Here is a 447,071-nt window from a genome sequence, read left to right as displayed (position 1 = left end):
TGGTGTTCGCACGCCTGGGCGCGATCCTGATGCTGCTTCCCGGCATCGGGGAAAGCACGATCCCGCCGCGCATCCGGCTGTCCTTCGCTCTGGCCTTCTCTCTGGCTGTGGGGCCGCTGATCGCGCCGGGCCTGCCGGCCATGCCCGAGAGTCTGGCGGCGGCGGCCGGCCTGGTGGCGCTGGAGGTGCTGATCGGGCTGATGATCGGGGCGGCCTCGCGCATCCTGCTCATGGCGGGCGCTGTCGCCGGTCAGATCATCGGGTATCAGACAGGCCTGGCCATGGCCCAGAGCTTTGATCCCACACAAGGCCAGTCTGGCGCCCTGCCGGCGCAGTTTTTGAACCTGATGTTCATGGTGCTGATCTTCGTCACCAATCTGCACCATTACCTGCTGCTCACCGCGGCGCAGAGCTATGAGATGATGCCCGCCGGATCGGCGCCGGCGGTGGGCGATGCGGCCAGCTGGGCGCTGCAGCTCTTCATCGACGCCTTCGCCCTGGCTGTGCAGATCGCCTCGCCGCTGATCGCGTTCGGACTGATCTTCTATCTCGGGCTCGGCGTGCTCTCACGCCTGATGCCGCAGGCGCAGATCTTCTTCATCGCCATGCCGCTCAACATCCTGATCGGCTTCGCCATCCTGGCCATGACGCTGGGCGCCATCGCGCTGGTATGGCTTGAGCGCTTCGAACAGTTCGCGGTGACGATGAGCTGATGGCCGAAGAAGACAAATCCTCCAAGACAGAAGAGCCGACAGAGCGGCGCCTGAAGAAGGCGCGCGAGGACGGCGATGTTCCCAAAAGTCAGGAGATATCCGGCTGGTTCACCCTGGCCGCCGGCCTTGCGGTGTTCGCCTTCATGGCGCCGGGCGTCTCCAGCGATCTCACCCGCATTATGACGATCTTCCTGGCCCGGCCCCACGAGATGAGCCTGGACACCGGCGCCGCGATGGAGCTGGCGGCGGCGACGGGGCTGCGCCTGGTCGTCATTCTGGGCTTTGTCTTCCTGCTGATCATGGTGGCGGCCGCCGCCGGCAATCTGGTGCAGCACGGGCTGATGTTCACGCCCAAGAAGATCGAACCCAAGCTCGACAAGCTGAACCCCATTAACGGGCTGAAGCGTATGTTCGGCCCTGAGGGCTGGATGAATTTCTTCAAGGGCGTCGGCAAGATGGCGCTGGTGGGCGGCGCGGTGGCGCTGGTGATGTGGCCGCGCCGCGACGAGCTTCTGGCGCTGCCCGCCCTGGCGCCCATCGGACTGCTTCAGGAAGTCTATTCGGCGACGATCGAGCTCCTGATCGCAGCGCTCATCGTCTACGCCTTCATCGCCGCCGCCGATTTTGCATTTCAGCGCCATCAGTTCATCGACCGCAACAAGATGAGCCAGAAGGAGATCAAGGACGAGTACAAGGACACCGAAGGCGATCCCATGGTGCGCGCCAAGCTGCGCCAGATCCGCCAGGAGCGCGCCCAGCGCCGCATGATGGCGCGGGTGCCCGACGCGGCGGTGGTGATCACCAACCCGACCCACTACGCCGTGGCGCTGGAATACGTGCAGGGCGTCACAGGCGCGCCGGTCTGCGTGGCCAAGGGTGTGGACGAGGTGGCGCTGCGCATCCGCGAGCTGGCGGAGGCGAACGGCGTACCCATCGTGGAGGATCCGCCGCTGGCGCGCGGTCTGTACGCCAGTGTCGATCTGGAGGAGGCGATCCCGCCTGAACAGTTCGCCGCCGTGGCCAAGGTGATCGGCTATGTGCTCAGCCTCAAGGGTCGGCGGTAGGGCGCGCCGGCGCCGATCTTCTGAAATTCGCGTGCGCGCACGAAACTATGGTTAACCTGAAGGCGCCAAGCTTAGAGGCCGAATCACACTCACCGGCCAGGGAGCCCGCCATGACTGACGCCCCCGCAACAGAAGCTCCCGAAGCGGCGCCCGGCGCCGAAGCGGAGCTTGCGCCTGCAGCCGCAGCGGCGGCGCCAATGGCTCCCGCCGCCGCGCCGGCCGCGGGACGCCTGGCGAAACCGCTCACCCGCGCCCTGTTCTGGACCGCCAGCCTGATGGCGCTGGTCGCCGCCGCTGTGGCGATCATCTTCGGCGCCGGCGCGGGCTGGCAGGGCGTGGTGCTTTTGTCGGGCATCGCCGCCTGTGCGCTTTTGCTGATGTATGCGCTCGCCGCCGGCGAGGCCGCCGGGCGGGCGCTGGGCGAGGGACCGCGCGCCGATGCGGCGTCCGGCCTCGCGCAATCTGCGCTGGATGCGCTCACCGATCCGGTGCTGATCACCGGCTCCAACGGCCGCGTCGTCTGGGCGAACCGCGCTTATCGGGATTTGTCTCGCGCCGGCCTTGGAAGCGCCGGAGCGCCCGCGCCCGAGCGCCTGTTCACCGGCGCCGCGTCAGGCGCGGTCTACCGCCTGACGCGGGCTGCGGACGCCGGAGAAGCGGCGCGTGAAACGCTGGGCCCGCTCAGCCTGCAGGGTGAGGGCGCCTCGGTCTATGTGGGTGATGTCAGCGCGATGCCGGGCGGCGGCGCGCTGTGGCGTTTCCAGATTGCACGCGAGGAGGACGGCTCGGCCGCCGACGCCGCGCCGGACTGGGCCGAACACGCGCCGGTGGGCCTGTTCCTTGCCGACGCCGAGGGCCGGGTGCTGGCCGCCAACGCCACGCTGCGCAGCTGGATCGACGCCAAGCCGGGCCAGGCGCTCAAGCTGACCGATTTTCTCGCCGGCGATGCGGCGTCGGTGTTCGCGCGTTCTCGCGGGGATGAAGGCGCGGTGCGGCTGGATGCGCGCATGGTGGCGCGCGAAGGCGTGGAGAGCCCGGTGGTTCTGTGCGTGGAGTGGGGCGATGAACGCCCGGCCCGGGCGCGGTGCGTGGTCTATGGTCTATCCGCGGCTGGAACGCCGCCGGGCCTGGCGCAGATCGCTCGCCAGAGCGGCGCCAAGGCCGGGCGCACGTTTGACGACATGTTCGCCTCCGCGCCCTTCGGCGTGGCGCGTCTGGACGCCGCCGATCCCATGTCGGCCATGGTGGAGGACGCCAATCTCGCCCTCGTCCACCTATCCGGGGGCGCGGCCGTTCCCGGCGCGCGCTTTGTGGATCTGTTCGATCCCGAAAGCGGGCTGGGCGCCGCCTTCGACCGGGCGCTGTCAGGCTCGGGGGAGCCGGGCGAGGCGCGCCTGACCGGCGAGGACGGCAAGCCGGTCCATGTGTTTCTGGCGCCGGCGCGGGGCGGCAAGCGGGCCGCCTATATCGTTGACATCTCCGCCTGGAAAGCGCTGGAGACCCAGGTCGCCCAGGCCGGCAAGATGCAGGCGGTCGGCCAGCTCGCTAGCGGCGTGGCCCACGACTTCAACAACATGCTCACCGCGATCCGGCTCAGTGTCGGCGAGCTCTTGAACCGCCACCCGGTGGGTGATCCCAGCTATCAGGATCTGCAGCAGATCAACTCCACCGTCACCCGTCAGGCGGGCCTTGTGAGGAAGCTTCTGGCGTTCTCGCGCAAGCAGACCTTCCGCATGACCGTGTTCGACATCTCCGACGTTCTGTCGGACTGCTCGGTGATGCTGGGCCAGATTCTGGAGGAGACGGTCAGGCTGGAGATCCGCCACGGACGCGAGCTGCCCCTGATCCGCGCCGACCGCAACCAGATCGATAATGTCCTGGTCAATCTGGCCACCAATGCGCGTGACGCCATGAAGGGCCAGGGCGGCGGTGTGCTGACCATCACCACCGAGATGGTGGACGCGGAAACCGTGCGAAAAGCCGGCGCGCCCAACCCGTCAGAGGGACGCTGGGCCGCCATCCATGTGGCCGACACCGGATGCGGCATGGACGAGGCGACCCGGCGCAAGATTTTCGAGCCCTTCTTCACCACCAAGGAAACCGGCGAGGGCACCGGGCTGGGGCTCGCCACCGTGTACGGCGTGGTCAAGCAGTCGGGCGGCTTCTTGTTCGTGGACTCAGAGCCGGGCGAGGGCACGACCTTCTCCATCTATCTGCCGGGTCATGTGCCGAGCGCTGAGGAGACCGCCGAGATCGAGGCCGAAATCGTGGCCAAGACCGCCGAACCCAAGCCGTCTGATCTGGCCGGTCATGGCCGCATCCTTCTGGTGGAGGACGAGGACGCCGTGCGCCAGATCGCCGCCAAGACGCTGGTGCGCCGTGGCTATGAAGTGGTGGAGGCGTGTGACGGCGAAGAGGCGCTGGAGATTCTGGAGGAGAATCCGGAGAGCTTCGATTTGCTGATCTCCGACGTGGTCATGCCCGGCCTCGACGGCCCGTCGCTTCTCAAAGCCGGGCGCAAATATCTGGGCGCTGCGCGAATCGTCTTCATCTCCGGCTATGCGGAGGAGGAATTCTCCGACACGCTCTCCTCAGACCTGGATATTTCATTCCTGCCGAAGCCCTTCGACATCCAGCAGCTGGCCGAAAGGGTGAAGGAAGAACTCGCGGCGGCGCGCCGATAGCGCCTTTAATTCAAGGCTGTGGCGACACGGGCGGCTCTCGCGGGCCGCCCGTTTTGTTATGTGCAAAATGTTCCTGTTGCGTTCGCGGAACAAAATAGGTACGAATAAGGTGACTTGCGGCGCCGCCGCTTCATTGCCCGACTCAGGCGATGCATGAAATAAAGGGAGTAGGACATTGGCTCAGGCGAGGCTTCAAGTGGTTAGAGAAACCGGAGACAACAAGCAGAAGGCGCTGGACGCGGCCCTCTCCCAGATTGATCGCGCGTTCGGCAAGGGCTCGGTGATGAAGCTCGGCTCGAAGCCGAACCAGAATATCGAGGCGATCTCCACCGGCTCACTGGGCCTGGATATCGCGCTGGGCGTAGGCGGTCTTCCCAAGGGCCGGATCGTGGAGATCTATGGACCGGAAAGCTCTGGCAAGACCACGCTGGCGCTCCACGTTGTGGCCGAGTGCCAGAAGGCCGGCGGAACCGCCGCCTTCGTCGACGCCGAGCACGCGCTGGATCCGCTCTACGCCAAGAAGCTGGGCGTGGACGTGGCCGAGCTTTTGGTGTCCCAGCCCGACACCGGGGAGCAGGCCCTTGAGATCGCCGATACGCTGGTGCGCTCGGGCGCGGTGGATGTTCTGGTCATCGACTCCGTGGCCGCGCTCACCCCGCGCGCCGAGCTTGAAGGCGAGATGGGCGATTCGCTGCCCGGCATGCAGGCCCGCCTGATGAGCCAGGCGCTGCGCAAGCTTACCGGCTCTATCTCGAAGTCCAATTGCCTTGTGGTCTTCATCAACCAGATCCGCATGAAGATCGGCGTGATGTTCGGCTCGCCGGAAACCACCACGGGCGGCAATGCGCTGAAATTCTACGCCTCTGTGCGCCTGGACATCCGCCGCATCGGCGCCCTGAAGGACCGCGACGAGGTCATCGGCAACCAGACCAAGGTCAAGGTCGTGAAGAACAAGGTCGCCCCGCCCTTCCGCGAGGTGGAGTTCGATATTCTCTACGGCGAGGGCATCTCCAAAACCGGCGAATTGATCGATCTCGGGGTGAAGGGCAATATCATCGAGAAGTCCGGCTCCTGGTATTCCTACGACTCCCAGCGCATCGGACAGGGCCGCGAGAATGCGCGCAAATTCCTGCTTGAAAACGCAGCGATGTCCGCAGAGATCGAAGCCAAGGTCCGCAAGAACGCCGGCCTGATTGCAGAAGAATTGCTTGGCGGTCCCGAGCCGGACGCCGATCTCGGCCCCGAAGACGAAGAAGCCGCAGGCTAGCTGACGACGGCCCTGGTGCGCTGATGATAAGCGCGCCGGGGCCGTTCGCCTTTATCTGGCGTTCCCGCCACGATGCTGGGCATGCGTGGCGGCCCTGAGCGGCGCCGCGCGTGCAGTCCGCTCAGTCGCCGGAGTCTTGCGCCTTCAGCCGCTTATCGAAGAATCTGAAAATCGTCGTCCAGAGATGGGTCTGCAGCTCGGGCGGGCGCACGCCGTGGCGCTGGCCGGGATAGGTCATCATCTCAAAATCGGCGTTCTGTTGTTGCAACTCCAAAAATAGCCGGGTCGAGTGATCGAAGGTGACATTGTCGTCGGCCATGCCGTGAATGATCAGGGTGGGCGTGGCGTAATTCTGCACATGGGCGAAGGCCGAACCCTGCTCATAGCCGCTGGCATTGGCCTGGGGCGTGTCCATATAGCGTTCGGTGTAGTGGGTGTCGTAGAGCGACCAGTCGGTCACCGGCGCCCCGGCGACCGCCGCATTGTAGGCGCCGGGCGCCTGCAGCGTGGTCATCAGGGTCATGTAGCCGCCATAGGACCAGCCCCACAGGCCGATCCGGTCCGGATCGACAAAGTCTCGATCTTCCAGATAGTTCAGCCCGGCCACCTGGTCGGCCACCTCCACCGTGCCCATCACGTCATGGATTTCGGCCTCGAAGGCGTGGCCGCGATTCCAGCTGCCGCGATTATCAAGCTTGAACAGGATATAGCCCTGATCGGCGAAGAGCTGGTCGCGCGGATTGGTCCAACCCCTTGAGACCGTTTGCACATGGGGGCCGCCATAGACCTGGACGATCGCCGGGCAGGGGGTCTCCGCCGTGCAATGGACCGGTTTGAGCATCGACCAGTAAAGCTCGGTTTCGCCGTCCGGCGCCGTGATCGTCCCGAACTCCGGCGTCAAATGGCTTGAGATATGAGGGGCATAGGGGTGGTCTTCATCAAGGGCGTTCTCCTCGACCCAAGCGATGCGCTCGCCATTCATGGCGTAGAGCCCGGTCTGGGGCGGGGTGTCCGGATCGGAATAGGTCCCGATAAACGCAGCCGCCCCGTCGCCGAGGCTGACGCTCCATCGGCCGTCGCCTGAGGTCGTGGGAACGGGCTCCGCGCTGCTGAGCCCGTTCATGTTGACCGCGTAGAGGTGGCGCTCCAGCGGCGTCTCCACCCAGCCTTCGAAATAGACCGTTTCGCCGTCCTCGCTGACGCCGCTGATCTCGTCCACCACCCACTCGCCCGACGTGATCTGCGTCGTCTCTCCGGCGGGTGTGACGCGATAGATGTGGCGAAAGCCGGTCCGCTCACTGGTCCAGAGAAAATCGCCGCCTTCCAGCGGTGTGAAGTCGTTGGTGAGATTGATCCAGGTAGGCGCCTCTTCGGTGAGCGTCGGCGCGCTCTCTCCCGTCTCGGGATCGACGCCGAGAAGATCGAGCCGCGTCTGCTCGCGGTTCTGGCGCTGGGCGTAGAGCCGGTCGCCGGCGGCGTTCCAGTTCACCCGGGCGAGATAGATGTCGGTCTCCGCCCCCAGATCCACCCGCACGCGCTCGCCGCTGGCCACATCGATCACCCAGAGCTCCACAAGGGCGTTGTCGGTCCCGGCGCGCGGATAGCGCTGCTCGCTCACCGAGACGCCTTCGGGGCCGATGCCGAAGCGGGGGACGATCTCCACGGGCGTCTCGTCGATGCGCGCCACGGCGATGCGAGCGCCGTCCGGGCTCCACCAATAACCGGTATAGCGCTGCATCTCCTCCTGGGCGACGAACTCGGCGACGCCCCAGCTCACCGGGCCTTCGCCATCATTGGTGAGCGCGCGGGCCTCGCCTGTGTCCAGATCATGCACCCAGAGATCCTGGTCCCGGATGAAGGAGACGCGGGCCCCGTCCGGGCTCACCTTGAAATCGGTCTCGAACGCCTCCGTCTCCATGAGGCGCTCGGCCTCGCCGCTCTCCACGTTCACGTAGAAGACATCGCCGTCCAGCGGGACCAGAACCGCCTCGCCGCTCTCGTCCCAGTCATAGGACACGACGCCGCTTTGCGAGATCCGCGCCCGCTCGCGATACAGGATCTCGGCTTCCGACAGTTCGCGCTCCTCCGGCGCCAGAGCCGACGCGTCCACCAGCCGGTAGGTGCGCCCGTCGGCCACATCCATGGCCCACAGATCCAGCACCGTGCGGTCCTCCTCCTTGGCTCGCAGGAAGGTCACGCGGCTTCCGTCGGGGGAAAACTTCAGGCTTTGCGGCGTGGGACCGGACAGCGACGGCGAGGCGAAGATGCGTTCGATGGTCAGCGCGGCGGAATCCTGGGGCGCGCCCTGAGGCGCGCCCACTGCCGGGTTATGCGCCCGGTCTTGCACCTCTTGCTGACTGAGCGCCGCTCCGTCTCCGGTGCAAGCGGCGAGCGTCAGGGCAAAAACACCAAAAGTCTCTAGCGTAATTCGCAAGAAATTCACTCTAATCGTAGTAGTTAAACGAAGGGCTCCGCGTGGAATTATTGATGCTTATTAGAGTTATTAAACTCTTTGATTTCCTTGATTCGAGACAGAAGGCCGAAGGGGAGCAAATATTCACCTGTTGCAAGATTTCGTTCAAAAGCGCCCCACCGCCACTTCCATACCTGCTCTTTCATGATGAAACGCATAACAAACACCAAGACTCCGCTCCAGACTGTGAGGCTAACTATGGATGCAACTTCGGACACAGACAATCTCGTGGCTGTCAAAAAGCTAAGGTAGACTGCGCCGAACGAAAGGTGGGTAAACCCCAGGATTGATGAGGTTAATCCGGCCCGGCGTCGGCCAGTATTCATAGCTACAGATACCGAAAGGGTCATGATTGCGCCGGCGAACCCCGTCGCCAAATAGATCGTCGCAATCGCGTATGTGAGCTCAGTTGTCGCGAAAGCGGTAATGGCCAGAACTGGGGCGATGATCAGAAAAAATAGCACCATGCTCGCGGCCTCGGTGGCTCCAAGGCGTGACGTGTCGCGATCTAGAACGGCCGCGATCGCTCCCCCTAGAACAAATGAGATCACACCTCCTGCTGTGACAATCGCCAGAGCCGTAGGGGGCCATTGCTCCTGTTCAGAAAGGAGTGGAGGTAGAAGACCTCCAGTGACGAAAACAGGCGCGTAAACGACTGCGCCCAGGGTTGCCCAAAACAGGACAGAACCTAAGGGGTATCCGCCTGCCCCGGTTCTGTCTGCCTCAGTGGCGTCCGAAGGTGAAGCTGGCGCGACGTTCAAAGCTGATGAAAGGACACGTGCCGTTAGCGCGAATATTAACAGAGCGAGAGCGGCTGTCGCAAAAAAGACTGAGCGCCAGCCGAACGCAGAACCCAAGAGAGCACCAAGCAAAGGGGCAAGCGCCGGCACAACCGCGAAGACAATATTTTGAATCGCAAACGCGGTCGTCAATGATTTTTGCGGTAGTGCGGTTGTCAGCGCCGCCCGGCTCAGAATGAGCGCCGGACCTGCACCCACGCCCTGAAGGATGCGGGCGAATATTAGATCTGAGTACGATTGCGCGAGAGCCGCGTAGATGCTGCCGCCAATAAAAATAAGTATAGACAGGAATATGATCCGTATAAAGCCCAAACGCTCCCCGATGACACCGCTAAATAACTGTGAAAATGCGAAGGACACTAAAAAAATGCTTACCAAAGTCGAAATTTTCGACGTGGCAATGCCCATCTCAGTGGTTATCGATTCGGAAAGCGGAGTAAAAATTGTTGAGCTTAGTTGGCCTAGTGTGGATAACAACGCGACTGCTACAGAAATTAAAAAAACTCTTTTCAATTGGCGCTCCCGCTTGCCTCTGCAAACCACTTGGCTCTTCGCCGCACAGCGGTGCGGATGGTTAAATAGGACACGAACGGGGTGAGGCAAAATATCACCGATTCAGCGATGTAAACGATCCCGGCCGGAGATGGCTCCAAAAACAGGTTCAACAGCCCCTCAAAAAACGTCCCGGTTGCAACTGGGCCGTTGTTACCAAATACGTCACCGAAGCGATAAGCCCCCGCAACCCAGCATGCCACGAAGTAAATGAAACCAATTGCCGCATTCCTGTTGAAAAAAGAGGCTTTGCTGGCAAACGCCTGCGCCGCAGTCGAGGTGTCCCAATGGGTTAACGGCCGACCGACTATGGCGGTGACCTCACTTTCGTACTCCATACGCAGATACTGTACGAGGCTGCCGATTAATAACTCAGCGTGACAAATCATCCTTGAACTTACGTAAACGAGGACGGGAATAAGGAGCAAAAAGGCGCTATCCTCTTGGAGGCTTACAGCAAAGTAGCCAATAGAGCCGCAAGCGACCGCAGTCAGAATGGCGTACCTATCCCTACGATCGACCCATCGCTGAATGTCGTCACGTGCGGCCTGGAAGTGAGTGATGAGTATGGCTGATGCGGTCTCAGGTTTCATGTTCGTTTGAGCCCCTATATTCCGGTATCACTATACATACGAGCTTGACGGTTGCCAGCGGCGGCGACCGAAATGTGATTTAATTGAAACTGAGACGACGCACCACCCCCACCTCCCCACACCGATTGCGCGCCGCCCCCTGTCTCCGCTATACGCTGGGCGCTTGAAATCCCCCTCCAAGCGCCAAGGGAGCCCCCGGCCGATGGCTGCGTATCAATACGTCTATCACATGGACAATCTGGCTAAGACCTATCCCGGCGGGAAGAAGGTCTTTGACGGCATTTCGCTGCACTTCCTGCCCGACGCCAAGATCGGCGTCGTCGGCGTCAACGGCTCGGGTAAATCCACGCTGCTGCGCATCATGGCCGGGCAGGACACCGATTTCGCCGGCGAAGCCTGGGCGGAGAAGGGCGTGCGCGTGGGCTATCTGCCCCAGGAGCCGCAGCTGGATCCGGACAAGACCGTCTGGGAAAACGTCGCCGAGGGCAGCGAAGACAAGCAGATCTACGACGCCTACAACGCCATCGCCATGAAGCTCGCCGAGGATTATTCCGACGAGCTGATGGAGGAGATGACCGCCCTGCAGGAGCAGGTGGATACGCGCGACGCGTGGGACATCGACGCCAAGATCGAAATGGCCATGGGCGCGCTGCGCTGCCCGCCGGCGGACTCCGAGGTGACCAATCTGTCCGGCGGTGAGAAGCGCCGCGTGGCGATCTGCCGCCTGCTTCTATCCAAGCCGCACGTACTGCTGCTTGACGAACCCACCAACCATCTGGATGCGGAGAGCGTCGCCTGGCTCCAGAACCATCTGGAGAACTATCAGGGCGTGGTGCTGATCGTCACCCACGACCGGTATTTCCTGGACTCCATCACCACCTGGACCCTGGAGCTCGATCGCGGCAAGGGCGTGCCCTATCAGGGCGGCTATTCCAGCTGGCTGGAGCAGAAGACCAAGCGCCTGGCCCAGGAATCGCGCGAGGAAAGCGCCAAGCAGCGCGCGCTCACCCGCGAGCTGGAATGGATTCGCGCCTCCCCGAAAGCCCGCCAGGCCAAATCCAAGGCGCGCATCAAATCCTATGAGGAAAAGCGCGACGAGGCCGATCGCGAGAAGATCAATCACACCGTGATCAACATTCCGCCGGGCCCGCGCCTGGGCGGAAACGTGGTGGATTTCGACCATGTCTCCAAGGGCTTCGAAGACAAGCTGCTGATCAAGGATCTGGACTTCAAGCTGCCGCCGGGCGGCGTGGTGGGCGTCATCGGCCCCAACGGCGCGGGCAAGACCACGCTGTTCAAGATGATCGTCGGCGAGGAGCAGCCCGATGAGGGCAAGGTCACGCTGGGCGAGACGGTGAAGCTCGGCTACGTCAATCAGAGCCGGGATGCGCTGGATCCGAAGAAAAACGTCTGGGAAGAGATTTCCGGCGGCCATGACATGATTGATCTGGGCGGCCGCGAAGTGCCGAGCCGGGCCTATGTGGGCGCGTTCAACTTCAAGGGCGGCGACCAGCAGAAAAAGGTCGGGCTTCTCTCCGGCGGTGAGCGCAACCGCGTGCACCTGGCCAAGATGCTCAAAGAGGGCGGCAATCTCCTGCTCCTCGACGAACCGACCTACGATCTCGATGTGGAGACGCTGTCGGCGCTGGAAAGCGCGCTGGAAACCTATCCGGGCTGCGCGGTGGTGATCAGCCACGACCGCTTCTTCCTGGACCGCATCGCCACCCATATCCTGGCCTTTGAAGGCGACAGCCATGTGGAATGGTTCGAAGGCGGCTTCACCGACTATCTCGCGGATAAAAAACGCCGCCTGGGCGACGACGCCCTGGTGCCTAAACGCGTGAAGTTCCAGAAGTTCGAGCGGTAGCCGTTCTCCCCTTTGTCATCCCGGAAGCGCATCGCGCTCTCCGGGACCTCAGGGGTCAGCGCACCCGCAGGTCCCGGCTCCGCGCTGCGCTCCAGCCGGGATGACAGACCTGTGGCGGCTGTCTTGTAAGGCCTGATGCAAAGTGCGACTTTGCGCCTCGATTTCCGTTTGCTGATTGGGGTTATTCATCGTGAGCGAGACAAACGCCGGGGCGGCGACTGCGTCCGGACTTCGAGACACCAGCTTTTTCGGCCATCCCAAGGGGCTGGCGATTCTGTTCCTCACCGAGATGTGGGAGCGCTTTTCCTATTATGGGATGCGCGGCCTTCTGATCTTCTATCTCACCCAGCACTTCCTGTTCGGCCAGGAGCAGGCGAACCTGATCTACGGCACCTATGTGGCGCTGGTCTATGTGATGACCATCATCGGCGGCACCCTGGCCGACCGCTATCTGGGACAGCGCAAGGCGGTGACCTACGGCGCGATTTTGCTGGTGCTCGGCCATGGCATGATGGCGTTCGAGGGCGCGGGCTCGCAGGAGATCATGACCTATGAGGGGTCTGAATACGTGCTGGAGCTCGACGGGCGGGGCGGCGACGCCGACCTGACCGTGCGCTCGGACTCCGGCGTCTCGGTGGTCAGCTTCGCCGAGCAGGGCCGTGAGATGATCGTGGAGAGCCCGGCCGCAGTGGGGCTTCCCGCCACCGTCCAGATGGATGCGGTGGAGCGCCGGGTGGAGCAGCAGGCGCTGTTTGTGAACATTCTCTATCTCGCCCTGGCGCTGATCATCGCCGGTGTCGGCTTCCTGAAAGCCAATATCTCCACCATCGTCGGCGAGCTTTACGATCTGGGCGATCCGCGCCGCGATTCCGGCTTCACCCTGTTTTACATGGGCATCAATCTGGGCTCGTTTCTGGCGTCGATCTCGGTGGGGATCATCGGCTTCGTCTATGGCTGGGCCTGGGGCTTCGGGCTGGCGGGCGTTGGAATGCTGGCGGGCCTTCTCACCTTCCTGTTTTTCCAGCACTGGCTGGAGGGCAAGGCCGAGCCGCCCGATCCTGAAAAGCTGAAGCAGAAAGTGCTCGGCCCGATCAATGTGGAGGTCGCCTGTTATCTGGCCGGTCTCGCCATCGTCATCGTGTCGGTTCTGGCGGTGATGAACCCGCAATATTCCGGCGGCGTGCTGGGCCCGCTCGGGCTGATCATGCTGCTGTTCATGGTCGGGTTCGCGGTGCTGCGCACCAAGGGCCAGGAGCGCGGCCAGATGCTGGCGGCGATCTATTTCGTCCTGGCGCAGATCCCGTTCTGGGCGCTGTTTGAACAGGCGGGCTCCTCGCTCAACCTGTTCACCGACAGCTTCGTGGACCGCACCATGTTCGGCGTTCAGGTGCCGGCGCCGGTGTTCCAGTCGCTCAACGCCGGCTTCATCATCATCTTCGCACCGATCCTGGCGTGGCTTTGGGTGTTCCTGGCCAAGCGGCGGTGGAACCCGTCCACGCCGGTGAAGTTCGCCCTCGGCGTCTTCATGGCGGGGCTGGGTTTCTACGTGCTGGTGGGCGGGATCGGGCTGTCCGGGTCGGCGCTGGTGCCGGTCTACTTCATCTTCGCCATCTACTGGATCCACACCATGGGCGAGCTGATGCTCTCTCCTGTGGGCCTGTCGGCGGTGACCAAGCTGGCGCCCGCGCGCGTCGTGGGCATGACCATGGGCGCCTGGTTTTTGTTCTCGGGCCTGTCGAACTACCTCTCCGGCGTCATCGCGTCCTATACGGGCGCGGAGACGATCGGCGGCCAGCTCACCGACCGCGAGGCGGCGCTGGCCGGCTACGCCGAGGTGTATTCCCAGGTGGGCCTCATCGCCATGGCCATCGCTGTGGGGATGTTGCTGATCAGCCCGATCATCAAGCGGATGATGGGCGACGCTGCAAAGGAGATGACGCCCCATCCCACCGAGACCGAAGCCGGCGGCCCGTCCATGGACCGCAACAGCGACGCGCCCTGAGTGGGGTGTTTGATTGAAGCCGGAAGCGGCGCGCCGGGCCGGGCGCGCCGTTTTCGTTTCAGCCCAGGCAGCGCTCGCCGTCCGCCATGCTGATCTCCACCACGCCGGTGGCGTGATCAATGGTGATCACCGCCTCCGCCAGAGCATCCATGCCCAGGATCATGGCCGGTTCGTCGCTGAGGCCCATGGCGCGGAACACGTCCACATCGGCGTTGACCGCCACCAGGCCGAGCCCGCATATGCCGCCCATGCGAAAGCTGGGAATGCGCACCGCTTCCGCGTCGGTTTCCCGGCGGGCGAGGCGGGTCGCCCCCATCACGTCAAAGCGAAACGTCACCTGGTCAGGCCTCAGCCGGCGGGCGAGGCGGGAATTGATGATCGTGCGCGCCGAGCCGGTGTCGATCAGGACGCGAACCGGCGGACCGGCGCGGTGCAGAATGATGTCGCCCACCGGCACGTTGCGACCTGGATAAAGGCGGGCGTCCTCATGGGCGGGCGCCGGCGAGTCGAGGGTCAGCACGGCGTTCGCCACATCGATGGACAGGGTGCGCCCTGCGAACATGTCATTACCGAGCAGGCCGAAATAATTGAGGTCGAGATCGGTGGGGGTGTCCACGACCACCATGTCCAGATGGGCGGCCGTGGCCCCGCCTGCGCGCACATCAGCAAGCACCAGCCGCTCGGAGCGAATTTCTTCGGTGAGCGTCTGGACGTCGTGAAGAACGCCGGTGGGTTCAAACCCGAACTCCACCGCAAGCGGCTGGGCGATGGCGGTGTGGCTCGCGCCGGTGTCCAGAATGAACGGCCAGGGCCCGCGCCCCTCGATCATCACCTGGATGGAGCGTCGCCCGTCCAGGGCGCGTCCCATCGCGCTGGCCGAGGGTTCGGCCTGCAGGCTGAGCGCCAGAAGGGCTGCGCCGAGGAGCATGGGCTAAAACAACTCCGGTGAAGGCGTGGTTCAGAATACGCCGCTCAGTTCAAAATAGACCTGCCCGTCATAGTCCACCGTCCGTGTTTCGATCTCAAGGATATCGCCGGTATCGCGCGGGCCGGAGAAGACATAGCGCGTGCGCTCCTGCCGGCCGAGATTGAGGTCGGCGCCCACGCGCGCCGTCAGGCCCGCCAGGCGGCGGGTCTCTGCGAACAGGTCCAGATCGCCGCGCGCCGGCGTGATCCGCTCAAACTGGTCCAGACGGTAGAAATCCTCCGCGCCCTGGACCGAATAGTCGAACCCCCAGGCGAAGCCCGCGCCGGGCAGGTCCTGGCGAAAATCGACGCTGGCGCGCCAGTCTTCATCGCCGCGAAAGCGGCGCTCCAGGCCGGTGACCGGATCGTTGACCCGGGTCTCGCGCACCATGGCCGATCCTGACAGGACCGCGCCTTGTATGCCCAGCGCTTCCAGGGGCGTCGCGGCGTCGGCCTGCAGGCGCCAGCGCCGCCCGTCGCACAGATTGCCCGGAGCGTCGAACCGGCCGGCCAGCGGGACCAGGCCGGAGACCGCCTCCACCCATTCATGGCGGGCGATGAGGGTGAGGGACCCTTCCTCGGCGAAGCGGCGCTCCCAGTCGGCTTGCAGCCGCCAGGTGCGTTCCGGCTCCAGATCGGGATTGCCCTGCTGGCTGGTGTCGTCATTGACGTTGATGGAGGAGATGAAGTCCCCGAAGGAGAGCTGGCCGACGAATCTCCGGGCCGACAGGCGCAGCTGATCGCGGGCGTTCGGCGTCCAGCTGGCTGTGAGCTCGGGTTTGAAGAAGACGAAGCTGCGCTCTTTCTGCGCGTCGCCGCTCTGGGTCAGACGCGACAGCTCCATCCCCAACACCCCTTCAAAGGTCCAGGCCGGGTGAGGGCGCCAGATGCGCTGGGCCGAGACGTCGACCCGGTGCTCCTCCACCTTGGTGTCGCTCACCGGCACATTGATGGGGATCAGGTCTTCGCCGTCGAAAAGATCAAACGCGCCCTCCAGGAAATTATAGGCGCCCTCCAGCGACAGCGTGGTGGCGTGAACCTGGCCTTCGCTCTTGCGGGTCTCCAGCCGCAATATGCTCTCTCCGGCGGTCTCGGCGTCGACGAGGGTCAGGCGGCCGGCGAGCCGCCCGTCGGGAGCAAAATCGTCATAGACGTCCTCGCCGCTTTTCTCGGTAAGGCGTTGCAGGGCGGTGAGCTTCAGCGACCAGGCGCCGGGAAGGGCGTAGTCGAAATCCACCGTGGCTTCACCGCCGGTGGCGGCGGTGTCGCCAGAGCCGAACGCCGCATTGAGCGGCGCGCCGGCGATCGTCCGCACGCCGCCATGGCGATTGAAGCCGGAGCCCCAGACCCAGCCGCGTGCGTCGACCCTCAAGGCGTGGCCGGCGTCAAACTCCCGGGCGTAGGCCACCGAGGCGGTGAGATCGTCGAATCGGTTCTGGGACCGCTCGCGCTCGGCGGTGAGGGGGGAGAAATCCACGCGCCGGACGATCCGTTCTTGGTCGTTTCCGTTGGCGTGGGCGGACAGATCGAGCCCCAGCGTCAGCGTGGTTTGCGCGCTCGCGCGCGTGGCGCTCACTTCGCCGGAGGGGACAAGCCTGCCGCCTTCAAACAGCGCCGAACGGCCGCGCCAGGCGCCCGACCAGCCGCCGGTGCGGTTGGTGAGGACATTCACCACCTGATCCTGGCCGGCCATGTCGACGCCGGGGATCGGCGCGCGGATCAGCTCGATCCGCTCCACCGTGTCCGAGGGCAGGCGCGACAAGAGCGCGCTCACACCGTTCTTGGAGCTGGGCCGGCGCCCGTCGATCAGCACATTGCCCAGCCCGCCGGCGAGGCCGCGCCCGCCGCCGCCATTGGAGATGGAGAAGCCGGGCACGCGCGCGACCATGTCGGCGGCGGTCTGGGGATTATAGTCGGCGAAGAAGATCGGCTGGAAGACAAGCACATCATCCTCGCCCGCGCTGCGCGCCTCGCCCGCCATGGCGTCGGCGGCGGCGGCGTCAGCCCCGGCGAGGGCGGGCGGGCTGAGCGCCGCCGCACACGCGGCCACGCTCAGCAAGGCTTTGAAGCAATTCTCTATTCTCATGGCGCAGCAACATAAGGGCGCGCGGGGTGAATAGGGATTTAACCGCAGTAACAATCATCACGAGGGCGTGATGGTGCAGCTGCGAAATCAGCGCTACCCCGTGCCGCCCACGGTGAGGCCCTTGATCTTCAGGGTGGGTTGGCCGACGCCCACGGGCACGCCCTGTCCGGCCTTGCCGCAGACGCCGACGCCGGGGTCCATCTTCATGTCGTTTCCGATCATGGAAATTTTCGTCAGCGCGGTGGGGCCGTCGCCGATCAGCGTGGCGCCCTTGATAGGCTCCTGCACCTTGCCGCCGCGCACGCGGTAGGCCTCGGTGCAGCGGAACACGAACTTGCCGGACGTGATGTCCACCTGGCCGCCGCCGAAATTCACCGCATAGATGCCGTCGTCCAGGCTCTCCAGAATCTCTTTGGGATCGTGGTTCCCGGCTTCCATGATGGTGTTGGTCATGCGCGGCATTGTGGGGTGGGCGTAGCTTTCGCGCCGGCCGTTGCCGGTGGGCTCCATGCCCATCAGGCGGGCGTTCTGGCGGTCCTGCATATAGCCCACCAGCACCCCGTCCTCGATCAGCACCGTGCGCCCGGTGGGCGTACCCTCATCGTCAAAGCTCAATGAGCCGCGGCGCTCATTGATGGAGCCGTCGTCCACGATGGTGACGCCTCTGGAGGCGACTTGCTGTCCGATGCGGCCGGCGAAGGCGCTCGTGCCCTTGCGGTTGAAATCGCCTTCCAGGCCGTGGCCCACCGCTTCGTGCAGCAGCACCGCCGGCCAGCCCGGGCCAAGCACCAGATCCCATTCGCCCGCCGGGGCGTCCACGGCCTCCAGATTGACCTTGGCGACGCGCAGCGCCTCGTCGGCCATGGTTTTCCAGTTTTCAGGCGCGAGCCAGCGGGAGAATTCCGCCCGGCCGCCGGCGCCGGCCGAGCCGGTCTCTCGGCGACCCTTGCGCTCACAAGTAACGGCGATGTTCAGACGCACCAGCGGGCGCACGTCGGCGCGAACATCGCCGCCGGCGCGCACGATGCCGATCACCCGGCGCGAGCCGGAGAGCGAGGCGCTCACCTGCACCACTTCAGGGTCTTTGGCGCGTAAGTAAGCGTCGATCTCGGCCAGCAGCGCGGCCTTGGCGTCAAAGCCCGGCGCGCCGATCACGTCGATGTCTTCATAAAGATGCCGATTGGTGCGCGCCGGCGGCGCCGCCATCACCGCGTCCGCGCCCTTGCGCGCCGCCGAAGCGGTCTCTCCGGCGCGCATCAGCGCGGCCAGGGTGGGATCGGAGCTGTGAGCAAAGCCGGTGCGCTCGCCGAACACGCCGCGCAGCCCAAAGCCGCGCTCGGCGTCAAAGCTGGCGACCTTCAGGCGCCCGTCGTCGAAGGCGAGGCTCTCGCTGGTGCTGGTCTCCAGAAACAGCTCGCCGTCATCGGCGCCGGTCAGTGAGGCGTCCAGCACGCGGGCCGCGTCCTCGGCGTCGAATTCGAAACTGGCGAAGGGGTCGGCGGTCATGGCGGCTCCAGACGATCAAATCAGCTTGCACCTAGACATAGAGGCTAAGCCGGCGCGATGCGAGCGGGGCGTGTGTGATCCCCGCGCGCGGTGGCGCGGTGCGGGCCAGGCGCGGGTGATCGTTCACCCTTGCGGACGAATCGGCGTGGCGTGGCGGGAGCGGTCGGCCTATCCCGGCCGATGGCGCCGGAAGCGCGCCGGCTGGGCCTGGAAGGTCGCATTGTCCGGCGCGGCGCCGGCGGCGGCCACATAGGCGTCATAGGCGGCGTCGTACCGGCCAAGGGTCTCCAGGGCTATCGCCTCATTGAACAGGGATTGCGCGCGGTCCGCACCGAGCGATTCGGCGCGGCGCGCCGCGACCACGGCGCCGGCGGCGTCGCCGGCCTTGATGCGCATGGCCGAGAGATTCAGCCAGGCCGGCGCCAGATCGGGCGCCAGCTGGACGGCCTGTTCAAGGTCGTCGCGGGCCGGGCCCGCCTGGCCGCGGCGATGGGCGATCTGCCCGCGATTGATGAGCACGCGCGCCCGCATGGCCGCGTCCAGATCAGGGCTGCGCATGAGGAGATCACAGGCGCCCAGCGCCCGGGCGGTGAGGGCGCTTTCCTGAGCCCCTGATTCGCACTCTTCAAGGGCGGAAACCAAGGCCGGGCGCTCCACCGGCGCCTGTCCCTGGGCTTTGGCGTTGAACGCGAGAAACGCGGCCCCCGCGAAGGCCAGAGCCGCCCCGAATCCGCAAAGGCCGCCGCGAAGCGCCTTGCCAAAATCCCCGTGCTCGGTCGTGTTCTCGTCGCTCTCGTCGGCCATGGACCCCTCCTCGTGGCGCAGCGTAAGGAAAGTATTAACAAATCCGCACGCGCGAGGCCAACGGCATCTTTGCGCCCGGTCTTCCTGATTAGATGAAAAAACATCGGGCCTTGCGACAAAAAGGCGCTTATATCGCGCTGACAGTGAGCCGGGCGGGGCCTATATTCCGCCCCGATCCAGACAGGGCGGCGTGTTCGCCCGGTTGTGAAATCATCTCTAGTCCCTCGGGGGAGCCATGCGTGTAACGGCCGCTCTGGGCGCCATCGGCGCCATGTTTTGTATGTTCACCGCCGCCGCTGCGGCGGCGACGTCTGCAGGCGTCCCGGTGGACGGACAGCTGGGCTTCCAGCAGGCCGCGACGCCGGTCATGGAAATCATTCACAGCTTCCATACCGAGCTTTTGATCATCATCACCGCCATCACCCTGCTGGTGCTGGGCCTTCTGGTCTATGTGATGGTCCGGTTCAACCGCAAGGCCAATCCCACCCCCGGCAAGACCAGCCATAACACGCTGGTGGAGATCGTCTGGACCGCCGCGCCGATCCTGATCCTGGTGATCATCGCGATCCCAAGCTTCCGCCTGCTCTACTTCCAGGACGTGATTCCAGAAGCCGACTTCACGATCAAGACGACCGGAAATCAGTGGAACTGGACCTACGAGTATCCCGATCACGGCGACTTTCAGTACGTGGCCAACATGATCGCCGACGAGGACGTCGCGGGCTGGCCCATGGAGGCGCACCGCAATCTGACGACCGATCTTCCCATGGTGGTTCCGGCCGGCGCCACGGTGCGCATGGAGGTGACCGCCTCGGACGTGATCCACAACTGGGCCATGCCCGCCTTCGGGATCAAGATGGACGCGATTCCTGGCCGCCTGAACGAAACCTGGTTCGTCGTGGACGAGCCCGGCGTGTTCTACGGCCAGTGTTCGGAACTCTGCGGCCTGCGCCATGCGTTCATGCCCATCGAGGTGCACGTGGTGCCCCAGGACGTGTTCGACGCCTGGATCGAAGCCGCCAATGAAGACCCCTACGAGGCGCCCCGTGTTCTCGTGGCCCATTATGACGCGCTGCGCGGCGAAACCCGCGTAGCCTCCGCCCAATAAGGAGTGCGATGATGACGGACGCCAGTGCGACGCACCATCATGACGACCACACGCCCAGCCTGTGGGATTGGAAGCGTTGGGTCTATTCGACCAACCACAAGGACATCGGCACGATGTACCTCATCTTCGCGATCATCGCGGGGGTGATCGGCGGCGCCATGTCCGGCCTGATCCGCTGGGAGCTGGCCGAGCCGGGCTTGCAGGTCTTCAACAACGGATTCTGGGGCAACGAGCATAATTATAACGTGATCACGTCCATGCACGGCCTGATCATGATCTTCTTCATGGTCATGCCCGCCATGATCGGCGGGTTCGGCAACTGGATGGTGCCGCTCATGATCGGCGCGCCGGACATGGCGTTCCCGCGCATGAACAATATCTCGTTCTGGCTTTTGCCCTTCTCCTTCCTGCTGATCCTGATCTCCATGTTCGTGCCGGGCGCCGGCGGGGACAACGGCTTCGGCGGCGGCTGGGTGATGTATCCGCCCCTGTCCACAACCGGCCATAACGGCCCGGCCTTTGATCTGGTGATCTTCGCCCTGCACATCGCCGGCGTCAGCTCGATCCTGGGCGCCATCAACTTCATCACCACGATCTTCAACATGCGCGCGCCGGGCATGACCCTGCACAAGATGCCGCTGTTCGTCTGGTCGATCCTGGTGACGGTGTTCCTGCTTCTCCTGGCCGTGCCGGTTCTGGCGGGCGCGCTCACCATGCTGCTCACCGACCGCAATTTCGGGACGACCTTCTTTGATCCCGCCGGCGGCGGCGACCCGGTGATGTACCAGCACCTGTTCTGGTTCTTCGGTCACCCTGAAGTGTACATCCTGATCCTGCCCGGCTTCGGCATGATCAGTCACATCGTGTCCACCTTCTCCAAAAAGCCGGTGTTTGGTTATCTGGGCATGGCCTACGCCATGGTCGCGATCGGCTTCATCGGCTTCCTGGTGTGGGCGCACCACATGTACACCGTGGGCATGAACGTGAACCTGAAGGCCTATTTCGTGGCCGCGACGATGATCATTGCGGTGCCCACCGGCATCAAGATCTTCTCGTGGATCGCCACGATGTGGGGCGGCTCGATCACCTTCCGCACCCCGATGCTGTGGGCGATCGGCTTCATCTTCCTGTTCACCGTAGGCGGCGTGACCGGCGTGGTGCTCGCCAACGCCGGCGTCGACCAGTCCCTGCACGACACTTATTACGTGGTGGCCCACTTCCACTATGTGCTGAGCCTTGGCGCGGTGTTCTCGATCTTCGCCGGCTTCTACTACTGGTTCGAGAAGATCTTCGGCGTGAAGTACAACTCCATGCTGGCCCGCGTTCAGTTCTGGCTGTTCTTCGTCGGCGCCAATGTGATCTTCTTCCCGCAGCACTTCCTGGGCCTGGCCGGCATGCCGCGCCGGTATGTGGACTATCCCGACGGCTTCGCGTTCTGGAACCTGGTCAGCTCCTACGGGTATCTGATCATGGCGGCGGGCATGGTCGTGTTCTTCGCGCTCCTGATCGAGGCGGCCATGCGCCGTCGCCCGGCGGAAGCCAACCCCTGGGGCGAAGGCGCGACCACGCTGGAGTGGACCCTGTCCTCTCCGCCGCCCTTCCACCAGTTCAACGAGCTGCCGAAAATCAAATAGGCGAGCGTTGATCTAGAGCTTGCAGCAAGGGAACTTCGTGACCCGATCCACTGCAGATCTGAAGCCGGGCGGCGCTGCACACGCAGCGTCGCCCGCGCCTCATGAAACGACCGGCTCGCGCAGCGCGGCCGAGGCGTCCTGGCGCGATTATTTCGACCTGATGAAGCCGCGGGTGATGTCGCTGGTGGTGTTCACGGGGCTCGCCGGCCTTGTGGCCGCCCCGGGCGGGATGAATCCGCTGGCCGCCGCCATCGCGATTTTCGCCATCGCCGTCGGCGCCGGCGCGGCGGGCGCGTTCAACATGGCCTATGACGGCGATATTGACGCGGTGATGAAGCGTACCCGGCGCCGCCCCGTGCCCACCGGGCGCGTGCCGGCGGACGAGGCGTATATCTTTTCCGGGGTGCTGAGCCTGGGCTCGGTGCTGGTGCTGGCGCTGATCACCAACTATGTCGCCGCCGGGCTGCTGGCGTTCTCCATCCTGTTCTACGCCGTGATCTACACGATGTGGCTGAAGCGCTCGACGCCGCAGAACATCGTCATTGGCGGCGCCGCCGGCGCGTTTCCGCCGATGATCGGCTGGGCCGCCGCCACCGGCTCGGTGAGCGTGGACGCGGTGATCCTGTTTGCGATCATCTTTTTGTGGACGCCGCCCCATTCCTGGGCGCTGGCGCTTTACAAGTCGGGCGACTACGCCGCCGCCGCCGTGCCCATGATGCCGGTGGCCAAGGGCGCCAGATCCACCCGCATCCAGATCGTGATGTACACCGTGCTTTATCTGGCCGCGACGGCGGGGCCGGTGATCACCGGGCTTGGCGGTCTGGTCTATGCGCTCGCCGCCGGGTTTGGCGGGCTTTTGTTCGCGATTCTGGCTCTGCGCGTGCTCAATTCGCGCGCCGGCGACGTGCCGAACGCCGAGGATGAGCTTTACGCCGTGCGCGTCGGCGACAAGGCCGCGCGCGACCTGTTCGCCTATTCCATCGCTCACCTGTCGCTGCTTTTCGCCGCACTTCTGGCCGAGCACGGCGCCGGGGCGCATATCGCACTTGGACAGCTGTTTTAAGGAGCGATGATGACTCGCGACACCTTGAGAGACGAGCCGCCCGCCCCCGGCGGAGATCCGCTGCGCGACGACAAGCTGCGCGACGCCCACGGCCGCATCATCGAAACGGTGAAGCTGACGCCGGCCGAAGAAGCCGCCCGCAAGCGCCGCAATATTGCGATCGCCTTCGGGCTGGTGGGCTTTATCGTCCTGATATTCCTGGTCACCGTCGTGCGCATGTCGTCCAATTACAATTCGGGAGCCTGAGATGATCGCTGGCTGGCTGAGCGCGCTGGACCGCAACATGAAGGTCGTCGCGGCCTGCGCCGTGGTGGTGGCCGGCATGGTGGGCATGGCCTACGCTGCGGTGCCGCTTTACGATCTGTTCTGCCGGGTCACCGGCTATGGCGGCACTACGCGGATCGCCCAGTATGATCCGGGCCAGATCCTCGAGCGCGAGATCACCGTGCGCTTTGACGCCTCGGTCAATCGCGACTTTCCCTGGACGTTTGAGCCGCTGCAGCGCGAAATGACCGTGCGCGTGGGCGAGACGGCGCTGGCCTTCTACCGCGCCACCAACACCACCGACCGGCCCGTCACGGGCGTGGCGAGCTATAACGTCACGCCGTTCAAGATGGGGCCGTATTTCTCCAAGCTGGAATGCTTCTGCTTCAACGAGCAGACGCTGCAGCCGGGCGAATCGATGGATATGCCGGTGATCTTCTTCGTTGATCCGTTGATGGACGAGGAAGAGCGGCTGGACGATGTCCGCACCGTCACGCTGTCCTACACCTTCTTCACCGCAGGCGAGGAGGGTGTCTACGACACCGCCCGCGCGCTCCAAGAGAGCGCGCAAGCGTCATAACAGCGCGCGCCTGCCTTCAGGCGCGCATCGCAATTGATGGCCGGTGGCGGCGGGGCTATACACGCCTCCGACCTGGTCAAAACCGAGAAGACTGGCAGGAGACGATTCATGGCCGGCGGCGCCGTCAAACACGACTACCACCTCGTCGAGCCGAGCCCGTGGCCCTTCGTGGCCTCGCTCGGCGCGTTCACCCTGTGCTTCGGGCTCGTGGTGTTCATGAAGGGCCTCGTCTTCGATGAAGCGAGCTGGGCCTATTTCTTCATGGCCAAGGGCGCGCCGTGGATCCTGCTGCTGGGTATCGGGCTGGTGCTCTATGTGATGTTCGGCTGGTGGTCGGACGTCATCAAGGAAAGCCGCCAGGGCGATCACACCCCGGTGGTGGATCTCGGCCTGCGCTACGGCATGATCCTGTTCATCGTCTCCGAAGTGATGTTCTTCGCGGCGTGGTTCTGGGTCTTCTTTGAAATGGCGATCTTCCACGGCGTGCGCGCCGGGCCGGAATGGTACGGGCCGGCCATCGGCGCGGATTTCTCCGGCTGGGCCGACGGCGTGCCGGGGGTGGAGACGTTTGATCCCTTCCACCTGCCGCTGATCAACACGCTGATCCTGCTTCTTTCGGGCACCACAGTGACCTGGGCGCACCACGCGCTGCAGCATGACGACCGCAAGGGCGCCAAGCTGGGCCTCTTGCTCACCGTCATTCTCGGCCTCTGCTTCACCGCGCTGCAGGTCTACGAATACACCCACGCCCATTTCGATTTCGCGGGCAATCTCTACGGCGCGTCCTTCTTCATGGCGACGGGCTTCCATGGCGCCCACGTGGTGATCGGGACGATCTTCCTGGCCGTCTGCCTTTTGCGCCTGCTGGCCGGTCACTGGACCAGCGAGAAGCATTTCGGCTTCGAAGCCGCCGCCTGGTACTGGCACTTCGTGGACGTGGTCTGGCTGTTCCTGTTCGTGTTCGTCTATGTGGCCTTCCAGGGCCTCGGCGCATAACAGGGCGCTCACAGACGCTTTGACCGACACACCAAACCCCGTCTTCGCAGGACTCACCGGGCGCTGCCCGGCTTGCGGAGGCGGGCGTTTGTTTTCCGGCTATCTGACCATCACAGATCACTGCGCCTCCTGCGGCGCTGATTTCACCGGCGAGGATTCCGGCGACGGCCCGGCGGTCTTCATCATGTTCGCGGTGGGCTTTATCGTGATCCCGCTGGTGCTGGTGGTGGAGGTCGCCTACACGCCGCCCATGTGGGTGCACATCGCCCTCTGGTTCCCGCTCTGCGGCCTTCTGATCGCGGCTCTGCTTCGCCCCTTCAAGGGCGTGCTCTTCGCACTGCAATACGCCAACAAGGCCCAGGAGGCCCGGCTGGACGAAGATGATCGTCCACCTGATCCTCCCGCCGGCGGCGACAGCTGAGCCGCGTCCAGCTATCCTCGCTTCAGGAGGACGCCATGGCCGACAACAAGACCCAGCCCACGGACATCACCGCCGAGGCCTTCCTCGACAGCGTGGAGCCCGAGCGCAAGCGCGAGGAGGCGAGGGCGCTGGACGCCCTGTTTCGCCGCGCGACCGGCTGGGCGCCAGTGATGTGGGGACCGTCCATGATCGGCTATGGCCGGTATCACTACAGATACGACAGCGGGCGCGAGGGTGATTTCCTCGCCACCGGGTTCAGCCCGCGCAAGGCGAAGCACTCCGTCTACATCCTGCCGGGCTACGCCGATTACAGCGAGATCCTGTCGCGCCTTGGCAAGCACGCCACGGGCAAGAGCTGCCTCTACGTCAACAAGCTGGCCGATATCGATCTGGACGTGCTCGCCGAATTGATCAAAGCAGGGGTGAGGGACCTCGCCTTGAAGTATGACGTCCAGGCAAGCTGATCTGCGGAGCATCGCCCATGACCAAGACCGTCGTCATTCACACCGACGGGGCGTGTTCGGGCAATCCGGGGCCGGGCGGCTGGGGCGCGATCCTGGAATATGGCGGCAAGGAGAAGGAGCTCTCCGGCGCTGAGGCTGAGACCACCAATAACCGCATGGAGCTCATGGCGGCGATCGTGGCGCTGGAGACCCTGAAGCGGCCCTGCACGGTGCGCCTGGTGACCGATTCCACCTATGTGCGCGACGGCGTCACCAAATGGATCCATGGCTGGAAGAAAAACGGCTGGAAAACCGCTGCGAAAAAGCCGGTGAAGAACGAGGATCTTTGGCGCCGGCTGGACGCAGCCAATGAGCGCCACCACGTCGCCTGGGAGTGGGTGAAGGGCCATGCCGGCCACCCCGAAAACGAGCGCGCCGACGCGCTGGCGCGCGAGGCCATCAACACGCTGAAGGACTGACGCAGGTCAGGCGTGCCCGCTGGCGGCGGTGAGAAATTCCGGCGTCACGCCCAGAAGGCCCAGCGCGCGCGCCCACTTGTCGTCATGGCCGGTGCTGAACAGCAAATCCTCGTCCGCGTCGGCGACCAGCCAGGCGCCCGCCGCGATCTCGTCTTCCAGCTGGCCGGCGTCCCAACCTGAATAGCCCAGCGCCATAAGCGCGCGCCGCGGCGGCGTTTCACTCACCAGGCAGTCGAGGATCTCGCGCGTGGCGGTCAGCGCGGTGCGTTTCTCGATGATCAGGCTGCCCGGCCCGCATCCGGAATCGGGGGTGTGCAGCACGAAACCGCGATCGCGATCCACCGGGCCGCCGTCCAGCACCGGCTCGTCGGCGGCCTTGCCGGCGCCGCCCACCTCCAGCTGATCAAGCAGTTCAGGAAGGTGCAGCCCGTCCATGGGCCGGTTCACGATCAGCCCCATGGCCTGGTCGTCGTCATGGCTGCACATGAACACCACCGCCCGCTCAAAAAGCGGATCGGCGATCAGCGGGCTGGCGATCAGAAGCTTTCCGCCCAGATAGCCGGACTGTGAAACGGGCTGGGTCATGGCCCAAGCTTCAGCCCTTACGCGCGGCCTGTCCAGTACCGCGCGGTCATCACGGCGCCTTGCCGCACGGGGGCGGCGGGTCTAAGTGCAGTCCACCTGTTTTTTGAAAGAAAGGCCCCGCCATGACCATCAAAGTCGGCGACACCCTGCCGGACATCACCTTCATGACCATGACCGCGGACGGCCCCGCCCCGGTTTCCACCGACGACGCGTTCGGCGGCAAGCGCGTGGCGTTGTTCGCCGTGCCCGGCGCGTTCACGCCCACCTGCTCGGCGCGCCACCTGCCCGGTTTCGTGGAAAAGGCCGGCGACCTCAAGGCCAAGGGTGTCGACCGCATCGCCTGCACCTCGGTCAATGACGTCTTCGTCATGGCCGCCTGGTCCAAGGATCAGAACGCCGGCGATCAGGTGATGATGCTGGCTGACGGCAACGCTGATTTCGCCGCCGCGGTGGGTCTTGAAATGGACGGCTCGAAATTCGGCATGGGCAAACGCTCCCAGCGCTACGCCATGGTCGTGAACGATAAAAAGGTCGAGCACCTCTTCATCGAAGACGCCGGCGGGTTTGAAGTCTCCAGCGCCGAGCACATGCTCAGCAAGCTGTAGGACCGCATTCGCGGCGGGCGCGGCGCCTCTCCTTTCCGGCCAGGCCGGGGGAGGGGCCCGCGCTCACCTTCTCCGCCGCCCAGTGCGCCGTTAATAGCATGACGCTCAGGGCGTCATGCTATTCGTCCGCTGGCTTGAAGCGATCCTTGATGCCGGTGCGCACGGCGGTGGCGGCGTCTTCCGGTTTCAGGGCGCGTGAAAACCGCCAGCCCTGACCAAAATCACAGCCCAGATCGGTGCACATGGCCGCGGCGGTTTCCGTCTCCACGCCCTCGGCCACGACGGTCATGGAATAGCTTCGAGCAATGGTGACGACGCTTTTCACGATGGCGCGCGCCGCCGCGTCGGCCAGCGCCGCGCGTACGAAATACTGATCGATCTTCACCGTGTCGAACGGGAAGCGGTCCAGGCGCGACAGCGACGAATACCCGGTTCCAAAATCATCAAGCGCCAGCGAGACTCCAGCCGCGCGGATAGCCTTCATGGCGATCTCGGCGGCGTCGGGATCGCGCATCACCTCGCTCTCGCTCAGCTCCAGCTTGAAGCGGCGGGGCGGCAGGCCGGTCTCCTCCAGCATGGCCAGCAGGGTGTCGGCGAAGCCCGGCGTGCAGATCTCGCCTGCGGTGGCGTTGGCCGCCATGAAAAGCGGCTCGGCGACGCCCAGACCGGCCAGGCGTGCGCCTTCGCGCCATGCGGCGGCGTCGCCGGCGGCGGCCCGGCGCACCGCCCGGCCGAGCGTCGCTGTGAGGCCTTTTTCTGCGGCCAGCGGCAGAAAATCGTCCGGCGCAGTGATTTCCCCGTCCGGACGGACCCAGCGCGCCAGCGCCTCGAACCCGGCCAGGCGCCGGGTGGAGAGCGAGACGATGGGCTGGTGGTAGGCGACCACGTCGCCGGCGCTCAGCGCGTCTTCCAGAGCGGCTTCAAGATCCATGCGCGCCCGCCCGCCGGTGGGCCCGGCGCCCGCCGGGATCAGCAGGCCGCGCCACACGCCGGCCTCGCCCGATCCAACAAGCCGGGCATAGCGCACCTGGCCGTCGGTCCCGATCAGGCGCAGGCGCGCGTCCAGGTCAGACGCCGTGGACAGCGCGTCCAGCAGGGCGCGGTCCCCAGGCGCTGCGGCGGCTTTCAGCGCGTCGAGATCGGCGCAGGCTTCAGGCAGATGCAGGCGCGACGGATCCCCGGCGAGGGTGAGCGCATCACTTGCAGGATCATAGGACAGGGCGAGGGCGCCGGCGGCGCCGGCCGCGGCGGTGAACAGGGAGCCCGTCATCTCAACGGATCGGATCGTCGCGCAGGATCGCGAATTTGAGATGGTCGCGCCAGCGCCCGTTGATCTTGAGATAGCGCCGCGCCATGCCTTCCGGGGTGAAGCCGGTGGCGAGCAGAAGCTGGCGCGACGGCTCGTTGTCCAGGCGCGTGGCGGCCTCCACCCGGTTCAGGCGAAGCGGTCCGAAACCAAAGGCCAGCACCCGGCGCAGGGCGGCCCGCGCGTGGCCCTTGCGCACATAGGGCGCGCCGATCCAGTAGCCGATATCGGCCGCCTGCAGCACGCCGCGGCGCACATTGTTCAGATTGCACGCGCCCACCAGCACGTCGTCGCTGGCCCGGAACACAAAAAAGGGATAGCCCGATCCGCTCTCCACATCGCTTTGATAGCGGCGCAGCCGGCGCTTGAACGCCGAGCGCGTCAGCTCATCCTCGGCCCAGCTGGGTTCGAAGGGCTCGGTATGGGCGCGGCTGGCGTAACGCAGCTTCGCCCAGACGTCATAATCGTCCAGGCACGGGTGACGCAGGCGAATCCCTTCGCCCCACAGCACCTGATCCTGTGTGTCTTCGCGCCACAGCGCCATGGGCCCGCCTAGCCTCCAGCAGTAAATTCGCCCGTCTAATAGACGGCGGCCCGGCCTGTGAGGCAAGGGCTCAAGGCAGGATTGGTTAAGGGCGATTGAGCGTCAGCCGGCCTGCGCGCGCATGGAACGCCAGGTAGACCGCGATCAGCGCCAGCGCCATGGCGAACCAGGTGATGGCGTAGGCCAGATGACGCTCCGGCGGGGTCTGGGTCAGGTAGGCGGGCGCCGCGCCGGTGTCGCGGGCGAGCCACCAGTCGGACGACAGCGCGCCCGGCGCCAGGCCGATCGCCTCGCCCATGGCCTGCGGCGCGTAGGCGTAAAATCCGTCAGAGCCGCTTTGCGGCGTGAAGACGCCTTGGCCCAGGGGCCGCTCAAAGCGCAGCGTATTGACCGCCGCCGCGCTGGCGGGAAGGCCCGAGGCGCCCGAACGCGCGGTGTCCAGCGGTTCAAACCGGATCTCGGCCAGGACCACCACGCCCGGCGCGCAGTCCGGCGCTGGAACCGGTGCGAAGATCCGCCAGCCCGGCCCGCCTTCAGGCCCGATCCCGTAGACGCGCAAGCGCCCTTCGCCGGATATCGAGCCCGCCGGATCAAAGGCGCGCCCCGGCGAGGCGGCGCCTTCGCACAGCCCCTGGCGCAGGGTCACCGGCTCGGCCTCGCTCACCGCCTCGAAGTCAGCCAGCAGGTCCTGCTTCCAGGCGCGCCGGTCCAGCTGCCAGCTTCCCAGCCAGAAAAGCAGGACTAGAGCGGCGAGGGTGAACACGGTGAGGATGGGAAACGGGCGAAAGGTCATGGGCGCGATATAGGGCGTGCGCCGCGCCCCTGTCACCTGTGCGGCGCCGAAGTGTCGCGGCCGGCGTGAAGCCTTGGGCGCGCGGCTAAATGGCGTCAGGGTTTGAAGCGCCAGACCTTGGCCAGCGCCACATCCTTGTCTTCCAGCTCGCGGCCGGCCTCGGCGTCAAATCGGGCGACGATCTCCAGCCGGTCACGGGGCAGAAAATGGCGGCCCGGATCGCCGATCAGCACCGTCGCGCCGCGTTTGGCCAGACCGTGCAGCCAATGGGCGATGCTCGATCCTGAGCCCGCCTCGTAGAAGACGTCCCCGGCCAGAACCAGATCCCAGCCGCGATCCTCGCCGACGAGATCGGCCTCGATGACCTCCATGACCACGTCATTGAGCGCCGCATTGGTCCGGGCCGCCGCCACCGCGAAGGAGTCGATCTCGGTTCCCAGCACATGGGCGGCGCCGGATCTGGCCGCCGCGATGCCGGCCACCGCGCAACCACATGCGAAATCAAGCACCTGTTTGCCTTGCGAGATTTCGGGGTGATCCAGCACATGGCGCCCCAGCGCCTGCCCGCCGCCCCAGGCGAAGGCCCAGAAAGGCGGCGGCAGGCCTTTTTCGCCCAGCGCCTCCTCGCTCTCCTCCCACACATCGTACGCGTCGTCGGCCAGATGAAAGCGCAATTCGGGAACCAGCGGCGTCGACCCGATACGTGTATGCGCGGCGATGAAGCGGGCGGGATCAAGGATCATGGACGGGCCTTAGACCCCGCCGGTGTGGCGGGCTAGTATGAAACGCACGGGCAAGGAGACCGCGATGGCTGAAGGCGTTCTTTACACCGAGCATGTGCTCGCCGTTCCCGATCTGGACGCCGCCGTGCGCTGGTGGCGCGAGGCGATGGGGTTCCAGGTGACGTTCGAGATTCCCGGCTGGACGTTTCTCGCCTGGGGCGGATGCCGGCTCAGGCTGGGGGAATGCCCGGACGCGCCGGCGGTCGAGACGCTCGGCGACCACCAGTATTTCGCTGTCCTGCACGTGGACGATGTCGACGCGCTCCACGGGCGGCTCATCCGGGCGGGCGCCCTGATCCGCAAGGCCCCGGTGGACGAGCCCTGGGGCTTGCGTGAGATGGCCGTCCAGACGCCGGACGGCCATCGCATCATGATTGTTCAGGCGCTTTAGGCCGCGCCGGCCTTCGACGCCGCTTCGATCTCGTGCAGGCGCCCGGTGTCGACATCGTACATGAAGCCGTAGATCGGGATGTTCGCGGGCACCAGCGGATGGGCGCGGATCGTGCGGACATCCTCGATCACCGCCTCGGCGGCGTCCTTGAAGGTGAGCCAGTCCACGTCCGCGCCTTTGGGCGAGCCGTCCTCACCACCCGGATCGGTCCAGCCGTCGGGGCCCAGGCTCGCGGTCTTCAGGCTGGAGGCCAGAAGCCGTTCCATGGTGGACTGATCAAATAGCGCCATGCCGCAATCGGTGTGGTGGATCACGAAGAATTCCCTGGTGCCCAGAAGCTTGTAGGAGATCACCAGCGAGCGGATCGCATCATCGCTGGCCCGGCCGCCGGCGTTGCGGATCACATGCACGTCGCCCAGATCATAGCCCAGCGCCTCGGCCGGCATGATGCGCGCATCCATGCAGGTCAGCACAGCCGCCTGCTTGGCCGGCGGGATCGGCTTGCCGCCCTTGTCAAAGGACTGGGCGTAGCGCGCGTTGGCGTCCACGGCGTGGCGGTGATTGTCGATCATGGTCGGGTCCTGACTTTAGGCTTCACTGGGGTGCGGGACGAAGGCGAGCGCGACGCCGTTATTGCACCAGCGCTCACCGGTGGGACGCGGCCCGTCTTCAAAGACATGGCCCTGATGGCCTTTGCAGCGCGTGCAATGGTATTCGGTGCGCGGCGTCCAGATCCGGTAATCGGTCTTGGTCTCCATGGCGCCTTCCAGCGGCGCCCAGAAGCTGGGCCAGCCGGTGCCGCTCTCAAATTTGGTGCGCGAAGAAAACAGGGGCAGGGCGCAGCCTGCGCAGACGAAAATCCCGCGCCGGCTTTCCTGGTTCAGCGGGCTGGTTCCGGGGCGCTCCGTGCCTTCCTGGCGCAAGACGCGGAATTCCTCGCGGTTCAGCCGCTCGCGCCACCAGTCTTCACTTTGCGCTTCAAAGTCGATGTCGGCCTCGCCCAGGGGCGTGATGCGCGGATCGTCGAATAAATCCGCGTCCACGGCGGTCGCCGGAGCGTCCTGGCCGCCTTCGGCCCCCCGCGCGTCGGTGCGCACGCCGCAGGCGGCGAGCGCCGTAGTGGCGAACAGGAACAGGCGTCGATCAAAGTGTAACATGGCGAACCTCGTAAAATCGCTCCTGTGATAACGTATGGGCTTTGGGGCGGTTCTCCAGTCACGAGGTGGTGATGGCCGCTTCTGAAGGGCGCCGCTTCGGCCCGAACACAAAAAAAGGCGGGCTCGTGGAGCCCGCCTTTGGGTGTCGGACCGGTGAAGACCGGGCCTAATTCTTCGACATGAAGGGATCGCCGCCCGAAGCCGCCTTGGGGGGCTCGGCCTTGGCCGCGCTGGGCGGAGCCGCAGGCGCCGCAGGCGCCGGGGCGGGCCTGGGCGCTTCGGTGCGGGTTTCGGCGCGCGTTTCGGTCTTCGGCGCCGGCTTGGCGTCGCTCAGCGGATCGGAGGAGCGCTTGCAGTGGCCGTCGAAATAGGCGCCGCTTTCGATGGAGAGCGTGGCGTGGATGACGTCGCCTTCAACGCGGGCCGTGGAGGCGAGCTGCACCTGGCGGGCACGCACCGAACCCTCGACGCGGCCGCGGATTACAACGGTTTCGCAGACGATCTCACCCTTCACCGTGGCTTCTTCGCCCACGGTAAGCGAGCCGGCGCGCACATCACCCTCGACGACGCCGTCCAGCTGAACTTCACCGTCAGACAGGATGGAGCCGGTGACGGTCAGGTCGGCGCTGAGAATGGAGGGGGCTTTGGATTTCATGGCAGACCTCTTCGACGGGGCGGGAGCGTGCGCCGAAGCGTCGGCGGCGGCGGCGGGGGTGTCTTTTTTAGTGAACATAGCGTCCAGCTCTGATGAAGCTTTCAGGATCGATATGGTCCCCTTGGAACCACACCTCGTAGTGCAAATGCGTCGCTGTCGATCGCCCGGTCGAGCCCATCCCGCCTATGCGGTGGCCCAACTCGACCATGTCGCCACGCCTTACATCTACCGAATGAAGATGACCGAACCGTGTCCGGAAGCCGTAACCGTGGTCGATTTCCACAGTCCGTCCATAGCCCGCGCGCCAGCCTGCGTACACCACGCGGCCTGCTGCGGGCGCGATGATCGGTGCATTGCGATAGGCGCCGAAATCCATGCCGGCATGCATGGCCAGGCGCCGCGTGAACGGGTCGATGCGCGTGCCATAGGGCGATGTTTCGCGGTAATCCCCGCTCACCGGCACGCCCAGAGGCGCGGCCAGAAGCAGCTGCTGCAGCTGATCCGTCTCGGCCAGGCGCGATGCGATGCGGGCGATGCGGGCGTTGAACGGATCTTCAAGGTTCAGGCCCTGTGAAAACAACGGCGCCTGGTCCAGGGCGATCAGCGGACCCCCGGTGCCGCCGTCGCCGTCCAGAGGGCCGTCTTCCATGGCTTCGTCCACGCGCATGCCGGTCAGGCGCAGCACGGCGCGCAGATTCTCCAGCCGGCGCTGGGCGCCGTCCTCGGCCTGGGCCAGGGCGGCGTCCTGATCGGACAGCATCGCCGCGACGCGGTCTTCGGCGAGGCCGTCGGCGGAGCGCGTGGCGGAGATCTCCATCAGCGCGCTGCGCGGATCGGGATCGGAGGGCGAGGCCGCCATGAGAATGCGGCCTTCGTCCACCGACGGGCTTTCCAGGTCCCGGCTGATGGACAGATCGTCAGCGAAATCGAGCAGGCGGCGCAGCGTGTCGTGGCGCAGCTGAAACTCGCCGGCGGTGCGGTCGAACGCATTGGTGCGCGATTCCACATAGGCGATGGCGGCGGCTTCGGAGGCGCGCGCCTCCTCAAGTTCTTCCTGATAGCGTTCGGCCTCTGCGACCATGCGGTCGCGCAAGCGGTCCTTGGCGCTGTCATTGAGGATCATGTTGACCGAGGTGAGCGCCAGCCACACCGCGAGCACGCAAACGCCGCCGACGACAGCGAGCTGCATCTCCGTGGTGACGGCGAAATACCGCACCTGGCCTTCCGTGCGATGATAGATCTGGCGCGTTGGAAAACGCGCCTTGATCTGCTCCCACGGACCCGCAAGAAGTCGTTTGACCATCTGGACCGTCAGCCTTGCTATTCGCCCCTCTGGGCGGAAAGTGGCACGAAAGCGCGATGATGTTCAACACGCGAGTGAACCAGCGTGAACCCCGCGCGTTTCCAAGGGGTTTACGGATTGGCTGAACCGCGCCGCTGAATCGGCCAAGCTGTCCACCGTGGCGTGCGTTGCAAGCCGTACGCCAAGACGCATGGTCTGAAATACCCCCAATCGGCCCAAGGGTTTGCCGGTTGCAACCCGATCCGAGCGCCCGGCGGGAGAAGCGGCGCGAAACGCCCCGAAGCGGCGCGAAGCGCCTCTGGGGCCGCGACGATTTCGCCTGCGAAAAGTCGCACCAGCCTGTTCTTTTCCGCCGCTCGCGGGGCATGTACACACAGCCCACGCGCTTTTATGACCGCCGAAGCGCACTCACGCGCACGCCGGGAGGCCGCCATGACCCAGATTGATCCGCAGGACGAGGCCGCCGGGTCCGCCGGGGCGAACAAACCCGGCGAGGCTGGCGTTGAACCCGCGCGCAGCCCGGTGACGCCGCTGCGCCTCGTGCTGTGGTCGCTGCCTTTCCTGGCGTCACTGCTGGTGCTGGCGGCCACGTTCGCGCTGAACTGGGAGCCCTGGTTCGGCTACGCCAGCGTCATCGCCGGCGCGCTGGGCTCGCTCATGGTCGCGGGCGAGGCGCTGGGCGCCAAGGGCGGCTAGCTGTCTTAGCCAACCAGGTGGCTCACACCCGGCCAGGGTTCATCGTCACCAGCGACCAGACATGGCCGTAAGGGTCGCGCACCTTGCCGTGCCGGCCGAAAAATTCCTCGGTCACCGCGCGGATCGGCGTGCAGCCGGCCGCCACCGCGCGGTCAAACCAGGCGTTCGCGTCATCCACATTGAGATTGAGGGTGCAGGTCGTGCGCCCGCCAAGGGTCGACGGTGCGACATTGCCGGTCATCGCTTCATGCTCGGCGAACTCGTCGGCGAGATAGACCGCCCCGCCATTGAGCGTCAGCGCCGCATGGCCCAGCTTGCCTTCGTGCTCATAGATGTCGCCGCGCTCCGCGCCGAAGGCCTTTTCATAAAACGCGACGGCGTCCAGGCCGCCGCGGACGCAGAGGTAGGGAACCACAGGGCTCGGGCGGGGGACGTCCGCCGGGCTTTCCTTCGCCGGTTCGTCATGCGACTCCATACGGCTCTCCTTTCGCCGTCTCACGCTTTCGTGGAGCTTGCGCCGACATGAGCCTGTTTGAAAGCGCCGGTCTTGAAAGCCCCGGTCTTGAAAGCGACCCGCCGCGGCCCCTGGCCGACCGGCTGCGTCCGCAAACGCTTGATGACGTGGTGGGCCAGGATCACATCCTCGGCCCCGAAGCGCCGCTGGGCCGGATGCTGGCGAAGAACCGGCTCTCCTCCATCATCCTGTGGGGGCCGCCGGGCGTGGGCAAGACCACCATCGCGCGGCTTCTCTCCGAGGCGTCGGGGCTGGAGTTCGACGCCATCAGCGCGGTGTTCTCCGGCGTCGCCGATCTGAAGAAGGCGTTCGAGCGCGCCCGCCATCGCCGCACCACGGGCAAGGGGACCTTATTGTTCGTGGACGAGATCCACCGCTTCAACCGCGCCCAGCAGGACGGCTTCCTGCCGGTGGTGGAGGAGGGGGTGGTGACCCTCATCGGCGCCACCACCGAAAATCCGAGCTTTGAGCTGAACGCCGCGCTTCTTTCGCGTTGTCAGGTCATGGTGCTCAAACGCCTCGACGCCGAAGCGCTGGAGAAGCTGCTGGCGCGCGCCGAACGGCTGGAGGGCCGCGATCTGCCGCTCACCCCGGATGCGCGCGAGGGCCTGGTGGCCATGGCGGACGGGGACGGGCGCTACATGCTCAACCTGGCTGAAGAGGTGTTCAATCTGGAGCCGGAAACGCCGCTGGCCCTGGCCGATCTCGCCGGGGTGCTGCAGCGCCGCGCGCCCGCCTACGACAAGGACCGCGACGAGCACTACAATCTCATCAGCGCGCTGCACAAGAGCGTGCGCGGCTCGGACCCCGACGCGGCGCTCTACTGGCTGGCGCGCATGCTCAACGCCGGCGAGGACCCGCTCTATCTCGCCCGGCGCATCGTGCGCATGGCCAATGAGGATATCGGCCTGGCCGATCCCGGCGCCGTGCACGCCGCGCTGGCGGCCAAGGACGTCTATGACTTTCTGGGCAGTCCCGAAGGCGATCTGGCGCTGGCCCAGGCGGTGATCCACCTGGCCTGCGCGCCCAAATCCAACGCCGTCTACAAAGCCTGGAAGGGCGCGCTGAAAACCGCCAAGGCGACGGGGTCCATGAGCCCGCCCAAGCACATCCTGAACGCCCCGACCAAGCTCATGAAGTCCGAAGGCTACGGCTCGGGCTACGAATACGATCACGACGCCGCAGGAGGCGTCTCCGGCCAGGACTATTTCCCCGACGAGATGAGCGAACGCCCGGTCTTCTATGAACCCAAGGACGGCGGCCGCGAAGCCCAGCTGAAAGAACGCCTGGAGCGCTGGCGCGCTCTGAGGAAAGAGCGGCGGGGCGGTTAGCGTTTCAGGCGCCACCCGGTCCCCGGTTCGATCCCCGGCTTCACGCCGGGGGCGAGACCGGGGCCTACTGGGTTCCCAAAATCCAGCGCTCCGCCAACGCCGCCGCTTGCTTGGCGTTTCATCGCCCAGACGCCATAGACCCCGGTCTTCCCCCCGGCCTGAAGCCGGGGATGAAACCGGGGACCGGCTGGCGTCGATTATTCTGACGCCAGGGCGCACCTCATCCAAACACCGCCGCGAACGGAAACAGGAAGACAATCGCCAGCGACCAGACTGTGAAGAGGATCGTCATGAACAAAAGCGCGGTCTCTCTCTTGCCGGTGAGAATGGCGGGCACGGCGCCGGCGGCGACCCAGAGCGCCATGGCGGCCAGCTGTACGAGCAGGATCGCCGCCATCTCCACCGGGCGCGCAAGGCCGATGAGCGCTGCGAGGCCGAGGCTGAGCTGAAACGCGCCCAGAAGGCGCAGATACACATTCACCTCCACCGCATCGTAAAATATCCGGCGCGCGGCGAGCTTTGGCGTGAACATTGTCAGCAGGCCCGCCCCGCCCATGCCAAGGACTGCGGCGAGGTAGAGCGCTCGAAGCGCGACGGCGTCGGCGAGGGTGAGCATGGCGGTCTCCAGGTGCGGTTCCCCCAATAACGCGCCGCCCCCGCTTGCGCTCCGTTCTGCGGCGGATTGCGCGCGGCGAGCGGCTGCTGGCGCTGCAGGAGACGCGGCCCCTTGCCTCGCCGGGCGCCGCGCCCTAACCCTCCCGTCTATGCAACACCTTATTCTCATCGCTCTTGGCGGCGCGCTGGGCGCGGTTTCGCGCCACCTGGTCAATCAGGGCGCCTTGCGCGTTCTCGGCCCGGAGCTGCCCTGGGGCACGCTGATGGTGAATGTGGCGGGCAGTCTGGCCATCGGCGTTCTGGTGGGCTGGCTGGCCTTCGCCGGCCGCTCCGACGCCACCGAGCTGCGCTTTGCGCTGGGGGTGGGATTTCTGGGCGCTTTCACCACCATGAGCGCGTTTTCACTGGATGTGGTTCTCTTCATCGAGAGAAAGGCTTATGTGAGCGCCGCCGCCTATGGGCTCGGCACGCTGACGCTGAGCGTCCTGGCCGTGTTCGTCGGCCTCATCATCGCCAGGAAAGTCATCGCGCCATGAGCCGCGTTCAAACCCTTAAAGTCACCGACGACGAGGCGGACATGCGCCTTGATCGCTGGTTTAAAAAGCACTTCCCCCACGTGCCCCACGGCCTGGTGGAGAAGCTCCTGCGCAAGGGGCAGATCCGCGTCGAGGGCGGCCGTGTGAAGGGCGACCGCCGCCTGGCGGGCGGCGAGGAGGTGCGCGTGCCGCCGCTGCCCGAGCCCGGCGCGGTGAAGGAAAGCCCGCCTTTGTCGGCCGAAGACGCCCGCTATGCGCGCTCGCTGGTGATCTATCAGGACAAGACGATCATCGCCCTGAACAAGCCCCACGGCCTCGCCGTGCAGGGCGGCTCGAAAACTACCCGCCATGTGGACCGGCTGCTGGACGCGTTCGGCAAGGGCGATCAAAAACCGCGCCTGGTCCACCGGCTGGACAAGGACACCTCCGGCGTCCTGATCGTGGCCAAGACCGCCCAGAGCGCCAAGCACCTTTCCCGCCTGTTCCAGACCCGCGATCTGAAGAAGACTTACTGGGGCGTCGCGCTGGGCTTGATCACGCCCAAGGCCGGCGAGATCAAGGGCTTCATGAGAAAAGCCGCCGGCCCGGACGGCGACCGCGAGCTGATGGTCGCCGCGCGCCATGGCGAGGAGGGCGCCCACCACGCCATCACCCGCTACGCCGTGGCCGACAACGCGGCGCGCAAGGTGTGCTGGGTCGCCCTGCGCCCTGAAACCGGACGCACCCACCAGCTGCGCGTTCATCTGGCCGCCGCCGGCCATGCGCTTCTGGGCGACGGCAAATACATGTGCGACATCCCCGCGCCCGAGGGCCTTTCGCACAAGCTGCACCTGCACGCGCGCAAGATCGAGATCCCCCAGGAGAACAAGCGTCCGCTGGTGATCGAGGCGCCGCTGCCGCCCCATATGATCGAGACGTTCAACACGCTAGGCTTTAACGAGCATGACGATCTGACCCTGGTGGAGGAAGCGCTGGAATGAGCGATCTGAAGCTGGCCGTCTTTGATATCGACGGCACGCTGGTGGATTCCCGAAAGGTCATCACCGAGGCCATGCGCCGCGCGTTCGAACGCGCCGGCCTGCCCGAAATCGGCTATGAGCGCACCCGCACCATTGTGGGGCTGGAGCTGACCGAGGCGGTGGGCCGCCTGGCGCCGGAGGACTATCCGGCCGCGCGCCGCGCCGAGCTCGCCGGATATTACAAGCAGGCCTTCGTGGAGATGCGCAGCGAGGCCGGCTTCAGCGAGCCGCTCTACGCCGGCGCGCGCGAAACCGTGGAGCGCCTGGCCGACGAAGGCTGGCTTCTGGGCGTCGCCACCGGCAAGGCGCGGCGCGGGCTGGACATCGTGTTCGAGCATCATGGCCTGCACAAACATTTCCAGACGCTGCAGACGGTCGACGGCGGCGCCGGCAAGCCTGATCCGCGCATGGTGCTGGACGCCATGGCCGAAACCGGCGCCCGCCCCGAAGAGACCGTGGTCATCGGCGACACCAGCTGGGACATGAGAATGGCCCGCGCCGCGAACGCCCATGCGCTGGGTGTGAGCTGGGGCTTTCACACGCCCGACGAAATCGTCGAAGGCGGCGCCCACGCGGTGCACCATGCGTTTGACGATCTCAACGCCTGGCTCGACGCGTTCCAGCCCCGTTCGGCCAAAGGTGACGCCCCCAGAGGAGACGCGCCGTGAGCATGTCCAAGGCCAAGGCCGAAAATCGCCAACTGCCCAAGCGCTTCTATAAAGAGGCCGCCTGCGAGGCGACCGAAACCGGCTGGCGGATCGTGCTGGACGGGCGCCCGCTGAAGACCCCTGCGAAAAACCCGCTGGAGCTTCCCGTCGAAGGCCTGGCGCGCGCCGTCGCGCAGGAGTGGGACGCGCAAGCCGAGCACATCAATCCTTTCACCATGCCGCTGACGCGCATCACCCATGTGGCGCTGGACCGGATGGCGCAAGCGCGCGAAGGCGCAGCCGCCGAAATCGCCAAGTTCGCCACCACCGATCTGGTCTCTCACCGCGCCGATGAGTCCGCCCTGGCCGCCAAACAGGCCGCGATGTTCGATCCGTTCCTCAGCTGGGCCGAGACCGCGCTCAACGCGCCCTTGAAGGCGGCGGCGACGATCGCGCCGCTGGAGCAGCCGGACGCCTCCATCGAGGCGCTGCGCCTGCGCGCCCTGGCGCTGGATGATTTCCGGCTCACGGCGCTGGTGAGCGCGGCGCCGATCCTGTCCTCGGCGATTCTTGCGTTCGCGCTTCTGGAAGAAGAAGCCGACGCGGAGACGGTGTGGACCGCCTCGCGCCTGGAAGAGGATCACCAGGCCGAATTCTGGGGCGAAGACGCCGACGCCGCTTTGGCCGCGGCCAATCGCAAGCGTGACCTGCTGGCGTGCGAGCGCCTGTTCCGCGAGCTGGACCGCGCAGAAGCCTAAAGCCTTCAACCGCTTCGCTCCGTCACCGGGCTGGCGCGGCGTGTCGTGAAGGAGGCAAGGATTTGCGGCCCGCCCGGTCAACCGCCAGGGCGGCTGCGGGCGCAATCGCCGCGCGAAGCGGCGCCTGCAGACGCACGCGGATTATAGATCGTTAATCATGGATGCGCTCACTGATCGGGTTTTCTCGAGGAGCGTTGATGCTGGACCACTTCGCCCATCCGGCCATGGAGCCCGACGCAGCCCTGCTGGCTGCGGCGGTGGAGGCGAGCGATGTGTGCGTCACGATCGCTGATCTTACGACCCCGGGCGGGCCGCTGATCTTCGTCAATCGCGCCTTCACCGACATGACGGGTTATGATCGCGGCGATGTCATCGGACACAATTGCCGGTTTCTGCAAGGCGCCGACACCGATCCGGACGCTGTGGCCGCCATGGGCGCCGCGATCCGCGAGGGGCGCTCGCTACGTCTGGATCTGCTCAATTACAGAAAGTGCGGCGAGGCGTTCTGGAACGCGCTTCACCTGTCCCCGCTCCACGGCCCGGACGGGACGGTGCGCGCCTATGTGGGCATGCAGAGCGACATCACAAAGGTGCGCGCGGCCGCCGCGGCCGAGCAGCACCGCCAGCGCATCGAGGCGCTGGGCCGCATGGCCGGCGGGGTGGCCCACGAGATCAACAATCTGCTTCAGCCGCTGGTGTCGCTTCCTGAACTCATCGCCGACGACCTGCCTGCCGAAGCCCTGAGCGCGCGCGAGGATTTGCGCGTCATCGCCCAGAGCGCCCGTGATGCGCGTGATCTGGTGTCCGAAGTTCTCACCTACACCCGCGTCGCGACGCCTGACGCCGAACCGCTGGAGATCGAGACCGCCCTGTCCGGCGTGCTTGATCTTGTGCGCCGCGGGCTCTCGGGACGCGTGGAGATCGTGCAGGAGGGCGTAGCGCCTGCGGGCGCGCGCGTGGCCGGGCTTTCGCGCGCCGGGCTGCAACAGGCGCTGACCAATCTGGTCTTGAACGCCGCTGACGCCATGGGCGGGGCGGGATGCGTCACGGTGCGCCTGGGCGGCGACGCACGATGCGTCACCCTGAGCGTGCTCGACCAGGGGCCCGGCATCGATCCGGACGCGGCGGCGCGCCTGTTTGAGCCCTTCTTCACCACCAAACCGCCCGGCGCCGGCGCCGGGCTGGGCCTTTACATCGTTCATCAGCTGGTCGAGCGGGCCGGCGGCGCCGTGACCATCGCCGCCGCACCCGGCGGCGGCGCCTGTTTCCAAATGCGGTTTCCACGCGCCCGGTCCGGCGCAGATCAGGAGTAGGGTCATGGCCAGAATTCTTGTCATTGACGACGTCCCCGGCGTCCGGCGGTCCATCGTGGGCGTGCTCACGCGGGCCGGTCACGAGGTGCATCAGGCCGGCGACGGCCTGGCCGGTGTGGAGCTCGCCCGCCGCCTGCGCCCGGATCTGGTGCTGGTGGACATGCTGATGCCCGAGCAGGACGGGCTCGAGACGCTGGACCAGCTGCGCCAGGACGGTCTGTGCGATGCGCTGGTGGCCATGTCGGGCGGCGGCGCGCTGGTGGGCGCGGATGACGCCCTGGCCGCCGCGGCCCATCACGCCGACGCTTCGATGCACAAGCCGTTCGAGAACACCGACCTCTTGGCCCTTGTCTCACAGCTTGCGGAGGCGAGGGCATGATGGCTTTTCTCGACGATCAGCCGGTCAGCCGCCGCATCGCCGGCGGGCTGGGGGTTCTGGGCGCCTGCGTCGTGCTGGTGGCTGGGGCCGCGTTTTTGTCGCTGACGCGCGTCTCCTCGGCCTTTGACAGCTACTCAAAAGCGGCCGCGGAAGTGGAGGCGGCGGACGACTTGCGCCTGCGCACATCAGATTTTGTCGGCGCCGCCAAGGAGTACGCCGCCCGCAACACCAGCGCGCGCTATCGCTCGACACTGGAGTTTTTTGAGAGCGTTGAGGCGTCGCGCGACTTTGCGCGCTCCGTGGCGCCGGACCCTGCCTTCATCGCCGCGGTGGACGACAGCTCGGACGCGCTGCTGGCCCTTCGCGACGGGTTTGAGGTCATGGCCGCCGCGCGCGTCGAGCGTAACCGCCTCGTCGAGGAAGAGCTGCGCGGTCCGGGCACGCGGGCGCGGGCGAGCCTGTCCGACCTGCGTCTCGGCGCGGCGCCGGATGTGGCGGCGGGTCTCGCCGATTCAGCGATCAGCCTGCTTCTGGCGCGCGATTACATGAACCGCTTCCTGGATGATTTCGACGCCGGCGCCCTTGAGCGCTCGCGCGAGGAGATCGCCCGGTCGCGCGCCTTGCTGGCTGAGGCCGCAGGTCCGGCGCCGATGGTCGATGCCGACCTGGCGCGTTTTGAAGCCGCGTTGGACGGGCTTGAGACCGCCTTGGGCGCCGAGCGGGAGGCCGGGCTTGAGTTCTTCGACGCTGATCTGCCGGCCGTGAACGCCGCGATCGAGGCGATGATCGAGATTGCTCACGCCGGCGAGGATGCGGCGCGCGACACGCTGATCGGCGCGAAAACGGCGGCCTACTGGGCGATCGGCGCGGTGCTGTTGCTGGCGGCGATCCTGGGCGGCGCGGCCGGCATTGTGGTCTCGCGCTCCGTCGTGCGGCCGGTCAAGGCGCTGACCTGCGCCATGAGCGGGCTTGCCGGCGGCGATCTTGATATCACCGTGCCGGGCCGTGCCCGCAAGGATGAGATGGGCGGCATGGCCGCCGCGCTTCAGGTGCTCAAGGACAATTCCATCGACCGGGTGCGCCTTGAAGATGACCGCGTCCGCCGGGCCCAGACCGCCCGTCACAGCCAGGACGCCATCGACCAGCTGGTGGCCATGTTCGGCAAGTCCATCGCCGGCGTGCTGGCCAATTTCGACACGTCTTCCACGGAAATGGGCGGGCTGGCCGCCGCCATGAAGGCCGCCGCCGACGACACCCACGCCAAATCACGCGCCGTCGCCGAGGCCATGAGGCGCGCCGAGGAGGCCATCGCCACCATCGCCTCGGCGGCCCAGGAGCTGACCGGCTCGGTGGGCGAGATCGGCGAACAGGCCGGGCGCACCGCCGCCATGAGCAAGAAGGTGCGCGAGAGCGCCGACGGCGCGCGGGGCGATGTGGACCGCCTGACGCAGGCTGTGGCGCGCATTTCCGGTTTTGTGCAGCTGATCGAGGATATCGCCGAGCAGACCAATCTTCTGGCCCTGAACGCCACCATTGAAAGCGCCCGCGCCGGCGAGGCGGGCAAGGGCTTTGCGGTGGTCGCCAGCGAGGTCAAGGCGCTGGCCGGCCAGACCGGCAAGGCCACCGAGGAAATCGGCGCGGCGATCAATGGCGTCGCGTCGCTGTCCTCCAACGCCGTCGCCGCCATGGAGCGCATCCAGGCCGCCATCGCCGATCTGGACGAAGTGGCCGAGACCGTCGCCGCAGCCTCCGAAGAACAGCGCGCCGCCACCGAGGAGATCGCCCGGTCCGCCGCCTCCCTGTCGGAAGAAGCCGGACAGATCATGGCCGAAGTCGCTGCGGTGGAATCAGCCGGGGCGGAGACCCGCGACAGTTCGGTGCGGGTGGACGCGGTGTCCGGCGAGCTTTCCGGCGAGGCGAAAATCCTCTCCGAGGAGGTCCGCGGCTTCCTGGACGGCATCGGCGACAGCGCCGTGCGCGAGAGCGTTGTTCCCAGGACGGTGCGCCTGGCCGCCACGATCACGCTGGCCGGTCAGGAGACGCGCGCCGTGACCGTGGTGCGCCTGTCGCCGGCCTCTGTGGAGATTGACGGCCCCGTCACGGCGCCGCCCGGCGCCCGGCTAAGCCTCTCCATGCCCGGCTGCGACCCCGTGACCGCGCGTCTGGCGGAGTCCTCTGATCAGGGCGCGCGCCTTCAGCTCGCCATGGAGCGCGGCGCGCTCGACCGCATGGAGCGCTACATGATGACCCTCATGGGCCGCCGCTCTGAGGCGGCGCCTGAGGGCTCCGCGCCGAAGAAGACCGCCGAGCCGACGCGGGCGCGTGGAAAGGCGGCCTGAACCTTGAACGGCTGAACGGTTTGCCCGCTTGCGCCGGACGGTGCTAGCTAGTTGCAGACTGTTTCACACGCCGGAGCGCCGTTTCATGAAAGCCGTTCTCGAAAAGCTCGACGCCAAGCGCGACGCCGCCCGCAAGGGCGGCGGCGAAAAGCGCATCGCCGCCCAGCATGACAAGGGCAAGCTGACCGCGCGCGAGCGCCTGGACGTGCTTCTGGACGAAGGCTCGTTTGAAGAATTCGACATGTTCGTCGAACACGACTGCACCGAGTTCGGGATGGAGACCAAAAAGATCCCCGGCGACGGGGTGGTCACCGGCTCCGGCACGGTCAACGGCCGGCTGGTCTATGTCTTCGCCAAGGATTTCACCGTGTTCGGCGGCTCGCTCTCGCTCGCCCATGCGCGCAAGATCTGCAAGGTGCAGGACATGGCGCTGAAGAACGGCGCGCCGATCATCGGCCTGTTCGACGCCGGCGGCGCGCGCATCCAGGAAGGCGTGGACGCGCTGGGCGGCTACGCCGAGATCTTCCAGAGGAACGTGCTGGCCTCCGGCGTGATCCCGCAGATCAGCGTCATCATGGGCCCGTGCGCGGGCGGCGACGTGTATTCGCCGGCCATGACCGACTTCATCTTCATGGTGAAGGACACCTCCTACATGTATGTCACCGGCCCCGACGTGGTGAAGACCGTCACCAACGAGGTGGTCACCCATGAAGAGCTGGGCGGCGCGTCGGTGCATGCCAGGAAATCCGGCGTCGCCGACGCCGCGTTTGAAAACGATATCGAGGCGTTGATCCAGGTGCGCCGCCTGATCGATTTCCTGCCGCTGAACAACCGCGAAAAACCGCCCGTGCGCGAGGCCCAGGATGATCCCGATCGCCGCGAACCCAGCCTCGACACGCTGGTCCCGCCCAATCCCAACAAGCCCTACGACATCAAGGAGCTGATCGAGAAAGTCGCCGACGAGGGCGATTTCTACGAGATCGCGCCCGAATACGCCCCCAACATCGTCACCGGGTTTGGGCGTCTGGAAGGCCAGAGCGTGGGCTTCGTCGCGAACCAGCCTTTAAGCCTCGCCGGGGTTCTCGACATCGACGCCTCGAAGAAGGCGGCGCGCTTCGTGCGCTTCTGCGACGCGTTTGAGATCCCCATCATCACCTTCGTGGACGTGCCGGGCTTCCTGCCGGGGACCAAGCAGGAATATGGCGGCCTCATCAAGCACGGCGCCAAGCTGCTGTTCGCCTACGCCGAGGCCACGGTCCCCAAACTCACCGTCATCACCCGCAAGGCCTATGGCGGCGCCTATGACGTGATGGCGTCAAAGCACCTTCGCGGCGACATCAACTACGCCTGGCCCAGCGCCGAAATCGCGGTCATGGGCGCAAAAGGCGCCGCAGAGATCATCCACCGCGCCGATCTTGGCGACGCCGAAACCATGGCCGTCCACACAAAAGAATACGAAGACCGCTTCGCCAACCCCTTCGTGGCGGCCTCGCGCGGCTATCTCGACGACGTCATCCAGCCCCACAACACCCGCGTGCGCCTGATCAAGGCGCTAAGGACGCTGCGCAACAAGAAGCTCACCAACCCGTGGAAGAAGCACGATAATATCCCGTTGTGAGGGTGAGATGTCCCCCTTCGTCATCCCCGCGAAAGCGGGGACCCAGTGCGGCCCAGCCGCCCGCACGCCTTTAAACGAATGAGCGAGCCGGTTCCCGGTCCGATCCCCGGCTTGAAGCCGGGGGCGGAACCGGGATCTACCGCGCTTTATGGGTCTGGCGCTGTGCCTGCGGCGAAGCTGGCTTCGCGTTTCGAGTCCATCCGCCGCAGATCCCGGTCTTCCCCCCGGCTTTACGCCGGGGATGAAACCGGGAACCGGCGATGTCGGTTTGCGGCTGCATCCACCTTCGACGCTTTTCCAAAACGCTCCCCCTTTTCGTCATCCCCGCGAAAGCGGGGACCCAGTGCGGCCGTGCAGGCGCTTTATCCTGAGGGTCCTTTAAAGGCTCGCCCGGCCTATAGCCGGCCTCACACCTCAGGATGAGGGTTTTGGAAAGCCGTTCTATTTCCTCATCCTGAGGCGTCTTTTCGCGTCAGCGAAAAGCCTCGAAGGACCCTCAGGATAAAGCGAAACCARAAAACTTATCCGCCCCCACTCTCGCCTCCCCCATAATCACCCCCGTCATCTCGCAGGCGAGGCCGCTCCGGAGCGTCCTGTTCGGGCGGGAATGACGGGGTGTCCCGAGTGAGTTCCGGCTAACGCACCGGTCCGCAAAGCGGCGGGTTACGGGTAGACGGGGAGGTTCCGTTGAGTCCCGCTGACCGAAAAATCACCTCAGCGGCGCGGGGGTCGTATCCGGCCTCCAAATACATAACAGAGCCGGCCTGGATCCTCCCGCGCCGCCCTCGCCATCCCCATAGCCTCGCGCAAATCTTGCGGCGGGCGGTTTTGGCGTGTGTGAGAAACCACACCTAGCGCCGCACCAGCACGCCGCCCAGCTCCGACTTGCCGCCCAGGCACGGGTGGGGAAACGCCGTGAAATCGCCGTCGGCGGGCCAGATCCAGCGCGCTTCGGGAAACAGTAGGCGCATGGCGGGTAGCGAGCAGCCATAGGGCGGGCCGCCGGGCTCGTCCTTCTGCATGAAGAGGGCGATGAGGCGGCCGCCGGATTTGAGGACCTCGAAGGCCATCTGCTCATGGCGCGGGCGGTCATGGGGGTGGATGGCGCACAGGAAGGTCTGCTCCCAGAGGAGATCAAACGGCGCGGGCGGGCGCCAGGTCAGGCCGTCGGCCTCGAACACGGAGGCCTCAACGCCCGCCGCCGTCATCTGTTCACTCTGGTGTTTCACGGCGCTGGGGGCCACGTCGCTGGCGGTGACACGAAGTCCGTAGCGGGCGAAGGCCACCGGTTCCGGGCTGCGTCCACAGCCGGGCACATAGATGGACTGGCCGGCGGTGAGCACCCCGGTCTGGCGAAAATGCGCCGCAGCCGGATGCAGGCCGCCGCGCTCCCACGGGGCGTCGCCGGACTTGAACCGGGCCTCCCAGTCAAGCGGCGTGCGGTTTTCACTGGCGGTCATGGCGGCGCTCCAGACGAAGGTCTTGGCCCGAGACGGGGGGAGACGATATAACGCAAAGCGAGGGATAAAAGAGGGGTCTTCATGTCAGCGCTGTTTCGCGCCGCCGCCGCGGTGCTCGCCAGTTGCGCGCTCGGCGCGGGGGCCGTTTACGGGACCCGGGTGCTGGAAGGGCGGGGCGGTGCGGTCGTCGCCGGCGCGTCCGGTTCGGACATCGACCCAGACACCGGCGTCAGCACCGGAATCGATACAGCCGCCATGCTGGCGCGCTTCAGCGAGGGGCGCGGCGCGCGCACGGCGCAGCTGGACGCGGTGGCCGAAGCCTGCGGCGGCGCGTTCGTCCTGAAGCGCGGCGATGTGGCGGGGGTCGGGCATGTCATCGCCTTCACCGCCCATGGGGCCGGGCCCGGCGCCTTGGAAGTGCGGCGCCTGTCCGCGCCCGGCGATTTCATGCGCGCCGAGGCGGGCGCGGGCGTTCTGCGTCTGAACAGCCCGGACGGGTTTGAAGGCCTCGCCTGGGCGCTGACCTCAGACGCCGAGCCCCAGGCTGAACCCCGGACGCTGGGGCCGGCGCGGCGCGAGACGCTGGACCTCGCCTGCGCCGATGCGGCGGCGGCGGCGGCGCGTTTCAACGGGGGCTCGCGAGAGGCTGGCGAGGCTGGCGAGCCGGAGGCGGCGAACACGGCGCTGCGCTGACGCCCATGATGGGGCGCGGGGACAGGAAGCGCTGACGCGCCGCGCAGGGCCGGGGCCCCTTGCCCCTCGGTTTAAGCCGGACGGCGCGACGGCGCGGCTGCATCGCCGCGCTCGTCAAATCCGCGCTGCTCGCTTAAAACCGGCGTCGCTGCGGCTGTGGCGGAACTGGTAGACGCGCTTGGTTTAGGTCCAAGTGTCTTACGACGTGGGGGTTCGAGTCCCTCCAGCCGCACCATTATTTGCTGGTCTCCCTCGCGTCCGCTCGGTCGAGCGGCCCATAAGGGGCCGGCGGGCGGCCTGCCCCCGCGGAGGCGGGGGTCGCCCTTGCGGCGGCCGGGCCGCCGGTTTTCGCGGGTGATGGCGGGTTCGGACCGGCCCGGAGTTTTGCGGCGGCGCAGCGCGCGGAGCTTGCCTTTTCAGACGGCAACGTTGAATTATAGATGCAATCAGCCGTTCGGGGGATACGGCTTACGGGGACAGAGCGGCGTGTCGGGTCAGGGTTCACTTACCGGCGTCATGATCTGCGGGGCGGGCCATTCCGGGTCGACCCTGCTGGGCATGGTGCTCTCCGGCCTGCCCGGCGCCGTTTATATCGGCGAGGGCGCGAAAGTGCGCTATCTCGGCGACGCCTCCAAACCCCTGAAAAAACGCGCCTGCAAGATCTGCGGCGATGATTGCGCGTTCTGGAACGGGTTTTCGTGGACTGAAGGGGAAGGCGACGGGCTGTACGCCGCCGTGGCCCGGCACGCCGGCGCGGCCATCGTCATTGATTCCACCAAGAAGACCGACTGGATCGCTGCGCGCGCCGAGGAATTGCGCGCCGCGGGTCATGAGGCGCGGCTGATCTTCCTCACCCGCGACGGGCGCGCCGTGGTCAATTCGCGCCTGCGCAAATATCCAGACCGCGATCCGGCGGGCCAGATCAGTGACTGGCTGGCGCAGATCGAGGCCGCCCAGGCGCTCAGCGACGCGTTTCCCGGCCCGGTGCTGCGCATCGCCTATGAGGACCTCGCCACCACGCCCCAGGACGTCACCATGCGCCTGGCGCAGTTCATCGGCGCGGCGTACGACCCGGCCATGCTGTCTTTCGCCAGCCGGCCCCATCACCCGCTGGGGGGAAATAACGGCACGCAGTTTCTCGCCGCGCGCGGAACCGAGGGCGCGCTGGTGCGGCCCGGCGCGCGCTCTGCGGCCTATTACGAAGACCATCCGGACGAGATCCGTCTCGACCTGCGCTGGCGTGACGAGCTCAAGGCCGAACACGCCGCCCTGTTCGAGCAGCTCGCCGGGTCCGTAAACGAAACCATGAAGTGGGGGCCTTGAGTGGCTAGGATCGATCTTGTTTTCCGCCGCATCGACGAGCGCACGGCCGACGTCTCGCTGGAGCTGGCCAAGCGCCATATTCGGCCCGACACGATTCATATCCTTGACGATGTGCGTCCGTTCACGGCTTGCGTCGAACAGATGCTGCGGATCGAGCATGACTGCGACTACGTGGTCTATCTCGACGCCGACTGCCTGATCCTGGAGGACATGCGCGCCTTCATCGAAGAGTGCGACGCGGCCTATGTGGACGCCTATGTGACCGACCGGTTTCGCGGCCGGATCCATTGCGGCGTGCACATCACGCGCATCGATCTGGTGCGCGCCATGGCGAAGATCACCCCGCCAAAAGACGATCTGAAATACGCCCTGCGTCCGGAATCGCGCCTGCGAAATCTGGCCATGAAACCGCTGCGCCTGTCCAAGCAGTTCCGCAATTTCGACATCTTGCACGACTATTTCCAGGCCTATCGCCACGTCTTCCAGAAATACGCCCTGCGCGAGCTGAGAAGCCGCACCAAGGTTCAGTTCAAACGCCTGTCCTCGGCCATGTCGCGCTGGCCGGCGGGCGAGGGGGCGGATCTGGACTATCAGGTCGCCGTGGCGGCGGTGGAGTACGCCCGCCGTCACGTGCCCGAAAACGCCAGCGCGCAGGAAACCCACGCCTTCATCGCCGCGCTGCCCGAGCACGCCGACCGCGGCCTCGCCGAGATGGGGCTGGTGGAGAAGGGCGACTTCACCATGGCCGATCTGGAAAGCTGGCTGGAGACGAACGACCACCGCCAGGTCTATGGCGCGGCGGCCGACAAGCCCAAGGTCTTCGGGCTTGGCCTGTCGCGCACCGGCACGCGCTCGCTGACCCACGCGCTGCAGATGCTGGGCTGGGATTGCTCGCACTATCCCATCGACGAGGACACCTACACCGAGCTGGCCAACGGGCAGTACGATCTCACCTTGCTGAAATACCATGACGGGCTGACCGACATCACCTGCGCGCCCTACTACCAGCAGTTCGACAAGCAATATCCCGGCTCGAAATTCGTGCTCACCGTGCGTGATAAAGACGCCTGGCAGCGCTCGTGCCGGAACCACTGGTTCAACCGGCCGGCCTTTGGTCACGCCGAAGATCCCGACCAGGAAACCCATTTCCTCATGCGCCAGCTTCTGCGCGCCGCGGTCTATGGCTGCTACACCTATGTGCCGGAACGGTTTTCCTGGGTCTATGACCGCCACGTCGCGGAAATCATGGACTATTTCAAGGACCGGCCCGAGGACTTGCTGGTGATCGACGTGTGCGCCGGCGAGGGCTTTGAAAAGCTGGCGCCCTTCATGGGCGTGCCGGTCCCTGCCGAGCCCTTCCCGCACAAGGGCGCAGTGCTGAGCCAGCGCGTCGACGCCGCCCGGGCCCAGGCGGGGGCGGACGCAGATGACGACGCCGTGGACGCCGACGCCATCGACTCCCCGAATAGATCCAGCGCCGACACCGGCAAGGGCTCGGACACGGTGGCGGCCGAGTAGCCATGACCGACCGCGCCGAGGTCGAAACGCCGGGCGCGCGGCAGGCGCTGAGCCTCACCCTGCGCACCCTGGCGCTGGCCTGGTCCGCCAGCCCGAAGCTGATTCTGGGGATCGCCGCTCTGACGCTGGCCGCCGCGCTCGCGCCGGCGGTTGCGGCGTATCTGGGCAAGCTGATGATCGACGCGGTGGTGGCGGCCATCGACACACGCGCTGTCGCGGATCGAAACCTCGCCCTGTCCTACGCCGCCGCCGAAGCGGGCGTGCTGGGCGCGCTGGTGGCGCTGCGGCGTATCACCGGCCATTACCGCACCGTGCTGCACGCAGAGCTCGGCTACGCCGTCGGCTCGAAAATCTTCGCCCGGGCGGCCGCCCTGCCGCTGGACGTGATCGAGCGCGCCGAGGTGCAGCAGCAGATCACGCTGGCGCGCCAGAACGCGGCCTCGCGGCCCTTTTCGCTGGTGGGCCGCACGCTGGACGCGGCCCAGTTCGCGGTGACGCTGCTAAGCTTTGCCGGCCTCCTGCTGGCCTATTCGCCTTGGCTGATCCTTCTGGTGATCGCGGGCGGGCTGCCGCTGTTTCTGGGTGAGCTCGGATTTTCCGGCGCCGGGTTTCGCTATTACACCGGGCGCACGCCGGCCATGCGGCGGCGCTCCTATCTGGAGGGCCTGATGGTGTCGGCCGGCGCCGCCCAGGAGCGTCTTCACGCCGGCGCCTCGAACGCCTTCTCAGAGCGCCATGGCGGGCTGTTTCGCATGCTCTACGCCGAGGACCGGGCGCTGCAGGCGCGGCGCAGCTGGGGCGGGGCCGCGCTGATCCTGGGCTCCAGCCTGATCTTCATCGCCGGCAAGCTCCATGCGGTGCTGCGCGCGGTCTCCGGCGCGATCTCGCTGGGGGAGATGACGCTGCTCATCGCCGTGCTCAAGCAGGGCCAGAACACGGTTACAAACCTGCTCGCCGCGTTCAGCGGCGCCTATGAAGACGTGCTCTACGCCTCAAACCTGTTCGCGCTTCTGGACCGCACCGACGCTGCGCCATCGGGCACGCTGACGGAGGGCCCGGTCCCCGGCGACGGCTACCGCCTCACCGATGTGCGCTACCGCTATGAGGGCGCCGCCCGCGACGCGGTGGCGGGGGTGAGCCTGCATATCCCGCCGGGCCTGCGCCTGGGGGTCGTGGGGGCCAACGGCTCGGGCAAGTCGACGCTGGTGAAGCTCCTGACCGGGCTCTACGCGCCAAGCGCCGGGACCATCACGCTGGACGGCGCGCCGCTTGGCGACTGGGACCGCGAGGCGCTGGTAGGGCGCACCGCCGCGCTGTTCCAGCCGTTTCAGCGCTATGCGTTCACCGCGCGCGACAATATCGCCATGGGCCGCGGGCTTCGCGCCGCTGACGAGCAGGAGATCGAGGCGGCGGTGGACGCCGGGCTCGCCCGCGATGTCATCGACGATCTGCCCCACGGGCTCGACACCGAGCTGTCACGCCAGCAGCTGGACGGGGTGGAGCTTTCCGGCGGCCAGTGGCAGCGCCTGGCGCTGGCCCGCGCCATGCTGCGCGCCGGCGCCGACACGCTGATCCTCGACGAGCCCACCTCGGCGCTGGACCCTGAAGCCGAAGCCGCGCTCATCGATTCGGTGGCCCGCGCCGGCAAGACCGTGATCCTGATCAGCCACCGCCTCTCAAACTTGCGCGCCGCGCAGGCGATTCTGGTGCTGGAAAAGGGCCGCATTGTCGAAGAGGGATCCCACGCTGAGCTGATTGAGGCGAACGGGCCGTATGCAAAGCTTTTCGGCGCGCAGGCCGGATTTTATCGCGGGGAGGGGTAGGGGGCTTCACACCCCTTTCACATCAACCGCCGTCCGCCCGTTGCGTCTGCGAAAGGTGCGTGACATAACGCGCGCTCATTCCCGGCCGCCGCCGGGGCGCGCTTTTCCTTTGTGTCAAGCGGCGCCCTGCGGGCGGCGATGTATCCATGACAAGGCCTCGCCACGATGAACGTTGTTGAAAAATCTTCCGAAGGACTCTCGCGCACGTTTGAGGTCGTGGTGCCCGCGTCGGAGCTCGAGAAGAAGCTGACCGCAAAGATCGAAGAGATCCGCCCCGAAGTGCGCCTGAAGGGCTTCCGCCCGGGCAAGGTGCCGGCGAGCCACATCAAGAAGATGTTCGGCGCCTCGATCATGGGCGACATCCTTCAGGAAATCGTGCCCAAGGCCACCCAGGACACCCTGGACGAACGCAAGCTGCGTCCCGCCTCCCAGCCGGCCGTGGACGTGAAGTCCGACGCCGAGGACGTGATCAAGAAGGGCAGCGATTTCGCTTTTGAAATCAATGTCGAGATCATGCCGGATTTCGAGCCGGCCGATCCCAAGGGCTTCAAGGTCGAGAAGCCGGTGGCGAAGGTCGCCGACGCGCAGATCGACGAGGCCATGGGCGAGCTGGCCAAGCAGGCCACGGCCTATGAGCCCAAGGCCGCCAAGGCCAAGGCCGAAGACGGCGACAAGGTCGTGATCGATTTTGTCGGCTCCATCGACGGCGAAGAATTCGACGGCGGCAAGGCCGAGGGCGCCGAGCTGGTGATCGGGTCGGGTCAGTTCATCCCTGGCTTTGAAGAGCAGCTCATCGGCGCCAAGGCCGGCGACAAGGTCGAGATCAAGGTCACCTTCCCCGAAGCCTATCAGGCCGAGCAGCTGGCCGGCAAAGACGCCGTCTTCGCCACTGAAGTAAAAGAAGTTCAGGCGCCGGCCGAAAGCAAGATCGACGATTCTCTCGCTGAGCGCCTCGGCCTGCCGAGCCTGGATGCGCTGAAAGACGCCCTGAAGGGCCGCTTCGAGCAGGAGCACGCCCAGGCGTCCCGCATGAAGGTGAAGCGCTCGCTGCTTGATCAGATCGACGAGGCCCACAAGACGATCGACCTGCCCCGCAAGATGGTGGAGCAGGAGTTCGAGGCGATCTGGCGCGAGGTCAAGAACGCCATAGAGAACGATCAGCTGGACGACGAGGACAAGGACAAGTCCGAGGACGATCTGCGCACCGACTACATGGCCATCGCCGAGCGCCGCGTGCGTCTGGGCCTGGTGCTCGCCGAGATGGGCCGTGCGGCCAATATCGACGTGACCCAGGAAGAGGTCGCCCGCGCGGTGAACCAGGAAGCCCAGCGCTATCCCGGCCGCGAACGCGAAGTTGTTGACTTCTATCAGAAGAATCCGGGCGCCCTGCAGCAGCTGCGCGCGCCGATCTATGAGGAGAAGGTGGTCGACTACATCCTCGAGCTCGCCGATGTGAGCGAGACTGAAGTCGATCGCGAGACTCTGTTCGCCGAAGACGACGCGCCGGAAGCGGCAAGCGCCAAGACGGCGCCGGCCAAGAAGAAAGCCCCGGCCAAGAAGGCTCCTGCCAAAAAAGCCGAGACGAAAAAGGACGAGTCCGCAGACGGCGAGGAGGCCCCCGAAAAGGCTCCCGCCAAGAAGAAGGCTCCGGCCAAGAAGGCCGCCGCAAAAAAGACCTCCGGCGAGGGCTAAGCTGACCGCAGCATTTGCGCACCGCCGCGCGCCTTGTCAGAGTGCGCGCGGCGGGCCATTTCGCCCCTATATGGTCGATTGACGGGAGCAGAGAATGAACGATCCGCAGGAAGCGATGATGAACCTGGTGCCGATGGTGGTCGAACAGACCGCGCGCGGCGAGCGGGCGTTCGACATCTACTCCCGGCTCCTGAAAGAGCGCATCGTCTTCGTCACCGGCGTGGTGGAAGACCATATGGCGAGCCTGATGGTCGCCCAGCTGCTCTATCTCGAATCGGAAAATCCGAAAAAAGAGATCGCGATGTATATCAACACGCCGGGCGGCTCGGTGAGCGCCGGTCTCGCGATCTACGACACCATGCAGTACATCCGCTGCCCGGTGGCTACGGCCTGCGTCGGCATGGCGGCCTCCATGGGCTCGCTGCTGCTGGCGGCCGGCGAGAAGGACATGCGCTTCGCCACGCCGAACGCGCGAATCATGATGCACCAGCCTTCCGGCGGGTTCCGCGGCACCACCGCGGACATCGAGCGCCACGGCGAGGACATCCTGCGCATCAAGCGCCGCATGTACGAAATCTACGAGCGCCACACCGGCCAGACCATCGACCATGTGGCCAAGACTCTCGACCGCGACACCTATATGAACGCGGACGAGGCCAAGGAATTCGGGCTTATCGACCACGTGTATGAAAAGCGCGGCGGCTTCGAAGCGGCCTGACCCGCTTAATCATTGACATTAAAACGAGCCGTGCTGCGCCGTGATCTGCGCAGCGCGGCTTTGCGTGCTTGATCAACGCGCCGGGCGTGTGGTCGAATGCAGCGTGAAAACGTTTCGCTAAGGTCCGGCCCTGATCTTGCGTATGTGAGGCTCATCGACGAGCGTCCGTCCTGATCAAGGCCATTTGGGCTCTGGCGGACGGCGCCGTAAGGTGCGCGAAGACGGGACCGACTGGAGCGAGCATGACCAAGGCGACCACAGGCGACGGAAAGAGCACGCTGTACTGCTCCTTCTGCGGCAAGAGCCAGCACGAGGTCCGCAAGCTCATCGCGGGCCCCACGGTGTTCATCTGCGACGAATGCGTCGAGCTGTGCATGGACATCATCCGCGAAGAGAACAAAACCTCGCTGGTGAAATCGAAAGAGGGCGTTCCCAGCCCGCAGGAGATCTTCCAGGTCCTGCAGGACTATGTGATCGGCCAGCAAACCGCCAAGCGCGTCCTCGCGGTGGCGGTGCACAACCATTACAAGCGCCTCAACCACGCCTCCCAGAATCAGGATGTGGAGCTTTCAAAATCCAACATCCTGCTGATCGGCCCCACCGGCTGCGGCAAGACGCTTTTGGCCCAGACGCTGGCGCGGATTCTGGACGTGCCGTTCTGCATGGCCGACGCCACCACGCTGACCGAGGCCGGTTATGTGGGTGAGGACGTGGAGAACATCGTTCTCAAGCTGCTGCAGTCGGCTGACTACAATGTCGAGCGCGCCCAGCGCGGCATCGTCTATATCGACGAGATCGACAAGATCAGCCGCAAGTCCGACAACCCGTCCATCACCCGCGACGTGTCGGGCGAGGGCGTGCAGCAGGCGCTGTTGAAGATCATGGAGGGCACCGTGGCCTCCGTGCCGCCCCAGGGCGGGCGCAAGCATCCCCAGCAGGAATTCCTGCAAGTGGACACCACCAACATCCTGTTCATCGTCGGCGGCGCTTTCGCCGGCCTTGAGAAGATCATCGCCCAGCGCGGCAAGGGCAGCGCGGTCGGCTTCGGCGCCGATGTGCGCGATCCCGACGCGCGCCGTCAGGGCGACGTGCTGCGCGATTGCGAGCCGGACGATCTTCAGCGCTTCGGCCTGATCCCGGAATTCGTTGGCCGTCTTCCCGTGATCGCCACGCTGGAGGATCTCGACGAGGGCGCCCTGGTGCAGATCCTCACCGAGCCGAAAAACGCCCTGGTGAAGCAGTATCAGCGCCTGTTCGAAATGGAGGGCGTCGGCCTCTCCTTCACCGAGGATGCTCTTGTCGCCATTGCGGAAAGGGCGATCCTGCGCAAAACCGGCGCCCGCGGCCTCCGCTCCATCATGGAGGGCATATTGCTCGACACCATGTACGAGCTGCCCGGCATGGACGGTGTTGAAGAGGTGGTGGTCAACGCCGAGGTCGTCACCGGAGACGCTACGCCGCTCTACATCTACGCCAAGCAGAAAAGCGAAAGCGGGTCGAAGGGCGCGTAAGGCGCGGTTCGGGGTGAGGGCGCTTTCCGGTCCTTGCTCGAACCTCACTAGGCTTTGTCATCCCGAAAGCGCAAAGCGCTATGCGGGACCTTGTGAGCTGGAGCCTCGCTTTGGGGTCCCGGCTCTGCGCTGCGCTACGGCCGGGACGACAGGTGTGTGAAATCGACGCTCGCTTCACCTCCCCCGCCACTGCACCTCGCTCCAGCGCACATCGTTCACGCGCTTGAAGCCAGGCCTGCCCGGCTCCACTTGTTTAAGCACACGAATGCGGCGAGGCTTTAGCTGACGAGGCTCGCCGCTCTTCGCCGGCGCCGCATTGGCGGGCCGGCGCCCCAGGGTTTCCGCGCGCCTCAAGCCGGGCGCGGAAGCGATCCGAAAGGACGAGACGAATGACCGAGACCAAAACCCTGCCGCTGCTGCCTCTGCGCGACATCGTGGTGTTTCCCCACATGATCGTGCCGCTTTTTGTGGGCCGGGAAAAGTCGGTGCGCGCGCTTGAAGAAGTGATGCGGGCCGACAAGCAGATCCTGCTGGCGACCCAGAAGAGCGCTGCGGACGATGATCCCGATACCGACGGCATCTACGACACCGGCGTCGTGGCCAGCGTGCTGCAGCTGCTCAAGCTGCCCGACGGCACCGTGAAGGTGCTGGTCGAAGGCGGGCGCCGCATCAAGATTACGAAATTCCTCGACAACGAAGCCTATTTCGAAGCCGAGGCCGAGCTTGTGGACGAAACGGTGGCCGACCCGGCCGAGGTCGAAGCGCTGATGCGCGCGGCGGCTGAGAAGTTTGAAGACTACGTCAAGCTGAACAAGAAAGTTCCGCCCGAGGCCATGTCCGCCGTGGGTGAGATCGCCGAGCCGGCCAAGATGGCCGACACGATCGCGGCGCACCTAGCCGTGAAGATCGTCGAGAAGCAGGAATTGCTCTCCAACCCGTCCGTCTCCGAGCGCCTGGAAAAGGTGTTCGGCCTGATGGAGGGCGAGATCTCGGTGCTGCAGGTCGAGAAGAAGATCCGTAACCGCGTGAAGCGGCAGATGGAGAAGACCCAGCGCGAATATTATCTCAACGAGCAGATGAAGGCGATCCAGCGCGAGTTGGGCGAGGGCGAGGACGGCAAGGAAGAGCTGGCCGAGCTGGAAGAGAAGATCGAGAATACCAAGCTTTCCAAGGAAGCGCGCGCCAAGGCCGATGCGGAGCTGAAGAAGCTGCGCCAGATGAGCCCCATGTCGGCGGAATCCACCGTCGTGCGCAATTATCTCGACTGGCTTTTGAACATCCCCTGGAACAAGCGCAAGCGCGTGAAGGCGGATCTGGACAAGGCCGAAGCCGTGCTCGAGCGCGATCACTACGGCCTGGAGAAGGTCAAGGAGCGCATCATCGAGCACCTGGCCGTGCAGGCGCGCACCAAGAAGATGAAGGGCCCGATCCTGTGCCTCGTGGGTCCGCCGGGCGTGGGCAAGACCTCGCTGGGCCGCTCCATCGCCGAGGCGACGGGGCGTGAGTTCGTGCGTATGTCGCTGGGCGGCGTGCGCGACGAGGCCGAGATCCGCGGCCACCGGCGCACCTATATCGGCTCCATGCCGGGCCGGGTGATCCAGTCCATGAAGAAGGCGAAGAGCTCCAATCCGCTCTTCCTGCTCGATGAGATCGACAAGCTGGGCGCCGACTATCGCGGCGATCCGTCGGCGGCGCTTCTCGAAGTGCTCGATCCCGAACAGAACGCCAATTTCGGCGACCACTATCTGGAGGTCGATTACGACCTGTCGGACGTGATGTTCATCACCACGGCCAACACGCTGAACATGCCTCAGCCGCTTCTGGACCGGATGGAAGTCATCCGCATCGCCGGCTACACCGAGGACGAGAAGGTGGAGATCGCAAAGCGTCACCTGATCCCCAAGCAGGTGAAGGCGCATGCGCTAAAAGACGGCGAATGGACGTTGCAGGAGGACGCCCTGCGCGACCTCATCCGCTACTACACCCGCGAAAGCGGCGTGCGGAACCTGGAGCGCGAGCTCGCTCGCCTCGCCCGTAAAACGGTGCGCAAGCTCGTCGCCGGCGACGTGACGCAGGTCACGGTCAGTTCGGAAAACCTCGCCGAGTTCGCCGGGGTGCGCAAACATCGCTATGGCGAAACCGAGACTGAAGACCGGGTCGGCCTGGTCACGGGTCTCGCCTGGACCGAAGTGGGCGGCGATCTTCTGACCATCGAGGCGGTGAAAATGCCCGGCCGCGGCAAGATGACCGTCACGGGCAATCTGCGCGATGTGATGAAGGAGTCGATCTCGGCGGCCAATTCCTATGTCCAGAGCCGGGCTCCGGCGCTGGGCGTGAAGCCGACCGTGTTTCGCAACACCGACATCCACGTCCACGTGCCCGAAGGCGCGACGCCCAAGGACGGGCCGAGCGCAGGCGGCGCCATGATCACCGCCATCGTTTCCACCCTGTCGGGCATCGCGGTGAGGAAAGACGTGGCCATGACCGGCGAGATCACGCTGCGCGGCCGGGTCCTGCCCATTGGCGGGCTGAAGGAGAAACTCCTGGCGGCCCACCGCGGCGGTGTGAAAACCGTGCTGATCCCGCAGGAAAACGTGAAGGATCTCGAGGACGTGCCTGACAATGTGAAGGCCGGTCTGGAGATCATCCCGGTGGAGACCGTCGACGAGGTGCTCAAGCACGCCCTCGCCGGCAAGGTCGAACCCATCGAATGGACCGAAGACGACGCCGCCGCGCTCGCCGCCCTGCCGGGCGAAAGCGCGGCGGGCGAAGTGCGCGCTCACTAACCGCACCCGCTCGTCAAGGACAAAGGGCGCGCCTAGCGGCGCGCCCTTTTTTATGGTCTTCGGTCTCGCCGCGGCGCCTACTCCACCCGCACCGTTTCAATGCGCACCGGCTCCACAATGAATTGGGGATACTGGAAGTCCTCCGGCGCGGCGGCAAGGCTGGTCGGCGACATCCAGATCGCTTCGACCACGTCCATGCCCTCCACCACCTGGCCGAACACCGCGTAGCCGGCTTCGTCGGGATTGCGCGTGCCGGGACCGGAATCGAGGCCGGGATAGTCGGCGACCATGATGAAGAATTCGGTGGTGGCCGTGCCCGGCTCGTTACGCGCCATGGAGATGGCGCCGCGCACATGGCTGAGGCCGGTCATTTGCGTGCTTTCGTGGGCGATGCCTTCAGCGCCGGGCAGGCCGTCAAAGCTGTGCCCGCCCTGGATGAGGTTCATGGGCTCGACGCCCTCGCGCTCATTATCGTCGCGCACAGAGCGGTAGAATCCGCCGCCGTCATAATGGCCGGCCTCAGCGTGGGCGAGGAAGTTCGTGGCTGTCACCGAAGCGGCGGTCTCGGCGAGCTCCACGGTGATGTCGCCCAGGCTGGTGACGATGACCGCGCGCGCCGGGCTCGTCTCGCCGCCCGGGGTGTCCGTATCCGCCTGCGGCGCAGGCGCGCACGCGGTGAGCGCCGCCGCGGCGGCGAAGAGGATGCAGTGTTTCATGTGGGCCCCCGGTTTCCATCAACAAGACGGTAGCGGGCGCGTTAACGCTTCGCTTGTCAATCAATGCGGCGTCGCTTTGCGCGGGCCCGGACCCGGTGCTACCTACACCGCCATGATGTCTGACGATCTCTCTACGACGCCGAAACGCCCGCGCGGGCGCCCCCCGCTCGGGCCGGAACACCGCTCCCGCCTGATCAGGGCGGCGCTGACCCTGCTGGACAAGAAAGGTCTGGACGGGCTGCAGGCGCGCCTGATCGCCGCCGAGGCCAAGCTCTCGGTGGGCTCGCTGTACAAGCTGGTGGGCGATATCGACGATGTGGCGCGCGAGGCGGCGCTGGAGACCTATCGCGAGCTTTACGCCCACGAGGTCGAAGTTTTGAAGACCGTCGGCGACAAGCCGGTGCGCGAGCAGCTGATGGCGCTGGCGCTGGGGTATTATGATTTTGTGGAGCGCCATGAGCGCCGCTGGCAGGCGATCATCGCCCGGCGCAAGGCTGAAGGCCGCCTGGAGGAGCTGTACGGAGCGGACGAGAACCGGCTGCGCTCGGTGATCACCGAGCGCCTGGCCCAGCTTCCGGGACCGCCGGGCGAAGCGGCGCGCAACATCGCCGCGAGCGCGCTGTGGGCGTCGGTCCACGGCATCGTCACGGCTGCGCCCCATGCGGGCGAAAGCGCCGATGTGATCAAGCCGCTCATCGCCTTCACGGTGGATGCGGCGGTGGACAGAATCATCGCGAATCCGGGTTGACCGGACAAAACCCTCCGCCCATTCTGCGAGCATGATTACGAACGCGCTCTTTTCCGGCTTCTATTATATCGGCCCTTGAGGGGACCGGTTGAAGAGCGCATGGATCACGCGTTTTACCTCCGCCCCCGCCAGGAACCGGCGGGGGTTTTTCGTTTCCAGGGGATGATTTGATGACCGCCGACACGCCCGCTCGCGACGACCGCGCCGCCCTTCGAAGCGCCATTGACGGCGCCGACCGAGAGCTGCTTCGCCTGCTCGCCGACCGGCGCCGGCTTGGCGAGGCGCTGGGGGCGCTGAAAGCCGGAGAAAGCACGCCGGTGCGCGATGTGGAGCGCGAGCGCGACGTCATCGCGCGCGCGGTGAAGGCGGGGATGGAGCAGGGGCTGGACGAGGGTTTTGTAGAGAGCCTGTTCCAGCTGATCATCGACGACAGCTTGCGCCGCCAGCGCGCGGGGCTGGACGCGCGCGCCGACCGCATGCTCACCGAGGCGCGCGTGGCGTATCTGGGCGGGCCGGGCAGCTATTCCCACTTCGCCGCCCACACCCATTTTTCGGGGCGCTATTCGGCGGTTTCGCCGCTGATCAAGCGCGACTACCCGGCGATCTTCCGGGCGGTGGAGCAGGGCGAGGCCGATTACGGCTTCGTGCCCATCGAGAACACCGCCACCGGCGGCATCAACGAGGTCTATGACCTCTTGCGCGACACCAGGCTGAAGATCGCCGGCGAGCGCCATCAGCGCATCGACCATGCGCTGCTGGGCAAATCCACCGATCTTGGCGCGGTGCGCACCGTGTACGGCCACGCTCAGGCGCTCCGACAGGCGCAGGTCTGGCTCAATGCGCACCCGGAACTGAAGAAGGTTCCGGTCAGCTCCACCACCCGCGCGCTGGAACGGGCGCTGGACGAGGGGCCCACCGTGGCGGCTGTCGGCGCGCCGGAGGCGGCCGGCCTGTTCGGGCTCAACGTCATCGAGCCCAGCATTTCAGACCTGGTGGGCAACGAAACCCGCTTTGTGGCGCTGGCCCTGGCGCCGGCCTCGGCGAGCCCGCTTCTGCCCTGCAAGACCTCGCTGGTCTTCGTCACGTCGGACAGTTCAGGCTCTCTGGTGAGCGCGCTGGAGGGCTTCAAGGCGCAAGGCGTGAACCTCACCAAGCTGGAGAGCCGGCCGGTGGCGGGCGCCCCGTGGGAGCAGATGTTCTTCCTCGACTTTGAAGGCCATGAGGAAGACGCCGCGGTCAAGCGCGCGCTGGAAGGCCTTGGAAACGCGGCCAAGACCGTCAGGAGCTTCGGCTCCTACGGTTCGGACCGCTTGAAGCCCACCGCACGGGAAGGCTAAAGAGAGGGCACGGGCGGTTAGCTCAGCTGGTAGAGCATCTCGTTTACACCGAGAGGGTCGGCGGTTCGAACCCGTCACCGCCCACCATCCAAGCCGGTTCGCCGAAGGCGAAGAAATCGATCCGGGGGATCGATTTCAGGCGAAGGATGCCCGGAGGGCTTTCTTGTCCTCCCGCTTGGTCGGTCCTCCCCCGGATCAAGTCCGGGGTGCGGGCGGGCGAACGCCCTTGGGAACCCTTTCGGATTCGGAGTGCGGCGGGCGCAAGCAGTGTCCCGCAGAGGCCTTGGCGCAGGCGGGCTATTCCGGCGCTTGATCCGCCACGCGCTCCGCCGCCGCCAGAAACGCCGCCCAGTCCGCCTCGCGCACACCGTGCGTGCCGCCGCGCAGATGGCTGGAGAGTTTTGTTTCGGGATCAACCCCGTAGAGCCGCCAGGCGGAGTGGGCGGCGCGGGCCGCTGTCTCTGCGCCTAAAGGGTCCGCCCAGGTGTCGCGATTGGCGCCGCCCAGATGGAGAGCGCGCGGCGCGATCAGCGCGATAAGCTGGTGCTGATTGACCGGGATCACGGCCTCACCCGCTTCAGCGTAGCGCTGATAGGCCTGGGTGAACCAGTGGGGATAATTGCGCGCCATGGAGGCCACGGGTTCGCCGGTCATGTCGCCATGGGGCGCCGCGCCGGCCGTGCCGGACTGATGGGCGAGCACCAGATCGATCCGCTCGTCGCGGGCGCCGGCCAGCAGCACAGCCTTGCCCCGGCGTGAATGGCCGTAGGCGAAGAGGGGCGCGTAAGCGAGCTCCGGATCAGCCTCCAGCGCGGTGACGACGCTGGAGAGCGTCCAGGCCCACAGGGACAGAACGCCCGGCCGGTCCACTGGATCGGGATCTAGGCCCAGTGCTAGAAGGCTCGCGCCAAGCTGGTCTTCTGAATCTGGCGCGATGTCGCTTTCATGCCAGGCGGCGACCGCAAAGCCGCTGGCGAGAATCAGATCCAGCGGCGGGGTGACGATATGGGCGCCGAACAACGCCCCGATCACGCCGCCGGGCGGGCCGCCCGTCCCCTCCGGATCGCCGCACCAGGACGGGCGGAACGCGTCCGGCGGCGCGATGCGGGCGTCGGAGAGCAGCGGTCTGAGACCGCAATCCGACGGGATCAGAAACACGCCGCGCACAGGTCCGTCCGGCTTCAGGACCGCCAGGCGCATCGTCACCGGCTCCGCGCCCGGATCGTCCTCCGCCACGCTCAAGGTGAGGGTGGACAGCTCCAGCCGGCCCGGCCCAACCCAGCCGGCGGGGGCGAGGCGTTCATCAAGAGTGGCGGAGACCTGAGGCGCAGGCGGCGCGGCGCCGTATATCTCGTCGGCGAATATGGTCAGAAGCGCGTCGCGCCGGGCGCGCCAGTCCGCCAGCGTGGCGGCCGGCCCTCGCCCATAGCCTTCAGCCAGAAGCGGCGGGGTGAGGGCGGCGCGCGCCGGGGTGTTTTCGGCGGTGGCCAGGATATGGCGCAGCGGGCTGACCATGCCCGCGCACCCGGCGGCGAACAGCACCAGACCGGCGGCGAGGGCGATTTTGAAGCGAAGGCGTGAGGCGCTCATGGGCGGAGGCTAGCACGGTGCGAACTGAGCCGGCTCCATCAATTCAGGGCGAGGGCGAGGGCGCGACGGGGCGGCGCGGGCTGCAGAACACTCTGCATAAGCGGCCAAAACCTGCTTGACCGGTTCCGCGCCCCGCTTTAGGAAAGCGCCTCTCCCGGACGCGGTCCGCCGCCCCGGGAACATGATCTGGGCGGGTGTAGCTCAGTTGGTTAGAGCGCCGGCCTGTCACGCCGGAGGTCGCCGGTTCGAGCCCGGTCACTCGCGCCACTCAGATCGAAGAAAAGCCGCCCCGGCCGGGGCGGCTTTTTCGATTCCGGCGGCTGGCGACGGTCCCGCCTATTCGTGGCGCAGCGCCTCGATGGGATCCAGGCGGCTGGCGCGCAGGGCCGGGTAGAAGCCGAACACCACGCCGATCAGCGTGGAGGCGGCGATCGCCACCACCGCGATCCCCGGCTCCACCGACACCGGCAGATCATCGATTCCCAGAACCGCCGAGAAGCGCTCCATGGCGAAGGCCGCGCCGACGCCGAGGCCCAGCCCCATGACCCCGCCAACGCTGCACAGCACCACCGATTCGATCAGGAACTGATTGCGGATATCGCCCCGGCGCGCGCCGATGGCCAGGCGCAGCCCGATCTCGCGCGTACGCTCGGTGACCGAGACCAGCATCACGTTCATGATCCCGATGCCTCCCACCAGGAGCGTGATGAGGCCGGCGGCCGCCAGCAGCAGGCCGAGCACCTGTTCGCTCTCGTTAAACGCCCTGATGAACTCGGCGAAATTGCGCACCGAGAAATCATCTTCGCCGCCGGGCTGGATATCGCGGCGCACCCGCAGATATTCGGTGATCTCCTCGGCGGCGCGGTCCATGTCCTCGCCGGTAGCCACCTCCAGCCACACCGACTGCACCGGATCGCGCACGCCGGGATAGGAGAAGCCGGCGACGCGTTCGCGCACGGTGGAGATGGGCGCGATGATGATGTCGTCCTGGTCCTGACCCCAGCCGCCCTGGCCAAGCTCGGCCAGAACGCCCACCACTTCAAACGGCTGGCCGTTCAGGCGCACCGAGGCGCCGATGGCGCCGCCGGTGGGAAACAGTTCCTGGCTCACGGTCCGGCCCAGGATCGCAAGACGCGAGGACCGCTCGTTTTCGGTGGGGGTGAAGATGCGCCCCGACCCCAGCTCCCAGTCGCGCACCTCCATGTAATCGGGGTGGATGCCCAGGATCTGGGTCGGCCAGTTCACGCCGTCGAGCACGGCGGTGACGCTGCTTTGCACCGTGCCGGACGCGGCCACGACCACCGGCAGGTCCCGGCGCATGGCGTCCACATCGTCGTCGGAGAACGGTGTCGCGCTCCCCGCGCCGCCGCGCCGGCCGCCGCGGCTGTCGGAGCCGGAGCGGATGTTGAGCGTGTTGGCGCCCAGCCCGGCGATCTGGTCTTCCAGCGCCCGGCTGGCGCCTTGCGTGAGCGAGACCGTGGCGATCACCGCCGCGACCCCGATGATGACGCCGAGGATGGCCAGGAAGCTGCGCAGGGCGTTCACCCGCAATGCGGTGAGCGCGACGGAGATGGCGGCGGTGAAGTTCATGACCGGTCCTCCAGGATCAGCCCGTCGCGGAAGATGATCCGCCGGCGGGCGTGTGCGCCCACGTCCTCTTCATGGGTGACGAGGATGACGGTGATGCCGGCCTTGTTCAGCGTATCAAATATGCCCATCACGTCGGCGCTGGTCTGGGTGTCCAGAGCGCCGGTGGGCTCGTCGGCCAGAAGGATCGCCGGTTCCCCGGCCAGGGCGCGCGCGATGGCGACGCGCTGCTGCTGACCGCCGGAGAGCTGGGAGGGGTGGTGGTCCATGCGTCCGGCCAGGCCCACCATTTCAAGGCAGGCCGCCGCGCGCTCATGGCGCTTCTTCGCCGGCCAGCCGCGATAGATCAGGGGCAGGGCGACATTGTCCAGGGCGCTGGTGCGCGCCAGCAGGTTGAACTGCTGGAAGACGAAGCCCACCGACTTGTTGCGAAACGCGGCCAGCTCGTCCGGGCTGCGGTCGTTCAGCTCCTCGCCGTCGACGACCAGCTTGCCCGAAGTGGGCCGGTCCAGGGCGCCGAGCATGTTCATGAAGGTGGATTTACCCGAACCCGACGCGCCCATGACGGCGACATATTCGCCGGCTTCGATGTCGCAATCCACGCCGTTCAGCGCGTGGACGTCGCCGCCGCCAAGCCGGTAGACCCGGGTGAGGCCGCGCGCGCGGATAAGCGGCGCGCCCATCAGCCGGCCTCGCGCACGCGGGTGACCACGGCGTCGCCCGCTTCAAAGCCCTCGCCGAGGATCTGGGTGAACTGCCCGTCCGACAGGCCGAGACCCACCGGGCGGCTCATGATCCTGCCGGCGCCCGTCTCCACCCAGAGCTGGCCGCGGCGCACATCGCTGCGCTGGCTTGCGCGTTCGGCGGCGAGGGCGTCATAGCGCGCCATCTGCTCGGCGGTGAGCACGTCGGACAGCGCCCGGCGCATGAGCGCCTGGAAATCGGGCGGGGCCCCGCCGCCGGCCTGGGCGGCTTGCATGCGCCGGCGGATATCGGCGAAAGCTTCCTGCAGCGCGGCGCCGGCCTCCTCCTGCTGCTCGGCGGTGAGGTCGAGATCTTCTGCGAGACGCTCGACCATGGCGCCCATGCGGTCGCCGCCGCCACCGCCACGGCCCTGGCGTCCGCCGTCCTCGCTCTGCTCAACCAGCGCTTCAGCGGCGCCGCGCGGGGCGAAGCGCAGGGCGGCGTTGGGCGCGGCCAGCGCGCCTTCGACACGCCCGGTGACGATTGAGACGTTCGCAGTCATGCCCGGCAGCAGGCGCTGGCGCGGATTATCGGCCTCGATCACCACGGTGTAGGTGACCACATTGCCCGCGTCGGTGGCGGCCAGGCGCACCTGGACCACTTCGCCCTCGAAATCGAGATCGGGATAGGCGTCCACATCAAACGTGACGCGCTGGCCGCTTTCGATCTCGCCGATATCAGCCTCGTCGATCTGGGCTTCGATCTGAACCCGGGTGAGGTCCTGGGCGATGAGAAACAGCACCGGCGCGTTGAAGGAGGCAGCCACCGTCTGGCCCTCGTCGATCTGGCGATCAATCACCACCCCGTCGATGGGCGAGCGAATGAAAGTGCGCTCAAGGTCCACGCGCACACTTTCCAGATTGGCCTCGCGCTGCTGCAGCGTGGCGCGGGAATTTCGCAAATTCGCGTTTGCGACCGCGAGGCCGGCGCGCGCATTGTCGAACGCGGTCTGCGCCAGATCATACTGGGCTTCGGAGAACGTGCCGCGCTGGCGCAGTTCTTCGGCGCGATTGAATGCGCGCTCCGCCGCGGCGAGTTCGGATCGCGTGCGCACCACATTGGCCTCGCTGACCTGGACCTGGGCGCGCGCGACCTCGGCGGACGCTTCGGCCTCGAGAACGCGGGTCTCGAAGGATTGCGGATCGAGCCGCGCAAGCAGGCCGCCGGCCTCAACTTCGTCGTTGAAATCCGCGTTGAGCTCCAGGATCTGGCCGGAGAGCTGGGAGCCCACCTCCACGGTGACCAGCGGCGCAATGCGTCCCGAGGAGGCGACGATTCGTTCCAGATCGCGCGTCACCAGCTCGCTGGTTTCGATCACCAGAGCACCGGAGCCGGCCGAGCCGTTATCGCGAAGAGCAAACCACCACACCGCCGCCACCGCGACAGCCACCGCCGCGACGCCCAAAATCACTCTTTTCACGTGTCGTTTCCTGTCTGCAAAAGCCCGCGCCGGGAGAAGGGCGCGAGCCGGACCGATGGGCTAACATGGGGCGTTACAGCGGCGAAGTGAAATAACGGTCACGCGTAATGTAGCGATTGATAATCAGTTGCAGATAAACCCGGCGAAAGCGGGGCGAAATGGTCTTCAACCGCCGCGCTTTCGTCTTGCGGGGCAGGGCGAGCCGCTCTAGCTTCCGCCGCAATCGAGACCGGGGTCTTTCGCGAGCTTCGACACGGGGTGTGCGCATGCGCCTCATCCCTGTCGACAAGCCCCGGACCATATAACGATCCAGCCGCCGGAAGGGTGACGCGATGAACGCGCTCCTGCTTGAATACCTGCCCATTCTGATCTTCTTCGGCATCGCGGCCGTGATGGGCGTGGCGTTCATCCTGGCGGCGTTCGTGCTGGCCCCGTCCGATCCGGACCCGGAAAAGGTCTCCACCTACGAATGCGGCTTCAACGCCTTTGATGATGCGCGCATGAAGTTCGACGTGCGCTTCTATCTGGTGGCGATCCTGTTCATCATCTTCGATCTGGAGGTGGCGTTCCTGTTCCCGTGGATCTTCCCGATCTACGAGGGCAACATCTTCGCCTTCTGGTCGATGATGGTCTTCCTGGGAGTCCTCACGGTGGGCTTTCTTTACGAATGGCGCAAAGGCGCCCTGGACTGGGAGTAAGGCTCCATGGCTGACGCGACCACCCCGGCGGGCGGCGCGGCGAAAGCCGCGACCCCGCTTTATGATCCCAAAAAGCACGACCCGTTCTTTGACGGCGTGTCCGACCAGCTGGCCGACAAGGGCTTCCTTGTGGCCCGCGCCGACGACCTCATCACCTGGGCGCGCACCGGCTCGCTCATGTGGATGACGTTCGGTCTGGCGTGCTGCGCGGTGGAGATGATGCAGGCCTCCATGCCGCGCTACGACATCGAGCGCCTGGGCGCCGCGCCGCGCGGGTCTCCGCGCCAGTCCGACGTGATGATCGTGGCGGGCACGCTCACCAACAAGATGGCTCCCGCGCTTCGCAAGGTCTACGACCAGATGCCCGAGCCGCGCTACGTCATCTCCATGGGCAGCTGCGCAAACGGCGGCGGATATTACCACTACTCATACTCGGTGGTGCGCGGCTGCGACCGGATCGTGCCGGTGGACATCTATGTGCCCGGCTGCCCGCCGACCGCCGAGGCGCTGATCTACGGTATTCTGCAGCTGCAAAAGAAGATCCGCCGCGAAGGCTCGATTGAGCGTTAGACGCGCGCGAAGGAGACGCTCAAGTGAGCAAGACCGACAGTCTACAGGAACTGGGTGAGCACATCGCCGCGGCCCTCGACGAAGACGTCAAGGGCTTCGAGATCGCGGTTGGCGAGCTGACCGTGGAGATCCACCGCGACCGCGTGGTCAAGGTGATGCGGTTTCTGCGCGACGACCCGGTGTGCCGGTTCACGACTCTGGTGGATATTTGCGGCGTCGACTGGCCGAGCCGCAGCGACCGCTTCGACGTGGTCTATCACCTGCTCTCCATGCACCATAACCAGCGCGTGCGCGTGATCCTGACCACCGACGAGGATACGCCGGTCGCCTCCGTCACCGATGTCTGGCCGGCGGCCAACTGGTTTGAACGCGAAGCCTTCGACATGTACGGCGTCCTGTTCGACAACCATCCAGACCTTCGCCGCATCCTCACCGATTACGGCTTTCACGGCTTTCCGCTCAGGAAGGACTTCCCGCTCACCGGCTTCATGCAGGTGGTCTATGACGAAGAGCAGAAGCGGGTCGTCTACGAGCCGGTGACCCTGGTTCAGGAATACCGCGAGTTCGATTTCCTCTCTCCCTGGGAAGGCGCGAAATACGTGCTGCCCGGCGATGAGAAGGCGGAGGACAAGGCGTGAGCAAGCCGGCGAAACTCCTCACCTTGATCGTCGGCGCGATGGTGATCGTCGTGCTCGCCTACACGGGCGGCAAGGCGTTGGGCTCCGGGATGGCCGAACGCGAAATCGCCGCTGCCGAACAAGGACAATCGTGATGGCTGAAACCGATATCCGCAATTTCACGATCAATTTCGGCCCCGTTCACCCGGCGGCCCACGGCGTGCTGCGCCTGGTGCTGGAGCTGGACGGCGAAGTGGTCGAACGCGTCGATCCCCATATCGGCCTGCTGCACCGGGGCACCGAAAAGCTTCTGGAGCACAAGACCTACCTGCAGGGCATCGGCTATTTCGACCGCCTGGACTATGTCGCGCCGATGAATCAGGAGCACGCCTTCTGCATGGCGGCCGAGAAGCTGGCCGGGATCCCCGTGCCGAAGCGCGGCTCCTATGTGCGCGTGCTGTATTCGGAAATCGGGCGCATCCTGTCGCACCTTCTGAACATCACCACCCAGGCCATGGACGTGGGTGCGCTGACACCGCCTCTGTGGGGCTTTGAAGAGCGCGAGAAGCTCATGGGCTTTTACGAGCGCGCGTCGGGCGCGCGTCTGCACGCCCATTTCTTCCGCCTTGGCGGCGTCCACCAGGATCTGCCCCAGGCGCTCATCGACGACATCTTCACCTGGTGCGAAAATTTCGGCCAGCATATCGACGATCTGGAGACGCTTCTCACCGGCAGCCGCATCTTCCGCGCCCGCAATGTGGACATTGCGGTGGTGAGCAAGGAAGACGCGCTGGCCTGGGGCTTCTCCGGCATCATGGTGCGCGGCTCAGGCATGGCCTGGGATTTGCGCAAGTCCCAGCCCTACGAGGTCTATGACGAGCTGGAGTTCAACATTCCGCTCGGCAAGAACGGGGACAATTTCGACCGCTATCTGTGCCGCGTCGAAGAGATGCGCGAGAGCGTGAAGATCATGAAGCAGTGCTGCGAATGGCTCTCCAGATCGGAGAATCAGGGAGAGGTGCTGCCGGTCGACACCAAGTTCGCGCCGCCGCGCCGCGCCGAGATGAAGCGTTCCATGGAAGCGCTCATCCACCACTTCAAGCTCTACACCGAAGGCGTCCACGTGGACGAGGGTCAGGCCTACGCGGCCGTCGAGGCGCCCAAGGGCGAGTTCGGCGTCTACCTCGTCTCCACCGGCGGCAACAAGCCTTACCGGGTGAAGATCCGCGCGCCGGGCTATCCCCACCTGCAGGCCATGGATCATCTCAACAAGGGCCACATGCTCGCGGACGTCTCCGCGATCCTGGGCTCGCTGGACATCGTGTTCGGGGAGATCGACCGATAATGCTCGCCGCCGCGTCAGCCGCCCGCGAGGCCTTGAGCCCCGCCGTCATCGCCGAGCGCCAGCTCGCCGCCTACAATGCGCGCGACCTCGACGCGTTTGCTGCCTGCTTCGCCGAAGACGTGGAGGTCTATGACTTTCCCGGCGTCCGGGTCCTGTCTGGCCGTGAGGCGTTTCGCGCGCGCTATGAAGCGCGTTTCCAGAACGAAGGCCTGGAGGCGGTCGCCGTTCACCGTACGGTGATCGGGCCGCGCGTCATCGATCACGAGCGCGTCTGGTTTGACGGCCGGGGTCGCAGCGAACCGGTCGATCTTGTCGTTGTTTATACGGTGCGGGACGCGGTGATCGCCCGCGTCGACTTCATCAAGGAGGGGTCGCCCTCATGAGCGTTCGCCGTCTCAGCCAAGAGCAGCCAGGCAGCTTTGAATTCTCAGCCGAGAGCGAAGCCAAGGTTCAGTTCTGGCTCGCCAAATATCCCCATGAGCGCCGCGCTTCGGCGGTGATCCCGCTTTTGTGGATCGTGCAGAAGCAGGAAAACTGGATTCCCGAGCCGGCCATGCGCCAGATCGCGGAGCGGCTGGGCATGGCGTATATCCGCGTCTACGAGGTCGCGACCTTCTACACCATGTACAATCTGGCCCCCACCGGTCAGCACCTCATCCAGGTGTGCGGCACGACGCCGTGCTGGCTGCGCGGCGCGGACGGGCTGAAAGCGGCGTGCGAAAAGAAGATCGGGCCCAAGGGCCGCAACCATGTGAGCGCCGACGGCAAGCTCGCCTGGGAAGAGGTGGAATGCCTGGGCGCCTGCGCCAACGCGCCCATGGTCCAGATCTCCAATACTGAAGGCGATTTCTACTACGAAGACCTCACGCCGGACGCGCTTGAGCAGATGCTGGATGATCTCGTCGCCGGTAAGGCGATCGAGCCGGGGCCGATCAGCAAGCGCCACGCGTCGGAACCGACGCAGGCCAAGGTCAAGGTGCTGGAGGACGCCGGCCTCTATGACGGCTCGCGTGCCCAGCCCATCGCCGCGCTGCCCCACGCCGTGAAGACGACCGAGCCGGCGCCGGCGTCTAAAGCTGTGTCCAACGCGCGCGAAGAGACTGAAAAGAGCACGGGTCCGGCCCAGGCGAAGCCGGCGCCAAAGACCAAGGCCGAGGCGAGCAAGCCGGCAGCCGGCGCGCCCAAGACACCCGCCAAATCCCCGGCGAAAAAACCCGCGGCTAAAAAGCCGTCGGCGAACAAGAAAAGCGAGGAGTAGGGCATGACCCAGCTTCTGCAGGACAAAGACCGCATCTTCACCAATCTCTATGGCCGCCATGACTGGCGCCTGGAGGCGGCGAAGACGCGCGGCTCGTGGAACGGCACCAAGGAGATGCTGGAGCAGGGCCGCGACTGGATTATCGACCAAGTGAAGAAGTCGGGACTGCGCGGCCGAGGCGGCGCCGGTTTTCCCACCGGCCTCAAATGGTCTTTCATGCCGAAAGAAGTGGGCGCGCGCCCGCACTATCTGGTGGTCAACGCGGACGAGTCGGAACCCGGCACGTGCAAGGACCGCGAGATGATGCGCCACGATCCCCAGCACCTCATCGAGGGCTGCCTGATCGCCAGCTACGCCATGCGCGCGCACGAGTGCTACATCTATATCCGCGGCGAATATCAGCTGGAGCTGTCGCGCCTGGAAGCGGCGATCAAGGAGGCCTATGACGCCAGGCTGATCGGCAAGGACAATATCCACGGCTGGGATTTTGACCTCCACGTCCATCACGGCGCGGGCGCCTATATCTGCGGTGAAGAGACGGCCTTGCTGGAGAGCCTTGAAGGCAAGAAGGGTCAGCCGCGCATGAAGCCGCCTTTTCCGGCGAACGCCGGGCTCTATGGCTGCCCCACCACGGTGAACAATGTCGAGAGCATCGCGGTCGTTCCCACGATTTTGCGCCGCGGCGCGGACTGGTTTGCGGGCTTTGGCCGCGACGGCAATACCGGCACGAAAGTCTTCTCCATTTCCGGCCATGTGAATGCGCCGTGCAATGTGGAAGAGGCCATGAGCATCCCGCTCAAAACCCTCATCGAGCAGTATTGCGGAGGCGTGCGCGGCGGCTGGGATAATCTCAAGGCCGTGATCCCCGGCGGATCCTCGGTGCCCCTGCTGCCCAAGGACATCTGCGACACGGTGCTGATGGATTTCGATGCCCTGAAGGAGCACAAATCCGGTCTCGGCACGGCGGCGGTCATCGTCATGGACAACTCCACCGACGTGGTCCGCGCCATCGCGCGCATCAGCTATTTCTACAAGCATGAAAGCTGCGGCCAGTGCACGCCGTGCCGCGAAGGCACCGGCTGGATGTGGCGCGTGCTCGACCGCATGGCGCGCGGCGAGGCGGAAACGTCCGAGATCGACGATCTGCTGGACGTGGCCGGACAAGTGGAAGGCCACACGATCTGCGCCCTGGGCGACGCGGCGGCCTGGCCGGTGCAAGGCCTGATCCGCCATTTCCGCCACGAGATCGAAGCGCGCATCGACAACTATCGCGCCGGCAAGCCGGTGTTCACGGCGGCTGTGGCGGCGGAGTAGGGACACGACATGACCGACACCATGCGCACCATCGTCATCGACGGCGAGGAAGTCACGGTCCCGCAGGAGTATAATCTCCTGCAGGCCTCCGAGGCCGCGGGCCGGGAGATTCCGCGCTTTTGCTATCACGAGCGGCTCTCGGTGGCCGGCAATTGCCGGATGTGCCTTGTGGAGCTTGTGGGCGCGCCCAAGCCGGTGGCGTCCTGCGCCTTCCTGGTGAAGGACATGCGCGGCGGGCCCAATGGCGAGCCGCCGCAGATGAGGACGCTCTCCCCGCTGGTGAAGAAAGCGCGCGAGGGGGTGATGGAGTTCCTGCTCATCAACCATCCCCTCGACTGCCCGATCTGCGACCAGGGCGGGGAATGCGATCTGCAGGACCAGTCCATGGCCTATGGCCGTTCGGGTTCGCGCTATGGCGAGAACAAGCGCGCGGTGGAAGACAAGAATATGGGCCCGCTGATCAAGACGATCATGACCCGCTGCATCCAGTGCACGCGCTGCGTTCGCTTCGCCACCGAGATCGCGGGGGTCCCTGAGCTCGGCGCCATCGGGCGCGGCGAGGACATGGAGATCACTACCTATCTGGAGCACTCCATGACGTCGGAGCTGTCCGGAAACGTCATCGATCTGTGCCCGGTGGGCGCGCTGACCTCCAAGCCGTACGCCTTCAATGCGCGGCCCTGGGAGCTGACCAAGACTGAAAGCATCGACGTGATGGACGCGCTGGGCGCCAATATCCGCGTCGACGGGCGCATGGGCGCGGTGCTGCGCATCATGCCGGTGATCCATGACGACGTGAACGAGGAGTGGATTTCTGACAAGACCCGCTTCGTCTGGGACGGGCTGGGCCGCCAGCGCCTGGATCGCCCTTTCGCCAAGGTGAACGGCAAGCTCGCCCCGGTGGACTGGTCCAAGGCTCTGAAGATCGCCGCGGAGAAGCTCTCCGGCGACGCAGGCAAGATCGGCGTGATCGCGGGCGATCTCAACGAGGTCGAGGGGCTGAAAGCCGCCAGGGATTTGTTCGCCTCGCTGGGCGTCACATCGATCGATTGCCGCCAGGATGGCGCGAAGATCGGCGCGGGGCCTCGCGAAAGCTATCTGTTCAACTCCACCATCGCCGGCATCGATAGGGCCGACGCGATATTGCTGGTGGGGACCAATCCGCGCCTGGAATCGCCGGTGCTGAACGCGCGCATCCGCCAGCGCTGGCTCAATTCGGATATTGAGATCGGCCTGATCGGCGAAGCCGCCGACCTGACCTATGGTTATGAGCACGCCGGCACCAGCCCGGCCGACCTTGAGGGCCTGGCGCGCAAGCGCTCCGGCATCATGAAGGCGCTGAAAGACGCTGAGCGCCCGATGATCATCGTCGGCGCAGGCGCGCTTGCCCGCGAAGACGGCGCGGCGGTGCTGCGCGCCGCCGGCGCGCTGGCCGATACGGTGGGTGCGGTGACCGAGGGCTGGAACGGCTTCAACGTCCTGCACGCGGCGGCGAGCCGCGTCGGCGGTCTGGATCTCGGCTTCATGCCGGGCGAGGGCGGGCGCGACACCAACGCCATCCTGGACGGTGCGAGCAAGGGCGAGGTCGAAACCGTGGTGCTTCTGGGCGCCGACGAGATTGACACCGCCAAGCTCGGCGACGCCTTCGTCATCTATGTGGGCCATCACGGAGACGCCGGCGCCATGCGCGCCGATCTGGTTCTGCCGTCAGCCGCCTATACCGAGAAGAGCGGGCTTTATGTGAACACCGAAGGCCGCGTCCAGATGGGCGCGCGCGCGGTGTTTCCCAAGGGAGAAGCCAAAGAGGACTGGGCGATCTTCCGCGCCCTGTCCGGCGTCATGGGCAAGACGCTGCCCTATGACGATCTGAACGCCCTGCGCGCCGCGCTGATCGAAGAAAACGAAGTGTTCGGCCAGATCGACCATGCGCCGGGCTCTGCAAGCGCGCCTGGGTTCAAGGTGGCCGAGATCGGTGAGGCGGGCGAGATGTCCGCCGCGCCGTTCAAGAGCCCGGTGACGGACTTCTATCTCACCAACGCCATTGCGCGCGCGTCCAAGACCCTGGCCGAATGCTCGGCCATGGTGGCGGCTGCCCGCGCTCAATTGCAGGCGGCGGAGTAGACGATGGGCGCCTGGCTCAATACCAAGACGCTTCTCGGGGTGATCTTCGGGCTGGCCTTCGGCGCCGCCATGAGCTTTGTGCTGGGCGCGGCCGCCGGGATTCCCATGGGGCTGGGGCTGGCGCTGATGTGGGCCGTGGTTTTGAACGCGAGCCGGACCGCCGGCGGGCCGCAGACCGAGGCTGAGACCGACAAGGACGCGGACTGATGTATGACTTCGTGACCGATCACGGCCCGGTGGCGGGCACGCTGCTGGCTCTGGCCCAGATCATGGGTTTCGTGATCGTCCTGCTGCTCTCGCTCGCCTTCCTGCTGCTCATGGACCGCAAGGTCTGGGCGGCGGTGCAGCTGCGCAAGGGTCCCAACACGGTGGGCGCGTTCGGCCTGCTGCAATCCTTCGCCGACTTCATCAAGTTCGTGCTGAAAGAGATCGTGGTGCCCGCCGGCGCGGACCGGGCGCTGTTCCTGCTGGCGCCGCTTTTGACCTTCATCTTCGCCTTCATCACCTGGGCGGTGATCCCGGTGGCGCCCGGCTGGGTGATCGCCGATCTGAACGTGGGCATTCTTTACATCTTCGCGATCAGCTCGCTCGGGGTGTACGGCATCATCGTGGGGGGCTGGGCCTCCAACTCGAAATATCCGTTCCTGGGCTCGCTTCGCTCCGCCGCACAGATGGTGTCCTACGAGGTCTCCATCGGCTTTGTGCTGGTGACGATCCTGTTGATGGCCGGCTCCATGAACCTCTCCACCGTGGTGGAGGCGCAGGGCGGCGGCTTCTGGAACTGGCACGTCCTGTCTCTGGACATGCTGCCCATACCCGTCTTCCTCATCACCATCCCCATGTTCGGGATTTTCTTCATCTCCGCGCTGGCGGAGACCAACCGGCCGCCCTTCGACCTTCCCGAGGCCGAATCGGAACTCGTAGCGGGGTATCAGGTGGAATATTCCTCCACGCCGTACCTCTTGTTCATGATCGGGGAGTACCTGAACATCGTGCTCATGTGCGCGCTGATGACGGTCTTGTTCTTCGGCGGCTGGCACGCGCCCTTCGACGTGGTTCCGTTCACCTGGGTTCCCCCGGTGCTGTGGTTCTCGATCAAGGTGGTGTTCTTCTTCTTCATGTTCGCCATGGTGAAGGCGCTGGTGCCGCGCTACCGCTATGACCAGCTGATGCGGCTGGGCTGGAAGATCTTCCTGCCCACCTCGCTGGGCGCGGTGGCCGTCATGGGCGCGATCGTCGTCTATTCCAACGCGGCTGCAGGCTGAGAGAGACTCATCTCATGAACCGGATCGCCCAAACCCTTCGCGGCGCCGCCCTTCTGGACTTCTGGGGCGCCTTCGCGCTGGGCATGAAGTATTTCTTCAAGCCCAAGCCGACGATCAATTATCCCTTCGAAAAGGGACGCCTGTCGCCGCGCTTTCGCGGCCAGCACGCGCTGCGCCGCTACGCCAACGGCGAAGAGCGCTGCATCGCCTGCAAGCTGTGCGAAGCGGTGTGCCCGGCCCAGGCCATCACCATCGAGGCAGAGCCGCGCGCCGACGGATCCCGGCGCACCACGCGCTACGATATCGACATGGTCAAATGCATCTATTGCGGCTTCTGCGCCGAAGCCTGCCCGGTGGATGCGATCGTGGAAGGCCCCAATTTCGAATTCGCCGTCGAGACCCGCGAGGAACTCTACTACGACAAGGAGAAGCTCCTCGATAACGGCGATCGGTGGGAACGTGAAATCGCACGGAATCTCGAACTCGACGCGCGCTACCGGTAGCGCTATTACGGCGCGCGACTCCATAGCGGCTTAAGGGATTCTTCCCGAGGCCGGCCAGTCCTGACCCGGCGGAGCGCCCTCGCTTCGCCGCCCGTCCCAAAGGGGGGAAGACCCGTGCTGCAAGCGGCGGCCTTCTACATTCTGTCCGCAATCGCGATCCTTTCGGCGCTCATGGTGGTGTCGGTGAAGAATCCCGTGCGCGCGGTGCTGTTTCTGATCCTCACCTTCTTCGCGGCGGCGGGCCTGTTCGTGATCCTGGGCGCGGAGTTCCTGGCGATGATCCTGGTGATCGTCTATGTGGGCGCGGTCGCGGTATTGTTCCTGTTCGTGGTGATGATGCTGGACATCGACTTCGCCGCCCTGAAAGCCGGCTTTGTGGAAAACGCCCCCCTGGGCGGCTTCGTCGCGCTGTCGCTGGCGGGCATGCTGGCGGTGACGGGATTCGCCTGGGTCAGCGCCGAAAGCGCGCCCGGCAATCTGGCCGCGCCGACGCCGGAGGGCGTCTCCAACGTCGAAGCCCTGGGCGCGCTCATATACGACGACTACGTGCTCCATTTCCAACTCGCCGGCCTCGTCCTGCTGGTGGCCATGATCGGCGCCATCGTGCTCACGCTTCGTCATCGCGACGGGGTGAAGCGCCAGGACATGCACCGCCAGGTCACGCGCTCGCGCGCGGACTCGGTGGAGGTCGTCGAGGTCAAATCCGGTGAGGGAATCGGCTGATGCTTGAGGTCGGACTCGGACACTATCTCGCGCTCGCCGCGATCCTGTTCACCATCGGGGTGCTCGGGATCTTCGTGAACCGCAAGAACGTGATCATCCTCCTGATGTCGATCGAGCTGATGCTGCTGGCGGTCAACATCAATCTCGTGGCCTTCTCGGCCCATCTCGGCGATCTGGTCGGCCAGATCTTCGCCATGTTCATCCTAACCGTCGCCGCGGCTGAAGCCGCCGTCGGTCTCGCCATTCTCGTCGTCTTCTTCCGGAACCGCGGTGATATCGCGGTCGAAGGCGCCAATCTGATGAAGGGCTAGCGCTAGAGCCATGGCCTATATCGTCGTCTTCGCGCCGCTGCTTGCAGCGATCATCGCGGGCTTGTTGCAAAAGCAGATCGGCGACCGCGCGGCGCAGATCCTCACCACCGGCGGGACCATCCTGGCCGCGTTCTCGGCGATCGCGGTGTTCGTCGACGTGGCCGTGGGCGGCAATGCGCGCACGATTGAACTGGCGCGCTGGATCGCCATCGGCTCGTTCGAGGTGAACTGGGCTATCAAGCTGGATACGCTGTCGGCGGTCATGCTGGTGGTGATCACCAGCGTGTCCTCGCTGGTGCACGTCTATTCGTGGGGCTACATGTCCCATGACCCGCACCGCGCGCGCTTCTTCGCGTACCTGTCGCTGTTCACCTTCGCCATGCTGTCGCTGGTGACGGCCGACAACTTCATCCAGCTCTTCTTCGGCTGGGAGGGCGTGGGGCTCGCCTCCTATCTGCTGATCGGCTTCTGGTACAAGAAAGAGAGCGCCAACGCCGCCGCCATCAAGGCCTTCATCACCAACCGGGTGGGCGATTTCGGTCTGGCGCTGGGCGTGATGGCGATTTTCGCCGTGTTCGGCAGCGTGCAGTTCGACGAGGTTTTCGCCCAGGTTCCGCAGATGTCGGACACGGTGCTCACCGTGTTCGGGATGGACTTCCTGGCGCTGGAGCTGATCGCCTTCCTGCTGTTCATCGGCGCCATGGGCAAGTCCGCGCAATTCTTCCTTCATGTCTGGCTGCCTGACGCCATGGAAGGGCCGACGCCGGTGTCCGCCCTGATCCACGCCGCCACCATGGTGACGGCGGGCGTGTTCCTGGTCTGCCGCGCCTATCCGATCTACGAGCTGGCGCCGAACACCTCGGCGGTGATCACCTTCATCGGCGCGATCACGGCCCTGTTCGCCGCGACGGTGGGTCTGGTGCAGAACGACATCAAGCGGGTGATCGCCTATTCCACCTGTTCGCAGCTGGGCTACATGTTCTTCGCCGCAGGCCTCGGGCTTTATTCGGCGGCCATGTTCCACCTGTTCACGCACGCCTTCTTCAAGGCGCTCCTGTTTCTCGGTGCGGGCTCTGTGATCCACGGCCTCCACGACGAGCAGGACATGCGCAAGATGGGCGGCGTCTACAAGCTGCTGCCCCTGACCTGGATCCTCATGATCATCGGCACGCTGGCGCTGACCGGCGTGGGAATTCCGCTTCTGGGCGTCGGCTTCTCCGGCTTCTACTCCAAGGACATGATCATCGAGGAAGCCTTCATGATGGGTCAGGAGGGCCTGCCCTTCGGCATGTTCGCCTTCTGGATCGGCGTGTTCGCGGCGGGACTCACCAGCTTCTATTCCTGGCGCCTGATCTTCATGACCTTCCACGGCAAGCATCGCGGCGATCCTGAACACCTCAAGCACGCCCATGAGAGCGGCTGGGTCATGCTCGTCCCGCTGATCCTCTTGGCGGTGGGCGCGGTGTTCGCCGGCGCGATGTTCAAATCGGATTTCGTGGGCAAGGGCGCGCTGACCTTCTGGGGCGACTCCCTGCCTGCCGGGCCCTATGCCGAATATAATTACGGCGAATACGCGCCGGAGGGTGAAGCCTCTGCGGTCGAGCTTGCGGCGTCCGGCGCCGCTGGAGAGGCCGCAGGCGACGATCACGGCGCGGCTGAAGGCGATCACGGCGAGGGTGAGGGCGAGCATGGCGGCCACCACCCGCCGGTCTGGGTGCTGATCATTCCCGTGGGCGCCACGCTTATCGGGTTTGCGGCCTCGTGGTTCTTCTACATCGCCAATCCGCACCTGCCCGGACGCATTGCGGCGGGCGGCGGTCCGATCCACACCTTCCTCTACAACAAGTGGTATTTCGACGAGCTCTATAACGCCGTCTTCGTGCGCGGGACCCGCGCACTGGGAGATCTGTTCTGGAAGTTCGGCGATATGCGCATCATCGACGGTTTCGGTCCGAACGGGGTGGCCGCCACCGCGATCGCCGGCGCCAAGCGCATCGCCCGGCTGCAGAGCGGATACGTGTATCACTATGCCTTCTTCATGCTGATCGGAGTGCTGGGTCTGGCGCTCTGGATCGTCGCACGCGCCGGGGTGTAACGCGGAAATGCTTTCTCAGCTTCCAATTCTGTCCGCCATCACCTTCCTGCCGGCTTTCGGGGCGGTCGCGATCCTGATCCTGCGCGCGCTGATGCGCGCCGAGGATTCCGATGCGCTGGACAAGAACGCCAAGGGCGTCGCCCTGTTCGTGACCGGCTTCGTCTTCCTCCTTTCGGTGCTTCTTGTGCTGGACTTCGATTCCTCGAACCCGGGCTTCCAGTTTGTGGAAAGCGCGGCGTGGCTCGGGGATCTGGGCGTTTCCTACAAGATGGGCGTGGACGGGATCAGCGTGCTCTTCGTGCTGCTGACCGCCTTCCTCATGCCGATCTGCATCCTGTCCAGCTGGGGGCTGAAAACGCGCGTCGCCGACTACATGGCCGCCTTCCTGCTTCTGGAGACGCTGGTCATCGGCATTTTCTGCGCCCTGGACCTGGTGCTCTTCTACATCTTCTTTGAAGGCTCGCTGATCCCGATGTTCCTGATCATCGGGGTGTGGGGCGGGGCGAACCGGATCTACGCCGCGTTCAAATTCTTCCTCTATACCTTCATCGGCTCGGTGCTGATGCTGGCGGCGATGATCGTCATGTTCATCACCGCGGGCACCACCGATATCGAGGTGCTGCTGAACTTCCCGTTCGCCCAAAGTCTGCAGATCTGGCTGTGGCTGGGCTTCTTCGCCAGTTTCGCCGTGAAGATGCCCATGTGGCCGGTGCACACCTGGCTGCCCGACGCCCACGTGCAGGCGCCCACGGCCGGCTCGGTGATCCTTGCAGGCATCCTCTTGAAGCTTGGCGGCTACGGCTTCCTGCGCTTCTCCCTGCCCATGTTCCCGGACGCCAGCGCCTTCTTCCAGCCCATGGTGTTCGTCCTGTCGATCATCGCCATCGTCTACACCTCGCTGGTGGCGTTCCGGCAGACCGACATCAAGAAGCTCATCGCCTATTCGTCCGTGGCCCATATGGGCTTTGTGACGCTGGGGATTTTCGCCGCCAACGAGCTGGGCGTGCAGGGCGCGATCTTCCAGATGATCTCCCACGGGATCATCTCCGGCGCGCTCTTCCTGTGCGTGGGGGTGATCTATGACCGCTTCCACACCCGCGAGATCGCGTTCTATGGCGGGCTGGTGCACAAGATGCCGGTCTATGCGGCCTTCTTTGCGCTGTTCGCCATGGCCAATGTGGGCCTGCCGGGCACGTCCGGCTTCGTGGGCGAGATCACCACCATGATGGGCGCCTTCCAGGTGGATCCGCGCGTGGCTTTCGGCGCCGCGCTGGGGGTGATCTTCTCAGCGGTCTACATGCTCACGCTCTACAAGAAAGTCGTGCTGGGCCAGATCACCAATCCCAAAATCGAAACCGCCGTTGATCTGGGCGCCCGCGAATGGATCAACCTGACGATCCTTGCGGTTCTCGCGATCTATTTCGGCTTCTTAACCACGCCGATCACCGAGACGACGCGCGCCAGCGTGCAGCAACTCATCGAGCAATACGACGCAGCGACCGTGGACCCGCTTGAGGAGATGCTCTCCTCGCAGCAGGCCGCGCCCGCGCCCCAGACCGAATCCGAAGGCTAGCCATGTCAGCGTCCTCGCTTCTCAATGACCTCGCCTTGATGATCCCCGAGCTGATGCTCGCGGGGGGCGCGCTGGCGCTGTTGCTGCTGGGCGTATACTGGAAAAACGAGCAGGCGGGCGCGCGCCTGGTGATGCGCCTGGCCACCGTGCTGCTCGTGTTGGCGGCCGGCGTGGCGGTGTTCACAGCCGGCGAGGTCAGCACCACGCTGTTCGGCGGCGCCTTCGCGGTGGATAATTTCGCGCTCTACTCCAAGACCGTGGTGTTCCTCGCCGGGGCCGTGGCCCTCTTGCTGGCGTCGAGATATCTGGAGACTGAAAGGCTTTCCAAGCCCGAATATCCGGTCCTGGTGCTCCTGGCCACGTTGGGCATGGCGTTCATGATCAGCGCCAATGATCTGATGACGCTCTATCTCGGCCTCGAGATGCAGTCGCTGGCGCTCTACATCCTGGCCGCGTTCAACCGCGACTCCTTGCGCGCCTCCGAAGCGGGCCTGAAATACTTCGTGCTGGGCGCGCTCTCGTCGGGCCTGCTGCTCTACGGCTCTTCGCTGGTCTACGGCTTTGCGGGCACCACCTCCTTTGAAGGCATCGCCATCGCAGCAGCCGAGGAAGGGACCAATGTCGGGCTTCTGTTCGGCCTGGTGTTCGTGGTCTCCGGCCTGGCGTTCAAGATTTCCGCCGCGCCCTTCCACATGTGGACGCCCGACGTCTATGAAGGCGCCCCGACGCCGGTGGCCGCCTTCTTCGCCACTGCGCCCAAGCTTGCGGCCATGGCGCTTCTGGCGCGCGTTCTGACCGAGCCGTTCGGCCCCATGGTCGAAGACTGGCGCCAGATCGTCATTGTCCTGGCTCTGCTCTCCATGGCGTTCGGCGCGTTCGGCGCGCTGATGCAGTCCAACATCAAGCGCCTGATGGGCTATTCCTCGGTTGGCAATGTGGGCTACGCGCTCGTGGGCCTCGCGGCGGGCACCCAGCTCGGGGTGTGGTCGGTCCTGCTTTACATGACGCTCTACGTGGTCGGCGTCGCCGGCGCGTTCGGCGTGATCCTCTCCATGCGCCGCGCCGAGGGCATGGTGGAGCGCATCGACGATCTCAAAGGCCTCGCGCAGACCCGCCCGGCGCTCGGCTGGGCGATGACCGGGCTGATGTTCTCCATCGGCGGCATGCCGTTTCTTGTGGGCTTTTTCGGCAAGCTGTTCGTGTTCTATGCGGCCGCCTCGGCAGGGCTTGTCTGGCTGGTGGTCGTGGCGCTGCTCTTCTCGGCGGTGTCCATGGCCTATTATCTCAAAGTGGTGAAGGTGATCTGGTTTGACGAGCCGGAGGGCGAGTTCCTGCCGGCCCCGGCGGGCGTCGGCTTCGTCAGCAGCGCCGCGGGGCTGGCCACCGTCGTGCTGGTGCCGTTCGTGGCGATCCTGCTCGCTCAGGTGATCCGCGCCGGAACCGGCATCGGCGGATAGGGCGCGCCCTTGCGCATCGAGTTTCACGACGCGCTGGATTCCACCAATGAGGAGGCCAAGCGGCGCGCCCTGGCGGGAGAGGCGGGACCGCTTTGGATCGCCGCACGCCAGCAGACCGCCGGGCGTGGCCGCCGCGGCCGGGCCTGGGTCAGCAGCACAGGTAATCTCTTCGCCACCGGCCTGTTCCGCCTGAACGCCACGCCGGCCCAGGCGGCCAATCTCTCCTTCGCAGCCGCGCTGGCCGTGGGCGATCTCGCCGCCGCCCATATCGATCCCGAGATCGTCCGCCTGAAATGGCCCAATGACGTGTTGGTGGCCGGGCGCAAAGTGTCCGGCATCCTGCTGGAATCCGGCGCCCACGCTCAAGGAGGGCTGTGGCTGGCCGTGGGGATCGGGGTCAATCTGGCGCACCATCCAGACGACTCCGAGCGCCCCGCCACCGATTTCGCCGAGCAGGGCGCGGCCCTGAGCCCGGAACGCGCGGTGGAGACGCTGTCCACGCGCTTCGAGCACTGGCGCTTGCGGTGGGCTGAAGCCGGCTTTGAACCTCTTCGTGAAGCCTGGATCAGCCGCGCCCACGGGCTGGGCGAGCGCTGCACGGTGCGGCTGGCGGGCGAGACGCTGGAGGGCGTGTTCGCCGACCTCCACGAAGACGGATCGCTCAGGCTTGATTTGCCGGGCGGGTCGCGGCGCTTTATCTCCGCGGGCGACGTATTCTTTCCGCAGGGCTAGCCCCTGCCGTCATCCATAAAGGCAGGCCATGCTACTCGCCATCGATTGCGGCAACACCAATACGCTTTTCGCCGTCCATGACGGGACGGACTGGCGCGCCCAGTGGCGCACCGCCACCCATTCCACGCGCACCGCCGACGAATACGCGGTCTGGCTCAACCAGCTTCTCCAGCTTCAGGATCTGTCGCTGAAGGATATTACTGGCTGCGTGATCAGCTCGGTGGTGCCGCAATCTCTGTTCAATCTGAGAAACCTTGCGCGGCGCTATCTGGGCGGCGAGCCGCTGGTGGTTGGGGATTCCAGCGTGAATCTGGGCGTCACGGTGAATTTGCCGCGCCCCCAGGAAGCCGGCGCCGACCGGCTGGTGAACGCGCTGGGCTGCCGGGTGAAATATTCCGGCGCGCTGTGCATCGTGGACAGCGGCACCGCCACCACGTTCGACGTGGTCAGCGCGGAAGGCGCCTTTGAGGGCGGGGTCATCGCGCCGGGGATCAATCTCTCCATGCAGGCGTTGCACCAGGCGGCGGCCCGCCTGCCACGCATCGCCATCGAAAAACCGCCGCGCGTTCTGGGCACCGACACGGTGGGCGCCATGCAGTCGGGGGTGTTCTGGGGCTATGTCGATCTCATCGACGGGCTTGTGACACGGCTGAAAGCCGAGTACGGCGAGCCCATGACAGTTATCGCAACCGGCGGCGTCGCCTCCCTGTTCGAGGGCGCGACCCGCACCATTGATCATTATGATCCCGACGTGACCATTCGCGGGCTTCTGGAAGTCTGGCGGCGCAACGCATCTGAGGCCGCACAATGAACAAGAAAATCAAGGACACCGACGACAGCCAGGCGCTGTACTTCGTCCCGCTGGGCGGCTCCGGCGAGATCGGTATGAACCTCAATCTCTATGGCTACGGAGCCAGCGAGGAGGATCAGACCTGGATCATCGTGGATTGCGGGGTCACCTTCGGCGACCTCTCCACGCCCGGCGTCGACATCATCATGCCCGATCCCCGCTTCATCGAGGATCGCAAGCACCAGCTGGCCGGCATCGTGCTCACCCACGCCCACGAAGACCATATGGGCGCCGTGGCTCATCTCTGGCGCCGCCTGCGCTGCCCGATCTACGCCACCCCCTTCACGGCGTGGCTGATGCGCGACCGGCTTCAGGAGCACGGGCTTCTGAACGAGGCCGAGCTCATCGAAATCGGTCTGCACGACCGCTTCAATATCGGCCCGTTCGATATCGAGCTTGTGACCCTCACCCACTCCATCCCCGAACCCAACGGGCTGATCATCCGCACGCCGGCGGGCCTGGTGCTGCATACCGGCGACTGGAAGATTGATCCCGATCCGCTCATCGGCGCCTCCACCGACATCGCCAAGCTGGAAGCGGCCGGTGAAGAGGGCGTGATGGCCATGGTGTGCGACAGCACCAACGTCTTCACCAAGGGCGAGTCCGGCTCAGAACTGGGCGTGCGCGAAAACCTCACCAAGCTGGTGGGCCAGTTTAGCGGGCGGGTGGCGATCGCCGCCTTCGCCTCCAACGTCGCCCGGCTCGAAACCGCCATCAAAGCCGCCGAGGCCAATGGCCGCCGGGTGTGCCTGGTGGGCCGGTCCATGCACCGCATGACCCGCGCCGCCAAGGCGGTGGGAATGCTCGCCGACGTCCAGCCCTTCGTGGAAGAGGAAGAGGCGGGCTATTTTCCCAAGGACAAGATCCTGTATCTGTGCACCGGGTCCCAGGGCGAGCCGCGCGCGGCGCTGTCGCGCATCGCTGAAGGCGCCCATCGCAATGTCATCCTCAATGAGGGCGACGCGGTGGTCTTCTCCTCGCGCATCATTCCGGGCAACGAGAAGGGCATCTTCGAGCTGATGAACCGGCTCGCCGGGCGCGGGATCGACATCATCACCGAGCGCGACGCCCATATCCACGTCTCCGGCCACCCTTGCCGCGACGAGCTGGCCCAGATGTACGCCTGGGCCAGGCCCAATGTGGCGATCCCGGTCCATGGCGAGCTGCGCCACCTGAAAGAGCACGCCGCCTTCGCCCGCGAGCTGCAGGTGCCCCATTCGCTGGCGCCCCATAACGGCGCGGTGATCCGGATCACCAAAGACGGCGCAGCCATCGTCGATGAGGCGCCGTCCGGCCGGCTTCACGTGGACGGCAATTTCCTGGTGGATTCCGAAGCGGAGTCGATCAAGGAGCGCCGCCGCCTGTCGATTTCGGGCCATGTCACGGTCGCGGCCATCGTGTCGAACGGCGAACTTGTCGGCGCGGTGGATATTCGCTGCATGGGAGTCGCCGAAACCGCGGCCTTCGACATTGAAGATTTCATGGACGAGCTGGCGGACTCCGCCGAGGAAGCGTTCAAGCGCCTGGGCAAGCGCGACAAGCGCGACGAGGCCGCCGTGGAGGAGGCATTGCGCCGCGCCGTGCGCCGCGAAGCCAACCGCATCTGGGGCAAGAAACCCCATGTGGAAGCCATCGTGCTGAGCACGTAGCGACAGTCGTGCTGAGCACATAGGAAAAGGGACCGCCATGAAGATCGGACGTTTGAACCATGTGGGGGTCGCCACGCCTGACGTGGAGGCCGCCGCGAAGGTCTACGCCGATATCTATGGCGCCACGGACGCCACGCCGGCGAAGACGTTCGCGCATCTGGGCGTGAAAGTGATCTTCGTCACCCTGCCCAACATGCAGATCGAGCTGATCGAACCCGCGGGCGACGCCTCTCCGATCCACAAATTCCTTGAGAAGAACCCCAGGGGCGGCCAGCACCACATGTGCTTTGAGGTGTCCGACATCACCGCCGCCCGTGACGCCATGGTGGAGCGCGGCGCCACGGTTCTTGGAACCGGCGAGCCCTATATCGGCGCCCACGGCGTACCGGTGATTTTCGTCCACCCCAAGGACACCGGCGGCGTGCTCATCGAGCTGATGCAGGACCCGGCGCTCCACGATGGAAAGGGCGGCCATTGATCCAGAAGCTCTCCTGGGCGCTGGTCGCGCTTGTCGCCGTTTTGTGGATCGGGCAACTCTTCCTGCCCGGCGACGGCGTCAATTTCGTCACCGCCATCGTGGTCTATCTCATCGTCTGGTGGATGGTGTTCTTCTGCGTCCTGCCCCTGCGCGTTCAAAGCCAGCAGGAGATGGGCGATATCGAGCCGGGTTCAGAGCCCGGCGCCCCGGCCGATCCGCAGCTGAAATACAAGTTCAAGCTCACCAGCACGATCGCGGCCGGAATCTGGCTTGTGTACTATGTGGTGTTCGAGTTCCAGCTGCTGAGCCTGGACATGTTCCCCATCGGCCCGGCCCTCACGCCGGTCCAGTAGCGCGGGATGGGGCGCGGGAGTGAAGGCGGGCGGGGCGGCGCGCTCGCCAATAAAGCTGACCCATCGCTTGCAAGGTCAGGCGCGCGCGGTCTAATCATCGGTTCACCGATAACGCCGCCAATGCGGCCTGCTCCCCGGACCCTTCATGCGCCTGTCCCGCTATTTTCTGCCCGTCCTGAAAGAAACCCCGGCCGAGGCGCAGATCGTCTCGCACCGGCTGATGCTGCGCGCCGGCATGATCCGCCAGGAGGCGGCGGGCATCTACGCCTGGCTGCCGCTGGGCCACCGGGTCCTGAAGAAGATCGAGCAAATCGTGCGCGAGGAGCAGAACCGCGCCGGCGCCATCGAGATGCTGATGCCGACCCTGCAGCCGGCCGATCTGTGGCGCGAGAGCGGGCGCTATGACGGCTACGGCAAGGAAATGCTGCGCATCATCGACCGCCATGAGCGCGATCTTTTATACGGACCCACCAACGAGGAGATGATCACGGAGATATTCCGGGCCTCTGTGCGCTCCTACAAGGATCTGCCGAAAATCCTCTATCACATTCAGTGGAAGTTCCGCGACGAGATCCGGCCCCGCTTCGGCGTGATGCGCGGGCGCGAGTTTCTGATGAAGGATTCCTATTCCTTCGACCTGGACGAGGAAAGCGCGCGCCGCTCCTATAACCGCATGTTCGTGGCCTACCTCAACACCTTCGCCCGCATGGGGCTGAAGGCGGTGCCCATGCGCGCCGACACCGGCCCCATCGGCGGCGATCTCTCCCATGAATTCATCATTCTGGCCGAAACCGGCGAGAGCGAGGTGTTTCTGGATTCCGCGCTGGTGGAGATGCCCGCGCCCGGCCTCGACGTGAATTTCGACGGCGATCTGCAGGGCCTCGTCGATGAGCGCACCCGCTATTACGCCGCCACGGACGAGATGCACGAGGCCGCGCGCTTTGAGGCCGAAACGCCCGCCGAGCGGCGCCTGACCGCGCGCGGCATCGAGGTGGGCCACATCTTCTATTTCGGCGACAAATACTCAAAGCCCATGGGCGCGAAAGTCACCCATCCCGACGGGCAGGACCGCCCGGTCCATATGGGCTCTTACGGGGTCGGCGTGTCGCGCCTGCTGGGCGCCATCATCGAAGCCCATCACGATGAAAACGGCATGATCTGGCCGGCCGAAGTCGCGCCGTTCGGGGCCGGGATCATCAATCTCAAACCCGGCGACGAGGCCACCGACGCCGCCGCGCAGGCCGCCTATGACGCGCTGGGCCTGGCTGGTCTTGATCCGCTGCTGGACGATACGGGCGAGCGCGCCGGCGCCAAGTTCGCCACTATGGATCTGATCGGGCTGCCCTATCAGCTCGTGCTGGGCCCGCGCGGCGTGAAAGAGGGCAAGGCCGAGGTGAAGATCCGCAAGACCGGCGAGAAGCACGAGCTGTCCATTGAGGACGCGGTGTCGCGTCTGGCCGAGGGCGCGTTCTCTTGACGGGGCGGAGCGCCGATCGCGAAAGCGCTGGACCGGAGCGCGGCGCGGGGCCGTTCGCCGGCTTTGAGTTCCTGCTCGCCTTCCGCTATCTGCGCGCCCGGCGCAAGCAGGGCGGCGTGACGCTGATCTCCGTCATCTCCTTTGTCGGCATCATGCTGGCCGTCACCGCGCTGATCGCGGTGATGAGCGTGATGAACGGGTTCCGCCACGAGCTTCTGACCCGGCTTCTGGGCGTTCAGCCCCATGTCTATGTCTACCTTCCTCAGGAGGGCGCGGCGGATGCCGGCGCCATCGCCGACTCGATCCTGGAACTGGACGGCGTTCGCCAGGCGGGCCCTGTCGCCGTGGGTCAGGCGCTGGTGACATCCGGGCGCGGCGCCGCCTTCGCCCAGGTCGCCGGGGTGCGCCCGGAGGACCTCAGGCGCTTTGATCTGATCACCGGCGCGCGCGGCGCCGAAGAGGCCGGCGGCGGGCTGGTGCAGGGCTCGGCGGACGGGTTCGGGCAGGGCCGGAACGGCGGCGATGAAATCATCATCGGCTCGGCCATGGCCGGGCAGCTCGGCGTCCGGGCGGGCGATCAGGTGACCCTGGTGAGCCCGCGCGGCGCCCAGACCGCACTGGGGACCACGCCGCGCTCCAAGGCCTACACGGTGGGCGGAGTTATCACAGTGGGGGTGCAGGACCTCGATCAGATTCTCGTCTACATGCCGCTGGAGCAGGCCGCTCTTTTCTTCAACCGGCCGGCGGGCGGCGACTATATCGATGTGCGCATCGAGAACCCGGACGATCCAGATCCGGTGAAGGACCGCATCCGCGAGATCACGCCGGAGAACACGCTGGTGTTTGACTGGCGCCGTCAGAACGAGGCGTTCTGGAACGCGCTGCAGGTGGAGCGCGTGGCCATGCGGCTCATCCTGATGATCATCGTGCTTATCGCGGCCATGAACATCATTTCCGGCCTTGTGATGCTGGTGAAGAACAAGACCCGCGACATCGCCATCCTGCGCACCATGGGCGCCAGCCAGGGCGCGGTGATGCGCATCTTCCTCATCGCCGGCGCCGCTGTCGGCGTGCTTGGCACCCTCGCGGGCATCTGTCTGGGGCTGGTCTTCGTGGCCTTTATCGGCCCGATCCAGGATTTCGTCAGCTGGGCGTCGGGTACGCAGGTCTTCGATCCCAGTGTCTATAATCTCTATCGCCTGCCGGCGCGGGTGGACTGGGGCGAGGTGGCGTTCGTCGCCTTCTGGGGATTCTTCACCGCACTTCTGGCCACACTGCCGCCGAGCTGGCGGGCCGGGCGCATCGATCCGGTGGAGGCGCTGCGCTATGAGTGACGACCGCATTCCCGCCCTGTCCATTCGCGGGCTGGAGCGCACCTATGAGACCGAGGGCGAAAGCCTGACCGTGCTCAAGGGCGCCGATCTCGACCTCTATCCCGGCGAGCTTGTCGGGCTGGTGGGACCGTCCGGCTCCGGCAAGTCGTCGCTCCTGCACGCGGCGGCGTTGCTGGAAAAGCCCACCGCCGGCGAGGTGCGCCTGGCCGGGCGCGACGGCCTCGCCTTGAGCGAGCGCGAACGCACGGCCCTGCGCCGGCGCGAGGTGGGGTTCGTCTATCAGTTTCACCATCTCATGCCCGAGCTCGATGCGCTGGACAATGTCGCGCTGCCCCAGCTGATCGCGGGCGTAGCCCCGAAAACGGCGCGCGCTGCAGCGCGTGAGCGTCTGGCTTCGCTGGGCCTTGAAGGGCGCCTGAGCCATCGGCCCGGCCAGCTTTCCGGGGGCGAGCAGCAGCGTGTCGCCATCGCGCGCGCCCTGGTGAACCGGCCGCGCCTCGTGCTGGCCGACGAGCCCACAGGCAATCTCGATCCGGCGACGTCTGATCAGGTGTTCGACGCTCTCGGCGCAGCCTGCCGCGAAGCCGGCGCCGCTGCGCTGGTGGCGACCCACAATATCGCGCTTGCGCGGCGTATGGATCGGGTCGTCACGCTGCAGGACGGCCGGATCATCGCCTGGACCGACGTCGACGCGCCGGCCTGAAGCGCTCGGAACGTTTCACGAACCCATTGATCCGCCGTCGTTTTTCCACAAACGAATCATGGGGCTTGACGCGCGGAACAAAAGAAGAAAACATGCAAGGGAACAAAACAGGAATAGCCAGCCTTGAGAGCTGGCTTTCAAGGAGAAGTCCCATGCGTTCTTTCGTCGAAGATCTCACCTCCGCCGCCGTCATCATCGGCTTCATCAGCGTCGCCCTGTCTGTCAGCGCCGCCTTCGTCGGCTAGACTGGTTCGTCTAGGCTGAGGGCCTGTCGAATCAGATGAGGCCGCAGACGCGGCGGGAGACCATGATGACCGGGCCTTTCGTCCATTTGCGGATGCGGTCGCCTTACTCGCTGCTGGAAGGCTCGATCCGTATCAAGGAGACGGCCGCCCTCTGCAAGACGATGGGCATGCCCGCTGCGGCGATCACCGACACCAACAATCTGTTCGGTGCGCTGGAGTTCTCCGAGACCCTGTCGGGGGAAGGCGTCCAGCCCATCATCGGCTGCACCCTCTCGATCCAGCTCGAGGCGCCGCGGCCGGGCGAGCGCTCCACGCTGGACGGGACGCTGGTCTTTCTGGCCAAGGATGCGGCCGGCTACGCCAATCTCATGAAGCTGTCCTCGGCGGCCTATCTGGAGGTCGGCGCCACGGACGCCGCCCACATCTCCATCGAGCGCGCGCTGTCCCACGCCGAGGGGCTGATCTGCCTCACCGGCGGCCATGACGGCGTTCTCAACCGGCTGGTCTGCAACGGGCGCACCGGCCCCGCCGATGCGCTTCTGGACCGGCTGGAGGCGGCGTTCGGCGACCGGCTCTATGTGGAGCTTCAGCGCCACGGCCGTCCCGAAGACCTTACGGCCGAGGACTATCTGGTGGAGCGCGCCTACGCGCGGGGCCTGCCTCTGGTGGCCACCAACGAGCCGTACTTCGTCACCGCCGACAGGTACGGCGCCCATGACGCGCTTCTGTGCATCGCCGAGGGCGCCTATGTCAGCCAGAGCGACCGGCGTCAGGTCACGCCGGAGCACTATTTCAAGTCCGCCGCCGAGATGGCGGAGCGGTTCTCCGATCTGCCCGAGGCGATCGAGGCCACCGTGGAGATCGCCCGGCGCTGCGCCTTTCGTCCGCGCACCGGCGCACCGATCCTTCCAAGCTTTCCCACCACCGGGTCCAGAGACGAGGCGGCCGAGCTTCGCGCCCAGGCACTGGCCGGGCTCGATGCGCGGCTCGCCAAGATCGAGCCTTCCGCCACGCGCGAAGAGTATGACGCACGCCTGGAATACGAGCTCGGGATCATCGAGCGCATGGGCTTTCCCGGCTATTTCCTGATCGTCTCCGACTTCATCAAATGGGCGAAGGCCAATGACATTCCGGTGGGTCCGGGCCGGGGGTCCGGCGCGGGATCGCTGGTGGCCTGGGTGCTCACGATCACCGATCTTGATCCGCTGCGCTTCGGGCTCCTGTTCGAGCGGTTCCTGAATCCGGAACGGGTGTCCATGCCCGACTTCGACGTGGATTTCTGCCAGGACCGGCGCGGCGAGGTGATCCGCTATGTGAAGGATCAGTACGGCGCCGACCGCGTGGCCCAGATCATCACCTTCGGCACCCTGCAGGCGCGCGCCGTGGTGCGCGATGTGGGCAGGGTGCTTCAGCTGCCCTTCGGCCTGGTGGATCGCATCGCCAAGCTGGTGCCCAACAACCCGGCCCAGCCCACCACGCTGGCCGAGGCTGTAAAGCAGGAGCCCAAGCTTCAGGCCATGCGCGACGAGGATGATCAGGTCGCCCGCCTGATCGAGGTGGCGCTGCAACTAGAAGGCATGTTCCGCAACGCCTCCACCCACGCCGCCGGCGTGGTGATCGGCGACCGGCCGCTGCAGGAGCTTGTGCCGCTCTATCAGGATCCGCGTTCGGATCTGCCGGCCACACAGTTCAACATGAAATGGGTCGAGCCGGCCGGCCTGGTGAAGTTCGACTTTCTGGGTCTCAAGACGCTCACCGTGATTGCGCGCGCGCTTGATTATATCGAGCAGGCCGGTGGTGAGCGACCGGACCTGGAGGCGCTGGGGTTTGAAGATCCGGCGACCTACGAGCTGTTGTCGTCAGGCGGATCGATCGGCGTGTTCCAGCTGGAATCCACTGGCATGCGCGACACGCTGCGCAAGCTGAAGCCGGACACGATCGAAGACGTGATCGCGCTGATCTCGCTCTATCGTCCCGGGCCCATGAAGAATATCGACGTCTATGTGGACCGCAAGTTCGGCCGCGCCGAGCCCGACTATCTCCATCCGGATCTGGAGAAGGTGCTAAAGGAGACGTTCGGCGTCATCATCTATCAGGAACAGGTGATGCAGATCGCCCAGATCCTGTCGGGATACTCCCTGGGCGAAGCCGATCTGCTGCGCCGGGCCATGGGCAAGAAAAAGCCCGAAGAAATGGCCAAGCAGCGCGAGCGCTTTCAGGAGGGCGCCCAGAAGCACGGCCTGACGCAGCACCGGGCCGACTATATCTTTGATCTGGTCGCAGAATTCGCCGGCTACGGCTTCAACAAATCCCACGCCGCCGCCTACGCCCTCATCGCCTATCGCACAGGCTGGCTGAAAGCCAACCACCCGGTGGCCTTCATGGCCGCGTTGATGAGCCTCGACATGGCCAACACCGACAAGCTGGCGGTGTTCTTCCAGGAGACACGGCGCATGGGGCTTGAAGTGCTGCCGCCGGACGTGAACGCCAGCCGCGCCGATTTTTCGGTGGAGGCGGGCAAGGTGCGTTACGCGCTCGGCGCCATCCGAAATGTGGGTTTTGCGGCCATGGAGCATGTGGTGTCCGTGCGCCGCGAGGGCGGACCGTTCAAGGATCTCTATGATTTCGCCGAACGGGTCGACCCGCGCCAGGTCAACAAGCGTGCCTTTGAAAACCTTGCGCGCGCCGGCGCCTTTGACGCCCTGGAGCCGGACCGGGCGCGGGCGCTGTCGGCGGCTGAAACGCTGTTGGGCATGGCCCAGAAGGCCCATCAGGAGCGTGAAAGCGCTCAAGTGTCGCTGTTCGGCGGCGCCGGCGAGGGCGGCGCCTCGGGGCTCGCCCGGCCGCGGCTGCCGGATGTGGAGCCGTTTGACCCGGTTCGCCGGCTTGATGAAGAGCTTGCCGCCATCGGCTTCTATCTTTCCGGCCACCCTCTGGATGATATGGGCCCCTCGCTGGCCCGGCGCGGCGTGGTTTTGTTCGCAGACCTCCCCGCCGCCGTGGCCGAGGGCAAGAGCGCCGTGCGCATGGCCGCAATGGTGCGGCGCAGGCAGGAAAAGGTGTCGCGGCGTTCCGGCGAGAAATTCGCCTTCGTCACGCTGTCTGACCCCTCCGGTGAGTTCGAGGCCCTGGCGCCGCCCAAGGTCCTGCGCGAGATCCGGGACATTCTGGAGCCGGGCGGCGCCGTGATCCTGGCCGCCAAGATTGAAGAGCAGGACGAGGGGCTGCGCCTGATCATCGACGGCGCCGACGTGCTGGATCCCAACGCCGCCGAGCATAACGGCGCCGGGGTGCGTATCCATGTGGACGCGCTTGAATGCCTTGATCCGCTTCGAAAGCGCATCGAGCGCGCCGACGGGCGCGAAGGTCCGCGCGGCGGCGTGCATCTTGTCGTGCCCTTGAGCGACGGGCGCTGCGCGGAGATTCGCCTGCCTGGCCGCCACGCCATCGACCCGGCCGCCAGAGCGGCGTTCAAGGCGGTGAGCGGCGTGCTGGAGGTGGAGCAGCTCTAGGCGGACGCCGAAGCGCGCCGCCCGGACCCTTCCAGGGACGACGGCGAGCTTGGCGGGGTGATCCCGGCGGCGATGGCGGATTCGCATCGCCGGGTGCTGCCACGAACGCTGCTCATCGCTTGCGGGCGGGCTCACATCCCCGTATAAGCGCGCGCGATCCCGCACGCGGAGCTCGGCGTCTGAATGGTCAGACGTCGCTCCGGTGCCGCGCCGCGCATTTTCCTGTCAGGAAAGGCTCGGCCGGCTCCGCTCCGCGGAGGCCAACCGGAAAAGGAAACGATCAAATGGCCCTTCCCGAATTCTCCATGCGTCAGCTTTTGGAAGCCGGCGCGCACTTCGGCCACCAGACTCACCGCTGGAACCCGAAGATGAAGACCTACATCTTTGGTGAGCGCTCCAATATTCACATCATCGACCTGTCGCAGACGGTTCCGCTCCTGCACCAGGCGCTGGTGAAAGTGCGCGACGTGGCCGCATCGGGCGGCCGCATCCTGTTTGTCGGCACCAAGCGCCAGGCTTCCGAGCCGATCGCGCTGGCCGCTCAGCGTTGCGCGCAATACTACATGAACCATCGCTGGCTGGGCGGCACGCTCACCAACTGGCAGACGATCTCCCATTCTATCGCGCGCCTGCGTGAGCTGGAAGGCCTGCTGGACGCCGAGGGCGGGCCCACCGGCCTCACCAAGAAAGAAATCCTGATGCTCACGCGTGAGCGTGAGAAGCTTGAGCGCTCGCTGGGCGGCATCAAGGAAATGGGCGGCACGCCGGACCTGATGTTCGTGATCGACACCAATAAGGAGGCGATCGCGATCCAGGAGGCCAAGCGCCTGAACATCCCGGTGGTGGCGATTCTCGACACCAATTGCGATCCCGATCCCATCGATTTCCCGATCCCTGGCAATGATGACGCGGCCCGTGCGCTGTCGCTTTACTGCGACCTGATCGCCGAAGCGGTGCTGGACGGCATCTCCGACAGCCAGGCCGGATTCGGCATGGATCTGGGCGAGAGCGAAGCGCCGAGCGAAGCCCAGCTGGGCCTCACAGAGGCGGAAGCCCCCGCTGCAACGCCGGCCGAGACCGCGGTTGAGGCCCCGGCTGAAACCACCGAGCCGGCCGCAGAAGAGGCCAAGCCGGACGTGGAAGCCGCCCCGCAAGAAGACGCCAAGACCGAATAGCGTACAGCGCTTTTACAAGGAGACCTCCCCATGGCTCAGATCACAGCCGCCCTCGTCAAAGAGCTTCGCGACACGACGGGCGCGGGCATGATGGACTGCAAGAAAGCGCTCGCCGAAACCGATGGTGACGTCGCCGCCGCCGTCGACTGGCTGCGCAAGAAGGGCCTGTCAAAGGCCGCCAAGAAAGCCGACCGCGTCGCCGCCGAGGGTCTTGTGGCCGTCGCCGCCGTCGATCGCGGAAACGGCATGGCCGCCGCCAGCGTGGAAGTGAACTCGGAAACCGACTTTGTTGCGCGCAACGAAGTTTTCCAGGCCGCCGTCGCCGAGATCGCCCGGCTGGCGATCGACGCGCCCGACGTCGAAAAGCTCACCGAAGCCAAGACCGCGAAAGGCGCCTCCGTCTCCGACATGCTCACCAATCTGATCGCCACGATCGGGGAGAACATGTCGGTGCGCCGCGCCTCCGCGCTCGCGGTCGATCCCGGCGTGGTGGCCGCTTATGTCCACAACGCCGCCGCTGACAATATGGGCAAGATCGGCGTTCTGGTGGCCCTGAAGTCGGAAGGCGACAAGGCCGTACTTCTCGAGCTTGGCCGCAAGATCGCCATGCACGTGGCGGCCGCCTCGCCGTCGGCGGCCGTGGCCGTCACCGAAGCCGGGGTGGACACCGCCATCGTAGATAAGGAGCGCGAGGTCTTCGCTGACCAGGCGCGCCAGGCAGGCAAGCCGGACAACATCATCGAGAAGATGGTCGAAGGCCGCCTGCGCAAGTTCTACGAGGAAGTGGTCCTCCTCAAGCAGCCCTTCGTGTTCGATCCGGACAAGTCCGTGGGCGAAGCGGTGAAGGCGGCTGAAGCCGAGGCCGGCGCTCCCATCGAACTCACCGGTTTCGCCCGGATGGTTCTGGGTGAGGGCGTTGAAAAGAAACACGAAGACTTCGCCGCCGAAGTGGCCGCCGTCGGCAAGGGCTAAAGTCTTCTCTAGGCATGGCGAAGCCCGGGCGTTATCACGCTCGGGCTTTGTCGCGTCTCGGGCGCGAGGGTTCGAATCAGGAGGTGACCGGCTTGACCGACGACGCACCATCACCGGCGAAAACGCCGCGAGGCCGTTTCAAACGGGTGCTGCTGAAAGTATCCGGAGAGGCGCTGATGGGCGACGAGGCCTACGGCATCGACATGACCACCGCCGACCGGATCGCGCGCGAAGTGGGTGACGCGGTGGAGGCCGGATACGAGCTCTGCCTCGTCATCGGCGGCGGCAATATCTTTCGCGGGCTTTCAGCGGCCGCCAAGGGCATGGAGCGCGCCGCCGCCGACTATATGGGCATGCTGGCCACCATCATGAACGCCCTGGCCATGCAGACCGCGCTGGAGCGAGTCGGCGTGTCAACGCGGGTGCAGTCGGCGATTCCCATGACCACGGTGTGCGAGCCCTATATTCGCCGGCGCGCCATCCGTCATATGGAAAAGGGCCGCGTCGTGATCTTCGCCGCCGGCACCGGCAACCCGTTTTTCACCACCGACACCGCCGCGGCGCTGCGCGCCGCCGAGATGGGCTGCGACGCCCTGTTCAAGGGCACCAGCGTGGACGGCGTCTATGATGACGATCCGCGGAAAAACCCCAGGGCGGAGCGGTTTGAAACCCTTGACTATATGGACGTTCTGGCGCGCGATCTTAAAGTCATGGACGCCTCGGCGGTGACGCTGATGCGCGATAATCAGATCCCGATCGTGGTGTTTAACATCCGCGAGAAGGGCGGGCTCGCGCGGGTCCTCGAAGGCGAGGGCACGTGCACGATCGTCGGCGGTGCGCCGCGCGGCGGATAAAGGGAGATTTTCATGTCGGATTTCGACATCAAGGACATCAAGCGTCGCATGGACGGCGCGGTGGATGCGCTGAAAAAGGAATTTTCCGGTCTTCGCACCGGGCGTGCCTCGGCCAGCCTGCTCGATCCCATCAAGGTGGAGGCCTACGGCACGCCCACCCCGATCAACCAGGTGGGCACGGTCACGGTGCCCGAATCGCGCATGATCTCGGTTCAGGTCTGGGATCACAATCTGGCCCCGGCGGTGGACAAGGCGATCCGCAATTCTTCGCTGGGCCTGAACCCGGTGATGGAGGGGCCCTCCATCCGTATCCCGATCCCGCCGCTCAACGAGGAGCGCCGCGCTGAACTGGCCAAGACCGCCGGCAGCTATGCGGAAAACGCCCGCGTCGCCGTGCGCAATGTGCGCCGCGACGGCATGGACAGCCTGAAAAAAGCTGAAAAAGACGGCGATATCGGCGAAGACGAGCAGAAGAAGCTCTCCGATCAGGTGCAGAAGGCGACCGACGCCGCGATCTCCGAGATCGACGAGATGCTGAGAACCAAGCAGGACGAAATCACCCAGGTCTGAGCCGCGCGCCGGCCGGACGAGGAGGCGCCGATCCATGGCCGATACCGAGCAGTCCTTGGCGATCCCCCGCCATGTGGCGGTGATTATGGACGGCAATGGCCGCTGGGCGGCCAAGCGCGGCCGGCCCCGCGCCTTCGGCCATCGCGAGGGCGTGGAGGCGGTGCGCCGCACCGTGCGGGCCGCTGGCGACATGGGCGTCACCCATCTCACCCTGTTCAGCTTCTCCACCGAGAACTGGCGCCGGCCGGTGGATGAGATCGACGCCCTGTTTGACCTGCTGCGCCGCTATGTGGAGGCGGATCTGGAGCGGCTCACAGGCGAGGGGGTGCGCATCCGGGTGATCGGGCGCCGCGAGGGTTTGAGCCGGGAATTGCTGAACATCGTCGAGCGCGCCGAGACCCGCACCGCGCACAATGACGCGTTTCACCTGACCATCGCGTTCAATTATGGCGGGCGTGACGAGCTGGTCCGCGCCGCGCGCCGGGCGGCCGAGGCGCTCGACGGCGATCTGTCCGGTCTGGATGAAGCGGGACTGGCGAGGTTTCTAGATACGGACGGCCTGCCGGATCCCGATCTGGTGATCCGCACCAGCGGCGAACGGCGTATTTCCAATTTCCTGCTGTGGCAGGCGGCCTACGCCGAGTTCGTGTTCGTGGATACGCTCTGGCCCGATTTTGACGGAGCCGCCTTCGCCGAGGCGGTGTCGGTCTATGCCGGACGGCAGAGGCGCTATGGCGGTCTCGCCCATGGGTGAGCCGTCTCCGGCCCGCCGGCGGGCGCCCGGCGACCCGATCTTTCGAAAACGCGTCCTGTCCGCGCTGGTCCTGGCGCCGGTGGCGCTCGGCCTTGTGGCGCTGGGCGGGCAGGGCTTTGCGATCTTCATCGCCGCCTTCGCCGCCGCCATGGCGTGGGAATGGGTGCGCATGACCGATTCCGGCGCGCCGCCGCGCGCCTTCGCGGCCGCGACCGGAACCGCGGTGGGCGCCGCGCTGCTGGCCGCCCAGAACGCCCAGGGCTGGACGGTCTTGTGGGTGCTCGCGGGCGCGAGCTTCTGCGCTCTTGACCGCCGGCCCCGGGGCGACGCGCAATACGCCTTTGCGGGCGTGCTTTATGTGTCGGTCAGCGCGGCGCTCCTTGTGACGCTGCGCAATGGCGAGGCTGGCGGCCTTGGCGCGACGCTGTTTCTGCTCGCGGTGGTGTGGAGCGCGGACACCTTCGCCTATCTGGCGGGAAGCTGGATCGGCGGCCCCAAGCTTTTGCCCGCCGCCAGCCCCAACAAGACCTGGGCGGGACTGATCGCCGGGCTGTGCCTGGGGGTCGCCGCGGGCGTCGCCGTCGCCTACGCTTATGACATGACGCCGCTCCATGCCGGGCTGATCGCAGCGCCCACCGCGCTCGCCGCCGTTCTGGGAGATTTATTGATGTCGCTCGTAAAACGGCGCTTCGGCGTGAAGGACGCCGGCACGCTCATCCCCGGTCACGGGGGCGTTCTGGATCGCGTTGACGCGCTCATGCTGGCTTGCGTGTTCGCCGGCCTTGTCGTGGTGCTGGCGCCGCAGATCTGGCCGGGAGCGGGCGCATGAGCGGGCGCACGGTCACGGTCCTGGGCGCCACAGGTTCAGTGGGGCGCGCCACCCTCGATCTCATTGCGCGCGCAGAGCCGGGACGCTTTGACGTGGTCGCCCTGACCGCCAACACCAACGCCGGGCAGCTGGCCGAAGCGGCCATCAAGCTGGGCGCGCGCTTTTGCGCCGTCGCCGACGAAGCCGCAGGTCCGGCGCTGAAGGAGGCGCTGAGCGGCAGCTCGATCAAATGCGGCGCGGGCCAAAGCGCGGTTCTGGACGCCGCCGCCATGGACGCCGACTGGGTGATGGCCGCCATCGTCGGCGCGGCCGGGCTCAAGCCCACTTTGGAAGTCGTGCGGCGCGGGCGCTGCGTGGCCTTTGCGAACAAGGAGGCGCTGGTGTGCGCCGGTGAGCTCTTCATGGCCGAGGCGCGCCGGTCGGGCGCCACGCTTCTGCCGGTGGATTCAGAGCACAATGCGGTGTTCCAGGCCTTCAACGAGGCGCAGCGCGACGGGATAAGGCGCATCATTCTCACCGCGTCCGGCGGGCCGTTCCACACCTCGACGGTGGACGAGATGGCCGCGGCGGGTCCGGCCCAGGCGGTCGCCCATCCCACCTGGTCCATGGGCGCCAAGATCTCGGTGGACAGCGCCACCATGATGAACAAAGGGCTGGAGATCATCGAGGCCTGCCATCTGTTCGCCCTGCCGGACGAGCAAGTGGACGTGCTGGTCCATCCCGAAGCCATTGTTCACGGACTGGTGGAGTATGTTGATGGCGGTCTCCTGGCGCAGCTGGGATGCCCGGACATGCGCACGCCCATCGCCCACGCGCTGGCGTGGCCGGGCCGCCTGGACACGCCGGTGGAGCGTCTGGATCTGGCGCGCCTTGCGACCTTGAGCTTTTCCGCGCCCGACGAGGTGCGCTTTCCCGCTCTGGCGCTGGCGCGCGCCGCGTATCGCGCCGGAGGCTGCGCGCCGACGGTTCTGAACGCGGCCAATGAGATCGCGGTGGATTCCTTTCTGAACGGTAAGATTGGTTTTCTTGACATCGCAGCGGTGGTTGCGGACGCTCTCTCCGAAGGTCGCCGGTCCGGTGTGACGGACGAGGGAGCGCGCGATTTCGAAGCGGTGTACGCCGCCGACGCCGAGGGGCGGCGGCTGGCGCATGACGCCGTCAGGGCGCGCGCCGGCGGCGTGAGCCACAGAGCCGCAGAGTCGAGGTGAGACCATGTTCGATCTACTAGGCTCGGGGCTTCTATCCATTTTCGCCTTCGTGGCGGTGATCTCCTTCGTCGTGGTGATACACGAGCTTGGCCATTACTGGGCCGGGCGCCTGTTCGGCGTTCACGCCGAGGCCTTCTCCATCGGCATGGGGCCGGGCCTGTTCGGCTGGACCGACAGGCTGGGAACGCGCTGGCGCGTCGCCTCGCTGCCCCTTGGCGGATATGTGCGCTTTCGCGGGGATGAAAACGCGGCGAGCGCGCCAAATCGTGACGCGCTGGAGCGCATGCGCCGCGAGCACGATACGCCGGACACGGTGTTTCACTTCAAGCCGCTCTGGCAGCGCGCCATCATCATCGCCGCCGGCCCGCTGGCCAATTTCGCGCTGGCGATCGTCCTGTTCGCCGTGCTCGGCCTGGCGGTGGGCCGCACGGGCGAGGCGCCCGAGCCGGTGCTCACGGCGGTGGTGGAGGGCGGGCCCGGCGAGCGGGCGGGGTTTGAGGTCGGCGACCGGCTGGTGACGCTGGACGGCCAGGAGATCGAATCCTTCGCCATGGTGCGCCAGTATGTGGCGACGCGCGCGGGAACCACCATGCGCTTCGAGATTCAGCGCGACGGCGAGCCGATGACGATCATCGTCACGGCCGAACGCACCATGCGGCCCGATGGTCTTGGCGGAGAGCGCGCCTTTGGATTTCTCGGCATCGGCGTATCTCGCGATGCGTTCGCGCCGAACGAGCCGGTGAGCCTTCTCGAGGCGCCGGTCTACGGCGTCACCCAGACGGTGGAGATCGTCACCATGACCGGGGACTATCTCTTCCGGCTGGTCACCGGGCGCGCCTCCACCGAGTTGCTTAACGGACCGCTGGGCATCGCCACCACCGCCGGTCAGCTGGCGAACGCGTCCATGGCGGGGCCTGACCCGGCGCTGGATGGCGCAGTGGCGCGCGGCGCGGCCGCGCGGCTGGGCGATCTGGTTATCACGCTGCTCAGCCTGTCGGCGCTGTTGTCAGTGGCGCTGGGCCTGATGAATCTTCTACCCATACCGGTACTCGACGGCGGCCACCTGGTGTACTACGCCTACGAAGCCGTGGCGGGGAGGCCTCCCAGCCCGGCGATCCAGGATGCAGGGTTCAGGGTCGGGCTGGGCCTCATCCTTTGCATGTTGGTTGTGGCGACCTGGAACGATTTGAGTTATTTGCGCGGCCTGTTCTCCTGAAAACAGGGTGAGCGCGCGGTTTACGACGAGGACTTGATGAAGCGGATTATTCAAGGCTTTGCAGCTCTGCTGGCTGTTCTGACGCTTCATGCGGCGGCGCAGGCGCAGGACGAGCAATCGCCCGGGCAGCCGCCAGTTGGTGCGCTCGGCTCCGGCGAGGGCGCGCCGGAAGTCGTCAACCAGCCGCGAGCCTCGCAGGCGGTCCTCAATATCCAGGTGGAGGGCAATCAGCGCGTCGAAGCCGACACCATCCTGTCCTATGTGCTTATCCAGCCGGGCGAAGTCGCTGATCCGCGCCTGATCAACCTGTCCATCCAGACGCTCTACGGCACAAACCTGTTCTCCGACATTCGAATTGCGCTTGAAGGTCCCAACATGGTGATCTTCGTGGAGGAGAACCCGATCGTGAACCGGGTCATCCTCGAGGGCAATCGTGCGCTCGCCGACGACAAGATCACCGACGAGATCGAACTTCAGGCCCGCGCCATCTTCACCCGCTCGCGCGTGCAGTCGGATGTGCAGCGTATCCTGCAGGTCTATCGCCAGTCCGGCCGCTTCGCCGCGCAGGTGACGCCCAAGATCGTGGAGCTGCCCCAGAACCGCGTCGATCTGGTGTTCGAGATTTCCGAAGGGCCGGTGACCGGGGTGCGACGCATCGCGTTTGTGGGCAACCAGGCCTATTCCGACAGCCGTCTGAGCGACGAGATCGTCACGACCGAGGCGCGCTGGTGGCGGTTTTTCAGCTCCAACGACAACTATGACCCTGACCGCATCGAGTTTGACCGCGAGCAGCTGCGCACGTTCTACAATGATCGCGGCTACGCCGATTTCCGCGTCACCTCGGTGGTCGCCGAACTCACCCCGGACCAGTCCGATTTCTACGTCACCTTCGTCATGGACGAAGGCGAGCGGTATGATTTCGGCGAGATCGAGGTGGAGACCGGGATCGACGAACTCAACACCGATTATCTTGAATCCATCGTACCGACCCAGCCGGGCCAGCTTTACAACGGCAGCCTCATCGAGAGCGCCGTCGACCAGCTGACCTTCGCGGCGGGCGCGGCCGGCTATGCCTTCGTTGACATCTCTCCGCGCGTCGTCACCAATCGTGAGGATCAGACCGTCGACGTGCGCTACGTGATCGAGGAAAGCCCGCGCGTCTACATCGAGCGCATTGATATTGTCGGCAACACGCGGACCCTGGACCGGGTGATCCGCCGGGAGCTCGACATCGTCGAGGGCGACGCCTTCAACCAGGCGCTGCTGCAGGTGTCGCGCGCCCGGGTGGGACAGCTGGGCTTTTTTGAAGATGTCGAAGTCGAGCCCTATCAGGGCAGTGCGCCGGACCGGGCGCGCGTCGAGGTGAGGGTCACCGAGCAGCCCACGGGCGAGCTCGCTTTCGGCGCCGGCTTCTCGTCCACCGACGCTTTCCTGGTGGACTTCTCGATCTCGGAACGAAACCTGCGCGGCCGGGGCCAGTTCCTGCGCTTCCGGGTGTCGGCCAGCTCGCGCCGCCAGCAGGTCGATATCCGCTTCACAGAGCCGCGCTTCCTTGATCGCAATCTGGCCGCCGGTTTCGACCTGTTCCAGGTGCGTTCCGACTTCTCGCGGGAGGCCTCGTTCGAGACCCAGTCCACCGGCTTTACCCTGCGCGCGGGCTTCCCGCTCACGCGCGCCGTACAGGCGGGGGTGAACTACACACTGCGCACCGACGAAGTGAACACGTTCGCCGGCGTGTCTGAATCCATTCGCCGGGCGTCAGGGTCTCGCGTCACCTCATTGCTGGGCTATTCGCTGAGCTGGAACCGCCTGGATGATATTCGCGAACCGTCCAACGGATTCCGGCTCGCTTTCAACCAAGATTTCGCCGGAATTGGGGGCGATGTTCGCTATGTCCGCACTGAGGTTCAGGCGGGGTGGTACAAGAACGTGCTTCGAGACGACATCGTGTTCAGCGTCACAGGCGACAGCGGATATCTGTTTTCCTGGGGCGGCGACACGGCCCGGATCAATGACCGCTTCTTCAAGGGCGGAAACACGTTCCGGGGCTTTGAAACGGCCGGCATCGGCCCGCGTGTCGTGGCTCGCCGGGATGAGCCGGACGAAGATGGAGACGAGTTCATTTCAGGCGATGCGCTTGGCGGCAATTTCTACGCCGTCGGTTCGGCGGAACTCAGCTTCCCGCTGGGCCTGCCCGAGCAGTACGGGATCCGCGGCAGCCTCTTCACCGAGGTGGGTACGCTGGGCCTTCTGCCCGATGAGGACCAGATCGCCGAAGGTGCGACGGGCAGCGCGTTCACCATCGATCGTCTGGCTCCGCGGGCCTCGGCCGGTCTGAGCGTGTTCTGGGATTCCCCGTTCGGACCCGTGCGGTTCGACTTCGCACACGCGTTCGTCAAGGAAGACTATGACCGGGCGCGCTTCTTCCGCTTCAGCACAAGAACAGGGTTCTAAGTCCATGATTCGCCAAGATATCGCCGCCATCGCCAAGCCGGTGCGCGCGATCGCCGCCGCGCTTGCCCTCGCCGTCGGCTTCGCCGCCGGCGTCCAGGCCCAACAAGTCCTCGTCATGAGTGAAGAGCGCATCCTCACCCAGAGCGCGGTGGGTCAGCACATCGCGTCTGAAATCCAGCGCATCCGCGACGAGGCCAGCGTCTCGCTGGAGGCCACCTCCACCCGCCTGGCGCAGGAGAGCGAAGCGCTCAACGCGGAAACCTCGGCTCTGTCCGAAGCCGCCCTGCAGCAACGTGAAGACCTTCAGCAGCGCTATCAGGCCATGGCCAATGAGAGCGTCGAGCTTGAAGTCGAGCGCGCCGTGCTTCGCCAGGAGTTGATCGCCACGCAGAACGCCGCCATGGAGCCGGTTCTCACCGCGCTGCAGGACGTGCTGCAGGAAATCGTCGACGAGCGCGGCGCCGCCGTTCTCATTGACCGCGCCCAGGTGGTGTTCGCCGCCGAATCCGCGTCCATCAGCCAGGAGGCCATCAACCGGCTCAACGCCCGGCTCTCCACCACCCCGGTCAGCCGCGTGCGCATGAACGATGAACAGCGCGGCGCCGTTCAACAGCAGGTCCTGCAGCAATTCGTCGCCCAGCAGCGCCGCATGCAGCAGCTTCAAGCTCAGCAAGCCGCCGCTCAGCGGCAGCAGTAAGGACGTCAGCGATGGGGGCCGATGCGCGCTTCTTCGAGCGGCTCGGCCCGCTATCGGCCGGTGATCTCGCCGCGCTGTGCGGGGCTGAGCTCACCGGCGACGCCGCCCTGGCGGTTCACGATGTGAACACGCCAGGCCAGGCCGGGGCGGGAGAGCTTTTTTTCCTCGCCAGGAACGCGGACACTTCCATTCAGACGCCGGGCGCCTGCGCCATCGTCGCCGATGCTGCGACGGCGGAGCAATTGTCCTCGGCCGGCGCGGTTTTGATCGCCCACGATCCGCGCGCCGCTTTCGGCCGCGCCTGCGCCGCGCTTTTGCGCGCGCGAGACCATGTGGGCGACACCTTCATCGATCCCTCGGCGGTCATCCATGCATCGGCGCGCCTTGCTCCGGGCGTCGTGATCGGACCGGACGCCGAGATCGGCGAAGCCGTCGAGATCGGGCCGGGCGCGGTCGTTGGGCCAGGGGTCGTCATCGGCGCGCGAAGCCGCATCGGCCCGCGGGCGGTGGTGCAGTGTGCGGTGCTGGGCGAGCGGGTGGAGATCCTCACCGGGGCCGTGATCGGCGAGGCTGGTTTCGGCCTGGCGCTGGATCAGGGCGGCCTGTTGTCGATTCCCCATGTGGGCCGCGTGATCATCGAGAACGAGGTGGTGATCGGCGCCAACTCCACCGTCGATCGCGGGATGATACGCGACACGATCCTGCGCAAGGCCTGCAAGATCGATAATCTGTGCCACATCGCGCATAATTGCGAGATCGGCGAATACGCTGTCATGGCGGCGTTTTCCGGCGTATCCGGCAGCGTTCATGTGGGCCGGGGCGCCCAGTTCGGCGGCCGGGCCGGGGTGGCCGACCATTTGCGCATCGGTGACGGCGCGCGTCTGGCCGCATTCGCAGGCGTTATGAAGGACGTGCCCGACGGCGAGACCTGGGCGGGATCGCCCGCACAGCCGATCCAGCGCTTCATGCGCGAGATCGTCTGGATCAGACGACAGTCCGGCGTGAAGAAAAACGCGAAGCCGAAAAAGGATGAGCAATGACCGAGGCTGCGGGCGAGATCGTCGGACCGGACGAGATTTTGCGGCGTCTGCCGCATCGCTATCCCTTTTTGCTCGTGGACAAGTGCCGGGATTATCAGCCCGGCCGCTCGATCACAGGCATCAAGTGCGTGGCGGCCAGCGAGCCTCATTTTCAGGGCCATTTTCCCGACAACCCGGTCATGCCGGGCGTGCTGATCATTGAGGCCCTGGCCCAGACCGGCGCGGTTCTGATGAGCAAGACGCTGGACGCCGACATCGCCACGACGGTGATCTATTTCCTGGGCGTGGAGCGGGCCCGTTTCAGAAAGCCGGTGCGACCGGGGGATTTCATGGAGATGGCGGTGGAGGTCGTCGCCAGCCGCCGCGGCGTGTTCAAGTTCAAAGGCGAAGCGCGCGTCGAGGGCGTGAAATGCGCCGAAGCCGAGTTTTCCGCCACGTCAGCCGTTCGCGAAATCTGATGCCGACAATCCATCCCACAGCCATCGTCGATCCAGCCGCCGTCCTGGCTGAGAATGTCCAGGTCGGCCCCTATTGCGTGATCGGTCCTAACGTGGAGATCGGCGCCGGCTCGCGCCTTCTGTCCCATGTCTCGATCGCCGGGCGCACCAGGATCGGCAAGGACTGCACCCTGCATCCCTTCGTCGCGCTGGGTGAACCGCCCCAGGACTTCAAATACAAGGGCGGCGAGGTGAGCCTGGAGATCGGCGACCGCAACACGCTGCGTGAACACGTGACCATGCATATGGGCACGGAGACCGGGCGCGGCGTGACGCGCGTCGGCGCCGGCTGCTTTTTCATGGTGGGAAGCCATGTGGCCCATGACTGCATCATCGGCGACAATGTGGTGTTCGCCAACAACGCCTCGGTGGGCGGCGAGAGCACGGTGAGCGATTTCGTCATCATGGGCGGGCTGTCGGCGCTTCACCAGAAATGCCGGGTCGGCAAGTACGCCTTCATCGGCGGCGGCGCGGCGGTGACCGGCGATCTCATTCCCTACGGCATGGCCGACAACCATGGCTGGCTGGCCGGATTGAACCTGGTGGGCCTGAAACGGCGCGGGTTCTCGCGCGAGGTGATCCATGATCTGCGCACCGCCTATCGCCTCCTTTTCGCCGAGGAAGGCGCCTTCACCGAGCGGGTGGAGGACACTGCGCGCCTGTTCGAGGCGCGCCAGGAGGTGCAGGACGTGATCGCTTTTATCCGCGCGACCGGATCGCGCCCGCTCTGCTTTCCAGAGCCGCGGTGAGCGCGGTGACGGAGCGGCGGTGAGATGGCGGCGTCCTACCAGCGTCTGGGCCTGATCGCCGGCGGCGGCGAGCTGCCGGTTCATGTGGCCGCGGCGGCGCAGTCAGAGGGGCGGCTGGGCTGCGTCATCGCGCTGGACGGCTTCGCCGATCCCTCCCGTTATCCGGCGGCGACGCTCTGCGGCATCGCCAGGATCGGCGCCATGTTCAAGGCCCTGCACGAGGCGCGCTGCGACGCGGTGTGCTTTGCGGGCATTGTCGCAAGGCCTGATTTTTCAAAGCTGAAGCCTGACATGAAGGGCGTCGGCCTTCTGCCCAAGGTGCTGTCTGCGGCGGCGCGCGGCGATGATGCGCTGCTTCGCGCCGTGATCGCCATATTCGAGCGCGAGGGCCTGGCCGTGGTCGGCGCCGACGAGATCGCCGACGAGCTCAAAGCCCGCGCCGGTCTGCTGGGCGGGGTCGGTCCCGACGACACGGCGCGCGCCGATGCGCTCAAGGCCCTCCATGTGGCCTCTGTTATCGGCGCCGAGGACATCGGACAGGGCGCGGTGGTGGCGCGCGGGCTTGTCCTCGCCGTGGAGGCCCAGGAGGGCACTGACGCCATGCTCGCGCGGGTCGCCGGCCTGCCGGAAGCGCTGCGCGGCACTCCGGCGGCGCGCAGCGGCGTTCTGGCCAAGCGCCCCAAGCCGGTGCAGGAGCGCCGGATCGACCTTCCCGTCATCGGCGTGCCCACCGTTGAAGCCGCCGCGAAGGCGGGCCTCGCCGGCATCGTCGTCCCCGTCGGCGGGGCCTTGATCCTTGGCCATGACAGCGTGGCGCGCGCGGCCGATGCGGCGGGCGTGTTCGTCTGGATCGTCGAAGAGCCCGCCTCCGGCTAAGGGAGCCCGCCCATGTCCTCAGCCCCGCGCGTCTTTCTGGTCGCCGCAGAGCCTTCGGGTGACGCCATCGCGGCTGATCTGATCGACGCCCTGCGCCGGCTGCGCCCCGATGTGGAGATCGCCGGGGTGGGCGGAACCGAGATGGCCGCACGCGGCGTGGTGTCCGCGGTGGACGTCTCGGAGCTGTCCGTGTTCGGCATCTTCGACGGATTGAGGATCATCAAGCTCGTCCATGAGCGCGCCGAGGAAACCGCCGCCGCCGCGGCGGCCTTTGGCGCTGACGCCGTGGTGCTCATCGACAGCTGGGGCTTCATGCTGCGCGCCGCCTGGAAGCTGGAAGAGCGGCTGCCGGATGCGGCGCGCATCAAATATGTGGCGCCGCAGGTCTTCGCCTCGCGCCGGGGCCGGGCCAGGGTCGCCGCAAATCATTTCACCCACCTTCTGGCCATCCACCCCTTCGACGCGGACTATTTCGAGCCGCACGGGCTTGAGACCCGTTTTGTTGGCAATCCCGCGCTGGAGCGTGATCTGTCCGGCGACGGGCCGGGCTTTCGCGCGCGCCACGGCGTCGATCCGGACGCCGAGCTTGTGCTGATGCTGTTCGGCAGCCGCCGCAGCGAGCTGACACGGCTTTTCCCCCGCTTCGCCGATGCGGCGCGCCGCCTTAAAGCCGAGCGTCCGGGTCTGGTGCTCGCCACCGCGCTGGCGCCCTCCATCGCGGACGAGGCGCGCGCGCTCATCAGCGCCGAACCCGTACTGGCTGATCTGATCATCGCTGAAGGCGGCCAGCGGCGCGACGCCTGCCACGCCTGCGATGTGGCGCTGGCGTGCTCGGGCACGGTGACGCTGGAGCTGTCGCGGGTGGGAACGCCCACCATCGCCGCCTACCGGCTGGGCTGGCTCGCCTGGGCGGCGGCGCGGCTGTGGATGATGAAGGCGAAATATATTTCGCTCACCAATCTGGCCGCTGGCGAGCTCCTCATCCCCGAATATGTCCAGACCGCCTGCACCGGGGAAAAACTCAGCAGCGCCGTGTCGGCCCTGCTCGACGATCCCGCGCGCAGAGCCGAGCTGTCGCAGCGCCTCAAGGCCGTCACCCGCACCATGAGCGGAGAGGGCGGCGCGCCGTCGGCCAACGCCGCCGAGGCGGTGCTCGACATTATCGCGCAACAAAAAACCGGCGAGGCTTAAGCCCCGCCGGTTCCATGTGTCCGTCAGAAGTGGCGTAACGCCTAGCGCTTGTCCATGTCGACAAAATCGCGCTGGGTGGCGCCGGTGAAGGCCTGGCGCGGGCGGCCGATCTTCTGGGTCTGGTCCTCGATCATTTCAGACCATTGCGCGATCCAGCCCACGGTGCGCGCAACCGCGAACAGCACGGTGAACATCTCGGTCGGGAAGCCCATCGCGCGCAGCGTGATGCCCGAATAGAAGTCGATGTTCGGGTACAGCTTCTTCTCGATGAAGTACGGGTCCTCCAGCGCGATCTTCTCCAGCTCCATGGCCACGGCCAGCAGCGGGTCGTTCTTGATGTTCATCTCGTCGAGCACCTGGTGGCAGGTCTCGCGCATCACCTTGGCGCGCGGGTCGTAGTTCTTGTAGACCCGGTGGCCGAAGCCCATGAGACGGAACGGATCGTCCTTGTCCTTGGCCTTCTCGATGTATTCGGGGATGCGGTCCACCGAGCCGATCTCTTCAAGCATGTTCAGCGCCGCCTCGTTGGCGCCGCCATGGGCGGGACCCCAGAGCGAAGCGATGCCGGCCGCGATGCAGGCGAACGGGTTGGCGCCTGACGATCCGGCCAGACGCACCGTGGAGGTGGATGCGTTCTGCTCGTGATCTGCGTGCAGGGTGAAGATCTTGTCCATGGCCCGGGCAAGCGTCGGCGAGGGCGTATAGTCCTCGGCGGGCACCGCAAAGCACATGCGCAGGAAGTTCGTCGCGTAGTCGAGCTCGTTGCGCGGGCTGATGAAGGGCTGGCCGATGGAATACTTATAGGCGCGCGCCGCGATGGTGGGCATTTTCGCGATCATGCGGTGGGCGCTCACCAGGCGGGCCTGGGGATCGTTCACATCGGTGCTGTCATGGTAGAACGCGGACAGCGCGCCCACCGTGCCGACCATGATCGCCATGGGGTGGGCGTCGCGGCGGAAACCGCGGAAGAAATGATCGATCTGGTCGTGCAGCATGGTGTGCCTGCGGATCGTCCAGTCGAAATCGTGCAGCGCCTGCTTTTCCGGCAGCTCGCCATTGATCAAGAGGTAGGCGACCTCGATGAAGCTGGCGTTGTCGGCCAGCTGATCGATGGGATAGCCGCGATAGAGCAGCGTGCCTTCATCCCCGTCGATATAGGTGATCTGGCTTTCGCAGCTGGCCGTGGAGGTGAATCCGGGATCGTAGGTGAACATCCCGGTGTGCTTGTACAGCGTCCGGATGTCGATGACGTCCGGTCCGACCGTGCCGGAAAAGATCGGCAGATCAATGGTCTTGCCGTTCACTTCAAGCTTGGCGGAGCCTTTCGGCTTGATCTTGTTTTCCATATCTCCAACCCCTTTTCATTCGTTGGCGGGCTGACCCGCGCCCCGGCGCCTTACGCCGGCCGCACGCTGGTCAGATGACGTCATCCAGACGGGCCAGGACTTCTTCACGTCCCAGAACCGACAGAACCAAACCCATGTCCGGCGCCGCAGCGCCGCCTGTGATCGCCGCACGAAGCGGCTGGCCCACTTTTCCAAAGCCGACATCTTCAAGTTCTGCGAAGCGCTGCAAGGCCGCGCTCAGCGCGCCCTCGCTCCAGTCTTCGGTGTCGGCCAGAACGGCGCGCAGGCGGGCCATTCGTTCCAGCGCATCGTCCTTGAGCGCTTTTGCGGTCTTCCCGCTGATCTCGATCGGCCGCGGCCTGAGCAGAAAATAGACCTGATCCTCCAGTTCGGCGAGGGTCGAGGCGCGCTCTTTCAGCGCCGCCATGGCCCGGCCGGCCCAGATCTTCGCGGTGTCGTCGGTGCGCAGATCCTCGCGGCCTTCAAGCCGCGCCCACAGCAGGGACAGAAGCCGCTCGTCATCGGCCTGCTTCATGTGCCAGGCGTTGGTGTGCGCCATCTTGTCGAAGTCGAGCCGCGCCGGCGCCTTGCCCAGCCCGTCCAGGTCAAACAGCTGCGCCATCTCCGCGTCGGTGAACAGCTCCTTGTCGCCATGGGACCAGCCAAGCCGCAGCAGATAATTGCGCAGGCCTTCAGGCAGATAGCCCATGTCGCGATAGGCCTCGACGCCCAGCGCGCCATGGCGCTTGGAGAGCTTCTTGCCGTCCGGCCCGTGGATCAGCGGGATATGGGCGAACAGCGGCGCGTCCCAGCCTAAAGCGGCGTAGATCTGGCTTTGCCGTCCGGCGTTGGTCAGGTGATCGTCGCCGCGGATCACATGGGTGACGCCCATGTCATGGTCGTCCACCACCACGGCGAGATTATAGGTGGGCGCGCCGTCGGCGCGCAGCAGCACCAGATCGTCGAACTCTTTCGCGCCCCAGCGCACGTCGCCCTGGACCGCGTCGGTGATCACCATGTCGCTGTCCGGCGCGCGAAAGCGCACCGTAAAGGGTGCGTCGGGCGCCGCGCCGCCGTCGCGCCAGGGCGAGCGGAAGGCGCGGCCTTCGCTGAACGCCTGCTCGCGCAGGGTCTCCAGCTCTTGCGGTGTGCAGTAGCAGCGAAATGCGGCGCCGCGGCTCACAAGGCTCTCCACGACCTCCACATGGCGTGCGGCGCGTTCGTGCTGGGAGACCGGCTCGCCGTCCCAGTCAAGACCGAGCCAGGCCAGCCCGTCGCGGATCGCGTCCACCGCCTGTGCGCTATAGCGCGCGCGGTCGGTATCTTCGATGCGCAGCTTGAAAGATCCGCCATGGCGTTTGGCGAACAGAGCGTTGAACAACGCGGTGCGCGCGCCTCCGATATGCAGGAAGCCGGTAGGCGAAGGTGCGAAGCGGGTGACTGGGGTCTGATGCACTTGCGAATTCATGTTGCACTGCGAAGGAACCGGTTCCTTAGCACGGGGTTGGCGCGCAGTGATAGCCTCCGCCTGATCTTCGCGCCATGATGGACGTGTGGATGCAGTCTATCTTCCCTCTTCGCGCGAACCGGCGCGCTGGCGTATGCTGCTTGATGCGGTGCTCGGTGCACGGCTTCGGGTGGGCGCGCCCGATCCTGCACGCCTGATTCTGTGGGCCCCTCTGGCGTTAGGGGTCGGCGCCGCGGCCTATTTCTCCCTCACCGCCGAACCCCCCGCCTGGACGGGTTCGGCCAGCGTGATGCTCGCCGCGGTGTTCGCGGCGCTGGCGGTTCTCTTACGAGGCGAGGCGGTGCGTCTCAGCGCCTGCGTCCTGGCGGCCGCGCTCGTGCTGGGCTTCGGCCTGGCGCAGGGGCGAACCGCGAGCCTGGCGCCGCCGCCGCTGGAGGTGAGCCAGCGCGCAGTGGGGGTGACCGGATGGATCGAGGCGGTGGAGCGCGGCGGGTCGCGCCCGCGCCTGCTTATTCGCGTGGCCGAGCTTGAGGGCGCCGGTGAACCGCCCCACCGTATCCGGATTCGCGCTCGCCTGGCCGCATTCACGCCGGGCGACGCGGTGCGCCTGCGCGCGGTGCTGACCCGCCCCACCGGCCCGTCCGCGCCCGGCGGATACGATCCGGCGCGCGCGGCCTGGTATGACGGCGTCGCGCTCACCGGCTTCGCCATCGCCGATCTTGAGCCGGCGGCGCTGGATCAGGCGCGCCTGCAGCGCGGCTTTGCGAAGATGCGCTGGAATTTGGCCGAGCGGATCCGGGCCAAAGCCGGAGAGCGCACCGGCGGGGTGGCCGCGGCCCTGCTCACCGGCGACCGTTCAGGCGTCAGCGAGGCCGACGCCGAAGCGCTTCGGATATCCGGGCTTGGCCATATCCTTGCGATTTCCGGGCTGCACATGGCGCTGTTCGCCGGCGGGGTGTACGTGGCGCTGCGCTATCTGTTCGCGTCCATCGAGCCCTATGCCCGCGCCCGCGATCCGCGCAAGCCGGCGGCGATCCTCGCGCTTCTGGCGGCGCTCGGCTATCTCATCCTCTCCGGGGGCGCGGTCTCCACCCAGCGCGCCTTCGTCATGGCGGCGGTGGTTCTCACCGGCGTGCTTCTGGACCGGCGGGCCTTCTCGCTTCGCTCGCTGGCCATCGCGGCGCTTGTGGTGATCGTGATCGCGCCGGAAAGCGTCACCGAGGCGGGGTTCCAGATGAGTTTCTCGGCCGTGGCCGCGCTCATCGCGGTGTACGAGATCTGGACGCGGGTGAAGCCGGAGCGGCTTGGCCGCGCCAAAGTTCTGGAGCGCATGAGCGATTCCCTCGCCGGGCTCGCCACCACCAGCGTGGTGGCCGGCGCCGCGACCGGCGCGTTCGCCGCGTTTCATTTCCAGCGAATGGCCGCCTACGGCCTTGTGGCCAATCTGGCGGCCATGCCGGTTTTCACCTTCTGGGTGATGCCCGCCGGCGTCGTCGCCCTGGCGCTGGCGCCGGTGGGTCTCGACGGGCCGGCGCTGGCGGTCATGGACGCGGGCTTGCGCATTGTTCTTGCCATCGCCCACTGGACGGCGGAGCTGGACGGCGCCGCCATGGCGACGCAGGCCGCGCCTGGCCTTGTCATCGCGCTTTATTCGGCCGGGTTCGCCCTGGCGACGCTGGGCCTGGGGCTGGTGCGCCTTACCGGCGTCATCGCCGCGCTCGCAGCCCTTGGGCTCTGGCTCACCCAGACCCCGCCCTCCATGATGATCAGCGACGGCGGGGTGGTGGTGGCCCGCTTTGACGACAGCGGCGCGTGGCAGGCCAGCAGCCTCAGGGCCTCGCGTTTTGACACCCGCGTCTTTCTTCAGCGCGCCGGGGCCGGGGGCTCGCGCGCCGAACGCGCGCCGCTGCGCTGCGACCCGCTTGGCTGCGTGGGCGAGACAGTGGACGGCCTGCGCCTGGCGGTGACGTCAAACCCGGAAAGCCTGCCGGAGGATTGTGCGCGCGCCGACCTGATCGTGTTCGACGGGCGGGCGCCGGCCTGGCGCAAGCGGCGGTGCGCGGCGGTGCTGCTGGACGATCCCGCGCGTGAGGCGCTGGGCGGGGCGGAATTCTGGATCAAGGACGGCCGGGTGATCCGCCTGCGCGGGGCGCAAGACCGCCGCCGCGACCGGATCTGGAGCACGCCCTAGCGCGGCAAAACATACTCAGAGCCGCCAGAAACATAACGCCCCGCCGGCGTGAAGCGGGCGAGGCGTTTCAGGGATCGGTCTCAAAAAGAGGCGCCTCACGATGAGGCGACGTGCATGCTGCGGGGCCGATGCAGGGTGTCGCCGGCGCCGATAGAGCTGCGGGAGCGGCCTAGTGGTACTGACGGATCAGACCCACGAGCCGGCCTTGAACCTTCACCTCGCCGGGGCCGAAAATGCGCGTCTCATAGGCGGGGTTGGCCGCCTCGAGCGCGATGGACCCGCCCTTTTTGCGAAGGGTCTTCAACGTGGCTTCCTCGTCGCGCACCAGGGCGACGACGATCTGGCCGTTATCAGCCGTGTCGGTGCGTTTGATCACCACCACGTCGCCGTCAAGAATCCCGGCGTCGATCATGGAGTCGCCGTGGACTTCCAGGGCGAAGTGCTCGCCGCCGGAGATCATGGCGTGGGGCACCATGAGGCGGTCGGTTTCATGCTGGATCGCAGAGATCGGCACGCCCGCCGCGATGCGGCCCAGCACCGGCACTTCAACACCGGCTTCAGACGACGCGGAGCCGCGCCGTTCCCCGAAGGCCGGCTCGATGACGTTGTCCGCGCTGACGCCGGAGCGCGGCGCAGAGTTTTCGGGGAGTTTGAGCACTTCCAGCGCCCGCGCCCGGTGGGCGAGGCGGCGGATGAAGCCGCGCTCCTCCAGCGCGCTCACCAGACGGTGAACGCCGGACTTGGACGCCAGCTGGAGCGCGTCCTTCATCTCGTCGAAAGAGGGCGAAACGCCGTCCTCTGACAGACGCTTGTGGATGAAGAGCAAAAGCTCGTGCTGTTTTTTGGTCAGCATGACGACCCTCAGGAACAAAACCGGAAAACGTTGCCGATGTTCTATGCCTGTTCCAGGTTAAGGTCAAGTAAAGGCCCGCGCTGCGGCGTCAAAACCCCATGAGCCCCCGTGTCGCCGCCGTCACATCGTCCTGCCTCATAAGGCTTTCGCCCACCAGAAGCGCGCGTGCGCCGGCGGCCTGCAGCCGCGTGGCGTCGGCGCGCTGGAAAATGCCGGACTCGGCGACCAGAAACCGGTCAGGACCGGCCATGGGACGCAGCGATTCGAAGGTTGAGAGCGAGGTTTCGAACGTGCGCAGATTGCGGTTGTTCACCCCGATCAGGGGCGAGGGCAGGGAGAGCGCGCGGGTCATCTCGGCGGCGTCATGGATCTCGACCAGAGCGTCCATGCCCCATTTGAACGCCTCCTCGATGAGGCTGGCGGCGACCGCGTCATCCACGGCGGCGAGAATCACCAGAATGCAGTCGGCGCCCAGCGCGCGCGATTCGGCGACCTGCCAGGGCTCGTAGAGGAAATCCTTGCGCAGGACGGGAAGGGCGACGGCTTCGCGCGCCGCCACCAGAAATTCATCCGCGCCCTGAAAGCTCGGCGTGTCGGTGAGCACCGAAAGGCATGCCGCGCCGCCGTCTTCATAGGCTTTCGCCAGCGCGGGCGGATCGAAGTCTGCGCGAATCAGGCCCTTGGACGGGCTTGCCTTCTTGACCTCGGCGATGAGGGCGAGGCCGTCTGAAGCCGAATGGGCTTTCAGAGCGTCCAGAAATCCGCGCGGCGCCGGCGCGGCGGCGGCGGCGTCTGCCACCGCCTCATAGGGGCGGGCCGCCTTGCGCTGCGCTATGTCGGCGCGCTTATAGGCTTCGATCTTGGCGAGCACGTCGGCCATCAGGCCTCTCCGGATTTGTCGGCGTGGCTGGCGGCCACCAGGGCGTGAAGCGCGGCCGCGGCGTGGCCGTCATCAATGGCGGTGGCGGCCCGGCGCGCGCCGTCGGTGAAGTCTTCTGCAAGACCGGCGAGTTTCAGCGCCGCGCCGGCGTTGAACAGCACGATGTCGCGATAGGGCCCGGTGACGCCCGCCAGAAGGCCGCGAATCGCCGCCGCGTTCTCCTCCGGCTCGCCGCCCTGAAGATCCTCCAGCGCGGCGGTTTCCAGACCCGCATCGCCAGGATTTAGCTCATAGGTCTCGATGGAGCCGTCGGGTTTAAGCTCCGCCACATGGGTGGCGCCGGTGGTGGTGATTTCATCAAGCCCGTCAGAGCCGTGCACGATCATAGCGGCTTCCGCGCCCAGCTCACGCAGCGCCTCGGCCATGGGCGTCAGCCAGCGCCGGTCGAACACGCCCAGAAGCTGACGCCGGGCGCCGGCGGGATTGGAGAGCGGACCCAGCAGATTGAAGATCGTGCGCACGCCCAGTGTCCGCCGCGCCGGGCCCACATGGCGCACCGCGCCGTGATGGGCCTGGGCGAACAGGAAGGCGACGCGCGCCTCGGCCAGCGCCTGCTCGATCTGGGCGGGGCTGGCGAACAGGTTGACGCCGAGGCTTTCCAGCACTTCAGCCGAGCCTGATTTCGAACTCGCCGCCTTGTTGCCGTGCTTGGCCACCACCGCGCCGGCGCCGGCGGCCACCAGGGCCGCGGCGGTGGAGATATTCCAGGTGCCGCGCGCGTCGCCGCCGGTGCCGCACGTGTCGATGGCGCCGTCAGGGGCGGTGATCTTCGTCATGCGCGCGCGCATGGACTGGGCGCCCACGCGCAGCGCTTGCGGACTCTCACCCAGCGCCGACAGGGCCAGCAGGAAGCCGCCGATCTCCACCGGGTCGGCTTCACCCTCCATGAGCGCGTCGAAGGCGTCGCGCAGGGCCGCCTCGTCGGGCTCGCGCCCGGATCCGAGCGCGGCGATCGCTCCCGTCATGCCCCCCGTCATGCCCCCCGTCATGCCTGCCATCAGGCCGGCTCCGCGCGGGCGGGTTTCAGACCGGCGAGCGTCATGAAATTGGCCAGCAGAGCGTGGCCATGGTGCGAGGCGATGCTCTCGGGGTGAAACTGCACGCCGTGGATCGGCCGGGTCTTGTGCGCCAGCCCCATGATCTCGCCGTCGGCGGTCCGGGCCGTCACGTCAAGCTCGGTCCCGCCGGGCAGATCCACCGCCAGCGAGTGATACCGCGTGGCGGTGAAGGGCGAGGGAAGGCCTTCGAACACGCCTGTTCCGTCATGGGTCACCGGGCTGGTCTTGCCGTGCATGATCTGTTTGGCCTGCACCACCTCGCCGCCGAACACCTGGCCGATGGCCTGATGCCCCAGGCAGACGCCGAAGATCGGCAGGGTGGACGGCGCGGTGCGGATCAGCTCCAGGCAGATGCCCGCGCGGTCGGGATCGCACGGGCCGGGGCTCAGCACCACGCCGGCGGGGTTCAGCTCCAGCGCCTCCTGGGCTGACAGGGCGTCATTGCGCACCACATGGGTCCTGGCGCCCAGCTCCTGGAAGTAATGCACCAGGTTGAAGGTGAAGCTGTCGTAATTGTCGACGATGAGAAGCATGACGGGCCCGCCGCGTTTTTGATCGCTCGGACCTTAGATAAGCCGATCCGCGCCGCCAACCGCGACTCACTGTAACAAGTGCCTTATGGCGCGGTTTTCCTTTCCCTTTGTCCAGCTCGCAGCCGGGATTGGCGCCGTGGCGATGGTGCTGACCGGCCAATGGCTCGGCGCGCAGGAGACGGCGGCGGGTCCCGCATCACCGTCAATCGAGCCCCCCGCCTTTGAGCCCCCCGCCTTTGCGCCTCAGGCCATTACAGAGTCTCGCGCCGTTCCGCCGCGCCCGCAGGAACGGCGCCTGTACGAACCGCGTGTTCAACGCCAGGCGGACACCGCCCCGCGCGATGCGTTTGAGGCGTCGGCTCCTGCGCCGCCGGCATTTGGGCGTCAGCGGCTCGCCGTCATCATCGACGATATCGGCCATGACATGGAGGCGGCGCGCGCGCTCCTGGCGCTGGACGCGCCGGTGACGCTGTCCGTCCTGCCCTATGCCGAATTTGCGCCGCAGACGACCGCGCTGGCCCGAGGGGCGGGGCGGGAGGTGTTTCTGCATCTGCCCATGGAGCCGGTGGGGCTCGACGATCCCGGCCCCGGCGCCGTCACCACGGCTTTGAGCCCCGCCGAGATCGCCCGCCGGGTCGAGACGGCTCTGGCCCGCACGCCGGGCGTCGCCGGTCTCAACAATCACATGGGCAGCCGGGCGAGCGCCCATGCGCCGACCATGGCGGCGGTGTTCGCCGCGCTGGAGGGGCGGGGTCTGATCTTCGTGGATTCCCTTACTCACCCCGGGTCCGTCGCCGCCGAGGCGGCGCGGGCCGCCGGCCTCACCGCCTTTGACCGGGACGTGTTCCTGGACGCCCCCGGCGCTGATCCGGCCCTCCAGCTCGACGCGGCGCTCGCGCGCGCGCTCGAAACCGGTCAGGCCATCGCCATCGGTCATCCCTATCCAGGCACGCTGGCCGCGCTGGCGGAGTTAAGGGCGAAAGCGGAGGCGGCGGGTGTGGCGCTGGTTCCGGTCAGCGGGCTGGCGGGCGGGGGCGACGCGCCGAGTTAGCGGCTGTGCGTCCCGGTCGGTCTGCGAAACCTGTCTCATGCGCCACCAAAGACAGGATTATTCAGAATTCGGGGCGGTGAAGCTGGACTCCGCAGGACGCTGTGGACCAAGTTTAGAGCTCTTGGGGTTTTGAGGGGAAGACATGAGCATTTTGATCCGCGCCGCGCTTGCGGCGGGCCTTTCGGCCGTGGCGGCGACCGCTGCGGTCCTCGGGGCCGACTGGGCGGTTGGCGAGGTCTCGGGCGCGGCGCCCGGCCCGGCGTCAAGCGAAGCGGCGCCGCAGCCACCCGCCGAGCCGCCCGCCGAGCTCACGGTGTTTGACCGTTTCATTGGGGCAGACGGAACCGTCAATCGCGCCGCCGCCGCGAACCGCGCCTGCGGGTTCAGCGAGTCGTTGGGAGCGGGCGGGACGCAGTTCCAGCTGGGGGACGGCGAACCCGGCGCTTTCCTTTTGTACACGGCCGATCACGGCGAGCAGCCGGCCCTGCGCTCGTATTCGGCTCAAGCAGACGCGGTTCACGCGGCCGCGTCGCTGGAAGACGGGCTGATGTTGCAAACCGCGCATACCGACCTTGACGGCTTCAACAGCCGGGTCTTCGTGCTCGACGAGACCGGCTATCCCACGTTCAGCGAACCGCTGCTTGAGCGCGCCCGGATGTATGTGTCCTGCGACGATCCGCAGGCGGCGGCGAGCCTTCTGAATGCGGAATTCGCCCGCTCCGGCGCGCAGGTTGATCCGGTGCGCTCCGGCGTGCGCGCGTTCAAGATCGGCGACGGGGTGGACTCCTGGAACAATCCGAAACTGGACGAGGTGGTCGCCGCCTGCACCCCCCAGGCCATGCTGGCCGACATGGCCCCGGACCAGCGCTTCCTGCTGGACGTCGCGTACGATGAAGACGCCCGGTTCGGCGAGGAGATGGTCCACGAGATGTCCGGCGAAAGCCGCGCGGGCTCCAGCGAATCCATGGTCTATCTCACCACCGCCACGGTGAACGACGAAGCACGGGGCGCCCAGATCGAGCTGCTGCGCGCTCCGCTCAGCTGGCATGACCTGCTGGCCGACGGGGACAGGCTCTCGGTGGTGTTCCGCTGGGAGGCGATTGAACGCGTTTATTTCTCCGTGTGGGAGGATGGCTCGCGGTCCCACAGTGAAAGCGCCGGCGGCGTCCGCAGTGTCGACGTGCCGTGCGCGGATGCGGAGACGGCGGTCTCTCTGCTCGAGGCGCTGCGCGACGAGGGCTACGCCGAATACCAGTACGAACGATAGTGCCTGACCGGGCCGGTTCAGCTCAGGCCGAGCCGGCCCGCGCCGCCTTTCACCCGTGGCTGTTTCGCCGGGGCGGGCGTTTCAGACAAACCGCCAGGCCTCGGCGGCGGCGCGAAACAGGGCGCGGGCCTTGTTCACGCTTTCCATGCGTTCTGCTTCCGGATCGGAATCCAGCACCACGCCGCCACCGGCCTGCACATACATGCGGCCGTCCTTGATAACGGCGGTTCGCAGCGCGATGCACACATCCATGTCGCCCTGGGCGCCGAAATATCCCACCGCGCCGCCATAGACGCCGCGGCGATGGGGTTCCAGCTCATCGATGATCTCCATGGCGCGCACCTTGGGCGCGCCGGACACCGTGCCGGCGGGAAAGCCGGCGAGCAGGGCGCTCACCGCATCCTCGCCGTCGGCAAGCTCGCCTTCGACGTTGGAGACCAGATGCATGACCTGGCTGTAGCGCTCGATGATCTCTCGCTCGGTGACTTTCACCGTGCCGGCTTTCGCCACCCGGCCCACATCATTGCGCCCCAGATCAAGCAGCATGAGGTGCTCTGAACGCTCCTTGGGATCGGCTTTGAGATCGGCTTCCAGCGCGGCGTCGGCCTCCGGGGTCTGGCCGCGCGGGCGGGTGCCGGCGATGGGGCGGATCGTGACCTTGCCGCCGCGCAGGCGCACCAGAATCTCCGGGCTGGAACCGCAGATGGAAAAGCCCGGAAAATCGAAGAAGAACAGGAAGGGCGAGGGGTTGGAGCGCCGCAGCGAGCGATAAAGCGCGAACGGCGCCGCCGAAAACGGCGCCGAAAAGCGCTGGCTGGGCACCACCTGAAACACGTCGCCGGCGCGAATATAGGTCTTGGCCGTCTCCACATTCGCGCGGTACTGCGCCTCGCTCATATTGGCCTGCGGTTCCGGCGCGGACCAGGGCGCGCCTTCGCGCCTTGCCGGGCCGGCCGCGTCCAGGCGGGCGAAGACCTGCTCGACGCTGCGCCGGGCCGCGTCGATGAGAAGCTCAGGGTCGATGCCCGGCGTCGGGCGCACCGGCGCGGCCACCGTGATCTCCTGGCGTAGCGCGTCGAAGATCACCATGGCGCGCGGCCGGATCAGCAGACCTTCCGGCGTGCCCAGGGGATCGGGGCCGGCGTTCTCCGGAAGGCGCTCGCTCAGACGCACCGTGTCATAGCCCAGATACCCGAACAGCCCCGCCGCCAGCGGCGCAAGCCCGGCGGGCATGTCCAGCGCGCTTTCGTCCAGCAGGGCGCGCAGCGAGGCGAGGGGCGGGGTCTGCTCTGTCTCGAACGCGCCCGGCGCCATGCCCGGGGCGCTGGCGCGCGCCACTTGCGCCACACCGCCGCGATTGCGCCAGATCAGATCCGGATCAAGCCCGATGGCCGAATAGCGCCCGCGATAGGCCCCGCCTTCCACGCTCTCCAGAAGGAAGGTGTTGGACTGGCCCGCGGCGAGCTTGAGATAGGCTGAAACCGGCGTCTCCAGATCATCCACGCGGCGCGCGGTGATCAGCACGGGCTCACCGCGCGCCGCAGCGGCGCGCGCGGTGTCCAGGTCGGGAGCAAAATCGCGCATGGGCCTATCGCTGGACGGGGTCGGCCCGGCCCAGGGCCTGGTCGATGAGCAGCTGATCGCGCCGGATGTCATAGCTCGCCAGCACGGCGCTCTCCAGGGCTGCGGCGAGATCGTCGCTCAGCTCAGAGGTGAGCGCGGCCCGGCGTTCGGGCGCCACCGGATCGCCGGACGGGGAGAGAATATCGCTGACGACGGCGATGGCGCGCGTGCGCTGATCGCCGGCGCGCGCCTGGAAGGGTTGACCTTCAGCGGCGTTGAACGCAGCGGAGACAAGCTGCTGATTGAACGGACCCGCGGTTTCGCCGCGCCCCAGCGTGGCGATCTCCACCTCGGCGCCGCCGCCGATCGACTGGGCGATGGCTTCAAGGCTTTCACCACTCTCGGCGCGCGCCATGGCGTCTTCAACGATGGCGGTGAGCGCGTCATCCACCTGGCGGGCGCGCCAGAAGGCGCTCGCCTGCTCGCGCACCTCGTCCACCGTGGGCAGGCGCGATTCCTCGATCGCGTCGACGCGGGCGACGAAATAGCCGTTCTCGCCATAGCCGGTCACATCGCTGGGAAAGCCCACCGGCAGGCTGAAGACGCTCTCGAGAATGTCCGGCGCCTGGGACAGCGTCGCCGCGGTCTGGCCTTCAACGCTCTGGCCGCGCCGGGTGATCAGGTCGAACCGCTCGGCGGGCAGCGAGGCCGCGCGGGCGGCTTCCTCCAGCGTGGCGCCGCCGGCGCGTGCTTCTTCAAACGCGCCCAGCGCGTCCAGCATCTCGGCCTCAGACTGGTCGCCGGCGAGGAATTGCTCAAGGTCTGCGCGGATGTCCTCAAGGCTCGGCACGACCGGATCATCGGCCGCCGTGATGCGAACGACCTGCCAGCCACCGCGGCTTTCCACCGCCGTCACATCGCCTTCGTTTTGAGCGAAAACAGCGCTGGCGATAACGGCGTCTGGCACCTGGAAGGCTTCCACATCGGAGAATTCCACAGGCTCGCCAAGCCCGAGATCCGCGCTGACGTCGCCGGCGGACTCCTGGCCGGCGATGCGCGTGGCGGCGGCTTGCGCAGTCGCCTCATCGGGCGCCGGCCACTGGGTGAAGCTGCGCGTTGCAGGCGGGGCGAGCTCCCCGCTCTCCACGCGGAAATCATAGAGCGCCTGCAGGTCGTCCTCGGAAATCTCCACGTCCGCCTGGAACATGTCCGGCGTGACGCGCACCAGGGTGAAGCGGCGCGCTTCGGGCCGGGTGAAGGCCTGCGCGTTCTCGGCGATGAAGCCTGCAAGCATCTCATCGGTGGGATCGGCCACATCGCCGGCCAGGCTCGGCGGCAGAAGCAAAGCGCGCACGCGGCGGCGTTCCTGCTCATAGGCGCGCCTTGCGGTGGCCATGACCGCCGGCGCGCGAACCCCGCCGAGAACCGCGTCGATCAGCTGACCCCGGGCCAGCTCTTCGGCGAGCTGTGCCTCGAACATGCGCGCGCCCATCTGGCCGGGATAGCCGTTCTGGTTCAGCACGCTCAGATACGCCTCGCGGTCAAACGCGTTGGTGAACGGGTTCTGGAACGCCCCGATCGAGCGCAGAGAGGTGAGCAATTGCTCGTCGGACAAGGACAGGCCCAGCTCGCCCGCCTTGGCGTCCAGCGCCGCCTGGGCGGTGAGCACGTCAACGATCCGGTCGCCCAGGCCCAGCTCTTCGGCCTGCTCGCGGGTGAAGCGGTTGTTCTCCCGCTGGATCTGCAAAAGCTGGCGCTCATAGGCGCGTCGCACCTCCTGCACGCCGACGCGTTCCGGGCCCACGATGACCGCGGCGGTCCCGCCGGTGCGGAAGATGTCGGTGACGCCGAACAGCGCGAATGCGGCGATCAGAAGGGCGATGATGAAACCGCCGATCCAGGGCGAGCGGGCGGCGGAGCGGATTGCGGACAGCATGCGAGGGTCTCGTCCCTTGTCTTCGGGCTGAAAAAAGTCGCGCGGACCCTAGCCTCGCCCGTGCGGGGCGGCAAGCTGGGGACGCGGCGCGTTGCCCCCTTTGCCCCCGCCTGATATCGCTTCGCGCCGATCTCTCGCCCGTCATCGCTTCCGCGCCCATCACCGCCCCTTACGCCTGTAACGAGGACCGCCGCCATGCCCCGCACCGTTCTGATAGCAGGAAACTGGAAGATGAACGGTCTGACGGACTCCCTTGGCTGGGCGCAGGCCCTCACCGACGAGCTTGGCGGCGCGCCGGACTTTGACGTGGCCGTGTGCCCGCCGGCGACATTGATCGGGGCTCTGGCCGAGCGTCTGCCCGATTACATCGCGCTGGGCGCGCAGGATTGCTCGCCCCATGCGCCGGGCGCCCATACCGGCGATATCGCGGCGTCCATGCTGAGCGATCTGGGGTGCCGCTATGTCATTGTCGGCCACAGCGAGCGCCGGGCCGATCACCGCGAGGGCGATGATCTGGTCAGGGCCAAGGCGCGCGCCGCGCTGGACGCCGGGCTGACGCCGATCCTGTGCGTCGGCGAGACGCTGGCCGAGCGCGAGACCGGACAGGCCGAGCAGGTGGTGATCGGCCAGCTCGTCGCCAGCCTGCCCGATGGCGTGAACGGCGCCGACATCGTCGTCGCCTACGAGCCGGTCTGGGCGATCGGGACGGGAAAGACCGCCACGCCAGGCGACGCCCAGGCCATGCACGCCCGGATTCGCAAGGCCTGGCCGGGCGAGGGCGCCGACGCGCTGCGTCTTCTTTATGGCGGCTCCGTGAAGCCGGAGAACGCCGCCGAGTTGCTGGCCCAGAGCGATATCGACGGCGCCCTTGTGGGCGGGGCGAGCCTTGACGCGGCCGACTTTGCGGCCGTCGTCCGCGCGGCACGGTAAGGCGATCTTCAGAAATCTCAGCCATCCTTCAACGCTGAATAGTCGCGGCGTGACCTGCACATAAGCAGGCCCGGGGATGGTGATGAGCGAGACCGAATATCGGCGAGCCAACGTCGTGCTTTACGATCCGGTGAACGTGAATCTGCGCACCACCCGCTACGCGCTGCAGCAGATCGGCTTTCGCGAGATCGAATCCGTTTCCACCGTGCGCGAACTCATGCGGCGGGTGCAGCAGGACGCGCCCCATCTTCTGGTGGTGGAGACCGGCGACACCGAAGCCGAGATTTTCCGCATGGTGCGCGCGATCCGGGCCGGCGAGCTCTCCAACAACCCGTTCGCCGCGATTCTCGTCACCAGCTGGAAGCGCGACACCGCCGTGGTGCGCCAGGCGATCGGGTGCGGCGCGGACGATGTGATCATCCGTCCCTTCTCCACCAGTTTCGCCGAGGAGCGCATCCGCGTTCTGGTGCGCGCGCGCAAACCCTTCATCGCCACCAGCGACTATATCGGGCCGGACCGGCGCAAGGACCCGACCCGCGGGGGCGGGGCGCCGCCCATCGAAGCGCCGAACATGCTCAAGGCCGTGGTCGAGGACGATGGGGAGGCGCTGTCCCGGGCGCGCGCCTGGATCGACGAGGCCCGGCGCACGGTGGATTCAGAGCGCCTGCGCCGGCTGTGCCTGCGGGTGATCATCGGCGCCGAGGCGGCCCTGCGCGAGCTTCACGCCGGGCGTATGCCCGCCATGGACCTGGGCGAGTTCGTGCGCGGCGCCGCGGAAGTCCGCGCGCGCCTGACCCGCGCGCGCTCCAAGGAAGCCATGCGGGTGTCCCGGGCGTTGTGTGAAGTCGCCGCTGAGCTGACCGAGCCGGGCGGATTCACCGCGTCCAATCTTTCTCTCGCCAAGGAACTGGCCATGGCCGCCTATGTCGCCTACGCCGGCGATGACGGGCTGGAGCGGTCCGGCGCCGAAATCGAGAAGGCCGCCGCGGCCCTGCAAAAGCGCATGGCCCAGGTGGCTGTAGGCGAGACGCAGCCTGACGGTGGCGCTTCGCGCGCTGGTGGGCTAAAACGCGCGGCCAGCTAGCGCTCCGGCCGTTCGGGGCGCCTGTCCATACATGATAGAGCGCCCGTCATGACCGCCGTCCTTTTGATCATCCAGTTTCTCGTCGCCGTCGCCCTGACGGTCATCATCCTCATGCAGCGCTCCGAAGGCGGAGCGCTCGGGATGGGCGGGGGCGGCGCCGGCGGCATGATGACCGGGCGCAGCGCAGCCAACATCCTGACGCGCACCACCATGCTTCTGGGCGCTGTGTTCATCGGCAACTCGATCCTGCTGGCGGTTCTGTCGGGCGTGGACACCACCAACCGGTCGGTGGTCGACCGGGCTGGCGAAACCGAGCGGAGCGATCTGCCGTTCGGCAATTTTGACGAAATCCCCTCCGACGACTCACCCGCCGCGCCGGGTGCGCAGCCGGAGCCGCAAGAGGGTGCTGATCCGTCGCAGGGCGAGGGCGAACCGCCCGCCGATCTTCCCAATCGCTAAGCGTTAAAAGCCCGGTTCCGCCGGGCTTTTTTCTGTCTCCAGCTGCGCAACGCTGAAAGAGGGCGGGGATAAGCGACACCGCGCGCTTTTGCCCGGGGCGATTCTACGCTAAGCCGTCCGCCCATGCCGCGATATATCTTCATCACCGGCGGCGTGGTCTCCTCCCTTGGAAAAGGCCTCGCTTCCGCCGCCCTCGGCGCGCTTTTGCAAGCGCGCGGATACAAGGTGCGTCTGCGAAAGCTGGACCCCTATCTCAACGTGGATCCGGGCACGATGTCGCCCTATCAGCACGGTGAGGTCTACGTCACCGACGACGGCGCCGAGACCGATCTGGATCTGGGCCATTATGAGCGCTTCACCGGCGTCTCCGCGGCCCAGAGCGACAACATCACCACCGGACGCATCTATTCGGAGATCATCGAGCGCGAACGCCGCGGCGATTATCTCGGCGCCACGGTGCAGGTGATTCCCCACGTCACCGACGCCATCAAGGCCTTCGTCCTGTCCGACGCCGGCGATGTGGATTTCGTGCTGTGCGAAATCGGCGGCACGGTGGGCGATATCGAGGGCCTGCCCTTCTTCGAAGCGATCCGCCAGCTGGGCCAGGAGCTGGGCCGCGAGCGCGCCGTCTTCATCCACGTCACGCTTTTGCCCTTCATCAAGGCGGCCGGCGAGATGAAGACCAAGCCGACCCAGCACTCGGTCAAGGAGCTGCGCTCCATCGGCATCCAGCCGGACATCTTGCTGTGCCGCGCCGAGATTCCCATTGATGCGGGCGACAAGCGCAAGATCGCGCTGTTCTGCAACGTGCCCGAGCGCGCCGTCATCGAAGGCCGCGACGCCAGCTCGCTCTATGACGTGCCGCTGGAATATCACGCCCAGGGCTTCGACACGGTTGTGCTGGAGCGCTTCGGCCTGGACGACGCGCCCATGCCCGACCTTTCGGTCTGGCAGGGCATCTCGCACTGCGTGCACAATCCCGACGGCGAGGTGACCGTGGCGATCGTGGGCAAGTACACCGTGCTGGCCGACGCCTATAAATCGCTGCTGGAGGCCCTCAACCATGGCGGCATCGCCAACGGGGTGAGGGTGAAGGTGCGCTGGCTGGACGCGAGCCAGTTTGAAAAGACGGACAATTTCTCCGCCCTTGAAGACGTGCATGCGATTCTGGTGCCCGGCGGCTTCGGCGAGCGGGGCGCGGAAGGCAAGATCGCTGCGGCGCGCTTCGCGCGCGAGCGCAAGATTCCCTATTTCGGGATCTGCTTTGGCATGCAGATGGCCGTCATCGAGGCGGCGCGCCATCTCGCCGGCATCGAGGGCGCCAATTCCACCGAATTCGGCGCCGCGAAAGTCCCCCTGGTGGGTCTGCTCACCGAGTGGGTGAAGGACAATGAGGTGATCGAGCGCTATGAGGGCGGCAATCTGGGCGGCACCATGCGCCTGGGCGCCTATACCGCCCGCCTGAAAGCGGGATCGCGCGTGGCCGAGGTCTATGGCGCCGGCGAGATCGAGGAGCGTCACCGCCACCGCTACGAGGTCAATATCGACTTCCGCGACACGCTGGAAAAGGCGGGGCTCACCTTCTCGGGCATGTCGCCGGACGGGGTGCTGCCGGAGATCGTGGAATACGCCGACCACCCCTGGTTCATCGGCGTCCAGTTCCACCCAGAATACAAATCGCGCCCCTTCGACCCCCACCCGCTCTTCGCCAGCTTCGTGGCCGCGGCGCTGACGCAAAGCCGGTTGGTGTAGAAGAGCGGGCTTTCGTATTGCTTTAGCGGCGCGAAACAGGTATCACCCGCCGCTCAGCCGCGCCGGGTCACCGGCCGCGCCAGTTATTCGCGTCTCATTTTGTAGGAGAGACCCATGGCGGTCCCCAAGCGCAAGACCACCCCGTCCAAGCGCAATATGCGCCGGGCGCACGATTCGATCCGCACCACGGCTTATGTCGAGGACAAGGACACCGGCGAGCTGCGCCGTCCGCACCATATCGATCTGAAGACCGGCATGTATCGCGGCAAGCAGATCCTCACCGTCGAAGAAGACTAGCGTCTTCGCGTCCCGGACGGTTTGAAAAGCCCTGCGCTCAGAGCGCGGGGCTTTTCCTGTTGGGGCGCTCACCTGACTTTCAAGCGCATGACCCAAGCCGGTTCCCGGTCCGATCCCCGGCTTGAAGCCGGGGGCGGAACCGGGATCTACAGCGCTTTAAGGGTCTGGCGCTGTGCCGGCGGCCCGGCTGGCTTCGCGTTTCTAGTCCATCCGCCGCAGATCCCGGTCTTCCCCCCGGCTTTGCGCCGGGGATGAAACCGGGAACCGGCGATGTCGGTTCGGGCTGCATCCAGCTTCAACGGCTCTTTCAGACCGCCCCCCNTTTCGTCATCCCCGCGAAAGCGGGGACCCAGTGCGGCCTCGCCGGTGCTTTATCCGCCGCTGTCATCCCGGCCGGAGCGCGTCAGCGCGCAGAGCCGGGACCTCACACATTGCAGATGAAGCTTCCGGGTTTCAACGGCTTGAGGTCCCGGCTCTGCGCCCGCGGGGCGGGCTTGGCCGGGATGACAGCGTAGAACTTATCCGCCCCNACTCTCGCCTCCCCCATAATCACCCCCGTCATCTCGCAGGCGAGGCCGCTCCGGAGCGTCCTGTTCGGGCGGGAATGACGGGGTGTCCCGAGTGAGTTCCGGCTAACGCACCGGTCCGCAAAGCGGCGGGTTACGGGTAGACGGGGAGGTTCCGTTGAGTCCCGCTGACCGAAAAATCACCTCAGCGGCGCGGGGGTCGTATCCGGCCTCCRAAAAACAAAAGAGAAACGGCCTGGATCCTCCCGCGCCGCCCTCGCCACACTCATCACCTCGCGCACCTTCGTGCGGCGGGCGGCTTTGGCGTGTGTGGGCGCCGGCGCTTCTCAGCAATGCGCGACGCGGCGCCCGCGCCGCTTTGCGTTTCTTGCGGTCTCGGCTATCACGCGCGCGACACGTTTTGTCCGGGGGAGCGTCCTCCGGAACCACCGCGCTGGGGATCCGCCATGACCGCCATCATCGACATCGTCGCTCGTGAAATTCTCGACAGCCGGGGCAATCCCACCGTGGAGGTGGACGTCACTCTGGAGGACGGCTCCATGGGCCGCGCCGCGGTGCCGTCGGGCGCCTCCACCGGCAAGCATGAAGCGGTGGAGAAGCGCGATGGCGGGGCGCGCTATGGCGGCAAGGGCGTGCAGGGGGCCGTGCGCATCGTCGAGAGCGAGATCTTTGAAGCGATCGCCGGCATGGAGGCTGAAGATCAGCGCCGCATCGACGAAGCGCTGATCGAGGCGGACGGGACGCAGAACAAGTCCAATTTCGGCGCAAACGCCATTCTGGGCGTGTCGCTTGCCACCGCCAAGGCGGCCGCATTGGCCACCGGCCTGCCGCTCTATCGCTATGTGGGCGGCGCGAACGCCCGCATCCTGCCCACGCCCATGATGAACATCATCAATGGCGGCGCCCATGCCGACAATCCGGTGGATTTTCAGGAATTCATGATCATGCCTACCGGCTTTGACAGCTTTTCAGAAGCGCTGCGCGGCGGGGCGGAAATCTTCCACGCCCTGAAAAAGCAGCTCAAGGCCGACGGTCACAACACCAATGTGGGCGATGAGGGCGGTTTCGCACCGAACCTGAAAAGCGCCGAGCACTGCCTGGACGTCATCATGAAGGCGGTGGAGGCCGCCGGCTACAAGCCGGGCGAGAACGTCATGCTAGCCCTGGACGTGGCGTCCACCGAATTCTTCAAGGACGGCAAGTATGTCATGGACGGGGCGGGCCGCACCGAGGACAGCGAAGCCTTCGCCGCGTATCTCGCCAGGCTGGTGGGCGACTATCCCATCATCTCCATCGAGGACGGCATGGCCGAGGACGACTGGGAGGGCTGGCGCGTGCTCACTGAAATGCTGGACGGCGAATGCCAGCTGGTGGGCGATGATCTGTTCGTCACCAACCCGGAGCGCCTGTCGCGCGGCATCGCCGAAGGCGCGGCCAATGCGCTGCTGGTCAAGGTCAACCAGATCGGCACGTTGTCGGAGACCCTGGACGCGGTGGAGATGGCCCTGCGCTCCGGCTATGGCGCGGTGATGAGCCACCGGTCCGGCGAGACCGAGGATTCCACCATCGCCGATCTCGCCGTCGCCACCAATTGCGGACAGATCAAGACCGGCTCGCTGGCGCGCTCTGACCGCACGGCGAAGTACAACCAGCTCCTGCGCATCGAGGCCGAGCTGGGCTCCACGGCCGTCTACGCCGGCGGCGGCTCCATCGCAGCGGGGTAGGCGCCCCCGCAGCGAGCGGGGCTCGTCCCCGCGCAGCGAGGAGGGAGACAACATCCGGCGGCGCAGSCCGCCGCAAGCGCGACCGCGCGCCCGCAGCGAGCGGGGCTCGTCCCCGCGCAGCGAGGAGGGAGACAACATCCGGCGGCGCAGCCCGCCGCAAGCGCGACCGCGCGCCCGCAGCGAGCGGGGCTCGTCCCCGCGCAGCGAGGAGGGAGACAACATCCGGCGGCGCAGCCCGCCGCAAGCGCGACCGCGCGCCCGCAGCGAGCGGGGCTCGTCCCCGCGCAGCGAGGAGGGAGACAACATCCGGCGGCGCAGCCCGCCGCAAGCGCGACCGCGCGCCCGCAGCGAGCGGGGCTCGTCCCCGCGCAGCGAGGAGGGAGACAAAGTCCTCCGGACTCGATTCGGCCTAACGCTTCTTTTACGTTGATCGATCTAGGCTCTGCTCGAATGATCCGCAAAAGGCGGACGGTGGATGGAGGCGGGCATGAACGCGCTGAAGCGGTTCATCCCCATATTGGCGCTCATGGGGGCGATCGCGTATCTGGGCTTTCACGCCTGGACCGGTGATCAGGGCGTGCGTAGCCAGATCGTGACGCTGGACCGCATCGAAAAGGCCGAGACCGAGCTTGCTGAAGCGCGCGCTCTCAGGGTCGGCCTGGAGGACCGGGTGGCGCGCCTGTCCGAGGGCGGGTCGAAGGCTGGTGTTGATGTGGATTACCTGGAAGAGCGGGTCCGCGACGAGCTGCGCTTCGCCCATCCCCATGAAATCGTTGTGGACATCGCCCGTACGCCGTCGCGCTGATCCTGCGATACTTCGCACGCGCAGCAATCCACGCCTCTTGCCGGGTGAGCCAACTCCCTGTTAAACGCTGATGAAAGCGTAAACAGGGAGCGCGGGCAATGACTTGTTCGCGTATGAACTAAATGGCGACGCGCAAGTCCTCCACGTCCTCCGACCCTTCATCCTCGAGCTCCAGCTCGAAGGCCAAGCTCAAGGTGAGCCAGGACCAGCTCATGACCTGGTACAAGGACATGCTGCTGATCCGCCGCTTCGAGGAAAAGGCCGGCCAGCTCTACGGCATGGGCCTCATCGCCGGCTTCTGCCACCTCTATATCGGCCAAGAGGCCGTGGTGGTGGGCGTTCAGGGCGCGCTTGAAGAGGGCGATCAGGTCGTCACCGGCTACCGCGACCACGGCCATATGCTGGCCACCGGCATGGATCCGAACGGGGTCATGGCCGAGCTGACGGGCCGCGAAGGCGGGTATTCCAGAGGCAAGGGCGGGAGCATGCACATGTTCTCGCGCGAGAAGCAGTTCTTTGGCGGCCACGGCATCGTCGGCGCCCAGGTCCCCATCGGCGCCGGGCTCGCCTTCGCCAACAAGTACAAGGAGAACGGCAAGATCTCCGCGACCTATTTCGGCGACGGCGCGGCCAATCAGGGCCAGGTCTATGAAGCCTTCAACATGGCCAAGCTCTGGGATCTGCCGGTCCTGTTCATCATCGAGAACAACCAGTACGCCATGGGCACCAGCGTGAAGCGCTCCAGCGCCGAGACCCATCTGCACAAGCGCGGCGCAAGCTTCGGTATTCCCGGCCGGGAAGTGGACGGCATGGACGTGACCGCCGTCTACGACGCCGCGAAGGAAGCCGCCGAGCATGCGCGCACCGGCAAGGGGCCGTTCATCCTGGAGATGAAGACCTACCGCTATCGCGGCCATTCCATGTCCGACCCGGCCAAATACCGCACCCGCGACGAGGTCAACGAGTTCCGCGACACCAAGGACCCGATCGACCTGGCCCGCAAGATGATCCTGGATCAGGGCTGGGCGAAGGAGGACGCGCTGAAAGAACTCGACAAGGAGGTCAAGGCGCTGGTCAACACGTCCGCCGATTTCGCCAGGGAGAGCCCGGAGCCAGATCCGTCCGAGCTCTACACCGATGTTCTGATCGAGGGTTAAGTGATGTTGATCGACGCGAGCCTTTTGAGCCTTTCAATCGTGATTTTCATCGTGATGATCGCCGTCCAGGCGGTCTTTTCCAATATCGAGCATCCGCCCAAGGTGATGCTCGGCGCGCGCGACGGCCTGACCGATTCCAGGGTGATGACGCAGCGCGCCAAGCGCGCCACTCACAACATGATCGAGGCGTTGCTGATCCACGTGCCGCTGGTGCTGCTGGTCCTGGTCCTGGACCGCACCAATGACATGACCGCGCTGGGCGGCTGGTTGTTCGTCGCCGGACGCGCCGCCTACGCGCCGCTTTACTGGCTCGGCGTTCCGGTGCTGCGCACCTTCGCCTGGCTCGCCGGAATCGTGGGCAGCGTCATCATCCTTCTGCAAGTTCTCCCGTTTTCCGGAGCCGCCTGATGCCCATTGAAGTGCTGATGCCCGCCCTGTCCCCCACCATGGAGGAGGGCACGCTGGCCAAGTGGACGGTGAAGCCGGGCGACCGGGTGTCGTCGGGCGACATCATCGCCGAGATCGAGACCGACAAGGCCACGATGGAAGTCGAAGCCGTGGAGGAGGGCGTGATCGGCAAGCTCCTGGTGGAGGAGGGCGCTGAAGGCGTGAAGGTGAACGCGCCCATCGCGCTGCTTTTGGAAGACGGCGAAGAGGAAAGCGCGCTGGACGGCTATGAGCCCGGCGGCGGCGCGGAAGCCCCCAAGGGCGGAGACGATAAGGCCAAGGACTCCAAGCCCGCCGACAAGGCCGACACCAAAGAGGAGGCGCCCAAGGCGTCGTCTTCGCAAAAGAGCCGGGGCGGCGACCAGCCCACCGAGCCGCAAAAGCCCCAGCACGCGCGCCCGCAAGCCTCCGACCCCGAGCTGCCGGCCGGAACCAAGATGGTGCAGATCACCCTGCGCGACGCCCTGCGTGACGCCATGGCCGAGGAGATGCGCCGCGATGATCGCGTCTTCGTCATGGGCGAGGAGGTCGCCGAGTATCAGGGCGCCTACAAGGTGACGCGTGAATTGCTGCAGGAGTTCGGCGCCCGGCGCGTGGTGGACACCCCGATCACCGAGCACGGCTTTGCGGGCCTTGGCGTCGGCGCGGCGTTCGGCGGTCTGCGCCCCGTCGTGGAATTCATGACCTTCAATTTCGCCATGCAGGCCATCGATCAGATCATCAATTCGGCGGCCAAGACGCTTTACATGTCCGGCGGGCAGATGGGGTGCCCCATCGTGTTCCGCGGCCCCAACGGCGCGGCGAGCCGGGTAGGCGCCCAGCACAGCCAGGATTATTCCAGCTGGTACGCCCATGTGCCGGGCCTGAAAGTGATCGCGCCCTATGACGCGGCCGACGCCAAGGGGCTTTTGAAGGCCGCGATCCGCGATCCCAACCCGGTGATCTTCCTGGAGCATGAGCTGATTTACGGGGAGACCTTCGACATCCCCGACCATGATGACTGGGTGCTTCCCATCGGCAAGGCGAAGATCCGCCGCGAGGGCTCCGACGTCACCATCACCGCCCATTCGCGCATGGTGGGCTTTGCGCTGCAGGCGGCCGAAGCGCTCAGCCAGGACGGCATCGAGGCCGAGGTGATCGACCTTCGCACCCTGCGCCCGCTGGACACCGCGACGATCATCAAGTCGGTGAAGAAGACCAACCGCATCGTCTGCGCCGAAGAAGGCTGGGGCCAGCACGGCGTGGGCGCGGAGATCGCCGCGGTCGTGGTCGCCGAAGCGTTCGATTATCTGGACGCTCCGCCCGCCCGCGTGCACCAGAAAGACGTGCCGCTGCCCTATGCGGCCAATCTGGAAAAGCTGTCCCTGCCCGGCGTCGAGGACATCATCCAGGCGGCGAAAAAAGCTTGTTACGCGGAGTAGGGTGATGAACGACCAGGACCCCGCAGACGACGCCGCCGACGACACGCCGGACGAGTTTCCCGACGGCGCCTATCCCTTCTTCGTGGCTTTTCGCACAAGGGACGGCGAGATCGGCGTGCAGCTGGATATCGAGGCGCTGGAAGCGCCGTCGCACGCAGGGGTTCTGCTGGCCGATTTTGCGCGCCATTTCGCCATGGCGTTCGCGCAGACCGGCAAGGCGTCGAGCCCCGACGCCGCCCTTGATGAGATGCTGGACCTCATGGAGGACGAGCTGGAAAATCCCACCGACACGCCCCGCGGCGGGATTTCGAATTGAGGAAGCGGTGATGGACGAGGCGAAAATCCTGGAATTGCTCACCGACAACACGGCCAACGTGCTGGGCCTGTTGTCGATCTATTTCACGGTCGTCTCCGCCTATATCGCGGCGCTATACTATTTCCTGCGCCGGTCGCCGCTGGTGATGAAGGCGGCGGCGATGATCATGCTCACCGGCGCATTCCTGTTTCTCGGGTTCGCGGCTCTGGGGATTGAGCGCATGCTGTCAGGTCTGTTCTTCGCCATGGCGGCGCTGCCGCCCGAGGCGCGCGACGCCCTGGCGCCGAACCATACCGGGCTGTTTTCGTCCGGCGCGGAAGTCCTGCTGGCGAACGCCTACGCCTTTGGTGTCTGGCTTGGCTGGATCATGGCCGCGCTGGTCTATGGGACCCTGGTCTATCTCACCTTCCTGCACAGCTGGGCCGGGAGGGAAGACTCGTGACTGAAGCCGATGTCATCGAACAGATGGTGGAGTACCAGAACATCCTGCTTCTGGGCGTCTCCGTCTTTTTCACCGTCATCTCCGCCTATGTGGTGGCGGTGTGGGCGTTCCTGCGCCATGCCGGATTCGGCTTGCGCGCATTTTCGTTTTTCTTCCTGACGCTGGTCGTCGCCTTTCTGGTGCGCGTGGCTTACGGCAGCCAGCAAATCTTTGACGGGTTTGTCGCCACTCTGATTGAAATCGACGCCGCGGTCGGCCTGTCGCCCACCGGCGACGCAGCGCTGAACAATGCGCTGTCCGGCCTCGACGAGGTGATCCAGCAATCAATGTTCTTTGCTGTGATCATCGTTTATATCGCCCTGTTTTTTCTCACCTTCTTTGCGCGTTCAACGCTGAAGAACGTATAGTTTCCGGTTCGGAGCGCATCCATGCCCATCGAAGTCCTGATGCCCGCCCTGTCGCCCACCATGGAGGAGGGGACGCTCTCAAGCTGGCTTGTGAAAGAGGGCGACACGGTGAAATCCGGCGACGTCATCGCCGAGATCGAGACCGACAAGGCCACCATGGAGGTGGAGGCGGTCGACGAAGGCGTCATGGGCAAGATCCTGGTCGCCGCCGGCACTGAAGGCGTTGCGGTGAACAAGCCGATCGCTCTGCTTCTGGAAGACGGCGAAGAGAAGGGCGCGCTGGACGGCTACGAGCCGGAAGGGGCGGGCGCCGCGAAGCCTGAGGACGCAAACGCTGAAGCCCCGGAGCCGCCGAAGACGGAATCCGGAGCCTCGCGCCAGGCTCGCGACGAGGTCCCGGATCGCAGCTCCGCTGAGTCCGGCGATTCAGACAAGCAAGGAAAGAGCGAAGCCGGCAAAGCGCCGCCCGCGCCGGATGACGAGAGCGGTAACCGCATCAAGGCGAGCCCGCTGGCGCGCCGGCTGGCCGCCGAAGCCGGGATCGAGCTGGCCGATATCGACGGGTCGGGACCCCATGGGCGCATCGTGAAGCGCGATGTTGAGGCGGCCAGCGAAAACGGCGCCTCAAAGCCCGAAAAGCAGCCTGAACAGGCCGGCGCCGGGGTGTCGCCCAGCGCCATGCCCGCTGAAGAGGCGCCAAAGCCCAAGGTGGACGAGCACGAGCCGCTGGCGCGCTACGGCATCGCGTCGGAGCGCTATGAGATCAAGAAGGCCGACGGGATACAGAAGATCTCCGCCAAACGCCTAACCGAATCCTTCCGCGACGTGCCGCACTTCCCGCTCAATGTGGACTGCCGACTCGACGCGCTTTTGAAATTCCGCAAGCAGGTCAACGACAAGGCGCCCGACGGCGTGAAGGTCTCGGTCAATGACATCTTGATCAAGGCGTCGGGCCTGGCGCTGAAACGCGTGCCCGAAGCCAACGCCAGCTGGATTGAGGACGGGCGCGTGGCGTTGCACAAGCACGCCGACGTGTCGGTGGCGGTGGCCATTGAAGGCGGGCTGATCACCCCGATCATCGCCGACGCCGACCAGAAGGGCCTGGCGCGGATTTCCGCCGAGATGAAGGATCTCGCCGCCCGTGCGCGCGACCGCAAACTGAAACCTGAGGAATACCAGGGCGGTACGTTCTCGCTGTCCAATCTGGGCATGTTCGGGATCAAGTCGTTCAGCTCCATCCTCAACCCGCCCCAGGGGATGATCCTGAGCGTGGGTGCGGGCGAGGAGCGCCCGGTGATCACCGACGGCGCGCTGGCCAAAGCCACCGTCATGACCGTCACGCTCACCTGTGATCACCGCGTCGTCGACGGCGCCGCCGGCGCCCGCTGGATCGCCGCGTTCAAGGGCTTCATCGAAGACCCGATGACGATGCTGATGTAGGGGGTGTGCGCTCTTCGGTAAGATAGAGTAGGATAAAGTCGGATAGATGGAGTCCGGGCATGTCCATGATCAAGAAGAGCATCACAGTCACCGGCCAGCAGGCCGAATGGATCGAGAGCCAGATCAGCAGCGGCCATTATGGCAGCGACAGCGAGGTGATCCGCGAGGCGCTGCGCGAGAAGCAGCTGCGAACCGCCGAGCTGGATGCCTTGCGCGCCCGGTTGCAGGACGCCGAACGCAACGGGCTTTCATCGCGCAGTCCATCTGAAATCCGTGAGGCGGTCCTCAAAGACTTGAAAGCCGATGGCGCGCTATAGGCTCGCTCTCAGCGCTGTAGCCGACGCCGATCTTGCTGACATTTACCGCGAAGGGGTCCGGCAATGGGGCTTGCCTCAGGCCGACAGGTATTACTCAGCCCTAGGCGAGCATTTCGAGCGGCTGTGTGAAAACCCCTACCTCTATCGCGCCGTGGATGATCTCAGGCCGGGCTACAGAAGAAGCGTCTGCGGGCGTCACGCCATTTATTTCCGCATCGAAGCCGAGACCATTGTCGTAATGACGGTGATCAAACACCAAAATCTCAGCGATCGCCTTGATTAGCAGGGCGGTCCCATGCGTTCAGCGAGGCCGCCGGTGACAGCGCCCAAAGTCGTTAACCTTGCCGCCGCCCATGCGCGTTTTTCAGAGCCCTGGTCGCCGCGGCGCATTGCGCGCGTGGACGATTACGAGGTGAAGCTGGCCAAGGGCGAGGGCGAATTCGCCTGGCACGCCCACCAGAACGAAGACGAGCTGTTCTACGTCACCGCCGGCGTGCTTCGCATCGAGATCGAGGGCGAGGACCCGATCCGGCTTTGCGCCGGTGATCTGACCGTCATTCCCAAGGGCGTGCGCCATCGCCCGGTGGTGGAGGAGGGGCCGGTGAGCCTGCTTCTGATCGAGAAGGCCGGCGTGGTGAACACCGGCGATGCTGAAGCCGGCGACCTGACCCAGGCGTTGGTGGACCTCGACTAGGCGCTGGTCTTCGCGCAGTCCCATCGGCTCTTTTCGGAACTCAGCTCGGGTACGCGCGTTGAATTTTTAACGGCTGATGTCGGGAGGAAAAGGGTCCATGGGGCTACGCAAGAGTTTGATTTCCAAGCCTATGATGGGCTGGTTTCGCGGGCTTCTGCCCAAAATGTCCGACACCGAGGCGCAGGCCATCGAGGCCGGGACAGTCTGGTGGGACGCCGAGATCGTGTCCGGAAAGCCGGACTGGGATTATCTGCGCGGTCTGAAAGTCGGCGAGCTCACCAAGGCCGAGCGCGACTTTATCGAGGGGCCCACACGCAAGCTGTGCTCCATGCTGAACGACTGGCAGATTGAGCATGAGCTCAACGATCTGCCCCAGGACGTCTGGGATTACCTGATCAGCGAAGGCTTCTTCGCGATGATCATCCCCGAAAACTATGGCGGCAAAGGCTTTTCCGCCTACGCCCATTCTGAAGTCGTGCGCATGATCGCCACGCGCTCCATCAGCGCGGCGGTGACCGTGATGGTGCCCAACTCGCTCGGCCCGGGCGAGCTGCTGCTTTTGTACGGCACCGAGGATCAAAAGAATTACTACCTGCCCCGGCTTTCCAGCGGCGAGGATATTCCCTGCTTTGCGCTGACCGGCGTGGAGGCCGGCTCCGACGCGTCGGCGATGACCGATTACGGCGTTATCGTTGAAAAGGAGATCGACGGCGAGAAACAGCTGGGCATCTCCATCACCTGCAACAAGCGCTACATCACGCTGGCGCCCATCGCGACGCTGGCCGGTCTCGCCGTGCGCCTGCAGGACCCGGACGGGCTTTTGGGGCACACCGAGGATCTGGGGATCACCGTGCTTCTGGTCCCCACCGATACGCCGGGCCTGGACACCGGCCGGCGCCACTACCCCGCCGGCATCGCCTTCCAGAACGGGCCGGTGCGGGGCAAGGACGTGTTCGTGCCCATCGACCAGATTCTGGGCGGCAAGGAGCAGATCGGCCAGGGCTGGAAAATGCTCATGGGCGCGCTGGCGGCCGGGCGCGGCATTTCGCTGCCCTCGCTCAGCGCAGCCGGCGCCGCCGTGGCGGCGCGCTCAGCCGGCGGCTATGCGCGCATTCGCGAGCAGTTCGGCATGCCGGTGGGCGCATTTGAGGGTGTGCGCGAAAAGCTCGCCCCCATCGTGGCCACCGCCTACACGCTGGACGGCGCGCGGCTTCTGACCTGCGCCGGGATCGACGCCGGCGAGAAGCCGGCCGTGGTCTCGGCCATCATGAAATATCACGCCACCGAGCGCCTTCGCACCGCGATCAACGACGCCATGGACATTTTCGGCGGCAAGACGATCTGCGAGGGTCCGCGAGACCATCTGGCCACCGCCTACAAGGCTTTGCCCGTTGCGATCACGGTGGAGGGCGCCAACATCCTCACCCGATCGCTGATCATTTTCGGCCAGGGCGCCATTCGCTGCCACCCCTATCTGCTGACCGAGATGGAGGCGGTGCAAAACGAGGACGAGAGCGAAGGGCTGGACGCCTTCGACACCGCGCTGTTCAAGCATATCGGCTGGCAGCTCAGAAGTATCGGCCGGTCCTTCTGGCACACGCTCACCGGCGCCCGCTTCGCCCATGCGCCCGATGGCGCAGGCGACCTGAAGCGCCATTACCAGCAGCTCTCGCGCGCCAGCGCGCAGCTGGCCGTTGCCACCGAGTTGTCGCTGGCCACCCTGGGCGGCGCGCTGAAGAAGAAGGAGAGCCTGTCGGCGCGCCTCGGCGACATGATGGCGGAGATCTATCTGTTGTCCGGCGCCCTGAAGCGGTTCGAGCATGATGGCCGGCCGGCCGAGGACCGGGTGATCCTGGACTATGTCTTCGAGGACGGGCTGCATCGCTTCCAGGATCGCCTGAAGGCCGTTCAGCGTCACTTCCCGAACCCGGTCTGGCGCGTGGTGCTGACTTTAATCACCAGCCCTGTGGGCCTGCACCGTGAACCACCCCATGACAGCCTGATGAACGCCGTCGCCGAGATCATCCAGAAGCCCGGCGAGACCCGCGAGCGGGTCGGCGCGAACGTCTATCTGGGCTCCAACGGCGACACCATGGCGTTGATCGAGAAGGCGCTTCACGCGGTGATCCGCCGGGACACGCTCATGAAGCCTGTGAAGAAACAGAAGCTCAGCCTGGAGGAGGCCGTGAAATGCGGCGTCATCAGCCGGGCCGAACGCGACGAGATCGAGCAAACCGATGCGCTGGTGCGTGAGGTGCTCGTGGTCGACGATTTTGATCCATCCGAGTTGAAGGGAGCCACGCTATCGCCAAGCGCCCGCAAGGACGATTCCGCCGCCGCGTAGCCGTACTGGACGGCGTGCGAACCCCCTTCATCAAGGCCCGCGGAGAGCCCGGCCCGTTTTCGCCGGTCGATCTGGCCGTGGCCGCCGGCCAGGAGTTGGCCCTGCGCCAAGGCGCCGCCATGGACGCGGTCGAGGAGGTGATCCTGGGCTGCGGCGCGCCCAGCTCCGAAGCGCCCAACACCGCGCGCGTCGCCGCGTTGCGCATGGGGCTCGGCGAGGATGTCCCCGCCTATTCGGTGCAGAGAAACTGCGGCTCGGGCATGCAGTCGCTGGACAATGCGGTCCAGCAGATCGCCTCAGGCCGCAACGAGGTGATGCTCGCCGGCGGAACCGACGCGCTCAGCCATGCGCCGCTGGAGCTGTCTGAAGACACCGCCGCCTGGCTTGGCCGGCTGCGCAAAGCCAAGGGCGCCGGCGAGCGCCTTTCGGTGGCCGCCGAGTTTCGCCCGGCCATGGCCCAGCCGGTGGTGAGCCTTGAAAAGGGTCTCACGGACGACGTGGTGAAGCTCGGCATGGGCGAAACGGCTGAAGTCATCGCCCATGAGTGGGGGATCACCCGCGAAGACGCCGACGCCTACGCGGCGCAGAGCCATCATCGGCTCGCCCGCGCCCAGCGAAAGGGCTGGCTGGATCAGGAGCTGCGGCCGGTGTTTTCGCGCGACGGCGAGGTCTTCGACCATGATGACGGCGTGCGCCCCGACACCGATGTGGATCAGCTCGCAAAGCTGTCGCCTGCGTTTGAAAAACCCCACGGCCAGGTGACTCCGGGCAATTCCAGCCAGGTCACTGACGGCGCCTGCTGGACGCTTCTGGGCAGCGAGGACGCGGTGAGAAAGCTGGGCGTCGAGCCGCTCGGCTTTATCGAAGACGTGGAATGGGCGGCGCTGGATCCCGCGCGCATGGGCCTTGGACCCGTCCTGTCAGCGACGCCGATCCTGACACGCAATCAGCTCACCCTGGATGATCTTTCGATCTGGGAGATCAACGAGGCCTTCGCCGCTCAGGTCCTGGCCTGCCTTGCAGCCTGGGAGGATGATAAATTCTGCCGCGAGCGCCTTGGCCTTGAGGCGGCGCTGGGCCGGATTGATCCGGACAGGCTGAATGTGGACGGCGGCGCGGTGGCGCTCGGCCACCCAGTTGGCGCCAGCGGAACCCGAATTGCGCTGCACGCCCTGTACGCGCTGAACCGCACAGGCGGAAAGCACGCCATCGCCACCGAATGCATTGGCGGTTGAGCTTGACCCCGTTTTCGGGCCACGGGGAGTTGGAAGATCCCCGTGTNTGAGCTTGACCCCGTTTTCGGGCCACGGGGAGTTGGAAGATCCCCGTGTCATGGCGCCAGGGCGGGCTGCGTGAGCCCTGACGCTTTTCGTGCCTCCGCAGGCGTTCGGTAGCCGATGGCGCTGTGCGGACGCTCGGTGTTGTAGTCTCTACGCCATCGCTCGCATTTTCCGCGGGCGTCGGCAAGATTCATGAACCAGTGGGCATTAAGGCATTCCGCGCGAAACTTGCCGTTCAGGCTCTCGATGAACGCGTTATCCGTAGGCTTGCCGGGCCGGGAGAAGTCGAGCTCCACCCCATTCGCATAAGCCCATAGATCCAGATCGCGCGAGATGAACTCGGGACCCTGATCGACGCGGATGGACTTGGGATGCCCGTGGCTGGCGCAGATGCGCTCGAGCACGCCGACGACGTCCGCGCCGGTGAACCGCTCGCGAGGTTCGATCGCCGGGACATACCGGGTATACGCATCGATCACGGTGAGGATCCGCAGCCGGCGGCCGTCGTAGAGTTGGTCATGAACGAAGTCCATCGCCCAGACCTCGTTGGCCGTCACCGGATCCGATCGCCCCTCTCGGAGCTTCGCCTTCACCTTCCGCTTCGGCGTCTTATTCCTCAGCTGCAGTCCCATCTCGCGATAAAGGCGATAGACCCGCTTGGCGTTCACCGCCCAGCCTTCCCGCTGAAGCAGGACGTGGATACGCCGGTAGCCGTAGCGAACCCGGGTCTCAGCGATCTCCCGGATGCGCTGGCGAAGCTCTTCCTGGGAGCCGCGCTGGGACTTGTACTGGTAGGTCGAACGATCGGCCCTGAGAACCTGGCAGGCGCGTCGAACGCTGACCCGCCAGGCCGCACGCAGATGATCCACCAGCTCTCGCCGGCGCGCGGGCCTCAGAGCTTTCGGCGCAGAACATCCTGAAGCATCTCCTTGTCCAGCGAGAGATCCGCCACGATCCGCTTCAGGCGACCGTTCTCTTCCTCAAGCTGCTTCAAGCGCTTCATCTCCGACGGCATCAGACCGCCATACTTCTTTTTCCAGTTGTAGAAAGTGGCTTGGCTGATCCCCGCTTTGCGGCAGACCTCTTCCACACGCGTGCCTTCTTCGGCTTGGCGCAGAATGAACGCGATCTGCGCCTCAGTGAATTTTGACCGTTTCATCGGCCTTCTCCTCGTACCAGCAGCCCAAGCCGCTAAACGAGAATTTTCCACTTTTCCGTGGCCGAGAAAACGGGAAGCAGGTCAGCGGCGGCCAGGGCGGCGCCATGCTTCTCAGTGCAAATTAAGAGATTTGTCATGAGCGATGTTTTTACGACCGAATTGGATTCAGATGGCGTGTGCTGGGCGGCCATGGACATGCCCGGCCGCTCCGCCAATTTGCTGGACGACACGGTGCTGCGCGATTTCGAGCGTCTGATCGAAAGCCTTGAAGCCGACACGCCGAAAGGTCTGATCCTCTACTCCACCAAGGAGGCCGGCTTCATGGCCGGCGCCGATGTGGAGATGTTCGACGCCATGAGCGCTGATGAGATCCGCGCCATGATCGAGCATGGCAAGGATTTGCTGGAACGCCTTGAAGACCTGACATGCCCCACCGTCGCAATGGTGCACGGCCATTGCCTGGGCGGCGGGCTGGAGCTGGCGCTGGCGTGCGACCACCGCGTGGCGCGCGATGATGCGCAGCTGGGCTTGCCGGAGGTGAAGCTGGGTCTGGTTCCAGGCCTTGGCGGAACCTATCGCCTTCCCTCGCTGGTGGGGTCGGTGAACGGGATGAGCCTGATCATCGCCGGTAAAATCCTCGACGCCGGCAAGGCCGAGGCCATGGGGCTTGTGAACGAGGCGGTTCCGCAGCGCCATCTGCGCAAGGCGGCGAAAGCGCGCCTTGGCCAGACCCGCGAAAAACCCCATGGGCTGGAGGCGTTGAAGCGCGACGCCCTCGACACCCGCCCGGCGCGGGGTTTCGCCGCCGGGCAGATGCGCAAGAAGACCCGCGAAAAAATCCGCGAGGACCATTATCCGGCGCCGTTCCGGCTCATCGACATCTTCGAGGAGCACGGGCTTTCCCACGACCTTATGGACGCGGAGACCGAGCTCTTCGCCGAGCTGTCCGGCTCCATCGCCTCGCGCAATCTTCGCCGGGTCTTCCTGTTGCAGGAGGGCAGGAAGCGCGACGCGCGCCTTGCTGCCGACGCGCTGGAGATCCGCCGCGTGCACGTCATCGGCGCCGGCTCCATGGGCGGCGACATCGGCGCCTGGGCGGCGCTGAAGGGCTTTGAGGTGACAGTCACCGATGTGCGGCTTCAACCCATCGCCGATGCGGTGAAAAGCGCGAACGATCTGTTTGACGAAAAGCCGGCGAAAAATCGTGGGAATCTTCGTCCTCCACGCAATCGGTTCATCCCCGACCCGAGCGGGCACGGGGTGGAGCAGGCCGATCTGATCATCGAGGCGGCGCCGGAAAAGCTGGATCTGAAGGAACAGCTTTTCGAGGAGATTGAGCCGCGCATGAAGCCGGACGCGATCATCGCCACCAATACAAGCTCACTGCGCTTGAAGGCCATGGCCTCCCCCCTGAAGAAGCCGGGCCGCCTCGTGGGGCTCCACTTCTTCAATCCGGTCTCCAAAATGCCGCTGGTCGAGCTGGTCCGCCACGGCCGCTCATCCAAGCGCGCCGTGACCCAGGGCGCGGCTTTCGCAGAAGCTCTCGACAAGCTTCCAGTGACCGCGAAGGACGCCGCCGGCTTCATCGTGAACCGGGCGCTGACGCCCTATCTGCTCGAAGCCGCGCGCCTGATGGAGGAGAGTGTGAAGCCCGAACTCATCGACGCGGCGGCGGAAAAGTTCGGCATGGCGCAGGGCCCTGTCGAGGTAGCAGACCATGTGGGCCTGGATATCGCCCTTGGTGTGGCCGAACACCTTAAAGCTGATTTTCCCAAGGAAATCGGTGATATACCCGGTAATGTGAAACAGACGCTGGAAAAGCGCGGCACCGGGGTGAAGGATGGCTGCGGCTTTTATGAGTATGAGGACGGCGAGGCGCGCAAATCGCGGGTCTCCGACGATGACATGAGCGATGAGCGCCTCGATCCGATCTGCGACCGGCTCATCCTGCCCCTCATGAATGTGTGCGCTCAGCTGCTCCACGAAGGCGTGGCGCAGGAGGAAGACGATGTGGATGCGGCGCTGATCTTCGGGGCCGGATTCGCGCCCTTCCGCGGCGGTCCGTTCGGCTATGCCCGCTATCGCGGGATCGACACGGTGGTCGCTGATCTGGAACGCCTGGCGCAAAAGCACGGTGAGCGCTTCGCGCCGAGCGATGGATGGTCCATTCTCCAGCCATGAAAGAGACATCGTCGAGCAATTGCGAGGCGCGCGCAGACCGGATCGTTCAAGAGACGATCGCGCGGGTGGGGCGAACGCTTGTGCTCGGCCTGCCGTTGGCGCTGGGTAAGGCGAACCATCTGGCCAACGCCTTCTACCGCGCCGCAAAGGCCGACCCTGCGCTTGATCTGACGATTTACACCGCGCTGAGCCTGGATCCGCCCCGGGCGCCGAACGCGCTGGCGGCGCGCCTGCTCGATCCCATCGCGCAGCGGCTCTACGCCGGCTATCCGCGCCTGGATTACGTCGTGGATCGGGCCAAGGACGCATTGCCGGCGAATGTCCAGGTGAAGGAGTTCTTCCTGTCTCCTGGCGGGCTAATCTCCAACGCCCACGCCCAGGCCAATTATGTCAGCGCCAACTACACCCATGCCGGCCAGGCAATCTTCGACAGCGGGCTCAATGTGGTTGCGCAGATGGTGGCGCCTGATCCCGGCGGCGCGCACCAGTATTCGCTGTCCTGCAATCCCGATCTCTCGCTGGACCTGTTTGAACGGCTGAAACAGCGCGGCGAGGCCGGGACGCCCACCGCGATCCTGGCGGAGGTCAATCCGCAGCTGCCCTGGTTCGGCCATGACGCCGTGGTTCCAGCGGAAACGTTTGACGCGGTTCTGGAAACGGGCGGCTATACGCTGTTTCCCGTGCCGTCGGAGAAGGTGGGCCTCGCAGAGCACGCCATCGCCCTTCATGCGGCGGGGCTGGTGCGCGATGGCGGCACGCTGCAGATCGGCATCGGGGCGCTTGGCGACGGCCTCGCCCATGCGGTGAGCCTGCGTCACGAGCAGGCGGGGCGCTTCGCCTCGGCGCTGGACGCGCTGGCGGGACCGGATGTGGATCCGGCGATCGGCGGGCGCGGCGCGTTTGAAGAGGGGCTTTACGGCTGCTCGGAAATGGTCACCGAGGGCCTGATCAATCTTCTCGAACACGGTGTTCTGACGCGCGCCGTCTATGACGATCTGGGCGTCCAGACCGCCGCGAACGAAGGGCGCCCGCCCCAGGACGCAGACACGCCTGCGATCCAGCTTCATGGCGGCTTCTATCTGGGATCAACAAGACTTTACAGGGCGCTGCGTAATCTTCCTGATAATCTGCGTGACGCCATCTCCATGACCCGGATCGGGCGCATCAATCAGCTCTACGGGTCCGAAGCCCTCGACCGGGCCCAGCGCAAGCACGCGCGGTTTTTCAACACCGCCATGATGGTCAACGGGCGCGGCGCCGCGATTTCCGACACGCTCCATGACGGGCGGGTGGTGAGCGGGATTGGCGGGCAGTACAATTTCGTCGCCATGGCCCACGAGCTTGAGGGCGGGCGTTCGGTGATCCTGGTGCGCGCCACGCGCACGTCAGGCGGCGAGACGAAATCCAACATCGTCTGGGAAGGCGGAGAGGTTTCGGTGCCGCGCCATCTGCGCGACATCGTCGTCACCGAGTACGGGGTCGCCGATCTGAAAGGCGCCACCGACCGCGAGGTGGCGGTGCGCCTGGCGCGGATCTGCGACAGCCGGTTTCAGGGCGGGTTTCTCGACGCCGCCAAGGCCGCCGGCAAGGTGGAGGCGGAGTTTCAGCTGGAGGCGGGCTACACCGCCAACACGCCTGAACGCCTCGCCAAAGCGCTGAAGCCTTTGCGTGACGCCGGCGTGTTGCCCGACTATCCGCTGGGCAGCGATCTGACGCCGGTGGAGCGTGATCTCAAGGATGCGCTGGGACTGCTGAAAGGCGCCACCGCCACCGTTCTAGGGCGGGTCTTCACCGTGATCAAGGCGATCCTCACCGGAGAGCCCGACGACGATGTGACTGACGGCCTCATCCGCATGGGGCTCGACACGCCTCAATCCATCGGTGAGCGGATCGAGGCGCGGCTCGTCGCCTACGCCCTGCGCAGCGCCCGCGAAAGCCGTTAAGCGCGATCAGCTCAGCGTGACAGCAGTTCCCGACGCGCTGACCATGAGCATCGAGCCCTGCTCGCCGATCACCTCGTAATCAAGATCGACGCCCACCACCGCGTCGGCGCCCCGGGCGCGGGCTTCGTCCTCCAGCTCCTTCAGCGCGATCTCGCGGGCTTCGCGCAGGGATTTCTCGTAGGAGCCGGAGCGACCGCCGACGATGTCGCGAATCCCCGCGAAAAGATCGCGGAACATGTGGGCGCCCAGAATGGCCTCGCCGGTGACGACGCCGTGATAGGTCGCGATGGTCCGGCCGTCGACGCCGGGGGTGGTGGTGATGATCATGAACGCTCCTTTTTGGTGGTCTTGCAGGCCTGCTCAGCCAAAGCGCTTGGCGAACGCGTCGGTGACGCGCACCAGCCCGTCCACCGTGCCGGGCTCCCCTGCGGCGTGGCCGGCGTCGTGGACGAAATTGAGCTGGCTGCCCGGCCAGGCCTTGTGCAGGGTCCAGGCGGCCTTGGGCGGGGTCACCATGTCATAGCGGCCCTGGACGATGGCGCCGGGAATCTCGGCGAGATGGGCGGTGTCCTCCACCAGGATCCCGTCGCGCCCTAGAAAGCCGGCATTGACGAAATAATGGGTCTCCATGCGCGCCAGGGCGTCGGCCCGGCGTGGTTCGGGACTGACGGTATAAGGGTCGGCGTGCAGGCTTATGAGCGCGCTTTCCCACCGTGCCCATTCCACCGCGTCGGCGCGGCGCTCGGCGGCGTCCTCGACCATGACTCGTTTGTGATAGCTTTTCAGAACATCGTCCTGCTCGCTTCCCGTCAGACGCCCTGCAAAGCGCGCCCAGGCGTCGGGAAACATCCGGTTTGCGCCGTCTCTGTAGAACCAGTCGATCTCCTCGCGCGTGCAGGTGAACACCCCGCGAAGCACCAGGGCGAGCGTGTGCCCCGGGCAGGCGCGCGCATAGGCCAGGGCCAGCGTGGCGCCCCAGCTGCCGCCGAACACCATCCATTTGTCGACGCCGAAATGGGCGCGAAGGGCCTCTATGTCGTCGATAAGATGTGCGGTGGTGTTGTCAGCAATGGAGGCGAAGGGTCGCGAGCGCCCGCATCCGCGCTGATCGAACAGCAAGATCCGGTATTTGCGCGGATCGAAAAACCGCCGCATGGCAGGCGCGGCGCCGCCGCCGGGGCCGCCATGAAGACCGATCACGGGAACACCATCGGGCCGGCCGCATTCCTCATAATAGATCGAGTGACCCTGTCCCACCGGCAGATAGCCGCTGCGGATCGGTTCGATGGGAGGATAAAGACCGAGGCGTCGGGCGTGACGATGGGTGTCCATTGTGTTCAAGACCGAGAGGAAACGGCCCCTTCATGATTTTTCGGTTTGTTTCTACAGACAGTATGCCGTTTTATAGACGGGTCAAAGCGGTGCGGCGAGGGGCGGGCCGCGCGAACAGCGACGCGAGGGAACAAGCGTTGACCATTCTACCGGCGACCGGGCTGAAATCCATGGCGTGCGCTTGCGTGCTGACTGCGTTCACTGTCGCCGGTTGCGCAAGCGGACCCATCGACATGGCGCGCGCGCCGGACTCGCAGGCCAGCATGATCGCCGAGGAAGCCGCCCTGCGTAACGCCGCCGACGGGCTCGCCGCCCATGTGGAGGCGCAGGGCTGGACCCTGACGCCGCCAGCCGGCGAAGCCGCACGATCGTTCCTCGGCCGGCTGATCGGCGGCGAGGGCGAGCCGGCTGAAGCCGGCGACCCGGTCGCCGATTATATCGAGGCCGCAAGCGGGACGCGGGTAACCTCCGATATCTCCGAGCTCGTGAGGGCGACGCTGCAGGTGTCAGGAGACGCCGGCGCTGTCGCTTCGGCGCCGGAGGGGCTGAGCCGCAGCGCCCTGGAGCGTGATATCGCGGCGGCGGAAACCGCGCTTGGCGCAGTGCGCCGGGCGAGGGCTTTCTTCGCCGAAGTGAGCGCACGGACGGGCACGCCGGGCGATGCGCTTTCTGAAAAACTCAGCGAGCTGGTTGAGGCGGAGACCGCGCTGGCCGAAGCCGCGGACGCGCTGGCTGAACGGCGCTGGTCGCGCCGGACGGAGTCGCTGTCCGGATGAGCGACGCCGTTCCGGGCGACGCCCTCGACCCCCAGACGATCAAAGGCTTTTTAGCGCCCGACGAGGGTGAAGCGCTGCACGCTCATGCGCTGCAGGCGGCGGCCGCTGTGCCCGGCCCCTTTGTGGAGATCGGCAGCTGGTGCGGGCGCTCCACGGTGTATCTGGGCCGCGCGGCGCGTCATGCGCAGCGGCTTTTGTTCGCCATTGATCACCATCGCGGCTCCGAGGAGCATCAGCCGGGCGAGGGCTATCACGACCCCGATCTCTTCGACGCAGAGTTTGGGCGGGTGGATACGCTGCCGGAGCTGCGCCGCACGATCGCGCGCGCCGATCTGGAAGACAGCGTCGTGGCTGTGGTGGGCCGCTCGGCCTCCATCGGCGCAAGCTGGGGCGGGCCGGTCTCGTTCGCTTTCATCGACGGCGGCCACGCCATGGACACCGCGCTGGGCGATTATCGCGCCTGGGCCGGGCATGTGGCGCGCGGCGGGCTGATGGCTATCCACGACGTGTTTCCAAACCCCGATGATGGCGGCCGCCCGCCTTACGAGATCTGGAAGCTGGCGGTGGCGTCCGGCCTGTTTCAGCCGGTGGCGCGGGTCAATACGCTCGAGATTCTGCGCCGGGTCTGAGCCAGGCGTCGGGGCGCGCATGGCGCACCAGAAGGTCTGATCCCGGCGCGATCTGATAGAGCGCGTCGGCGGCCAACACCACGGCGGCGGACGTCCAGCCCGGCTGCTCCCTGGGCCAGACCATGCCGAGCTCGAACTGCCAGCCCATCCAGTAGCCTTCACCGCCGCGCGCCAGCGGCGCCAGGTCGGCGATCAGGGTGCGCGCCGCGTCGCGGCGTCCCAGCGTCAGGCAGGCAAGCGCCAGCTCTGCGGTTTCCGCGGTGGTGACCCAGGGCTCTTCGGCGACGCAGCGGCAGCCAAGATCGGCCACCACAAAGCGGTCCCAGTCACGATCCAGGCGTTTCGCCGCCGCCGCGCCGCAGACCGCGCCTGTGAGCACGGGATAGTACCAGTCCATGGCGTAATTGGTTCGATCCTGGCCCTTGCGGTCGAAGCGTTCCGGAGCGTGCTCGAAGGCGCGGGCGATCCCGGCGCGGGCGCGCGCCCAGTGCGGCTTCCGACGTCCCAAGGCGTCGGCGATCCGCAGCCCGGCCTCAAAGCTTTTAAAGAGCGAGGCGTTGCCGGCGCGCAGCGAGTCGACCTCGTCCAGGGGCTGGCCGGGGTCTGGATCGCGCCAGATGATGTCGCCCGCGTCGCACTGGCGCGCCGCGACCCAGTCCAGAGCGCGGTTGATCATGGCTTCGTGCCTGGCGATGAGGCGCGGGGCGTCCAGCGCCAGAGCGGCTCTCAGCAGGGTCACCGCGGCGTATCCGGTGAAATTGGTGTCGCGGGCGGTGACCGGGACGGCCGGCGGGGCGATGCGCTCGCCGGTCTCGTCCATGGGCACGCCGGCGCCAAGCTCGCCTGTCCAGCCGCCGTCTTCCTCCTGGCGCGCGGCGAGGGCGTCGAGCCCGGCCTCAACGGCCCGTTCCCGTCCCGCCACGGCCAGCGCCATGACGCTCTCGCCATGGTTCCAGGGATCCCAGACGCCGGCCTCGATCCAGGGGATCGACCCGTCACGGCGCTGCAGCGCCTCGATCCGGTCAGCGCACGCCGCCACGTCGACGCCAAGGGCGCGCGGGCTCATGAGCGCGCGTCCGTCTTGTCGAAATACAGCGCCACCGACTTGCCCAGAATCGGGTTCAGGGCCGCCTCGGTCCAGCGGGTGAGGCGGGGTTTTTCAAGCAGGTCCCATTCGAGCAGCTTCTTATAGGCGCTCACCATGCGGCTTTCTTCCTGACGCTCCCACTTGGCGCATCGCAGCCACCAATAGGGGCTGTGCAGGGCATGGGCCCAGTGGCGCCTGTAGGCGGAGAAGCCAAAGCCCTCCACCTGACGGCGAAGCCCGGACTCCTTGAAGATTCGTACATGGCCGCCGGGCGTGTTCTGATAGCCTTTCGACAGGCTCCAGCAGAGGGTTTCCGGCCAGTAGCGCGGCACCGAGCAGGCGAACTTGCCGCCGGGCTTCACGATGCGGGTGATCTCGTTGAGCGCGGAATCCACGTCCGGCAGGTGCTCGAGCACTTCTGAACAGATCACCACGTCGAAGCTGTCGTCAGCGAAGGGCAGGCGGTCCGCGTCGCCAACGCACCACACCGCGCTGCGCGGCGGCTCAGCCGGCGGCGGGGGCAGCTGGAAAAACCCGTCCACGGCGCCTTTGAGGTCTTCAAGGTTCAAGTCCAGCATGACCACGTCCAGAGCGCGTTCATGCCAATACAGCGCATGGGAATGCCGGCCGCGGCCGCAGCCGAGATCGAGGACGCGCTGACCGTCTCTCAGATCCAGCGCGTCAAGATCGAGGGTGACCATCATGGGGCGCCAGGTCCTGTCCTGCGGCTGCTCGTGGTTTGCAAGGCGTCACCGTAAAGCCTGATGGCCGCGGCGGCGTGGCGGTCCCAACTGAAGGCGGTCAGGGCGCGCGCCGCGCTCTTTTTGCTCATCTGCGCCTGCAGGTCGCGGTCGCCCAGCACCCGCTCCAGCGCGCCGGCGAGCGCCACGGCGTCCTCCACCGGCGTGACGATACCCGCATCGCCGGCGACTTCGGGAAGCGCGCCGCCGGAGGAGACAATGACCGGCGCGCCGCAGGCCATGGCCTCGGCGGCCGGCAGGCCGAAGCCCTCAAAGCGCGAGGCGGAGACGAAAACGCTGGCCCGCCGGTAGAGATCGCGCAGCGCCTCGCCGGATATGCCGGAGACGAAGCGCACCTGATCCATCAGGCCTTCACGCTCCAGTGCGCGTTTCGACGGCCCCTCGCGCAGCTTTCCCACCACGGTGAGGCGCGGACGCCCGCCTCGGCGTTTGAGCAGGGCCAGCGCGTCGATGAGCACGTCCAGACCCTTCACCGCCACGTCCGCGCTGGCCAGGGTGACGATGTGGTCTTGGTCGCGCGGCATGGACGCGTCGGCGCTGAACTGGTCGTGGTCGATGCCGTTGAGCGCCACGGTGATGCGCCGCGGATCGATGCCGCAGATCGCCGAATACTGGTCTCGCGCCGCCTCGCTCACCGCCAGGAAGCGCGGCAGCCGGCGCCCGGCCCGGCCTTGCGTCTCCACAAACGAGTGCCAGCGCCTCTGCAGCGCCCGGCGCCACCAGGAGCCGGCGCCCGCCACCGCGAAGTCGCGGTCGATGGCGATGGGATGGTGCAGGGTGGTTACGACCGGGACCCTGCTATCTATGCGCGCCATGGCCGGGGCGAGGGTCTGATTGTCGTGAATCACGTCAAAGCGATGGCCCTCGCGCTTGATGAAGCGCTCCAGACGCAGGGCGAAGCTGGTCATCTCCGCGAAGGCGCCGGTGTTGTGGGCGAGCCATTCCGTCATATCGGCTTTTGAGGCCAGAAAGCCCAGCCTGAACGCGAAGAAGGCGTTGGTTTCCTCAAACAGGTCAAGCGACGCTAGTTTTTCAAGCGTGATTCCAGGGTCGAGCTCAGGGTAAGGCGGGCCGGAGACGACCGTGACCTCGCACCCGGCGGCGCGCAGGGCGCGGGTGAGCTGGCGAACATAAATCCCCTGTCCGCCCACATGGGGGGCGGAGCGGTAGCTGGACACCAGCACGCGCATTGCGTCGCCGCGGGGCGAGGGAGAGAGGGCATGGTCTTTCATCGGCGCGCGACGCTACTGGCTCGCCTCACTGAAACCAAGCGCAAACACCGTTCACAGTGTGCTTTATGCTGCGGGCGCGACGCGCTAGACGCTGGTCCATGACGCTGCGTCTTACCCCATTGCCGCGCCCGGCGCGGTTCGCTCTGTTCTACGGAGCGTTCTATCTGGGGTTCGGGGCCTATCTGCCGTACATGCCGGTGTGGTTCGAAGCGCGCGGCCTGTCGTCGGAGCTCATCGGGCTCGCCGCCGGGGCGGGCATGGCGGGCCGCGTGATCGCTGCGCCGCTGGGCGCCGCGCTCGCCGACCGCATGCGCAAGCGCCGCCACGCGCTCATCGGCTTCTGCATCGCCGCTGCGCTGATCTTCGCCGCCCATGTTCCGGCCCATCATCCAGGGCTCATCGTGGTGCTCGCCGGGCTGGCCGGCGGCGCCTACACTGGAATCGTTCCGATCATCGACGCGTTTGCGATTCGCGAATCAAAAACCCGCGGCTTCGCGTTCGGGCCACCCCGGGCGCTGGGCAGCGCCGCGTTCATCGTCGCCAATCTCGGCTGCGGCGCGTTGATCGGCGCTCTAGGCGGGGAGGCGGCGCTATACTGGACGCTCATCTCCGCAGGCCTCTGCGTCCTGACCGCGCTATTGCTTCCCGAGGGGCGGCGCGTATCCGCGGCCGGTCAGGCGCGCGAGCGGTCGGGCCTGCGCGGCGTGGTCGCGACGCTTTCCGCCGCCGGCCTGCCGCTGGCCTTTGCAGCTTCGGCGCTGGTGCAAGGGGGGCACGGTTTTTACTACGCCTTCTCCGCGGTGGCCTGGACGGCCGCCGGGGTGCCCGCGCAAGCAATCGGCGCGCTCTGGGCGACCGGGGTCGGTGCGGAGATCATCTTTTTTGCGCTGATCGCAAGATATTTCCCGCGGTTCAGCCCCGCCTGGCTGCTGGTGATCGGGGCGGGCGCATCCATTCTGCGCTGGTGCGCCCTTGCGCTGGCGCCACCGCTCTTGGCGCTGTTCGCGCTGCAAGTGCTGCATGCGCTTACCTTCGGCGCGAGCTATCTGGGTTTTCTGCGCTACGCTGCGGACAATACGCCCGACCGCCACGGCGCCACGGCCCAGGCGGTGAATTCAGCCCTGTCCGGCGGCCTGGTGCTGGCGGGGGCCACCTATGCGTCGGGCTACGCCTATGCGGCGTTCGGTTCAGGCGGTTTCGCCGTCATGGCGGCGCCGGCGGCACTGGGCCTCGCCTGTGCGATCATGCTCGCCCTTCGGGGGCGCAACGCGCCATAATGGCGCCTAAACCCGGCGCGACGCTGTGAGTCGATGCTGCAAGCCGTAAGGGCGGGGACACTTGACTGCGACGACCTCCCAGATCGTTTCCCGCCCTGGTTCTGCAAAGGCGGAGCTGACCCGGCGCAGCGAGGGCGACAAGGTCGTCATCGAGCCGCGGGGCGACTGGGTGGTGGAGGCCATTGGCCGGTTTGATCGCGCCTTGCTCAAGATTGAAGAGCAGACCGAGCCGGAAAACATTATCGTCGACCTCTCCTTCCTGGGCCGCATCGACACGTCCGGCGCCTATATCCTGGGCCGAACGCTGCGCCGCTGCGGGGATCCGGACGGGGACTGGCATTTTGTCGGCGACCACCCCACCGCGCGCCGCCTTATGGAAGAAATGCGCCGGCGCATGGCCGAGTGCCCCACCGAGGAGGAGCAGGACGGCGGCGTCATCGCCGTGTTCGCGCGCATCGGCCGCGCGGTGGACGATGGCTGGGCGGAAACGGTGGATACGTTCGCCTTCTTTGGTCGCACGGTGACCACCGCGCTTTCCGTCGTCGCGGTTCCAACCCGCATGCGCTGGGTCGCCACGGTGCACTCCATGGAGGCGGTCGGGGTGAACGCGCTGCCCATCATCGCGGTTCTGTCCTTCTTCATCGGCGCGGTGGTGGCCTTCATGGGCGCCAATCTGCTGGAGACGTTCGGGGCGGCTGTGTTCACCGTGGAGCTGGTCGCTTTCGCGGTGCTGCGCGAATTCGGCGTCCTGATCACGGCGATCCTGCTGGCCGGTCGATCGGACAGCGCGTTCACCGCGGCCATCGGCTCCATGAAGATGCAGCAGGAAATCGACGCCATGAAGGTGATGGGCATCGATCCGTTTGAGGCGCTGGTCCTGCCGCGCGTCATCGCCTGCGTCATCATGGCGCCGCTCCTGACCTTCGGCGCCATGATCTCCGGGCTGGTGGGCGGCGCGCTTGTAAGCTGGATGACGCTGGACATCTCGCCCACCTTCTTCATCGCACGCATGAGCGCCACGGTCGACTGGACCCATTTCATGGTGGGGATGTCCAAGGCGCCGGTCTTCGGCCTGGTCATCGCCATCATCGGCTGCCGGCAGGGGCTTGAGGTCGGCGGCGACGTTGAAAGCCTGGGCCAGCGCGTGACCACGTCGGTGGTGCAGTCGATCTTCGCGGTGATCGTCATCGATGCGCTGTTCGCCATGATGTATCTGGAGCTCGACATATGAGCGGGGCGGACATGCTCATAGAGGTGCGTAGCCTGCGCTCCCAGTTCGGCTCCCATGTCGTCCATGACGGGCTGGACCTGGAGGTCCGGCGCGGCGAGACGCTGGGAATCGTCGGAGGATCGGGCTCGGGCAAGTCGGTGCTGATGAACACGATTCTGGGCCTGAAATCTCCCGATGGCGGCGAGGTCTTCTTTGAGGGCAAGCCCGCTTCGAAGATGGGCCGCGCCGAACGAAACGAGCTGGAGAAGCGCTGGGGCGTGCTGTTTCAGGGCGGTGCGCTATTCTCCTCGCTCACCGTGGCCGAGAACGTCATGGCGCCCCTTCGCGAGCACGTGAAGATGTCCGCATCGCTCATGGCCGAGGTGGCGGGTCTGAAGATCGGCCTGTCCGGGCTTCCTGAAGAAGCCGGCGCGAAATTTCCCTCAGAGCTTTCCGGAGGCATGAAGAAGCGCGCCGCGCTGGCCCGGGCCTTGTCGCTGGATCCCGACCTGTTGTTTCTCGACGAGCCCACCGCCGGGCTCGATCCCATCGGCGCGTCCCAGTTCGATGCGCTGATCAAGGAGCTCAGCGCAACGCTGGGCCTCACCGTTGTGATGATCACCCACGATCTCGACAGCCTGCATGCGATCTGCGACCGCGTGGCGGTGATCGCGGAGAAGCGGGTGATCGCCAATGCGCCGCTGGATGAACTGGCGCGCAATCCCCATCCCTGGATCCAGGACTATTTCGGCGGGCCGCGTGGCCGCGCCGTGCTAAGGACCACGCCAGAGGAGGCGAGGTGATATGGAAACCAAAGCCCATCATGCCCTTGTCGGCTTCTTCGTCGCATTTCTCGTGTGCGGCGGCGCGATCTTCGCGCTGTGGCTCTCTTCGGTCTCGTTCGACCGGGAATATCGCGAGTACGACGTCGTCTTCGAAGGCCCGGTGCGCGGCCTGCGCAGCGCCTCTGAAGTCCGTTTCAACGGCATTCAGGTCGGCGAGGTCACTGATCTGGGGCTCAATCCGGACAATCCCGGGGAGGTGATCGCGCGCATCCGGGTGGATGCGGCGACCCCTGTAAAGGTTGACTCGGTGGCTCAGCTGGAGCCCCAGGGCCTGACCGGCTTGTCCTATATCCAGCTCAGCTCCGGCTCGGTGGACGCCGCCCGGCTTGAAAGCCGGCTAGGCGACCGCGCGCCGCGCATCTATGCGCGCGCCGCCCAGATCGAGGCGCTGGTGGAGGGCGGCGAGACGCTGCTCGAAAGCGCTCAGCTTATCGCATTGCGCCTTGGCCGGCTCCTCAGCGAGGAGAATCTGGAAAGCACCACCAACACGCTGAACAATATCGAGGCGCTCACCGGCGTCCTGGCAGCGGATGAAGACCTTATCGCGGACTTCCGGCTGGCGCTGAACAATCTCAATCAGGCGGCGGTGGATATTTCTGCGGCGGCGCAGGGCATCGAACAGTTCGGCGCCACGGCGGAGACCTTCCTGATCGACGATGTCGGACCCATGGTCGCCGATGTCTCTTCTGCGTCCATCGAGGTGGATCGAGCGTCGCGCGAAACCTACGCCGCAATCGCCGAGCTGCGCCCGGCGCTGGATGAATTCACCAATGACGGCCTGGGTCAGCTGACCGCGGCGGCGCGTGATCTGCGCTCGCTGGTGGCCGCGCTGGAGCGCGTCGCGCTGGAACTGGAACAGGATCCGGCCGGGTTCGTCTCTCAACCCGCCGGCGAAGAAGTGGAGGTGCCCCAATGAGGCGCTTTGGATTGATCGCGGCCGCTGCTACGGCCTGTTTCACCGCCGGGTGCGTCTCTCTTTTGCCGGAGACTGAGCCGAACACGCTCTATCGCCTGGCCGGAACCGGAACCAGCCTCGACGCCGATGTCTTCCAATCCGCCACGATCACCGTGCTGGTGGACCGGATCGCGGCGCCGCGGGGGCTTGCGGGCGATCGGATCGCGATTTTGCGCGGTGACGCCATCGCATACATGGCCGGCGCGGCGTGGATCAGCCCGGCGCCGAACCTGATTGAGACTGCGATCATGGATGCGTTCTACGAGACCGCACCCCTGATCGCGCCCGCGCGCGCCGAAGACGGCGTGCGGGCGCGCTATGAGCTCAATCTGGAACTTCGCCATTTCGAGGCGTCCTATGATCAGGGCGACGGCGCCGCCCCGCTGGTGCGCACCGCGCTTCGTGCGCGCCTGATCAACCGGGACACCCGCAGCCCCATTGCGGCGCGCACGCTGGAGCGGACCGCACGGGCCTCCACCAATCGCCAGGGCGCCATCGTCGCCGCCTTTTCCAGCGCTGCGGCCGAGCTGTCGCGGGAAGTGGCTGTGTGGACGCAGGACTCCGTTTGCGCCGGAGACGACGCGCCCGAGGCCTGCACGGGCTAAACCGTCGGGCCCCAAAAAGGAACCGCCGCCCGGAGGGCGGCCCCGGGCGGCGGATCGCGCACATTTTCGACCCGGGGGCGGTCGATCAGGCGGCGCGAATATGATCCAGGAAGCCGGCCACGTCGGTGCGTAGCTGCTCGGCCTGGCGGCCGAGTTCCTCGGCGGCGCCGACCACGGAGTCGGCGGCGGTGCTGGTCTCCTGCGCGCCGGTGAGGACGTCGGTGATGGTTTCAGAAACCGAGCCGGCGCTCCTGGCGGTCTGCTCGGTGTTGCGGCTGATCTCTGCGGTGGCTGCGTTCTGCTCTTCCACCGCTGCGGAAATCGAGGCCGACACGCCGCTGACCCGCTCGATGGACCCGGAGACGGTCTCGATAGCGGCGACGGCGGCTTTCACGACGGTCTGAACATGGCTGATCTGGGCGCTGATTTCTTCGGTGGCCTTGGCGGTCTGGCTGGCCAGGCTCTTCACTTCGCTGGCGACCACAGCAAAGCCCTTGCCCGCTTCGCCGGCCCGGGCGGCCTCGATCGTGGCGTTGAGCGCCAGGAGATTAGTCTGCTCGGCGACGCTTTCAATCAGGGTGACGATTTCGCCGATCTTGCCGGCGGCCTGCTGCAGCTCGCCCATGGTCTCGCCGGTGCGCTCGGCTTCACTGCGCGCGGTGGAACTGGTGTTGGCGGCTTCGCCAGCGCTGCGGGAGATTTCCGCGATGGCGCTGGTGAGCTGGGCGGCGGCCGAGGCGACTGACTGGGCGGTCACGGTGGCTTCCTCCGCGGCGGCGGCCACGGTGGAGCTCTTCTGAGAGGTGATGTCGGCTGTGCCCGCCATGGTGCGGGCGGTCTGGGCGAGCTCTTCGGAGGCGGCCGCGACCGATGACACAATGGAGGTGACGGTCTGCTCAAAATCGTTGGCGAGCTTGTTTCGCTCCTCGGTCTTGGCCTTGGCGGCGCAGGCCTCGATCGTGGACATGACAAGATCCATGTCCAGCATGGAAGCCTTGGTCAGCGCGTCGATATCGGCTTCCATTTCGTCAGGGTCGACGCGTTTGAACAGGCTCTGGCCGGTCACGGAAGCGCGCGCCACTGCCTTGAGCAATCCGCCGGCGATCTTGGCGTATCCTCCGAAATACCAATTGGGTTTCAGGCCGAGCCGGGCGTGGGCCTCGCCGATGCGCTGCACGCTGTCGAGATAGTCCGGACCGTAGGTCGCGTCGCAGATCCGCATCCAGTGCTCGAACTGCTTGTCGCGCGCATGCTTTCGCATGGCGTCGGTTTTGAACATCTCGTCGACTTCAGCATGTTTGGCGATGTCGCCGTAGAAGCTGTCGAGAATCGCCGGCAGGGCGGCGCTGACAGCCGGTTTCAGCCGGCGCAGCCGCGCTCTGTCGGATTCGCTGAACTCAAGAAAATCAAAGCGCTCTTTCAGCACTGCATGGGTCATTGGACGCCTCCCCAGCCAGGCCCGAATTTGAGCCGGACGACGCTATATTCATTCGCTGAGTAGGGTTAATAGTTCGCTACGGTGCAGGGCGGACTGCGTCGCCGGGCTGAACGTATTCGGACGCTATTTTGTTTGCGCCGCGCGCCAGTAGGGCAGGGCGGTCCACACCGACAGCACCGCCAGGAACCACACCGTTCCCACCCAGTACAGCGTGGTGTCGGCGATCGTGTCCGGACTGGCGTCGAATGCGATCAGTGCGGGGTACAGACCAAAGGGCGCCGCCACGACGGCCATCTGGATGGCGGTCTTCATTTTTGCGTCGAAAGTCACCGACAGACGTTTGTCACCGGAGCCTCGCCCAAGGCGCAGCGCCGTCACCGCAGCGTCGCGCGCAAGAACGATCACAACAGGCGCGCTAATAAACCATTCCCAGCCAAGAATTGCGGTGTAGGCGATGAGATACGGCCCGACCAAAAGCTTGTCTGCGATGGGGTCGAGCAGGGCGCCCAACGGGCCTTCCACGCCAAGGCGCCGCGCCAGCCAGCCGTCCAGCCAATCGGAAGCCGCCGCGATCACGAAAATGATCGCTGAGGCGAGCCCATAGCGAATCGCTTCGCTTTCCTGCCCTGCGCTGGCGCTGATGAGTAGAAGGAAAGCGCCCAGCGGCCCGGCGAGGGCGCGGGCGATGGTGATGATATTCGGCAGATGCCGCATGGAGCGCTCCTCCGGGGCGGGGCCGCTCTTCCTGACGCAGGAAGCGCGATGCAGCCCGGCCCTCACTCATTGAAATGGTCGAACACCTTGCGCGCCAGCGCCTTTGAAACGCCGTCCACCGCTTCAAGATCGGCGAGCGCAGCCCGGCTGATGGCGCGCGAGGAGCCGAAATGCTTCAGCAGCGCGCTTTTCCGGCTCGCTCCCACACCGGGGATGGAATCCAGCGGGTTTTCCTTGATCTGCCTGGAGCGCTTGGCGCGGTGGCCGGAGATGGCGAAGCGGTGGGCTTCATCTCGAATGCGCTGCAGGTAATACAAAACCGGGTCGTTCATGGGCAGTTTTATCGGCGCCTTGCCGGTCATGTAGAAGACCTCGCGCCCGGCGTCGCGGTCCGGCCCCTTGGCCACCGAGGCCACCGGAACGTCGTCGACCCCCAGCTCGGCCATCACCTCCATCACCGAGCTGAGCTGGCCCTTGCCGCCGTCGATGAGCACCAGGCCGGGAACCGGCGCGCCCTGATCGCGATCCTTCTGCAGCCGCGTGAAGCGCCGGCGCAGCATCGCCTTCATCATGGCGAAATCGTCATTGGTGGCGGCGTCGTCGCCCTTCATATTGAACTTGCGATAGCTGGTTTTCTCAAACCCCTCCGGGCCCGCCACGATCATGGCGCCCAGCGCGTTCGTGCCCTGGATATGGGAGTTGTCGTACACCTCGATGCGCTCGGGCCGGGCTTCCAGGCCGAACACCTTCGCCACCCCGTCAAGCAGCTGGGCCTGGCTCTTGGTCTCGGCGAGCTGGCGTCCAAGGGCTTCGCGGGCGTTGCGCGTCGCCGCCTCCACCAGCGCCTTCTTGGAGCCGCGCTGGGGCTGGCGGATCTCCACCGCGTGGCCGGCGCGGAGCGACAGCGCCTCGGCCAGCAGATCGGCCTGAGCCGGCGCGTGGCTCGCCAGGATCAGCGAGGGCGCCGGCTTGTCGTCATAGAACTGGGCGATGAAGGCGGTGAGGACGTCCTCCGGCGAGGCGTCGGCTTCGTGCTTGGGGAAAAACGCGCGATTGCCCCAGTTCTGTCCCGCCCGGAAGAAGAAGATCTGCACGCAGGTCTTACCGCCTTCCTGATGGGCGGCGACCACGTCGGCCTCCTCCAGGCCTTCCGGGTTGATCCCCTGCTGGGTGGTCACCGCGGAGATGGCGCGGATCCGGTCGCGCAGGCGCGCGGCTTTTTCGAAATCCAGCGCCTCGGAGGCTTCGGCCATGTCCTTTTGAAGCTGCTCTCGCAGCGCGTTGGATTTGCCGCGCAGAAACTGCGTCGCCTCGTCCACCAGCTCGCCATAGCGCTCCGGCTCGATCAGATCGACGCACGGTCCTGCGCAGCGCTTGATCTGGTAGAGCATGCAAGGCCGGGCGCGGCCCTCATAGACGCTGTCGGTGCAGGTGCGCAGCAGGAAGGCCTTCTGCAGCGTGTTCAGCGTGTTGTTCACCGCGCCGGCGCTGGCGAAGGGGCCGAAATAGTATCCCTTCTTCTTGCGCGAGCCGCGATGCTTCATCAGCTGGGGCGCGTCATGATCGGTGCGGATCAGGATGTAGGGAAAGGATTTGTCGTCGCGAAGGATGATGTTGAAGCGCGGGCGCAAGCGCTTGATCAGATTGGCTTCAAGCAGCAGCGCCTCGGTCTCGGTGTCGGTGACCACGAACTCCATCTTGCGCGTCAGGGCGATCATCAGCGCGATGCGGTTGGTGTGCCCGCCGGACTTGGCGTAGTTGGAGACCCGGTTCTTGAGCTTCTTCGCCTTGCCCACATAAAGAATCTCGCCGCCCTCGTCATACATGCGATAGACGCCCGGCTTCATGGGCAGCGTCTTCACATAGGAGGCGATGATGTCCGGCCCGGTGAGCGAATCAGACGGCGCCGGCGCGCTGGGCGCGGCGTCGTCGGAGTTCGCAGGGGGCGCGTCGGGGCGTTGGGCTCTGGCCATGGCGCTAATCTAGGCGCTCACACGTGAGTCGTCAGCGGGGCGGTGTGTTGATGGGCGGGGTGACGTGCGTTTTCCGGCGGGTCCTTGGAGGCTCGCCTGCGGCTCGCAGCTCTGGATTAGGATGAAAAGGCACTTATAAGCCCCTCATCCTGAAGAGCCTTTTCGCGTCAGTGAAAAGCCTCGAAGGACCTACCGCCAGCGCTCCAGGCTCACGCCCACGCTGTCGGCGTCGTCCAGGGCGGCGAGCTTGTCGATGGACAGGGCGAGCCGTGTGATTCGCGGATCTGCAAAGCAGGCGTCCGCGATCTCCTGGGCGAGATCCTCCAGCAGTGGATGATGCCTGGACAGGGTGACGCGGCGGGCCAGCTCGGCGATGGCGGCGTAATTGACCGCGTCGCCCAGCGCGCCGCCCGGATGGGCGGCCTCGGCGGCGACCTCGGCTTCGATATCCAGACGCACCGGCTGCTTGCGACCGTATTCGGACTCGTAGACGCCTACTTCAGCGTCAAGGCGCAAGCCGCGAACGCGCACGCTCATCCGCTCGCCGGCATGGCCGGGGCGGGCTTCAACCGCCGGATCTGCACGCACTGCGTCGAGTTTCATAAAACCGCCCCTATATCTCGGCTGTAGCGGGATATAAGCCCGTTTCAGCTTGCGTTAAACCGCGCAGGTGAGAAAGCGGCCACGGGAGAGCGATCATGGACAAGGGTGCGGCGCTGGTCACCGGCGGAGCCAAGCGGGTCGGGCGGGCCTTTATCGAGGCCCTGGCCGGCGACGGACATCCGGTGGCCATCCACTACAACACGTCTTCAAGCGAGGCCGAGGCGCTGGCCGATACGATCAACGCCGCCGGCGGCCGGGCTGTCGCAATCGGCGCCGATCTCACCGACGAAAAGGCGACTGAAGCCCTGATCGGCCGCGCCGCAGAGGCGCTAGGCCCGGTTCAGCTTCTGGTGAATTCGGCTTCGATCTTTGAGGACGATACGCTGGATAGTCTCAGCGCCGAGAGTTTCCACCGCCACATGACCGCCAACACGCTGGCGCCGGCGCTTCTGATCAAGGCGCTCGCGGCCCAGAGAGACGGATCACCGCCGCAGGGGGCGATGGTGCTCAACGTGCTGGACTACAAGCTCTTCAATATCAACGCCGATTATTTCAGCTACACCCTCTCCAAGGCCGCGCTGATGACGATGACGCAGATGCTGGCGCGTGATCTCGCCCCGAAGGTGCGCGTCAACGCCGTGGCCCCGGGCCTGACCCTGCCGAGCCCCTATCATAGCGAAGCCGAGTTTGAACGCTTGCACCACGACAACCCGCTGCAGCGCGGGCCGGATACAGATGACCTGGTGCGCGCCTTGCGCTTCTTTCGCGACAGCCCTGCGGTGTCCGGTCAGATCGTCTGCGTAGATGGCGGCCAGCATTTTGATCCGCGGCTGACCAAGGACGTGTTCGGCGCGCTTTAGGCGCGGCGCACGATCGCTTTCTCGCCGCAGCTGGGGCGGCGGATCTCGACGCTGGAAAGGCCCGGCAGGGCCTTATCCAGGCGCTCGAAGACCCAGTGGGCGAGGTTTTCCAGCGAGGGATTTTCCAGGCCCGGAACCTCGTTGAGCAGGCGATGGTCCAGCGCATCGCGCAGTCTGGCGATCTCGCCCTCGATTTCCCAGAAGTCCTTGACCATGCCGCTGTCATCGGCGCGCGCGCCGGTAAGCGTCACCGTTCCCGCAAAGGAATGGCCATGCAGACGCGAAAATGGATGGTCCGCGTTCTTGTGTTCAAAATGGTGCGCGGCGTCGAAGGTGAAGTCCTTCGAGATTTCCAGGATCAGATCGGACATGTCGGTTCAATCAGCTTGCAAGCCGCGCCCTATACAGGGCCGCGGCCCGGTTGAGAACACCGCGGCGCACGGATTATCCGGCCAGCGGCTCGTACCAGTCCTGCGGTATTCCGGCGCGGTCACGGGCGGGCGTGTTGAACGGGCGCTTCAGATCACCCCTGAAATAGCGCCGGACCAGCGCGTGGAACCGGGCTTCCGGGTCCTCGCCGTCGGCTCTGCACACCGTCTCGAACCAGCGCCGGCCCGCGGCCACATGGGCGACCTCTTCGGTGTAGATCACCGTCAGGGCCTCTGCGCTGTCCTGGTCGCCGGCGCTTGTGAGCCGCTCGATCATGCCCGGCGTGACGTCCAGGCCGCGCGCCTCCAGCACCATGGGCGCCACGGCCAGGCGTCCGGCGAGATCGTCCGCCGTGGCCTCGGCCGCCGACCACAGCCCGTCATGGGCCGGCAGATCGCCGTAATCGCCGCCTAGCACGGCCAGGCGCTCCCGCAGCAAAAGAAAATGGCGCGCCTCGTCGTCGCCGACGCCGATCCAGTCGGTAATGAATTCGTAGCGTTCGGCTTCGCTGAAGCGCGCATCTCCGGAAAACCGCGCCACCATGTCGAAAGCGAGATCGATGGCGTTGAACTCGATATGAGCCACGGCGTGAAGCAGCGCGACCCGGCCGGCCACCGTTCCCAGGCGCCGTCGCGGGACCTGGCCCGGCGGTTTCAGCTCGGGGCGCTCCGGACGCGCCGGCCGGTCCGGGGCGAGGCCCGGCGCGCCGCACGGGGTCGCGGCGATCTCGCCGGCCAGCCAGGCGCGCGCAATTTCACGGGCGCGCGCCGGCTTGGCCGAAGGATCGCCCTCGGCCAGAACCTGCGCCGCGCCGTGACGAATATCGGTTTCTAGAGCGATCTGACCGCCTCCAGCACCGCGTCCACATGGCCGGGCACCTTCACCTTGCGCCAGATCTGCTTCACATCGCCGTCCGGGCCGATCAGGAAGGTGCAGCGCTCGATGCCCATATAGGTCTTGCCGTACATCTGCTTTTCCACCCAGGCGCCGTAGCGCTCGGTGACGTCATTGTCGGCGTCGCTGGCCAGGATCACCTTCAGCTCATGCTTGTCGCGGAACTTGTCGTGCTTCGCTACCGTATCCTTTGACAGCCCGATCACCACTGCGCCGGCGGACGCAAACGCCTCGGCGGCTTCTGAAAATCCGATGGCCTCTTTCGTGCACCCGGGAGTGTCGTCCTTCGGGTAGAAATAAAGGACCACCGCCTTGCCCTTGAAATCGCTCAGCGAAACTTCGCGTCCGCCATCGGCGGGCAAGGTGAATTCAGGGGCCTTGCGTCCTTCGGTGACTTCGCTCATCACACCCTCCAGCTTGTTTGTGCGGCGGGATCCGCCCCGCCCGCGAAGCGGTGAAAATCGTCTCAACCGTCCGCCGCGTCCAGTCGCCAGCCTGATTTAGTCTGATCCATGCGCCGCACAGCCCGTCTCGCCACTCTTTACGTGCTCGAAGCGCTCGCCGCGCTCCTGGCGCTGGCGATCTTCGCCGTGGCGGCGTTGCTGTGGCGTCTGGCGGAAGGCCCCATGGACGCAGAATTGCTGCGCGAGCGGGCCACCGCCGGCTTGCTTGAAGCGGTGGGCGGAGACGTGGCCTCCATCGGATCCATCCAGGTCAGTTTTGATCCGGGCCTTGGCGCGCTGGTGATCACCGCGCGCCAGGTCACCGCCGCGCGCGCCGGCGGCGAGGTCATCCTCGACGCCTCAAGGGTGGAGACTGCGCTGGCGCTCGATTTGATGCTGACCGGCCGCGCAGCGCCGGTGCGCATCGCGGTGGACGGCGGCGCCTTCTCCATCGTGCGCACAGCCGACGGCCAGGTTTATGCCGGGCTGGGCGGACCGGAAGTCGTGCGCAGGGACAGCGGCGGCGGGCCGGGCGCCGAACATTCGGGGCGCGATGATCCGGGGCGCGGGGGTTTCGGCGCGCTCGCCGCAAGCCTGCAGACGCAAACCGGCCTTCTGTCACGCCTCACCGAGATCGATCTGCGCGGGGTCGACCTTCAGCTCATCGACGAGGTGAGCGATCTGCGCTGGAGGCTGCGCGATGCGCGCGCGGCGCTGAGCCTGGCCGAGGGCGGCGTCAGCGCGGACCTTTCCGGCGGGCTTATCACCTCGGCGGGTCTGGCGCCGGTGGCGCTGCGACTGGACGCCGGGCGCGAGCTTGAAAACGTGTATCTGGATTTGCGGATGCGCGACCTTAATCCGGCCGCCGCCGCCCCGCGCCGGGGGCCGCTTTCGCGCCTTTCCGAGCTCGACGCGCCGCTGGCGGTGGATCTGGTGATCGACGCCTCCGTCGAGGACGGTCTTCGCACCGCCTATCTGGAGGTGCGGGCCGAGCCGGGCGTGGTGCGCACCGGCGGGCGCGTCTTCGCCCTGGAGACCCTGGCGCTGAACCTGGATCTGGACGCTGACGCGGCCGTGCTGGACGTGAACACGGCGCGCGTACGGTCGGAGTTTCTCGATCTCGACATCACCGGGCGCTTCTCCGACTTTTCCGATTTCGAGAACGCCTTGCCGGGCCGGGCTGCGTTCGCAGTGAGCGCGAGCGCCGGACGGATCGACCTGACACCGTCGTTTCCCGAACCGCTGGTCTGGGAGTCCGTCGAGGCCGAGGGCCGCCTCGACAGAAATGCGCTCATGGCGCGGTTTGACCGGCTCGCCGCCGTCCTGCCGGCTGCGCAGGCGGAGTTTGAAGGCGCGTTCGGGCTGGAGCGCACCGAGAGCGGCTGGCTGCCGGTGATCCAGCTTGAAGGCCCCATTGAGGGCGTGATCTCGAAGGCCGACATTTTGCGCCACTGGCCGAGCCAGTTCGCGCTCGGCGCCCGCGACTGGGTGAGCGAAAGCATCCGGGGCGGCGAGCTCTATGACGCCCGGCTTTTCCTGGATATTCCCGCCGCCGCCCTGGCGCGCCGGGCGCTGGACGATGAACATCTTGAACTGTCCTTCCGCTTTCGCGATGCGGACGTGCGCTATGTGTCCACCATGACGCCGCTTCTCGGCCTGTCCGGTTCGGCCGTCCTGCGTGGCAATTCGCTTGACCTGGAGGGCGCGGACGGCGCTATCGGCGCGCTGGAAATCGACGAAATCTTCGTTGATATTCCCCGTTTTACCCCCAAGGGCGGATTGGCCCGCTTCGGCGGCTCGGGGCGCGGCACGGTGACCGCCGTGCTCGGCCTCATCGATGAGCCTCCGCTGTCCATTTCGTCCAGCTACGGGTTGGATCCGGAAATGTTCGGCGGCGCCGGGGCGATGTCGTTTGAAATCCGCCGGCCCATGCTTCGCGACGTGCCGCCGGAGGATACCGGCTTCGCCGTGAGCGGGCGGTTCACCGGCGTCACCGCCACGGCGCCCTTCGGGAATCTGGAGCTGACTGACGGGGTGGTGGAAGTTTCGGCCGATCCCGAGGGCTTCGCCGCCGACGGGACAGCCGTCGTAGCCGGCGCGAGCACCCGGATCAGCTGGCGCGAGACCTTTGGACTGCCCGAAGATCAGACTTCCAGCCTCGTAACCGTGTCGGCGCTGGTCAGTGCGCGTGATCTGGACCGGCTCGGCCTCCCGCTGCGCCGCTATCTCGACGGCGGAGTCGGGCTTGAGGCGCTCGTGCGCGGGCGCGGATTCGATTTTTCCAGCGTCGATCTGGCGCTTGATCTGGAGCAGGCCGCCGTCGCCGCACCCGCCGATCTGTGGGCCAAGCCGGTGGGCGAGCCGGCCTTGGCTCGCTTCGCCGGCCGGCGGGCGCAGGACGGCGGGATCGACCTTCAGGCCCTGGAACTGGATGGGGAGGGCGTCAGGTTGCGGGCCAGTGCGAGCCTGGGCGCAGACGGACGGCTGCTGGCCGCTGAAGCCGATCGCATCCAGATTGAAGGCCGCATGGACCTCAGCGCCACGGCGGAACGCCCGGCGGGACCGGACGGACCTCTGCAGCTGCGCCTGGCAGGAAATTTTCTGGATGCAGGCGAGTTGCTCAATCTGGATGGCGGCGCCGGCGGTGATTTTGTCAGCGCGCCCTTGCGGGTGGAGGCCGCCATCGCGCGGGTTCTGGTGCGGGACGTGGTGTTCACCGGGCTGGGCCTTAACGCGGCGCTTGGTCCAGAGGGGCTGGAATCAGCAAGCCTCGTCGCCCAGACGCAGGATGGCGGCCTTGATTTGCAGCTTGGCCCAAATCCCGGCGCGCAGGACGGATCGCGCCTATTGACGCTGGAGGCCGCAGACGCCGGGCGCCTGCTCGCCGCCTTCGCCGGGTATGACAATGCGCGCGGCGGCGCGATCAGTCTGGAGGCAGTCGTCCCACCCGTGGGCGTGATCGGCGCAGCCACCGGGCTGGTCGATGTTCAGGGCTTTACGCTGGAGCGCATGCCGCTTCTGGCGCGCGTCCTGGCGGCGGGATCGCTGGAAGGTCTCGCCGGGCTCTTAAGCGGGCAGGGCGGGATCGAATTTGAACGCCTGCAGAGCGCCTTCGTCTGGCAAGAGGGCCGCCTCGAGATGCGCGAGGCGCGCGTGGCCGGCCCGGCGCTGGGCGCCACCTGGGCCGGGCTGGTGGACCTGAGCGAGGAGCGCCTGGACGTGGACGGCACGATCGTGCCCTCCTACGGGGCCAACACCGTCTTGGCGCAGGTGCCGGTGCTGGGCGAGTTGTTGACCTCGCGCCGGGGCGAGGGGGTGTTCGGTGTGACGTTTTCCGTCTCGGGACCCTTTGACGCGACCCGGGTCGTCGCCAATCCCCTCTCGGCCCTGGCGCCCGGCATTTTTCGCCGGATCTTTGAAGGCACGGCCGCCGAGCGCCAGCTTGACGCTCTGGAGGCCGAACGCCGGGCCCTGGAAGCGCAGGACGGCGAGCCGGCGGCTGAGGCGGACCCAGCCGAGCCCCAAGCGGACCCGCAATCGGACCCCGAATCCGAGCCTCAGCCAGAGCCCGAAGCCCAGCCGGAGCCGCAGCCATGAAGATCATCGGCCTGATGAGCGGCACCTCGCTGGACGGTGTCGATGCGGCGCTGCTGGAGACAGACGGCGAAACCGTCACCCGCTTCGGGCCGGGGTTCGAGACGCCGTTCACGGCGGGTGAACGCGCGGTGCTGCAGGCGGCGGTCAACGCCGCGCTCGAATGGCGTTTCAAGGGGCCCGAGCCGGCCGCTTTCGCCGAGGCCGAGCGCGTGCTCACCGACACCCACGCGCGCGCCGTCGATGCAGTGTGCAAGCGCGCCGGACTGGCGTCCAGCGCGCTCGATCTGGTGGGGTTTCACGGCCAGACCGTGGTCCATAGGCCGCCCGCGGGCGGCGCGAACGGCCAAACCCGCCAGCTGGGCGACGGGCCGGCGCTGGCGGCGCGGCTCGGCTGTCCCGTGGCCTATGATTTTCGCAGCGCTGACATGGCGCAAGGCGGGCAGGGCGCGCCGCTGGCGCCCATCTACCACGCGGTCCTGGCCGCCAGCACCGGGCTGGAGCGGCCGCTGGGCGTTCTGAACATTGGCGGCGTCGCCAATCTGACGCTCATTGGATCGAGCGGCGCGCTCACCGCCTTCGACACCGGGCCCGGCAACGGCCTGATCGACGCCTGGGTGGCGGAGAAGACCGGCGCGACGTTTGATGAAAACGGCGTCCTGTCGGCCCGGGGCCGGGTTCTGGAGGCGGGCCTGGAGGAGTTATTGGCCCACCCCCATTTTACTCTAAGAGGCCCAAAATCGCTTGATCGCTGGGATTTCTCGCTGGACGCCGCCCGCAATCTCGCGGTGGAGGACGGCGCCGCGACGCTGGCTGAATTCACCGCCCGCTCCATTGCGCTGGGCGTTGAGGCCTGCCCGGAGCGGCCCCAGCGCCTGATCGTCTGCGGGGGAGGGCGCAAGAACGCGGATCTCCTGGCCCGCATTGCGCGCGCCTGCGATATGCCGGTGGTCGCGGCTGAAGCCGTGGGCTGGCGCGGCGACCTCATCGAAGCCGAAGCCTTCGCTGTGCTGGCCGCCCGCACCGCGCGGGGATTGCCGATCAGCTTTCCGGGGACGACGGGGGTCGCCGAGCCGCTGGCGGGCGGGCGCATGGCCCGCCCCTAGGGTCGCCTTAGCGCCGTGATCCTGCGGGTTGTTCGCGGCGCTCCACCTCAACCTCGGGAAGGCGGCGGTTGAGATAGGTCTCCACCGAGACCTTCAGCGGCGCCAGATGGTTGCTGAACAGATGGCCGGCGCCCGGAATGATGTCGGTCTCGATGGTGATGCCCTTCTGGGTGCGCACCTTGCTCATGGCGCGCTGCATCTCGTCATGGGGCACGATGGCGTCGGCGTCGCCGTGGGCGATGAGCCCGGACGCCGGGCAGGGCGCCAGGAAGGTGAAATCGTACATGTTGGTGGGCGGCGCCACTGACACGAAGCCGGCGATCTCGGGACGGCGCATGAGCAGCTGCATGGCGATCCAGGCGCCGAAGCTGTGCCCTGCGACCCAGCAGAAGCTGGCGTTGGGGTTATGGGCCTGGGCCCAGTCCAGCACCGTGGCGGCGTCCGACAGCTCGCCTAAGCCTTGGTCATAGGCGCCCTGGCTGCGGCCCACGCCCCGGAAATTGAAGCGCAGCACGGAGAAATCGCGCTCCTTGTAGAGCTCGTAGAGCATCTGGGAGACCGGGGTCTCCATATGGCCGCCGCCCTTGGGATGGGCGTGAAGCACCAGCGCGACGGGCGCGCCGGGGGTCTTCGACGGGCTGTACTTGCCTTCAAGGCGGCCGGCGGGGCCGGGAATGATCACGTCAGGCATAAAGGGTCACACGGGGGTTCGAGGTTTGTCCGACTCCTGCACTGGGTCTTTGTCAAAAGGCCCCAGCGAGGCTAAAAAGAATTTTCTGGCCGAATTCTTGACCGGCGGGGTTGGAAATCTAAGTGCTGGTCTGCAACGCCGATCGCAAAAGCGAGTGGGCCTTCTAGCACAGGCCCGGCGCAAAGTGCGAGCGGTGGGATGCGGCGAGTGAACGGGGAGGGAGGATAGCCCGATGAAGCTGAGCACCAAAGGGCGCTATGCGGTGATGGCCATGGCCGATCTGGCCAGGGCTGGCCAGGGGCGGCCGGTCCCGCTGGGCGACATCGCCTCGCGCCAGGAAATCTCCCTGTCCTATCTTGAGCAGCTGTTTGCAAAGTTGCGCCGCGCCGGCATCGTGAAATCGGTGCGCGGACCCGGCGGCGGCTATCGCCTGGCGCGCAGCGCGGGCGAAACACGGGTGGCCGACATCATGCTGGCGGTGGAGGAACCCGTCGACGTGACGCGCTGCCAGCACAAGCCGGCCGGCTGCATGGAAGGCGGCGCGCGCTGCATCACCCACGATCTGTGGGACGAGCTGGGCCGCCATATTCACCTGTTTCTCAACGGCGTGACGCTGGAAGATGTGACCGAGCGCCGGGTGCTGGGCATGTCCACGCGCCGCCATGACGAGCAGCCGCAACAGATGGAGCAGGCCGCAGAGTGAGCGTCTACCTCGATCATAACGCCAGCGCGCCCCTTCGCGCCGAAGCGATCGAGGCCGTCGTCTCAGCGCTGCGTATGAGCGCCAACCCGTCCTCGGTGCACGGCGCCGGGCGGGCGGTGCGCGCTCTGGTGGAGCGGTCGAGAGCGACGATTGCGCGGTCAATCTGCGCGAGGGCTGAAGACCTGATCTTCACCTCCGGCGGCACTGAAGCAAGCAATCTGGCGATCCACGCGGCCAAGGCGCTGGGCGCCGGGCGCATCGTGATCAGCGCCGTCGAGCATGACGCCGTGCGAGCGGCCGCGAAGACCTCCGGCCTGCTGATGGAGATCTGGCCGGTCAGTTCGACCGGCCGGGCCGATCTTGACTGGCTGCGCGCTGATCTGGCGACCGCCCCCTGCAAGACGCTTTACGCCCTGATGGCGGCCAATAACGAGACCGGCGTGATCCAGCCCTTCGCCGAGGCCGGCGCCCTGATCGCCGAGGCCGGACATCTGTTCCACATCGACGCCGTGCAGATGACGGGCAAGGCGCCTTTTGATTTCGCCGGCTCGCTGGCGACGTTCGCGGCGCTGTCGTCGCACAAGGCCGGCGGTCCCCAAGGGGTCGGCGCGCTTGCTGTGGCGTGCGACGCGCAAGTGGGCGCGCTGATCACCGGCGGCGGCCAGGAAAAGGGGCGCCGCGGCGGCACTGAAAATGTCGCCGGGATTGCGGGCTTTGCGGCTGCGATTGATGCTGCGGCATCTGATCCAGGCGAAGCGGCGCGCATCGCAGCGATTCGCGACCACGCCGAAGCGATGATCACGGCGGCTGCGCCGGACGTGACGGTGTGGGGCGCAGGGGTGGACCGCCTGCCGGGCACGCTGTGCCTTTCGGCGCCGGGCTGGGGCAGTGAGATTCAGGTCATCGCCATGGACCTGGCCGGCTTTGCGGTGAGCGCAGGCTCGGCCTGCAGCTCGGGCAAGGTGAGAAAAAGCGCCGTGCTTGAAGCCATGGGCGCGCGCGCCGAAGACGCCGCCAGCGCGCTGCGCGTGAGCTTTGGCTGGACGAATACGAAGGACGAGGCCGAGGCGTTCGCGAACGCCTGGCTCAACGACTACGCCCGCGTGCGGCCGAGAGCCGCCGCGGTCAACGCATAAAGGAGCGGGCATGCCTGCCGTCAAGGAAACCATCGAAGACGTTCGTCAGCTCGAGGCCGACAAGTACAAGTACGGCTTTTCCACCGAGATCGAGCAGGAGTACGCGCCGAAGGGTCTCAACGAAGACACGGTCCGCTTCATCTCGGCGAAGAAGAACGAGCCCCAATGGCTGCTGGACTGGCGCCTGGAGGCTTTTGCGCGCTGGAAGACCATGGCCGAGCCCGACTGGGCCAAGGTCGGCTATCCGCCCATCGATTATCAGGACGCCATCTATTACGCCGCGCCCAAAGACGCCGCCAAATACAAGAGCCTGGACGAGGTGCCCCAAGAGCTTCTGGACACCTATAAAAAGCTCGGCATCCCCTTGAGGGAGGCCGAGGTCCTGCTGGGCGTTGAGGGCGCGGCTGAAACCGCCGCCGAGGCGCGCGACAAGCCGCGCATTGCGGTGGACGCGGTGTTCGACAGCGTTTCGGTGGCCACGACCTTCAAGGCGGAGCTGAAGAAGGCCGGCGTGATCTTCATGTCGATCAGCGAGGCGGTGCAGGAGCATCCCGAGCTGATCAAGAAATATCTGGGCAGCGTGGTCCCGCCGACGGACAATTTCTTCGCGACGCTCAACAGCGCGGTCTATTCCGACGGCAGCTTCGTCTACATCCCCAAGGGGGTGCGCTGCCCCATGGAGCTGAGCACCTATTTCCGCATGAACGCGGAGGGCACCGGGCAGTTTGAACGCACGCTGATCATCGCCGACGAGGGGGCGTACTGCTCGTATCTCGAAGGCTGCACCGCGCCCATGCGCGATGAAAACCAGCTTCACGCCGCTGTGGTGGAGCTGGTGGCGCTGGACGACGCCGAGATCAAGTACTCCACCGTGCAGAACTGGTGGCCCGGCGACGCGGACGGCAAGGGCGGGGTCTATAACTTCGTCACCAAGCGCGCCGATTGCCGCGGCAAGAACTCCAAGGTGAGCTGGACGCAAGTTGAGACCGGCTCGGCGATCACCTGGAAATATCCCAGCTGCATCCTGCGCGGGGACGGCTCCCAGGGCGCGTTCTACTCCATCGCGGTGACCAATGGACGCCAGCAGGCCGATACCGGCACCAAGATGATCCATCTGGGCAAGAACACGAAGTCCCGGATCATCGCCAAGGGCATCTCGGCGGGCAAATCCGACCAGACCTATCGCGGCCTCGTCTCCGTGCACAAGAACGCCACCGGATCGCGCAATTTCACCCAGTGCGACTCGCTTCTGATCGGCGATCAGTGCGGCGCCCACACCGTGCCCTATATCGAGGTGAAGACGCCCAAGGCGACGCTGGAGCACGAGGCGACCACGTCGAAACTCTCCGAAGAGCAGCTCTTCTACGCCCGCCAGCGCGGCCTCGACGAGGAAACCGCCGTGGCGCTCCTCGTGAACGGCTTCTGCCGCGACGTGCTCCAGGAACTGCCCATGGAGTTCGCCGTGGAGGCCCAGGCGCTCCTGAAGGTGAGCTTGGAAGGGAGCGTGGGCTGATGAGCCGCTACTGGTTCGCCCGCCGCCGCACCGATTCCGCAGGTCAGTCAGCCCTGATCGGCCAGTTCCGGCCTGTCACATGGGAGGGCTGGGCGTGCATCGCCGTGTTCGCCGGGCTTATGGTGCTGGGCGCGCTTTTGTGGGCCGAGACGGCGTCTCAGGGACTGGAGCGCGGCTGGCTGGGCTTCGCCTTCCCCACCATCATCGGAGCCGGGCTCCTGTTCGCCGCCGTGGGCGCGAAGGGCGATCCCGACCACACTGTGGGCGACTACAAGGCCGGCCGCGTGAAGACCAAAACGAATGGACGTGAAAATGCTTGAGATCAAAGACCTTTACGCCCGCGTCGACGCCGAAGACGGCGATGGCCGCGCGATTCTGAAAGGTGTGACGCTCTCGGCGCCCGCCGGCGAGGTTCACGCCATCATGGGCCCCAACGGGTCTGGCAAATCCACGCTCTCCTATGTGCTGTCCGGCCGCGACGGCTATGAAGTGACCGGCGGCTCCGCAACGCTGCACGGCGAGGATCTGTTCGCCATGGCGCCGGAAGAGCGCGCGGCCAAGGGCGTGTTTCTATCGTTCCAGTACCCGGTGGAGATTCCCGGCGTGCCGACGCTGACCTTCGTGAAGGAGGCGCTGAACGCCCAGCGGCGCGCGCGCGGCGAGGAGGAAATGAAGGCGCCGGAATTCCTGAAGCTGGCGCGCGAAAACGCCGCCAAGCTGAGCATTTCCAACGACATGCTGAAGCGCCCGGTGAATGTCGGATTTTCCGGCGGCGAGAAGAAGCGCATGGAGATCTTCCAGGCGCTGATGCTGCAGCCCAAGCTGCTGATCCTCGACGAGACCGATTCCGGGCTTGATATCGACGCGCTTAAAGTGGTGGCGGAGGGCGTGAACGCCCTGCGCAGCCCCGACCGCACCATGCTGGTGATCACCCACTATCAGCGCCTTTTGGATTACCTGAAGCCCGACGTGGTCCATGTGATCAGCGCGGGCCGCATCGCCGAGACCGGCGGGCCGGACTTGGCGCATCAGCTGGAAAAAGAGGGCTATGACAAATACGTGGAGGACGCCGCGTAATGACAGCCCCCATCAAGCTTTCCCAGTTCGAGACCGCGCTCGCTGAGGCTTTGCCGGCCGGAGATTTGCGCGACTCGCTTACCGGACGCGGCCTGCCGCACCGGCGGGTGGAGGAATGGAAATGGACCGACCTGCGGTCCGTTCTGGCCCGCTTCGACACCAGCCGCGTGGCGCTGGTGCTGGACGGCTCGCGCCAGCCTGATTTTGAAGCGAAAGCCAATTCGCCCCACATCATGGCGCAGCTGGCCGCCGAGCTGGGCGGTGCGCCGCAAGGCTTCACGCTGAGCGAGGCGGAGACCCTGCGCCTTGATTTCGCGGCCCAGGCCGGCGCGGCCCATCAGATCGTCCATGTGCGCGTGCCTGAAGGCGTCACTGCGACGCTGCAGGAGATCTACACCGCCAGCGAGGGCGCGTTCGCCAATATCGCCATCGCCATCACGGTGGAGGCGGGTGCGCGCCTGGATCGCATCATCGAGCAGGATCGCGCCCCCGGCGCGGTGCTGGTGGTCACGAGCGAGATTGATTTGGCCGCCGGCGCGCAGATGAACCAGACCACGCTGGCCTTCGGCGCCAGGCTGGCGCGCCTTGAAACCCATATCACCCATGCCGGTCAGGGCGCGAGGCTGCGCCTCGACGGCGCCTATGTGGTGGGCGAGGGCCTGCATCTGGATCAAACTTCGCTGGTGCGCCATTCAGGGCCCGGCGGCGAGACCGATGAATTATTCAAGGGCGCGGCGCGCTCTGGCAGAGGCGTCTTCCAGGGCAAGATTCATGTGGAGCAGGCGGCTCAGAAGACCGACGCCCAGATGCAGCATCGCGGCCTTCTGCTGGATGATCGCGGCGAGATCGACGCCAAGCCCGAGCTTGAAATCTACGCCGACGACGTGGTGTGCGCCCATGGCAACGCGCTGGGCGCGCTGGACGAGGACGCCTTGTTCTACATGCGCCAACGCGGGCTTCCGGAAACCGCGGCGCGCACGCTGCTGGTGGAAAGCTTCCTGGCAGAACCGCTGGAGCGCATCGCGGACGAAGCCCTGCGTGAGAATTTCATCGAGCGCTTGCGCGTTCGCCTGAAGGAGATCGCATGACCGCGCTCGCCAAAACCGCGCCCACCTTCGACGCGCACGCCCTGCGCGCCGAGTTTCCGATCCTGTCGCGTCAGGTGAACGGCAAGCCGCTCGTGTATCTCGACAACGCCGCGTCGGCCCAGAAGCCTGAAGCGGTGATCGAGGCGGTGGCCAATGTCTGGCGTCACTCCTACGCCAACGTTCATCGCGGACTGCATACGCTCGCCAATGAAGCCACCGAGGCGTTCGAGGCGACTCGCGGCAAGGTCGCCGATCTGATCAACGCCCAAGGCCGCGAGCGGATCGTCTTCACCAAGGGCGCCACCGAGGCGATCAATCTGATCGCCGACAGCTTCGGCGCGACGCTGGAAGCGGGCGATGAAGTCATCCTTTCCCAGATGGAGCACCACTCCAACATCGTGCCCTGGCATTTCCTGAGGGAGCGCAAAGGCGTGGTGGTCAAGTGGGTCCCCGTGGACGAGGACGGCGCACTGGACATGGACGCCTACAAGGCGCTGTTCACCGAGCGCACCAAGTTCGTCAGTCTGGTTCACATGTCCAACGTGCTGGGCACGGTGAACCCGGCGAAGGAACTTACCCGCATCGCCCACGATAACGGCGCCGCGATCCTGTTCGACGGGACTCAAGCCGCGGTTCACCTGGATGTGGACGTCGACGAGATCGGCTGTGATTTCTATGTCTTCACCGGCCACAAGCTCTATGGTCCGAACGGGGTGGGGGCGCTTTACGCGTCCGGGGACTGGCTGGAGCGTCTGCGCCCGTATCAGGGCGGCGGCGAGATGATCGCCGAAGTGAGCGAGGACGGCGTGGTCTACGCCGACGTGCCCCACAAGTTCGAGGCCGGCACCCCCGCCATCGCTGACGTGATCGGGCTGGGCGCCGCCATCGACTGGGTGACCGCGCTGGATCGCGCCGCCGTAATGGACCATGAGCGCGCGCTTCTGGATCGCGCTGAAGCCGGGCTGTCCCAGATTGAGGGCTTGCGCCTGTTTGGCCGGACGCAGGACAAGGGCGCCATCGCCAGCTTCGTGATAGACGGGGCGCATCCCCATGATCTTGCACAGCTCATGGACAAGTACGGCGTCGCCGTGCGCGCCGGGCACCATTGCGCCCATCCGCTGATGAAACGCTATGGCGTGCCGGGCACGGTGCGCGCCAGCTTCGCCGCCTACAACACCGAGGCCGAAGTGGACGCCATGATTGAGGCGTTGCACAAGGCCAAGGGCTTTCTCATCTAGAGGTCATGATGAGCCACGAAGATATGAAAACCGAACGCCGCGAACGTGACATGATCGACCTCTCCGCTGGAGCGGCCGAGCCCCGTGTCGAGGCGGTCGCTGCGCCTGCAGGCTCCCAGCCGGACCTGCCGGATGAAGAGATCGAGCGGATCACCCGCGACGTGATCGCCGCGCTGAAAAGCGTGCACGATCCCGAGATTCCGTCCGACATCTACGAGCTGGGCCTGATCTATCAGGTGGATCTGGAGGACGAGGGCGTGTTGAAGGTGGAGATGACGCTCACCGCGCCCGCGTGTCCGGTGGCCGGCGAAATGCCGGGCTGGGTGAAGGACGCCTGCGAGACGGTGGACGGCGTGGACCGCGCCGACGTTACGCTGACTTTCGATCCGCCCTGGACCCCTGAGCGGATGTCCGACGAGGCCAAGCTCACCTTGAACATGCTCTAAGGAGACCGCCATGCGCGAACGTCCCAAGGCCGTCACACTGTCCGACGCCGCCGCCGAGCGGGTGAAATCGCTCATGGCGAAAACCGACAAGGCGTTCCTGCGCGTCGGTGTGAAGAATGGCGGCTGCGCCGGCATGGAATACGTCATGGAATATGTCGCCGCTCCCGATCCGCTTGACGAGCGGGTGGAGGATCAGGGCGTCGAAATCGTTGTGGACTCCAAGTCCCTGCTGTTTCTCCTCGGGGCCCAGCTTGATTACGAAGTGACGCCGCTGCACGCCAAATTCGTGTTCAGAAACCCTAACGAGACCGATTCCTGTGGCTGCGGCGAGAGCGTGACACTGACTGCGGCGACGCTGGAGAGCTGATCGCCGCAGGTGCACGCCGCGCGAAATCGCCGGGCGGGCGGCGGGCTGACACCGGCCCTTGCCTTCGCAGCCGTGTGAGGCAGATTGGGTTGCAGTTTTGGGGACTGTGACCAGTGAAACTCTATTATTCGCCGACCTCGCCCTACGCCCGTAAATGCCGGGCGCTGATCATTGAAAAGAGTCTCGAGCGCAAGGTCGAGCTGGTCGAGTGCATGCCGCTGGACGACCCGGCCGAGCTGCTGGCGGCCAATCCGCTTGGCAAGGTGCCGGCGCTGGAGCGCGAGCGCGCCTCGACGCTGATCGATTCGCCGCTGATCTGCGATTACATCGACACGCTGAGCGAGGAAAACTGGATCCCGCGCAACGGCGAGAGTCGGATCCTGGTGCTGCGGCAGCAAGCGCTTGCCGACGGCCTGATCGACCTCACCATCGGCCGCCGGATTGAGCTGATGCGCGACGAGAGCCTGAAATGGGATTTCTGGGTCACGCGCTGGGAAGCCGGCATCAAGCGCACGCTGGATCAGCTGGAGGCTGACCGCACCCAGTTTGAGCGCTCGGTGGATATGGGCGCGCTCTCCGTTGCGGTGGCGCTGTGCTATCTGGATCTGCGCTATGGCGAGCTTGGCTGGCGGGAAACCTACCCGGAGCTTGACGCGTTCACCAGGCGCTGGAGCGAGCGCGAAAGCTTCAAGCTGACCGAACCACCGGCGGCCTGACATGGCGGTGAGCGGCGAGTTTCTCGACTTCGCCTGCGAGCTGTTCTCCGGTCTCGGGCCGGTCCGTTCACGCCGCATGTTCGGCGGCGCCGGGCTCTACGCCGGAGAGGTCATGTTCGCTCTGGTCGCCGACGAGGTCATCTATCTCAAGGGCGATGACGCGCTGGCCGCAGCGCTGGAGGCGCGGGGCTGCGAACCCTTCATGTTCACCCCCAAATCCGGCGAGCCTCAACCCATGCGCTATTGGCGCCTGCCTGAAGAGGCGCTCGACGACGAGGAGACGGCGCATCTTTGGGGCCGCCGGGCGCTGGACGTGGCGCTTGAGGCGAAGCGTGCCAGGGGCGGGGGCCATAAAGGCTAGGCGCAGCGAGCGACTCTACGCGCCATGAAGCGCGCCGCCGCCTGAAAAAAAACCTCCGCTGCGCGGCCAGAAAGGCGCGAAACGAAGGTTTTTCATAGGCTTTTGCCTGATCAGGCGGCTGCGACGCTCGCTCCGGCGGGGCTGGCCGCGTCGACGGTGATGCGGTTGCGGCCGGTCTGCTTGGATTTGTAGAGATTGGTGTCGCAACGCTCGATCAGACACTCCACCGATTCTGAGTTGCGGTACTGGGAGACGCCCAGCGAGACGGTGATGTTGCCCAGATCTTCATTGGTGGATTTGCGAAGCAGGCGCTTGCTTTCCACCGTGGTGCGGACCTTTTCGGCGATGACTCGCGCTTCCTCAATGGAGGTGTTCGGCAGAACAATGCCGAATTCCTCGCCGCCATAGCGCGCAACCACATGATAATCCTTGGAGAAGCGCGACAGGCAGGCCGCCACGAAGCGGATCACCTGGTCGCCGGTCTGGTGGCCCCACGTGTCGTTGAAGCGCTTGAAGTGGTCGATATCACAGAGGATGAGCGAGAAATCCTCGCCCTTCATGTCGGCGTCACGGCGGCCCTTGCGCATGCTTTCATCGAACCGCTTGCGGTTGGCGACGCCGGTGAGGGAGTCGGTCATCGCTTCTTCGCGGACCTTCTCCAGATTATTGCGAAGCTGATCAACCTCCTGGGAAGTCTCCTGCAGGCGACGCTCAAGCTCACGCGAGCGGCGCTGCATGCGGGCGGTGGCGGCCACCAGGCCTTCGACCATTCGCTTGACGCTAGCGGAGTCCGTGGCGCCGTCCAGCTGGCCCGACGCACCGGCGAGGGCTTCACCATAGGCGGCGGTGTCGCGTTCGGCTGCTTCGAGAGTTTTCACCACGGCGCCCAGCTCGCGGCTCATGGCGCCGCCGGCGTCCATGACGGCGTCCTGAATGCGGCGAAAGGTGAAGTGGCGGTCGTAGAGGTCGTCCAGCGCGTCCTGAGGGATGGGCCCGCCGCGATCGAACAGGACCTGCAAATCGCTGCAAAGTTCAGGCGTCGTGTCTGAAACAAAAGCGGTGAAGACCGCGTAATTCTGCGGGCTGGGCGCAAGGGCGTAGCGAGCGATGAGATCGAGCGCTTTTCGAGCCAGCTCGATGCCCTCTGCGGTTTGAAGTCGTCCGTTCACCTAAACCCCCGATACGCCATCGGCGCGATTCTGCGCCGCTCTGATGGGGTGGATCGTAGCGGGAATATTGGAAAGATCAGGTAAACGGGGCGATCCTAAAACGCCGGGCGAAGCAAAAAGTCGGGCACATGCTCGCCAAAACCGGGCACGCTGCGGTCTTCGCGTTCGGGGCGCGAGCGGCTGGGCCGGCGCGCGTGCACCTCGAAATCAGCCTCGGCGTCATCCTCGTCATCGCTCAATGCGGGCGCTTCCACGGGCGCTTTGACGCGCTCGTCCGTCCTGGTCTCGGCGCGCTCTTGCGGGCGATCATCGGATCTGCGGCGGCGTCCGCGGCGCGAGCCGGACCGGGATCTGGTCTCACGTCCGGCCGTCGCATCAGGCCCGGTGTCGGGCGTGTCATTCGCCTCTGCGGCGCGCTCCACCGCTTCGGGCGCGTCATCGTCTTGCGCAGGCGTTTTCGCCCGGGCGGGGGCCGGAGCTTTAGCGGGAGCCTCTGCCTCAGCCGGGGCCTCAGCCTTGACCGGCGCCGTGGCGACCGTATCGGGGGCGTTATCCACGTCGAGCAGGGCCGGTTCGGCGCCCAGAAGCTCAACCACCTTGGCCAGCGCCTTTTTATCTTCGGGCGTCACGATGGTGACCGCTTCGCCGCTCATGCCGGCGCGGCCGGTGCGGCCGATGCGGTGAACATAGTCGTCGGCGTTGCGCGGAATGTCGAAATTGAAGACGTGGCTCACCGCCGGAATGTCGAGGCCGCGAGCGGCCACGTCTGAGGCGACCAGAAGGCGCAGCTCGCCGGATTTGAACTCGGCCAGGGTGCGTGTGCGCGTGGACTGGTCCAGATCGCCATGGATCGGCGCGGCGGAAAAACCGTGGCGCTGCAGCGAACGGGCGACGGTGTCCACATCGCGCTTGCGGTTGCAGAAGATGATGCCGTTCTTCACGCCGTCGCGATTGATCGCCTTGCGCAGGGCGTCGCGCTTGGTCTTGGGCTGACCGTCGCGGGTGCGCACCATAAGCTGGGTGATGGTCTCGGCGGCCGAGGCCGGCCGCGAGACTTCAACGCGCTCGGGGTCCTTCAGGAAGGTGTCCACCAGGCGCTGGATCTCCTTGGGCATGGTGGCCGAGAAGAACAGGGTCTGGCGCCGCTCGGGCAGGCGTTTCAGGATCCGCTCGATATCGGGGATGAAGCCCATGTCCAGCATGCGGTCGGCTTCGTCGATCACCAGGATCTCGATGCCCATGAGCATCAGCCCGCCGCGCTCCATGAGATCGAGTAGCCGGCCCGGCGTGGCGATCAGGATATCCACGCCCTGGTCGATCTTGCGCTTTTGCGGCTCGAACGCGACGCCGCCGATCAGCAGCGCCATCGAGAGCTTGTGGTTCTTGGTGTAAGTCTTGACGTTTTCCGCCACCTGATCGGCCAGCTCGCGGGTCGGCGCCAGGATCAGCGAGCGCGGCATGCGCGCCCGGGCCCGGCCGCGCGACAGGCGCTCGATCATGGGAAGGGTGAAGCTGGCGGTCTTGCCGGTGCCGGTCTGGGCGATGCCCAGGACGTCGCGTCCGGTGAGCGCGACAGGGATGGCGCCGGCCTGGATGGGGGTCGGCGTTTCATAGCCGGCGTCGGCGATCGCCGCGAGCAGGTCTGGGCTCAGCCCAAGGTCTTTGAAAGTCATTCGCCTCACGTGGGTGAAAGCTTGATCGATCGGCGTCAGGGATCAGCGTCGAATCCGATGCGCCGTCGTGGCGCGTGCGTTCGAGGCGGAACATAAATAGCCCGGCCGCGCTGTCAACGCGACCGGGCGCTTAAAGGCTGACAATCAAGGCCGGTGTGGCCGTGAAGTCTCTAGTGACGATAGGCTTGGAGGCCTTCGCGGACCACTTCTGCATAACGATCACGCAGACGTGTCTGGCGGGTCTCCATGGACTGGACTTCACCTTCGATGATCACCGTGGTGGGCGCGCTCATCACCTCCAGAGGGTCTCCGTTCCAGATCACGACATCGCCCGCATAGCCCGGCGCCAGCGCCCCGTAGCGGTCCCCGACGCCGTAAATCTCGGCGGGCGTCAGGGTGATGGAACGAAACGCGTCGGCCCACTCGGCCCCGTGCGCCACCGCAATGCCGGCGTGTTGGGCCAGCAGGCGGGCGTTGAAGTAGAGGTCCGATCCGGCCGTGGAATAGGCGACCTGAACGCCGGCCCTGTGCAGGATCGACGCGCCTTCGGTGGTGGAGGCCAGACGATCGAAACTGTCCGGCAGGTTGCGCATGGGGTCATAAATCACCGGAATGCCGGCCTCGGCGAGTTCTTCGGCCACCAGATGGGCCTCCGCCGCGCCCGCGATGATGAGGCGGATCGCCGGATATTGCTCGGCGAAGGAGAGGGCGCGGCGAATATCGCTGGCCCGGTCCATCATCATGACAAGCGGGATTTCTCCGCGCACGGCGCTGACCATGGCCTGGGCGTCATAGCGGTCAATGGCGTCGCCTTCATGGTGGGCCATGAAGCGTCCGGGATAGAAGCGGGCGTCCTCGATGGCGGCGCGCAGGAAGGCCCAGGAGGCCGTGCGGGCGCCGCCGGCGGTCGCCGCGCCGGAGCTGGACAGATCCACCACCATGAAGCGGCGAGTGGCGAACAGGCTGTCGAACGCGCCGGTGCTGTTCGCAAGCGCCCCGCGTCCGGCGATGATCGCCGACCCGGTGGCGGGGTAGACCGCGAACCTTGTGATCCCTTCGGTGCGCGCCTCGTCGATATGGGTGCCGCTGGGATTGAAGCCGTCGGCCACATCCAGCGCCGCGGTGAAGCCGCTGTTATCGGCCGCATCGTCACGGGTGGATCCTTCGGCGCCCACTTCGATGAGCCCGAGCTCGGTCATCGGATGGAACAGGCCGGGCGTTACCCAGCCGCCCTGGGCGTCGATGACGGTGATCACGTCGGATTCCACCTCCACGGACGCGCGAACTGCGACGATGTCGCCGTCGCGGATCACGAGCGTCCCGTTCTCGATGACGCCCTGATCGGTGTTGGTGATGATGCGGGCATTGGTCACCACGAGGGTGTCCTGAGCCACAGCCGGCGCCGCAGCGGTCACCGCCATGGCGAGTGAAACAAGGAGCTTTTTCATATCAGTAGTCTCCTTCACCGGGCTGGCCCAGCATGAAGTCACGAATGGTGCGGCGTTCAGGATCATTGCGATCAAACATCAGCGCGCCGTCGATATAAACATTGTCGGCCAGGGCGTAGCTGGAGAAGGGATGGGCCGACCAGATCACCAGGTCGGCGCGCTTGCCGTCCTCGATGGAGCCGGTCTCCTCACCAATGCCCAGAGCTTCGGCCGGGCGAGAGGTGAACCATGCCACCGCATCGGCGTCTGAAATGTCGAGCCCCATGCGCCGGCCGTCCGAAAGCGCCTTGGCGACTTCCTGATTGAGCCTTTGGATGCCAAGATCGGAATCCGAGTGGATCATGGCGCAGGCGCCGCCGGCATGGGTGAGGGCGAGGTTTTCAGGGATGGAGTCATAGGCCTCCATCTTGAACCCGCCCCAGTCCGCCCAAACGGCCGCGCAAACGCCGTTTTCCGCCAGCAGGTCAGGGATCTTGTAGGCCTCCACCGCGTGGTGGAAAGTGGTGACCTCGTAGCCGAACTCTTCGGCCATATCCATGATCTGGACCATTTCATCGGCGCGGTAGCAGTGCATCTGCACCAGGATCTCGCCGTCCAGCACGCCCATCAGCGTGTCGAGTTCCAGATTGCGCGTCGGCGGGCTGACGTCCTCGCCGGCTTCGGCGTCCTCCCAGTACTGGTTCCAGCTGCGCCGATACTCCACCGCGCGCTGCCAGGCTTCGCGGTAGCCGGCCACATTGCCCATGCGCGAGCCGGGCGCCTGGCCGCGGCCGCCGTAAACTCGCTTGGGGTTTTCCCCGCAGGCCATTTTCAGGGTGTAGGGGGCGTCCGGAAACTTCATGCCCTGCACCGTGCGCGAAGGCACGTTGCGCAGCGTCACGCCGCGCCCGCCGAACAGGTTCGCAGACCCGGGCAGGATGTGCAGCGTGGTCACGCCGCCGGCCAGTGCGGTGTCGAATCCGGGATCATGGGGCCAGACGCCGTGCTCGGCCCAGACCTCGGCGGTCACCGGGCCCGTCACTTCGTTGCCGTCATTGTGGGCGTTGACGCTGGGCGAAGGGTAGACGCCCAGGTGTGAGTGGATGTCGATGACGCCCGGCGTGACGTAGCGTCCTTCGGCGTTCACGACTGTGGCGCCTTCGGGCGCGTCGAGGCCCTGGCCGATCCCGGCGATGCGCCTGTCGCGCAAAAGGATATCAGTGTTCTCCATCTCGCCGCCCACGCCGTCGAACACGGTGGCGCCGCGGATCAGCGTCACGCCGCTTTCGAACGGCTCGTAGGTGGACGGGAACGGATTGGCGTCATAGCGGATAATTTCGACATCGCCCGAGGCGGTGGTTTGGCCGCCGCCGTCCGCGTCGCCGCCAACTTCTGAACCACTGTCCGCGCAACCGGCCAGCGCCAGTGCGGACAACACCGCAAGCGAGGCCGAAAGCCCCTTTAAGTCTCTAAACAAGTGTCTCTCCCCGGATATCTTGCACGCCAATGATGCGGCGCGCCCCGACATGACCGCAAGGGTGGCGAAATTTGTCCGGGAAGGGAAGGGGGTGGAGGGTTACAGGTCCACCTCGCCCACAAACGGCGCATGTTCCTGAATATACTGGAAGCGCAATTCGGGCTTCCGGCCCATCAGGGTCTCCACCAGTTGGTCGGAGACGGCGCGCAATTCGTCAGTGACGGTGACGCGGGCCAGCGATCGGGTCGCCTTGTTCATGGTGGTGGATTTGAGCTGCGGCGGGGTCATTTCCCCCAGGCCCTTGAAGCGGCCCACCTCAACCTTGCCCCTCTTGAACTCGGTGTCGATCAGCCGGTCCTTCTCCTCGTCGGTGTCGGCGTAGAGCGTCTTGCCGCCCTGGGTCAGCCGGTAGAGCGGAGGCTGCGCCATGAAGAGCCGCCCGGCCTCGATGAGGCCGGGCAGAAAGCGGTAGAAGAAGGTCGCCAGCAGTGCAGCGATATGGGCGCCGTCCACGTCGGCGTCGCACATGATGATGACGCGCTCATAGCGCAGATCATCGATGTGGAAGCGCTTGCCCGGCTGGACGCCCAGGGCCAGCAACAGATCCCCGATTTCCTGATTGGCGGCGATCTTGTCAGGCGTCGCCGAGGCAACGTTCAGGATCTTGCCGCGCAGGGGCAGGATGGCTTGCGTCTTGCGGTCGCGCGCCTGCTTGGCCGATCCGCCGGCGGAATCGCCCTCCACCAGGAAAATTTCGGTGCCGTCGGCGTTATTCTGCGAGCAATCGGCGAGCTTGCCGGGCAGGCGCAGGCGGCGGGTGGCGCTCTGGCGCTTGACCTCCTTTTCGCGCTTGCGCTTGAGCCGATCCTCGGCTCGCTCGATGGACCATTCCACCAGACGCAGCGCGTCCTTCGGGCGGCCGCCGAGCCAGTGATCGAACTGGTCGCGTATGGCCTGCTCCACAAGGCGCTGGGCCTCGTTGGTGGAAAGCCGGTCCTTGGTCTGCCCCTGAAACTCGGGGTCCTTGAGGAAGATCGAGAGCAGGGCGCCGGCCCCGCCCATGACGTCGTCGGCGGTGATCTGATTGGCCTTCTTCAGCCCGATCAGCTCGCCATGGGCGCGCAGGGCCTTGGACAACGCCGCGCGGAAGCCCTGCTCATGGGCGCCGCCCATGGGGGTCGGTACGGTGTTGCAGAAGCTCTGGCAGAAACCGTCATGCTCGCCGAACCCGTTGTCGGAGAAGGCCACGGCCCACTCCACCGCGCCCATGCGCCCGTCGCGCTCCACCCGGCCGGAAAACGCGTCGGTCACAAGCTGGGCGTTCCCCTGCATCTCCGCCAGCCGGTCGGCCAGGCCGCCGGGGAAGGAGAGCACGGTCTCGTGCGGAATATCGGTGCCTTCCACCAGGTGGGGCGCGCACTTCCAGCGGATTTCCACGCCGCGGCGCAGGAAGGCCTTGGCGCGCGCCATGGCGAACAGGCGCGCCGCCTTGATCATGCGGCCGCCGAAGATCTCGTGGTCGGGCTTGAAGCGCACCAGAGTGCCACGGCGATTATTCACCGTGCCCATATTCGCGATCGGGCCTAGCGGCAGGCCGCGGGCATAGACCTGGCGCCACAGCGTGCGGTCGCGGGCGACCTCCACCATCATCTCCTCGGACAGGGCGTTGACCACCGAGATGCCGACGCCATGAAGGCCCCCGGCGGTCTGATACGCCTTGTCGGAGAACTTGCCGCCGGAGTGCAGCGTCGTCATGACGACTTCCAGCGCCGACTTGTCGGGAAATTTCGGGTGCGGATCCACCGGGATGCCCCGGCCATTATCGGTGACGGTCACGAAGCCCTCGTCATCAAGGCTCACCTCGATGCGATCGGCGTGGCCGGCCACCGCCTCGTCCATGGAATTGTCCAGGACTTCGGCGAACAGATGGTGCAGGGCGCGCTCGTCGGTGCCGCCGATATACATGCCCGGCCGTTTGCGCACGGGCTCCAGGCCTTCGAGCACCTCAATCGAGGATGCGTCATAGCCGGCCCCCTGGGCCCCGCCAGGCGCGGCGGCCGCGGCGGCGGGTTTCGGCGCAGGCCGCGCAGCGGGCGCCGCCTTAGCAGCTGGCTTGGGCGCAGGTTCGGCGGCGCCGGGCCGCGTTTCACTCTCCGCCTTGTCACGGTCTTTGTTCTCGCTCGCGCTCGCCGGCGCATCGGGCGCAGGCGTGGCGGGCGCAGCCGGCTTCTGCGGCTTCGGCGAGGAAGAAGCGGAAAACAGATCGTCTTGCGAATCGTGAGCCATAACGAGGATCACAGTGCACGCGCGCGATGCGTTCAGGGAAGGGCGCGCCTCAGCGCAGGCCCGGCTTATCTACAGAAACGGGATCCAGTTGCGGTTCAGCCGGCGCTGACAGCCATTGATCTGGGCGTCATAGCGCCGGGCGTCGGTCTCAACCTCGCGCGCTGCGCGGATCAGCCAGGACTTGCCGCTATAGGTTCCGCGAGAGAACCCGCCATGACCTTCGTGGTAGGCCAGGTAGAGGTTATAGGGATCGTTCGGCGATATTCCGGCGAGCCGGCCGCTCTGGTGGGTATACCAGCCGATGAAATCCACAGCGTCGCCGAAATCATCCCGGTCGGCGCCGCGACGTCCGGTATCGTCGCGATACCAGTCCCATGTGGTGTCCAGGGCCTGCGCATAGCCGTAGGCCGAGGACGGGCGGGTCCACGGGACCACGCCCAGAAGCCGCTGGCGCGCGGGCCGGGCGTTGTGGCGAAAACTGGATTCACGCCTGAGGATCGCCAGTTGAACGCCGGGCGAAACGCCGTACCGGCTCTCGGTCCGGCGAAGATCGCGCCACCAGGCGCGATTATCTTCCAGGATGAGGCAAGCGTCATAAACCTGATCGGGCGGCCGGGTCGCACACCCGGTCGCCACAAGGGCCGCGCCCAACGCATACAGGATAAACCGGGTCCGCATGCGGGTTAGAATGGTGCGACCTGGTTAAGCGCTGGTGAATTTACGCCCTCGCTCGCCTTTCAGGGGAAGGCGGCGTCGCCGGCCCGTGGGCCGCGCCACGCCCCCGACAAAATGGGCCCGGAAATTCGGAGCCGGAGAGTGGGGCCGGTGCATCTGCGCACGCACCGGCCCCGGTCTCCACCGTCGATTGGGGTCAGGACAGAGAAGACGATGCAACCCTAGCCAGAGACCCTTACGCGTGCAAGGTCTATAGTCTAGAAGGTGAGTCGGATCACGAGGCGCGCCACATGGCGCACGAAATCGTCGCGGAGATCTGCGTCATAGGCGAAGCTGAACGTGGAGTAGTTCGACCCGGCGCTCAGCCCGAAGCCCAAAAGCACGCCCGATCCCGACAGGCTCGAGGAGCGCAGGGTGAAGGGTGATCCGGTTTCGCCGAACTGAGCCGTGGTTTCGCCTTCATCACTGAGGAAGTCGCCGCGATACCCGACATTGACTGAAGGCGCCCACCAGGAGAGGTCTCCGCCAAAGCGGCGCGACACGGTGAGCGTCGCGGCGCCCAGAAGCGCTGCGCTCTCACGATCGTCCACGATCAGCGCCAGCGGGTCGTTACTCGGATCGCTCACCGTCTCTGTGTAGCCGCTCTCGAACAGGGAGAGATAGGTCAGGCTTGTCTCGGGCCGCACGATCCAACGGTTGAAGGTGAAATCACGTCCCGCCTTGGCGCTGGCCGAAATATGCCAGCCGCTCCACTCGGCGGTGTTGGTGGAGGCGAACTCACCGACCAGGATGTTGCGCTCGCTCTCGAAAAAATCGTAGCCCAGCGCCACGGCGCCGGACACGTCCACGCCGCCCAGATCAAGGCCGGCATAGGTTCCGATCTGACCGGTCAGGGCGACCATGGGCTCGTCGAACCCGTCGATCTCCTCCACTTCGCTGGCCGAGCCCAGAACGTTGAAGCCCACCGCATAGAACGGGCCCATCGGCCGGTCCAGGCCGACAGCGATGCCCACGCCCTGGCCGCGATAGCCCGGGCCGAACGCATTGGCGGACCTGTCCGCGTAATAGCCGAATTCCTGAGCCCACACGCCCGCGAGATCATCCGGAGCAAGGCGGGCGTTGGCCAGGCGCACCGAAAGCGCGCCGGCGGCGGCGTCATTGGACGCAAGCGCGAATTGAATGGCGCTGGAGGCGTATTCGGGAAGCAGCTGGTTATAAGCGCTGAAGAAGTCCTGCTGCGTGCGCACGCCGGCGAAGGCCGCGCCCAGCGCTTCGACAGATTCAAAGGCCGCCAAAGCCTCGTCGTATGCGGCGGCGCGCGACTCGTCGAGACCGACTTCTGCGGCTGTTTTGCGACGCAGGGTCAGGACCAGGCTGTTGGGATCTGCCGCATCGCGTGCGAGCGTCGCGTCGTAGAGGAAGGGCGACTCGGTGGTGTCGAGAATGGCTTCGTCAGCGATATCAAGATCGCCCGCGGTGAGGATCGCGATCTGCGCGCTCTCGCCGACAAGATTGGCCAGCGACACCGAAAGGTCCGCGCCGCTCGTGAAGCGGACAGCGCCGGAGGCGTTGAGGAACGCCGCAGCGCGCGCGGTGGTGTCCACCTGCAGTTCCAGCACACCGCCATCGCCGAAATTGGCCTCGGTAAGATTGAGCGCGTCAGAACCGGTGAGGACCAGCGTGCCGTTAGAGACGTCGACCACCAGGTCGCCGCCGGAATCCGAGATGGAGCCGCTGAGCGAACCGCCGTTGATGACCAGCCGGTCCGCGCCCTCGCCGAAGCGCACGTCGCCGGTCATCGTTCCGCCGTTAAGCTCGAGTGTGTCGGCGCCCGAGCCGAACAGCACGTCGCCACGAATCGAGACTTCGCGCACCGGCTCGCCGTCTTCGTCGAGCTCCTGGTTCTGAACCACGCGAAGTCCGCCGTCATGATTGCGCGCATCAATGGCGATAAGCTCGATGGGCGCTGAACCGTCAGCCCATTCGTCGACCAGATTCTGGGTGATCGCCGAGATGACCGAGTTGTTCTCGATGGTTTCAACGGCGTTGCTGTCGACCTTTATGGCCGTGGCGCTTTGGCCGCCGCCCACCACCCGGGCGATGATCGTCCCTTCGGTGTTCAGGATGCGTCTGATCTGCGAGCCGGAGTCGAGCACCAGACCGAAGGCCTGACCGGTTCCGTAATCCGCCTCGTTCCCAGGCGTGCCGGGGTTGTCGACCGCGCCGAACCCGTCATCTTCGAAACCCAGAACACCGCTCGCCGTGATATTCCCGGTATTGACGACTTCAATCTCTTCGCCCGGGGCCGCGGTGACGCCCTGTCCGAAGCGAAGCGCGGTGGCGGCGCCGTCATAAGCGATGGCGGCGATGCTTCCCGAGTTCAAGACGCCGCCAGCCTCCAGGATGACCGTGCGCAGCAGGCCCTGGCTGTCAAAGCCGCCGATCAGGAACGCCGTGTTGTCCCGGCCATCGTAAATGCCGGACGAGGTGATCGATCCCTCGTTGACCACCGAGTAGCCCAGCCGGTCTGGATCGGTGTCGTCGTCGGTGCGGTCCTCGTTAAAATCGTCCGGCAGTTCGACTTCGCCAAGGTTTATTGTCTGGCCGCCCGACCCGATGACCACGGCCGGAGCGCCGGAGGACGTCTGATTGATGGCGCCTCGTCCCGACACGAAGACGCCGTCGCGCACGCTGCCGCCGATGACGACGGCGGAGCCGGCGTCAATATCGTCGTCGCCCGAGTCCAGCAGCCTGAACAGCTCTTCGGACACACGCTGGGGAATGCGATAGCCGTTGACGCTGATCGCGCCGGTCAGACGCAGTCCGCCGCCGATATCGCCGTTCAGGACAGCGCCCTGGCCGCCGGGCGCAGTGGCCGTAATCGCGCTGATCTGCACGTCACCACCAATGTCGGCCTCGACCGAAATGCCAGTGGAGCGTTCGCCGCGGATAGAGACGACGCCGTCATTGATCAGGTCGCCGGACAGGCCGGTGACGACCCGAATTCCGTAGCTGTCCTGCCCGGCCACGTCGATTCGGCCCGAAGCCGAATTGGTGACATTGCCGGTGACCGGCCCCTGACCTGCGACAGGCGCAAAATTCCCGTCCACTTCGCCGATCAGCAGGCCGGTCTTGTTGCGATCAGTTGCAAACGGACCGTCGGCTTCGCCGTCAGGATCATCCTCCTGCCCGTCGCCGTCATAGTCGTCGATATTGTCGGTCCCGCTGTCGGTCGCGATATAGCTGTCCTGCAGCGCGATCCGCCCGTTATTGGTGAATTCGCCAGTGACGCCTGAATTCATTTGCACGCCGACCGCGCCGTTGAGATCGGTGTCGTCGCCGTTGGCGTCGGTGTCGGTGATCTCCACCTGAGCGCCGCTGACGATTTCAAGGCTGTTGTTGGAGTTGATCAGCACGGCGGGCCCGGTCTGTCCGCCCGCGCCGTCCAGGATCACGCGGCCGCTTGCGCCGATGACGATGTCGCCGGGCGCGCCGCCGTTCGTGGTGGCGGTGTCCACCGGAGCGTTCACCTCCTCGTTGATTTCCGTCGCAGTCTGCGCCCAGCTCTGGGACGTGGCGAGGGCGGCGATCGAGGCGGCTGCGAGAAGGCTGCGGCGCATGGACGTGTCTCCGGTTCGGCGCGGTTCGGCCGTTAGTTGATCGGACCTTAAGCGTCGGGTCAAAACTTCTAGACCAAGGTTTCGCGCGCGTCGATATGCGCGCAGGCTTTGGGAGCAGCGTTTTTAGGCCGCGGCGGACATGAAACGGCCGGCCCGGGACGTCCCGGACCGGCCGCTCTGTCGGCACGTTTTTAAGGCTAGACCTTGTAGTACAGCTCGAACTCGACCGGATGGGGGTGATGTTCGATACGGGTCACTTCTTCCATCTTCAAGTCGATATAGGCGTCGATCTGATCGTCATCCATGACGCCGCCCTTTTTCAGGAAGTCGCGGTCGGCGTCCAGTGATTCCATGGCCTCGCGCAGGCTGCGGCAGACCGTGGGGATGTCTTTGAGCTCTTCGGCCGGCAGGTCGTAGAGGTCCTTGTCCATTGCGTCGCCGGGATGGATCTGGTTCTCGATGCCGTCCAGGCCCGCCATGAGCAGGGCCGTGAAGGTCAGATAGGGATTGCCGGCGGCATCCGGGAAGCGGGTCTCCAGCCGCTTGGCCTTGGGCGAGGAGACATGCGGGATGCGGATCGAGGCCGAGCGGTTGCGCGCCGAGTAGGCGAGCAGGACCGGCGCTTCGAAACCCGGCACCAGACGCTTGTAGGAGTTGGTGGACGCGTTGGCGAAAGCGTTGATGGCCCGGGCGTGCTTGATGATGCCGCCGATATAGTAAAGGCAGGTCTCCGACAGGTCGGCGTACTTGTCACCGGCGAACAGAGGCTGGCCGTCTTTCCAGATCGACTGGTGCACGTGCATGCCTGAACCGTTGTCGGCGTAGACAGGCTTGGGCATGAAGGTGGCGGTCTTGCCGTAGGCGTGCGCCACGTTGTGCACGATATACTTATAGAGCTGCATGTTGTCCGCCATCTTCAAAAGCGTGGAGAACTTCATGCCGAGTTCGTGCTGGGACGGCGCCACCTCGTGGTGGTGCTTTTCAGGCTCAAGGCCCAGCTCGGCCATGACCGAGATCATTTCCGAGCGCATGTCCTGGCCGGAATCGATCGGGTTGACCGGGAAATAGCCGCCCTTGGGCCCCGGCCGGTGGCCCATATTGCCGCCTTCGATCTTCTTGCCCGAATTATAGGGGCCTTCTTCGGAATCCAGCGCGTAGAAAGTTTCGTTCTGCGACGTGGACCAGCGCACATCGTCGAAGACGAAGAATTCCGCTTCGGGGCCGAAGAACGCCGTGTCCCCGATGCCGGAGGCCGCGAGATACTTTTCGGCCTTTTTGGCGGTGGTTCGCGGATCGCGGTTATACGGCTGCATGGTGGCCGGCTCGAGGACGTCGCAGATGATCGACAGCGTGGTCTGCTGGTAGAAAGGATCGATCAGCGCCGTGTCCGGGTCGGGCATGAGCACCATGTCGGACTCATTGATCGCCTTCCAGCCATTGATCGACGAGCCGTCGAACATGGTGCCGTTCTCGAACAAATCATCATCCACCATGGAGGGGTGGAAGGTGACGTGCTGCAACTTGCCGCGCGGATCGGTGAAGCGCAGGTCGACGAACTCGATGTCCTCGTCCTGGATCTGTTTCAGAATTTTCTGCGACATGGGTAACCTCTTTGAGGGTCTTGAAAGGAAAGGGAGCGGAAGGATCGCGGGTTTACAGCCTCGCGGCTAGAGCGCGTCGTCGCCGGTCTCACCGGTTCGGATACGGATCGCGGCTTCGACCGAGGTGATGAAAATCTTGCCGTCGCCGATGCGCCCGGTGCGCGCTGCGGCCTGGATGGCCTCCACAGCCGCATCCACCCGGTTGTCGGATACAACCAGCTCGATTTTGAACTTTGGCAGAAAGTCGACGACATATTCGGCGCCGCGGTAAAGTTCGGTGTGGCCTTTTTGCCGTCCGAACCCCTTCGCCTCGGTCACCGTCAGCCCTTGCAGGCCGATTTCCTGAAGCGCCTCCTTCACGTCGTCGAGTTTGAACGGTTTGATGATCGCTTCGATTTTCTTCATGACAGAGCCTCCGTTCACGGCGGCACGCTAAGCGCGCGCCTGGCGCGTACAAGCTGAACCGGACGCGGTTTTGTGGAGTTTCCTTGCGGCGCCTGTTTATGAGGCGCCCGTGCACGCTGCGTGGGCGCCGCCGCCCCGAAAAGGATGAGTCCAATGATGGATCCACGACACGCCGTGCTTAGCGTCGACGCCATGGGCGCGGCGGACACCTTCGCCATGGAGCACGGCCGCTCCGGCGGCGCGCTCATGGACGCGGCGGGCGCGGCGATCGCCGGCGCAATCATGGAACGCTGGAGCCCGCGCCCCATCGGCGTGCTGTGCGGTCCCGGCAATAACGGCGGCGACGGCTGGGAGGCGGCCGTTCGGCTGCAGGCGCGCGGCTGGCCCGTGGAGGTTTTCGCCATGAAGTCTGCGGCGCAGCTTGAAGGCGACGCCGCGCGCGCCGCCAACAAATGGACAGGCGAAGTTCAGGGGCTCAAGGCGTGCGATCCCTCTCGCTTTGCTCTGGTCCTTGATGCGCTCTTCGGCGCCGGCCTGTCGCGCCCGCTGGAGGGTGAGCCGGCCCGCCTCGCCATGGCCTGCGTGGAGAGAACCGTGATCGCCGCCGATGTGCCAAGCGGCGTCCACGGGGATCGCGCCCGCCCCGATGGCCCGGCGTTCACAGCCGCGCTCACCGTCACCTTTCATCGCTACAAGCCCGCCCATGTGCTGTATCCGGGCCGCGCGGCCTGCGGCGAGATCGTGCTGGCCGAAATCGGCGTGCCGGACGGCTGGATGGACGAAGCGACTCCCGTGGCCGAGCACAATCACCCGGATCTCTGGAATGTGCCGGGTCTTCACATTGACGCCGACGCCCACAAGCATCAGCGCGGCCGGCTCTGCGTCCTTTCCGGCGGCCACGGCGCGTCCGGCGCCGCGCGGCTTTCGGCGGAAGCCGGCCTCAGCGCCGGCGCCGGCTATGTCACGCTGCTCTGCCCGCCCGATGCGCTCACTGAATGCGCCGCGTCCATGCGGGCTGTCGTTACCCGCGCTTATAATCCCGCCGCTGACTTCTCCGGCGTTCTGGACGCCCATCGCGCCCAGGCGGCGGTCCTGGGACCGGGCGCCGGTCTTACCGGCGACACGCGTCGCCGCGTGCTTCAGGCGTGCGGGCAGGGCGCCGCGCTGGTGCTGGACGCCGACGCTCTCACTGTCTTCGAGGACGATCCTGCAGCCCTTTACGACGCGCTTCATGAGCGCTGCGTGCTCACCCCTCACGCCGGAGAGTTCGTCCGGGTGTTTCCAGCGTCCGCCGAAACGAGCGACGCCAGCGGCGAATCGTCTGGCGAGAACAAGATCGAGATCGCGCGCAATGCCGCCTCGCGCGCCGGCGCGGTGCTGGTGCTGAAAGGCCCGGACACCGTAATCGCCGCGCCGGACGGTCGGGTGCGGGTGAACACCCACGCCTCGCCGCGGCTGTCCACCGCCGGGACCGGCGACGTGCTCGCCGGCCTGATAGGGGCGTTTTTGGCGCAAGGGGCTGATCCCTTCGATGCGGCCAGCGCTGCGGTCTGGATCCATGGCGACGCCGGGGGCCGCATGGGGCCGGGCGACACCGCCGCCGGGCTGGCGGACGGGCTGGCGCCGGCGCTGCGACATGTGCGCGACCTGCAATCGCGCAAAGCGGCCTTGCGCCGTCTGACCCAGCCGAGGCGCTAGCCGAGGGGCGCGCGTTTGCGTATAGCCGGACGCGCACGCCCGCCGGCTCTTCCCGCCCCAAGGACCGATATGTCTGACGAACCCAAACTCTCCATGACCGATGAAGAAGCGCTGGCCTTTCACAGCGCCGCCCCGGCCGGAAAAATCGCGCTGAAACCCACCAAGCCCATGGCGACCCAGCGCGATCTCGCGCTGGCCTATAGCCCGGGGGTGGCGGCGCCGGTGCGCGCCATCGCAGCGAACCCCGACGCGGTCTACGACTATACCTCCAAGGGCAATACGGTGGCGGTGGTCTCCAACGGCACGGCGATTCTCGGGCTTGGAAATCTCGGCCCGGCGGCCTCCAAGCCGGTGATGGAAGGCAAGGCGGTCCTGTTCAAGCGCTTCGCCGATATCGACGCGTTCGATCTGGAGATCAAATACACCGACGCTGACCGCTTCATCGATTGCGTCGCCGGCTTCGGCGACACCTTCGGCGGCATCAATCTGGAAGACATCAAGTCTCCGGAGTGCTTTGAAATCGAACGCCGCTTGCGTGACGAGCTGGACATACCCGTCTTCCATGACGACCAGCACGGCACCGCCATTATCGCAGCGGCCGGACTGATGAACGCGCTTCACCTGACGGATCGCAAATTCGAGGACGTTAAGGTGGTCCTGCTGGGCGCCGGCGCGGCGGGGCTTTCGGTGCTGGAGCTGATCAAGTCGCTGGGCGTGCGCGACGAGAACGTCACCGTCGTCGACGTCAAAGGCGTCGTCCACGACCAGCGCAATGACCTGCACGACAAGCTGCGCAAGCACGCCAGGCGCACCCATATGCGCACACTGGACGAAGCGATGGTGGACGCAGACGTGCTGCTGGGTCTTTCGGCGGGCGGGATCGTGAAGCCGGACATGGTCAAGACCATGGCGCGCGATCCGATCATCTTCGCCATGGCCAATCCGACGCCGGAAATCATGCCGGACCTGGTGCGCGCGGTGCGCTCCGACGCGATCATGGCCACCGGGCGATCCGATTTTCCCAATCAGGTCAATAATGTATTGGGCTTTCCTTATATCTTCCGCGGCGCGCTGGATGTGCGCGCGACCACCATCAACGAGGCGATGAAGCTCGCCGCCGCCCGCGCGCTGGCCGATCTGGCGCGTCAGGACGTGCCCGACGAGGTGAGCACGGCGAACCAGTCCGGGGGTCTGAAATTCGGCCGCGACTACATCATTCCCTCGCCGTTTGATCCGCGCCTGATCAGCTTTGTGCCGCCCTATGTGGCCCAGGCGGCTGTGGAATCCGGCGTGGCGCGAATTGCGCTGGCCGACGAGCAGACTTACCGCCGTTCGCTCGCCCGGCGTCTGGACCCCACCGCCGCCCTGCAGCAGCGCGTCACTGACGCCATCAAGGGCACCGACAAGCGCATCGTGTTTGCTGAAGGCGAGGAGCCGTCGGTCATCCGCGCCGCCCACGCTTTCCAGAGCCAGGGCCTTGGCCGGGCCGTTCTGGTGGCGCGCGAGGGCGTGGCGCGGGCGAACATGCGCGAGCTGGGTCTGCCCGAAGGCGAGCTGGAGATCTGGAACGCCAGGCTGTCCGACCGCAACGCCGATTACGCCGACTGGCTTTATAAGCGCCTGCAGCGCCGGGGTTATCTGCGCCGGGACGTGCAGCGCCTGGTGAATAACGACCGCAATGTCTTTTCCGCCTGCATGCTGAAATTCGGCGACGCCGACGGCATGGTCACCGGGGTGACGCGCCATTTCACCAATTCGCTCGCCGACGTGCGGCTGGTGCTGGACGATGCGCCGGGCAAGACGGTGATCGGCCTTTCAGTGGCGCTGGCGCGCGGGCGCACGCTGGTGATCGCGGACACCAATGTGATCGAGTTTCCAGACGCCACGGGCCTGGCCGACATCGCAGAGGCGGCGGCCCATGCGGCGGCGCGTCTGGGGCTCGAGCCCCGGGTGGCGTTCATGAGCTATTCCACCTTCGGCAACCCGCCGGGCGACCGGACGGAGAAGGTTCAGGCGGCCGTTCAGCTCCTCGACCAGCGCGGCGTAAGCTTTGAATATGAAGGGGAAATGGCCGTCGACATCGCGCTGGACCCTGACCACCACGCCGCCTACCCGTTCTCGCGCCTGTCTGATTCCGCCAACGTGCTGGTCATGCCGGCGGTGCACTCGGCGTCAATCGCCACGCGGCTTCTGAAGGCGGCGGGCGGGGCGACCGTCATCGAGGGGCTGTTGATTGGATTGGAGAAATCGGTGCAGGTGGCGCGGGTCGGGGCGAATGTGTCCGACATCGTCAATCTGGCGGGGATGGCGAGCTATGATCTGACCGGGGACGGGGTGATCTCCGCCGAGTAAGCGGGCCGGGCGACCGGGCCGAAAAACCGCGCCGGGTTATCCACGCGACGGTGTCGTGGGACGCTGTGTTTTGCGGTTGAACCCCCGGGCGTAAGTCGTGAAGCCGTTCATCTTCGCCCGGCTCATTCAAAGCCGGCGGCGCCGCAATTTCGAATTCGCCATGGAAGCGGCGGCCGGTTCGGCCTAGTTTCACCCCCACGCTGCGACGCGAAGGACCGCCCATGGCCGCCGGCCGCTCTTCAAGAGACCTCACGCAAGGGCCGGTGTTCGGCCATATCATCCGCATGGTCGCGCCCATGAGCTTCGGCATCATCGCGATGATGCTGGTGGGGATCACCGACTCGTACTGGGTGGGCAAGCTGGGCACCGCCCAGCAGGCCGCCGTGCAGTTCGTGTTTCCGGTGTCGATGCTGGTGATGAGCGTCGCCATCGGGCTCGGCGCCGGCGCGGTCTCGGTGGTGGCGCGCGCGGCAGGGCGCGGCGATGGCGGGCGCACCAGGCGGGTCGCCACCGACGCGGTGACCCTGTCCTTCCTCATCGTCGCCTGCGTCTCGGCCCTGGGGATCGTGATGATCGATCCCTTGTTCACCGCCATGGGCGCGACGCCGGAAATGATGCCGTTTGTGCGCGACTACATGGTGATCTGGTTCGCCGGCATCGTCTTCGTCGTCGGCCCCATGGTGGCGAGCAACATTCTTCGCGCGCTGGGCGACGCGATCCTGCCCAGCGTCATCATGATCGTCGCCGCGATCATAAATATGGGCCTCACGCCGCTGTTCATTTTCGGCTGGGGACCGATCCCGGAAATGGCGGTTCAGGGCGCCGCGCTGTCGTCGCTGGTCGCCAATTTCTGCGTCTTCCTGATCGCCATGGCGCTTCTGGTGTTCCGCGAGAACCTTCTGGACCTCTCCTGGCCCGGCTTCCACGAGATCTTCTGGAACTGGCGCGAGATCGCCCGCATCGGCGCGCCGGCGGCGGGCTCCAACATGATCGGCCCGGCCTCCAGCGCCATCGTGCTGGCCTCCGTGGCGCGCTTCGGCGAGGCGGCGGTGGCCGGGTTCGGCGTGGCGATGCGGGTGGAGGCCTTCTTCATCATCCCGCTCTTCGCCCTGTCAGGCACGATCGGTCCCATAACCGGCCAGAACGGCGGCGCCGGGCTGACGGACCGCGTGCGCGAATCATTCGCCAAGTCCTTTCTGTTCTGCCTGATCTGGGGCGCAGGCATGGCCTGCATCCTGTTTTTCCTGGGCGATTATCTGGCGCCGCTCTTCCTGCCCAGCGTGGACGGCCAGGTGGTGGCCTCGGTCTATTGGGACATCGCCCCGTTCACGATCTTCGGCTACGGAATCGCCATGGCCGCCGCCGCCGGCTTCAACGGCCTCGGCCGGCCGCTCTACGGTGTCGCGATCAACGCCGCGCGCGGCTTCGTGCTGATCGCGCCGCTCGCCTGGATCGGCGGCACGGTCGGCGGCGCCACCGGCGCCATCTGGGGCGTCTTCGCCGCCAATCTGATCATCGGCGCCGCCGCGGCCTTCTACGTGCTGAAACTCGCCCCGCTCACCGCCGAAGAAGGCCGCCAGCGGCCGGCGGCGAAAGCGCCGGACGGCGTGGCGCCCGCCCCCGGCCTCGCGGCGAAGGACCCGGCGGAGTAGGGGACTTTTCGGGTTCCGATTGAGCCGCGGCGCCTCCGATCCTTGGTGTCGTCCCCCGCAAGCGGCGGAGGATATCTGATCGCCGCAGGGGATAATCTTTGACAGACGCTCCTCTTCACCCACAGCCAGCCATTTTCGCAGCGCGCCGGACGGGTCAAGGCCGCGCCTTCGGCGCGCCGCTCCGCGGCTGAGCTTGACCCCGTTTTCGGGCCACGGGGAGTTGGAAGATCCCCGTGTCATGGCGCCAGGGCGGGCTGCGTGAGCCCTGACGCTTTTCGTGCCTCCGCAGGCGTTCGGTAGCCGATGGCGCTGTGCGGACGCTCGGTGTTGTAGTCTCTACGCCATCGCTCGCATTTTCCGCGGGCGTCGGCAAGATTCATGAACCAGTGGGCATTAAGGCATTCCGCGCGAAACTTGCCGTTCAGGCTCTCGATGAACGCGTTATCCGTAGGCTTGCCGGGCCGGGAGAAGTCGAGCTCCACCCCATTCGCATAAGCCCATAGATCCAGATCGCGCGAGATGAACTCGGGACCCTGATCGACGCGGATGGACTTGGGATGCCCGTGGCTGGCGCAGATGCGCTCGAGCACGCCGACGACGTCCGCGCCGGTGAACCGCTCGCGAGGTTCGATCGCCGGGACATACCGGGTATACGCATCGATCACGGTGAGGATCCGCAGCCGGCGGCCGTCGTAGAGTTGGTCATGAACGAAGTCCATCGCCCAGACCTCGTTGGCCGTCACCGGATCCGATCGCCCCTCTCGGAGCTTCGCCTTCACCTTCCGCTTCGGCGTCTTATTCCTCAGCTGCAGTCCCATCTCGCGATAAAGGCGATAGACCCGCTTGGCGTTCACCGCCCAGCCTTCCCGCTGAAGCAGGACGTGGATACGCCGGTAGCCGTAGCGAACCCGGGTCTCAGCGATCTCCCGGATGCGCTGGCGAAGCTCTTCCTGGGAGCCGCGCTGGGACTTGTACTGGTAGGTCGAACGATCGGCCCTGAGAACCTGGCAGGCGCGTCGAACGCTGACCCGCCAGGCCGCACGCAGATGATCCACCAGCTCTCGCCGGCGCGCGGGCCTCAGAGCTTTCGGCGCAGAACATCCTGAAGCATCTCCTTGTCCAGCGAGAGATCCGCCACGATCCGCTTCAGGCGACCGTTCTCTTCCTCAAGCTGCTTCAAGCGCTTCATCTCCGACGGCATCAGACCGCCATACTTCTTTTTCCAGTTGTAGAAAGTGGCTTGGCTGATCCCCGCTTTGCGGCAGACCTCTTCCACACGCGTGCCTTCTTCGGCTTGGCGCAGAATGAACGCGATCTGCGCCTCAGTGAATTTTGACCGTTTCATCGGCCTTCTCCTCGTACCAGCAGCCCAAGCCGCTAAACGAGAATTTTCCACTTTTCCGTGGCCGAGAAAACGGGAAGCAGGTCAGATTTGATTCTTCGTCGGCTCGCTTCGCAGGGCGTGACCTTTAATAAATTCGAAAAAATTATCGAAGCAGTAGATGCGCTGAAGGTGTAACACCTAATCCAGCTCCACAGCCTCCACGCGCCCATTCTCCAGCACCAGGGCGATCTCGCCGCGTTTGAGCTTCAGGGCGTCTTCGCCGAAGACCTGGCGGCGCCAGCCTTGGAGGGCGGGGATGTCGGCGTCGTCGTCGGCGGCGAGGAGTTCCAGGTCCGGGACGGTGGCGATAAGGCGGGCGGCGACGCCCTCCTGTTCGGCGACGACTTTCAGGAAGACTTTCAGGAGCTCCACCACCGGTCCGGTATTGCCGGCGGGGGGCGGGCGCTTGTCGATCTGCGGCGCGTGGGCCTTGGGATCGGCGAGGACGGTCTGGAGCCGCTCGATCAGGCGCTCGGCGGGTTTGGAGCGTTCAAAGCCGCGCGGCACGGCGCGTAGCCCGGCGAGCTCGTCGGTGGTGGTGGGCGCGGCCTGGGCGAGCTCGTAGAGCCCGTCATCCTTCATGATGCGGCTGCGCGGAATATCGCGGGTCTGGGCTTCGCTCTCGCGCCATTCGGCGGCGGCTTTCAGGGCGGCGAGATATTTCGGGGTGGTTTTCCTGAGCTTCAGGCGCTTCCAGGCGTCCTGCGGGTCCATTTTGTAGGTCGCAGGATTGGAGAGCAGGCGCATCTCTTCGGCCAGCCAGGCGTCGCGGCCGGCCTCGGTGAGCTTGTCCTGCAGGATCGGGTAGAGATCGCGCAGGAAGGTGACGTCGCCGAGGGCATAGACCTTCTGCTTGTCGCTCAGGGGCCGGCGCGACCAGTCGGTGAAGCGCGAGCCCTTGTCCACATCGCCGTCCAGAAGGATGCGCACCAGATTGTCGTAGCTGATGGAATCGCCAAGCCCCACGGCCATGGCGGCCACCTGGCTGTCGAACAGGGGCGCGGGGATGAGCCCGCCGCCCAGATGGTAGAAGATCTCCAGATCCTGGCGGCAGGCGTGGAAGACCTTGAGAACGCGCTCGTTCTTCAAAAGGTCGAAGAAGGCGGTGAGGTCGATGCCCTCGGCCAGCGGGTCGATGAGCACCTCGCGGTCGCCGCCGGCCGCCTGGATGAGGCAGAGCTGGGGCCAGAAGGTGCTCTCGCGCATGAACTCGGTGTCCACGGCGACGTAATCGGCCTTCGCCAGGTCGGCGCAGGCGGCGTTCAGCGATGAGGTGTCGGCGATCCATTCCATGGGCGGGGTAACTAGACCCATACGCCGCGTTTGGCGAGCGGCGCTTTCACGCACCCTTTCACGCCCCCGTTCACGCTGTCGTTCACGCTGTCGTCTCGCGCCGGCGCACCAGCATCCGCCAGGCGAAGAACAGGCCCGCCACCGCTGACCCAAAGGCCACGAACCAGAAGGCGGCCTGCACCGGCAGGCCCAGCCTTGCGAGGAAGAACAGCACGAAGGGGCCGATTGTCGCCGCGGCGCCGTTGAGGATGCCCGCCGCCGCCAGAAGCCGGCCCCGGCGCTCGGGATCGGCCCGGCGCTGGGCCATGGCCTGCAGCGGCACCAGGAACAGCCCGCCCGACACCGCCGCGCCGAACAGATCGATCATCACGCGCCGGTTGGCCGGGTCGGCCAGGAAGGCGGGCAGGGCGGTGAGGTCGCCCGAGGGCGCCGCGCCGCCGGCGTTCAGCGCCAGATCGCCGGCGAAGATCACAAGGCCCGCCGCGCCGATGACGGTGAAGATCAGCGCGTCCTCGCCGCGATTGAGAACCCCTGTGGCCAGCGCGCCCAGCATGGCGCCCAGCGTGAACAGCACCTGGAAGAAGGCGACGACGCTTTCATCGGCGCCCAGCACATTGCGCGCAAAGAGCGGCAGCACGGTGAGCACCGCCGCGCTCATCATCCAGAACCACGCCACGCCCAGCGCCGGGCGCAACACGTCCGGCGCGCGCCACAGAAAGCCCAGCATGCGCGCGGTTTCCGCCACGATATTGGCGCTGACTTTGAGCGACGGGTCGAAGGCCGGCGCCGGCGCGCCCTGGCGCATGCCGATCCAGCCGCAAATCGCCACCACGATGAGGATCGCGCCCACGATGAGCGGCCCGCCGGCCTGGGCGATCAGCAGGGTCGCGCCGATGGCGCCGCCCAGGATCGCCACATTGATGGCGCCGGACATGACCGCGTTGGCGGTGACCAGCTCTTGCGGCGCCATCAGGGTCGGCATGGCCGAGGTGCGCGCCGGGATGAAGAAGGCGGTCTGCACCCCCATCAGGAACAAGACGCCCAGAAGCACGAAGGGCAGGGAGAAGATGAAGCCCGCGGCCGCCGCGATCATCAGGAAGATCTCGATGAATTTGAGCACCCGCATGATCTTGGTGCGGTCAAAGCGGTCGGCCACCTGTCCGGCCACGGCCGAGAACAGGAAGATGGGCAGGGTGAACAGGGTCGCCGCGATGGGCGTCATCTGGTCGGGCGGCAGATCAAAAACGGTGAGGCCCTGGAAGGTGGCGAGAACCACCAGCGACCAGCGGAACAGATTGTCGTTGAAGGCGCCCAGCACCTGGCCGATCCACATGGGCAGATAGCGGCGCTGCGTCATCAAGGAGGCGGCGAGTTTCAGGCTCATCTAGCGGCCCTCCGCCTCAAGCGCGCGGGTGCGCGTTTCGATCCGGTCTTCAAGCTCGGCCATGAAGGCGTCCTTGTCCATTCCCGGCGCTATGGGCTCGAGAAATTCCACCACGGCCCGGCCCTTGCGCTTGAAAAAGCTCTGGCGGTCCCAGCACAGGCCCAGATTGGTGGCCACCGGCGTGCAGGGGCGCTGCAGCCCGTCATATAGCCGCCAGACGCCGGTGCGGTAGCGATGGCGCTCGCCGATGGCGGAGAGATGGCCTTCGGGATAGATCAGCACGTCGCGGGGGTCCTCGCGCAGCTGGTCGATGCCTTGCTGAAGCCGCGCGCGGGACTCCTCGCCGCCGGCGTTGGACAGGCAGATCGCGCCGATCTTGTTGAGGATCCGGCCCACCAGCGGGAATTTCAAGAGATGGTCGCCGGCCACAAAGGCGATGCGCGCCACCTGGCTGAGCATCACAAAGCCGTCGCCCCAGCTCTGGTGCTTGGCGGCGATCACTGCGGCCTCCTCCGGCAGGCGGTGGCGGCCGCGAATCTCCACGGTGATCCCGGCGATCCATTTCATCGCCGCCACCTGGGCCGAGCCGTACATCTGCAGGCCCCAGCCCAAGAGCTTTCGCCCCGGGACCAGCGCCAGAAGGCTGCAGGCGATGGCGAACACGATCGTGATCAGCCAGTAGGCGATCTCGTAGCCGATGGAGCGGATCCAGGTTTCAACATCGGTCCTGGCCATGGCGGGCCCTCCGGTGGTGCTGCGGGTCTCGTGGGTGACATCGGTCATGGCCTAAGCCTCCTTCAGGGCGGCGTGGGCGGCGCGGGCCAGGCTGGCGGCGCGGTTCACCATCAAGATGGAAAAGCGCCCCGCCATGCGGTGGGCGGCCGGCTGCAGCACCACGCCCAGGGCGGCGGCGGTCTTGATCTCGGCGTTCCCGCGCGGGCAGTCGCCGTCCTTCATGGCCTGCGCGATGCGCTTTGCGATCAAAGTGGTGGGGTCGGGCCGGCCCGGCGTGTCGGTGCGCCCGAAGCGGAACATGTGGGTGATGTGATACTCAAACAGCACCCGGTCCTCGTCGGCGGCCTTGCAATAGGCCGCCACGACGCGCTGCACCGCAGCGTCGAAATCCTCCGCGCCGTCCAGCGCCGCAGCCACCAGTGTGTAGATGCGCGCATGGATGGTCTCGAACAAAGCGAGCGCCAGAGCGTCCTTGTTTGAAAAATGGCGATAGATCAGCCCCTCGCTCACCCCGGCGGCGGCGGCGATCTCGCGCGTCGTGACCCCGTCCACGCCGTTCAGGGCGAACAGGGTGAGGGCGGCGCGCTCGATGCGCGCCTTGGCGCTGCCGTCAGCGGCGGTTACGCCGCGCACGTCTTCGCCTTGAAGGCTCGTCTCGCTCATCCCGTGTGACGCCATCGTCGGGTCTCCCCTCTCCATGCCGACTCGTACGAGTCGCCGGCCATAAATGTGAGTGAACGCTCACTCACAATGGAAGCTTTGCCTCAAGCGGGGGGCGGCGTCAAGTGTGAGTGAGCGTTCACTCACATTTTCGGGCGCTGCGGGATCTCAGGTGGGCCGGTGTAAACGTCACTGGGCCGAAGCGGGCGGGTTGGTCAGTAGGGGCCGCACAGGAGCCGCACTGGAGTCGCACTGGGGCTGATCGGGCGCGGCCAGGCCGGATTGGGCCGGAGAGAGCCTCGAGATGGCTGCAGGGGCGCCGCGAGGTGGAGGCCGTGCGTGGGGGTGCGGGGCCGGGATTGGGGCCGGAATGAGAGGAATAGCGCGAGGTCCGGCGCGCGGGGCTTGCACACGGAACTGCATTTGTCGGCGGCGCCGGGCCGCGCCGGCGCCGGCGCGCCTCTTAGTGCGGCGTGGGCGCCGCCCCCCGCCGCGCCAGGGCTTCAGCTTCGAGGGCGCGGGTGCGGGTTTCCACCACGCGCTCCAGCTCGGCGATGAAGGCGCGTGAATCCGCTCCGGGCGTCAGGGGCGCGAGGAATTCGATGATCGCCTCGCCGGGGATCAGCCGGCGCTCCTGTTCCGGCCAGAAGCAGCCCAGATTTGTGGCCGCCGGAACCACCGGCCGCTCCAGGGCGCGGGCGAGCTTCCAGACGCCGCGGCGATAGCGCTTGCCGTGCCCGACTTTGGTGAGCCCGCCTTCGGGAAAGATCAGCGCCGGGCGGCCGTCGGCGGCCAGACGCGCCACGCCCTCGTCGAATGCGCCGGCGGCGCGCCGCCCGGCGGCGTCGTCCACCACTACCGCCTCGGCCTTCTTCAGATACAGCCCCGCCACTGGAAAGCGCAGCATGTGATCGCCGATCACATAGGCCAGCTGCGGATCGCGCGCGAGGTGGGAGAGCCCGTCGCCATAGGACTGGTGCTTGGCGGCGATGATCGCCGGGCCGAGACCTGTGAGATGATGCAGGCCGCGATAGGTGATCCGCACGCCGCAGACCCGCAGCCAGCCGCGAAACAGCTGCGCGAACACTCCCACCGCCCACACCGCCGGGCCACGCCCGGGCAGGAGCAGCAGAGGCAGGCACAGGATCGCCAGCCCGCCGGCGATGGCCCAGAAGCCGTATGTGAAGATGGACCCGCGCATGGCCGTGACCCTTGTCCTGTTTGCGGCGCGCCACAAGCTTGGGCGCGACGCAGTGAAGGCGGCCGCCACGGCTTGTCCCCGCCTTGACAGAAGCGCCGGTTTCCTTGCTTTTCCGCCCTTCCCAATACGCCGACCTATTCGAAACGGATTTTCCATGCACGCCTATCGTACCCATACGTGCGGAGAGCTCCGCAAGCCCGATGTGGGCTCCACCGCGCGGCTGTCCGGCTGGATTCACCGCAAGCGCGACCATGGCGGCTTGCTGTTCGTGGACCTTCGCGACCATTACGGCCTGACTCAAGTCGTGCTGGAGCCGGATAATCCCAATTTCAAGACGCTGGAGCGCCTGCGCGTGGAAAGCGTGGTTCAGGTCACCGGCGAGGTGGTGGGGCGCTCTTCCGAGACGGTGAACGCCAACCTTCCCACTGGCGAGGTGGAGCTGCGGGTCGTGGACCTCTCCATCCATTCCGAAGCCCAGGAATTGCCGCTGCCCGTGTTCGGCGAGCCGGACTGGTCGGAAGAAGTGCGGTTAAAGCACCGCTATGTGGATCTGCGCCGGGAGAGCCTGCACAAGCGCATCGTGCTGCGCGCGCAGATCATCGACTCGCTTCGCCGCCGCATGGTGGAGCAGGGCTTCCTGGAATATCAGACGCCGATCTTGACCGCGTCCAGCCCTGAAGGCGCGCGCGACTTCCTGGTGCCGTCGCGCCTTCATCCGGGCAAGTTCTACGCGCTGCCCCAGGCGCCGCAGCAGTTCAAGCAGCTGATCATGGTCGCGGGCTTCGACAAGTATTTCCAGATCGCGCCGTGCTTTCGCGATGAGGACGCGCGCGCCGACCGCGCGCCGGGCGAGTTCTACCAGCTGGACATGGAGATGAGCTTCGTCGAGCAGGAAGACGTGTTTCAGGCGATCGAGCCGGTTCTGGCGGGCGTGTTCCGCGAATTCGCCGCCGGGCGCACGGTCTCCGACGACGCCTTCCCGCGCATCCCCTACGCCGAAGCCATGCGCAAGTACGGCTCCGACAAGCCGGATCTGAGAAACCCCATCGAGATGGAGTCCGTGACTGCGCATTTCGCCGGGTCGGGCTTTAAAGTCTTCGCCGGGATGATCGAGAAGAACCCCAAGGTCGAAGTCTGGGCGATCCCGGCGCCGAAGGGCGGCTCCCGCGCCTTCTGCGACCGGATGAACAGCTGGGCCCAGCAGGAAGGCCAACCGGGTCTCGGCTATATCTTCTGGCGTGAAGAGAACGGCGCCATCGAAGGCGCCGGCCCCATCGCCAAGAATATCGGGCCGGAGCGCACCGAGGCGATCCGCACCCAGCTTGGTCTTGAGCCGGGCGACGCGGTGTTCTTCGCCGCCGGCCAGCCGAAAGACTTCGCCAGCTTCGCCGGGAACGCCCGCAACCGGGTGGGCCGCGAGCTGGAGCTCTATGAAGACAATGTCTTCAAGTTCTGCTGGATCGTCGATTTTCCCATGTATGAATGGGACGAAGAGAACAAGAAGATCGAGTTCTCCCACAACCCGTTCTCCATGCCGCAAATGGACCCCGACGCCTTCATGGCGCTGGATCCCAGCGATCACGAGGCGCTGATGGGCATGAGCGCCTATCAGTACGACATCGTCTGCAACGGGGTGGAATTGTCCTCCGGCGCGATCCGGAACCACCGCCCCGACGTGATGCTGAAAGCGTTCGAATACGCCGGCTATGGCGCGGACGTGGTGGAGGAGGCGTTCGGCGGCATGCTCAACGCCTTCCGCTACGGCGCCCCGCCCCACGGCGGCATCGCGCCGGGCGTGGATCGCATCGTCATGCTGCTGGCCGGCGTGGAGAATCTGCGCGAAGTGGTGATGTTCCCGAAAGACCAGCAGGCCCGCGACCTGATGATGAACGCCCCGGCCTACGCCGAGCCGCGCCAGCTGCGCGAATTGCATCTGCGCACGGTCATTCCCGACGAGAAGAAGTAGGGGCGGCGTCGCCCGCGTTCGAAGCGCAAGGGCCCCGGCGGAAACGCCGGGGCTTTTTTGTGATTTTTCGCAGCTCGCAGCTCGCCGCGTTGAAGGTCGCGCCTTTGGCGCGTTCTCCAGAAGATGTGGTGGCTCATTTACCCGCCTCAGTAGAAAAAACACACAATTTTAGAGCCTAAATTAGATTGACTCGCTTTCGGGTCGCTCGCAAATTATGCACGCGTGGCCACGCACCAGTGTGAACCTAAATTACTGGCGCCACAGGCAATGCCCCTGCGCTTATTGGCATCACTTTCGCTCCGGTCGCCGCTCTTGCCGCGAACCAAACCGCGAATGCAATTGTTGGTGCTGTAGGGCAGTAGCAATCGGGGCGGCGGCGGTCTCGACAAGAGTGTCGCCGCTCCATTCGCGAGGAGAAAAAATGTCCAATTCTTTATACAGATGGATTTGGTTTTTCGTCGTTATGGTTCTCATCTACACGCTCTCCGGGCGGGGATGGTTTGATGACCTGCGTCCAGTCACCTTGGCTCTGGCGGCGTTGGGTTCGATGAGCCTTACGGCCGTTACTATTCTGGGTTCTGAATACCTTCTTAAGAGAGCCGGCCTCGTGCACGAGTCGAGCAAAGTGGAAGAAGGCGAGCGAGACGTTCGATAACCTGTTCCCGAGCTTTCCTCCGCCTGGGGGTGCGGGAGAGCGCGGACCCTTGCACCCTTTGATCTGGCGGCAGGGACAAGACGATCGGCTCAATAGTCGACACAATCACGCCGCTACAACGCTTCAGCTCCGGCACGCCCCTTGCTCCTGTCCTCGTATCGGACGCCCATGCGTCCCGCTTTGTGACGGGGAGCCCCTGATGACCGAGCCTGTCCTGATTGACTGGAATGACGACAAACGTTCGGAGTTTCGAAACGGCGTGACGGTGGCTCGTCACCGCCTGCACCTGGCGCCGGAATTCACCGATCTGGCGCTTGCGGCGCTGCTGAACCGGCATCCGCGCGCGCTCACTGACTTTTGCACCATGGGCGACGACCCGGCTGACCGCGAGAGCTGGCGGGCGGGCGATCCCGGCGCCATGAGCGGGAGCGAGCTTCTCGAGGCGGTGCGCCAGGGCAAGCTCTGGATCAATCTGCGCGAGGCGATGAACACCGATCCGGTCTACAAACCGCTGTTCGAGGCTTTGTTCTCCCAGCTGAAAAAGCTCAATCCGGGCTACAAGCCGGTTCGCGCCTATGGCGGCATCCTGATCAGCTCTCCGAAGGCGCAGGTCTTCTATCATTCCGACGTGTCTGAAACGCTGCTGCTGCACGTGAAGGGCCGCAAGCGCTTCCGGATCTATCCGCCGCGCGGTCCCTGGCTGTCTGAAGCCTGCATGGAGAACATCCTGCACAGGACCCAGACCGAGGACGTGCCGTTTGACCCGGATTGGGACGCGGACGCGGCCACGGTGGATCTCACCCCCGGCGATTTCGTCGCCTGGCCGCTCCATGCGCCGCATCGCGTGGTCAATCTGGAGGGGCTGAACGTGTCGATCACCTGCGAGGTGGTGACGCACGAATCGGTGATGAAAAACGCCGTCCTGCACGCCAACGGCGCCCTGCGCCGCATGGGGATGGAGCCGCGCTCCACGCGCAGCGACGGGCTGCAGGCCTATGGCAAGCTCGCTTTGTCCAAGACATGGAAGATGATGGAGAAACTCACCGGACGCGCCAGCCGGCCGCTGCCCAAGAGCGACTCCACCTTCGACATCGATCTCGCCAGCGACACCGGGTTTCGAGATCGCGCCGCCGCCTGACCTGTCAGGAATTTTAGTTGGGGGCGCGCGGGCGTGTCTCTAGTCTCATCGCGGGGGCCTTGAGACTGGAGACACGCCCGTGATGCGTTTGAAGATCGCCGCCGCTTTCAGCGCCGCGTGCGCCGTAGCCTTTATCGTGTCCGGCTCCAGCTTCGCCCAGCTGCCGGCGCCGCTGGAGGCCGCCCTGTCGGTGGAGGCCCGGGATTTGCGGCCCTCCAGCCTGGACTTCCAGCTAGAGACGGACGGGGAGGGCGTCACTGTGCGCGTGGACCTCGCCGACGGCGACGCCCGCTACACTCTGCTCGCCCCTTCCGAGAGCGATCTCACCGACGCCGAGCGCGAGATGTGGGAAGGGTTCCTCGATCCCGAAGACGACGCGTTTCGCGAGCCGGATGACGACGACGGCGAGCGCCGCAGTGTCGAGTTTCTCGGGCCTTTGAGCCTGCGCGGCGTTGTGGGATCCGAGGCGTCTCTGGCGCGCGAGGCCGACGGGCTCCTGATCTACAGCTTCACCCCGTTGGGGTTTCCCGGCGCGCAGGGCGAGGATGAGTCCATGGCCGCGATGATCGAACACCTGCGCGGTGAGATCGCCGTGGATCCTGAGCGCGGCGAGCCGGCCTGGCTGCATCTGTTCTCCACCGGCAGCTTCAAGCCGCACATGGTCGTGCGCATCAATGACTTCTCCATGCGCCAGATTTTCACGCACGAGGCGGCTCTGGGCGGTCCGAGGCTTGCGCGCATGGAGATGGCGCTGAACGGCTCGGCGGCGTTTCAGCGCTTTGAGCAGTCCATGGTGGTGGCGGTGTCCAACATGGTGTTCGACCCCGCGCCCGGGCAGCCCGGCGATCTTGGCGAAGGCGCGGAGTCGCCCTAGCTAAGGGGTATGGCTCTCAACCTCATCAAACTCTGCGTCGGGGCGGACGGAATCGAAGATCTTGAAGCCTGGCGCGATCAGGTGGCGCCGGGCGACCGTCCCATGCCTCACACGACACGCATGACGCCAAAGCGGGCCAAGGAGCTTTTGGACGGCGGCTCGCTTTACTGGGTGATCAAGCGCGTGATCCAGGCGCGCCAGACCATTCTGGAGCTGGAAGAGTTCACCGACGAGGCCGGGATCAAGCGCTGCACGATCTGGCTAGACCGCGAGATCGTCCCCACCGCCCCGACGCCCCGGCGGCCTTTCCAGGGCTGGCGCTATCTCAAAGCCGAGGACGCCCCCGCCGACCTTTCGGTGCAGACCGGCGGCGAGGACCTTCCCGACGATCTCCGCCGCAAGCTGATCGAGATCGGCGCCTGGTGAGAGTTGGGGGCCTGTTTCTTCCCTTTCATCGAGAGGAGAAGCGCGCCGGCTCACACCGCCCGGTTGTCGATGAGCCGCGTCTTGCCCACGCGCACTGCGGCGAGCACGCGGGCGGGGCCCGACAGGCTGCCGTCCGGCAGGGCGGCGAGGGTTTCGGCGTTGCGCGCCTCGATATAATCGACGCTGTCGAACGCGGCTTCAGCGTCGCGTAGAGCCGCCGCCTGCGCGGCGTCAACCGCCGCCCCGCCCCGCAGGCTGTCTGCGAACTCGTTCAGGATGACGTTCAGTTTCGCCGCCCGCCGGCGCTCGTCTCCGGAGAGGTAGGCGTTGCGCGAGGAGAGGGCGAGGCCGTCGGGTTCGCGCACGGTTTCCCCGGCGACGATCCGTACGCCGAGATCGAGATCGGCCACCAGGCGCCGGATCACCAGAAGCTGCTGATAATCCTTTTCGCCAAACACCGCCGCGTCGGGGCGGACCTGATTGAGCAGCTTGGTCACCACGGTGGCCACGCCGGAAAAGAAGTGCGGCCGCGCCACGCTTTCAAGGTCTTCCGCCGGGCCTTTCAGGCTCACCATGGTGGAAAAGCCGCCCGGATACATGGCCGCGCCCGTGGGGGCGTAAACAAGGTGGCAGCCGGCGGCGGCGAGCTTTTGCGCGTCGCTTTCAAGGGTGCGCGGATAGGCGCTGAAATCCTCGCCCGGCGCGAACTGGGCGGGGTTCACAAAGACGCTCGCCACCACCCGGTCGCTGAAGGAGAGAGCCTGCGTCACCAGAGCGATATGGCCGGCGTGAAGCGCGCCCATGGTCGGCACGAAGCCCACCGACAGCCCCGCCTTGCGCCAGGCGTCGACGATTGCGGCGACCTCGCCCGGATCAAAGGCGGCGTCGAGGGGCAGGGTGGGGCGAGGATTCGTCACGGCGGGCTCCGGCTTCAATGGCGCGCGGACGCTAGCCGGGCTTTGCGCTGGCGCGCAAGCGGGCGACTCGCATTAGACATATATCCATGATGCGTCTTGCAGCCCTCTTGCTCTGTCTCGCCCTGACGGCCTGCGCCACCACCGCGCCGGCCCCGGACGCCGCGCGGCAGACGCGCGCCCAGGCGCTCGCCGCGCTGCTGCTCGAGACTGAAACGGCTGATCCGGCCCGCCTCGCCGCCGCCGAGCCTGAAATGTCGGCCCTGGAGGCCGCCCTGGTGCGGGCGCCGGCGATGTCGGATGCGCAAGCGCGGATGGAAAGCGCCCAGACGCCAGGGCCCGAAGTTGATCTCTCCGGCGCGCGCAGCGTCATGAGCGCGGTGCATCTGGCGTCCTATCGAGAGCCGGTCCACGCGGTGCGCGGCTGGGCCGAGCTGGAGGCGCGCCATGGCGGGCTCGCGGGCCTGCAGGCGCGCGTGTCGCAGGTTGATCTGGGCGATCGCGGCGTCTTCCTGCGCCTGAAAGCGGGACCGTTCGACACGCCCGCCGTTGCGGAGGCGGCCTGCGACGCGATCAAGGCGAGCGGGGAATGGTGCACGGTCACCGATTTCGCCGGCGAGGCCCTTTAAAGGCGCGAGTCCCGCGCGCAACACGTTTCACTTGCGCACAGTGTCTCTTTCTTGCCGCCTTCGCTTGCCCCATATGAATGGTGTATGCCGTTTCTCCCGCCGCCCAGTCAGGGATTCGCGCCGCCATGAGCCCGCTCGCCAGCGCAGACATCATCAAGGCCGCCAAACAGGCCGAGCCCGGTCCGGGCGCCGCCCATACAATCGTGGTGGGCAATGAGAAAGGCGGGGCGGGCAAATCCACCGTCGCCATTCATTTGGCCATCGCCCTCATGCGCATGGGCAAGGCGGTGGGCGTGATCGATCTGGATGTGCGCCAGGCCAGCCTGTCGCGCCACTTGCAGAACCGGCGCGCCTGGGCGGAAAAGCGCGGCGCCAAGCTGCCGATACCCGCCGAGGCCCGCCTGCCGCTCTCATCCGAGCGCAATCTGGACGCCGCCGAGGCCGAGGAGAAGGCCGCCTTCGACGCGGCCATCAAAGATCTAAAAGCGCGGTGCGACTATCTGGTGATCGACTCGCCCGGCGGCGACACCCATTACGCGCGCCTGGCCCATTCCATCGCCGATACCCTGATCACGCCGATCAATGACAGCTTTGTCGATTTCGCGCTTCTGGCCGAAGTGGACGCCGATACGTTCGAAGTGGGCCGGCCCAGCATCTACGCGGAAATGGTCTGGGACTGCCGCAAGCGCAAGGCCATGACCGACAAGCGGTCCATGGACTGGGTGGTGATGCGAAACCGTGTCTCGACCCTGGACGCCAAGAACAAGCGCCGGGTGGGCAAGGGCCTGCGCGCGCTGTCGGAACGCATCGGCTTCCGCCTGGCGCCGGGCTTTTCCGAGCGCGTGATCTATCGCGAGCTGTTTCCAACGGGGCTCACGCTCATCGACCTCACCGAAGCCGGATCGGCCATGACCTTCACCATGAGCCATGTGGCCGCCCGCCAGGAATTGCGCGAGCTTCTGATCATCCTGAAGCTTCCGGGCCTGGACGGCGCCCGCATCCCGTTCTGATGAGCATCATCTTTGGATTGCTGGCCGTCCTCGCCCTTCTGGGCGCGCTCGCCTATGCCTTCGCCAGGGCCGACAACCGCAAGGCCGCGCAGACCCTGCGCATCGTGCTGGGGGTGGGCGGTGTGGTTGTTGGCGGGCTTCTGACGGTTCGAGGTCTGGCGATCGCCGGCATTCCGATCATCACCGCGTCGCTGGGCTTTCTGGGCGTCGCCATGCGCGGCGGGGCCAAGCCGGGTGACGGGGCGGATCGCGACGGCGGCGCCAGGTCGCGCCGCAGCCCTGGTGCGCGCCCTAATCGCTCCATGTCGCGCAAGGAGGCCGCGCAAATCCTGGGCGTCGCCGAGGACGCGGACGAAGCCACGGTGCGCGCCGCCTATCGCAAGCTCATGAAACAGGTTCACCCCGACGCCGGCGGTAATGACGCGCTGGCGTCAAAAGTCCAGGACGCCCGCGATACCCTGCTGGAGTCGCCCTAGGCGTTCGGCGCCACTGTGAAGCACGGCTCGCCGCGGCGGGACAGGCGCTCACAGACGGCCCGGGCGGTGTCTGCGGAGAGGCCGGCATAGCGCGCCCGCCAGAGCCGGCTCTGACCGCTCTCGAGCGGCTGGGCGAAGGGGCTGGCGCCCTGCAGAAGATCCGAAACGCCCAGCTGGGCCACGGCGTCAAGCCGGGCGCGCGCGGCGATCTCGCTGGCGTAAGCGCCCACCTGGATCGACCAGCCGGCGGCGGTGGCCAGGCGTATCGGCGCGGCGTCGTTGCTGCTCGCCGCCGCCGCCACGTCCTCGGCGAAGGCGACCCGGGCGGGGGGTGCGCCGCCCCCGGCCGAGCCCATGGCTGTCGGGCGGATCATGCCGGCGAGCTCTGCGGTGAGGGTTTCCTGCTCGCGGATCGGGTTGAGCCGGGGAATGTTCAGCGCGGCCAGGCGAACCCCGGTGTCGCGCGCCTCCATGGCGGTGTAGGCGGCCTCTATCAGCTCGCGGGCGTGAGCGTCGCGCGCGCCGGAGCTGGCGCCGCCCATGACCACCGCGACCAGCGGGCGTCCGCTGCGCTCGGCGGTGACGGCGATATTGAAGCCCGAGGCGCGGATATAGCCTGTCTTCAGCCCTGTCACGCCCTCGACCCGGCCGACCAACGAGTTGTGCGTGGTGTGAGTCGACGCGCCCCAGCGAAAGCGGATCTCGGAAAAATAGTGGAAGAATTGCGGAAAATCCCGGCGCAGGGCGAAAGCCAGGCGCGCCATGTCGCGCGCGGTGGTGATCTGACCAGCGTCAGGAAGGCCCGAGGCGTTGTTGAAACGTGTCGCCGTCAGGCCCAGCCCGGCGGCGCGCGCGGTCATGGCGGCGGCGAATTGAGCTTCGTCGGCGGCTAGCGCCTCGGCGACCACCACAGCCACATCATTGGCGCTCTGAATGATGAGAGCGCGGATGGCGTCCTCCACCGAAATCGTCGTACCGGCGCGCACGCCGAGCTTGCTGGCGGGCCGCGAGGCCGCCTCGGCGGATACGGCAAGGGGACTTTCCAGTGTCAGCTCGCCGCGTTCCACCGCGTCGAACAGCATGTAGAGCGTCATCATCTTGGTCAGGGAGGCGGGGTGGCGCTGGGCGGTGTCGCGCACCGCGTGCAGCACCTCGCCGCTGTCCATATCGGCCACGAAGGCGGCGTAGCGTTCCTGCCCCACCGCCGGGGCGGTGAGGGCGGCGCAAAACATCAGTAACAGAGCAAGTGCGCGCGCGACCATGGGCCGAGCCTGCCTGACGAGCCCTTTCCGGCGCGTTAACTCAAAGAATATGCGGCGTTTTGTGCGCTGCACAAAAAGGACTTGAAATCCGGATCGGTAATGGGCATATTTGCTGCAGCTGCGAAGAGCGGCTGAACCAAGGAGCGAAGTGATGGCGAACGAAGAGACGCCGAAATCCGTGCCTGCCGAAACGCCCAAAGCCGATGTGACCGTCGCTGAAGCCGCCAAGGCCGATGTGGACGCCGCGAAGGCCGATACGGCGAAGACGCAGGCGGATGTCAAACCGCAAGCTCCGCAAGCAACATCCTCCCCGGCGACCGCTGAAGCGCCGGTGACCAAGGCGAAGACCGATCAGGTGAAGCCGGCCGCGAAAGCGCCGTCCAAGCCTGCAAGCCGGAAGCCTTCGCCCCCGCGCAAGTTCTCAGGAGAGACAATCATGGCCGCCGCCAAAAAAGACACCGCCAAAGAAACCTTCGAAACCGTCACCGCCGCCTCCAACGAAGCGGTGAAGGAAAGCTTCGAAAAGTCGATCAACGCGATGAATGAATTCAGCGCGTTCCAGAAAGACACCGTGGATGCGATGATCGCTTCGGCGACCACCACCTCCAAGTCGGTCGAGGAAATGAACACGTCCGCGCTCGCCTTCGCCAAGAAATCCATGGAAGACGGCGTCGCCGCCGCGAAGACCATGGCCGGCGCCAAGTCGGTGCAGGAGCTCATCGAGATCCACGCCGATTACACCAAGTCGACCCTCGACGCGTATCTGTCGGAAGTGAACAAGAACACCGACCTGATGAGCGCCCTGGTCAAGGACGGCTTCAAGCCGCTCAACGACCGGATGGCCGCCGCCGTCGAGATCATGCAGTCCGCTCGCTAAGGACTGTCCACAGGATTGTTTCGCCTCTCGGGGCGAAACTCCGTATCCTCCCTGACTGGCTCGGCGCTCCGGCGCCGGGCCATTTTTTTGCCTGTCGACAGGGGGCTGGCTGGGCGTCAACGCCGGCGCAAAGCGCGGCGTTGATGTCACGGCGGTGCGTTTGCGCTGCGCTCAATCCAACGCGGGGGCTTCCCAGCGACGGGGCGATGCATATTTAATCGTACATGAGATCATGCGACGACGGAGAAGGACACCGCGAGCGCCGAATGGCTGACCCTCGAAACCCCGGCGATCCTGGACGCGAAAGCGGCGTTGCGGTCAAACCGCGCACCCGCACGAAGCGGCCGTCCATGTATAAGGTCCTCTTGTTGAACGACGATTACACTCCGATGGAGTTCGTCGTCGAAGTCCTGACAAGGATTTTTCACAAGAACCAGGAGGACGCGACTCGCATCATGCTCCATGTGCACCAACATGGAGTCGGGGTGTGTGGCGTTTTCACCTACGAGGTGGCCGAGACAAAGGTCGCCCAGGTGATGGACGCGGCGCGCCGAGCCCAGCACCCTTTGCAGTGCACCATGGAAAAGGATTAGGCGCTTGCCCTCTTTCTCTCCCGCCCTTGAACGCAGCTTGCATCGCGCCCTGACGGTCGCGAACGAGCGTAAACACGAATACGCGACACTGGAGCATCTGCTCCTCGCGCTTTGCGAGGACGACGACGCCGGCGCGGTGATGCGCGCCTGCGACGTGGATGTGGATGAGCTTCGCGAGACCATGGCCGAATATGTCGACGACGAGCTTGACGGGCTCATCATCGATGACGGTGAGGACGCCAAACCCACGGCCGGTTTCCAGCGCGTCATCCAGCGCGCCGTGATTCACGTGCAGAATTCCGGACGCGACGAAGTGACAGGCGCAAACGTTCTCGTCGCCCTGTTCGCCGAACGCGAGAGCCACGCCGCCTACTTCCTCGCCGAGCGGGACATGACCCGCTACGACGCGGTGAACTTCATATCCCACGGAATCGCCAAAAAACCCGGTGCGGCGGAAACGCGTCCCGCTCGCGGGGCCGACGATGAAGACGCCGAGGAAACCGTCATGGGCGGGGAAGACAAGGACAAGGACGACGTCCTTTCGGCCTATTGCGTCGATCTGAACGCCAAGGCGCGCGAGGGCGGGGTCGATCCCCTCATCGGACGCGCCCATGAGGTGGAGCGCTGCATCCAAGTGCTGTGCCGCCGGCGCAAGAACAACCCGCTTCTGGTGGGCGATCCGGGCGTCGGCAAGACCGCCATCGCCGAAGGTCTGGCGCGCAAGATCATCGAAGGCGACGTGCCCGACGTGCTCGACGGCGCGGTGATCTATTCGCTCGACATGGGCGCGCTGCTGGCCGGTACGCGCTATCGCGGAGATTTCGAGGAGCGGGTGAAGCAGGTGGTCAAGGCGCTCGAAGCGCGCCCCCACGCCATCCTGTTCATCGACGAGATCCACACCGTGATCGGCGCCGGCGCCACGTCGGGCGGGGCCATGGACGCCTCCAATCTCTTGAAGCCTGCGCTTCAAGGCGGTGGTCTGCGCTGCATGGGCTCCACGACCTACAAGGAGTACCGCCAGCATTTCGAGAAGGACCGGGCTCTGGCGCGGCGCTTCCAGAAGATCGACGTGGTCGAGCCGACGGTGGACGACTCCATCAAGATCCTGCAGGGCCTGAAGCCTTATTTTGAGGACTTCCACGATATCCGCTTCACCAATGAGGCGCTGAAAGCCGCCGTGGAGCTGTCCGATCGCTATCTCGGCGACCGCAAGCTGCCCGACAAGGCCATCGACGTGATCGACGAGGCCGGCGCCTCCATGCGCCTGGTGCCCCAGAGCAAGCGCAAGAAGACGATCGGCGTCAAAGAGGTCGAAGTGGTGCTGGCCAAGCTCGCCCGCATTCCGGCCAAATCGGTCTCCAAGTCCGACGAAGCCGTGCTGAAGGACCTGGAAGGTACGCTGAAACGCGTGGTGTTCGGCCAGGACGACGCCATCGCCAAGCTGTCCAGCGCCATCAAGCTGGCGCGCGCCGGACTTCGCGAACCGCACAAGCCCATCGGCTCCTACCTCTTCTCCGGCCCCACGGGCGTCGGCAAGACCGAGGTGGCCCGCCAGCTCGCCGCGAGCCTGGGGGTGGAATTGCTGCGCTTTGACATGAGCGAATACATGGAGCGCCACACCGTCTCCCGCCTGCTCGGCGCCCCGCCGGGCTATGTGGGCTATGACCAGGGCGGTCAGCTCTCCGACGCGATCGACCAGCATCCCCACTCGGTGCTTCTGCTCGACGAGATCGAGAAGGCGCACCCGGATATCTTCAATATCCTGCTGCAGGTGATGGATAACGGCCAGATCACCGACTCCAACGGCAAGAAGATCGACTGCCGCAATATCATCCTGATCATGACGACCAACGCCGGCGCCGCCGACGCCGCCAAAGAGGCCATCGGCTTCGGACGCGGCAAGCGCGAGGGCGAGGATCAGGCGGCGATCGAAAAACTGTTCACGCCGGAATTCAGAAACCGTCTCGACGCCGTCATCGGCTTCGCCGGCCTGAAGACCGACGTGGTGGGCCGCGTGGTCGAGAAGTTCGTGCTGCAGCTGGAAGCCCAGCTGGCCGATCGCGGAATCACCTTCGAACTCACCGAGGCGGCCACCAACTGGCTCGCCCAGAAGGGCTATGACGAAAACTTCGGCGCGCGTCCGCTGGGCCGCGTGATTCAGGAATACGTCAAGAAGCCGCTCGCCGAGGAAATCCTGTTCGGTCAGCTCAAAAAGGGCGGCGTGGTGAAGCTCGACGTGGACGCGGCGGATGAGACCCGCCTCGACTTCGAGATCATCCCCGCCGACCGGCTGAAGAAACCGGTCAAGCCTAAGAGCGGCAAGAAGAAAGCCGAAGAGCCCGTGCGTTAAGCGCGACCTCTTCGGTCGGACGACAAGCGCCCCGCGGTGAAAGCCGCGGGGCGTTTTCGGTTTAGTCGGTTCCCGGTACGATGCCCGGCTCAAGCCGGGGGCGGGACCGGGGCCCGCCGCGCTTGAAAATCAGACGCCGAGACGGCGCGGCCGCCGCACCGCGTTTTACTCTCGAAGCGCAATGGACCCCGGTCTTCTCCCCGGACCTTTCGTCCGGGGATAAAACCGGGGACCGGTCAGGGTGATTTTAGAAATTCGACGACGCGGCGGACCACCCGCTCATCCCTGAGCACGCCGCGATGGCCGAGGCCGTCGAACACCTCCAGCGCCGCGCCCGGCCAGGCGGCGGCCATGCTTTCGCTGGCGTCCGGCGGGGCGATGGTGTCGCCTGAGCCGTGGCAGAACAGGGCCGGGATCGTCATGTCCGGAGCGTCGGCGGTGACGGAGAGGTTGCGCGCGTCTTCGCCGAAGCGATAGGAGACCGCGTCCAGCATCAGGTCCACCGCCCGGTTCGAAAGTCCCATGTTTCGCGCCTGGAAGCGCACATTGCGGGGCAGGGCGTCAGGCGCGCCCAGGGCCACCACGCGCTGCGGCGCCAGCGCAAAGCGTGTCATGGCGATGACGGTGGCGGGAAAGCCCATGGAGTGGGCGACGACAGCGAAGGGCTCGCCGAAATGATTGCGCGCGGCGGCCAGCCCGTCGGCGAAGCGGATCATGTGGGCGCGATCACCCGTGCTTTTCCCATGGGCCGGCCCGTCGATGAGGGCGACGCTGAAGCCCGCCTCCATCATGGCGCGGCCCATGGTGGAAAGATCGGCGCTGTCAGCCTCCCAGCCATGCTGGAAGAATACCAGCGGGCCGTCGCCGCCGGTCCAGGCGCGCTGGGTTCCGCACGGCGCGTCAAAATCCACCGGCGCCAGGCTTTCCAGCCAGTCGCGTCCGGTATCGCTTTGTTTTTTCATCCGCGGTGTGACGAAGCGGGCGCCGGCGGCGCGCTTGAACGCCTCGGGCGTGAACCGGGCGGCGAGATTGACGGGCAGCATTTTCATGCCGCGGTTGGAGCCGATTTTGCGGGCGTGATCAATGGAGAGGCGCCGCTGCGTGGGTCGGTGTCACCCGCCGCGTTTTAAAAGGCGCTCGGCCGCTTCGCTGGCGGGAAGCCGCCCTTCAGCCACGGCGCGCTCCAACTCGGGCCCGGCGGCCTTCACGGCCGGATCGGCCTTGAAGGCCTCCAGCACCCGGTCCTCGACCATGGACCATAGCCAGCGCACCTGCTGACCCTGACGTTTCTTGGCGAGGGCGCCGGCGGAGTCCAGCGCCTTGCGGTGAGTCTTCACGGTCTCCCAGAGTTTTTCGATCCCCGCGCCCGACAGGGCCGAGCCGGTGAGAACAGCCGGCGTCCAGTGGGGCGAGACCGGCGCAAACAGGTGGAGCGCGGCCTCCAGATCGCGGGCGGCGCGCCGCGCGCGTGTCTCGTTCTCGCCGTCGGCCTTGTTCACGAACAGGATTTCAGCCAGCTCCAGCAGGCCCTTCTTGATGCCCTGAAGCTCATCGCCGGCGCCGGGCAGCATCAGGGCGACGAACACGTCCACCATGTCGGCCACCACCGTTTCCGACTGGCCCACGCCTACCGTCTCCACGAGCACCACGTCATAGCCGGCCGCCTCGCATAAAAGCAGGCTCTCGCGGGTTTTGCGCGCGACGCCGCCCAGCGTGCCGGCGCTGGGGGAGGGGCGGATGAAGGCGCTGCGATCCACCGCCAGCTGGCCCATGCGAGTCTTGTCGCCCAGAATCGAGCCGCGTGAGCGGCTGGAGGACGGGTCCACGGCCAGCACCGCCACCTTGCGCCCCTGTGCGGTGAGATGACCGCCCAGCGCTTCGATGAGAGTGGATTTGCCGACGCCGGGAACGCCGGTGAGCCCGATGCGCCAGGCGCCGCCGGTGCGGTCCATTACGTCGGTCAGAAGGTCTCTCGCCCGGGCCTGATGATCAGGGCGGGTGGATTCCACAAGTGTTATCGCGCGCGCAAGGGCGGCCCGATCCCCCTCCATGAGGCGCTGTGCGAGGTTGTCGATCATGGGGAGGAGTTCTCACCGGTTCGCCGCGCTGAAGCAAGGCGGCCCTGCGTCTCACAGCCGATGGCTCACGCTCCGGTGCGCAGTCCTAGACCGGTGGTCGGGCGAGATAGGCGGCGTAATAGGCCGCTTCAGGCTTGGGTCCGGACCCGGCGATGATCTCCAGCGTGACGATGGAGCGGCGCTCCTGGCCGGGGCTTAGCGAAATGCCCAGCCCGACGCCCGATGCACTAAAGCCGCCCGATCCGAAGGTGCGGCCCACAGATCCGCCCACGCGCACCGGCGAGCGGTTGTCACCGTCCTGTTCGTACCGGCGGTCCACCACTTCGAACCACTCAAAACCATTGGTGAGCGAGAGCTCCGCGGCGCGGCGAAGCGCCAGGCGCTCCACGTCCTCTCGGCTGGCCCCAGGCCCGCCGGTAAACGTGACCCGCCAGCGGTCGTCCTCTACGCGCAGTGCGTCATAGCCGACGCCTGACCCCGTCGCGGCTGAGGGGCCGTATGTGGTGGGCGTCGGCGCGCAGGCGGCCAGCACCAGGGCGATGGCGGCGGGCGGGAGAAGAAGAAAGCGCTTCATCTGAATGCTCCGGCTGTGTGGATTGCAGCCTAGCATAAATCCAGATGCTGCGCTTCAGCGGTGCTCCAGCGGTCTGGGCGGCCCGGCTATCGCCGTGCAAACGCCGAAAAGGCGATCCCGCCAAGGGCGCCGGCGCCTGCGCCGATGAGCGGCAGGGCGAGCGCGCCTGCAAGCTGGGCCAGGGTGAGCGCGCCAAGATCCTCTCCGCCGGCAAGGCCTTGCAGAATTCCGCCCTCGTTCAGGCGGTCCAGGTAAATCGCAACCGCGCCGAAGCCCGCCGCGGCGCCGGCCAGAACCGCGCCGGGGCCGGACAGGCGCAGCGCGGCGAGGACCAGCCATAGGGCGGTGAACACAAGCCCGGCCGGGTAGGCGAACATCAAAGCGCCCAGCCAGATGTTTGCGGCCATGGGCATTAGGGCGCCCACGGGCAGCGCCGCCCCCTGCGGGTCGGTCATGACGAAATGGATCATCATGCCCAGCACGCAGACCCCCGCTGCAAAGGCTGGTGCGATGATGAAGGCGGCGAACACGCCGCGCGGTGCGATCTGCATGGTGAAGCCCCCCGGCTGACAGACGTTCAGTCTAGAGCAGAGCCGCGCGCCGGGGGAGTCTCAGCTGGAGCGTTTCATCACACACGCGGCTAGCTTTAGAATGACGGCAATGACCCCTGATCCCGCCCTTCGCATGAAGATCGCCGCCGGCGCCGCTCTCGTGGCCATGGCCGCTCTGTTCGCCGCCACCCATGTGTGGGGCGAGGATGCGGGCGTATGGGGTTATGCGCGGGCCTTCGCCGAGGCCGGGTTGATCGGCGGGCTGGCGGACTGGTTCGCCGTAACGGCGCTGTTCCGGCGGCCTCTGGGTCTCCCGATCCCCCATACGGCGGTGATCCCCAACAATCAGCAGCGCATCGCCGATGCGGTGGGGCGCTTCGTGGCGGAGAATTTCCTGGATCCCCGGCTCATCGAGGCGCGCCTGGCTGAGGCCGATCCTGGCCGCCGGGTGGGCGAGATGCTTGCTGATCCGTCTCAGGCGCGGGCGCTTTCGGCGGGCCTGGTGCGCGCCGCCCCGGATCTCATCGCCCTGATCGATGACGACGCCGTGGCGCGGTTCTGGCGCGAGCAGATCGGCCGTCAGGCCAGTGGCGCGCGGGTCGGCCCCGCCATGGGCTCGATCCTCGAAGCGCTCACCGCCGGCGGCAAGCACCAGATCCTCATCGACGCGGCGGTGCGCGAGGGGTTTTCCCTGCTGGAAGCCAATGAGGACCGCCTGCGCCGGGCGGTGCGCGAGCAGTCTGGCGCGCTTTTACGCTTCACCCGCATGGACAAGCGAGTGTCCGACGCGGTGATCGCGGCGGTGGAGGACTTGCTGCACGAAACCGCCAATGATCCAGAGCACCCGCTTCGCGTGCGCATCACCGAGGCGGCGCGCGAGTTCGCGGCCGGCCTGCGCGACGACGACGCGCTGCAGGCGCGCGTGGAACGCATCATGGCCGATACGCTGACCCACCCGGCGGTGGCTGATTTCGCGGAGCAAGGATGGCGGGAGGCGAAGACGGCGCTGCTGGCCGACGCTGAACGCGGCGAGGACAGCGAGGCCGGGCGCGCCCTCGCCGACGCTTTGATGGCGCTGGGCCGGGCGATCCTCAGCGAAGATGAATCGCGCGCCGCGTTCAATGCACGCCTGACGCCGCTCATCATCCATCTGGCCGAGCGTCACGGCGCGGATGTCGCGCGCCTGATCTCGGAGACCGTGGCCAGCTGGGATGCGGCGACCGTGGTGGAGAAGATCGAGGCGGGCGTGGGGCGCGATCTGCAATACATACGCCTGAACGGCACGCTGATCGGCGGCCTGATCGGGGTTGTGCTCCACGCCGCCGTGACGATGACGTAGCCGGTACCTAACCGGTTTCCTCATCGGCCTCGACGGATGTGAAGCCCCGCATGAGCGTCTCGCTGGTGTCCAGCTCTGCGAGCTCGGAAACCAGCGCCGAGATGCGGGCGTCGCCAGGGCGCACGGCGTCGTTGGCGACGGTGGAGAAGGCGCCGGCGTGCTCGGTGAGCGCCATGGCGGGGCCGTAGCGCGCTTCAACCCGGTCCATGGACGCGCCGTCACCGGCCAGAGCGTAGGCGATGAGCGCCCGCATCACGTCGTGACTGTCGCGCCTGGACAGCGCTTCATCGCTGCGCCAGCGGTCGCCGAGCAAGGCTTCGGCGCGCCGGCCGGCCTCAAGCCACTGCCGATCATCCCAGGCGATGCGGGCGCGCAGCCGGTCGGCGGGTTCGGTCCTGTCGTTGGCGATCAGCTCCAGGGCGTGCTCGGTGCGCCCGAGTCCCGCCAGGGCCCGGGCCTGAAGCAGGCGGCGTTCGGCCACCAGGTCTCCAGAGAGCCCGGCGATCCGGGTCTGCTCGATGGCGCGCAGCGCCTGTTCGGGCCGCTCGTCCATCAAATATATCTCAGCAAGATCGGCGGCGATCGCGGCCCGCGCCTGCGCCGTCATGGTGATCGCGCGCTCATCGACAAAATATTGCAGGTATTCGGCCGCCTGGTTCAGCAGGTCCACCTCCACAAGACGCTCCACGACGCCGAGCACCATGCGAACCCCGTCGGGCCCCGGCGGGGTCAGGTCCTGATGCTCGCGCCACAGCGCCACCGCCGTCAGCGGATCCATGCGGTCCGCGCCGCCATCGAGGAACAGATTGCGGAACAGCGTGTCCATCTCCGTTCCCAGACGTCGCGCCACGGGGCTGTCTGGAAAGCGCAGGCGGGTTGAATCCATGGTGTTAAGCGCTTCGTCATAGCGCCCGGCCTGGGCGTAGACCTCGCCGAGCATGGCCGCGGCCTCCACTTCGGTGTCGTCACCACGCCATTGAAAGCGGAGCGCTTCCAGCATTTCCACCGCTTCATCGGGCGCGATGCGGCCGGTCTGGCTCTGCAGGCGCAGCTTCTCCAGCTGGGACCGGGCCTGGATGGGAGTCCATGCATCTCGCGTCAGCGCGTCATACTGGTCGATGGCGGAGTCCACATCGCCGTATCGCGCGGCCAGACCGGCGCGCGCAAAGGCGGCGATGGCGGCGGCCTCCGCGTCAGGCGCTCCCATGTCGACCTGATCGAGCAAGGCCTCCACCGCGCCGATATCACCGGTGCGCAAAACGCTCAGCCCATGCCAGGCGGCGATCCGTGACCGCCAGACCGGCTCGAAGAAAAAGACGTGATCGCGGCCCTGCTCAAAGCGCCGGCGCGCCAGCGGCCAGTCGCGGGTCTGCGCCGCCACAAGCCCGCGCCAGGGCTGGGCGCTGGGGTCGTTCACCAACTCGGTATGGGACAGGGATGCTTCGGCGTCTTCAAAGCGGCCCATCATGTATTCAGCGGCGCCGCGCAGAGCCGCAGTTTCCGCGGAGGATTCAAGCGCAGGATTTTCCTGGATCGACAGGTTGAGATAGCCGATCGCTTCACCAGCCAGACTCCAGCCCAGATGAAAGCGCGCCAGCGCCGTCAGGGCTTCCGGCTCCAGGGTGAGCGCCGCCTGCTGAAGGCGCTGCCGACCGGCGAGGAAGGGCTGCTCGCCGCGCCAGCGCTCAAGATCGAGAAACCCCGGCGTCATGGGCCGGTCAAGGCTCGCCGCAAGGGCCGGGTCGGCCGCGCGCGACAGCTGCAGCCCGCCAAGGCGCGACAGGCGGGCGCCGCCCGGTTCCAGGGTCAGGGCCAGGTCGTCGGCGTAGACCTCGATCGCAACACCATGTGCGGAGGCGAGGATGCGGCTTTCAACGAAGCGGCGGGGCGTGAGGACGCCGCGTTTTTCGCCATCGGACGTCAGGATCAAGAGCGTGTCGCCCACCACGGGATCTGGCGCCTCGACGACTTCGCGTGCACTGTTCAGGCCGATGCGCAGCGTCGCATCGCGATTGAAGCTTGTGTCGCGCGCCAGACGCACGGGCAGGGGGGGCTCATCAATCCTGTCCGCTAGCGTCACCGTCCATGTCGCCCCGGCGGCGTGGACATCGGCCTGGGTCGAGATCGGCGACACGAGGCGAAGCGCAGAAAAATCCGGGCCGGAAAAGGTGCGAAAGGAGTCCACATGACGGCTGCCCACGGCGGCGATTTCGCCGGCGTTCAGCTCTGCGCCGGCGCCGAACACGATCCACAGCGCATCGGAGCGGCGAAACACCGCCGCGCCGGGCAGGCTCGCCCAGGAAAACGACAGCACCAGATCCTCACCGCTTTCACGCACCTGCACCGGCACGACGCCGCTTTCAGGAACGGGATCAGGACGCGCTTCGGGCGGGGCTTGAAGTGCAGGGACGGTCTGGTCGGCTTCGACGCCAGCCTCGACCCCGGCCTCCACCCCGGTTTCGGCCGCCGGATCCGGCGCGCCCTCCGCCTGGCGATACGCTTCCACATCGCGGCTGGACGACGCGTCACCGCCGCTCAGGCTGTCGGCGTAGGCCGCCAGCTGATCGAGTACGCCTTCGGTTCCGGTGGAGCCTTCAGGGGCGAGATCCAGCACCACCCGTCCCGGCGCGTCCGACCAGACCCGCGCCTCCACCTGCGGCGCCAGGATGAAGGCCAGGCTCAGACCGTCGGCCTCCAGCTGCGTCACGGCGTCCACATAGCGCGGCGGCGCCGCACGCAGTCCGGCGATGTCGATCTGCGCGGCGCGCGAAAACGTGAGGACGGCGCGGCCTTCATCTTCGCTGAGCGAGTAGGTGACGTCTTCTGGCCATTGAAAGGCGATCCGCGTGTAGTCGCTGGCCTCGCCCACGCGAACGGTCACCGGAAGGGCGGGAGGCGGCGGAACGGCGAGAGCCGCAGCGGCGGCCGCAGCGTCCGCCTCGGCCTGGGCCCGTGCTTCAGCAATCCGGGCGCGCTCAAAAGGGCTCACCACGTCAGGCTGGGCGGGCGCGCCCGGCGGCGCCAGATCAAGGGCGATGATGTTGTGAGAAACCGAGATGCGCGGTTCCAGAGCGGTGTTCAGCGCCAGGCGCAGCGTCATGCCGTCTGAATCCAGACGCGCCATGGCGATATAGTCGGGCGCCTGTTGGCGCAGCGTGGCGAGATCGGCGTCTATGGCTTCTGACAACCTGGCGACAATGACCATGTTGGCGGCGATTTCGGCCTGCGCGGTCAGATCGTCGCCGGCGATTTCCGGCAGCACGATGCGAACGCGCGCGGTCTCGCCCAGGCGCTCCACCTCGACGCGGGCGGGCGCTTGAGCCCAGCCCTGCGCTCCAAAGCCCAGCGCGGAGATCAGCGCGCCGGCGAGCAGCAGCGCTCTAGCGTTCGCCGGCCGCGGCATTGCGCGCCTCCATTTCAACCGCGCTCGGCTCCGGCGCAGCCCGGGCGCGAAGACGAGAGGTAAGGGAGGCGGCGAAGGCCGGATCCATCTCCGCCATCACTGCGGCGAAGCGGCGCGCGCTGGCGGTCTGCAACGCGCTGGCCACGGTGAGCAGGGTGTCCGGATCGGTGTCCTGCATCGCCTGAAGAATGCCGGCGGCGGCGTCGGGTTCAAGCTGGCCGTAGGTATCGACGATGGCGCCCACTTCGCTGTTGCGGCGCGCGTCCAGATCGCCAAGCAGGCCCTGAATTTCATCGCGCAGTCTGTGCAGCTCTGCAAGGCGCTGGTCATAGCGGGCCTGCGCGACGGCGAGCAGTTCCTCGCGGGTGTCCAGCGCCTCGGCGCGACGGGCGAGCTCACGGCGGCGCTGGGCGAGATCGGTTTCCAGCAGCAGTTCAGACTGGGTGGGAATGCGCGACCGCGGCGCGAGGGTCGGCCGCTCCACCGGCGGGGCCTCTGCAGCCGCGGTCTCTCCAGTCTGCACCGGTGCTTCGGGCCGGGGCTGGCTCTCCGGCTCGGGCTCGGGTTCTGGTTCCGCCTCAGACGCCGCCGCGATGGAGGCCGCCATCGCCCGCTCTGTAAACAATCCGGCCGCGCCGTCGGCGAGCGACAGCGTCTTCATGGCCAGAAGGCCGGCCAGCAGGACCGCGAGCAGGAGGAGCGGACGCGCGCCCATGTCAGCGCAGCGCCTTCAACGCGTTCAGGCGGCTGCGCGCCGGTGTCTCGTCGCCAGATTGCGGCTCGGCCGGAGCCTGGCGAGGCGCGGGTCGATCCCGGCGGGCGCGGGTTTCGGCCCGCTCGAATTTTGCTTCGCCCTGATCATTCAGATAGCGCAGCTCGTCGCACAGGGTGCGGGCGTGCTCGACTTCACTCTTCAACGAAGCGCCTTGCTCTCGCGAGGCGCGATCCAGCGCCGCCAGGCTGGCGCGCGCCCGGTCTACGGCGTCGTTCAGGGCGCCGATCGTGTCTTTCAGCCCGTCCTGACCGTCGCGCAGGGCGCGCAATCGCCGATCTACCCGCCAGCACATCACGGCGGCGGCCAGAAGCAGCACGCAAACGAGGCCTTCAAAGGCGAGCGAAGCGAAGGTCATGTGAACCCCATCAATCGTTTTTTCGCTGACAGTGACAGCGGCTTATCAAGGCGAACCCCAATGTTGTGCCCGATTCGGCCCATTCTTCCTTGTGTTAAACGGATGGGGCCGCACCGAAGCTCAACGGCGCCGTCCGGGCCGGTGTCCAGCATCAGCGTGTCGCCGACCTTGAGATCCATCACCTCGCCCAGCGGCTTGCTCATCTCGTCCAGCACCGCGCTGACCTCCATCTTGGTGGACCAAAGCTCGGTCGCCAGGTGGCTTTCCCAGATATTGTCGCGGCCGAATTTCTCGCCCATGAACTGCTGCAGCAGCATTTTGCGGATCGGCTCCAGCGTGGCGTAGGGCAATAGAAGCTCGATGCGGCCGCCGCGATCCTCCATGTCGATGCGCAGCTTCACCAGAATCGCCGCGTTCGCCGGCCGCGCGATGGCCGCAAAGCGGGGGTTGGTCTCCACCCGGTCGAGATCGAAATCCACATCTGTGAGCGGGGCGAAGGCCGCCTTGGCGTCGGCGAGCACGACTTCGATCATGCGCTGAACCAGAGTGCGTTCGATCGTTGTGTAGGGCCGGCCTTCAACGCGCATGGCCGAGGTGCCCCGGCGGCCGCCCAGCAGCACGTCGACGATGGAGTAGATCAGGTTGGAATCCACCGTCAGCAGGCCGTAATTGTCCAGCTGCTTGGCGCGGAACACCGCCAGGATCGCGGGCAGGGGGATGGAGTTGAGATAATCGCCGAACCGGATCGAGGAAATGTTGTCCAGGCTCACCTCCACATTGTCTGAGGTGAAATTGCGAAGACTTGTCGTCATCAGCCGCACCAGGCGGTCGAAGACGATCTCCAGCATCGGCAGGCGTTCATAGGAGACCAGCGCCGAATTGATGATCGCACGGATTCCCGAGCGCTCGCCGTCTTCGTCGTCGGAAACCGAGAAGCCCAGAAGAGAGTCGATCTCTTCCTGATTGAGGATGCGCTCCGGACCGGACGAGCCTTGGCTGGGAAGGAAGGTCTCGGACTCGCCGCCGACCATGGCCTCCCACTCGCTGGCGAGATCATCGCCGGAATCGCCATCGTCCCCGCCGATGGAGTCGAAGTCCGGCTGTTCGCCGGCTGCGGCCGCCTCCCATTCGGCGGCCATCGCGTCCTGATCCACGTCGCTCAAGGCGTCGCCTCCGTTAATTGATGACCAGGGCCGGCAGGAGAACGTCCTCCACCTCAAGGGGGGCGAGAACAAGGTTCGCGCGCCGCTGCATCTCCGCGCGGATGCGGAAACTTCCCATGGTGCCGTCTATGTCTTCGACCCGCAGCGAGCGTAGAAATTCGACATAGGTGTCGGTGAGGTGGGTCTGCACGATTTCCCGGCCCAGCACCGCGTCCAGCCGGGGGTCGGTGTAAACAAGCGCAAATTCGACCTGCAGATACACCGAGCGGCCGGTTTCGTCCCTGATGTTCACGGTGATCTTCATGTTCCCGCCGTCGGCGCCCGACCATGTATGCAGGGAGTCGAAATTCGCGGCCACCATGTCTCCCGGATCGACGCCGCCCGCTGCGTGGCCGCCGTCTTCGCCGTCGTGTCCGGCCTCGGCGGTGTGGGTCTCATCGCCGCCTCCGCCCATTAACATCAACCCGCCCGCGACTCCCGCAAGCAGCAGGATCACGACCGGCAGGCCGATGAACAGGATGAGTTTCTTCATCCCGCCTTTCTTGGCGCCGCCGCCAGCCTCGTCAGTTTCGGCGCCGTCCTCTTTGGCGTCATCAACGTCTTCAGCCATCGTCTTCACGTGCTCCGGCTTTGAAAAACCACGCAATCCAACCCGCATTAACGATTGCTGCGGTTAACGATCCGTTTGGACGCGGCGCTCACAGGGAAAAAATTGCCGCCCCGGCGCCTTTGGAGGGGGCGAAGTCAGGCTCCGCTGTGTGTGAAATCCCAGCAAGTCATTGATTTACGGTGAAATTAACCCTGGCACGCGGCTTGCTGACAGTATTCGTACAGCGCTGCGAGAACTGCAGCGGAGCACCAAGCGCCTTATGAAGGAGGCGAAAGATATGGATAACGCGATGCTCGTCGGGCTGGCTCGCCAGCTCACCCTTCGCCGGGCCATGGACATTTCGGCCAATAATATCGCGAATGCGCAGACGGCCGGGTTCAAGGTCGAGCGCCTCATGCTTGAGTCCAATCCCACCAGCCGCGCCCGCAACAGCGACGGACCGGACCGCGTCGCCTTCGTGGACGAATGGGCCATGGGCCGCGATTTTCAGCAAGGCGCCCTGCAGCGCACCGGCCGTCCGCTGGACGTGGCGCTGCAAGGAGAGGGCTTCTTCACCCTGCAGACCGAAACTGGAGACCGGTTCACCCGGGACGGACGGTTCACGGTCAATCAGGATGGCGAGCTGGCCGCTTCCGACGGCGCACGGGTGCTTGATGATCTTGGGCAGCCGGTTCGCGTTGATCCCAACGCCGGCCCGGTGGTCATTTCAGACACTGGGGTGGTCAGCCAGAACGGACTTCCCGGCCAGCGCCTCGGCGTTGTGCGGTTTGAACAGCTCGGACGCCTGGAGAAGGTAGGCGACAACCGCTTCTCCGCCCCCGAGGAGGCCGGGCAGGTCTTTGAAAACCTCCCGCAAATCGTTCAGGGCCATAGCGAGACTTCCAATGTCCGGCCCGTCGCGGAAATCACCCGCATGATGGAGGTGAGCCGCGCCTATGGCTCGGTCACGAAGATGATCCGCGACACCGATGAACTCAGCCGCAAGGCGATCGAACGCCTCGGCCGCCCGTAACGCCTTAAGGAGACGAAGACATGCGCGCCCTCTCCACCGCCGCCACGGGCATGGAAGCCCAGCAAATGGCCGTCGAGGTCATCTCCCACAACCTGGCGAACATGAACACGACCGCGTTCAAACGCCAGCGCGCGGAGTTTCAGGATCTGCTCTATCAGACCATATCCCAGCCCGGCGCCAACTCGTCTGACCAGGGAACGATCCAGCCCACCGGCATCCAGGTCGGCCTCGGCGTGAACGCCGGCTCGGTGTACCGCATCACCGAGCAGGGCAGCCTGACTCAGACCGGCAACCAGTTCGACGTGGGCATCGCCGGCCAGGGCTATTTCCGCATCCAGCTGCCCAATGGCGGCGACGCCTATACCCGCGCCGGCAATTTCTCGCTGTCGCCGGAAGGTCAGCTTGTGACCGCCGACGGCTACACCGTGCTTCCCGGCATCGCCGTGCCCCAGAACGCGCGCCAGATCTCCATCGACCAGACCGGAACGGTGCAGGCGTCGCTCGACGGCGAGCCAGAGCCGATCAATCTCGGCCAGCTGGAGCTCGTCGTGTTTCCCAACGAGGCGGGTCTTGAACAGGTCGGCGACAATCTCCTGCTCGAAAGCGCAGCTTCGGGCGCCCCGGCGGCCGGCATTCCCGGCCAGGAAGGCTTCGGCATCATTCGCCAGGGGTTTGTGGAGGCCTCCAATGTCGACGCAGTCACCGAGATCACCGCACTGATCCAGGCTCAGCGCGCCTATGAAATGAACGCCCGCGTCATCACGGCGGCCGACGAGATGCTCGCGGCAAGCTCGAACCTGCGTTGAGGAGCTGAAACATGGTCCGAACCCTTCTGGCCGCCGTTTGCGCCGCAGCGCTCGCCGCGCCGGCGCTCTCTCAGGCGGCGCCTTCGTCAGCGCTGGAGACATCGCGCACGGTGGTCCTCAAGGAGCGTCTTATCAGCCAGGACGCCGTGGTCACCCTGTCCGATCTGTTCGACAACGCCGGAGAGGCGGGAGACGCGGTGCTGGCCCGCGCCGGCGCCCCGGGCGAACCGGTCAGCCTGGAGCCCGCTTTCATACAGCGTGAAGCGGCGCGCCATGGCCTCACCTGGGCGAACGCCGGCGGCGTGGCGCGCATCACCGTGGAGCGCGCCGCTCGCGCCGTTACACCAGACGCGCTGGCCGCCATGATCGAGGAGACCCTCTTCATGGACACCGGCGAAGCCCATGAAGTCACGCTGTCGGCCGCCGCCCAGACCTTGGCGGCGCCGGCGGACTCGCTGGGCCCGCCGCGCCTCATCAGCTTTGATCACGACGCCCGCTCCGGCCTGTTCCGTGCCGAAATGGCGGCCTGGCCCGAGGGGCCGGCCCGGATGATATCCGGACGCGCCGTTCCGGTGGTGGACGTGCCGGTCCTTGTGCGGCCTCTGGCGCGCGGTGACGTGATCCGCGAAAGTGATATTGAATGGACGCGCCTGGCGTCCGACCGGGTGCGCGCCGACATGCTGACGCGCACCGAGGCGATGGTGGGCAAGGCCGCCCGCCGGTCCTTGCGCGAAGGCGCTCCGCTACGCGCCATGGATGTCGAGGCGCCGGTGATGATTGCGCGGGGCGAAACCGTGGCGCTGGTCTACAGGTCAGGCCCGCTCATCCTCACCGCCCGCGCCCGCGCCCTGCAGGACGCCGCGGAGGGCGAGCTTGCACGCTTCGTCAATCTTCAATCCAACCGCACGATCGAAGCGATCGCGGATGCGCCGGGGCGCGCACGCATCGCCGGTTCGAACTACACCCACTAGGAGCTGAAAAGATGCGCAAGACCTTGCTTCGCACCGCCGCCATCGCGCTGGCCGCGGCCAGCCTCACCGCCTGTGCGGCCCGCGACCGGCTTTCCTATGTGGGCCAGGCCCCGCCCATGAGCCCCATCGAGAACGGCGCCGCCATGACCGGTACGCCGGGCGGAGACGCCGTCAGCCAGGGTCAGGCCGAAGCGGCCCGCCTGGCGCGGGCGCGCGCCATCGGAGAAGCCCGCGCGCGGGAGACCAATCCCAATTCGCTTTGGCGGTCCAACTCCTCCACCTTCTTCGGCGATCCGCGCGCCGCCGAAATCGGCGACATTCTCACCGTTTCCATCGATATCTCCGACCGGGCTCAGGTCTCCAACCAGAGCAATCGCTCGCGGGCCACGGCCGAGGACACGAATCTGACGAATTTCTTCGGCGGTGAAGCGGCGCTGGACCAGTTCTTCAATGACGCCGTGAATCCGGCGAGCCTGGCCAATTTCGGATCCAACTCCTCCACCCAGGGCGCGGGAAGCGTCAACCGCTCGGAGACCATCGAGATGACGGCGGCGGCGATCGTCACCGAGGTGTTGTGGAACGGCAATCTGGTGATCAACGGCCGCCAGGAAGTGCGCATCAACAACGAGGTGCGCGAGCTGCTCATTGCTGGCATCGTGCGCCCGGAAGACATCGCTGCGGACAATACGATCGACCATCAGAAAATCGCCGAGGCGCGCATTTCCTATGGCGGCCGCGGCCATATCTCCGATATGCAGCGCCCGCCCGTCGGACAGGAGCTGTATAATCTCCTCTGGCCGTTCTAGGGGCTGGAGATCGGCGCGAACATTGCTACGTTCCGCCCATGGAAAACGAACTTCAGATCATCAGGTCGGAGCTTGAAGACGCGAATGTCTTCGTCGTGCGGCTGATCGGCCGCAACCGGGTGAGGGATAGCCGCGAGAACGCGCTGCTCCTGTCCAAGCGCATGGTGAATGAGGCCCGCATCGGCCTGATCATGGATTACCGCGAATGCCAGCTGGACCACACACTGTCGGAGTTTGAGGAAGTGGGCCGGATTTTCGCAGCCAATCTGCCGGCGGGGCTGCGCGTGGCCTATGTCTACGCGTCGGAGAATTTCATGCATGCGGCGCGCATGACCAAGATCCTGCACAAGGCCGGCTTTCCCGCGCGCTGTACGTCCGGGTTCGACGAGGCGGCCGCGTTCGCCAAGGGCGAGGATTAGGCGCGCGCTTCGGCTTCGGCGCGGATGCGCGTAATCATGCTCGCCAGGCCGTTGGAGCGTTGCGGCGAAAGATGCTCCGCCAGGCCGATCCGGCCCAGCACCGCTTTGGGGTCGAGATCCAGCGCCTCGCGCGGGGTTCGCTGATCGTAGATCCGCTTCATCAGCGCCACGAGACCCTTGACGATGTGGGCGTCGCTGTCGCCGCGAAGGGCGAGGCGCTCGCCGTCCTGATCGACCACCACCCAGACCTGGCTGACGCAGCCCTTTACCTTGGTGGCGTCTGAGCGCTCGGCTTCGGGCAGCGGATCCATCGCCTGACCCAGCTCGATGAGGTAGCGATAACGTTCTTCCCAGTCGCCGAGAAATTCAAACTCGTCGACCAGGGCGTCAATGTCGTCTTGGGTGCTCATGACCCGCCAGATAGAGGCCGGGGGCCGCCGCTGCAAGGGCCCTCGCGCGTCAGCGCACGGCGCGCTCGGCGGGAAGCTCGCGCAGAAGCTGGTCCAGATCGGACGGGGCGGAGCGTTGTTCGCTCAGGCGGTCTTCATACGCGCGCTCGGCGCGCTCGGCGGCGACGCCAGCCACGAAGCCGGTGAACCGGGCCAGTTCGTTGATCAGGTCGCAGGCCTGCGTCTCCCGCTGGCAGAGCGCTTCGGCTTCCGCCCGGGTGCGCCCGAACGTGGTTTCGGCGGGTTCGGAGAAATAGGCGGCCACCGTTCTCGCAAACGCGCCGTCAGGAGGGGCTGCGAAAGTCTGTGGTGTGAAGGCCGCGACAAGCGCGGTCCAGAATACGGCGTTGAAGATAAACTTCAGCATGCTCGCCTCGTTTCCGGCGCTTTCCCTTCTGGAAGCAAGAACGAGGCTAACGCAAAAGGCCGGGGAATTTCCACTGTTTCCCCGGCCTTTAGTAAATTGTGTCTTAATCCTGAGCGCTTAACGTAAACGATCGATTAGGATATGCCGCCAAAGTGTCTCAATTTGACACAGCCTGCGTTGCAGTCAGGCAGTCGGCCACGTCCAGAAGAGCGTGCTCGGCGATGCAGAAGCTGTCTTCGTATTTGAAATGGCCGGCTGCGACGCACTGGGCCATGGTCAGGCGCGCCCAGGTTATGCACCGCTCCACGCTGGCGTCATTGAGCATGTAGTCCAGCGCCGCCATGTCCCCGCTTTCGATGGACTGCAGAGCGGCGACGGCGAGCATGCGGCCGACGCGGCGTTCATCGGGCTCCATCTGCTGCTCGCCCACTGTGACAGCCAGATCGGGCAGGGACGGTCCAGTGGTGGGTGCGCGTTCAGCAAACAGGGCCGACGCCGAGCCGAGACGCCCGGGTCCGTTGACGGCTCCGCGGCTTCCGTCCTGAAGGCGGAAGTCCACGTCAAGCCGGTCAGACGCGGTTTCCAGTGACGACAGACGTTCCTGGCGATCTGAGGCGCGGCGCGCCGCCCAGGTGGAGCTTTGCAGGTCGTAGGCGGCCTGGCGGTAGCGCTCTCCCACGACTCCCATATGGTCGACATCCTCGGAAATCGCACCGACAACAGAAGCTGAAGCTGCGTCGGCGCCCATGAAGCCGGTCACATAGACCGGGTCATTCATCAGGGCGCTGCGGGCGGTTTCGGTTCCATAATAGTCTGCGACGGCGCGCACGGAATCAATGAAGTCCGGGTGCTGGGACGCGACCAGCGCCGCGTAGGCGATCTGGGCGTCGACCAGACGGTCGCCCTCATAATAGCGCGTCAGGGAGTCCATGGTGGCGTCAAGATCGGCGCCGGATCGCAGCTCTCGGCGGCCCGCTTCGCCCACATCGCCGTGAAAGGCGGCGTAAGTCTCGGCGTTTCGCAGGATCGGATCGGCCTCTGCGGCGTCCGCAGGCGCTTGCAGCGCCAGCTGGGGGCCGGAGGACGCGGGTTGGACGTCGTCTTGCCCGGCGGACGCAGGCGCGTCTTGTCCGGCGGTGAGCGCGGCCGCAAGCGCGGCGGCGGCGAACCATGTGGTGGTCATGGCGTGCCTTTTCCTTTTGAGACTGTGGGGCCCGGGAGGTCTTTCGACCCGATCAAAAGAGTGCCTGCGAAACGTGACCTGATCGTTTAACACAGATTCAATAATTGTTAACGCAGCCGGCGCAGCGTGCGGGCGTCGAAATAGCGTTCGAATCAGCTGGTGTTACATGGCGTCCTTCTCGGCCCGCGCGCTTCGCGCTCTGGATAAATCGACCGGCCGGCTGGTCCATGGGGCTTGGTTGGGCGTCGCCTTGACCGCGGCGCTGGTGCTGCCGGGGCTTGACGTGGCGGGCCTCTCCTTGCTTTGCGCTGCTGCGGCACCAGGGCTTCTCGGGCTTGTGTTGGCCGGGCCCAGACTCATGGGCCATGATGTAGTCCGCCTGGCGTTGTGCCTGGCCTGGGCGCTGCCCGGCTTTGCGGCGAGCGCCGCGTTCGGTACGGCTTTCTCCGCTGCGGCGCTGGTCTTTCTGGCTGCACCTGCAGCCATGGCCGCCGCCGGCGGCGCGCGCGAGGCGCGTCTGGCGTCTGTAGTCTCGGCCAGCGCCTTCGCCCTTGCCGGCGCGGCGGGCTTTTTCGGTCCCCTGAGCGAGGGCGCTCCCGCGCTCGCTGGCGCGCCTGAGCCGTGGGCGGCCTATGCGGCGTTTCTCGCCTTTGCCGGCTTGTGTGCGCGCACACGCCTTGATGCGCGCCTCGCCCGGACTGTGCGAGCACTGGACGCGGCGCGTCCGGCGGCTGAAGGGTTCGCCCGCGCGCCCCAGCCTCTGATCGCACTGAATGGCGCTGGCGAGATCGTGGCGGCCTCAAGGGCGCTGCGCCGGGTCGCGCCGGGGGCGCCGCGCACGCTCACCGGGCTTCCCGTGGACGGGCTGGCGTTTGATGAGGACCAGCAGGCCTGTGTACGCGCCGCGCTTGAATCGGCAAGGCGCGGCGGCGGCGCCGATGGCGGCTGTTTCAGTTTTTCGGTGCGCGCTGCGGACGGCGCGGAAACGCCGCTCGACGCTCGCGCCGTGGCCACTCCGGCCGGCTTCGTCCTGTCGCTGGAGCGCGCCGAGCCGCGCGCGGTCAGCCAGAACAACGGCCACGACAAGGATCTCGAGCGCTTGGCGGCTGAGCGCGACGCCGCGATCGCGGCCAATCGCTCCAAATCGGAATTTCTCGCTGCGGTCAGTCATGAGCTGCGCACGCCGCTGAACGCCATTATCGGGTTCTCCGACGTCATGAAGCAGCGCCTGTTCGGCCCACTGCCCGCGCGCTACGCCGAGTATGGGGACCTTATCCATGAGAGCGGCGCGCATCTGCTGGAGTTGATCGGTGATGTGCTGGACATGTCCAAGATCGAGGCGGACCGTTATGAGCTGAGCGTCGACACGTTCGACGCCCGCGACGTGGTGGAGATCTGCGCCAAGATGATGCGCCTGCGCGCTGAAGAGCAGGGTCTGGCGCTGTATTGCGAGACCGGTGACCGGGCGCTGCCCGTGACCGCCGATCGCAAGGCGCTGCGCCAGATCCTTCTCAATCTCCTTTCCAACGCGGTCAAGTTCACGCCGTCCGGAGGCGCGGTGGTGGTCATGGTCCGCGCCCAGGATGGCGAGATGGTGCTTGCGGTCGGCGACAGCGGCGTGGGAGTGGCGGCACACGAACTGGATCGCCTCGGTCAGCCCTACGCCCAGTCAAGCTCTGGCCGCGACACCGTGGAGCGCGGCACCGGGCTCGGCCTGTCTCTGGTCCGGTCGCTGGCAGAATTGCATGGCGGCGAAATGAGCGTCCAAAGCGCGCCGGGCGAGGGGACCACGGTGACCGTACGCCTGCCGGTGCTGGCCGGCGCCGTGGAGCCTGAGCCCATGGCCCCGCTTGAAGTGCATGAGCGCATTCGCGCGGCTCAGGCGGCCGGGGCATCGCTGGGAAATGGAACGGCGGCCAGCGCCTAGCGCGACGCCGTTGCCGCAGACGCCGGCTCCGGCTCAGGGAGCTCGAGCGCCTGAACAGCCAGCGCCGCGTTGAACATTCCCACCTCAAACCACAGCGTATCCAGGATTTGCCCGCGCCCGCCCACAAGGTCGATGCGGACGCCTTCGCGGGGCGCAAGGGCGCGCAGCGCCATAACGGCGGTGTCGGGAAAGGCGAACGCGTAGGCGCCCGCGCCGCCGGCCGGCGCAAGGCGCGCGGCCATGTCCATGTCCAGCCTGGCGCTCGCCGAGATGCGCCGGTGACCGCCGGACGCGCCGCCCCAGGCGCTCAGCACGTTTTCAAACGGGGTCGGCAGCAGTCCGCCGGCGGAGAAATCCAGCGGCTCGGCCTGGCGCGAGGGATCGCGAACCACGATGACTGCGAAGGCCGGTTCGGCGGCGCTGCGCAGCGCGACCGCCATCACGTCCCCGTCCGCGCCGGCATGCAGGCCCAGAATCGCGGTGCGACCCTGGTCGGACTGGCGCACCCGCCACAGCGGGACACCGCGGTCGCGGCGCTCGCTGACCCAGTCCTGGTAAACGCCGGGAAAAGCGATCTCGTGGGTCTGTGAGAGGGCGTCGGCGTGTGCGCGATGGGCTTCGGCTGCGGTCGTGATCGCAGAGTCCGCGCACGAAGCCGGGGGCGCGGCGTGGCCGGCTTCGAACTGGTCCAAGGCGGTCGCTGGGTCTCCGGCGCGTGCAGCGTCGTCCCGGCTGCGCGCGGTTAGCGCGTCCAGAAGGGCGCGTTCAGGGCGCGAGAACAGGGCGCATTCATCATCTGCAGCCGCCAGCGCAATACGATGGGCATAGAGCTGCGCGCCCGTGGCGGGCCCGCCAGCTGTCATCGTGGAGGCGGCGAGAAGGGCGATAAGAACGGGCGTCATGCCCGAACGCTTACACCTTGCGTCTTGATGTCCGGTTTACGCCGCGTCCCAGAAGCAAAAGAAAAACGGCGAGCGAAAACGCGCCCAGCGCCAGCCATTCGTCATTGGCCCGCATAAGGCTGGACGCCCATTCGGCGGAAAAACGCGGCGCCTGGCTCGGGCCGAACGGCGTGACCGACGCTGAATCCCATAAAGAGGCGCGCCCCTGAAGGCTTGACCAGAGGTCAGACCGGGCGAGCCGCTTGGCGGCCCGGGCGTAATCAGCGCCGTCGGGCGCCGTGATCAGGGCCACCCGGCGCCCATCTCCATAATCGAACAGGGCCGCGACGCCGGTGATCTGGGCGCTGCGCTCGTCGGCGTCTGCGGCGTAGGCGGTGGAGCCATAGAAGCGGCGCTGGCGCGGCGCACGGTTGGCCGCCGCATTCGCCGCTGCGCGCACTTCGGGCGGCGCCGCGGCCATCAGGCGCGGATCAAGCCCATTCTGGGGGCCGAGCACCAGCAGGTCGTGGTTCAACGGCGCATCGGCGAGATCATCGCCATACCAGGCGTAAAGCCAGGCCGAGCCCGAGGCGAGGGCGGCGCGGGCCACGACGGCCAGCGAGGCGGCGCGCGCGTCCTCGTCACCTGCAGCGATCACCACGGCGGCGCGTCCACCCTGGTCGGCCCCGAAGGGCGCTCCGCCGGCGGCGAGTGCTTCCAGCGCGCCATTGATTCTTGAATTCTTGCGCGGGCGATCAAGCCGGCGCGCCGACAGGGCGCTGGTCATATCAAAGCGCACGGTGTGGGCGTCCATCGAGCGCGCGGCGAACAGGCGAGCGGCTGCGATCAGCGATCCTGACCCGCCGGCGGACAGGCGCAGTTCCGACGGCCCGGTGAGATCGATGGCCGGCGACGCGGCCCCCGGGCGCAGTTCAGCGATGATCGTAAGCTCAGCCACGGACGGGTCGCGCACAAGGATGGGCGCTTCGCCCATGCGCAGGGCCAGACCCTGGGCGATGAGGGCCGAGACCGCAAGGTCGTCGCCGGTGGCCGCCGAGGTTTCAAGATAAACCCGGCGCGGCGCGGCGAAATCAGCACGCAGCGCGGATTCAATCTCGTCCAGCGCCGCATAGCCGGCCGCGGGCGCCGCCGCCACGCGAAGGCGCGACACGTCCGCGTCGACGATCCAGCCGGCGCCGGACTCGCCTGTCAGGCGCAGCACTAGAACATTGTCGCCTGCGCGCAGATCATCGGAGTGAAGAGCGAAGCGCGCTTCAAACGGCTCGTTTCGAGGCTGAAGCTCTACGGCGCGCGCACGGTTCACGAACGCCTCGATGCGCCCTGAAGCTTGCTCACCCGCCGGACGGGCGGCCAATAACAGCTCCACGCTGTCCGGGCGCGCATTGGGCGCGATTGAGAAGGCGATGCGAATTTCTCTGTGTTCAGCGTCCAGATGCAGGTCGTCGACGTCGACAAAGCGCGAAATCAGCACTTCCTCTGATCGGGCTTGGCGGGGTTCGCCGCCCTGGTCCGACGAAACAGCGTCCGATGCCATGGTCGCACCGGCCAAAGCCAGCCCATGGAACACGGCAACGAATAAACCCAAAAGGCTTCGTTGTATCGACATGGCACGTTCCCCTCACTTAAGACATTATTAAGCAATTGATCGGCCATCAAGTGATATGAGCGAACTGAAAGCGCGTTTCTGGATCGACGCCCTGCGATGGCGGGCCGAATCCGCGGGCGCGTCGGTCTATTTGGCCAGGCGCGGAGACCCCGATGCGGGCGCTGTTCTGGTGAAGGTGCTGCTGGCCCAGCGCAAGGCCCGCCTCTTCGCACCGGTGCGCAATTTCGAAGGCGACCGGGTCTGGGCGCAGCCGCTGGGCGCAGATCCTGTTCCGGAACAGGACGTAGACGGCTATGCGCAACGGCGCGCCGAGCGCGATCCTGACTTGTGGGTCGTTGAAATCGACGACACCAAAGGCAGGCATTTCCTGCAGGAGCCCATTGAAGCGCTCTGAAACCCGCCGCTTCAGGGCAGAGGCCCGCGGGGCTGTGTCCGGGGCTCGGGGGCGCACCCCCGGTCTTGCGGCGCGTCTTCAGTGTATGGTCTCCACCCCCTTAACGGCGTGATTGAGAAGTCTTAACGGCTGTATGCCCATACTCGCACCGTCTCCTCAGGCTTAGTCAGGCGGACGCCATGCTGTTTCTTTTCAACGATGCGGTTTTTGATCTCGGTGATGCGCGCGAGACGGCTATGGAAGCTGGAACCGCCAACGGGTACGCCCCTGAGGCGTTGATCACGATGCGCGTCGGCCAGGTCGTGAAGCTGGTGCGCGAAGCGGTGTTCGACGAGCCTCACATTGCGCGCACCAACCCCGAAGTCGCCGGCTTCCTGGCGGCCATGATTGCGTGGAAGACCGATGAAGCCAACGCCATGCTGGCGGTCGCCCCGCGCCATATCCAGCTGACGAGCCAAGTGCAGCTTCGCCTGGCGTCGGTTTCCCTCGTCACCATCCAGCAGTTGCGCGAGCTGCAGACGGCTGGAAAACTGTCCAGCCATGTCGCCAATCTCTCCGTCTGGTCCCAGGCGCCCCAAAGACTGCGCGCCTGATCCGGCGTTCATCGCTCCGGCGGGTCGGTTGAACGAAAACGCCAGGCGTGCCGGCGCGGCCGCGACCAGAATTGAGCCCGTCGATCATTTCCCCGAGTGGTCGATCTGGACGATGGGGGCGGCGGCTTGCAGCAAGGCTTCCGCCCCCGCTTTTCTGTCAGCCGCGGGCCAGCACCCGGGCGACCGCCTTTTCGTAAGCGCGCCCCACCCGCACGTCCTTCCCGCCTTCAAGACGTAACCGCTTGGCGTTATTTGCGTCTGAAGACAGGCGTTCGATCCGCCGAACGTTGACGGCAGCTGAGCGGTGCACCCTGACAAAGAGCCGGTCGTCCAGCGTCTCCAGAAGCCCTGAGAGCGTCGCGCGATGGAGCCACGATTGCGGCCCCACGTGCAATCGGACGTAATCACCTTCAGCTTCAAGCCAGTCCAGCCTGGCGGGGTCAATCCGCACCCGCCCGCCCCGGTCCTTCACCCACAGGGCGGTGTCGTCTCCGCGCAGAGTGTGCACGAGGGCCTCCAGTTCGTCCGCGCGCGCCTGGGCGTCGCGCGCGGCAAGGCTTTGCCGGGCTCGGCCCAGCGCCTGATCGAGACGTTCGGTCTCTACGGGCTTGAGAAGATAATCCGCAGCGTTCGCCTCGAAGGCGCGGACGGCGAAGGCGTCATAGGCGGTCACAAACACCACTGCGATGGGAGACCCGCGCCGTGCGATCGTCTCGGCAAGGTCCAGGCCGTCTAGGCCCGGCATCTGAATGTCAAGGAGCACGGTGTCCGGTGCGAGGGTCTCGATGGCATCAAGCGCGGCGCGGCCGTCACGCGCGCTGCCCACCACTTCGATCCAGGCGCGGCGTGAAAGAAGAATCTCCAGACGCCGGCAGGCGAGAGGTTCGTCATCGGCGATCAGGACCCGCATGGCTTGCCCTCCTTGCTTCGCAACGCGGACACGAATGGCAAGACAAGATTCACTGCGAAGCCATTGTCCACGGTGGGGCCGTAATCGAGAGTCGCCTCCGCGCCGTATAGCGTGCGCAGGCGCGCTGCGACGTTTGACAAGCCGACCCCTCCACCCGAGGCGCCCGCATGGGGCGCGCCTCCGCCGTCATCGGTCACGCTGAGCGAGAGACGATTGTCCGCAACACGGCTTGCAGACACCCTCACATTCACAGGACGGCTTGAGCGCGAGACGCCGTACTTCACGGCGTTTTCCAGCAAGGGCTGAAGGATCAGGGTCGGCACCAGGGCGGCCGCGCAGTCCTCGTCGATCGTGAATTGCGCTCTCAGCCGTTCTTCAAAGCGGATCTGCTCGATTTCCAAATACAGGCGCTGCGCAGCGATTTCATCCTCAAGCGAGGTTTGATCGTCCGGCGAGACTTCCAGGGCGAACCGCAGGAAGCGGGCGAGCCGGCCAAGCATCGCGTCCGCGTCCTCGGCCCGCTTGTCCAGCAGGAGGCTTGAGATCGCGTTCAGCGTATTGAACAGGAAATGGGGATTGAGCTGGAAGCGCAGCATCTTCACCTGCGCGTCCTTGGCGAGCATCATCGACTCATAGAGGCGCTTTTCCTGGGCCCGCAGCCGGCGGGCGCCGTCAAGCGCCAGATAAAAGCCTGACCAGCCCACAAAAACCGGAAAATTGAGGAACATCCAACGCGGTGCTGCAAGCAGGAAGAATTGCATTTGGGTCATGTCCCCGTTTGCAACGCTGGGCGGCGTCTGAATCGGAGCGATGACGTAGTAGGCGGCGAAGATGCCTGCGATATAGAACGCCGCCGTCACGACCGAGATCGCCAGCGCGAGAGCGGCGCGCTTGTGCAAGGCCCAGAACCGTGTCGGGCGGAGCAGGAGGTAATGGGCCAGACATGTCACCGCGAAACCACCGCTCTCGGCGATGAGAATCCGCCAGGCATTGGTCGGGCTTTCGCCGGCGTTCACCGAATTGGCGATGGAAAACAGCGCCAGACCTGACCAGAACGCGGCCTGAAACGACCAGAACCAGCGCCCGTCCAGGCCTGAATAATCTTCGTCCGGCGGCCATGACGCTCTTGTCGGCACGTCCTCGACGCTCCGGTCGGGGTTTTGCGGCCCGTGCTGGTCGAGCAACAGGAAGAAGCCCGCATGGGCGGCGAACACCCAGATGTGCAGGGACGTCATGCGGATCAGCTGAGCCGCGAATCCGTCCGCGAGATAGTCCGGACCCACGAGCGGCTCAATCAGCCCGATTGCAACGAACGAGAAAATCACCGCCGCGACGAGGCTGGCGGCGACCGCCGAGAGCGCGCGGGCCAGGATCGTAAAGCGGTGCAATCCAGTCAGTCCGAAGGCGACCGCGGCGCTCAGGGCGGCGCCGAAAAAGTCGGCGAAAACCGGCCGCCAGATCAGGGTGGTGGAGAGGCTTTGTGCGCTGATCGCGTGGAGTGAATTAAGCACAGACACAACCGTCATGGCACCCCAGACCACGGCGGTGAGCGCCACGATCGTGCGCCAGCGCGCAGCGAGGCCCGCTGATCGGGCTTTTGAGGCGGGAGCGTATAGAAAGCCAAGTGTGGTCATCTCGTCACTATAGCCGGGCCGGTGCGCCGATTGGGAAGTGCGGACCTCGTCGTTCGCCGCGTCATCCGTGCGTTTCATCGCAAGAAACAACCCGCCACCAGACGAGAACACCATTCGTCGCGTGCGCCGCGCCGTCCGCCGAATGGCCCGCGCAGTTCGCGACACTCTCATGACACGGTCGGTCCAAGGACGGCGCGCGCCGTCCCGCGGCGCATGCGCGCCGCGTCCAACATCGCAAATACGGGGGACCGAACACGATGAAACGCCTATTTAACAAAACCGGCTTCAGGGCCGTCCTGCTGGGGAGCGCCGCTGCGGCGAGCCTCGCCGCCGGCCAGGTGCAGGCGCAGGAGGCCGAAGCCGAAGCCGAAACCGAACAGACGCGCGACCGGGTGATGGTGACGGGCTCGCGCATCGTGCGTCAGGATTTCGTCGCAGACAGCCCGGTCGTCACCGTTCAGGGCGACGCCCTGACCGCCAACGCCGATATCACGGTGGACACGTTCCTGAATACATTGCCGCAAGTGAACCCGGCCGGCACGACCACGTCCAACAATCCTGGAAATGGCGGTCAGGCCAATGTGGATCTTCGCGGGTTCGGGGCGAACCGCAATATCGTGCTGCTCAACGGGCGTCGCATGATGCCGTCGGCCTCCAACCTGACGGTCGACCTCAATGTCATCCCGGCGGCCCTGATCGACCGGATCGAGATCGCCACAGGCGGCGCGGGCGCGGTGTACGGCGCCGACGCGGTGGCCGGCGCGGTGAACATCATCCTCAAGGACGACTTTGAAGGGGTCGATCTGCGCGTGAGCTACGAGAACTCCACCGAATACTGGGACGCCCAGGAATATTCGGTCTCGGGCGTCGTGGGCGGCAATTTCGACAATGATCGGGGCAACGCCGTGCTCGCCATCGAACGCTCCGTGCGCGAAGGCATGATCAAGAGCCAGCGCCCCTTCGCCGAGCAGGCGACGGCGACGACCAGCTTTTTCCCGGAAGGCTCGCTTCTGTTCGGCGCCGCCAACCGCCCGACTGAAGCATCGGTGGACGCGGTCTTCGCCGGCTATGGCGTGAATGCAGGCGATGTGTCGGTGGGTAACCGGTTCGGGTTCAACCTGGACGGCACGCTGTTTTCCGCCGGTGTTTTCAACAATCCGTCGGACGTGGAGAACTTCCGCTACGACATCGACGGCAACGTGAACCAGAATATTTTCCCGGACGCCTATTCGTACAATTTTGACTTCGTGAACCTGCTGACCCTGCCGCTGGAACGCGACACCTTCATGGGTCAGGCCGAGTACCGGTTCGACAACGAGGTGGAGGTTTTCGCCAACGTCACCTATAGCCAGTACAACTCGGCGCAGGCCCTGGCGCCGACTCCGATCCCCACCGTGCGGATCCGTCCGCCGGGCGAAAACTCCGCCATCGAGGCGGTGTCCGCGCTCGTGGAACCGGGCCGTTCGGTGGCCAACCAGCTCATCATTCCGGTGACCAACCCGTTCATCCCTGCAGACCTCTCCGCAATCCTGGCGAGCCGGACCGGTGATGATCCCAACCTGGTCGGCGCCGGCGCCACCGAGCCGTTCCAGATGCGTCAGCGCACGCTGGCGGCGGGCCTTCGCCAGTCCAACTTCGAGAATACGGTGAGCAATATCACGTTCGGCGCCAGCGGCCCGATCGGAGACTCCAGCTGGCGCTGGAACGCCTACGTGTCCGAAGGCGACACCGAAATCGACCGCACCCAGCAGGGCAACATCGACACCGACCGCCTGCAGATCCTTCTGGAAGCGGCCGATGGCGGAGCCTCGATCTGTGCGGGCGGTTTCAACCCGTTCGGACGTCAGCCCCTGTCTCAGGAATGCATTGATTATCTTGAGGTCAGCTCCACCGCGTCGACCGAGTTCTCCCAGACGATCGCGCAAGGCTATGTGACCGGAGACGTGTTCGAGCTTCCCGCCGGGCCGGTTTCGGTGGTTCTCGGCGCGGAGTATCGCGGGTTCGACTTTGCCTTTGATCCGGGTTCAGGCGGCGGACCGATCTCCGGCTTCAACGCCCAGAACCCGAATTCGGGCACCAACAGCTTTGAAGACATCTTCACCGAAGCCTTAATCCCGCTCACTGCGGATCAGCCCTGGGCGCAGTCGCTGGACCTCACGCTGGGCTACCGCTTCTCGCAGTCGGAGTTCACCGACGGCGTCACCGGCGACACCGGCGGCAGTGAAGACAGCGCCTACAAGGCCGAGCTGAGCTGGACTCCGCTCGACTATGCGCGGGTTCGCGCCAGCTACCAGCACGCCGTTCGGGCGCCGAATTTCGGCGAGTTGTTCGGCGGCGGCGGGTCGGCGCCGCAATACTTCGACCCGTGCTCGGTGACGACCCAGGCGCGCACCGGGGCGGACTCCGCTCAGGTGCGGGCTTTGTGCGCGGCCACCGGCGTCGCGGCGCCGGATCTCTACGCCCAGACGCCGGGCACCCAGGCATCGATCACGACCTCGGGCAATACGGACCTCAATCCTGAGTCTGCTGATACGTATACGTTCGGTGTTGTGTTCTCTTCTCCTGTGCAAAACCAGTGGATGGAGCAATTCCGGGGGTCTCTGGACTACTGGTATATCGATATCTCTTCTCCCATTCTTTCACCTGGGGTGAATCAGATTATCGCGGACTGCTACAACTATTACGGGAACAATTCGGCCTATGACGCCAATTACGCCAGCTGCCAGACGATCGTTCGCGGCGGCGGGGATATCTTCTTCCTGTCAGATCCCAACGATCCGGGGGGGCTGTTCCCGGGCGTGAACGGCGGTCAGCAGCAGGCGTCCGGCCTGGATCTCCAGATCAACTATGGCTTTGATCTGGAGTGGATGGGCGCGCCCAGCTGGGCCGGCTCGATCCAGACCCAGCTTCTGCTCACCCATCTTCTGGAGTGGAACCAGCAGGAACTCTCCACGCTTCCGGTGCTTGATTTCGCCGGCACGGCCTCCTTCTTCGGTGAGGGCCTCGGCACCTCGTTCCCGGAATGGAAGGCGCTGTGGAACACGCGCTGGACGGTGTCTGACTTCGACTTCGACCTGCGCGGTCAGTATGTCAGTTCCATGGAGAACCGGGCGAACATCATCTTCCCCGGGGAGACTTCGTTCACCGGCGCCGACTCCATCTGGTACTGGGACGCCGGGGCCACCTGGAACGTCACCGAAGGGGCCTCGGTGCGGCTCGGCGTGAACAATCTGTTCGACGAGCAGCCGCCGGAATACGCGCCCAATGTGCAGTCCGGCACCGATCCGTCGCTCTATGACGTCGTCGGCCGCCGCGTCTTCGGACAGATCGTCCTGCGGTACTGATCCAGACAGGCTCACCGTGATGGGTGTGAGCCGGAGGCGGGAGCGCAAGCTCCCGCCTTTTTTCTTGCCCGAGGCGTAACCAGCGAGCGACCGCCCGCGCTTGCCCTGAACGTCCGCCCGCGCTAGTCGCTGGCTTGTGATTTTGCGGATCGGACCTTCCCATGACTTCTGCTGCTGACGGCCCCCAATGGTCGCGCCGGCGCACCTACGCCATCATCTCCCACCCGGACGCCGGCAAGACGACGCTGACGGAGAACCTGCTCTTCACCGCCGGCGCCATCCGCCTGGCTGGACAGGTGCGCGCGCGCGGTGAAAACCGGCGCACGCGCTCCGACTGGATGAAGATCGAGCGCGAGCGCGGGATCTCGGTCAGCGCCTCGGTGATGACCTATGAGCATGAAGGCCTGATCTTCAACTTGCTGGACACGCCGGGCCACGAGGACTTTTCCGAGGACACCTACCGCACGCTCACCGCCGCCGACAGCGCCATCATGGTGCTGGACGCCGCCAAGGGCGTTGAGCCGCGTACGCTGAAGCTCGTGGAGGTCTGCCGCCTGCGCGACATTCCGATCCTCACCTTCATCAACAAGTTTGACCGCGAGGCCATGGACCCCAACGAGCTGTTCGCCGACATCCAGGACAAGCTCGCCCTGGACGTGGCGCCGATGCAGTGGCCGGTGGGATCGGGTAATCGCTTCAAGGGCGTTGTGGACCTGAAGAAGAACGAGTTCATCGCCTATCGCCGGCCGGTGGACGACGAATTCGTGCCGTCCGAGCGCTTCGCCATGGACGGCAACGCGATCACCGAGGAACTCACCGAAGAGGAGCTCGCGGAAGCGCGCGAGGGCGCCGAGATCGCGGCCGAGCTGATGCCCGCGTTCAACACGCAGTCCTATCGCGAGGGCCATCTCAGCCCGGTCTATTTCGGCTCTGCGCTGCGCCGGTTCGGGGTGCGGGAGCTGCTGGACGCGCTCGCCGAGATCGCGCCGGGCCCCGAAGCCCAGCCCGCCGCCGCCGGACCTGGCGATGCGCTGGAGCCGTCGGGCAAGGAAGTCGCCGGCTTCGTATTCAAGATCCAGGCGAACATGGATCCCAATCACCGCGACCGGGTGGCGTTTCTGCGCCTGGTGTCCGGCGAGTTCAAACGCGGCATGAAGATGAAGACGGATCATGGCAAGGCGCTCACAGTATCGGCGCCGGTGATGTTCTTCGCTGACGACCGCGAAGTGGCCGACGAGGCTTATGCCGGCGATGTCATCGGCGTGCCCAACCATGGCGCGCTGCGGGTCGGCGACACGCTATCGGAATCCGGCAAGTGGAAAATCGCCGGCATCCCCAACTTTGCGCCGGAAATGCTGCGCCGGGCGCGCCTGAAAGACCCGTTGAAGGCCAAGCACCTGAAGAAAGCGCTGGAGAGTCTCGCTGAAGAGGGCGTGACCCAGCTTTTCCGCCTGCAACTCGGCGGCGATTTCGTCATCGGCGCGGTGGGCGCGCTGCAGATCGAGGTGATGGCCCAGCGCGTCGCGGACGAATACGGCCTTGAAGTCACGTTCGAGCCCAGCCCTTACGATACGGCGCGCTGGCTCACCGGACCGGACGCCAAGATCGCAGAATTCATTGATCGGCATAAATCGGCCATGGCGGAGGATATCGACGGCGATCTCGTCTTCATGGCGAAATCGGCGTGGGAGGTGAATTACTCCCAGGAGAAATGGCCGGAACTGACCTTCTCGCGAACCAAGGAGCGGGCGTGACCACGCAATCAAACACCTTCATGACGCGGGTTGAAGAGTTCTGGGCCATCGTCGTGAATGTCTGGAACACCAGCTTTCTGGGCTATGACGTGGGCGACGGGCTGGCGGCGGTCGGCATCCTTGTCCTCGCGTTTCTCGTGCGCGGCCTGTTCTCGCGGATTGTGGTGAACCGCTTGATGATCCAGGCGCAAAAGACCGAGAGCCGGCTTGACGACAAGCTTGTCAAGGCGCTCTCGGGTCCCATCAAGCTGATCCCGGTGATCATCGGCGTCTACGCGGCGTTTCACTTTTTGAATCTGCATGGGGAAAACGCTCCGGTGGACGGCGCCCAGGTCACCGAGAGCCTGGTGATCATCGCGCTTTTCTGGGCGCTTCGAAACGTGGTGGAGCCGGTCGCCTATCTCTCCAAGCCGATCCGGGAGACCCTCAACCCGGTGATGATCGACTGGATCGCAAAATTCCTCAAAGTCACGTTCGTCGTCGTCGGCGCTGCTGCTGTTCTCCAGACCTGGGGTATTCCGGTGGCGCCGGTCATCGGCGGCCTGGGTTTGCTGGGCGTCGCCATCGGGCTGGGCGCGCAGGACCTGTTCAAGAACCTCATCGCGGGCCTGCTGATCCTCACCGAAAAGCGGTTCGTGCCCGGCGAATGGATCAAGGTGGACGGCGTGGTGGAAGGCGACGTGGTGCAGATCAATTTCCGCTCCACCTTGATCCGGCAGTTCGACAAGAGCCCGGTCTATGTGCCCAACGCTGCGCTCGCCGATAATCCGGTGATCAACTATCAGCGCATGTCCCATCGCCGGATCAAGTGGATCGTGGGTGTGGAGTACAAGACCACCACCGAGCAGTTGAAATATATCCGCGATCACACGCTGGACTGGATCCGGGCCCATCCCGGTTTCGCCGATCCGCCGGAGGTCGCCACTTTCATGCGGGTGGACAGTTTCGGGCCCAGCTCCATCGACTTTTTGCTCTATTGCTTCACCCATACGACCAATTGGGGCGAGTGGCTCGGCCTGAAGGAGGAGTTGGCCTTCGCCGTGAAGGAGATCGTGGAGCAGGGCGCCGGGACCGCCTTCGCCTTCCCCTCCACCACCATCTACATGGATGACGGCGCTGAAGTGTTCGTGCCGCCCCAGGTCAAGCAGCACATCGCCCGCGACACCCAGAGCCCGGCGGCGATCGCCGCCGGCAAGCGCGGCGACAGCGATGATGCGGCGAGTGACGGCGATGGCGGGCGTTGATGCTCATCACCGACTTTATCGGCATCGCCGGTGTGGCTTGCGTGCTGGCCGCATTCTTCCTGTTGCAGATCGAAAAGGTGAGGGGGGATTCGCTTCTCTATCTGTTGCTGAACCTGTTCGGGGCGTGCCTTCTTATCGTGTCGCTTCTGGTGACGTTCAATCTGGCGAGCTTCGTGATCGAGGTGTGCTGGCTGGCGATCTCGCTGTTTGGCCTGAGCAAGCTGGCCTGGCGCAAATGGGGAAAGCGTTCAGCGTCTTGACGGGAACGCCCGGCGCGCGCTGAACTCGTGACCATGAGCATCATCGACACCTTCAAAGAGCGGATCGGTCAGACGAACATGTCGGACTGGTTCACCATCGACCAGGCGCGCGTCAATGCTTTCGCGGACGTGACGCTGGACCATCAATTCATCCATGTGGACCCGGAGCGGGCGAAAAAGGAGACGCCGTTCGGCGGACCGATCGCCCACGGCTTCCTGACGCTGTCCATGCTCAGCCATTTCGCAGAGCAGGCGTTGCCGCCGTTTCCTGACAAGGCGATCGGAATCAATTACGGCTTTGAGAAAGTGCGCTTTCTAAGCCCTGTGCCCGTGGGCTCGCAGCTGCGCGGCAAGTTCACGCTCGCCGACGTCACCGAACGCAAGCCGGGACAGTTCCAGCTCACCCAGACCGTCGAGGTCGAGATTGAGGGACAGGACACGCCGGCGCTCGCCGCACAATGGCTCAGCCTGGTGGTCGTGGGCTAGGTCCGCCCGAAGCGCCCGGTTTCGCGCCCGCCCAGGACTGGGAGCGAAACCGGGGCCTCATCAGGCTCTACTCTTCCCAGATTTTACTCTTCATAGTCTCCACGGGCGCCGTCGATCAGGCCGGAGAAGAAGATCGCGTTCATCAGCAGCTTCTCAGTTCCCGGGTAAGTGCCCCGGAAGACAGGATTATCCGCCATCATGATCACCTGGCCCGAGCCCAGACGCCGGGCGACGACGGACGGCGTTCCGGCTATTTCGCCGATACGCCGTTCAGATGCATAGCCGGCCATCAGGGGCTCGTCGGCATATTGAACCGCGACCGCGAAGGGATCTTCGGGGCGGCTCAAGGTGAAGGTCTCGTTGCGGTGCAGAGGCAGCGTGCGGTCACGATAGCCGAAGCCCAGCGGGTGTGACGGATCAAGATCGCCTTCAAAGATCGCCCCGCCGATGATATGCTCAGCGTCACGAAGGCGCATTTCCGAAACGTTATAGCGCTGGACTTCATCGCTTTCCTCTGCAGAAGCCCCTCTATCGCTCGCCTCATCATCGAAGAAGGCGCCTTGCGCCCACTGCGCGCCGTCGCGCGTGGCGATCATCGTGCCTCCATTGCGAACCCAGCGTCCCACCGCCTCAATGAGCCTGTCGGACATGTCGGCGTCGCCGCCAGCGAGGATCAGGTGGGTGTACTCACTCCAGTTCAGCGAACCGAGACGGCCCGTGTCCACCAGCGTCACCGGCATGCGGTGGCGGTAATCAAGCGTCCACCACATCTCGCCGGCGTCGTACCACGACACCCCGTCGCCCACGGCGAGCACGACTTTGGGCTCGGTGACGGTCTCGAACACGTTCCAGGCGCCCAGATCGCGGCCCTCGTTGGGGGTGAGGCCGGACCGGGCCGCATGGACCTCGACGCCGTCTTCAGCGGCGATGGTCTCCATGATGGCGTGGATGGCGGCCGGGCTCATGTCCTGACGCGCCAGGGGCACGACGATGGCGCCGCGCTCCAGCTCGGCGACGCCTTGAGTGGTCTCCACGGTGAACGGCTCGCGGGCGGCGCGCGCGAACAGTCCCTGTGACAAGATCCGGTTCAGGGCGCGCGGCGCATAGGTGTGTCCCCAATCGAAAATATAGGCGTAGGGGGCACGGTCCGGCGCGGCGGCCGGCGTGAAATCGCCCGTGGCCGGATCGCCGGCTGGGGCCGCCTGGAACAAGCCGCCGCTCACCGGCGCGAACTCCAGATCGTAGGCCAGGGGCAGGGTCCAGCCCGAGACGTCGTAGAAAATGTTCTCGGCGAACTCGGTGGGCTGGTCGAAAATCCCGCGGATCATGGCGTATTGCTGCTGATTGAGCGGGATGACATAGGAGTCTCCCGCCGTCCAGCGGCGACCGCCCGCCTGCAGATCCCGGCTCAGCGTCAGGACCTCGATATCGTGCTGGCGCAGCAGACGCACGAAGCGGCGGGCGCGTTCGGGATCGCCGGCAGCCGAGAACACCCAGCCCTGTGAATCACCGCGCTGGGCGGCGTTGCGCGACTGGGCGAAGAAGTCACGCTGATAGGCTGTGATCTCGCTTCGAAGGTCCAGGGAGCCTTCAAGCGTCGTCAGGGCGGTGCGGAACTGTGTGCGCACATTGTCGGCGTGCTCCACAAGGCCGCGCTCGGTCTCCACCGCGCCGCCGCGCGCCGCGCCGATCTCGAAGAGAATGCCCAGCGAGCCGTTGATCTGGGGATAGGTGGAACCCTTGCCGATATAGAAATTATCGAAGTTTTCCTGGGTCGTGTAGAGGCGCGCCTCGCTGTCGAGAAAAGCCGCATGGCGCCGGGCGATTTCGAAGGTCAGCTCGCGTGCCCGTTCGGGGATCAGGGGATTGCGGCGCAGCGCCTCGCCGGGGTGGAAGTAGAACGGGCTGTCCGATCCCATCTCGTGGTAATCGGCCGAAACCATCGGTTTCCATTCATGCCATTTGCGGATCCAGGCCTGACTTTCCGGCTGGGTCAGCAGGAGCCATTGGCGATTGAGATCAAACCAGTAGTGATTGGTCCGCGCCTGGGTCCACAGATTGTGGGCTTCGTCATTCCCGTCGGTGTTGTCGGCGTAGGACCAGTAGGTCTCGGTGTGGTTCACGCGGCGCGAATGGCCGTCGGGATTGAACGCCACCGTGAACAGCATCACCGAGTTGTCGAGCTTGTCCTGGACCGCCTCTCCGCGCGCGGCGGCGAAGTGATAGAGCAGCGGGATGGCTGCATCCATCCCTGAGCTTTCCGCGCCGTGGACGCCGAAATTGATCCACAGCACCATGGGCGTGTCGTCATTCGCGGCTTCACCGCGGGCGCGGGCCAGATGGTCTTCGCGAATCTCCTCGAGGCGGGCGTGATTGTCCGGGCTGGTGACGGTGAAGGTCAGGATCGGGCGCTGCTCGTGGGAGTAGCCGATCGTCTCCACCTCGATATTGGGCGAGCGCTCGGCCAGCATGGTGAGATAGCTCACCAGATCGGAATAGCGCACGGGCCGCTCGCCGATCTGGTAGCCCATCGCCTCGTCAAAGCCGGGAACCGTCTCGTCATAGGTGACGCCGTCGACTTCAAAAAAGCTCATCGGTTCGGCGAGCGCCGGCGCGGAAAGGCCGGCGAGCGCCGCCGCGGCGGCGGCGACTTTGAAAGCGTTGATCCTGAACTGCATAAAGGTTTCGCCCCGTTCTAATAGAAGTAACGCGGGACGGTACAAGCGTTGCGCTCAAGCATGCAATGCTTCAGTCGCCGACACTTCGGCGAAATGATGAGATAATCGCACTCACCACGAATAGGGCGCCAAGCCCGTAAGCCCAAAACTCAAATATCGGAGTATCAAGGTTTTCTAGAGCTTGGAAATCGCTTCCCCAAAGCAGCGAGAGGAAGAGAAAAGCTGTCGACACAAAGACAAATCCACACACGGCAGCAATTTCACCTCCACGTGGTGTCTGTGTGCGACCGGAGACCCAGCCATACATGATGGCTGCAAAGACAAGCAATCCGATTGCCGCTATCGTCGGAGTGAAGTAAAGAAAAGCTAGTTTTTGTAGGGATTCCGGGAACTGACTTAGGACGACAATCGCCAGAATGACACCACAGCTTATGCATCCGAAAAAAAGAGGGGCGGGCTGGATCTTGCGCATCTTATTCACCTAAGCGGACGCCGGGCGAGGGAGCGCCTCGCCCAGCGAATTCGGTCAGCCTTCAGGCGTTGTTCGACTCGGTGCAGGTCCAAGTGAAAATACCAGCTGCAGTGCCGACAACCAAGCCGGCGATGCCTCCCACGATAGTTCCAAGTCCAGGAACGATGGAGCCAACCGCCATTCCGGCGCCAATTGCTCCAAGCCCGCCGGCCAAGCCCATTCCTGCTCCGGCGGCGACACACTGACCGTCAGTAAACTCGCCACCTGAAACGAAGTTGATTTCGGCCTGAGTCAGTTCACGCATTTCAATCTCCAGTCGATTCTGCGTCCTTAGTCGACGCGTAAAAATCAAATTAGGCACGCATAGGTATGTCAAGCAAAAATTTCTAATCAACGTGCCCTGTTTGCGGTTTCCAGTGCTGGCCTTAATCGCCGCGCGCCTGTATGAGGGCGCGCAAACAAACTCCCCGTCTTAATAAGGACCAGGCCCATGACCGCTCCGGTCGAGCGCATCCGTAATATCGCCATCGTCGCCCACGTGGACCATGGCAAGACCACCCTCGTCGACAAGCTGCTGCGTCAATCGGGCACGTTCGGCGACCGCACCATGGATGTCGAACGGGTCATGGACTCCAACGATATCGAGAAAGAGCGCGGCATCACAATCCTCGCCAAGAACACGGCGGTGACCTGGCGCGACTACGCGATCAACATCGTGGACACGCCCGGCCACGCCGATTTCGGCGGCGAGGTGGAGCGCGTGCTCTCCATGGTGGACAGCGTGCTCTTGCTTGTCGACGCGGTGGACGGGCCGATGCCCCAGACCACGTTTGTGACCAAAAAGGCGCTGGCGCTGGGTCTGAAGCCCATCGTCGTGATCAATAAAGTCGACCGCCCGGGCGCGCGGCCTGACTGGGTTGTGGACCAGACGTTTGATCTGTTCGACCGCCTTGGCGCCGATGACGAGCAGATGGACTTTCCCGTGGTCTTCGCTTCGGCCCTGCAGGGTTGGGCGAGCCTTGAAGCCGACAGCCATGGCGACGACCTGACGCCTTTGTTCCAGACCATCGTGGATCGCGTCTCGCCGCCGGCGGTGGATCCTGATTCGCCGCTCCAGCTGCAGGTCTCGGCGCTGGATTATTCCAGCTATACCGGCGTGATCGGGCTGGGGCGCATCCGCCACGGCACGCTGCGCAAGAACCAGCAGGTGGTCGTGGTCGGCGCCGACGGCGCCACCCGCAAGGCCAAGGTGCTGCAGGTGTTCGGCTTCCACGGCCTTGAAAAGGTCGAGCGCGACCAGGCGAGCGCGGGCGACATCATCACCTTCAACGGCGTCGATCCGCTCAATATCTCCGACACGCTGTGCGATCCTGAGCATCCAGAAGCGCTGCCGCCGCTCACCGTGGACGAGCCGACGATCTCCATGACCTTCCAGGTCAATGATTCGCCGTTTGCGGGCCGTGAAGGCAAGTTCGTCACCTCGCGCCAGATCAAGGAGCGGCTGGACCGCGAGCTGATCCACAATGTGGCGCTTCGCGTGACGCAGCAGGACAACGCCGACAAGTTCACCGTTTCGGGCCGCGGCGAGCTGCACCTTTCGGTGCTGATCGAGACCATGCGCCGCGAAGGCTTTGAGCTGGCCGTGGGCCGCCCGCAGGTGATCGCCAAGGAGATCGACGGCAAGATCTGCGAGCCGTTCGAGACGCTCACCATCGACGTGGAGGAAGACCACCAGGGCGGCGTCATGGAAAAGCTCGGCATGCGCCGGGCCGACCTGAAGAACATGGTGCCCGACGGAAACGGCCGGGTGCGCCTGGAATACATCGCGCCGACGCGCGGTCTGATCGGCTTCCGTTCGGAATTCCTGACCCTCACGCAAGGGTCCGGCCTGATGTTCCACGCCTTCGACCACTACGCCCCGCGCGCGGCCGGCGAAGTGGGTCAGCGACCCAAAGGCGCGATTATCTCCATGGACTCCGGCAAGGCGCTCGCCTTCGCTCTGTGGAACATCCAGGAGCGCGGCAAGCTTTTCATCGGACACGGCACGGAAGTCTATGAGGGCATGGTTATCGGCATCAACGCCCGCGACGACGACATGATCGTCAATCCGCTCAAAGGCAAGAAGCTCACCAACATGCGCGCTTCGGGCACCGACGAGGCCGTCGTGCTCACCACGCCGATCCGCCTGACGCTGGAATATGCGCTGGAATTCATCAATGACGACGAGCTCGTCGAGGTGACGCCCCAGTCGATCCGCGTGCGCAAGAAGCTCCTGCTGGAGCATGAGCGCAAAAAGGCGAGCCGGGCGGCCAGCTAAAAGGGAACGGCGCCTGACGCCCGGTCAGGCGCCGCCCCGGCCTAGGTGTAGCCGATCCAGACCGCGATCATCAGCGCAAGCGCCGCGGCGAGGGTAAGCTTGATCATCAGCGGAAACACGAAGCGGAACCATCGGTCGTAGGGGATGCCGGCGAGGCCGAGTATCCCCATCAGCACCGCATTGGTGGGCACGATCATGTTCGAGAAGCCGTCGCCGAACTGGTAGGCCAGCACCGTGACCTGGCGGCTGACGCCCACCAGATCGCCGATCGGCGCCATGATCGGCATGGTGGCGAAGGCCTGGCCGCTGCCCGAGGGCACGAACAGGTTGAGCAGGGACTGGAGCAGCAGCATGCCGACGGCGGAGAATTCCGCCCGGACCTGCTCCAGCGGCGCCGCCAGCGCATTGACGATGGTGTGCAACACCAGCCCGTCCTCTAGGATGAGCGAGATCGAGCGGGCGAAGCCGACCAGCAGCGCGGTGGCGGTCAATTGCGCCGCGCCGGCGATGAAGCTCTCCGCCGCGTCGTCGAGGCGGATCCGTCCGAAGATAATCGCTGCGATGGCGAGGCCGAGGAAGACCGCAGCCAGTTCGGTGAGCCACCATCCCTGCAGCGTGACCCCCAGGATAAGGCCGACCACCGTCACGCCCAGCGAGAACAGGACCAGGCGGCGCGCCCAGGTCATCGCAGGGTAATCCTCCGGCGCCGGCGCCTTGGCGCTTTCAACGTCCGCAACCAGGCTTCTGGACGGATCGGCCTGGACTTTTCTGGCGTAGCTGTAGACGTGATGGAAGCCGATGGCGAAGATCGGCCCGGCGATCAGCAGGCGGTACCACCACCCCGACAGGGGCTGAAGCTCGGCGATGTCCTGGGCCACCAGCACGGTGAAGGGACCCATGGCGGACACCCCGTACCCGACGCCGTAACCCACCACCATCATTCCCACCGCGGTCATGGAATCCAGCCGCAGCGCGGCGCATAGCGCCACCAGCATGCCGACAAAGGCGATGTATTCCGCCGCCATGCCGAAGGCAGCGGAGAACGTTCCGAACATGAACATGGAGGCGAGGACCAGAAGGGCGAGCCGGTCGCGGAAATGCTGCAGCATGCCGCCGATGGCCGCGTCGATGGCGCCGGTGGAGCGCACCACGCCGAGCACGCCGCCGATCAGGAACACGAAGAAGATGACGTCGGCCGCAGACGCCATCGCCCGCGGCACCACGCTGAGCAGATGCCAGGGCCCCAAGGTTGGCGCATCCTCGACCACCGCATAGGTCCCGGGGACCACCATCATCCGGCCCGCCTCATTGGCCTCCATCTGGAAACTGCCCGCGGGCAGGATCCAGGTCATCACCAGAGCCGCGGCCATCATGACGACCATCAGCACCAGGGTGTGCGGTATCCGCAGCAAAGGCGCACGCTTCGCCGCTGTATGCGCTTCGGTCATCTGCACTCCCCCTTTTCGGCGCTGTTACGAACGCCATTGGCGGCGCCCGCGCCTCAAAGATCAAGCTCTTGGGCGCACCACAAGCCAGGAACCAGCCAACTTCCACACCGTCGATACCGGGGACGGATGCGTGCCGCCACAGCGCATTTGTGAAGTCGAGCGCACCGGCGCCAGCCGGCCCTGGCCTCAGAATCGCCCGCCGCGCCCTTCGCCACCGGAAAAGCGCGTGGCGCCGGCCACCGTCTCGCCGCTGGAAAACGTTTCAAGGCCCAGCCTCGTCTCGTTGACCATGGCGTCTTCAAAGGACAGCGATGCGGCCTCAACGACGCTGCGGCGGTCATTCCTGAGGGAGGTTTGAGGAAAGGCCGCGATTTCATTGGCGAGCGCGACCGCGTCGTTCAGCGCTTGCCCCGGCTTTGCGACTCGGTTCGCCAGCCCGATGGCGAAGGCTTCCTCTGCGCCCACCGGGCGGCCGGTGAGGATCAGGTCCATGGCGCGGCTTTCTCCGATCAGGCGGGGCAGGCGCACCGTCCCGCCGTCAACGAGCGGTACGCCGAAGCGGCGGCAGAAGACGCCGAACACCGCATCCTTCGCCATGACACGCAGATCACACCACAGGGCGAGCTCCAGCCCGCCGGCCACGGCGTGGCCTTCCACTGCGGCGATGACCGGTTTGGTGAGCGCAAGGCGGCTTGGTCCCATGGGCCCGTCACCGGTCAGCTCCACCCGATTGGGCGCGCCTTCGGCGATCGCTTTCAAATCAGCGCCCGCGCAGAACTCTCCACCGGCTCCGGTCAGCACGGCGACGCTTGAGGAATCGTCCGCCTCGAAGGCGCGAAAGGCCCCGGCCAGCGCCTCGGCGGTGTTGCGATCCACAGCGTTGCGGCGGGAGGCCCGGTCGAGGGTGACGATGAAGACGGCGCCTCTGCTTTCGGTCCGCACGTTCATGAGTTTTCTCTCCACACCTGACGGATCCAGGCGGCCACGCGCTCGGGCTGCTCCATGACGGCGAGATGGCCGACTCCGTCCATGCGCTCCACCCGCACCCCACGCCGCACCAGGCTGTCCGTGTTGATCAGGGTAGAGCCGTGCTCGGCCTTGAAAACGCGCACCGGCGCGGTGACGCGCTGCGCGGCGCCCAATAGGTCATGGCCCTGGGCTTCGTAATTGGCCGCCTCCCATTCAGGGTCGCAGGACAGGGTGACGCCGTCCTGCGTCCGCGTAAGCCCGTCATCGAGATAATCTTCCAGAACGCCCGGCGACCAGCGCGCGAAATTCGCCTTGGCCCCATAACGCGCGAGCACATCCAGGCGCGACGGCCAGTGGCGCGCGCGCCGGCGGGCGGTTTTCGAGATCGCCATCCGGCCTTTCAGCACTGTCCAGAGCGGAGTCCGCGCCGTGAGCGCCAGGACGCCCGGCAGCACCACCGGCTCCACCAGCGCCAGCGGCGGTGGAGAGTCCATGCGGCTCGCCGCCAGAAGTACGCTGGACGCGCCCATGGAATGGCCGGTCAGAAGGTCTGGCGGCCGGTCCAGCGCTGCACACATCGCCAACAGGTCGCTGGCGTAAACATCCCAGCTTTTATGGCTGGACGGATTGGCGGGCAGGGTGGTGCGCCCATGGCCGCGAAGATCGGGCGCGACAATGTCGAAATCCGCGCTCAATCCGGAGAGCATGCGCCGCGCCGCGCTGGCGCAGAAACCGTTGGCGTGGGCGAAGACAAGGCGCGGCTTTCCCGGCGCAGGCCAGCATGACAGAGCCATCTCGCCATCCGGCAGGGCGATGGTGCGGTGTTCCGGCGCGGGGATGTCGGCGGCGTCAGCCATGATCACAAACTGGCGAGATTCAGCCGCGCTGCAAGCCATAAGGGCTGCGAGTGCGTACATAGAGTGCAAGTCATGAACGAAGGAGCCCTTCATGCGCGCCGTCATGTTCGCCGTCATGCTCGCCCTGGGATGGGCGCCGCTGGCCGCAGCTCAGGACCCGAACGAGGCCTGGGACGCGATCCTGTCTGAGTATCTGGTCCAGAGCGATGACGGGATAAACCGGTTTCGATACGACGCTCTTCGCTCCGACAACGAGGACCGCGCCGCGCTGGACGCCTATGTCGCCGCGCTGGAGCGCGCCACGCCGTCTGCGATGGAGCCGAACGAGGCGTTCGCTTACTGGGCCAATCTCTACAACGCCGTGACGGTGAAGCTGATCGTGGACGAGGCGCCGGGAAACTCCATCCGAGAAATCAAGCCGCACCCTTTCGCCATCGGCCCCTGGGGCGTCGACCGTGTCACTGTGGAGGGCGAGGCGCTGTCCCTGGACAATATCGAGCACGACATCATGCGGCCGCGCTATGAGGCGTCGCTGGTGCACTATGCGGTCAATTGCGCGTCGATCGGCTGTCCGAATCTCAAGGCTACGGCCTGGCGCGCCGAGACGCTGCAGTCCGATCTCGAGGCTGCGGCGCGCAGCTATATCAACCATCCCCGCGGCGTCACCAGGGTTGAAGGCGGGATTGAGGTGTCGCGCATATATCGCTGGTATCGCCAGGATTTCGGTGACAGCGACTCCGGCGTGATCGCCCATGTGCTCGACTATGCAGACCCAGTTCTGGCAAGCCACATCCATGAAAATATGAATATTCGCGGCCATCAGTACAACTGGGATCTTAATCGCGCCGAGTAGCTGTCACTGGTTGTTCTGGAAGGGAACCAAACGGGGCTCACGCGTCAGGAGTTTGGATTTTCGGGTGCATCAGGTTATACAACGCGAATGAATTTCTTTAGAACGCTTTGTGTGGGCAAGGTTCTGGCGCCGTTCTTCCTTGTCGCGTGTGGCGGCTCGAGTGATCGCGCGCTGGATGACACCGGCCTCGCCGCCATCCAGGAGCGCGGCGAAATCGTCGTGCTGACGACGTCCGGCCCGACGACCTACGCCCTGGGCGAAGATGGCCAACCGGTCGGCTATGAGGTCGATCTGGCGCGCGCCTTCGCTGAAGATCTGGGCGTGGGTGTTCGATTTGTCGTGTTCGACGATCTTTCGGGCGTCCTTCAGGGGGTCGAGGACGGCGTCGGTGATCTCGCCGCCGCCGGCATTACGCGCACCGCCGAGCGCCAAGAGCGATTCCTGTTCGGCCCGTCTTACCTGAATATCACCGAAATGCTGGTGACGCGCCGCGGCGGGCCGCAGGTGCGCCAGCCGGCGGATATTCTCGGGCTCGATCTGGCTGTAGTGGCGCAGTCCAGCTACGTGGAGTCGCTTCAGGCGCTGCAGGTCGATCTGCCGGAACTGGATTGGCGCACCGTCGAGGCCCCGTCGGCGTTCGAGCTGCTGGAAGCGGTTCAGAACGGGGAAATCACGGCCACGGTCGCCGACTCCAATCTGGTGGCCCACGCCCGCCTGGAGTTTCCTGAACTTCTCACGCCGCTCAGCCTGACTGAAGACGATCGCAGTCTGGCCTGGGTGATCGGACAGGAGAACGAGGATCTGGTCGACGCGCTGAACACCTGGTTTTCACGCGCCCACCAAGAAGGCTTGCTCGAAGATCTGGACGAGCGCTGGTACGGGTATTCGCGACAGGCGTTCGACTATGTCGACACCCGCCGGTTCATCGCCCGGATCGAGGAACGGCTTCCGCAATACGAGGGCTGGTTTCGGCAAGCGGCTGAGGAGGAGGGGCTAGACTGGCGCTGGCTGGCCGCCCAAGCCTATCAGGAAAGCCATTGGGACGCCGACGCCCAAAGCCCGACCGGGGTGCGCGGCATGATGATGCTGACCCTGCCGACCGCCGGCGAGCTCGGGATTGAAGACCGCTCGGATCCGCGCCAGTCGATCTTTGGCGGCGCGCAATATATGTCCAACCTCATGGGCCGGATGCCGGACGGCGTGGAAGGCGAGGACCGCCTGTTCAAGGCGATGGCGGCCTATAATATCGGCATGGGGCATCTCTATGATGCGCGCCGTCTCGCCGAGAGGCAGGGGCTGAATAAGAATGTCTGGACGGACGTGCGCACCACGCTGCCGCTTCTGTCGGAGCCAGCGTATTACGAAAGCCTTCCCTACGGATATGCCCGCGGCGGCGAGCCGGTGCACTATGTTCGCAATATCCGCCGCTACAAGGCTCTTCTTGACCTCCATCTGGAAGGATAATCCGAAGCGGAACCGGACGCCCGTCTGATGGGTTCTAATTCTGTTCAGGTAATAGGATTAGCCATTATGGCGTTGGTTGACTGGCGGCTTCTTACATCAAGCGAGCTCTTGGCTCGTATCGCAGACAACGCTTCGTTTCGTGATCAGGCGCAGACTTTCAGTGAGGTTGTCGGACTGATCATCTCGGAACATCTGCGCTCGGTGATCCTGGATATGGACCACGCTGTGTCCGCCAAGCAGATAAGCAATTCAGGCAAGTCTCAGGCCAGCGCGCTTGCTATGCAAATTAAGGACTCCGGACTGGAACGCTTCGCGCTTGTCCATCGAGGCCACCAGGACGCCGGCTGGGAGGCGCTTGTGGCCGAACTGCGCGATTGCGGCGTTCTCGCCTGCGGGTTCGAGACCGTAGACGACGCCAAAATCTGGTTTGGAAGCAAGGAAGCGCCCAACCAAGCCTAAAACGGCGTTATTCCGAACACCAGCGCGAACGCGGCGACAGCGATCCCGGCCGCTCCGGTGAGGGCGAACCCTGTCAGGGTCCCGATCCGCACCTGACCTGCGCCCAGCGCCCGGACCAGAAGCACCAGCGTGACAGCGCCCAGAGCGCCGGCGGCCAGGAGCATCCAGGCGCCGGTCCAGGCCGGTCCCAGAAGTCCGGCGATCAGGGCAAGCGGCGCGATCTCATAGGCCGCGTAACCTCCCGCCGCCAGAAGACCCACCCCGCCAAGCGCCGCCAGAGCAGTCAACCATGCGGCCAGACGCGCGCCGCCGGTGTCAGCGCCCATCTCGCTGGCCGGATTTCGGTCGATCACCCGCGCGACAAATCCGAACGGGGTCAGTACGGCGGTGAGCAGCAGAACCAGCAGCGGCAGGCCAACCCAGGCGCCGGGAAGAATGAAGCTTTGCGGCGCACCGGGCGCCAGAGCCAGCAGCTTCAGCGGCGCGTCGATGGACATGACGCGAGGATATACCGGCGCGTCGACGCCCTCTTCAAGACAGGAGGCGTCCAGCGCATCCACGTCGGGCGCATCAAAAAAGGCGGTGAGAACCTCGCCGGCGCATTCGGGCATGGCGCGGGTGGGGCCGTGGCCGGCGTTCGGCGTTATCACCAGGCGCGAGCCCGGCATGCGCGCGTGAATGTATTCGGCCAGCCAAGGCGGGGTCACCGGATCGGCGTCTCCGTTCACGATCAGGGTCGGCACGGAGGCTTCAGGGATGGCGTAAGCCGGCCCGGTGCGCCGGATCAGTCCGAAGCGCTCGCACATGTCGAGCGAGGCGCGCGCGCCGGCGTCCGTGTAGAAGACGCCTTCGAACCTTGTATGGGTGGAGGCCTGCTGATCGGCCAGCGTTTGCGCCATGTAGCCGTCATTGCATCGCACGGTGGCGCTCATGCCGGCGGCGACAGCTCCAAATGGTGCGGGCGCCCCGCCGTTCGACAGCGCGGCGCCGAGCCCTTCCAGAAAGGCGGGGTCGGGATCGGTGAACAGCTGCGAGAGCCGGTCGGTGACCGCCGGCGCCGCCGGATGCTGCTCATGCTCATAGGACATGACGAAGGCGGGAGCCATCAGCACGATGGGTGGAATCCAGAGCTCGCCGGACGGTGCAATCTCGGGATTGTCGACCATCACGATCACTGGATTTTCCTGCATGGACTCGATCGCAGAGAACATCCGGTCAACGAAGCCGTCGCACGGCGCGCCCGGCGTGCAGGCGTCGGAATAGGTCTCGAGTATCGTCTCGGCCATACGCCCGGTGTCACCGAAACCGCCGCCCAGATCGTTGGGCACGATGGCGTCCAGAACAATGGCGCGAACCCCGGCGGGGTCTTCATGCATCACCATCTGTCCCAGATGAGAACCGTAAGAGATTCCCCAGACATTCCATTGCTCAAACTCGAGAGCCTCGCGCAGCGCTTTGATATCGCGGGCGTTCTCCTGGGTGTTGTAACCGCGCAGATCGACGCCGCGCGCGCTGGCTTCGGAGAAGCAAAGGCCCATGCGTTCAGCGTTGGCGATTTCGGTTTCTTCAAACGTGCGCGGATCTGCGAGGCCCGGGCTCAGAACGTCGTATTGCGGGCAAAACTCGCCGCTATTGGCGATGCCGCGCTGTTCGAGAATGTAGAGATCGCGCGTTTCAAAGAGCGGGTGATCGCGCAGCCGCTCCACATAGCCTTCCACCGGAACGCCCGGCCCGCCGGTGAGGTAGATGACGGGATCGTCACGGCGATCCTCGTCTTCGCCGGTGGCGGGCATGTGCACATACATCAGCCGGATGGAACGGCTCACGGCTGCCTCGCGGTTTTCCGGCACGACAATCGTGCCGCACGACAGCTCGCCCGGCTCGTACTCGACGCGGCCTATGAACGGGCAGGCGAGGGGGCGAAGGTCGGTGTCCATGTTCAGCGCCGCCGGCGAGGGCGCTGCGGGCTCAATGGCCCTTTCCACGGCCACGGCCTGGACCGCCTCGATCTGCGGATCGGGCGCGGCGCCTTGCAGCGCAGCCGCCAGGATCATCGCCGTAAAGACCATCCGCCACTCCCACATTAGCCCTCGGACCGGATTGAGCCCTCCCGAGGTGCGCGGGTCAAGCGTTCGTCCGTCAGCCCGCCGGGTAGAAGGTTGGCGAGCCGGGCCCCACCGGCAGGTTCAGCAGGAAGGTCCAGGCGAAGAAGAAGGCCGACCAGGAGAGCATGAAGAAGATCGAGTAGGGCAGCATCATCGCGATCAGCGTGCCCACACCCAGATTTTTGTCATAGCGCGTGGCCCAGGCCAGGATCAGGCCGAAATAGCTCATCATTGGGGTGATGATGTTGGTGGTGCTGTCGCCGATCCGGTAGGCCGCCTGGATCACTTCCGGAGAGTATCCAATGAGCATCAGCATGGGCACGAAGATGGGCGCGGTCACAGCCCACTGGGCCGACGCCGAGCCCAGGGACAGATTGATCACCGCACACATCAGGATGAACAGGAAGAAAAGGGCGGGCCCCGTCATGCCTGTGTCCTGCAGGAAGCTGGCGCCGGACACCGCGGTGATGGCGCCAAGATTGGTCCAGCCGAAAAACGCCACGAACTGCGCCGCAAAGAACACCAGCACGATGTACAGCCCGAGCGAGGACAGGGCCGCCGCCATGGCGTCGATGACGTCGCGGTCGCCGCGCATGGTTCCGGCGACGCGGCCATAAGCGTATCCGGTGACGACGAAGAAGATCAGGATCCACACCACGAAGCCGGAGAAGAACGGCGACCGCATGACGTCGCCGGTGTCGGGGTCGCGCAACACCCCCCAGCCGGGCAGGACCTCTGGAATCGACGCGCCGGAGAGCAACGGAATCCAGGCGGGAAAGCGAATATCCGGAAGCAGCGTGTAAGCCATGACCGCCAGAACCGCCAGAAAGGCGAGCCCCGCCGCACCAAGCCCCTTCTTTTCCGGCCCGGACAGCGCCTCCATCATGGATTTGTTCAGAATTGTCGGGTCGGCGCGATCTGGATCATAGGCGCCGAGCTTGGGTTCGACGACGAAGATGGAGACCAGCGAGCCGACGATGGTTATCAGGAACGTGCTTCCGATCATAAAAAACCAGTTCGCCGTGGCGTTCACCGTATAGGCCGGATCAACCAGCTGGGCGGCTTCTTCGGTGATTCCGGCCAGCAGGGGATCGATCGTGCCGATGAGCAGGTTGGCGCTGTAGCCGCCGGATACGCCCGCAAACGCCGCCGCCATGCCGGCCAGCGGGTGACGGCCAAGCGCGTAGAAGATCGCTCCGGCGAGCGGGATCAGCACCACATAGCCCACCTCCGACGCGGTGTTGGAGACAATGCCTGCGAACACGATGGCGACCGTCACCACGTTGCGCGGCGCGCCCAGCACCATGGCGCGCACCGCTGCGGACAGAAGGCCGGATTTCTCCGCCACGCCGACGCCCAGCATGGCCACCAGCACCACGCCCAGCGGCGCGAAGCTTGTGAAATTCTCGGTCAGGCTTGTAAAGATGCGCCGGACGCCGTCGCCGTTCATGAGGCTGACCGCGCGGATCATGCCGTCCTCGGCCACGCCGCGCGCGCCCTCTGGTCTGGGATCCTCAACGGCCACGCCCAGCCAGCCCAGCAGGCCCGAGAGGAGGACGATCCCGACCGCCAGAACAGCGAAAAGGGTGACAGGGTGCGGCAGGAGATTGCCCAGCCATTCCACCCCGTCGAGGAAGCGCGTAAACGCGTTGCGCCTGGCGGTTTGAGGCGGTTGAGGCTGGGGCATTGCAGTCTCCGTCGTGAATTGACGACCACAATGGAGGCTGACCCTGCGATTTTTTCAACCGCACGGAAATAAGGGTTATTGGCGGCCGCGTCTCAAGCGCTGGCTGATCGTTCGCGCCGCTACAGCGGTGACCGGTCCAGTCTTGCCGCGTCGGTCACTGCGCGGCCGGCGACTTCGGCCGGCAGATCCGCGACAGGGGTTCGTGCCACCGCCATGCGGCGCGCCCATTCCCGGCCGCCGGCTTCGACGGTCTGGTCGATGGCTCTTGTGGTCACGCCTTCGCTCTCGATGAAGCCGCCCAGCTGGTCCGCCAGCCGATCGACCGCCTCGCTTTGCGGACCCGCCCACAGGCAGGACAGATTATCCCCGTTCCAGAGGATCAGGGCGATCTGGGGTGCTGTCAGACGAACGCGAACGGGTCTCCGAAATCGGTGCGCGCAATCTTATGCGGCCAGCAGCTGACGCCACTCGGCGAGCGCCGCGTCGCGGAGGTCTTTGAAGCGAGGTCGGCGTTCGAGAGATCGGTCGTTGTTGAAGTGGTTGTGGACTGAGGCGTGAGCGGCGGCGAACTTCTGCAGACTTCGCATTTGCCGGAACCGCGCCATCGCCCGCTCCCGCCTTCGAAACGGTAAGTGCGAGTTTTCCGCGCGGTTGTTTTCATGCCGGCCAGTGACCTGCCGCGGCGCGTTGCCGATCTCGCGCATCGCCGCGCCGTAAGAACGAAGACGATCGGTCACGATCTCCTCCGGCCGACCGTATCGCTTCATCGATTTCTTGAGAAATTTCAATGCTGATGCCTTGTCCCGGGTCTTCGTGACGTACGACTCCAGCACCTCACCTTCATGGTCGACGGCACGCCAAAGGTAATGGGTCTCGCCGTTGATCCTCACAAAGACCTCGTCGAGATGCCACCGCCACTGGGTCACATGGCGAAGCTGCTCGGACCGGCGCTTGCGGATCTCCCGTGCCATCAGCGGCCCGAACCGGTTCCACCAGTAGCGCACGGTCTCATGGCTGATATCAATGCCGCGCTCGTGGAGCAGGTCCTCGACGTTGCGCAGCGACAGCGGGAAACGGACATACATCATCACCGCCAGGCGGATGATTTCAGGTGAAGTCTTGAAGTAGCGGAACGGATTGCTCATCCGCCGAGGCTAGAAAGCCGGGCAGGGCGGCTCAAGCGGTTTTCCTCTGACAGGACCCCATGGACTTCGTCGTCACTCAAGCCGTTTGGCGTCTTCGAGTTCTTTACCGAGGAAAAAGCTGATGGCGGTGCGGATCGCGACGAGCGCGGCGACGAGTAGAAGGTCGCCGAGCGCGCGGCTGATCACGGTGTGGATGATGTCCGATGCAATCATGAATTCGATGCCGAGCAGGATGTACATGCCCAGCGTCAGGCGCACCGACTGGCAGGCGTATGCGCTTTCGCCTGCCCGGTATCGCGCCGCTTCACGCTTGAAGAAAGCGACGAGCGCCACCGCGAAACCGTAGAGCACAATGGCGATGCCGATCAGGTCGATGATTACAGCCAGGGTTTCGAGAACAGGAACGATCGGCGCAAGCCAGACGTGATGGGCCATGCCCTCCGAGGTGTGCAGCTGGGCATCCATCACACTAGCTCGGAATCCTGCACGATTTCCAACAACGCCGGGCCGTCATGAGCCAGCGCTTCGGCCAGTACCGCATCGAGCGCCTCGCGTTGAGTAACGCGACGCCCCCAGCCTCCGCAGTCCTCGGCGAACTGGGCGAAAGATGGATTTACAAGGCTGGTCTGATAGACCGGCAGCTCCTCGCCGCGCTGCTCCTTGGAGATTTTGCCGAGCTCCTCATTGTTCAAAAGGACCAGGGTGATGTTCATTCCGTGGCGCACCGCGGTGGTGAACTCCATGGCGTACTGGGCGAACCCGCCATCGCCGGCGACCGCGATCACCTTACGGCCGTTCAGCGCGTCAAAGTCCTTCGTCGCCGCCCAGGCGCCCATGGCCGCCGGGAACGCAAAGCCGATCGATCCCAGATAACCCGACAGCAGCACGGACTGGCCGCACGGCTCAAAATAGCGCCCGAAGGAATAGGCGTTATTGCCCACATCCACCGCAATCACGGCGTCGGACGGAGCCGCGCGCGTCAGAGCGTCGAATACGACGCTCGCCGATAGGCCCCTGCCGCGGTCTTCAGTGAGGCGGCGGGCTTTCTCCTCGCGCCAGATCCGCCAGCGCTCGGCGACTTCACCGCGCTGATCGACGGTGCTGATCGACGCCGCGCGCAGCAGGGTGCGCAAAATGCCGGTCGTGCGACGTACTTCGCCAAGGAGCGGCAGGGCGACGGGGTGGAACTTGCCGACCTGCATGGCCTCGAATTCGACCTGGATGATCGGCTTGCCCGGTGAAATGCCCGTGTGGTTGGAGAAGGACGAGCCCAGCGCCAGTATCAGGTCGCACTCATTCATGAACCTGCTCGCCACCGGCGTGCCCGACCGACCCAGAACCCCGGCGGCCAGGGCATGGGTGTCGGGGATCTGGCCCTTGCCCTTGAAGGTGGTCGCGACCGGGCAATTTAGTTCCTCGGCGAGCGCGCCGATCTGGTCCATGGCGTGGCGCGCGCCATAGCCGACGATGATCAACGGGCGCTTCGCCTTGGCGATCATAGCGACGGCCGACTCCAAGGTCTCCTGCGCCGGCGCGGTTTCAAGGTTCGCCAGGCGCCCTTGCGGTCCGCGCGGCTCGGCATCGCTGGCGGCTTTGGATACGTCGTCGGGAAAGATGAGATGGGCGACATCGCGCTGAACGATGGCGTTCTTGCACGCCAGGCTCATAAGCTCGGGATGGTTGGAGCTTGGCAGCACTACTTGGCTGAACCGCGCCACCGCGTCGAACGCCTTGTCCAAGGGAATGTCCTGGAAGGCGCCGGGGCCGAAGACCTGGATCTGCACCTGCCCGGTCAGCGCCAGCACCGGGGCGCGATCCATCTTGGCGTCCCACAGGCCGGTGAGAAGGTTGGTCGCGCCCGGTCCGGCGATGGAGAAACACGCCGCCGGCGCGCCGGACAGCTTGGCGTAGCCCGAAGCCGCAAAGCTCGCCGCGCCCTCGTGGCGGATGGCGTAGTAGGACAGCTTGTCCTCGGCCTCCAGCGTTCGGAAGGCTTCCGCGATGCCGAGATTGGAGTGCCCGACCATGCCGAACACCGTCCTGACGCCCCAGCTGACCATGGTCTCGACCATGGCGTCGGACACCGTACGCGCCCGCGGGCCCTGCTTGGGCACGCCGACATAAACCCCGTCCTCGCGCACCTCGACCGGAAAGGTCTCCTGGCCGGTGTCTTCATGGCCGCCCGGCGGTTTGCCGGTCAGCGGATCGAAGTCCCAGCCATGCCAGGGACAGCGCAGCCAGCATGCACCGTCGACGCCCTTTTCGATGGAGCCTTCGCCCAGCGGACCGCCCTGGTGGGGGCAGTGATTGTCCATGGCCGCGTACTGACCGTCGAAATGAACCAGCGCGATATAGCGCGTGCCGGCGACGGCTGACTTGACCCGGCCTTCGGCGAGCTCGCCCGGTTCGGCGACCTTCCACCATTCCAGCTCGGCTTGGTGTTCGCTCATGGGACGTCCTTTCCTTCAGACCGCAGCGCTGGTGGCCGCGAGGTCGGCGTTACGCGCGGCGCAAGCTTGTCGGATCGAGGCGGAACTGGATCAGATCGTCCAGGCGCACAAGCCGCCCGGCCGCGCGCACCGGCTCGGCGACAAACTCCAGGATCGGCTGGACCAGCGCGCCGCCGTCGGGATCTGTGATCATCAAAGCGCGTTCGCGGCCATTGGTGTCGCGCACGCCGAAATAGGGCGGCACGCCGCTTGCGATGCACAGCATGGCGCAAGCCTTGTGGCCAAGGCCTTCATTAGGCCGCATGGCGCCGAACCAGCATTTGGTGTCCAGGATCTCCCCGGCGAGTTCAGCTTCGCCCAGCTCCTCCTCCACCGGGGCGGGGGGCGCGGCGAGGCTTGCATCCGGCTCAATCCAGTCCGGCGCTGAGGCCGTGGCGAGCATTTGATACTCGTCTCGCTCCAACAGGGTCCCAATAACGCGCGCGCTGCCTGTATCGAAGGCGATCTCTTCAAGGCGCTCACGGGCCCCACACTTGGTCTCGCAGCCCAATAGTACTGTGCGCACTGCGCCGTTCTTCAGGACGCGGATATGGGCGTAGGGTGCGGCGGCGACTGATCCTGCCAATGTCACCGGCGTGCCCATGTCCCAAGCGCCGCGCCCAGCGCCGGCCTGGTGTTTGGCGATCGTCCACCCCAGCCCGCCCAGGCCGGCCACGCCCAGAACGCTCAGGCCCAGAAGAAAGCGGCGATCAACGGATGGGGTGTCGACGTAGCCGACAAACGGCTCGTTGGACACGCGCGGCTTCAGCGGCGGCTTTGCGGGCGGGCGGATCATGGCGCGGCCTCCTCAGGCAGGATGATCGGGTCGGTCGGCGTGCCGGGCGGCAAGGCCGTCTCGCTGACCTGAATGCGCCCCTCGACGAGGCGCACGGGATAGGTGGCGAGCTTTTCGGTGAACGGCTCAGGCGCGCGCCCGTCGGTCAGCCGGTACTCCCAGCCATGCCAGGGGCAAACCGCGCAGCCGTCGCGCACATGGCCTTCGCCCAGCGGGCCGTTCTGGTGGCGGCAGACATTGGACAGGGCCGCAATCGTTCGCCCGTCGCGGAACACCGCGATGCGCTCCCCGCCTCTAGCCGAGACGATCACCGCGCGCCCGTCCGGGATCTCGCCGGGATCGCCCACATCAAGCCAGCCATCGCTCGGCGTGCGGTCGGCCCGCGCGTCCGCGCCGGCTTCGCGCAGACCAGCAACGAGATGCAGGATCACGAGCCCGCCGGCGGCGCTGGCGACGAGACCGGCGAGCACGAGCGAGTCTTGATCCTGGAGCGCGCCAAGCGCCACATGGGCGACCACCAGCGCGTAAGCCGGGTAGACCAGCATATGGATCAGTTTCCACGCCGGCGCGCTCAATAGGTCGAGCCAGAAGTCATGGCTGGTGGCGGCCATTACGAACAGGATCAGGAGCGCGGCGAGCCCCAGCGCCTCGAACGGGAAGCCGTAAATCTGATCGTACTCAGGATTGGTCGCAAGCAGCGAGACAAACACGTTCGTCTCGGAAAACCCGTGATACCACACAAGCACAAGGGCGGCGTGGAGCAGGGCGAACGTGAACACCGTCACGCCGAGATGACGGCGATTATACAAGAGCGGCTTGAACCGGTCGGACAGGCGCGCCAGCGGCCCGATGGCCAGGGTGAGGGTCAACAGAACGAACGCCGTCAACGCAAAGGCGCGCATGACCAGCTGAACCGGATGGAAGCTCTCGCCTTCGGGCTGGGTGAGCGCCGACCCGGCGATGAAGGCGACGGTCAACACGAGCGCGCCGCCCCAAAGCACCAGATCGTAGACAACTTTGAACCGGTTCCACTGAACCGCCTGAAATCCGACCGACATTTAGCTCTCCCCGGCGGTTTCGAACAGCTCCGCCGGCGCCGGCGTCAGAGCGTTCGGTTCGTCGATAGCCGCCCCGATCCCGTAGCTCGCCGCCAGCCCAATGACCGGCGCCAGGATCGCCCACCAGATCAGATGCAGACGTCTAAGCGGTCGTCTCATGGGAGGCCTCCTTCGGTTTCGGCGCGACGAGCTTGCCCAGCAGCGCCGGCCACAGCGCGACGCACGCCGGGAACACGAGAATGCGAAACTGCAGCGGCGCGGCGGTGCGCGCGCCGGGCGAGACTCGTTTGATCAGCGCCGTAACGAAAATCAGCGCGACCAACACGCCGATCACGGCGTAGGCCGCGGCGATGGTCCAGATGAGGCCGGCCAATTCAGGGGTCATGGTTTCAGCTCCGTCCCGCCACGCCGCCATACTCGATGCCGGTCAGGTCAGCCATGTCGCGCTTCCAGGTGGTCAGATCGGTGATTGAGAAATCCGACAGCCGCTCGTGACCGCAGGCGCGCGCCATGACGGTCATCAGTTCCACGCTGGCGTCGAAAAAGTTCTTCAAGCGTCGGGCCGATTTCTCCACCACCAGCCGGTCGACCAGCTCGGGACGCTGAGTGGCGATACCGACAGGGCAGTTATTCGTGTGGCACGCGCGCATGGCGATGCAGCCGATGGCCTGCATGGCTGAGTTGGACACAGCGACAGCGTCTGCGCCGAGCGCTAACGCCTTGACGAAGTCGGCCGGCTTCCTCAGCCCGCCCGTGATCACCAGGGTGATGTCGCCGCGCCCGCTGCGGTCCAGATGCCGGCGCGCGCGGGCGAGCGCGGGAATGGTCGGCACGGAGATGTTGTCGCGGAAGATGATCGGCGCCGCGCCCGTTCCGCCTCCGCGCCCGTCCAGGATGATGTAATCGACTCCGACCTCAAGCGCGGCGTCGATATCGGCTTCGACGTGCTGGGCCGACAGCTTGTATCCGATGGGCACGCCGCCGGTGCGGTCGCGCACCTCGTCGGCGAAGGCCTTGATCTGAGCCGGCTCGGTCCACTCGGGGAAGCGCGCGGGCGACACCGCCGCCTCGCCTTCTTCTAGGCCGCGGACTTCAGCGATTTCGCCGCGGACCTTGTGGCCGGGCAAGTGCCCTCCAGTTCCGGTCTTGGCGCCCTGGCCGCCCTTGAAGTGGAAGGCCTGCACCCGCGCCAGCTTGTCCCAGGAAAACCCGAAGCGCGCTGAGGCAAGTTCGTAGAAATACCGGCTGTTGGCTTGCTGCTCATCAGGGAGCATGCCGCCCTCGCCTGAACAAATGCCCGTGCCGGCGAGCTCTGCCCCGCGCGCCAGAGCGATCTTGGCCGGCTTTGACAAGGCGCCGAAGCTCATGTCCGAGACAAAAAGAGGAATATCAAGACGCAGCGGCTTTTGCGCGTTTGGTCCGATGATGACCGAAGTGTCGACCGGCTCATCATCAAGACGCGGCGGGCGGGCGAGCTGGGCGGTGAGAATCTGGATGTCGTCCCAATCAGGCAGTTGATGACGGGGCACACCCATGGCGTCGACCGCGCCGTGGTGGCCGGTCTCGGACAAGCCGTCGCGGGCATAGCTCTGAATGAGGGCGTTATAAGGCTCGGCCGCTTCTGAACCGGTATCCTGGAAGTCTCCGAGATAGGCGTCGCGGTCGAATGGCTGGGGGTTGGCGTCATGCCAAGCGCTGATTTCGTCAGCGTCGACCCAAACCTTCCCGCTCTTCACCCACGCTGAGAACTTATGCAGGGCTTCGGAATTATTGTACTCTGATACGCCGGTGTCGTAGCGGTAATCCCAGTTATGCAGGCCGCAAATCAGGTTGTCGCCGTCGACATGACCGTCCGCCATCAAAGCGCCGCGGTGCAAACATCGGCCGTAAAGAACCGAGACCTGTTCGTCATAACGCACGATGACAAGGTCCACATTTGCAACACGGGCATGAGCTGGTTGGCGATCATAGAGATCAGCCCAAAGGGCGATCGAGGTCTTGTTCATGTCATAGCTCCCCATCCCGGATCACATTGACCGAACGCCCAGACATCATCTTCCCGCTTAGCCGCGAGTTGGCAAACCTTAATCGCCCGGAGCCAAGTATTGTGAACGCGCCGCGCTTCATGTCCCGGCGCCCGTCTGGAACAGCGCTTTGCGAGCAATTCGTTCGCCGTCCAATGCGTCCTGATCGCCCTCAAAGAGCGAGGCGATGTCCAATGAGCTGCGCACGCCCACATCGCTGGCATGCGCGTCGAGCCAAGCTTCGGCGGCGGCGCGCCCCTTTTCGAACAATAACTCGAAGAACGCCTGTTCTGCGTTCAGCTTTGATGAAGCACCCAGAGAGGCCAAGAAGTCTTCATCGCCGATCATGTGCATGCGCACGGGACGATAGCCCGTGCCGTCCATACGCCCGTCCTCAATAAGACGATTGACGAACTCGACAGAGCGCAGCTCGCGCAAAAGCGAGGCGTTGAATGTGATCTCGTTGAGCCGACTGACGATATCGCGTGCTGCGCGTGGCGCTCCAGAACGCTGGAAGGGATTGATCTGAATGATCAACACGTCATCGCTTTCGGCATGATCGAAGATCGGCCAGAGCGGCGGATTGCCCATGTATCCGCCGTCCCAGTAAGGGGCGCCGTCCACGGTGACCGCTTTAAACATGAAGGGCAGCGCCGCCGACGCCATGACCGCATCCGGAGTGATTTCGTCCCGCCCGAACACACGAGAGCGCCCGGTCTCGACATTTGTGGCGGACACAAACACGTTGAGGGCTGCGCACGCATTCACCGCATCGAAATCAACGATCTCGCAAAGCACCTCACGCAATGGATTAAGATCAAGCGGATTGAGATCGTACGGGCTCGCCACACGCGACAGCATGTCGAACAGGAGATAGGCTGGAGATGCATCCAGGCTCCAGCTATCGGTGAACCGCTGGAAGACGGTCCGCTGCATCGGGCTTGAACGGGCAGCCTTACCCACCGCCTCCCAAAACTCCCGCAGCCGGGCGCGGGCGCCCTCGCGACCGCCACGGGCCATGCCGTCGGCGAGCACAACTGCGTTCATCGCACCTGCACTGGCCCCGGAGAGGCATTCCAGCTCCAGCTCGGGCTGCTCCAGGATCCGGTCGAGCACGCCCCAAGAAAATGCGCCGTGCGCGCCGCCACCTTGAAGGGCGAGGCTCAGTTTTCGAGTTTGCCGCCCCTTGCTCATTGTGCGGTCCACCCGCCATCCACCGGTAACGCCGCGCCGTTGATCTGTGCGCCATGTTCGCTGGCGAGGAATGCCGCGAGCGCTCCGATCTGGCCTGTTGTGACGAACTCCTTGGTGGGCTGAGCCGCAAGCAGCACGTCGTGCTTGACCTGCTCTTCGGTCAAGCCCCGCGCCTTGGCGGTGTCGGGGATCTGCTTTTCTACTAAAGGAGTCAGCACATAGCCCGGACAGATGGCGTTCGCTGTCACGCCATGCGCCGCGCCTTCAATGGCGATCGTCTTGGTCAGACCCAGCACGCCGTGCTTGGCCGCCACATAGGCCGCCTTGAAGGGCGAGGCGACCAGGGCGTGAGCCGAGGCGATGTTGATAATGCGGCCGTAACCGCGCGCCTTCATGCCCGCGAAAACGGCTCGCGACGTATGGAACGCGGCCGAAAGGTTGAGCTGGATGATGAAGGCCCACTTGTCCGGCGGAAACTCCTCAAGCGGTGCGACATGCTGGACGCCGGCGTTATTGACGAGAATGTCGACAGTTCCGAAACGCGCTTCGGCCTCGGCGATCATGTCATTCAACTCGTCCAAAAGCGTCAGATCGGCTCCTGAATAGCTCGCCTGCACGCCGTGTTCGGCCTCAAGGCCCGCGCGCAGAGTTTCAATCTCCGAAGCGTCGCCAAACCCGTTGAGCACGATGTTCGCGCCGGCTTCAGCGAGCGAGCGCGCCACACCCTCCCCAATTCCGCTGGTTGATCCTGTGACGAGGGCGGTTTTTCCCGCAAGGGACATGGTGATGACTCCATTTGGAGCCTTGAAAGCACACCCTCAGCTGGAGGCGGGCGGAACAAGGCGAAAAGACAAAAGGGCGATGAGGCACAAAGCGGCGAAAGATCCCGCTACGACGCCAGCCCAGCCGGCCATCGCGAAAACCAATCCGAGCACAAGCGTCCCGGCCAGCCCACCTACGTAATAGGCCGTCAGATACAAGCCGCTTGCGGCGGCGCGATCGCCCATGGCGACGCTTGAAACATAGCCGGTCAGCGCGGCTTGGGCGGCGAACGTGCCGATGCCGACAAGGGCCAGTCCTGCAAGCACGGCAGAAAGGTTGGCGGGCACGGTTAAAACCAGGCCGACAGCGGCAATCCCAAGCCCAACAAAAAGCCCGATGCGCATGCCGTAGCGCGCCACGAGCGGTCCTGCGAGCGGGGTGGTGATCATGGCGGGCAGAAAGACGAGATACACAAGTCCCAGCTGGCCAGTGGAGAGTGTGAAGCCTGGTCCGGCAAGAAGGAAATTCACATAGGTGAAGATCCCAAGAAAGACGAAGAGGATAAGAAAACCGCCCAGGAAAGCGGCCGGCAGGCCGGGTGTTGAAATATGTGCGCGCCACGCCTGTAGCGGCGGCGCCAGAACCATGCCTCGGCTGGGCCTTTTTAGGCTTGGTCGAAGATAGACGTAGGCGATCGCCGCGCCGACCAAGTTCAGCACTGCGAAGATATAGAAGGTCTCCGCCGCACCGATCCACTCCGCCACATTGGCAGAAAGGATCCGTCCGGCGAGATTGCTGGCGACATTGCCGGTAATGTAAGCGGCCAACGCGCCCGCCGCTTCGTCGGGCGTGCACTCTTCGGCCAGATACGCCATGGTCAGGGTGAAAGCTGCAGCCATGCAGAGCCCCTGTGCGACCCGCAGAGCTGCAAAGCTCGTGATATCGCCCGCGTGCACCAGCAGCGCGGTCGGAACCGCGAGAACCACAAGTGAAAGCCATACCCCCAGGCGTCGGTCTATCCGCCGCGCCACGAGCGCTGTGATCAGACTGCCAGCGGCCATACCGAACGTGCTAGCGTTGACAGCCGAAGCCATGGACGTCGCGCTGACCTCGAAGGTCGCGGCGAGGGCCGGCAGGATCGCTTGGGCAGCAAACAAGTCAATCAAGGTGAGGAAGGCGATTAGCCCGATCATCATGCCGCGCTTGAGCGCGCCTGTATCGGACGGCGTCGCCAGTGGTGACGAAATCGGCTTCATCGCCGGACGCTCCCAGCGAAGATCAGGACAAGGCCGGTTGCCGTCACAGCCGTCAGCCCGCCCATGATGTGCCAACTTGTCGGCGCGCCGGTGTGCTCGGCGAGCCGGACGGCGGTGACGGCCGCCGCCAGAAACGCACCGGTATAGCTGGCGGAGACTGCAACTGCTGCGTCGGTTGAACCGGCCCGGATGGAGGTCCACGTCATAAAGAGACCGAGCACGCCCAACATGCCTGACGCGCCTCCCACCAGCGTCATGAGCGCTACGTAAAGGCCCCTGGCTGGTTCGCGCGAGGCCTCAGGTACGGCGGCCGCGTGAAACGGGAGATAATCCTGCGCAGTGGCGTACAGCGCACCAAACGCGACAAGGAAAAGGCCGATCACGGTCAGCAAAATAACGCCTATCCAGTGGAATAGGGAGCGCATGGATCAGGGTTTCCAGGGAGGTGATGGGATAGCGCAGTGTGCATAATCGTGTGCGCCTGGCTGACCGGAACTCGCCGGCCCACCAGGCGCGCTTCTGATTACATGTTGTCGTCGTCCATCATCTCGAACGGGACGACGTCGGTGGAGACCGCGATCACCGGCTCGTCGGACGGGTTCGACCACCAATGCGACACGCCCGGGCCAAAGGCCGGCGTGGTTTCACCCTCGCGGTGCGTTATCGGGACATCGCAGTAGGAATTGTATTCCACGAGCTCGCCGGACACGATGTAAACGATCCCCGGACGGTCTTCATGGCTGTGCAGCGGGACGATGCCTTGCGGCGGCACTGTCACGGTGCGCAAGCGCAGCATGAAGTTGCCCTGCTCGCGCCACCCGCTGATGTCGACAGTGGCCGCTAGGACACCATCATAGACGGGCCCGACATCGGCGGTCAGATCACGGGGCGTGTCGCGCACATGGTCGGCTGGGCATTCGCCTGCGAAGGCCGGGGTGGAGGCACAGCCGATCATTACGACGCCAAAGAGCGCATGTTTTAACATTTTATAGCCTTTCCAAGCAGGAGATGGACGATATGAGAGAGCACAGAGGGCAGGCCGCTCGACGGCCTATTGTTCCGCTTCGCCGGGCTTCGCCGCGACCAGCGCAGCGCGTATGAGTCCAAAAGACAGCTCAACGCCGAGGCGCTGCTGTTCCAGAGACCGGTGAACCATAGCGTTTGCGAATTCGGTGACGCCGTCGCGCAAGGCGTTTGGATCTGATGGGTTTGAGCAAAGCTCGACAAGTGCGGTGAGGTCGGACAGCGCATCCTTAAAATGCTCACCTTGGCGGCGGCCGCATTCGGAGCTGACCTCAACGAGGGCTTCATTTATCGAACCGACCGCGCGAAGGCGCTCAGAGCACATGTCGACCGCCACCTTGATTGAGGCTTCACTAGACCGCCAGTCGTTTGCTTGCGCGGTGCTCGTTTCCGATTTCGGCGCGGAGCCTTGCTTGGTCATCTGGTTTTCCCTGTATTTGAGGTGCGTTGGACGTGGTCAACACCGACTGAATACGGGAAAGGGACGCCGCGTTAAATATCGCAACGTGAATGGGTTCTATTCACGCCTGAGAACACAGAAATTGATAATTGACAGGATCGTGATCTTCTTATCAAAAACAAGTGATAACCAATCAATCTACTTAAAAGCTGCAACACTGATGAACCAGAACTCCCTCGCGGACGCGCTGAAGGCCGTGACCGAAACTGGAGAGACGATAGATCCGGAGATCAGGCCGGCTGTGGCAGCGTTCATTGATAATCTGAAAGCGGCGGCGGCCGGGCGCTCAGCGCCGGCGGTGGGCTCGATAATGCCGGACTTTTTGCTGCCGGGTCCCGGAGGACGGCTCGTCAGCCTTGGCGATTACCTGACCCGTGGGCCGGTCATCGTCACCTTCTTTCGCGGCCGCTGGTGTCCTTACTGCACGCTGACAAAAACGAGGATGGATCAGGCCGTCGGAGCTGCAGCCGAACGCCGCGTCTCGCTTATCGGGGTAACACCGGAGCGACCGGACCTATTGCGTAGCGTCTGTCCCGGCCCTTCCATAGATGTCGTCTGCGACGTTGACAACGGCTACGCTCTACAGCTCGGTCTCACCGTGCTCATCGGGGGCAAGCTGGCAAACCTTTACCGCCGCCTCGGCGTCGACCCGGCCGCTGATCAACCAGGGGCAAGCTGGCTGGTGCCGATCCCTGCCTCGTTCCTCATCAGCGCCGATGGGGTGATTCTTAAACGGCATTTGGATGTCGATTTCCGCAATCGATTGCCGCTGGAAGACTTTATAGCCCACCTCGCCGATCAGCCAGCAAGTTGAAAGGGGGGGCGCAAGCCGTCCTGATCTGATTGAGAAATGCGGCCGCTGATAACGACTGCGGGCGCCCGGACACGGTGTAGGCGTTGACGTCGCGCCTTAAATCAAGCGCCGGGCAGGACTTGCGCACGAAACCCTGCATGGTTGATGCGCTGGCAGGAGCGATAATGGCCCCGTGGCGGCCCCTGGCGATTTCCCCGATATCTTGGCCGCCGTCGATGACGTTGGCGCCGCGAAACCCCTCCAAATTAGCGCTTAGCCAATCCATCAGTGGATCAAGCGTGTCGCAGCCCACATTCAGAAACAAGGGCCGGCCCGACAACGCCTGCAGCGTGAGTGCATCTTGGCTAGCTAAGGCGTCGCAGGCCTCGACGAAAACGGCCAGTTCGTCTTCGAACAGGCGGGCGACGTTAAGGCGATCCCACCCTTCCATGAAGCGCCCCGCGAGTGCGATTTCTGCGCGCCCGCCCTTTAAGAGCCCTAGAACATAGCTGTTCGTACCTCGGTTGATACGCAGCTGGAGGCCGGGAAAGCGGCGGTACAATTCGCTGATGGCGCCTATATACAAGGCTAGGTCCACGCCATTGGCGACCCCGAGAGACAACGGCGTGATCGCCTCGTCGTTCACCGCGCGTGCAAGAGATTTGGCGAATTGGGCGTTGTCATATGATCTTCGAAGGAACGGCAACATGCGCTCGCCAAGATCGGTCAAATGCGTGTACTTGCCTTCGCGCCGCAACAGCGCGCCGCCCAGCTCCTGCTCAATCGCGCGCACGGCGCGGGTGAGTGTGGGCTGCGAGACGTCGCACTGCTCCGCAGCGCGCGTAAAATTCAGCGTCTTGGAAACTGCGAGAAAATACTCGACCTGCTGCATGTCCATTGATCAGGTCCCCACAAGCATCATGCTGCCCTGATTATCAGTGTGTGGATAGGCGGAAGTGTCAAGCATCAGCGCCGCGCACACGATCGGTGACCCGAGACCCTTCAGTCCCTCGTTTAGGTGGTGTCAGACTAACGCGAACTGGTCTCCGAAATCACGACGCGCAGCCTCATGCAGCCAGAAGCTGACGCCACTCTGCGAGCGCCGCGTCGCGGAGCGATTTGAAGCGAGGTCGGCGTTCTAGGGATCGGTCGTGGTTGAAGTGGTTGTGGACGGAGGCGTGGGCGGCGACGAACTTCTGCAGACTTTGCATCTGTCTGAACCGCGCCATCGCCCGCTCTCGCCTTCGGAACGGCAGGTGTGAGTTTTCTGCGCGGTTGTTTTCATGGCGGCCCGTGATCTGCCTGGCCGCGTTGCCGATCTCATTCATGGCCGCTCGATATGAGCGCAGCCGATCGGTCACAACCTCTTCAGGCCGACCGTGCCGCTTCATCGCTTTCTTCAGGAACTTCAATGCGGAGGCCTTGTCCCGCTTCTTTGTAACGAAGGATTCCAGCACTTCTCCTTCGTGATCGACGGCGCGCCATAGGTAATGCGTCTCGCCGTTTATCTTCACAAAGACCTCGTCGAGATGCCAGCGCCATTGGGTCACCTGGCGAAGCTGCTGGGACCGGCGTTTGCGGATCTCGCGCGCCATCAAAGGCCCGAACCGGTTCCACCAGAACCGAACCGTCTCGTGGCTGATGTCGATACCGCGTTCGTGGAGCAGGTCCTCGACGTTGCGCAGCGACAGCGGGAAGCGGACATACATCATCACCGCCAAGCGGATGATCTCAGGCGAGGTTTTGAAATATCGGAACGGATTGCTCATCGGAGAACGCTACGGAGCCGGGCAGGGCGGCTCAAGCGGTTTTCCTCTGACACCTCCTCTTAAACCAGACGCCGTGATCCGACGCGTGGCCGGTGCGACGAATTACAAATGAACCGCTCATTTCAGCCACTGTCCTGGTTTGCTTTCCTGGCTAAATCGCGGGAATGCACCGACCAACTCTCGGCGACTGGCATCAGAATATATTATGTCCATCGGAGCCTATTTGGTTGTAGGCTTTCGGATGTCGGGCTTGGGGAGGGGACATGTCAGAGATTGAGCATCGCTACCGTGTGTTCATCAGCTATAACCACCGCGATGTCTCGTGGGCGGAATGGCTCGAGACCAAGCTTGAGGGCTACCGCATTCCCCGCGGTCTGGAGGGACGCAGCCAGGTTTTTGAGACCCTTCCAAAGCGCATCAAGCCGGTCTTTCGTGACCGCTCCACGGCCGCCGCAGGGGGGGATTTGCCGGACCGGGTTCGCGAGTGGCTCGACGGCTCTGAAAGCCTGATCGTCATCTGCTCGCCAAACTCTGCGGCGCCCAACGCCGAGACGGGCACGCATTGGGTCAATGAAGAGATCGAGCACTTTCGTGCGACCGGAAAGGGCCACCGGGTCTTCGCGCTGATCGTTGACGGTGAGCCTGGCGCGGGCGACGCCACAGAAGCCTTCCCCCCGGCCTTTCGGGAGACCGAGCCGGCCGCCGCAGACGCGCGCGACCATGCGGACGGCAAGAACCTCGCCTTTATGAAGCTCGCCGCTGGGCTCTTGGGCGTTGAGCTGACGGAACTTCAGGACAAACAGAACGGGGAGGATCAGAAACGGGCAAGGACCGCGCGACGTGTGGCGGTGGGGTTCGCGGCGCTTACGGTCATCGCCGGGCTTGGCCTTTGGATCGCTGCGGCGAATTACTGGGATGCGCAGAGGAACCGCGCGAACACGCTGGCCGCGTTTGCGGACCAGGAGGCTGACGCTGGAAGATATGAAACGGGGATACTTCTTGCACTTGCGGGCACAGATGCCGGTGAGGGAGTGGTGAGACCAGAGAGCGCTCACCTTAACTCTCAGCTAGGTCGCGCATTACTCAATTTTATACCTGAGGCCATTCTCGCTGGACATGAAGGAGCCGTAAGGCATGCAAAATTTTCACCGGACGGGACGCGTATCATAACGGCCTCCAGCGATGGAACCGCGCGCTTGTGGGATGCGCGCACGGGTCAAACCCTTGCTGTGCTAGGTCAAAGCCAAGGCGCGGTCATTCATGCAGAGTTTTCGCGAGATGGGCGCCGGATCGTCACAGCGTCCGTCGACAGCATCACAGTGTGGGATGCTCAGAGCGGTGACGCGCTATTCTCACATCAAAACAGCACGCTTCACGCAAGTTTTTCACCTGATGGGCGACAGGTCGTTTCCGTATCCGCACCTAGTGGCAACGTCTGGTCATTATCATCTGAAGTAACCGTTTTTGATTCACAAAATGGTGAAATAAAATTTATACTTTCTGGTCCGGGGCAGTTATTCACTTACGCTGAATTTTCTCCAGACGGACAGCGCATTATTACAGCAGAAAAGGAATCTGCAAGGGTTTGGGACGCGCACACCGGTGAGCCTGTCGCTGCGCTTGTAGGGCACTTCGACGGCGTTTTAGCTGCAGCCTTTTCGCCAGATGGGCGGAGGGTTGTCACAGTGTCTCCGGACACCACCGCGCGAGTGTGGGACGCCGAGACCGGTGATGTTGTTTCCGTACACCGAGGTCACACAGATTGGGTCGTGAGCGCTGCGTTCTCGCCGGACGGATTGCAAATCGTTACTGCATCTAGCGATAGCACGGCGCGTGTTTGGAACGCTCAGACTGGTGAATTGCGCTTTACTCTCGCCAATCGTGAGGGCGCTGTTGTTTATGCTGCAGAGTTTTCGCCTGACGGGCGGAGAATTCTGACGGCGTCCGGTGATACCGCGCGGATTTGGGATGCGCAAACGGGCGATGAGCTTGCCTTGCTGAGCGGTCACGCGGGGCCTGTCCTGCATACGGAGTTTTCGCCGGACGGGCGCATGATTTTGACTGCATCATCAGATGGTATTGCACGTTTATTTGATGGTCAGGCCATTGGCCCTGCTGCCGTGCTTTTCGGTCATACGGAGAGCGTGAGGTTTGCAGAGTTCTCACCAGATGGAGAGAGAATCGTGACAGCGTCGTTTGACGCTACCGCGCGGGTTTGGGATGCGCAGACGGGGGATGAGGTCACCGTACTCGGCGGCCACTCAAATTCCCTCAAGCATGCCGCGTTTTCACTTGACGGGCGGCGGATCTTGACGGTGTCCGGTGACATCGCGCGAGATTACACCGCGCGAGTTTGGGATGCGCAGACTGGGAATGAGCTCGCCGCGCTTGCCGGTCACGGATCATTTATCACGCATGCCGCGTTTTCGCCTGACGGGCGGCGGATCTTGACGGCGTCCGGCGATTACACCGCGCGAGTTTGGGATGCGCAGACGGGGGATGAGCTCACCGTACTCGCCGGCCACATAGAGGGGCTCAACCATGCCGCGTTTTCGCCGGATGGGCGCCAAATTGTTACAGCATCCACCGACAAAACTGCGCGTGTGTGGGACGCGCAATCAGGTGCCGAGCTCGCCGTGCTTGAGCGTCATATAGCTAGCGTTCGGTATGCAGAGTTTTCTCCAGACGGCCGGCACATGCTGACACTTTCGTGGGACAATCCGGATAGAGGAGTAAGGTTTATCGGGGAGGCAAGCGTTTGGGACATATCCACTGGTGAAATAGTTGCGGTGCTAGGTGGTGACGAAAGCCCGGTCCATCAAGCGGCGTTTTCGTCCGACGGTCGTTCGATCATTACTTCCGGCAATGGAACCGCGCGTATTTGGAACGTGCGGACTGCCGACACGCTTCTCGTGCTTTCAGGCGGGATAGAAAGTGCAATTCTATCACCCGATGCGCGGACTGTCGTAACTATGTCAAATGATAATACAACGCGTTTATGGGACGTGCAGACCGGTGAAGCACTCGTGGCGCTGCGGGGGCCTTCGCGGGGCGGCTTTAGCCAAATTTCACTAAATCACGTTGATATCTCACCTGATGGTCGGCGGGTTGTTGTAGCGTCTGATGATAACGCTGCGCGGGTTTGGGATGTCTCCGACCGGCAGCTGGAGGGGCGTGCACTCGTCGAAGCGGCTTGCGATCGCTTGCCCGCCGGCCGCCGTTCGCTCACCGCAGATGAGTCCCGCCGTTTCCTTGGCAGCTCGGACCATCCCGACGCCGCGCCGTGCGAGCGGGTCGGACCGCTTTCGCCGCGCTATTACACCAACGCGGTTGGCGGCTGGTTCGCCTCCGTCATAGCGCAAGCAAACCCTGGGCGCAGTCAGACCGGCGGCGCAGCGCTGCAGCCTCAGGAGTCATCTCCATGAGGTTTCTGGTGAGTCTGGGCAGCTTTTTTATCCGGCACTTTTTCACCGGACTCCTTGTGCTGCTTGCGATCGCGACAGTTGTTCTAGGTGTCTGGGGGTGGCATCGAGAGCTGGCGCCGGTTGCAGGGGGCGGGGCCGTGCAGGACGTCGCTCAGCGGTGGGGGCAGATCGTTTACCGCACCCTGCGGGCGTTCGTATTCGGCGATGAGTACGCCGGCGGTCAGAGGGATCAGCTGTCTGGCCTGGGCTGGCAGCTTGAGATCGCTCGCCTGACCGGAGCCCTTGTGGCGTTCAGCGCGGTTTTGCGGGCGCTTTACACGCTCTCACGGGGGCCTCTGCATCGTCTCTCGGCCGAGTTTCGCTGGGGCCATGCGGTCGTTCTGGGCGACGCCCCGCTTGCGCGCAAATTCGCCGAAGCCTGGCGCAGCCGGCGCCGCGGCGCGGTAACGCACCACACCGACCAGCTTGAGTTTGACCGTGACGGGATTCTATCCGTGCCGCGCGACGCGCGCGTTCAGACCGGCCTGACCAAAGGCAGCCTTCGCGGCTCGGATCGCGCCGTTATCGCCGAAATGCACGAGGAGTCGGCGGCCGAGACCGCGCTTGCGATCGCCCGGATGAAGCCGCGCTTGCCGGTCTTTGCTCTGGTGCGCGACGCTTGGCTCGCCAACCATGTCCGCCATAGCGTTGAGCCGGCCGAAGGTGAGGCCTGGAAGGGAGATTTGCTTATCACGATATCTGAACATGCGGCGGCGGCGCGCGCGGTCTTCACGCGTCATCCGCCGCACCTGCTTGCGGTGCGGGCCGGTCAGGACCGGGTCCATATCCTGATCGCCGGCTTTGGCGGGCTCGCCGAGGCGCTGATCCGGGATCTGTTGCACACCAATCTTGTGGGCGGGCAGCAACGACCGATGGTGACCGTGCTGGACCATGACGCGACGGCCAAAGCCCAGGCGTTCGCCGCGCGCTATCCGGGCGTAGCGGACTACTACGATATCGCCTTCCTGGCCTGCGACGCGCGAACCATGACGCAGGACGCCTGCAGCGAACTCACGCGGCGCAATGGATTGGCTCGGTTCACCTCTGTCTACATTACCACCGGAGAACGGGGTGCGCCGCTATCGGTCGCCCTGGCGTTACAGGAGCGCGCCCGCCGGGACGGGCTGTTCTCCGCTCCGATTTTTGTGGCGGCCCGTGACGGCGCGGGACTGCCCACCCATCCTGGCGGTGTCAATCTTGCCGCCAGCGCGCTTGTTCCGTTCGCGAGCTGGGCCGACATCATCGCCGCGAGCGGCCTTGTTGACCGTGAACCGGACAAGCTCGCCCAACAATTTCACGCCACCTACCTTGATATGGACCCGTCAGGAGAGGCGGGCAGGCCCTGGGCTGAACTGAAGGAGCGATTCCGCAATTCGAACCGCCGCGCCGTGGCCCATGCGCCTGCCAAGCTCGCGAGCCTTGGTTTTGACATCGAGCCGCTGACGCGCGGCGATCTGAGCCCGTCTCGCAGGCCCACCATTGCAAAAGGCGTTGCTGTCTTTCGAACCGCGAGCGAACTTATGGCGGTGGCCCGGCTGGAGCATTCACGCTGGATGGCGGACCGCTTGCTTGACGGGTGGCGCTATGGCCCCGAGCGTGACAATGACCGGCGGCTGCATCCCAATCTGGTGCCCTTTGAGGAGCTTGAGGCGGAGATCGCAGCCTATGACATCAGGCTATCGGCTCAGCTGGCCACCTGGGTCGAGAAGAAACCAGGCGGGCTTGTTCGCCTGAAGGGCTTTCAGACGCCGACGCCGGAACTTGAAGAGGACCGCGCGGCGGTGGATGCAGCCGGCGTCAGTGATGCGATAGGCCGATAGCCGTGACCTGAGCCCTTCGGGTCCCTCGTTTATTTCGAGAGTCTGAGCCTTTCATTGTCCATGGTTGGAGAGGTGGCGAGCGTGCCGGGAGCGGAGCCCTCAGCTGGAAGTGTCAGAAGAAAATTCTGTACTGAATTCATCGGCGGCATTGCGAAATTGGCACCACCAAGAATCAGGTGGTTACGCCCTCTGAGCCGAGGGATTTGAACAAAGATTTTCCGGCCAAAATTTTAATCTGACACCTCCCTCGGATGACTTCGGGTCGAAGAAGACGTTTGGCTGGTTGGTGCCCCGGTCGATGGCGGGGCAGCCGAGCTCGGTGAACCAGATCGGCTTGGACTGCGGCGCCCACGCCGTCGGCGAGCCGCTCTCCACGCCGCCCGGGCGGTCGTAATGCGGGTTCGACCACCAGGCGCGCAGATCCTTGTAGCGGAAAACCCAAGGCTTGCCGGCGGCTCCGTCGGTGATCGCGGTGCGGACCTGCGCCGAGCGATCCGCCGCGCTGGCATAGAACCAGTCGAAGCCTTCGCCGCCCGCGATGTTCCCCTGCAGGTAGGCCCGGTCGTAGATCGCGGGCCAGCCCTCGGCAGCGTCGAGATGCTCGAAGCCGTCCCGCCAGTCCGAGAGCGGCATGTAGTTGTCGATTCCGACGAAGTCGATCTCCGGATCGGCCCAGAGCGGGTCGAGGTGGAACAACACGTCGCCCGAGCCGTCGCCCGGCTGATGCCCGAAATACTCCGACCAGTCGGCGGCGTAACCGATCTTCGTCCCGGATCCGAGGATCGACCGCACATCCGCGAGGAGGTCCCGATACGCCTGCACCGCCGGATAGCTGCTGGCGCTCGAGCGGATCGTGGTCAGTCCCGGCATTTCGGTCCCGATCAGGAAGGCATCGACCCCACCCGTCGCTGCGCAGAGATGGGCGTAGTGCAACACCATGCGCCGCATGCCCCAGTCGCCGGATGGCCCGGTCCACGAAACCGACTGGCCGGAGACGCTGAAGCTCGCGGGCGTGGCCGCGCCGAACAGCGCCGCGACCTGGCTGGCGGCCGTGGTGGTCTTGTCCACGGTCCCTGCGAACCCCGCTGCAGGCGAACAGGTTATCCGCCCCCGCCAGGGGAAGGCGGGCTGGCCGGTCTCGGCGGCGTTGTCGGAATACGGGTTCGGCAGCGTATTGCCGGGCGGCACGTCCATCAGGATGAACGGATAGAAGGTCACGCGCAGTCCGCGCGCCTTTATCTCTCGGATCGCTTCGAGCACCGCAAAATCCGACGGTGTGCCGCCGTAGACGGGTCGGTCCTGATCATCGCGGCTCACGACATGCGCGTCAGCGCGAACGACACCATTCACGGTCCAGATCAGCGGGTCGGTTGTTTTCTCCGGGACTTCGACACCGGGCTTCACCTTGCAGGGCCCTGCGCGCAGATCGTCGCCGAACCAGGCCACGACGAGGCTGACGCTCTCGACCGCCGGGGCCATCGCCTGCAGCCGGTCGAGCGCTTCGACCATGTCGGTGGAGTCAGCCAGCGCGTTCAGGTTCTCGGGCACCGTCGCGCCGCCATCGGTCTTGCGGATGGCCTGCGTCGCATAGGTGAACTCGCCCGAGGCGGGGATCATGGTGACGGCGCGGGTCAGCCCCTCGGCGGTGTCGGGATCGGCGAGCGGGCGGAACACCTCGAAGGAGAGCTGCGGCAGGCGATTGCCATAGGTCGCGAGCGCCAGCTCCTCGAAGACCACATAGGCCGTGCCCCGATAGGCGGGGGTGTTCGACGCGCCCATCTTCGCGGCGATGAAGGGATCAGCGGTCTGCGACTCGTCGCCGGGGTACCAGCGCCAGGTGACGCCGGAGAGGTCCATCGGTTTGCCGTCGGCCCAGATGCGGCCGATGCCGGTGATCGGCCCTTCGCAGAGCGCCACGGCGAAGCTCGCGTAGTACAGATACTCGGTGGTCTTGACCTTGCCGCCCCCGCCGCCTTTGCCGCCGCCCTGCGTCGTGGTCTTCGTCTCCTCGCGGAAATCCGTCGCCCAGATGATGTTGCCGCCCATGCGCATACGCCCGTAGAGCCGCGGGATGACCGCGCCCTCGGTGGCCGAGGTGATGCGCAGCGTGTCGAGCCGCGCGCCCTCGATGCGCTGCGTGGGCGCCAGCGACGAGATGATCCAGCTGTCCACGACCGAGCCGATGCTGGAGCCGATGAAGCCCCCGATGGTCGCGGCGCTGACGCCGAGGATCGCGCCGCCGATCGAACCGCCAATGGCGGCGCCGGCCGCGCCGAGAACAAGGGTGGCCATGTCGGGGGTCTCAGCGTTGCGGGAACAGGAAGGCGAAGGCGATGCGCCGCCGCCAGGGGTGGGTGAGCGGTTCCTCGATCACGCCGAGCCGCTCGTAGGCGTGGAGGAAGGTGGCGGGGCCAGTCAGGATCCCGACGTGCTTGGCAATGGCGCGGGGCTTCATGCGGAAGAGGACCAACGCACCGGGCCCGGCCGCCGCCGGTTCCACCTCGATCATCATGGCACCCGCGCCCTCGGCCATCACCTCGCGCGGGCCCGTCTCGCCCCAGTCGCGGCTGTAGGGCGGGATCGGGAATGGCTCGGGACCGACGATCTCGCGCCAGACGCCGCGGGCCAGCCCGAGGCAATCGCAGCCGACGCCGCGGAGGCTCGCCTGGTCGTGGTAGGGCGTGCCGAGCCAGGAGCGCGCAATGGCGACGACGCGCGCAGGGTCGGCCAATGCGAGAGGTTGCGTCACAGCACGCCTCCCTCGTGGCCACCATCCTTGGTGGCGTATCGCAGCACCGCGTCCTGGCCGGGGATATGCGGGAAGCCGCGGAAGTTGGCGGTGTTCGCGAACTTCGCCGCGCAGGTTTCCATGCGCTTGTCGCAGCCCGCGCGGATGGTGAAGGCGTCACCCTCGGTGATGGCCCGCACCGGCGCCTCGAGCAGGGTCAGGATCGCCACGCCGTCCGTGACGTCATGGCCGAGCACCTCGGTGCGCCGTCCTGCGTTCGCGCCGCTCGTCCAGTCCAGCGTGCCGAAGGTGAACCAGCCGGAGGCGAAACCGCCGAGGCCCGAAGCGGTGAAGGCGCGGTCGCGCAGGAGATCGATCACGGCACCGGTGCCCTTTAATTCGGAAACCTCCAGATCGACGCCGCAGCGCGCGTCGCCGAGCGCGGCATCGCAGGTCGCCTGGAAGGTCCGCCCGACCGTCTGGCTGAGAACATGGGCCAGCGAGCGGACCTCTGCGACGAAGGCGAGCCGCCCGCGCCGGATCTGGCCGATGGCCCCGCGCCGCAGCAGCACGCGCTGGCCAGTGTCAGCCCAGTTAACCCGCCAGACCTCGACCTCGGCGTTGTCCCAGCGGCCGTCGAGGATGTCGGTCTCGGTGATCCGCTCCGAGGTCAGCACGCCCTCGGCGTCCTGCGCATCGACAGACAGGTCCGAGCCCGACCGCACCTCGGAGGCCGTGAGCCCGCTTTCGGGCTCGAAGTCCGTCCCGTCGAAGCTGAGCGTCCGGTCGTGGTCGGTGAAGCCGAAGGTGACGCCATCGGCCCGGGCGATCCGCCAGCACCAGGCGAGCGTGGTCGTGCCCTCGTCGAGATGGACCTGCAGGGCGGGATCGAGGGTCTTCATCGGCGCAGTTCCAGCAGCGGAATGGAGGTGATCGAGCCGAGCCGCTCGAGGTCGAGCGTCACGTCGAGCGCATCGGTGTCGAAGCGGACCGGCACGTCGAACTCGAAGCCCGCGGTGATCGCGACGCCGGCGCCCGGCGCGGCGCTGAAGGTGACGACGCCGGTCGTGGGGTCGACCGACCAGCCGGAGCGCTGCTCGACCCCGCCGAGGGCGATGCGCACAGTGCCCGCCACCGGCTTGGCGATGGCGCGCGTCCAGGATTGCGCGCCCGAGGCGTAGCGCTTGACCAGCTGGAAGGCGGTCGTCGCGCCGTCGCCGGTGCCGATCGCCTGGTCGGTCGGCGATGGCGTCTGGGACGGCAGGCAGGACTTGTGGTCGCCCCAGTCCTTGAAGCGGAAGCCATGGAGGCGGCCGTTGCGCGCCTCGAAGAAGGAGACCACGGCCGCCAGATCGTCCGCGCGGCGGATGCCGTAGGCCACATCATAGCGGCGGCGGCTGTTCGCCCAGCTCGCGTTGCGTTCCTCGTCGCCCGAGGCGAGCTCGACGATCTGCGTGCGCCGTTCCGGCCCACCCCGTGCGCCGCGGCTGATATTGTCGGGAAACCGGACCTCGTGAAACGCCATCAAGTTTCTCCTTGGTTCGTGCTCTGGCCCCCGCAACCGGTTCCCACTTGCGGGGTCGCACTCACATGCCCCTCCGCCCGAGCGACACGGCGCGCGCGATATCGGCCGCGACCTGCGTGCGGGACTGCCGGAAACTCTCGGCGTCACGCGCCATGATGGTGACGTTGACCCCGCCGCCCGCGCCGTAGGTCTGCGCCTCGCGCCGCGACAGCACCCGCTCACCGCGCTGCAGGATCGCGGGCACCTCGTCGTGGCGAAGTCCCGCCATGCCGCCGCCATGCATGCGGGGCGCGGCGGCAAAGGCCATGGCCGGGACCATGCGCGAGGGCCCCGCGGACCCCACCATCCCGCCCGCATGCAGGACGTTGGCAAAGATGCCGCCCGCACCGGCAAACACGCCGGAGAGCGCATTGGCGATCGGCCCGAGGATGAACCGGCGCGCCGCGAGCTGGGCGAGATCGGCGAGCAGCGAGGTGACAAGGTCGCGGAAGTTCAGCTTGCCGGTCTTCACGAACTGGCCGACCGCGTTCTCGGCCGACTGGAAGGCGCCGACGAGGCTCTGGCCGATATCGCCGCCGATCTGGCGCGCCTTGCTGGCGTAGTCTGAGAGCGCCGCCGTGACCGCCTGCCAGCCGGTGACGGCGGCCTCGGTCGCGGGCTCCGCGGCAGCGGCGGCGGCTCCGGCCGCCGCGCCTGCATCCGTCGCGGCGCGTCCGGCATTGCCGAGCGCCGTCTCGAGCCGCTCCGCCGCTCCCGTAGCCTCGGTCAGCGCATCGGCACTGGCCTCATCGGTGCCGCGCACGGCATCGCGCAGGGCCTGCCAACTTTCCAGCGGCGCACGGGCGCCCTCGGCCAGATCGCGCGCGGCGCCACGATAGACGTTAGCGGACGCGAGCGCGCGGTTCGCCGCCTCGGTCAGGCCGAGATCGGGCGCGGTGAGCGGGTTGTCCTCGAAGGCCCGGTCGAACGCCGCCTGCGCCGCCGTGGTGGCGGCACTGGCCGCGCCCTCGAAGCGGTTCTCGATCTCGCCGAGGTCGAGGTCCGGCACCAGCGAGATGCGGCGCTCCGACCCGAGGGCTTCGAGCCCCTGATTGATGCCGCCGATGAAGCCGTTGATGCGCGAGACCACGCCGTTCAGCATCGCCTCGACGCCCTCGACCAGGCTGTTGGCCGCCTGGAACGCCAGATCGCCGATGGCGGCGGGCAGCAGACCCCAGATCGCCTTGATTGCCTCGTAGGCGCCTTCAAACGTGTTCGCGGCGGTGTTGCCGAATCCGACGACGCTCTCGATGGCGCTCTGCATACCCGACGCGGCATCGGCCTTCAGGTCGAAGAACATCGCCGTGGCGGCTGCACCCGCCGCTGAAGCGCCCATCCTGATCCGCTCCCAGACCTCGACCGCGAGGTCCTTCAGGAGCGTCATCGCCTCGCCGAACCCGCCCGCACCCGAGACGAGGCGCGTGAACTGGTAGACGAGCTCACCCGCGCCGACGATCAGCGCCCCGATGCCGGTGCGGATCAGCGCGCCGCGCAGGACGACCAGCGCCGTGGCGAGGCCACGGACCGAGAGCGCGGCGGCGGCCATGCCAGCCACCCATCGGCCCGCGAGGAAGGCTGCGAAGGTCGCAGCATAGGTGGTGAGGCGGCCGATGTTGTCGAAGAGCCCGCGGATCGCGATGCCGAGCGGGCCGGTGCGGCTGGCGACCGCCGCCATGGCATCGGCGACGGCCTCCAGCGCGGGAGCCGCGGCGACGGCGAGCTGGTTCGACAGCCCGCGCCAGATCAGTCCGAGCCGGGAGATGGCATCGTTCGTCCGCTCGATCTGGTCAGCGTCCTGCTCGGAGACGACAACACCGAAGGCGAGCACGTCCTCGGTCGCCTGGCGCAGCGTCGCGGTGTCGATCCGCGACATGGCGATGGAGCCTTCCTCGCCGAAAAGCTGACCTGCCACGGCCGCGCGCTCGGCGGCAGGGACGAAGTTCTCGATGGCCGCGTTGATCGCACCCACGCGCTGGTCCAGCGGCAGCGCGATCAGCTCGTTGACGGAAAGGCCCAGCCGGTCGAGCGCGTCGGCTGCGGGGCCGGTCCCGGCGGCCGCCTGGCTGAGACGGCGCGTCAGGTCCTTGGTCGCCTGCTCGATGCCGGACATGGAAACGCCAGCCAGTTCGCCCGCGCGCTCCAGCGTCTGGATCGAGGCTACGGTGGTGCCGAGGGACTGGGCGAGCTTGGCCTGCGCATCGACGGTCTGCAGACCGGAGCGGATCATCGCCACGCCCGCCGCGGCGGCAGCTGCAACTGCGGCAGCAGCGGCTACGGCAACGCGACGGGAAAACGCCGCTAGCCTCGCGTTCGCCGCCTCCATCTCCCGGCTGAGCCGACCGAAGCCGCGCGACCCGGCCTCGCCGACACCTTCCAGTTCGGCGCGCACCTGCCGCCCGCCCACGGCCGCGAGGCGGACGCTGACCCTCTTCTCAGCCATGGGAGTGATCCATCTGTTCGTTGAGCTTGGCGACCATCACCGCCTCGATGACGGGCAGCAGTTCGGCCATGGCGAGTGGCGGCACGCCAAGAGCATCGCCAAGCGCGAGCGCCGCTGTCAGGTCCCATCCGATCACCGCGCCGGGCAGCACACGCAGCTGGCCGCCGAGGCGTCCGACGAGGTCCCAGACCTGCCAACCCTCCGGTGTTTCCGGACGGTTCAGCCGCGCCGGGCAGTCCGGGCAGGTTTGCTCGCGGCCCTCGCAGGGTGCGCAGGCTTCGCAGTAGCGCTCGCCCCCGCCGAAGGACCATTCGGCGAGAGCGCGGAGGCGTTTTTTTCCTGTTCCAGCAACAGACCCTTCGAGACGTAGGTCAGCTGGAAGGCTTCGAAGATCGGCCAGACGTCGAGCAGCGCATCGATGGCCTCGGAGCTGGGATCGATGGGATTGCCGTCGGTGTCGCCGATGCCCTCCCAAGCGAGCACCACCCGGCGGGCCAGCGCCTTGGCGAAGGCGACCGCGCGCTCCTCGTCGGAGGCTTCCTCGGGGATGGTTTCGACCGCAGGATCGCTGCGCGTCGCGACCATCAGCGCGGTGGTCAGCGGGCGCAACTGCACCCGCACGCCGGGTGCCAGATCATGCCAGCGCGGCGCGTTCGTCAGGTCAAGCGTCAGCATTGTCAGTACGTCTCCACGTCGTTCACGAGGGTTGCCGTGCACATCCGGCCGACCACGCTGTCGCGGGCGGCCTGCCAGTCGAAGGTCGCCTGCACGCCCTGCGGCCCGGAAATCTCGATCCGCGGGCGCGGCAGGTAGACGGCGTGCACCGTGAAGGTGAAGCTCTCGCCCGAGGGCAGGACGTAGGCGAACTCCATCTCGCAGGCCTCGCCGTTGATGGCTTGCGTCACCAGCGTCTGGTCGGCGAAGCGCACCTCGATCCGGCCGGTCAGCGCGGCAATGGATGGATCCGCGCCATCGATGCGGCCGTCCGAGCGGATGGTCTCGATCCTGTCGAGGTTGTTGGCGTAGGTGATCTCGGCCGAGACCACGTTGCCGAGGGCCGAGCCGTTCCGCGTGATCGCCCCGTTGAAATGGCCGAAGCGCTTCAGCTCCAGCGCGGCGGGCGTGCCGGCGTTGGTGGTCGTGCCCACCGTCTCGCCCTGCGCCACCAGCCGTGCGGTGGCGGTCAGCAGACCCGAGCGCTGCATCTGCCAGGTGATCTGGTCGAGCACGCAACCGGAATACATCGCGTAGCGCGGCACCTCGGGCATGCCGGTTTCGATCGACATCGAGGGCAGCGTCCACGACCCCGACTGGAACTCGTGCGTCCAGGGACCGGTGCCGGTCGTGGTCGGCGCCCCGAAGGCGGCCTTCAGCCAGAACCCGAAGGCCTCGGCGTCGAGCGGCACGACGACATCGCCATCCGCCGTCACCGCGTCCTTGATCGGTGCCAGCGGATCGCGGCCGTAGCCCAGCAGCTCCGAGTTCAGCAGCGGCTGCTCCGCCCCGAGCGAGGTGCTGGCGAAGGACATGCGGGTGAAGCCGCTGGCGGGCGGCGTTCCATAGGTCGTCTCGAACGCAAGCGCCATCAGCGCCCGCGCCCCCTGGGCTCGTGCCATGGTTTTCTCCTCGGGTTATCGGGATCAGCCGAGCGGGTCGGCCGTGGAATAGTGCAGCACCACCGGGATCACTGCGGCCTTCAGGCTCGCCGCGCCCTCGACCGGCAGATCGACGGCCCGCGGCGCTTCCGCCTCGACCCAGTCGCAATGGCCGCCCAGCGTGCGGTCGGCAGCGATCGCCGTGCCGATGCTGGCGCAGAGCGTGTCGAAAGCGGCGTCGCGCTCTGTGCCCTGCACGACCGCCTCGATCTCGGCGCGGTGCTGGTAGTGGTAGCGTAGCGGCGAGAGGGTGACCTCAGGCTCGCCCGGCTCCCCGTCCCGCAGGATCAGCAATCCCTCCGCCGGGACGCGCTCGGGCAGGACGTCACCGCGCAGGGTGGTGGCGGACAGCGCCGAGAGCCGCGCGTGCAGCGCGGCGAGGATGGTTTCGCGAGGGGTGGGCATGAGAGCTCCGACACGCGTCAGCGAAGACGCCGATATTCTCAGTATCGTCTATGGGCGCGCAAGACTACGCCGACAGGCGCTCCATTGTCTGGGTCTACGGCGACGACAACTCGGGTCTTCGGTTCTTTCAGGATCTTGATTGCATCGAAAAAGGACGATCCTGCCGGCATAGACCGGAAGCCATCCGTGACCGCCGAAATACTCAAGACGTCTTCGACGGTGTGATCATTCAGGTCGATCATGCCTTCCAGTTCGAGAGCTTTGGTTGCCATGAAAAGCGCTAACTGCTGGTGCGTGATTGCCCCGACAATGCCGCCATTCTCCATGCATACGAATGCGGCGCACGTTTGTGCTGCTTCGCATACGAGACCGACGAGCTTAGTTGTCCTTTCTACGACCTCGAACTTTTGATCAGCCCTGCTCGCCAACGTGACAGGTGCGGATCCCGCCAGATTTGGTCGGGAGCGCATCACAACACTTACGGTTGAGTGATGCCGCATCCATTCGGCCGTTACTTGGCAACGAAGTTCCACCAACTTGATGATCTTCGAGTGCAGGTCAGGGACGTTCATGTCCAGGATTGGCTCATGATGCGCGACCCTGTTTCTCAGGCGGTTGATCTCTCTTACAAGAACTTGGATTTCATGGCGCCCTTCGCCGTGGGCAAGGCCAGGGAATGCGATGTTGGCCTTGGTTCGCCACAGATTTGCATACTCGTTGCGAAACAGGTTGGACCAGAAGTCGAAGGTGAGCTCCGCGATCACTTTGCCCCGCTCGTCTGAACGGGCTCGTTCGATTGCCTTTTCCAGAGCTCCCAGGCTTTCGGGCGTCAGAACATTGTCGCGAAAGTGGGCATCCTGATGCCACGCTGCTCCAAACATCTGCAGCAGGACGCCATCCACGGCGTTGCGCAGGGTCACTTCCCCCACGCTCAGAGGGAACAGGAACGATTTCGCAAGCCTTGAGTTGTATAGGTACAGCGCGAACGCGAAGGTCGCGTCTCCACTGGCTTTTTTGAGATAGGTTGCGAATCTTGGCTCAGAAAGCGACGCCTTGAGTGAAGCGATCGTTGCTGCATCGTACGGGTATGGAACTTGACTCTCAGCCATCGCGGCGGTACATACCCTTCCAGAGCAGTCGAACTGGCCCCACTGGCTCTTGCTACGCGCCGTCGACATCAGATTAAAGCACCAGGTCGGGCAAGTCCCCACCTGGTGTTTCTACTTTGACGACTTTGTTACGCATTTTCAATGGTTCACACGAACCCGCGTCACCCGAGCTTCCCCTCAACCCAATTCGCCACGATCAGTCCCGGCACACTGTCGAACGCCCTGTCTGCATCCCGGGCCAGATCCAGCCGCTTCGGCAGCTTGACCTGCGGCACCAGCAGGAAGATCGGCGCGGTGACCTTTCCGCGCCCTGTCTTGGAGCGCGACACGACCGCCTGGCCCTTCGTGTTCAGTCGCCCCTCCGCCACCAACAGGCTCGGACCCGTCCGGCGATAGACAAAGCGCAGGCGCAGCCCGCGTCGCCGCTCCCATTCGCCGGGCGTGATCCTGCCGCCGCGCAGGGACTTGCCTGCGGCTGGCAGCGGGATCGCCAGCCAGAATCCATTCTTCGAGCGGATCAGCGGTCCGGTGTCATGCGCTCCGACGATGACCGGGGCCTTCGACCAGACCAGCGCGGCGGCGTCCAGGCTCTCGCCCGACCTCGGGAAGCTCTGGCTGCGGATCGAGTTGGCCAGCCGCGGGCCGAGCCCCGCGCCGGTGATCTGCAAGCGCCAGGCCGACTTCAGCCCGGTCCCGGCCTCGCGCATGGCGGCCGTCACAGCGCGCTCGCCCGCCGCAACTTCGGCCGCCATCATCGCGACGATGTCGGGATCGATGTCGAGCTTCAGTTTCACGCGGGCCTCAGATCCACGGTCCAGACCAGCCGCTCGCGGTCGCGGACGGGTTCGCCCTGAATGAGGAATGCCTCCCCGTTGATCTCGATCCTGTCGCCGGGGCGCGGGTTCGCCACCTCGGCAACGCGCAGGTCGATCCGGGTGGCCTCGGACCAGAGCCGCGCATCGCCGAAGTCGGAGACGACATCCGCGCGCCGGGCGACGGTACGGACCAGAGCGGGCGTACCGCCGTCGGCGATGAAGACTGCGTCCCGGCCGATGTTCGGATCGGCGAAGAGCGCGTTGAGAGCGGATGCGAAAGCGCTGGTCATTGCTATACTGCTCCCATGAAACAGGAATCGATTTCAGAACGCCCGACGAAATTCCGGGTCATTCGGGCGCTGTCAGAGGCGTTCTCTCGTCAGCACCCAGACATCGCGCTCGACTTGAACGGTTACGCTGCCGATTTCCACGGCACCCTCCTTCCAGGGGTCTCGCCCGAGGATTTCGAAGGAGACCTGTCCTCTGGAGACGGCAACGAACTGGAGACCAAGTTCAGGGCGGCACACTCGTCATCGGGACTTGCGGTGAACTGCTTCGCGCCGTTCAGGCAGCGGATCGCCGATCTGACGATGCCGGGACACTCCGGGTTCGATACGCTGCAGTTCGAACGGAAATGCCCAACCGGTCTCCGAGGCGGGCGAGCACCCAATCTCGATGTCGTGCTGTCTGGCCCGAACAGTGTGTTGGCCATCGAGTCCAAGCTGACCGAGTACCTTTCGGCACATCGGGCCGATTTCTCGCCTGCCTACGAGGCGCAGATCAGGGATGCACGGCGCGACCAGGGATACTTTCGCGAGATGCTCCGTCTCCAGGATCGCCCGGATCATTACACTTGGCTCGACGCCGCACAGCTCATCAAACATTCGTTCGGTCTGGCTCGTAGCTTCCCCGACCGCCCCGTGACGCTGCTCTATCTGTTTTGGGAACCTGCGAACCCGAACGCCGGTCCCGAGTTCGCGGCCCATCGCGACGAGATAGATGAGTTCAGGGCGCGCGTGGAAGGATCGTCACCAGCGTTCGAGGCGATGAGCTATCCGGAGCTATGGCAATCCTGGCGCGACAGTGCCCCGACACCGGGATGGCTGAATGAGCATCTCGAGAACCTGCAGGGACGTTATCTGGTCAGCATCTGAGCGTTTCAGAACGTCGCGTTCAAGCGCACCCTGCCGATGGTGTCGCCCGCGCCGCTCGCCACCGCCTCGACGGCCACGCCGACGAGAGTGTTGTCGGTGGCGACCGTGGTGCAGCGCTTGTTGGTGTCGTCCCAGTACACCTTGGCGCCGACGGTCCAGGCCTGCGAGCCGATCTTGGTGAGGTCGAAGACGCCGGTGAGCGCGGCCTCGACGGTGGCGCCGCTCGCGGCATCGCCGGCCGCCACGCCGAAGATGGAGCCGACGAGCAGGCCATCGCCGGAGGTCACGGCATAGGGCGCGGTCAGTGTGAGGGTGTTGCCGGGCTGGACGTAGTTCTTCATCGCGGGGTCCTCTTGGATACGACGACGGGCGGCCCATCGGGACCGCCCGCTGCGTCAGGGATCAGGGTTCAGGGGTCGCCCGGCTCACGCGCCGGGGTTCTTGTAGAGGCCGCGCCAGTCGATGGCCTTGGCGCCGAAATCGAGGCGACACTTGATCTCGACCCCGTCGACGTCGAAGCCGTTGCGCGTCTCGATGTAGGCGCCCTGCTGGCCCTCGAGATAGGCGTACTCGATGGTGTCGATCTGGTTCGGGCTGGCCGCCAGATACCAGGCGGTCTCGCTGGCGGCGTCGAGGCGCGGCTCGCTGATCGGCGCGAGCGTGCGGATCGACTGCGGCACCACGCTGGAGGTCGCGGCGGGAACCAGGTTCTGCGCGACCAGCTGCTCGGCCTTCAGTTCCAGCGAGGCGGGCACGATCAGGAAGGCGGGCCGGACGTTCAGCACCGTCTTCTTGTCGAGGCCGGTCTGCTTGGCCATCGCCGCGCGGGCCGCGCCCACGCTGCCGACATCGAGCGCCGCGCCGGTGCCCGCGAGGTTCTTGTGCGTGGTGTGGAACAGCGCGTTGCCATCGGCCATCGCCGGGTTGGCGGTGATGATGCCCCAGACCACGTCCGACTCCAGCTGGGCGATGGAGTTGCCGTGAGCTTGACCCCGTTTTCGGGCCACGGGGAGTTGGAAGATCCCCGTGTCATGGCGCCAGGGCGGGCTGCGTGAGCCCTGACGCTTTTCGTGCCTCCGCAGGCGTTCGGTAGCCGATGGCGCTGTGCGGACGCTCGGTGTTGTAGTCTCTACGCCATCGCTCGCATTTTCCGCGGGCGTCGGCAAGATTCATGAACCAGTGGGCATTAAGGCATTCCGCGCGAAACTTGCCGTTCAGGCTCTCGATGAACGCGTTATCCGTAGGCTTGCCGGGCCGGGAGAAGTCGAGCTCCACCCCATTCGCATAAGCCCATAGATCCAGATCGCGCGAGATGAACTCGGGACCCTGATCGACGCGGATGGACTTGGGATGCCCGTGGCTGGCGCAGATGCGCTCGAGCACGCCGACGACGTCCGCGCCGGTGAACCGCTCGCGAGGTTCGATCGCCGGGACATACCGGGTATACGCATCGATCACGGTGAGGATCCGCAGCCGGCGGCCGTCGTAGAGTTGGTCATGAACGAAGTCCATCGCCCAGACCTCGTTGGCCGTCACCGGATCCGATCGCCCCTCTCGGAGCTTCGCCTTCACCTTCCGCTTCGGCGTCTTATTCCTCAGCTGCAGTCCCATCTCGCGATAAAGGCGATAGACCCGCTTGGCGTTCACCGCCCAGCCTTCCCGCTGAAGCAGGACGTGGATACGCCGGTAGCCGTAGCGAACCCGGGTCTCAGCGATCTCCCGGATGCGCTGGCGAAGCTCTTCCTGGGAGCCGCGCTGGGACTTGTACTGGTAGGTCGAACGATCGGCCCTGAGAACCTGGCAGGCGCGTCGAACGCTGACCCGCCAGGCCGCACGCAGATGATCCACCAGCTCTCGCCGGCGCGCGGGCCTCAGAGCTTTCGGCGCAGAACATCCTGAAGCATCTCCTTGTCCAGCGAGAGATCCGCCACGATCCGCTTCAGGCGACCGTTCTCTTCCTCAAGCTGCTTCAAGCGCTTCATCTCCGACGGCATCAGACCGCCATACTTCTTTTTCCAGTTGTAGAAAGTGGCTTGGCTGATCCCCGCTTTGCGGCAGACCTCTTCCACACGCGTGCCTTCTTCGGCTTGGCGCAGAATGAACGCGATCTGCGCCTCAGTGAATTTTGACCGTTTCATCGGCCTTCTCCTCGTACCAGCAGCCCAAGCCGCTAAACGAGAATTTTCCACTTTTCCGTGGCCGAGAAAACGGGAAGCAGGTCACACGCCGAAACTACTGTGCGTGCCGAGGATCAAGCGCATCTTGATCCGGTCCTCACGAGGCTTCCGGATGGCCATGTCCGTCACATACGTCGCAACCCGTGCCTCCTTCATCCTGGCTTTCAAGAGATGCAGGATTTTCGTTTCGTTGGCCCCCTCGGGCAGCGCCTCGAACGCAGCCTTCCAGGCGGGGTCCGCCAGGAAGCGACCGACCGATTGCGCCACACCATCCCAACCTGCGTGTCGGTTTACTTCTTCGGCCATGAAATTGAACAGGAACTCGCCGTTGAGATTCCGGAGAAAGTCGAAGATCTTGCCGGACTCGACATTCCAGCCGGTTGGATCGATGAAAGTGAAAGTGAAGCCATCGCGGCAGGCGGAGCGGATGCCATCGAGATTGTCCTCAAAAGCACCAGAGAACACCCGAATATCGAATTCGGGCTTCTGGGCTGCAAACCGTTGGAGCTTGGCGACCGAAGCCGGGTTTCGCTCGCAGAACCGGAAACGAACCTTCAGCCCCGGGCGCCCCATATCCAATAGAGACCGGCGGACGGCATCCAGCGTTTCTATCGCCTGGGAAAACGAAGCGTCTGAGTATTTGTCCGTGTCCGAGACCCGCCAGGGACCCGCAAATGCATCCACGAAATTGAAGACCGGCGATCTGCCCTGGAACAGCTTGTACGCCGCTGACTCAAGGTACTTGTTGAGAAACAGGTGCTTGATGAACGACTGTTCGCGCCCCTGATAGTTTTCGATCCGAGGTGGCATCAAGCATCCTCGGGCTGCAAAGCACGGATGATGGGTTCGGGAACAATCTTCCACGGAAAACCATTCCACTCTTCACCATCAAGAAGGCGCCCGCCTGACTTCGGCCGGGCACCGCCCCATTGTTTGAAAAAGAACGCCACGTCGTCACGGTCGCAGATGTCACGAAGTTGGCGTGCCCAGCTCTCATCCATGGACCGAGCCCGAGGCCCGCTCTCCCCTCCGACGATGGCCCACGCGACGCCCTGCAAATCAACATCCCCGATCGGTCCGAGCAGCGGCTCGAACGAGATGAAGCGTGCGTCGGAATTGATCTGCTTCAGGTGCTCGATCCGGCTCGTGTGCGCCGCGTCCTCGACAGAAACGCCGAGCCAGATGTGGCGAGGGACCGACCCACCATCATACCGCCGCCGGACGTAGTTGCGCATGAGCGAGCTGCGCTTGGTCAGCACCTGGTAGACGTGCCAGTCCGCCTGCTCCATAGCATCGAACACAGCGTCGATGAATTTTCGGTCGATGTCCTTGTGGAAGAGGTCGCTCATCGAGTTGACGAAGATCATCCGCGGCTTCTTCCAGAGCACGGGCTGCTTCAGCCGTGACGGCCAGAGTGTTAGGTCGAAGCCCTGCTCGTACGGGTGTCCGGCAATTCCGCGCCAGCGCTCTGCGAACCGCTCGGCATAGCAGTTGTCACAACCGGGACCGACCTTGGTGCAGCCCGTCACCGGGTTCCACGTTGCGTCCGTCCATTCGATGTCTGACTTCTGGGCCAACTGCTCGCCTCACTCTTTTTTACGAGGCTAACACGCGGTTGACTCAGCACAAAGCACGAACGGCCGCTGTGGCGCGATTGGTCTCCAGCTGCAGCCGACCCGCGGCGCAACGGGCGGCGTTCGATCTCTGTTCCGTCCGCCAACCAGATGGATTTTCCAAATCGCATGCATCAGAGGGTTCGAAAGATCATTTGAAAGCAGAGACTTGAGGCTGTTCACCGGAAACGCGGCGGTTAACAGGTCCGGAGAATATCGGCCCGGAGAGAACGCGTGTGCGCCTTTCGGGGCGTGGGCCGGTTAACAGCCCCACCCGCATAACCCCCGAAAACAACGGAAAAATCCGGCCGCAGCCGGATCGGGAGAAACGTTTCTGTAGGGCAAGTGGCGGAGAGGATGGGATTCGAACCCACGATACCCTTTTGAGGTATACTCCCTTAGCAGGGGAGCGCCTTCGACCACTCGGCCACCTCTCCATCGACGGGTGTAGCCGCCTTTGCAAAGCGGGATCAAGCCGGGCGTGCGTGAAAAGCTGCACAAGGACGAAGCCGAGCGGCGCATGAGGCGTCCGGCGGGGCTTTCGCGCGGCCGCTGTCCGGCCTATCTCTCACACCATGAACGACCTTGTCCTTTCCGCGCTCGCCGCCGTCGTCGACCCGTCCACCGGTGCGCCGCTTTCCCAAAGCGGCCGTGTGGAGGGCGCCGATCTGAAAGACGGTGTGGCGACCGTCGTTCTGAAGCCCGCAGCCGGGGATGAGGACGCAGGCGCGCTGCGCACCGCGATCCAGGCGGCCCTGACGTCCGATCCGCGGATTGGGCGCGTGCGCGTCATCATCGAGGCCTCCATCGGCAAGCGGGACGCTCAGGCGAAAAAGGCCGGGGCGAAAAAGAGCGACGCAAAGGCAGCGAAACCGCCGGCGCGCGCGGTGATCGCTGTGGCGTCGGGCAAGGGCGGGGTCGGTAAATCCACCGTGGCGGCGAATCTGGCGGCGGCGTGTGTGAAGCTGGGCCTGTCGGTGGGCCTGATGGACGCCGATGTGTACGGCCCAAGCGCGCCGCGCCTTTTCGGCCTTACCGACGCGCCGGGCCTGAAAAAGACCGATGCGGGGATCGAGCCGCTCACCGCCCATGGCGTGAAGCTGGTCTCCATGGGCTTTCTTGTGGGCGAGCGCGATCCAGTGGTGTGGCGCGGCCCCATGGTCACCGGCGCAATCCGCCAGTTTCTCGGAGAGGTGAACTGGGGCGATCTTGACGTGCTGATCATCGACATGCCGCCCGGCACCGGCGACGCCCAGCTCGCCATCGCCCAGGGCACGCCGATTTCCGGCGTGGTGATCGTCTCCACGCCGCAGACCATCGCCCTTGATGACGCAAAGAAAGCGGTCGCGCTGTTTGATCGCACGGCGATACCGATCCTCGGGCTGATCGAGAATATGAGCTTTTTCCTGTGTCCCCATTGCGGAGAGGGGACCGAGATCTTCGGACGCGGCGGCGCGCGCGCCGAGGCCGAGCTCATCGGTGCGCCCTTCCTCGGCGAGATTCCGCTGCACCCGGAGCTTCGAGAAGCCAGCGATGAGGGACGGCTTGTGGCCAGTGGCGACGGGCCGGTGGCCAAGGCCTTTCATCGCGCCGCCGAGGCCATGATGCACCAGGTGCAGGCGGTGCAACGGCCAGCCCCTGAAATCGTTTTTGAAGACTAGGAGATCCGAGATGGAGAACTGGACGCCGGAAGAGGTCGCAGAGGCGCTTGAAAAAGGCGAGATCATTCTCGTCGATGTGCGCGAACCGGCCGAATTCGAGCAGGAACGCATTCGCGGAGCGCTGCTCTATCCGCTCTCCACCTTCGATCCCGGCGGGCTGCCACTGGGGCAGGGCAAGAAGGTCGTCCTGTCCTGCAAGGCGGGCGGACGCTCGGCCCAGGCGGTGAACGCCTGCATGGGCGCGGGACTGGACGTCACCGCCCATTTGGCCAGCGGCATGGAAGGCTGGAAGGCGGCGGGGTTGTCTTATTTCCGCATCAACCCGGCCACCGGGCGCATGGAAGAGGCCGCGAACGCTTAGCGCTCGAGCCCATCCAGAAACGCGCGCACGGCGTCGGCCGACGCGTCCGGCTGCTCTTCCACCGGCATATGGCCGGCATCCTCGATGAGCACCAGCGCGGCGTCCGGCATCGCCGCGGCGAAGCGGGGCCCGTGCTCGGGTGAGATCATCGCGTCGCGCTGACCCCAGAGAATGAGCGCCGGCGTCCCGATTTCGCGCAGGACCGGGTTCGGATCAGGAAGGGTGAATTGCTCGATTCGCTCCACCAGGGCCGGACCGACGCCTTCCACGCGCATCATGGCGTGAATGCGCTGCAGCTGGGTGTCGGTTATCCGCGAGGGATCAGCGTAGAGCGCCGCCGTGGCCGCCTCGACCCCCGCCATGGGTGCGGCTGTGAGGAACAGGCGCACCTGCTGGGGCACGGGGGCCGGCACGTCGCCGACGCTGAGATTGGGATAGCCGCCGGGCGCGATCAGCACGAGGCCGTCCACGCGCTGCGGGTTCGCCGCCCCGTATCGCCAGGCCACAAGTCCGCCCAGCGAATGGCCGCCCAGCACAAAGCTGTCCGGCGCGACTTGATCCAGCAGCGCGGCGACCTGGTTCACCGTGGCGTCCACCGAGTATGCGCCGTCTTCGCGCGGACCGGTGAGAGCGTGGCCTGGCAGGTCGAAGCGGATGACGCGGTGATCAATCTCCAGCGCGTCGGCGAGCGGCTCCAGGCTTTCCAGTGAATGGGAAAAGCCATGGATCAGCACCACCGCCGGCGCAGTCTCCGGTCCGCTTTCGCGCACGCGCCAGGTCTGGCCGGCCGCCTCGACCATGCGGTCTTCATCCGTCATCCACATGGCCTCGGCCTGGCTGCGGTCCACCGGCTGCATGAGCCATGCGAAGGCGGCGATTACGAGAACCGCGATCAGAAGGAGAGCGCCGAGAATACGCAGCAACATCAGGCTTATCCGTGCTGTTCAAGGAAGGCGTCGATCGCGTCCCGCGCGTCGGGTTCAGTGAGGAGCGGAGCGTGACCGACATTCGCGATATCGACGCGTATCATGGACAGGCTGCGCCGCGCCATCTCCTCAGCCGTCGCGTTGCTCAAAAGATCAGTGAGGGCGCCACGGATCAGCAAAATCGGTTTGGCCGCGAGGCCGTCAAAGAAGGGCCAGAGGTCAGGCGGAGCCACATCGCCGGACTGGACCGGCTTGGAGATGTTCTTGTCGTAATCGAACACGATCTCGCCGCCGCTGGTCTCACGGCACACCCGTTTCGCGAAGGCGATCCAGAACTCCTGGCCTGTCTCGTTAGGAAAGGCGACCCCGTTGATGGTGCGCACCGCGTCGGCGGCTTCATCCCAGGATTTGAACGGGCCGGCGCCGCCCACATAACCCTGAATGCGCTTCAGGCCCCTGGGGTCGAGCTCGGGTCCGATATCATTCAAGACGACCGCCTTGATGCGGTCCGGCTGAAGACTCGCGTGGATCATGGTCATAAGCCCGCCCATGGACGTGCCGACGAAGATCGCTTTATCCCAGCCCGCCTTGTCCAGAACGCCGATGACGTCCTGCACATAGACGCCGGGATTGTAATTGTCCGGGTTTGGATCGTAGTCCGACTTGCCGCGGCCGCGCACATCGATCGCGATCACGTCATGACCGGCTGCGGCGATGCGCGGCGACACACTTTCAAAATCACGCGAATTACGGGTCAGGCCGTGCAGGCAAATGACCGGTGTCTTGTGCGCCGCGCCGTGGCCGGGATAGCGGCGATAATAGGTCTTCACCCTGTCAGGCGCTGTGTAGAAATGCTCGGAATACTCAGTCATTCAGCGGCTTTCGCGTCTGGTTTTGCGAGTTTTCGATCGCTCACGCCATGTTCGGCGAGGCGGCGGAATCCTGCGCCGACGAATTCAGGCAGGCGGGCGTGAAGGGCGTGCAGATCACTGGTCTGGCACAGCCCGCCGGAAAGCGAATCGACGCGGCGGGTGTCGGCGAAGGTGAGCACCAGCGCACCGGAAAGGAAGTGATAGCTCCAGTAGAGCTCCTCTTCCGGGGCGTCGGGCAGGGCGCGGCTCATGGATGCAAGGAAGCGCCGCACGATGGGGTCGAAGTATTTGCCCATAACCGCCGCGCCCCATTCAGGCGAGTTCGTCACCTGTCCGATGAGTGAGAAATACGCCTTCCATCCCGGTCCGCCATTGGCGGAGCGGTCAAGCATCGGCCCGGTGAAGGCCGCGATGATATCTTCGGCCGCCGGTCCTTCGGGGCCGGCGTCACGCTCGCACGCTTCGAGCCATTCCAGGCGAATCGTATTCAGCGTGTCGGCCCGGCGCAGCAACACCGCGTCGAAAAGCTCTCGCTTGCCCCCGAAATAATAGGCGACAAGGGCGGGATCGGACTCCGCCTCTCGCGCGATGGCACGCACGGTGACACCGTAAAAACCCTTCTGCGCGAAGAGTGATTCGGCGGCGTCGAGCAGGCGTTCGCGGGTCTGCTCACCGCGGCGGTTGCCGCGCGTTTCGGCCATGGCCAAGGCCTCCTTTTGCGCCCATACCGGCACCGGTGAGCGGGCTTAACGCGTGTGACCTTTGCGCCGCACGCCGTGTTTCATCAACTGCTGAAACTCTAATATGCATTGACTTTTCATTCAACGTTGAAAAAAGTCCGCCCATCGCCCCGATAGAGGGCATGCTGATTCACTTCCGGGAGGGGAGTTTCATGACCATTCACCGTTCCATTCTCGCCGGCGCCGCGCTTCTTGCGACTGCGTCCGCCCTGCCTTACGCCGCAGCTTACGCTCAGGACGCCCAGGCGGCGCCCGCCGCGGCTCGCGACGTGGTCACCGTGACCGCCCGCCGCCGCGAAGAGTCGATTCAGGACGCTCCCGTCGCCGTGACTGCGGTCAGCGGCGAGCAGCTGGCGGCCATCGGCGCCATCGACCTGACCGATGTGCAGAAGCTGACGCCGAACGCCACGATCGAAACCGCCCGCGGTTCGAACTCTACCCTGATCGCCTTCATTCGCGGCGTCGGCCAGCAGGATCCGCTCTGGGGCTTTGAGCCGGGCGTCGGTCTTTACATCGACGACGTCTATGTCGCGCGTCCCCAGGGCTCGGTGCTTGACATCTTTGATATCGAGCGCATCGAAGTTCTGCGCGGCCCGCAGGGCACGCTCTACGGCCGCAACACGATCGGCGGCGCGATCAAGTACGTCACTTCGCGCCTCAGCGACGAGCCTGAATTCCAGCTCGGCGCCAGCATCGGCTCTTACAATCAGCTCGACTACATGGCCGGCGGTTCGGTGCCGCTGGGCGAAACCTTCGCCGTGGGCGGCGCTCTGGCGCGCTATACCCGCGATGGTTTCGGCGAGAACGTGTTCACCGGGGCCGACCACTATAACAAGGACGTCATCTCCGGCCGCGTCTCCCTGGAGTGGACGCCGAGCGAAGATCTGTTCTTCCGCCTCGCCTATGATCGCACCGAGGACGATTCCAACGCCAAGCATGGCTACCGCCTGATCCCTGGCGTGACGAATGGCGAGCCCGTTCTGGACGATGTCTACGACACCCGCGGCGGCGCCGGCGACATCAACAGCGTCGAGACCGAAGGCCTGTCCTTCACCGCCGAATGGGCGATGAACGACGTCCTGACCCTGAAATCCATCACCGCCGGACGCCAGGACCGCACCGACACACCGATCGATTTCGACGCCCTTCCGGTGAACGACTTCGACGTGCCGGCCTTCTACGAGAACGAGCAGTTCACCCAGGAGTTCCAGGCGCTGTTCGACACCGGCCGCTGGTCGGGCGTGGCCGGCCTGTACTATCTAAACGGCGCTTTTGAAGGCGCCTTCGATACGGTTCTGGGCAATCTTGGCGTCAACGCGCCCACCTATGGCGACGTGTCCAAGATCTCGCTTTCGGCATACGCCGACGTTACCTACGACATCAATGACGCCTGGTCTGTGTCGGTGGGCGGGCGCTACACTGAGGACCAGACGCGCGCCACCGTGATCCGCCAGACCTTCCTGGGCACGGCGACCACGCCCTTCCTCGGCGGCCCGGGCGGTTTCCTTCTGGCGACCGGTTCTAACTTCACCAGCGAGCGCACCGACGATCAGTTCTCGCCGCGCGTGAACGTGACGTACGAGCCGAGCGACGTCCTGTCGCTTTACGCCTCCTATTCGCAGGGCTTCAAGTCGGGCGGCTTCGATCCGCGCGGCAACGCCGGGCCGGTGGGAACGCCCCAGTACAATGTCATCACCCGTGGTTTCGAGCCGGAAATCGTCGACAGCTATGAAATCGGCGCCAAGGGCTCCCTGGCTGACGGCCGCCTGGTCTATCGCGCCGCCGCCTTCTTCGCCGAATACACCGATCAACAGATCACGGTTCAGACATCCGAACTGGATCCGGCGACGGGCATCAACAACTTCGTCTCGACCGTGCTGAACGCCGGCCAGTCTGAGTATGTCGGCTTCGAGCTGGAAGGCAGCGCCTTCCTCACCGATTCATTCAGCATCGACTACATGCTTGGCCTGATCGATGCGGAAATCGTCGAGCTCATCACCACTCAGCCCGATCCGGTCACCGGCGCACCGATCGATGTGGACATCTCCAACCAGTACGTGGTCCAGAACACGCCCGAGTACAGCTGGCGTCTGGCGGCCAATTACGAGATGGCGTTGCCCAGCGGCTATGGTGATCTGCGTGTCACCGGCGGACTGAGCTATCGCGATGACATCAACCTGTTCAACGTGCCGAACACCGGCGGGCCGGTCGCCCTTGCGGGCCTGCCCGGAACGCCGCTTCCGCCGCTGGACGCGGAGACGTCGTATACGCTCATCGACGCTAGCGTGATCTGGGATTTCAACGAGAACCTGCGCTTCTCGCTGATCGGCCGGAACCTGTCTGACGAACAGTACCGCGTAGCCGGGTACAACTTCGCCGGCGCCAACCAGCTGGGCGTCGACGGCGCGTACTCCGCCTTCTACGGCGATCCGCGCACCATTACCGCGAGCGTGCGTTACCGCTACTAGGGCGGGGGACAAAAGGGCGCCGCCCGGACCTTCGAGGCTCAATGCTGAGCTTTGAAGCGTCCGGGCGGCGCTTTTTCTTTGCGCTTCAAGGCAATTCGCCCCCATCATGGGGCCAAGGCGCGCACATGCGACGCGCCATGCAGACACATGCGGGGAGAGACATGGCGACGACCGAAACGGCCGCTCCGGCCGCCAAGGCTCCCAGCGCGGGCTATCGCGTCTGGGTGCTGTTCATGCTGTTTATCGTCTACGCGTTCAATTTCCTGGACCGGCAGATCATCTCGATCCTGGCCATTCCGATCCAGCAGGAACTGGACCTTAGCGACCGCCAGCTCGGCCTTCTCGGGGGCATCGCCTTCGCTTTCCTCTATTCGACGCTGGGCGTACCCATCGCCTGGCTGGCCGACCGCACAAACCGCACCTGGATCATCACCGTCTCGCTGACGATCTGGTCAGGCTTCACGGCGCTGTGTGGTTTCGCGCAGAATTTCTGGCAGCTTTTCTTTTCGCGCGTCGGAGTCGGTGTCGGAGAGGCGGGCGGCGTCGCGCCGTCCTACTCGCTGATTGCGGACTATTTTCCGCCTCAAAGCCGGGCGCGGGCGCTTGCGGTGTATTCGCTTGGCATTCCGATCGGTTCGGCGTTCGGCGTCATCGCGGGCGCGCAGATCGCCGGCGGTAATCTGGGCGACAGCCTGGATTGGCGATCAGCCTTCATCATCGTGGGGATCGCCGGCATCGTCATCGCCCCGATCTTCAAGCTCACCTTGCGTGAACCCAAGCGCGGCGGGCTGGATGTGAGGGCGAAGGTTGAAGCCGCCAAAGTACAACCCGAACCTGGCGAGGCGGCCAGCGTCGCCGCGCCGGCCGAGGCCGCTGACGAGAAAAAGCCAGGCTTTGGCGAGGTCCTCAAGGTGCTCAGCAAAAAGCCGAGCTTCTGGTTCCTGGTGCTGGGCGCGTCCTGCTCGTCGATGATGGGCTATGGCGTCTTCTTCTGGATCCCCAGCTTCTTTGCGCGCAGCTTTGAGCTCGGCATCATCGAGACCGGATGGTTGTTTGGAGGCATTCTTTTTGTGGGCGGCTCGCTAGGGATCATCCTCGGCGGGGTCCTCGGCGATCTCATGGGCAAGGGCTCGAAGAAGATGTACGCCCTGGTGCCTGCGATCGCCTTCTTCCTTGCCTTTCCCATGTATGTGGCCGGAACGTTGGCGACCGATCCTCTTATCGGGGCGTTGTTGTTTGTGATTCCCACCGGGCTGGGCCTCGCCTGGCTTGGTCCGACGCTTTCGGCGTTCCAGCATCTGGCGCCGGCGAACATGCGCTCAATGGCCTCGGCCGTGTTCTTGCTGATCAACAATCTGCTGGGAATCGGCGTCGGCGTTTACGTGCTCGGCGAGCTCTCCACCCTGCTCGGCCCGATCTTTGGAAACGAGTCGCTGCGCTATTCCATCATGGCCGGTGCGTCGCTTTATGTGGTGGCGGGCCTTCTCTTCCTGGTCGCGTCCCGCACCATCGAGAACGACTGGGAGAAATAGCCCATGGGCGCACGGTTCGGCCCGCTGCGCGGTCTCGGTGATGTTGAGGCTGCGCAGCGGACCCCGCTTGCCGAGCGCCTCGCCTCGCCGACGGTGTTTGGTTGCATAAAGGCGGCCTGCGAAGCTCACCCCGAGCGCACTGCGATAATTGATCTGGCCGATCCGGACGAGCCGTCACGCGCCCGGCGCTGGACGTACTCGCAATTGCTTGAAGATATCGTGCGTTGCGCCAACGCCCTGCACGTGGCGTCAGGCGGGGCCCCGGCCGGCTATCTCCTGCCCAATCTGGCTGAAACTCATATCGTCCTGTGGGGCGCTGCGGCGGGCGTCGCCGCAGCGCCGGTCAATCCCATGCTTTCCGCTGGGATCGTCGCGGAGATTTTGCGCGAAGCGGGCGCCGGCGTGCTTGTCACGACTGGCCCCGGCACACCGCTTCACGCCGTGGCGCAGGACGTCAGCGCTCGTCTTGGGGGTCTGCCGCTCTTGACCGTCGGGGAGGGCGGTTGTCTCGCCGCCGCCATGGCCGATCAGCCCGCAGACCATTTCGTGTTCGACAGCGCCGACGATCCAGCGCGCATTGCAGCGTATTTTCATACCGGCGGAACCACTGGCGCGCCCAAGCTCGCCCAGCAGACCCGCGCCAATCAGGCCGCCATGCAATGGATGGTGCGCTTCAGCGTCGATCTGAACGAAACCGATGTCTTCCTCACCGGTTTGCCGCTTTTTCACGTCAACGCCGCCACACTGTCCGGCCTTGGCCCTTTGTGCGCAGGCGCGACGGTTCTGCTCGCGGGGCCGGACGGGTTTCGCGACAAAGCGCTCCTGACACATTTCTGGCGCATCGTAGAAGGCTACGGCGTCACCGCTTTTTCAGCCGTTCCAACAATCTATTCCAGCCTCCTCGACGTGCCGGTGGCCGGCGCGGACGTGTCGTGTCTGCGCTACGGCTTTTGCGGCGCCGCGCCCATGCCCGTCAGCGTCATCGAGCGCTTCGAGGCGCGAACCGGCGTGACCATCATCGAAGGCTACGGCATGACCGAAGGCACATGCGTCTCCACCGCCAATCCGCGTGACGGCGAGAAGCGGCGGGGCTCAATCGGGATACGCTTGCCGTATCACGAGGTGAAGATTGCAGTTCTGGACGAGCGGGGTGCTTTTCAGCGCGATGCGCAAATCGGCGAGGCGGGCGTGGTCGCCTTGCGCGGCCCCACCGTCATTCCGGGCTATAAACAGGCGGAGCGAAACGCCGACGTCTTTCTGCCGGACGGCTGGTTCAATTCAGGCGATTTGGGCCGGCTGGATGCGGACGGCTATGTCTGGCTGACCGGTAGAGCCAAGGATCTCATCATCCGCAGCGGCCATAATATCGATCCGGGCATGATCGAGGAGGCGCTGACGCGCCATGAGGCGGTCGATCTGGCGGCCGCGGTCGGCCAGCCTGACGCCTATGCCGGCGAAACTCCCGTGGCCTACGTCACGTTGCGCGAAGGCGCAGCCGTGAGCGAAGCGGACCTTATGGCCCATGCGCGCGAAACCGTCGCCGAACGTCCGGCCGCCCCGAAGGAGGTGCGCATTCTTGCGCGGATGCCGGTGACGGCGGTGGGAAAGATCTTCAAGCCGGCCCTGCGCGAGGACGCGGCGATCCATGCGGCTCGGGCCGCGCTTGAGGCGGCCGGGCTGGCGGGACTTGAACTGGCTGCTACGACGGACAAGCAGCGTGGCCTGTTGGTGCGCGTCGCGGGTGTCACAAACGAAAACGCCCTGGCTGTGGCCAGGGCGCTTGAGGTCTTCAGTTTTGTCTGGGAGCGCGCTTAGGCGGCTTTGGTTGCGACGCTCAATGTCTTGATGAAGGAACCCGTCGCGTTCTCGCGCGCCGTTTCGCCTTCCGAGGCGAAAATCTCGCCGTTCAAAGCGACAGCCGCATCGCCGAGGACGCCTTCCCGTTCCGCGATCTCGGCCAGGAAGGCGACACCTTCACCCATGGCGCACACCGGTTTGCCGGAGCGGACGAAATCACCGATCAGCAGGCGCGCGTCCTGGTCTGCCTTGAGCTTTTCAATACTGGTAGGGCCGCCGGGAACGAGCAGGCCGGCATAGGCTTCAGGGCCCTTGTCGCCGGGATGTCCGTCAACGACGAAATTCATTTCTTCGCGGGTTTCTGACCGGCCGCCCACCAGTGACTTGTTCGGGCTCAGAATACAGGTCCTGTAGCCTGCGCGCTCAGCCGCGCCAGCCACTTGCGTCAGATCCGACGCGGCGAAACCTTCGGCAACCAGAACGGCTATCTGCCCCTCTTCGCCCACATGGGCGAGATCAATGCGATTCTGACGGTTGTTCGGTTTCTGAAAAGCCACATTTCCTCCTGGCGCCGACTGGCGGCGCTCGACAAATGACAAGATAGACGAGTGTTCGAAAGTACGGAACGCAGAGCGCAGGTCAACCGTTGCAAAGAAAATTCAGCAGGACTGCTTTTGTGCAGCGGTAAGCCGATGACCGTGCAAAACTTGATTTTTTACGGTTGAAACGGCTATTCCCATCGATAGCCGTGCGGATCAACCCCTCCGCAATTTTTGTAAATCTGAAGGTCACTTTAAAGGAAAGGCAGGCTGCTTATGTGCGGGATCGCCGGAGAGCTCCGCTTTGATGGTCAGCGCCCCGATCTCGGCGCGCTGGACGCGGCCGCCGGGCTCATGGCGCGGCGCGGGCCCGATGCGGCCGGGCTGCACGCGCAGGGCCCGGCGGCGTTCGCCCATCGCCGGCTTAAGATTGTCGACCTTTCCGACGCCGCCCAGCAGCCCATGATCGACGCCGAACTGGGTCTCGCGATCGTGTTCAACGGCTGCATCTATAACCACAAGGAGCTGCGCGCCGACCTCGAGGGCGAGGGCTATCGCTTCTTCTCCCATGGCGACACCGAAGTCATCCTCAAGGCCTATCACGCCTGGGGTGAGGACTTCGTACGGCGCCTGAACGGCATGTTCGCCTTCGCCATCACGGAGCGCGATTCCGGCCGGGTGCTGCTGGGCCGTGACCGGTTGGGGATCAAGCCGCTCTACTACGCCGAGACCAAGGGCGGTTTCCGCTTTGCGTCCAGCCTGCACGCGCTGACTTGCTTTGATGACGTGGACAAGAATCTCGATCCTGATGCGCTAAGCTTCTATTTCAGTTTCCACGCCGTGGTCCCGGCGCCCTTCACCATGGTCAAAGGCGTGCGCAAGCTTCCCCCCGCAACGCTGATGCGCATCGAAGCGGACGGCGCGACGACCACGCGACAGTACTGGGATGTCAGTTTTGGACCGCTGGACCATGAGCGCGGCTATACGCACGCCGACTGGAAGCGCCTTGTGGCCGACACCCTGCGCGCCGGGGTGAAGCGCCGCCTGGTCGCTGACGTGCCGGTGGGCGTGCTGCTTTCGGGCGGGCTGGACAGCTCGCTGATCGTGGGGCTGCTGGCCGAGGCGGGGCAGAGCGACCTGTCGACCTTCTCCATCGGGTTTGAAAGCGTCGGCGGCGAGAAGGGCGACGAGTTCCAGTACTCTGACCTCGTGGCGAAACATTTCGCCACCAACCATCACAAGATGGAGATCGACACCGCCCGGGCGCTGCCGGCCCTTGATGAGGCCATCTCCGCCATGAGCGAGCCGATGACCAGCCATGACTGCGTCGGCTTCTACCTGTTGTGCCAGGAAGTCTCCAAGCATGTGAAGGTGGTCCAGTCCGGCCAGGGCGCCGACGAGATCTTCGCAGGCTATCACTGGTATCCGCCCATGCTGGACGCCAATGATCCGCTGAAAGCCTATGAGAAGGCCTTCTTCGACCGCGACCGCAGCGAGATGGGCGAGCTGCTGCAGGACCGCTGGCTCAATGGCGACAAGCCCCGCGAGTTTGTCGCCGAACACTTCGCCCGGCCCGGCGCGGAGCGGCCCATCGACAAGGCGCTGCGCCTGGATACCCAGGTCATGCTGGTGGACGATCCGGTCAAGCGCGTGGACAACATGACCATGGCCTGGGGGCTTGAGGCGCGGGTGCCGTTTCTCGACCATGAGGTGGTGGAGGCCGCCGCCCGTGTGCCCGCCGAAATGAAGACCGCCGAGGGCGGCAAGGGCATCCTGAAGGATGTGGCGCGCGACGTGATCCCGTCTCAGGTGATCGACCGGCCCAAGGGATATTTCCCGGTCCCGGCGCTTAAATATCTGCGCGGTCCGTATCTGGAGAAGGTACGCGACGTGGTGACGTCGAAACGCTTTGAAGACGCCGGTGTTGTCAGGCGGGACTATGTCGACACGCTTTTAGCCGATCCCGAGGCTCATATCACGCCACTTCGCGGATCGAAGCTCTATCAGATCGGGCTGCTGGCCCTCTGGATGGAAACGCACGGGCTCTAAAAAGGAGCGGGCGACGTGAAGAATTCAGATCAACCCCGCAAGGCTATGAGCCACCGCTTGAAGCGGTTGCGTGAGCATGCGCTGAAATCATCCGGGCCGCCGCGCAGCAACGTCCAGACCGAGGCCGAGATCGATGTGGGCTGGGGGCGGCTGATCTTCGCCCAGACCTTCGATGACGCCGAGCGGCTGGTGAACGCGGTGCGCGACGAGAAGCGCGACAAGCGCGACATCGCCTTCTATGTGCGCGATCCACATGTGGTGATGGCGGCAGCGCCCCAGGAGGTGTTTCTCGATCCCTCCCACACTTACCGGCTCGATCTGTCCATCTATCGCGGCTCCACCGAGCAGCCACAGGGATTCTTCATCCGGCGGCTGTGTTCTGAATCCGACGCGGAGATGGTCAACACTATATATGCGGCGCGCGGCATGGTGCCGGTGGAGCCGACATTCTTCTGGCGCCAGCGCGATTCGCGCACACTCACCTTTCTGGTGGCCGAGGACGCCGCCACCGGTCAGGTGCTGGGCGCGGTCACCGGAGTCGACCATGCCCGCGCCTTTGACGATCCCGAACATGGCGCGTCGCTGTGGTGTCTGGCCGTGGATCCACGCGCGACCCATCCCGGCCTTGGTGAAGCCCTGGTGCGCCGGCTCGCCGAGACGTTTCAGGCGCGTGGCTGCGCTTTCATGGACCTGTCGGTGCTGCACAACAACGAAAGCGCCATTCGGCTCTACGAGAAGCTTGGTTTCAAGCGCGCGCCGTTTTTCACGCTGAAGCGCAAGAACGTCATTAATGAGCGGCTCTTCATCGCGCCGCCGCCGGAGGAGGGGCTCAACGCCTACGCCCGCATCATCGTGGACGAGGCGCGCCGGCGCGGCATCGGTGTGGAGGTGCTGGACGCCGAGGGCGGCTTCTTCCGGCTCACCCATGGCGGGCGCTCGATCACCTGCCGTGAAAGCCTGTCGGAGCTGTCCAACGCCGTGGCGATAAGCCGCTGTGACGACAAGGCCGTGACGCGCCGGCTCATGGTGCGCGCCGGCGTTCCTGTGCCCGAGCAGATCTCCATCGACCCGGCGGGCGAGGACCTGTCGCAAGCGGACGCCTTTCTGGCCAAGCATGGCGCGATCGTGGTCAAGCCGGCCCGCGGCGAGCAGGGGCGCGGCGTCACGGTGGGCGTGGATACGCAAGACGGCCTTCGCACCGCCTTTGAAGCGGCGCGCGGCGAGGGCGGCATGGTGCTTCTGGAGGAGTTCATTCAGGGCGATGATCTGCGCGTCGTTGTGATCAACGATCAGGTGGTCGCCGCGGCCTTGCGCAAACCGCCCGAGATCATCGGTGACGGCCGCCGCTCGGTGCGAAATCTGGTGGAGTCCCTGTCGCGCCGACGCGCCGCGGCCACTGGCGGAGAAAGCCGGGTGCCGATGGACGCCGAGACCGAGCGCTGCATCCGGTCTGAGGGCCATGACTTTGACAGCGTGCTCAAGCATGGTGAGACGATCCGCATACGCCGCACCGCCAATCTGCATACCGGCGGATCCATGCACGACGTCACCGACATCTTGCATCCAGACATCGCCCACAGCGCGCGTGAAGCGGTCAGGGCGGTTGAGATTCCTGTCGCCGGCATAGATTTCATAGTCAAGGCGGCCAGCCGCTCCGACCATGTCTTCATCGAGGCCAATGAGCGGCCGGGCCTCGCCAATCACGAACCGCAGCCCACCGCGGAGCGGTTCATAGACCTTCTCTTTCCTCTCTCCATTCCCAGAAAATCTAAGACGGAGGCGACAGCGTGAGCGTGATCGACGACGGTTATATCAGGGACATGCTCAAGCGGCTCCTGGAGACGCCAAGCCCCACCGGATACACCGATGAGGTTACGCGCGTGTGCTGTGAGGAGCTGCAGAAACTCGGCGTGTCCTACGAGATCACGCGGCGCGGCGCGATCCGCGCGCACATCCAGGGCGGCCGGCGACAGCCCGCACGCGCTGTTGTCGCGCACATCGATACGTTGGGCGCCCAGGTCAAACGGATCAAGGAGAACGGCCGGCTTGAAGTCGTGCCTATCGGCCACTGGTCGTCGCGCTTCGCCGAAGGGGCGCGCGCCACTGTATTCACCGTCGATCACGGTGCGTTCCGCGGCACGATCCTGCCTCTGAAGGCCTCCGGTCACACCTTCAATGAGGAGGTCGACACTCAGCCGGTGGCATGGAGCCAGGTGGAGCTCAGGCCCGACGTGGTTTCCGAAAGCGCGCAGGACCTTGAAGCGCTTGGCTTCAATATCGGCGACATCATCGCCATCGATCCCCAGCCGGAATTCATCGATAACGGCTTCATCGTCTCGCGCCATCTCGACGACAAGGCCGGCGTGGCCGCCATGTTCGGCGCCATCAAGGCGATCGTGGAAAGCGACGAGCCGCTGGTGGTGGACACCTATTTCATTCTGTCCATCACCGAAGAGGTGGGGTCCGGCGCCAGCTCGATCCTCACGAGCGACATCGCTTCCATGGTTTCCATCGACAACGGAACCCAGGCGCCCGGTCAGAACAGCCGCGAGTTCGGCGTCACCGTCGCTATGGCCGACCAGACCGGCCCGTTCGACTATCACTTGACCCAGAAGCTCCTGAGGCTCGCCCGTGACAACGAGATCGAGCACCAGCGCGACGTGTTCAGGTATTATCGCTCCGACAGCGCCTCGGCCATCGAGTCGGGCGCGGACGTCCGCACGGCGCTGATCTGCTTCGGGATCGACGCCAGCCACGGATATGAGCGCATCCACATGCACGCTCTACACTCGGTGGCCCGCCTGGTGCGCAGCTATTGCCTCTCGCGCGTCGAGATCAACCATGACGCCGACGCCATGGGCGATCTGTCCGGCTTCACCCACCTACCCATGGATCTCGCCAAGGAAGACAGCTGGGACGGCCGTGATGAAGCGCCCGAGCGCCCGTCCGGCGAGGGTCAGGCCGGTGGCGGCCAGGCTTGACGGCTGCATGCCGGGCTATTTTCCGGATTGAGCGTTCTCCTGTAACACGCTGAAAGGCTTGAAGGGATGCGCAGCGGCGCTAGCTGCTCAGTGCGTGCTGGCAGAGCGTCGAGGTGCGGGATGTGCAGCTGAGCGCGCAGATTTCACACCCCTGAACTTGTATCACTACGCTAACACGCTATAACGCTCTCCAGATCATGAGGAGGCGGCCATGACGGCTGTAGAGACCGACGCGAATGCGCTGGAGAAGGCGGGCGGAGCGGCCGACATTGCGGCGCTCGCTCGCGCTATGCTGGCGTTGCAAACAGAGGCCGAGGCTGAGCGGTTTCTGCGCGATCTCACCACGCCCGGTGAGCTGCAGGCGCTGGCTGAACGCTGGCGGGTCGCGCGCATGCTCGACGCCGGCGGCAAGTCCTATCGCGACATCAGCGCCGAGACTGGGGTGAGCACCACCACGGTCACCCGCGTCGCCCGCTTTCTCGCGCAGGAAAATTATCAGGGCTACCGCCTGGTGCTCGACCGTTTGAAGGAGCCGCGCCCATGAGCGCATCGAGACTGATCCTCGCCGTCCAGAAGAAAGGCCGTCTCGCGGAAGGGGGGCTCGACCTCATCAAGCGCGCCGGCGTGAAGCTCGCCTATGGCCGCGACGAGCTCATGCGCCGGGCGGAGAACACGCCGCTGGATCTCATGCTGATCCGTGATGACGACATTCCAAACTTCGTGGCCTCGGGCGCTTGCGACTACGGCATTGTGGGGGAAAACGTCCTGTATGAGGCTCAGGCGAAAGCCAGGCGTCTAGAGGGCCTCGAGATCGCCATGAAGCTCGGTTTTGCGCGCTGCAAGCTGAAGCTCGCCAGCCCCAGGGACGGATCCATCAAGCGTGTGGAAGACCTGCAGGGCAAGACTGTGGCCACCAGCTATCCTGGCCTCACCCGGAAATTCCTGGCTGAGCGCGGCGTGGATGCTGAAATGGTGGAGATGGGTGGAAGCGTTGAAGTCGCGCCGCGCATGGGCGTCGCCGACGCGATCTGCGATCTGGTGTCCTCTGGCGCCACCCTGGAGGCCAACGGCCTCGAAGCCTTCGAGACCGTGCTGGAAAGCGAAGCGGTCCTGATAAAGCATCCCCAGGTGCGCGACCCGGAAGTGGTGAAGACCGCCGATACGCTGACCCAGCGGTTCAAGGGCGTCATCGCCTCGCGCCAAACCAAGTATATCCTCATGAACGCCCCTGCCGACCGCCTGGACGAGGTGCGCGCGATCCTGCCCGGCAATGACGCGCCGACCGTGGCGCCGGTGGTGGGCCGCACCGATGTTGTCGCCGTCCACGCGGTGTGTACCGAAGAGGTCTTCTGGACCACGCTGGAGAAGCTCAAGAGCGTCGGCGCGCGCTCCATTCTTGTCATGCCGATCGAAAAGATGATGGCCTGATCATGTTGCAACGCATCTACTGGAATCGCACTACCGAAGACGAGCGCGAGCGTCTATTCATCCGGCCCTCGCTGAGCTCAGACGCGTTTGACGTCGCCCGCGGCATCCTCGCCGATGTCAGAAAACGCGGCGAGACGGCGGTGCGCGAATACGCCGAACGGTTCGATCAATGGGCGCCGAAAGAGGGCTTTCGCGTCCCGGCTGACGATCTCGCCGCCGCCGAAGCCGCGCTGGATCCGCTTGACCGCAAGGCGATCCTGGACGCCGCCAATGCGGTGCGCATTTTTCATGCGGCCCAGGGCTATCGCGATGTGGACGTGCAGACCTGGCCGGGCGCGCGCGCCCAGCGACGCTCCACGCCGATTGATGTGGCGGGGCTGTATGTGCCGGCCGGTACCGCGCCGTTGGTCTCCACCCTTATCATGCTCGCGATGCCCGCCCAGATCGCCGGCGTGCCGCGTATCGCCGTTATCGCGCCGCCGCGTAAAGGCGCGGGCGTTGAGCCCACCGTGCTCGCCGCCGCGAAGCTCCTCGGCGTCGAGGAAGTCTACGCCATCGGCGGCGCCCACGGCGTTGCTGCGCTCGGCTACGGGGTCGCAGGACTGCCGCGCGCCGACAAGATCTTCGGTCCCGGTAACGCCTATGTGGCCGCAGCAAAGGCGCTGATGGCCCAGTCCGGCGGCGCGGCGGCTGACCTTCCCGCTGGTCCAAGCGAGGTGATGGTGGTCGCAGATGACGACGCCGACCCTGAATTCGTCGCCATCGATCTTCTCAGCCAGGCCGAGCACGACACGATGGCCCAGGTGGTGCTCGTGGCGTTTTCCGACAGCTTTGCAGATCGTGTGGAAGCCGAGACCGAGCGCTTGTTGGCTCAGCTTCCGCGCGCCGGAACCGCCCGCGCGGCGCTCTCCAATTCGCGCGCCGTGATCGTGGATGACGAGGCTGAGGCGATCGAGGCGTGCGACGCCTACGCCAGCGAGCACCTGATCGTGCAGACGCGCGATCCGCGCGCCTTCGCTGACCGGGTACGCCATGCCGGCTCGATCTTCCTCGGCCCCTGGACCCCAGAAGCCGCCGGCGACTACGCCGCCGGTCCCAACCACGCGCTACCCACTGCGGGCGCCGCGCGCGCCCATGGCGGCGTGACGGTGGAGATGTTTCAAAAGACCACTACAGTGCTGGAATTGACGCGCGAAGGCGCGCGCAGCATCGCCGACACTGTTGAGCGCCTGGCCGCCCTTGAGGGGCTGGACGCCCACCGCCTCGCCATGGCGCTGCGGCGCGGAAAGGCGCAAGACTCATGAGCGGATATCTTGATCTCTCCGGTGACGGAGATCTGTCCGTCGCCGCCCTCGCCACCGATCTTGTGCAGCGCATCGCGGCGGTCTGCGCGCTGGAGCCGGACCGCATCGCTCTGGCGTCTTCGCCGCGCGATGCGCGCCGCGCGCTTGGCGCGTCCGGCTTCACCGATATCGCCGATCTCACGGGCCTTGGCCTCGCGGCGCTTGAGCGGAAACGTCCCACGGCGCCGAGCATCATCCGGCTTGGGCCTGACGCCGCGCCGCTTTGCGCCGTGACGGGTTCGGGCGAGGAGATCCGGCGCATTCTGCTTGAGCTGGCGACACCGCCGCTGGTGCTGCTGCGAGCCGGGCTCGACGCCCTGAAGCCCGCTGCGCGACTGGCCGAGAAGGCCGACCGGGCTGAACGGGACCGGCTTCTGCTCCAGGCGGCGGACTTCCTGCGTGACCATGCCAATCTTGACGCGGCGCTCTGTGATGGCGGACTGCGCCTGACCGGCGATGTCTCCGCCCTTGGCCTCAAGCTGGAGGATGGCGGGGAGGCGGCGCTGGCCCATGTGCGCGACGCACAGACCGCCAAGGCTTTGCTTGATCATCTGGGGGTGCGGCCCGCGACGCGCAGTGCGGCGCTGCGCCGGTCCACCAAGGAAACCGACATCGCCGTCCGCGTCGATCTCGACGGTGAGGGGGCGAATGTCTCCACCGGGGTTCACTTCTTCGATCACATGCTCGAACAGATCGCTCGCCATGGCGGCGTCGCCCTGGATGTGGCGTGCGAGGGCGATGTGGAGGTGGACTCCCACCACACAATCGAGGACGTCTGCCTGGCCCTTGGTGAAGCGCTGCGCACGGCCCTCGGCGACAAGCGCGGTATTGCGCGCTTCGGGTTTGAAACGCCCATGGACGAGACCCGCGCCAGTGTTTGGATCGATCTGTCCGGCCGGCCTTTTGCGCGCTTTGACGGCACGATTCCCGGTGAGCGTGTCGGCGATTTCCCGGTCGAGATGTGCGAGCACGCCTTTCGCTCTCTGGCCGAGACCATGAAAGCCGCGATCCACGTGAAGGTGGATGGTGAGAACGCCCACCACATGATCGAAAGCTGCTTCAAGAGCTTCGGCCGCGCCCTTCGCATGGCGAAAACCATCGAAGGCGACGCCCTGCCGTCCACCAAGGGAGTGCTTTAGACACGCGCGCCGACGGCTCTCTGTCCTCCCCCTTGATGGGGGAGGTGTCCTGGATCTTTGGTCGAGGGCGGATGGGGTGGCGGCGCCTTGTCATGAACCGCGTAATGCCTGCAGCCCCACCCCTCCTGACCCGGGGCTTCGCCCCGGCCCACCCTCCCCATGAAGGGGAGGGACAAGATGAGAAATCTGTCCTGGAATGACCACAGCCATCATCGACACCTCCACCGCCAATATCGCCTCGGTTCGCTACGCGCTCGAGCGGCTTCAGGCGCCTTATGTTCTGGCGCGAACGCCTGATGAGGCCGGCGCCTGCGACCGGCTGATCCTGCCGGGCGTCGGCGCCGCCGGGCCGGCCATGCACCGGCTTGAGCTCACCGGCTGGGCGCACGCGCTGCGCGGCGAGACGCGGCCGATTCTGGGCGTGTGCCTGGGTATGCAGCTCCTGTTCGAGCACTCGGTGGAAAGCGACTGCGACCTGCTTGGCCTGATCCCCGGTCGCATCGAGAAGCTGGACCCTGGCGAGGCCGGACCCTGGCCGCACATGGGCTGGAACACGCTGACCGATTTCGCCGACGGCGAGGTGCTGCTGGAGGGGATCAGCGAGCGCGAGCGGGTGTATTTCGTCCACGGCTTCTACGCGCCGGTGGGCGACCACGCCGTGGCGCAAACGCGCTACGGCCCGGCGATCACCGCGATCGCCCGCAAGGGCCGGGTCGCCGGGTGTCAGTTTCATCCCGAGCGCTCGGCCGACGTAGGCGCGCGCATTTTGAAGAATTTCCTGGAGGCCGCGGCATGATCATCTATCCCGCCGTAGACGTCATGGAGGGGCGCGTTGTGCGCCTGGCCAAGGGCGATTTCGACGCCGTCACTGACTATGGCGGCGACCCGGTGAGCGCTGCGAAAGCGTGGAAGGACAAGGGGGCCCAGTGGCTGCACCTGGTGGACCTTTCCGGCGCCCGCGACGGCGCAAGGCGTCAGCATGATCTGGTCGAGGCGGTGGCGAAGACCGGCCTGAAAGTCCAGACCGGCGGCGGTGTCCGCTCCGCCGAGGACGTGCAGGCGATCCTCGACGCCGGCGCGAGCCGGGTCGTGGTCGGTTCGCTGGCTGTCAGCGATCCGCAGACCGTGATCGGCTGGCTGGCGAAGTTTGGCGCCGCCAGGATTGCGGCCGCCTTCGACGTGCGCCTGCAGGACGGCGCGGCCTATCCCACGACGCGCGGCTGGGCGGAGCGCTCGGACCGCACGCTGGTGGAGCTGCTGGCCGACTACCGCCTGGCAGGGCTCGCCCATGCCCTGGTCACCGATATCGACCGCGACGGGATGCTGGAGGGACCTAATCTGACGCTCTACCAGGACTTGATCAGGATCCGCCCGGACATGAAGTGGATCGCGTCCGGCGGCGTGTCGTCGCTGGATGACGTGAAGGCGCTTAAAGCCGCCGGAATGACCGGCGCGATCATCGGCAAGGCGCTGTTTGAAGGCCGGGTGAAGCTGGACGAGGCGCTGTCATGCTAGCAAAGCGCATCATTCCCTGCCTGGACGTGAAGGACGGCCGTGTGGTCAAGGGCGTCCGGTTTCAAAACCACGAAGATGTTGGCAACATTGTCGACCTGGCGACGCGCTACAGCGAAGAGGGCGCCGACGAGCTTGTCTTCTACGACATCTCCGCCAGCCCCCAATCGCGCACGGTGGAGCCGGAATGGGTGGGCCGGGTTGCGCAGGCGATCAATATTCCGTTCTGCGTCGCCGGCGGCATTCGGTCTGTGGACGACGCCCGCGCGCGCCTGTTCGCCGGCGCCGACAAGATCTCCATCAACACGCCGGCGCTGGAGAATCCCGATCTGGTGGACACGCTTGCGCGCGAGTTCGGCACCCAGTGCGTCGTTGTGGGCATCGACAGCCGGGTGATCGACGGTGACTGGCGCTGTCACAAGAACACCGGCGATCCCGGGCGCACCACCACCGAGCACCGCAAGACGCTGGAATGGATCACTGAGGTCGTCGAGCGCGGCGCCGGCGAGATCGTTCTCAACTGCATGGACCAGGACGGGGTGCGCGAGGGCTATGACGTCGAGCAGCTTTCCGCGGCGCGCAAGGTCTGCCCGGTTCCCCTGATCGCATCTGGCGGCGCCGGCGCGCGCGAGCATTTCCGGGACGTGTTTGAGCGGGCGAATGTGGATGGCGCGCTGGCGGCCAGCGTGTTCCACAAGGCCGTCATTGAAATCGGTGCGCTAAAAGTCTGGCTGGCGCGCATCGGCGTGGAGGCGCGCACATGAGCGGCATTGATTTTGACAAGGGCGCCGGCCTGGTCCCGGCCATCGTTCAACACGCCGACACCGGCGAAGTGCTGATGCTCGCCTATATGAACGCCGACGCGCTTCAGGCGACGCGCGAGAGCGGCCAGGTGACGTTTTTCTCGCGCTCAAAAAGACGGCTCTGGACCAAGGGTGAGACCAGCGGAAACGTGCTCTCGCTCGTCTCCATCACGCCAGATTGCGACGCCGACACCCTGCTTGTGAAGGCCCGCCCGGCGGGTCCCGCCTGCCATCTGGGCACAAAAACCTGCTTTGGCGATCAGCCGGGGCCGGGCGTCGGGTTTCTCGGCGCGCTGCAACACATTGTGGATGAGCGCGGGCAAGCCGACCCGAACCAGAGCTACACCGCCAAGCTACTCGCCAAGGGGGTGCTGAAATGCGCCCAGAAGGTGGGTGAGGAGGGCGTGGAGACTGCGCTCGCCGGCGCCGCCGAGGATGATGAGGCACTGCTGAACGAATCCGCTGACCTGCTGTTTCACCTCACCGTGCTGTTGAAGGCGCGGGGCCTGAAGCTGGAGGACGCGGTGACGGTTCTTGAGACCCGCCACGTCGCCCCGGACTAAACCAGCTCGCTAGTCCAGCCAGGGCGGGGTCGGCAGGCCCTTTTCGCGCAGAAAGTCCGGATTGTAGAGCTTGGACTGATAGCGTGAACCGTGATCGCACAGGATGGTCACGATGGTGTGGCCGGGGCCCATCTTGCGCGCCATGCGCACCGCGCCGGCGATATTGATCCCCGCCGATCCGCCAAGACACACGCCTTCCTCCATCACCAGATCATAGAGGATCTGGAGCGCCTCTTCGTCCGGGATACGGAAGGCTTCGTCGATCATCGCGCCGTCAAGATTGGCGGTGATCCGGCTTTGACCGATGCCTTCGGTGATCGATGTCCCTTCGGCTTTCAGCTCGCCATGGGCGTAATACCCGTAAAGCGCCGCGCCGCCGGGATCCGCCAGCGCGATCTTCACAGCTGTCGAGCGTGCTTTTAGCGCATCCGAGACACCGGCGATGGTGCCGCCGGAGCCCACCGCGGCGACAAACGCGTCCACCTTGCCGCCGGTCTGCTCCCAGATTTCAGGCCCGGTCGTCTCGGCGTGGGCGCGGCGGTTGGCCGTATTGTCAAATTGCTGCGCCCAGATCGCCCCGTTTGGCTCGGTGGCGTTCAGCTCCTCGGCCAGGCGGCCTGAGTAGTGCACATAATGGTTCGGGTTTGCGTAGGGGACCGCGTCAACCTTGATCAGCTTGGCGCCCATGAGCGTGATGGCGTCAGCCTTCTCCTGGCTTTGGGTGCGGGGAAACACGATGACCACCTTGTAGCCGAGCGCGCGTCCGACCATGGCCAGGCCGATCCCGGTGTTTCCGGCCGTGCCTTCAACAATCGTACCGCCGGGTTTCAGCTTTCCCGATCTCTCGGCGTCGCGAATGATGCCAAGCGCGGCGCGATCCTTCACCGACCCGCCCGGGTTCATCCATTCGGCCTTGCCAAGAATCTCGCACCCGGTTTCATCGCTCACCTTGTTGAGACGAAGCAGGGGCGTGTTCCCGATAAGGTCGACAACGCTTGCGGCGGGTCTGGACATGGCGCACTCCGATTTCAAACAGGGCTGCAAGCTAGGCTGCGAGACGGGGCGCTGCAATCGCTTGCGTCTTCCTTCAAGCAGGCGTGATCCGATGCGACAGTCGCGGCGTATAGCTTGGTATGACAACACAAAACCACACGACGACTCTTGATGAAGGCTGGATTCTGGATGCTGCGTCCGGCGCCGCGCCGCGCGCTGTCCGGGTGCTTGCGGCCTGCCACGGCGTCATGAACCCCGACGCCGGCGCCGCGCTGGACGTCGCTGACCGCACTTTCGGCGCCTTCATGGAGTCCTCGCCTTGCGCGCCGCTGTCGCCGGGCGCCTACGACGCGGTTCTCACTAGGCTGGCCGACCCGGAAGCGCCCCCTGCCGGCCCGGTGCCCGAGAGCGCCTGGCTTCCCAAGCCTCTGGTGCGCGCTCTGGCGCGTTCGGGCGCACCGAAATGGCGCAGGCGCTTTGGCGGATACAGCGAGATCATCATATCTGATCTGTGTGAGTCTGGCGTACGTGCACGGCTTCTATCGATCCCGAGGGGCAAGGGCGCGCCCGAGCATGACCATGAGGGCGATGAATTGACGCTGGTTCTGTCCGGCTCGTTCACCGACGGGCGCGGGCGCTATGGCCCGGGTGACGCCTGTCTGGCAGAACCCGGCGTGGTGCATCGCCCCCGCGTCGATCTGGACGAGCTATGCGTCTGTTTTGCTGTCGAGCTGGGAGACTGGCGCCTGACCAATCCTGCGCTGTCTGCGCTGGATCGTATTTTTTCACGCAAACACTGAGGTCTGTTTCATGACCACGCTGATCTTCGGAGCCACCGGCGGCGTCGGCTCAGCGCTTGCGCGGCGCCTGTCCAAATCTGGCGAGGACATCTTCCTCTCCGCCCGTGACGAAGACGCGCTGAAATCGATTGCTGACGAGCTCGGCGCCCCTAGCCGGGTCTGCGACGTGTTGGACACCGCCGAAATCGAAGCAACGGTTGAAGCCGCCGCGCAAGAGGGCGCACTGACCGGCCTGGCGTTCTGCGTGGGCTCGATTGATCTGGCGCCGCTGCGGCGGACCGATCGTGGCATGGTGCGCAAAACGTTCGAGCTGAATGCGGTGAGTGCGTCTGAGGTGCTACGCTGCGTCGACCAACACCTTCGCAAAAACAACGGGTCAGCCGTATTGTTCTCCACCGTGGCGGTGGGTCAGGGCTTTGTCAGCCATGCCGCCATCTCCATGGCCAAGGGTGCGGTGGAAGGTCTGACACGGGCCGTGGCGGCCGAATGGGCGCCGAGGGCGCGGATCAATGCAATCGCGCCGAGCATTCTGGATACGGGCATCGCCCAGCCGTTGCTGTCGTCTGACAAGATGCGCGACGGCCTGGCGAAGATGCACGCCATGGAAAGACTGGGCGAGGGGGATGACGCCGCTGCGCTCGCGGCTTTCTTGCTGTCGAAGGAGTCCGGCTGGATCACCGGCCAGGTCTTCCCCGTTGATGGTGGTCGTTCGCGCGTTAGAACCAAAGGATAATCGATGTTTCGTACCTTATTGATCGCCGCCGCGCTCGGTTTCGCCGGCTCGCCCGCCTTGGCGCAGGAAACTGATCCCGATCCCCGGCCGCTACCGCAGGCCGGCGAGGAGATCATCTTTGACGTCTACCGCAAGGGCGACGTGGAGTTCGGCACCCATACGGTCCGGTTTTCCGAAGACGGCGGCGATCTGGTCGCCACCACCACGATCCGACTTCGCGCCGGATTGGGACCGGTCACCGTGTTTCGCTATGAACATGACGGAACGGAGCGCTGGCGCGATGATCAGCTCATCGCCCTGGATGGGCGCACGCTGAAGGATGGAAATACGTTCGAGGTCAGCGCCCGCTCCACTAGCGAGGGCCTGCAGGTGGAGGGCGTCAACCCGGACGGCGATGCGATAAGCCAGCTTCTGAGCGCCGGAATTCTTCCCAGTTCACATTGGCACGGCTATCCGGCTGATATGGCGGAGATGCTGAACACCGAGCACGGTACGGTCATGGAAACCACCGTGGAGTATCTTGGCGAAACCGAGATCGAGGGTGATGGCGGGATGATTACAGTGGGGCGCTACCGGCTCTCCAGCACGCTCACCGTGGAGCTGTTCTATGACCAGAACGGTCGCTGGGCCGGGTGCGAATTCGAGGCGCGCGGCCAGACCGTTCGCTATGTGCGCCGCGCCGACCCTGTCACGGGCTAGCCCATGGCGACTCTCCGGCTGATCCTCGGCGACCAGCTGAGCCGGTCCATAGCGTCTCTGCGCGACCTCGACGCCACGGAGGACACCGTCCTCATGGCCGAGGTCGATGCAGAGGCGACCTATGTAAAGCACCACAAGAAGAAGATCGCCTATCTCTTTTCAGCGATGAGGCATTTCGCCGCTGAGCTTGAGGCGAGACAGATCAGGGTGCGCTACACCAGGATCGACGACGGCGACAATGCCGGCTCGCTGGAGGCCGAGATTTCTCGGGCGCTCGAGGCCGGCGCTTATGACAAGCTGGTGGTGGTGGAGCCCGGCGAGCACCGGCTGAAAAAGACCATGGAGGGCTGGGAGCACCGGCTCGGCGTCAAGACCGAGATCCGGCGCGATGATCGCTTCATCTGCACGCTTGAACGGTTTGACGCCTGGGCGGATGGGCGCAAGCGGCTGACCATGGAGTATTTCTATCGCGAGCTCAGGAAAGAGACCGGCATCCTGATGGACGGTCAGGAACCGGTAGGCGGCCAATGGAATTTCGACCACGATAATCGCCAGCGCCTGCCAAACGATGTCTCCATCCCGCCGCGGCTCCGCGTTGAGCCCGACGCCGTGACGCGCGAGGTGCTCGACACGGTGGCGGACCGGTTCGAAGGCCATTTCGGCGATCTGGATGATTTCTGGTTCGCGGTGACGGCTGACGACGCAGAAGCCCAGCTGGACTGGTTCATCGAAAAGGCCTTGCGTAATTTCGGCGACTATCAGGACGCCATGAGGGAGGGCGAGGCCTTCCTCTTCCACTCAGTGCTTTCGCTCTACATGAACGCCGGGCTACTGGACCCTCTGAAGGTCTGCAAGAAGGCTGAGGCGGCCTACCGTGAGGACGCCGCCCCGCTCAACGCGGTGGAGGGCTTCATCCGCCAGATCCTGGGCTGGCGTGAATATGTGCGCGGGATCTACTGGCGTTTCATGCCGGAATACCGCAAGCGCAATTTTCTCGAGGCCGAACGGGCGCTTCCGGACTTCTATTGGACCGGCGAAACAAAGATGGCGTGCCTGCGCGACGCAGTGCTCACCACAAAGAAGCATGCCTACGCCCACCACATTCAGCGCCTCATGATCACAGGCAATTTCGCCCTGATCGCGGGGCTCGATCCGGATGCGGTCAATGAATGGTACATGGTGGTCTACGCTGATGCCTATGAATGGGTCGAGGCGCCAAACACCCACGGCATGGCGCTGTTCGCTGACGGCGGCTTGATGGCGACAAAACCGTACGCATCGTCAGGGTCTTACATCAACAAGATGAGCGATCACTGCAAGGGCTGTTCCTACGCGGTGAGTAAGAAGAATGGTCCCAAGGCCTGCCCGTTCAACTATCTCTACTGGAATTTCCTGATGGAGAACGAAGAGCGCCTGCGCGGCAATCACCGCCTTGCGATGATCTACAAGACGCTGGAGCGTATGGACGACGATAAGAGAGCCGCCATCCGCGCTGATTCCAAGCGCTTCTTCAACGAACTCGGGATTTAGGAGACGCTCATGCCCCGCCCCGCCAAACCCAAGGACGGATTGTGCTGGATCACCGGCGCCAGTTCCGGCATCGGCGAGGAGCTGACGCGAAAGCTGGTGAAAGAGGGCTGGCGGGTGGCGGTGTCGGCGCGCAGCGAAGACAAGCTGAACGCGCTTGCGGCCGAAGCGCCGGACAAGATCATCGCCGTACCCTTGGACATCACCGACGCGCCGGCCGTGGCCGCCGCCGTTGACCGCATCGAGGCCGAGCACGGGCCCATTGCGCGCGCGGTGCTGAACGCCGGCGTATACATCCCGATCAACGCCGAAGCGCCGCGGTATGAGGATTACGCCAAGACCTTTGCGGTTAATCTCAACGGCACTGCGGCCTGCGTCAGCGCGATTACGCCAAAATTCGTGGAGCGCCGGTCGGGTCAGCTGGTGATCGTATCCTCGGCCACGGCGTTCGGCGGCATGCCCACCGCGTCGGCCTATGGGGCCACCAAGGCGGCGCTGTTGAACATGGCCGAATGCCTCTCAATCGAGCTGCATCGCTTCGGCGTGCATGTTCAGTGCGTGACGCCAGGTTTTGTGGAGACGCCGGCCCAGGACGACAACGAGTTTCCCAAACCCTTCATGGTGAGCGCGCAAAAGGCTGCAGGGCGCATGGCGTCCGGCATGAAGTCAAAGCGCTTTGAAGTCACCTTTCCGCGCCGCTTCACCTGGGTTTTGAAGCTGCTCTACGCCCTGCCGCGCGGCTGGTATCTGCCGCTGGTGCGAAAGCAGACCGGCTGGGACAAGGCGCCCGGCGACAGCTGACACCGAACGAGTAAACGCGGATCCCCGATCGCGCCACGTTAAGGGCGCGTCCGGATTCTCAGGTCATGAGTCTTCAGCTCGGACGTTTCACGGCGAATTGCGCCACATCGATGCGTCCGGTGTGAAATCCGGCCTCGCAATAGGCCAGGTAAAACTCCCACATCCGCTTGAAGCGGTCGTCGAAGCCCATGGGCGCGATCTCGCCCCAGGCGTCCTGGAAGCTGTGGAGCCAGCGATTGAGCGTGCGCGCATAGTCCGCGCCGAAGGCTTCCATGCCCTCATAGGCAAGGCCTGCCTGATCGAATTGAGCGCGAAGCTTTTCAACACTGGGAAGCACGCCGCCAGGGAAGATGTAGCGCTGAATGAAGTCGGTGCGCCTGGCGTAGGTGTCGAACAGATCATCTCGGATGGTGATGATCTGCATCCCCGCCTTGCCGCCGGGTTTGAGCACGTCATGCATCTTGGAGAAGAAGCTGGGCCAGTATTCCTGGCCCACAGCCTCGAACATTTCGATGGAGGCGACCGCGTCATAGGCGCCGGTTTCGTCGCGGTAATCCTGAAGCTTGATATCCACCTTCTCGCCCAGCTGGTTCTGCTGGATTCGCTCGAGGGCGAAATCGCGCTGGCTCGGCGACAGGGTGAGGCAGGTCACCTTCGCGCCGACGACCCCGGCGGCGTATTGGGCGAACCCGCCCCAGCCGCAGCCGATCTCCAGCGCATGGCTGTCGGGTTTCAGGTCGATCATGCGCGCCAGCGCGGCGTATTTTTCCTGCTGGGCGGCTTCAAGACTTTGCGTCTCGTTTTTGAACCGCGCGGAGGAATAGGTCATCGAAGGATCAAGCCAGAGCTCGTAGAAATCATTGCCTAGATCGTAGTGAGCCTCGATATTCTTGCGCGCCTGGGCTTTCGTGTTGGCGTTCAGCTTGTGGAAGATCCAGTTGAAGAAGCGCGTCAGCGGCCCACCGGTTATGATGGAGTGCATCTCGTCCAGATTGGCCGAAAACACGGCGAGCGCCGCCGGCAGGTCCGGCGTCGTCCAGTCGCCGTCCATATAGCTTTCGCCGAAGCCGACATCGCCGCCTGAGAAAACCTTGCGGACAATCTTGTAATTGCTCAGCTCGATGCGCGCCTCGGGCCCGGGTTTCTCACCCTCGAAGACAATGTCGCGGCCGTCGGGAAGGCGCACCGTCAGGCTGCCGACTTTCAGGCGCAGAAGCATGCGAAGGGCAAAGCGCACATTGGTGGGAACATCGCGCAGACGATCGATCAAGGATCCATCGGCGCGCAGGGTTTGTGCATTGGAGAACGAGTCGGCGTTGCTCATGGGTCGGCTCCGTACGGGCGGTCCTGAGGAAATAACGATACCCTAATCGAGCCGGTCGCCAAGCATAGCGGAGCGGTGATCGACAATATGGGCGCGGGTCGCCGCAGCGGGCGGTTGCGGGCGAGGGTGGTATTTCGCCCCTTTTATCCAGAGCTTGAGCGCCTCGAAGTGGATCGCGGCGATGGTCTTCAGTGTCGAAAAGGGCTGGCTTGCGAACAAGCCGGCGAGATTGGCGGTGGTGAGGGCGCGTCGTTTCATGGCCATGGTGGCGAGCAGGTCTGGACCGGCCTCGCGCTGCTTCAGGATAGACAGGCGAAAAATCGGTCCGGGCTCGCGCAGGGTGAATTCATAACGCCCCGCCACATCGAAGAAGGGTGAGACGTGGAAGACTTTTTCGGAGTCCTGCAGCTCGCGGCGCCCGCCTGAGGCCGGCGCCACATAGGCGTGGGAATCTCCGAACGTGTTGTGGACCTGGTAGATCACTCCGGCGAGTCGGCCGTCGGCGCCTTCGGCGAAATAGACCGACAAGGGGTTGAAGACATAGCCGAGGACCCGCGGCGAGCAGAGCAGGCGGATCGGACCGTCGCCCGTTTCCACGCCGGCTTCTTCAAAACGCGCCTGCGCCCACGCTTTCAGGTCGGAGCCGTCGCGCGCGCCGTGATCCTTGCTCTTGAAGCTGAACAGGTTGAACCGCTCAACCGAGAACAGCGGACTGACCCGGTCCGCCTCATCCAGCCGGTCCAGATCGATCAGCAAAGATGCGATGCGATAGGTGAACCGGTGGAAGAAAGGCGCCCGGCGCTCGTGCACCGTGTGACCGGCGTAAAGCCAGGCGGGGGCGTCGGCGGTGATCATTCGGCGGCCGGATTCGCCGCTGCGCTGCGCGCCGCCGCCCGTTCGCCGACGCTGCGTTCGCCCCATTCTCCGCCGGTGACGTCACCCTCGGCGAAGCTCCACGGGATTTCCCCGCCGAGACGAAGCGCTGCACGCAGACCCGCCCGCAGCCCGTCTTCATGGAAGCCATAGCCGAGCCACGCGCCAGCGAACCAGGTGCGCCGAACGCCCTGAATGCGGTTGAAGATGCGCTGCGCCGCCATGCCGGGTGAGGTGAATTGCGGGTGGTCGTACTGAAACCGGCCGAATGTGAGCTCGGGGTCGGGCTGTCGAACCGGATTGAGCGTCACGAAAAGCGGCTTGTCCGAAGGGATATGCTGCAGCCGGTTCATGTCATAGGTGACCGCGGCGTCGGGCGATCCCGCCTCGCGCAGATAGCACCAGGCCGCCTGCGCACGGGTTCGGCGCGGGCAGAGCGAAGGATCGCGGTGCAGCACCGCCTCGTTGGGCGCATAGGGTATCGCGGCGAGCATGTCGCGCTCGTCCGGATCGGCGTCCTGCAGGATTTTTAGCGCCTGATCGGAGTGGCAGGCGAGAATCACCTCGTCAAAATGGTGAGTGTCTCCGGCTGCGTCGGTGATGATGACGCCGTCGCCATGACGGCGCACGCCCGTGGCGCCACCTTCAAACTTCGTACCCGCAGCCTCCAGATCCGCCGTCAACTTGGTAACATAGCTCCGGCTGCCGCCCTTCACGGTGCCCCATTTGGGACGCTTGGCGTGCATGAGCCGGTGATTGTTGAAGAACCGCACGAACGCCTCGGCCGGGTAGGCCTGCATTTCTTCTTCGGTCGATGACCAGATCGCCGCGCCCATGGGCAACAGATAATTGTGCCGGAAGCGTGGTCCGAGCTGCAGCCGATCAAGATACTGGCGAAGCGTGAGGCCCGCGAGGCCGCCTGCGGCCAGATCCGCCTGGGCGCGCGTATTGAAATGCAGGATGTCGCGCAGCATTTTCAGGAAATCCGGCCGGACCAGATTGCCCGGATCAGCAAACAGGCCGCTGAGGCCGTTGGAAGACCATTCAAGCTGGCCGTCCAGTGAGAAGCCGAAACTCATGTCGGTTTCATAGGTCGCGACGTCCAGATGCTCGAAGAGGGCCGTGAGATTGGGATAATTCAGCGTGTTGAACACGATGAATCCGGTGTCCACGTCGATGGTCTCGCCGTCATAGTCGATGCTGACCGTATTGGCGTGCCCGCCAAGCCGGTCTCGTTTTTCAAATATGGTGACATGATGCTTGGCGCGAAGCGCCCAGGCGGCGCCGAGCCCGGCGATCCCGGCGCCGATGACGGCGATGCGGGAGCGCTTGGTAAGAATGGGCTCGGTGGTGCTCATGCGGCGTCCTTGATCTTTTCAAATGCGGCGAGCGCTGCTTTTCGCGCCTCGCCATGGTCGACGATGGGTTCTGGATAGTCCCGACCCAGGACCACCCCGGCTTTTGCAAGCGTGTCACGATCCGCCGTCCACGGAGCGTGGATGAATCGCTTGGGCAATTTAGCAAGCTCTGGAATCCAGGTACGCACGTAATCACCCTGCGGATCGAATTTTTCACCCTGGCTTACAGGGTTGAAGATTCGAAAGTACGGAGCCGCATCGGCGCCCGAGCCGGCGGTCCACTGCCAGCCGGCGGCGTTGCTGGCCAGATCGGCGTCCACCAGCGTATCCCAGAACCAGTCCTCTCCCCGGCGCCAGTGCACCATCAGATCCTTGATCAGGAAGCTGGCCGTGATCATGCGCACCCGGTTGTGCATCCAGCCGATCGCGTAGAGCTGACGCATACCGGCGTCCACGATCGGGTAGCCGGTAAGACCCCGGGTCCAGGCGGCGTAGGCCTCGTCCGAGCCGGTCCATTCAAACTTGTCGAATTTTTCCTGGAAGTTTTTCTCCGGAAAGTGAGGGAAGTGATACAGCAGATTATAGCTGAATTCGCGCCAGCCGATTTCGGAAAGAAAGCTGTCCGCGCCTTTTGTGGCGCCGTTTTCGGCGTTCTTCACTGCATGCCAGACCTGGCGCGGCGAGATCTCGCCATGGTGCAGATGGGCGGACAATCCCGACGTGCCTGTTGTGGAGGGAATGTCGCGGGCCTTGTCATAGTCATCCATGCGCGACTTGATGAACGCGCCGAGCCGCCCCTGAGCTGCGGCTTCCCCCGGTGTCCAGCTATCGCGCAGGCCGCCAGCCCAGTCAGGCTTGCTCGGGAGCAAACCCCAGTCCTCAAGCGTGTCCGAGCGTGGAGGTTCGGCGAACGCCATGGCGTCCGGCCGGCCCGCCGGCGCGTTGGGCGCATGATCAGCTTTCAGCGAGCGCCAGAAGGGGGTGAAGACCTTGTAGGGATTGCCCTGCTTGGTCGCAATGTCCCAAGGCTCCACGATCAGCGAGCCGTTGAACGACCGCGCCGTGACGCCTCTGCCCTTCAGCCCGGCCTTGATCGCCTCGTCGCGCTTGATCGACGCCGGCTCATAAAGACGATTCCAGAAAACCGCGCCGGCGCCGGTCTCTTCAACAAGGGCCATGATCTCGCGGCCGGCGTCTCCCCGGCGCAGGACCAAAGCGCCGCCGATGGCGTCCAGATCCTGTGCAAGACTTTTCAGCGAGTGATGCAGCCACCATCTCGACGCGCCGCCCGGCGACCAGTCGCCGGCGGTCTGCTCATCCAGGATGTAGACGCACACACACTTACGGCCGCCGCTGGCCGCGGCGAGCAGGGCGGGGTTGTCGGAGAGCCGCAAATCCTTGCGGAACCAGACCAAGGCGGGGGTATCGTCAGACGTCATGAAACCTTGCAAACGATGCGCTGCCGCGAAGGGTGACGCAAGGAGATGTTTTGTCGTAATACGTTGTCGGTAAACGGGCGGATCACGGCGCGGCGAAACCGTTGCAGCAAATCACCGCCCTTACGCCTAGCGGAGCGCGTTCCATGCAGCCCAATTCCATCGTCAGCGTCCCGCGTCCTGGCGGCGAGCCCTATGAGATCGGCAATGATAAGCCGCTGACCCTGATCGCCGGCCCCTGCCAGATGGAGAGCCGCGAGCACGGGCTTGAAGTGTCCGCCATGCTCAAGGAAATCAGTGAGCGCACCGGCGTCAACATCATCTACAAGACCAGCTTTGACAAAGCCAACCGCACAAGCGCCTCCGGCCAGCGCGGCATGGGGCTTGAGGCGGCGTTGCCGGTGTTCGCCGAGATTCGCGAGACCACGGGGATGCCGGTGCTCACCGACATCCACACCGTCGAGCAGTGCGCCGTGGCCGCCCAGGCTGTGGACGTATTGCAGATCCCGGCCTTCCTGTGCCGCCAGACCGACCTTCTCATCGCAGCAGCCGAAACCGGCAAGGCGATCAATGTGAAGAAGGGCCAGTTCCTGGCGCCGTGGGACATGAAAAACGTCATCGCCAAGCTCACCGGCGCGGGCAATGGGGACGTGTTCGCCTGCGAGCGCGGGGTGAGTTTCGGCTACAATACGCTGGTGGTGGACATGCGCTCGATCCCGATCATGAAGGAGATCGGCTGCCCCGTCGTGCTGGATGCGACCCACTCTGTGCAGCAGCCCGGCGGGCAGGGGACGAGCTCCGGCGGCCAGCGCCAGTACGCCCCGCACCTCGCGCGCGCCGCGGTGTCGCTGGGCATCGCCGCGGTGTTCATGGAAACCCACCCCGATCCGGACAACGCCCCCAGCGACGGCCCCAACATGATCCCACTGAACCGCTTTGAAGAAATTGTGCGCGACCTGCAGGCCTTCGACGCGCTGGCCAAGGCCAGCCCGATCGTCAAGCTTTAAGGTGGCGGGGGCGATGAAGCGCGAGCAGGCCGCCCGGCTTCTGGCCCAGCTGGCGGGCAAGCGCGCCCTGGTGCTGGGCGATCTTCTTCTGGACAGCTTTGTTTATGGCGAGGTGCGGCGAATATCCCGTGAGGCGCCGGCGCCGATCCTGTCCCAGATGCGGCGCACCGACATGCTGGGAGGGGCGGGCAATCTGGCGCGCAATATCGAGAGCCTGGGCGGCGCAGCGGTGCTGATCAGTGCGGTGGGAGACGACGTCGAGGCCGGGCGGGCTTCAGAACTGGCCGCCGAGGCCTGCGGCGACCGCGTCCACCTCGTCGAAGCGCCGGGTCGCCTGACCCCCACCAAGATCCGCTATGTGGCGCAGAACCAGCAGATGTTTTGCGTCGACCGCAATCCGGACGCCCCTGCAAGCCAGGCGCTGGAGGAGTCGCTGATCGCTGCGGTGCGCGCCGAGATCGCCTCCGCCGACGTGCTTATTCTTTCTGATTACGGTCGCGGGGTGATCACGCCGCGCACCGCCCAGGCGGCGATCGCCCTGGCGCGCGACGCCGGCGTTCCGGTGAGCGTGGATCCGCGCGGAACCGACTATGCCCGCTATGACGGCGCCAGTGTGATCAAGCCCAATGCAGAGGAGCTCGCCGCCGTCACGGGGCTCCCCGTGCGCAGCGATGCTGACGCCGTTTCGGCCCTTGGCGCGCTTAAGGAAACGCTGCCCGCCACCGCCACGATTCTGGTGACGCGCGGTGCCGCCGGGATGACATTGCTGGACGCCGACCAAAGCGCTCACCATCACCGCTCCACGCCGCGCGACGTTTATGACGTCTCCGGCGCCGGGGACACCGCGCTTGCGGCTTTGTCGCTGGCCATGGCCGCCGACATGGCGATGACCGACGCCATGGCGCTGGCCGATCTTTGCGCCGGCGTCGCGGTGACGAAGCCGGGCACGGCGGTTGTCACGCCTGACGAAGTGGTGGAGGCCAGCGCCATCGGCGAGGACGCCCCCGATTGGCGAGTTCTCACCCGCATCCGCGCTGCGGCGCTGGCGCAGCAATGGCGCGAGCAGGGCCTGCGGGTTGGGTTCACCAACGGGTGTTTCGACCTGCTTCATCCTGGCCATCTTGCAGTGCTGCGGTTTGCGGCGTCCGCCTGCGATCGCCTGATCGTGGGTTTGAACGCCGACGCGAGCGTACGTCGCCTCAAAGGCCCGACGCGCCCGGTAAACGACCAGGACACACGCGCGGTGATCCTTGCGTCTCTGGAAATGGTCGATCGGGTCGTGGTGTTCGCAGAGGACACGCCCGAAGACCTCATACGCGCGCTGAAGCCCCACGTCATGATCAAGGGTGCTGATTACAAGGCGGACGATCTGCCCGGCGCCGCCTTCATGCGCGAAATCGGCGGCGAGATCCTCTTGTCGCCGCTGATGGAGGGGCGCTCCACCAGCCGCATCATCGAGAAGATGAAAACCTAGCCGTCGATCGGCTTGAATTCTGAGTCGCCAATCTCGACCGGCGCATCCAGCGGCGGTGCGAACCTTGCCTCTTCGGCGCGGATTTCCGCAAGGCTTTGAAGCCGGCGCGCCGCATCCAGACGCAGATCCATGTAGAAGAGGTTGGAGAGCGGCGTGCGCCGGTCTTCGCCCAGTCGGCCCGGACGCTGCAGGGCGCGGGCGCGCGGCTTCTCGATCATCAGCAGCCCGTTCTGGCATTGTGCGCCGGTCTGATTGGCCATGGGCGAAGGCGCGTCGGAAAAGCTCAGGCCCTCGGCCGCCGCCCCGCCCCGGTGCAGGCGGGCGGGCGCAAAATCCTCGCTGGTGTTCCAAAACAGCGGGTTGACGCAGAGCAGGGCACGCTCGCTGACATAAGACAGCCCGCCATCGGCCGTCCACGACATGGACCGGTCGGTGATGTTCTCGATGCGCTCGCGCTCGCCCTGACGCACCGCGCTATAGCTCACCACGCAGCGCACATCACCAGCTTCAGCGCAGGGGGCCAGAACCGCAAGCGGACCCGCGAACAAATCAATCGGAACCGGCGCTTCCAGAAGATAAGCCGCCGCCAGCCGCTTGGTGACGCTTTCATCAACCGCAACTTCGTCGATCAGAACGCCCAGAGCGTGGAGCGCGCCCTGGCCGATCCCGGCGATGAGGATCGGGCGATCCTCTCCGATCTCGGCGAGAAACGCCTGAAACGCCGCGCGCACATCGCCATAGGCCAGAAGCCGCGCCTGGACGCTGTCTTCGCGATTATTCATGAAGGCGTAAAGGCTCGCCTGACGGTAGCGCGGCGCGAACAGGGCGGCGTCTTCGGCCAAAAAGGGCGCGGCCCAGTTGGGCAGCACGAAGCGCTCCACCTCCACCATTTCCTGCGGCCGGTCGAATGCGGCGTTCCAGTGGGAGCCGCCGTCATAGGTGGTGGGGTGGATGAAGAACACCGCCGGCGTTTCGCCGTCTGTATCCAGCATGAAGGTGTCACGCACCGCCCAGGCTGAAGCCTGGCCGTAATCGGGCGCGTCAGGGCGCTGATAGGTCTGGAAGGGAATGCCGGGATCGAGCAAGGTCTGAAAGATCTGGTCGCGCAGGACCACCGCCGAGACCGCGAGAAAGACAGTGAAGCCCACGAGCCCGGCCAGGGTCGCACGCCAGAAAAGGCTTTGGGGCAAAAGACGCTTGCGATCGCTCATGGGCCTAAACTAAGGCGCGGCGGGCGAAGCGGGCAAGCGTGACGGGCGGTTCTGCACGCCTTGATTTCGCCGCAGCTGCGAAGCAGGACAGAGTGTGTATTCTAAAACCATTCCGCTGTTCGACTGGAGCGATTGAAAACCCGTGCTTCGCTGGCTTCGAAACCGTTTTTTCACCGGGGTGGTGGTCGCTGCTCCGATCGGCATCACCGTCTGGCTGATCTACACCTTCGTCAATTTTGTCGACCAGGTGATCAAGCCGCTGATTCCGGCGCGCTATAATCCTGAAAGTTATCTGCCTTTCGCGATTCCCGGCATGGGGCTTCTGATCGCGATCCTGGCTCTGACGCTTCTTGGGGCGCTGGCGGCGAATATTTTCGGCCGGTCGCTGCTGGATATCGGCGAGCGGATCGTGAACTCCGTACCGTTGATTCGAAACATCTATTCGGCGCTCAAGCAGATCGTGGAGACGGTGTTTCAGGGCCAGCAGAACTCCTTCAAGGAGGTGGTGCTGGTGGAGTATCCCATGGCCGGCAGCTACGCGGTCGCGTTCGTGTCCAGCCATGGCCGCGGCGTGATCAAATCGGTCGTGGGAAAGGGCGAAGAAGTCCTGGGCGTGTTCATCCCCACCACGCCGAACCCGACCTCGGGATTCCTGCTCTTCGTGCCGCGCTCCAAGGCCATCGCCCTTGATCTCAGCGTCGAGGAGGCGGCCAAGCTGATCATCTCCTTCGGCATGGTGACGCCGGACCGGCTGCCGGAAGGCGCGATCCCCGCGGCCGAACCGATCAAGGCCGGCGCCGGAACCATGCCCGACGATCCGCCGCCGGAGGCGGACACGAACTCCGGCCATGACAGCGACACCGCGACGCGCGGCTAGGGCTTTGGGTCCCGGCTCGGCGCCCTGTGCGTCCTTCGAGGCTTTTCGCTGACGCGAAAAGACTCCTCAGGATGAGGCGTGTCTGAGCCTGAAATCGCGCTCATCTGCAGGGTATGAGCGCGGAAGGAGCCGCCGCTCACCCGCTGCGCATCAGGCGCACGCCTTCATCGCGCTCGAACAGGTAGAGCAGGACGCGCAAAGCTTCGCCGCGTTCGCCCTCGAACATCGCCTCTTTCTGCACTTCATAGGCCGCCGCCTCGCTGGCGATCTCCAGCAGGTCTGAATGGGCGGCGAGGTCGGCGATGCGGTAATCGGGCAGGCCCGACTGGCGCAGGCCGAGCGGATCGCCGGAGCCGCGCAGGCGCCAGTCTTCCTCAGCGATCTCGAACCCGTCATCGGTGCTGCGCATGATGTCCAGGCGGGCGCGCGCCGTCTCGCCCAGCTTGCCGTGATAGACCAGAAGACACGAGCTCGCCTTGTCGCCGCGGCCCACCCGGCCGCGCAGCTGATGCAGCTGGGCCAGGCCGAACTGCTCGGCGTGCTCGATCACCATGATGGTGGCGTCCGGCGCATCCACGCCCACCTCGATCACGGTGGTGGCCACCAGAAGATCAATCTCGCCAGCGCGAAAGCTCTCCGCCACGCGCTGCTTCTCCCGCGCCGGCATGCGGCCATGGACCAGACCGACGCGTACTTTCAGCATTTCAGACAGCATGTGATGGCGCGCTTCGGCGGCGGCGAGATCCGAGATGTCGCTCTCCTCCACCAGCGGGCAGACCCAGTAGGCGCGCTCACCCTTCGCAATCGCCCGCCCCAGCCCCTCGATCACATCGGAGAGGCGCTCCGCGTTCACCACCCGCGTCGTCGGAGGGATTCGCCCGGCGGGCTTTTCATCCAGGCGAGAGACATCCAGATCGCCGAAGGCGGCCAGGGTGAGCGTGCGCGGGATCGGCGTCGCGCTCATGGCCAGTACGTCGGGCGCCTGACCCTTCAAGGTGAGCTTTCGCCGGTCGGACACGCCGAAGCGGTGCTGCTCGTCGATCACCACCAGGCCCAGATCATGAAAGCTCACGCTCTCCTGAAACAGGGCGTGGGTGCCGCACACGACGCTCGCCGCGCCTGAGGCGATGGCGTCGGTGAGCTCCGCCCGCGCGCGCCCCTTGTCGCGGCCGGTGAGGGCGATGACGGAGATTCCCGCCGGCTCCAGCAGGGCTTTGAGCACGCCGGCGTGCTGGCGTGCGACGATTTCGGTGGGCGCCATCAGGGCGGTCTGCACCCCGGCTTCGGCGGCGTGGGCGGCGGCCAGCGCCGCCACGAAGGTCTTGCCCGAACCCACATCGCCATGGATCAGGCGCATCATCCGCTCGCCGCGCTCCATATCCGTCTTCGTCTCGGCGAAGGCGCGCACTTGCGCGCCGGTGGGCGTGAACGGCGCGTGCTTCAGCACGGCGTCCACATACGATCCGTCACCGGTGAGCGCGCGGCCCTTGCGGGCGCGGCGCTCGGCGCGGGCGATCTTCAGGGCGAGCTGGTGGGCGAACAACTCGTCATAAGCCAGGCGCCGGCGCGCCAGCGCAGCCGGCTCCAGCTCCTGGCCCGATTGGGGTGCGTGCATCGCCTCCAGAGAGGCGCGCCAGCCAGCCCAGCCTTCACGCGCCTGCAGGGCCGGATCGATCCATTCGGGCAGGTCGGGCAGGGCGGACAGCGCCCCCTTCACCGCCTTGCGCATCACCCCCGCCGACAAGCCTGCGGTGAGCGGATAGACCGGCTGTAAGAGATCCGCGTCCTCGATCTCGCCAGGCGCGGCGATGAGGTCTGGATGCACGATCTGGATTTCAGACGCGAAGCGTTCCGCCTTGCCCGACACCACCCGGCGCGTCCCCTCGGGCAACATGCGGCGCAAATAATCGGCCTTGGCGTTGAAAAAGGTGAGATGGAGAAAGCCGGTCTCGTCCCTCATGCGCACCTTGTAGGGCTGCTTCATCGTCGGCCGGGGAATGTGCGTCTCCACCTCGGCCTCCAGCGTCACCAGCCCGCCCAGCTCCCCCGCCTCATAAATGGACAGCCGCCGCGTGCGGTCCACCAGCCCCGTGGGCGCCGTCATCGCCAGATCCTTCACCCGCGCCCCCCGCGCCACCTTCTCGATCAGCACGGCCAGGCGCGGCCCCACACCCTTGATGATGGTGAGGTCGGCGAAGAGGGGGAAGAGGATTTGCGGGCGCATGGGGTGGAGTTAAGCCGCGGCGGGGGGCGAGGGGAAGGGGTGCCTGTTCCAAGCTGTATAATTCCTGTATAAAAACTCTCCATGACCTTTGTCTTCGATCCGGCTAAGAGCGTTACGAACCGGGCGAAGCACGGGATAGATTTTGTACAGGCTCAACGTCTCAGGGATGACGACTACCTGCTCGAAGCCGCCGCCCGTACGACCGACGAGCCGCGTTTCGTCATCATCGCCAAGCTTGACGGCAAGCATTGGTGCGCTGTCTGGGCGCCTATTGGGGAATCCGTACGGATAATTTCGGTGCGTCGCGCCCGCAAAGAGGAGATCGCTGCTTATGAAGGCTGAAGACTTCGACGCCGCGTTCAACGCCGGCGAGGATTTGTCCAGTCAGATCGACTGGTCCACCGCCACCCGTCCCAATCAGGCGCCGCGGCGGGTCAATGTCGATTTCCCCGCCTGGGTGGTGGAACGGCTGGACCGGCAGGCGCGCCATCTGGGCGTCACACGGCAGTCCCTGATCAAGCTGTGGATCGCCGAGCGGCTGGAATAGTCCGCTTCGCCGGCCTTCCCGCGAAGGCGCGAACCCAGCGATGTAAGAGTGGCTGCGAGGCCGGACTGGGTCCCCGCGTTCGCGGGGATGACGCATGGGGTTTCATCTGGAGCTCATGGGGTCTGCTGGACCGTTCGCTGCTTTAAATCGATCCACCGGATCGATTGATCGGCTTTGCCGACCGCCGCTCCTCCTGGGCCTGCCGGCCCGTTCGCTGGCTTCAATCGATCCACCGGATCGATTGATCGGCTTTGCCGACCGCCGCTCACCCCTTCACCCACCGGCGCCTGCGCGCTATATGCGCGCTCATGAGTGATGATCCCTTTACCGATCCGAACACGCCGGTTGATCCCGTCGACCGCAAGAAACGCCTGACCTTTCGCGCCTGGCGGCGCGGGTTCAAAGAGGCGGACCTGATCATGGGCCGGTTTGCAGAAAGCGAGCTGGGCGATCTGGCGCCGGCGGAGATTGATGAATTCGAGCGGCTGCTGGACGCGCCGGACACCGAAGTCTACGCGTGGATCTGCGGTGCGCAGGAGACGCCGGACAATTACAAGGGCCCGGTTCTGGACCGCCTGAAGGCGTTCCGATTCGATCAGGCGGCGCCGGCGGGCGACGGGCCGGGACCGGCTTAGGGGCGACACGCCGAACAAGGGATGTCCTCCCCCTTTATGGGGGAGGTGTCCGCGTAGCGGACGGAGGGGGTGAGCGGCAGTCGGTGCAGAGACGCCAACGCCGGTGCACCCCACCCGACCCGAGGCTCCGCGTTGGCCCACCCTCCCCATCAAGGGGAGGGACAAGCGGGCGAGGCTTTTGAAGGAAATCACCCCGCCGCCTTTCAAGGCGTGCGGGCGCATGTGCGTTTGGAGACGAGCTTTGGACGATCTGGAGCGCCTGGCGCGCAGCACCGACACACTGACTGTCTGCGGCGCGCCGGAGGGGTATGATTCGCTGATCTTCGCCGATCTGGCGCGGGCGCGTGGCGGAGTGTCTGTCTTCATCGCGTCCGACGAGGCGCGGGCGAGCGCGTTTGACGCGGCGCTGGAATTCTTCGCGCCGGGGATCGACCGGATGCGCCTGCCGGCCTGGGATTGTCAGCCCTATGACCGGATCAGCCCGAGCCCGCGCACCGCGGCGCGCCGGGCCGGGGCGCTGCACCGCCTGGCGGCCTATTCCGGCGCCGCGCCGCTCATTGTTGTCACCACCGTGAACGCCGTGCTGCAGCGCTGTGCGCCGAAATCGGCCATGGCGGCCGGCGGGATCAGCGCGAAGCCTGGCGGCGTTCTGGATGTGGAGGCGCTGAAAAAATATCTCTCCCAGAACGGCTATACCCGCGCCGCCACCGTGACGGAGCGCGGCGACTACGCGATCCGGGGCGGGGTGGTGGACGTGTTTCCCGCCGATGCGGCCGAGCCCGTGCGCCTCGATTTCTTCGGCGACACGCTGGAGACGGTGCGAAGCTTTGATCCAGAAACCCAGCGCACCACCCATCAGCTGAAGACCGTGCAGTTCACGCCCGTGAGCGAGATCGTGCTGGACGAGGCGTCGATCTCGCGCTTTCGCTCCGGCTTCATCAAGCGGTTCGGCGCGGCCGGGTCGGGCGATCCCATCTATGACAGCGTCAGCGCCGGCGCGCGGCCGGGCGGCGCGGAACACTGGCTCGCCTTGTTCCACGAGCATCTGGACACGGTGTTTGATTATGCCGGCGAGGGGGCGCTGATCGCGCTCGATCCGCTGGTGCGCGATGCGCGCGAGGAACGCCTGGCGCAGATCCGCGACTATTACCAGGCGCGCAAGGAGGCGGGTCAATCCGGCGCCGGGGCCATGGGCGCGCCGGTCTACCGCGCCATCGAACCTGAAGCGCTCTACCTCACCGAAGAGCAATGGGACGCCGCCATCGCGGCGCGGCCCTCGCGCCGCTTCACCGCGTTTCAGGAAGCCGGCGACACCGCCGTGGACATGGGCGGCAAGCAGGGCCGCACTTTCGCCGCCGAGCGTCAGGCTGACCAGAACGTGTTCGACGTGGCGGCCAAGCACGCCTCGGCCTTGCGCAAATCGGGCAAGCGGGTGCTGATCGCCAGCTGGAGCGAGGGCGCGTCCGACCGCATGGCCGGGGTGTTGTCCGAGCACGGCCTGGCGCCGATCCTGGCCGCGCAGAGCTTTGAAGAGGCGGGCAAGCTTCAGACGAACGCCATTGCGCGCGTGGTGCTGCCGCTGGAGCGCGGGTTCGAGACTGAAAGCCTGGCGATCATTTCCGAGCAGGACGTGCTGGGCGACCGGCTGGCGCGGCCGCGAAAGCGGCGCAAGGCGTCCGACGTCATCGCCGAGGCGGGGTCTCTGTCCACCGGTGATCTTGTGGTGCACGCCGATCACGGGCTCGGCCGGTATCTGGGGCTGAAGACGCTCACCGTGGGCGAGGCGCCCCATGATTGCCTGGAACTGGAATATTCCGGCCAGTCAAAGCTTTACCTGCCGGTGGAGAATATCGAGCTTCTCTCGCGCTACGGCCAGGACAGCGAAACCGCACAGCTGGACAAGCTGGGCGGCGCGGCGTGGCAGGCCAGGAAGGCCAAGGCGAAGAAGCGCCTGCGCGACATGGCCGATCAGCTCATCAAGATCGCCGCCCAGCGAAACGCTCGTGACGCCGAGGTGATCGAGCCGCCGTCAGGGCTTTACGACGAGTTCGCCGCCCGCTTCCCCTACGCCGAGACCGATGATCAGCTGAACGCCATCGACGACGTGTTCTCCGATCTGGCGCGCGGGCGGCCCATGGACCGGCTGATCTGCGGCGATGTGGGCTTCGGCAAGACCGAAGTGGCGCTGCGGGCCGCCTTCGTCACCGCCATGACCGGCCGGCAGGTGGCGATCATCGCGCCGACCACCCTGCTGGCGCGCCAGCATTTCAATACGTTCTGCGAGCGCTTTAAAGGCTGGCCGGTGAAGGTGCGCCAGCTGTCGCGCCTGGTGAACGCCAAGGACGCCGCCCAGACCCGCAAGGACCTGGAGAGCGGCGATTGCGACATCGTGGTGGGCACCCACGCGCTCCTGGCCAAGAGCGTGAAATTCAACCGCGTCGGCCTTTTGATCATCGACGAGGAGCAGCATTTCGGGGTGAAGCACAAGGAGCGCCTGAAAGAGCTTCGCACCGACGTGCACGTGCTGACGCTCACCGCGACGCCGATCCCGCGCACGCTGCAGCTCGCCATGAGCGGCATTCGCGACCTCTCCCTCATCGCGACGCCGCCCGTGGATCGCCTTGCGGTGCGCACCTACGTGACGCCGTTTGACGCGGTGACCGTGCGCGAGGCGCTGCTGCGCGAGAAATACCGTGGCGGGCAGAGCTTCTTTGTGGTGCCGCGCATCGCCGATCTGGACGAGGCGGCGAAATTCCTGCGCGAACAGGTTCCCGAAGTCAGCTTCGTGATCGCCAACGGCCAGATGGCCCCCACCGCCCTGGAAGACATCATGACGGCGTTTTATGAGGGGCGTTACGACGTATTGTTGTCCACCACGATCGTGGAGTCCGGCATCGATATTCCCACCGCCAACACGCTGGTGATCCACCGCGCCGACCGGTTCGGCCTGGCCCAGCTCTACCAGCTGCGCGGCCGGGTGGGGCGTTCGAAAGCGCGCGCCTACGCCTATTTCACCACGCCGGCGAACCAGAAGATCACCGAGGGCGCTGACAAGAGGCTGAAGGTGCTGCAAAGCCTGGACAGCCTGGGCGCCGGTTTCACGCTGGCCAGCCACGATCTGGACCTGCGCGGCGGCGGCAATCTCCTGGGCGAGGAGCAGTCGGGTCATATCAAGGATGTGGGCGTAGAGCTTTACCAGTCCATGCTGGAGGAGGCGGTCGCGAGCCTGCAGGGCGACACCAGCCACGAGGCGCAGGACTGGTCGCCCGCGATCAATATCGGCGCGGCCGTTCTGATCCCTGAGTATTACGTGCCCGATCTCGATGTGCGCATGGCGCTTTATCGCCGGCTCTCGGGGCTGGACACCAAGCAGGAGCGCGAGGCGTTCGCGGCCGAGCTGATCGACCGTTTCGGAAAGCTGCCGGACGAGGTGGAGAGCCTGATGCAGGTGGTCGCGATCAAGTCGCTTTGCAAGCACGCCGGGATCACCAAGCTGGACGCCGGGGCCAAGGGCGCGGTGGCCACCTTCCGCAACCACGCCTTCGAAGACCCGGTCGAGCTGGTCAAGCTGATGAGCCGCCGGCCGGAGGACTACAAGATCCGCCCCGACAACACGCTCGTGCTCAAAGGTGAGTTTCCCGACGTGGAAGGCCGCCTGAAAGGCGTTCAGAGATTGCTGGCGCCCGTGGCGGACGCGGCCCGGCGGGCGCGGGAAGCCGCGTAGGGTTGACGAATCTAGCCGACGGCGGCGACGGCGCGCGGCCCGGCGGAGGCCAAGGCGGCGCTGATCGCCTCGCCGGCGCTCCAGCTGGATTCCGGTTCGATGACGCGGGTCGCAAGGCTCAGGCGGAAGGGCCGGTGGGGATCCACCCCTTCATAGGCGGTGCATTCGGCGATCGCGGAGACCCGCGCGGCGACCATGCGCGCCTCGTCGGCGCGGGTGCTGGGCAGCGCCAGATAAAACGCGTCGGCGCGCGTGCGCACGGCGAGGTCTTCGGCGCGCACGCAATGGCGCAGCATGCCGGCGAATTGGACAAGGGCGGCTCGCGCCTGGCTGGTCCCGGCGTCACGCGGCGCGCTCAGGCTCAGCCCCACGATGGACATCGCATGGCCGCGGGCGCGTGATTCCGTCAGCAGCGAGGCGAGGTGACGCTCGCCGAACGGCGCGGCGAAAAGATCGGAGTCCGCATCAAGAAGCGCCGGATTGCGGCAGGATTCCAGCATCGCCTTGGCGCTGCGCCGGCGCCGGCGCTCACTGGTGAGCGCGGTGACGCGTTCGCGCATTTCCTGCGACCCGGCCTCGGCGTTCAACAGATCGCTGGCGCCGCGCGCAAACGCCTCGTCGGCGTGGGCGTAGGAGTCTCCGCGCGTCAGCAGCACCGCCGGCGTATGATAGAGCCGCGTGTTGCGCCGCATGGCCGAACAGACCGTATGAGCGAGATCGGGATCGGGCTCGGTGTTCAACACCACCGCGTCAAAGGTGCGCTCGTGAAGATAATCAAACGCATTGAACGTGGAGAAGGCGGCGATCACGTCTGCGTCCACGCTCGCCATGGCGTGCTGCAGTCGCATGAAGGCGGGGCAGGGCGCGCCGACGAACAAAACGCTGGCGCGTTCATTGCGCGCAGCCGGGCTTGCGGCCGGCGCGCCGGCCATGGCGGCGTCGCGTGCGCGCACGGCTGCGGTGTCTTCAAGCACGCCCAGCCGGATCGACGAGCGCAGGCGCGCAGCGATCTGGATGGTGTGGGCGGGCGATCTCAGGTGAATATCGGCGCCGTCCGGCGCGGTTTCGCCCACGGCCATAAGAAGAGCGCCGCCGGCGCTGTTGAGACTGACGGGCGTATAGGCGACGACGGCGTCCACAGGGCCGCGCGCACGTATCTGGACCAGCCTATCGGGCGTACATCCCATAGCGTTGAAGCCGAGGGTTTCCAGCTCGGCGGCCGTCGCCTCGGCCTCGGCCGGCGCCGCGTCCACGACGATGATCGAAAAGGACCGCCCCATGCTTCCCCCGCGGATGGAACCGCGCGCATTGTGTCGTTCAAACTTCAGTGCCACAACAAATTTCCCGGATTCATCGCCACATGGACGTCGAAATGACTTCAGCCATCCAAACACAAGGGCCTTTGCGCGGCGTTAAAGTGGTGGAATTTGTCGGACTTGGGCCTGCACCTTTCTGCGCCATGCTGCTTTCAGAGCTCGGCGCTGAAGTGATCCGCATCGACCGTCCGGGCGCGTTCGGCGGCGGCGCGCAGGAGGTGCTGGCGCGCGGACGCCGCTCGGCTGGCTTTAATCTGAAGAAAGACGGCGCGGTCGAGGCCTGCCTGAAACTCCTCAAATCGGCCGATATCTTGCTGGAAGGCTATCGCCCAGGCGTCATGGAGCGGCTGGGCCTGGGTCCGGACGTGGTTCACGCGGCCAATCCGAAGCTGGTTTACGGGCGCATGACCGGATGGGGCCAGGAGGGTCCGCTGGCCCACGCCGCCGGTCATGACCTCAATTACATCGCGCTTACCGGCGCGCTCGAGGCCATCGGCCCGAAGGGAAAGCCGGTCCCGCCGCTCAATCTGGTGGGCGATTTCGGCGGCGGCTCGCTCTATCTCGCCGTAGGGGTGCTGGCGGCCATGCACCACGCCAGAGCCACCGGCGAAGGCCAGGTGGTGGACGCGGCAATCGTCGACGGCGCGACCCATCTCATGGGCGCGATCCATCAACTTGCCGCCATGTCACTGTGGGATCAGCCGCGCGGGGAGAATATCCTCGACGGCGGAGCGCCGTTTTACGACTGCTACGAATGCGCAGACGGAAAATTTGTTTCCATTGCGCCGCTGGAGCCGGAGTTTTTCGCCGTTCTGGTCGAAAAGCTGGGCCTGTCCGGCCATGAGGGCATGAAGAGCCAGTTTGACCGCAACACCTGGCCGGCCATGCGCCAGGCCTTTGAGGACATGTTCAAAAGCCAGCCCCGCGATCACTGGACTCGGCTTCTCGACGGCAGCGACGCATGCTTCGCGCCCGTTCTCACCACAGCTGAAGCCGCGGCCCACCCGCACATGACCGCCCGGAACAGCTTTACCGGCCTTGACGGGGCGGTGCAGTCCGCGCCCGCGCCGAGATTTTCCAGAACGCCGGGTGCGCTGCAGGGCGCGGGCTCGAAGCCCGGCGCGGATACGTTGGCCATTCTCGCCGACTGGGGCTTCAGCGAGGCGGAGATTGAGGCGTTGAAAATCTCGGAGGCGATCACGGCCTGAGGGCGCCGCGCTTGGAGTGCGGCCTGCGAAAGCGTATGTCACCAGCATGGGCAGCGATGCGAAATCCATAACGCCGGTGCGCCTGGTCAACTGGGCGCGCAAATACATCGTGCCGGTCACGCGCTGGCCGGTGGTGGTGATCGTCGTGCGCGCCGTGGACCGCATGCTGGCGCGCGAGGTGATGCTGTTCGCCGGCGGGGCGAGCTATTTTGGACTGCTCGCTCTGTTCCCCGCCGTTTTGCTGGGCATCTCCATCTACGGCCTGCTGTTCACCCCCGAAGACGCCCTGAATCAGATCTCGCGGCTGCAGCTGACCGGGGTCCTGCCGCCAAGCGCGGCGGGGTTTTTAAACACCCAGCTGTCCAATCTCGCCGGCTCCTCCATCGCCTCACTGACCGTGCAGGGCGTGATCGCCGCGCTGATTGCGCTGTTCGCGTCGGCGCGCGGCGCCAAGGCGGTGATCGCAGGGCTGAACCAGATTGCGCGCCGCGGCGATCTTCGAAACATCCTGCATTTCAATCTTATCGCAATGGGGGCGGTTCTGGCCGGCGGGGTGCTGCTGGCGACCGCGAACCTCGTGATTCTCACCGTGCCGAACCTGGTGCGGCCTTTCCTGCGCGGGCTGGGTAGCGAGCTCGCCGATGCGGCCGCCGGTGTTTTCAACGAATGGACCATCGCCACAGCCACCATGGCGACCGCGCTCGTGCTGCTCTATCGCTTCGTCATGCAGCGCGCCGGCGAGACCAGCTGGCGGGCAAGCCTGATCGGCGCCGCGACCGCGTGCGGGGTCTGGCTTCTGGCCTCCAAGGGCTTCACCCTTTACGTGTCCACCATCGTGAATCCCACCCTCTACGGACCGCTGGGCGCGTTGATCGTGTTCCTGCTCTGGGTGTACTGGACCAGCTATGCAGTGTTCTTCGGCGGCTCCGTCGCGGTGGAGGTGGACCGCATGCGCGCCGAACGCGCCGAGGCCAGAGAGGCCAGAGACGCAGAAGCGGCGGACGCTGGCGAAGACGAAGAGAAAAAACCCCGCGATGCGGCTTGAGTCCCTCTGGTCAGCGCGCGGGAATTGGCTATAACACCGCTCGGCTTTTAAACGGGCGTTGAATTTGTACACCAAAGGGAGACGCAGCCTTGGCTGAGAAGATCTTTAAGGACGCGAAATCGGCTCTCGAAGGCCTGACCTTCGACGGCATGACCGTCATGGCCGGCGGGTTCGGCCTGTGCGGCATCCCGGAAAACCTGATCCTGGCGCTGCGCGACTCCGGCGCGAAGGACCTCACCGTCATCTCCAACAATGCCGGCGTCGACGACTTCGGTCTCGGGCTTTTGCTCCACACCCGCCAGATCAAGAAGATGATCTCGTCCTATGTGGGCGAGAACAAGACCTTCGAGAAACAGTATCTCTCCGGCGAGCTGGAGCTGGAATTCAATCCGCAAGGGACGCTGGCCGAACGCTGCCGCGCCGGCGGGGCGGGCATCCCCGGCTTCTACACCAAGACCGGCGTCGGCACGCTGGTGGCCGAAGGCAAGGAACACAAGGAGTTTGGCGGCGAGACCTACATCATGGAGACGGGGCTTGTGGCCGACCTCTCTATCGTGAAGGCGTGGAAAGCCGACAAGGCGGGCAATCTGGTGTTCCGCAAGACCGCCCGCAACTTCAACCCGATGATGGCGACCGCCGGCAAGGTCACCGTCGCCGAGGTGGAGGAGATCGTCGAAATCGGCGAGCTGGACGCCGACCACATCCACACCCCCGGCATTTTCGTGCAGCGCCTGATCAAGGGCGATCACGAGAAACGCATAGAACAACGCACAGTCAGAGGTTAGTGTGGTCGCGCCGGGACTCGCCCGGAGAGAAATTGAAGGAGTCTCGCGATGACGACTTTCACCGTCCTGCTGTCAGGTCTTCTGCTTGGCGCTGCGCAGCCAGCTGAAGAGCCCGGTCTTACCACCTATCTTGACGCCAACCCCGCAGAATACGCCCAACGCGCACACTGTGTTGATCCGCTTCGGGCGCATGACCATCGCCGTTTCGAGGAGCCGGTTTTCGAAGACAGGTTCGTCTGGGCCGATTACAGCCGCACGCAAAGTCTTCTGGTGGTCTATCGGCGCAGCTGCGGCGCTCTGATGAATTCCACGCCGGTTCCGCGGTGCGAGAATGATAGGGTCAACACCAGAGGATACAGCTGCTCTGCGCAAGCGCTCTATCTGGTGCCGGACGAAGCCGCTGGCCGCGCCCTGGCGCTCACCCTTCTGGTGGAGGAAGCGCGCGGAGACGGGGTCGACTTGCCAGCCTCCAACCTCGAAGCCGCCTCCGCCCTGATCAACCGCGTGCAAGCCACGCACTGACCCCCACACAGGAGACCCCATGGCCTGGACCCGCGACCAACTCGCCGAGCGCGCCGCCAAGGAGCTGCAGGACGGCTTCTACGTCAATCTCGGCATCGGCATTCCCACGCTTGTGGCCAACTACATTCCCGACGGGATGGACGTGACCCTGCAGTCGGAGAACGGCATGCTCGGCATGGGCCCGTTTCCGCGCGAGAACGAGGTCGACGCCGACCTGATCAATGCCGGCAAGCAGACCATCACCGAGCTGCCTCAGACCAGCTTCTTCAGCTCCGCCGACAGCTTCGCCATGATCCGCGGCGGCCATATCAACCTGTCCATCCTGGGGGCCATGGAGGTGTCGGAAAAAGGCGACATCGCCAACTGGATGATCCCCGGCAAGATGGTCAAGGGCATGGGCGGCGCCATGGACCTGGTCGCCGGCGTTCAGCGCGTGGTGGTGATCATGGACCACACCAACAAGGCCGGTGAGACCAAGCTGCTGCACGAATGCTCCCTGCCGCTCACCGGCACGGGCTGCGTCGATCGGATTATCACCACGCTGGGCGTGTTCGACGTCACCGAGGATGGGCTGGAGCTCATCGAGCTGGCGCCCGACGTGACCGTGGACGAAATCACGCAGAAGACCGAAGCGAAGTTCAAGGTGGCGGCGGGCGTCGCGGCTTAGGAAAGGCGCGCCCGTCCGTAGAACCGCGGGGCGGCGAAGTCGAACCAGACGAGCTTTCCGGCGCCCTGAACGGCTTTGTCGGCCAGCGCCGCGCATGTGGCGGGACTTAGAAGGGCCGCGGGAGCGGCGAGGGCGCCGCAGGCGAGCATCTGGGCGGCGCCCACCATCATCCACCCGGCGACGGCCAGCGGTCTGCCTTCATGGGCCGCCGTCTGGCTCGGGCCCTGACCGAAGGCGAGGGCGCGGCGCGCGAGGTGAACAAGCTTCAGCCGGTCGTCCTCCACATGTTCGATGACGCCGGCCGCACCGGCCCAGGCGAACACCGCGCCGGTGCGGGCCATGTGGGCGAACAAGAGATCATCTTCGCCGCCGGTTTCGTTGGCGCGCGGATCGAACACCGGGTCGGGCAGGTTGGCCGCTGCGCGGTCGATGAGTGAGTTACCGCAGCCCCAGGGCTTTTTAGTGACGCCCTCAGCGAGATCCGGCTCGCGCGCATAGAGCCTTCGGATCCAGGCGGCGGCGAAGGCCGAAGCGTGGCCTGGATCCGCTTCAGGGCGCACGGGGCCGAACACCACATGGGCGCCGGTGGTCTCGCGCACGGCCTCCAGCGCTGAGAGCCAGCGGCTCGGCGCGCTTTCATCATCATCAAGCTGGGCGATGCGAGAGCCGGACGCCGCCGCGAAACCTTCGTTACGGGCGTTCGCGACGCCGGGTTCGCGGGCATGAACATAGACCAGCGGGCACGGCGCACCTGCGCGCAGCGAGTCCACAACAGGCCTGGCGCTTCCGCCTGGATCATTGTCGGCGATCACGATCTCGTCCGGCGTGCGGTCTTGGGCGAATACGCTTTTCATCGCCCGGGCGAGGCTGTCTGGGCGGCGAAATGTCGGGATAAGGACGGTGAGGGTCATGCTTCGAGGCTCATCGAGCTCGCGTCGATCCGGTCCAGAGCGCCGCGCATAGTGAGGACGTCAAAGCCGGCGCGGTCCACCACGTCGCAAATTTTCTCCAGAAAGTGCGGCGTGCAGCCCCAGGTCCCGGGGGTTTCGCGCACATCGTGGCCGTAAAAGATCAGCCAGCCCGGTTTCAGCGCCGCATTCTCGATCCAGTCGAGGGCGCGCTCCAGCCCGGCCTCGCCGCCGTCCAGCGGCACGGCCTTCAACAGGCCGCGATCCGTTCCGGTCCGGTTCACGCCGGGGCGCACGCCGCGAAGCGCGCGGTAGCGTTTGAGAAGCATCGACTTGGCGGCCGGTGCGGCTTCCCCGTAAGGAAAGGCGAAACTGTCCAGCTCAGCCTCATGGCCGGCCATCTGCAGGAAGGCGCGGTTGCGCGCGCAATCGGCCTCGGTCGCCTGCGCCCCGAGGGCCGAGCTGTCACCATGGGCGTAGGTGTGGCAAGCGATTTCGTGGCCGCCTGCATCCAGCCGAACCAGATCGCCGATATCATACATACGGCCCAGATGCGTTTCCCCGCCGGCGAACCCGCCGGACGCAAAATAGGTGCCCCGCCAGCCGCGCCGTTCCAGGATCGCCGCGGCGGTGGTGGCGGCCGATCTTGGAAAGTCGTCGAAGGTGAAGCTGACGATCGTGCGGTCCAGCGCGATCGTCATGGGGCTGACGGCGAGGGCGCGCGCCGCGATGCGGCGCAGCTTGCCGGTCAGCCCCCCGGCGGGCGTATAGGCGGTTTCAGTCATGGCAAAGCCTCCGCGCCGATGGCGGCGCGATAGAGTTTCAGGCCCAGCACCCGCGCCTTGATTGGCAGCGGCGCCAGAGCGGCGATGCGGCCTGCGATGCGCGCAGGGCTGGTGAGGCCGCGCCGCTTCAAGGTGAGCGCGAGCCGGGCGCCCTTGCGCGCGGCGTATTCTGGATGGCGCTCCATGAGCCGGGCGAAATTGGCCCCGGAGCGGGAGAATTTCTCGATCAGACGGTCCGGCGTCTCCAGCCCGCCATGCATGGCCGGGTTGTCGATATGGCCGAGGGTGAAGTGTCTGGCGAAGCTCAGCGCCCAGTCCACATCTTCCCAGCCCCAGCCTGAATATTCCTCATCGAACGGCGCCTTGGCGAAGGCGGCGGCCGAGACGGCGAGATTTGACGAGCACACGGCGAACGCGCCTTCTCGCGCCCGCTCCGCGCTCGTTCGCACATCGCTGGCGTGCGCGAGCGCCGCATGAAGCCGGTGGATGCGCGCCGGAGCGGCGACAGGGGCATAGCCGCCGAACAGGGCTTGGGCGCTGGTCGCGCGTATTGCGTCCAGCCAGGCGTCGAGAAAGCCCGGAGCGGTGCTCATATCGGCGTCGAGAAACAGCAACCAGTCGCCCTGCGCCCGGCTCGCCAGCCGGTTGCGCGCCGCGGAACGGCCAAGATTGGCCTTTGCCGTGAGAAGGCGCGCCGGCCGCGCGCACGCATCCACCGCATCGCCCATGGCGGCGTTCAGCGCGGCGTCCGGCGCGCCGTCGTCGAATAGGAGGATCTCGATCCCTTCCGGCGCATCGGCCGCCAGCGCCTGCAGCAACGTAGCCGGATCGTCGCGATAGGTGGGAATCAGCACCGAGAGGCGATAGCGGCCCGGCCCGGCCTTCGCGGCGGCGTTGGCGCGCTCGTGGATCAGCGGTGTCATGGGCGCACCTCGATAAGAGGATTGCGCAAAAGCCCGGCGGCCAGGGTGCGGCATCCCGCAACATCGAGGGTGAGGGCGGCTGCAGCATAGGCGGCGGCGCCCGCCGCGATTTTCGCGGCCAGTGTCAAAAGCGCGGCTTCGAACGCCGGGACGGCGAGCACCGCAGCGGCCATGGCGCCCGTCGCTGCTGCGGCGGCGCTCCAGTCGCGCCACGGGATCGGCAGAGCGAAAATGCTGCGGCCATGGACCGCGCAGATCAGGAGCGCCGCGCCATATGAGATCACGGTCGCCAGCGCCGCGCCGGTGATCCCGAAGCGCGGCGTCAGGATGAGGTTCAGCACCAGATTGAGAAGAGCCGCGCCGGCCATAATCGCCGCCATGATCTGGGGCTTGCGTCCGAGAATATAGGCTTCGTGGAAGTAGAAGGTCATAACCCCGTTCATTAGGCCCGACACGGCGATGAACGGCATCACCGATGCGGCGGGGCCTGCTAGATCCGCGTCGATCAAAAGCCGGCATGCGGGCCCGGCGATCAACGCCAGCCCGATGGCGGCGGGAAAGCCGATCAGGCCTATGAGCCCGGCGGTGCGACGCGCGACAGCCTGGGCGGCTGCGCTGCCCTCGCGCTCCAGCGCTCTGATCAGCAGAGGGCCGGTGGTCGTGCCCAGCCACAAGAATACGATGGAGAGCGTGCGGTCTGACAGCGCATAGCCCGCCGCATAGGCGCCGGTCGCCGCCTCGCCGAGGATCGCCGCGATGACGAAACGGTCGCCGATAGAGAGCAGGCCTTCGAAGATCAGCGAGATCGCCACGGGCGCGCCATAGGCCAGAAATGCGATCGAGCGCTTCACGTCCGCGCGGTCGCGCTTGGCTTTGCTCATGAGGATCGGCGCATCGATGAGGAGAGCCACAAGACCGGCGAGCGCAAGCCCCGCGAACGGACCTGCAGCGCCCATCCCGCCGGCGAGCACAAAGGTGACGCCCAGCGCGAACGCCGCCGAGATCGTCGTGCTTTCAAGGATCGAGTAGCGCCAGGCCTCTCCGGCTGCGCGGCGCGTTTCCAGCGAAAGCGTCACGCCGGAGCGGATCACCGTGTGGGCCAGCGCAAAGGCGCAGGCGGTCTTAAGCTCCGGTCCCAACGGCGCGAGCCAGAGGCCGAGCCCGGACAGAACCAGCGCGGGCGCCGCGATCAGCACATAAATGCGCCAAGCGGTGAAGAGATGGCCGGCGAGGCGCCCGCGCGCCACGGCGCGCTGATGATGGCGGGCGATGGCCGCATCCAACCAGGTGAAGACGAGAGTGCCCAGAAGCGAGGCGGCGGCCAGCAAAAGCGTGTAGCGGCCGTACTCTTCGGGGCTGAGAATGCGCGTGAACACCACCACCGCGCCGAATCCCACGACCGCTTGAGCGGCGTAGACCGGCAGATAGGCGATGAGGTGGCGGTTCAGCATGGCACTCTCCGATGGCGCGCGAAGCGCGGCGTGCAAGGAGCAGGCCGAGCCAGCGCCGGATCGGAATGGAATATGCATGGAGGGACTGAAGACCGGCTTAACCAAGCCCGTGTTTTATTGATTTTGGACCAATTGGAGACGAGGCGAGTATGGAAGTTGTTCTGCGCACGCCTGAAACACTGTCCGGCGACGAACGCGCCGCCTGGGCTGCGTTTCAAAACGGGGATCAGGCGCTGGCCTCGCCCTATTTCGCGGCGTCCTTCATGGACGCGGTGGCGCGGGTTCGCCGCGATGTGCGGGTGATTTGCGCGCGCGACGCAAACGGGCCGGCCGCCTTTCTACCGCTTCACACCAGCGGTTTCGGCCACGCACGCCCTCTTGGTGGACCGCTTGGCGATCATCACGGGCTGATTGCGCGGCCGGGCTGCGAGATTGATCTGGTGGATCTGCTGCGCCGGTCGGGCGTCGGCGTTTATGATTTTCACGGCGCGCTTGGATATCAAGCTGCGTTCAGGTCCCATGCGCTCACCACCGACGGAAGCTGGGTGATCGACCTGTCCAAGGGTTATGATGCCTTTGTCGAGACCCGCACGGCGGTGGAGCCCAAGGCCTTCCGCAATATCCGTTCGCGCCGGCGAAAGATCGATGAGGCGGGCGCGGTGTTTCGCCTTCACGACCCTCGGCCCGGCGTGTTCGAAAGCGCGCTCAGCTGGAAGTCGGAGCAATACCGCGCCAGCCACCATTTCGATGTTTTTTCAGTAGATTGGACGCGAAACCTCCTGTCGGACCTTATTGAGCATCCGCAAGATGGCTGCGCCGGTCTGATATCGAGCCTGGAGATTGATGGCGAGCTGGCGGCGGTCCATGTGGGGATGCGCTCGGCCAGCGTGCTGCACTACTGGTTCCCGGTCTACGACCCGAGATTCGCCAAATTCGGACCGGGTCTCGCCTTGCTCATGGAGATTTGCCGGGCGGTGAGCGAAGAGGGTGTCACCGAGGTGCACCTGGGCCCCGGCGCCTATGACTTCAAAGCCCACCTCTCCAGCTGGCAGATGCCGCTTGTGTCCGGATACGCCGGGGCGGGACTTCCCGCCCTGGTGCGCGGCGCGGCGGCTGCGATCGAGCGCGGCGCAGAATACCTGCCTTTGGGCCGCGCATCGCACTGGCCGGGCAAGGCGTTCCGCCGGATCGACGCAATGACCAGTTTCCGCGCGGCATGATCAGCCGGCGGGCCTTGGTTACGGCCGCCTGCGCGCTGCCGGCCGCCGCGTTTGCTCCGGCCGGGCTGCGGATTTCCGGTACAAAGCGCAATCTGTGGCGCAACGCCTCCGGGCCCTCGCTTCGCGGGTCGGTGTTCGTGCAGCGCCGGGTCTATCCAGACCTCGACGGGCCGGAGTTTCTGGGCCGGGGCCCCATCGGGTCGCCGGTGACGGGCGAGGCGCTTGACCGGCTGGCTGGGGCGGGGGCCAATCTCGCCAGCTGGTCCGGGCCGGGGCTTTTCAGCGAAACCGCCCCCTTCGCCCTCGACCCGGCGGTGGAGGATCATATCGGCGCCTGGCTCGACGCGTGCCTTTCGCGAGGGCTCTACACCACGCTCTGCCTGCGCTCGGGGCCGGGGCGCAGCGCTTTCGCGTTTCATCCCGGAGAGAGCTGGTATCCGCCAGAGCTCTACGATGACAGCCTGTGGCGGGAGTCCGAGAAGCAGGCGGCTTGGGCGGAGATGACCGCTGAAACCCTGCGCCGCTTCGGCGGCCATGCTGCGCTTGCGGGCGTCAAGGTGCTCGACGAACCCAATGGCGCTGATATCGGCGCGGACGGGGTCTGGCCGGTCTTCGCTCGCCGCATTGCGCAGGCCTGCGCCGGACTGGACCGGGACACGCCGCTGATCTTCAGCCCCGATCGCTGGGGCCGCAGCGAGCGCGCCGCCGAGCTGCGCGCCGTCGTGGGGCCGGACGCCGTCATCGCCGTGCATGATTACAGCCCCTGGGCCTACACCCATCAGGACGCCGGCGACGATGTTCGTTTTGACCCTGCTCAGAACCCCGCCGACCTGCCGGCTCGCCCCGGCGGGGATATCGCCGTTCTGGAGTTCGGGGCGGTGCGCGCCGCGCCGGATCTGGCCGTGTATCTTGATGCGCGCATCAACGCCTTTGAGGCCGCGGGGGCCAACTGGGCGGTGTTTCGCTGGACCAGCGGCTGGGCCCCCTATGAGAGGCTGGAGGCCGGGATGGCGGTCAGCGAGCACGCCGAAGGTCTTGCGCGCCTGCGCCAGGCCTGGGCTCGCAATGTCGCGCGGCCCGGCTGAAGCCGCGTTTTGTGTTTGTCAGGCGAGACCGCAACGCGATAACTAGGCCCAGCTTAAGCCGGTCTGGACCCATCCGCCCATGCGCGCACCCGCCATCTCCATTGTCGTCCCGGCTTATAATGAGGCGGAGAGCATCGAGGATGTGGTGCGAGAGGCGATCGAGGTCTTTGAAGCCGCTTTCGACAGCTTCGAGATCATCGTCATCGACGACGGCAGCGCCGACGACACGGCGGGGGCGCTGTCTGTGCTTTCGCGAGCGGACAATCGCGTTCGTGTAATCCGCCACCCCAACCGCTCGGGCAAAAGCGCGGCGTTGCGCACCGGCATGATGGCGGGCCGCGCCCTGTGGGCGGCCACCATGGACGGTGACGGGCAGGACGATCCGCGCTCGGTGGTGGACATGGCCGCCGCAGTGGACCTGACCCGCGTGGGCGATGTGGGGCTGGTGGCGGGATGCCGGACAAACCGCACCGATGGGGCCAATCGCAAATTCGCGTCGCGCTTCGCCAACGGCCTGCGCCGCTCGCTTCTCAACGATGATTGCCCGGACACCGCCTGCGGGTTGAAGCTGATCGTACGCGATCTGTTTCTGGCGCTGCCCTTCTTTGACGCCTTGCACCGCTATCTGCCGGCGCTGTCGGGTCATCTGGGCTTCAAGATCGTCTGCGTCTCGGTCGTGAACCGCGCGCGCAGCGCCGGCGCCTCGAAATACACCAATCTTGGCCGCGCGGCGGCGGGGCTGTTTGATCTGCTGGGCGTGATCTGGCTCATGCGGCGCACCCATATTCCATCGCGCGAGCTGATCCTGCGCGGTCAGGCGGAGACAAAGGGCTGATGGGCGGCGTGTTTGAAGGCCTCACCGCGGCGCCGGCGAAAGGCGGGCTCACCCCGCGCGCCTGGATCGTGCTGATGCTGCTGGCTGTCGCAGCGCTGGCGCCGGGCCTGTTCTCCATCCCGGCCATGGACCGCGACGAGTCGCGCTATGCTCAGGCCAGCCGGCAGATGATGGAGAGCGGGGACTTTATCAATATCCGCCTCCAGGACGTGGACCGCCATAAACAGCCGGCGGCGACCTACTGGCTGCAGGCGCTGGCGGCCCAGCCGTTTGGCGGCGCGGATGCGCCCATCGGCGCTCACCGCCTGCCGGGGTTTCTGTTCGCGCTGTTCGCCATCGCCGCCACCGCCTGGCTTGGCGCGCGCATGTTCAGTCCCGCCGCAGGGCTCACCGCAGGGCTGATCCTTGCGACCACGCTGGTGCTGGCGGTGGAGGCGCGCACTGCGAAGACCGACGCGATCCTGCTGGGCGTCGGAATGATCGCGCAAGTCGCCCTGATGATCCTGATGATCGAGGTGAAGGCGCGAAGGCCCGCCTTCATCGGCTGGCCGGCCGTCATGTGGGCCGCGCTTGGCGCGACTCTTTTGATCAAGGGCCCGATCTTTTTCATGGTCACGGCGCTGACCCTGATCGTGTTCGCTGTCTGGAAGCGCGATGCGGGGCTGCTGTTAAAGGTGAGGCCGCTGCCCGGCGTATTGCTGGCCCTCGCGATCTTCGCGCCCTGGTTCATCGCCATCAATCTTGAGACCAACTGGGATTTCGCCCGCACCGCCATCGGCTATTCCATGCTCGACAAGGTGGGCGAGGCCCAGGAAGCCCATTCAGGCCCGCTCGGATTCCACCTTGTGGCGACGCTGTTCACCCTGTGGCCGGGGGTGGCGCTCCTGCCGCTGGGCGTGCTGGCGGCGTGGAAGATGCGCGGCGAGGATCGGGTGAAGTTCCTGATCGCGTGGATCCTGCCCACCTATGTCGTGTTCGAGCTGGTCGCCACCAAGCTGCCCCATTACACGCTTCCCAGCTATCCGGCGGTCGCCATCCTAATCGCCCTCGGCGTCGCGCAGGCCGGCGAGATTCTGGCGTCAGGGCGGGTGAAGATCGTACACGGCGTCTTCGCGGTGATCGCCATCGCGGTGGCGCTGCTGCTGGGCGCCGTGCCGGTTGGCGGCTCGCTCTATCTGGGGGAAACGCCGGATCTCGCCGCCTGGCTCAGCATCGGTTTCGGCGTGCTGGCGGCGGGCGCGATTGCGGCGCTGGCGCTGAAGCCCAGCGGCGGGCGCCTTTTGGGAACAAGCGTCGCTGCGGCGGCGCTTTATACCTGCGTCTTCGGCGTCGCCATCCCCAATGTGGACCGGCTCTGGCCAAGCGAGCGCGCCAGCCGGATCGTGGACCGGATCACCGGATGCGAGGCGCTCACCCTGGCCACCTCCGGCTATGAAGAGCCCTCCAACATGGTCAATCTGGGCACCGGCGTCGTCCTCACCGATACGCCGGAGGAGGCGGCCGGCGTGCTGCTCTCCGATCCGCGTTGTGGTCTGGCGATCGTTGATGCGCGGGGCCTTGTGGAGTTTGGCGCAAGCGTCGAAGCGGCCGGTGGCGAGCTGCGCCTGCTGGCGACCCTTGAGGGCCACAACGCGGTGAAAGGCGATGATCTCTCGCTCGGCTTCTATACGCTGGAAGGCTCCGACCTGACCCTGGCGCCGCGTTAAATCCCGAAGCGCTTCAGCGCTGCGCGCGCGATGGGCTCGCCGTGCTCCTGCACGAAATGGCCCGCCTCGGCGATCTCCATGGGCTCCGGGCAGCCGCGAATGACGCTGCGCAGCCGGGCCATGGTGTCCGGGCCCAGCACCGGGTCCTGCATCCCCACCGCCATGAAGCTGTCTCCGGTCCAGTCCTCCGACCAGAATCTCGCCGCCGCCTTGCCGGTGTCCACGCCTTCCATCTCGGGCGTGATTGGCACCAGCGCCGGGAAACGGCGCACGCCGGCCTTGTAGCGATGGTCGGGGAAGGGGGCTGAATAGGCCTGCGCCACATCATCGGTCATGCCGGGCGTCGCCCGATGAAGAAGAGCGCCGACATCGAGATCCGGCGTGTTCGCCATGTAATCGCGCCAGGCCATGAAGCCCTCGCTGGCGCCGCTCCCCACGCCGAGCCCGGTGTTCATGACGATCAGCCGCGTGAAGCGGCCCGGATAGTCCATGGGCAGGGTCAGGCCGAGCAATCCGCCCCAGTCCTGGCAGACCAGCGCGACATCTTGAAGGTCGAGCCGTTCGATGAAGGCTTTGAGATAATTGCGGTGCCAGTGAAAGGTATAGACCGCGTCGTCCACCGGCTTGTCCGAACGCCCAAAGCCGAACAGGTCCGGGATCACCACCCGGCAGCCGGCTTCAAGAAACACCGGCGCCATCCTGCGATAGAGATAGCCCCAGCTCGGCTCGCCATGAAGGCACAGGAAGACCGGCGCGTCGCGCGGGCCCTCGTCCACATAGGCCAGGCGCAAGCCCTCATAGCCCGGCAGATCGTCGATATAGGAGGGCTTGAAGGACCAATCGGGCAGGGTCGCAAACCGGTCTTCGGGGGTGCGCAGGGCTTCGATCATGGACGTCTCCTCCACTATGCCGCCACGATGGGCTTCTGCGGCGCCGGGGTAAAGCCTGCTCCGGCGTGGGCCGCCCTTGACGCCTGCGGTTGATTTTCGCGCGGGCGCGCTCCATCACGGTTCTCCCCGCCGAGTTTTGAAAAGGATCGCGCCGTGGCTGACACTTCGTTCGACCTCATTGTGATTGGCGGCGGGCCTGGCGGCTATGTCGCCGCGATCCGCGCCGCCCAGCTGGGCTACAAGACAGCCGTGGTCGAGCGCGAGCACATGGGCGGGATTTGTCTGAACTGGGGCTGCATCCCCACCAAGGCGCTATTGCGCACAGCCGACGTTTACGAGCTGTTTCACCGCGCCAAGGAGTTCGGGCTGAAGGCCGACAATATCGGCTTTGATCTGGACGCCGTGGTGAAACGCTCGCGAAAAGTTGCCGGGCGGCTGTCTTCGGGCGTCTCCGGTCTCATGAAAAAGAACAAGATCACCGTGATCGACGGCGAGGCGCGCCTTGAAAAGGGCGACGCGGCGCCGCGCGTGGTGGTGAAGGACAAGGACGGCGGCGAGAGCGACTACACCGCCGATCACGTCATCCTCGCTACGGGCGCCCGCGCGCGCACAATCCCGAAAGCGGGGCTTGAGCCGGATGGAAAGCATGTCTGGACCTACAAGGAAGCCATGGTTCCAAAGGAAATGCCGAAATCGCTTCTGGTGATCGGTTCGGGCGCGATCGGCATGGAGTTCGCGAGCTTCTACAGCACCATGGGCGCGGACGTGACTGTGGTTGAGATGGTGGACCGGATTCTGCCGGCCGAAGACGCGGAAATCTCCGCCTTCGCCGAGAAGGCGTTCAAGAAAAAGGGTCTGACGATTCACACCTCCGCCGGGGTTGAGGGGCTGAAAAGCTCGGCCTCCGGCGTCGCCGCGAAGATCAAGATGAAGGACGGCGCAACTGAAACCCTGAACGTGGACAAGGTGATCCTCGCCATCGGCATCACCGGCAATGTCGAAGGGCTCGGCCTTGAAGATCTCGGCGTCACGATCGAGCGCGGCCATGTGGTCGCCGACGGATACGGCGCCACGGGTGTAAAAGGACTCTATGCCATCGGAGATGTCACCGGCGCGCCGTGGCTGGCCCACAAGGCGAGCCATGAGGGAGTGATCTGCGTTGAGAAAATCGCAGGTCTGAAGCCCCATCTCATGGACAAGAGCAATATTCCAGGCTGCACCTATTGCCACCCCCAGATCGCCAGCATCGGCCTCACAGAGGCCAAAGCGAAAGAGCAGGGATACGAACTCAAGGTCGGGCGCTTCCCCTTCGTGGGCAACGGCAAGGCGATCGCCCTTGGCGAGGATCAGGGCCTGGTGAAGACGATCTTTGACGCCAAAACCGGCGAATTGCTGGGCGCCCACATGATCGGCGCGGAAGTCACCGAGCTGATCCAGGGCTACGCCGTCGGCAAAACGCTGGAAACCACCGAAGCCGAGCTCATGCACACCATCTTCCCGCACCCGACCTTGAGCGAGATGATGCATGAGAGCGTTCTCGATGCGTATGGCCGCGTGATCCACTCTTAAGAAAATTTCATTCTACGGGCGCATCGAGGAAAGGTGCGCCGTGCATCTTGCTGCTCGAAGGCCGGGCGTTTCAGACCTGGCCGGTCGATTGGGAGATTGTCATGAAACGTTTCGTCACCGCCGCCGGGGCCGCTGCGATCGCCGTGAGCCTGGGCGCCTGCGTCCAGGCTCAAACACCTGAACGCACCAGCTTTGACGGCCTTGTGGGATCACAAAGCTTGGATACCGATGGCGATGTGGAGATGAACGGGATGGCGGTCTCGCTTCAGGGGCGGGTCGGCGGAAACGCGCTCATGAACGGGGCGGCGGTGGACGTGGACGCCCGCATCCGCGGGGACCTTGAAGCCAATGGCGGCGCCGCAGACATTGAGGGATCGGTCGGCGGGAGCACGCTGGTGAACGCCGGCGCCGCCGAACTGACCGGCTCGTTCTCGGGCCCGGTGGAGATCAACGCCGGCGCCGCCGAGCTGTCTGGTTTCTTTCAGGAGGGCTTTGTCGCCACGGCGGGCGCGCTTGAGTTTTCCGGCGAGGCGCGCGGCCCTGTGCGCATCATGGGTTCCGGGCGCGAGCGCGGCATGTTCGGCCGCCGCGACGGTGACCGGTCCCGCGTGGAGATCAGCGGCGATCTTCAGGCTGGCGGGATGATCTGCGCCCACGAAGTGAAATTCACCAGCAGCGCCCGAATCGGTGCGCCCTTGGCGGTGGAAGCCGATTCCGCGCCGGATTATCCGGCCGAGTTTGACGCCTCCAACATAAGTTACACGCCCCGTCAGGGTGAGTGCGGCTAGGAGCGGCTCCGCTTCCTTTTAAAGTTTAGTCGGCCCTTGATAGCCCGCGCCGGACCCCGGCGCGGGCTTCTGGTTGTTTACGACTCGCTTCGCGATAAAAATTTATCGTTTTTCGAAAAAAAGCTTCCTTATCGAGTTTCGATATGTTATCGAGTTTCGATATGGTTGGTCTTATAACGAAAAAGGGGCGTATCCCGATGAAACGTTTCCTCCTCACCACCGGCGCAGCGAGCCTGGTCATGCTCACCGCGTGCAATGAACTGGATCTGGGCGGGCGAGCCTTCGCCGACACCGGCTCGGCCTCGAGCCAGCGCGTCCAGCTGATCACCGGCGCCGGATCGGTCGGCTCGACATCTCGCGATGTCCGTCTGATCGGCGGCGTTATCGACACCACGCTGGACACGGCCGAGAACGCCCGCGTCGCCGGCGCGGATGTGCGGCTTACCGGACGGGTCGGCGGCGCGCTGGAAATCGCCGCGGCCGAACTTGTCCTGGACGATGTAACTGCGGGCTCGCTGGATGTGGCGGCCTCCGACATGCGCTTTTCCGGCTCGGTCAATGGTTCGGCGCGGGTTCGCGCCGCGGACCTTTACTGGGGCGGGGTGGCGAACGGCCCGCTGACGATCGCCGCAGCGGATCTTGAATTTGATGGCCGGGCAGGGGTGGTGGACGCCCAGGTCGCAGACGCCTCCTTCACCGGCGAGGCGGGCGCCATGAGCCTTCAAAGCGCCGATCTTGTTTTCGAGCGCGGCTTCACCGCCGCGTCCCTGCGCGCCGATGCGGCGGAGTTTCTCCATCGCGGCGCGATACGCGGCGGTCTTGACCTGCAGGCGCGCACTGTCCAGCTGGACGGATCAGTGGACGGCGATCTCTCCCTCTACGTGGATCCTGGCCGGCGGCCCCATCGTGCTGAAGACGGCCGGGTCGAAATCACCGGCGCCGTGGGCGGCGGGTTCATCTGCGCACGCACCGTGTCGCTGTCGGGTCCGGTCAACGGGCCGCTGACTGTCATGTCCGACGAACAGCCTTCCCTTTCCGGCGCAGCCGAAGCCGCCGATATCAATTACACGCCCCGCAACGGTCAACGTTGCCAGCGCGGCATGGAGGACTAAGCCATGAAGAGCTTCATCCAGAACGCTTTCAAAGCCGGCGCCCTAGCGGGCGCCTTGATCGCCGGGTTCGGCGCCGGCGCCCACGGCCAGTATATCGGCGGGGATCTGTCGCTGAACCTCGACGATGACGGGGATGTTCGAATCCTCGCCGCCGACGTCACCGCCGAGGGGCGCGTGGGCGGAGACCTGTCCATCCTGGCTGCGGACGTGAGCGTCAATCTCACCGTCGGGGGCGATGTGGAGATCGCGGCAGCCGACGTCACCCTTGAGGGGACGGTTTCCGGCGATGCGAACATCGCCGCCGCCGACGTCACCATCGCCGCCACGATCGGGGGCGAACTGAACGCCGCCGGCGCCGACGTGTCGGTTCTTTCCCGGGTGGTCGGTGAGGCCAAGATCGGTGGCGCCTTGATCTACATCGACGAGGACGCCTCCATCGGCGGCCATGCCGAGATCGCCGGTCGCGAGATCTATCTCGACGGGCGCCTGGATCGGGGCGGGGATATCCGTGGCCGAGAGATTTTCGTCAATGGCGTGATCTCAGGCCCGGTCGAATTCTATGCGCGCGAGCTGCATTTCAACGAGAGCGCCGTGGTGGCGGGCCCCATCACGGTGCGCGGCCCGAGCGAGCCTGTGATCGCACCCGGCGCGCAGCTGGGCGAGCTGACCTACATTGACGAGCCGTTCAACGAAAACCGCATCGACGGCAATGATTTCGATGTGAATATCGACTTCCTGCCCTCGGTGGCCGCGGTGGGCGGCGTGTTCGCGGCGAGCGCCTTTCTTCTGGGTCTCATCGTGTCGCTGCTGGCGCCCAAATCGGTTGGCCGCATCGCCGGCTGCTTTCGTCAGCGTCCCTGGGTGTCGGGCTTCCTCGGCCTGATCGTGCTGGCTCTCGTGCCGGTCCTGATCCCGACGCTGATGGCGCTTCTGATCGTGACGATCGTGGGAATTCCGCTGGCGGTGATCCTGGTCCTGGCCACGCCGATCCTGTTGTTCCTGGCCTTCGCGTTCGGCGGCATCGCGCTTGGCGATCTGGCGCTGAACCGCTCGGGCGGACAAGCCGGGCTGGGCCTGCGGATCGGGTCTTTCCTGGCCGCTGCGGTGGTGATCACAGTGCTGGCCGCGATCCCGGTGCTGGGCTTCATCATCCTGCCGCTGGTGCTGTGCATTGGGCTGGGCGCATGGACGCTGGCGATCTTCCAGCGCCAGCAAAAGGCCGGCTCGCCTGCCGCAGCCGACGCCGACGCGGTGTGATCCCCGCCTCAGCCCAAAACGAGACCCCGGCGCGCCCCGCGCGCCGGGGTTTTTCGTGTCAAAGCGCCGCGCCGCCAGTGAGTGCACGCCGGGAGAGGCGGCTCTGAGCCTCGCTGAGCCATGCGGCGACAGTGCGTTCACAGGGTCGCAGAAGCGTGTTTCGCGCTTGATGAATCGGCCCGCGAGGCCTATGTGCACCGCCATGGTCAAGCTGATCGACACCCCCCGCTCCGCTGCGGCTGACGCCCGCGCCGCACGCCATCCGGAAAAGCAGAAGCGTCCCGATACGGAGGTTCTGCGCAAGCCGGACTGGATCCGTGTCCGCGCGCCCGCCGGCGGCGTCTTCGCCGAAACCCGCAAAACGGTGAAGGAGAACAATCTCGTCACCGTGTGCGAGGAGGCGGGTTGCCCTAATATAGGCGAGTGCTGGGCGGAAAAGCACGCCACCTTCATGATCATGGGCGACACGTGCACGCGCGCCTGCAGCTTCTGCAATGTGAAGACCGGCATGCCGAACGCGCTGGACGCCGACGAGCCGCGCCGCGTCGCCGAGGCCACGAAGACCATGGGCCTGAAACACGTGGTCATCACCTCGGTGGACCGTGATGATCTGGCCGACGGCGGGGCTGAGCACTTCGCCGAGGTGATCCGCTCCATCCGTGCGCACAGCCCCGGCACGACGATCGAAATTCTGACGCCGGATTTCCTGCGAAAGCCCGGCGCGGCGGAGATCGTGATCGACGCCAGGCCCGACGTGTTCAACCACAATCTGGAGACCGTGCCGCGGCTCTATCTCACCATCCGCCCCGGCGCGCGCTACTACCACTCGCTGCGTCTTCTGGAGCGGGTGAAGGAGCGCGATCCGTCCCAGTTCACCAAATCCGGCATCATGGTGGGCCTTGGCGAGACCAAGGAAGAGGTGATGCAGGTGATGGACGACATGCGCTCGGCCGGCATCGATTTCCTCACCATCGGCCAGTATCTGCAGCCGACCCGCAAGCACGCCGCGGTGGACCGCTATGTCCATCCCGACGAGTTCAAGGGATACGAGACGATCGCCCGCGCCAAGGGCTTCCTGATGGTCTCGGCCACGCCGCTCACCCGCTCCAGCTACCACGCCGGCGATGATTTCCAGCGCCTGCGCCAGGCGCGCGAAACGGCCCTGGCGGCCGGACGCACTATCTGAGGCGTCCATGAGCGCAGAGTACAGCGAACGGCTGCGGCTTCGCCACCGCCCGGATGATCTGTTCGACCTCGTGTCGGACGTCCGCTCCTATCCCAAATTCATCAACCTGATCAGCGCCATGCGCGTGACACGTGATAACGTGGATGAGCATGGCGTCGGCGATCTGGACGCCGAGGCGCGGGTGCGTTTCCGCTTTGTCCGTGAACGCTTCACCACGCGGGTTCGCTTCGACAGGCCGGACCGGCGCATCGACGTGGAATATCTGTCCGGCCCGTTCCACGAGCTTGCCAATCAATGGCGTTTCCACAAGCTGGCGGACGGCTCGACGCTGGTGGATTTCTGGATCCGCTACAGCTTCAAGAACCCGATCCTTCAGGTTCTGATCGACACCAATCGGGCCCGCGCCGTTCGCTTTCTGATCCACTCCTTCCGCGAAGAAGCCGAGCGCCGCTACGAGACGGTGGGCGCAAGCGAGTATGACTGGGAGGAAGAGGCGAAGGGGTTCGTGAAGGCGGGGCGGTGAGGGTTGAACCTCGCAGTCAAAATGGAAACTGGCGCGCATCGATGGAAAGCAGGCGAAAATAAGATAGTGCCGCTCTACCCGCATCAGTCAATCTATACTCTGGATAGGCTCCGACAACAATTCCGGACTGCACAAGGTAATGAATCCAGTCTTCCGGATTATTGAATAGTTTGTGCTCAGATTTCGCCAAATGGGCATTGAAGTGGCGGCGGATCATATCGGAATTGGTGACGCCTGTAACTAAAAGTTCGTCGAGCAATGTTATCTGGCTTCCATAGATATGGCGTAGAATGGTTTCGCTATAAGCGCGCCGTCGCTCGGTGACGACTTGGTCAATAAGGGCTTCCGTTTCGTTTGTAAGGTTCATTTGCGCAAGTTCTGTTTTGAATTGTTCAAAGAACGGAGCAAGGGTTTTGTCAGAATCATGATTCAAAGGAGTTTCTGGACCGGGCGGTCTTGTTCCGAGGGTTTCTTGAACTGGGCCGCGCTCAGCTGACCTACTTTGTATAGGCTCTAATTCAGCCCCGTCCCGGCCGAATTTCTTTAGGCGTTCGATGGCACCGGCAATTTGGTTGCGGAACATGAGCACCAAAACGACGACAGTGACCTGCCATCCCAGCGGCACAACGACATCGCGCACGATGGAGATTAGCGCGCTTCCGGCATTGGTCAGCCAATCAAGCATTTAACTCCGCACCTTCACATACTCGCCCGGCGCCGGGCAGATGGGCTTCAGCTTGCCGCCGCCGGGCTCGCGCGCCGGGACGGTTTGCGCGTCCATGGCGTAGAGCCAGTCGCGCCAGTGCGCCCACCAGGAGCCGGGATGCTCGGTGGCGCTTTTCAGCCAGGCTTCGCGGGTTTCGGGCAGGGCTTCATTGGTCCAGTGCTGGTATTTATTGGCGCCGGGATGGTTCACCACGCCGGCGATATGGCCGGATCCCGCCATCATGTACTGGACCGGACCGCCGAAAAGCCGGGCCGAGCGATAGACGCTGTCGGCGGGCGCGATATGGTCGTCCTTGCTGGCCTGCATGAAGATCGGGATCTTTACGTCCTTCAGATTCAGCGTGTGACCGCCCAGCTCCAGCTTGCCTTCGGCCAGCTGGTTGTTCTTGTAGAAGGTCTCCAGATAATACAGGTGCAGCCGCTTGGGCATGCGGGTCTGGTCGGCGTTCCAGTACAATAGATCGAAAGCCTGGGGCTGCTTACCTAGCAGGTAGTTGTTGATCACGAACGACCACACCAGATCGTTGGACCGCAGCATATTGAACGTGTCCGCCATGGTGCGCCCGTCCAGAACGCCGCCTTGAGCGTCCATGAGGCGGGAGATTTCGCGGAACCATTCATCGTCGATAAAGACCAAAAGCTCGCCGGCGTGCTTGAAGTCGTGCTGGGCGGCGAAGAAGGTGGCCGACGCGATGCGGTCGTCGTTTTCCTTCGCCATGAGGGCGAGGGCGCTGCCGAGCATGGTGCCGCCGATGCAATAGCCCACCGTGTCCACACGGGCCTCGCCGGTGGACTCCTCCACCGCTTCCAGGGCGCTGAACAGACCTTTGCGGATATAATCCTCAAAGCTCGCATCCTTCAGGCTGGAGTCCGGATTGACCCAGCTGATCAGGAACACGGTGATCCCTTGCTCCACCAGCCAGCGGATCATGGAGCTGTGGGGGCGCATGTCGAGAATATAGAATTTGTTGATCCAGGGCGGCGCGATCAGGAGGGGGCGCTTCCTCACGTCCGGCGTCGCCGGCGCATACTGGATCAGCTCCATCACCTCATTGCGGAAGATCACCTCGCCCGGCGTTGCGGCGAGATCCACGCCGACCTCAAACCCTTCCATATCGGTCTGGGAGAGGGCGAGGCGGCCGTCGCCGCGCTCCAGGTCCGCCATCAAATTCATGAGGCCCTTTGTGAGGTTCTCGCCCTTGGTCTCAAAAGTCGCCTGCAGCACGTCCGGATTGGTCAGCGCGAAATTGGTGGGCGACAGGGCGTCGGTCATCTGGCGGGTGACGAATTCCACCTTGCGCCGCGTCGCCTCGTCCAGGCCCCGCGCGCCGGAGATCAGGTTCATGAGGAAGCGCTGATTGAGCAGGTAGGACTGCTTCATGGCGTCGAACATGGGATGCTCGCTCCACGCCGCCGATCGCCAGCGCTTGTCGCCCTTCTCCGGCTCGATCGCGGGGTCGCTCGTTTCGCCGGACATCAGCTTCTTGGTGGCGCCCGACCAAAGATCGAGATAGCCGCTATAGAGATCCGACTGCGCTTTAAGCAGCAGCTCGGGGTCCGACAGGATGTTTTCCCAGGTCTGCACAAGTTCCGGCGCGGCGTGCAGGGGATCGGCCTGGGGCGCCATGGACGGATCGCCTTCCAGCGAGCGGCGCATGACATCGCTCATGAGCTTTTGTGATTTCAGCGCCGCCTGCATGACATTGCGCGAAACCTCCTCCAGATGGTCCAGATCCTCCTGGCTCAGCCGTCCCATATCGGCGTACTCGCCATAGGCGGAGGGCTTGGCGCCGTCCCGGCCGCGCGTCGCGGTCTGAGTTGAACGCGCGGCGGTCTCGTTCAGCGATTCGCCTTTCGCTCCGGGGGCTTTGTCCGCACGCGCGCTTGCGGGTTTTTCAGCCGCCGGTGTCGGGGCGGCTTTAGACGCCGATTTCGGTTTCCGGGCTTGTTTGGTTGCTGGTTTCCGGGCCGGTTTCTGAGCCGGCTTCTCAGGTTTCGCCGCGGGCTTGCGCGCCGCACCCGAACCACCCGCGCTTTTCACGCCGGCCTCTGGTCCAGCCTGCGTTCCGGCCGCGGTGGGTTGCCGGGGCTTCGAATTTGAGCTTTTCGCAGTCTTGCGGCGCTCGACCATGGCGTTTCGTCTCCGGACCAAGGGTGACAGGTGCGGCGATAAGCGTATAGAAACAGGCGACCGCGTCCACCGGTCAGGAGACCGTCTCGCCATGAAGTTCCTGCTCCTCGCCATCGGCAGCCTGGCTATGCTCAGCGCTTGCAGCCTGACTCCTGAAGCGGCGGAGCCCAGCTGGACGGATGCGCAGCTGAGGGAGTCGCCGCCGGGCGCGGCGCCGGCCTTCATAGAGCGCGCGGTGATGGCGCGTGGTGAACGTCGAATGCTGAACGCTCACCTTGAACAAACCCTTCAGGCGCGCGACGCGGTGAACACCGCCGGCGCCGCTTTGCGCGCTCCGACCCTTGATACCGCTGAATTCGTTGTCGAGGCGCGCCGGCGCGCCACGCCGCCGCCCGCTCAATAAATCTTATCGAACGCTCCGGCCGGAACGGCCGGGAACCAAAAAGGTAGACCGACATGGATAAGGGCCGCGCCCTCGAAGCTCTCGCCAACCAGGCCGTGGATGCGGCCGAACTCGCCGCCATCGCGGCGGCGCGCCTTGTGGGACGCGGCGACAAGATCGCCGCCGACCAGGCCGCGGTGGACGCCATGCGCAACGCCCTGAACGCCATGGCCATGAAGGGCCGGATCGTCATCGGTGAAGGCGAGCGCGATGAAGCGCCGATGCTATATATCGGCGAGGAGGTCGGCGCAGGCGAGGGGATCGAGATCGACATCGCCCTTGATCCGGTCGAAGGCACAACCGCCACCGCGATGGGCATGAATAATGCGCTGGCCGTGCTGGCCCTGGCGCCGCGCGGCGGGCTTCTGCACGCGCCTGACACCTATATGGACAAGATCGCCTGCGGGCCGGGCTATCCGGGCGGCGTGATCGATCTGGACGCCAGCGGCGCCGAGAATGTCCGGTCGCTTGCCAAGGCCAAGGGCGTGGCTCCGGAAGACATCACCGTGTGCATTCTGGAACGCGAGCGCCACAAGGAGATCATCGATTCGGTGCGCTCGGCCGGCGCGCGCATCCTGTTCATCTCTGACGGCGACGTGGCCGGCGTGATCAGCGCCGCCGATCCCGACGGCAAGGCCGATCTCTATATCGGGCGCGGCGGCGCGCCTGAAGGCGTGCTGAGCGCGGCTGCGCTGCGTTGTCTGGGCGGTCAGATGCAGACCCGTCTGCATTTCCGTAATGACGACGAGCGTGAGCGCGCCAAACGCACCGGAATCACTGATCTTGATCGAAAATATGACCTTGCTGAAATGGCGAGCGAGCACTGCCTGTTCGTCGCTGCGGGCGTGACCGAGGGCGATCTGGTTCACGGGGTTCGCTTCGGCGCCGGCTATGTGGAGACGCAAACCCTGCTCTTCTCCTCCGTCACCGGGCTTCGCCGGCGCATCTCCACGCGCAGACCCCTCTAGGCCGCGATGGCTTCTGAGGAAGCGCTATTCGGCGTTACGCGGTCTTTTGGCGGCAAGGCCTGGCGCCTCAAACCCGCCGATGACCGGATTGCGGGCGAGATCGCGCGCGCCGCGGGCGTGTCCGATGCGCTTGCGCGCCTGCTTGCCTCGCGCGGGCTCACCGCCGAGGACGCGCCGCGCTTCCTCAGCCCGCGCCTGCGTGACAGTTTTCCCGATCCGTCGAGCTTTCTGGGCATGGATGCGTGCGCCAGCCTGATCTGGGAAGCTCTGGACCGGGGTGAGCGCATCGCCCTGTTCGCCGACTATGACGTCGACGGCGCCACCAGCGCGGCGCAGCTGCATCGCTGGATGAAGCAGGTGGGGCTGCCCCCTCTGATCTATGTGCCCGACCGGATCGAGGAGGGCTACGGCCCCAACGCCCGGGCGTTCGAGAGCCTGAAGGCGCAAGGCGCCGGGCTTGTCCTGACGCTTGATTGCGGCGCGGCGTCTGTGGAGCCGCTGGCGGCCGCCGCGGGCATGGGTCTCACCGTAGGCGTGGTCGATCACCATCTCATGAGCGGCGTGCCCCCGGAAGCGGCCGCCCTGGTCAATCCCAATCAGCCCGGCTGCCAGTCTGGATGCGGGCATCTGGCCGCCGCGGGCGTCACCTTCGTTTTGCTCGCAGCGCTGAACCGGGAAGGGCGCCGCCGCGGCGCCTTCAAGGACAAGGCTGAGCCCGATCTGATGGCGCTGGCTGATCTGGCCGCGCTCGGCACGATCTGCGACGTGGTGTCCCTGACCGGGGTGAACCGCGCCATCGTCTCCACCGGCTTGAAAGTCATGAGCGCCTGGGCCAATCCGGGGCTTGCCGCCCTGGCCGAGGTCGCCGGCGTCACCGGCGAGGCGACGCCCTATCACGCCGGCTTCCTGCTGGGCCCGCGAATCAACGCCGGCGGCCGCGTCGGCAAGTCTGATCTGGGCGCCCGGCTTCTGACCACCGAAGATCCCGCTGAAGCGCGCAGCATCGCCGAGGAGCTCGACGCCCTGAACGCCGAGCGCCGGGCCATCGAGGCCGATGTGTTGTCCGAGGCGCTGGCTCAGGTGGAGGCGGCGGGCGTTGAAGACGACACGCCCCTCATCATCGCTGCCGGCGATTACTGGCATCCCGGCGTCATCGGCATCGCTGCGGGCCGGGTGAAGGAACGCTTCAACCGGCCCACCATCGTCATCGGCGTTGATCCCGAAACCGGGCTCGCCAAGGGGTCGGGGCGATCCTGCACCGGGGTGGATCTTGGAAGCGCGGTGAGCGCCGCGCGCGAGGCGGGGATTCTGCTCGCCGGCGGCGGCCACGCCATGGCCTGCGGGCTGACCATCCAACATGAACGCATTCACGAGCTGAAGGCGTTTCTCCACGACGCGCTCGCCGGCCAGTGGGCTGAAGCTGAAGAGGCGCGCAGCTATGCGGTAGACGCCGTGGTTCACCCGGCGGCCGTGAGCTTTGAATTCTGCGACGCTTTGTCCGCAGCCGCGCCCTACGGCATGGGTAATCCTGAACCTCGCTTTGCATTCAGCGATTTAAAGCGCACCTACGCCCAGCGGGTCGGCGCCGACCATGTGCGCTTCACCTTCGAGGCGCGCTCCGGCGCCAAGCTTAACGGAATCGCCTTTCGCTGCGCCGATGATCCCTCAGGTCAGGCCCTGCTGGCCCCGGGCGAGGCGTTCTTCCACGCCGCAGGAAAGCTGAAGGCGGACGATTCGCGCTATGGAAAGCGCGCCGAGCTGCATCTGGAGGATCTGGCCGTGGCGGGCTGAGTCTCCAGGTGGGGCGAAGGATTTCAGGCCGCTATGCCGAAGCGGGTGTGTGATCTGCAAAAAATCAGCACCCCCCGGCTTGCATCAAACCGGAGGCACGGATATATCACCGCTCCACGCCGATGCGGGCCCTTCGTCTATCGGTTAGGACGCTAGGTTTTCAACCTAGAAAGAGGGGTTCGATTCCCCTAGGGCCTGCCATCGGCGTGATTACCCCACATCTTGATTTAAGCGCATAAGGCTTTAAAGCGCTGCGAACGCTTGTGCTTAAGCCCGCTTGAACCGCCCGGCGTGCAGGCTGAATCGCCGGGCTTTCCAGGCGTGTCGCCGCATGCTCAAACCTTGCCGCGTGACGTTTTACTCAGCTCCAGGGAGCTCGCCCGATGAAAGCCCTCGTCAAAGCCAAGGCCGAGGAAGGCCTGTGGATGCAGGACGTCGATCAGCCGGACATCGGCGCCGATGACGTGCTCATCCGTGTGCACATGACCGCGATCTGCGGCACCGACGTGCACATCTATAACTGGGATGACTGGGCAAAAAAGAACGTGCCGGTGCCCATGGTGGTTGGCCATGAATTCGGCGGTGTCGTCGAAGCGGTCGGGGCCGATGTCTCGCGCATCAAGCCTGGCATGCGGGTTTCCGGCGAAGGCCATGTGGTGGGCGAGAAATCGCGCGCGGTGAGGGCGGGGCGCTTCCACCTTGATCCCGACACCAAGGGCGTCGGCGTGAACATGCCGGGCGCATTCGCCAAATATCTGAAAATACCCGCTTTCAACGTCATCCCGCTGCCTGACGAGGTGGCGATGGAGCAGGCCGCCTTCCTGGACCCTCTGGGCAACGCCGTGCATACGGCGACGGCGTTTGATCTTGTGGGCGAGGACGTGCTGATCACCGGGGCCGGTCCCATCGGGATCATGGCGGCGGCCGTCGCGCGGCATTGCGGCGCGCGCCATGTGGTGGTCACCGACATCAATCCGGATCGGCTGAAATTGCTGGAACAGGTCGCGCCCACCGCAACGCCCGTCAACACCACGAAGGAAGACCTGCGCGACGTCATCGCGCGCCTGAAGATGACCGAAGGCTTTGACGTGGGCCTTGAAATGTCCGGCGCCGAGCCGGCCTTCAATCAGATGGTCGAGCACATGGTGATGGGCGGCAAGATCGCCATGCTGGGCCTGCCCGGCAGGCCGTTCACGCTGGACATGGGCTCGCTGATCATGCGCGCCATCACCTTCAAAGGCATCTATGGCCGCGAGATGTTCGAGACCTGGCACAAGATGCTGGCCATGCTGCAGTCGGGGCTCGATGTATCAAAGCTCATCACCCACCGCCTGCCGGCGCAGGAGTTCCAGACCGGGTTTGACGCCATGCGCTCGGGCAAGGCGGGCAAGGTGATTCTGGACTGGCGCGAGGTCTAGCGCAGCGGTGCTTGCCGCAGCGGACGATCCGCGTAAGTCTTCGTTGCCTCTGAGCAGGTTGAAGAGTTCCGCGTGTCCCAAAATCAGCCCCAACCCGGATCGGGTCTTGATGACCTGATCGCCCTCGACGAGATCACGCCGCGTCTTCAGAGCGTTCTGGCCTGGATCGAGGCCGAGGTGCTCAGCCTTGATGTGGCGATACAGCTCGCCCTGATCGGGGCCGCCTTCATACCCGCCCTGATTTTCGGACCGCGGCTGAAGGCGCTGCTGAACGCCGCCACAAGGAAGTATTTCCAGGTCGGCGCGCTGCGCCGGCTGATTTCCGCTGTGATCGCCCTGATGACGCCGCTGGCGCTCTATGCGGTGCTGACGCTTATCCGCGTTGTCCTGGGCGCACTGGACCGGCCGGTGGACATCGTCTCTGCGGCGATTTCGCTCATGACCGCCTGGCTGATCATCCGGGCGGTGACGCTCGTGATCCGCTCGAAATTCTGGTCCAACGTGGCTTTCTACATCGCCTGGCCGGTGGCCGCGCTTGACGTGTTCGGTCTGCTGGATGACGTGATCTTGCAGATGCAGGCGCTGGCCATTCCGCTGGGTGAGACCGAGGACGGCGCGCCGATCCAGCTCTCCATGTTCGATGTGCTTCGCACGCTGATCTATTTCGGCGTGCTGTTCTGGGCCGCGAGTTTCGCGGCCCGCGCGATCGACCAACAGCTGGAGAAGACCGAAGAGCTCTCCCCGGCCTTCAAGGCGCTGATCTCCAAGACGCTCGGGATCCTGCTGCCCGTGGTGGCGCTTCTCGTGGCGCTGCAGTTGACCGGCTTCAATCTGGCGACGCTCGCCATCTTTTCCGGCGCGGTGGGTATCGGCGTCGGTCTGGGCCTGCAGCGCACGATCTCGAACTTCGCCGCCGGCTTCACCCTGCTGGCCGACAAGTCCATCAAGCCCGGCGATGCGATCGAGCTGGACGGCACGTTCGGCTGGGTCACGGCGATGCAGGGCCGCTATGTCTCGATCCGCACGCGCGACGGCACCGAGCTTCTCATTCCCAACGACCACTTCATCACCAACGGTGTGATCAACTGGTCGCGCTCGGACAATATTGTGCGCCTGCACGCGCCGTTCGGCGTCTCCTACGCCCAGCGCGACATGAAGAAGGTGCAGCAGATCGCCCAGGACGCCGCCCGCACCGTGGCGCGCGTCGTAGCGGACAAGGATCCGGTCTGCAATCTCATGGAGTTCGGGGATTCGTCGGTGAATTTCGACCTGCGCTTCTGGATATCCGATCCCCAGAACGGCCTCGCGAATGTGCGAAGTGAGGTCTATCTCGCGCTCTGGGAGGCGCTGCACGAGCACGAGATCGAAATTCCGTTCCCACAGCGCGATGTCTACATCAAGGAGTTTCCGGGCCGTACCGCGGACGGGGCGGCCGAGAAAGCGCGGACTGATTTGCAAACCAACCCGGGTGCTGTTGACAGGACGGGCGAGACTTCGTCTCAGTCGCCGGCCAGGTAGAACACCTCATCCACCGGCTTTCCCAGCGCCCGGGCGATTTTAAGGGCCAGCAGGGCGGACGGGATGAACACGCTATTTTCCACCGTATTAATGGTCTTTCGGGTCACGCCCACGGCGGCGGCGAGATCGGCCTGGGTCAGGCCGGCCTCGGCGCGCAGAGCTTTCATGGTGTTGGCGAGCCGCTCAGCGCTCATTCTTCGCCCTCGTGCCGGCTGTCGAACCAGGCGTAGGAGAGGAGAAATCCGGCCACGGCGAGCCCGGTGAGGATTTTTAGGAGCAGCTGGCCGTCGACGCCGAAATTGGTGGCGGTCATGGACAGCACGACGCCGATGCTGATGATCCAGAAGCCGGATTCGGCGGCTTTGGCGCGGGCGCGCTGCGCCCATTCATCGCCCAGCATGTCAAAGATGCCAAGCTTCCTGGCGCGCCAGGTCTGGCCGAAAATCAGGATCAGGCAGACCAGCCAGAGCCCGAAACCGACGCCGGAGGCGATCAGGGCCGGCCCCATGACCGCATGGGGGATCTGGGCTGAGTGGGCGAAGCCTTCCCCGGCTTGCCACGCAAAAAAACCGATGGCGTTGAGCACGAAGAGCAGGCGCACCTGGGCGTTGATCTTTTCTGCGACGTCCATCTCAAAGCCTCTATGTAACCTATACGTTACCATCTAACGCGTCGCCTGGGTAACGTCAAAGCGACATGGGCAAGGCCTGCATCAGCCTTGGATCAGGCTTGGATAAGCCCGATCTCGATCAGGCGTTCGCGCAAAAACGCGTGGGCTGTGATCGGCTCGGGGTAGCGATCCGGATTCTCGTTGCTGACGCAGCCGGGCAAGGTCCGGATTTCGAAATCAGGATTGAAATGCAGGAAGAACGGTGTGGAATATCGCGGGTACGCCATGCGCTCCACCGAGGGGTTCACCACCCGGTGGGTGGTGCTTGGCAGAACATGGTTGGTGAGGCGCTGCAGCATATCGCCGATATTGACGACCAGCGCGCCCTTGGGCGGCTGCACAGGCAGCCAGTCGCCGGACTTCGTCTTCACCTGGAGACCGGCTTCTTCGGCGCCCAACAGAAGCGTGATGACGTTGATGTCTTCATGGGCGCCGGCGCGAACCCCGTCCGGGTCGCCCTTGATCGGAGGATAATGCAACAGGCGCAGCACCGAATTGCCTTCGTTCACCGCGGGCTGGAACCAGTCCTCGGCCAGCCCCAGATCAACCGCGATGGCGCGCAACAGGGTGGCGCCCATGGCGTCCAGCGCCTCGTACATGGCCCTGGTGCTGGCATCGAAGCCGGGAATCTCAGCCGCGGCGATATTGGGTGGCATAATCGCTTCGAAGCGATGGCCGGCGGGCAGGTCGCGCCCGCGATGCCAGAACTCCTTGAGATCTTTTTGACCGGCGCCCTTGGCGTTTTCCGTGGCGAAGGGCGTGTAGCCGCGCTGGCCGCCGCCTTCAGGATCGTAATAGGCGCGCTTGGCCGTGTCTGGCAGGGCGAAAAAGGCGCGGGTGTCTTCAAGCGCCCGGTCGATCACGGCCTGGTCCACCGGGTGATCGCACACAACGGCGAAGCCGGTCTCACGAAAGCTGACGCCAAGCTCGCGGGCGAAGGCGGCGGGATCGCGTTCGGCCAGGTTATAGCTGACGGGGCGCAGGGTCTGATCTTTGAGCACGGTGTTTGTCATGGGCGCGTATGTATCGCTTGCGCCGGGCGAGGTGAAGAAGTTTGCGCTTGACCCTTTCGTCGCAGGGCGGGCGATTGCAGCCATAAGCCGCCGTGACCTTCGTGCAACGTTCGCTCCGCCCTCGATATAAGGCTCTCACGCCGGATGGGCGGCTTGGTTATGGTGATGCTGGAAAGGCCTTCGGGGGGCGGAGTGGATCAGGCCGGCTACAGACCGCAGCGATACAGCGCACGCTATGGCGCGCGTGATCCCTGGCTTGCGGGCGGGGTGCGTGCGGGCGTCTATCTTTTATGGCGCGCGATATTCGCGGCGTGGCGGCCTGCGATTTTCCTGCTGTGTCTGGGCGGCGCAGTTGTCTTTGGCGTTAGAGCTGCGTCGGACCTTGATCTTGAGCCGCCCGCGAGGCCGGAGCACGAGAGGCTCGCCGAGGCGGTCCAGGCGTCGGTCGGCGACGGCCGGGCCTGGTGGGTCGGCGCCCTTGGCGCGGCGCTGGATCCCGCATCCGGGCGCGCGCCGGATCTGGTTTTGGCCGAGGCGCTCGCCCCGTCTTTGCCCAGCCTTGTGGCGCCGGACCGCCTCGCGCGCCGTGTGCTGATCGAAGGCGGGCGCAGCGAGCGCCATGTGGAGGCGGTGTTGCGCGCAGAACCGGCCTGGTTGCGCGAGCGGCGCCTTGAGGCGGCCTTGCGCGAGCAGCTGGACGCCGGGGCTCGAAACCGCGTGTCGCCGCCCGAGTTGATTTTCGCGCCCGAGCCAGTGTCGCTGCGCCTTCAGAGGGCGCGCGCCCTCTACGGGCCTGCAGTGGACGCGGTGGAGGCCTGGTTTTCCGCGCCTGGGGGCCGCGCGCTTGTCTTACGCGGCGCGCCAGGCCTTGAACACGCGCCGCCGGGAGCAGCGCTCTATGGTGATGTGCGTGACGTTCTGATCCAGGCGTGCGCGCTGGCCGAGCAGGCGGGCCGCCGCATCGGCCAGTGCCGGGTCGTCTTCCTGCCCAAGCCGGACGCCGACCTTCTGGTGGCCGGGCTTTCTGTCGCGGCCGCCGGCGTGGACGGACAGGCCCTTGTCGGCGCGCGAGTCCTGAAGGCCGCCGCCGCGGCCGGGCTGGCGAATGAGGGGTATATTGGATCGCTCGTGCTCGGCGCCGATCCGCAGTTGGCCCGTGAAGCGATCCTCGCCTCTGCCATGCCGCTGATCTCAGAAGCGGGCGAGCGCTATACTCGTCCGGTCTATTCAGCGCAGGACGCCCGCGCGGCCGCGGCGGCCGTCGCCAGGACAACCCGGATTGATGTGGCGCAGCGCGACCGCGTCTTCGCCCATATGGGCGCGGTCCGGCGCGACGCCGGCGCGCTGGCGGCCGTGCGGATGGCCGGGATTATCGAGAGCGAGGCGGACGCCGCCCGTCTTGCTGGTGCGGCCGAGCGATACGGGCGCCAGATCCTCGCTTTGCATCAGGCCCTGGGACGGGACGTGCTTGACCTCGCCCCCGCCCCGCACATCGTCCCGCGCCGCGAGGTGAGCGATGCAGCCTTGCGCAATGGAGGGCTTGCTGCAGGCTTTCTGCTGCTGGCGATCAGCCTTGTCGTCTGGGTGGGGCTGGCTGGTTTTTATCGGATGCGAGGAGCCAAGCCCGGTCTCGTCGAGCGAGTGGACGGACAGATTTCCCGATTAATCCTTGGTAGGAATTCCTAACGAAAATAAAGCCTTAAAAGCTCTTTTTTCTGATCGCGGTTAACTCGCCGCTTACCCTCACGCGACATTCTATTGCTTGTACGCACCACAGACCGAAGAGGCGATTGGGCGTGCATGGTGGGACGCGGCGGCGACACGGGCAAAGCCCGGCGCCCTCGCACTTTAGAGGGAAGATGGTCATGGCTTTCACCGATGTGGAAACCGCTCAGGCGCACGACGCTGTTTCGATGGACCCCACGGGCGAAGACCTGTGCAAGCTGGGTCTTCTGTATTCAACCGGCCAGTGCGGCGTCATCGACATGATCGAGGCGCACAAATGGTTCAACCTCGCCGCCCTCATGGGCAGCGACGCGGCCAAGCATTATCGCAGCGAAGTCGCCGCCGACATGGATGGCGAGCAGATCAGCGCCGCGCTTTCGGCCGCCCGCTCCTGGCTGGCGACCCGTCACTAGGGCGCTTGCGCGTCCGACGAATGAAGGATGCCCGGCGGAGTCTTCCGGCTGGATCCGGGCGAGGCGAACTATCTGCCTCGCCAGACCTGGGCGTAGCGTTCCTGATGCGCGCCCTCTAGTCGTTAAACAGGCTGTCGGCCAGCGCGTAGCTGAAGGCGGCGTCGATGGGCAGGATGTTGCGGACGTACTGCTCGACGAAGTCGTTGACTTCCGCGATGCCCGAGCGCGGGGCGAACACGATGTCGTGGCGCTGAAGAGGGATCATATCGGCGCGCCCGCCCTCAAGCGCCGAAGCAATATCGACTTCGCGCAGCATTACGCCGCCGTCTTCGGCGCGGCGCAGCACGGCGATCCGCCGGCGGCGGGCGCGGCTGGTCGGGCCACCTGCGAGCAGGAGCGCTTCCAGTACCCCGATGCGTGCGGACGGCATTTCATAAAGTCCGGGATCGTTGACTTCGCCGCCCACCAGGATGCGCTGCGAGCCGAAGCTCTGCGGTCGGACCTCCACAATGGGGTCCCGCAGAACCGAGGCGTAGCGCCCCGCCATTTCGCGCGCCGCCTCGGGCGCTGTCTTGCCCGACACCATAACAGCTCCGGCAAGGGGCAGGTTCACTCGTCCGTCCGGCCCCACATCGCGCGGTCCGGACAGCTCGTTTGCGGTGTGAACCGTGACCTCCACAGTGTCGCCGGGATATAGCCGATAGGCCGGCGCCGCGTCGTTCCATGCCTGAAAGCGTGACGGCTCGAAGCTGGCGGTGGCCGGCTGCGAGGCGCGCCCCGCGCACCCCGCTACAAAAACTGCCGCGAAAGCGGTCAGGGCCTGGCGTCGGTTCAATCGTGTCATCGGGCCCCCACGGGTGAATGAATTCGTACTCTTGGCGGGTTACGGCTAAGGAAAAATTAAGCGGGACGGGGCGAGATGTCGCCATGAGCCAACAGGATGATATCGGCCGGACGCACCAGACTCGCAATGACGCGCAATCGCGCGAGCTGGACCTGTTTGATCTGGCCGCTTTTGTGTGGACCCAGAAGCTGCTCGCGCTCGTCGCGGCGATCATCGTCTTTATTCCGCTGGCGATCCTGGCCTGGAGCGCGTTGACGCCCACCTACGAGGCCACCAGCCGCTTGCTGGTGATTCTGGATGACAGCGATCTGACGCCCGGCGCGGCGGGTTCGGGCGGCGCGTTCACCATCGACCCGGTGATGCAGTCGGAAATCGAAATCCTCAATTCCGACGCTGTGCGCCGGCTTGCGCTTGAATCGCGGGGCGCTCCGGCGAGCCCGGCCAATGTGCGGGCCCTGCGGGAGGGTTTCACGGTGTCGCGCGCGCCCAACGCCAGCGTCCTCACCGCCCGCTATGAGGCCGAGGACGCCGCCATGTCCGCCGGGGTGCTCAACGCCATCGTGGACGCCTATCTGGCCTATCGGGTGGACCTGCTAATCGGCGGATCCCAGGGCGCCGTGACCGACCGGCTGGGCGCCGCCGAGGCGGAGGCTGCCCGCGCCGAGCAGACCCTTCGCGCGTTCCTGGCCGAGCACGGGGTCACCGACTTTGAAACCGAGCGAAATTCGGTGCTGCAGCGTATTGCAGATCTTGAATCGCGCAAGCTCGCCGCCGAGGCCGAAGCGTCGCAGGCGAGGGGGTTTCGCGATTCCCTGACCCAGCGCCTGGCCGAATTGCCACAGGAAATCTCGCTCTATGTGGAAAACTCCGTAACCGGACAATTGCTCGATCTGCAGGTCCGCCGCCAGGAATTGCTGTCGCGGTATCTTCCGGACGCGCCGCCGGTTCAGGCGGTGGAGCGCGAGATCGAGGCCTTGCGCGGCTTTATCGAGGCCGGCGGGGCGCAGGGGCAGGGCCAGACCCGCACAGGGATCAATCCGATCTGGCAGGCCCTGGAGCAGGAGCGCCTGTCACAGGAGGCCTTCTCCATGAGCCAGACCCGGCTCGCGTCGACGCTGGGCGGGCAGCTCAGCCAGGCGCGTCAGCGCGCCGACCTTTTGAGCAGCCTGGCGCCGGAGCATGACCGGCTTGTGCGCCTTGTGCAGGCGCGGGCGGAAGCGGCGCGCCTTCTTTCCATTCAATCGGCTGACGCCGAGGCGCGCCGCAATGCGCCGCCCGGCGCGGCGGACGCGGTTCGCGTCGTCGAACGCGCCGCGCCGCCCGATCAGCCCAGCTCCCTTCGCGTGCCGGCGGTGATGGCGGTGGCCATGCTTGCTGTCGGCTTTGGTGTGTTCGTCGCCCTGCTGCGCGGCTATCTGATCTATCGCGGCGATGGCGGCGCACCCGGATCACTTCGCAGATCGTCCCAAAGCTCACCCCATGGTTCACCGCGAGACCCCGCGCGGAGGTCCCGATCAACGGCGTCGCGCTCCGGCCCTCCGCCCAGACGCCTGCCGGTCCTGGCGCGCATTCCCGAAGCCTGACCGCAACACTCGCCCGCCCCGCTGTCAGCGGGTCGTTAACCAACCCGGCCTAGTGTCGGCCCGTACAGAGCGAACCGGGGTTTGGGTTGAGACAGGCCGACGATCATCTGGACGGGCTCGCCCGCCGTTTGACGCCGCGCGACGCGCGTGGGCGCGCCGTCATGCTTGCGCCGGTTTCAGAAGGCGCAGGCGCCAGCACGATCGCGGCGGGTCTGGCGCGCCGCGCCGCGCTTCTCTCCGGCCGTCCGGCCTGGCTCTACGACCTTGATTTCCAGACCAACACACAAGCCGGCCGCGCGCGGCTGAACGGTCAGGCCTATGCGGGCGAGCTGTCCGGCATGAAGTTCTGGCGTGAAGAGCCCGACGGAGCCGGTCGCCTGGCCATGCGCCGATGCGCCGACGCGCCAATCTTCATCTCGGAGTTTCAGCGCCAGCCCGGCTCGGTGCGCCGGCTGACCTTTCATGGCGCGCGCGATTACTGGCGCCAGGCGCGCCTGGCCAGCGGGCTTGTGATCCTGGACGCCCCATTCGGCTCGGCCGCGCTCACAGCGTTGGCCCCGGACATGGACGGCGTGATTTTGGTCGCCGACGCAGCAGCCAGCCGGCGGAGCGCCGCCGACAAGCTCGCCGACCGTATTGAGGAGGCGGGCGGGCGCGTGCTGGGTGTCATCGTCAACCGCGCTCCGAGCCGGTGAGCCAGGCGGCGCTTCTGGCGGAACGCTGGCGCGGCGCCGTTCCGCGCCTGACCTTCTTTCCCGCCATGGAGGCCGGCGCAGCCTTCGTGTTGCTGTTGCTGTTCTCAAACGCCTTAATTGCACCACTGCTGGCGGACCCTGCGGACCCGGACGGCGGGGTGGTGCTCAGACTGCTCTGGCCGCCGGTCTATCTAGCCAGCCTTCTGTTGATCGCCCTTAGCCCGGCGCGAGTCTGGCGCACGGCTTTGCGGGCCTGGCCGGTGATGATGCTGGCGGCGTTGACCATGATGTCCACGGCCTGGTCCCTGGATCCGGGCATCACCCTGCGGCGCAGCCTGGCGGTGATGATGACGGCGGTGTTCGGGCTCTGGCTCGCCGCGCGGTTTTCCTGGCCGGACCTGATCCGCCTGATTGCGGCCATGTTCGCCGTTGTGGCGGTCGGCAGTCTGATCGCCGGCGCGCTGTTTCCAGGGTTCGGCGTGATGCAGGAGATCCATCCCGGAGCGTGGCGGGGCTTGTGGTGGGAGAAGAATACGCTGGGCGCTGTTATGGCCTGGGGCGGGCTCGCCTTCTGCGCTGCGGCGGCGGCCGCGAAGAGCGCGACCGAGCGGCGGGCCTGGCTCGGCTTTGTCGTACTCGCCCTTCTGCTGGTTCTTCTTTCAACATCGAAGACCGCGCTGCTTGCGTCCATGATCGCGGTGGGTGGTCCGGCCGGGATCGCCCTGGCGCGCCGCGGGTTCGGCTTTGCAGCGTCGGCGATCTTCGTCTTGCTTCTGGGCGTCGCGGCGCTGATCGGCGTTTTGCTGGTCGGGCCGGGGGTGATTCTGGAGGCGCTCGGGCGCGACGCCACTCTCACTGGCCGCACCGAGATCTGGGTCGTGCTCACCGATCAGATCGGCGATCGGCCGCTCACCGGCTATGGCTATGGCGCGTTCTGGGCGGTGGAGGATGGTCCGGCGTACTGGGTGCGTCAGGAGACCGCCTGGCTGGTTCCCACGGCCCATAACGCCTGGCTTGAGACCGCACTCGCCATCGGCGTGCCCGGCGCGGCGTTCGCCTTCCTGGTGGTTCTGTCGGGGCTGGCCATCGCCGCGCGCCGGCTGTTCGCCGGGGTTTCCGCCTACTGGGCGCTTCCCTTCCTCACCAGTTGGCTGGTGGTGAGTTTTTCAGAGAGCAATCTTCTGGAGCAGAACGGGCTGGTCTGGCTCATGGTCTCCACGACGCTGGCCAAGCTTCTGGCCGACAGGGAACGTTAGCGGCCCGGATCAGCAAACCGGCACGTTGACGGCGAGGCCGCCCGTGCTTGTTTCCTTGTACTTGTCGTTCATGTCGGCGGCGGTCTGGCGCATGGTTTCGATTACCTGATCGAGGCTCACCTTGTAATCGCTCGTCCCGATCATCGCCAGGCGCGCCGCATTGATCGCCTTGATCGCGCCGATGGCGTTGCGCTCAATGCACGGGATCTGCACCAACCCGCCGACCGGATCGCAGGTGAGCCCCAGATTGTGCTCCATGGCGATTTCGGCGGCGTTCTCGATCTGCTTGTTCGTGCCGCCAAGCGCCGCAGCGAGACCGCCTGCGGCCATGGAGCAGGCGACGCCCACCTCGCCCTGGCAGCCGGCTTCGGCGCCGGAGATGGAGGCGTTCTTCTTGTAGAGCGCGCCGATGGCGGCGGCGGTGAGGAAGAAGCGCGCCATGGCGCCCTTGTCGCCGGAGCGCCGGTGGTGGCGATCGAAATAGCGCGCCACGGCCGGAATGATCCCCGCCGCGCCATTGGTGGGGGCGGTGACCACCTTGCCGCCGGCGGCGTTCTCTTCGTTTACCGCCATGGCCCACAGATTGACCCATTCCATGGAGGCGAGGGGATCGGTCTCCGCACGCGCCGCTTCGGCCATCAGCTTGCGGCGCATGGCTGGCGCGCGGCGTTGAACCTTCAGGCCTCCGGGAAGCTCGCCGTCCATCCGCGTGCCGCGCTCGATGCAGTCCTCCATTGCCGTGCCGATCTCCACGATCCGCGCGCGCACCTCGTCCTCGGTGCGAAAGGCGGTTTCGTTGGCCAGCATGATGTCGGGGATGGACAGGCCCTCGCGCTCACCGATCGCCATCAGCTCGTCGCAGGTGTTGAAGCGATAGGGTTCACCGCGCAGCGCTTCAGCGGCGGAATTGCGCCCGGCCTCGGCTTCATTGATGACGAAACCGCCGCCGATAGAGTACCAGATTTCTTCGCGCAACACATTGCGCTCTTTGTCAAACGCCATGAATTTCATGGCGTTTGAGTGAAACGGTAGCCGGGTCTCGCCCTTGAAGACAAGGTCCGCCTTGCGGTCAAAGTCGATCTCGCGGCGGTCCAGCAGCTTCAGGGTGTTTTCGCGCTCAATCCGCTCAATCCGGCCGGGCAGGGCGTCGGGATCAGCCGATTCTGGCTCCACGCCCTCAAGCCCCCACAGGATCGCCTTGTCGGTGGCGTGCCCCGATCCGGTAAGCGCCAGCGACCCGTAGGCCTCTGCGCGAACACTATCAACGGCGTCGAGGCCATGCTCTTCGTCCACGCGTTCCAGAAACAGGCGCGCCGCCTTCATGGGTCCCACGGTGTGAGAGCTGGAGGGTCCGACGCCGATCTTGAAAAGGTCGAAAACCCCGAAATGCATCAGGTTTCGCCCAGTCCTTTGTCGGAGGTGAAGGCGTTGAAGCAGATGATCGTCTGGGTGTCCCGCACGCCTGGCACGGTTTGGATCTTCTGATTCACGAAGCGGCCGATATCGGCTTCGGAGCCCACCGAAAACTGGGCGAGGAGATCAAAGGCGCCGGATACTGAATGGATCTGGCGGGTCTCGGTGACCTCGTCGACGATCTTGGACGCGACCTCATAGGTCCGGCCCAGATCGCATTTGATGAAGATGTAGAACTGACGCATGAAACTCTCCCTTGGCGGCGCAGCTTACAGCGATGTGCGCACCGTCCACAGCTCTGGAAACAGGCGCAGATCCAGCGCCTTCACGAGATAGCCGACACCGGAACTGCCGCCCGTGCCGCGGCGGAAGCCGATAATGCGCTCCACCGTCTTCATGTGGTTGAAACGCCATTGCTGGAATTTCTGCTCCAGGTCCACCAGTTTTTCGGCGAACTCGTAGAGCTCCCAGTATGTTGCGGTGTCCAGATAGACGGCGCGCCACATGGCCTCCACGTCGTTGCTGGCGACATAGCTCTGCGCCCAGTCGCGTTCGGTCACGCTTGCAGGCAGCGCCATGCCCGAGCGCGCCGCAAAGCGCAGCGTCTCGTCATAGAGGCTGGGTGCATTGAGGGCGGCGAGGACTTTGGATTCGGCTTCAGCTTCCTTGCGGAAGAGGCGGGCGTGTTTGGGGTTTTTATTGCCCAGCCGGAATTCAAGGCAGCGATATTGCCAGCTTTGAAAGCCCGAGCTCTGGCCCAGCTTGTCGCGGAACGCCAGATAATCGGCCGGCGTCATGGTGGCCAGGACCGACCAGGACTGGGTGAGCTGCTCCTGAATGCGGGCGATGCGTGCGAGCATTTTCATGGCCGGCCGGGTGCGGTCATGGCGTACGGACTCGATCGCCGCATCAAGCTCGTGCAGGCAAAGCTTCATCCACAATTCGCTGGCTTGATGGATGATGATGAACATCATCTCGTCGTGCTCGCCGGTGAGCGGATGTTGTGCGCCGAGCACCGTGTCGATGTCCAGATAGCGTCCATAGGACAGCCCGCGCTCGGGCTCCCAGTGGATGTCTTCGCCATCAAGATCGACGCTGGTCTTGAAACTGTCGCTCATCTGCGCACTCCTGACGCCTCGGTCTATCGGCGCGGACGCGAGGCGGCAAGCGCAGACCGGAAACCCCCGCATCAAGGCCTGAGGATGGGTTCAGACCAGGACGAAACTCAGCGGCATCAGGCCGTCTATGCGCGCCTCCACCCGGTCGCCACGCTCCAGGGCGCCGACGCCGGCCGGCGTTCCTGTGAAGATGAGATCGCCCGCCTCCAGCCTAACCAGAGCAGACAGGTGGGAGATGATCTCCGCGGTGCTCCAGATCATCTGGGCGAGGTCGCCGGTCTGCCGTGTCTGGCCGTTCACCGCAAGCTCTATCACGCCGGAATCCATGGCCGGGCAGGGCCTGAGCGCGCCGATCGGAGCGGACCCGTCAAATCCCTTGGCCATGTCCCATGGACGCCCCGACGCCTTTGCCGCGGCCTGCAGATCGCGCCGCGTGAGATCGACGCCCACCGCGCAGCCATAAACCAGGGAGCGGGCGGATTCCGGGCCAAGATCCGCGCCGCCGCCCCCCAGCGCCAGGACAAGCTCCACCTCATGGTGAAGGTCCTGGGTCGCGGGCGGGTAGGCGAGCGTTTCGCCGGAAAACACCGCATCGCGCGGCTTTGAAAAGAAGAAGGGCGGTTCGCGGTCCGGGTCTGACCCCATCTCCCGGGCGTGGTCGGCGTAATTGCGGCCGACGCAGTAAATGCGGCGCACCGGGAAATAACCGCCGCTCTCCACGGGCAGGGCGGTCTCCGGAGGCTGGGCGACTACGTAGCTGGTCATGATGGCGCCTTTCATGGACCCAGATTGGACCGGTCCATGATTCGGCTCAACGCGCTTGTGCCGGGCTAGTCTTCAGACGAGCCGGAGCCCTTGGTGGCGGCGAGGCCCGAAAACTGCTGCAACATGTCGATGGGCATCGGGAACACGATCGTCTTCGTACCTTCTCCGCCCAGCTCGGACAGCGTGCCGAGATAGCGGATCTGCATGCCGCCTTCCTGCTGACTGAGGATTTTCGCCGCCTCCGCCAGCTTTTGCGCGGCCTGCTGCTCGCCCTCGGCGGCGATGACCTTGGCGCGCCGCTCGCGCTCGGCCTCGGCCTGGCGGGCGATGGCCCGAATCATGGAGGGGTCGAGGTCCACATGTTTGATCTCCACATTGGCCACCTTGATGCCCCAGGCCTCGGTCTGGTCATCGAGGATCTTCTGGATATCGACATTCAGCTTGTCGCGTTCGGCCAGCATTTCGTCGAGATCATGCTTGCCCAGCACGCTGCGCAGCGTGGTCTGGGCCAGCTGGCTGGTGGCCATCCGAAAATCCTCGACCTGGTTGATGGCCTTCTGCGGATCGATGATGCGGTAATAAAGCACCGCGTTCACCTTCACCGAGACATTGTCCTGGCTGATCACGTCCTGGCTGGGCACGTCCTCGGCGACGGTGCGGATGTCCACCTTCACCATCTGCTGCAGGAACGGGATCAGAATGATAAGGCCCGGACCCGATGTCCCGGTATAGCGCCCCAGGGTGTAGATCACCGCGCGCTCATATTCGCGCAGCACCTTGAAGACCTGAAACAGAAGCGAGCCGGCGATCACCGCCAGCGCAATCCAGAACCCGATATTGATGCCGATGTCGGCCATGCCTGATCTCCTTCGCCGCGCGGGGCGGCTAGATTTTTTTCACCTTCAGCGTCAGTCCTTCGACGCCGATGACCTTGACCCTATCGTCGATTTGCAGCGAATCCTTGGACGTGGCGCGCCATCGCTCGCCGTCCACCTGCACATGCCCCCGGCCGCCCTCCCAGTCGAGCACGCGGCCCTCAAGCCCGATAAGGCCCTGCTCGCCGGTGGTGACCTTGCGTCCCTGTGAGGCGAGGCCGTAGCTCACCAGAAGGAAGGAGGCGAGGCCCAGCCCGGCCGTCGTGCCGGCGACCAGGCGCCAGTCCAGCCGGAATCCCTCCGCCTCGGTGTCCACCAGCATCAACGCGCCGATGGCGAACGCCGCCAGACCGCCAAGCGCCAGTAGGCCCGAGCTTGCAATGAACGCCTCGGCCACCAGAAGAGTAAGGCCAAGCACGATCAGCGCCGCTCCGGCATAGTTTAGCGGCAGGGTGTTGAGCGCATAGAGCCCGACGATCAGACAGATCACCCCGGCGATGGCGGTGATCGGCTCGAGACCGTTATAGAAGCTCACCAGAAGGCCGACGAAGCCCAGATTCATCAGGAGAAACGCAATATTGGGATCGGTGAGCACCGCCAGCGCCTCTTCAGCGAAGGTCTTTTCGATTCTTTCCACCGCGGCGCCCTCGAGGTCCAGCGCGACGACCTGGCCGTCAGCCAGGCTCACCTCGCGGCCGGAGGCCTGGGCTAAGACCTCGTCAAGGCTTGCCGCGACGATCTCAACGACACCTAGCTCCAGCGCCTCTTCGGCGGAAGCGCTTATGCCCTCACGCACGGCCGCCTCGGCCCATTGCGCGTTGCGGCCGCGCAAATCGGCCAGCGAGCGCATATAGGCGGCGGCGTCATTGACCACCTTGTTTCGAAGCGCCTGCTGATTGCCGGGTGCAGGGCTCGTATCTGCGCCGTCAGCGGCGTCGTCTTCGGGCGCGGTGTCGCCGCCGTCGTCTGAAGCAGGGGAGTCTGGAGCGGGCGAGGGCGCTTCCGGCGCTCCATCCGGCGCGCCGCCCATCTGGATCGGAGTCGCCGCACCGATGCTGGTGCCCGGCGCCATGGCGGCCAGATGGCTGGCGTAGGTGATGAACGCGCCTGCGCTCGCGGCGCGCGCGCCGGACGGAGAGACGTAGACGATGACGGGAACGGGGGAGGCCAGGATCGCCTGATTGATCTCCCGCGTCGACGCATCCAGACCTCCGGGCGTGTCCATGGTGACCACAAGGGCCGCCGCGCCTTCGCCCTGCGCCTCACCGATGGCGCGGGTGATATAGGCGGCGGTGGCCGGGCCGATGGGTCCGGTGAGATCCGCTATGAGCACGGAGGGCCCAGCCGCTTCCTGGCGCGCCAGGCCCGCCACGGCGGTCAGCATCACGCCGGCGACGACAAGCGCCGCCGCGGCCGCCCGCATGACCGTTCGCCCTGGATACTGCATGGCGACGTCTCCTCACCTTCCCTCGGTGAAAGGTAGGGCGTTAGAGGCGCAGCTTCCATATGCAATTGGTAAGAATCGGGGCGGATGGCGGAGGAGGAGGGATTCGAACCCCCGGAACGCTCTCACGCTCAACGGTTTTCAAGACCGCCGCTATCGACCACTCAGCCACTCCTCCGTCGCCGCAGGTTTAGCCGTCTTGACGCCGCTGGCGCAAGCGGAGAGGGCGGCGCGGCTTGGCGGCGCCGCCAGCCCTGATCCGCGCCGGTGGCTGACGCTGCGGGATTGTATAAGTTCCGGCCTCTTTTCCGCCCCAACAAACCGGCTGTATGGTGCGCGGGAACGATCCGCCTGAACGATCCGCAGAAGTGAGGGCCTTCATCCGTGATTTTCCGCGCCGCGTTTTTAACCGCGACGATCCTCAGCGTTTCTGCGGCCTTGAGCGCCTGCGCAGGCTCGCCTGAGGCTGGCGAAGAAACCAGCCGACCGGCGGCGCGCGTCTTCACCCCGCCTGTGTTCGAGGCGATCGCGCCCCAGTTGGAGCCGCCGCGCTCCGTGGAAGAGGGGATGGCCAGCTGGTACGGGCCCGGCTTTCACGGCAATCTCACCGCCAGTGGCGAAGAGTTTGATCAGGCCGCGTTGAGCGCAGCCCATCCCACGCTGCCGCTGCCGACCCTGGCGCGCGTGACGCGTCTTGACACCGGCGCCAGCGTGCTGGTCCGGATCAATGACCGGGGCCCGTTTGTTGGAGATCGGGTCATTGATCTCAGCCGCGCCGCCGCCGAGGCGCTGGACTTCATAAATGACGGCGTTGCGCCGGTGCGCATAGAGGCGCTCGGCCCGCCGGATGCAGCCGACCGGGCGGCGGCTCCGGTATTCTTCGACCCGGCGGTCGGCCCGCCTTCAGGCTGATGGCGCCCGTGCCGGACGCCGCGCTCTGGCCAAGGTTTGTTTCAATCGTTCGGGCTCGCCCGAATTCCGCTCCCAGACTACAGGTTCTCGCCATGCGCCCACTGTTCATCCCCGCCGCGCTTTTCCTCGCCGCCCTTCTTCCCACCGGCTTTTTCTCTACTGGGGCGCTGTCGCAAGGCTTCGACACCCGCGCCAGCCACGCCGTGATCATGGATTATGAGTCCGGCGACATGCTGTTCTCCAAGAATGGCGAAGAGCCGATGCCGCCGGCCTCCATGTCCAAGCTGATGACGGCCCTGATGGTGTTTGAGGCGCTGGAGAGCGGCGAACTGTCCATGGAGACCGAGCTTCCCGTCAGTGAGAACGCCTGGCGGCGAGGGGGCTCGGCGTCCGGGTCCTCCACCATGTTTCTCGACGTCGGGTCGCGGGCCACCGTGCGCGACCTTTTGCAGGGCATTATCGTTCAGTCGGGAAATGACGCCTGCATCGTGGTCGCCGAGGCCATCGGCGGCACCGAAGAGAATTTCTCCGACATGATGACCGAACGCGCCCGCGAACTTGGCCTTGAAAGCGCGAACTTCGCAAACTCCACCGGCTGGCCTGATGCCGATCACCGCATTTCCGCTTCCGACCTGGCGCGGCTGGCGCGACATATCATCGAGGAGCACCCCGCCTATTACGGCATCTACGCGCAGGGAGAGTACACCTATAACGGCATCCGCCAGTTCAACCGCAATCCGCTTCTGGGCCTGTTTCCCGGCACTGACGGGCTGAAAACCGGTCATACATCGCAGAGCGGCTACGGGCTTGTGGCCTCCGCCGAGCAGGACGGCGAGCGGCGCATCGTGGTGTTCAACGGCATGGAGTCCAACCGTGCCCGCGCCGACGAGGCCGAGCGACTGATGCGTGCGGCGTTCAACGAGTTTGAAATGGTCCGGATCATCGAGGCGGGGGCCCAGCTGGGCGAGGCGGACCTCTATATGGGCCAGTCTGAAACGGTGGCCTTGCGCGCCGCTGAGGGCCTGAGCGTCGGCATGCACCGCCGGACCATGGACGATTACACCGCCGAAATCGTCTATGAGGGGCCGGTCCAGGCGCCGGTGGTGGAAGGCGACCGGATCGCCCGGCTGGTGATCACCCTGCCCGACGGTCATACGCGTAGCGTGCCGCTGGAGGCGGCGGCGAGCGTGGAGCGCAAGGGCATGTTCGGCCGCGCCGGCGCCGCGCTGGTCCAGATGATCAGGGGCGGCTAAGCCGTGCCGGCGCAGGGCCTTTTCATAACGCTTGAAGGCGGCGAGGGGGCCGGCAAAACGACGCTGGCCGCCACACTGGCTGCTAAGCTGGAGCGCGACGGCCTCGAAGTGGTGCTCACCCGCGAACCGGGCGGCACCCCTAACGCCGAAGCCTTGCGCGCGCTTCTGGTGGAGGGCGAAACAGGGCGCTGGTCGCCCATGGCCGAAACCCTTTTGATGTTCGCCGCTCGGCTGGACCATGTGGAACGCCTGGTGAAGCCGGCTCTGGAGCGAGGCGCGGTGGTGATCTGTGACCGCTTTACGGATTCCACCCGCGCCTATCAGGGCGCGGCGGGCGGCGTCGACGCCCTTCGCATCGAAGCGGTGCGCATGGCGGCGCTGGGCGATTTTGAACCTGACCTGACCTTCATCGTCGACCTGGATCCTGCGGTCGGTCTGGCGCGTACGCGCACACGGGGCGAAACCGAGACCCGTTTCGAGCGACAGCCGGGCGCCTTCCACACCGCGTTGCGGCAAGCGTTTCTGGACATTGCATCAAACGCGCCGGAGCGCTGCGTCGTGCTGGACGGCGCACATCCGCCGCAAATCGTGGCCAGAGCCGCGCAGAAAGCTCTTTCTGAGCGCTTCGGGGTGCTGGCGTGAGCGATATCCCTGAAGCCGACCGCGAAGGCGAGCTCAGCCATCCGCGCCATGTCTATGATCTGTTCGGTCACGCAAAGGCCGAGGCGGACATGGCCGGCGCGCTTGAAAGCGGGCGCATGCATCACGCCTGGATGATCACCGGCCCGAAAGGTGTCGGCAAAGCGACGCTCGCCTGGCGCCTGGCGCGCCGGGCTCTTGGCGCCGCACCGGCGGGCGAAGGGCTCGCCTGTGATCCGGGCGACCAGGAATGCCGCCGCCTTGAAGCGATGTCCCATCCGGACTTTCTGCTGATCCGGCGTCCCTTCAACGACAAGACCAAAAAGCTGAAAGGCGAGATCACCGTGGAGGAGGCGCGCCGCGCGCCGGCCTTCTTCTCCCGCAGCGCCAGCGGCGGCCGGTACCGCGTCGCGATCGTGGACGCCGCCGACGACATGAACATCAACGCCGCCAACGCGCTCCTGAAGACACTTGAAGAGCCGCCGCGGAACGGTCTGCTCCTTTTGGTGGTCAACACGCCCGGCCGGCTGCTTCCCACGATCCGGTCGCGCTGCCGGCGCCTGTCCCTACGGCCACCCCCGGTGGACGAGACCACCGCCTGGCTGACACAGGTCCGTGGCGTTGACGCCGCGGACGCCGCGCGTGCTGCGGCTTTGGCCAGCGGTGCGCCGGGGCGCGCTCTGGCTCTGGTGGAGCTGGGCGCCTCAAAGCTGAAAGATGATATAGACCAGGCCCTTGCGCAGCTTCCTTCGCTTGACCGTCTAGCGGCGGAGCGCCTTGCCGCCAACGCCGGGAAGAAGGACGGCGAGGCGTTCAAGCAGATCCTGATGGATTTCCTGCTCACCTACGCCCAGGACCGTGCCCGAAGCCTGGCGCTGGGAAACGCGGGCCCGGAAAGCGCCGGCCGCTGGGTCTTGGCGGCGGACGGGCTGACAAGACTGGCGAGGGAGAGCGAAACCCTCTATCTCGATCCCAAACAGACCGTCTACGCCGCGTTCGCGCTGTTGCAGGACGCGGCCGCCGCAGCCTGACGAGCGCCATGCTGATCGACACTCACATCAATATTCACGGCGATGATTACGCCGAGGACCTGCCCCAGGTGCTGGAGGCGGCGCGCGCCGCGGGCGTATCGCCCATGATCGCGATCTGCTGCCGGCTCACCGACTTCGATGCGGTGTCGAAAATCGCCGAGGCCCATGACGACGTCTACTGCACGATCGGCGCCCATCCCCACCACGCCAAGGACCGGCCGGACATCACGGCCGATGAGTTGCTGGAAATCGCCCGCCATCCCAAGGTCGTGGCCATTGGCGAGACGGGGCTGGATTTCCATTACAATCATTCGCCGGAAGCTGAGCAGTATCAGAGCCTTCGCGCCCATATCGAGGCGGCGCGCCGCGCCGATTTGCCGCTGATCCTCCATTGCCGCGAGGCGGATGACAAAATGGCGGACCTCTTGGAGGAGGAAATGGGGAAGGGGGCGTTTCGCCCGCTTTTGCACTGCTATACCGGCGGGGCCGGGCTTGCCAGGCGCGCCGCGGCGCTGGGCGCTTATTTCTCGGCGTCGGGGATCATCACCTTTAAAAAAGCCGGGGATGTCCGCGAAGTGTTTCGCGACGTCGTGCCCGATGACCGCGTGATCGTGGAGACCGATTGCCCCTATCTTGCGCCCGTTCCGTATCGGGGCCGCAGGAACGAACCGGCTTACTTGCCGCACGTCGCAGAAAAGCTTGGTGAAATCAAAGGCTGGACGGTCGAGGAAACCGCAGCGCGGACCACCGCCGCGGCCCTGGCCTTGTTCACCCGGATCAAGGCGCCGGCATGAGCGGCCAGGCGGGCGAGGGCGCGGTCCTTCGGGCGCTCATCCTGGGCTGCGGCTCCTCGGGCGGCGTGCCGCGCATCGACGGCGACTGGGGCGCCTGCGATCCAGGCGAACCTAAAAACCGCAGGCGCCGCTGCAGCTTGCTGCTGGAACGAAGTGTGTCGCTGGAGGCGCTGGACACAGGCCACGCGACGCGCGTGCTCATCGACACAAGCCCGGATCTGCGCGAGCAGATGCTGGCCGCCAGATCACCGCAGATCCACGCAGTGGCTTTCACCCACACCCATGCCGACCAGTGCCACGGCATCGATGACGTGCGCGCTCTGGTCTATCAGCGCCGCGAACGCCTTCCGGCGATCATGAGCGCCGCGACCCGTCGTGATTTGCTGGCGCGCTTTGGGTATATCTTTGAAACTCCGGCGGGCTCGGGCTATCCGCCCTTGCTTATCTCACGGGAGCTCGCCAGCGGCGATTTCACCTCGATTGAGGGGCCGGGCGGCTCGCTGAAGATTCGGCTTTTCGATGTGGAGCATGGCGGCGCGGCCTGTAGCGGCGTGCGCGCCGGACCCTTGGCCTATACGCCAGACGTGAACGGGCTCGGAGACGCCGCTTTTGAAGCAATCGCCGGCTCCGGCGTCTGGATCGTTGACGCACTGCGCGAGCGTCCGCACCCAAGTCACGCCCACCTGGATCAGTCGCTGGAATGGCTCTCACGCGTACAGCCCTCGCTCGGCGTGCTGACCAACCTCCACATCGATTTGGACTACCGAGCGCTGCTGCCGCGTCTGCCGCGGGGCGTGCGGCCGGCCTATGACGGGCTGAGCGTCACAATGAGTGAAGCCACCGGCGCCGTGATCCGCGCAGACCCGGTCTGACGCCATATGTATTACTTAGGAGATCGCGTTCTACGATATCATTTGTTTCTCATAATATATCTTATGCGAGTTTTATATGTGCGGTCACGGGGCGGCTTTGGCGCCCTCGCACTTGCGCCCACGCGGCCCTAGACTGAGCGCTCTGATTCCCGCATCTGCGAGCGCGCCCGATGACCGTCCCGGCCCAACCCCGTTCCATCGACCGTCTCATCGCCGTGATGGCCAGGCTGCGCGATCCCGCCGGCGGCTGCCCCTGGGATCTGGAGCAGGACTTTCGCTCCATCGCGCGCTACACGATCGAGGAAGCCTATGAGGTCGTGGACGCCATTGAGCGCGCCGACATGGCCGATCTGAAGGAAGAGCTCGGCGATCTCCTCCTCCAGGTCGTGTTCCATTCGCGCATGGCCGAGGAAGCCGGTGATTTTCGCTTCGAGGACGTGGCTGACGCCATCGCCGAGAAGATGATCCGGCGTCACCCCCACGTGTTTGGAACAGCCCAGGAGCGCGATTCTGAGAGCCAGACGCGCGCCTGGGAGGCCCAGAAGGCCGCCGAGCGCGCGGCCAAGGGCGGCGAAGACGTCTCGGTGCTTGCCAATGTGCCGGTCGCCCTGCCCGCGCTGACGCGCTCTGAAAAGCTGATGAAGCGCGCAGCCCGCGTCGGTTTCGACTGGCCGGATGTGGAGGGCGTGATGGCCAAGATCGATGAAGAGCTGGCCGAAGTGCGAGGAGCGGTCGCCGAGGGCGACCCGGCGCAGATTCACGAAGAGATCGGCGATCTGCTGGCCACCGTGGTCAATGCGGCGCGCAAGCTGGGCGTTGATCCAGAAGCCGCGCTACGCGACGCCAACGCCAAATTTGAACGCCGATTTCGCGCTGTGGAACAGCAGCTTAAAGACAAAGGTTCAAGCGTTCAGGAAGCCGATCTGGACGCCATGGAGGCCGAGTGGCTGACCGCGAAGCGCAGCGGGCTTTAGACTCGCAGTCGGCGTCGGGATCGCTGACCTAATGCGCTGCAGCGCGCTCGGGGGCGATCTCCAGGCCCTTGAACTTGCGGCGGAAGCGTCCGGCGTCGGGCGGAGTAAGGCGCGCTGCGGCGAACGTGTCGCCGGTCTCTTCGTCGATCCGCTCTTCGATGACTTCACCGTTCTCATGGATCCAGGCGAGCGCGGCGGCGTCGGCGGGCGTTACCTTGATGCGAAGCACCAGGTCATTGGCCGCAAGCGCCTGCTCCACAAGCACCATAAGCGCGCCCAGCCCCTCACCCGTCGCCGCTGAAGTCAGCACCGAGGGCGGGCGGTCGGGACGGCTTGGCAGGCGGGTGCGCCAGCGCAGATCCTCATAGCTTTCCGCGTCCAGTCGGTCGGCCTTGTTCCAGGCTTCGATCACGATCTGGTCGTGGGCCGAGCCGGCGTTTAGGGCGTCCAGCACCGCTTCCACATCGGCCTTTCGGCCGTCATTATCAGGGTCGGCGATGTCGCGCACATGGACCAGCACATCAGCTTCCACCACCTCTTCAAGGGTCGCGCGGAAGGCGGCGATCAGCTCGGTGGGCAGATCGGTGATGAACCCCACCGTGTCGGACAGGAGGATCTTGCGGCCCGACGGCGTGCGCACGGCGCGCGTGGTGGGATCCAGTGTCGCGAAGGGCATGTCCTTTGCCAGAACCCTGGATTTGGAAAGGGAATTGAAGACGCTGGACTTACCTGCGTTTGTGTAGCCCACAAGCGCCACAGTGGGCCACGGCGCGGCCTGGCGGCGTTTGCGGTGGAGCTGGCGGGTGCGTTTCACCTCGTCGAGTTCGCGGCGCAGCTTGGCCATCTTGTCGGCGAGGATGCGGCGGTCGGTCTCGATCTGGGTTTCGCCTGGACCGCCCATGAAGCCCTGACCGCCGCGTTGGCGTTCCAGGTGGGTCCAGGTGCGCACCAGACGCGAACGCTCATAGGTGAGGCGCGCCAGCTCCACCTGCAGGCGCCCTTCCCGGGTCTGGGCGCGTCGGCCGAAGATTTCCAGGATCAGCCCGGTACGGTCTATGACCTTCACCTTGAGGGCTTTTTCAAGATTGCGCTGCTGGACAGGCGACAGCGCAGAATCGATCACCAGGACATGGGCTCCGATATCCTCGATGTGCACACGCAGCATCTCGACCTTGCCCGAGCCGAAGAACGTGCCGGGCTCAAGCTTGCGCACCGGTTCGATGCGCGCCTCTACGGGCTTCAGGTCAAGGGCTTCAGCAAGGCCGGCGGCTTCTTCCAGGCGCGCTTCAGCGCGCTCGGTCCCGGTCCCCGAGAACTGGGGATGGATGACGAAGGCGGTTTCGACGTCGGGGCGGCGATTAATCAATCCGCGCTTTCTCCATCCTCTTCTTCACGTTCAAACAGCTGAACCGGCTGGCTCGGCATGATCGTGGAGATGGCGTGCTTGTAGACCAGCTGAATCTGACCTTCGCGGCGCAGCAGCACGCAGAAATTATCAAACCAGGTGACGACGCCTTGGAGCTTCACGCCGTTGACCAGGAAAATGGTCAGCGGTGTCTTGCCCTTGCGCACGGTGTTCAGGAAGACGTCCTGAAGGTTCTGCTTTTTATCGTTAGACATCGGCCTACTTCGCAATTGTTCGTCGGGGCTCTGGGCATGCGGCCCTGTCTTCAAAGAGGTAAACAGGCTCGCGCTTCGCTGCAACCGCGAAACGCGGGCCGTCCCCTCTCAGTCTCGGGCGAAAATAACATAGATCGCGGCTGCTGCGGCAAGCACTTCAAGACGCCCGGCGACCATCAATAGCGCGCTGACGATAAGCGCCGGCGGCGGCAGGGTCGCGAAATCGGCCCCGGCCGGCGGCCCCATATTGGCGAGGCTGGCTGCGGCGACGCGCCAGGCGGGCTCAAACTCCGCCCCCGCAAGCGTGATCGCCACGGTTCCAAGACCCAGGGCCACGGGAAACGCCAGCGCATAAACCCAGACCCCGGCCAGCGCCTCATCAGCGACCGGTCGCCCCCCGAAACGCGTTCGCACCGCCGCTGAAGGATGGGAGAGCACCGAAAGCTCGCCGCCCGCCCGCCTGAGCAGCAGCAGGATGCGCGGCATCTTCACACCGCCCGAGGTGGAGATGGTCGATCCGCCCACCAGCGCCAGAAACAGCAACACCGCCACTGGGAGGGTCCCGGCCTCAACCGTTTGAAAGCCCGCAGTGGAAATGGCGAAGAACCCGTCAAGCACGCCGGCCGGAAACGCGGCCGGGCCGGAAAAGATCAGGGCGGCGATCCCGCAGGCGCCCGCCACGGCCGCCATGGCGCGCAGCTCTCCTGTTCCGCGGGGCATGCGGAACCGCGAAAGCCATTCATACATCACCGCAAAATTCCACGCGCCGGCCAGACACAGCAGGCTCAGCACCACAATGCTGGGTGCGGGAAGCCACCCGGCCAGAGCACCCGATTGCGGCGCCAGACCGGCGGTGGCGACGCCCGAGAGCGCCAGGCAAATCGCATCAAACGGCGCAGTCCCGGTGCTGATGAGCAAAACCGCGCCGAGCGCCGTGACCAGACCGTAGACCGAGCCCAGCCGCCTGAATCCACGACCGAAATTGGTGAACAGGTCCGCCCGCTCCACGGTGAGAAGGCTGGTTCGGCGAAGACCGACCCCGCGCCGATCGAGGGCTGCAAACACCGTCGCGGCCAGAACAACGCTCGCCAGTCCGCCAAGCCAGGCGAGATAGCAGCGCCACAAGATCACCGATCTGGAGACATCTTCGGGCGCGCCGAGCACGGCGCCGGTTGTGGTCATGGACGCATAAGCCTCAAACACGCCCTGCACCGCGCCGCCGGCGCCGGCCGCCAGGGGCGCGGCGGCCAGCAGCGGGACCAGAAGCCAGCCGTAGAACGCAAGGCGCAGCGCCGCCGCCGCGCCTGCAGGGCGTTCAAGATTGGCTGTGCCGGCGAGGATCGCCCCGCCGATGAACAAGCCGCACACCGTGGTGATGAAGAAGCCGCGCGCGGCCGCCGAATCGCCTTCAAGCCCGGCGAGCGCGATGAACGGGCCGGCGCTGGCGCCGATCACCGAGGCGCACCAGCCAAGAGCGCGAAACAGGCGGGGCGATAGCTGCATGACGCCTAGAAGTATTCCAGGCTGACACGGAACATGTGTTCGACCTTCGGGACCGAGGCCTTGAGCGCGAAGAAAACGACGCGGTCGTTCTCCTCGATCCTGACCGCGTCGCGGGAGAAGAAGACCTTGTCGCCCCGCACCACGGCGCCCACCGCCACGCCCTCTGGAAGATCAAGGTTCTTGAGTGATTTGCCCACAAGCGGCGAAGTCGAAAGCGCGACCCCTTCCAGCGCCTCGGCGGCGCCGCCGGCCAGGGTCTGCAGCCCGGTGATCCGCCCGCGCCGAATATGCTGGAGGATGGTGGACACCGTCACCGCGCGCGGATCAATGAACACGTCGATATCCAGCGCAGCCTTAACCGGGTTGAAAGCCTGATCGTTCACCAGGCACAGCGCCCGCGCCGCCCCTTCCCGCTTGGCCATCACCGCCGAGAGCAGATTCACCTTGTCGTCATTGGTCAGGCACAGGGCCAGCTCGCTGTCCTCGATACCGGCCTCACGCAGCACGTCGCGATCAAGCCCGTCGCCATGCAGAACCACGGTGCGCCGCAACGCATCGGCGGCGCGTTCGGCCTGGGCCTTGTCGCCTTCGATGAGGCGCACCCTCACCCCGCCGACCCGTTCCAGCGCGCGCGCAACATAAAGCCCGATATTGCCCGCCCCGATGATCACCACGCGCCGGGCGCGCTGCACCGAGCGGCCGAAGACATCCAGCGCGCGTTTCACATGGCCGGCGGCGAGGCTGACATAGACGTCGTCGCCGGGCATGAGCGGATCGCCGCCTTCTGGAATGAAAAGGGTCTTGTCCCGGTGGATTCCAAGAATGTCGAACCCCAGATCAGGAAATAATTCAAGGATCTGGTCCCTTGAGCTTCCAGCAACCGGCGAAGTCTCGTCCACAGTGAGGCCCAGCAGCTGCACGCGCGAATTGGCGAAGGGCGCGGTGGCGAAGGCGCCGGGCGTCTCCAGCCGCTGCAGGATCGAACGGCTCACCTCAAGCTCGGGAGAAATCGTGACGTCGATGGGCAGCGCGCCCTGGCTGAACAAATCGCCCCAGCGCTTGTCGAGATAGCTTTGCGCACGCACACGCGCGATGCGCGTCGGGGTTTCGAACAGGGAATGGGCGACCTGGCAGGCCACCATGTTGGTCTCGTCCGAATAGGTCACGGCAACCAGAAGATCGGCGTCGGCGACTCCGGCTTTTTCTAGAACGTCAGGGTGCGCGCCGTGGCCAACCACGCCGCGGACATCCAGATCGGTGGTGATCTTGTCGATCAGTTCGCGCGACCAGTCCACGACGGTCACCGAATTGCCCTCGGCGGCCAGCTCCCGCGCGATGCCGTACCCGACGCGGCCCGCGCCACACACGATTGCCTTCATGAAAATGGTTCCCTGGCCGCGCCTAGTCGGCCGATTCGGCGTCCGGTTCGTCGGCTCCGCGCGGAGAGCCGTTGACGCCCAAGGTCTTCAGCTTGCGGTGCAACGCCGACCGCTCCATCCCGATGAAGCTGGCCGTGCGCGAGATATTGCCCCCGAAACGATTGATCTGGGCCTTAAGATATTCGCGTTCGAACTTCTCACGGGCATCGCGAAGCGGCAAGGCGATCATGCGTTCAGCGTCGAAGCCGCCGGTTTCACCGCTATTGCGGCCCGCTACTTCGGACGGCAGGGAGTCCAGCGTCACCGGATCGTCAGGATCGCCGGTGGCCAGGATCAGGACTCGCTCCACATTATTGCGAAGCTGGCGCACGTTTCCTGGCCAGTCATGGGCCTGCAACGCAGCCATGGCGTCCTCGCCGATACGCCGGCGCGGCAGGCCGGACATGGCGGTCAGGCGCTCGATGAAATGCTCCACCAGCATGGGGATGTCGTCGCGCCGCTCCGAAAGCGAGGGCACCTCCAGGGGCACCACGGCCAGGCGGTGATAGAGATCCTCGCGGAACCGTCCCTGGGAGATCAGGCCGCGCAGCTCGCGCGCGGTGGAGGACAGAACGCGCACATTCACTTCCACATCGGCGGCGCCGGCCAGGCGCTTGAAGCGCTGCTCCACCAGCATGCGCAATAGCTTGCCCTGGGTCGCAAGGGGCATGTCCCCCACCTCGTCCAGAAAGAGCGTCCCGCCATGGGCCTGCTCCAGAAGGCCGACGCGTTCCACCTGGCCGCCCTGCTCGGACCCGAACAATTCCTGCTCCACGCGTTCAGGATCCATCATCGCGGCGCTCACCGGCACGAAGGGGCCGTCAGCCCGCAGCGATCCGGCATGGATGAGCCGCGCGATCAGCTCCTTGCCGCACCCCGGCGGGCCGGAGATCAGCACGCGCGAATTGGTCGGCGAAACCCGGTCCACCGTCTGGCGAAGGATCGCGGCGGCGGCCGATTTGCCGATCAGCTCGCTGTTCATGCCGCTCTTGGCGCGCAGCTCTTCGTTTTCGCGGCGCAGCTTGCTGGTCTCCAGCGCGCGCTCGACGGTCACCAGCAATTTGTCGGACTTGAACGGCTTTTCAATAAAGTCGTAGGCGCCCTTGCGGATGGCCGCCACCGCCGTCTCGATCGTGCCGTGGCCGGAAATCACCACCACCGGCAGGGCGGGATCGGCGCGCTTGATCTCGTCCAGCAGCTCGATGCCGTCCAGACGCGAGCCCTGGAGCCAGACGTCCAGGACGGCCAGGGCCGGCTTCCGCTGGCGGATCGCGGCGAGTGCGGCGTCGGCGTCCGCGGCGTAGCGGGCCTCATATCCCTCATCCTCGAGCAATCCACCGATCAGCTCGCGAATATCGGCCTCGTCGTCCACGATGAGAATATCTTGAGCCATCTTGGGTCACGCCTCCGCACGCGCAGACGCACCAGAGGCGTCCGCATCGGGTTCAAGCAAGGGAAAGGCCAGCCGGACGATCGCGCCTGTGTCGCCGTCCGCCGGATCGTCCAGTTCGAGCCGGCCGCCATGGTCCTCCATGACCCGGCGTACGATCGCCAGACCCAGGCCTGTGCCCTTCTCGCGCGTGGTCATATAGGGCTCGGTCAGGCGCAACTTGTCAGCGCTCGGCCATCCAAGGCCGTCGTCTTTCGCTTCGATCACGCCGAAGCCGTTCTCGCGATAGACCTTCACGGCGATCTGCCCGCCCGATTTGGCGCCGTCGGTCTCCATACGGGCCGAGACGCTTTCCGCCGCGTTCTTCAGGATGTTGGCCAGCGCCTGGGAGGCGAGCCGTGAGTCGCACTCCACGTGGATCGGCGCGGAGGGCGCGGTGAACGGCAGGCGGATCGACGGGGCGGCGACCCGCTGGGCGAAGACGGCCGAGCCTGCGATCTCGATCAGGTCGGCCTGCTCCATTTTCGGCGACGGCATCCGGGCGAAGGCGGAGAACTCGTCCACCATGCGGCCGATATCGCTGACCTGGCGCACGATCGTTTCGACGCACTTGTCGAAGATCTCAAGACCCTTTTCGTCCACCTGGCCGCGATACTTACGCCTAAGCCGCTCGGCGGACAGCTGGATCGGAGTGAGCGGGTTCTTGATCTCATGGGCGATCCGGCGCGCCACATCGCGCCAGGCGGCGTTGCGCTGGGCGGCGACCAAGCGCGTCACATCATCGAACGTGATCACCAGCCCGCCGTCCTCGTCATGGCCGGCGCGCACATTGAGATGAACCACCGAACCGTCTTGGGACGGAAGGTCGATCTGGCGTTCGGCGATTTCATCGGGCCGCTTGATGACATCGTTCACCACGGTATGGAAAACCGGCGCCGCCTCATCAAGCTGGCGCCCGACCAGCTCATCCGGCTCACAGCCCAGAAGCTGCGCCGCCGAGCGGTTCACCAGGCTCACCCGGCCCGTACCATCAAGACCGATCACCCCGGCGCTCACCCCGGTCAGCACCGCCTCGATGAAGGCGCGCCGGCGTTCCGACTGGTCATTGGCCTCCACCAGCTCGCTTCTCTGGGTGGAGAGCTGGCGCGTCATCCGGTTGAAGGCACGGCCGAGCGCGGCGATTTCGTCGTCATCGCGGGCCACCTCGACGCGCGCCTCAAGATCGCCTCGGCGCACCCGTTCAGCCGCCGCCACCAGGCGGCTCACCGGCGTGACGACGCTGCGCGCCGCCGACAGAGCCAACCAGACAGCGCCCACGAAGATGAGCGCGGCGGTCAGGGCGTAGACGAAGAAGAAGCCTTCGCGCATCTGGCCCTCGCGCGCCTCGGCTTCACGGTAGGAGTTGGTCATGGACTCCCACGCCGACAGAAGCGAAAAATCCACGTACCAGACTGAATAGAGATAGAGATCTTCGGTATCTGGAATCTTCACCAGCAGGCGCACATAGTCCGGCGCGTTCGCGCGCACCTGAGGGTCGGACGCGCCGATATCGCCGTCCATGGCGAACTCATACATCGCCACCGACGGCGCCACATAGTCCGGAGCGTCGGGCGCGCGATCGGCGCGGGCCAGAACGGCGGCCTGACCATTGATCACGTAAACCGCCGGAAAGCTGCGCAGGCGCGCCTGCTGCGACAGATACTGGCGATACCGTATACGCTGATCGCGAAGGGCGCTCTGGGCGTCAGGAAAGGAGAGGTCTCTGGACAGGCCAAGAAGCTGGATCTGGGCGGTTCGCATGGCGACCTGCGGCCATTCACGGGCGAGGTCGGCGGAGCTTTCCACCACGGCGTTCACCGGTTCGCCAAACCAGAATTCAATCCCGCGCCCCAGAACAAGGGCGTGAAACCCCGCCATCAGAATGGCGGGCACCACCGCCGCCACCGCGAACAGTGTAATGAAGCGCATCTGCAGGCGCGGGGCGGGCTCGCCGAAGCGCCGGCCGCGCAAATGGCGGCTGGCTCTGAAGGCGACCGAAGCGCCCAACGCGCCCACCAGCGCCACTTCCACCACCAGGCATGCGGCGAAGACCCAGCCTCCAGGGCCGAAAACGCCCTCGCCGCTGACCGCCATCAAGGCGAGCGCGACCGCGCCGAGGCTGGCGACGACGAAACCGGTTCCGAAAAAAGAGATGCGCCGCATGGCGCGCGGCGCCGCCAACAAGCCGTTCAAGCAAAGCGCTCCCTTATCCAGACCTGAGCATGAGCCAACTGTGACCCAGTTTCAACGACTGTGACATTCAGGGCGCATCTTCATCCGCGCCGTCAAGACCAAGGGCCGATATCCGCCTTGCGAATGTGTTGCGATTCATGCCCAGACGGAGCGCCGCGTCCTGACGAATCCCGCCGGTCTCTTCCAGAGACGCCCGGATGAGGCCGGTCTCAAGGGCGGCCATCGCTCGCGCGGCGAGATCATCGCCGGGGCCGGCCGATGCGAAATAGCGCGCGGCGGCGTCCTGAAGCGCCGTGTCCGGGTCGGCGGCGCGCGGCGCGGCGCGGGCGGCCTCGATATCGCCCGGACCCACTTCGCCCGGAACGCCAAGGGCTGCGATGCGCTCAGCAGTGCGCTTCAGCTCCAGAACCTCGCCGGTCCAGCCCAGCGTATTGACCAGCGCCGCCCCGTCCTCGCTCAGGCTGAACCGGTCCGCCCCGGCTTTCGCCAGAAAATGACGAAACAGGAGCGCGCGGTCCTCGCCCCGGCTGCGCAAGGGCGGAATGTCCAGCAACCCGACCGCCAGCCGGTCAATCAGGACCGCAGGCAAAGCGGTGCGCACATCGCTGTGGGCGGTGACGATCAGGCGCGGGGCGCCGGGCGTGTCTGATTCAAGGCGCTCAAGCACGCGGCCTCTGGTGCGCGCATCCCACGCCTCGGCCCGGCGCAGCAGGATGGCGTCCGCCTCCTGGTCCAGAATGTCAGGAAGATCGCGGAGACGCTCCGGTCCCGCTTCCACAAGGGCCGAATCGCGCCCAGATTCCCGGTGAAGGACGCGGGCGAACGCGCCCCGGCCCGATCCGTCCGGTCCCACGATCAGCACCGGATCGCGGCGCTTGGCCAGTCGCCCCAGCGAGCGGAACGCCGCCTGCATGGCGGCGGAGCGCCCGACAAGGCCGCCAAACCCTTCGCGCTCGCTACGCGGCCGGTGGGGCGGCCGCTTCAGTGCTCTCTCAAGGATATCCACCAGGTCGTTGAGATCAAACGGTTTTGCAAGATACTCAAAAGCGCCGCGCTTGGCCGCGCCGATGGCGGTCGCCGCAGTGGTCTGCGCGCTCATCACCACGACCGGGGCGTCGGGGCGGACGCGGGCGATCTCGTCGAGGCGCTCCAGGAAGTTCTCGCGGCCAAGAAGCACATCGGCCACCAGTGCGTCGGCGTCGCCGGCGGTCATCCGGTCCACCGCCGTTTGCGGCGATGCGGTGGAGCGCACTTCAAAACCTGCGCGCGACAACGCCTTGGAAATCACCAGGCGCAGCGAATCGTCGTCTTCAAGGATCAGGATACGGTGGCTCATCGGCCCGCCTCGCGCAGATAGAGGTGGAACAAGGTCCGGCCCGGCTGGCTGGAGAACTCCACCCCGCCGCCATGCAGTTCCGCGATCCGCGACACCAGGGCCAGCCCAAGTCCTTCCCCCGCGGGCTTGCCTGTGACGAACGGGTTGAACACCGCCTCCTGAAGATGATCGGGCACGCCCGGTCCTTCGTCGAGGACCTGAATCTCAAGGCGCGCGTCAGGAGCAGGCCCGCCGGGACGTGCACTGCGATAGCGGGTGGAGACACTCACGGCGCCGCCCTGCTCCTGCACCGCCTCGGCGGCGTTGATCAACAGATTGAGCACCGCCTGCAACACCAGATCGCGATCGGCTTCTGCGTCGGGGATCGAGGGATCAAAATGCTCCTCGAAGGTGACGCCTTCGGCGGCCCCGGCGGCGGCGGAGCGGACCGCCTCGCGCACCAGGGCATGGAGATTGACCGGCTGGAGCGGTCCAGGCGTCAGCTCGCCGATGCCGCTCCAGCGCTCGGCGATGCGGCGCGCCCGGTCGAGCTCGGAGACGATGAGCCCGGCGAGTTCGGCGATTTCTTCGTCGTCGCTCTGGGCGATGAGCTGGGCGGCGCCGCGGGCCCCCGCGATGGGATTTTTCAGCTCGTGAGAGAGCATGCGGCCAAATCCGGCCGCCGCGTTCGCCGCCGTGTCCCCGCGCGGGCTGGCGCCGCTTTCCGGCCAGGGCCGCAAGCACACGCAGGCCCCCTCGCCCTCCGGCGCGGCGTCTATGGACAGCCGCACCAGCGCATCCGGTAGCGAGATCGGCAGATCGTGGGCGACGACGCCGCGGGCCTCCTTCACCGCGCGGCGCGCCAGCGCGTCGGCGGCGGCGCCCACCGGTCCGGCGTCCGCCAAGGGCGCGCCGGACAGCTGTTTGCGCGAGCGCCCGATCAGGGTTTCAGCACTGTCATTGATGAAGATGATCCGGCCCTCGCCATCGACCAGAACAAGACCCACCGGCGCAGCTTCGGCGGCCCGGACACCCGGATCAAAACCGCTCACGCGGCGTCTCGCACATCGCCGCACGCAAAAGCGGAGAGCGCGTTCAGCGCATCGTCCAGGGTCGCGGCCTTGCACAGCCGCGCCCGCCATTGGCGCGCCGTTTCCGGATCAGGCTCGGCCCAGTCTACAAAGCTGGCGAAATGCTTGCGCATGCACCGGACGCCGAGCGCCTCGCCGTAGAGCGACGCAGCATCGCGCGCCGCGTCTGAAAGGCTGGCGGCGCCCTCCTCGCGGCTCGGCTCCACAAGGGCGCCGCCGCTTAGAAGGCTGCCGGCGACCGCGCCGGGCAGCCAGGGCCGCCCATGGCTGGCACGTCCGATCATCACCGCGTCCGCGCCGGAGGCCAGAAGCGCGGTGCGCGCGTCTTGCGGCGTCTTGATGTCGCCGTTCACCACCAGGGGAATGGAGATCGCCTCGCGCACACCGGCGACCGCGCTCCAGTCGGCCTGTCCTGTGTAGAATTGCTGGCGCGTGCGGCCATGGACGGTGATCATGCGGATCCCGGCGGCTTCGGCGCGGCGGGCGAGTTCGGGCGCGTTGATCGTCTCATGGTCCCAGCCCAGACGCATTTTCAGCGTCACCGGGACCGAGACCGCGTTCACCGTCGCCTCGATGAGGGTAAGCGCATGATCAAGATCGCGCATCAGCGCCGAGCCGGAGAGGCCGCGCGTCACCTGCTTGGCGGGGCAGCCCATATTGATGTCGATGATTTCAGCGCCGGCGTCTTGCGCCAGCCGCGCGCCCACATCCATCCATTTTGCTTCGCGGCCGGCAAGCTGCACCACATGGGGGCCGCATGACGCGTCGGCGGCCATGCGCCGGATCACGTCTTCGCGGCCCTGAGCCAGGGTTTCGCAGGCGACCATTTCAGACACGACCAGCCCCGCGCCAAAGCGATAGGCCTGGCGGCGGAACGGCCAGTCGGTGACGCCGGACATGGGCGCGAGCAGCACCGGGCGCTCCACGCGCACCGGACCGATATGAAACCCGCCATGTTTCGCCGTCATCTGCATGGGAGTAGGCCATAGCGCGTCTGGACGCGCCGTTCCAGACGCCGTAACGCTTGGGCCATGTCAAAGCTTGGATTCTCAGCCCTGATCGTCGCGGCCGGGCGCGGTGAACGCGCCGGCGGCGGCGTGCCCAAACAGCTGCGCACCCTGGCCGGAAAGCCGGTGCTGGCGTGGTCGGTGGAGCGGTTCAAGACCCATCCAGACTGCCGCGAGATCATCATCGCCATTGCGCCGGGCGAGCAGGACGCCATCAAAACCGCCCTTGGTCCGCTGTCGGGCGCCGTGCGCCTTGTGGAGGGCGGCGCCAGCCGCACCGCCTCGGTGCGCGCGGCTCTGGCCGCCGCCGGAGAAGACCGGGTGATGATCCATGATGCGGCGCGCCCTCTTCTCACCGCCCGGATCCTGGACGATCTCGCGGCCGCGCTTGATGACGCCGAGGGCGCCGCGCCGGCTCTGGCCTTGAGCGATGCTCTGGTGCGCGACGGCGAGGCCGGCGTCGAGGCGGTGGATCGTACCGGGCTCTGGCGCATGCAGACGCCCCAGGCGTTCCAGACCGCGCCCTTACGCGCCGCGTTCAGTAAGGCCGGCGAAACCGACTTTCCCGACGAGGTGTCGCTGGCGCGGGCCGCCGCGATCGAAGTCGTTCTGGTCCCCGGCGATGAAGCCAATTTCAAGATCACCTGGCCGGACGATTTCGCCCGCGCCGAGGCGCAGCTGCGCGCCGATGGCGCAACGCCTGCCGCAGCGGTGACCGTGAGCGGTCTGGGCTATGACGTGCACCGCTTGGCGCCGGGCGACGGTGTACATCTGTGCGGTGTCTTCATCGCCTGCAATCTGCACCTCATCGGCCATTCCGACGCCGATGCCGGCCTTCACGCCATCACAGACGCGCTTCTGGGCGCGGCTGGGCTTGGCGATATCGGTGATCATTTTCCGCCTACGGACGAGCGATGGCGCGGCGCGGACAGCGCCATGTTCCTGCGTCACGCCGTTGGAATCGCGGCTGAAGCGGGCGCGTCGCCGGTCCATTGCGACGTCACCCTGATCTGCGAGCGCCCGAAGATCGGCCCGCACAAGGCGGCCATGAAAGCACGCGTCGCAGAGCTGTTGCAGCTCGCCCCGGCAAGGGTGAACATCAAGGCCACCACCACCGAACAGCTCGGCTTCACCGGCCGGGGCGAAGGCCTCGCCGCCGAAGCCGTGGTCACCGTCAGGATCTAGAACGAAGGGCGATCCTCATGGATGCAAGCTCAGATCTCGCCGCACAGGTGCTCGATCTCGCCCGTGAGCAAGACGTGAAGCTGGCGATGGCTGAAAGCTGCACCGGTGGACTGGTGAGCGCGGCGCTGACCGGGATTCCAGGCTCCTCCAGCGTCGTGGATCGCGGCTTTGTGACCTATTCCAACGAAGCCAAATGCGAGCTGCTTGGCGTGCCGATGATATTGATCGAGACCCATGGCGCGGTGAGCGAAGACGTCGCCCGCGCCATGGCCGAGGGCGCGTTGGCGCGTAGCCACGCCCAGCTTGCCGTGTCGATCACTGGAGTGGCCGGACCCGGCGGCGGAACGAACGCCAAGCCGGTGGGCCTGGTCTGGTTCTCGCTCGCCGGCGCCGGGCGCAAGACGCAGACCCTGGAGCGGCGCTTCGGCGATGTGGGCCGCAGCACGGTGCGCGACTTGAGCGTGGAGACCGCGCTCTCACTGTTTCGCGACGCGCTGGGCTGAGCAAGGAGTCGCTCACGCCTTAGGGCGTAGCGAGAGATGAACAGCTTCAGGACCGGACCGCCGCGCCCCACGACAACAGGCGATGGATTTCCTCCAAATAAGCGAGACTGATATCCGCATAACCGCCAAGCGGTCACAACGCCGTGTCCGGTTCGCGCGTTGAGCGTGGAGACCACCCCACCTCGTTCAGGCGTGCTAGGCTGAGCCGGAGCGGCGCGCAACGAAGAACACCGCCATGGCTTTGCGGGGCCGGAAGCGCTGGACGATCTCGAAACCGGCCGCCTCGATCTCACTTCGAAGCTGCTCCTCTTTGAACACGGCGGCCCAGGGCGCCGCGCCACACAGGCGCATCACTGGAAGAATCGGGCGCATGAAAGCCATCCGGTCGGCGATGCAGGCTGTGCTGCTGATGAAGTAGCCGCCTGGCTTGACCAGTTCACGCAGCTTTGAGAGGGCGGCGGACCGGTCGCGTATCAGATGCAAGAGGCTCATGGCCAGGACGGCGTCAAAGGGCTGCGTCGCTCGGATGTCTTCAAGCGCCCGGACTTCGAAGCTCACGTTCTGGATCCGGGTGGAGTCAACGCGGCTCCAGGCAAATTCGATCATGCGCTCGGAGTAATCGGTGGCGATCACCTGACGCACGCGCGGCGCAAGCGCGACGGCCGTTCCACCCGTGCCGCAGCCCACTTCGAGCAGGCGGTCGTCGGCGGTGAGATAGCGGCGCGTGATCGCCAGCTTTTCCTCATACGCGGCCTCGTCGGAAATCGGCGTGCGAAAATACTTCGCCGCCAAGGCGTTCCAGAAATCAGCGTCTTGCATTGTGGGCGTCCTTTTGCGGCGCAACCGTCTTTCGCCGTGTAGTCGCCCCTGTTTTAGCCATGCATATATCTTCAATAAAGACGCATCGAAGAACATCTGATATACGTAAAACGATGAACTGGGGTGCGATCGATTTTGACTGGAATCAGGCCCGCGCCTTCCTGGCTGCGGTTCAGACGGGGTCGTTTTCCGCCGCCGCACGGACGCTGGGACAGACCCAACCGACAATTTCACGCCAGATCTCAGCGCTGGAGACCGCGCTTGGCGTGGTTCTGTTCGAACGCAGCCGGCGAAGCCTGACACCCACGGACACGGGGCTTGCGCTTGCTGAGCACGTGCGGGCCATGGCCGACGGCGCCATTGCGGTTCGCCTGGCCGCGACGGGCCGCTCGGATGCGGTGGAAGGGCTGGTCACGATCACGGCCACAAGCCTCTTCGCCTCGCGTCAGCTGGCGCCGGTCGTGGCTGAGATCCGCCGGGAATTTCCCGGCATCGACCTTGAGATCACCGCGTCGAACGCCCTTCAGGATCTCAAGCGCAGGGAAGCCGACATTGCAGTGCGCCACGCGCGGCCGACACAGGCTGACCTTATCGGTCGGCTGATCGGGGAAACCACGGCGTATCTGTGCGCTACGCCAGCTTATTTTGATCGATGCGGACGGCCGCGCAGCCTTGCGGATCTGACGCACCATGAATTCATCGGATTTGACCAGTCCGAACGCACGGCTGAGGGCCTCGCCTCTCACGGTCTGACGATCGACCCGGCGACCATACGTACCTTTAGTACGACGGGAGAGGTGCAGGTCGCCTTGTGCCGCGCCGATGTCGGCCTGTTGGTCGCCGCCACTGACCTGATCCATGAAGAAGGGTTTGAGCCGATCCTGCAGGACCAGTTCCGGGTGGACGTGCCCACATGGCTCGTCGCGCACCGTGAGCTCAACACCAGCCGACGTATCCGCCTCGTCTTCGACGCGTTGGCCGACCGGCTTTCCACACAAAAGAAACGGGCGGCTCCCGGAGGAACCGCCCGTGTAACAAGATAGCCGTAAGATCCAGTAAGGCTTAGCGCTTGGAGAACTGGAAGCTGCGGCGGGCTTTCTTGCGGCCGTACTTCTTGCGTTCGACCACGCGGGAGTCGCGAGTCATGAATCCGGCGGCTTTCAGAACCCGGCGCAGGCCCGGCTCGTAATTGACCAGGGCGCGCGACAGGCCGTGACGCACCGCGCCGGCCTGGCCGGAAAGCCCGCCGCCGGTGACCGTGGCGAACACGTCGAACTGGTCGACGCGCTCGGCGGTTTCGAACGGCTGGGCGATCACCATACGCAGCACGGGGCGCGCGAAATAGACCTCTTGATCGCGGCCGTTGACGACGATCTTGCCGTTGCCCGGCTTGATCCAGACGCGCGCAATGGCGTTCTTGCGCCGGCCGGTCGCGTAAGCGCGACCGTGCTCATCGATCTTGGGTTCGACGACGATTTCTTCTTCCGGGGCTTCCGGAACAATGTCAGACCCGGCGTCCTGCAGCGCGGATTTCAGGTCATCGAGGGAACGAGCTTGCTCAGCCATTCTCAGCTCCGCGCATTCTTGGTGTTCATGGATTTGAAGTCGACGACTTCAGGGCTCTGGGCCTCATGCGGATGCTCAGGCCCCGCATAGACGCGCAGCTTGGAGAATTGTCCGCGGGCCAGCGGGCTTTCCTTGGGCAGCATGCGCTTCACAGCCGCTTCGAGCACGCGCTCGGGGAACTGGCCCTCGAGCACTTTGCGCGGGCTGGTTTCCTTGATGCCGCCGGGATGTCCGGTGTGGCGATAGTAGCGTTTGTCGTTAAGCTTGCGCCCGGTGAACACCACCTTGTCCGCATTGATCACGACGACATGGTCGCCAGTGTCCACATGGGGGGTGAAGTCGGTACGGTGCTTGCCGCGGAGACGGGTGGCGATGTAGGCGGCGAGGCGGCCGACAATAGCCCCCTCGGCGTCAATCACGATCCACTTGTTCTCGACGTCCGCGGGCTTTGCGGTAAAGGTCTTCATCGCGTCAGCCTTGGGTCAATTGCGTGTACGCGGAGGCCCACCCCCCGCGTGAAGAGCGCGCTTGTTACGCGCGCCACGCTTACTCGTCAACTGCTGTTGTGAAAAACGTGTGAAGTGAAGCAGTTAGCAGTGCGGTATTTGAGTACCGCATAATTCATGAGCCCGGTATATTCAAGCGCTTGGGGTTTGTTTAAACAGGGGGTGAGCCATCCCTCCCCTGCCCGACGGAGCCCGTCCATGACCCTTTCGCGCCGCCGTTTCCTGACCCGGACCGCAGCCGTCAGCGCGGCCTTCTCGGCGTTTCCAGCGCTGACCGCCTGCGGCAGGCGCACGCCTGATGGGTATCAGAACCAGGTGGAGGGCTACGGCGCGCTCGTCGGCGATCCGCGCGGTCTGTTCGATCTGCCCCGGGGCTTCAGCTACACGACGTTCTCCGATACCGGCGACGTCATGGATGACGGCCTGCTTGTCCCCGGCGACCATGACGGCATGGCCGCCTTTTCAGGACCGGATGGGCTGGTGACGCTGGTGCGCAATCATGAAATCCGCCCCAGCGAGACCGACATCTCACCCTTCGGACCGAACGCCGAGCGCATCGCCCGCATCGATTCCAGCCGGCTTTACGACTGGACCGAGCGCGATCGGCCCCATCTTGGCGGCACCACCACGGTGCACGTAGACGCTGAAACCGGACGGGTGGCGCGCCAGTTCCTGTCGCTGGCCGGAACCGAAAACAATTGCGCCGGCGGCCCGACGCCCTGGGGCAGCTGGGTGTCCTGTGAGGAGACGCTGACACGGGCAGGCGAAGGCGCACGCCTGGACCACGGCTTCGCCTTTGAAGTGCCGGCCGATCATCTAGGTCTGGTGGAGCCGACGCCGCTTCGCGGCCTTGGCCGTTTCAAGCATGAGGCCTGCGCCGTCGATCCGCGCACCGGGATCGTCTATCAGACCGAAGACGACCGGCCGAGCCTGATCACGCGCTTCCTGCCCGACGCGCCAGGCGAGCTGTGGCGGAGCGGGCGGCTGCAGGCGCTGGCGGTGCAGGGCCGTCCGGGGCTGGAGACCTATAACTGGCGCGACGCCGACCGGATCGCGGTTGGCGAGACCTTGCGCGCCTCCTGGGTGGATCTGGACGCCATTCACAATCCTGAAAACGATCTTGCGGCCCGCGCCGTCGCGGATGGCGCGGCGGCCTTCACCCGCGGTGAAGGCATGTGGTTCGGCGAGGGCGAGGTGTTCTTCTGCTGCACCGATGGCGGGCCGGAACGGATCGGCCAGATCTGGCGCTACCGGCCGTCGCGTTTTGAAGGCTATGGCCAGGAACGCGAAGCGCCGGGCGAGCTGACCCTGGTGTTCGAAAGCTCAAGCGCCGCCGTCATGGAGAAGTGCGATAACATCACCGTGGCGCCCTGGGGTGACTTGATCGTGGTGGAAGACGGCGACGGCGAGCAATACATCAGGGGTGTGACGCCGGGCGGCGAGGTCTATACCATCGGGCGCAACGCCAGCCCCGACGAGACGGGCGAATATAGCGAGATCACCGGACCATGTTTTTCACCCGACGCGACAACCCTCTTCTTCAATGTTCAGAGCGGTCCCGGCCGCACCTTCGCGGTGCGCGGGCCCTGGGCGCAGCGTTCCTTGTCGCCAGCGTCGGCCTGACCGCCTGCTCCTCCGGTGAGGACGGCGGCGACGCAGAACAACGCCAGGCCGAGGAATCCCTGCGCCGCACCGCCGTGGTGACGAGCGCGTTTGAACCCTCTGCGCAGGCGCGCGGGCTCGTCTTTCTGCCCACGGCCGAGTCGCCCTGGACCGGTCTTGTGGCGACCACGCTGCAAGACGGCGGGTTTGATATCTTTTCGGTGGAAGGAGAACCGCTGATCAACGCGGCCGGACCTCAGCTGGCCTCGGTGATCGGCGCGTCCGACTTTGCGCTGCGTGGCGAGATCTTCCCGCTCCTGTTCGGCGTCGACGGCGCGGGTTCGCTGCGCGGCTTCGCGGTCATCCGCCAGGCTGGCGATGTGGTGGAGCTGCCGCTGGAGGGCGAGACCCTGATCCGGGACGCTGCGGCGGTCTGCCTGTACGAAAATGGCATCGGCTATGTGGATCTCGCCCTGCTGGGCCGTGGCCCAGAGGCGACGATCGTGCGGGTCAGTGACCGGGGGCGGGACGGTCTGACCGTCACCGAGGAAGGCCGTTTCCCCCTGCCCTTCGCGGCGCGCAGCTGTGCGGCGGTCGACGACGATCTGCTGATCGCGGCGCCGGCTGCAGGACTGGCCCGCGTGACCACAAACGGTGAGACCCGCGCGTTCTCCGCTGGTCTTACGGTCTCTGACATCGGCTATACCGAGCTTCTCGGCCGTCCCGTGGTTCTGGCGGCCTCATCCAATACCGGACGCCTTGAGGTCTTTGACGCGCGCTCTCTGGAGCTGGTCGCCGATATCGGCACGCAAGCCGGCCTTAACGCGCCGGCGTTCGACAGCCCTGCGGCGCTTGCCGTGACCGGTGAAAGCTTTGGCGGAATGGCGTTTTCATCCGGGCTGGTGGCGATCTACGACCGTGCCGATTCCCGGGTCAAGATCGTCGCCCGTGAAGTGGTTGCTCGTGAAGTGGTGGCGGCCTCGGTGGCCACAGCCGACAGCTGATAGTCCGCACCGGCCGGAAGCGCCCGCGCCGCCGTCCAGGCCGCCGCCCCGGCGGTGAGGAACAATGCGATGGCGCCGCCCTGGTGCAGCAGGGACAAGGATAGAGGCGCGGCGCTGACCAGCGTCGCGATCCCAAGGGCGATCTGTACAAAGAGAACCGCCGGCAGGACGAGGGCGAAGTTGCGCATCATCTTGTCGCCGCTGCGGTGATAGGCCCAGGCCAGCACGCCGCCTGCGACAGCGAGCGCATAGGCGAACCAGCGGTGCTGGAACTGCACCGCAGGCCGGCTCTCGAAGATCGCCTGAAGAAACGGCATGCCCATCAGATAGTCTTCCGGGATCAGTCGCCCGTTGAAGCCCGGCCAGCTGGTGTGGATGCGACCGGCGTCGAGGCCCGCGACAAAGGCGCCAAGAGCCACTTGCAGCAAGACAGCCGCCCAGAACGCCGCCGCCCACGAGAAGAACTTCGTGCGGCTTGAGACTCGCGTCTCGCCGTATCGAAGCTCCAGCGCGGTCCAAAGGCTAAGGCCCAGAATCACGAACGCCATGGTGAGGTGCGTCGCAAGCCGATACTGGCTCACGTCCAGCCGGTCTGCGAGCCCGGACGACACCATCCACCAGCCGATGGCGCCCTGCAGGCCGCCGAGCGCGAAGAGAACCCAGAGCCGCGGACGCAGCCGCTTGGGCGCGATCCCCTTGGCGAGGAAGAAAACGAAGGGGAGAAAATAGACAAGGCCCAGCGTCCGCCCCAGCTGGCGATGGCCCCACTCCCACCAGTAAATGAACTGGAACTCGCCCATGGACATGCCGCGGTTCTGTTGCTGGTACTCCGGGATCAGGCGATATTTCTGAAGCTCGGCTTCCCAGCCTTCTGCGGTGAGCGGCGGAATGGCGCCGGTGACCGGCCGCCATTCGGTGATGGCTAGACCTGAATCGGTCAACCGCGTCGCCCCGCCCACGAGGATCATGGCGCAGACGAACAGAGACACCACCACCAGCCACCAGAACATGGCCCTGCTGGTGTCCGGCGCAGTAAACGCTTTGGGAATGGCGGTCGCCGACGGCGTCATGGTCAGGTCCTCAGGCTTTCTAGATGCGCCGCTAAGTAACGGCCCGCGCGATCCGGGCAAGACCGGCGCGCCTTTTCGCCGCGCCCTTTCGCCGCCCCGCAGTCGAAATTGCGTGCGGTCCGGGGCTGGTCAGAGCGAGGCGCGCGCCTTACCCTTTACGTAAACGTCAGGGAGGAGAAGCGCCATGTCGCTCGATACATTCCGTAAGGACACCCGCGCCTGGCTCGAGGCCAACTGCCCCGAGAGCATGCGCAAGCCCATCCGTTCCGAAGCCGATATCTGCTGGGGCGGCAAACGCTGGACCTTCGCCAGCGACGACCAGAAGGTCTGGCTGGAGCGCATGGCTGAAAAAGGCTGGACCGTTCCGACCTGGCCGACCGAATACGGCGGCGCCGGTCTTTCCAAGGACGAAGCCTTTGTCCTGAAGGAAGAACTCAAAGCGATCGGCGCGCGCAGCCCGCTGGACAGCTTCGGCATCTGGATGCTCGGCCCGGCGCTTTTGAAGTACGGCACGCACGAGCAGAAAGCCGAACACCTGCCTCCCATCGCACGCGGCGAGATTCGTTGGTGCCAGGGATATTCGGAGCCGGGCGCCGGCTCCGACCTGGTGTCTCTGCGCACCAAGGGCGTGCTCGACGGCGACACCTACACGGTGAACGGCCAGAAAGTGTGGACGAGCTACGCCGACAAATCCGACTGGATTTTCGCGCTGGTTCGCACCGAAGCGGATGCGCCGAAATATAACGGCATCTCATTCCTGCTCATCGACATGGATCAGGCCGGAGTCTCCACCAAGCCGATCAAGCTGATCAGCGGCAAGTCGCCCTTCTGCGAGACCTTCTTTGACGACGCGAAGGCGCTGGAGAAGAACCGCTTGGGAGAGGCCGGGCAAGGCTGGGAGATCGCGAAATATCTCCTGTCCCACGAACGCGCGGGCATCGTGTCCGAGGCCGCGTTCGGCGGGCTCAACCCGGTCACCGCCGCCCATCAGTCGGGCGAAGTGGAGGAGGACGGCCGTCTATCCGATCCGATCCTGCGCGGCGACGTGGCGCGCCTGACCATCGACGGGCTTGCGTTCGACGCCACCATGCGCCGGGTCAAGGAAGAGGCTGACCATGGCGAGGGCGTAGGTGCGCGCGCCTCGATGCTGAAATATATCGGCACCGAGCTGAACAAGCGCCGCAACGAGCTCAATATGAGCGCGCTGGGCTATGACGGTCTGCTTTGGGAAGGCGACAAGGAATCCGACGGTGAAACCGCCCGCTCCTGGCTGCGCAGTCGCGCCAACTCCATCGAGGGCGGCACCAGCGAGATTCAGCTCAACATCGTGGCGAAACGCGTGCTCGACCTTCCGAGCGCCTAACGGCATTTCAGACAGGGATTTATACTCATGACCTTCGTGCTGAACGAAGACGAGCAAATGCTGCGCGATTCCGCGCGCGGATTTCTCGCCGAGGCCTCGCCGGTGTCGGCGCTGCGCAAGCTGCGTGACGCCAAGGACCCGGTCGGGTTCTCGAAGGAGCTATGGGGCCAGATGGCCGAAATGGGCTGGACCGGCGTGCTGGTCGACGAAGCCCATGGCGGCGTTGAAATGGGCTATTCGGCCGCCGGTGTGATCCTTGAGGAGATCGGGCGCACCCTCACCTCTTCACCCTATCTGTCCACCGCCGTGATGGGCGCGACCGTGCTCAATCTCGCCGGCACCGACGCCCAGAAAGACAGCTGGCTGGCGCGGATCGCCGCCGGTGAATGCGTCTTCGCCTTCGCCCTGGATGAGCGCGCCCGCCACAATCCGGAGAAAATCGAAGCGCGTGCAACAAAGGACGGCAACGGCTTCCGCCTGAACGGCGCCAAGCGCTACGTGGTCAACGCCATGGGCGCCGACATGCTCGTGGTGGCCGCGCGCACCGAGGACGACAAGATCAATCTTTTCCTTGTCGATCCCCAAGCCGACGGCGTCGAACGCACCGCCCGGCGCACCGTTGACAGCCATGTGCCCGCCGACATCAAATTTGCGGATGTGAAGCTCACCGGCGAAGCGCTGATGGCCGGCGCGCAGGATTCAGAGGCCGCCTATCGCCACCTTCTGGACGCCGGCCGGGCCTGCCAGGCCGCCGAGCTTTACGGCTCGGCCCTGCAGGCGTTCGACGTGACGCTGGATTATCTGAAAGGCCGAGAGCAGTTCGGCGTCTCCATCGCCACCTTCCAGGGACTGCAGCACCGCGCCGCCCATCTTTATGGTGAGCTTGAGCTGACACAGTCGCTGGTGCGCCGCGCGCTCACCACGCTGGACACCCAGCCCAGCCAGGCGCCGCTCTGGTGCGCGGCGGCGAAAGCCAAAGCCACCCAGGTGGCGCGTCTGGCGGCGGCCGAAGGTATTCAGATGCATGGCGGCGTCGGCATGACGGACGAGTATGATATCGGCCTTTACTACAAACGCGCCCAGGCCGCCGGGGAATATCTCGGCGACGACGCGTTCGGCGCTGGCGAAGTCGCCCGGCTTTCGGGCTACTAAACCGGAGACAAGCGAAGCGGGATCGGGCAAACTTGGGTAATGGCCATTACAGATCCCGCTTCCTCAGCCGCGAACATCCCGGTCCGCCAAGCACCCGCCCGCAACGGCTCAGCCGGCGGCGGGCTTGCGCGGGCGATCCTGATCGTCAGCGTTTTGTTTCTCGGGCTGGGCCTTTGGCTGCCGGTCATGGAGACGCGCCAGCTCTGGCTGTTCAAGACCGAGTATTCCCTTCTTCAGACCGTTCAGGCGCTCTTTGAGGAGGGTGAGCTTGGCCTCGCTGCGCTTGTCTTCGCCTTCTCCATCATCACGCCGCTCCTCAAATCTGCCGGGCTCGCCGTTCTTCACTTGCGCGGGCGGGCGTCTGGCGTGACCGGTCTTGCGCGTTTCGTCGAGGCGATCGGGCGCTGGTCCCTTACCGATGTACTGGTGGTCGCGATCCTCATCGTGGTCTGGTCCAGCGCTGGCGCGCTGGGCGCTGCGAGCCTGCCGGGGCTGTGGTTCTTTGCGGCGAGCGCGATCGGATTGATGATCGCCGCCGAGTTGATCGTATGCGATCTACGCTAGTCAGCAGCCTCTCCCAGGTCCTGTTTTCGCGCCCGGCGTTCAGCTTCCAGAACAAGCGCATAGACAAGGCCCAGCGCGAGGGTCGCCGCGGCGATCCCGAGTAGAAACATGCCCGATGTATTGTCCACTTCCAGCAGAATAAGCTTTCGCACCACGGCCAGGATGCCGATGAGCACAACCGTGCGCACCTGAGCCAGGCCATGCTCGCCCTGCGCCATCTGCAAAACCGAGCGCGACAGCTCCAGAGCGATGACCACGGTGAGCACCCGGTCAAACAGGATCTGGAACGCACTGTAATCCCAGCCCGGAACCACGCCTATGATGGCTTCGTAAAGGCCGCGGGCGAAATGGATCATGGCGAGCACGATGACCACCGCCATACCGGCGGTGACCAGCCAGGCGACGGAACGTTCGAAAGCGCCGTAATTGAGATATTTCTTCATAGCCTTAACAAGAATAGCCGCCAGGGCCCCTTCTGACCATCTCGGACTGAAACGCAAACGCGACGCAGCGCTTGTGAACCGGCTTATTTTTTCAGTCATTCGCGCTTTCTCGATCCCGCATTTGCGCGCCGGTGGATAAAGGCTCTGGCGGGCGCAGACCGATGGGGAGAGACATCGCCTCGCAGGCCGGGACGTTTTTCGATATCCAACTTCAAACGAAATTCAATGGCTTAAACTCCATCCCCAGCCGAGATTCATTAAAGCTTCACTCTGGCGCCTGAATTCCGCCCTGCGTGCCGTGAAGGTCACTATTATGGGGGTCGGTCGTGCGCGCTCAGCGCTCAGGTGGAGTTACGGTCATGCGTATTTTCTCCCAGTCCCTGTGCGCCGCAGCGCTCATTCTGAGTCTGGCCTCCTGCGGGGCGAGCGGTCCTGAGAGCGCCAGCGAAGACGCCCCTGCCGGGCCGCCGCCCAGCGGTCCCACCGGCACGACCTTCTCGTCTCGCGAGGGCGTCGCCGTGTTCATGAGCCAGGCTGCGTTCGGCGCGCGCCCGAGCGATCTTGACCGCTGGACCGGAGCGATCGCCGAAGACTGGTTCGAGTCCCAGCTGGCGGTTGAGCCAAGCTATATGCGCCCCGCCTTCGATGCACACATGGCGCGGCTCACCACGGACGGTTTCTCCGGCTTCCGGATCGCTTCGCCAACACTCATTTTCTGGGAGAACGCCGTCGGTGCGCCCGATCAGCTGCGCCAGCGCATGGCCTTCGCCCTGTCGCAGATCCTTGTGACTTCGGCCTCGAGCGGAACGCTCAACGGCACGCCGGAAGGGATGATCTATTATCAGGACCTGCTCATCGAGCACGCGTTCGGCAATTACCGAGACCTTCTCCACGACGTCACCTACTCGCCAGCCATGGGCTATTACCTGACCTATCTTGGCTCGAAAAAGGCCGATCCCAACACCGGCGAGATGCCGGATGAAAACTACGCACGTGAATTGCTGCAGCTGTTCACCATCGGGGTAGAAGATATCGACATGCAGGGCCGCCCCATTGGAGCGGGCGAGCTTTACGACAATGATGACATAACAGAGCTGGCCAAGGTGTTCACCGGGTTCGAGTACGCGTTCCGGGCTCGCACGGGCGAAGAGCGCCGGGAGCGGATGCAGACCCCGCTGATCATCGATGAAGACGATCACTCCCCAGAGGCCAAGTCATTTCTCGGTTTGACCATTCCGGCTGGAACCAGCGCGGCGAGCGCGGTGGACATGACGCTCGATCATCTCATGGATCAGCCGACCATGGCCCCGTTCCTGGCGCGCCAGCTGATCCAGCGTTTCGTCACCAGCAACCCCTCGCCCGCCTATGTCGGCCGCGTCGCGCAGGCGTTTCAAACCGGGCGTTTCCAGCTGCCGAACATGGTTACGATCGGTCAGGGCCGAAACGGCGATCTAGCGGCCACAATCGCGGCGGTGCTGTTCGACCCGGAGGCGCGCAACATTGAAGCGGCCCGCGAAAATCAGGAATTCGGCAAAGTTCGCGAACCCGTACTCCGGCTCGCCCACTGGGCGCGCGCCTTCAACATTGGCGCAGGTCCCACCGAGTATGTCTTTGACCTCTACGACACCGATGACAGCGACCGGCTGGCCCAGCATCCCCACCGCGCACCCTCGGTCTTCAACTTTTACCGGCCCGGCTATATCGCACCGGGCACGCTCACCGGCGAGCGGAACCTCACAATGCCCGAGCTGCAACTGGTCTCCACCGCGACGACTCCCGGCTATGTGAATTTCATCGATAATTTTATCCTCGCCGACCGCGACGAGCGCAGGTTGGATCGAATCGAGGACCGGCTCAGGCGCTTAAATGTGGATCTGCCGGCGGCTCCGGGCGTGAACGCGTGGGTGGCGAGCTATGAGAAAGAGCTGGCGCTTTTGGACACGCCCGATGCGTTGATCGCCCGGCTTGATCTTCTTTTAACCAGCGGGGCGATGAGCGATCAGACCCGTGGTGCGCTAAGAGATTACTTCGCAGCAGAAGCCGAAGGCGATACGCCGGACACCTCGCGCGAAGAGCGGGTGGATCGCGTTCAGTTCGCCGTCCTGCTCGTGATGAGCTCCCCCGATTACCTGATCCAGCGCTAGGAGCCATGGCCATGAGTGAACTTCGACCCTCTCGCCGCACCCTCCTGGCCGGCCTTGGCGCCGGAGCGGCGATCTTGCCCAGCTTCGCGGGCGTGCGGGCTGAAGCCGCCTCCGTGGGCGGATACAAGGCGCTTGTTTGCGTGTTTCTGCTGGGAGGCATGGACGGGCACGATGTTCTGATTCCGTATGATGCGCCCTCCCATGCAGAGTTCAGCGATCTGCGCCGCGCACTGGCGCCCGAGGCCACACGGGGGCGCGCCGTGCTGCAGCCCCTCTCGCCGCGCAATGGCGAGCGGTTTGGAGCGCGGCGCTTCGCGCTCCCTCCTGAAGCGACAGGGCTCAAGCGCCTGTTCGACGCGGGCAAGGCGTCTATCGTCGCCAATGTCGGGCCTCTGGTGCGGCCGGTGACCCGGACCCAGTACCGAAATGATGCTGTGCAATTGCCGCCGCGCCTGTTCTCGCACAATGATCAGCAATCCATCTGGCAAGCCAATGCGCCTGAAGGCGCGCGGATGGGCTGGGGCGGTCTTTTCGCCGACGCCGCCGTACGCTCCGGCGCCAACCGCAACGCCGAGGCGTTCTCAACCATCAGCACCACCGGCGATAATCTGTTTCTGACCGGTGAGGACACCACGCCGTTCAGTGTGGGCAGAGGCGGCCCGACGCAGATCAACGTTCTGTCGTCCGCCGAGCGCAGTCGGGGGCGAAATGCAGAGGCCGAAGCGGCATATCAGCGTCTGCGCCGGCATTTTTCGGCGCAAGACTATTCCGGCGATAATCTCATTGCGCGTGATGTGGCTGCGATCATGCGTCAGGGCCTGAGCAGCAACGAGGCCTACGAGGCTGCGCTTCAGGAGCCGCCGGCGCTCGGCGCAACGTTTCCCGACAGCCGCCTGGGCGACCAGCTTCGGGTGATCGCCGAAACGATCGCCGTAAGATCGCGGCTTGGGGCCGGGCGCCAGGTGTTCTTCGCCGCCACAGGCGGGTTTGACACCCACTCCAATCAAACCGCCGCCATGCCGGCCCTGCTGGGCGGGCTCGACGCCGCCATCAGCGCCTTTAACGCGGCCATGGTGTCAATCGGCGCGGACCAGGAGGTGACTTTGTTCACCGGATCCGATTTCGGGCGGACCTTCGCTATCAACGGCGACGGCACCGACCATGGCTGGGGCGGGCACCATTTCGTGGTGGGCGGCGCGGTCGATGGCGGTCGGATTATCGGCGATCCCCCGCCGCCAGGCTTTGATCACGCCTATGACGCCGGCCGCGGCCGCCTGATCCCGCAGATCAGCGTCGGTCAATACGCCGCGGAGCTCGGCCGCTGGTTTGGACTGTCGGGCCCGGACCTGGATGCGGCGCTGCCCAATCTGCGTGAGTTCGACACGTCCTCGCGCATCATGGTGTGATGCGAGAGGTGTATCATCCGTTCGTTCGGCATCGTCTTGTGAATAGGTTGAATGGTCGGAGCGGCAGGATTTGAACCTGCGACCCCCGGTCCCCCAGACCGGTGCGCTAACCGGGCTGCGCCACGCTCCGCCATATCAGCACCCCGGCGGGGTGACCCGGGGGCCCGGCGCAAGGCCGGGAGCGGGGTTATAGGCGGGGCTGCGGTTTCGGGCAACCGGGCAAATGCGGCGGCGTGCGCTTCTTCACCCGTGGGTCTGCAGCGCGGCTCCGAGCACATGCCGGGCCCCGCGCAGACGGTCCAGGGCTGAACGCAGGCGCGCCCTGTCATCATCGTCGAGGCCTGCATGCGCGCCAGCCTCAAGGCCAGGATCATGCGCGGACGCAGCGACAGCATTGCGGCGTTCAGGGCCGTGAGGCTCGCCGGCCTCGATCTCGCCCCTGCGCGTGTGCCGAGCATCGGCCTCATGCTCGGCATTGGCTTGCGCGTTACTCACCCGCGCGCCGGGCACGTCTGACGGCGTCCCGCCCTCCCCGAGCCCGCTCACATGGGCGACGCCATGATCCTTGAGATATTTCTGTGCGCCCTTGATCGTATAGCCTTCCTCATAAAGAAGGCGGCGCAAGCCCTTGAGAAGCTGCACGTCCTGCGGCCGGTACAGGCGTCGCCCGCCAGCGCGCTTGACCGGTTTGAGCTGGGTGAACTTGCTCTCCCAGAATCTCAGCACATGGGCGGGCAGGCCGGCTTCCTCACCGGCTTCCGAGATCGTGCGGTAGGCGTCTGCAGACTTCTCGGTCATTTAGGCCGGGTCTTTGGACAGGGCATTGTCCACACGGTCCTTGAGCACCTGGCTGGGCTTGAACACAAGCACGCGGCGCGGCTCAATTGGGACTTCTTCGCCGGTCTTCGGATTGCGCCCGACCCGGCCGTTCTTGTCGCGCAGCACGAACGAGCCGAACGAAGACAGCTTCACCGAGTGGCCGTCCACCAACGTCTCGGAGATCATATCGAGCACCTGTTCCACCAGCTGCGCGCTCTCCTGACGGGGCAGACCCACATCCCGGTTCACTGCATCGGCGAGATCAGCCCGCGTAATCGTATTGGGCATCGCTTCCCCCTGATAAGCCTATAAAGATGACACGTTACGGTGCACGCCGCCCGCTGGTCAACGTTAACCATAGGGAAAGGCTTAATAACGCGCTAACGCCGCCCCCCAGGTGAACCCGCCGCCGAGCGCCTCCATGAGCACAAGGTCGCCGCGCTTGATGCGTCCGTCGCTGATCGCCTGATCGAACGCGAGGGGAATCGAGGCCGCCGACGTGTTGCCATGTTGGGCGACAGTTGAGATCACCTTCTCTTCGGGAATGCCTAGCTTCTTTGAAACCCCGAGCAAAATCCGCTGGTTAGCCTGGTGGGGCACAAACCAGTCAATGTCGGCGATGTCCACGCCGGCCATGTCGGCCAGCTCACTCATGGAGCCTGCGATCTTGGATACCGCGTGGCGGAACACCTGATTGCCCTGCATGCGCAGGTGGCCGACGGTCTTGGTCGTCGAAGGCCCGCCGTCCACATAAAGCAGATCCTTGAACCGTCCGTCCGAGCGCAGATGAGTCTTGATGATCCCGTTGGCCGGATCGCCCTCCTCGGCCTTGAGCACAGCCGCCCCCGCACCGTCGCCGAACAGGACGCAGGTGGCACGATCGGTCCAGTCCAGGATCCGCGAGAAGGTCTCGGCGCCGATCACAAGGGCGCATTTGGCCTGGCCGCAGCGAATGAAATTGTCCGCCGTGGCGAGGGCGTAGAGAAAACCCGAACACACCGCGTGCACGTCAAAGGCCGCGCCTTGCTCGATGCCCAGCTTTTGTTGAACGATGGTGGCTGTGGCGGGAAAGGTCAGGTCGGGCGTGGCTGTGGCCAGCACGATCAGGTCCACATCGCCCGCTTCAAGCCCGGCTGCGGCCAGCGCCCGGCGTGCGGCGGCGGTGGCGAGATCACTGGTGAACTCGCCGTCGCCGGCGATATGGCGCTTTTCGATGCCGGTGCGCTCGCGGATCCAGGAATCGCTGGTTTCCACGATCGCTTCCATGGCCTGATTGGTCATCACCTTTTCAGGCAAAAACGCCCCGATCCCGGCGATGCGCGAGTAAATCACGATCTATCCTTCAGCCGCGATTGCGGCGGTCTGCGTCTCAAGCTCCGCCAGAGTAGCCAGATTCTTTTCAATTTCGGTGAGGAAGCGGCTGTCTGCGAGCTCCAGAGCGATACGCAGCGCAGTGGCGAAGCCCGCCGCGTCGGTGCCGCCATGGCTTTTCACAACCACTCCGTTGAGGCCAAGGAACACGCCGCCATTGACGTTTCGCGGATCCATCTTGGCGCGCAGACCGTCCAGGGCGCCAAGCTGCAGAAGCGCTGCTGCGAGCTTTGCGGTGATCGAGCTGGTGAGCGCTTCGCGTAGCCAGCCGCCCACCAGGCGCGCCGTGCCTTCGGCGGTCTTCAGAGCCACATTCCCGGTGAAGCCGTCGGTCACCACCACATTGGTGGTCCCGGCCGAGATGTCGTCGCCCTCCACAAAGCCCTGATAATCCATGTCGAGCCCGGCCTTGCGCATCAGCGCGTCGGCCTCGCGGATGACCTGGCTCCCCTTCAACTCTTCCTGGCCGACATTGAGGATGCCCACAGTGGGCCGTTCCACATTGTGCACGGCGCGGTGAAAGGCTTCGCCCAGAACGGCGAATTCAAGAAGCTGGGACGGGGTGATCTCTACATTCGCACCGACATCCAGCACCGTGGAGAAACCTGTCGGCGCCGGCCAGCTAGCGGCGATCGCGGGCCGGTGGACACCCGGTTTCATGCGCAGAATCACCTTCGAAATCGCCATCAGCGCCCCGGTGTTTCCCGCCGACACCGCCACTGCGGCCTCGCCGTCCTTCACCGCGTGCACCGCGTTCCACATGGACGAGCCACGGGAGCGGCGCACAGCCTCGGAGGGCTTGGCGGACATGTTCACTTCGGTGGCGCTGTGGCGAATCTCGCTCACGTCCTTGAGCGCAGGATGGCGATCCAGCAGCGGTGCAAGGCGGGCTTCGTCGCCGTGCAGCAGGAACCCCACCGGACGGCGGCGACCCTTCAAAAACTGCGCCGCGCCGTCAATCACGCTCTCGGGGGCGTGGTCGCCGCCCATGGCGTCTACGGAAAGAACCAGGGAAGACGTCATTCAAAATCCGTCAATGGATAAACTCGCGCCCTGTTGTGGGCGGCTACCTTGTTACCCATAGGCTTTGAAGATGCAAGGCGGGCCGGACGGAGGCCCAGCGGCGCCGCCGTGGCGGGCCAGTCACGGGCCGGCGCCTAAACAGAGGCTGCGAAGCGGGGCGCTTGCCCGGCCAGGATGGCGTCCACCCCTTGATGATCAAGGGCGCGCGCCGACGCGTAAAGATAGGAGGCGAGCTTCCTCGACGCCGGTGAAACCGTCATCTCAATTGTCTCAACGTCCTCATGGACGCCCTCCGCCTCGGCGTCCACGGCGAACAGATTGCGCTCTAGAATCGCGGCGAGCTTTTCCTCGTCACCGGCGTTCAGCGCGTCCTCATACGCCTTGGCGCGTCCATAGAACGCCTCACCCATCTCGCGGATCTTCTTGCCCACCGACAAATCGCCCGTGCCCATTTCGCGCAGCGCCGCATCAAAGTCATCAAACATTCTATCGAACACGAGCTGGCTCAAATCGGTGGCCGCATCGCCCTGCCCGCGCAGGCGCCGAAACAAGAGAATTGCATGGGCGGTGATCATGTCGAACCGCCCGTCCACCGTGTCCGGCGCGCCCGCTTGACCGTAAAGTCCCGGCTTGCGCGCAGCCCGCACGAGCGTGTCATACACTTCGCTGGCCCGAGCCTTCATGGGGTCTTTCTTGAACAGACGGGTGAACATGTCACGCGGGCTCCCTTTAACGCGCGCTTGAAGCTAAGATCGCAAACAGCTACGTCAATCGGCGCGCGGCGCAAAGCCGCGCCTGCACACCATCCGCGCCCTTAAGGAGGGCTGTCATGCGTCTTCGCCGCGCCGCCATCGCCGCCGCAGTCATCGCCAGCGCTGCTCTGGTCTCCGCCTGCAACCCGACCCTGCGCAGCCACGGTTTTCGCTATCCCGACGGGGAGGTGCCCGAGCTGACGCCCGGCGAGGATACGCAGGCCAGCATCCTGGCCACGCTGGGCAATCCGTCCACGCGCGGAATGTTCGAGGACGACACCTGGTATTACATCTCCGCCACCCGAGAATACCTCGCCTATCTGCGTCCCGACACGCGAGAGCGCCGGGTCATCGCCCTGAGCTTCGACGATCAGGGCGTGCTGAGCGAGGTGGTGGAGTACGGGCTGGATGACGGTCGTGTGGTGGCCTTTGTGGATCGCGAAACCCCGACGCGGGGCCGCGAGCTCACCCTGCTTGAGCAACTGCTCGGTAACGTGGGCCGTCTGCCCGGCGAACAATTCGGCGGCGAGCAGAACCTGCCCGGCGGCGCGGGGGGACCTCGTCCGGACGGCCGCTAGACGCGCCAGAGGTTTACCGGCCAGAGCCTGCGTCAGCCCGGCGCTCACGCAAGATAAAAAGCCCCGAACTCTTGGTCGGGGCTTTTTACATCCACGCGTCGGATTGCGACTTAGAACCCCGCCATCACCGCCAGCATCAAGAGCGCCACGATATTGGTGATCTTGATCATCGGGTTCACGGCCGGCCCGGCGGTGTCCTTGTAGGGGTCACCAACCGTATCGCCGGTTACAGCCGCCTTGTGGGCTTCAGAGCCCTTGCCGCCATGGTGACCGTCCTCGATGTACTTCTTGGCGTTGTCCCAGGCTCCGCCGCCGGCGGTCATGGAGATCGCCACGAAGAGGCCGGTGACAATGACGCCCAGCAGCATGGCGCCCACCGCCGCAAGCGCTTCATTCAAGCCCGCGATGAAGTAGAGCACGGTGAACAGGACAACCGGCGCCAGCACAGGCAGCAAAGACGGGATGATCATCTCCCGGATTGCGGCTGTGGTCAGAATATCAACCGCGCGGCCGTAATCGGGCCTCTCCTCATAGGTCATGATTCCCGGCTTTTCCTTGAATTGCCGGCGAACCTCCTCCACCACAGCCTGGGCTGCGCGGCCCACTGCGGTCATGGACATGCCCGCGAACAGGAAGGGGAGCAGACCGCCGAACAAGAGGCCGACAACCACATACGGGTTCTGGAGCGAGAAGTTCACGTCAATGCCGGCGAAGAAGGGATAAGTCTCCGGATTGCTGGAGAAGTAGGCCAGATCCTCAGTATAGGCCGCGAACAAAACAAGCGCGCCCAGCCCGGCGGAGCCGATGGCGTAGCCTTTGGTGACCGCCTTGGTGGTGTTGCCAACCGCGTCGAGCATGTCGGTGGTTTCACGCACCGAGCCTTCCAGCTCCGCCATTTCAGCGATGCCGCCGGCGTTGTCGGTGACAGGGCCGAACGCATCGAGCGCCACGACCATGCCCGCGATCGCCAGCATCGTGGTCACCGCGATCGCGATTCCGAACAGGCCGGCCAGGTTGAACGTGGTCACGATGGCCACCACGATCACAAGGGCGGGCAGCGCCGTGGCCTCCATGGACACCGCCAGGCCCTGGATGACATTCGTGCCATGGCCGGATTCAGACGCCTTGGCGATGGACTTCACCGGGCCGTACTGCACCCCGGTATAATATTCGGTGATCCATACGATCAGCCCCGTCACGACAAGGCCGACGACACCGCACAGGAACAGATCCATCCCGGTGATTGAAACGCCCGTGCTGGTGGTGGACTCAGCGCCGAACCCGATAAGGAAATGCGTCGCGATCGCCACCCCGCCAACCGCAAGCACCGCCGTGGCGATGAAGCCTTTATAGAGCGCGCCCATCACGTTGGTGGAGCCCTTTCCAAGGCGCACGAAATACGCGCCGATAATGGAGGCGAGGATGCAGGTGGCGCCGATGGCCAGCGGATAGACCATCATCGCATCGAGGCCGAAATCACCCGCCGCGCCGCGAAAATAGATCGAAGCGAGGACCATGGTGGCGACAACCGTCACCGCGTAGGTCTCAAACAGATCGGCGGCCATGCCGGCGCAATCGCCCACATTATCCCCGACATTGTCGGCGATGGTGGCCGGATTGCGCGGATCGTCTTCTGGGATGCCGGCCTCGACCTTGCCCACCATGTCGCCGCCCACATCGGCGCCCTTGGTGAAGATGCCGCCGCCAAGGCGCGCGAAGATGGAGATCAGCGACGCGCCGAAGCCGAGCGCCACAAGGCCGTCAATGATGGTGCGTTGTTCTTGCGCGTTTTCAAAACCGGTCCCGCCGGTGAGCAGCGCGTAGTAGATCGACACTGAGAGAAGCGCGAGCCCGGCCACGAGCATGCCGGTCACGGCGCCCGCCTTGAACGCCATGGAGAGACCCGCCTGCAGCGAGGTTTTCGACGCCTCGGTGGTTCGCACATTGGCGCGCACCGAGACCAGCATGCCGATGAACCCGGCTGCGCCAGACAGGAGCGCGCCGATCAGGAAGCCCATGGCGACGATCCAGCCCAGCAAAAGGCCGACGATGATCAAGATCACGACCCCGACAATCGCGATCGTGGTGTACTGGCGCTTCAGATAGGCGTTAGCGCCTTCCTGAATCGCCCGGGCGATCTCCTGCATGCGCTCGGTTCCGGGGCTCGCCGCAAGAATCGAACGGATCTGAACCGCGCCGTAAACGATTGAGAGAAGCCCGGCCGCTATTGCAAGCCAGAGCCAGAGTGATTCCATTCCCATGACCGAAAAGTGTCCCGTGCAGGCTCTGTTAAATTTAGAGGGGCCCGCCGCGCTTTTTATTTTAAGGGATCTGGTGTCAGCGCGGTAAAGTCCCTCGCCCAAGGAGACGAACTATGCCGAACACCGGGAAGTCACGCAAGAATTTCGAAAGCCCCGTTCGCAAAAGGGATTAGTGAATAACCTGGATGTCGTCACCGAGCAGATCGAGGCGATCGATATCCTCGGGCCGTATGAATTCTGCGACCGCCTCCAGCATCGAGGCCTGGGTGGCCCCGTGACTAAGCGCGCCGCCGGGCTGCATCTGGAACGGTGTGCGGTGGGCGGCCCGCAGCAAACGGTCGCTGAGGAAATGAATGTTTGAGAAATGATCAGACCGACTGCTGCGCTTAAGGCAGATGCGCGGCGTGATGTAGGCGTAACCGGCCAGCCGATCATTGTCGGTGACAGGAACGGCGACCTTGGGCAGATCAAGCGCGCGCGGACAGGTCTCATCCTCCCCGAAAAGATCAACCATCTGGGCGGCGGCTTCATCAAGCGCGTTATAAAGCTCTATGGGCTGCCTGGGCTGCGAGCCGCCCGACGCCGCGGGCGCGTCACCATGAGGCCCTCCCAAGGCCTGTGCCAGTGAGCTGAAGACGAAGACCGCCGTGATGAGCAGGATACGCGTTATCATACCGGCACTTTAACAAGGCCGGAGTCAAAAATGCGTAAAGCCAAGTGCGCCGGTTTGAACGGCCGCCTTGTTGAACGAGACGCGAAGGCCGGAACCCGGCTCGAGACGCCCCAACCGGGTGATGCGAACCCCAATCTGTGCGCACTCCGAGCTGAAGCGCCGAACGGAGTCTTCGGGGACGCAGGCGACGATCTCGTAGTCGTCTCCGCCGGTGGCCAGCTTGAGGCGGGCCGCCGTCTCGTCGTCCTGTAGCGAGACCCAGTTCAGCGCGCCCGCTGACAGAGGCAGGTCAGCCAGATCGATCTCCGCGCCAAGGCCTGACGCGGCCAGGATATGACCAATATCAGCCAGCAGACCGTCGCTGACATCAATCGCCGCGCTGGCGTAATGATGCAGCTTGCTGAAAAGCTCAACAGGCGGCGACGGGGTGGCGAAACGCTTCTCGACGAAGCTGGAATGGGCCGGAACGCTGAAGGCCGCATGGCCGAGGCGCTGCTGGAGCCCGAGATAGGCGTCGCCGATAAAGTTCGACACCAGCAGCACGTCACCGGGCTTTGCACCGCCCCGCCGCGGCGTGCGCGTGCCGCGGACCGCGCCGAAAGCCGTGATGGAGATCGTCCATGGCCCCTCTGCGCTCGTGGTGTCCCCTCCAACGAGCGCCATGCCAAACGCGTCCTGGGCCTCGGCGAGCCCCTTCACGAAGCGCTCGACGCGCGGCTCGAAGCCACCCTGAGGCCAGACGATGTTAAGTAAATAGACTTTCGGCTCGGCCCCCATGGCGACAAGGTCGGAGACATTCGCGGCGAGCGCCTTCCAGCCGGCCTGGAAGGGGTCCTCGCCGTCAGGGAAATGGACCCCCTCAACGAGCGTGTCGGAAGTCACGGCGAAGGAACAGCCCGAGGGCGGGGTCAGAAGCGCCCCGTCATCCTTAAGGCCGTAGGCCCCCGGGTGACCAAGCGTCAGCGGCGCCAGGCGCCGGGCGATGAAATCAAACTCGCCCTCGCCCGCCATGGCTCAGGCCGCGCCCTGGCGCACCTGCCTGGCCAGCGTATCCAGAGTGCCGTTCACAAAGCCGGGCTCCGGGCCTTCAAAAAAAGCGTGGGCGATGTCGATATACTCGTTGATCACCGTCTTGGTGGGCACGTCCTGGCGCGCCAGTAGCTCATAGCCGCCGGAGCGCAGGATGGCGCGCACCGTGGCGTCGAGCCGCGACAGCCGCCAGCCCTCGCGCAGCGCGCCCTTGATCAGGCCGTCCACCTCGTCCTGGCGCTCGACGATGCCCTTCAGCAGGTCCTCGAAGAAGTCTTCGTCGGCCTCGATATAGTCGCCCGGTTCGTCCTCATGGCCAAAGCGGTGATCTCGAAACTGCATGACGACGCTTTTCGCGCCCTGGCCGGACAGCTCCATCTGGTACATGGCCTGAACGGCCGACAGGCGCGCTGACCGACGCAGACGCGCCCGGCGTTCGCTGACGCTTTCTTTCACAGTCTCGACTTCAGGCTTTTCGGCGTCGGACATTCAGTCTGCCTTAAACTGGCGTTTGACGGCGAGCATGGCGAGCGCAGCTTCAGCGGCGTCCTTGCCCTTGTTCTTCTGGTCCACATGCGCCCTTGCGCGAGCCTGCTTGATATTCTCGACGGTGAGAATTCCGTAGCCGAGAGGAACGCCCCTGAGGGACAGGTCCATCAGGCCCCGCGCGCTTTCACCGCACACATAATCGTAGTGGCTCGTCTCGCCGCGGATCACGCATCCAAGCGCCACATAGGCGTCATAGCCCGCGCCGCCGGCTTCCGCCATGGCGATCACGCCAGGGATTTCAAACGCGCCGGGCACCTCATGCACGTTGAAACTTGCGCCCTGTTCTTTGAGGTGATCGCTGGCGCCCTGCACCAACTGCTCGGCGATGTCTTCATAGAACGGCGCGGCGATGATCAGAACGCGCGGATTATCGGCCATGACGGCCCCCTTCGATTTCGCGCTGCTCGATGACTTCCAGGCCGTAGCCGTCGAGGCCGACGATGGTTTGCGGCGCGGTGGACAACAAAATCATTTTCCGAACCCCGAGATCCAGCAGGATCTGGGCTCCGACGCCGTATTCGCGCAGGAGCCGCTCTTCGCGGGCGTCGGGCGGATCGGCGGGTGCAGCGCCGAAGCGCTCCGTGATGGCCGCCGGGTTGGTCTCTCGGATAAACACCATGACGCCCGGCCCGTCATGTTCAGCCAGAGTCTGGACCCCTTCATCCACGAGGCCGGACCGGCCGCCAAGGACGCTGAGAACGTCGTCGGCGAAGCTCACCTTGTGCATGCGCACCAGTGCAGGGCCGTCCTGGCGCGGATCGCCCTTGGTGAGAGCCACATGCTCGACATTGTCCACGAGAGAGCGAAACACTGTGAGCTTGAACGCCCCGCCCCACCGGGTCTCGACCTCGGTGTCCAGGCGGCGCTCCACGAAGCGGTCGTTCTGGCGGCGGTATGCGATCAGGTCGGCGATCGTACCGATCTTCAGGCCATGGCGCTGAGCGAAAGCCACAAGCTCGGGCAGACGCGCCATCGTGCCGTCTTCATTCATGATCTCGCAGATCACGCCGGACGGGTTGCAGCCGGCCATGCGCGCCACGTCCACCGCCGCCTCGGTATGCCCGGCGCGCACCAGCACGCCGCCATCGCGCGCGACCAGCGGGAAGACATGGCCCGGCGAGACGATGTCGTCCGCGCCCTTCGTGGGATCAATGGCGGCTGAAATCGTGCGCGCCCGGTCGTGAGCGGAAATGCCGGTGGTGACGCCCTCGCGCGCCTCGATCGAGACGGTGAAATTGGTGGTGTGCCGGCTTTCATTGCGCTGGCTCATCAGGGGCAGCTTCAAGGTTTCGGCGCGCTCGCGGGTCATGGACAGGCAGATCAGGCCGCGCCCGTGCAGGGCCATGAAGTTCACGGCCTCCGGGGTGGCGAACTGCGCCGGCATGACCAGATCGCCCTCATTCTCGCGATCCTCCGCGTCCACCAGGATGAACATGCGCCCGTTTCGGGCATCCTCGATGATGTCCTCGATCGGGGAGAGCGGGCTCTCGGTGTCGCTGTGTATCTGGCTCATTGATCAGGCCTCGCCGGGCGCGCCGGACCCGCGCACCTCCATCAAACGTGCGGCGTAGCGCGCCATGACGTCGATCTCAAGGTTCACGCGCGCCCCGGCCTGCAATGCGCCGAGAGTCGTGGCGTCAGCGGTGTGTGGAATGATCATCAGCGAGAACACCTCCGCCTCGACCGCGTTCACCGTGAGCGAGACGCCGTTCACAGCGATGGAGCCCTTTTCGGCGATGAACGCGGACAGGGCGCGCGAAGCGCGGATGTCAAAGCGGATCCAGCCATCCTCGTCACTGCGCGCGACCACCTCGCCGACACCATCCACATGGCCCTGCACGATGTGCCCGCCCAGTTCGTCGCCGACTTTCAGGGCGCGCTCCAGATTAACCCGGCCGCCGGTGCGCCAGTCGCCCAGCGTGGTGCGCGCCAGCGTCTCCGGCGAAACATCCAGATCATAAACTGCGCCTTCGCCTGCGGGCTCCACCGCGACGACGGTGAGGCACACGCCGTCATGGGCCACCGAGCACCCCAGCTCGAAGCTGTCGGCTGGGTACGGGCTTTTCATGCGAACACGGCGCACCGGGGCGTCTTCAATGGACGCGATCTCCCCGACCGCCGTGACGATACCAGTGAACATGTCAGCCCCGCTCGTAGGTTTCCCAGAGATCCGCGCCGATGGGGCGCGCCTTAGTCCGGGTGAAGATGGGGGCCGCATCCAGGCTCTCAAGGCCAAGCTCTGCGATACAAGGACGCCCCTCGCCTCCGATCAGCTTCGGCGCACGAAACCATTCAATGCGATCCACCAGTCCAGACCGCAGCGCCGCGCCCGCAAGCGCGCCGCCCGCCTCGATCATCACGGTGCGCACACCCTCACCCGCCAGATGCTGAAGCACGGCGGCGAAGCTCACGCGACCGTCCGGTCCGGCCGCAACCCGTTCGAGCTTCGCGCCCGCGCCGCGAAGCGCCAACGCCGCCGCGCCGTCATCGTCTGAATGGTAGATTGTAACCGGGCCGGCGCTGAACATCGCGGCGCTGGCGGGCGTGCGCAGATGAGTGTCCATGACCGCACGGATCGGCTGTACGCCGGCGGGAACGCCGCCAGGGCGAGCCGTCATCTGCGGATCGTCGGCCAGAACAGTTCCAACGCCGGTGAGCACCACGTCGTGCCGCGCGCGCATCTCATGAACCGCCTCGCGGGCATCAGGACCTGTGATCCATCTGGACCGCCCGTCAGCCAGCGCGATGCGCCCGTCAAGACTGGTGGCGAGCTTCAGGGTGAGCGTGACGCCGGAGACGCTCACGCAGGGTCTTCTTCCTCATCCGCGTTGAGATGATGCTGGCGGATGAAGTTGGAGAAGTCGTCCACCTCCTTGAAGTCGCGATACACCGAGGCGTAGCGCACATAGGCGACGGTATCGAGATGGCGCAAGCCATCCATGACCAGCTCGCCGATGCTCTTGGAGGGAACGTCCGGATCGCCGCCGCTTTCGAGGCGGCGGACGATGCCGGAGATCATCTGGTCAAGCCGATCCCTGTCGATCAGACGTTTCTGGGTCGCCAGATCAATGGACTTGGCCAGCTTGTCACGATCAAACGGCTGACGCTTGCCGTCGGATTTCACCACGAACAGATCGCGAAGCTGCACCCGCTCGAACGTTGTAAAACGCGCCCCGCAGGACGGGCACATCCGCCGGCGGCGGATCGCCTGGCTGTCTTCAGCCGGACGTGAATCCTTCACCTGTGTGTCGGGACTGGAGCAGAAGGGGCAGCGCACGCGGGTCGTCTCTTAGTTGAGTTGGGGATAGATGGGGAAGCGCTCGCAAAGTGCGATCACCTCCTCGCGCACACGCGCCTCCACCGCAGCGTCGCCGTCGCGATTGACCGCTAGGGAATCGAGCACCTCGGCCATCAACTCACCGACCCGGCGGAATTCCGCCACGCCGAAGCCGCGGGTGGTGCCGGCCGGCGCGCCGACGCGCAGGCCGGAGGTCACGGTGGGCTTCTCCGGATCAAACGGCACGCCGTTCTTGTTGCAGGTGATGTGCGCGCGCTCCAGGGCCGCCTCGGAAATGTCGCCGGTCAGCGATTTGGGGCGCAGATCCACAAGCACGACATGGCTGTCGGTGCCGCCGGACACCAGATCGAACCCGGCCTCGTCCAGTGCTGCGCCCATGGCCTTGCAGTTCTCGATGACATTGCGGGCGTAGGTCTTGAATTCCGGCTTCAGCGCCTCGCCGAAGGCCACCGCCTTGGCGGCGATAACATGCATGAGCGGACCACCCTGCATGCCGGGGAAGACGGCGGAGTTGAATTTTTTGCCGAGATCCGCGTCACGCGACAAAATCATGCCGCCGCGCGGACCGCGCAACGTCTTGTGTGTCGTCGTCGTGCAGACATCGGCGTAGGGCACCGGATTGGGATAGGCGCCGCCGGCCACAAGACCGGCGAAATGGGCCATGTCCACCAGCAGATACGCGCCGACCTCGTCGGCGATTTCGCGGAACGCCTTGAAGTCGATCGTGCGCGGATAGGCCGAACCGCCGGCGATCAGCATTTTCGGCTGAACCTCGCGGGCCTGCTCGCGCAGCTTGTCATAATCGATCAGCGCATTGTCTTCGCGCACGCCGTAATGGTGGGCTTCAAACCATTTGCCAGACATGTTCGGGCGCGCACCGTGGGTCAGATGCCCGCCTGCCGAAAGGTCAAGGCCGAGGATCTTGTCGCCCGGCTTCAGCAGCGCGAGAAACACGGCCTGGTTCGCCTGGCTGCCAGAGTTCGGCTGGACATTGGCGTAGGCCGCGCCGAAGAGCTGCTTGGCGCGCTCGATGGCCAGGTTTTCCGCCAGATCGACAAACTCGCATCCGCCATAATAGCGCTTACCCGGATAGCCCTCGGCGTATTTGTTAGTCAGCGGCGAGCCCTGCGCTTCAAGCACCGCCCGCGAGACGATATTTTCAGACGCGATCAGTTCGATCTGGGTCTGCTGACGCTTGATCTCCTTGGAGATCGCGTCGGCGAGCTGTGGATCGGCGGACCCTAGAGTTTGGGTGAAGAAGCCTTCGGCGGCGTCATTGGCGTGGGCGTCGGCCATGGCCGGACCTCCAAATATTGAATGGATGCGTTGGTGACTACATACGTCTCGCACAGCGGCGCGACAACCGGCGTGCGGTCGGCGTTGTGCTCAATTCGATCAATTCGAGAAGCTCTGTGGGCGTTCCAGTTGCTCAAATAGTTCCTGCAGCGCAATTCACAGGTTTACTTGAATGAAAGCTTGCCCTGACTTATAGAGACCGTAACGCCGTGACGATTCGTCTCGGACATTGGCCGCAGATAGGACACACCATGAACGAAGACGCGATCCGCCAGATCGATAATGAAGAACTGCTGCGCATGACCACGGACATCGTGGCGTCTTTCCTTACGCATAATTCGGTCCCGGCCGAGAACGTGCCGGAAATGATCAAGTCCGTGCACGCAACTATGAAAGAAATTTCCGGCGACGAGCCCAAGCCGGAGCCGAAAGCCAAGCCGGCGGTCCCGATCTCCAAGTCGGTGAGCGATGATTACATCGTGTGCCTGGAAGACGGCAAGAAGCTGAAAATGCTCAAGCGCTATCTGCGCTCGCAATATGACATGAGCCCGGAAGACTATCGCCGCAAATGGGGCCTTCCGGCCGACTACCCCATGGTCGCCCCGAATTATTCCCGGCGTCGCTCGGAATTCGCCAAGGAAATCGGCCTTGGCCGTGGCGGACGCAAGAAGGCCAAATAGGCACATCGCCCCTTGATTACACGATCACGCCCCGGCCGCCGCGCCGGGGCGTTTTTGTGTCCGGGTCTTTCACGATCAGGCCCAGCTTGCGCGCAAGCTTACGTCCCGCGATCCGCTCCAAGTCGCGCTGGGGTGTTGATTTGGGGCCGGTGATTACGACCTCCTCGCCGGTGGCGACGTCCACCGCCGCAACGCGCACCGAATCGCCCAGCGATACAAACTCGAAGATGACCTCACGACCCGAAAGCGGATCGCGCTGGACCATCACGCCACCTTTGATGCGGCGTGGCGGGCGTAGACGGCCTTCACCGAGTCTATCAGCTGATCCATCATCTGGTCGGTGTGCAGCGGCGTCGGGGTCATGCGCATCCGCTCGGTCCCCTTGGGAACGGTGGGATAGTTGATCGGCTGCACATAGATCCCGTGCTCGATGAGCAGTTCATCCGTCATTCGCTTACACAACACCGGATCGCCCACATGCAGCGGCACGATATGGGTGCCGTTGTCCATCACCGGAAGGCCGGCTTCGGCGAAGCGGCGCTTCAGGGTCGCGGCGCGCTCCTGATGCTGCTCGCGCAAATGGTGGGCGGCCTTGAGATATTCCACGCTCGCCCGGGCTCCCGCAGCCAGAGACGGCGCCAGCGAGGTGGTGAAGATGAAGCCCGGCGCAGAGGAGCGAACTGCATCAACAATCACCTCGTCTGCAGCGATATAGCCGCCCATCACGCCGAACGCCTTGCCCAGCGTACCTTCGATGATGTCAAAGCGGTCCAGCAGCCCGTCACGCTCGGCGACGCCGCCGCCGCGCAGGCCATAAAGGCCGACCGCGTGGACTTCATCAAGATAGGTCAACGCGCCGTATTTGTCGGCGAGGTCGCAAACATCGTGAAGAGGGCCGATATCGCCGTCCATGGAATAAACCGACTCAAGCGCGATGAGCTTGGGCGCATCGGCGGGCGACGCTTTCAGCAGCGCCTCCAGATGAGCGACATCATTGTGCCGCCACACATGCTTCTCGCAGTTGGCGCCCTTCACACCCTCGATCATGGAGGCGTGGTTCAGCGCGTCGGAATAAATGATCAGCCCCGGCAGGATCTTGCCGAGCGTGGCGATGGTCGCCTGATTGGCGATATAACCGGAGGTGAAAAGGAGCGCCGATTCCTTGTGGTGAAGATCGGCAAGCGACGCCTCCAGCTCCACGTGGTAGTGGGTGGTGCCGGAGATATTGCGCGTTCCGCCTGCGCCGGCGCCCACATCATCAATCGCCTGCTTCATGGCGCCGGTTACGCAGGGGCTCTGTCCCATTCCCAGATAATCGTTGGAGCACCAGACCACCACGTCGCGCACATCACCGGCGGGCGTGCGCCAGTGCGCCTGGGGAAATTGACCGCGGACGCGGCGAAGATTCGCGAACACGCGGTAGCGGCCCTCCGCACGGACGCGGGCGAGCGAGGCTTTGAAGACGCTGCGGTAATCCATCGTTTCTGCGCCGGCGAAAACGGGGGAGCGCCGACGACTCTCCATGGCTTGTGAATGTTGCACGACAGAAATAGTCCAGTCGACCGCTCTCGTCTTCCCCCGATGACCAAACGTCGCGCCTAGTATTTGAAAACGCTTCTCAAAGTCAGTTTTTGGAGGCGAGTTCGCCGGACAAAAGCTTGATCACTCCGGAGAAATCCATCTGTGCGCCGCCATTGGCGTTGAACATCTCGTAGATGGCCTCGGCCTGGGCGCCCAGGGGCGTAGCGACGTCGGCGCGCTGGGCAGCGCCCATGGCGAGTTTGAGATCCTTGAGCATCATCGGCGCGGCGAATCCCGGCTTGTAGTCCCGATTCGACGGCGCCGCCGGAACAGGTCCCGGAACCGGGCAGTATGTGGTCAGGGACCAGGACTGGCCGGACGCCTTGGAGGCGATGTCGAAGAAGTCCTGGGGATCAAGCCCCAGCTTGATCGCGAGATTCATCGCCTCGCAGGTGCCGATCATGGTTATCGCCAGCAGCATGTTGTTGCAGATCTTGGCCGCCTGACCGGCCCCGGCGTCACCGGCGCGGATCACCGCCTTGCCCATTGCGTCAAGGACCGGTACGGCCTTGGCGAACGCCTCTTCCGGGCCGCCGACCATGAACGTGAGTGTGCCGCCATCGGCCGCTGCGACCCCTCCGGAGACAGGTGCGTCCACAAAGCTGAAGCCCTTTGAGGCGGCCATATCGCCCATTTCCCGGGCCGTCTCCACATCAATGGTGGAGCAGTCGATGAGCACAGTGTCTTTGGTCGCCAGCGAGAACACCCCGGCGGTGCCGGCATAGACCGATTTCACATGGGTCCCGGCGGGCAGCATGGTGACCACCACATCGGCCCCCTCCACTGCATTCTCGACGCTGGCGGCGGGCTTTGCGCCCTTACTCGCGAGCGCCTTCACCGCCTCGGGGCTGAGATCGAAAGCCCGCACGCCATGGCCGGCCTTCAAGAGGTTGGCGGCCATGCCCGAGCCCATGTTTCCAAGTCCGATGAATGCGATTTCGGCCATGGCGGCCTCCCTGATACTTTTTTGATTACCCAGCCGAACCGGTCGAGCACCGGCCTTTACGAGCGTCGGCCTAGTCGAGGAAAGTCATCTCCTGCTCTTCGCCGAGCGGCGCGAAGTACGCCTCGACCTGCGAGTCCGACGCCTGCTCGCCCCACTGGGGAGCGTTGTCCTTGTCCAGGATCACCGCGCGCACGCCCTCATAGAAATCCGACCCTTCGGCGAGGAAGCGCTGCGAGACGCGCAGATCCTGGACCATCACGTCGCGAAAGGAGAGATCGGCGCCTTTTCGCAGCGCGGCAAGCGTCACCGCCAGCGAGGTGGACGATTTGGTCTTGAGGATCGAGGCCTGCGTCTCGCTCCAGACGTCGCCGGCCTCGACCAGGCGCTTTTGAATCTCCGTGACGTCGTCGCCGGCGAAAGCCGCATCGATCATGGCGCCGCGAACACCCAGCTCGCTCTCTCCGGCGTCGCCGCCAAACCCGTCCAGCAGCGCATCAATCCGGTCGCCATGCTCGTCGAGTCTTTCGTGCTCGAGGGCGTGGATGAGCTCGCCATAGCGCTCGGTGGGCACGTAGTGCGTGGCCACGCCGGTCGCTATGCAGTCAGCGGTCTTCAGCCGTGCGCCCGTAAGCCCCATCCACACGCCAAGCGCTCCGGCCAGGCGCGGCAGGAAGTATGCGCCGCCCACATCAGGGTGAAAGCCGATGCCGCTTTCGGGCATCGCGAACAACGTCCTGTCGCCGGCGACCCGGAACTCGCCATGGACGCTGATCCCGACGCCGCCGCCCATGGTGACGCCGTCGATGAGCGCCACATAGGGCTTGGGGTATTCCTCGATGAGGGTGTTGAGCCGGTATTCGTCGCGCCAGAATGTCCAGGCGCGCCCGTCGCCGGCCTTGCCGCTCTCGGCCAGCATCCGGATGTCACCGCCGGCGCAGAAGCCCTTCTCGCCCTCACCATCCACCACCACGGCCTTGACCGCGCCATCGTCCTGCCAGTCCAGCAGCGCCGCGGTCATGGCCTCGACCATGGCCTGGTTCAGCGCGTTCAGCGCCTTGGGCCGGTTCAGCGTGATCCGCCCGACATCGCCGGTTCTGCGGATGATAACGTCGTCGGTCATGGCGAACTCCAGTTTCAGGGCTTGAAAGCGTCGGCGGCTATTTGAGTATATCCTTGGCGATGATCACGCGCATGATCTCATTGGTGCCCTCCAGGATCTGGTGGACCCGCAGATCGCGCACGATGCGCTCGATCGGATAATCTTTCAGATAGCCGTAGCCGCCATGGATCTGCAGGGCGTCATTGGCGATTTTAAAGCCGAGATCCGTGGCGAAGCGCTTGGCCATGGCGCAGTATCTCGGCGCGGCCGGGTCCTTGCGATCAAGCGCATCGGCGGCGCGCAGCAACATCAGCCGGCTCGCCTCCAGCTCGGTGGCCATATCGGCGAGTTTGAACTGGGTCGCCTGGAAGTCGGCCACGGCCTTGCCGAACTGGTTGCGGCCCTTGGCGTAGTCGATTGCCAGATCAGTGGCTTCGGCTGCGCCGCCCAGCGAGCAAGCGCCGATATTGATGCGGCCCCCATTGAGTCCCTGCATGGCGAAAGAGAAGCCCTGCCCCTCCTCGCCGAGGCGGTTCTCCACAGGCACACGGCAGTCTTCGAAAGACACCACGGCGGTGGGCTGGGAATTCCAGCCCATCTTGCGTTCATTGGCTCCGAACGTGAGGCCCGCCGTACCCTTCTCCACGACAATGGTGGAGACACCCTTGGGACCGGACTCGCCGGTGCGGCACATCACGACATAAAGGTCGCTGGTCCCGGCGCCGGAGATGAAGGCCTTGGAGCCGTTCAGCACGTAAGAATCGCCGTCGCGCACCGCCTTGGTGCGCATGGCCGCCGCGTCCGAGCCCGAGCCCGGCTCGGTGAGGCAGTAGGACCCGATCAGCTCCATGGTGGCGAGCCTCGGGATCCAGCGCTGACGCTGGTCTTCAGTCCCCCAGCTGTCGATCATCCAGCTGACCATGTTGTGAATGGACAGGAAGGCGGCGGTGGAGACGCACCCGCGCGACAGCTGCTCAAAGATCAGCGCCGCGTCCACGCGGCTCATGCCGGAGCCGCCCACGTCATCGCGCGTATAAATGCCGGCGAAGCCAAGCTCAGCAGCCTCGCGCATCACATCCACGGGAAAGATCTTTTCTTCGTCCCACCGTGCTGCATCGGGCTTAAGGCGGTCGTCGGCGAATCGGCGTGCGGCGTCCTGGATCAGGGTCTGGTCTTCACTCAGCTCAAAATGCACGGACTACTCCCTCGCTGGAACAGCCCGCTAACTAGTCCTAATAGCCAGCGGCGGCAACCGAGCCGGACGCCCCGGCCCGGCCGCCTTCAGCTCGCTTACTTCTTGCCGAACAAGGCCTTGGCGCCGCGATACAGACCATAACCGGCTGCACCCGCAGCAGCCACGCCGCCAACGGCGACGGCCGCCGGCGCAAACGCCGCAGCCGTGGCCACCAGCGTCGCCTTGCCCGCCAGCGCGCCGGCGGTGAGAGCGCCCGCGGCGGTCGCACCATTGGAGAGGCTCGCAGCCGCGCTCTGGGCGGCGTTCAAGATGACGCCGTTCGTGCCGGACATCCCTGAGGGCGTCGCGCCGGACTTGGTGATCGCGCCGATGACGGCGCCGGTCGCAGCGTACAGACCGGCTTTCCTGGGTGTTGTGGTCATTCTTTCCTCCTTGCGAAATAACCGTCCACGGTTAAGCGTGGCGGGGGACCGCACACCGCCTGCTCCCCAGGCGTCCTGAAAATCGGCGCTTAAGGCGTCCTCGAACCAGCGACACTGAAACTCATCCATGGCTCAATTTCCTTCGACCCGCCTGCGCCGCATGCGCGCCCACGACTGGTCGCGCCGTTTGATGCGCGAGAACACGCTCACTCCAGACGATCTGATCTGGACCATGGTGATTACAGACAAGAGCGAAAGCGAGCCGGTGGCTTCCATGCCGGGCGTCACCCGCCTGACGGTCGCTGACGCCGCGAAAGCCGCCGTCGACGCGCGTGCGCTCGGCATTCCGGCGATTGCGATTTTCCCCAATATTGACGGCGCCAGGAAAGACCCGCAGGGGCGCGAGGCGGACAACCCGAACGGGCTGGTGGCCCAGGCGATCAAGGCCATGAAGGACGCCGCGCCGGAGGTGGGGATCATCTGCGATGTGGCGCTGGATCCCTTCACCGATCACGGCCATGACGGAATCATCAAGGATGGCCGTATCCTCAATGACGAAACGGTGGAGCGGCTGGTCTCCCAGGCGCTGAATCAGGCGCGCGCAGGCTGCGACGTGATCGCCCCGTCCGACATGATGGACGGGCGCGTCGGCGCCATACGCGAGGCGCTGGACGTCGAAGGCTTCGAGCATGTGCTGATCATGGCCTATGCGGCGAAATACGCCTCGGCCTTCTACGGGCCCTATCGCGACGCCATCGGCTCGGCGACCGCGCTGACCGGCGACAAGAAGACCTATCAAATGGACCCGGCCAACACCGACGAGGCGATCCGCGAGGTCGCGCTCGATCTGGAAGAAGGCGCAGACATGGTGATGGTGAAACCCGGCATGCCCTATCTGGACATCGTCTTGCGCGTGAAGCGCGAGTTTGCAGCGCCTACCTATGTGTTCCAGGTCTCCGGCGAGTACGCCATGATCGAGGCCGCCGCCGCTAATGGCTGGATCGACGGGCAGCGGGCGATGCTGGAAAGTCTCATGGCGTTCAAGCGCGCCGGCGCGGACGGGGTGCTGACGTATTTCGCGCCGCGGGCGGCGAAGGTGCTGAACGGATAATTCCAGGCCCGAGCCGATCACCGCCGCAGTCCGTCTTGCGAAAAGAGCCCCGTGACCAAACACCCCGCCACCCTCGCCGCCCAGGCGCTGCACCGCACCGATCGCGAGACCGGCGCGGTGATTCCGCCCTTGCACGCTTCCACGACCTTCATGCGTGATGCGAACAATCAGCTCGTCGGCCCGATGGATTACCGCCGGCCGCAGGGACCGACGGAGCTTCACGCCGCAGATATCCTCACCGCCCTTGAGGGCGGCGCGGCGGCGCGCCTGTTCGGGTCCGGGCTCGCGGCGGCGGCGGCGGTGTTCGATACTGTCGCGCCCGGAGCGGCGATCCTGGCGCAGACCCAGATGTATTACGGCGCGAAGAAACTGCTTCAACATCTTGGCGCGCAGGCGCGAATTCGGCTTGTGCTGTTTGATCCCTCCCTCCCTGGCGATCTCGCCGCCAAGGCGGGCGAGGCGAGGCCGGAGCTGATCTGGGTGGAGACGCCGGCCAATCCCGGCTGGGCGATCGTGGATCTGGCCGAGGCCGCGTCGGTGGCCCGCGACGTCGGCGCCGCGCTGGCTGTGGACGCCACATGCGCCCCGCCCTGCACCACGCGCGCGTTCGAGCATGGCGCGGATCTGATCATGCATTCGTGCACCAAATATCTCAACGGCCATTCCGACGTGCTTGCCGGAGCGGTGGTCACGAAGGCTGAAGACGAGCGCTGGAGCCGCCTCACCGCCACGCACAGCCTGACAGGCGCCGTTCCCGGCTCGCTGGAGACCTGGCTGCTGATCCGTGGAATGCGGACGCTGTTCGTGCGTTTTGAGCGCCAGAGCGCCAACGCCATGGCGTTGGCGCAGGCGCTGGAGGGCCATCCCAAGGTGACCGCGGTGCGCTATCCCGGCCTGACCCGTCACCACGGCCACGCGGTTGCAGCTCGCCAGATGACCGGCGGCTTTGGCGGGCTTTTGTCGGTGGAGGTCGAGGGCGGCGGGCGGGCCGCAGCTAAACTTGCAGCATCCACGCACGTTTTCCTGCAGGCCACCTCCATCGGCGGGGTGGA

413 protein-coding genes, 7 tRNA genes and 4 pseudogenes (2 of these 424 cut by a window edge) are annotated in these 447,071 nt (G+C 65.5%); 236 read left to right on the top strand and 188 right to left on the bottom strand.

What is annotated here, in order from left to right:
• From fliR to recA, 4 genes are all read left to right on the top strand, one after another.
• A protein-coding gene (fliR, locus tag ACWCOP_RS09260) for a flagellar biosynthetic protein FliR (RefSeq protein ID WP_478247999.1) crosses the window boundary here: on the top strand, positions 1-713 show its 3' portion. Its footprint begins 46 nt before the window's first position; the window shows 713 of its 759 coding nt (coding positions 47-759); the start codon falls outside the window, past its left edge; its stop codon occupies positions 711-713.
• Positions 713-1,777, top strand: coding sequence for a flagellar biosynthesis protein FlhB (flhB, locus tag ACWCOP_RS09255; RefSeq protein ID WP_478247998.1), 1,065 nt, complete (start codon positions 713-715; stop codon positions 1,775-1,777). Before fliR ends, flhB begins: the two co-directional genes overlap by 1 nt.
• A gap of 110 nt (positions 1,778-1,887) precedes the next feature.
• Positions 1,888-4,461 carry an ATP-binding protein gene (locus ACWCOP_RS09250; RefSeq protein WP_478247997.1) on the top strand — a complete coding sequence of 858 codons (2,574 nt, stop codon included), beginning with the start codon at positions 1,888-1,890 and terminating at the stop codon, positions 4,459-4,461.
• A gap of 175 nt (positions 4,462-4,636) precedes the next feature.
• Positions 4,637-5,728: a recombinase RecA gene (gene recA / locus ACWCOP_RS09245; RefSeq protein ID WP_478247996.1), complete on the top strand. Its 1,092-nt coding sequence runs from the start codon at positions 4,637-4,639 to the stop codon at positions 5,726-5,728.
• A 121-nt stretch (positions 5,729-5,849) separates the two neighbouring features.
• On the opposite strand, the gene ACWCOP_RS09240 is transcribed toward recA, so the two are convergent.
• The 3 genes from ACWCOP_RS09240 to ACWCOP_RS09230 form a co-directional block, all read right to left on the bottom strand.
• The gene (locus tag ACWCOP_RS09240) at positions 5,850-8,048 is read right to left on the bottom strand and encodes a S9 family peptidase (RefSeq protein ID WP_478247995.1); all 2,199 of its coding nucleotides are present in this window, start codon (positions 8,046-8,048) and stop codon (positions 5,850-5,852) included.
• Between the two features lie 161 nt (positions 8,049-8,209).
• Complete coding sequence (locus ACWCOP_RS09235) at positions 8,210-9,514, bottom strand: MFS transporter (RefSeq protein WP_478247994.1); 1,305 nt, start codon at positions 9,512-9,514, stop codon at positions 8,210-8,212.
• Positions 9,511-10,146, bottom strand: coding sequence for a hypothetical protein (locus ACWCOP_RS09230; RefSeq protein ID WP_478247993.1), 636 nt, complete (start codon positions 10,144-10,146; stop codon positions 9,511-9,513). The genes ACWCOP_RS09235 and ACWCOP_RS09230 overlap by 4 nt, the downstream gene beginning before the upstream one ends.
• 202 nt (positions 10,147-10,348) lie before the next feature.
• Between ACWCOP_RS09230 and ettA the strand changes: the two genes are divergently transcribed.
• The gene (ettA, locus tag ACWCOP_RS09225; RefSeq protein ID WP_478247992.1) at positions 10,349-12,013 is read left to right on the top strand and encodes an energy-dependent translational throttle protein EttA; all 1,665 of its coding nucleotides are present in this window, start codon (positions 10,349-10,351) and stop codon (positions 12,011-12,013) included.
• Positions 12,014-12,203: 190 nt separating this feature from the next.
• A complete protein-coding gene (locus tag ACWCOP_RS09220) occupies positions 12,204-14,015 on the top strand; it encodes a peptide MFS transporter (protein ID WP_478247991.1) in 1,812 nt (603 codons plus the stop codon).
• Between the two features lie 58 nt (positions 14,016-14,073).
• Here the strand turns inward: ACWCOP_RS09220 and ACWCOP_RS09215 are convergent, their stop codons facing one another.
• The 4 genes from ACWCOP_RS09215 to ACWCOP_RS09200 all read right to left on the bottom strand — a co-directional run bounded on the left by ACWCOP_RS09215 (position 14,074) and on the right by ACWCOP_RS09200 (position 19,377).
• The gene (locus tag ACWCOP_RS09215; protein ID WP_478247990.1) at positions 14,074-14,943 is read right to left on the bottom strand and encodes an aspartyl protease family protein; all 870 of its coding nucleotides are present in this window, start codon (positions 14,941-14,943) and stop codon (positions 14,074-14,076) included.
• Positions 14,944-14,973: 30 nt separating this feature from the next.
• Positions 14,974-17,067: a TonB-dependent receptor plug domain-containing protein gene (locus ACWCOP_RS09210; RefSeq protein WP_478247989.1), complete on the bottom strand. Its 2,094-nt coding sequence runs from the start codon at positions 17,065-17,067 to the stop codon at positions 14,974-14,976.
• A gap of 93 nt (positions 17,068-17,160) precedes the next feature.
• Positions 17,161-18,573, bottom strand: a complete 1,413-nt coding sequence (gene tldD / locus ACWCOP_RS09205) for a metalloprotease TldD (RefSeq protein WP_478247988.1) — start codon at positions 18,571-18,573, stop codon at positions 17,161-17,163.
• 168 nt (positions 18,574-18,741) lie between these two features.
• Positions 18,742-19,377 carry a hypothetical protein gene (locus tag ACWCOP_RS09200; protein WP_478247987.1) on the bottom strand — a complete coding sequence of 212 codons (636 nt, stop codon included), beginning with the start codon at positions 19,375-19,377 and terminating at the stop codon, positions 18,742-18,744.
• Between the two features lie 235 nt (positions 19,378-19,612).
• Between ACWCOP_RS09200 and coxB the strand changes: the two genes are divergently transcribed.
• The 9 genes from coxB (at position 19,613) to rnhA (ending at position 26,365) form a co-directional block, all read left to right on the top strand.
• Entirely contained in the window at positions 19,613-20,485 is an 873-nt protein-coding gene (coxB, locus tag ACWCOP_RS09195) for a cytochrome c oxidase subunit II (protein ID WP_478247986.1), read from the top strand.
• A gap of 11 nt (positions 20,486-20,496) precedes the next feature.
• Entirely contained in the window at positions 20,497-22,119 is a 1,623-nt protein-coding gene (ctaD, locus tag ACWCOP_RS09190; RefSeq protein ID WP_478247985.1) for a cytochrome c oxidase subunit I, read from the top strand.
• A gap of 37 nt (positions 22,120-22,156) precedes the next feature.
• Positions 22,157-23,182, top strand: coding sequence for a heme o synthase (locus ACWCOP_RS09185; protein ID WP_478247984.1), 1,026 nt, complete (start codon positions 22,157-22,159; stop codon positions 23,180-23,182).
• A 9-nt stretch (positions 23,183-23,191) separates the two neighbouring features.
• Entirely contained in the window at positions 23,192-23,428 is a 237-nt protein-coding gene (locus ACWCOP_RS09180) for a hypothetical protein (protein WP_478247983.1), read from the top strand.
• Between the two features lies 1 nt (position 23,429).
• Entirely contained in the window at positions 23,430-24,026 is a 597-nt protein-coding gene (locus tag ACWCOP_RS09175) for a cytochrome c oxidase assembly protein (protein WP_478247982.1), read from the top strand.
• A gap of 108 nt (positions 24,027-24,134) precedes the next feature.
• On the top strand, positions 24,135-25,022 hold the full coding sequence (locus tag ACWCOP_RS09170) for a cytochrome c oxidase subunit 3 (protein WP_478247981.1): 888 nt from the start codon (positions 24,135-24,137) through the stop codon (positions 25,020-25,022).
• Positions 25,023-25,041: 19 nt separating this feature from the next.
• The gene (locus ACWCOP_RS09165; protein ID WP_478247980.1) at positions 25,042-25,443 is read left to right on the top strand and encodes a DUF983 domain-containing protein; all 402 of its coding nucleotides are present in this window, start codon (positions 25,042-25,044) and stop codon (positions 25,441-25,443) included.
• 35 nt (positions 25,444-25,478) lie between these two features.
• Complete coding sequence (locus ACWCOP_RS09160) at positions 25,479-25,907, top strand: DUF1801 domain-containing protein (RefSeq protein ID WP_478247979.1); 429 nt, start codon at positions 25,479-25,481, stop codon at positions 25,905-25,907.
• Between the two features lie 17 nt (positions 25,908-25,924).
• A complete protein-coding gene (rnhA, locus tag ACWCOP_RS09155; protein WP_478247978.1) occupies positions 25,925-26,365 on the top strand; it encodes a ribonuclease HI in 441 nt (146 codons plus the stop codon).
• Between the two features lie 6 nt (positions 26,366-26,371).
• Here rnhA and ACWCOP_RS09150 read toward each other — a convergent pair whose 3' ends face one another.
• On the bottom strand, positions 26,372-26,950 hold the full coding sequence (locus tag ACWCOP_RS09150) for a YqgE/AlgH family protein (RefSeq protein ID WP_478247977.1): 579 nt from the start codon (positions 26,948-26,950) through the stop codon (positions 26,372-26,374).
• 122 nt (positions 26,951-27,072) lie between these two features.
• Between ACWCOP_RS09150 and ACWCOP_RS09145 the strand changes: the two genes are divergently transcribed.
• Positions 27,073-27,555 carry a redoxin family protein gene (locus tag ACWCOP_RS09145; protein ID WP_478247976.1) on the top strand — a complete coding sequence of 161 codons (483 nt, stop codon included), beginning with the start codon at positions 27,073-27,075 and terminating at the stop codon, positions 27,553-27,555.
• 118 nt (positions 27,556-27,673) lie between these two features.
• On the opposite strand, the gene ACWCOP_RS09140 is transcribed toward ACWCOP_RS09145, so the two are convergent.
• The 4 genes from ACWCOP_RS09140 to ACWCOP_RS09125 all read right to left on the bottom strand — a co-directional run bounded on the left by ACWCOP_RS09140 (position 27,674) and on the right by ACWCOP_RS09125 (position 30,938).
• Positions 27,674-28,825: an EAL domain-containing protein gene (locus tag ACWCOP_RS09140; protein WP_478247975.1), complete on the bottom strand. Its 1,152-nt coding sequence runs from the start codon at positions 28,823-28,825 to the stop codon at positions 27,674-27,676.
• A gap of 1 nt (position 28,826) precedes the next feature.
• Positions 28,827-29,405, bottom strand: a complete 579-nt coding sequence (locus ACWCOP_RS09135) for a GNAT family N-acetyltransferase (protein WP_478247974.1) — start codon at positions 29,403-29,405, stop codon at positions 28,827-28,829.
• A gap of 85 nt (positions 29,406-29,490) precedes the next feature.
• Positions 29,491-30,198, bottom strand: coding sequence for an SURF1 family protein (locus ACWCOP_RS09130; RefSeq protein ID WP_478247973.1), 708 nt, complete (start codon positions 30,196-30,198; stop codon positions 29,491-29,493).
• A gap of 95 nt (positions 30,199-30,293) precedes the next feature.
• Positions 30,294-30,938: a class I SAM-dependent methyltransferase gene (locus tag ACWCOP_RS09125; RefSeq protein ID WP_478250673.1), complete on the bottom strand. Its 645-nt coding sequence runs from the start codon at positions 30,936-30,938 to the stop codon at positions 30,294-30,296.
• 40 nt (positions 30,939-30,978) lie between these two features.
• Between ACWCOP_RS09125 and ACWCOP_RS09120 the strand changes: the two genes are divergently transcribed.
• Positions 30,979-31,371 carry a VOC family protein gene (locus ACWCOP_RS09120; protein WP_478247972.1) on the top strand — a complete coding sequence of 131 codons (393 nt, stop codon included), beginning with the start codon at positions 30,979-30,981 and terminating at the stop codon, positions 31,369-31,371.
• Here ACWCOP_RS09120 and ACWCOP_RS09115 read toward each other — a convergent pair.
• The 4 genes from ACWCOP_RS09115 to ACWCOP_RS09100 all read right to left on the bottom strand — a co-directional run bounded on the left by ACWCOP_RS09115 (position 31,368) and on the right by ACWCOP_RS09100 (position 34,486).
• Positions 31,368-31,943 (bottom strand): beta-class carbonic anhydrase, encoded by a 576-nt coding sequence (locus ACWCOP_RS09115; RefSeq protein WP_478247971.1) that lies wholly within the window; start codon positions 31,941-31,943, stop codon positions 31,368-31,370. The genes ACWCOP_RS09120 and ACWCOP_RS09115 overlap by 4 nt on opposite strands.
• Before the next feature lie 15 nt (positions 31,944-31,958).
• Positions 31,959-32,528 carry a peptide-methionine (R)-S-oxide reductase MsrB gene (gene msrB, locus ACWCOP_RS09110; protein ID WP_478247970.1) on the bottom strand — a complete coding sequence of 190 codons (570 nt, stop codon included), beginning with the start codon at positions 32,526-32,528 and terminating at the stop codon, positions 31,959-31,961.
• 166 nt (positions 32,529-32,694) lie between these two features.
• Positions 32,695-33,183: a bactofilin family protein gene (locus tag ACWCOP_RS09105; protein ID WP_478247969.1), complete on the bottom strand. Its 489-nt coding sequence runs from the start codon at positions 33,181-33,183 to the stop codon at positions 32,695-32,697.
• A 67-nt stretch (positions 33,184-33,250) separates the two neighbouring features.
• Positions 33,251-34,486: a M23 family metallopeptidase gene (locus ACWCOP_RS09100; protein ID WP_478247968.1), complete on the bottom strand. Its 1,236-nt coding sequence runs from the start codon at positions 34,484-34,486 to the stop codon at positions 33,251-33,253.
• A 432-nt stretch (positions 34,487-34,918) separates the two neighbouring features.
• On the opposite strand from ACWCOP_RS09100, the gene ACWCOP_RS09095 reads away from it, so the two are divergent.
• Positions 34,919-35,182 (top strand): hypothetical protein, encoded by a 264-nt coding sequence (locus ACWCOP_RS09095; RefSeq protein WP_478247967.1) that lies wholly within the window; start codon positions 34,919-34,921, stop codon positions 35,180-35,182.
• 22 nt (positions 35,183-35,204) lie between these two features.
• Here ACWCOP_RS09095 and ACWCOP_RS09090 read toward each other — a convergent pair whose 3' ends face one another.
• Complete coding sequence (locus ACWCOP_RS09090) at positions 35,205-35,657, bottom strand: VOC family protein (RefSeq protein WP_478247966.1); 453 nt, start codon at positions 35,655-35,657, stop codon at positions 35,205-35,207.
• Positions 35,658-35,704: 47 nt separating this feature from the next.
• On the opposite strand from ACWCOP_RS09090, the gene ACWCOP_RS09085 reads away from it, so the two are divergent.
• Positions 35,705-37,027 carry a replication-associated recombination protein A gene (locus ACWCOP_RS09085; protein ID WP_478247965.1) on the top strand — a complete coding sequence of 441 codons (1,323 nt, stop codon included), beginning with the start codon at positions 35,705-35,707 and terminating at the stop codon, positions 37,025-37,027.
• Positions 37,028-37,247: 220 nt separating this feature from the next.
• On the opposite strand, the gene ACWCOP_RS09080 is transcribed toward ACWCOP_RS09085, so the two are convergent.
• Positions 37,248-37,670, bottom strand: coding sequence for a hypothetical protein (locus tag ACWCOP_RS09080; RefSeq protein WP_478247964.1), 423 nt, complete (start codon positions 37,668-37,670; stop codon positions 37,248-37,250).
• A 121-nt stretch (positions 37,671-37,791) separates the two neighbouring features.
• On the opposite strand from ACWCOP_RS09080, the gene crcB reads away from it, so the two are divergent.
• From crcB to ACWCOP_RS09040, 8 genes are all read left to right on the top strand, one after another.
• Positions 37,792-38,178 (top strand): fluoride efflux transporter CrcB, encoded by a 387-nt coding sequence (gene crcB / locus ACWCOP_RS09075; protein WP_478247963.1) that lies wholly within the window; start codon positions 37,792-37,794, stop codon positions 38,176-38,178.
• A complete protein-coding gene (locus ACWCOP_RS09070) occupies positions 38,175-39,158 on the top strand; it encodes an RluA family pseudouridine synthase (RefSeq protein WP_478247962.1) in 984 nt (327 codons plus the stop codon). The genes crcB and ACWCOP_RS09070 overlap by 4 nt, the downstream gene beginning before the upstream one ends.
• Positions 39,155-39,865 (top strand): HAD-IA family hydrolase, encoded by a 711-nt coding sequence (locus ACWCOP_RS09065; RefSeq protein WP_478247961.1) that lies wholly within the window; start codon positions 39,155-39,157, stop codon positions 39,863-39,865. The genes ACWCOP_RS09070 and ACWCOP_RS09065 overlap by 4 nt, the downstream gene beginning before the upstream one ends.
• A 2-nt stretch (positions 39,866-39,867) precedes the next feature.
• The gene (locus ACWCOP_RS09060; RefSeq protein ID WP_478250672.1) at positions 39,868-40,602 is read left to right on the top strand and encodes an ATP12 family chaperone protein; all 735 of its coding nucleotides are present in this window, start codon (positions 39,868-39,870) and stop codon (positions 40,600-40,602) included.
• Positions 40,603-40,799: 197 nt separating this feature from the next.
• Positions 40,800-41,915, top strand: a complete 1,116-nt coding sequence (locus tag ACWCOP_RS09055) for an ATP-binding protein (protein ID WP_478247960.1) — start codon at positions 40,800-40,802, stop codon at positions 41,913-41,915.
• A 4-nt stretch (positions 41,916-41,919) separates the two neighbouring features.
• Entirely contained in the window at positions 41,920-42,294 is a 375-nt protein-coding gene (locus tag ACWCOP_RS09050; RefSeq protein WP_478247959.1) for a response regulator, read from the top strand.
• Complete coding sequence (locus tag ACWCOP_RS09045) at positions 42,291-44,633, top strand: methyl-accepting chemotaxis protein (RefSeq protein ID WP_478247958.1); 2,343 nt, start codon at positions 42,291-42,293, stop codon at positions 44,631-44,633. The genes ACWCOP_RS09050 and ACWCOP_RS09045 overlap by 4 nt, the downstream gene beginning before the upstream one ends.
• Positions 44,634-44,718: 85 nt before the next feature.
• Positions 44,719-46,251 carry an acyl-CoA carboxylase subunit beta gene (locus ACWCOP_RS09040; RefSeq protein ID WP_478247957.1) on the top strand — a complete coding sequence of 511 codons (1,533 nt, stop codon included), beginning with the start codon at positions 44,719-44,721 and terminating at the stop codon, positions 46,249-46,251.
• Between the two features lie 851 nt (positions 46,252-47,102).
• Here the strand turns inward: ACWCOP_RS09040 and ACWCOP_RS09035 are convergent.
• The gene (locus tag ACWCOP_RS09035) at positions 47,103-47,711 is read right to left on the bottom strand and encodes a methyltransferase domain-containing protein (protein WP_478247956.1); all 609 of its coding nucleotides are present in this window, start codon (positions 47,709-47,711) and stop codon (positions 47,103-47,105) included.
• A gap of 81 nt (positions 47,712-47,792) precedes the next feature.
• Between ACWCOP_RS09035 and ACWCOP_RS09030 the strand changes: the two genes are divergently transcribed.
• The 9 genes from ACWCOP_RS09030 to lon all read left to right on the top strand — a co-directional run bounded on the left by ACWCOP_RS09030 (position 47,793) and on the right by lon (position 59,775).
• Positions 47,793-48,404: a hypothetical protein gene (locus ACWCOP_RS09030; RefSeq protein WP_478247955.1), complete on the top strand. Its 612-nt coding sequence runs from the start codon at positions 47,793-47,795 to the stop codon at positions 48,402-48,404.
• 150 nt (positions 48,405-48,554) lie between these two features.
• Positions 48,555-48,639, top strand: a tRNA-Leu gene (locus tag ACWCOP_RS09025).
• Positions 48,640-48,890: 251 nt separating this feature from the next.
• Positions 48,891-49,727 carry a sulfotransferase gene (locus ACWCOP_RS09020; protein WP_478247954.1) on the top strand — a complete coding sequence of 279 codons (837 nt, stop codon included), beginning with the start codon at positions 48,891-48,893 and terminating at the stop codon, positions 49,725-49,727.
• Positions 49,728-51,245 (top strand): sulfotransferase family protein, encoded by a 1,518-nt coding sequence (locus tag ACWCOP_RS09015; protein ID WP_478247953.1) that lies wholly within the window; start codon positions 49,728-49,730, stop codon positions 51,243-51,245.
• A 2-nt stretch (positions 51,246-51,247) separates the two neighbouring features.
• Positions 51,248-53,068, top strand: a complete 1,821-nt coding sequence (locus ACWCOP_RS09010; RefSeq protein WP_478247952.1) for an ABC transporter ATP-binding protein — start codon at positions 51,248-51,250, stop codon at positions 53,066-53,068.
• A 165-nt stretch (positions 53,069-53,233) separates the two neighbouring features.
• A complete protein-coding gene (tig, locus tag ACWCOP_RS09005; RefSeq protein WP_478247951.1) occupies positions 53,234-54,760 on the top strand; it encodes a trigger factor in 1,527 nt (508 codons plus the stop codon).
• A 94-nt stretch (positions 54,761-54,854) separates the two neighbouring features.
• Positions 54,855-55,478, top strand: a complete 624-nt coding sequence (locus ACWCOP_RS09000; protein WP_478247950.1) for an ATP-dependent Clp protease proteolytic subunit — start codon at positions 54,855-54,857, stop codon at positions 55,476-55,478.
• Between the two features lie 242 nt (positions 55,479-55,720).
• The gene (gene clpX / locus ACWCOP_RS08995) at positions 55,721-56,989 is read left to right on the top strand and encodes an ATP-dependent Clp protease ATP-binding subunit ClpX (protein ID WP_478247949.1); all 1,269 of its coding nucleotides are present in this window, start codon (positions 55,721-55,723) and stop codon (positions 56,987-56,989) included.
• Positions 56,990-57,378: 389 nt separating this feature from the next.
• Positions 57,379-59,775: an endopeptidase La gene (gene lon, locus ACWCOP_RS08990; protein WP_478247948.1), complete on the top strand. Its 2,397-nt coding sequence runs from the start codon at positions 57,379-57,381 to the stop codon at positions 59,773-59,775.
• A gap of 77 nt (positions 59,776-59,852) precedes the next feature.
• On the opposite strand, the gene ACWCOP_RS08985 is transcribed toward lon, so the two are convergent.
• Entirely contained in the window at positions 59,853-60,491 is a 639-nt protein-coding gene (locus ACWCOP_RS08985) for a peptidylprolyl isomerase (RefSeq protein ID WP_478247947.1), read from the bottom strand.
• Positions 60,492-60,603: 112 nt separating this feature from the next.
• Between ACWCOP_RS08985 and ACWCOP_RS08980 the strand changes: the two genes are divergently transcribed.
• The 3 genes from ACWCOP_RS08980 (at position 60,604) to ACWCOP_RS08970 (ending at position 62,663) form a co-directional block, all read left to right on the top strand.
• A complete protein-coding gene (locus ACWCOP_RS08980; protein ID WP_478247946.1) occupies positions 60,604-61,239 on the top strand; it encodes a TetR/AcrR family transcriptional regulator in 636 nt (211 codons plus the stop codon).
• 170 nt (positions 61,240-61,409) lie between these two features.
• Positions 61,410-62,576: a bifunctional chorismate mutase/prephenate dehydratase gene (locus tag ACWCOP_RS08975; RefSeq protein WP_478247945.1), complete on the top strand. Its 1,167-nt coding sequence runs from the start codon at positions 61,410-61,412 to the stop codon at positions 62,574-62,576.
• 11 nt (positions 62,577-62,587) lie between these two features.
• Positions 62,588-62,663, top strand: a tRNA-Val gene (locus ACWCOP_RS08970).
• A 210-nt stretch (positions 62,664-62,873) separates the two neighbouring features.
• On the opposite strand, the gene ACWCOP_RS08965 is transcribed toward ACWCOP_RS08970, so the two are convergent.
• On the bottom strand, positions 62,874-64,166 hold the full coding sequence (locus ACWCOP_RS08965) for a glucuronyl esterase domain-containing protein (RefSeq protein ID WP_478247944.1): 1,293 nt from the start codon (positions 64,164-64,166) through the stop codon (positions 62,874-62,876).
• Between the two features lie 190 nt (positions 64,167-64,356).
• On the opposite strand from ACWCOP_RS08965, the gene ACWCOP_RS08960 reads away from it, so the two are divergent.
• Positions 64,357-64,433, top strand: a tRNA-Asp gene (locus ACWCOP_RS08960).
• Between the two features lie 69 nt (positions 64,434-64,502).
• Here ACWCOP_RS08960 and ACWCOP_RS08955 read toward each other — a convergent pair.
• From ACWCOP_RS08955 to ACWCOP_RS08945, 3 genes are read right to left on the bottom strand one after another with little or no spacing between them, the layout of a single operon-like run.
• A complete protein-coding gene (locus tag ACWCOP_RS08955) occupies positions 64,503-65,756 on the bottom strand; it encodes an ABC transporter permease (protein WP_478247943.1) in 1,254 nt (417 codons plus the stop codon).
• On the bottom strand, positions 65,753-66,436 hold the full coding sequence (locus ACWCOP_RS08950; RefSeq protein WP_478247942.1) for an ABC transporter ATP-binding protein: 684 nt from the start codon (positions 66,434-66,436) through the stop codon (positions 65,753-65,755). Before ACWCOP_RS08950 ends, ACWCOP_RS08955 begins: the two co-directional genes overlap by 4 nt.
• Positions 66,436-67,917, bottom strand: a complete 1,482-nt coding sequence (locus ACWCOP_RS08945) for an efflux RND transporter periplasmic adaptor subunit (protein WP_478247941.1) — start codon at positions 67,915-67,917, stop codon at positions 66,436-66,438. Before ACWCOP_RS08945 ends, ACWCOP_RS08950 begins: the two co-directional genes overlap by 1 nt.
• Before the next feature lie 332 nt (positions 67,918-68,249).
• Between ACWCOP_RS08945 and ACWCOP_RS08940 the strand changes: the two genes are divergently transcribed.
• From ACWCOP_RS08940 to lpxB, 41 genes and pseudogenes are all read left to right on the top strand, one after another.
• Entirely contained in the window at positions 68,250-68,615 is a 366-nt protein-coding gene (locus ACWCOP_RS08940) for an NADH-quinone oxidoreductase subunit A (protein WP_478247940.1), read from the top strand.
• Positions 68,585-69,185 (top strand): annotated as a pseudogene (locus tag ACWCOP_RS08935) (NuoB/complex I 20 kDa subunit family protein). The gene ACWCOP_RS08940 and the pseudogene ACWCOP_RS08935 overlap by 31 nt, the downstream one beginning before the upstream one ends.
• 23 nt (positions 69,186-69,208) lie before the next feature.
• Complete coding sequence (locus ACWCOP_RS08930) at positions 69,209-69,823, top strand: NADH-quinone oxidoreductase subunit C (protein WP_478247939.1); 615 nt, start codon at positions 69,209-69,211, stop codon at positions 69,821-69,823.
• Positions 69,820-69,957 (top strand): hypothetical protein, encoded by a 138-nt coding sequence (locus ACWCOP_RS08925; protein WP_478247938.1) that lies wholly within the window; start codon positions 69,820-69,822, stop codon positions 69,955-69,957. The genes ACWCOP_RS08930 and ACWCOP_RS08925 overlap by 4 nt, the downstream gene beginning before the upstream one ends.
• A complete protein-coding gene (locus tag ACWCOP_RS08920) occupies positions 69,957-71,147 on the top strand; it encodes an NADH-quinone oxidoreductase subunit D (RefSeq protein WP_478247937.1) in 1,191 nt (396 codons plus the stop codon). Before ACWCOP_RS08925 ends, ACWCOP_RS08920 begins: the two co-directional genes overlap by 1 nt.
• Entirely contained in the window at positions 71,147-71,530 is a 384-nt protein-coding gene (locus tag ACWCOP_RS08915) for a nuclear transport factor 2 family protein (protein WP_478247936.1), read from the top strand. The genes ACWCOP_RS08920 and ACWCOP_RS08915 overlap by 1 nt, the downstream gene beginning before the upstream one ends.
• Positions 71,527-72,222: pseudogene (gene nuoE / locus ACWCOP_RS08910) on the top strand (NADH-quinone oxidoreductase subunit NuoE); the annotation flags it as partial. The gene ACWCOP_RS08915 and the pseudogene nuoE, both read left to right, overlap by 4 nt.
• A gap of 186 nt (positions 72,223-72,408) precedes the next feature.
• Positions 72,409-73,719: an NADH-quinone oxidoreductase subunit NuoF gene (gene nuoF, locus ACWCOP_RS08905; RefSeq protein ID WP_478247935.1), complete on the top strand. Its 1,311-nt coding sequence runs from the start codon at positions 72,409-72,411 to the stop codon at positions 73,717-73,719.
• 9 nt (positions 73,720-73,728) lie between these two features.
• The gene (gene nuoG, locus ACWCOP_RS08900) at positions 73,729-75,840 is read left to right on the top strand and encodes an NADH-quinone oxidoreductase subunit NuoG (RefSeq protein ID WP_478247934.1); all 2,112 of its coding nucleotides are present in this window, start codon (positions 73,729-73,731) and stop codon (positions 75,838-75,840) included.
• 3 nt (positions 75,841-75,843) lie between these two features.
• The gene (locus ACWCOP_RS08895; RefSeq protein ID WP_478247933.1) at positions 75,844-76,047 is read left to right on the top strand and encodes a hypothetical protein; all 204 of its coding nucleotides are present in this window, start codon (positions 75,844-75,846) and stop codon (positions 76,045-76,047) included.
• A complete protein-coding gene (gene nuoH, locus ACWCOP_RS08890; protein ID WP_478247932.1) occupies positions 76,047-77,105 on the top strand; it encodes an NADH-quinone oxidoreductase subunit NuoH in 1,059 nt (352 codons plus the stop codon). Before ACWCOP_RS08895 ends, nuoH begins: the two co-directional genes overlap by 1 nt.
• Positions 77,106-77,119: 14 nt before the next feature.
• Positions 77,120-77,608 carry an NADH-quinone oxidoreductase subunit NuoI gene (nuoI, locus tag ACWCOP_RS08885; RefSeq protein ID WP_478247931.1) on the top strand — a complete coding sequence of 163 codons (489 nt, stop codon included), beginning with the start codon at positions 77,120-77,122 and terminating at the stop codon, positions 77,606-77,608.
• A gap of 114 nt (positions 77,609-77,722) precedes the next feature.
• On the top strand, positions 77,723-78,331 hold the full coding sequence (locus tag ACWCOP_RS08880) for an NADH-quinone oxidoreductase subunit J (RefSeq protein ID WP_478247930.1): 609 nt from the start codon (positions 77,723-77,725) through the stop codon (positions 78,329-78,331).
• Positions 78,331-78,642, top strand: coding sequence for an NADH-quinone oxidoreductase subunit NuoK (nuoK, locus tag ACWCOP_RS08875; protein WP_478247929.1), 312 nt, complete (start codon positions 78,331-78,333; stop codon positions 78,640-78,642). The genes ACWCOP_RS08880 and nuoK overlap by 1 nt, the downstream gene beginning before the upstream one ends.
• Positions 78,643-78,652: 10 nt before the next feature.
• Entirely contained in the window at positions 78,653-80,737 is a 2,085-nt protein-coding gene (gene nuoL / locus ACWCOP_RS08870; protein WP_478247928.1) for an NADH-quinone oxidoreductase subunit L, read from the top strand.
• 7 nt (positions 80,738-80,744) lie between these two features.
• The gene (locus ACWCOP_RS08865) at positions 80,745-82,310 is read left to right on the top strand and encodes an NADH-quinone oxidoreductase subunit M (RefSeq protein ID WP_478247927.1); all 1,566 of its coding nucleotides are present in this window, start codon (positions 80,745-80,747) and stop codon (positions 82,308-82,310) included.
• Positions 82,311-82,312: 2 nt separating this feature from the next.
• Complete coding sequence (nuoN, locus tag ACWCOP_RS08860) at positions 82,313-83,767, top strand: NADH-quinone oxidoreductase subunit NuoN (RefSeq protein ID WP_478247926.1); 1,455 nt, start codon at positions 82,313-82,315, stop codon at positions 83,765-83,767.
• Between the two features lie 9 nt (positions 83,768-83,776).
• Entirely contained in the window at positions 83,777-84,499 is a 723-nt protein-coding gene (locus ACWCOP_RS08855) for a biotin--[acetyl-CoA-carboxylase] ligase (RefSeq protein ID WP_478247925.1), read from the top strand.
• Positions 84,500-84,527: 28 nt separating this feature from the next.
• Positions 84,528-85,310 carry a type III pantothenate kinase gene (locus tag ACWCOP_RS08850; RefSeq protein ID WP_478247924.1) on the top strand — a complete coding sequence of 261 codons (783 nt, stop codon included), beginning with the start codon at positions 84,528-84,530 and terminating at the stop codon, positions 85,308-85,310.
• Positions 85,307-86,998, top strand: a complete 1,692-nt coding sequence (locus ACWCOP_RS08845) for a ribonuclease J (protein ID WP_478247923.1) — start codon at positions 85,307-85,309, stop codon at positions 86,996-86,998. Before ACWCOP_RS08850 ends, ACWCOP_RS08845 begins: the two co-directional genes overlap by 4 nt.
• Positions 86,999-87,035: 37 nt before the next feature.
• Entirely contained in the window at positions 87,036-87,476 is a 441-nt protein-coding gene (gene mce / locus ACWCOP_RS08840; protein WP_478247922.1) for a methylmalonyl-CoA epimerase, read from the top strand.
• Positions 87,473-87,829 carry a DUF1467 family protein gene (locus tag ACWCOP_RS08835; RefSeq protein ID WP_478247921.1) on the top strand — a complete coding sequence of 119 codons (357 nt, stop codon included), beginning with the start codon at positions 87,473-87,475 and terminating at the stop codon, positions 87,827-87,829. Before mce ends, ACWCOP_RS08835 begins: the two co-directional genes overlap by 4 nt.
• Before the next feature lie 145 nt (positions 87,830-87,974).
• Positions 87,975-89,306 carry a proline--tRNA ligase gene (gene proS, locus ACWCOP_RS08830; protein ID WP_478247920.1) on the top strand — a complete coding sequence of 444 codons (1,332 nt, stop codon included), beginning with the start codon at positions 87,975-87,977 and terminating at the stop codon, positions 89,304-89,306.
• Positions 89,303-90,640: a lipoprotein-releasing ABC transporter permease subunit gene (locus ACWCOP_RS08825; protein WP_478247919.1), complete on the top strand. Its 1,338-nt coding sequence runs from the start codon at positions 89,303-89,305 to the stop codon at positions 90,638-90,640. The genes proS and ACWCOP_RS08825 overlap by 4 nt, the downstream gene beginning before the upstream one ends.
• Entirely contained in the window at positions 90,633-91,343 is a 711-nt protein-coding gene (locus ACWCOP_RS08820; RefSeq protein WP_478247918.1) for an ABC transporter ATP-binding protein, read from the top strand. The genes ACWCOP_RS08825 and ACWCOP_RS08820 overlap by 8 nt, the downstream gene beginning before the upstream one ends.
• A gap of 307 nt (positions 91,344-91,650) precedes the next feature.
• A complete protein-coding gene (gene dnaE / locus ACWCOP_RS08815) occupies positions 91,651-95,100 on the top strand; it encodes a DNA polymerase III subunit alpha (protein ID WP_478247917.1) in 3,450 nt (1,149 codons plus the stop codon).
• A 284-nt stretch (positions 95,101-95,384) separates the two neighbouring features.
• Entirely contained in the window at positions 95,385-96,275 is an 891-nt protein-coding gene (gene rpsB, locus ACWCOP_RS08810) for a 30S ribosomal protein S2 (protein ID WP_478247916.1), read from the top strand.
• Positions 96,276-96,305: 30 nt separating this feature from the next.
• Positions 96,306-97,247, top strand: coding sequence for a translation elongation factor Ts (gene tsf / locus ACWCOP_RS08805; protein WP_478247915.1), 942 nt, complete (start codon positions 96,306-96,308; stop codon positions 97,245-97,247).
• A gap of 92 nt (positions 97,248-97,339) precedes the next feature.
• The gene (gene pyrH / locus ACWCOP_RS08800) at positions 97,340-98,101 is read left to right on the top strand and encodes a UMP kinase (protein ID WP_478247914.1); all 762 of its coding nucleotides are present in this window, start codon (positions 97,340-97,342) and stop codon (positions 98,099-98,101) included.
• Between the two features lie 12 nt (positions 98,102-98,113).
• A complete protein-coding gene (gene frr, locus ACWCOP_RS08795) occupies positions 98,114-98,671 on the top strand; it encodes a ribosome recycling factor (protein ID WP_478247913.1) in 558 nt (185 codons plus the stop codon).
• 34 nt (positions 98,672-98,705) lie between these two features.
• Positions 98,706-99,425: a polyprenyl diphosphate synthase gene (uppS, locus tag ACWCOP_RS08790; protein ID WP_478247912.1), complete on the top strand. Its 720-nt coding sequence runs from the start codon at positions 98,706-98,708 to the stop codon at positions 99,423-99,425.
• Positions 99,418-100,254: a phosphatidate cytidylyltransferase gene (locus ACWCOP_RS08785; protein WP_478247911.1), complete on the top strand. Its 837-nt coding sequence runs from the start codon at positions 99,418-99,420 to the stop codon at positions 100,252-100,254. The genes uppS and ACWCOP_RS08785 overlap by 8 nt, the downstream gene beginning before the upstream one ends.
• The gene (gene dxr / locus ACWCOP_RS08780) at positions 100,251-101,462 is read left to right on the top strand and encodes a 1-deoxy-D-xylulose-5-phosphate reductoisomerase (protein ID WP_478247910.1); all 1,212 of its coding nucleotides are present in this window, start codon (positions 100,251-100,253) and stop codon (positions 101,460-101,462) included. Before ACWCOP_RS08785 ends, dxr begins: the two co-directional genes overlap by 4 nt.
• 4 nt (positions 101,463-101,466) lie before the next feature.
• A complete protein-coding gene (locus ACWCOP_RS08775; protein ID WP_478247909.1) occupies positions 101,467-102,678 on the top strand; it encodes a M50 family metallopeptidase in 1,212 nt (403 codons plus the stop codon).
• 36 nt (positions 102,679-102,714) lie between these two features.
• Positions 102,715-105,132 (top strand): outer membrane protein assembly factor BamA, encoded by a 2,418-nt coding sequence (gene bamA, locus ACWCOP_RS08770; RefSeq protein WP_478247908.1) that lies wholly within the window; start codon positions 102,715-102,717, stop codon positions 105,130-105,132.
• 4 nt (positions 105,133-105,136) lie between these two features.
• Complete coding sequence (locus ACWCOP_RS08765; protein ID WP_478247907.1) at positions 105,137-105,829, top strand: OmpH/Skp family outer membrane protein; 693 nt, start codon at positions 105,137-105,139, stop codon at positions 105,827-105,829.
• A gap of 11 nt (positions 105,830-105,840) precedes the next feature.
• A complete protein-coding gene (gene lpxD, locus ACWCOP_RS08760) occupies positions 105,841-106,869 on the top strand; it encodes a UDP-3-O-(3-hydroxymyristoyl)glucosamine N-acyltransferase (RefSeq protein WP_478247906.1) in 1,029 nt (342 codons plus the stop codon).
• Positions 106,866-107,327, top strand: coding sequence for a 3-hydroxyacyl-ACP dehydratase FabZ (fabZ, locus tag ACWCOP_RS08755; protein WP_478247905.1), 462 nt, complete (start codon positions 106,866-106,868; stop codon positions 107,325-107,327). Before lpxD ends, fabZ begins: the two co-directional genes overlap by 4 nt.
• The gene (gene lpxA, locus ACWCOP_RS08750) at positions 107,327-108,115 is read left to right on the top strand and encodes an acyl-ACP--UDP-N-acetylglucosamine O-acyltransferase (RefSeq protein WP_478247904.1); all 789 of its coding nucleotides are present in this window, start codon (positions 107,327-107,329) and stop codon (positions 108,113-108,115) included. Before fabZ ends, lpxA begins: the two co-directional genes overlap by 1 nt.
• A 24-nt stretch (positions 108,116-108,139) precedes the next feature.
• Positions 108,140-108,991 carry an LpxI family protein gene (locus ACWCOP_RS08745; RefSeq protein WP_478247903.1) on the top strand — a complete coding sequence of 284 codons (852 nt, stop codon included), beginning with the start codon at positions 108,140-108,142 and terminating at the stop codon, positions 108,989-108,991.
• 12 nt (positions 108,992-109,003) lie between these two features.
• The gene (gene lpxB, locus ACWCOP_RS08740) at positions 109,004-110,182 is read left to right on the top strand and encodes a lipid-A-disaccharide synthase (RefSeq protein WP_478247902.1); all 1,179 of its coding nucleotides are present in this window, start codon (positions 109,004-109,006) and stop codon (positions 110,180-110,182) included.
• A gap of 41 nt (positions 110,183-110,223) precedes the next feature.
• On the opposite strand, the gene gltA is transcribed toward lpxB, so the two are convergent.
• Positions 110,224-111,528, bottom strand: a complete 1,305-nt coding sequence (gltA, locus tag ACWCOP_RS08735) for a citrate synthase (protein ID WP_478247901.1) — start codon at positions 111,526-111,528, stop codon at positions 110,224-110,226.
• A 70-nt stretch (positions 111,529-111,598) separates the two neighbouring features.
• Positions 111,599-112,996 carry a glutamate--tRNA ligase gene (gene gltX / locus ACWCOP_RS08730; RefSeq protein WP_478247900.1) on the bottom strand — a complete coding sequence of 466 codons (1,398 nt, stop codon included), beginning with the start codon at positions 112,994-112,996 and terminating at the stop codon, positions 111,599-111,601.
• A gap of 85 nt (positions 112,997-113,081) precedes the next feature.
• Between gltX and ACWCOP_RS08725 the strand changes: the two genes are divergently transcribed.
• On the top strand, positions 113,082-115,187 hold the full coding sequence (locus ACWCOP_RS08725) for a ComEC/Rec2 family competence protein (RefSeq protein WP_478247899.1): 2,106 nt from the start codon (positions 113,082-113,084) through the stop codon (positions 115,185-115,187).
• Between the two features lie 169 nt (positions 115,188-115,356).
• Here the strand turns inward: ACWCOP_RS08725 and lexA are convergent, their stop codons facing one another.
• From lexA to ACWCOP_RS08705, 4 genes are all read right to left on the bottom strand, one after another.
• The gene (gene lexA / locus ACWCOP_RS08720; RefSeq protein ID WP_478247898.1) at positions 115,357-116,040 is read right to left on the bottom strand and encodes a transcriptional repressor LexA; all 684 of its coding nucleotides are present in this window, start codon (positions 116,038-116,040) and stop codon (positions 115,357-115,359) included.
• Positions 116,041-116,128: 88 nt separating this feature from the next.
• Positions 116,129-116,920 (bottom strand): indole-3-glycerol phosphate synthase TrpC, encoded by a 792-nt coding sequence (trpC, locus tag ACWCOP_RS08715; RefSeq protein ID WP_478247897.1) that lies wholly within the window; start codon positions 116,918-116,920, stop codon positions 116,129-116,131.
• Entirely contained in the window at positions 116,920-117,945 is a 1,026-nt protein-coding gene (gene trpD / locus ACWCOP_RS08710) for an anthranilate phosphoribosyltransferase (RefSeq protein ID WP_478247896.1), read from the bottom strand. The genes trpC and trpD overlap by 1 nt, the downstream gene beginning before the upstream one ends.
• A gap of 32 nt (positions 117,946-117,977) precedes the next feature.
• Entirely contained in the window at positions 117,978-118,571 is a 594-nt protein-coding gene (locus ACWCOP_RS08705; protein WP_478247895.1) for an anthranilate synthase component II, read from the bottom strand.
• A gap of 85 nt (positions 118,572-118,656) precedes the next feature.
• On the opposite strand from ACWCOP_RS08705, the gene ACWCOP_RS08700 reads away from it, so the two are divergent.
• Both ACWCOP_RS08700 and ACWCOP_RS08695 read left to right on the top strand, forming a co-directional pair.
• Positions 118,657-119,622, top strand: coding sequence for a divergent polysaccharide deacetylase family protein (locus tag ACWCOP_RS08700; RefSeq protein ID WP_478247894.1), 966 nt, complete (start codon positions 118,657-118,659; stop codon positions 119,620-119,622).
• A 142-nt stretch (positions 119,623-119,764) separates the two neighbouring features.
• A complete protein-coding gene (locus tag ACWCOP_RS08695; protein ID WP_478247893.1) occupies positions 119,765-120,889 on the top strand; it encodes a hypothetical protein in 1,125 nt (374 codons plus the stop codon).
• Positions 120,890-120,970: 81 nt separating this feature from the next.
• Here ACWCOP_RS08695 and trpE read toward each other — a convergent pair whose 3' ends face one another.
• Together trpE and ACWCOP_RS08685 are read right to left on the bottom strand one after the other, a co-directional pair.
• Positions 120,971-122,473 carry an anthranilate synthase component I gene (gene trpE / locus ACWCOP_RS08690; RefSeq protein WP_478247892.1) on the bottom strand — a complete coding sequence of 501 codons (1,503 nt, stop codon included), beginning with the start codon at positions 122,471-122,473 and terminating at the stop codon, positions 120,971-120,973.
• Between the two features lie 4 nt (positions 122,474-122,477).
• Complete coding sequence (locus tag ACWCOP_RS08685) at positions 122,478-124,388, bottom strand: peptidylprolyl isomerase (RefSeq protein WP_478247891.1); 1,911 nt, start codon at positions 124,386-124,388, stop codon at positions 122,478-122,480.
• Positions 124,389-124,583: 195 nt separating this feature from the next.
• On the opposite strand from ACWCOP_RS08685, the gene tpiA reads away from it, so the two are divergent.
• The 19 genes from tpiA to ACWCOP_RS08590 all read left to right on the top strand — a co-directional run bounded on the left by tpiA (position 124,584) and on the right by ACWCOP_RS08590 (position 142,186).
• The gene (gene tpiA / locus ACWCOP_RS08680; RefSeq protein WP_478247890.1) at positions 124,584-125,318 is read left to right on the top strand and encodes a triose-phosphate isomerase; all 735 of its coding nucleotides are present in this window, start codon (positions 124,584-124,586) and stop codon (positions 125,316-125,318) included.
• Between the two features lie 82 nt (positions 125,319-125,400).
• Positions 125,401-126,402, top strand: coding sequence for a response regulator (locus ACWCOP_RS08675; protein WP_478247889.1), 1,002 nt, complete (start codon positions 125,401-125,403; stop codon positions 126,400-126,402).
• A 48-nt stretch (positions 126,403-126,450) separates the two neighbouring features.
• Positions 126,451-126,861, top strand: a complete 411-nt coding sequence (gene secG, locus ACWCOP_RS08670; protein WP_478247888.1) for a preprotein translocase subunit SecG — start codon at positions 126,451-126,453, stop codon at positions 126,859-126,861.
• A gap of 123 nt (positions 126,862-126,984) precedes the next feature.
• The gene (locus ACWCOP_RS08665; RefSeq protein ID WP_478247887.1) at positions 126,985-128,613 is read left to right on the top strand and encodes a CTP synthase; all 1,629 of its coding nucleotides are present in this window, start codon (positions 126,985-126,987) and stop codon (positions 128,611-128,613) included.
• A 114-nt stretch (positions 128,614-128,727) separates the two neighbouring features.
• Positions 128,728-128,910 carry a 50S ribosomal protein L32 gene (gene rpmF / locus ACWCOP_RS08660; protein ID WP_478247886.1) on the top strand — a complete coding sequence of 61 codons (183 nt, stop codon included), beginning with the start codon at positions 128,728-128,730 and terminating at the stop codon, positions 128,908-128,910.
• Between the two features lie 973 nt (positions 128,911-129,883).
• Positions 129,884-131,161, top strand: coding sequence for a phosphopyruvate hydratase (gene eno / locus ACWCOP_RS08655; RefSeq protein ID WP_478247885.1), 1,278 nt, complete (start codon positions 129,884-129,886; stop codon positions 131,159-131,161).
• Between the two features lie 487 nt (positions 131,162-131,648).
• Positions 131,649-131,966, top strand: a complete 318-nt coding sequence (locus tag ACWCOP_RS08650) for an FtsB family cell division protein (protein WP_478247884.1) — start codon at positions 131,649-131,651, stop codon at positions 131,964-131,966.
• A gap of 212 nt (positions 131,967-132,178) precedes the next feature.
• Positions 132,179-133,123 carry a pyruvate dehydrogenase (acetyl-transferring) E1 component subunit alpha gene (gene pdhA, locus ACWCOP_RS08645; protein WP_478247883.1) on the top strand — a complete coding sequence of 315 codons (945 nt, stop codon included), beginning with the start codon at positions 132,179-132,181 and terminating at the stop codon, positions 133,121-133,123.
• A gap of 3 nt (positions 133,124-133,126) precedes the next feature.
• Positions 133,127-133,531 (top strand): MAPEG family protein, encoded by a 405-nt coding sequence (locus ACWCOP_RS08640; RefSeq protein WP_478250671.1) that lies wholly within the window; start codon positions 133,127-133,129, stop codon positions 133,529-133,531.
• Positions 133,531-134,991, top strand: coding sequence for a pyruvate dehydrogenase complex E1 component subunit beta (locus ACWCOP_RS08635; RefSeq protein WP_478247882.1), 1,461 nt, complete (start codon positions 133,531-133,533; stop codon positions 134,989-134,991). Before ACWCOP_RS08640 ends, ACWCOP_RS08635 begins: the two co-directional genes overlap by 1 nt.
• A gap of 4 nt (positions 134,992-134,995) precedes the next feature.
• Positions 134,996-135,307: a DUF5076 domain-containing protein gene (locus tag ACWCOP_RS08630; RefSeq protein ID WP_478247881.1), complete on the top strand. Its 312-nt coding sequence runs from the start codon at positions 134,996-134,998 to the stop codon at positions 135,305-135,307.
• A 10-nt stretch (positions 135,308-135,317) separates the two neighbouring features.
• Positions 135,318-135,749, top strand: coding sequence for a hypothetical protein (locus ACWCOP_RS08625; RefSeq protein WP_478247880.1), 432 nt, complete (start codon positions 135,318-135,320; stop codon positions 135,747-135,749).
• Positions 135,746-136,156, top strand: a complete 411-nt coding sequence (locus ACWCOP_RS08620; RefSeq protein WP_478247879.1) for a hypothetical protein — start codon at positions 135,746-135,748, stop codon at positions 136,154-136,156. Before ACWCOP_RS08625 ends, ACWCOP_RS08620 begins: the two co-directional genes overlap by 4 nt.
• 21 nt (positions 136,157-136,177) lie before the next feature.
• Positions 136,178-137,596, top strand: coding sequence for a pyruvate dehydrogenase complex dihydrolipoamide acetyltransferase (locus ACWCOP_RS08615; protein ID WP_478247878.1), 1,419 nt, complete (start codon positions 136,178-136,180; stop codon positions 137,594-137,596).
• Positions 137,597-137,655: 59 nt separating this feature from the next.
• Positions 137,656-137,913: a type II toxin-antitoxin system ParD family antitoxin gene (locus tag ACWCOP_RS08610; protein ID WP_478247877.1), complete on the top strand. Its 258-nt coding sequence runs from the start codon at positions 137,656-137,658 to the stop codon at positions 137,911-137,913.
• On the top strand, positions 137,900-138,196 hold the full coding sequence (locus ACWCOP_RS08605) for a type II toxin-antitoxin system RelE/ParE family toxin (RefSeq protein WP_478247876.1): 297 nt from the start codon (positions 137,900-137,902) through the stop codon (positions 138,194-138,196). The genes ACWCOP_RS08610 and ACWCOP_RS08605 overlap by 14 nt, the downstream gene beginning before the upstream one ends.
• Before the next feature lie 12 nt (positions 138,197-138,208).
• Positions 138,209-138,607, top strand: coding sequence for a cupin domain-containing protein (locus ACWCOP_RS08600; RefSeq protein WP_478247875.1), 399 nt, complete (start codon positions 138,209-138,211; stop codon positions 138,605-138,607).
• A gap of 97 nt (positions 138,608-138,704) precedes the next feature.
• Entirely contained in the window at positions 138,705-140,951 is a 2,247-nt protein-coding gene (locus ACWCOP_RS08595; protein ID WP_478247874.1) for an acyl-CoA dehydrogenase, read from the top strand.
• A 14-nt stretch (positions 140,952-140,965) separates the two neighbouring features.
• A complete protein-coding gene (locus ACWCOP_RS08590; RefSeq protein ID WP_478247873.1) occupies positions 140,966-142,186 on the top strand; it encodes an acetyl-CoA C-acetyltransferase in 1,221 nt (406 codons plus the stop codon).
• A gap of 95 nt (positions 142,187-142,281) precedes the next feature.
• On the opposite strand, the gene ACWCOP_RS08585 is transcribed toward ACWCOP_RS08590, so the two are convergent.
• Positions 142,282-143,390, bottom strand: a protein-coding gene (locus ACWCOP_RS08585; protein WP_478247734.1) for an IS3 family transposase whose coding sequence is annotated in 2 segments (ribosomal slippage) — positions 142,282-143,126 and positions 143,126-143,390 — 1,110 coding nt in all. Because the reading frame shifts where the segments join, the coding sequence is not laid out codon by codon here.
• Between the two features lie 135 nt (positions 143,391-143,525).
• Here ACWCOP_RS08585 and ACWCOP_RS08580 point away from each other — a divergent pair.
• Together ACWCOP_RS08580 and ACWCOP_RS08575 are read left to right on the top strand one after the other, a co-directional pair.
• Complete coding sequence (locus ACWCOP_RS08580; protein ID WP_478247872.1) at positions 143,526-145,571, top strand: 3-hydroxyacyl-CoA dehydrogenase NAD-binding domain-containing protein; 2,046 nt, start codon at positions 143,526-143,528, stop codon at positions 145,569-145,571.
• Entirely contained in the window at positions 145,550-147,514 is a 1,965-nt protein-coding gene (locus ACWCOP_RS08575; protein ID WP_478247871.1) for an acetyl-CoA hydrolase/transferase C-terminal domain-containing protein, read from the top strand. Before ACWCOP_RS08580 ends, ACWCOP_RS08575 begins: the two co-directional genes overlap by 22 nt.
• A gap of 6 nt (positions 147,515-147,520) precedes the next feature.
• On the opposite strand, the gene ACWCOP_RS08570 is transcribed toward ACWCOP_RS08575, so the two are convergent.
• Together ACWCOP_RS08570 and pip are read right to left on the bottom strand one after the other, a co-directional pair.
• Positions 147,521-147,841: a heavy metal-binding domain-containing protein gene (locus ACWCOP_RS08570; RefSeq protein ID WP_478247870.1), complete on the bottom strand. Its 321-nt coding sequence runs from the start codon at positions 147,839-147,841 to the stop codon at positions 147,521-147,523.
• Positions 147,842-147,874: 33 nt separating this feature from the next.
• On the bottom strand, positions 147,875-148,846 hold the full coding sequence (gene pip / locus ACWCOP_RS08565) for a prolyl aminopeptidase (protein ID WP_478247869.1): 972 nt from the start codon (positions 148,844-148,846) through the stop codon (positions 147,875-147,877).
• Positions 148,847-148,983: 137 nt separating this feature from the next.
• Here pip and ACWCOP_RS08560 point away from each other — a divergent pair, with 137 nt between their 5' ends.
• Positions 148,984-149,622 (top strand): hypothetical protein, encoded by a 639-nt coding sequence (locus ACWCOP_RS08560; RefSeq protein WP_478247868.1) that lies wholly within the window; start codon positions 148,984-148,986, stop codon positions 149,620-149,622.
• Positions 149,619-150,251, top strand: coding sequence for a class I SAM-dependent methyltransferase (locus ACWCOP_RS08555; protein ID WP_478247867.1), 633 nt, complete (start codon positions 149,619-149,621; stop codon positions 150,249-150,251). The genes ACWCOP_RS08560 and ACWCOP_RS08555 overlap by 4 nt, the downstream gene beginning before the upstream one ends.
• On the opposite strand, the gene ACWCOP_RS08550 is transcribed toward ACWCOP_RS08555, so the two are convergent.
• From ACWCOP_RS08550 to ACWCOP_RS08540, 3 genes are read right to left on the bottom strand one after another with little or no spacing between them, the layout of a single operon-like run.
• Positions 150,220-151,317, bottom strand: coding sequence for a hypothetical protein (locus tag ACWCOP_RS08550; protein ID WP_478247866.1), 1,098 nt, complete (start codon positions 151,315-151,317; stop codon positions 150,220-150,222). The two genes, ACWCOP_RS08555 and ACWCOP_RS08550, sit on opposite strands and share 32 nt — an antisense overlap.
• Complete coding sequence (locus ACWCOP_RS08545) at positions 151,314-152,042, bottom strand: class I SAM-dependent methyltransferase (RefSeq protein ID WP_478247865.1); 729 nt, start codon at positions 152,040-152,042, stop codon at positions 151,314-151,316. The genes ACWCOP_RS08550 and ACWCOP_RS08545 overlap by 4 nt, the downstream gene beginning before the upstream one ends.
• Positions 152,039-153,331 (bottom strand): glycosyltransferase family 4 protein, encoded by a 1,293-nt coding sequence (locus tag ACWCOP_RS08540; RefSeq protein WP_478247864.1) that lies wholly within the window; start codon positions 153,329-153,331, stop codon positions 152,039-152,041. The genes ACWCOP_RS08545 and ACWCOP_RS08540 overlap by 4 nt, the downstream gene beginning before the upstream one ends.
• Before the next feature lie 98 nt (positions 153,332-153,429).
• Here ACWCOP_RS08540 and ACWCOP_RS08535 point away from each other — a divergent pair, with 98 nt between their 5' ends.
• The 5 genes from ACWCOP_RS08535 (at position 153,430) to ACWCOP_RS08515 (ending at position 158,223) form a co-directional block, all read left to right on the top strand.
• On the top strand, positions 153,430-154,608 hold the full coding sequence (locus ACWCOP_RS08535) for an MFS transporter (protein ID WP_478247863.1): 1,179 nt from the start codon (positions 153,430-153,432) through the stop codon (positions 154,606-154,608).
• A 61-nt stretch (positions 154,609-154,669) separates the two neighbouring features.
• On the top strand, positions 154,670-155,839 hold the full coding sequence (locus ACWCOP_RS08530; protein WP_478247862.1) for an MlaE family lipid ABC transporter permease subunit: 1,170 nt from the start codon (positions 154,670-154,672) through the stop codon (positions 155,837-155,839).
• Positions 155,836-156,621, top strand: coding sequence for an ABC transporter ATP-binding protein (locus ACWCOP_RS08525; RefSeq protein ID WP_478247861.1), 786 nt, complete (start codon positions 155,836-155,838; stop codon positions 156,619-156,621). Before ACWCOP_RS08530 ends, ACWCOP_RS08525 begins: the two co-directional genes overlap by 4 nt.
• 1 nt (position 156,622) lies before the next feature.
• Positions 156,623-157,579, top strand: coding sequence for an MlaD family protein (locus ACWCOP_RS08520; RefSeq protein WP_478247860.1), 957 nt, complete (start codon positions 156,623-156,625; stop codon positions 157,577-157,579).
• Positions 157,576-158,223, top strand: a complete 648-nt coding sequence (locus ACWCOP_RS08515) for an ABC-type transport auxiliary lipoprotein family protein (RefSeq protein ID WP_478247859.1) — start codon at positions 157,576-157,578, stop codon at positions 158,221-158,223. Before ACWCOP_RS08520 ends, ACWCOP_RS08515 begins: the two co-directional genes overlap by 4 nt.
• Before the next feature lie 85 nt (positions 158,224-158,308).
• Here ACWCOP_RS08515 and ACWCOP_RS08510 read toward each other — a convergent pair whose 3' ends face one another.
• The 4 genes from ACWCOP_RS08510 to folB all read right to left on the bottom strand — a co-directional run bounded on the left by ACWCOP_RS08510 (position 158,309) and on the right by folB (position 162,951).
• Positions 158,309-159,661 (bottom strand): protoglobin domain-containing protein, encoded by a 1,353-nt coding sequence (locus ACWCOP_RS08510; protein ID WP_478247858.1) that lies wholly within the window; start codon positions 159,659-159,661, stop codon positions 158,309-158,311.
• Between the two features lie 123 nt (positions 159,662-159,784).
• Positions 159,785-160,375 (bottom strand): CDP-alcohol phosphatidyltransferase family protein, encoded by a 591-nt coding sequence (locus ACWCOP_RS08505; RefSeq protein WP_478247857.1) that lies wholly within the window; start codon positions 160,373-160,375, stop codon positions 159,785-159,787.
• Between the two features lie 62 nt (positions 160,376-160,437).
• A complete protein-coding gene (uvrC, locus tag ACWCOP_RS08500) occupies positions 160,438-162,348 on the bottom strand; it encodes an excinuclease ABC subunit UvrC (protein WP_478247856.1) in 1,911 nt (636 codons plus the stop codon).
• A gap of 189 nt (positions 162,349-162,537) precedes the next feature.
• Positions 162,538-162,951, bottom strand: a complete 414-nt coding sequence (gene folB, locus ACWCOP_RS08495; protein ID WP_478247855.1) for a dihydroneopterin aldolase — start codon at positions 162,949-162,951, stop codon at positions 162,538-162,540.
• A gap of 95 nt (positions 162,952-163,046) precedes the next feature.
• Here folB and ACWCOP_RS08490 point away from each other — a divergent pair, with 95 nt between their 5' ends.
• On the top strand, positions 163,047-163,811 hold the full coding sequence (locus ACWCOP_RS08490; protein ID WP_478247854.1) for an SDR family oxidoreductase: 765 nt from the start codon (positions 163,047-163,049) through the stop codon (positions 163,809-163,811).
• Here ACWCOP_RS08490 and ACWCOP_RS08485 read toward each other — a convergent pair.
• From ACWCOP_RS08485 to bcp, 3 genes are all read right to left on the bottom strand, one after another.
• Positions 163,808-164,182: a 6-carboxytetrahydropterin synthase gene (locus tag ACWCOP_RS08485; protein WP_478247853.1), complete on the bottom strand. Its 375-nt coding sequence runs from the start codon at positions 164,180-164,182 to the stop codon at positions 163,808-163,810. The two genes, ACWCOP_RS08490 and ACWCOP_RS08485, sit on opposite strands and share 4 nt — an antisense overlap.
• A gap of 73 nt (positions 164,183-164,255) precedes the next feature.
• Positions 164,256-164,978 (bottom strand): ferritin-like domain-containing protein, encoded by a 723-nt coding sequence (locus ACWCOP_RS08480; protein WP_478250670.1) that lies wholly within the window; start codon positions 164,976-164,978, stop codon positions 164,256-164,258.
• 92 nt (positions 164,979-165,070) lie between these two features.
• Positions 165,071-165,538 carry a thioredoxin-dependent thiol peroxidase gene (gene bcp, locus ACWCOP_RS08475; protein WP_478247852.1) on the bottom strand — a complete coding sequence of 156 codons (468 nt, stop codon included), beginning with the start codon at positions 165,536-165,538 and terminating at the stop codon, positions 165,071-165,073.
• 108 nt (positions 165,539-165,646) lie between these two features.
• On the opposite strand from bcp, the gene ACWCOP_RS08470 reads away from it, so the two are divergent.
• Positions 165,647-169,174 (top strand): YhdP family protein, encoded by a 3,528-nt coding sequence (locus ACWCOP_RS08470; RefSeq protein WP_478247851.1) that lies wholly within the window; start codon positions 165,647-165,649, stop codon positions 169,172-169,174.
• Positions 169,171-170,277 (top strand): anhydro-N-acetylmuramic acid kinase, encoded by a 1,107-nt coding sequence (locus ACWCOP_RS08465; protein ID WP_478247850.1) that lies wholly within the window; start codon positions 169,171-169,173, stop codon positions 170,275-170,277. Before ACWCOP_RS08470 ends, ACWCOP_RS08465 begins: the two co-directional genes overlap by 4 nt.
• Positions 170,278-170,284: 7 nt before the next feature.
• Here ACWCOP_RS08465 and ACWCOP_RS08460 read toward each other — a convergent pair whose 3' ends face one another.
• The gene (locus ACWCOP_RS08460) at positions 170,285-170,968 is read right to left on the bottom strand and encodes an alpha/beta hydrolase (RefSeq protein WP_478247849.1); all 684 of its coding nucleotides are present in this window, start codon (positions 170,966-170,968) and stop codon (positions 170,285-170,287) included.
• 232 nt (positions 170,969-171,200) lie between these two features.
• Here ACWCOP_RS08460 and ACWCOP_RS08455 point away from each other — a divergent pair, with 232 nt between their 5' ends.
• From ACWCOP_RS08455 to ACWCOP_RS08405, 11 genes are all read left to right on the top strand, one after another.
• Complete coding sequence (locus ACWCOP_RS08455) at positions 171,201-171,671, top strand: Rrf2 family transcriptional regulator (protein WP_478247848.1); 471 nt, start codon at positions 171,201-171,203, stop codon at positions 171,669-171,671.
• On the top strand, positions 171,668-172,807 hold the full coding sequence (locus ACWCOP_RS08450; protein WP_478247847.1) for a cysteine desulfurase family protein: 1,140 nt from the start codon (positions 171,668-171,670) through the stop codon (positions 172,805-172,807). Before ACWCOP_RS08455 ends, ACWCOP_RS08450 begins: the two co-directional genes overlap by 4 nt.
• A 10-nt stretch (positions 172,808-172,817) precedes the next feature.
• Entirely contained in the window at positions 172,818-174,320 is a 1,503-nt protein-coding gene (gene sufB, locus ACWCOP_RS08445) for a Fe-S cluster assembly protein SufB (RefSeq protein WP_478247846.1), read from the top strand.
• Entirely contained in the window at positions 174,320-174,640 is a 321-nt protein-coding gene (locus ACWCOP_RS08440) for a hypothetical protein (protein WP_478247845.1), read from the top strand. The genes sufB and ACWCOP_RS08440 overlap by 1 nt, the downstream gene beginning before the upstream one ends.
• Complete coding sequence (gene sufC, locus ACWCOP_RS08435; RefSeq protein WP_478247844.1) at positions 174,633-175,397, top strand: Fe-S cluster assembly ATPase SufC; 765 nt, start codon at positions 174,633-174,635, stop codon at positions 175,395-175,397. Before ACWCOP_RS08440 ends, sufC begins: the two co-directional genes overlap by 8 nt.
• Positions 175,397-176,485 (top strand): Fe-S cluster assembly protein SufD, encoded by a 1,089-nt coding sequence (gene sufD / locus ACWCOP_RS08430; RefSeq protein ID WP_478247843.1) that lies wholly within the window; start codon positions 175,397-175,399, stop codon positions 176,483-176,485. The genes sufC and sufD overlap by 1 nt, the downstream gene beginning before the upstream one ends.
• A complete protein-coding gene (locus ACWCOP_RS08425; protein ID WP_478247842.1) occupies positions 176,482-177,723 on the top strand; it encodes a cysteine desulfurase in 1,242 nt (413 codons plus the stop codon). The genes sufD and ACWCOP_RS08425 overlap by 4 nt, the downstream gene beginning before the upstream one ends.
• 23 nt (positions 177,724-177,746) lie before the next feature.
• On the top strand, positions 177,747-178,169 hold the full coding sequence (locus tag ACWCOP_RS08420; protein WP_478247841.1) for an SUF system Fe-S cluster assembly protein: 423 nt from the start codon (positions 177,747-177,749) through the stop codon (positions 178,167-178,169).
• 10 nt (positions 178,170-178,179) lie between these two features.
• Complete coding sequence (locus ACWCOP_RS08415) at positions 178,180-178,536, top strand: HesB/IscA family protein (RefSeq protein WP_478247840.1); 357 nt, start codon at positions 178,180-178,182, stop codon at positions 178,534-178,536.
• A 113-nt stretch (positions 178,537-178,649) separates the two neighbouring features.
• Entirely contained in the window at positions 178,650-179,252 is a 603-nt protein-coding gene (locus ACWCOP_RS08410; RefSeq protein ID WP_478247839.1) for a glutathione S-transferase N-terminal domain-containing protein, read from the top strand.
• Position 179,253: 1 nt separating this feature from the next.
• Complete coding sequence (locus ACWCOP_RS08405; protein WP_478247838.1) at positions 179,254-179,613, top strand: TfoX/Sxy family protein; 360 nt, start codon at positions 179,254-179,256, stop codon at positions 179,611-179,613.
• Between the two features lie 110 nt (positions 179,614-179,723).
• Here the strand turns inward: ACWCOP_RS08405 and ACWCOP_RS08400 are convergent, their stop codons facing one another.
• From ACWCOP_RS08400 to ACWCOP_RS08360, 9 genes are all read right to left on the bottom strand, one after another.
• Positions 179,724-180,782, bottom strand: coding sequence for a GGDEF domain-containing protein (locus ACWCOP_RS08400; RefSeq protein ID WP_478247837.1), 1,059 nt, complete (start codon positions 180,780-180,782; stop codon positions 179,724-179,726).
• Positions 180,783-180,877: 95 nt separating this feature from the next.
• Complete coding sequence (locus ACWCOP_RS08395) at positions 180,878-182,455, bottom strand: DEAD/DEAH box helicase (protein WP_478247836.1); 1,578 nt, start codon at positions 182,453-182,455, stop codon at positions 180,878-180,880.
• Positions 182,456-182,625: 170 nt separating this feature from the next.
• Positions 182,626-183,903, bottom strand: coding sequence for an amidohydrolase family protein (locus tag ACWCOP_RS08390; protein WP_478247835.1), 1,278 nt, complete (start codon positions 183,901-183,903; stop codon positions 182,626-182,628).
• A gap of 1 nt (position 183,904) precedes the next feature.
• Positions 183,905-185,359 carry an amidohydrolase gene (locus ACWCOP_RS08385; RefSeq protein ID WP_478247834.1) on the bottom strand — a complete coding sequence of 485 codons (1,455 nt, stop codon included), beginning with the start codon at positions 185,357-185,359 and terminating at the stop codon, positions 183,905-183,907.
• 99 nt (positions 185,360-185,458) lie between these two features.
• Positions 185,459-187,645: a DNA topoisomerase IV subunit B gene (gene parE, locus ACWCOP_RS08380; protein ID WP_478247833.1), complete on the bottom strand. Its 2,187-nt coding sequence runs from the start codon at positions 187,643-187,645 to the stop codon at positions 185,459-185,461.
• Positions 187,646-187,714: 69 nt separating this feature from the next.
• Positions 187,715-188,281, bottom strand: a complete 567-nt coding sequence (locus ACWCOP_RS08375; protein WP_478247832.1) for a transglycosylase SLT domain-containing protein — start codon at positions 188,279-188,281, stop codon at positions 187,715-187,717.
• Positions 188,282-188,577: 296 nt separating this feature from the next.
• Positions 188,578-191,940, bottom strand: a complete 3,363-nt coding sequence (locus ACWCOP_RS08370) for an autotransporter outer membrane beta-barrel domain-containing protein (protein WP_478247831.1) — start codon at positions 191,938-191,940, stop codon at positions 188,578-188,580.
• Positions 191,941-192,137: 197 nt separating this feature from the next.
• The gene (gene glnA, locus ACWCOP_RS08365) at positions 192,138-193,541 is read right to left on the bottom strand and encodes a type I glutamate--ammonia ligase (RefSeq protein ID WP_478247830.1); all 1,404 of its coding nucleotides are present in this window, start codon (positions 193,539-193,541) and stop codon (positions 192,138-192,140) included.
• A gap of 66 nt (positions 193,542-193,607) precedes the next feature.
• Positions 193,608-193,946: a P-II family nitrogen regulator gene (locus ACWCOP_RS08360; RefSeq protein ID WP_478247829.1), complete on the bottom strand. Its 339-nt coding sequence runs from the start codon at positions 193,944-193,946 to the stop codon at positions 193,608-193,610.
• A gap of 153 nt (positions 193,947-194,099) precedes the next feature.
• Between ACWCOP_RS08360 and ACWCOP_RS08355 the strand changes: the two genes are divergently transcribed.
• The 3 genes from ACWCOP_RS08355 to ACWCOP_RS08345 all read left to right on the top strand — a co-directional run bounded on the left by ACWCOP_RS08355 (position 194,100) and on the right by ACWCOP_RS08345 (position 199,648).
• Complete coding sequence (locus tag ACWCOP_RS08355) at positions 194,100-195,644, top strand: NAD(P)H-hydrate dehydratase (RefSeq protein WP_478247828.1); 1,545 nt, start codon at positions 194,100-194,102, stop codon at positions 195,642-195,644.
• A gap of 69 nt (positions 195,645-195,713) precedes the next feature.
• Positions 195,714-197,996 (top strand): NADP-dependent malic enzyme, encoded by a 2,283-nt coding sequence (locus tag ACWCOP_RS08350; RefSeq protein ID WP_478247827.1) that lies wholly within the window; start codon positions 195,714-195,716, stop codon positions 197,994-197,996.
• A 221-nt stretch (positions 197,997-198,217) separates the two neighbouring features.
• On the top strand, positions 198,218-199,648 hold the full coding sequence (locus ACWCOP_RS08345) for an MATE family efflux transporter (protein ID WP_478247826.1): 1,431 nt from the start codon (positions 198,218-198,220) through the stop codon (positions 199,646-199,648).
• Positions 199,649-199,884: 236 nt separating this feature from the next.
• Here the strand turns inward: ACWCOP_RS08345 and ACWCOP_RS08340 are convergent.
• The 6 genes from ACWCOP_RS08340 to ACWCOP_RS08315 form a co-directional block, all read right to left on the bottom strand.
• Positions 199,885-200,993 (bottom strand): IS3 family transposase gene (locus ACWCOP_RS08340; protein WP_478247734.1). Its coding sequence is split into 2 segments (ribosomal slippage): positions 199,885-200,729 and positions 200,729-200,993, totalling 1,110 coding nucleotides; the frame shifts between segments, so codons are not numbered across the junction.
• Between the two features lie 177 nt (positions 200,994-201,170).
• On the bottom strand, positions 201,171-202,325 hold the full coding sequence (rnd, locus tag ACWCOP_RS08335) for a ribonuclease D (protein ID WP_478247825.1): 1,155 nt from the start codon (positions 202,323-202,325) through the stop codon (positions 201,171-201,173).
• An 82-nt stretch (positions 202,326-202,407) separates the two neighbouring features.
• The gene (locus ACWCOP_RS08330) at positions 202,408-203,709 is read right to left on the bottom strand and encodes an MFS transporter (protein ID WP_478247824.1); all 1,302 of its coding nucleotides are present in this window, start codon (positions 203,707-203,709) and stop codon (positions 202,408-202,410) included.
• Positions 203,710-204,492 carry a lysophospholipid acyltransferase family protein gene (locus ACWCOP_RS08325; RefSeq protein ID WP_478247823.1) on the bottom strand — a complete coding sequence of 261 codons (783 nt, stop codon included), beginning with the start codon at positions 204,490-204,492 and terminating at the stop codon, positions 203,710-203,712.
• 3 nt (positions 204,493-204,495) lie between these two features.
• A complete protein-coding gene (locus ACWCOP_RS08320) occupies positions 204,496-205,122 on the bottom strand; it encodes a TetR/AcrR family transcriptional regulator (RefSeq protein ID WP_478247822.1) in 627 nt (208 codons plus the stop codon).
• A gap of 445 nt (positions 205,123-205,567) precedes the next feature.
• A complete protein-coding gene (locus ACWCOP_RS08315; RefSeq protein ID WP_478247821.1) occupies positions 205,568-206,305 on the bottom strand; it encodes a lysophospholipid acyltransferase family protein in 738 nt (245 codons plus the stop codon).
• Positions 206,306-206,459: 154 nt separating this feature from the next.
• On the opposite strand from ACWCOP_RS08315, the gene aspS reads away from it, so the two are divergent.
• From aspS to ACWCOP_RS08295, 4 genes are all read left to right on the top strand, one after another.
• Positions 206,460-208,271: an aspartate--tRNA ligase gene (aspS, locus tag ACWCOP_RS08310; RefSeq protein ID WP_478247820.1), complete on the top strand. Its 1,812-nt coding sequence runs from the start codon at positions 206,460-206,462 to the stop codon at positions 208,269-208,271.
• A gap of 854 nt (positions 208,272-209,125) precedes the next feature.
• Positions 209,126-210,064: a hypothetical protein gene (locus tag ACWCOP_RS08305; protein WP_478247819.1), complete on the top strand. Its 939-nt coding sequence runs from the start codon at positions 209,126-209,128 to the stop codon at positions 210,062-210,064.
• A 79-nt stretch (positions 210,065-210,143) separates the two neighbouring features.
• The gene (locus tag ACWCOP_RS08300) at positions 210,144-210,938 is read left to right on the top strand and encodes a hypothetical protein (RefSeq protein ID WP_478247818.1); all 795 of its coding nucleotides are present in this window, start codon (positions 210,144-210,146) and stop codon (positions 210,936-210,938) included.
• Between the two features lie 9 nt (positions 210,939-210,947).
• Positions 210,948-211,364, top strand: a complete 417-nt coding sequence (locus ACWCOP_RS08295; RefSeq protein ID WP_478247817.1) for a DUF1489 family protein — start codon at positions 210,948-210,950, stop codon at positions 211,362-211,364.
• Between the two features lie 50 nt (positions 211,365-211,414).
• On the opposite strand, the gene panC is transcribed toward ACWCOP_RS08295, so the two are convergent.
• The gene (gene panC, locus ACWCOP_RS08290) at positions 211,415-212,281 is read right to left on the bottom strand and encodes a pantoate--beta-alanine ligase (protein ID WP_478247816.1); all 867 of its coding nucleotides are present in this window, start codon (positions 212,279-212,281) and stop codon (positions 211,415-211,417) included.
• A gap of 86 nt (positions 212,282-212,367) precedes the next feature.
• Between panC and ACWCOP_RS08285 the strand changes: the two genes are divergently transcribed.
• The 3 genes from ACWCOP_RS08285 to ACWCOP_RS08275 all read left to right on the top strand — a co-directional run bounded on the left by ACWCOP_RS08285 (position 212,368) and on the right by ACWCOP_RS08275 (position 214,393).
• Positions 212,368-212,907 (top strand): SPOR domain-containing protein, encoded by a 540-nt coding sequence (locus tag ACWCOP_RS08285; protein ID WP_478247815.1) that lies wholly within the window; start codon positions 212,368-212,370, stop codon positions 212,905-212,907.
• A 125-nt stretch (positions 212,908-213,032) separates the two neighbouring features.
• Positions 213,033-213,917, top strand: coding sequence for a division plane positioning ATPase MipZ (locus tag ACWCOP_RS08280; RefSeq protein ID WP_478247814.1), 885 nt, complete (start codon positions 213,033-213,035; stop codon positions 213,915-213,917).
• The gene (locus tag ACWCOP_RS08275; protein WP_478247813.1) at positions 213,917-214,393 is read left to right on the top strand and encodes a DnaJ domain-containing protein; all 477 of its coding nucleotides are present in this window, start codon (positions 213,917-213,919) and stop codon (positions 214,391-214,393) included. The genes ACWCOP_RS08280 and ACWCOP_RS08275 overlap by 1 nt, the downstream gene beginning before the upstream one ends.
• Here ACWCOP_RS08275 and ACWCOP_RS08270 read toward each other — a convergent pair.
• The gene (locus ACWCOP_RS08270) at positions 214,390-215,655 is read right to left on the bottom strand and encodes a D-alanyl-D-alanine carboxypeptidase family protein (RefSeq protein WP_478247812.1); all 1,266 of its coding nucleotides are present in this window, start codon (positions 215,653-215,655) and stop codon (positions 214,390-214,392) included. The genes ACWCOP_RS08275 and ACWCOP_RS08270 overlap by 4 nt on opposite strands.
• 151 nt (positions 215,656-215,806) lie before the next feature.
• On the opposite strand from ACWCOP_RS08270, the gene ACWCOP_RS08265 reads away from it, so the two are divergent.
• From ACWCOP_RS08265 to clpA, 3 genes are all read left to right on the top strand, one after another.
• Positions 215,807-216,532, top strand: a complete 726-nt coding sequence (locus ACWCOP_RS08265; RefSeq protein WP_478247811.1) for a phasin family protein — start codon at positions 215,807-215,809, stop codon at positions 216,530-216,532.
• 266 nt (positions 216,533-216,798) lie between these two features.
• Positions 216,799-217,125 carry an ATP-dependent Clp protease adapter ClpS gene (gene clpS / locus ACWCOP_RS08260; protein ID WP_478247810.1) on the top strand — a complete coding sequence of 109 codons (327 nt, stop codon included), beginning with the start codon at positions 216,799-216,801 and terminating at the stop codon, positions 217,123-217,125.
• Positions 217,126-217,129: 4 nt separating this feature from the next.
• Positions 217,130-219,475 carry an ATP-dependent Clp protease ATP-binding subunit ClpA gene (gene clpA / locus ACWCOP_RS08255; RefSeq protein ID WP_478247809.1) on the top strand — a complete coding sequence of 782 codons (2,346 nt, stop codon included), beginning with the start codon at positions 217,130-217,132 and terminating at the stop codon, positions 219,473-219,475.
• 236 nt (positions 219,476-219,711) lie between these two features.
• Here clpA and ACWCOP_RS08250 read toward each other — a convergent pair whose 3' ends face one another.
• From ACWCOP_RS08250 to ACWCOP_RS08235, 4 genes are all read right to left on the bottom strand, one after another.
• Positions 219,712-220,524 carry an alpha/beta fold hydrolase gene (locus ACWCOP_RS08250; protein ID WP_478247808.1) on the bottom strand — a complete coding sequence of 271 codons (813 nt, stop codon included), beginning with the start codon at positions 220,522-220,524 and terminating at the stop codon, positions 219,712-219,714.
• A 63-nt stretch (positions 220,525-220,587) separates the two neighbouring features.
• Complete coding sequence (gene meaB, locus ACWCOP_RS08245; RefSeq protein WP_478247807.1) at positions 220,588-221,553, bottom strand: methylmalonyl Co-A mutase-associated GTPase MeaB; 966 nt, start codon at positions 221,551-221,553, stop codon at positions 220,588-220,590.
• Between the two features lie 85 nt (positions 221,554-221,638).
• Positions 221,639-222,127 carry a CC0125/CC1285 family lipoprotein gene (locus ACWCOP_RS08240; protein ID WP_478247806.1) on the bottom strand — a complete coding sequence of 163 codons (489 nt, stop codon included), beginning with the start codon at positions 222,125-222,127 and terminating at the stop codon, positions 221,639-221,641.
• Positions 222,128-222,213: 86 nt separating this feature from the next.
• Positions 222,214-222,678 carry a hypothetical protein gene (locus ACWCOP_RS08235; protein WP_478247805.1) on the bottom strand — a complete coding sequence of 155 codons (465 nt, stop codon included), beginning with the start codon at positions 222,676-222,678 and terminating at the stop codon, positions 222,214-222,216.
• Positions 222,679-222,787: 109 nt separating this feature from the next.
• Between ACWCOP_RS08235 and ACWCOP_RS08230 the strand changes: the two genes are divergently transcribed.
• A complete protein-coding gene (locus tag ACWCOP_RS08230) occupies positions 222,788-224,017 on the top strand; it encodes a DUF445 domain-containing protein (RefSeq protein WP_478247804.1) in 1,230 nt (409 codons plus the stop codon).
• Positions 224,018-224,024: 7 nt separating this feature from the next.
• Here ACWCOP_RS08230 and ACWCOP_RS08225 read toward each other — a convergent pair whose 3' ends face one another.
• The 5 genes from ACWCOP_RS08225 to ACWCOP_RS08205 are packed head-to-tail and all read right to left on the bottom strand — an operon-like array spanning position 224,025 to position 230,323.
• Positions 224,025-227,420 (bottom strand): tetratricopeptide repeat protein, encoded by a 3,396-nt coding sequence (locus tag ACWCOP_RS08225; protein WP_478247803.1) that lies wholly within the window; start codon positions 227,418-227,420, stop codon positions 224,025-224,027.
• Positions 227,398-228,135 carry a MotE family protein gene (locus tag ACWCOP_RS08220; protein WP_478247802.1) on the bottom strand — a complete coding sequence of 246 codons (738 nt, stop codon included), beginning with the start codon at positions 228,133-228,135 and terminating at the stop codon, positions 227,398-227,400. The genes ACWCOP_RS08225 and ACWCOP_RS08220 overlap by 23 nt, the downstream gene beginning before the upstream one ends.
• A 1-nt stretch (position 228,136) precedes the next feature.
• On the bottom strand, positions 228,137-228,550 hold the full coding sequence (locus tag ACWCOP_RS08215; RefSeq protein ID WP_478247801.1) for a DUF6468 domain-containing protein: 414 nt from the start codon (positions 228,548-228,550) through the stop codon (positions 228,137-228,139).
• Positions 228,547-229,689, bottom strand: a complete 1,143-nt coding sequence (gene fliM / locus ACWCOP_RS08210; protein ID WP_478250669.1) for a flagellar motor switch protein FliM — start codon at positions 229,687-229,689, stop codon at positions 228,547-228,549. The genes ACWCOP_RS08215 and fliM overlap by 4 nt, the downstream gene beginning before the upstream one ends.
• A gap of 37 nt (positions 229,690-229,726) precedes the next feature.
• Positions 229,727-230,323 carry a flagellar basal body-associated FliL family protein gene (locus tag ACWCOP_RS08205; RefSeq protein WP_478247800.1) on the bottom strand — a complete coding sequence of 199 codons (597 nt, stop codon included), beginning with the start codon at positions 230,321-230,323 and terminating at the stop codon, positions 229,727-229,729.
• Between the two features lie 277 nt (positions 230,324-230,600).
• Between ACWCOP_RS08205 and flgF the strand changes: the two genes are divergently transcribed.
• Genes flgF through ACWCOP_RS08180 form a run of 5 tightly spaced genes read left to right on the top strand, consistent with a single transcriptional unit; the run spans position 230,601 to position 234,337 of the window.
• Positions 230,601-231,335, top strand: coding sequence for a flagellar basal-body rod protein FlgF (gene flgF / locus ACWCOP_RS08200; RefSeq protein ID WP_478247799.1), 735 nt, complete (start codon positions 230,601-230,603; stop codon positions 231,333-231,335).
• Between the two features lie 20 nt (positions 231,336-231,355).
• A complete protein-coding gene (gene flgG, locus ACWCOP_RS08195) occupies positions 231,356-232,141 on the top strand; it encodes a flagellar basal-body rod protein FlgG (RefSeq protein ID WP_478247798.1) in 786 nt (261 codons plus the stop codon).
• A gap of 11 nt (positions 232,142-232,152) precedes the next feature.
• A complete protein-coding gene (flgA, locus tag ACWCOP_RS08190) occupies positions 232,153-233,112 on the top strand; it encodes a flagellar basal body P-ring formation chaperone FlgA (RefSeq protein ID WP_478247797.1) in 960 nt (319 codons plus the stop codon).
• An 11-nt stretch (positions 233,113-233,123) separates the two neighbouring features.
• On the top strand, positions 233,124-233,918 hold the full coding sequence (gene flgH, locus ACWCOP_RS08185; RefSeq protein ID WP_478247796.1) for a flagellar basal body L-ring protein FlgH: 795 nt from the start codon (positions 233,124-233,126) through the stop codon (positions 233,916-233,918).
• Positions 233,919-233,956: 38 nt separating this feature from the next.
• Entirely contained in the window at positions 233,957-234,337 is a 381-nt protein-coding gene (locus ACWCOP_RS08180; protein WP_478247795.1) for a hypothetical protein, read from the top strand.
• Here the strand turns inward: ACWCOP_RS08180 and ACWCOP_RS08175 are convergent.
• From ACWCOP_RS08175 to ACWCOP_RS08165, 3 genes are all read right to left on the bottom strand, one after another.
• Entirely contained in the window at positions 234,334-234,747 is a 414-nt protein-coding gene (locus tag ACWCOP_RS08175) for a SufE family protein (protein WP_478247794.1), read from the bottom strand. The two genes, ACWCOP_RS08180 and ACWCOP_RS08175, sit on opposite strands and share 4 nt — an antisense overlap.
• Before the next feature lie 49 nt (positions 234,748-234,796).
• Entirely contained in the window at positions 234,797-235,153 is a 357-nt protein-coding gene (locus ACWCOP_RS08170) for a hypothetical protein (protein WP_478247793.1), read from the bottom strand.
• Positions 235,154-235,310: 157 nt separating this feature from the next.
• Positions 235,311-236,336 (bottom strand): hypothetical protein, encoded by a 1,026-nt coding sequence (locus tag ACWCOP_RS08165; RefSeq protein WP_478247792.1) that lies wholly within the window; start codon positions 236,334-236,336, stop codon positions 235,311-235,313.
• A gap of 358 nt (positions 236,337-236,694) precedes the next feature.
• Between ACWCOP_RS08165 and ACWCOP_RS08160 the strand changes: the two genes are divergently transcribed.
• On the top strand, positions 236,695-238,263 hold the full coding sequence (locus tag ACWCOP_RS08160) for a sensor histidine kinase (RefSeq protein ID WP_478247791.1): 1,569 nt from the start codon (positions 236,695-236,697) through the stop codon (positions 238,261-238,263).
• On the opposite strand, the gene ACWCOP_RS08155 is transcribed toward ACWCOP_RS08160, so the two are convergent.
• Both ACWCOP_RS08155 and ACWCOP_RS08150 read right to left on the bottom strand, forming a co-directional pair.
• Positions 238,260-239,165, bottom strand: coding sequence for a hypothetical protein (locus ACWCOP_RS08155; RefSeq protein ID WP_478247790.1), 906 nt, complete (start codon positions 239,163-239,165; stop codon positions 238,260-238,262). The genes ACWCOP_RS08160 and ACWCOP_RS08155 overlap by 4 nt on opposite strands.
• Before the next feature lie 10 nt (positions 239,166-239,175).
• Positions 239,176-240,699: a hypothetical protein gene (locus tag ACWCOP_RS08150; RefSeq protein ID WP_478247789.1), complete on the bottom strand. Its 1,524-nt coding sequence runs from the start codon at positions 240,697-240,699 to the stop codon at positions 239,176-239,178.
• 127 nt (positions 240,700-240,826) lie between these two features.
• Here ACWCOP_RS08150 and ACWCOP_RS08145 point away from each other — a divergent pair, with 127 nt between their 5' ends.
• Positions 240,827-241,165 carry a DUF1491 family protein gene (locus ACWCOP_RS08145; protein WP_478247788.1) on the top strand — a complete coding sequence of 113 codons (339 nt, stop codon included), beginning with the start codon at positions 240,827-240,829 and terminating at the stop codon, positions 241,163-241,165.
• Positions 241,166-241,344: 179 nt separating this feature from the next.
• Positions 241,345-241,758, top strand: a complete 414-nt coding sequence (locus ACWCOP_RS08140; protein ID WP_478247787.1) for a hypothetical protein — start codon at positions 241,345-241,347, stop codon at positions 241,756-241,758.
• Positions 241,759-241,915: 157 nt separating this feature from the next.
• On the opposite strand, the gene ACWCOP_RS08135 is transcribed toward ACWCOP_RS08140, so the two are convergent.
• Positions 241,916-242,668, bottom strand: coding sequence for a LytR/AlgR family response regulator transcription factor (locus tag ACWCOP_RS08135; protein WP_478247786.1), 753 nt, complete (start codon positions 242,666-242,668; stop codon positions 241,916-241,918).
• A complete protein-coding gene (locus ACWCOP_RS08130) occupies positions 242,656-244,380 on the bottom strand; it encodes a sensor histidine kinase (protein WP_478247785.1) in 1,725 nt (574 codons plus the stop codon). The genes ACWCOP_RS08135 and ACWCOP_RS08130 overlap by 13 nt, the downstream gene beginning before the upstream one ends.
• A gap of 179 nt (positions 244,381-244,559) precedes the next feature.
• Here ACWCOP_RS08130 and ACWCOP_RS08125 point away from each other — a divergent pair, with 179 nt between their 5' ends.
• The 5 genes from ACWCOP_RS08125 (at position 244,560) to ACWCOP_RS08105 (ending at position 251,390) form a co-directional block, all read left to right on the top strand.
• On the top strand, positions 244,560-247,646 hold the full coding sequence (locus tag ACWCOP_RS08125) for a TonB-dependent receptor domain-containing protein (protein WP_478247784.1): 3,087 nt from the start codon (positions 244,560-244,562) through the stop codon (positions 247,644-247,646).
• Positions 247,647-247,807: 161 nt separating this feature from the next.
• Positions 247,808-249,400: a peptide chain release factor 3 gene (locus tag ACWCOP_RS08120; RefSeq protein WP_478247783.1), complete on the top strand. Its 1,593-nt coding sequence runs from the start codon at positions 247,808-247,810 to the stop codon at positions 249,398-249,400.
• Complete coding sequence (locus tag ACWCOP_RS08115; protein WP_478247782.1) at positions 249,397-250,644, top strand: mechanosensitive ion channel family protein; 1,248 nt, start codon at positions 249,397-249,399, stop codon at positions 250,642-250,644. The genes ACWCOP_RS08120 and ACWCOP_RS08115 overlap by 4 nt, the downstream gene beginning before the upstream one ends.
• Positions 250,644-250,904, top strand: coding sequence for a CBU_0592 family membrane protein (locus ACWCOP_RS08110; protein WP_478247781.1), 261 nt, complete (start codon positions 250,644-250,646; stop codon positions 250,902-250,904). Before ACWCOP_RS08115 ends, ACWCOP_RS08110 begins: the two co-directional genes overlap by 1 nt.
• A 33-nt stretch (positions 250,905-250,937) precedes the next feature.
• On the top strand, positions 250,938-251,390 hold the full coding sequence (locus ACWCOP_RS08105; RefSeq protein ID WP_478247780.1) for a MaoC family dehydratase: 453 nt from the start codon (positions 250,938-250,940) through the stop codon (positions 251,388-251,390).
• Between the two features lie 83 nt (positions 251,391-251,473).
• Here ACWCOP_RS08105 and ACWCOP_RS08100 read toward each other — a convergent pair whose 3' ends face one another.
• From ACWCOP_RS08100 to ACWCOP_RS08090, 3 genes are all read right to left on the bottom strand, one after another.
• On the bottom strand, positions 251,474-254,068 hold the full coding sequence (locus ACWCOP_RS08100; protein WP_478247779.1) for a M14 family zinc carboxypeptidase: 2,595 nt from the start codon (positions 254,066-254,068) through the stop codon (positions 251,474-251,476).
• A gap of 70 nt (positions 254,069-254,138) precedes the next feature.
• Positions 254,139-254,540 carry a hypothetical protein gene (locus ACWCOP_RS08095; RefSeq protein WP_478247778.1) on the bottom strand — a complete coding sequence of 134 codons (402 nt, stop codon included), beginning with the start codon at positions 254,538-254,540 and terminating at the stop codon, positions 254,139-254,141.
• 61 nt (positions 254,541-254,601) lie between these two features.
• On the bottom strand, positions 254,602-254,844 hold the full coding sequence (locus ACWCOP_RS08090) for a hypothetical protein (RefSeq protein ID WP_478247777.1): 243 nt from the start codon (positions 254,842-254,844) through the stop codon (positions 254,602-254,604).
• 186 nt (positions 254,845-255,030) lie between these two features.
• Between ACWCOP_RS08090 and typA the strand changes: the two genes are divergently transcribed.
• Positions 255,031-256,857 carry a translational GTPase TypA gene (gene typA, locus ACWCOP_RS08085; protein ID WP_478247776.1) on the top strand — a complete coding sequence of 609 codons (1,827 nt, stop codon included), beginning with the start codon at positions 255,031-255,033 and terminating at the stop codon, positions 256,855-256,857.
• A 41-nt stretch (positions 256,858-256,898) separates the two neighbouring features.
• Here the strand turns inward: typA and ACWCOP_RS08080 are convergent, their stop codons facing one another.
• From ACWCOP_RS08080 to ACWCOP_RS08070, 3 genes are all read right to left on the bottom strand, one after another.
• Complete coding sequence (locus ACWCOP_RS08080) at positions 256,899-258,305, bottom strand: YfcC family protein (RefSeq protein ID WP_478247775.1); 1,407 nt, start codon at positions 258,303-258,305, stop codon at positions 256,899-256,901.
• A gap of 186 nt (positions 258,306-258,491) precedes the next feature.
• Positions 258,492-259,253, bottom strand: coding sequence for a crotonase/enoyl-CoA hydratase family protein (locus ACWCOP_RS08075; protein WP_478247774.1), 762 nt, complete (start codon positions 259,251-259,253; stop codon positions 258,492-258,494).
• Entirely contained in the window at positions 259,250-260,131 is an 882-nt protein-coding gene (locus ACWCOP_RS08070) for an alpha/beta fold hydrolase (RefSeq protein WP_478247773.1), read from the bottom strand. Before ACWCOP_RS08070 ends, ACWCOP_RS08075 begins: the two co-directional genes overlap by 4 nt.
• A gap of 91 nt (positions 260,132-260,222) precedes the next feature.
• Here ACWCOP_RS08070 and ACWCOP_RS08065 point away from each other — a divergent pair, with 91 nt between their 5' ends.
• From ACWCOP_RS08065 to ACWCOP_RS08055, 3 genes are all read left to right on the top strand, one after another.
• Positions 260,223-260,984 (top strand): DUF547 domain-containing protein, encoded by a 762-nt coding sequence (locus ACWCOP_RS08065; protein WP_478247772.1) that lies wholly within the window; start codon positions 260,223-260,225, stop codon positions 260,982-260,984.
• A gap of 87 nt (positions 260,985-261,071) precedes the next feature.
• A complete protein-coding gene (gene mltF, locus ACWCOP_RS08060) occupies positions 261,072-262,448 on the top strand; it encodes a membrane-bound lytic murein transglycosylase MltF (protein WP_478247771.1) in 1,377 nt (458 codons plus the stop codon).
• A gap of 66 nt (positions 262,449-262,514) precedes the next feature.
• Entirely contained in the window at positions 262,515-262,907 is a 393-nt protein-coding gene (locus tag ACWCOP_RS08055) for a hypothetical protein (protein ID WP_478247770.1), read from the top strand.
• On the opposite strand, the gene ACWCOP_RS08050 is transcribed toward ACWCOP_RS08055, so the two are convergent.
• The 17 genes from ACWCOP_RS08050 to ACWCOP_RS07970 form a co-directional block, all read right to left on the bottom strand.
• A complete protein-coding gene (locus ACWCOP_RS08050; protein ID WP_478247769.1) occupies positions 262,904-264,976 on the bottom strand; it encodes an alpha/beta hydrolase in 2,073 nt (690 codons plus the stop codon). The two genes, ACWCOP_RS08055 and ACWCOP_RS08050, sit on opposite strands and share 4 nt — an antisense overlap.
• Positions 264,977-265,046: 70 nt before the next feature.
• Complete coding sequence (locus ACWCOP_RS08045; protein WP_478247768.1) at positions 265,047-266,699, bottom strand: AbgT family transporter; 1,653 nt, start codon at positions 266,697-266,699, stop codon at positions 265,047-265,049.
• Between the two features lie 119 nt (positions 266,700-266,818).
• Positions 266,819-266,974 carry a hypothetical protein gene (locus ACWCOP_RS08040; RefSeq protein WP_478247767.1) on the bottom strand — a complete coding sequence of 52 codons (156 nt, stop codon included), beginning with the start codon at positions 266,972-266,974 and terminating at the stop codon, positions 266,819-266,821.
• A gap of 168 nt (positions 266,975-267,142) precedes the next feature.
• Complete coding sequence (locus ACWCOP_RS08035; RefSeq protein ID WP_478247766.1) at positions 267,143-267,844, bottom strand: IS6 family transposase; 702 nt, start codon at positions 267,842-267,844, stop codon at positions 267,143-267,145.
• A gap of 72 nt (positions 267,845-267,916) precedes the next feature.
• Positions 267,917-268,309: a DUF1622 domain-containing protein gene (locus tag ACWCOP_RS08030; protein WP_478247765.1), complete on the bottom strand. Its 393-nt coding sequence runs from the start codon at positions 268,307-268,309 to the stop codon at positions 267,917-267,919.
• The gene (locus ACWCOP_RS08025) at positions 268,309-270,294 is read right to left on the bottom strand and encodes a thiamine pyrophosphate-dependent enzyme (protein WP_478247764.1); all 1,986 of its coding nucleotides are present in this window, start codon (positions 270,292-270,294) and stop codon (positions 268,309-268,311) included. The genes ACWCOP_RS08030 and ACWCOP_RS08025 overlap by 1 nt, the downstream gene beginning before the upstream one ends.
• A gap of 49 nt (positions 270,295-270,343) precedes the next feature.
• A complete protein-coding gene (locus tag ACWCOP_RS08020) occupies positions 270,344-271,129 on the bottom strand; it encodes a hypothetical protein (RefSeq protein WP_478247763.1) in 786 nt (261 codons plus the stop codon).
• Positions 271,126-272,187 (bottom strand): Rieske 2Fe-2S domain-containing protein, encoded by a 1,062-nt coding sequence (locus tag ACWCOP_RS08015; RefSeq protein WP_478247762.1) that lies wholly within the window; start codon positions 272,185-272,187, stop codon positions 271,126-271,128. The genes ACWCOP_RS08020 and ACWCOP_RS08015 overlap by 4 nt, the downstream gene beginning before the upstream one ends.
• Positions 272,188-272,346 (bottom strand): hypothetical protein, encoded by a 159-nt coding sequence (locus ACWCOP_RS08010; RefSeq protein ID WP_478247761.1) that lies wholly within the window; start codon positions 272,344-272,346, stop codon positions 272,188-272,190.
• Positions 272,330-272,572, bottom strand: coding sequence for a hypothetical protein (locus tag ACWCOP_RS08005; RefSeq protein WP_478247760.1), 243 nt, complete (start codon positions 272,570-272,572; stop codon positions 272,330-272,332). The genes ACWCOP_RS08010 and ACWCOP_RS08005 overlap by 17 nt, the downstream gene beginning before the upstream one ends.
• Positions 272,573-272,576: 4 nt before the next feature.
• Positions 272,577-274,193 (bottom strand): glutamate synthase-related protein, encoded by a 1,617-nt coding sequence (locus ACWCOP_RS08000; protein WP_478247759.1) that lies wholly within the window; start codon positions 274,191-274,193, stop codon positions 272,577-272,579.
• 117 nt (positions 274,194-274,310) lie between these two features.
• Positions 274,311-275,405 (bottom strand): patatin-like phospholipase family protein, encoded by a 1,095-nt coding sequence (locus tag ACWCOP_RS07995; protein WP_478247758.1) that lies wholly within the window; start codon positions 275,403-275,405, stop codon positions 274,311-274,313.
• Positions 275,402-276,187, bottom strand: coding sequence for a 3-hydroxybutyrate dehydrogenase (locus ACWCOP_RS07990; protein ID WP_478247757.1), 786 nt, complete (start codon positions 276,185-276,187; stop codon positions 275,402-275,404). Before ACWCOP_RS07990 ends, ACWCOP_RS07995 begins: the two co-directional genes overlap by 4 nt.
• Before the next feature lie 36 nt (positions 276,188-276,223).
• Complete coding sequence (locus tag ACWCOP_RS07985; RefSeq protein WP_478247756.1) at positions 276,224-277,423, bottom strand: MFS transporter; 1,200 nt, start codon at positions 277,421-277,423, stop codon at positions 276,224-276,226.
• Positions 277,420-277,815 (bottom strand): hypothetical protein, encoded by a 396-nt coding sequence (locus tag ACWCOP_RS07980; protein WP_478247755.1) that lies wholly within the window; start codon positions 277,813-277,815, stop codon positions 277,420-277,422. Before ACWCOP_RS07980 ends, ACWCOP_RS07985 begins: the two co-directional genes overlap by 4 nt.
• Before the next feature lie 131 nt (positions 277,816-277,946).
• Complete coding sequence (locus ACWCOP_RS07975) at positions 277,947-278,378, bottom strand: cupin domain-containing protein (protein ID WP_478247754.1); 432 nt, start codon at positions 278,376-278,378, stop codon at positions 277,947-277,949.
• Between the two features lie 96 nt (positions 278,379-278,474).
• Positions 278,475-278,867: a hypothetical protein gene (locus tag ACWCOP_RS07970; protein ID WP_478247753.1), complete on the bottom strand. Its 393-nt coding sequence runs from the start codon at positions 278,865-278,867 to the stop codon at positions 278,475-278,477.
• Between ACWCOP_RS07970 and ACWCOP_RS07965 the strand changes: the two genes are divergently transcribed.
• Positions 278,860-279,720, top strand: a complete 861-nt coding sequence (locus tag ACWCOP_RS07965; protein ID WP_478247752.1) for a peroxiredoxin-like family protein — start codon at positions 278,860-278,862, stop codon at positions 279,718-279,720. The two genes, ACWCOP_RS07970 and ACWCOP_RS07965, sit on opposite strands and share 8 nt — an antisense overlap.
• Here the strand turns inward: ACWCOP_RS07965 and ACWCOP_RS07960 are convergent.
• Positions 279,686-280,597, bottom strand: coding sequence for a LysR family transcriptional regulator (locus ACWCOP_RS07960; protein WP_478247751.1), 912 nt, complete (start codon positions 280,595-280,597; stop codon positions 279,686-279,688). The two genes, ACWCOP_RS07965 and ACWCOP_RS07960, sit on opposite strands and share 35 nt — an antisense overlap.
• Before the next feature lie 169 nt (positions 280,598-280,766).
• Positions 280,767-281,468 carry an IS6 family transposase gene (locus ACWCOP_RS07955; RefSeq protein WP_478247750.1) on the bottom strand — a complete coding sequence of 234 codons (702 nt, stop codon included), beginning with the start codon at positions 281,466-281,468 and terminating at the stop codon, positions 280,767-280,769.
• 263 nt (positions 281,469-281,731) lie between these two features.
• Here ACWCOP_RS07955 and ACWCOP_RS07950 point away from each other — a divergent pair, with 263 nt between their 5' ends.
• Complete coding sequence (locus tag ACWCOP_RS07950; protein ID WP_478247749.1) at positions 281,732-284,893, top strand: TIR domain-containing protein; 3,162 nt, start codon at positions 281,732-281,734, stop codon at positions 284,891-284,893.
• Between the two features lie 137 nt (positions 284,894-285,030).
• The gene (locus tag ACWCOP_RS07945) at positions 285,031-286,752 is read left to right on the top strand and encodes a RyR domain-containing protein (RefSeq protein ID WP_478247748.1); all 1,722 of its coding nucleotides are present in this window, start codon (positions 285,031-285,033) and stop codon (positions 286,750-286,752) included.
• A 246-nt stretch (positions 286,753-286,998) separates the two neighbouring features.
• Here the strand turns inward: ACWCOP_RS07945 and ACWCOP_RS07940 are convergent.
• The 12 genes and pseudogenes from ACWCOP_RS07940 to ACWCOP_RS07885 all read right to left on the bottom strand — a co-directional run.
• Positions 286,999-289,044 (bottom strand): annotated as a pseudogene (locus ACWCOP_RS07940) (baseplate multidomain protein megatron); the annotation flags it as partial.
• Between the two features lie 10 nt (positions 289,045-289,054).
• Positions 289,055-289,501, bottom strand: coding sequence for an NlpC/P60 family protein (locus tag ACWCOP_RS07935; RefSeq protein ID WP_478247747.1), 447 nt, complete (start codon positions 289,499-289,501; stop codon positions 289,055-289,057).
• A complete protein-coding gene (locus ACWCOP_RS07930; RefSeq protein WP_478247746.1) occupies positions 289,498-290,382 on the bottom strand; it encodes a DUF2163 domain-containing protein in 885 nt (294 codons plus the stop codon). Before ACWCOP_RS07930 ends, ACWCOP_RS07935 begins: the two co-directional genes overlap by 4 nt.
• The gene (locus ACWCOP_RS07925) at positions 290,379-291,005 is read right to left on the bottom strand and encodes a phage distal tail protein, Rcc01695 family (RefSeq protein ID WP_478247745.1); all 627 of its coding nucleotides are present in this window, start codon (positions 291,003-291,005) and stop codon (positions 290,379-290,381) included. The genes ACWCOP_RS07930 and ACWCOP_RS07925 overlap by 4 nt, the downstream gene beginning before the upstream one ends.
• Positions 291,006-291,066: 61 nt before the next feature.
• A complete protein-coding gene (locus tag ACWCOP_RS07920) occupies positions 291,067-293,484 on the bottom strand; it encodes a phage tail tape measure C-terminal domain-containing protein (RefSeq protein WP_478247744.1) in 2,418 nt (805 codons plus the stop codon).
• Positions 293,477-293,635, bottom strand: a complete 159-nt coding sequence (locus ACWCOP_RS07915; protein ID WP_478247743.1) for a DUF7697 family protein — start codon at positions 293,633-293,635, stop codon at positions 293,477-293,479. Before ACWCOP_RS07915 ends, ACWCOP_RS07920 begins: the two co-directional genes overlap by 8 nt.
• 68 nt (positions 293,636-293,703) lie before the next feature.
• Positions 293,704-294,159 (bottom strand): hypothetical protein, encoded by a 456-nt coding sequence (locus ACWCOP_RS07910; RefSeq protein WP_478247742.1) that lies wholly within the window; start codon positions 294,157-294,159, stop codon positions 293,704-293,706.
• A gap of 2 nt (positions 294,160-294,161) precedes the next feature.
• Entirely contained in the window at positions 294,162-295,100 is a 939-nt protein-coding gene (locus ACWCOP_RS07905; protein ID WP_478247741.1) for a phage tail tube protein, read from the bottom strand.
• A gap of 24 nt (positions 295,101-295,124) precedes the next feature.
• Positions 295,125-295,544, bottom strand: coding sequence for an acyl-CoA transferase (locus ACWCOP_RS07900; protein ID WP_478247740.1), 420 nt, complete (start codon positions 295,542-295,544; stop codon positions 295,125-295,127).
• A gap of 38 nt (positions 295,545-295,582) precedes the next feature.
• Positions 295,583-296,653: a hypothetical protein gene (locus tag ACWCOP_RS07895; protein ID WP_478247739.1), complete on the bottom strand. Its 1,071-nt coding sequence runs from the start codon at positions 296,651-296,653 to the stop codon at positions 295,583-295,585.
• Between the two features lie 161 nt (positions 296,654-296,814).
• Positions 296,815-297,447 (bottom strand): DUF6441 family protein, encoded by a 633-nt coding sequence (locus tag ACWCOP_RS07890; RefSeq protein ID WP_478247738.1) that lies wholly within the window; start codon positions 297,445-297,447, stop codon positions 296,815-296,817.
• The gene (locus ACWCOP_RS07885; protein ID WP_478247737.1) at positions 297,444-297,758 is read right to left on the bottom strand and encodes a head-tail joining protein; all 315 of its coding nucleotides are present in this window, start codon (positions 297,756-297,758) and stop codon (positions 297,444-297,446) included. The genes ACWCOP_RS07890 and ACWCOP_RS07885 overlap by 4 nt, the downstream gene beginning before the upstream one ends.
• 15 nt (positions 297,759-297,773) lie before the next feature.
• Between ACWCOP_RS07885 and ACWCOP_RS07880 the strand changes: the two genes are divergently transcribed.
• A complete protein-coding gene (locus ACWCOP_RS07880) occupies positions 297,774-298,622 on the top strand; it encodes a PGN_0703 family putative restriction endonuclease (protein ID WP_478247736.1) in 849 nt (282 codons plus the stop codon).
• 5 nt (positions 298,623-298,627) lie between these two features.
• On the opposite strand, the gene ACWCOP_RS07875 is transcribed toward ACWCOP_RS07880, so the two are convergent.
• The 6 genes and pseudogenes from ACWCOP_RS07875 to ACWCOP_RS07850 all read right to left on the bottom strand — a co-directional run bounded on the left by ACWCOP_RS07875 (position 298,628) and on the right by ACWCOP_RS07850 (position 302,849).
• Positions 298,628-298,963, bottom strand: a complete 336-nt coding sequence (locus tag ACWCOP_RS07875; RefSeq protein WP_478247735.1) for a DUF2190 family protein — start codon at positions 298,961-298,963, stop codon at positions 298,628-298,630.
• 84 nt (positions 298,964-299,047) lie between these two features.
• A pseudogene (locus tag ACWCOP_RS07870) lies at positions 299,048-299,605 on the bottom strand (phage major capsid protein); the annotation flags it as partial.
• Positions 299,606-299,651: 46 nt separating this feature from the next.
• Positions 299,652-300,760 (bottom strand): IS3 family transposase gene (locus tag ACWCOP_RS07865; protein WP_478247734.1). Its coding sequence is split into 2 segments (ribosomal slippage): positions 299,652-300,496 and positions 300,496-300,760, totalling 1,110 coding nucleotides; the frame shifts between segments, so codons are not numbered across the junction.
• An 81-nt stretch (positions 300,761-300,841) separates the two neighbouring features.
• The gene (tcmP, locus tag ACWCOP_RS07860) at positions 300,842-301,609 is read right to left on the bottom strand and encodes a three-Cys-motif partner protein TcmP (RefSeq protein ID WP_478247733.1); all 768 of its coding nucleotides are present in this window, start codon (positions 301,607-301,609) and stop codon (positions 300,842-300,844) included.
• Positions 301,609-302,376: a DUF5131 family protein gene (locus ACWCOP_RS07855; protein ID WP_478247732.1), complete on the bottom strand. Its 768-nt coding sequence runs from the start codon at positions 302,374-302,376 to the stop codon at positions 301,609-301,611. The genes tcmP and ACWCOP_RS07855 overlap by 1 nt, the downstream gene beginning before the upstream one ends.
• A gap of 382 nt (positions 302,377-302,758) precedes the next feature.
• Positions 302,759-302,849, bottom strand: a tRNA-Ser gene (locus ACWCOP_RS07850).
• A gap of 138 nt (positions 302,850-302,987) precedes the next feature.
• On the opposite strand from ACWCOP_RS07850, the gene ACWCOP_RS07845 reads away from it, so the two are divergent.
• Both ACWCOP_RS07845 and ACWCOP_RS07840 read left to right on the top strand, forming a co-directional pair.
• Positions 302,988-304,073, top strand: a complete 1,086-nt coding sequence (locus ACWCOP_RS07845) for an Mrp/NBP35 family ATP-binding protein (RefSeq protein WP_478247731.1) — start codon at positions 302,988-302,990, stop codon at positions 304,071-304,073.
• 10 nt (positions 304,074-304,083) lie between these two features.
• Positions 304,084-304,434, top strand: coding sequence for a rhodanese-like domain-containing protein (locus ACWCOP_RS07840; protein WP_478247730.1), 351 nt, complete (start codon positions 304,084-304,086; stop codon positions 304,432-304,434).
• On the opposite strand, the gene ACWCOP_RS07835 is transcribed toward ACWCOP_RS07840, so the two are convergent.
• Genes ACWCOP_RS07835 through ACWCOP_RS07825 form a run of 3 tightly spaced genes read right to left on the bottom strand, consistent with a single transcriptional unit; the run spans position 304,431 to position 306,933 of the window.
• The gene (locus ACWCOP_RS07835) at positions 304,431-305,360 is read right to left on the bottom strand and encodes an alpha/beta fold hydrolase (protein WP_478247729.1); all 930 of its coding nucleotides are present in this window, start codon (positions 305,358-305,360) and stop codon (positions 304,431-304,433) included. The genes ACWCOP_RS07840 and ACWCOP_RS07835 overlap by 4 nt on opposite strands.
• A 5-nt stretch (positions 305,361-305,365) precedes the next feature.
• Positions 305,366-306,232: an alpha/beta fold hydrolase gene (locus tag ACWCOP_RS07830; protein WP_478247728.1), complete on the bottom strand. Its 867-nt coding sequence runs from the start codon at positions 306,230-306,232 to the stop codon at positions 305,366-305,368.
• A complete protein-coding gene (locus ACWCOP_RS07825; RefSeq protein ID WP_478247727.1) occupies positions 306,229-306,933 on the bottom strand; it encodes a TetR family transcriptional regulator in 705 nt (234 codons plus the stop codon). The genes ACWCOP_RS07830 and ACWCOP_RS07825 overlap by 4 nt, the downstream gene beginning before the upstream one ends.
• Positions 306,934-307,124: 191 nt before the next feature.
• Between ACWCOP_RS07825 and ACWCOP_RS07820 the strand changes: the two genes are divergently transcribed.
• The 3 genes from ACWCOP_RS07820 (at position 307,125) to ACWCOP_RS07810 (ending at position 312,787) form a co-directional block, all read left to right on the top strand.
• Positions 307,125-309,440, top strand: coding sequence for a TonB-dependent receptor (locus ACWCOP_RS07820; protein WP_478247726.1), 2,316 nt, complete (start codon positions 307,125-307,127; stop codon positions 309,438-309,440).
• A 161-nt stretch (positions 309,441-309,601) separates the two neighbouring features.
• On the top strand, positions 309,602-310,972 hold the full coding sequence (locus tag ACWCOP_RS07815) for a spinster family MFS transporter (protein ID WP_478247725.1): 1,371 nt from the start codon (positions 309,602-309,604) through the stop codon (positions 310,970-310,972).
• Positions 310,973-310,975: 3 nt separating this feature from the next.
• On the top strand, positions 310,976-312,787 hold the full coding sequence (locus tag ACWCOP_RS07810; RefSeq protein WP_478247724.1) for an AMP-binding protein: 1,812 nt from the start codon (positions 310,976-310,978) through the stop codon (positions 312,785-312,787).
• Here ACWCOP_RS07810 and ACWCOP_RS07805 read toward each other — a convergent pair.
• The gene (locus tag ACWCOP_RS07805; protein ID WP_478247723.1) at positions 312,784-313,368 is read right to left on the bottom strand and encodes a DJ-1/PfpI family protein; all 585 of its coding nucleotides are present in this window, start codon (positions 313,366-313,368) and stop codon (positions 312,784-312,786) included. The two genes, ACWCOP_RS07810 and ACWCOP_RS07805, sit on opposite strands and share 4 nt — an antisense overlap.
• Before the next feature lie 216 nt (positions 313,369-313,584).
• Here ACWCOP_RS07805 and ACWCOP_RS07800 point away from each other — a divergent pair, with 216 nt between their 5' ends.
• The 11 genes from ACWCOP_RS07800 (at position 313,585) to hisIE (ending at position 325,126) form a co-directional block, all read left to right on the top strand.
• Complete coding sequence (locus tag ACWCOP_RS07800; protein ID WP_478247722.1) at positions 313,585-315,357, top strand: N-acetylglutaminylglutamine amidotransferase; 1,773 nt, start codon at positions 313,585-313,587, stop codon at positions 315,355-315,357.
• A 45-nt stretch (positions 315,358-315,402) separates the two neighbouring features.
• The gene (ngg, locus tag ACWCOP_RS07795) at positions 315,403-317,148 is read left to right on the top strand and encodes an N-acetylglutaminylglutamine synthetase (protein ID WP_478250668.1); all 1,746 of its coding nucleotides are present in this window, start codon (positions 315,403-315,405) and stop codon (positions 317,146-317,148) included.
• A 29-nt stretch (positions 317,149-317,177) separates the two neighbouring features.
• Entirely contained in the window at positions 317,178-318,338 is a 1,161-nt protein-coding gene (locus ACWCOP_RS07790) for an osmoprotectant NAGGN system M42 family peptidase (RefSeq protein ID WP_478250667.1), read from the top strand.
• Positions 318,339-318,549: 211 nt separating this feature from the next.
• On the top strand, positions 318,550-318,882 hold the full coding sequence (locus tag ACWCOP_RS07785) for a YerC/YecD family TrpR-related protein (RefSeq protein ID WP_478247721.1): 333 nt from the start codon (positions 318,550-318,552) through the stop codon (positions 318,880-318,882).
• Entirely contained in the window at positions 318,879-319,766 is an 888-nt protein-coding gene (gene hisG / locus ACWCOP_RS07780; protein ID WP_478247720.1) for an ATP phosphoribosyltransferase, read from the top strand. Before ACWCOP_RS07785 ends, hisG begins: the two co-directional genes overlap by 4 nt.
• Positions 319,767-319,768: 2 nt before the next feature.
• A complete protein-coding gene (gene hisD, locus ACWCOP_RS07775; protein ID WP_478247719.1) occupies positions 319,769-321,070 on the top strand; it encodes a histidinol dehydrogenase in 1,302 nt (433 codons plus the stop codon).
• Positions 321,067-322,248 (top strand): imidazoleglycerol-phosphate dehydratase HisB, encoded by a 1,182-nt coding sequence (gene hisB, locus ACWCOP_RS07770; RefSeq protein WP_478247718.1) that lies wholly within the window; start codon positions 321,067-321,069, stop codon positions 322,246-322,248. Before hisD ends, hisB begins: the two co-directional genes overlap by 4 nt.
• Before the next feature lie 196 nt (positions 322,249-322,444).
• Entirely contained in the window at positions 322,445-323,044 is a 600-nt protein-coding gene (gene hisH, locus ACWCOP_RS07765) for an imidazole glycerol phosphate synthase subunit HisH (protein ID WP_478247717.1), read from the top strand.
• On the top strand, positions 323,041-323,763 hold the full coding sequence (gene hisA / locus ACWCOP_RS07760; RefSeq protein ID WP_478247716.1) for a 1-(5-phosphoribosyl)-5-[(5-phosphoribosylamino)methylideneamino]imidazole-4-carboxamide isomerase: 723 nt from the start codon (positions 323,041-323,043) through the stop codon (positions 323,761-323,763). Before hisH ends, hisA begins: the two co-directional genes overlap by 4 nt.
• The gene (hisF, locus tag ACWCOP_RS07755) at positions 323,757-324,524 is read left to right on the top strand and encodes an imidazole glycerol phosphate synthase subunit HisF (RefSeq protein WP_478247715.1); all 768 of its coding nucleotides are present in this window, start codon (positions 323,757-323,759) and stop codon (positions 324,522-324,524) included. The genes hisA and hisF overlap by 7 nt, the downstream gene beginning before the upstream one ends.
• Positions 324,521-325,126 (top strand): bifunctional phosphoribosyl-AMP cyclohydrolase/phosphoribosyl-ATP diphosphatase HisIE, encoded by a 606-nt coding sequence (gene hisIE, locus ACWCOP_RS07750; RefSeq protein WP_478247714.1) that lies wholly within the window; start codon positions 324,521-324,523, stop codon positions 325,124-325,126. Before hisF ends, hisIE begins: the two co-directional genes overlap by 4 nt.
• Before the next feature lie 9 nt (positions 325,127-325,135).
• Here the strand turns inward: hisIE and ACWCOP_RS07745 are convergent, their stop codons facing one another.
• Positions 325,136-326,140 carry a cysteine synthase A gene (locus ACWCOP_RS07745; RefSeq protein ID WP_478247713.1) on the bottom strand — a complete coding sequence of 335 codons (1,005 nt, stop codon included), beginning with the start codon at positions 326,138-326,140 and terminating at the stop codon, positions 325,136-325,138.
• A 119-nt stretch (positions 326,141-326,259) separates the two neighbouring features.
• On the opposite strand from ACWCOP_RS07745, the gene ACWCOP_RS07740 reads away from it, so the two are divergent.
• From ACWCOP_RS07740 to ACWCOP_RS07720, 5 genes are read left to right on the top strand one after another with little or no spacing between them, the layout of a single operon-like run.
• A complete protein-coding gene (locus ACWCOP_RS07740) occupies positions 326,260-326,919 on the top strand; it encodes a cupin domain-containing protein (protein ID WP_478247712.1) in 660 nt (219 codons plus the stop codon).
• 10 nt (positions 326,920-326,929) lie between these two features.
• Positions 326,930-327,652: an SDR family NAD(P)-dependent oxidoreductase gene (locus tag ACWCOP_RS07735; protein WP_478247711.1), complete on the top strand. Its 723-nt coding sequence runs from the start codon at positions 326,930-326,932 to the stop codon at positions 327,650-327,652.
• A 3-nt stretch (positions 327,653-327,655) separates the two neighbouring features.
• Complete coding sequence (locus ACWCOP_RS07730; protein ID WP_478247710.1) at positions 327,656-328,351, top strand: DUF6134 family protein; 696 nt, start codon at positions 327,656-327,658, stop codon at positions 328,349-328,351.
• A gap of 3 nt (positions 328,352-328,354) precedes the next feature.
• Entirely contained in the window at positions 328,355-329,881 is a 1,527-nt protein-coding gene (locus ACWCOP_RS07725) for a cryptochrome/photolyase family protein (protein WP_478247709.1), read from the top strand.
• A 9-nt stretch (positions 329,882-329,890) separates the two neighbouring features.
• Positions 329,891-330,679, top strand: a complete 789-nt coding sequence (locus ACWCOP_RS07720) for an SDR family NAD(P)-dependent oxidoreductase (protein WP_478247708.1) — start codon at positions 329,891-329,893, stop codon at positions 330,677-330,679.
• A 73-nt stretch (positions 330,680-330,752) separates the two neighbouring features.
• Here ACWCOP_RS07720 and ACWCOP_RS07715 read toward each other — a convergent pair whose 3' ends face one another.
• Genes ACWCOP_RS07715 through ACWCOP_RS07700 form a run of 4 tightly spaced genes read right to left on the bottom strand, consistent with a single transcriptional unit; the run spans position 330,753 to position 335,673 of the window.
• A complete protein-coding gene (locus tag ACWCOP_RS07715; RefSeq protein ID WP_478247707.1) occupies positions 330,753-332,003 on the bottom strand; it encodes a class I SAM-dependent methyltransferase in 1,251 nt (416 codons plus the stop codon).
• A 42-nt stretch (positions 332,004-332,045) separates the two neighbouring features.
• Positions 332,046-332,858, bottom strand: a complete 813-nt coding sequence (locus ACWCOP_RS07710; RefSeq protein ID WP_478247706.1) for a DUF1365 domain-containing protein — start codon at positions 332,856-332,858, stop codon at positions 332,046-332,048.
• Positions 332,855-334,234 (bottom strand): NAD(P)/FAD-dependent oxidoreductase, encoded by a 1,380-nt coding sequence (locus tag ACWCOP_RS07705; RefSeq protein WP_478247705.1) that lies wholly within the window; start codon positions 334,232-334,234, stop codon positions 332,855-332,857. The genes ACWCOP_RS07710 and ACWCOP_RS07705 overlap by 4 nt, the downstream gene beginning before the upstream one ends.
• Positions 334,231-335,673 carry a cryptochrome/photolyase family protein gene (locus ACWCOP_RS07700; RefSeq protein ID WP_478247704.1) on the bottom strand — a complete coding sequence of 481 codons (1,443 nt, stop codon included), beginning with the start codon at positions 335,671-335,673 and terminating at the stop codon, positions 334,231-334,233. Before ACWCOP_RS07700 ends, ACWCOP_RS07705 begins: the two co-directional genes overlap by 4 nt.
• Before the next feature lie 143 nt (positions 335,674-335,816).
• Between ACWCOP_RS07700 and kdsA the strand changes: the two genes are divergently transcribed.
• Both kdsA and rfaE2 read left to right on the top strand, forming a co-directional pair.
• A complete protein-coding gene (gene kdsA / locus ACWCOP_RS07695) occupies positions 335,817-336,677 on the top strand; it encodes a 3-deoxy-8-phosphooctulonate synthase (RefSeq protein WP_478247703.1) in 861 nt (286 codons plus the stop codon).
• 13 nt (positions 336,678-336,690) lie between these two features.
• Entirely contained in the window at positions 336,691-338,151 is a 1,461-nt protein-coding gene (gene rfaE2 / locus ACWCOP_RS07690; RefSeq protein ID WP_478247702.1) for a D-glycero-beta-D-manno-heptose 1-phosphate adenylyltransferase, read from the top strand.
• Here the strand turns inward: rfaE2 and ACWCOP_RS07685 are convergent.
• The gene (locus ACWCOP_RS07685; protein WP_478247701.1) at positions 338,148-339,362 is read right to left on the bottom strand and encodes a DUF3089 domain-containing protein; all 1,215 of its coding nucleotides are present in this window, start codon (positions 339,360-339,362) and stop codon (positions 338,148-338,150) included. The two genes, rfaE2 and ACWCOP_RS07685, sit on opposite strands and share 4 nt — an antisense overlap.
• A gap of 142 nt (positions 339,363-339,504) precedes the next feature.
• Between ACWCOP_RS07685 and ACWCOP_RS07680 the strand changes: the two genes are divergently transcribed.
• The gene (locus ACWCOP_RS07680; RefSeq protein WP_478247700.1) at positions 339,505-340,239 is read left to right on the top strand and encodes a DUF502 domain-containing protein; all 735 of its coding nucleotides are present in this window, start codon (positions 339,505-339,507) and stop codon (positions 340,237-340,239) included.
• Positions 340,240-340,375: 136 nt separating this feature from the next.
• Here ACWCOP_RS07680 and recG read toward each other — a convergent pair whose 3' ends face one another.
• Positions 340,376-342,463, bottom strand: coding sequence for an ATP-dependent DNA helicase RecG (gene recG / locus ACWCOP_RS07675; protein WP_478250637.1), 2,088 nt, complete (start codon positions 342,461-342,463; stop codon positions 340,376-340,378).
• A gap of 81 nt (positions 342,464-342,544) precedes the next feature.
• Between recG and ACWCOP_RS07670 the strand changes: the two genes are divergently transcribed.
• From ACWCOP_RS07670 to mfd, 4 genes are all read left to right on the top strand, one after another.
• Positions 342,545-342,805: a BrnT family toxin gene (locus tag ACWCOP_RS07670; protein WP_478250636.1), complete on the top strand. Its 261-nt coding sequence runs from the start codon at positions 342,545-342,547 to the stop codon at positions 342,803-342,805.
• Positions 342,795-343,010, top strand: coding sequence for a type II toxin-antitoxin system BrnA family antitoxin (brnA, locus tag ACWCOP_RS07665; protein ID WP_478250635.1), 216 nt, complete (start codon positions 342,795-342,797; stop codon positions 343,008-343,010). The genes ACWCOP_RS07670 and brnA overlap by 11 nt, the downstream gene beginning before the upstream one ends.
• Before the next feature lie 308 nt (positions 343,011-343,318).
• Positions 343,319-343,645: an FAD assembly factor SdhE gene (locus ACWCOP_RS07660; protein WP_478250634.1), complete on the top strand. Its 327-nt coding sequence runs from the start codon at positions 343,319-343,321 to the stop codon at positions 343,643-343,645.
• 241 nt (positions 343,646-343,886) lie between these two features.
• Positions 343,887-347,369 (top strand): transcription-repair coupling factor, encoded by a 3,483-nt coding sequence (gene mfd / locus ACWCOP_RS07655; RefSeq protein ID WP_478250633.1) that lies wholly within the window; start codon positions 343,887-343,889, stop codon positions 347,367-347,369.
• 11 nt (positions 347,370-347,380) lie between these two features.
• Here the strand turns inward: mfd and ACWCOP_RS07650 are convergent, their stop codons facing one another.
• Positions 347,381-348,649: a diguanylate cyclase domain-containing protein gene (locus ACWCOP_RS07650; protein ID WP_478250632.1), complete on the bottom strand. Its 1,269-nt coding sequence runs from the start codon at positions 348,647-348,649 to the stop codon at positions 347,381-347,383.
• Between the two features lie 92 nt (positions 348,650-348,741).
• On the opposite strand from ACWCOP_RS07650, the gene ACWCOP_RS07645 reads away from it, so the two are divergent.
• The 5 genes from ACWCOP_RS07645 to ACWCOP_RS07625 all read left to right on the top strand — a co-directional run bounded on the left by ACWCOP_RS07645 (position 348,742) and on the right by ACWCOP_RS07625 (position 352,912).
• The gene (locus ACWCOP_RS07645; RefSeq protein ID WP_478250631.1) at positions 348,742-349,893 is read left to right on the top strand and encodes a CaiB/BaiF CoA transferase family protein; all 1,152 of its coding nucleotides are present in this window, start codon (positions 348,742-348,744) and stop codon (positions 349,891-349,893) included.
• 46 nt (positions 349,894-349,939) lie between these two features.
• Positions 349,940-350,938 carry a YihY/virulence factor BrkB family protein gene (locus ACWCOP_RS07640; RefSeq protein WP_478250630.1) on the top strand — a complete coding sequence of 333 codons (999 nt, stop codon included), beginning with the start codon at positions 349,940-349,942 and terminating at the stop codon, positions 350,936-350,938.
• A 149-nt stretch (positions 350,939-351,087) separates the two neighbouring features.
• The gene (locus ACWCOP_RS07635; RefSeq protein WP_478250666.1) at positions 351,088-351,723 is read left to right on the top strand and encodes a CoA transferase subunit A; all 636 of its coding nucleotides are present in this window, start codon (positions 351,088-351,090) and stop codon (positions 351,721-351,723) included.
• A 48-nt stretch (positions 351,724-351,771) separates the two neighbouring features.
• On the top strand, positions 351,772-352,245 hold the full coding sequence (locus ACWCOP_RS07630; RefSeq protein WP_478250629.1) for a hypothetical protein: 474 nt from the start codon (positions 351,772-351,774) through the stop codon (positions 352,243-352,245).
• Positions 352,246-352,264: 19 nt separating this feature from the next.
• Entirely contained in the window at positions 352,265-352,912 is a 648-nt protein-coding gene (locus tag ACWCOP_RS07625) for a CoA transferase subunit B (RefSeq protein ID WP_478250628.1), read from the top strand.
• Here ACWCOP_RS07625 and ACWCOP_RS07620 read toward each other — a convergent pair.
• Genes ACWCOP_RS07620 through ACWCOP_RS07605 form a run of 4 tightly spaced genes read right to left on the bottom strand, consistent with a single transcriptional unit; the run spans position 352,909 to position 356,979 of the window.
• On the bottom strand, positions 352,909-353,823 hold the full coding sequence (locus ACWCOP_RS07620; RefSeq protein WP_478250627.1) for a glycosyltransferase family 2 protein: 915 nt from the start codon (positions 353,821-353,823) through the stop codon (positions 352,909-352,911). The two genes, ACWCOP_RS07625 and ACWCOP_RS07620, sit on opposite strands and share 4 nt — an antisense overlap.
• Positions 353,820-354,605, bottom strand: a complete 786-nt coding sequence (locus ACWCOP_RS07615) for a polysaccharide deacetylase family protein (RefSeq protein ID WP_478250626.1) — start codon at positions 354,603-354,605, stop codon at positions 353,820-353,822. Before ACWCOP_RS07615 ends, ACWCOP_RS07620 begins: the two co-directional genes overlap by 4 nt.
• Positions 354,602-355,528 (bottom strand): glycosyltransferase, encoded by a 927-nt coding sequence (locus ACWCOP_RS07610; RefSeq protein WP_478250625.1) that lies wholly within the window; start codon positions 355,526-355,528, stop codon positions 354,602-354,604. Before ACWCOP_RS07610 ends, ACWCOP_RS07615 begins: the two co-directional genes overlap by 4 nt.
• Positions 355,525-356,979: a lipopolysaccharide biosynthesis protein gene (locus ACWCOP_RS07605; protein ID WP_478250624.1), complete on the bottom strand. Its 1,455-nt coding sequence runs from the start codon at positions 356,977-356,979 to the stop codon at positions 355,525-355,527. Before ACWCOP_RS07605 ends, ACWCOP_RS07610 begins: the two co-directional genes overlap by 4 nt.
• 149 nt (positions 356,980-357,128) lie before the next feature.
• Between ACWCOP_RS07605 and ACWCOP_RS07600 the strand changes: the two genes are divergently transcribed.
• The 4 genes from ACWCOP_RS07600 (at position 357,129) to ACWCOP_RS07585 (ending at position 361,825) form a co-directional block, all read left to right on the top strand.
• Positions 357,129-358,199 carry a GNAT family N-acetyltransferase gene (locus ACWCOP_RS07600; protein ID WP_478250623.1) on the top strand — a complete coding sequence of 357 codons (1,071 nt, stop codon included), beginning with the start codon at positions 357,129-357,131 and terminating at the stop codon, positions 358,197-358,199.
• A gap of 14 nt (positions 358,200-358,213) precedes the next feature.
• Positions 358,214-359,284 (top strand): glycoside hydrolase family 5 protein, encoded by a 1,071-nt coding sequence (locus tag ACWCOP_RS07595; protein WP_478250622.1) that lies wholly within the window; start codon positions 358,214-358,216, stop codon positions 359,282-359,284.
• Positions 359,285-359,363: 79 nt separating this feature from the next.
• A complete protein-coding gene (locus tag ACWCOP_RS07590; RefSeq protein ID WP_478250621.1) occupies positions 359,364-360,119 on the top strand; it encodes a glycosyltransferase family 2 protein in 756 nt (251 codons plus the stop codon).
• Entirely contained in the window at positions 360,119-361,825 is a 1,707-nt protein-coding gene (locus ACWCOP_RS07585; RefSeq protein ID WP_478250620.1) for an ArnT family glycosyltransferase, read from the top strand. The genes ACWCOP_RS07590 and ACWCOP_RS07585 overlap by 1 nt, the downstream gene beginning before the upstream one ends.
• Here the strand turns inward: ACWCOP_RS07585 and ACWCOP_RS07580 are convergent.
• Positions 361,822-362,715 (bottom strand): haloalkane dehalogenase, encoded by an 894-nt coding sequence (locus tag ACWCOP_RS07580; protein WP_478250619.1) that lies wholly within the window; start codon positions 362,713-362,715, stop codon positions 361,822-361,824. The two genes, ACWCOP_RS07585 and ACWCOP_RS07580, sit on opposite strands and share 4 nt — an antisense overlap.
• Before the next feature lie 153 nt (positions 362,716-362,868).
• Here ACWCOP_RS07580 and lpdA point away from each other — a divergent pair, with 153 nt between their 5' ends.
• The 6 genes from lpdA (at position 362,869) to ACWCOP_RS07550 (ending at position 369,150) form a co-directional block, all read left to right on the top strand.
• Complete coding sequence (gene lpdA, locus ACWCOP_RS07575; RefSeq protein ID WP_478250618.1) at positions 362,869-364,284, top strand: dihydrolipoyl dehydrogenase; 1,416 nt, start codon at positions 362,869-362,871, stop codon at positions 364,282-364,284.
• A gap of 101 nt (positions 364,285-364,385) precedes the next feature.
• Complete coding sequence (locus ACWCOP_RS07570; RefSeq protein WP_478250617.1) at positions 364,386-365,072, top strand: hypothetical protein; 687 nt, start codon at positions 364,386-364,388, stop codon at positions 365,070-365,072.
• A gap of 197 nt (positions 365,073-365,269) precedes the next feature.
• Positions 365,270-366,184 (top strand): hypothetical protein, encoded by a 915-nt coding sequence (locus ACWCOP_RS07565; RefSeq protein ID WP_478250616.1) that lies wholly within the window; start codon positions 365,270-365,272, stop codon positions 366,182-366,184.
• A gap of 3 nt (positions 366,185-366,187) precedes the next feature.
• Positions 366,188-367,441 (top strand): DUF8173 domain-containing protein, encoded by a 1,254-nt coding sequence (locus ACWCOP_RS07560; protein WP_478250615.1) that lies wholly within the window; start codon positions 366,188-366,190, stop codon positions 367,439-367,441.
• 202 nt (positions 367,442-367,643) lie between these two features.
• Positions 367,644-368,627 carry a lipoyl synthase gene (lipA, locus tag ACWCOP_RS07555; protein WP_478250614.1) on the top strand — a complete coding sequence of 328 codons (984 nt, stop codon included), beginning with the start codon at positions 367,644-367,646 and terminating at the stop codon, positions 368,625-368,627.
• 7 nt (positions 368,628-368,634) lie between these two features.
• On the top strand, positions 368,635-369,150 hold the full coding sequence (locus tag ACWCOP_RS07550) for a type II toxin-antitoxin system RatA family toxin (protein ID WP_478250613.1): 516 nt from the start codon (positions 368,635-368,637) through the stop codon (positions 369,148-369,150).
• A 16-nt stretch (positions 369,151-369,166) separates the two neighbouring features.
• Here the strand turns inward: ACWCOP_RS07550 and ACWCOP_RS07545 are convergent, their stop codons facing one another.
• Together ACWCOP_RS07545 and phaC are read right to left on the bottom strand one after the other, a co-directional pair.
• Positions 369,167-369,835 (bottom strand): hypothetical protein, encoded by a 669-nt coding sequence (locus ACWCOP_RS07545; protein ID WP_478250612.1) that lies wholly within the window; start codon positions 369,833-369,835, stop codon positions 369,167-369,169.
• Positions 369,836-371,632 carry a class I poly(R)-hydroxyalkanoic acid synthase gene (gene phaC / locus ACWCOP_RS07540; RefSeq protein ID WP_478250611.1) on the bottom strand — a complete coding sequence of 599 codons (1,797 nt, stop codon included), beginning with the start codon at positions 371,630-371,632 and terminating at the stop codon, positions 369,836-369,838.
• Positions 371,633-372,098: 466 nt separating this feature from the next.
• Between phaC and ACWCOP_RS07535 the strand changes: the two genes are divergently transcribed.
• The 6 genes from ACWCOP_RS07535 (at position 372,099) to ACWCOP_RS07510 (ending at position 378,144) form a co-directional block, all read left to right on the top strand.
• The gene (locus ACWCOP_RS07535) at positions 372,099-372,410 is read left to right on the top strand and encodes a hypothetical protein (protein WP_478250610.1); all 312 of its coding nucleotides are present in this window, start codon (positions 372,099-372,101) and stop codon (positions 372,408-372,410) included.
• A gap of 53 nt (positions 372,411-372,463) precedes the next feature.
• Positions 372,464-373,417 (top strand): class II fructose-bisphosphatase, encoded by a 954-nt coding sequence (glpX, locus tag ACWCOP_RS07530; protein WP_478250609.1) that lies wholly within the window; start codon positions 372,464-372,466, stop codon positions 373,415-373,417.
• A 6-nt stretch (positions 373,418-373,423) separates the two neighbouring features.
• Positions 373,424-375,208 (top strand): single-stranded-DNA-specific exonuclease RecJ, encoded by a 1,785-nt coding sequence (gene recJ / locus ACWCOP_RS07525; RefSeq protein ID WP_478250608.1) that lies wholly within the window; start codon positions 373,424-373,426, stop codon positions 375,206-375,208.
• A 126-nt stretch (positions 375,209-375,334) separates the two neighbouring features.
• Positions 375,335-375,409: transfer RNA gene (locus ACWCOP_RS07520), tRNA-Glu, on the top strand.
• Positions 375,410-375,591: 182 nt separating this feature from the next.
• Positions 375,592-376,626: an L-threonine 3-dehydrogenase gene (tdh, locus tag ACWCOP_RS07515; RefSeq protein WP_478250607.1), complete on the top strand. Its 1,035-nt coding sequence runs from the start codon at positions 375,592-375,594 to the stop codon at positions 376,624-376,626.
• A gap of 72 nt (positions 376,627-376,698) precedes the next feature.
• The gene (locus tag ACWCOP_RS07510; RefSeq protein WP_478250606.1) at positions 376,699-378,144 is read left to right on the top strand and encodes a mechanosensitive ion channel family protein; all 1,446 of its coding nucleotides are present in this window, start codon (positions 376,699-376,701) and stop codon (positions 378,142-378,144) included.
• Here ACWCOP_RS07510 and ACWCOP_RS07505 read toward each other — a convergent pair.
• From ACWCOP_RS07505 to ACWCOP_RS07495, 3 genes are all read right to left on the bottom strand, one after another.
• Positions 378,126-378,338, bottom strand: a complete 213-nt coding sequence (locus tag ACWCOP_RS07505) for a helix-turn-helix transcriptional regulator (protein WP_478250605.1) — start codon at positions 378,336-378,338, stop codon at positions 378,126-378,128. The two genes, ACWCOP_RS07510 and ACWCOP_RS07505, sit on opposite strands and share 19 nt — an antisense overlap.
• Positions 378,335-378,775, bottom strand: a complete 441-nt coding sequence (locus ACWCOP_RS07500; protein ID WP_478250604.1) for a hypothetical protein — start codon at positions 378,773-378,775, stop codon at positions 378,335-378,337. The genes ACWCOP_RS07505 and ACWCOP_RS07500 overlap by 4 nt, the downstream gene beginning before the upstream one ends.
• 92 nt (positions 378,776-378,867) lie before the next feature.
• Positions 378,868-379,827, bottom strand: a complete 960-nt coding sequence (locus ACWCOP_RS07495; RefSeq protein WP_478250603.1) for an isopenicillin N synthase family dioxygenase — start codon at positions 379,825-379,827, stop codon at positions 378,868-378,870.
• A gap of 144 nt (positions 379,828-379,971) precedes the next feature.
• On the opposite strand from ACWCOP_RS07495, the gene ACWCOP_RS07490 reads away from it, so the two are divergent.
• Both ACWCOP_RS07490 and ACWCOP_RS07485 read left to right on the top strand, forming a co-directional pair.
• Complete coding sequence (locus ACWCOP_RS07490; protein WP_478250602.1) at positions 379,972-381,513, top strand: hypothetical protein; 1,542 nt, start codon at positions 379,972-379,974, stop codon at positions 381,511-381,513.
• Between the two features lie 179 nt (positions 381,514-381,692).
• Positions 381,693-381,965 (top strand): hypothetical protein, encoded by a 273-nt coding sequence (locus ACWCOP_RS07485; protein WP_478250601.1) that lies wholly within the window; start codon positions 381,693-381,695, stop codon positions 381,963-381,965.
• A 115-nt stretch (positions 381,966-382,080) separates the two neighbouring features.
• Here ACWCOP_RS07485 and ACWCOP_RS07480 read toward each other — a convergent pair whose 3' ends face one another.
• The gene (locus ACWCOP_RS07480) at positions 382,081-382,809 is read right to left on the bottom strand and encodes a polysaccharide biosynthesis/export family protein (protein ID WP_478250600.1); all 729 of its coding nucleotides are present in this window, start codon (positions 382,807-382,809) and stop codon (positions 382,081-382,083) included.
• Positions 382,810-382,892: 83 nt separating this feature from the next.
• Between ACWCOP_RS07480 and ACWCOP_RS07475 the strand changes: the two genes are divergently transcribed.
• The 3 genes from ACWCOP_RS07475 (at position 382,893) to ACWCOP_RS07465 (ending at position 386,343) form a co-directional block, all read left to right on the top strand.
• Positions 382,893-384,392 (top strand): GumC family protein, encoded by a 1,500-nt coding sequence (locus ACWCOP_RS07475; protein ID WP_478250599.1) that lies wholly within the window; start codon positions 382,893-382,895, stop codon positions 384,390-384,392.
• An 86-nt stretch (positions 384,393-384,478) separates the two neighbouring features.
• Positions 384,479-385,087 carry a hypothetical protein gene (locus tag ACWCOP_RS07470; RefSeq protein ID WP_478250598.1) on the top strand — a complete coding sequence of 203 codons (609 nt, stop codon included), beginning with the start codon at positions 384,479-384,481 and terminating at the stop codon, positions 385,085-385,087.
• Entirely contained in the window at positions 385,084-386,343 is a 1,260-nt protein-coding gene (locus tag ACWCOP_RS07465; RefSeq protein ID WP_478250597.1) for an O-antigen ligase family protein, read from the top strand. The genes ACWCOP_RS07470 and ACWCOP_RS07465 overlap by 4 nt, the downstream gene beginning before the upstream one ends.
• Positions 386,344-386,352: 9 nt before the next feature.
• On the opposite strand, the gene ACWCOP_RS07460 is transcribed toward ACWCOP_RS07465, so the two are convergent.
• The 7 genes from ACWCOP_RS07460 to ACWCOP_RS07430 form a co-directional block, all read right to left on the bottom strand.
• Entirely contained in the window at positions 386,353-387,735 is a 1,383-nt protein-coding gene (locus tag ACWCOP_RS07460) for an L-serine ammonia-lyase (RefSeq protein ID WP_478250596.1), read from the bottom strand.
• Positions 387,735-388,001: an Lrp/AsnC ligand binding domain-containing protein gene (locus tag ACWCOP_RS07455; protein WP_478250595.1), complete on the bottom strand. Its 267-nt coding sequence runs from the start codon at positions 387,999-388,001 to the stop codon at positions 387,735-387,737. The genes ACWCOP_RS07460 and ACWCOP_RS07455 overlap by 1 nt, the downstream gene beginning before the upstream one ends.
• Before the next feature lie 24 nt (positions 388,002-388,025).
• Positions 388,026-388,874, bottom strand: coding sequence for a tryptophan 2,3-dioxygenase (locus ACWCOP_RS07450; protein WP_478250594.1), 849 nt, complete (start codon positions 388,872-388,874; stop codon positions 388,026-388,028).
• A 90-nt stretch (positions 388,875-388,964) separates the two neighbouring features.
• Positions 388,965-389,639, bottom strand: coding sequence for a fumarylacetoacetate hydrolase family protein (locus tag ACWCOP_RS07445; protein ID WP_478250593.1), 675 nt, complete (start codon positions 389,637-389,639; stop codon positions 388,965-388,967).
• A gap of 65 nt (positions 389,640-389,704) precedes the next feature.
• Positions 389,705-390,496 (bottom strand): slipin family protein, encoded by a 792-nt coding sequence (locus tag ACWCOP_RS07440; RefSeq protein WP_478250592.1) that lies wholly within the window; start codon positions 390,494-390,496, stop codon positions 389,705-389,707.
• Positions 390,497-390,524: 28 nt separating this feature from the next.
• On the bottom strand, positions 390,525-391,937 hold the full coding sequence (locus ACWCOP_RS07435) for an NfeD family protein (RefSeq protein WP_478250591.1): 1,413 nt from the start codon (positions 391,935-391,937) through the stop codon (positions 390,525-390,527).
• Positions 391,938-392,046: 109 nt separating this feature from the next.
• Positions 392,047-392,136, bottom strand: a tRNA-Ser gene (locus tag ACWCOP_RS07430).
• A 206-nt stretch (positions 392,137-392,342) separates the two neighbouring features.
• Here ACWCOP_RS07430 and ACWCOP_RS07425 point away from each other — a divergent pair.
• From ACWCOP_RS07425 to mazG, 7 genes are all read left to right on the top strand, one after another.
• Positions 392,343-392,870, top strand: coding sequence for a septal ring lytic transglycosylase RlpA family protein (locus tag ACWCOP_RS07425; protein WP_478250590.1), 528 nt, complete (start codon positions 392,343-392,345; stop codon positions 392,868-392,870).
• A gap of 92 nt (positions 392,871-392,962) precedes the next feature.
• Complete coding sequence (locus tag ACWCOP_RS07420) at positions 392,963-394,123, top strand: D-alanyl-D-alanine carboxypeptidase family protein (protein ID WP_478250589.1); 1,161 nt, start codon at positions 392,963-392,965, stop codon at positions 394,121-394,123.
• Between the two features lie 3 nt (positions 394,124-394,126).
• Positions 394,127-394,765 (top strand): dTMP kinase, encoded by a 639-nt coding sequence (gene tmk / locus ACWCOP_RS07415; protein ID WP_478250588.1) that lies wholly within the window; start codon positions 394,127-394,129, stop codon positions 394,763-394,765.
• A complete protein-coding gene (locus ACWCOP_RS07410) occupies positions 394,762-395,793 on the top strand; it encodes a DNA polymerase III subunit delta' (protein WP_478250587.1) in 1,032 nt (343 codons plus the stop codon). Before tmk ends, ACWCOP_RS07410 begins: the two co-directional genes overlap by 4 nt.
• 8 nt (positions 395,794-395,801) lie before the next feature.
• Entirely contained in the window at positions 395,802-396,587 is a 786-nt protein-coding gene (locus ACWCOP_RS07405; RefSeq protein ID WP_478250586.1) for a TatD family hydrolase, read from the top strand.
• The gene (locus tag ACWCOP_RS07400; protein WP_478250585.1) at positions 396,584-397,459 is read left to right on the top strand and encodes an MBL fold metallo-hydrolase; all 876 of its coding nucleotides are present in this window, start codon (positions 396,584-396,586) and stop codon (positions 397,457-397,459) included. The genes ACWCOP_RS07405 and ACWCOP_RS07400 overlap by 4 nt, the downstream gene beginning before the upstream one ends.
• 170 nt (positions 397,460-397,629) lie before the next feature.
• Positions 397,630-398,433: a nucleoside triphosphate pyrophosphohydrolase gene (mazG, locus tag ACWCOP_RS07395; protein WP_478250584.1), complete on the top strand. Its 804-nt coding sequence runs from the start codon at positions 397,630-397,632 to the stop codon at positions 398,431-398,433.
• A 28-nt stretch (positions 398,434-398,461) separates the two neighbouring features.
• Here mazG and hflX read toward each other — a convergent pair whose 3' ends face one another.
• From hflX to dusB, 9 genes are all read right to left on the bottom strand, one after another.
• Complete coding sequence (gene hflX, locus ACWCOP_RS07390) at positions 398,462-399,799, bottom strand: GTPase HflX (RefSeq protein ID WP_478250583.1); 1,338 nt, start codon at positions 399,797-399,799, stop codon at positions 398,462-398,464.
• Positions 399,796-400,053, bottom strand: coding sequence for an RNA chaperone Hfq (hfq, locus tag ACWCOP_RS07385; protein WP_478250582.1), 258 nt, complete (start codon positions 400,051-400,053; stop codon positions 399,796-399,798). Before hfq ends, hflX begins: the two co-directional genes overlap by 4 nt.
• Before the next feature lie 108 nt (positions 400,054-400,161).
• Positions 400,162-401,556 carry a potassium transporter TrkG gene (locus ACWCOP_RS07380; protein ID WP_478250581.1) on the bottom strand — a complete coding sequence of 465 codons (1,395 nt, stop codon included), beginning with the start codon at positions 401,554-401,556 and terminating at the stop codon, positions 400,162-400,164.
• 5 nt (positions 401,557-401,561) lie between these two features.
• A complete protein-coding gene (gene trkA, locus ACWCOP_RS07375) occupies positions 401,562-402,935 on the bottom strand; it encodes a Trk system potassium transporter TrkA (RefSeq protein ID WP_478250580.1) in 1,374 nt (457 codons plus the stop codon).
• Between the two features lie 22 nt (positions 402,936-402,957).
• The gene (gene ntrX, locus ACWCOP_RS07370; RefSeq protein ID WP_478250579.1) at positions 402,958-404,367 is read right to left on the bottom strand and encodes a nitrogen assimilation response regulator NtrX; all 1,410 of its coding nucleotides are present in this window, start codon (positions 404,365-404,367) and stop codon (positions 402,958-402,960) included.
• 6 nt (positions 404,368-404,373) lie between these two features.
• Positions 404,374-406,596 (bottom strand): sensor histidine kinase, encoded by a 2,223-nt coding sequence (locus tag ACWCOP_RS07365; protein ID WP_478250578.1) that lies wholly within the window; start codon positions 406,594-406,596, stop codon positions 404,374-404,376.
• A 67-nt stretch (positions 406,597-406,663) separates the two neighbouring features.
• On the bottom strand, positions 406,664-407,932 hold the full coding sequence (locus tag ACWCOP_RS07360) for a sigma-54-dependent transcriptional regulator (protein WP_478250577.1): 1,269 nt from the start codon (positions 407,930-407,932) through the stop codon (positions 406,664-406,666).
• Complete coding sequence (locus tag ACWCOP_RS07355) at positions 407,929-408,963, bottom strand: two-component system sensor histidine kinase NtrB (RefSeq protein WP_478250576.1); 1,035 nt, start codon at positions 408,961-408,963, stop codon at positions 407,929-407,931. The genes ACWCOP_RS07360 and ACWCOP_RS07355 overlap by 4 nt, the downstream gene beginning before the upstream one ends.
• Complete coding sequence (gene dusB, locus ACWCOP_RS07350) at positions 408,960-409,976, bottom strand: tRNA dihydrouridine synthase DusB (protein ID WP_478250575.1); 1,017 nt, start codon at positions 409,974-409,976, stop codon at positions 408,960-408,962. The genes ACWCOP_RS07355 and dusB overlap by 4 nt, the downstream gene beginning before the upstream one ends.
• A gap of 57 nt (positions 409,977-410,033) precedes the next feature.
• Here dusB and ACWCOP_RS07345 point away from each other — a divergent pair, with 57 nt between their 5' ends.
• A complete protein-coding gene (locus ACWCOP_RS07345; protein WP_478250574.1) occupies positions 410,034-411,194 on the top strand; it encodes a bifunctional 2-C-methyl-D-erythritol 4-phosphate cytidylyltransferase/2-C-methyl-D-erythritol 2,4-cyclodiphosphate synthase in 1,161 nt (386 codons plus the stop codon).
• A 17-nt stretch (positions 411,195-411,211) separates the two neighbouring features.
• Positions 411,212-411,697: a CinA family protein gene (locus ACWCOP_RS07340; protein WP_478250573.1), complete on the top strand. Its 486-nt coding sequence runs from the start codon at positions 411,212-411,214 to the stop codon at positions 411,695-411,697.
• A gap of 195 nt (positions 411,698-411,892) precedes the next feature.
• On the opposite strand, the gene ACWCOP_RS07335 is transcribed toward ACWCOP_RS07340, so the two are convergent.
• Positions 411,893-412,612, bottom strand: a complete 720-nt coding sequence (locus tag ACWCOP_RS07335; RefSeq protein WP_478250572.1) for a class I SAM-dependent methyltransferase — start codon at positions 412,610-412,612, stop codon at positions 411,893-411,895.
• 17 nt (positions 412,613-412,629) lie between these two features.
• Here ACWCOP_RS07335 and ACWCOP_RS07330 point away from each other — a divergent pair, with 17 nt between their 5' ends.
• Entirely contained in the window at positions 412,630-413,559 is a 930-nt protein-coding gene (locus ACWCOP_RS07330) for a LysR family transcriptional regulator (protein ID WP_478250571.1), read from the top strand.
• Between the two features lie 19 nt (positions 413,560-413,578).
• Here the strand turns inward: ACWCOP_RS07330 and rpsI are convergent, their stop codons facing one another.
• Together rpsI and rplM are read right to left on the bottom strand one after the other, a co-directional pair.
• On the bottom strand, positions 413,579-414,082 hold the full coding sequence (rpsI, locus tag ACWCOP_RS07325) for a 30S ribosomal protein S9 (RefSeq protein ID WP_478250570.1): 504 nt from the start codon (positions 414,080-414,082) through the stop codon (positions 413,579-413,581).
• 2 nt (positions 414,083-414,084) lie between these two features.
• Positions 414,085-414,549: a 50S ribosomal protein L13 gene (gene rplM, locus ACWCOP_RS07320; protein ID WP_478250569.1), complete on the bottom strand. Its 465-nt coding sequence runs from the start codon at positions 414,547-414,549 to the stop codon at positions 414,085-414,087.
• Between the two features lie 237 nt (positions 414,550-414,786).
• On the opposite strand from rplM, the gene ACWCOP_RS07315 reads away from it, so the two are divergent.
• A complete protein-coding gene (locus ACWCOP_RS07315; protein WP_478250568.1) occupies positions 414,787-416,211 on the top strand; it encodes an alkaline phosphatase PhoX in 1,425 nt (474 codons plus the stop codon).
• A complete protein-coding gene (locus tag ACWCOP_RS07310) occupies positions 416,097-417,194 on the top strand; it encodes a hypothetical protein (RefSeq protein WP_478250567.1) in 1,098 nt (365 codons plus the stop codon). The genes ACWCOP_RS07315 and ACWCOP_RS07310 overlap by 115 nt, the downstream gene beginning before the upstream one ends.
• On the opposite strand, the gene ACWCOP_RS07305 is transcribed toward ACWCOP_RS07310, so the two are convergent.
• Complete coding sequence (locus ACWCOP_RS07305) at positions 417,101-418,264, bottom strand: COX15/CtaA family protein (RefSeq protein ID WP_478250566.1); 1,164 nt, start codon at positions 418,262-418,264, stop codon at positions 417,101-417,103. The genes ACWCOP_RS07310 and ACWCOP_RS07305 overlap by 94 nt on opposite strands.
• 184 nt (positions 418,265-418,448) lie before the next feature.
• Between ACWCOP_RS07305 and ACWCOP_RS07300 the strand changes: the two genes are divergently transcribed.
• The 3 genes from ACWCOP_RS07300 to ACWCOP_RS07290 are packed head-to-tail and all read left to right on the top strand — an operon-like array spanning position 418,449 to position 421,343.
• Entirely contained in the window at positions 418,449-419,627 is a 1,179-nt protein-coding gene (locus ACWCOP_RS07300) for an acyl-CoA dehydrogenase family protein (protein ID WP_478250565.1), read from the top strand.
• A gap of 27 nt (positions 419,628-419,654) precedes the next feature.
• Positions 419,655-420,779 (top strand): acyl-CoA dehydrogenase family protein, encoded by a 1,125-nt coding sequence (locus tag ACWCOP_RS07295; RefSeq protein ID WP_478250564.1) that lies wholly within the window; start codon positions 419,655-419,657, stop codon positions 420,777-420,779.
• Positions 420,780-420,818: 39 nt separating this feature from the next.
• Entirely contained in the window at positions 420,819-421,343 is a 525-nt protein-coding gene (locus ACWCOP_RS07290) for a paraquat-inducible protein A (RefSeq protein ID WP_478250563.1), read from the top strand.
• Here ACWCOP_RS07290 and ACWCOP_RS07285 read toward each other — a convergent pair.
• A complete protein-coding gene (locus ACWCOP_RS07285; protein WP_478250562.1) occupies positions 421,340-421,786 on the bottom strand; it encodes a phosphate-starvation-inducible PsiE family protein in 447 nt (148 codons plus the stop codon). The two genes, ACWCOP_RS07290 and ACWCOP_RS07285, sit on opposite strands and share 4 nt — an antisense overlap.
• 359 nt (positions 421,787-422,145) lie before the next feature.
• Between ACWCOP_RS07285 and ACWCOP_RS07280 the strand changes: the two genes are divergently transcribed.
• Together ACWCOP_RS07280 and ACWCOP_RS07275 are read left to right on the top strand one after the other, a co-directional pair.
• On the top strand, positions 422,146-423,930 hold the full coding sequence (locus tag ACWCOP_RS07280) for a DUF1800 domain-containing protein (protein WP_478250561.1): 1,785 nt from the start codon (positions 422,146-422,148) through the stop codon (positions 423,928-423,930).
• Positions 423,931-423,941: 11 nt separating this feature from the next.
• Positions 423,942-425,336 (top strand): DUF1501 domain-containing protein, encoded by a 1,395-nt coding sequence (locus ACWCOP_RS07275; RefSeq protein ID WP_478250560.1) that lies wholly within the window; start codon positions 423,942-423,944, stop codon positions 425,334-425,336.
• Between the two features lie 52 nt (positions 425,337-425,388).
• On the opposite strand, the gene ACWCOP_RS07270 is transcribed toward ACWCOP_RS07275, so the two are convergent.
• From ACWCOP_RS07270 to ACWCOP_RS07245, 6 genes are all read right to left on the bottom strand, one after another.
• A tRNA-Pro gene (locus tag ACWCOP_RS07270) sits at positions 425,389-425,466 on the bottom strand.
• A gap of 113 nt (positions 425,467-425,579) precedes the next feature.
• Entirely contained in the window at positions 425,580-426,134 is a 555-nt protein-coding gene (locus ACWCOP_RS07265; protein ID WP_478250559.1) for a MerR family transcriptional regulator, read from the bottom strand.
• Positions 426,135-426,443 (bottom strand): integration host factor subunit alpha, encoded by a 309-nt coding sequence (locus tag ACWCOP_RS07260; protein WP_478250558.1) that lies wholly within the window; start codon positions 426,441-426,443, stop codon positions 426,135-426,137.
• Positions 426,444-426,524: 81 nt separating this feature from the next.
• Positions 426,525-427,436 carry a beta-ketoacyl-ACP synthase III gene (locus ACWCOP_RS07255; protein ID WP_478250665.1) on the bottom strand — a complete coding sequence of 304 codons (912 nt, stop codon included), beginning with the start codon at positions 427,434-427,436 and terminating at the stop codon, positions 426,525-426,527.
• Between the two features lie 54 nt (positions 427,437-427,490).
• Positions 427,491-428,549, bottom strand: a complete 1,059-nt coding sequence (plsX, locus tag ACWCOP_RS07250) for a phosphate acyltransferase PlsX (protein ID WP_478250557.1) — start codon at positions 428,547-428,549, stop codon at positions 427,491-427,493.
• Positions 428,550-428,683: 134 nt separating this feature from the next.
• Positions 428,684-429,262, bottom strand: coding sequence for a ubiquinol-cytochrome C chaperone family protein (locus tag ACWCOP_RS07245; protein ID WP_478250556.1), 579 nt, complete (start codon positions 429,260-429,262; stop codon positions 428,684-428,686).
• A 116-nt stretch (positions 429,263-429,378) separates the two neighbouring features.
• Between ACWCOP_RS07245 and ACWCOP_RS07240 the strand changes: the two genes are divergently transcribed.
• Positions 429,379-429,879, top strand: coding sequence for an outer membrane protein assembly factor BamE (locus tag ACWCOP_RS07240; protein ID WP_478250555.1), 501 nt, complete (start codon positions 429,379-429,381; stop codon positions 429,877-429,879).
• 110 nt (positions 429,880-429,989) lie between these two features.
• On the opposite strand, the gene ACWCOP_RS07235 is transcribed toward ACWCOP_RS07240, so the two are convergent.
• From ACWCOP_RS07235 to glyA, 10 genes are all read right to left on the bottom strand, one after another.
• Positions 429,990-432,140 carry a sodium-translocating pyrophosphatase gene (locus ACWCOP_RS07235; protein ID WP_478250554.1) on the bottom strand — a complete coding sequence of 717 codons (2,151 nt, stop codon included), beginning with the start codon at positions 432,138-432,140 and terminating at the stop codon, positions 429,990-429,992.
• 169 nt (positions 432,141-432,309) lie between these two features.
• Entirely contained in the window at positions 432,310-432,813 is a 504-nt protein-coding gene (locus ACWCOP_RS07230) for a hypothetical protein (protein WP_478250553.1), read from the bottom strand.
• Positions 432,814-432,837: 24 nt separating this feature from the next.
• The gene (thiL, locus tag ACWCOP_RS07225) at positions 432,838-433,824 is read right to left on the bottom strand and encodes a thiamine-phosphate kinase (RefSeq protein ID WP_478250552.1); all 987 of its coding nucleotides are present in this window, start codon (positions 433,822-433,824) and stop codon (positions 432,838-432,840) included.
• Positions 433,825-433,827: 3 nt separating this feature from the next.
• On the bottom strand, positions 433,828-434,331 hold the full coding sequence (nusB, locus tag ACWCOP_RS07220) for a transcription antitermination factor NusB (RefSeq protein WP_478250551.1): 504 nt from the start codon (positions 434,329-434,331) through the stop codon (positions 433,828-433,830).
• Positions 434,332-434,769, bottom strand: a complete 438-nt coding sequence (gene ribH, locus ACWCOP_RS07215; protein ID WP_478250550.1) for a 6,7-dimethyl-8-ribityllumazine synthase — start codon at positions 434,767-434,769, stop codon at positions 434,332-434,334.
• Positions 434,759-435,904: a 3,4-dihydroxy-2-butanone-4-phosphate synthase gene (ribB, locus tag ACWCOP_RS07210; protein ID WP_478250549.1), complete on the bottom strand. Its 1,146-nt coding sequence runs from the start codon at positions 435,902-435,904 to the stop codon at positions 434,759-434,761. The genes ribH and ribB overlap by 11 nt, the downstream gene beginning before the upstream one ends.
• 3 nt (positions 435,905-435,907) lie before the next feature.
• Positions 435,908-436,531 carry a riboflavin synthase gene (locus ACWCOP_RS07205; protein WP_478250548.1) on the bottom strand — a complete coding sequence of 208 codons (624 nt, stop codon included), beginning with the start codon at positions 436,529-436,531 and terminating at the stop codon, positions 435,908-435,910.
• A gap of 1 nt (position 436,532) precedes the next feature.
• Complete coding sequence (locus ACWCOP_RS07200) at positions 436,533-437,195, bottom strand: RibD family protein (RefSeq protein ID WP_478250547.1); 663 nt, start codon at positions 437,193-437,195, stop codon at positions 436,533-436,535.
• On the bottom strand, positions 437,192-437,668 hold the full coding sequence (gene nrdR / locus ACWCOP_RS07195) for a transcriptional regulator NrdR (RefSeq protein WP_478250546.1): 477 nt from the start codon (positions 437,666-437,668) through the stop codon (positions 437,192-437,194). Before nrdR ends, ACWCOP_RS07200 begins: the two co-directional genes overlap by 4 nt.
• 12 nt (positions 437,669-437,680) lie before the next feature.
• Positions 437,681-438,985, bottom strand: a complete 1,305-nt coding sequence (gene glyA / locus ACWCOP_RS07190) for a serine hydroxymethyltransferase (protein ID WP_478250545.1) — start codon at positions 438,983-438,985, stop codon at positions 437,681-437,683.
• A 251-nt stretch (positions 438,986-439,236) separates the two neighbouring features.
• Between glyA and ACWCOP_RS07185 the strand changes: the two genes are divergently transcribed.
• Positions 439,237-439,665: a Ros/MucR family transcriptional regulator gene (locus ACWCOP_RS07185; protein ID WP_478250544.1), complete on the top strand. Its 429-nt coding sequence runs from the start codon at positions 439,237-439,239 to the stop codon at positions 439,663-439,665.
• 16 nt (positions 439,666-439,681) lie between these two features.
• On the opposite strand, the gene ACWCOP_RS07180 is transcribed toward ACWCOP_RS07185, so the two are convergent.
• The 6 genes from ACWCOP_RS07180 to ACWCOP_RS07155 all read right to left on the bottom strand — a co-directional run bounded on the left by ACWCOP_RS07180 (position 439,682) and on the right by ACWCOP_RS07155 (position 444,908).
• On the bottom strand, positions 439,682-439,930 hold the full coding sequence (locus ACWCOP_RS07180) for a DUF6898 family protein (RefSeq protein ID WP_478250543.1): 249 nt from the start codon (positions 439,928-439,930) through the stop codon (positions 439,682-439,684).
• Positions 439,930-441,144 (bottom strand): 5-aminolevulinate synthase, encoded by a 1,215-nt coding sequence (hemA, locus tag ACWCOP_RS07175; protein ID WP_478250542.1) that lies wholly within the window; start codon positions 441,142-441,144, stop codon positions 439,930-439,932. The genes ACWCOP_RS07180 and hemA overlap by 1 nt, the downstream gene beginning before the upstream one ends.
• Before the next feature lie 145 nt (positions 441,145-441,289).
• Positions 441,290-442,192 (bottom strand): 3-hydroxyisobutyrate dehydrogenase, encoded by a 903-nt coding sequence (gene mmsB, locus ACWCOP_RS07170; protein ID WP_478250541.1) that lies wholly within the window; start codon positions 442,190-442,192, stop codon positions 441,290-441,292.
• Between the two features lie 70 nt (positions 442,193-442,262).
• On the bottom strand, positions 442,263-443,312 hold the full coding sequence (locus ACWCOP_RS07165; protein WP_478250540.1) for an enoyl-CoA hydratase/isomerase family protein: 1,050 nt from the start codon (positions 443,310-443,312) through the stop codon (positions 442,263-442,265).
• 37 nt (positions 443,313-443,349) lie between these two features.
• The gene (locus ACWCOP_RS07160; protein ID WP_478250539.1) at positions 443,350-444,486 is read right to left on the bottom strand and encodes an isobutyryl-CoA dehydrogenase; all 1,137 of its coding nucleotides are present in this window, start codon (positions 444,484-444,486) and stop codon (positions 443,350-443,352) included.
• Between the two features lie 95 nt (positions 444,487-444,581).
• On the bottom strand, positions 444,582-444,908 hold the full coding sequence (locus ACWCOP_RS07155; protein WP_478250538.1) for a hypothetical protein: 327 nt from the start codon (positions 444,906-444,908) through the stop codon (positions 444,582-444,584).
• A gap of 127 nt (positions 444,909-445,035) precedes the next feature.
• On the opposite strand from ACWCOP_RS07155, the gene hemB reads away from it, so the two are divergent.
• Both hemB and ACWCOP_RS07145 read left to right on the top strand, forming a co-directional pair.
• Positions 445,036-446,019: a porphobilinogen synthase gene (gene hemB / locus ACWCOP_RS07150; protein ID WP_478250537.1), complete on the top strand. Its 984-nt coding sequence runs from the start codon at positions 445,036-445,038 to the stop codon at positions 446,017-446,019.
• A 51-nt stretch (positions 446,020-446,070) separates the two neighbouring features.
• Positions 446,071-447,071, top strand: partial view of a trans-sulfuration enzyme family protein gene (locus tag ACWCOP_RS07145; protein ID WP_478250536.1) — the 5' portion only. Its footprint extends 136 nt past the window's final position; the window shows 1,001 of its 1,137 coding nt (coding positions 1-1,001); its start codon is at positions 446,071-446,073; the stop codon falls past the right edge of the window.

The organism is Apolloniradiicaulis salifontis (genome assembly GCF_053756655.1).
The sequence above is the reverse complement of the archived record's forward strand: the minus strand, read 5'-3'. Positions and strand labels throughout refer to the sequence as shown.

What these genes read in the sequence shown, in the direction of transcription:
- flhB (WP_478247998.1), top strand. Translation starts at nt 713, where the DNA reads ATGGCCGAAGAAGACAAATCCTCCAAGACAGAAGAGCCGACAGAGCGG.
- ACWCOP_RS09250 (WP_478247997.1), top strand. Translation starts at nt 1,888, where the DNA reads ATGACTGACGCCCCCGCAACAGAAGCTCCCGAAGCGGCGCCCGGCGCC.
- ACWCOP_RS09230 (WP_478247993.1), bottom strand. Translation starts at nt 10,146, where the DNA reads ATGAAACCTGAGACCGCATCAGCCATACTCATCACTCACTTCCAGGCC.
- ettA (WP_478247992.1), top strand. Translation starts at nt 10,349, where the DNA reads ATGGCTGCGTATCAATACGTCTATCACATGGACAATCTGGCTAAGACC.
- ACWCOP_RS09215 (WP_478247990.1), bottom strand. Translation starts at nt 14,943, where the DNA reads ATGCTCCTCGGCGCAGCCCTTCTGGCGCTCAGCCTGCAGGCCGAACCC.
- ACWCOP_RS09210 (WP_478247989.1), bottom strand. Translation starts at nt 17,067, where the DNA reads ATGAGAATAGAGAATTGCTTCAAAGCCTTGCTGAGCGTGGCCGCGTGT.
- tldD (WP_478247988.1), bottom strand. Translation starts at nt 18,573, where the DNA reads ATGACCGCCGACCCCTTCGCCAGTTTCGAATTCGACGCCGAGGACGCG.
- ACWCOP_RS09200 (WP_478247987.1), bottom strand. Translation starts at nt 19,377, where the DNA reads ATGGCCGACGAGAGCGACGAGAACACGACCGAGCACGGGGATTTTGGC.
- coxB (WP_478247986.1), top strand. Translation starts at nt 19,613, where the DNA reads ATGCGTGTAACGGCCGCTCTGGGCGCCATCGGCGCCATGTTTTGTATG.
- ctaD (WP_478247985.1), top strand. Translation starts at nt 20,497, where the DNA reads ATGACGGACGCCAGTGCGACGCACCATCATGACGACCACACGCCCAGC.
- ACWCOP_RS09180 (WP_478247983.1), top strand. Translation starts at nt 23,192, where the DNA reads ATGACTCGCGACACCTTGAGAGACGAGCCGCCCGCCCCCGGCGGAGAT.
- ACWCOP_RS09175 (WP_478247982.1), top strand. Translation starts at nt 23,430, where the DNA reads ATGATCGCTGGCTGGCTGAGCGCGCTGGACCGCAACATGAAGGTCGTC.
- ACWCOP_RS09170 (WP_478247981.1), top strand. Translation starts at nt 24,135, where the DNA reads ATGGCCGGCGGCGCCGTCAAACACGACTACCACCTCGTCGAGCCGAGC.
- ACWCOP_RS09160 (WP_478247979.1), top strand. Translation starts at nt 25,479, where the DNA reads ATGGCCGACAACAAGACCCAGCCCACGGACATCACCGCCGAGGCCTTC.
- rnhA (WP_478247978.1), top strand. Translation starts at nt 25,925, where the DNA reads ATGACCAAGACCGTCGTCATTCACACCGACGGGGCGTGTTCGGGCAAT.
- ACWCOP_RS09150 (WP_478247977.1), bottom strand. Translation starts at nt 26,950, where the DNA reads ATGACCCAGCCCGTTTCACAGTCCGGCTATCTGGGCGGAAAGCTTCTG.
- ACWCOP_RS09145 (WP_478247976.1), top strand. Translation starts at nt 27,073, where the DNA reads ATGACCATCAAAGTCGGCGACACCCTGCCGGACATCACCTTCATGACC.
- ACWCOP_RS09140 (WP_478247975.1), bottom strand. Translation starts at nt 28,825, where the DNA reads ATGACGGGCTCCCTGTTCACCGCCGCGGCCGGCGCCGCCGGCGCCCTC.
- ACWCOP_RS09135 (WP_478247974.1), bottom strand. Translation starts at nt 29,405, where the DNA reads ATGGCGCTGTGGCGCGAAGACACACAGGATCAGGTGCTGTGGGGCGAA.
- ACWCOP_RS09130 (WP_478247973.1), bottom strand. Translation starts at nt 30,198, where the DNA reads ATGACCTTTCGCCCGTTTCCCATCCTCACCGTGTTCACCCTCGCCGCT.
- ACWCOP_RS09120 (WP_478247972.1), top strand. Translation starts at nt 30,979, where the DNA reads ATGAAACGCACGGGCAAGGAGACCGCGATGGCTGAAGGCGTTCTTTAC.
- ACWCOP_RS09115 (WP_478247971.1), bottom strand. Translation starts at nt 31,943, where the DNA reads ATGATCGACAATCACCGCCACGCCGTGGACGCCAACGCGCGCTACGCC.
- msrB (WP_478247970.1), bottom strand. Translation starts at nt 32,528, where the DNA reads ATGTTACACTTTGATCGACGCCTGTTCCTGTTCGCCACTACGGCGCTC.
- ACWCOP_RS09105 (WP_478247969.1), bottom strand. Translation starts at nt 33,183, where the DNA reads ATGAAATCCAAAGCCCCCTCCATTCTCAGCGCCGACCTGACCGTCACC.
- ACWCOP_RS09100 (WP_478247968.1), bottom strand. Translation starts at nt 34,486, where the DNA reads ATGGTCAAACGACTTCTTGCGGGTCCGTGGGAGCAGATCAAGGCGCGT.
- ACWCOP_RS09095 (WP_478247967.1), top strand. Translation starts at nt 34,919, where the DNA reads ATGACCCAGATTGATCCGCAGGACGAGGCCGCCGGGTCCGCCGGGGCG.
- ACWCOP_RS09090 (WP_478247966.1), bottom strand. Translation starts at nt 35,657, where the DNA reads ATGGAGTCGCATGACGAACCGGCGAAGGAAAGCCCGGCGGACGTCCCC.
- ACWCOP_RS09085 (WP_478247965.1), top strand. Translation starts at nt 35,705, where the DNA reads ATGAGCCTGTTTGAAAGCGCCGGTCTTGAAAGCCCCGGTCTTGAAAGC.
- crcB (WP_478247963.1), top strand. Translation starts at nt 37,792, where the DNA reads ATGCAACACCTTATTCTCATCGCTCTTGGCGGCGCGCTGGGCGCGGTT.
- ACWCOP_RS09070 (WP_478247962.1), top strand. Translation starts at nt 38,175, where the DNA reads ATGAGCCGCGTTCAAACCCTTAAAGTCACCGACGACGAGGCGGACATG.
- ACWCOP_RS09065 (WP_478247961.1), top strand. Translation starts at nt 39,155, where the DNA reads ATGAGCGATCTGAAGCTGGCCGTCTTTGATATCGACGGCACGCTGGTG.
- ACWCOP_RS09060 (WP_478250672.1), top strand. Translation starts at nt 39,868, where the DNA reads ATGTCCAAGGCCAAGGCCGAAAATCGCCAACTGCCCAAGCGCTTCTAT.
- ACWCOP_RS09055 (WP_478247960.1), top strand. Translation starts at nt 40,800, where the DNA reads ATGCTGGACCACTTCGCCCATCCGGCCATGGAGCCCGACGCAGCCCTG.
- ACWCOP_RS09050 (WP_478247959.1), top strand. Translation starts at nt 41,920, where the DNA reads ATGGCCAGAATTCTTGTCATTGACGACGTCCCCGGCGTCCGGCGGTCC.
- ACWCOP_RS09045 (WP_478247958.1), top strand. Translation starts at nt 42,291, where the DNA reads ATGATGGCTTTTCTCGACGATCAGCCGGTCAGCCGCCGCATCGCCGGC.
- ACWCOP_RS09040 (WP_478247957.1), top strand. Translation starts at nt 44,719, where the DNA reads ATGAAAGCCGTTCTCGAAAAGCTCGACGCCAAGCGCGACGCCGCCCGC.
- ACWCOP_RS09035 (WP_478247956.1), bottom strand. Translation starts at nt 47,711, where the DNA reads ATGACCGCCAGTGAAAACCGCACGCCGCTTGACTGGGAGGCCCGGTTC.
- ACWCOP_RS09030 (WP_478247955.1), top strand. Translation starts at nt 47,793, where the DNA reads ATGTCAGCGCTGTTTCGCGCCGCCGCCGCGGTGCTCGCCAGTTGCGCG.
- ACWCOP_RS09010 (WP_478247952.1), top strand. Translation starts at nt 51,248, where the DNA reads ATGACCGACCGCGCCGAGGTCGAAACGCCGGGCGCGCGGCAGGCGCTG.
- tig (WP_478247951.1), top strand. Translation starts at nt 53,234, where the DNA reads ATGAACGTTGTTGAAAAATCTTCCGAAGGACTCTCGCGCACGTTTGAG.
- ACWCOP_RS09000 (WP_478247950.1), top strand. Translation starts at nt 54,855, where the DNA reads ATGAACGATCCGCAGGAAGCGATGATGAACCTGGTGCCGATGGTGGTC.
- clpX (WP_478247949.1), top strand. Translation starts at nt 55,721, where the DNA reads ATGACCAAGGCGACCACAGGCGACGGAAAGAGCACGCTGTACTGCTCC.
- lon (WP_478247948.1), top strand. Translation starts at nt 57,379, where the DNA reads ATGACCGAGACCAAAACCCTGCCGCTGCTGCCTCTGCGCGACATCGTG.
- ACWCOP_RS08985 (WP_478247947.1), bottom strand. Translation starts at nt 60,491, where the DNA reads ATGAAACACTGCATCCTCTTCGCCGCCGCGGCGGCGCTCACCGCGTGC.
- ACWCOP_RS08980 (WP_478247946.1), top strand. Translation starts at nt 60,604, where the DNA reads ATGATGTCTGACGATCTCTCTACGACGCCGAAACGCCCGCGCGGGCGC.
- ACWCOP_RS08975 (WP_478247945.1), top strand. Translation starts at nt 61,410, where the DNA reads ATGACCGCCGACACGCCCGCTCGCGACGACCGCGCCGCCCTTCGAAGC.
- ACWCOP_RS08965 (WP_478247944.1), bottom strand. Translation starts at nt 64,166, where the DNA reads ATGAGCGCCTCACGCCTTCGCTTCAAAATCGCCCTCGCCGCCGGTCTG.
- ACWCOP_RS08955 (WP_478247943.1), bottom strand. Translation starts at nt 65,756, where the DNA reads ATGAACTTCACCGCCGCCATCTCCGTCGCGCTCACCGCATTGCGGGTG.
- ACWCOP_RS08950 (WP_478247942.1), bottom strand. Translation starts at nt 66,436, where the DNA reads ATGGGCGCGCCGCTTATCCGCGCGCGCGGCCTCACCCGGGTCTACCGG.
- ACWCOP_RS08940 (WP_478247940.1), top strand. Translation starts at nt 68,250, where the DNA reads ATGAACGCGCTCCTGCTTGAATACCTGCCCATTCTGATCTTCTTCGGC.
- ACWCOP_RS08920 (WP_478247937.1), top strand. Translation starts at nt 69,957, where the DNA reads ATGGCTGAAACCGATATCCGCAATTTCACGATCAATTTCGGCCCCGTT.
- ACWCOP_RS08915 (WP_478247936.1), top strand. Translation starts at nt 71,147, where the DNA reads ATGCTCGCCGCCGCGTCAGCCGCCCGCGAGGCCTTGAGCCCCGCCGTC.
- nuoF (WP_478247935.1), top strand. Translation starts at nt 72,409, where the DNA reads ATGACCCAGCTTCTGCAGGACAAAGACCGCATCTTCACCAATCTCTAT.
- nuoG (WP_478247934.1), top strand. Translation starts at nt 73,729, where the DNA reads ATGACCGACACCATGCGCACCATCGTCATCGACGGCGAGGAAGTCACG.
- ACWCOP_RS08895 (WP_478247933.1), top strand. Translation starts at nt 75,844, where the DNA reads ATGGGCGCCTGGCTCAATACCAAGACGCTTCTCGGGGTGATCTTCGGG.
- nuoH (WP_478247932.1), top strand. Translation starts at nt 76,047, where the DNA reads ATGTATGACTTCGTGACCGATCACGGCCCGGTGGCGGGCACGCTGCTG.
- nuoI (WP_478247931.1), top strand. Translation starts at nt 77,120, where the DNA reads ATGAACCGGATCGCCCAAACCCTTCGCGGCGCCGCCCTTCTGGACTTC.
- nuoK (WP_478247929.1), top strand. Translation starts at nt 78,331, where the DNA reads ATGCTTGAGGTCGGACTCGGACACTATCTCGCGCTCGCCGCGATCCTG.
- nuoL (WP_478247928.1), top strand. Translation starts at nt 78,653, where the DNA reads ATGGCCTATATCGTCGTCTTCGCGCCGCTGCTTGCAGCGATCATCGCG.
- ACWCOP_RS08865 (WP_478247927.1), top strand. Translation starts at nt 80,745, where the DNA reads ATGCTTTCTCAGCTTCCAATTCTGTCCGCCATCACCTTCCTGCCGGCT.
- nuoN (WP_478247926.1), top strand. Translation starts at nt 82,313, where the DNA reads ATGTCAGCGTCCTCGCTTCTCAATGACCTCGCCTTGATGATCCCCGAG.
- ACWCOP_RS08850 (WP_478247924.1), top strand. Translation starts at nt 84,528, where the DNA reads ATGCTACTCGCCATCGATTGCGGCAACACCAATACGCTTTTCGCCGTC.
- ACWCOP_RS08845 (WP_478247923.1), top strand. Translation starts at nt 85,307, where the DNA reads ATGAACAAGAAAATCAAGGACACCGACGACAGCCAGGCGCTGTACTTC.
- mce (WP_478247922.1), top strand. Translation starts at nt 87,036, where the DNA reads ATGAAGATCGGACGTTTGAACCATGTGGGGGTCGCCACGCCTGACGTG.
- proS (WP_478247920.1), top strand. Translation starts at nt 87,975, where the DNA reads ATGCGCCTGTCCCGCTATTTTCTGCCCGTCCTGAAAGAAACCCCGGCC.
- ACWCOP_RS08820 (WP_478247918.1), top strand. Translation starts at nt 90,633, where the DNA reads ATGAGTGACGACCGCATTCCCGCCCTGTCCATTCGCGGGCTGGAGCGC.
- dnaE (WP_478247917.1), top strand. Translation starts at nt 91,651, where the DNA reads ATGATGACCGGGCCTTTCGTCCATTTGCGGATGCGGTCGCCTTACTCG.
- rpsB (WP_478247916.1), top strand. Translation starts at nt 95,385, where the DNA reads ATGGCCCTTCCCGAATTCTCCATGCGTCAGCTTTTGGAAGCCGGCGCG.
- tsf (WP_478247915.1), top strand. Translation starts at nt 96,306, where the DNA reads ATGGCTCAGATCACAGCCGCCCTCGTCAAAGAGCTTCGCGACACGACG.
- frr (WP_478247913.1), top strand. Translation starts at nt 98,114, where the DNA reads ATGTCGGATTTCGACATCAAGGACATCAAGCGTCGCATGGACGGCGCG.
- uppS (WP_478247912.1), top strand. Translation starts at nt 98,706, where the DNA reads ATGGCCGATACCGAGCAGTCCTTGGCGATCCCCCGCCATGTGGCGGTG.
- ACWCOP_RS08785 (WP_478247911.1), top strand. Translation starts at nt 99,418, where the DNA reads ATGGGTGAGCCGTCTCCGGCCCGCCGGCGGGCGCCCGGCGACCCGATC.
- dxr (WP_478247910.1), top strand. Translation starts at nt 100,251, where the DNA reads ATGAGCGGGCGCACGGTCACGGTCCTGGGCGCCACAGGTTCAGTGGGG.
- ACWCOP_RS08775 (WP_478247909.1), top strand. Translation starts at nt 101,467, where the DNA reads ATGTTCGATCTACTAGGCTCGGGGCTTCTATCCATTTTCGCCTTCGTG.
- bamA (WP_478247908.1), top strand. Translation starts at nt 102,715, where the DNA reads ATGAAGCGGATTATTCAAGGCTTTGCAGCTCTGCTGGCTGTTCTGACG.
- ACWCOP_RS08765 (WP_478247907.1), top strand. Translation starts at nt 105,137, where the DNA reads ATGATTCGCCAAGATATCGCCGCCATCGCCAAGCCGGTGCGCGCGATC.
- lpxD (WP_478247906.1), top strand. Translation starts at nt 105,841, where the DNA reads ATGGGGGCCGATGCGCGCTTCTTCGAGCGGCTCGGCCCGCTATCGGCC.
- fabZ (WP_478247905.1), top strand. Translation starts at nt 106,866, where the DNA reads ATGACCGAGGCTGCGGGCGAGATCGTCGGACCGGACGAGATTTTGCGG.
- lpxA (WP_478247904.1), top strand. Translation starts at nt 107,327, where the DNA reads ATGCCGACAATCCATCCCACAGCCATCGTCGATCCAGCCGCCGTCCTG.
- ACWCOP_RS08745 (WP_478247903.1), top strand. Translation starts at nt 108,140, where the DNA reads ATGGCGGCGTCCTACCAGCGTCTGGGCCTGATCGCCGGCGGCGGCGAG.
- lpxB (WP_478247902.1), top strand. Translation starts at nt 109,004, where the DNA reads ATGTCCTCAGCCCCGCGCGTCTTTCTGGTCGCCGCAGAGCCTTCGGGT.
- gltA (WP_478247901.1), bottom strand. Translation starts at nt 111,528, where the DNA reads ATGGAAAACAAGATCAAGCCGAAAGGCTCCGCCAAGCTTGAAGTGAAC.
- gltX (WP_478247900.1), bottom strand. Translation starts at nt 112,996, where the DNA reads ATGAATTCGCAAGTGCATCAGACCCCAGTCACCCGCTTCGCACCTTCG.
- lexA (WP_478247898.1), bottom strand. Translation starts at nt 116,040, where the DNA reads ATGCTGACCAAAAAACAGCACGAGCTTTTGCTCTTCATCCACAAGCGT.
- trpC (WP_478247897.1), bottom strand. Translation starts at nt 116,920, where the DNA reads ATGGCCGACGTGCTCGCCAAGATCGAAGCCTATAAGCGCGCCGACATA.
- trpD (WP_478247896.1), bottom strand. Translation starts at nt 117,945, where the DNA reads ATGACGGGAGCGATCGCCGCGCTCGGATCCGGGCGCGAGCCCGACGAG.
- ACWCOP_RS08705 (WP_478247895.1), bottom strand. Translation starts at nt 118,571, where the DNA reads ATGCTTCTCATCGTCGACAATTACGACAGCTTCACCTTCAACCTGGTG.
- ACWCOP_RS08700 (WP_478247894.1), top strand. Translation starts at nt 118,657, where the DNA reads ATGGCGCGGTTTTCCTTTCCCTTTGTCCAGCTCGCAGCCGGGATTGGC.
- ACWCOP_RS08695 (WP_478247893.1), top strand. Translation starts at nt 119,765, where the DNA reads ATGAGCATTTTGATCCGCGCCGCGCTTGCGGCGGGCCTTTCGGCCGTG.
- trpE (WP_478247892.1), bottom strand. Translation starts at nt 122,473, where the DNA reads ATGCGCGATTTTGCTCCCGACCTGGACACCGCGCGCGCCGCTGCGGCG.
- ACWCOP_RS08685 (WP_478247891.1), bottom strand. Translation starts at nt 124,388, where the DNA reads ATGCTGTCCGCAATCCGCTCCGCCGCCCGCTCGCCCTGGATCGGCGGT.
- tpiA (WP_478247890.1), top strand. Translation starts at nt 124,584, where the DNA reads ATGCCCCGCACCGTTCTGATAGCAGGAAACTGGAAGATGAACGGTCTG.
- ACWCOP_RS08675 (WP_478247889.1), top strand. Translation starts at nt 125,401, where the DNA reads ATGAGCGAGACCGAATATCGGCGAGCCAACGTCGTGCTTTACGATCCG.
- secG (WP_478247888.1), top strand. Translation starts at nt 126,451, where the DNA reads ATGACCGCCGTCCTTTTGATCATCCAGTTTCTCGTCGCCGTCGCCCTG.
- ACWCOP_RS08665 (WP_478247887.1), top strand. Translation starts at nt 126,985, where the DNA reads ATGCCGCGATATATCTTCATCACCGGCGGCGTGGTCTCCTCCCTTGGA.
- rpmF (WP_478247886.1), top strand. Translation starts at nt 128,728, where the DNA reads ATGGCGGTCCCCAAGCGCAAGACCACCCCGTCCAAGCGCAATATGCGC.
- eno (WP_478247885.1), top strand. Translation starts at nt 129,884, where the DNA reads ATGACCGCCATCATCGACATCGTCGCTCGTGAAATTCTCGACAGCCGG.
- ACWCOP_RS08650 (WP_478247884.1), top strand. Translation starts at nt 131,649, where the DNA reads ATGAACGCGCTGAAGCGGTTCATCCCCATATTGGCGCTCATGGGGGCG.
- pdhA (WP_478247883.1), top strand. Translation starts at nt 132,179, where the DNA reads ATGACCTGGTACAAGGACATGCTGCTGATCCGCCGCTTCGAGGAAAAG.
- ACWCOP_RS08640 (WP_478250671.1), top strand. Translation starts at nt 133,127, where the DNA reads ATGTTGATCGACGCGAGCCTTTTGAGCCTTTCAATCGTGATTTTCATC.
- ACWCOP_RS08635 (WP_478247882.1), top strand. Translation starts at nt 133,531, where the DNA reads ATGCCCATTGAAGTGCTGATGCCCGCCCTGTCCCCCACCATGGAGGAG.
- ACWCOP_RS08630 (WP_478247881.1), top strand. Translation starts at nt 134,996, where the DNA reads ATGAACGACCAGGACCCCGCAGACGACGCCGCCGACGACACGCCGGAC.
- ACWCOP_RS08625 (WP_478247880.1), top strand. Translation starts at nt 135,318, where the DNA reads ATGGACGAGGCGAAAATCCTGGAATTGCTCACCGACAACACGGCCAAC.
- ACWCOP_RS08615 (WP_478247878.1), top strand. Translation starts at nt 136,178, where the DNA reads ATGCCCATCGAAGTCCTGATGCCCGCCCTGTCGCCCACCATGGAGGAG.
- ACWCOP_RS08610 (WP_478247877.1), top strand. Translation starts at nt 137,656, where the DNA reads ATGTCCATGATCAAGAAGAGCATCACAGTCACCGGCCAGCAGGCCGAA.
- ACWCOP_RS08605 (WP_478247876.1), top strand. Translation starts at nt 137,900, where the DNA reads ATGGCGCGCTATAGGCTCGCTCTCAGCGCTGTAGCCGACGCCGATCTT.
- ACWCOP_RS08600 (WP_478247875.1), top strand. Translation starts at nt 138,209, where the DNA reads ATGCGTTCAGCGAGGCCGCCGGTGACAGCGCCCAAAGTCGTTAACCTT.
- ACWCOP_RS08595 (WP_478247874.1), top strand. Translation starts at nt 138,705, where the DNA reads ATGGGGCTACGCAAGAGTTTGATTTCCAAGCCTATGATGGGCTGGTTT.
- ACWCOP_RS08580 (WP_478247872.1), top strand. Translation starts at nt 143,526, where the DNA reads ATGAGCGATGTTTTTACGACCGAATTGGATTCAGATGGCGTGTGCTGG.
- ACWCOP_RS08575 (WP_478247871.1), top strand. Translation starts at nt 145,550, where the DNA reads ATGGTCCATTCTCCAGCCATGAAAGAGACATCGTCGAGCAATTGCGAG.
- ACWCOP_RS08570 (WP_478247870.1), bottom strand. Translation starts at nt 147,841, where the DNA reads ATGATCATCACCACCACCCCCGGCGTCGACGGCCGGACCATCGCGACC.
- pip (WP_478247869.1), bottom strand. Translation starts at nt 148,846, where the DNA reads ATGGACACCCATCGTCACGCCCGACGCCTCGGTCTTTATCCTCCCATC.
- ACWCOP_RS08555 (WP_478247867.1), top strand. Translation starts at nt 149,619, where the DNA reads ATGAGCGACGCCGTTCCGGGCGACGCCCTCGACCCCCAGACGATCAAA.
- ACWCOP_RS08550 (WP_478247866.1), bottom strand. Translation starts at nt 151,317, where the DNA reads ATGAGCCCGCGCGCCCTTGGCGTCGACGTGGCGGCGTGCGCTGACCGG.
- ACWCOP_RS08545 (WP_478247865.1), bottom strand. Translation starts at nt 152,042, where the DNA reads ATGATGGTCACCCTCGATCTTGACGCGCTGGATCTGAGAGACGGTCAG.
- ACWCOP_RS08540 (WP_478247864.1), bottom strand. Translation starts at nt 153,331, where the DNA reads ATGAAAGACCATGCCCTCTCTCCCTCGCCCCGCGGCGACGCAATGCGC.
- ACWCOP_RS08535 (WP_478247863.1), top strand. Translation starts at nt 153,430, where the DNA reads ATGACGCTGCGTCTTACCCCATTGCCGCGCCCGGCGCGGTTCGCTCTG.
- ACWCOP_RS08525 (WP_478247861.1), top strand. Translation starts at nt 155,836, where the DNA reads ATGAGCGGGGCGGACATGCTCATAGAGGTGCGTAGCCTGCGCTCCCAG.
- ACWCOP_RS08520 (WP_478247860.1), top strand. Translation starts at nt 156,623, where the DNA reads ATGGAAACCAAAGCCCATCATGCCCTTGTCGGCTTCTTCGTCGCATTT.
- ACWCOP_RS08515 (WP_478247859.1), top strand. Translation starts at nt 157,576, where the DNA reads ATGAGGCGCTTTGGATTGATCGCGGCCGCTGCTACGGCCTGTTTCACC.
- ACWCOP_RS08510 (WP_478247858.1), bottom strand. Translation starts at nt 159,661, where the DNA reads ATGACCCATGCAGTGCTGAAAGAGCGCTTTGATTTTCTTGAGTTCAGC.
- ACWCOP_RS08505 (WP_478247857.1), bottom strand. Translation starts at nt 160,375, where the DNA reads ATGCGGCATCTGCCGAATATCATCACCATCGCCCGCGCCCTCGCCGGG.
- uvrC (WP_478247856.1), bottom strand. Translation starts at nt 162,348, where the DNA reads ATGGCCAGAGCCCAACGCCCCGACGCGCCCCCTGCGAACTCCGACGAC.
- folB (WP_478247855.1), bottom strand. Translation starts at nt 162,951, where the DNA reads ATGAAACTCGACGCAGTGCGTGCAGATCCGGCGGTTGAAGCCCGCCCC.
- ACWCOP_RS08490 (WP_478247854.1), top strand. Translation starts at nt 163,047, where the DNA reads ATGGACAAGGGTGCGGCGCTGGTCACCGGCGGAGCCAAGCGGGTCGGG.
- ACWCOP_RS08485 (WP_478247853.1), bottom strand. Translation starts at nt 164,182, where the DNA reads ATGTCCGATCTGATCCTGGAAATCTCGAAGGACTTCACCTTCGACGCC.
- bcp (WP_478247852.1), bottom strand. Translation starts at nt 165,538, where the DNA reads ATGAGCGAAGTCACCGAAGGACGCAAGGCCCCTGAATTCACCTTGCCC.
- ACWCOP_RS08470 (WP_478247851.1), top strand. Translation starts at nt 165,647, where the DNA reads ATGCGCCGCACAGCCCGTCTCGCCACTCTTTACGTGCTCGAAGCGCTC.
- ACWCOP_RS08465 (WP_478247850.1), top strand. Translation starts at nt 169,171, where the DNA reads ATGAAGATCATCGGCCTGATGAGCGGCACCTCGCTGGACGGTGTCGAT.
- ACWCOP_RS08460 (WP_478247849.1), bottom strand. Translation starts at nt 170,968, where the DNA reads ATGCCTGACGTGATCATTCCCGGCCCCGCCGGCCGCCTTGAAGGCAAG.
- ACWCOP_RS08455 (WP_478247848.1), top strand. Translation starts at nt 171,201, where the DNA reads ATGAAGCTGAGCACCAAAGGGCGCTATGCGGTGATGGCCATGGCCGAT.
- sufB (WP_478247846.1), top strand. Translation starts at nt 172,818, where the DNA reads ATGCCTGCCGTCAAGGAAACCATCGAAGACGTTCGTCAGCTCGAGGCC.
- ACWCOP_RS08440 (WP_478247845.1), top strand. Translation starts at nt 174,320, where the DNA reads ATGAGCCGCTACTGGTTCGCCCGCCGCCGCACCGATTCCGCAGGTCAG.
- sufC (WP_478247844.1), top strand. Translation starts at nt 174,633, where the DNA reads ATGCTTGAGATCAAAGACCTTTACGCCCGCGTCGACGCCGAAGACGGC.
- sufD (WP_478247843.1), top strand. Translation starts at nt 175,397, where the DNA reads ATGACAGCCCCCATCAAGCTTTCCCAGTTCGAGACCGCGCTCGCTGAG.
- ACWCOP_RS08425 (WP_478247842.1), top strand. Translation starts at nt 176,482, where the DNA reads ATGACCGCGCTCGCCAAAACCGCGCCCACCTTCGACGCGCACGCCCTG.
- ACWCOP_RS08420 (WP_478247841.1), top strand. Translation starts at nt 177,747, where the DNA reads ATGAAAACCGAACGCCGCGAACGTGACATGATCGACCTCTCCGCTGGA.
- ACWCOP_RS08415 (WP_478247840.1), top strand. Translation starts at nt 178,180, where the DNA reads ATGCGCGAACGTCCCAAGGCCGTCACACTGTCCGACGCCGCCGCCGAG.
- ACWCOP_RS08405 (WP_478247838.1), top strand. Translation starts at nt 179,254, where the DNA reads ATGGCGGTGAGCGGCGAGTTTCTCGACTTCGCCTGCGAGCTGTTCTCC.
- ACWCOP_RS08395 (WP_478247836.1), bottom strand. Translation starts at nt 182,455, where the DNA reads ATGACTTTCAAAGACCTTGGGCTGAGCCCAGACCTGCTCGCGGCGATC.
- ACWCOP_RS08390 (WP_478247835.1), bottom strand. Translation starts at nt 183,903, where the DNA reads ATGAAAAAGCTCCTTGTTTCACTCGCCATGGCGGTGACCGCTGCGGCG.
- parE (WP_478247833.1), bottom strand. Translation starts at nt 187,645, where the DNA reads ATGGCTCACGATTCGCAAGACGATCTGTTTTCCGCTTCTTCCTCGCCG.
- ACWCOP_RS08370 (WP_478247831.1), bottom strand. Translation starts at nt 191,940, where the DNA reads ATGCGCCGCAGCCTTCTCGCAGCCGCCTCGATCGCCGCCCTCGCCACG.
- glnA (WP_478247830.1), bottom strand. Translation starts at nt 193,541, where the DNA reads ATGTCGCAGAAAATTCTGAAACAGATCCAGGACGAGGACATCGAGTTC.
- ACWCOP_RS08360 (WP_478247829.1), bottom strand. Translation starts at nt 193,946, where the DNA reads ATGAAGAAAATCGAAGCGATCATCAAACCGTTCAAACTCGACGACGTG.
- ACWCOP_RS08355 (WP_478247828.1), top strand. Translation starts at nt 194,100, where the DNA reads ATGATGGATCCACGACACGCCGTGCTTAGCGTCGACGCCATGGGCGCG.
- ACWCOP_RS08350 (WP_478247827.1), top strand. Translation starts at nt 195,714, where the DNA reads ATGTCTGACGAACCCAAACTCTCCATGACCGATGAAGAAGCGCTGGCC.
- ACWCOP_RS08345 (WP_478247826.1), top strand. Translation starts at nt 198,218, where the DNA reads ATGGCCGCCGGCCGCTCTTCAAGAGACCTCACGCAAGGGCCGGTGTTC.
- rnd (WP_478247825.1), bottom strand. Translation starts at nt 202,325, where the DNA reads ATGGAATGGATCGCCGACACCTCATCGCTGAACGCCGCCTGCGCCGAC.
- ACWCOP_RS08330 (WP_478247824.1), bottom strand. Translation starts at nt 203,709, where the DNA reads ATGAGCCTGAAACTCGCCGCCTCCTTGATGACGCAGCGCCGCTATCTG.
- ACWCOP_RS08325 (WP_478247823.1), bottom strand. Translation starts at nt 204,492, where the DNA reads ATGACCGATGTCACCCACGAGACCCGCAGCACCACCGGAGGGCCCGCC.
- ACWCOP_RS08320 (WP_478247822.1), bottom strand. Translation starts at nt 205,122, where the DNA reads ATGGCGTCACACGGGATGAGCGAGACGAGCCTTCAAGGCGAAGACGTG.
- ACWCOP_RS08315 (WP_478247821.1), bottom strand. Translation starts at nt 206,305, where the DNA reads ATGCGCGGGTCCATCTTCACATACGGCTTCTGGGCCATCGCCGGCGGG.
- aspS (WP_478247820.1), top strand. Translation starts at nt 206,460, where the DNA reads ATGCACGCCTATCGTACCCATACGTGCGGAGAGCTCCGCAAGCCCGAT.
- ACWCOP_RS08305 (WP_478247819.1), top strand. Translation starts at nt 209,126, where the DNA reads ATGACCGAGCCTGTCCTGATTGACTGGAATGACGACAAACGTTCGGAG.
- ACWCOP_RS08295 (WP_478247817.1), top strand. Translation starts at nt 210,948, where the DNA reads ATGGCTCTCAACCTCATCAAACTCTGCGTCGGGGCGGACGGAATCGAA.
- ACWCOP_RS08285 (WP_478247815.1), top strand. Translation starts at nt 212,368, where the DNA reads ATGATGCGTCTTGCAGCCCTCTTGCTCTGTCTCGCCCTGACGGCCTGC.
- ACWCOP_RS08280 (WP_478247814.1), top strand. Translation starts at nt 213,033, where the DNA reads ATGAGCCCGCTCGCCAGCGCAGACATCATCAAGGCCGCCAAACAGGCC.
- ACWCOP_RS08275 (WP_478247813.1), top strand. Translation starts at nt 213,917, where the DNA reads ATGAGCATCATCTTTGGATTGCTGGCCGTCCTCGCCCTTCTGGGCGCG.
- ACWCOP_RS08270 (WP_478247812.1), bottom strand. Translation starts at nt 215,655, where the DNA reads ATGGTCGCGCGCGCACTTGCTCTGTTACTGATGTTTTGCGCCGCCCTC.
- ACWCOP_RS08265 (WP_478247811.1), top strand. Translation starts at nt 215,807, where the DNA reads ATGGCGAACGAAGAGACGCCGAAATCCGTGCCTGCCGAAACGCCCAAA.
- clpS (WP_478247810.1), top strand. Translation starts at nt 216,799, where the DNA reads ATGGCTGACCCTCGAAACCCCGGCGATCCTGGACGCGAAAGCGGCGTT.
- ACWCOP_RS08250 (WP_478247808.1), bottom strand. Translation starts at nt 220,524, where the DNA reads ATGAAAATGCTGCCCGTCAATCTCGCCGCCCGGTTCACGCCCGAGGCG.
- meaB (WP_478247807.1), bottom strand. Translation starts at nt 221,553, where the DNA reads ATGATCGACAACCTCGCACAGCGCCTCATGGAGGGGGATCGGGCCGCC.
- ACWCOP_RS08240 (WP_478247806.1), bottom strand. Translation starts at nt 222,127, where the DNA reads ATGAAGCGCTTTCTTCTTCTCCCGCCCGCCGCCATCGCCCTGGTGCTG.
- ACWCOP_RS08235 (WP_478247805.1), bottom strand. Translation starts at nt 222,678, where the DNA reads ATGCAGATCGCACCGCGCGGCGTGTTCGCCGCCTTCATCATCGCACCA.
- ACWCOP_RS08230 (WP_478247804.1), top strand. Translation starts at nt 222,788, where the DNA reads ATGACCCCTGATCCCGCCCTTCGCATGAAGATCGCCGCCGGCGCCGCT.
- ACWCOP_RS08225 (WP_478247803.1), bottom strand. Translation starts at nt 227,420, where the DNA reads ATGCCGCGGCCGGCGAACGCTAGAGCGCTGCTGCTCGCCGGCGCGCTG.
- ACWCOP_RS08220 (WP_478247802.1), bottom strand. Translation starts at nt 228,135, where the DNA reads ATGGGCGCGCGTCCGCTCCTCCTGCTCGCGGTCCTGCTGGCCGGCCTT.
- ACWCOP_RS08215 (WP_478247801.1), bottom strand. Translation starts at nt 228,550, where the DNA reads ATGACCTTCGCTTCGCTCGCCTTTGAAGGCCTCGTTTGCGTGCTGCTT.
- fliM (WP_478250669.1), bottom strand. Translation starts at nt 229,689, where the DNA reads ATGGCCGCCGAATGGGAGGCGGCCGCAGCCGGCGAACAGCCGGACTTC.
- ACWCOP_RS08205 (WP_478247800.1), bottom strand. Translation starts at nt 230,323, where the DNA reads ATGGCTGAAGACGTTGATGACGCCAAAGAGGACGGCGCCGAAACTGAC.
- flgF (WP_478247799.1), top strand. Translation starts at nt 230,601, where the DNA reads ATGGATAACGCGATGCTCGTCGGGCTGGCTCGCCAGCTCACCCTTCGC.
- flgG (WP_478247798.1), top strand. Translation starts at nt 231,356, where the DNA reads ATGCGCGCCCTCTCCACCGCCGCCACGGGCATGGAAGCCCAGCAAATG.
- flgA (WP_478247797.1), top strand. Translation starts at nt 232,153, where the DNA reads ATGGTCCGAACCCTTCTGGCCGCCGTTTGCGCCGCAGCGCTCGCCGCG.
- flgH (WP_478247796.1), top strand. Translation starts at nt 233,124, where the DNA reads ATGCGCAAGACCTTGCTTCGCACCGCCGCCATCGCGCTGGCCGCGGCC.
- ACWCOP_RS08180 (WP_478247795.1), top strand. Translation starts at nt 233,957, where the DNA reads ATGGAAAACGAACTTCAGATCATCAGGTCGGAGCTTGAAGACGCGAAT.
- ACWCOP_RS08175 (WP_478247794.1), bottom strand. Translation starts at nt 234,747, where the DNA reads ATGAGCACCCAAGACGACATTGACGCCCTGGTCGACGAGTTTGAATTT.
- ACWCOP_RS08170 (WP_478247793.1), bottom strand. Translation starts at nt 235,153, where the DNA reads ATGCTGAAGTTTATCTTCAACGCCGTATTCTGGACCGCGCTTGTCGCG.
- ACWCOP_RS08165 (WP_478247792.1), bottom strand. Translation starts at nt 236,336, where the DNA reads ATGACCACCACATGGTTCGCCGCCGCCGCGCTTGCGGCCGCGCTCACC.
- ACWCOP_RS08160 (WP_478247791.1), top strand. Translation starts at nt 236,695, where the DNA reads ATGGGCCATGATGTAGTCCGCCTGGCGTTGTGCCTGGCCTGGGCGCTG.
- ACWCOP_RS08155 (WP_478247790.1), bottom strand. Translation starts at nt 239,165, where the DNA reads ATGACGCCCGTTCTTATCGCCCTTCTCGCCGCCTCCACGATGACAGCT.
- ACWCOP_RS08150 (WP_478247789.1), bottom strand. Translation starts at nt 240,699, where the DNA reads ATGGCATCGGACGCTGTTTCGTCGGACCAGGGCGGCGAACCCCGCCAA.
- ACWCOP_RS08145 (WP_478247788.1), top strand. Translation starts at nt 240,827, where the DNA reads ATGAGCGAACTGAAAGCGCGTTTCTGGATCGACGCCCTGCGATGGCGG.
- ACWCOP_RS08140 (WP_478247787.1), top strand. Translation starts at nt 241,345, where the DNA reads ATGCTGTTTCTTTTCAACGATGCGGTTTTTGATCTCGGTGATGCGCGC.
- ACWCOP_RS08135 (WP_478247786.1), bottom strand. Translation starts at nt 242,668, where the DNA reads ATGCGGGTCCTGATCGCCGATGACGAACCTCTCGCCTGCCGGCGTCTG.
- ACWCOP_RS08130 (WP_478247785.1), bottom strand. Translation starts at nt 244,380, where the DNA reads ATGAAACGCACGGATGACGCGGCGAACGACGAGGTCCGCACTTCCCAA.
- ACWCOP_RS08125 (WP_478247784.1), top strand. Translation starts at nt 244,560, where the DNA reads ATGAAACGCCTATTTAACAAAACCGGCTTCAGGGCCGTCCTGCTGGGG.
- ACWCOP_RS08120 (WP_478247783.1), top strand. Translation starts at nt 247,808, where the DNA reads ATGACTTCTGCTGCTGACGGCCCCCAATGGTCGCGCCGGCGCACCTAC.
- ACWCOP_RS08110 (WP_478247781.1), top strand. Translation starts at nt 250,644, where the DNA reads ATGCTCATCACCGACTTTATCGGCATCGCCGGTGTGGCTTGCGTGCTG.
- ACWCOP_RS08105 (WP_478247780.1), top strand. Translation starts at nt 250,938, where the DNA reads ATGAGCATCATCGACACCTTCAAAGAGCGGATCGGTCAGACGAACATG.
- ACWCOP_RS08100 (WP_478247779.1), bottom strand. Translation starts at nt 254,068, where the DNA reads ATGCAGTTCAGGATCAACGCTTTCAAAGTCGCCGCCGCCGCGGCGGCG.
- ACWCOP_RS08095 (WP_478247778.1), bottom strand. Translation starts at nt 254,540, where the DNA reads ATGCGCAAGATCCAGCCCGCCCCTCTTTTTTTCGGATGCATAAGCTGT.
- ACWCOP_RS08090 (WP_478247777.1), bottom strand. Translation starts at nt 254,844, where the DNA reads ATGCGTGAACTGACTCAGGCCGAAATCAACTTCGTTTCAGGTGGCGAG.
- typA (WP_478247776.1), top strand. Translation starts at nt 255,031, where the DNA reads ATGACCGCTCCGGTCGAGCGCATCCGTAATATCGCCATCGTCGCCCAC.
- ACWCOP_RS08080 (WP_478247775.1), bottom strand. Translation starts at nt 258,305, where the DNA reads ATGACCGAAGCGCATACAGCGGCGAAGCGTGCGCCTTTGCTGCGGATA.
- ACWCOP_RS08075 (WP_478247774.1), bottom strand. Translation starts at nt 259,253, where the DNA reads ATGAACGTGCGGACCGAAAGCAGAGGCGCCGTCTTCATCGTCACCCTC.
- ACWCOP_RS08070 (WP_478247773.1), bottom strand. Translation starts at nt 260,131, where the DNA reads ATGGCTGACGCCGCCGACATCCCCGCGCCGGAACACCGCACCATCGCC.
- ACWCOP_RS08065 (WP_478247772.1), top strand. Translation starts at nt 260,223, where the DNA reads ATGCGCGCCGTCATGTTCGCCGTCATGCTCGCCCTGGGATGGGCGCCG.
- mltF (WP_478247771.1), top strand. Translation starts at nt 261,072, where the DNA reads ATGAATTTCTTTAGAACGCTTTGTGTGGGCAAGGTTCTGGCGCCGTTC.
- ACWCOP_RS08055 (WP_478247770.1), top strand. Translation starts at nt 262,515, where the DNA reads ATGGCGTTGGTTGACTGGCGGCTTCTTACATCAAGCGAGCTCTTGGCT.
- ACWCOP_RS08050 (WP_478247769.1), bottom strand. Translation starts at nt 264,976, where the DNA reads ATGGTCTTTACGGCGATGATCCTGGCGGCTGCGCTGCAAGGCGCCGCG.
- ACWCOP_RS08045 (WP_478247768.1), bottom strand. Translation starts at nt 266,699, where the DNA reads ATGCCCCAGCCTCAACCGCCTCAAACCGCCAGGCGCAACGCGTTTACG.
- ACWCOP_RS08035 (WP_478247766.1), bottom strand. Translation starts at nt 267,844, where the DNA reads ATGAGCAATCCGTTCCGCTACTTCAAGACTTCACCTGAAATCATCCGC.
- ACWCOP_RS08030 (WP_478247765.1), bottom strand. Translation starts at nt 268,309, where the DNA reads ATGGATGCCCAGCTGCACACCTCGGAGGGCATGGCCCATCACGTCTGG.
- ACWCOP_RS08025 (WP_478247764.1), bottom strand. Translation starts at nt 270,294, where the DNA reads ATGAGCGAACACCAAGCCGAGCTGGAATGGTGGAAGGTCGCCGAACCG.
- ACWCOP_RS08020 (WP_478247763.1), bottom strand. Translation starts at nt 271,129, where the DNA reads ATGATCCGCCCGCCCGCAAAGCCGCCGCTGAAGCCGCGCGTGTCCAAC.
- ACWCOP_RS08015 (WP_478247762.1), bottom strand. Translation starts at nt 272,187, where the DNA reads ATGTCGGTCGGATTTCAGGCGGTTCAGTGGAACCGGTTCAAAGTTGTC.
- ACWCOP_RS08010 (WP_478247761.1), bottom strand. Translation starts at nt 272,346, where the DNA reads ATGAGACGACCGCTTAGACGTCTGCATCTGATCTGGTGGGCGATCCTG.
- ACWCOP_RS08005 (WP_478247760.1), bottom strand. Translation starts at nt 272,572, where the DNA reads ATGACCCCTGAATTGGCCGGCCTCATCTGGACCATCGCCGCGGCCTAC.
- ACWCOP_RS08000 (WP_478247759.1), bottom strand. Translation starts at nt 274,193, where the DNA reads ATGAACAAGACCTCGATCGCCCTTTGGGCTGATCTCTATGATCGCCAA.
- ACWCOP_RS07995 (WP_478247758.1), bottom strand. Translation starts at nt 275,405, where the DNA reads ATGAGCAAGGGGCGGCAAACTCGAAAACTGAGCCTCGCCCTTCAAGGT.
- ACWCOP_RS07990 (WP_478247757.1), bottom strand. Translation starts at nt 276,187, where the DNA reads ATGTCCCTTGCGGGAAAAACCGCCCTCGTCACAGGATCAACCAGCGGA.
- ACWCOP_RS07985 (WP_478247756.1), bottom strand. Translation starts at nt 277,423, where the DNA reads ATGAAGCCGATTTCGTCACCACTGGCGACGCCGTCCGATACAGGCGCG.
- ACWCOP_RS07975 (WP_478247754.1), bottom strand. Translation starts at nt 278,378, where the DNA reads ATGATCGGCTGTGCCTCCACCCCGGCCTTCGCAGGCGAATGCCCAGCC.
- ACWCOP_RS07970 (WP_478247753.1), bottom strand. Translation starts at nt 278,867, where the DNA reads ATGACCAAGCAAGGCTCCGCGCCGAAATCGGAAACGAGCACCGCGCAA.
- ACWCOP_RS07960 (WP_478247751.1), bottom strand. Translation starts at nt 280,597, where the DNA reads ATGGACATGCAGCAGGTCGAGTATTTTCTCGCAGTTTCCAAGACGCTG.
- ACWCOP_RS07955 (WP_478247750.1), bottom strand. Translation starts at nt 281,468, where the DNA reads ATGAGCAATCCGTTCCGATATTTCAAAACCTCGCCTGAGATCATCCGC.
- ACWCOP_RS07950 (WP_478247749.1), top strand. Translation starts at nt 281,732, where the DNA reads ATGTCAGAGATTGAGCATCGCTACCGTGTGTTCATCAGCTATAACCAC.
- ACWCOP_RS07930 (WP_478247746.1), bottom strand. Translation starts at nt 290,382, where the DNA reads ATGAAGACCCTCGATCCCGCCCTGCAGGTCCATCTCGACGAGGGCACG.
- ACWCOP_RS07925 (WP_478247745.1), bottom strand. Translation starts at nt 291,005, where the DNA reads ATGGCGTTTCACGAGGTCCGGTTTCCCGACAATATCAGCCGCGGCGCA.
- ACWCOP_RS07920 (WP_478247744.1), bottom strand. Translation starts at nt 293,484, where the DNA reads ATGGCTGAGAAGAGGGTCAGCGTCCGCCTCGCGGCCGTGGGCGGGCGG.
- ACWCOP_RS07910 (WP_478247742.1), bottom strand. Translation starts at nt 294,159, where the DNA reads ATGCTGACGCTTGACCTGACGAACGCGCCGCGCTGGCATGATCTGGCA.
- ACWCOP_RS07905 (WP_478247741.1), bottom strand. Translation starts at nt 295,100, where the DNA reads ATGGCACGAGCCCAGGGGGCGCGGGCGCTGATGGCGCTTGCGTTCGAG.
- ACWCOP_RS07900 (WP_478247740.1), bottom strand. Translation starts at nt 295,544, where the DNA reads ATGCCCACCCCTCGCGAAACCATCCTCGCCGCGCTGCACGCGCGGCTC.
- ACWCOP_RS07895 (WP_478247739.1), bottom strand. Translation starts at nt 296,653, where the DNA reads ATGGCTGAGAGTCAAGTTCCATACCCGTACGATGCAGCAACGATCGCT.
- ACWCOP_RS07885 (WP_478247737.1), bottom strand. Translation starts at nt 297,758, where the DNA reads ATGACCAGCGCTTTCGCATCCGCTCTCAACGCGCTCTTCGCCGATCCG.
- ACWCOP_RS07880 (WP_478247736.1), top strand. Translation starts at nt 297,774, where the DNA reads ATGAAACAGGAATCGATTTCAGAACGCCCGACGAAATTCCGGGTCATT.
- ACWCOP_RS07875 (WP_478247735.1), bottom strand. Translation starts at nt 298,963, where the DNA reads ATGAAGAACTACGTCCAGCCCGGCAACACCCTCACACTGACCGCGCCC.
- tcmP (WP_478247733.1), bottom strand. Translation starts at nt 301,609, where the DNA reads ATGCCACCTCGGATCGAAAACTATCAGGGGCGCGAACAGTCGTTCATC.
- ACWCOP_RS07845 (WP_478247731.1), top strand. Translation starts at nt 302,988, where the DNA reads ATGAACGACCTTGTCCTTTCCGCGCTCGCCGCCGTCGTCGACCCGTCC.
- ACWCOP_RS07840 (WP_478247730.1), top strand. Translation starts at nt 304,084, where the DNA reads ATGGAGAACTGGACGCCGGAAGAGGTCGCAGAGGCGCTTGAAAAAGGC.
- ACWCOP_RS07835 (WP_478247729.1), bottom strand. Translation starts at nt 305,360, where the DNA reads ATGTTGCTGCGTATTCTCGGCGCTCTCCTTCTGATCGCGGTTCTCGTA.
- ACWCOP_RS07830 (WP_478247728.1), bottom strand. Translation starts at nt 306,232, where the DNA reads ATGACTGAGTATTCCGAGCATTTCTACACAGCGCCTGACAGGGTGAAG.
- ACWCOP_RS07825 (WP_478247727.1), bottom strand. Translation starts at nt 306,933, where the DNA reads ATGGCCGAAACGCGCGGCAACCGCCGCGGTGAGCAGACCCGCGAACGC.
- ACWCOP_RS07820 (WP_478247726.1), top strand. Translation starts at nt 307,125, where the DNA reads ATGACCATTCACCGTTCCATTCTCGCCGGCGCCGCGCTTCTTGCGACT.
- ACWCOP_RS07815 (WP_478247725.1), top strand. Translation starts at nt 309,602, where the DNA reads ATGGCGACGACCGAAACGGCCGCTCCGGCCGCCAAGGCTCCCAGCGCG.
- ACWCOP_RS07810 (WP_478247724.1), top strand. Translation starts at nt 310,976, where the DNA reads ATGGGCGCACGGTTCGGCCCGCTGCGCGGTCTCGGTGATGTTGAGGCT.
- ACWCOP_RS07800 (WP_478247722.1), top strand. Translation starts at nt 313,585, where the DNA reads ATGTGCGGGATCGCCGGAGAGCTCCGCTTTGATGGTCAGCGCCCCGAT.
- ngg (WP_478250668.1), top strand. Translation starts at nt 315,403, where the DNA reads ATGAGCCACCGCTTGAAGCGGTTGCGTGAGCATGCGCTGAAATCATCC.
- ACWCOP_RS07790 (WP_478250667.1), top strand. Translation starts at nt 317,178, where the DNA reads ATGCTCAAGCGGCTCCTGGAGACGCCAAGCCCCACCGGATACACCGAT.
- ACWCOP_RS07785 (WP_478247721.1), top strand. Translation starts at nt 318,550, where the DNA reads ATGACGGCTGTAGAGACCGACGCGAATGCGCTGGAGAAGGCGGGCGGA.
- hisG (WP_478247720.1), top strand. Translation starts at nt 318,879, where the DNA reads ATGAGCGCATCGAGACTGATCCTCGCCGTCCAGAAGAAAGGCCGTCTC.
- hisD (WP_478247719.1), top strand. Translation starts at nt 319,769, where the DNA reads ATGTTGCAACGCATCTACTGGAATCGCACTACCGAAGACGAGCGCGAG.
- hisB (WP_478247718.1), top strand. Translation starts at nt 321,067, where the DNA reads ATGAGCGGATATCTTGATCTCTCCGGTGACGGAGATCTGTCCGTCGCC.
- hisH (WP_478247717.1), top strand. Translation starts at nt 322,445, where the DNA reads ATGACCACAGCCATCATCGACACCTCCACCGCCAATATCGCCTCGGTT.
- hisA (WP_478247716.1), top strand. Translation starts at nt 323,041, where the DNA reads ATGATCATCTATCCCGCCGTAGACGTCATGGAGGGGCGCGTTGTGCGC.
- hisF (WP_478247715.1), top strand. Translation starts at nt 323,757, where the DNA reads ATGCTAGCAAAGCGCATCATTCCCTGCCTGGACGTGAAGGACGGCCGT.
- hisIE (WP_478247714.1), top strand. Translation starts at nt 324,521, where the DNA reads ATGAGCGGCATTGATTTTGACAAGGGCGCCGGCCTGGTCCCGGCCATC.
- ACWCOP_RS07745 (WP_478247713.1), bottom strand. Translation starts at nt 326,140, where the DNA reads ATGTCCAGACCCGCCGCAAGCGTTGTCGACCTTATCGGGAACACGCCC.
- ACWCOP_RS07740 (WP_478247712.1), top strand. Translation starts at nt 326,260, where the DNA reads ATGACAACACAAAACCACACGACGACTCTTGATGAAGGCTGGATTCTG.
- ACWCOP_RS07735 (WP_478247711.1), top strand. Translation starts at nt 326,930, where the DNA reads ATGACCACGCTGATCTTCGGAGCCACCGGCGGCGTCGGCTCAGCGCTT.
- ACWCOP_RS07730 (WP_478247710.1), top strand. Translation starts at nt 327,656, where the DNA reads ATGTTTCGTACCTTATTGATCGCCGCCGCGCTCGGTTTCGCCGGCTCG.
- ACWCOP_RS07725 (WP_478247709.1), top strand. Translation starts at nt 328,355, where the DNA reads ATGGCGACTCTCCGGCTGATCCTCGGCGACCAGCTGAGCCGGTCCATA.
- ACWCOP_RS07720 (WP_478247708.1), top strand. Translation starts at nt 329,891, where the DNA reads ATGCCCCGCCCCGCCAAACCCAAGGACGGATTGTGCTGGATCACCGGC.
- ACWCOP_RS07715 (WP_478247707.1), bottom strand. Translation starts at nt 332,003, where the DNA reads ATGAGCAACGCCGACTCGTTCTCCAATGCACAAACCCTGCGCGCCGAT.
- ACWCOP_RS07710 (WP_478247706.1), bottom strand. Translation starts at nt 332,858, where the DNA reads ATGATCACCGCCGACGCCCCCGCCTGGCTTTACGCCGGTCACACGGTG.
- ACWCOP_RS07705 (WP_478247705.1), bottom strand. Translation starts at nt 334,234, where the DNA reads ATGAGCACCACCGAGCCCATTCTTACCAAGCGCTCCCGCATCGCCGTC.
- ACWCOP_RS07700 (WP_478247704.1), bottom strand. Translation starts at nt 335,673, where the DNA reads ATGACGTCTGACGATACCCCCGCCTTGGTCTGGTTCCGCAAGGATTTG.
- kdsA (WP_478247703.1), top strand. Translation starts at nt 335,817, where the DNA reads ATGCAGCCCAATTCCATCGTCAGCGTCCCGCGTCCTGGCGGCGAGCCC.
- rfaE2 (WP_478247702.1), top strand. Translation starts at nt 336,691, where the DNA reads ATGAAGCGCGAGCAGGCCGCCCGGCTTCTGGCCCAGCTGGCGGGCAAG.
- ACWCOP_RS07685 (WP_478247701.1), bottom strand. Translation starts at nt 339,362, where the DNA reads ATGAGCGATCGCAAGCGTCTTTTGCCCCAAAGCCTTTTCTGGCGTGCG.
- recG (WP_478250637.1), bottom strand. Translation starts at nt 342,463, where the DNA reads ATGCGCCCGCAAATCCTCTTCCCCCTCTTCGCCGACCTCACCATCATC.
- ACWCOP_RS07670 (WP_478250636.1), top strand. Translation starts at nt 342,545, where the DNA reads ATGACCTTTGTCTTCGATCCGGCTAAGAGCGTTACGAACCGGGCGAAG.
- brnA (WP_478250635.1), top strand. Translation starts at nt 342,795, where the DNA reads ATGAAGGCTGAAGACTTCGACGCCGCGTTCAACGCCGGCGAGGATTTG.
- ACWCOP_RS07660 (WP_478250634.1), top strand. Translation starts at nt 343,319, where the DNA reads ATGAGTGATGATCCCTTTACCGATCCGAACACGCCGGTTGATCCCGTC.
- ACWCOP_RS07650 (WP_478250632.1), bottom strand. Translation starts at nt 348,649, where the DNA reads ATGGGGCGGTCCTTTTCGATCATCGTCGTGGACGCGGCGCCGGCCGAG.
- ACWCOP_RS07645 (WP_478250631.1), top strand. Translation starts at nt 348,742, where the DNA reads ATGACTTCAGCCATCCAAACACAAGGGCCTTTGCGCGGCGTTAAAGTG.
- ACWCOP_RS07640 (WP_478250630.1), top strand. Translation starts at nt 349,940, where the DNA reads ATGGGCAGCGATGCGAAATCCATAACGCCGGTGCGCCTGGTCAACTGG.
- ACWCOP_RS07635 (WP_478250666.1), top strand. Translation starts at nt 351,088, where the DNA reads ATGACCGTCATGGCCGGCGGGTTCGGCCTGTGCGGCATCCCGGAAAAC.
- ACWCOP_RS07630 (WP_478250629.1), top strand. Translation starts at nt 351,772, where the DNA reads ATGACGACTTTCACCGTCCTGCTGTCAGGTCTTCTGCTTGGCGCTGCG.
- ACWCOP_RS07625 (WP_478250628.1), top strand. Translation starts at nt 352,265, where the DNA reads ATGGCCTGGACCCGCGACCAACTCGCCGAGCGCGCCGCCAAGGAGCTG.
- ACWCOP_RS07620 (WP_478250627.1), bottom strand. Translation starts at nt 353,823, where the DNA reads ATGACCCTCACCGTCCTTATCCCGACATTTCGCCGCCCAGACAGCCTC.
- ACWCOP_RS07615 (WP_478250626.1), bottom strand. Translation starts at nt 354,605, where the DNA reads ATGACTGAAACCGCCTATACGCCCGCCGGGGGGCTGACCGGCAAGCTG.
- ACWCOP_RS07610 (WP_478250625.1), bottom strand. Translation starts at nt 355,528, where the DNA reads ATGACACCGCTGATCCACGAGCGCGCCAACGCCGCCGCGAAGGCCGGG.
- ACWCOP_RS07605 (WP_478250624.1), bottom strand. Translation starts at nt 356,979, where the DNA reads ATGCTGAACCGCCACCTCATCGCCTATCTGCCGGTCTACGCCGCTCAA.
- ACWCOP_RS07600 (WP_478250623.1), top strand. Translation starts at nt 357,129, where the DNA reads ATGGAAGTTGTTCTGCGCACGCCTGAAACACTGTCCGGCGACGAACGC.
- ACWCOP_RS07590 (WP_478250621.1), top strand. Translation starts at nt 359,364, where the DNA reads ATGCGCGCACCCGCCATCTCCATTGTCGTCCCGGCTTATAATGAGGCG.
- ACWCOP_RS07585 (WP_478250620.1), top strand. Translation starts at nt 360,119, where the DNA reads ATGGGCGGCGTGTTTGAAGGCCTCACCGCGGCGCCGGCGAAAGGCGGG.
- ACWCOP_RS07580 (WP_478250619.1), bottom strand. Translation starts at nt 362,715, where the DNA reads ATGATCGAAGCCCTGCGCACCCCCGAAGACCGGTTTGCGACCCTGCCC.
- ACWCOP_RS07570 (WP_478250617.1), top strand. Translation starts at nt 364,386, where the DNA reads ATGAAACGTTTCGTCACCGCCGCCGGGGCCGCTGCGATCGCCGTGAGC.
- ACWCOP_RS07565 (WP_478250616.1), top strand. Translation starts at nt 365,270, where the DNA reads ATGAAACGTTTCCTCCTCACCACCGGCGCAGCGAGCCTGGTCATGCTC.
- ACWCOP_RS07560 (WP_478250615.1), top strand. Translation starts at nt 366,188, where the DNA reads ATGAAGAGCTTCATCCAGAACGCTTTCAAAGCCGGCGCCCTAGCGGGC.
- lipA (WP_478250614.1), top strand. Translation starts at nt 367,644, where the DNA reads ATGGTCAAGCTGATCGACACCCCCCGCTCCGCTGCGGCTGACGCCCGC.
- ACWCOP_RS07550 (WP_478250613.1), top strand. Translation starts at nt 368,635, where the DNA reads ATGAGCGCAGAGTACAGCGAACGGCTGCGGCTTCGCCACCGCCCGGAT.
- ACWCOP_RS07545 (WP_478250612.1), bottom strand. Translation starts at nt 369,835, where the DNA reads ATGCTTGATTGGCTGACCAATGCCGGAAGCGCGCTAATCTCCATCGTG.
- phaC (WP_478250611.1), bottom strand. Translation starts at nt 371,632, where the DNA reads ATGGGACGGCTGAGCCAGGAGGATCTGGACCATCTGGAGGAGGTTTCG.
- ACWCOP_RS07535 (WP_478250610.1), top strand. Translation starts at nt 372,099, where the DNA reads ATGAAGTTCCTGCTCCTCGCCATCGGCAGCCTGGCTATGCTCAGCGCT.
- glpX (WP_478250609.1), top strand. Translation starts at nt 372,464, where the DNA reads ATGGATAAGGGCCGCGCCCTCGAAGCTCTCGCCAACCAGGCCGTGGAT.
- recJ (WP_478250608.1), top strand. Translation starts at nt 373,424, where the DNA reads ATGGCTTCTGAGGAAGCGCTATTCGGCGTTACGCGGTCTTTTGGCGGC.
- tdh (WP_478250607.1), top strand. Translation starts at nt 375,592, where the DNA reads ATGAAAGCCCTCGTCAAAGCCAAGGCCGAGGAAGGCCTGTGGATGCAG.
- ACWCOP_RS07505 (WP_478250605.1), bottom strand. Translation starts at nt 378,338, where the DNA reads ATGAGCGCTGAGCGGCTCGCCAACACCATGAAAGCTCTGCGCGCCGAG.
- ACWCOP_RS07500 (WP_478250604.1), bottom strand. Translation starts at nt 378,775, where the DNA reads ATGGACGTCGCAGAAAAGATCAACGCCCAGGTGCGCCTGCTCTTCGTG.
- ACWCOP_RS07495 (WP_478250603.1), bottom strand. Translation starts at nt 379,827, where the DNA reads ATGACAAACACCGTGCTCAAAGATCAGACCCTGCGCCCCGTCAGCTAT.
- ACWCOP_RS07490 (WP_478250602.1), top strand. Translation starts at nt 379,972, where the DNA reads ATGGGCGGCTTGGTTATGGTGATGCTGGAAAGGCCTTCGGGGGGCGGA.
- ACWCOP_RS07485 (WP_478250601.1), top strand. Translation starts at nt 381,693, where the DNA reads ATGGCTTTCACCGATGTGGAAACCGCTCAGGCGCACGACGCTGTTTCG.
- ACWCOP_RS07480 (WP_478250600.1), bottom strand. Translation starts at nt 382,809, where the DNA reads ATGACACGATTGAACCGACGCCAGGCCCTGACCGCTTTCGCGGCAGTT.
- ACWCOP_RS07475 (WP_478250599.1), top strand. Translation starts at nt 382,893, where the DNA reads ATGAGCCAACAGGATGATATCGGCCGGACGCACCAGACTCGCAATGAC.
- ACWCOP_RS07460 (WP_478250596.1), bottom strand. Translation starts at nt 387,735, where the DNA reads ATGCATTTCGGGGTTTTCGACCTTTTCAAGATCGGCGTCGGACCCTCC.
- ACWCOP_RS07455 (WP_478250595.1), bottom strand. Translation starts at nt 388,001, where the DNA reads ATGCGTCAGTTCTACATCTTCATCAAATGCGATCTGGGCCGGACCTAT.
- ACWCOP_RS07450 (WP_478250594.1), bottom strand. Translation starts at nt 388,874, where the DNA reads ATGAGCGACAGTTTCAAGACCAGCGTCGATCTTGATGGCGAAGACATC.
- ACWCOP_RS07445 (WP_478250593.1), bottom strand. Translation starts at nt 389,639, where the DNA reads ATGACCAGCTACGTAGTCGCCCAGCCTCCGGAGACCGCCCTGCCCGTG.
- ACWCOP_RS07440 (WP_478250592.1), bottom strand. Translation starts at nt 390,496, where the DNA reads ATGGCCGACATCGGCATCAATATCGGGTTCTGGATTGCGCTGGCGGTG.
- ACWCOP_RS07435 (WP_478250591.1), bottom strand. Translation starts at nt 391,937, where the DNA reads ATGCGGGCGGCCGCGGCGGCGCTTGTCGTCGCCGGCGTGATGCTGACC.
- ACWCOP_RS07420 (WP_478250589.1), top strand. Translation starts at nt 392,963, where the DNA reads ATGCGCCCACTGTTCATCCCCGCCGCGCTTTTCCTCGCCGCCCTTCTT.
- ACWCOP_RS07405 (WP_478250586.1), top strand. Translation starts at nt 395,802, where the DNA reads ATGCTGATCGACACTCACATCAATATTCACGGCGATGATTACGCCGAG.
- ACWCOP_RS07400 (WP_478250585.1), top strand. Translation starts at nt 396,584, where the DNA reads ATGAGCGGCCAGGCGGGCGAGGGCGCGGTCCTTCGGGCGCTCATCCTG.
- mazG (WP_478250584.1), top strand. Translation starts at nt 397,630, where the DNA reads ATGACCGTCCCGGCCCAACCCCGTTCCATCGACCGTCTCATCGCCGTG.
- hfq (WP_478250582.1), bottom strand. Translation starts at nt 400,053, where the DNA reads ATGTCTAACGATAAAAAGCAGAACCTTCAGGACGTCTTCCTGAACACC.
- ACWCOP_RS07380 (WP_478250581.1), bottom strand. Translation starts at nt 401,556, where the DNA reads ATGCAGCTATCGCCCCGCCTGTTTCGCGCTCTTGGCTGGTGCGCCTCG.
- trkA (WP_478250580.1), bottom strand. Translation starts at nt 402,935, where the DNA reads ATGAAGGCAATCGTGTGTGGCGCGGGCCGCGTCGGGTACGGCATCGCG.
- ntrX (WP_478250579.1), bottom strand. Translation starts at nt 404,367, where the DNA reads ATGGCTCAAGATATTCTCATCGTGGACGACGAGGCCGATATTCGCGAG.
- ACWCOP_RS07360 (WP_478250577.1), bottom strand. Translation starts at nt 407,932, where the DNA reads ATGAGCCACCGTATCCTGATCCTTGAAGACGACGATTCGCTGCGCCTG.
- dusB (WP_478250575.1), bottom strand. Translation starts at nt 409,976, where the DNA reads ATGCAGATGACGGCGAAACATGGCGGGTTTCATATCGGTCCGGTGCGC.
- ACWCOP_RS07345 (WP_478250574.1), top strand. Translation starts at nt 410,034, where the DNA reads ATGTCAAAGCTTGGATTCTCAGCCCTGATCGTCGCGGCCGGGCGCGGT.
- ACWCOP_RS07340 (WP_478250573.1), top strand. Translation starts at nt 411,212, where the DNA reads ATGGATGCAAGCTCAGATCTCGCCGCACAGGTGCTCGATCTCGCCCGT.
- ACWCOP_RS07335 (WP_478250572.1), bottom strand. Translation starts at nt 412,612, where the DNA reads ATGTTCTTCGATGCGTCTTTATTGAAGATATATGCATGGCTAAAACAG.
- ACWCOP_RS07330 (WP_478250571.1), top strand. Translation starts at nt 412,630, where the DNA reads ATGAACTGGGGTGCGATCGATTTTGACTGGAATCAGGCCCGCGCCTTC.
- rpsI (WP_478250570.1), bottom strand. Translation starts at nt 414,082, where the DNA reads ATGGCTGAGCAAGCTCGTTCCCTCGATGACCTGAAATCCGCGCTGCAG.
- rplM (WP_478250569.1), bottom strand. Translation starts at nt 414,549, where the DNA reads ATGAAGACCTTTACCGCAAAGCCCGCGGACGTCGAGAACAAGTGGATC.
- ACWCOP_RS07315 (WP_478250568.1), top strand. Translation starts at nt 414,787, where the DNA reads ATGACCCTTTCGCGCCGCCGTTTCCTGACCCGGACCGCAGCCGTCAGC.
- ACWCOP_RS07310 (WP_478250567.1), top strand. Translation starts at nt 416,097, where the DNA reads ATGTTTTTCACCCGACGCGACAACCCTCTTCTTCAATGTTCAGAGCGG.
- ACWCOP_RS07305 (WP_478250566.1), bottom strand. Translation starts at nt 418,264, where the DNA reads ATGACGCCGTCGGCGACCGCCATTCCCAAAGCGTTTACTGCGCCGGAC.
- ACWCOP_RS07300 (WP_478250565.1), top strand. Translation starts at nt 418,449, where the DNA reads ATGTCGCTCGATACATTCCGTAAGGACACCCGCGCCTGGCTCGAGGCC.
- ACWCOP_RS07295 (WP_478250564.1), top strand. Translation starts at nt 419,655, where the DNA reads ATGACCTTCGTGCTGAACGAAGACGAGCAAATGCTGCGCGATTCCGCG.
- ACWCOP_RS07290 (WP_478250563.1), top strand. Translation starts at nt 420,819, where the DNA reads ATGGCCATTACAGATCCCGCTTCCTCAGCCGCGAACATCCCGGTCCGC.
- ACWCOP_RS07285 (WP_478250562.1), bottom strand. Translation starts at nt 421,786, where the DNA reads ATGAAGAAATATCTCAATTACGGCGCTTTCGAACGTTCCGTCGCCTGG.
- ACWCOP_RS07280 (WP_478250561.1), top strand. Translation starts at nt 422,146, where the DNA reads ATGCGTATTTTCTCCCAGTCCCTGTGCGCCGCAGCGCTCATTCTGAGT.
- ACWCOP_RS07275 (WP_478250560.1), top strand. Translation starts at nt 423,942, where the DNA reads ATGAGTGAACTTCGACCCTCTCGCCGCACCCTCCTGGCCGGCCTTGGC.
- ACWCOP_RS07265 (WP_478250559.1), bottom strand. Translation starts at nt 426,134, where the DNA reads ATGACCGAGAAGTCTGCAGACGCCTACCGCACGATCTCGGAAGCCGGT.
- ACWCOP_RS07260 (WP_478250558.1), bottom strand. Translation starts at nt 426,443, where the DNA reads ATGCCCAATACGATTACGCGGGCTGATCTCGCCGATGCAGTGAACCGG.
- ACWCOP_RS07255 (WP_478250665.1), bottom strand. Translation starts at nt 427,436, where the DNA reads ATGACCAATCAGGCCATGGAAGCGATCGTGGAAACCAGCGATTCCTGG.
- plsX (WP_478250557.1), bottom strand. Translation starts at nt 428,549, where the DNA reads ATGACGTCTTCCCTGGTTCTTTCCGTAGACGCCATGGGCGGCGACCAC.
- ACWCOP_RS07245 (WP_478250556.1), bottom strand. Translation starts at nt 429,262, where the DNA reads ATGTTCACCCGTCTGTTCAAGAAAGACCCCATGAAGGCTCGGGCCAGC.
- ACWCOP_RS07240 (WP_478250555.1), top strand. Translation starts at nt 429,379, where the DNA reads ATGCGTCTTCGCCGCGCCGCCATCGCCGCCGCAGTCATCGCCAGCGCT.
- ACWCOP_RS07235 (WP_478250554.1), bottom strand. Translation starts at nt 432,140, where the DNA reads ATGGGAATGGAATCACTCTGGCTCTGGCTTGCAATAGCGGCCGGGCTT.
- ACWCOP_RS07230 (WP_478250553.1), bottom strand. Translation starts at nt 432,813, where the DNA reads ATGATAACGCGTATCCTGCTCATCACGGCGGTCTTCGTCTTCAGCTCA.
- thiL (WP_478250552.1), bottom strand. Translation starts at nt 433,824, where the DNA reads ATGGCGGGCGAGGGCGAGTTTGATTTCATCGCCCGGCGCCTGGCGCCG.
- nusB (WP_478250551.1), bottom strand. Translation starts at nt 434,331, where the DNA reads ATGTCCGACGCCGAAAAGCCTGAAGTCGAGACTGTGAAAGAAAGCGTC.
- ribH (WP_478250550.1), bottom strand. Translation starts at nt 434,769, where the DNA reads ATGGCCGATAATCCGCGCGTTCTGATCATCGCCGCGCCGTTCTATGAA.
- ribB (WP_478250549.1), bottom strand. Translation starts at nt 435,904, where the DNA reads ATGAGCCAGATACACAGCGACACCGAGAGCCCGCTCTCCCCGATCGAG.
- ACWCOP_RS07205 (WP_478250548.1), bottom strand. Translation starts at nt 436,531, where the DNA reads ATGTTCACTGGTATCGTCACGGCGGTCGGGGAGATCGCGTCCATTGAA.
- glyA (WP_478250545.1), bottom strand. Translation starts at nt 438,985, where the DNA reads ATGGCCGACGCCCACGCCAATGACGCCGCCGAAGGCTTCTTCACCCAA.
- ACWCOP_RS07185 (WP_478250544.1), top strand. Translation starts at nt 439,237, where the DNA reads ATGAACGAAGACGCGATCCGCCAGATCGATAATGAAGAACTGCTGCGC.
- ACWCOP_RS07180 (WP_478250543.1), bottom strand. Translation starts at nt 439,930, where the DNA reads ATGGTCCAGCGCGATCCGCTTTCGGGTCGTGAGGTCATCTTCGAGTTT.
- hemA (WP_478250542.1), bottom strand. Translation starts at nt 441,144, where the DNA reads ATGGATTACCGCAGCGTCTTCAAAGCCTCGCTCGCCCGCGTCCGTGCG.
- mmsB (WP_478250541.1), bottom strand. Translation starts at nt 442,192, where the DNA reads ATGGCCGAAATCGCATTCATCGGACTTGGAAACATGGGCTCGGGCATG.
- ACWCOP_RS07165 (WP_478250540.1), bottom strand. Translation starts at nt 443,312, where the DNA reads ATGACCGACGACGTTATCATCCGCAGAACCGGCGATGTCGGGCGGATC.
- ACWCOP_RS07155 (WP_478250538.1), bottom strand. Translation starts at nt 444,908, where the DNA reads ATGACCACAACACCCAGGAAAGCCGGTCTGTACGCTGCGACCGGCGCC.
- hemB (WP_478250537.1), top strand. Translation starts at nt 445,036, where the DNA reads ATGGCTCAATTTCCTTCGACCCGCCTGCGCCGCATGCGCGCCCACGAC.